Origin of the sequence: Cellulomonas sp. HD19AZ1 (genome assembly GCF_004535805.1) — a bacterium.
GTDB lineage: Bacteria > Actinomycetota > Actinomycetes > Actinomycetales > Cellulomonadaceae > Cellulomonas > Cellulomonas iranensis.
On sequence record NZ_SPHX01000007.1, the window covers coordinates 1 to 381802 of the forward strand.

Below are 381802 nucleotides of genomic sequence, written 5' to 3' on the forward strand. Positions count from 1 at the left end.
CGGAGCTGGCCGTGCGCCACGTCGAGATCCCCGAGCAGGTCGTGCAGGTCGGCGACGACGTCTTCGTCAAGGTCATCGACATCGACCTCGAGCGTCGCCGCATCTCGCTGTCGCTCAAGCAGGCGAACGAGGGCTTCGACCCCGAGTCGGAGGACTTCGACCCCGCGCTGTACGGCATGGCGGCCGAGTACGACGAGCAGGGCAACTACAAGTACCCCGAGGGCTTCGACCCGACGACGAACGAGTGGCTCGAGGGCTTCGAGGCCCAGCGCGAGGCGTGGGAGGCCCAGTACGCGGCCGCCCACGAGCGCTGGGAGGCCCACCGCAAGCAGGTCGCCGCGGCGGCCCAGGCGGACCTCGACGCGCAGAACTCGGACACCGGTGCGTCGACGTCCGGCGGTGGCGGCGGGGCGATCCCGTCGACCTACTCGTCCGCGACGGAGGAGGCCACCGGCACCCTCGCGTCCGACGAGGCGCTCGCCGCGCTGCGCGAGAAGCTCACCGGCAACTGACGGACCGCGGGCCCACGCCCGCGCCCGGCACGCCACGACGGCCGGTCACCCCTGGGGTGGCCGGCCGTCGCCGTCCCCGCGGCACGACGGCGGGGCGGGTCGCGCCCGGCGCCCGTGGTGGGCACGATGGGGCGATGCAGCGCATCGGGCTCACGGGAGGCATCGCGGCCGGCAAGTCCGTCGCGGCGCGCAGGTTCGCCGAGCGCGGGGCGGTCGTCGTCGACGCCGACGTGCTCGCGCGCGCGGCCGTCGAACCCGGGACGCCCGGTCTCGACGCCGTCGTCGAGGCGTTCGGCCCGGAGGTGCTCCGGGAGGACGGCACGCTCGACCGACCGGCGCTCGCCCGCGTCGTGTTCTCCGACCCGGACGCGCGGTCCCGGCTCGACGCGATCGTCCACCCGGCGGTCCGGCGGCTCGCGGCCGAGCGCGAGGCGTCCGCCGCCGCGCTCGACCCGGGCGCCGTCGTCGTGCACGACATCCCGTTGCTGGTCGAGACGGGCCAGGCCGGCGACTTCCACGCCGTCGTGGTCGTCCACGCGCCCGCGGTGCTGCGGGTCGAGCGGCTCGTGCGGCTGCGGGGCATGACCCGCGCCGACGCGGAGGCGCGTGTCGCGGCGCAGGCGCGCGACGAGGAGCGCCTGGCGGTCGCCGACGTCGTGCTCGACGGCACGGGCGGCGACGCCGACCTGCGGCGGCAGGTCGACGAGCTGTGGGAGCGGGTCGCGGCCGAGCAGGACGCCGAGCGCGCCGCCGACACGCCCTGACCCCGTCTGCCACACGCTCACGTGGCGGGTGCGGGACGTTCGTCCGCCGATGCGGCGAACCGGCGTCACTCCGACGGGTGAATTGAACGCGTGTCCACGCGAGGAGTACGGTTCGACCGCCGATCACTCGGAGCGGGCGCGACGACGCGTCCGGGGGCCGCTGCGGCGGCCCGTCAGGGGAACAGCAGCCGGAGGAACGATGGCGCTCCAGTCGGTCGGCACGAACGGGTGGGAGGCGCGCCCGCTGCAGTCGAAGGCGTCGCTCTCGGTGGCCACGGGGACGCTCACGGCGACCCAGGTCCTCGATCTGGCGGTGAAAGCCGCCGCGGCGGTCGACGACCCGTCCGGCTGGCTGCGGACGGGGGAGCGCGGGTCGAGCAAGGTCTCGTTCGCCGTCCGCGACATGACGCGCGACGGCACCGAGCCGGTGCTGTTCTTCGACGCCGAGGTCGACCGGGCGGTGGGCCGCGTGACGGTGCGGACGCTCATCACGAGCTACGTGACGCGCTCGTCGGGCGTGAGCGCGCTCCTGCCGGTCTCGAAGCGCAAGGTCGCGGGCTTCTCGACGTACCGCGCGTTCATGGACGGCTACGCGAAGCTGCTCAAGGAGGCGGACCCCGCGGCCTCGGTGTCGTTCAGCGGCACCTGAGACGGGCGGGGCTCCCCGGGCCCGGGAGGCTCGCGCGGTCGTTGTCGGTGCCTCGACGTACGGTGGTCGCATGCGCCCCGTGACCGACCTGCAGCGGACCGTCGCGCCGTTCGAGGTGGTGTCCGAGTACACCCCGAGCGGCGACCAGCCGACCGCGATCGCCGAGCTCGCCGAGCGCGTGCAGGCGGGCGAGAAGGACGTCGTGCTGCTCGGCGCGACCGGCACTGGCAAGTCGGCGACCACCGCGTGGCTCATCGAGCGGCTGCAGCGTCCCACGCTCGTCATGGCGCCCAACAAGACCCTCGCGGCGCAGCTCGCCACGGAGTTCCGTGAGCTGCTGCCGAACAACGCCGTCGAGTACTTCGTCTCGTACTACGACTACTACCAGCCCGAGGCGTACATCGCGCAGACGGACACCTACATCGAGAAGGACTCCTCGATCAACGAGGAGGTCGAGCGGCTGCGGCACTCCGCGACGAGCTCGCTGCTGACGCGCCGTGACGTCGTGGTGGTCGCGACGGTGTCGTGCATCTACGGGCTGGGCACGCCGCAGGAGTACGTCGACCGCATGGTGACCCTCGCGGTCGGCGACCGGATCGACCGCGACCAGCTGCTGCGCCAGTTCGTGACGATGCAGTACTCGCGCAACGACATGGCGTTCACGCGCGGGACGTTCCGCGTGCGCGGCGACACGATCGAGATCATCCCGGTCTACGAGGAGCTCGCGATCCGCATCGAGATGTTCGGCGACGAGATCGAGGCGATCGCGACGCTCCACCCGCTCACGGGCGACATCGTGCGGGACGAGCAGCAGGTCCACGTCTTCCCGGCGACGCACTACGTGGCCGGTCCCGAGCGCATGGAGCGCGCGATCACCGGCATCGAGGCCGAGCTGGCGGAGCGCCTGGCGGACCTCGAGCGGCAGAACAAGCTCCTCGAGGCGCAGCGGCTGCAGATGCGCACGACCTACGACATCGAGATGATGCGGCAGATCGGCTCGTGCTCGGGCATCGAGAACTACTCGCGGCACATCGACGGACGCGCGCCGGGGTCCGCGCCGCACACGCTGATCGACTACTTCCCCGAGGACTTCCTGCTCGTCATCGACGAGTCGCACGTGACCGTGCCCCAGATCGGCGCGATGTACGAGGGCGACCGGTCGCGCAAGCGGGCGCTGGTCGACCACGGGTTCCGGCTGCCGAGCGCGATCGACAACCGCCCGCTGCGGTGGGAGGAGTTCGTCGAGCGCATCGGGCAGACCGTGTACCTGTCGGCGACGCCCGGGGACTACGAGCTGTCGATGGCGGACGGCGTGGTCGAGCAGATCATCCGTCCGACCGGGCTCGTCGACCCCGAGGTCGTCGTCAAGCCCACGAAGGGGCAGATCGACGACCTGCTGGGCGAGATCCGCACGCGCGTCGAGCGCGACGAGCGCGTCCTGGTCACGACGCTGACGAAGAAGATGTCGGAGGACCTCACCGACTACCTCCTGGAGAAGGACGTCCGGGTCCGGTACCTGCACTCCGAGGTCGACACGCTGCGCCGCGTCGAGCTGCTCCGCGAGCTGCGCCTGGGCGAGTACGACGTGCTCGTCGGCATCAACCTGCTGCGGGAGGGCCTCGACCTGCCCGAGGTCTCGCTGGTCGCGATCCTCGACGCCGACAAGGAGGGTTTCCTGCGCTCGGGCAAGTCGCTGATCCAGACGATCGGCCGCGCCGCGCGCAACGTCTCCGGCCAGGTGCACATGTACGCCGACAAGATCACCCCGGCCATGCGGCTCGCGCTCGACGAGACCGACCGTCGCCGCGAGAAGCAGATCGCGTACAACCTCGAGCACGGCATCGACCCGCAGCCGCTGCGCAAGCGCATCGGCGACATCACCGACATGCTCGCGCGCGAGGACGCCGACACCGCCGAGCTGCTCGGCGGCGGCGGCCGGCAGGCGAGCCGCGGCAAGGCGCCCGTGCCCGGGTTCGGGTCGCGCACCGCGCCGCACGACGAACGCACGCGCCTCACCGGCGCGGCGGCGCACGAGCTCGCCGACCTCATCCAGCAGCTCACGGACCAGATGCACGCCGCCGCGGGCGAGCTGCAGTTCGAGCTCGCGGCGCGGTTGCGCGACGAGATCTCCGGGCTGAAGAAGGAGCTGCGGCAGATGCAGGCCGCCACCGCCTGACCGCGCGGCGCCGCCGCACGGCCCGCTCAGCACCCCTCGCTCCGCACCCTTGGAGGATGCATGGACCGCAGGTTGCAGATCGTCGTCGACGCGCACGACCCCCGCGGGCTGGGGGCGTTCTGGGCCGACGTGCTGGGCTACGTCGAGGAGCCGCCGCCGCCGGGGTTCAGCACGTGGGAGGAGACCCTCCAGGGCTGGGGGCTGCCCGAGGACCGCTGGAACGACGCGTACACGATCGTCGACCCCGACGGCGCCGGGCCGCGCCTGTTCCTGCAGAAGGTGCCCGAGGGCAAGGTCGCCAAGAACCGCCTGCACCTCGACGTCGGTCAGCCCGGACGCGCGCGCGGCGAGGAGCCCGACAAGCCCGCCGTCCGTGCGCGGGCAGACGAGCTCGTCGCGCGCGGAGCGACGCACGTGCAGGAGTTCGACGACCCGGCGCAGGGATTCTGGATCGTGCTGCAGGACCCCGAGGGCAACGAGTTCTGCCTGGTCTGACGCGACCCGCCGTCCGGGCGTCCGGCGCGCGGACGCCCGGACGGCGGCTCGCCGGTCCGTCACCTATAGTGGCGCACTGGAGGGGAGTACTCCCCGCGACGTCATCGTCATCACGGTCGCCATCGTTGTCGGCCCGGTGCCGTCGGCCGCGCGTCCGACCCGCAGGGTCCGGCGCTGGCGGAAGAGACCTCCGGTCATCAGCCGTACCCTTCCGGAGGTCGTTTCGTGGATGTTCCTGTCTGGGCGTGGGCCGTCACCGTCGGCGCCATCCTGCTCATGCTCGCCGTCGACTACGTGGGTCACGTGCGCTCGCCGCACGAGCCCACCCTGCGCGAGTCGGCGTGGTGGTCGGCCGGCTACGTCGGCGTCGCGATCCTCTTCGGCTTCCTCGTGTGGGGCGTGTGGGGCGCGACCTACGGCGGTGAGTACTTCGCGGGGTACGTGACCGAGAAGAGCCTGTCCGTCGACAACCTCTTCGTGTTCGTCCTCATCATGGCGAGCTTCCGCGTGCCGCGGCTGTACCAGCAGAAGGTGCTGCTCATCGGCATCACGATCGCGCTCGTGCTGCGCACGGTCTTCATCTTCGTCGGCGCCGCGATGATCGAGAACCTGTCGTGGATCTTCTACATCTTCGGCGCGTTCCTGCTGTACACCGCGTGGACGCAGATCAGGTCGGGCAGCGAGGAGGAGGGCGAGTACCACGAGAACGCGGTGCTCCGCTGGACGCGTCGCGCGTTCCCGACGACCGACGACTACGTCGAGGACAAGATGGTCGTCCGCCGCGACGGCAAGCGGTTCATCACCCCGATGCTCATCGTCATGATCGCGATCGGCACCGCCGACATCATCTTCGCGGTCGACTCGATCCCGGCGATCTTCGGCCTCACGCAGGAGACCTACCTCGTCTTCACGGCCAACGCGTTCTCGCTGCTGGGCCTGCGGCAGCTGTTCTTCCTCATCGACGGGCTGCTCGACAAGCTCGTGTACCTGTCGTACGGCCTGGGCTTCATCCTCGGCTTCATCGGCGTGAAGCTGCTCATCCACGCGCTGCACACCAACGAGGTCGGCTTCATCAACGGCGGCGAGCACGTCACCGCGATCCCCGAGGTCAACACGTGGGTGTCGCTCGGGGTCATCATCGCGACCCTCGTCGTCACGACGGTGCTGTCGTTGCACCGCAACCGCAAGGACGCCGCCGCGTCGGCGGCCGCGCAGGCGTCGTCGCGCGAGGCGCGCCTGGGCGTGCACGCCGACGCCCCCGAGGGGCCCGGCGTCGGGCGTGACGAGATCCGGGACGACCGTCCGTGACCCACGAGCTGCCCGCGGCCTTCCAGGTCGCCTCGCTCGTCGCGGTCGTCGCGATCCTCCTGGTCGACCTCGCCATCGTGCGGCGCCGGCCGCACGTGCCGAGCGTGCGCGAGAGCGTCACGTGGGTGCTCGTGTACGTGGGTCTCGCGCTCGCCTTCGCCGGGCTGCTGTCCGTCGTCGGCGGCGCGGCGCCCGCGGGGGAGTTCGTCGCCGGCTGGTTGACCGAGTACAGCCTGTCGGTCGACAACCTGTTCGTGTTCCTGCTGATCATGTCGAGCTTCGCCGTGCCGCGGGAGCAGCAGCAGCGCGTCCTCATGGTCGGCATCGTCGTGGCCCTCGTGCTGCGCGGCGGGTTCATCCTGGCCGGCGCGGCGCTCATCGAGCGGTACACGTGGGTGTTCTACCTGTTCGGCGCCTTCCTCGTGTGGACGGCCGTGAAGGTCGCCCGCGAGGGCGCGGGCGACGACGACGAGGAGTACAGCGAGAACGCGGTCGTGCGGGTCGTGCGGCGCGTGCTGCCGATGTCCTCGACGTACGACGGCGGGAACCTGCGCACCGAACGGGACGGGCGGCGGGTCTTCACGCCGCTGCTCGTCGTCTTCCTCGCGATCGGCACGACCGACGTGCTGTTCGCCTTCGACTCGATCCCCGCGATCTTCGGGCTCACGCACGACCCGTTCATCGTGTTCACCGCGAACGTCTTCGCGCTGATGGGGCTGCGGCAGCTGTACTTCCTGCTGGGGGGACTGCTCGACACGCTCGTCTACCTGCCCTACGGGCTGGCGGCGGTGCTCGCGTTCATCGGCGGGAAGCTCGTGCTCGAGGCGCTCGCGACGAACACGCTGGGCTTCGTCAACGGCGGCGAGCCCGTGGCGTGGGCGCCCGAGGTGCCGACCTGGCTCTCGCTCGTGGTGATCGCGGGCGCGCTAGGTGCCGCGACGGTCGCGAGCCTCGTGCTGGGCCCGCGACGGTCGGTCGCTGCGCCACCCGCGCAGCACGACGACCCCCCGGCCCCCGGTCGACCGGGCGCCTGACGCGCGCGCGGGGTGGGCGCGTCTCGTGCCCACCCCGGCCGGTCGGTCTCAGACGGTCGTCGCCCACGGGCCGAGCACGACGTCCCACACGCGCACCTCGGTGGCGGCGACGAGCCCCTCGCGCGCGAACGGGTCCTGCGCGAGCAGGAGGCGCAACGCGGCCTCGTCCGTGGCGCGGAACACGAGCAGAGCGCCCGGGTCGCCGTCCGTGAACGGTCCCGAGCCGAGCAGCGCGCCGGCGTCGGCCTGCTGCGCGAGCCACGCGCGGTGCTCGGGACGCACGGTGTCGCGCACGTCGGCGCGCTCGTCGTAGGTGTAGCGGACGGCGAATGTGGTCATGGCGACATCCTGCCCGAGCCGCGCGGCGCGGTGGGCGCGCGCGGCGGTGGCAGAGTGGCGGCATGACCTCGACGACCCCGCCGGCACCGCGGCGGCAGCGCACCCTGCTGACCGACGAGCTGCTCGAGCGCATCCGCTCGCGCGCCGACGCCCACGACCGCGACAACACGTTCCCGCACGACGACCTCGCCGACCTCGTCGCGGCGGGCTACCTCACGGCGTTCGTGCCGGAGCGGCTCGGCGGTGCCGGCCTGACCCTCAAGGAGGTCGCGCGCGAGCAGGTCCGGCTCGCGGGCGCCGCGCCCGCGACGGCCCTCGCGGTGAACATGCACCTCGTGGTGACCGGGCTCGCGGCGCTGCTCGACGCGCACGGCGACGGCTCGGTGGAGTTCGTGCTGCGGGACGCGGCCGCCGGCGAGGTGTTCGCGTTCGGCAACTCCGAGGCAGGCAACGACCTCGTGATGTTCGCGTCGCGCACGCGCGCCGAGCGCCAGGACGACGGTGGCTACCGGTACCACGGCACCAAGATCTTCACGTCGCTGTCGCCCGTGTGGACGCGGCTGGCGACGTTCGGCCTCGACGACTCCGACCCCGACGACCCGCGCCTCGTGCACGGCGTCGTCGCGCGCGAGGACGGCGGCGTGCGGGCCAAGGACGACTGGGACACGCTCGGCATGCGCGCGACGCAGTCCGCGACCACGGTGCTCGAGGGTGCGTACGCACCGGCGGACCGCGTGTACCGGCGGCTGCCCCCGGGCCCGAGCGCCGACCCGTTCGTGTTCGCGCTCTTCGCGGTCTTCGAGACGCTGCTCGCTGCCGTGTACACGGGGATCGGGCGTCGCGCGCTCGAGGTGGGCGTCGCGCACGCGCGCCGCCGCACCTCGATGAAGAACGGCGGGCGCAGCTACGCGCAGGACCCCGACATCCGGTGGCGGGTCGCGGACGCCGCGCTCGCGCAGGACGGCGCCGAGCTGCAGCTGTTCGCGCTCGCGCGCGACGTCGACGAGCGGGTCGACCACGGCGCACGGTGGTTCGCGCAGCTCGTGGGACTCAAGGTGCGGGCCACCGAGACCGCTCGCGTGGTCGTCGACCACGCGCTGCGGGTGTCGGGCGGCGGCGCCTACTTCACGGGCAGCGAGCTCGCGCGCCTGTACCGCGACGTGCTCGCCGGCATCTACCACCCCTCTGACGACGAGTCCGCGCACGCGACCGTCGCGGCGTCGGTGCTGGGGCCGCTCGAGGGCTGACCGCTCACCAGCCGCGTGCCGCCCAGGCGGCCAGATGCGGACGCTCGGCACCGAGCGTCGTGTCGTCGCCGTGCCCGGGGTAGACCCAGGTGTCGTCGCGGAACCGGTCGAACACGCGTGCCGTGACGTCGCCCAGCAGCGCCGCGAACCGCGCGGGGTCGCCGCCGGTCGCGCCGACGCCGCCGGGGAACAGCGAGTCGCCCGTGAACAGGTGCACGCGCCCCGGCACGGCGCCCGGCGCCGCGGCGTCCGCGGGCTCGGTCAGCGCGAGCGCGACCGACCCCGGGGTGTGCCCGCGCAGCGCGACGACCTCGACCACGAGGTCGCCGACCGCGACCGTGTCGCCGTGCCGCAGACGCGTGGTCACCGGGTGGTCGGTCGCGGCGGCGATCGCGTCCGCGTCGTCCACCCCGGCCGCGACGTGCGCGCCGGTCACCGCCACCACCGACGTCAGCGCACCGACGTGGTCGTGGTGGCGGTGCGTGACGACGACGACGTCGAGCCGCGCCGACGGCGAGCCCTCGCGCACGAGCGCGAGCAGCCGGTCCGGGTCGGCGGGTGCGTCGACGAGCAGCTGCGCGCCCGTGCGGCGGCACGTCAGCAGGTAGGCCGCGTTGTCCGTCGGGCCGACGGCGACCTTGCGGATCTCCGCGCCGTCGAGCACGCGCACGTCGGTCGCGCCGCCGACGTGCACCCGCCCCGTGTAGCCCGGTCCCGTCATCGTGCCTCCACCGAGGTGCCGTCGTCCGCCGCGTCGGCCGCGGCGGCTGCCCGGCACGCGACGTCGTGGCTGTGGGCCGCGCGCACGAGCGCGAGGTGGGACAGCGCCTGCGGCACGTTGCCGACCATGCGCCGCGCCCGCGGGTCGTACTGCTCCGCGAGCAGCCCCACGTCGTTCGCGAGCGGCACCAGCGCGTCGAGCACCCGGGTCGACCCGGCGACGTCGCCCGCGCGCGCGAGCGCGTCCGCGAGCCAGAACGAGCACGCGAGGAACGGCGCCTCGTCGCCCTCCAGGCCGTCGTCGGTCCGCTCGGCGCGGTAGCGCAGCAGCAGCCCCGGCGCGACCTCGAGCTCGTCGCGCACCCGTGCGACCGTCGCGAGGACGCGCGGGTCGTCCGCGGGCAGGAAGCCGACCTGCACCATCTGCAGCAGGGACGCGTCGGTGTGCGTCGCTCCGTAGTGCTGCACGAAGCTGCCGACCTCGTCGGACCAGCCGTGCGCCAGCACGTCGGCGCGGATCTCGTCGCGCGCGGTGCGCCACCGGTCCAGCGGCGCGGGCAGCCCGTGGTCCTCCGCGCCGCGGATCGACCGGTCGAGCGCCGCCCAGGCCATGATCTTCGAGTGCGTGAAGTGGCGTGGCTCGCCGCGGACCTCCCAGATGCCGCGGTCCGGCTCGCGCCAGCCGCGGACCAGGTCGTCGACGAGCCGACGCTGCAGCGACCACGAGTCGGCGGTCTCGGCCAGGCCCGCGTCGCGCGCCATTGCGAGGGCCGACATCACCTCGCCCAGCACGTCGTGCTGCACCTGGTCGACCGCGCCGTTGCCGAGCCGCACCGGCCGCGACCCGGCGTAGCCCGGCAGGTGGTCGAGGTGCGTCTCGGGGAGCCGGCGCCCCCCGTCCAGGCGGTACATGATCTGCAGGTCGCGCGGGTCCCCGGCCACGGCCCGCTCGAGCCAGTCCCGCCACTGCGTGGCCTCGTCGCGGAACCCCTGCTCCAGCAGCGCCTCGAGCGTGAGCGCCGCGTCGCGCAGCCAGCAGTACCGGTAGTCCCAGTTGCGCTCGCCGCCGAACGTCTCGGGCAGCGAGGTCGTCGGCGCGGCGACGATGCCGCCCGTCGTCACGTCGGTCAGCATCCGCAGGACCAGCAGCGAGCGGACGACGGCCTCGCCGTACGGGCCGTCGTACGTGCAGTCCCGCGCCCACAGGCCCCACGCGATCACGGTCTCGTCGAGCCGGTCCGGCACCGTGAGCCGCGACGGGACGGGCTGCCACGAGTGCACCCACGTGAGGGACAGCTCGACGCTCTCGCCCGCGCGCAGCGTGAAGCGGTCGCGGTGCCGGTGGTCGACGGCGCGGGGGAGCCGGTCGCCGCGCAGGACCAGCGAGTCGGGCCCCGCGATCGCGCGGATCGCGTCGTTCCCGTCGGCGTCGCGCTCGTGCCGGACCCACGGCTGGATGCCGCCGTAGCCGAACCGCACGACCCACTCGTGCTCGACCTCGACCTCGCCGTGCGTGCACTCGACGCGCCGCACGACGTCGCTGCGGCCGTCGCCGAGCGGCATGGCGTCCGTCGCGACGGCCGTGCCGGTCGGCGTGACGTACGTCGTGTCGAGCACGAACGAGTCGCCACGGTACGTCCGCGTCACGGACGTCGCGTCGCGCACCGTCAGGAGCCAGCGCCCGTGGTCGGGCGTGCCGAGCAGCGCCGCGAAGCACGCGTCGGAGTCGAAGCGCGGCAGGCACAGCCAGTCGAGGGACCCCCCGCGCGAGACGAGGGCGGCGGTGTGGCCGTCTCCGAGGACCGCGTAGTCCTCGATGGGGACCTGGCAGCCGAGCAGGTCGGGGTGCCGCCGGGACGCGTCGGGGCTGGTCGTGGGCTCCATCGTGACCAGCATGGACCGGACGGGCGTCGCTCGCGCGCGCTGCGGCGCGGGCGTGCGCGTGCGGCCGACGGGGCGCGCGTCACGTCGAACACGTGTGCGATTGTCGGAGGGCGGTCGTAGACTGCACGGCTGTGACGCAACCTCTGTCCGACCGTCTCGTGGTCCGCGGCGCCCGGGAGCACAACCTCCGCAACGTCGACCTCGACCTGCCTCGCGACGCCATGATCGCGTTCACCGGCCTGTCCGGCTCCGGCAAGTCGTCGCTCGCGTTCGACACGATCTTCGCCGAGGGCCAGCGCCGCTACGTCGAGTCCCTGTCGGCGTACGCGCGGCAGTTCCTCGGGCAGATGGACAAGCCCGACGTCGACTTCATCGAGGGCCTGTCGCCCGCCGTGTCGATCGACCAGAAGTCGACGAACCGCAACCCGCGGTCGACCGTCGGCACCATCACCGAGGTCTACGACTACCTGCGCCTGCTGTTCGCGCGCGCCGGCACGCAGCACTGCCCGGTCTGCGGCGAGCGCGTCCAGGCGCAGACGCCGCAGCAGATCGTGGACCGCCTGCTCGAGCTGCCCGAGGGCACGCGCTACCAGGTGCTGGCGCCCGTCGTCCGCGGCCGCAAGGGCGAGTACGCCGACCTGTTCCGCGAGCTGCAGGGCAAGGGCTTCGCGCGCGCCCGCGTCGACGGCGAGGTCGTCCAGCTCGCGTCGCCGCCCACGCTCGAGAAGAAGCTCAAGCACGACATCGAGGTCGTCGTCGACCGGCTCGTGTCGCGCGAGGGCGTGCAGCGTCGCCTCACCGACTCGGTCGAGACCGCCCTCGGGCTCGCGGGCGGCCTGCTGGCCGTCGAGCTCGTCGACGCCGACGCGGACGACCCGCAGCGCGAGCGCCGCTTCTCCGAGCACCGCTCGTGCCCGAACGACCACGTCCTCACGCTCGACGAGATCGAGCCCCGCACGTTCTCGTTCAACGCGCCCTACGGCGCGTGCCCCGAGTGCACCGGCATCGGCTCGCGGCTCGAGGTCGACCCCGACCTCATCGTCCCGGACGACGAGCTGTCGCTCGCCCAGGGCGCGGTCGCGCCGTGGGCGCAGACGTCCTCGGAGTACTTCCAGCGCGTCCTGACGGCCCTCGCGGACGACCTGGGCTTCTCGATGGACACGCCCTGGCGTGCGCTGCCGAAGCGCGCCCGCGACGCCGTCCTGCACGGGCAGAACCACGAGGTGCACGTGCGCTACCGCAACCGGTGGGGGCGCGAGCGGCAGTACTCGACGGGGTTCGAGGGCGTCATCACGTTCCTCGAGCGGCGCCACTCCGAGACCGAGTCGGAGTGGAGCAAGGAGAAGTACGAGGCGTTCATGCGCGAGGTCCCGTGCCCCGCGTGCGACGGCGCCCGCCTCAAGCCCGAGGTGCTCGCGGTCAAGGTCGGCGGCCGCTCCATCGCCGACGTCTGCTCGCTGCCCATCGACGAGGCGCGCGACTTCATCGACGGCCTCGAGCTCGGCGAGCGCGAGCGCGCGATCGCCGCGCAGGTCGTCAAGGAGATCCAGGCGCGGCTCGGGTTCCTGCTCGACGTCGGCCTGGACTACCTGTCGCTCATGCGCCCCGCCGGCACGCTCTCGGGCGGCGAGGCGCAGCGGATCCGGCTCGCGACGCAGATCGGCTCGGGCCTCGTCGGCGTGCTGTACGTGCTCGACGAGCCGTCCATCGGGCTGCACCAGCGTGACAACCGCCGCCTCATCGAGACGCTCACGCGGCTGCGCGACCTCGGCAACACGCTCATCGTCGTCGAGCACGACGAGGACACCATCCGCACCGCCGACTGGATCGTCGACATCGGCCCCGGCGCGGGCGAGCACGGCGGTCGCGTCGTGCACTCGGGCGACCTCGAGGGCCTGCTCGCGTCGCAGGAGTCCGTCACGGGCGCCTACCTCTCGGGGCGGCGCTCGATCCCCATGCCCGCGACGCGGCGCCCCGTGGACCGCTCGCGGCAGGTCACGGTGGTCGGCGCGCGCGAGAACAACCTGCGCGGCATCGACGTGTCGTTCCCGCTCGGCGTGCTCACGGCCGTCACCGGGGTGTCGGGCTCGGGCAAGTCGACGCTCGTGAACTCGATCCTCTACACGGTCATGGCGAACGAGCTCAACGGGGCCCGGCAGGTCGCCGGGCGTCACAAGCGCGTGACGGGTCTGGACCAGCTCGACAAGGTCGTGCACGTCGACCAGGGGCCGATCGGCCGGACGCCGCGCTCCAACCCCGCGACGTACACGGGCGTGTGGGACCACGTGCGACGGCTGTTCGCCGAGACGTCGGAGGCCAAGGTCCGCGGGTACACGCCGGGCCGGTTCTCGTTCAACGTCAAGGGCGGGCGCTGCGAGGCGTGCTCGGGCGACGGCACGCTCAAGATCGAGATGAACTTCCTGCCCGACGTCTACGTGCCGTGCGAGGTCTGCCACGGCGCGCGGTACAACCGCGAGACGCTCGAGGTGCACTTCAAGGGCAAGACGGTCGCCGACGTGCTCGAGATGCCCATCGAGGAGGCCGCCGAGTTCTTCGCCGCGGTGCCGGCGATCTCCCGGCACCTGCGCACCCTGGTCGACGTCGGCCTCGGGTACGTGCGCCTCGGCCAGCCCGCACCGACGCTCTCGGGCGGCGAGGCGCAGCGCGTCAAGCTCGCGTCCGAGCTCCAGCGCAGGTCGACGGGACGCACCATCTACGTGCTCGACGAGCCCACCACGGGTCTGCACTTCGAGGACATCCGCAAGTTGCTCGGCGTGCTGCAGTCGCTCGTCGACAAGGGCAACACCGTGCTCGTCATCGAGCACAACCTCGACGTGATCAAGAACGCCGACTGGGTCGTCGACATGGGCCCCGAGGGCGGGTCGGGCGGTGGCACCGTCGTGGCGCAGGGCACGCCCGAGCACGTCGCGTCCGTGCCGCAGAGCCACACCGGCCGGTTCCTCGCCGAGGTTCTTGAGCCCGAGCGCGTCGAGGTGAGCGCCTGACGCCCTGACGCGTCGCTCGGGGCGGGTGCCGGGTCGCGCGACCCCGCACCCGCCGCAAGGCGTCTCAGGCGGTGACGACCACGGGCGCCGGCTCGTGGCGCACCGTGAAGTTGACCGACCGTGCGATGAAGCAGTGCTCGTGCGCGCGGCGGTGCACGTCCGCCAGCAGCGCGTCGTCCACGGCGCGGCCGTCGGACGCGGTGCCGCCACGGACCGTCACGCGCGGCCGCAGCACGACCTCGGTGAACTGGCCCTGCCCCTGGCTCTCGATGCGCATGGTGCCCGAGGCCGCGTCCTCGTACCCGACCACGACGACGCCCGCGCTCGCCGCGAGGTGCAGGAACCACAGCATGTGGCACTGCGCGAGCGCGCCGACGAGCAGGTCCTCGGGCGACCAGCGGTCCGCGTCGCCACGGAAGTGCGGGTCCGACGTGCCGAGCAGGGCGGGCTTGCCGCCCGCCGTCAGCGCGTGGTCGCGGCCGTAGGACGTGTAGGTCGCGGTCCCCGCCTCACCCGCGCCGGTCCACGTGAGGTCCACCGAGTACTGGTGCAGCAGCTGTGCCATGCACCGACCCTAGTGGTGCACGTCACACGTGCGCCCCGCGGTGGCCGCGTGGCGAGGCCGTGTCGGTGCCGCGAACTAGGCTCGGACGCATGGCCGATCCCGCGACCTACCGTCCCGCGCCGGGGGAGATCCCCGACGCCCCCGGCGTGTACCGGTTCCGCGACGAGCACGGCCGCGTCGTCTACGTGGGCAAGGCCAAGAGCCTGCGCAACCGCCTGAACAGCTACTTCCAGGACCTCGCCGGGCTGCACCCGCGCACGCAGCAGATGGTCACGACCGCGGCCTCGGTGCAGTGGACGGTCGTCGGCACCGAGGTCGAGGCGCTCGCGCTCGAGTACTCGTGGATCAAGGAGTTCGACCCGCGGTTCAACGTCAAGTACCGCGACGACAAGTCCTACCCGTACCTCGCGGTCACGATGGCGGACGAGGTGCCGCGCGTGCAGGTCATGCGCGGCGCGAAGCGGCGCGGCACGCGCTACTTCGGGCCGTACGCGCACGCGTGGGCGATCCGCGAGACGGTCGACCTCCTGCTGCGCGTGTTCCCGGTGCGGACGTGCTCGGCGGGCGTCTTCAAGCGCGCGAAGCAGCAGGGCCGGCCGTGCCTCCTGGGCTACATCGACAAGTGCTCGGCTCCGTGCGTCGGGCGGATCGGCGTCGACGAGCACCACCAGCTCGCGCAGGACTTCTGCGACTTCATGGCGGGCGACACCGCGCGCTTCACGCGCCGCCTCACCGCGCGCATGAAGGAGGCGGCCGCCGAGCTCGACTTCGAACGTGCCGCGCGGCTGCGTGACGACATCGCGACGCTCGAGAAGGCGACCGAGCGCAACGCGGTCGTGCTGTCCGACGGCACCGACGCGGACCTCTTCGCGATGGCCGGCGACGAGCTCGAGGCGGCCGTCCAGGTCTTCCACGTGCGTGACGGCCGCATCCGCGGGCAGCGCGGCTGGGTCGTCGAGAAGGTCGAGGACCTCGACGACGCCGCGCTCGTCGAGCACCTGCTGCAGCAGGTGTACGGCGGCGAGGACGCCGGCACGGCGCCCGGCGCGGTCCCGCGCGAGGTGCTCGTGCCGGTCCTGCCCGCCAACCTCGACGAGGTGCAGGCCTGGCTCAGCGGCCTGCGCGGCAGCCGCGTGAGCGTGCGCGTGCCGCAGCGGGGCGACAAGCGCGAGCTCGCGGCGACCGTGCTGCGCAACGCCGAGCACGCGCTCGCGCTGCACCGCACGCGCCGCGCGGGCGACCTCACGACCCGCAGCCAGGCGCTGCGCGAGATCCAGGAGGCGCTCGACCTGCCGAGCGCGCCGCTGCGCATCGAGTGCTACGACGTGTCGCACAACCAGGGCACGTACCAGTCCGCGTCGATGGTGGTGTTCGAGGACGGGCTCGCGCGCAAGAGCGAGTACCGGCTTTTCTCGGTGCGCGGCCCCGAGGGCCAGGGCGCACGCGACGACACGGCGGCGATGCACGAGGTCATCACGCGCCGCTTCCGCCGCTACCTCGCCGAGCGCGCCGAGTCCCACGACCTCGACCTCGGTGACGCCGACGACGAGGACGCGCCGCGCAGCGGCCCGGTCGACGAGCGCACGGGCCGCCCGGCCCGGTTTGCCTACCCGCCCAACCTCGTCGTCGTGGACGGCGGGCCGCCGCAGGTCGCGGCAGCGGCGGCCGCGATGGCCGAGCTGGGCATCGACGACGTCGCGCTGTGCGGCCTGGCCAAGCGGCTCGAGGAGGTGTGGGTGCCGGGGGAGGAGTACCCGGTCATCCTGCAGCGCAGCTCCGAGGGCCTCTACCTGCTGCAGCGCGTGCGCGACGAGGCCCACCGGTTCGCCATCACGGCCCACCGCAAGCGCCGCAGCAAGGGCATGACGGCGTCGGCGCTCGACGACGTGCCGGGCCTCGGCCCGGCGCGCAAGGCCGCGCTGCTGCGGCACTTCGGCTCGGTCAAGCGGCTGCGCGCCGCGTCCGCCGAGGAGATCGCGACGGTGCCGGGCATGGGCGCGCGCACGGCGGAGGCCGTCGTGGCCGCGCTCGCGCCGGCCGCCGAGCCGGGTGCGGCAGGCGTCGGCGTCACGCCCGGCGGGTCCGACGAGGCAGCCGCGGCGTCGCCTGGCACGATGGGGACATGAGCGAGCCGTCGCCGATCACCGTGCCGGCGGGCATCCCCGCCCTCGAGGCCGCGACCGTGGCCCCCGTCCTCGAGCTGCCGCAGGTCCTGGTCATCACCGGGATGTCGGGCGCGGGGCGCACGCGCGCCGCGGCCGTGCTGGAGGACCTCGGCTGGTACGTCGTCGACAACCTGCCGGCGCAGATGCTCACGCACCTCGTCGGCATGCTGACCAGCGGTCCGGTCAGCGGCCCCGCGCAGCGGCTCGCGGCCGTCATCGACGTGCGCGGCCGCGAGTACTTCGCCGCGCTCACGGGCGTCCTCGACGACCTGCAGAGCCGCGGCGTCGAGCTGCGCGTGCTGTTCCTCGACGCGTCCGACGAGGTGCTCGTGCGGCGCTTCGAGCAGGTGCGGCGTCCGCACCCGCTGCAGGGCGACGGCCGGATCCTCGACGGCATCGCGCACGAGCGCACGCTCCTGTCGGACCTGCGCGAGCGCGCCGACACCGTGATCGACACGTCCGACCTCAACGTGCACGACCTCGCCCGCCTCGTCCGGGCGGGCGTCTCGGGCCCGTCGGAGGACGTGCTGCACGTGTCGGTCCTGTCGTTCGGCTTCAAGTACGGCATCCCGCTCGACGCCGACCACGTCGTCGACGTGCGTTTCCTGTCCAACCCGTACTGGATCACCGAGCTGCGGCACCTGTCGGGCCGCGACGCGCCCGTGCGCGACTACGTCCTCGGGCTGCCGGGCGCCGTGACGTTCGTCGACCGCTACGTCGACGCGCTCGAGCCCGTGCTCGACGGCTACCTGCACGAGGAGAAGCGGTACGCGACCATCGCCGTGGGCTGCACGGGCGGCAAGCACCGCTCGGTCGCCATCAGCGAGGCCATCGCCGCGCGCCTGCGCGAGCGCGGGCACCGCGTGCAGGTCACGGCGCGCGACCTGGGCAAGGAGTGAGCGCGCCGCACGCGAGCCGGTTCGGCGACCCGTCGCGTCCGGCGGTCGTCGCGCTCGGCGGCGGCCACGGGCTCTCGGCGTCGTTGTCGGCGCTGCGGCTCATGACCGACCGCATCACCGCCGTCGTCACGGTCGCGGACGACGGCGGGTCGTCCGGCCGGCTGCGCGAGGAGCTGGGGGTGCTGCCACCGGGCGACCTGCGCATGGCGCTGTCCGCGCTGTGCGACGACTCCGAGTGGGGGCGCACCTGGCGGGACCTGCTCCAGCACCGGTTCTCGTCCGACGGGCCGCTGGACCGGCACTCGGTGGGCAACCTGCTGATCGTCGCGCTGTGGGAGCTGTTCGGGGACACCGTCGAGGGCCTGGACCTCGTCGGTCGCCTGCTGGGCGCGCGCGGCCGGGTGCTGCCGATGGCGTCCGTGCCGCTGCGGATCGAGGCCGACGTCGTCGGGCCGGCGGGGGAGCGCGACGTCGTGCGGGGCCAGACCCACGTGGCCACGACCGGGTGGCGCATCGCCCAGCTGCGGCTCGACCCCGTCGACCCGCCGGCGTGCCCCGAGGCGGTCGACGCGGTGCGCGAGGCCGACTGGGTCGTCCTGGGGCCCGGCTCCTGGTACACGTCGGTGCTGCCGCACCTGCTCGTGCCCGCGCTGCGCGCGGCGCTGCTCGAGACGACCGCGCGCGTCGTCGTGGTGCTCAACCTCACCCCCGACGACGAGACCGCGGGCATGCGCGCGGTGGACCACCTCGCGGTGCTGCGCGCGCACGCGCCCGAGCTGCCCGTGCACGCCGTGGTGGCCGACCCGGCGTCGGTCGAGGACGTCGACGAGCTCGCGGACCTCTGCGCGACGATGGGGGCGCAGCTGCTGGTCCGGCAGGTGCGGCGCGGCGACCAGAGCGCCGTGCACGACCCGCTGCGCCTCGCGGCGGCGCTGCGGGACGTCGTGGAGGACTACCTGGGCGACGTCGGGACGCGCACGGGACGGTGACGCACGCCCGGGCGGACCGGCCGAGATCGGGTCACGAGACGGTCACGACCACGGCCCGCTCGGTGGCAGGATTGCGGCATGGCGCTCACGGCACAGGTGAAGGACGAGCTCGCCCGGCTCAAGGTGGACAAGACCTCGTGCCGCAAGGCGGAGATCTCGGCGACCCTGCGGTTCGCGGGTGGTCTGCACATCATCTCCGGCCGGATCGTCATCGAGGCCGAGCTCGACACCGGGATCGCCGCGCGCCGCCTGCGGCAGGCGATCGCCGAGGTGTACGGGCACGAGAGCGACATCATCGTGGTGTCCGGCGGCGGGCTGCGCCGCGGCAGCCGGTACGTCGTGCGGGTCGTGAAGGACGGCGAGTCGCTCGCGCGGCAGACGGGTCTGCTCGACAACCGGGGGCGCCCCGTGCGCGGGCTGCCGCCGCAGGTCGTGTCCGCGGGCGTCGGCGAGGCCGAGGCCGCCTGGCGCGGCGCGTTCCTCGCGCACGGCTCGCTCACCGAGCCGGGTCGGTCGTCGTCGCTCGAGGTGACCTGCCCCGGGCCGGAGGCGGCGCTCGCGCTGGTCGGCGCGGCGCGGCGGCTGGGCGTGGCCGCGAAGGCGCGGGACGTGCGCGGCGTCGACCGCGTCGTGATCCGCGACGGCGACGCGATCGGCGCGATGCTCACGCGGCTGGGCGCGCACGACACGATGCTGGTGTGGGAGGAGCGTCGCGTGCGGCGCGAGGTGCGCGGCACGGCGAACCGGCTCGCGAACTTCGACGACGCGAACCTGCGGCGCTCGGCGCGGGCCGCGGTGGCCGCCGGCGCACGCGTCGAGCGGGCGTTCGAGATCCTCGGCGAGGACCTGCCCGAGCACCTGCGCCAGGCGGGCGAGCTGCGCCTCGCGCACAAGGAGGCGTCGCTCGAGGAGCTCGGCAAGCTCGCCGAGCCCGCGCTGACCAAGGACGCCGTCGCCGGGCGGATCCGGCGCCTGCTGGCGACCGCCGACCGGCGCGCGGCCGAGCTCGGGATCCCCGACACCGAGGCGGGCCTGAGCCCGGACCTGCTCGACCTGTGACGTCACGGACGGCCGCGGTGCCGGTCGCCGCCGGACGGCCACGCGCGAGGTCGCTCGACGACCGGCCGCGACGCGGTCGGCGGATGGTCCAGCATGCGAACACGTCGGAGGGTGGACCTTCGTCTTGGGCGTGACCTGGGCCACCGGGTATAGGCTCGGGTCATCCGATCGCAACGAGGACGCAACACGCTGGGCAACGTCCGGCGGGTGCGGACCGTGGCGGTCGGGACGCACAGCGGCGTGCGTGACCGAACACCAACTGTGTGCGCCGGCATGAGCACGGCGCGTGCCGAGGAGGGCAAGTGACCATCAAGGTCGGCATCAACGGCTTCGGCCGCATCGGGCGCAACTTCTACCGCGCCATCGTGGCCTCGGGGGCCGACATCGAGATCGTCGGCGTCAACGACCTGACGGACAACCACACCCTGGCCCACCTGCTCAAGTACGACACGGTCCTGGGCCGCTTCCCGCTGAGCGTGGACTACGACGACGAGAACATCATCGTCGACGGCAAGAAGATCCGCGCCCTCGCCGAGCGCAACCCGGCCGACCTGCCCTGGGCGGAGCTCGGCGCGGACATCGTCATCGAGTCGACCGGCTTCTTCACGGACGCCACCAAGGCGAAGGCGCACATCGACGCCGGCGCCAAGAAGGTCATCATCTCGGCCCCGGCCAAGAACGAGGACGGCACGTTCGTCGTCGGCGTGAACCACACGGACTACGACCCGGCCACGCAGCACATCATCTCGAACGCGTCCTGCACCACGAACTGCCTCGCCCCCGTGGCCAAGGCGCTCAACGACGCGATCGGCATCGAGCGTGGTCTCATGACCACGATCCACGCCTACACGGGCGACCAGAACCTGCAGGACGGCCCGCACCGCGACCTGCGTCGCGCCCGCGCCGCCGCGCAGAACATCGTCCCGACGACGACCGGTGCGGCCAAGGCCGTGGCGCTCGTCCTGCCCGAGCTCAAGGGCAAGCTCGACGGCTTCGCGCTCCGCGTGCCGACGATCACCGGCTCGGCCACCGACCTGACCTTCACCGCCTCGCGCGAGGTCACGGTCGAGGAGGTCAACGCCGCGGTCAAGGCCGCCGCCGAGGGTCCGCTCAAGGGCACGCTCGAGTACACCGAGGACGAGATCGTCTCCTCGGACATCGTGACGAACCCGCACCAGAGCATCTTCGACGCGAAGCTCACCAAGGTGATCGGCGACCAGGTCAAGATCATCGCCTGGTACGACAACGAGTGGGGCTACTCGAGCAGCCTCGTCAAGCTGACGGAGTACGTGGGCGCGCGTCTCTGACGCTCGCACCGTAGGCAGTCCATGCGTCCGCGTGCGCCGAGGCCACCCGGCCCGGTGCACGCGGACGCTGCCGTGTCCGGGGCTCGACGCCCCACGGCCGTGCCCCCGCACCGCGGGGGAGTCCGAGCCGCCGAGCACCGGCGGCAGCGAGGGAGACACCGACCATGAAGACCATCGAGGACCTGGGCGACCTGCGCGGCAAGCGCGTGCTCGTCCGCTCCGACTTCAACGTGCCGCTCGACGGCACGACCATCACCGATGACGGCCGCATCCGCGCCGCGCTGCCCACGCTGCAGGCGCTGACCGCGCAGGGTGCGCGCGTGATCGTCGTCGCGCACCTGGGCCGCCCCAAGGGCGCGCCCGACGCGAAGTACTCGCTCGCGCCCGTCGCGGCCCGGCTCGGCGAGCTGCTCGGGCAGCCCGTCGCGCTCGCCGAGGACCTCGTCGGGGACTCGGCCAAGGCGACCGTCGCGGCGCTCGAGGACGGGCAGGTCGCCCTGCTCGAGAACGTCCGCTTCGACGCGCGCGAGACGTCGAAGGACGACGCCGAGCGCGGCGCGCTGGCCGACGAGCTCGCGTCCCTCGCGGACGCGTTCGTCTCCGACGGCTTCGGCGTCGTGCACCGCAAGCAGGCGTCGGTCTACGACGTCGCGCTGCGCCTCCCGCACGCCGCGGGCACGCTGGTCCTGGCCGAGGTCGAGGCGCTCCGCAAGGCCGTCGAGGACCCCGAGCGCCCCTACGTCGTCGTCCTCGGCGGCGCCAAGGTGTCGGACAAGCTCGGCGTCATCGGCAACCTCATCACCAAGGCCGACAAGCTGCTCATCGGCGGCGGCATGATGTTCACGTTCCTCAAGGCCCAGGGCCACGAGGTCGGCTCCTCGCTGCTCGAGGAGGACCAGGTCGACACCGTCAAGGGCTACCTCGCGCAGGCGCAGGAGGCCGGCGTCGAGATCGTCCTGCCCGTCGACACGCTGGTCGCGCCCGAGTTCGGCTCGGACGACTACCAGGTCGTCGCGGTCGACGCGATCCCGGCCGGCACGATGGGCCTGGACATCGGCCCGAAGTCCGCCGCGCTGTTCCGCGAGGCGATCCTCGCGGCGAAGACGATCGCGTGGAACGGCCCCATGGGCGTGTTCGAGCGTCCCGCGTACGCCGAGGGCACCAAGGCCGTCGCGCAGGCGCTCGTCGACACCGACGGCTTCTCGATCGTCGGCGGCGGCGACTCCGCCGCGGCCGTGCGCCTGCTCGGCTTCGACGAGGCCGGCTTCGGCCACATCTCCACCGGCGGCGGCGCGTCGCTGGAGCTTCTCGAGGGCAAGACCCTCCCCGGCATCGCTGTCCTGGAGGACTGATCGTGGCGACCACCCGCACCCCGCTCATGGCGGGCAACTGGAAGATGAACCTGGACCACCACCAGGCGACGCACACCGTGCAGAAGCTCGCGTGGAGCCTGCGCGACGCCAAGCACGACTACGCGGCCGTCGAGGTCGCGGTGCTCGTCCCGTTCACGGACCTGCGCAGCGTGCAGACCCTCGTGGACGCCGACAAGCTCGAGCTCGTCTACGGCGCGCAGGACGTGTCGGCGCACGAGTCCGGCGCGTACACCGGCGAGATCTCGCCGCTGTTCCTGTCGAAGCTCGGCTGCACCTACGTGGCCGTCGGCCACTCGGAGCGCCGGCAGTACCACCACGAGGACGAGGCCGTCGTCAACGCCAAGGTGAAGTCGGCGCTCGGCGCGGGCCTCGTCCCGATCGTGTGCGTCGGCGAGCCGCTCGAGGTGCGCAAGGCCGCCGAGCACGTGCCGCACACGCTGGCGCAGCTCGACGGTGCGCTCGAGGGCCTGACGGCCGAGCAGGTCGCGGGCCTCGTCGTCGCCTACGAGCCCGTGTGGGCCATCGGCACGGGCGAGACCGCGACGCCCGAGGACGCCCAGGAGCTGTGCGAGGCGATCCGCGTGCGCATCGCCGAGCTGTACGACCAGGCCACGGCCGACGCCGTGCGCGTGCTGTACGGCGGCTCGGTGAAGTCCTCGAACGTCGCGTCGATCATGGCCAAGCCCGACGTGGACGGCGCGCTGGTCGGTGGCGCGAGCCTCGACCCCGAGGAGTTCGCGAAGATCGCGCGGTTCCAGGCGCACACCGTCGCCTGACCCGGCAGCGGTCCGGCCGGTGCGCAGCCGCGCGCCGGCCGGACCACGCCGCAGGGTGCGACGGTGGTGGTCCCGACCGCCTCCCGTCGCCTACCCTGTACCGCGGTCGTCCCGTCCCCGCACCCCGGGGCCGGGTGACCGGAAGCACGAACCAGCACGACCCGCACCGACGCCGCGCGCGGCCCGGCGCACCGCTGCACCGACCGCCCGAGTGAGGAACCCACCGACGTGACTGCCCTGCGTATCACCCTCCAGGTGCTGCTGGTCCTGACCAGCCTCCTGCTCGTCCCGCTGGTGCTGCTGCACAAGGGCAAGGGCGGTGGCCTCTCGGACATGTTCGGCGGTGGCATCACGGCCAGCGCCGGTTCGTCGGGCGTCGCCGAGCGCAACCTCAACAGGATCACCGTCGGCGTCGCGCTGACGTGGACCGTGATGATCGTGCTGCTCGGCCTCATCGAGAAGTTCTCCGAGTAAGGGGGCACGGCCATGGCGAGCGGAAGTGCGATCAGGGGGTCGCGCGTCGGTGCCGGTCCGATGGGCGAGGCGGAGCGCGGCGACGCCGCGCCGCGCGTCTGGATCTCCTACTGGTGCGCGAACGGCCACGAGACGCGGCCGAGCTTCGCGGAGGAGGCCGCCGCCGAGGCGCCGGCCACCTGGGACTGCCCGCGGTGCGGGTTCCCCGCCGGTCAGGACCCGGAGGCGCCGCCGTCGCCCACGCGCAACGAGCCGTACAAGACGCACCTCGCGTACGTGAAGGAGCGTCGCAGCGAGGAGGACGGCGCGGCGATCCTCGACGAGGCGCTCGCCGCCCTGCGGGCGCGGCGCGGACGTCGCTGACGACGACCACCCTCTACGCGCGAACGGCGTCGCACCCCGCGGGGTGCGACGCCGTCCGCGTCCCCGGCCGGTGACGCGCTCACCGCACGAGCAGCAGCGCGAACCCGTCGTAGCCCTTCTCGCCGACGGTCTGCACGACGGTGCCGTCGACGCGGCCGTCGGCCGCGGCGCGCTCCAGGAACGTGCGCACGCCCTGCACGCGGTCGTCGGGGTGGTCGGCGTCGACCACCGCGCCCCCGCGCACCACGTTGTCGACCACGAGGAGCGTGCCGGGCCGCGACAGCGTCACGGCGCGGTCGAGGTAGGCCGCGAGCTGCTGCTTGTCGGCGTCGACGAACACGAGGTCGAACGGGGCGACGTGGGCGGCCACGAGACGGTCGAGCGACTCCAGGGCTGGTCCCACGACGACGTCGACGCGGTCCTGCAGACCGGCTGCCGCGAGCGACGTCCGGGCGACCGTCGCGTGCGCGTCGCTGACCTCCAGGGTCATGACCGAGCCGTCGGCCGGCACCGCCTGCGCGAGCCACCACGTGCTGTAGCCGCCCAGCGTGCCGATCTCGAGCACGCGGCGCGCACCCACGGCGCGCGCCAGCAGCTCGAGCAGGCGGCCCTGCGCGGAGCTCACCGCGATGTCGGGCAGGCCCGCGTCGGCGGCGGCGGTGCGCACGGCCACGGCGTCGGCACCCTCGGCGACGAGCGGTGCGACGTACGCCTCGACCGCCGTCCACGCGGGGTCCACCTCCGAGCGGGGGCGGCGGGGCCCGGAGACCGGGGGCGTCGCGGCCGGGTCGGCGCCCGGCAGCTCGGCCGCCGACGCGACGTCGACGAGCCACAGCGTGCGCTCCTGCCCGCGGGCGGCGGCGGCGGGCGTGGTCCGGACGTCGTCGCCCGCGAGGGCCCGCGCGACCGCGGGTGCCTTCTCGGCCCCGGCGGCGACGACCCACACCTCCCGCGCCGACCGGATGAGCGGGAACGTGAGCGACACCCGCTCGGACGGCGGCTTGGGGGAGTCGTGCTCCGCGACCACGAGCAGGTTCGCCTCGTACAGCGACGACCGCTCGGGGAACAGCGACGCGACGTGCCCGTCGGGTCCCATGCCGAGCAGCAGCACGTCGAACCGGGGGGCGAGCCCGTCGTCGGCGGCGTGCGCGCGCAGCTCGGCGGCGTAGGCGCGTGCGGCGGCCTCGCCGTCGGGCACGTCGTCGGAGGGCCCCGGGACGGCGTGCACGTTCGCGGCCGGCAGCGCGTCGCCGAGGGCGTCGATCAGCGCCGCGCGGGCCTGCGTCTCGTTGCGGTCCGCGTCGCCCGCCGGCAGGAAGCGCTCGTCGCCCCACCACAGGTGCACGCCCGACCAGTCGACGGCGTCGCGCACCGGCGAGTCCGCGACGGCCCGCAGCGTCGCGATGCCGACCGTCCCGCCCGTGAGCACGACGTGCACGGGCGAGCGGTGCGACTGCAGGTCCACCAGGCGCGTCAGCAGGCGCGCGGCCGCGGCGGCGGCGAGGACGTCGGCGTCGGGGTGGACCAGGACCTCGGGCGTGGCGGTGCTCATGCGTCTCCTCCTCGGCCCGGTCCGGCGCGGCCCGGGCGGTCGTCGCGGGGGTGCCGACGGGCCGCCCGGCGCGCGCGGTGGCGCGGGGCGGCCCGTCGGTGGGGTCAGGCGTCGATGCGCGCGAGGCCCTTCTGCAGGACCTCGCCGTACACCTCGTCGGCGTCGAGGCGACGCAGCTCCTCGACGAGGCACTCGCGCAGCTGGCGGATCGGCAGCGCGATGCGGTGCTCGGGCTGGTCGGGCTGGCGCAGCGCGGCCGTCTTGCCGTCGGGGCGGTCCAGCACGATGTCGCCCGAGGCGCGCTCGAGCCGCACCTGCGTGATGGCCGGCGCGCCGGGGACGCGCTCGATCTCGACCGGGCAGCGCAGCGCGTGCGCCAACCAGGCGGCCATGAGGTCGACCGAGGGGTGCGTGCTCTCGCCCGTGACCACGGCACGGCGCACGGGCTCGTACGGCGGCTGGTCGAGCGTCGCGGCGATGAGCCCGCGCCACAGCGTCGCGCGGGTCCACGCGAGGTCGGTGTCGCCCTCGGTGTAGACGCGCGCGAGGTTCCGCAGCGCGCGGCTCGGGCGCGAGCACGTCGACGTGTCGGTGATGCGGCGCTGCGCCATCTGGCCCAGCGGGTGCTCCGCGGGGTTCTCCGGCACGTCGTAGGGCCACCACGCGACGATCGGCGCGTCGGGCAGCAGCAGCGGCATGACGAGCGTGTCGAGGTGCCGCGTGACGCCGCCCGAGATGCGCAGCACGACGACCTCGCTCGCGCCGGCGTCGCCGCCGAGGCGGATCTGCGCGTCGAGGTTGGCGCGCCGCTCCTCGGTGCCCTCGGTGATGACGATGATGCGGCACGGGTGCTCGCGGCTGGCGGAGTTGGCCGCCTCGATCGCGTCCTCGGGGTCGTGCGCGTCGGCGTCGATGATGAGCGTCAGCACGCGCCCGAGGGCGATCGCACCGCCCTCGTCGCGCTCCTGCAGGAGGCGCTTGTTGATGTCCCGGGTGGTGGTGTCCGGCATGTCGATGATCACGGGAGCCTCCACGCCCGGCCGTCACGGGCCATCATCTCGTCCGCCGACGCCGGACCCCACGTTCCGGCGCGGTACTCGTCGGGCTTGCCGTGGCTCGCCCAGTACGCGGTGACCGGGTCGAGGATCTTCCACGACAGCTCGACCTCCTCGTGCTGCGGGAACAGCGGCGGGTCGCCCAGCAGCACGTCGAGGATGAGGCGCTCGTACGCCTCGGGGGAGGACTCGGTGAACGCGTGCCCGTACCCGAAGTCCATCGTGACGTCGCGGACCTCCATCGCCGTGCCGGGCACCTTGGCCCCGAACCGCAGCGTGACGCCCTCGTCGGGCTGCACGCGGATCACGAGGGCGTTCTTCCCCAGCTCGGACGTCGAGGTCGACTCGAACGGCAGGTGGGGCGCGCGCTTGAACACCACGGCGATCTCGGTGACGCGCCGCCCCAGGCGCTTGCCGGTGCGCAGGTAGAACGGCACCCCGGCCCAGCGCCGGGTGTCGATGTCGACCCGGATCGCGGCGTACGTCTCGGTCGTGGAGTCCGGGTTGAAACCCTCCTCCTCGGCATAGCCGACGACCTTCTCGCCGCCCTGCCAGCCGGCCGTGTACTGCCCGCGGGCGGTGTGCTTGCCGAGGTCGCGCGGCAGGCGCAGCGCCGACAGCACCTTCGTCTTCTCGGCCCGCAGCGCCTCGGCGTCGAACGACACCGGCTCCTCCATCGCGGTCAGCGCGAGGAGCTGCAGCAGGTGGTTCTGGATGACGTCGCGCGCGGCGCCGATCCCGTCGTAGTAGCCCGCGCGGCCGCCGATGCCGATGTCCTCGGCCATGGTGATCTGCACGTGGTCGACGTAGTTGCCGTTCCAGATGGGCTCGAACAGCTGGTTCGCGAAGCGCAGCGCCAGCAGGTTCTGGACGGTCTCCTTGCCCAGGTAGTGGTCGATCCGGAAGATGTCGTCCGGTCGGAACACCTGCGACACGATGTCGTTGAGCTCGCGCGCCGAGGCCAGGTCGTGGCCGAACGGCTTCTCGATGACGACGCGCCGCCACGTGCCGTCTTGCGGCTGCGACAGACCCGAGCGGGCGAGCTGCTGGCAGACGACGGGGAACGAGCTCGGCGGCACCGACAGGTAGAACGCGTGGTTGCCGCCCGTGCCGCGCGTGACGTCGAGGTCCTCGACCGTCTCGCGGAGCCGGTCGAACGCGTCGTCGTCGTCGAACGTGCCCTGCACGAACCGGATGCCCTCGGACAGCTGGCGCCACGTCGCCTCGCGGAACGGCGTGCGCGCGTGCTCCTTCACCGAGTCGTGCACGACCTCCTCGAAGTCCTGCGTCTCCCAGTCGCGCCGCGCGAAGCCGGTCAGCGCGAAGCCGGGGGGCAGCAGGCCGCGGTTGGTGAGGTCGTAGACCGCCGGCATGAGCTTCTTGCGCGCGAGGTCACCGGTCACCCCGAAGATCACGAGGCCGCAGGGCCCGGCGATGCGGGGGAGGCGGCGGTCGCGCGCGTCGCGCAGCGGGTTCTGGTCGGGCCCGACCTTGGCGCCGCTCACCGGGCCTCCTCGGTCGACGACGCGGCGGACGTGAGCCCGGCCTCGACCGTGCCGAGCAGCTCGGACCACGAGGCCTCGAACTTCTCCAGACCCTCGACCTCGAGCTGCTCGGTGACCTCGTCGATCGAGATCCCGAGGGCCTCGATGCGGTCGAGCAGCGCCGCCGAGGCGTCCTGCGTGCCCGTGACCGTGTCGCCGCGCACGGCGCCGTGGTCGGCGACCGCGTCGAGCGTCTTCTCGGGCATGGTGTTGACGCTGCCGGCGACCACGAGCTCGTCGACGTAGCGCGTGTCGGGGTAGGCCGGGTCCTTGACGCCCGTCGACGCCCACAGCGGACGCTGGGGCTTCGCGCCGGCGGCCGCGAGCGCCTGCCAGCGCTCGCCCGCGACGACCTCCTGGTAGACGCCCCACGCGAGGCGCGCGTTCGCGATCGCCGCCGTGCCGCGCAGCTCGGCCGCCTCGGCGGTGCCGAGCGCGTCGAGCCGCGGGTCGATCGCCGCGTCGACGCGCGACACGAAGAACGACGCGACCGAGCCGATCGGCGCGAGGTCGATCCCGGCGGCGCGCGCCTGCTCGAGCCCGTCGAGGAACGCGTCGAGCACCGCGCGGTAGCGCTGCAGCGAGAAGATCAGCGTCACGTTGACGCTGATGCCCTGCGCGAGCGCGGCCGTGATCGCGGGCAGGCCCTCGCGGGTCGCGGGGATCTTGACGAACAGGTTCGGACGCTCGATCTCCGACCAGAGCGTCTCGGCGGACGCGACCGTCGCGGCCGTGTCGCGCGCGAGCCGCGGGTCGACCTCGATCGACACGCGCCCGTCGACGCCGTCGGTCGCGTCGTACACGGGCCGCAGCACGTCGCACGCGTCGCGCACGTCGTCCGTGGTGATCCGCAGGACCGCCTCCTCGACGGCCGCGCCGTCGGCGGCCAGCGTGCGCAGCTGCGCGTCGTAGGCGTCACCGTGCGCGAGGGCCGAGGCGAAGATCGTCGGGTTGGTCGTGACGCCGACGACGCCGCGCCGCACGAGGTCGGCGAGACCTCCGGACGCGATCCGCTGGCGCGACAGGTCGTCGAGCCAGACGGCGACCCCGGCGTCACGCAGGGCCTGTACAGGGGTGGTGCTGGAGGTCATGGTCGTTCCCCTTCGTCCCACGACGAGCGGTGGTGCGGGTCGTGCGGGTGGTGCGCGGCGGGGCCGGTGCTGGAGCCGGCCCCGCCGCGTGGTGCGTCAGGCGGGCAGGTCGCCCGTGCCGGACTGCGTGGGCGTCGCGGCCGAGTCGGCCGGGGCGTGCGCCCCACGCGCCGCCGCGATCGACTCGTGCGCCGCGGCCACGACGGCCTCGGCGGTGATCCCGAACTCGCGGTACAGCGTCTGGTAGTCCGCCGACGCGCCGTAGTGCTCGAGCGAGACCGACCGGCCCGCGTCGCCCACGATCTTGTCCCACGACATCGCGATGCCGGCCTCGACCGACACGCGCGCGCGGACCGACGACGGCAGCACCGACTCGCGGTACGCCTCGTCCTGCTCGGCGAACCACTCGAGGCACGGCGCCGACACGACGCGCGTCGCGACGCCCGCGGCCTCGAGGGTCTCGCGCGCCTCGACGGCGAGCTGGACCTCGGAGCCGGTCGCGATCAGCACGACGTCGGGCGTGCCCGTCGACGCGTCGCGCAGCACGTACGCGCCCTTCGCGACGCCGTCGGCCGCGCCCCAGCCGTCCTCGCCGCGCGGGAACGTCGGGACGTTCTGCCGCGTGAGGACCAGGGCGACGGGGCCGTCGGAGCGCTCGAGGGTCGCCTTCCACGCGTGGGCGGTCTCGTTGGCGTCCGCGGGGCGGACGACCGCGAGGCCGGGGATCGCGCGCACCGCGGTGAGGTGCTCGACCGGCTGGTGCGTCGGGCCGTCCTCGCCGAGGCCGATCGAGTCGTGCGTCCACACGTACGTCGCGTTCACGCCCATGAGGGCCGCGAGCCGCACGGCGCCGCGCATGTAGTCCGAGAACGTGAAGAACGTCCCGCCGTAGGGCCGCGTGAGGCCGTGCAGGCGGATGCCCGACAGGATCGAGCCCATCGCGTGCTCGCGGATGCCGAAGTGCAGCGTGCGGCCGTACTGGTCGCCCGCGAACTCGTGCGACGAGCGGTGCGCCGGCAGGAACGACGGCTCGCCCTTCATCGTCGTGTTGTTCGAGCCCGCGAGGTCGGCCGAGCCGCCCCACAGCTCGGGCAGCACGGGCGCGAGCGCCGAGAGGACCTCACCGGACGCGGCGCGCGTCGCGACGGACTTGCCGGCCGGGAACTGCGGCAGCGCCTCGGCCCAGCCGGCGGGCAGCTCGCCCGCGACGAGGCGGTCGAGCAGCGCCTTGCGCTCGGGGTTCGCGGCGGCCCACGCGTCGAACTTCTCCTGCCACGCGGCGCGCGCCGTGGCGGCACGGTCCGCGAGCGACCGGGTGTGGGCGATGACCTCGGGCGCGACGTCGAAGGACTTCTCGGGGTCGAAGCCGAGGACCTCCTTGAGGCCCTTGATCGCCTCGCCGCCGAGCTTCGAGCCGTGCGACGAGTGGTCGTCCGTCTTGCCGGGCGTGGGCCACGCGATGAGCGTGCGCAGGCCGATGAACGACGGCTTGTCGGTCACGGCCTTGGCGGCCTCGATGGCCGCGTGCAGCGCGTCGACGTCCTCGCGGTACTCGCCGCCGGCGGTCCAGTCGACGTACTGCACGTGCCAGCCGTACGACTCGTAGCGCTTGAGCACGTCCTCGGTGAACGCGATCTGCGTGTCGCCCTCGATCGAGATGTGGTTGTCGTCCCACAGCACGACGAGGTTGCCGAGCTCCTGCGTGCCGGCGATCGACGAGGCCTCGCTCGTCACGCCCTCCTGCAGGTCGCCGTCCGAGGCGATGACGTACACGAAGTGGTCGAACGGGCTCTCGCCGGGCGCCGCCTCGGGGTCGAGCAGGCCGCGCTCGCGGCGGGCCGCCATCGCGAAGCCGACCGAGGACGCGAGGCCCTGGCCCAGCGGGCCGGTCGTGATCTCGACGCCGGCCGTGTGGCGGTACTCGGGGTGGCCGGGGGTCTTCGAGCCCCACGTGCGCAGCGCCTCGAGGTCCTCGAGCTCCAGGCCGAACCCGGCCAGGTAGAGCTGGATGTACTGCGTGAGGCTCGAGTGCCCCGCCGACAGCACGAACCGGTCGCGGCCGAGCCAGTGCGGGTCGGTCGGGTCGTGCCGCATGACGTTCTGGTAGAGCAGGTAGGCCGCGGGGGCGAGGCTGATCGCCGTGCCCGGGTGGCCGTTGCCGACCTTCTCGACCGCGTCCGCCGCGAGCACGCGGACGGTGTCGACCGCCCGCACGTCGAGGTCGGACCAGCCGACCGTCGTGGCCAGGGGAGCCTTCGCGTTCACCGCACCTCATTCCCGTCCCGCACGCGCGGGGCGTCGTTCCGAGCGTCGGGCGTCGGCCGCGGGGAGCGACGCGCCCGGCGGATCCCCGTCACGCCGTCGGACGGGACCTCTGCCTCGTCGAGCCTATAGCGCGGCGGTGGGACCGCGCGCACTCGTCCCATCGGAAAGGCAATCGCTTGCCGTCGGGTGTGGGAGCGCGGCGACGGGCCTGATCACGCGGCGGTGCGACCGATCTCACGTCGCCGCAGGGCCGCGGGGCACGCCGAGGACGCCCGCCGGGACGGCACCATGCGTAGCATGGCGGGCGGGACCTCGGTCCCACCGCCCTCGTCGCGACGCCGCCGTGCGGACCGACGACGCCCCCGGGCGGACTCGTCCGACCTCCTGAACGGAGCACGAAGCACGTGCGCCTCTCCACCCCGTCGCCGCCCGACGCGAGCCGCCCCGACGTCGCCCCCGACGCGACGGCCGGCGCCGCGCACGACGAGGTCGCGACGCCGGGGGAGCGGGAGGCCGCAGGGCTGCGACGCGTGCTCGGCACGGTGGGCGCGTACGTCGCGCTGACGAAGCCGCGCGTCATCGAGCTGCTGCTCATCACGACGATCCCGACGATGTTCCTCGCGGCGCAGGGCTTCCCGCCGCTCGGGCTCGTCGTCGCGACGCTCGTCGGCGGCGCGGGCGCCGCGGGTGCGGCGAACACGCTCAACCAGTACCTCGACCGCGACATCGACCGCGTCATGAACCGCACGCGCCGCCGCCCGATCGTCACGGGCCGCGTGACGCCGCGCGCCGCGCTCGTGTTCGGGCTCGTGCTGGGCGCCGTCTCGCTCACGTGGCTGTGGTTCGCGGTCAACCCGGCCTCGGCGCTGTTCACCGGGTCGGCGATCCTCATCTACGTCGTCGGCTACACGATGATCCTCAAGCGCCGCACGCCGCAGAACATCGTGTGGGGCGGCGCCGCGGGGTGCATGCCCGTCGTCATCGGCTGGTCGGCCGTCACCGGCGGCGTCTCGTGGGCGGCGGTCCTGCTGTTCGGCGTCGTGTTCTTCTGGACCCCGCCGCACTACTGGCCGCTGTCGATGAAGTTCCGGCGCGACTACGCGGCGGCCGGCGTGCCGATGCTGCCCGTCGTGGCCGCCGACACCAAGGTCGCGCGCGAGATGATCGCGTACACCCTCGCGATGATCGCGTGCTCGCTGCTGCTCGTGCCCGTCGCCGGCATGACCTGGGTCTACGCCGTCGTCGCGGGCGTGCTCGGCGGGTGGTTCCTGTGGTCGTGCATCGGGCTGCTGCGCCGTGCGAACGACGCGCAGCGCGGGCCGCTGCGCGCGATGAGCGTGTTCCACGCGTCGATCACCTACCTCACGCTGCTGTCCGTCGCGATCGCGGTGGACGTGTTCCTGCCGCTGTGACGCGCCGGTGCCCGACCGTCTGACGTCCGCGCTCGAGGGGTACCTCGCGCACCTGTCGGTCGAGCGCGGGCTCGCGACGCACACGCTGTCGGCGTACCGCCGCGACCTCACGCGCTACGTCGCGCACCTGCACGCGCTCGGGCGCGACGACCCGTCGCAGATCACCGAGCGCGACGTCGAGGACTACCTGCTCGTGCTGCGCACCGGGTCCGACGGGCGGGCCGTGCTCTCGGCGTCGTCGTCCGCGCGCTCGGTGGTCGCGGTGCGCGGCTGGCACCGGTTCCTCGCGCTCGACGGCCTCGCGCCGACCGACGCCGCGGCCGACGTGCGACCGCCCGCGCAGCCCCGGCGGCTGCCCAAGGCGATCTCGGTCGAGGACGTCGGGCGCCTCATCGACGCCGCGGGGCTCGGCGACGGCCCGGTGCCGCTGCGCGACCGCGCGCTGCTCGAGCTCGTGTACTCGACCGGGGCCCGCATCTCGGAGGCCGTGGGCGTCGACGTCGACGACCTCGACCTCACGGCCGGCCGGTCGGCCGTGCGGCTGCTCGGCAAGGGCCGCAAGGAGCGCGTCGTGCCCGTCGGGTCGTTCGCGGCGGAGGCGGTCGAGGCGTACCTCGTGCGCGGGCGTCCCGCGCTCGCGGCCTCGGGGCGCGGCAACGCGGCCGTGTTCCTCAACACGCGGGGAGCGCGCCTGAGCCGGCAGTCGGCCTGGGCGGTGCTGCGCACGGCGGCCGAGCGGGCCGGGCTCGACACCGCGCACGTGTCGCCGCACACCCTGCGGCACTCGTTCGCGACGCACCTGCTGGCCGGCGGTGCGGACGTGCGCGTGGTCCAGGAGCTGCTCGGCCACGCGTCGGTGACGACGACGCAGATCTACACGATGGTGACGCCCGACACGCTGCGCGAGGTGTACGCCGCGAGCCACCCGCGTGCGCGTTGAGGCGGATCGCGGCGTGCCCGGTCTGTCGTGGTCGTGACGGCGCGTCGCTCGGGTAGGTTGTGCCGCGTGGTGGGCCCGGGAGGGCGAGGCGGGAAGCAGATGGTGAGCCGATGACGCAGGAGACGACCGAGCAGCCGCTCGACGCGGTGGGCCGCGTGCTGCCCAGGTTCCCGGTGCCCGCGGCGCTGCCGTCGCACGGTCCCGCGCGGGTCATCGCGATGTGCAACCAGAAGGGCGGCGTCGGCAAGACGACGACGACCATCAACCTCGCCGCCGCGCTGGCCGAGTACGGGCGGCGCGTGCTCATCGTCGACTTCGACCCGCAGGGTGCGGCGTCGGTCGGCCTCGGCATCAGCCCGCACGAGCTCGACCGCACGGTCTACAACCTGCTCATGGAGCGCGACGCGGACATCCACGAGGTCATCCGCGAGACCGCGATCCCCGGGCTGGACCTGCTGCCCGCGAACATCGACCTCTCGGCCGCCGAGGTGCAGCTCGTGGGCGAGGTCGCACGCGAGTCCGTGCTCTCGCGCGTGCTGCGCCCCGTGCTCGACGACTACGACGTCGTGCTCGTCGACTGCCAGCCGTCGCTGGGCCTGCTCACGGTCAACGCGCTCACGGCCGCGCACGGCGTGCTCATCCCGCTCGAGTGCGAGTTCTTCGCGCTGCGCGGCGTCGCGCTGCTCGTCGAGACGATCGAGAAGGTCCGCGACCGGCTCAACCCGCGCCTCGAGGTCGACGGGATCCTCGCGACCATGTTCGACTCCCGCACGCTGCACGCCCGCGAGGTCGTCGCGCGCGTGCACGAGGCGTTCGGCGACACGCTCCTGCACACCGTCATCGGCCGCACCGTGAAGTTCCCCGACGCGACCGTCGCGGCCGAGCCCATCACCCAGTACGCGCCGACGCACGCCGGTGCCGAGGCCTACCGCCAGCTCGCGCGCGAGCTCGTGGCGCGTGGCGACGCCGCCTGACGGCGCGCCGGCCGACAGCGCACCGCAGGAGCACGCCCCGGCCGGGTCCACCGGCTTCGAGGTGCACCTCGACGTCTTCAGCGGGCCGTTCGACCTGCTGCTGGGCCTGATCGCCAAGCACAAGCTCGACATCACCGAGGTCGCGCTGTCGAAGGTGACCGACGAGTTCATCGCGCACATCCGCGCGGCCGAGCGCGCCGCGGCCGAGGGCGGCCGCGACTGGGACCTGTCGCAGGCGAGCGAGTTCCTCGTGGTCGCCGCGACGCTGCTCGACCTCAAGGCCGCGCGGCTCCTGCCGTCCGCCGAGGTGGAGGACGCCGAGGACCTCGAGCTGCTCGAGGCGCGCGACCTGCTGTTCGCGCGGCTCCTGCAGTACCGCGCGTACAAGCAGGTCGCGGCCGACCTCGGCGTCGCCCTCGAGGCGGGGTCGCGACGGTTCGCGCGCGCCGTCGAGCTCGAGCCGCACCAGGCGGCGCTGCTGCCCGAGCTGGTCTTCCAGATCGGCCCGCAGCGGCTCGCCGAGCTCGCCGCGCGTGCGCTCGCACCCAAGCCGCCGCCCCCGCGCGTCGACCTCAGCCACCTGCACGCGCCCGTCGTGAGCGTGCGCGAGCAGGCCGCCGTGCTGGTCGACCGGCTGCGGCAGCACGGTGCGAGCACGTTCCGGGCGCTGACCGCCGACGCGGCCGAGCCCGTCGTCGTGGTCGTGCGGTTCCTCGCGCTGCTCGAGCTGTTCCGCGAGGGCGCGGTCGCGTTCGACCAGATGGTGCCGCTCGGTGAGCTGACCGTGCGGTGGACCGGCAGCGAGGAGGGCGAGGTGACCGTGTCCGACGACTTCGACCGCGAGGCCGGCGAGGTGCCGGCGGACGCGCCCGCGCAGGCACCCGTCGCGGTGGGTGCCGGTGGCGACGAGGAGGTAGTGACGTGACCGAGCAGACGCGCCAGACGCAGGACGCCGCACCGGGAGCGGCCCCCGACGCCGGGACCGACGACGCCCTGCCGGACGTCGACACGCTGCCCGGCGGTGCGCTCGCGGCGCTCGAGGCCGTGCTCATGGTCGCTGACGAGCCGATCCCGGCCGTGCGGCTCGCGACCGCGCTCGCGCTGCCGACCGCGCGCGTCGACGAGCTGCTCGCCGAGCTCGCGGCCGAGTACCGCGGCGAGCACGGCGGCCGGCCGCGCGGCTTCGAGCTGCGGCAGGCGGGCGAGGGCTGGCGCATCTACTCGGCCCCCGCGTACGGCGACGTCGTCGGCCGGTTCGTCGTCGACGGCCAGACGGCGCGCCTCACGCAGGCCGCGCTCGAGACGCTCGCGGTCGTCGCCTACCGGCAGCCCGTGAGCCGCGGGCAGGTGTCCGCGGTCCGCGGCGTCAACGTCGACGGCGTCATGCGCACGCTGACGACCCGCGGCCTGGTGGCCGAGGTGGGCCAGGACGCGGTCACTGGTGCGGTGCTGTACGGGACCACGGGATACTTCCTGGAGCGGATCGGCCTGTCGACCCTCGACGAGCTGCCCCCGCTGGCGCCCTACCTGCCGGACATCGAGACGCTGGAGGGCGTCGACACGACCGACGGACGGGAGGACGGACGATGAGCGGCACGAACGCGCGCGGGCACCGCGGAGGTGGGCGCGCGGCAGGAGCCGGGCGTCCGGGACGCGGTCGCGGCACCACGGGCGGCGGGGCCGGCGGCGCGCGCCGCCCCCAGCGCCGGCCCGCACCGGCGGCCGAGCCGGTGGACGTCCACGACCCCGAGGGCGTGCGCCTGCAGAAGGTGCTCGCGACCGCGGGTCTCGGCTCGCGGCGCGCGTGCGAGGAGCTCATCGCGAACGGCCGCGTGACGGTCGACGGGCAGCTCGTGGTGGAGCTCGGCGTGCGCGTCGACCCCAAGAGCGCCGTGATCCACGTCGACGGCATGCGCGTGCAGCTCGACGGCTCCCTCATCACGATCGCGCTGAACAAGCCCAAGGGCGTCGTGTCGACCATGCACGACCCCGAGGGCCGGCCCGCGCTCGCGCAGTTCGTCGCGAACCGCGAGGAGCGGCTGTTCCACGTCGGCCGTCTCGACGCCGACTCCGAGGGCCTCATCCTGCTCACCAACGACGGCGACCTCGCGCACCGGCTCGCGCACCCCTCGCACGGCGTCGCCAAGACGTACCTCGTCGAGGTGCAGGGCCGCGTCAAGGAGTCCCTCGGCACGCGCCTCAAGCAGGGCGTCGAGCTCGAGGACGGCACGGTGACGGTCGACGACTTCAAGGTCGTGCAGGTCGCGAGCCACGCGAGCCTCGTCGAGGTCGTCCTGCACGAGGGCCGCAACCGCGTCGTGCGCCGGCTCATGGACGAGGTCGGGCACCCCGTGACCAAGCTCGTGCGCACGCGCATCGGCCCGATCCGCCTGGGCGACCTGCGCCCCGGGCGCACGCGCGTGCTGTCGAAGACCGAGCTGGGCTCCCTCATGACCTCGGTGGGCATGTGAGCATCGCCACGGTCGGCCCCGTGCGCATCGTCGGCACGGGGTTGCTGGGCGCGTCCGTCGGGCTCGCGCTCACGCAGCACGGCGTGGACGTGCAGCTCGAGGACCCGTCGCGCACGGCGCTCGCGCTCGCGCGCGACGTCGGCGCGGGTACACCCGTCGCCCCGGGGTCGGCCGCGCCCGCGCTCGTCGTGGTCGCCGCACCCCCCGACGTGACGGCCGACGCCGTGCGGGCCGCGCTCGCGGCCCACCCCGACGCGGTCGTCACGGACGTCGCGAGCGTCAAGGGGTACGTGCTCGCCGAGCTGCGCGCGTCGGGCGCCGACCTGTCGCGCTACGTCGGGTCGCACCCCATGGCGGGGCGCGAGCGCTCAGGCCCGTCGGCGGCGGTGCCGGGCCTGTTCGTGGGACGCCCGTGGGTCATCACCGACTCGGGCACGTCGCGCGACGACGCGCTGCTCGCGGTGCGCCACCTCGCGGTCGACCTCGGTGCGGTGCCCGTCGTCATGGAGGCCGACGAGCACGACGCCGCGGTCGCGGCCGTGTCCCACGTGCCGCAGCTCGCGTCGTCGCTCGTCGCGGCGCGTCTGCGCGGCACCGACGACGCCGCGCTCGCGCTCGCGGGCCAGGGGCTGCGCGACGTGACACGGCTCGCGGCGTCCGACCCGGCCCTGTGGACGTCGATCCTCGCCGCCAACGCCGCCGCGGTGCGGGACGTGCTCGTCGCGCTGCGGGCCGACCTCGACGTGGTGGTCGACGCGCTGGACCGGGCGGCCGGGGCCACCGGGCCCGAGGACGTCGAGCTCGGTGCGCTCGCGACCATCGCGCGCACCATCGCCGAGGGCAACACGGGCGCCGCGCGCATCCCCGGCAAGCACGGCGGCGCGCACAAGCAGTACGCCGTGGTGTCGGTGCTGGTGCCCGACACGCCCGGCGAGCTCGCGCGTCTGCTGGGGGACGTGGGCGCCGCGGGCGTCAACCTGGAGGACCTGCAGCTCGAGCACGCGGCGGGCCGCGCCGTCGGCATGGCGGCGATCTCGGTGCTGCCCGCGCGCGCCGAGCACCTGGAGTCCGAGCTGACCGCTCGGGGATGGAGGCTGGTGAGTTGAGCATCGTCGTGGCGATCGACGGGCCGTCGGGGTCGGGCAAGTCGAGCGTGTCCCGCCGGGTCGCGCAGCGGCTCGGGCTCGCGTACCTGGACACCGGCGCCATGTACCGCGCGGCGACGTGGTGGGCCGTGCACGAGGGCGTCGACCTCGCCGACACCGGCGCCGTCGCGGCCCTGGTGCGCGACATGGTGCTCGTCATGGTCGTCGACCCGCGCGGGCCGCAGGTGTGGGTCGGCGGGATCGACGTCACGGCCGCGATCCGCGAGACGTCGGTCTCGACGGCCGTGAGCGCGGTCGCGACGAACCTCGACGTGCGCGCCGAGCTCGCGCGTCGGCAGCGCGCGGAGATCGCGTTCCAGTGCGAGCCCGGCTCGTGGGCCGACGGCCGCGGGATCGTCGCCGAGGGCCGCGACATCACCACGGTGATCGCGCCGGACGCCGACGTGCGCCTGCTGCTCACCGCGAGCGAGGAGGCGCGCCTCGCGCGCCGCGCGCGCGAGGTGCACGGCTCGGACGACGCCGCGGCCGTCGAGGCGACGCGCGACCAGGTGGTGCGCCGCGACGCCGACGACTCCGCCGTCGCGCAGTTCCTCACGGCCGCCGACGGCGTCGTCACGGTCGACTCCTCGGCGCTCGACCTCGACCAGACCGTCGACGCCGTGCTCGGCGTCGTCGAGCGCACGCTGGCCGCGCGGGGCTGACGTGGCGGACGCGCCGCACGTGCCGTCGGCCGCCGGGCCCGCGTGGGCCCGGTGGGTCGGGCGGTTCCTCGCGCGCGTCGTGTGGGACACGCACGTCACCGGTGCCGAGCGCGTGCCGCGCAGCGGGCCGGTCGTGCTCGCGGCCAACCACGTGACGCTGCTCGACGGCCCGCTGCTCATCGGCGTCGCGCCGCGGCCCCTGCACATCCTCGTCAAGCAGGAGATGTTCCACGGGCCGGTCGGGGCCGTGCTGCGCGCCGCGGGTCAGATCCCCGTGGACCGTGCGATGGGGCGGCCCGCGCTGCAGGCCGGGCTCGGCGTCCTGCGGCGCGGCGGTGCCGTCGGGATCTTCCCCGAGGGCACGCGCGGGCGCGGCACCGCGGAGCAGGTGCGGGCCGGTGCCGCGTGGCTCGCGGTGCACGGCGACGCGCCGGTCGTACCCGTCGCGATCCTCGGGACGCGCCTGACGGGGGAGTCGGTGCGCGGGCTGCCGCCGCTGCGGCGCGACGTGCACGTCGAGATCGGCGACCCCGTCGACGTCGCCGGCGAGGGGCTGTCGCGGCGCGAGGCGATCGACCGCGCGGGGCGCCTCGTGCAGGCCGCGATGAGCGAGCTCGTCGTCGCGGCGCAGCGGCGCACGGGCGTCGCGCTGCCCGCCGACGACCCCCGCTCGACGGCCTGACGCACGGCCCGCCGGGGCCGCGCGGGGGCCCGTGTCGGTGCCGGGGCGCGCGACGGGGGAGAATGGGGGCATGGAGCAGCCCGACCCGACCCTGACGCGCGTCGACCCGCAGGACGCCGCCGAGCCGAGCGCGCCGCTCGACGCCGCCGCACCGCCCGCCGACGACGTCGACGACGAGGCCCGTGAGCGCGCGCTGCGCGCCGGGCTCGAGGAGTACGAGCTCGAGGACGACGACCTCGCGCTGCTCGAGGGCGAGGGCCTCGACGATGGCGGCGTCGACGTCGAGGCCGCCGCGCCGGTGCTCGCGGTCGTGGGCCGCCCGAACGTCGGCAAGTCCACGCTCGTCAACCGGATCCTCGGGCGCCGCGAGGCGGTCGTCGAGGACAAGCCGGGCGTCACGCGCGACCGCGTGAGCTACCCCGCCGAGTGGTCCGGGCGCCGGTTCACGGTCGTCGACACGGGCGGCTGGGAGGTCGACGTCGCGGGCATCGACAAGCGCGTCGCGCAGCAGGCCGAGGTCGCGATCGACCTGGCCGACGCCGTGCTGTTCGTCGTCGACGCGACCGTCGGCTCGACCGACACCGACGAGCAGGTCGTGCGCCTGCTGCGCCGCTCGGGCAAGCCCGTCGTGCTCGTCGCCAACAAGGTCGACGGCCCGGCCGTCGAGGCGGACGCGGCCGCGCTGTGGTCGCTGGGCCTGGGGGAGCCGCACCCGATCTCGGCGCTGCACGGCCGCGGCACCGGTGACCTGCTCGACGCCGCGATGCGCGCGCTGCCGACCGTGTCGGCGCACGCCGTGCCGCTGCCGGACGGTCCGCGTCGCGTCGCGCTCGTGGGCCGCCCGAACGTCGGCAAGTCCTCGCTGCTCAACAAGGTCGTCGGGTCCGAGCGCGTGGTCGTCGACGACCTCGCGGGCACGACCCGCGACCCGGTCGACGAGCTCGTCGCGCTCGGCGGACGCCCGTGGGTGTTCGTCGACACCGCCGGCATCCGCCGCCGCGTGCACCAGACCACGGGCGCGGACTTCTACGCGTCGCTGCGCACGCAGGCCGCGATCGAGAAGGCCGAGGTCGCGGTCGTGCTCGTGGACGCGTCGGCGCCCATGACCGAGCAGGACATCCGCATCGTGCAGCAGGTCATCGACGCGGGCCGCGCGCTGGTCGTCGCGTACAACAAGTGGGACCTCATGGACGAGGACCGCCGCCCGTTCCTCGAGCGCGAGATCGAGCAGCAGCTCGTGCAGGTGCAGTGGGCGCCGCGCGTCAACGTCTCGGCGCGCACCGGCTGGCACACCGACCGCCTGGTGCCGGCGCTCGAGCGGTCGCTCGAGTCGTGGGACACGCGTATCCCGACGGGTCGCCTCAACGCGTTCCTCGGCGAGCTGGTCTCGGCGCACCCGCACCCGCTGCGCGGCGGCAAGCAGCCCCGCATCCTGTTTGCGACGCAGGCCTCGACGCGTCCGCCGCGGTTCGTCATCTTCGCCAGCGGGTTCCTCGAGGCCGGGTACCGCCGGTTCATCGAGCGCCGCCTGCGCGAGACGTTCGGCTTCGAGGGCACGCCCATCACCATCTCGGTGCGGGTCCGCGAGAAGCGCCGCCGGTGAGCCTGCGCGCGGGCACGCCGTGACCTCGCTGCAGGACGGCGGCTCGCCGCGCCGCGTGACGACGCACGCGCTGCTGCGGCTCGGGCTGCCGCGCGACCCGCGCGCCACGCGGCACCTGGGGACGTTCCTCGTCGCGACCGCGGCGACCGTGCTGCTCACGCGCGCGTTCCTCGCGGCGACCGGGTACCCGCAGGTCGGCGGCGACGGCCTGCACATCGCGCACGTGCTGTGGGGCGGGCTGCTCATGGCGCTCGCGTTCGTGCTGCTGCTGTCGTTCGCGGGGCCCGCGCTGCGGCCGCTGGGGTCGCTGGTCGGCGGCGTCGGGTTCGGGCTGTTCGTCGACGAGGTCGGCAAGTTCGTCACGTCCGACAACGACTACTTCTACGAGCCGACGGCCGCGATCGTGTACGCGACGGTCGTCGGGCTGGGGTTGCTCGCCGAGGCGCTGCACGGGCGGCGCGAGCCGGACCCGCGCGAGGAGCTCGCGGGCGCCGTCGACGAGGCGGTCGCGGGCGTCGTGGGCGGTTTCACGCCGTCGGCGCGGCGCCGGGCCGAGGCGCACCTGCGGCACGCGGGCGACGTGCACGGCGCCGCGCAGGCCCGCGCGCTGGTCGACAGCGTCGCCGAGGACGACGTCGCGCTGCCCGACCCCGTCGGTGCGGTGTCGTCGTTCGCGGTGCGGGTGCTGCACACCCTGATCAAGGCGCGGTTCGTGCCGTGGCTCGCGGTGCTCGTGCTGCTCGGGTCGTCGGCGTTCACGGTCGCGCGCGCCGTGACGGGGTGGTGGAGCGGCGACGGCAGCCCCGCGTGGGTGCTGGTCGGTGCGCTCGTCGCCGCTGCGGCCAGCGGTGCGCTGTGCGTCGTCGGGCTGCTGCGCGTCGGCGGGGACGCGATCGAGGGCTACCTGTGGTTCCGGCGTGCGGTGATCGTGTCGCTGCTGGTGACGCAGTTCTTCCTGTTCCGGCTCTCGCAGTGGGACGCATCGTGGGGGCTCCTGGTCGACCTGCTCGTGCTGGGCCTCGTGGCCGCGGAGCTCGACGCGCTGCGGCGGCGGGCGGACGGCGAGGGCTGACGCGCCCCGGGGCGGCGTGCCCCGGTTCGTCGCGGTGCGCGGGCGCCGCGGGTGTCGGCGGGGGATGCCGGCCGGTACCCGCGGCACGCGAGGCGTGCGGCGTTGCGGCGGCTGGACGGCCGGAACGCCGCACGGTCGCCGCACCGCGGGCGGGTTCGCGACGCGTGCGGGTCGCCTCCGGGCGCGGCCCCGGGGCGACGTCGTCTCATCCGCTGGTCATCCCATGAATGAGGCGCGACATGCATGCATGATGCATGCATGTCGCGCCGCTCGTCCGCCCCGCCCGCGTCCGCCGCCGACACCGCCTACCGGCACGTCAAGGACGCGCTGCTCGGCGGCCGGCACCCCGGCGGCACGATGCTCAGCGAGGTCGACGTCGCCGCCGAGCTCGGCGTCAGCCGCACGCCCGTGCGCGAGGCGTTCCTGCGGCTGGCCGCCGAGGGGTGGCTGCGGCTGTTCCCCAAGCGCGGGGCGCTCGTCGTCCCCGCGACGCCGGGCGAGGCGCAGGACGTGCTCGACGCGCGCCTGCTGCTCGAAGGGCACGCGGTCGAGCAGGTGCTCGCCGGGCCGCCGGGCGCGCGCGAGGAGCTCGTCGCCACGCTGCGCGCGCTCGTCGCCCGGCAGCGCGACGCGCTCGACGCCGACACGCACGACGACGACGCCGACCTGGACGCCTACGCCGACCTCGACGCCGCGTTCCACCACGCGGTCGTCGCGGCGGGCGGCAACGCCGTGCTCACCCAGGTCGCCGGGACCCTGCGCGAGCGCCAGAGCCGCATGGTGGCGCTGTCCGTGGGGCGGTCGTCGGCGCGGGCCGCGACGTTCGTCGACGGGCACGAGGCGCTCGTCGCCGCGATCGCCGACGGCGACGCGGCCGGCTTCCGCGCGCGGCTCGCCGCGCACGTGCACGACGCGCACGGCACCGCCGGGCGGCACGGAGGGCAGCGGTGAGCCGCACGACGTCGGCAGGCCACACGCCCGCGGCGGGCGCGGGTGTCGCCGCCGCCGCACCTGCGCCCACGCGCGCGGCCGACGTGTCCGCTCCCGATCCGTCCGCGCAGACCGGCTCCGACGTGCCGCCCCGGACCTCGCCCGCCGCCCCCGCGGGGAGAGCCGTCGGCGCGCACGCGTGGCGCGGCGTCGCCGCGCTCATGCTCGCGGTCGCGTGGGGCGGCAACGAGTTCACGCCGCTGCTCGTCATGTACCGCGACGTCAGCCACCTGTCCGCGCTCACGGTCGACGTGCTGCTCGGTGCGTACGTCGTCGGGATCGTGCCCGCGCTGCTCGTCGGCGGTCCGCTGTCGGACCGGTACGGGCGCCGACCGCTGCTGCTGCCCGCCGCGCCGCTCGGCGTGCTGGGCTCGCTCGTCATCGCGTTCGGTCCCGCGTCGGCGCCCGCGCTCGCGGCCGGGCGCGTGCTGTCCGGCGTCGCGCTCGGGCTCGTCATGGCCGTCGGGACCACGTGGGTCGCCGAGCTGAGCGCCGCCACCGGCGACGCCGGTGCCGGGCCGCGGCGCGCGTCGCTCGCGCTCACGCTGGGGTTCCTGCTCGGGGCCGGCACCGCCGGTGCGCTCGCGCAGTGGGGGCCGTGGCGCACGGGCACCCCGTACCTCGTGCACGCGTGCGTCGCGCTCGCTGCCATGGCCGCCGTGCTGTCGGTGCCCGAGACGCATCCCGCACCGCCGCGCGCGCCCGATGCGCGGCTGCGCGACGACCTGCGCGTTCCCGCGGTCGCGCACCGGCGGTTCTGGCGCGTCGTCGTGCCGGTCGCGCCGTGGGTCTTCGGGGCCGTCGGCAGCGCCTACGCGGTGCTGCCCGGGTTGCTGCGCCGCAGCGCCGGGGGAGTGCCGATCGCCTTCGCGGCGTCCCTCACGGTCGTCACGCTCGCGAGCGGGTTCGCCGTCCAGCAGCTCGCGCGGCGCATCGACACCGCGCGCAGCGCGCGGGCGTCGGTCGTCGCGATGGCGATCGTCGTGCCCGGCATGGCCGCGGCGGCCTGGGCGAGCGCGACGCTCAGCCTCGCCGTCGCGGTCCTCGCCGCGGTCGTGCTCGGCGCCGGGTACGGGCTCGCGCTGGTCGCCGGCCTGTCCGAGGTGCAGCGCATCGCGACGCCCGACGACCTCGCGGGCCTGACCGCCGTCTACTACTCGGTGGCCTACACCGGGTTCTTCGTGCCCGCCGCGCTCGCGTGGCTCTCGGCCCGGTGGGCGTACCCGGCGATGTTCGTCGCGGGCGCCGTGATCGCGACGGCGTGCCTGGTCGCGGTGGCGTGCGCGTGGCGCGCTCACCTCCCGACGGGTGACGAGACGACCCCGCGAGTGCGGTAGAGTTTCCGAGGCCCCTGCGGGGGTGACGGGCTGTGGCGCAGCTTGGTAGCGCACTTGACTGGGGGTCAAGGGGTCGCAGGTTCAAATCCTGTCAGCCCGACGTATGTGATGTCTGGGGACATCAGCGACAACGGACCTACGGAGACGTGGGTCCGTTGTTGTTTCTCTTGGGTGCTGGTCCCGGTGGTCGCCCGGTGCCCTGGTAGTCCTTGGCCGGGTCGAGGACGAGCTCGCGGAGGATCTGGCCGGTCGGGGCGTCGACGATCGTGCTGTCGAGGTCGTGGACGAGCATCCGGACGTAGGTTCCGGCGTAGGTGCGCCCGACACCGGTGTGGTGCAGTCGGCCGTTGTGGCGCAGGGTCACGGTTCCGACGTGGGCGATCTTGTCGGTACGAACGCGGTGGTGGGTCTCGCGGCTGCGGTCCTTGCTCGGGGTGACCTTAGGACGGGCTAGGTAGGCGGCAGCGGGGGTCGATGGGTGTTCCAGGGAGCGGTGTGGGCGCCGTTGGTTGTACTCCTCGCGGAAGGCGTCCAGCAGGGTCTGCAGCTCGGTGAGGGCGGCTGGCTGGATGGGCTGGACGCTCAGCCACGCGCGGTCCTGTACGGCGTGTTGCAGCACATCGGTGCCGAGCTGTCCGCGCACGAGACGATCACCGCCGAGCAAGAGCATCGGGCTCGATCGCTCAGCTCGCGGCCGAGTACGACACCATCGCGCAAGCCGCTCAGCACGACCGCTGGGCGACCTTGCTCACCGCGTCCGGGCTCACCGTCGAGCAGGTCGAAGACGTGCCCGGCTCCGACGCCTACGGCGCGCTGTCGGCCGAGCTGCGTCACGCCGAAGCCAACCACCATGACCTTGATGCGCTGCTCCCGCGTCTGGTGGCGGCGCGGAGTCTGGACGATGTCGACGACATCGCCTCCGTCCTCCACACCCGCGTGGCACGCGCCACCGCCCGGCCCGCCGGATCAGGCCGAACCCGCAAGCGCCCGATGCTTATCGTCGGCCTGATCCCGCACGCCGGCGGACAGATGACCGACGACATGCGGCAAGCCCTGGACGAGCGCCGCGAGCTGATCGAGGCTCGCGCCGGGGCTGTGCTCCGTGGTTCCTTGACCGATGAGGAACCGTGGACGGCAGACCTCGGCACGGCTCCGAGGGGTGAGAAGCAGAAGGCGGCGTGGTGGCGCGCCGCCTGCACCATCGCCGCCTACCGCGACCGCTACGGCATCACCGACGACCGGACCCCGCTCGGCGCGGCACCGGAGAGCACCAGCCAGAAGATCCACGCCATCCGCGCCCGCGCCGCCCTCAACCGCGCCCACGCCATCACCAACGACGAGCAGTCGGCGCAGCAGGTACGACAGACCGCGGCGGCTCGGCCCGCTCGGAGCCTATGACGAGCGGAGTTGCACGGACCGAGCTACAACATGCCGTGAGTGTCGGTGCTCGCGGATACGGTCAAGACATGAGCGACACGCACAAAGTGAGCCCCTACGGCTCGGCGCGCGATCTTCCGTCCGTCAAGGAGATGGAACAGCAGATCGCGGCGTTCAAGCTGCTTGGCTTGCTGCTGCCGAAGGCGCAACGGAAGCAGCTCAAGAACTTGCAGAGCGAGCACCGGCGCATCATTGGGATTGTTGACACCTTCTACGGCCTTCTTGGTGAACGGAATTGGGTGTTTACCGGTGACTTCAATCTGCCTGCTATCGAGCACGTCGTCTGCGCCGAGGATGCGTCGATTGCTGAGGCACGGCTCATCGAGTACTACAAGTCAGCCGATCGGATCGCATTCCCGCTCCGTCGCCTCCATCGCTTCGACGCGATGCGTCCGCGCATCCCGCTGCTGAAGAAGGCGCTGATCGACTACGAGGCAGGCCGGTACTACAGCACAGTCCTTGTGTTGCTGTCAGTGATGGACGGCTTCGTCAACGACCTCGACACGGCGTCACGGCAAGGACTGCATGCGCGTCCCGTAGAAGACATGGTGGCGTGGGACAGTGCGGCCGGACACCATCTGGGCCTGAGCCATGCACACGAGTCGTTCGTCAAGGGCTTCTACAAGACCGATACGACCGAAGTAACCGAGCTATTCCGCAACGGCATCATGCACGGCACCCTGGTCAACTTCGATAACGAGGTCGTCGCCACCAAAGCGTGGAATCGGCTCTTCGCGGTAACCGACTGGGCAGACGCCCGGGAACGTCAGGCAAAGCCTGTCGAACCGACGCCAACGCTGCGCGAGTCCTTGACCCGCTGGAAGACGATCCAAGACCAGAAGGCCAAACTCGAAGAATGGCACCCTCATCAGTACGAACCAGGCGCATCCACTGACAATTCGTCCGAGGTCGCTACGACGTGCGCGGACTTTTTACTGAGGTGGCAGAAGAAGCAATGGGCTCCCGCAGGCGCCTACTTCATGGAACTCGGCAGCTCCCGATCGTCCGTCGGCAAGCTCGCCGTTGAGGCCAAGGACCTCTACCAGACACTAGACCTCACGGCATGGACGATCCTCGGCGTCCGGCACGTTGCGGCCGCCGTCGCACACGTCGATGTAGAACTCCTCGTGAATGGCGACACCTACCGAACTGATCTCCGATGGGTTCGCGTCGATGAATCAGGAAGTACCGCGACAGAGTGGGAACCTGGCCGCTGGATGCTCTCGATGTACGGGCCATCCCATTTCCTGAAACCCGAAACAGTAGTGACACGCTCAGACAGTGAGCTGGTACCCCGCTCTGAGGCGGTCTAGACATCGACCGACGACATCGAAGCCGTCTATTTCACGCCGGTTGTGGTGTCGATTGAAGATGATCAGAGCGAACGGCCCGCTCTTCCCCGCTGAGGGCGGCGGTCGAACTGCTGTCGAACCCCCGGCACCGTCGCCGCTCGACTTGATACCTCGTCGGCGTCGAGTAGGACAAGTAGCTCGCTGGGTTCCGTGATGAGTTGGGCGAAGCCTTGCCGGATGAGCTGGTTGGCGCCACTACTGGTCGCGCTGGTCACGGGACCGGGCACCGCGCCGACGCCCCGGCCGAGTACGTGCGCGGCGATGACGGTGGTCATCGTCCCGGATCGGGGACCGGCCTCGGGGATCACGGTCGCACCTGAGAGCGCCGCCAGCAGGCGGTTGCGAGCCGGGAACCTGTGTCTCGTCGGCGCGGCGCCCGGCGGCAGCTCGCTCACCAGCAGGCCGACATCTCCGATGCGACCCAGCAGCTCGCTGTGCCCGGCAGGGTAGGGACGGTCCAGCCCGCCGGCCAAGACCGCGATCGTCTGTCCGCTCGCGGCGAGCACGCTCTTGTGCGCGGCACCTTCGATGCCGTAGGCGCCGCGGGAGACGACGACTCGTTCCTCATCGGCAAGACCTGTCGCCAGCTCGCCGGCGACGTGCTCGCCGTATGACGTTGAGGCGCGGGAGCCGGTGATCGTGACGCGATCGCTCAGCGCCGCCGTCAAGGACGAAGTCGCCCCGCGTGTCCACAACAGGTACGGAGCACGCTCACCCAGGTCATCAAGACCGGCGGGCCATTCCTTGTCCGCCGGGATGAGAGTGCCGAACTCTCCGCCTTGGGTATCGGCCACCCGGTCGGGCAAGTCGGGAGTGACCCGAGCGGCGAGCCGTTCGCGCCACATCAGCGCATCCGCGCGAGACAGGTCCGGCACCGGATCGTCGGACCATGCCGCCGAACGCCGATGGGCTCGTCGACATCCTGATTCCTGTCTACTGGCTCCTGCCGCTCGAGGATGCGGACGAAACTGCGGAGCGCTCCCGCACGATTCAGCATATTGCCGCTCATGAGGCTGTTCACGCCAGCATCCATCACATCGGTGACGAGCCCTTCGACCTGCACCACCGCGAGAAGTTTGGCCACGCATCGATGAACTTCATCTCCATGGCGAGCGAGCAGATCGAGGAGCACTTGGCGGAGTACCTGGGTTCCAAGGTCACGGGCCGTGAGGTTGCGCAGTCCGCGAGCAACGTCGAGTCCTCAATCGAGGCGTGGCAGGAGACACTGGCCACGGAACTGCCAGTCATCCCGGAAGACGATCCTGACTATTTCCAGCGCGGCATGCTTGTCACGTTCAATGCCCTACACATCCTCTGAAAGACACTCGCATATATAGCCGCGGCGCTTCGAGTGAAAGACGGTCTTTGTCCTGTGCCAAGCGAGATTGCGGCGCTCCCGGGCTGGCGTCAACACATCGAGCCGTGGTGGGACCGATACCTGGAACTTCTTGACGAGATTCCGATGACTGTCGATGTCGACATGGCTGCTACCGACGAGGTCGTTCGGGAGATGGCATTGCACCTACAGACGTGGGCAGATGAACTTGGGTTTGACTTCCACGACACGCCCCGGGGCGGGTTCTTCAGGATCAAGCTCTGGGACTGAGTGTGCTGGTCTCCTCTGAGTAGGTTGCTCCTAGTTGAACGCCGATTGACTCGCGAGCCCGTCTCTGATCTGTTGACTGAGTCGCCGGTCTGCCGCCATCAATGCACTGAACGCAGAGGAGCCGCGCCGGTGCGCCGTAGGCGAGCGCGACGACGGGTGGAACTCAAGGTCGGTGAGACGCGCGGTATCCATGACTAGAGGCGTGGCTCATTGAGGTTGAGTTCGGGGTGCCGGTCCAAGCCCGCCAGCCGAAGAGCAGTCCCAGTAGCTCACACGAGGGGGACCAGAAGGGGACCAGAACCATGCATTTCATGCATCTCGTGAGTCGGGCTGCATGATCTGAGGCCCGGAATCCCGCGGAATTCGGCCTTGATGACGCTGTCTGGACGCCTGGGGGTCAAGGGGTCGCAGGTTCAAATCCTGTCAGCCCGACCGTCCGACGTCGTCCGACGTCGAGAACGCCCGTAGCCGGGAAGTCGGCTACGGGCGTTCGGCGTTCACCGGGCAGGAGCGGTGGGTGCCTAGCGCCGCTCCTCGTTCCGGGTGTGGCCTCTCGGGTGGTGCCCGTCTACGTGCTCGTGGCCGTCGCGGGCTCGGGTGTCGTGGTCGGCCGGTTCCCTCGCCCCGGCGGGGCGACCGCCGCCGTGAGCACGAGCGCGAGCCCGGCGGGGGCGAGCGCCCAGCCCGCGAGCGTCCCCGCCCGCACACCTGCCGCGAGGAGCGCGCCGCCCGCGGCGGCGCCGGCGGCCGAGCCCAGGTACATCGCGGCCATCTGGAACGCGACCACCGACATCGCGCGCTCGGGGGCGTGCTGCGTGAGCGCCTGCTGCAGCGTCGGCACGCTCGCCCAGCCGGCCGCGCCCCACAGGGCCGCCGCGACGAGCCACGTGGCGGGGGACGTGCTGAGGGTGAGGAGCGCGAAGGCCACGAGCAGGAGCGCGGGCAGCCCGACGAGCAGCGGGCGCGGTCCGTGGCGGTCGAGCGGCCGGCCGACCGCCGCCGAGCCGGCCACGCCGCCGACGCCCCACGCCCAGACCAGCGCGAACCCGGTCCCGCCGAGGCCGCGGTCCTGCGCCATCGGCAGCACGTACGTGTAGAGGCCGAGGCTCGCGACGCCCAGCAGGAACGCCGCAGCGACGCCGACGATCGTCCGCGGGTCGCGGACCACGGCGAGCGGTGACGCGGCCGCCGTGGTCGGCAGCGGCGGGAGCGTGGTGCGGCGCGTGGCCACGGCCGCCATGCTGACGACGCCCACGGCGACGACGAGCGCCATCGTCCACCGCCAGCCGAACCGTTCGCCGACGAGCATGCCGAGCGGCACGCCGGCGACCGTGCCGGTCGACAGGCCGAACGTCACGAGGGACATCGCGCGGCCGCGTTCGTGCTGCTCGACCATCGCCGCGGCCGTCGCGGTCGCGACCGCGGTGAGGACACCCGCGCCGACGCCGGCGACGACGCGCGACGCGAGGAACAGCGGCAGCCCGGCGGCGATCGCCGTCACGAGGTTGCCGACGTTGAACAGCCCGAGCGCGACGAGCAGGGCGCGCGCCGTCCCGGTGCGGGTGAGCCGGCCGGAGAGCGTCGGGCCCGCGACGGCGTACGCGGCGGTGAAGGCCGTGACGCCCAGCCCGACGGCGGCGACGCCCGTGCCGAGGTCCGCGGCGATGCGGGGCAGCACGCCGGCCAGCACGTACGCGTCGACGCCGAGCGAGACGGCGGCCACGACCAGGGGCCACAGGCGGCGCGTCACGGGTGCGGGTCCGCGAGGTCGGTGGTGCGCTCGTACCCGTCGAGCACCGCGTCGAGCAGCCCGGGGAACCGGGACTCGAGGTCCTCGGTGCGCAGGCTGATGAGGCACTTGCGGCCCTGCGCGCGCACGTGCACGACGCCGGACTCGCGCAGCAGGCTCGTGTGGTGCGTGAGGGTCGAGCGCGGCAGGTCGGGGCCCAGCTCGAGGCTGTCGGTCTCGCCCTGCGCGGCGAGCACGCGCACCATGCCGAGCCGCAGCGGCTCGCTCAGCGCGAACAGCACGCGGGGGATCGCGATCTCGTCCGTGTCGGGGTGGTGGTAGGTCCGAGGTGACACCAGCAGTCCTGTCGTTCGAAAGAAGTCGCACAATGATTGTGCGGCGAATCTCGCACGATTGGCGCGGGAGGTCAAACCCGTACGGACGGCCGGGCTGTCACCGGGGCTCGGTGCCCGGCCCCGGCTCGTCCCGCCAGGCCTGGTGCGTGTCGCCGACGCTCACGACCGTCCACGCCCCGCACGCGTACCCGTCGGCCGGCAGCGGGTCGAGCAGCCACGCGGGCTCCAGGTCGGGCGTGCCGGTGACGGGCGCGGCGGTGCAGTGCTGCGCGTCGAACGGCGTGGGACTGGTCCAGCGCATCACCCCCGCGTGCCCGTCGAGCTGGGCGAGCAGCCGCACGTCCGTCGCGTCCTGGGGGAGGAACCCCTGGAAGCGGAACGACTCGCCGGACCTCTCGACGTCGGCGCTCGTGGCGTAGACGAACTCGCGCTGCCCCACCGGGAACACGTCCTGGAACGTCGCGCAGCCCGTGAGAGCGGCGGCCAGGACGAGCGTCGTGGTGGCCAGGACGGTGCGGCGGGTGGTCATCGGGGTGCTCCTGTCGTCGGTCGGACGTGGGTGGTCGGCGGCGGCGCCGCGCCGCGTGACGCGGGCGTGGCGGCTCATCGCGCCGCCAGCCCGATCGCCGGCTCGACGCGGCCCGCGCTGCGCATCGGCACGGCCGCGGCGAGGACCGCGGCGCCGACCACGCCGGCGCCCAGCAGCGCGAGCCGGACCAACGGCGGCTGGCCGGCGGGCATGTCGAGGACGCGCAGCGCGAGCACGCCGTACGCGCCGCCCAGGACGACGCCGAGCGTCGCGCCGACCGCGGAGGCGAGCCCGGCCTCGGCCGCCACCGACCGGCGCGCGCCCGCCCGGCTCACGCCGAGCGCGCGGACCAGGGCGATCTCCTGCCAGCGCTCGGCGACCGACAGCGCGAGCGTCACCACGACGCCGACCATCGCGACGACGAGCGTGACGCCGATCATCGCCGCGCCGACGAGCTGCCCCACGGCGACGGTCTGCTCGATGCCCGCGAGCACGTCGCCCGCCCAGTAGACCGACGTGCCGGCGGGAACGGTGTCGAGCACGGCGTCCCGCAGCGCCGCGGGGTCCGTCCCCGGGGCGGGGTCGAGGAGGATGTCGGTGCCGACGACCCGGGCGTCGACCGCCGGGTGCGCCGCGAGCGCAGCCACGAGGGGTTCCGGATCGGCGACCAGGTCGACCGGGATCAGCGCGTCCGCACCGAAGTTCCGCGCGACGCTCTCGCGCGCGTCGGCGGTGACGCCCGCGACCGCGACGAGCAGCGCCGCGGCCAGGCCCACGCCCAGCGTGAGGACCGTCGTCATCGCGGCGGTGCGGCGCGACGAGCGGTGCGCGTTGGACACCGCGAGCCGCAGCGCCGCCGACCGCGCGCCGAGCGGTCGCACGGCCCGGGCGGCCCACCGCACGAGGAACGGGCCGACCGCGACCAGCACCGCGAAGACCAGCGTCCCGCTCAGCGCCGCGAGCGCGAGGCCCGTCAGCTGGTCGGTGCGCGCGACGGGGACCGCGACGGCCCCGGTGGCCACGGCCGTCAGCGTGAGCGCCCCGGCCGTCACCAGCCGCGCGCCGACGCGCACGGGGCGGGCGTCGGACGACCGCGCCGCCCCGAGCGCCACGACGGGTGCCGTGCGACCGGCGGCCCGCGCCGAGGGCAGCGCCGCGGCGAGCGTCGCGACGACCGACAGGGCGACGCACGCGACGAGCCCGCCGGGCGCGGCGACGAACGGCGCGGACACCAGGTCCGCGGCACGCGCCGCCGCGACGAGCCCGGCGGCGACCCCCAGCCCGGCGCCGGTCCCCACCAGGCCCCCGAGCAGGCCGATGCACGCGGCCTCGGCGAGCACCGAGCGGTGCACCTGGCGACGCGTCGCGCCGACGCACCGCAGCAGCGCGAGCTCCGCCGCACGCCGTGCCAGCAGGATCCGGAACGTCGAGGACACGATCACCACGGCCGACACCACGGCCAGCGCGACGAACACCGCCAGCCCGCCCAGCACGCCCGCGAGCGTGTCGCCCACCGACCGGGCCTCCCGGGCGCGCTGCTCGGGACCGCTCGTGACGGCGGCGTCCCCGGCCACGGCCCGCACCGCGGCGAGGTCGACGTCCCCGACGACGAACATCTGCACGGGCGGCATCCCGCCGATCGTGACCGCGTCGGACGGGTGCACGAGCCCGACGTCCTGCCCGAACTCCCGCACGGGCCCGACTCCCACCACGACGAGCTCGTGCCCGCCCGCCACGACCGTGTCCCCGACGTCGACGCCGACCCGCTCGGCGGTGCGCCGCCCCAGCACGATCCCGCCGGGCTCGAGCGGGCCGACGTCGGGGGCGTCGCGCAGCGCGCTCAGCGGTCCGCCGCCCGGGTCGCTCGTGAGCTTCCAGGTCGTGGTGACGCCACCCGCCTCGACCTCGACGTCCCCGAGGTGCTCGACGGCGACCTCCACGACGTCGGGGAGCGCGCGCACGCGCTCGGCGACCTCGAGCGCGGCGCCCGGCGCGACGTCGCCGCGGGGGACGACCACCACGTCGGCCGCGTGCGGGGTGACCATGCCGAACGCGACGAGCGCGACGCGCGCGTTGGCCGCGACCAGCAGGGCGACCGCGGCGAACGCGGTCGCGGCCGTGATCGCGACGCCGACGAGCAGCGCCTGCCGCGGCCGCCGCAGGACGCTGCGCAGCGCGGTCCGGGCGACGATCACGCGACGACCCCCGCGGGCGCGGCGAGCTCGCCGAGGCGCTCGAGGACGGTACGGCGCGTCGGCCGGTCGACCCGCCCGGCGGCGCGGCCGTCGCGCAGCAGCACGACCTCGTCGGTGACGGCCGCCGCCGACGGGTCGTGCGTGACCATGACGACCGTCTGGCCGAACTCGTCGACGCACGCCCGCAGCAGCGCCAGCAGCGCGGCGCCCGACTCGCTGTCGAGGGCACCCGTCGGCTCGTCGGCCACGACGAGGTCCGGCCGGCCCAGCAGCGCCCGCACGACGGCGACGCGCTGCCGCTGCCCGCCCGACAGCTGCGACGGCAGGTGGCGCAGCCGGTCTGCGACACCGAGCCGCTCGACGAGCTCGCGCCGCCACGCGCGGTCCGTGCGGCGGCCGGCCAGCGAGGCCGCGAGGTCGATGTTCTCGCCCGCCGTCAGGTGCGGCAGCAGGTTGCCGTCCTGGAAGACGAACCCCAGACGGTCGCGCCGGATCGCGGTGAGCGCCGCGTCGTCGAGCGCGCCCAGGTCGGTGCCGCCCAGCAGCATCTGCCCGGACGTCGCCCGGTCCAGCCCGGCGAGGCAGTGCAGGAACGTCGACTTGCCCGACCCCGAGGCGCCCATGACCGCGGTGAACCGACGCTCGACCAGGTCGACGCTCAGGCCGTCGAGCGCGCGCACCCGGCTCGAACCCGTGCCGTACTCGCGGACGAGGTCGACCGCGCGGGCGGCGAGGCGCGGTCCGGCGACGGTCGACGGGGGCGGGGCGACGGGAGGCTTGCTCATGCGTCCAGCCTGGTCAACGCCCTGACCCACGGGAATCGACCGGGCGGACGGTCCGGGTCGGTCACCCTCGGTCGAAGGGACGATCTTCCGGAGCGCTCGCGGAGCCCGGGCGTGGTGATCCGTAGGGTGGACGCGTGCCGGACCCCGACGACCGACGACCGCCCCGTGCGACGTGGCTGCGGTCCCGCGCCGCGACGACGGCGCTCGAGCTCGTCGCGCTCGCGGGCCTGCTCGTCGTCGACCTCGAGCTGGGTGCGCGGCTCGCACCGGGGACGCCCGGTGGCGCGGACGTCGCCGGGGCGCTGGTCACCGCGCTCGTCGCCGTCGTCGTGGCCGTCGTGGCGCTCGTGCGCCGGCAGCTGCCGTGGTGGCTCGCGACCGGCGGCGTCCTCACGGTCTCGGCGGGCGGCTCGCTCGTGTGCGCCGTCGTCGGCAGCCCCTCCCCGTCCCTCACGGAGGCCGCCGCGCTCGTCGTCGTCACCGCGTCCGGGGTGCGCGCGGCGCCGACGTCACGTGCGGCGGCGGGCACCGGGGCGGCTGCTCTGGTCGCCGTCGTCGGGGGAGTCGTGCTGCGGGTCGGCCCGCAGGCCACGCCTGTGCTGCTCGCCGTGCTCGTCTGGGGCTGCGCCGTCGTCGCCGGCGTCGCGGGCCGCGCGGTCCGCACGCGCCGCGCCTCGGCGCTCGAGGAGGCCCGCCGGGCCGAGCGCGCCGAGCTCGCGCGCGAGCTGCACGACGTCGTCGCGCACCAGGTCACCGGGATCGTCGTGCAGGCGCAGGCGGCCGTCGCGGTGGCCCGCACGGACCCCGCGCGCGCGACGCAGGCGTTCCAGGCGATCGAGGCGGCGGGTGCCGAGGCCCTCGCGGGCATGCGGCGCATGGTCGGCGCGATCCGGGAGGACCCCGAGGGACACGCGCCCGTCACCGTGCGGTACGACCTGGCCGACATCCCCCCGCTGGTGGACCGGTTCGACGCCGGCCGGGGCCGTACGACGTCGCGGGTCGAGGTCCCGGACGCCCCGCTCGCCCCCGGCATCGGCGAGTCGGCCTACCGCATCGTCCGCGAGGCCCTCACCAACGTGCGCCGGCACGCGGTCGACCCCAGCACGCACGTCTGCGTGCGCGTCGTGGACGACGCGCTGCGGCTCGAGGTCGGCAACGACGGCGTGCGCCCCGGCTCCGCGCCCCGTGGCTCCGGCGGCTTCGGGCTCACCGGCATGGCCGAACGGGTCGCGGCGCTCGGCGGCACCCTGCACGCCGGTGCCGACGAGGCCGACACGTGGGTCGTGCGCGTCGAGATCCCCGCGGCGGTGACCCGGTGATCGGCGTCGTCGTGGCCGACGACCAGGCGATGGTCCGCGCCGGGTTCCGCATGGTCCTGGAGGCCGAGGGGGACATCGCCGTGCTCGCCGACGTCGGTACCGGGCAGGACGCCGTGGCCGCCGCGCAGCGCCTGCGCCCCGACGTCGTGCTCATGGACATCCGCATGCCCGGCATGAACGGGCTCGACGCGACGCGGCAGGTCACCGGGCTGCCGGGCGCGCCGCGCGTCGTCGTCGTCACGACGTTCGACACCGACGAGTACCTGCGCTCCGCGCTCGCGGCCGGCGCGTCGGGGTTCCTGCTCAAGGACTCCGGCCCGCGGCTGCTCGTCGAGGCCGTGCGTGCCGCGGCCGACGGCGACGCGCTGGTGTCGCCGTCGGTGACCGTGCGCCTGCTCGCCGAGCTGGCGGCGGGCGCGACGCCGCCGACGGCCGAGCACGACCTCACCGACCGCGAGCTGGAGATCGTCGCGGCGATCGCGCGCGGCGGCACCAACGAGGAGATCGCCGCCGACCTGTTCGTGTCGCTGTCGACCGTCAAGACGCACGCCCGGAACATCAGCGTGAAGCTCGGTGCGCGCAACCGCGTCGAGATCGCCGCGTGGGCGTGGCGGACCCGGCTCGTGAGCTGAGCACGGGATCTCGGCGGCCGCGACGTTCTACGCTGCTCGCCGTGAGCAGCGATCAGGCGTCGTCCCGGTACTCGATGGCGTTCCTCCCGCTCGGCGGGCCGGACGACGGCGTGCTCGGGTGGCTCGTCATCCGCGACACGCACGGCCACGTGCCCGTGCGTGCGGTCGCAGCTGCCGACGAGGCCGAGGCGATGCGCCTCCTGGAACGTGCCGGCGCCGATATGCGCCGGTCGGTCCTCGCGTTCGAGCAGGTCTGGGGCATCGGTCCGGACAGCAGGGCCGATCCCGTCCTGGCCGCAGCGATGCGGGCGCTCGAGGCGGCATACGCCGAGGACGACGAGGGCGAGGAGGTCGCCGTGGACGACCCGCGCGTCGAGGTCTTCCCCGACCCGGTCGACGTGTTCGTCGCCGACCAGCCGTGGCTGGGCCGTGTGCTGCACCCGTTGGTGTCGATCGACCTCGGCGCGCTCGACCCCGCGGTGCTCGGGCCAGGGGCGCGGGACCTCCCCGCGCCCGCCCGTGGTCTGCTGCTCAGCCCGGTCGAGCGAGAGGGCGGCCTGCTGGGTGGCCACCTGCGCGCACCACCCGACGCGTGGTCCGCGGTGAACTGGCTGGCGTTCCGCATCGAGGACGACGGGCGGTGGCGGCTGCTGAGCGACCGCTCGGTCTTCGAGATCGAGACCGTGGGGGACGACGTGCCGGTGGCGCTCGCGGCCTTCTACGCCGACGCCGAGGCCGACCTCGCCGCGTCGCGCGAGCGGTGGCGGGTGCACGGCGTGCTCGCCGGTGGGGACTTCGGCGACCCGACGCGCCCGCGCGCCGGGTCGGAGGGAGGCTTCCCGGTCGTCGAGAGGCTCGGTGGCGACACCCCGACCGGCAACTGGGTCGTGGAGCCGCCCCCAGCGGCCGTCGTGCTCGAGGCGCCCGACGCGGGAGAACCGGTCCTGCGTCTCGCGGACGGCCGCCCGTTCCGATTCGTCGCCGCGACGCCCGGCTACCCGTGGCGTGACCACGGTGCCGACGCGATCCTGCTGTTCGTCGAGACGGAGACACGGACCGCGCTGCTCACGTTCGACTGGAGCTGACGCGCGGGATCGTGCGGCCGGACCGCGTACGGCGGCGCCGGGCCGGGCACGCGCGCCCGGCCCGGCGTCGTGGCGTCAGGCCGGTGTCGCGGCGGCCTCGTACGTGATCCACCGCGTGCGCGTGGCGACGGAGTCGTAGAGCGCCTGCGCGCGGTGGTTGTCGTCGGCGGTGACCCACTGCACGAACTGCCGGCCCTCGGACGCGGCGAGGTTGGTCAGTCGGCGGATCAGCGCGCGGCCGACGCCCCGGCCGCGCACCTGGGGGTCGGTGTAGAGATCGTCGAGGAACACGCCGCTCGTGCCGGTGTACGGCGAGGAGATGCGCCGGTGGTGGGCGAAGCCGACGACGGCGCCGTCGGCCACGGCGACGACGGCCTGGCACTCGTGGTGCGGGTCGCGCAGCCAGCCCCAGGTGCGGGACACGACGTCCTCGGACTCGGGCAGCCGGTAGAACTCGCGGTAGGCGCGGAACAGCTCGCGCCAGCGCGGCTCGTCGGCGGGGTCGAGCGGGCGGACGGCGAGGTCGGTCGTGGTGGTCATGCGGGTCTCCAGCCAGGGTGCGGACGGGGTCGCGGCGTCGCCGCGGGACGGTCGGGGCAGCCGGGGTCACGGTCCGCGGGCCCGTCGGGCGGGCGGTAACACCTGGGGGAGAAACGCAGTAGCGTTATCGTTGTCTCTCATGACTGACGATAACAGGGTTGCGGACGTCGCCCGCTCGCTGCGTGCGCTCGTGGACGCCGCGAGCCCCGGCGACCGGCTGCCGGGCGTGCGCGAGCTGTCGCGGCGGTACCGCGCGAGCGCCGTCACCGTCACGGCGGCCGTCGGACAGCTGGCGACGGCCGGGCTGGTGCGCGCCGAACCCGGGCGAGGCACGTTCGTCACCGACCGCGCCGCGCGGCCCGAGCCCGACTACGCGTGGCAGACCGGCGCGCTGGGCCCCGCCCGTGTCGACGCCGACCGTGCCGCGCGACTCGGCGGGTACGGCTCACCCGACCACGTCCCGCTGTCCTGGGGCTACCTCGCGCCCGAGCTGCTGCCGCAGGAGGACCTGCGCCGGCTCGGCGCGCGCGCCGTGCGCAGCACCCGGGCCTGGGCGATGACCCCGCCCGCCGGCTCGCCCGACCTGCGGCGCGTGCTCGCCGCGCCCTACCGCGTCGACCCGCAGGACGTGCTCGTGGTCCCCGGCGGCCAGCAGGGCCTCGTCGTCGCGCTGCGCACGCTCGCCGACCCCGGCGGCACCGTGCTCACCGAGAGCCCCGGCTACCCCGGGACGCTGCTCGCCGCCCAGAGCGCCGGGCTGCACGTCGCGTCCGTCCCCGCCGACGCCGAGGGCGTGCGCGTCGACCTGCTGGCCGACGCGCTCGAGCGCACGCGGGCGCGCGTCGTGGTGCTGCAGCCGTCGTTCGCCAACCCCACCGGCGCCGTCCTCGGTGCCGACCGCCGCCGTGAGCTGCTCGACCTCGTCGTGCGCCACGGCGCGTTCGTCGTCGAGGACGACTGGGCGCGCCACCTCGCGATCGACGGCCCCGCGCCCGCGCCGCTGCTCGCCGACGACGCGCACGGCCACGTCGTCACCGTCACGACCCTGAGCAAGCCCGCGTCGTCCGGGCTGCGCCTCGGTGCGGTCGTCGCGCGCGGCCCCGCCGGCCAGCGCATGCGAGCCGCCCGCACGGCAGACGACCTCGGCGTCGCGCCGGTCGTGCAGGAGGTCGCGCACGGCCTGCTGACCTCGGCCGCGTGGCCGAGGCACGTCCGCCGGCTGCGCACCGAGCTCGCGACCCGCCGCGACGCGCTCGTCGACGCGCTGCGCACGACCCTGCCCGAGGCCCGCCTCACCGCCGTCCCGCGCGGCGGCCTGCACCTGTGGGTGCGCCTCGACCACGGCGTCGACACGCGCGCCCTGACCGCCGCGGCCGACGCCGCGGGGGTCCTGGTCGGTGACGGCCGGCACTTCTACGTCGACGAGCCGCCCGCGCCGCACCTGCGGCTGTCGTTCGGGGCCGCGAGCCCCGCGCAGATCGCCGAGGGCGTACGCGTGCTGGGCGGTCTGCTGCGGGCCTGACGCACGCCGGCCGCGGGCCTCAGCCCGCGCGGGCCACCCACGCGCGCGCGTCGGCCAGTGCCGCGACCGCCTCGCGGTGCAGCGCGGCGCCACGGTCGGCGACCGCGCGCGCCACCTGCGCCCTGCGGTCGGCGAGGTCCAGCAGCCGGGCCGCCACGACGTCCACGCCCGGCGGGTCGTTGACGTCGACCGTCCACGGCTCGACGTGCAGCGTGCGCGCGAGCTCGCGGACCTTGACGTCGTAGGCCAGCACGAACGGTGCGACGCCCAGCACGGCCGCGAGCACGATCGTGTGCAGCCGCTCGGCGACGACCAGGTCGCACGCCGCCACGAGCCGCGCCGCGTCGGCGGGCGTCGCGACGGCGTGGTGCACGACCCGCACGCCCGGCAGCCGCGCGGCGAACGCCGCGAGCACCTGCGCGTCGTCGTGCTCCTTGAAGCCCGTCTGCATGGGCAGCGTGTGCACGTCGACGCCGTGCCGGGCGTCCAGGTGCACCAGCGCACCGGCCAGCGCCGTGAGGAACTGCTCCCACGCGGCCGGGTTCTCGACGTCGACGTTGAGGTTGAGCGCCACCCGCAACGGTCCCGTCGCGTCGCCCGGCGGCTCCGGTGCCGCGCCGTCCCCGAGCAGCGCCGCCCGGTCCACCGAGAACACCGCGGCCGGCACGACGACGGCCGGCACGCCGACCCGGTCGCACGTCGCGCGGGACCGCAGGTCACGCACCGTCAGCACGTCGACCTGCGCCAGCACGAGCCGTGCGAGCCGCAGCCCGCCACCGCTCGGCAGGGGCCCGACCCCGACGTGCAGCATCGCGACCGGCCGGCGCGCGACCCATCGCGTGAACGTCACGATCGCGAGGATCATCAGCAGGGTCGCGTACCGGTGACGCCCCGTCGAGGCGTACAGCTCCTTGACGATCGACCCGCCGCCGAAGCACACGACGTCGCACGAGCGCAGGGCGCGCAGCAGCCGGTGCCGGTCCCGGGCCGTGTCGATCACGGTGACGTCGAACCGGCCCGCGAGCTGGCGGCGCGTGAACGCCGGGTCGTAGCTGTTGACGACGTAGCGGTGCTCGGGCCCGAGGGTCGTCAGGAACGTCTCGAGCAGCAGCTCGTCGCCGACGTTGTACTGCCCGTGGGTGCCGAGGAACACGATCCGGCGGGGTCTGCTGGTCATGGCGCCTCCTGGTCGGTGTCGTCGTGGTGCGTCCGGGCGTCGGGGCCGTCGTCGGGGCCGGGGCCGGGGCCGTCCGGCTCGTCGTCGGGGTGCAGCCGCGGGCGCCACCGCACGAGCAGCACGCTCGCGACCAGCAGCGCGACCGTGAGCCCGACGCCCAGCTGGCTGGACCCCACGACGCCGCCGGGTGGCGGCTCGAGGTCCTGGACGTCGGCCGCCGCGAGGGCCAGGAGCTCGTCGGACGTGAGGTTCGCGTGCTCGGGGTTGGCGGCCGGGTCGACGTAGCCGTCGGACCCGCCCGCGCTCGCGGTCCGCTCGGAGCAGCCGAGGGCGTCGGGGTCGTCGACCGTCGTGACGTCGGGCGGCAGCGCCAGGCCCGCCCAGACGTCCTCGGGGACGAGGGCGAGCCCCTCGAGCAGCAGCGGGTTCGTGTCGGTCTTGTCGAGCGCGAACGTGTGCGTGCCCGCGGTAGCGTCGACCACGCCGAGGTCCTGGTACCCGTAGCCGAAGTTCACGGGCACGAGCTCGTCGGGGATCGCCCGCTCGACCTCGGCGACGGTCGTGGTGCTCGTGTCGACGGGCTCCCGGTCCGTCTCGTACACCTGGTCGACCGGGTAGAGCTGCACGTCGCCGGGCGGTGCGCGGAACTCGAACGTGCGGTCGTACGCGAGGGACGACGACGTGACGTGCACCGTGTTCGCGGTGGGGGCCGTGCGTGCCAGGACGCGGTAGCGACCGGGCTCGGCGACCGTGACCGGCACGCGGACGCCGGTGGCACGCGGCAGGCCGATGAACGAGCCGCGCAGCGTCCCGAAGACCCTGGGCGTGATCATCTCGGTGCGGTTCCACTTGGTGTTCGAGAACAGCAGGAAGGACCGGAACATCGGCGACAGGTAGTAGTTGGACGCGACGACGTCCGGTTGAACGCGAACATCCGGGGGTCCGGGCCGGCGAACGCCTCGGGGTGCTGGAACAGGTAGCGGTTGAGCGCCGAGGTGCCGGCGTCGTCGGTGAGCAGCGTGAACGGCGTCCCGGGGGCCACCCTCCCGGGGTCGACGTACGGCGTGAACTCGAACGTGTAGCAGCGGCTGAGGTTGCGTCGGTGGAACACCAGTTCGAGGTACGTCTGCCAGCTCGAGTCCACCAGGAGGGTCGGTCGGTCGGCGGGTGCGCGGTCGGTGATCTCGTAGAGGGCGTAGCTCGCGTTCTCGAAGCGCAGCGCGACGTCGTCGGGCAGACGCCGCAGGCCGGGCTCGACGTAGCTCTCGACGTTCGGCAGGTACTCGGCGCCGACCCCGCGGTTGGAGTGGATCCGGCGGTTGACGACGACGTACCGCACGTCGATGTCGCGGGCGACGTTGATCCACCAGTCCTGCTGGTAGTACATGCCGCGCAGGATGAGGAAGACGTCGAACTTGTTCTTCACGTCCCCGGTCAGGCCGTAGTAGTAGCTCGGCTTCTCGAGGTAGTAGATGAAGAACCTGTCGATGAACTTGTGGTCGACGCCGTTGCTGTCGGCGACGAGCTTGGCCGTCTCGGTGGGCGGCAGCACGACCGTCTTGCCGGTCGGCAGGTCGTCGAGCGCCTCCTTGAGCTCGGTGAGGTCGTGCAGCGGGAACGGTGAGAGGAAGCCGGCCATGTTCCCCGAGCCGAACACGTCGCGGTACGGCGCGTTGGACCAGAACGGCGTGAAGAATACGGCGGCCACGCACGCCGTGGCCAGCAGCGTGACGACGTGCTCCCCGCGCAGGAGCCGCGCCGCGCGGGCGGTGACGGCACGGCGCGCGCGGGTCGTGGCGGGAGGTGTGCCGGTGCGCGGCGGGCGGGCGGGCCGCGCGGCGGGCCGCAGCCAGCGGCCGCTGACGGCGTCGATCAGCAGCGCGAGCGTCAGGGACATCACGAGCGGCGCGAGCGCGAAGAGGATCAGCTGGAACCGGTGCGGGAACCGCAGGATCTGCACGACCGTGCCCGCGGCGGTCACGACGAGGTCGCCCAGGGGCGAGCCGCTGGCGTTGGCGGTGATCGCGAGCGCGGCGAGCGTCCGGCGGAAGGTCGGGAACCACAGGGGCTCGCCGTAGCCGATCGTGGCCCACATGGCGAACGTCACGGTGACGTACACGACGCCGAGCAGCTGGCGGTGGGGCCGGGTCGGGAGCAGGCGCCGGCGCACGCCCGGGACGATCAGCGGGACGAACAGCAGCAGCGAGTACGCCGCGTCGGGGTAGCGGGGGACCTTGGCGAGGTAGTCGCCGAACAGGATCTTGTCGGTGGTGCCGGCCAGGTCCCACGACAGCAGGTGCAGCCAGGACACCGAGGCGTCCTGGCTGAAGTGGAAGTCGCCCGGCACGGTGTCGGTGAGGTTGGTGACACCGGCCAGCGCCACGTACTTCACGAACAGCGCGTAGGGCACGAGCGTGAGCACCGCGTACATGCCGGCGGAGAGGGCGACGCGGCCCGTCGTCGTCCCCGACCAGGTGCGCAGCCACGCGCCGACGCGCCGCAGGCGGCGGCCGCCGCGGACCAGCGCCACGGCGCGCGCGGGCAGCGCGCGCAGGCGCGCGGGCCCGCCCCGGCGCAGCCAGTAGCCGATCTCGCCGACCAGGAGCGTCACGCAGGTCATGGCGAAGAACAGGCTGAACAGCACGAGGTAGTGGATCGCCGGGTTGAGCAGCGTCGCGACGCACGCGACCGCCATCGGACGCCACCAGCGACGCCCCGCGAACAGCAGCGCGTACAGCATCCACAGCACCGAGACGGTCAGCAGGACCAACCCGAGGACCAGCGTGTAGAAGTGCGTGATCTTCGCGTAGACCATGATCAGGTAGATCAGCGCGACGGGGAAGAACGTCGCGAGGTACACCGCCTGCGCCGACACCGAGGTGAACACGGCCGCGGTGAACCTCGCGACCGTGAGGTAGGCGACCCAGAACAGCGTCGGGATGACGACGAGGATCGCGAACGGCAGCACGAGGTAGTACCGCAGCCACGTGGTGAGGAACGCGTGCCGGACGCGGAACTCGTACCCGTGCACGAGCTCGTTGAACTCGCCGGCGGCCTGGTCGAGCAGCTGGCTGTGCCAGTCGAAGAACGGCACGAGCTCGTCGCCGACGACCACCGCGTCGCCGCGCAGGACGGCGGGGAGACCGAGCAGCACGTCCCGGAAGAACGATGAGCGCGGCGACGTAGTACACGATCCCTGCGACGCGCGCGCCGACGAGGCGGGCGCCGTCCTCGTCGCCGACCGGCTCGCGCGGCGCCTGCGACGGATCGCGCTCGTCGCGGGCGTCGCCACGGCGGCGCTGCTCGCGGGCGCCGCACCGTTCTGGTCCGCGACGTTCCGCACCGCGTCGCCGTGGCCCTTCGTGATCCTCGGGGTCGGCATCCCGTTCTGGCTCGTGCAGGCCGTGGGGCGCGGCGTGATGCAGGCGCGGCTGATGCTCCCGGGCCTCGCGCTGTCGTTCGTCGTCGAGATGGTGACCCGGGTCGGCCTCGGCGTGCTGCTCGTGACGGTCGGGCTGGGGGTCGAGGGCGCGACGGCGGCCCTCTCGGCGTCGTTCGTCGTGACCTGCGCGGTCGTGACGGTCGCGAGCCGCCCGCGCGGGAGAGCGGCGGCCGGGCCCGCGCGCCGGGGAGTCGACCCCCGCGAGGTCCGCGCGTACGCCGCGCTGGTGTCCGTGCTGCTGCTGGGGCAGATCGTCGCGAACAACAGCGACGTGTTCGTCGCCAAGGCGGTGTTCGCACCCGCCGACGCCGGCGTCTACGCCGCGATCGCCCTCGTCGGCCGTGCGGTGTTCTTCCTCGCGTGGTCGGTCGCGACGGTCGTCTTCCCGGTCGCGGCGCGCCGCCACGCCGCGGGGCGCGACTCCGGGGGCGTGCTGCGCGGCGGCCTCGTCGCGGTCGTCCTCATCGGCGCCGCGTGCTCGCTCGGGGCGCTGTGGCTCGGCGGGCCGGTGCTCGCCGCGGTCCTCGGGCCGGCGTACGGCGGCCTGTCGGTCCCGCTGGCCGCGTACGCCGCCATGACCACCCTGTTCGCGGCGGCGAACCTCGTCGCGAGCTACCACCTGTCGCGCGGTCGCGTCACCGAGTCGGCGATCCTGCTGGGGGCCGCGCTCGTGCAGCTCGCGCTGCTGCTGCTGCGCCACGACGACGTCGCGACGCTCATCGGCGTGCAGGCCGTCGTCATGGCGGCGCTCGTCGCGGTGCTCGCGCTCCGGGCGCTGCTGGTCCGTGGGCGTGCGGACGCCGCGACGGCCCGGGCCGTGCCGTAGCCCGCGCCCCTCAGGGGGCCGTCGCCACCGCCGGCGCGGTCGTGGACTCGCGCACCACCAGGCGTGTCGAGAGCTGCACGTGGTGCGAGTCGGGCCGCTCGCCGCGGGCCTGCTGCAGCAGCGTGCGCAGCGCGACGCGTCCCATGTCGATGATGGGCTGCCGCACGGTCGTCAGCGGGGGGGCGGTCGACACCGCGGCGTACGTGTCGTCGAAGCCCACCACCGACAGGTCGTCCGGGACGCGCAGCCCTCGGCGGCGTGCCGCCTCGAGCACGCCGAGCGCGGACGCGTCGCAGCCCGCGAAGACCGCGGTGGGCGGGTCGGGCAGGTGCAGGAAGCCGAGCGCCATGTCGAGCCCGGCCTCGAACGTGAAGCCCCCTTCGCGCACGAGCGCGTCGTCGCCCGGGACCCCGGCCGCGTCGAGCGCGCTGAGGTAGCCCTGCAGGCGCTCGCGGGACGCACCGGAGCTCGGCGGGCCGCCGGCGAACCCGATGCGCCGGTGCCCCAGACCCAGCAGGTGGCGCGTGGCCTGCACGCCGCCGCTGAAGTTGGTCGCCCCGACCGAGACGACCTCGTCGTCCAGGGGGTTGAGCGGGTCCACCAGGACGACGCTCAGCCCGAGGCGCCGCATGAGGTCGCGCTGGCCCGCCCCGAGCTCGGTGGTGACGACGATGACGCCCGCGCGCCCGTGCGCGGCCAACCGCCGGATCCACGCCGGGCTGAGGGGGCCCTCGCCGGTGGCCTCCTCGTCGAGCTTGGAGACGAGGACCTCGACGTCCTGGGTCTGGGCCGCGGTGAGGATCCCGTCGAGCATCTGCATCGAGTACACGTTGACGAGCGTGTCGAACACGACGTGGACCTTCTGCAGCCGCTCGGGCTCGCGCGGGCCGGTGCTCGGCACGTAGCCCAGCTCCTCGATGGCCTGCTCGACCCGTCGACGCGTCGCGTCGGCGATGTTGGGGCGGCCGTTGAGGACCTTGGAGGCCGTGGCCTTGGAGACGCCCGCCCGGCGCGCCACCTGGTCCAGCGTGGGGCGAGGGGCGTCGGTGCTGGTCACGTGGTTCCTCCGATCTCGGGGTCAGACGCACCCTACTGGACGGAAACAGTTTCCTGCCAGACGTACGTCCCATCGTGTTGACATCGGGTCTGACGCTTCCTACCGTCATGAACGCCAAGGAAACCGGGAGAAACAGTTTCCACAACCCGTCGACGCTGACGTCGGCGAGAGAGGACTCACGCGATGACGCGGAGCATCACACGACGCACGGCCGCTGCGGTCGCAGCCGTCACCGCCACGCTCGCGCTCGCAGCCTGCGGCGGCGGGGCCCAGCCCGGAGGGGCCGCCGCCGGCGGCGGCGCCAGCGCCTGGGCCCTCACCGGAGGCAGCGAGGCCATGTTCCGGGCCCAGTTCGACGCCTGGAACGACGAGCACGCCGACGAGCAGATCGGCGTCGAGTGGTTCGCCAACGACGCCTACAAGGAGAAGATCCGCACGGCCGTCGGCGCCGGCAACGCGCCGACCCTCGTCTACTCGTGGGCGGGTGGCACGCTCGCCGACTACGTCGCCAACGACAAGGTCGTCGACCTCGGCGACAGCACCGCGGCCCTCACCGACCGGCTCATCCCCTCCGTGGCCGCCAACGGCCAGGTCGACGGCGCCACCTACGCCGTCCCCAACACCCAGAGCCAGCCGGTCGTCCTCTACTACAACAAGCAGGTCCTCGACGCCGCGGGTGTCGAGGTCCCCACGACCTACGACCAGCTCCTCGACGCCGTCACGAAGCTCGACTCGCAGGGCACGATCCCGGTCGCGCTCGCGGGCCAGAGCGTGTGGCCCGAGCTCATGTGGATCCAGTACCTCACGGACCGCATCGGCGGGCCCGAGGTGTTCCAGGCCGTGCTCGACGGCAAGCAGGGTGCCTGGTCCGACCCCGCGATCGTCGAGGCGACCACCAAGATCCGCGAGCTCGTGGACGCCGGCGCGTTCGGCGACGCGTTCGGGTCGGTCAACGCCGACCAGAACGCGGACACCGCGCTCGTGCAGACCGGCAAGGCCGCGTTCGTCCTGCAGGGCAGCTGGGTGTACCCGAACTTCCTGTCCAACGCGCCCGAGCTCGTCAAGTCCGGCGGTCTGGGCTACGCGACGTTCCCCGCGGTCGACGGCGGTGCCGGCGACCCGGCCAACATCGTCGGCAACCCGTCGAACTTCTGGTCGGTGTCCGCCGACGCGAGCGCCGAGCAGCAGGCGACCGCGAAGAAGTTCCTCGCCGAGCGCGTCCTCGACGACGCCGCGGTCGACGCGCTGCTGGACATCGGCACGGTCCCGCCCATCACCGGGCTCGAGGACAAGATCGCGCAGCGGGACGACGCCGACTACCTGTCCTTCGTCTACGGCATGGTGCGCGACGCGCCGCACTTCCAGCTCTCGTGGGACCAGGCGCTGCCCGCGGCGCAGGCGCAGGCGCTGCTGGAGAACCTCAGCCAGCTGTTCCTCGGCCAGATCGACCCGCAGCAGTTCTCCACCGCGATGGACGCGACGCTGTGACGACGTCCGCCACGACCGGCCCGGCGCGTGCGCGCCGGGCCGGTCGGTCCACCGCAAGCCGCAACGCCGGACCCTCGGCGTGGATGGCCGCGCCCGCTCTCGCGCTGTTCGGTGCGTTCGCGGTGGTGCCGCTGCTCGGCGTCGTCGTGCTGTCCTTCATGCGCTGGGACGGGCTCGGCGACCCCGTCTGGGCGGGCCTGGAGAACTGGGGCCGGACCCTGACGGACCCCGTGACCCTCAACGCGATGCGGCTCACGGCGCTCCTGACCGTCACCACCTGGCTCTTCCAGGCGCCCGTGTCGCTGCTGCTCGGGGTGTTCATGGCCGGGCGCCAGCGCTACCGCGCGGTGCTGTCCGTCCTGTACTTCCTGCCGCTGCTGTTCTCGGCCGCCGCCGTCGCGATCGCGTTCCGGGCGCTGCTCGACCCGAACTTCGGCCTCGGTGCCGCGCTCGGCGTGCCGTGGCTCTCGCAGGACTGGATCGGGCGTCCCGACCTCGCGCTGTGGGTCGTGCTGTTCGTCATCGGCTGGTGCTTCGTGCCGTTCCACTCGCTGCTCTACCAGGGCGGCGTGCGGCAGATCCCGGCGACGATGTACGAGGCGGCGCTCCTCGACGGCGCGGGTCGCGTGCAGCAGTTCTTCCACATCACGCTGCCGCAGCTGAAGTACACGATCGTCACGTCGTCGACGCTGATGATCGTCGGCTCGCTGACGTACTTCGACCTGATCTTCGTGCTCACCGGGGGCGGACCCGGCAACGCGACGCGCATCCTGCCGCTCGACATGTACCTCACCGGGTTCCGCAGCTACGACATGGGCAAGGCCAGCGTCATCGGGGTCGTCCTGGTGGCCGTCGGGCTCGCGGTGTCGCTCGGCCTCAACCGGCTCACGGGAGCCCACCGGATGCAGTCCCAGATGGAGGGTGCGTGATGTCCGCACGTCCCGGGCGCACGACGCCCAACGTCCTCGGCGGCCTGGCCGGCTGGCTCTGGCTGGCGGTCACGATCCTGCCGATCTACTACATCCTCGTCACGAGCCTGCGCCCGCAGTCGGACTACTACTCCGAGAACCCGCTGTCGCTGCCGTCGTCGCCCACGTTCACCGCGTACGGGCAGGTGCTCGCGAACGACTTCCTGCGGTACTTCGGCAACTCCGTGGTCGTCACGGCCGTCTCGGTGGCCGTGATCCTGTCGGTGTCGCTGCTCGCGTCGTACGTCGTCGTGCGCTCGACGCGGCCCTCGACGTCGCGCCTGTTCCAGGTGTTCCTGCTGGGCATCGCGATCCCGATCCAGGCGACGATCATCCCGGTCTACTACCTGATCGTGCAGCTGGGTCTCTACGACACCCTGCTCGCGCTGATCCTGCCGTCGATCGCGTTCGCCATCCCGCTGTCCGTCCTGATCCTCACGAACTTCCTGCGGGACGTGCCCGGTGAGCTCTTCGAGTCCATGCGGGTCGACGGCGCGGGGGACTGGCGCACGCTGTGGAGCCTCGCGCTCCCGCTGACGCGTCCCGCGATCGTCACCGTCGGCGTCTACAACGCGCTGCAGGTCTGGAACGGGTTCCTGTTCCCCCTGGTGCTCACGCAGAGCGCCGAGACCCGCGTGCTCCCGCTGTCGCTGTGGGCGTTCCAGGGCGAGTTCTCCGTCAACGTCCCCGCCGTCCTCGCGGCCGTCGTGCTCTCCGTGCTGCCGATCCTCGCGGCCTACGTCGTGGGCCGCCGCCAGCTCGTCTCGGGTCTGACCGCCGGGTTCGGCAAGTGACCCCGCGGGCCGCGCCGTGCGCGGCCCGCCCCTCTCCGTGCAACGAAAGGCTCCTGCCACCATGACCGTGCTCCACGTCGCCACGACCGGGTCCGACCTCGCGGACGGGTCCGCGCAGTCACCCCTGCGCACCGTGAACCGCGCCGCGGCGCTCGCGCACCCCGGCGACACCGTCCGCGTGCACGCCGGCGAGTACCGCGAGTGGGTCGTCCCCGTGCGCGGCGGCCTCAGCGACCGCCGCCGCATCACCTACGAGGCCGCACCCGGCGAGCACGTCGTGCTCAAGGGGTCCGAGGTCGTGACGGGCTGGCGCCCCGACGGCGGCGACGTGTGGCGTGTCGACGTCCCGAACGCGTTGTTCGGCGACAGCAACCCGTTCGCCCAGACCGTCGACGGCGACTGGCTCGTGCACGACACGCCCGACGCGCCGCGCAAGCACCTCGGCGACGTCTACCTCGACGGCCGCAGCCTCGACGAGGTCACCGCGCGCGCCGACCTCGACACGCTCGCCGAGCGCACGAACGTCGTCGACCACTGGACGGGCGTCACCGTGCCGGTGCCGCACCCCGAGCGCACGCGACGCGCGTGGTACGCCGAGGTCGGGCCCGACGTCACGACGATCTGGGCGACGTTCGACGGCGTCGACCCGAACGGTGCGCTGACGGAGATCAACGTGCGCCGCTCGGTGTTCTTCCCGCGCGAGCACCACCTGGACTACATCACCGTGCGTGGGTTCGAGATGGCGCACGCGGCGACGCCCTGGGCGCCGCCGACCGCCGACCAGCCCGGCCTGGTCGGCCCGAACTGGGCCAAGGGCTGGATCATCGAGGACAACGTCATCCACGACGCGAAGTGCTCGGCGATCTCGCTGGGCAAGGAGGCGTCGACCGGCGACAACTGGGCCACGACCCGGGGCGACAAGCCCGGCTACCAGTACCAGCTCGAGTCCGTGTTCGCCGCGCGGCGCATCGGCTGGGACCGTGAGCACGTCGGCTCGCACGTCGTGCGCCGCAACCACGTGTACGACTGCGGGCAGAACGCCGTCGTCGGGCACCTCGGGTGCGCGTTCTCGGTCATCGAGGACAACCACGTGCACGACATCGCGACGCGTCGCGAGTTCTTCGGCCACGAGATCGCGGGCATCAAGCTGCACGCCGCGATCGACGTCGTGATCCGGCGCAACCGCGTGCACGGCTGCACCCTGGGGATCTGGCTGGACTGGCAGACGCAGGGCACGCGCGTGACGCGCAACCTGCTGTACGGCAACCAGCGCGACCTCTTCGTCGAGGTCAGCCACGGCCCGTACGTCGTCGACCACAACGTGCTCGCCTCGCCCGCCGCGCTCGAGGTCGTCTGCCAGGGCGGCGCCTACGTGCACAACCTCGTCGCCGGCTCGGTGCGCCTCGAGGCGGTGCCGGACCGCGCGACGCCGTACCACCTGCCGCACAGCACGCAGCTCGCGGGCTTCGCGACCGTCCAGGGCGGCGACGACCGGTACGTCGGCAACCTGTTCCTCGGCGGCGACCTCGACGCGGCGTACGCCCCCGGCAGCAAGCACCACGGCCAGTCGTCGTTCGGCACGGGCGGGTACCACGCGTTCCCCGCCTCCTTCGCGGAGTACCTGGGGCGCATCGACCCGACCCTCGGCGACCACGAGCGGTTCCACGGCAAGCCCATGCCCGTGTACGTGCGGCACAACGTCTACGCCGGCGGTGCGCGCGGCTACGTGCACGAGCGCGACGGCCTCACCCTGCCCGCCGACGCGGTGGCGCGCGTGCACGTGGACGACCGGGGCGACGAGGTGCACCTCGAGATCACGCTGCCCGACGACGTCGAGCGGTCCGCCGTCCCGGCGCTCGACGGGACCGACCTCGAGCCCGCGCGGTACGCCGGCGCCGAGTTCGAGGACGCCGACGGCGCACCCGTGCGGTTCGACGTCGACCTGGTCGGCACGCCCCGGGACCGTGGCGTCGCGGCGCCCGCCGGGCCCCTCGTCTACCTGCGGGGCGGCACGACGCGCGTGCGCGTCTGGTGACACGCCGCACGCGCCCGTGACGGCGGGAGCCAGGGGCCGCACCATCGTGCGGCCCCTGGCTCCTCAGGCCCGCGCGAGCCCTGCACCAGCGCTGCGCGCGTCGTGAGCAGCGCCCGGCACGCCTCCGCCCGGATACCGTGCTGGCATGCCCGCCGACCCGCACAGCACCGCCGCGCCCACCGCCCGCCAGCTCGCCGACCGCTGGGTCGAGACGCTCGCCGACCTGGACCCGGCCGTCGGAACCGCGCTCGGCACGCGCCCCGACGACGGCCGCATGCCCGACCTGTCGCCCACGGGTGCCGGTGCCAAGGCCGACGCGTCGCGCGGCGTGCTGCGGGATCTTGACCACGCGCGCGTCCTCGACGACGACGACCGACGCTGCGCGACGCTGCTGCGCGAGCGGCTGACCGCGCAGCTCGCCGTGCACGACGCGGGCGAGCACCTCGCCGCGCTGCGGCCCATCGCCTCACCCGTCCAGACCCTGCAGTCGCTCTTCCTCATGATGCCGACCGCCACCGCCGACGACTGGGAGGTCGTCGCCGACCGCGTCGCGCAGGTGCCGGCCGCCGCCAAGGGCCTGCGCGCGACGCTCGCCGAGGGCCTGCGTCGCGGCGTGCGCAGCGCCCCGCGGCAGGCGTCGACGGTCGTCGACCAGCTCGGCGACTGGCTCGGCGCCGCCGACGGGCGCGGCTGGCACGCCGACTTCGTGGCCGGCGCCGCGCAGGCCGGGGTCTCGCCCGCGCTGCAGGCGCGGCTCGACGCCGCGGCGGTCGACGCGGCCGCGGGCGTCGACGCGCTCCGGACGTGGATCGCGCAGGAGTACCTGCCCGCCGTGCAGGACGTCCCCGACGCCGTCGGCCGCGACCGCTACGCGCTCCACGCGCGCCTGCACACCGGCGCCGACCTCGACCTCGACGCCGCGTACGCGTGGGGCTGGGAGGAGCTCGCCCGCATCGAGACCGACATGGCCGCCGAGGCCGACCGCGTGCTTCCCGGCGCCGACCCGCAGCGGGCCCTCGCGCACCTCGACGAGCACGGCGAGGCCGTCGAGGGCGTCGAGGAGGTCCGGGCCTGGCTGCAGCGCATGATGGACGACGCGATCGCCGAGCTCGACGGCACCGTCGTCGACGTCGCCGGACCCGTCAAGCGCGTCGAGGCGATGATCGCGCCCCCGGGGTCCGCCGCCGCGCCCTACTACACGCGCCCGTCGCTCGACTTCTCCCGCCCGGGCCGCACCTGGCTGCCGACGCTCGGCCGCGACCGGTTCCCCACGTGGGACCTCATCAGCACCTGGTACCACGAGGGCGTCCCCGGCCACCACCTGCAGCTCGGCGAGTGGGCCCGCCGCGCCGGCGACCTGTCCGTCTACCAGACGTCGATCGGCTCGATCCCCGCGACCACCGAGGGCTGGGCGCTGTACGCCGAGCGGCTCATGGACGACCTCGGCCACCTGCGCACGCCCGGTGCGCGCCTGGGCTACCTCGACGGTCAGCGCATGCGCGCCGTGCGCGTCGTCATCGACATCGGCATGCACCTGGGTCTGCGCATCCCCGACGACCGCGCGTCCCACCCCGGTGAGACGTGGACGGCCGACCTCGCCGAGAAGTTCTTCGCCGCCCGCAGCGGCTCGCCGGCCGCGTTCGTGCACAGCGAGGTCGAGCGCTACCTCGGCTGGCCCGGCCAGGCCATCAGCTACAAGCTCGGCGAGCGCGCCTGGCTCGCGGGCCGCGCGGCCGCCCGCGCGCGCCGCGAGGCCGCGGGGGAGACGTTCGACCTGCGCGCGTGGCACACCGCCGCGCTCGGCCTCGGCTCCCTCGGGCTCGACGACCTCGAGCGCGAGCTCGCCGCGCTCTGACCCCGCGCCGATCGACCCGGACCGACCGCGTCCCGCACACCGAGGAGCACCCGTGACCACCGTCCCCGAGGACCTGCGCGCCATGCGCGCCGACGCCGCCACCCAGGACACGCACCCCACGAGCCTGCTGGCGGGTGTGCCCACCGGCACGGCCGAGCACGTCGCGCTCGCGGACGACGCACCGGTGCGCGTCCTGCGCGTGTACCGGCCGAGCGGGACGACGGCGACGCCGGGGGTCTTCGTCAACCTGCACGGCGGCGGGTTCGTGCTCGGCGACGGCGGCGGCGACGACCCGTACTGCCGGTTCCTCGCCGACGCGGCAGGGTGCGTGGTCGTCAACCTGGACTACCCGCTCGCGCCGGAGCACCCGTACCCGGCGGCGGTGCACCACGTCACGGACGTGCTCGCGTGGCTCGCGGCGCACGGCACGGTGCTGGGCGTCGACGGTCGTCGTGTCGCGGTCGGCGGGCACAGCGCCGGCGGCAACCTCGCAGCGGCCGCGTGCCTGCTGGGTGCCCGCCGCGGAGGGCCGCGCCCGGTCGGGCTTGTCGTGGACTACGCGCCGCTGGACCTGGCGCGACCGCCGGCCGAGAAGCTCACGGCGGAGCACCGCGCCGGGGCGGCCGAGCTCGCCGAGGTCGGTGCGCGCTTCAACGCGTGGTACCTGCCGGACGCGGCGCGGGGTGCCGAGGACCTCGCGTCGCCGCTGCTGGCCGAGGACCTCACGGTGCTGCCGCCCACGCTGGTCGTGACGGCGGCGCTGGACCTGCTCGCGGCGGAGGGCGACGCGTTCGCGGAGCGGCTGCGGGCGGCCGGCGTGGCCACGACGCACGCGACGTTCCCCGGCGTCGACCACGGCTTCACGCACGCGGGACCGGTCCGCGAGGCGGTCGCGGCGTGGTACCTCATGGGCGGGTTCCTGGCGGGCGTGCTGGCTCCCGAGCCGTCCTGACCGCGGGGCCGCGAGACGGCCTTGAGGTCGAAAGTGTCGGACCACCGTGCAGGAGCGCTCCCATCGAGCGGCGGTCTCCGCGGGGGTGTCGGCCCCTCGCGATGAGCCGGATGCGGCTGCTTCATCGATCAACGTCACCCCCACGAGTGCTGAAACGTTTCCGGCGACACATCGAAAGTACCGATCCGCCGGAGAGCGGTTGACCCCCCGAGGCGCCCCCGCGAGGGTGAGGCGCGCCGGTCACAGCCGGCGCACCAGATCGAGGAGGATCAATGACGACCCCACGTCAGAGGTACCGTCGCGGCCCGCTCGCCGCTGCCTTCGGCGGCCTCGCCGCCGCCACGCTCGCCGTGACGCTCGCGGTCCCCGCCGCCGCCGCCGGCAGCACGCTCCAGGCCGCGGCGGCCGAGAGCGGCCGCTACTTCGGCACCGCGATCGCCGCGAGCCGCCTGAACGACGGCGCCTACACGACCATCGCGAACCGCGAGTTCAACATGATCACCGCCGAGAACGAGATGAAGATGGACGCGATGCAGCCCAGCCGCGGCCAGTTCAACTGGTCCTCGGGCGACCGCATCGTCAACTGGGCACGCCAGAACGGCAAGCAGGTGCGCGGGCACGCGCTCGCGTGGCACTCGCAGCAGCCCGGCTGGATGCAGAACATGTCCGGCTCGCAGCTGCGGACCGCGATGCTCGACCACGTGACCCAGGTCGCGTCGTACTACCGCGGCAAGATCTACGCGTGGGACGTCGTCAACGAGGCGTTCGCCGACGGGTCGTCGGGTGCGCGCCGCGACTCGAACCTGCAGCGCACCGGCAACGACTGGATCGAGGCCGCGTTCCGCGCCGCACGCGCGGCCGACCCGGGCGCCAAGCTCTGCTACAACGACTACAACACCGACAACTGGCAGCACGCCAAGACGCAGGCCGTCTACAACATGGTCAAGGACTTCAAGGCCCGCGGCGTCCCGATCGACTGCGTCGGCTTCCAGGCGCACTTCAACTCCGGCAACCCGGTGCCGTCGAACTACCACACGACGCTGCAGAACTTCGCCGACCTGGGCGTGGACGTGCAGATCACCGAGCTCGACATCGAGGGCTCGGGCAGCTCGCAGGCGCAGCAGTACCAGGGCGTCGTGCAGGCATGCCTCTCGGTCGCGCGCTGCACGGGCATCACGGTGTGGGGTGTGCGTGACACCGACTCGTGGCGCGCGAGCGGCACGCCGCTGCTGTTCGACGGCTCGGGCAACAAGAAGGCCGCCTACACGAGCGTGCTCAACCAGCTGAACCAGGGCGGCACGCCGGTGCCCAACCCGGGCAACCCCACCCCGACGCCCACCCCCACGCAGCCCGGCACGACGCCGACGCCCACGCCGACCCAGAACCCCGGCACGGGCAGCTGCACCGCGACCTACTCCGAGGGCCAGAAGTGGAACGACCGCTTCAACGGCACCGTCACGATCCGCGCCAACACCGCGATCAGCGGCTGGTCGTCGACCGTCACGGTCCGGCAGCCGCAGCGCATCATCGCGACCTGGAACGGCAGCCCCACGTGGGACTCCAGCGGCAACGTCATGACCATGCGCCCGAGCGGCAGCGGTGCGCTCGCCGCGGGCCAGACGGTCTCGTTCGGCTTCACGGTCCAGCACAACGGCGACTGGACGTGGCCGACGCTGACCTGCTCGGCGTCGTGACGCGCTGACCAGGCACGAGGCGCGGCACTGACCGCGCAGCCGCAGGGGGTCGCCCGCACGGGCGGCCCCCTGCGTCGTCGTGGCGCACCGGCACCACGACGCCGCCCGCCCCGGACGCAGATCGCGGCGCTCGCGGGCTGCGCACGCCGCACCGCACGCCACGGGCCGCAGGAGTCAGCGCGCCGGGGGAGTGCGCACCATCGGCACGTGCGGGATGCCGTCCTCGTCGTACGTGTCGCCCGTGCGGACGAACCCGAAGCGCTCGTACCACCGCTCGAGGTGGGCCTGCCCGTGCAGCTCGATCGGTGCGCCCGCGGGGCACAGCCCGATCGCGTGCTCGATGAGCGCCCCGGCGACGCCGCGGCCGCGCGCGACCGGCGCGGTCGCGACGCGACCGATCACCGGCCGGTCGCCGTCGGCGTCGAGCACGCGCACGGTGCCGAGCAGCTCGCCGTCCTCGTGCGCCCACACGTGCCGCGTGCCGGGCAGCAGGTCACGACCGTCGAGCTCGGGGTAGGGGCACGCCTGCTCGACGACGAACACGTCGACGCGCAGGCGCAGGAGCGCGTACAGCTCGGTGGGGGTGAGGTCGGCGGGGGTGCGGGTCTCGACGGTCATCGGCACCGCAGCAGCCTAGGCGCCCGTGGGGGGAGCGGCGTCGGCCCCGTGGACAGGCCCGGCTGCCCGGCGGTCGGTCGGCGCCCGGTCCGCGCGTGCGGTGCACCGGCGTCACGACGGGTCGGGACAGGCGCGCCGTGCAGGTCGGATCGAAGATAACGGAACCTAGCGGCACGCGTGCCGTCGCTCGCCCGAGGTCGGCACGTCACCTCCACGCCCAGCCCCGACGCACCCAGGACCCCCGTCCCAGCGAGGGACTCCGGTCCCACCAGCCGGTGCAGGGGGAGTGGGAGGGTCGTGCCGCTGGGCGCCCGCCCTCACGAGGCGTCCGTGACACGGAGGTCAGCAGTGGCGGGATCACCCACCAGCGCGCGCCCCGAGCCCGACCGCGTCCCCGCGGTGGCCCGGCCCGCGACCACCCGGCCGCCGGTGCCGGCGACCTGGGTCCTCAAGGTCGTCATGGCGGTGACCGGCACGGTCTTCGGCGTGTTCGTCGTGTTCCACCTCGTCGGGAACCTCAAGGTCTTCCTCGGCCCCGAGGAGTTCGACGCCTACGCGCACTGGCTGCAGCGCGACCTGCTGGCGCCGCTCGTGCCGCACGGCTGGTTCATCTGGATCTTCCGTGCCGTGCTCACGCTCAGCCTCGTGGCGCACGTGTGGGCGGCCGTCGTGCTGCGCCGCCGGGCGCGTGTCGCGCGCGGGCCGCACCGGCGCCAGGGCATGCGCACGTTCCGCAGCTTCCAGGCGCGCAGCATGCTCGTGACCGGTGCCGTGCTGCTGTTCTTCGTCGTGTTCCACGTCCTCGACCTGACGACGGGCACGCAGCCCGCCGCGAGCGCCGAGTTCGTGCACGGCAGCGCGTACGCCAACCTCGTGCACTCGTTCCAGCGTCCCGTCGTCGCGGCGTTCTACATGCTCGCGATCGGCACGCTGTTCCTGCACCTCGCGCACGGCCTGTGGAGCGTCGTCAACGACCTCGGCGCCACGGGCCGCCGGCTGCGCGCCACGGGCGCCGCGGTCGCGGGGATCGTGGGGCTGCTCGTGCTCGTGGGCAACCTGCTCATCCCGGTCGCGGTGCTGACGGGACTCGTGTCGTGACCCCGGAGGACACCGTGACGGACCCGACCACCACCCGCGCGGACGCCGCGTCCTGCACGCCCGACGACGTGCGCACGGTCGGTGCGCCGGTCGACGGACGCGTGCCCGACGTGCCCGCCGAGCAGGCGTGGGACGACCGGCGGCTGCACTACCCGCTCGTGGCACCGGCCAACCGGCGCAAGTTCACCGTGATCGTCGTCGGCACGGGCCTGGCGGGCGCGGGCGCCGCGGCGGCGCTCGGCGAGCTCGGGTACGACGTCGAGTGCTTCACGATCCACGACGCGCCGCGGCGCGCGCACTCGGTCGCCGCGCAGGGCGGCATCAACGCGGCGCGCGCGCGCAAGGTCGACAACGACTCGGTGCACCGGTTCGTCAAGGACACCGTCAAGGGAGGCGACTTCCGGGGCCGCGAGGCCGACGCCTACCGGCTCGGCCAGGAGTCGGTGCGCGTCATCGACCACATGAACGCCATCGGCGCGCCCTTCGCGCGCGAGTACGGCGGCGCGCTCGCGACGCGCTCGTTCGGCGGCGTGCAGGTCTCGCGCACCTACTACACACGCGGGCAGACGGGGCAGCAGCTCCAGGTCGCCGGCGCCAACGCGCTGCTGCGCCAGGTGGCCCGCGGCACGGTCACGCTGCACACGCGTCAAGAGATGCTCGACCTGGTCGTCGCCGACGGGCGCGCGCAGGGGATCGTCGTGCGCGACCTCGTCACGGGTGAGGTGCGCGCGGTCACGGCGCACGCGGTCGTGCTGGCCACGGGCGGCTACGGCAACATCTACTGCAAGTCGACGCTCGCGAAGAACTCGAACGCGACCGCCGCGTGGCGCGCCCACCGGCGCGGTGCGTACTTCGCCAACCCGGCGTTCATCCAGTTCCACCCCACGGCGCTGCCCCTCATGAGCCAGTGGCAGTCCAAGACGATCCTCATGTCGGAGTCGCTGCGCAACGACGGGCGCATCTGGGTGCCGGCGCGCGCCGACGACGACCGCGCGCCGGAGGCGATCCCCGAGGACGAGCGCGACTACTACCTCGAGCGGCGTTACCCGACGTTCGGCAACCTCACGCCGCGCGACGTGGCGTCGCGGGCCGCACGCGAGCGCATCGACGCCGGGTTCGGCGTCGGCCCGCTGAAGAACGCCGTCTACCTCGACTTCGCCGACGCGATCGCGCGGCTCGGCCGCGAGACGGTGGTCGCGCGGTACTCGAACCTGTTCCACATGTACGAGCAGGCCACGGGCGACGACCCGCTGAGCACTCCGATGCGCATCGCGCCCGGTGCGCACTTCGCGATGGGCGGCCTGTGGTCGGACTACGACATGATGACGTCGGTCCCCGGGCTGTTCGTCGGGGGAGAGGTCGGCTGGGGCTACCACGGCGCCAACCGGCTCGGCGCGAACTCGCTGCTCTCGGCGTGCGTCGACGGCTGGTTCACGCTGCCGTACGCGGTGCCCGGCTACCTCGCGCCGCTGCTCGGCGCGCCCGTGCTGCCGCACGACGACCCGGCCGTGCTGGACGCGGTCGAGGCCGTGCGTGCCCGCACCGAGCGTCTGCTGTCGACCGGCGGCACGCAGGGCCCGGACCGGTTCCACCGCCGCCTCGGCGAGATCCTCTACCGGTACGCCGGCGTCACCCGCACGCCCGAGGGCCTCGCGCAGGGGATCGCCGAGATCCGTGCGCTGCGCGAGGAGTTCTGGCGCGACGTACGCGTGCTCGGCGAGGGCGCCGAGCTCAACCAGGAGCTCGAGCGCGCCGGTCGCGTCGCCGACTACCTCGAGATGGCCGAGCTGCTGTGCGTCGACGGGCTCGACCGCGACGAGAGCTGCGGCGCGCACTTCCGCGCCGACCACCAGACCCCTGACGGCGAGGCGCTGCGCGACGACACCACGTGGTGCCGCGTCTCGGCGTGGGAGTCCCCGGCGCCCGACGCCCCCGACGCGCGGTTCGTGCGGCACGACGAACCGCTGACGTTCCAGGCCGTGCCGCTGCAGACGAGGAACTACGCGTGAAGCTCACCCTGGAGGTCTGGCGGCAGCGGGACGCCGCGTCGCCCGGCGCGTTCGAGACGTACGAGGTCGCCGACGCGACGGCCGAGATGACGCTGCTCGAGCTGCTCGACCGGCTCAACGACCAGCTCGTCGAGCAGGGCCGCGAACCCGTCGCGTTCGAGTCCGACTGCCGTGAGGGCATCTGCGGGTGCTGCGGCGTCAACGTCGACGGCCGCCCGCACGGTCCGCAGGCGAACACGCCGTCGTGCGAGCAGCACGTGCGGTCGTTCGCCGACGGCGAGGTCGTGCGTCTCGAGCCGCTGCGCTCGGCCGCGTTCCCCGTGGTCAAGGACCTCGTGGTGGACCGCTCGGCGCTCGACCGCGTGATCCAGGCCGGTGGGCACGTCGCGGTGGACGCGGGTACGGCGCCCGACGCGGACACGACGCGCGTGAGCTACGAGACGGCCGAGATGGCCCTCGACTTCGCCGCCTGCATCGGGTGCGGTGCGTGCGTCGCGGCGTGCCCCAACGGGTCGGCGTCGCTGTTCACGGGCGCCAAGCTGACGCACCTCGCGGCGCTCCCGCAGACGCGGCAGCAGCGCGGGGCGCGCGCGGTCGCGATGGTCGACCAGATGGAGCACGACTTCGGCCCGTGCTCGACGTTCGGCGAGTGCGCGGTCGTGTGCCCGGCCGGCATCCCGCTCAGCGCGATCGCGGCGGTCGGCAAGGAGCGCATGCGCGCGTTCCTGCGGGGCCGCGCGAGCTGAGGCCGGGTGCCGGGGCGGCGCGGCCGACCCCGGCGCCGGCACGGGCCCGCGCGCCGGCGCGTCAGGTGCTCGCGCGCCGCACGAGCTCGGCGGGCATGGTCACGGCGGTGTGCGGTGCGCCCCCGACGACGTCGAGCAGCATCGCGACCATCGCCGCGCTGATGCGGTCGAACGGCTGGTGCATGGTCGTCAGCGGCGGGTCGAGCGTCGCGGCGAGGCCCGAGTCGTCGAAGCCGCCCACGGCCACGTCGTCGGGCACCCGCAGGCCGCGCCGGCGCAGCACGCCGAGCGCGCCGGCGGCCATGAGGTCGGACGCCGCGAACACCGCGTCGACGTCGGGGACGCGGTCGAGCAGCACGTCCATGCCCGCGGCCCCGGACTCGGCGGTGTAGTCGCCGTGCACGACGTACCGCTCGTCGTAGGCGTCGCCGAGCTCGGTGCGGTAGCCCTCGAGCCGCAGGCGGCCGCCGGGCGTGTCGAGCGGGCCGGTGATCGTCGCGATGCGCCGGCGGCCCTGCGCGCGCAGGTGCGCGACCATCGCGCGGGCGCCGGCCTGCTCGTCGACGGACACCGAGCCGACCTGGTCGGCGTGCCCGAGCGGGATGCCGCACGCGACGGTCGGGATGCCCTGCTCGACGAGCGTGTCGAGCAGGGGGTCGTCGGCGTGCGAGGAGATGAGCAGGACGCCGTCGACGTGCCCGGCGCCCACGTACTGCGCGACGTTCTCGCGCTCGTCGGGCGTGCCGGCCACGAGCAGGATGAGCGTCATGCCGCGCTCGCTGAGCGCCTCGGCGGCGCCGCGCAGCAGGATCGAGAACGTCGGGTCGGCGAAGAGCAGGTGGTGCGGCTCGGTCAGCAGGAACGCGAGGGAGTTGCTGCGGCCGGTGACGAGCGACCGGGCGTGCTGGTTGGCGCGGTAGCCGGTCTCGGCGATCGCGCGCTCGACGGCCTCGCGGGCCTCGGGGGACACCCAGTGGCCGCCGTTGATGACGCGGGACACCGTGCCGCGCGAGACGCCGGCGGCCGCGGCCACGTCACGGATGGTGGGGCGGCGTCGGGCGGAGGTCGTGGTGTCCACGGATGTCGACTCTAGACGCGGCGCGGCGCGTGCGGCCGGGATCTCGGACCGCGTCCTGTGCACGGTCACAGTCGGATAACGATGCCCCGACCCCCCTGTGGGGGCGCGTGCCCGCGTGATTACCTGTGCACGTTCACAGGCTGTGACCGTGCACAGGGCGCGGGCGCGACGACGCGACGGAGGGTCACGTGGCAGAGCTCGGCTGGCCGACGGAGGGGATCTCCTACGGCGGCGACTACAACCCCGAGCAGTGGCCGCGCCACGTGTGGGACGACGACGTCGCGCTCATGCGCGACGCGGGCGTCAACCTCGTCAGCGTCGGCATCTTCTCGTGGGGCCTGCTCGAGCCCCGCGAGGGCGAGTACGACTTCGCCTGGCTCGACGACCTGCTCGACCTGCTGCACCGCAACGGCATCGCCGTCGACCTCGGCACGCCCACCGCGTCGCCGCCGGCCTGGTTCTACGCGACCTACCCCGAGTCGCGCGTCGTGACCCGCGACGGCACGACCCTCGGCTTCGGGTCGCGCGGCATGGTGTCGCCCAGCTCGCCCGCCTACCGCGCCGCCGCGGTCCGCGTCGCGACCGAGCTCGCGCGCCGCTACGCCGACCACCCCGCCGTCGTGCTGTGGCACGTGCACAACGAGTACGGCGCACCCGTGGGCGAGGACTACTCGCCCGCGTCAGTCGCGGCGTTCCGCGACTGGCTCCGCGAGCGCCACGGCAGCCTCGACGCGCTCAACGCCGCGTGGGGGACGGCGTTCTGGGGCCAGGTGTACCGCGACTGGGAGCACGTCGGTGCCCCCGCCGCCACCGCGTCGACGGCCAACCCCGCGCAGCGCCTCGACTTCGCGCGGTTCACCGACGACCAGCTGCGCGCGTGCTTCCGCCTCGAGCGCGACGCGATCCGCGCGCACGCCGCGCAGCCGATCACGACGAACTTCATGGCGCACCAGTCGTACAACACCGACCTGTGGGCGTGGGCCCGGGAGGTCGACGTCGTCTCCGACGACCACTACCTGTGGTCGCCCGACCCCGACGCGCACGTCGGCCTGGCGCTGTCGGCCGACCTCACCCGGTCGGTCGCCCGCGGGCGGCCGTGGATCCTCATGGAGCACTCGACGTCGGCCGTCAACTGGCAGGGGCGCAACGTCGCCAAGCGGCCCGGCGAGATGCACCGCAACGCGTTCACGCACCTCGGCCGCGGCGCGGACGGGATCATGTTCTTCCAGTGGCGCGCGTCCCGCTCGGGCGCCGAGAAGTTCCACTCGGCGATGCTGCCGCACGCCGGCACGACGTCCCGCGTGTTCACCGAGGTCGTCGACCTCGGTGCGCGGCTCGCACGCGTCGCCGAGCTCCGGGGGTCGCGCGTGCACGCCGACGTCGCCGTCCTGTACGACTGGGAGTCCCTGTGGGCGCAGGACCTCGAGTGGCGCCCGTCGGACGCGCTCGGGTTCCGCGAGCGCGTGCGCACCTACTACGAGCGGCTGTGGCGCGACGGCGTGACGGTCGACTTCGCGCACCCGCTCGACGACCTCTCGCGCTACCGCCTGGTGGTGGCGCCCGCGTCGTACCTGCTGACGGCGGCGGCGGGGGAGAACCTCACGCGGTACGTCGAGGACGGCGGCACGCTGCTGGTGTCGTGCTTCGCGGGCGTGGTGGACGAGCACGACGCGGTGCACGAGGGCGGTTTCGGAGCGCCGCTGCGCGCCGCGCTCGGGGTCGCGGTCGAGGAGTTCCTGCCGCTGCGCGAGGGCGAGACCTGCGAGGTCGCGCTCGACGGCACGGCGGTGGGCACCGACACGTGGACCGAGCACCTCGTGCTGGACGGTGCGCAGGTGCGCGGCACGTACCGCGGCGGCCCGGCGGACGGGATGCCCGCCGTGACGCGGCACGCGCGGGGGAGCGGCACGGGCTGGTACGTGAGCACGGCGCTCGGCGTCGACGCGCTCGCACCCGTGCTCGCGGCCGTGTACGCCGACGCGGGCGTCGTGCCGCCCGGGCGACCCGAGGGCCTCGAGGTCGTGACGCGCCGCGCCGAGGACGCCGACTACGTCGTCGTCGTCAACCACCGCGACGAGGCCGTGAAGGTCGACGTCCAGGGCACCGAGCTGCTCACCGACGCGGTCGCCGCCGGTGTCGCGCAGGTCGGCGCGGGGGACGTCGCGGTGTTCCGCACCGCTCGCGACGCGCAGGGGGGTGGTCGCTGACCCGCGCGCGTCGTGCGGCCGCCCGGCCGCACGCAGCACCCACGAGCACGCACCGCCGTCCCGTCGGGACGGCGGACCAGCACACCACCGAGGTCGCAGCGTCGCGATCGCTCCACGACGCGCGCGGCGGCCCCTCCCCGGAAGGAACTCAGATGCGCAAGCACCTCGCGCTCGGCGTCGCCGTGGTCGCGTCGGCCGCCCTCCTCGCCGCGTGCAGCGGCACGCCCTCGTCGTCCGACGGTGACGCCTCACCGACCGCAGGGACGGGCGGCGGCGGTCCCGAGCTCGTGATCTGGTCCGACGCCGAGCGGGCGGAGGCCATCAAGAACGCGGCCGCGAGCTTCGAGGCCGACAGCGGCGCGACCGTCACGGTCGTGCAGAAGAACTTCGAGGACCTGCGCGCCGACTTCCTCGCGCAGGTGCCGACCGGTGAGGGCCCCGACATCACGGTCGGCGCGCACGACTGGCTCGGCGAGCTCGTCGAGTCCGGCGTGGTCGACACGATCGACCTCGGCGACCGCGCGGCGGACTTCGAGCAGGTCACGCTCGACGCGTTCACGTACGACGGCCAGCTGTACGCGCTGCCGTACGCGCAGGAGGCCGTCGCGCTCATCCAGAACACGGCGCTCGTCGGGTCGACGGCCCCCACGACGTGGGACGAGATGATCCGCATGGCGACCGACGCCGGGTTCGCGGAGCGCCCGTTCATCCTCTACACCAACGGTGCCGAGGGCGACATGTACACGTCGTACGCGTTCCAGACGTCGTTCGGGGCACCCGTCTTCGTGCAGGACGAGTCCGGGTCGTACACCAGCGAGGTCGGGCTCGGCGGTGACGCGGGGCTCGCGTACGCGCAGTGGATCCACGACAACGGCAAGGCCGGCACCGGCTACTTCACCGACACGATCGACTACGACATCAGCAACGAGCTGTTCGCGACGGGTCAGTCGCCGTTCATCGTGCAGGGGCCGTGGACCATCCCGACGTTCCGTGACGCGGGCGTCGACGTGCTCGTGAGCCCGATCCCGTCCGCGGGCGGGCAGACCGCGTCGCCGTTCGTCGGCGTGCAGGGCTTCTACCTGTCGGCGCAGTCGAAGAACGCGCTGCTCGCGAACGAGTTCCTCGCGAGCTACGTCGCGAGCGACGAGGCGCAGCAGGCGCTGTACGAGGCCGACCCGCGCATCCCTGCGCTCACGGCGGTCGCCGAGTCGGTGGCCGACGACCCGGTCATCGCGGGCTTCCTCGCGTCGGCGCAGAACGGCGTGCCGATGCCGAACATCCCCGAGATGGGGGCCGTGTGGGACTTCTGGAACCCCGCGCAGATCGCCCTGATCAACGGTGAGGACCCGGCGGCGACCTGGACCACCATGGTCGCCAACATCGAGTCCGCGATCGCCGACTGACACCCACCCACCCGGGGGCGGGGCGCCACCGCGCCCCGCCCCCGCCCAGGTCGTCGACACGAGGAGCACAGATGTCCGTCGGTCAGCCGGGCGCGGAGCGCCCCGGGAGCGCCTCCGTCGCGCCGCGAGAGTCCGCCGCGCGCGACTGGCGCGGCCCGGGGTGGGGCTTCCTGGTGAAGCTCCTGCTCATGATGGTGGTCAACGCGGTGGGCGGTGCGGCGGTCCTGTCCGCGTACCACGCGCGCTCGTGGGTGGTCCTCGGCGTGCTCGTCGTGCTGCTCGCCGCAGCCGACTGGATCTACTTCGCGCGGCGGACCCGCCCGCTGAAGTACCTGTACCCGGGCCTGGTGTTCCTCGCGGTGTTCCAGGTCTTCACGCTGCTCTACACGGGCTACGTCGCGTTCACGAACTACGGCACGGGGCACCTGGGCTCGATGCAGCAGGCGGTCGACGCAGCGCTGATCCAGGACGAGCGGCGCGCCGACGACTCGCCCACCTACCCGCTGGCGGTCGTGCGCGACGGCGACGTCCTGGGGTTCGCCGTGTCGCAGGACGGCGAGGTGCGGGTCGGCACGGCCGACGACCCCCTGAGCCCGGTGCCGGGGGCCGCGCTCGACGACCGGGGCGTGCCCACGCACGTCCCGGGCTGGGAGGTCGTGCCGCGGGCCACGCTGTTCACCGACGCCGACCTGCAGCAGCGGGTCGTGAGCCTGCGGGTGCCGGTCTCGGACGACGCCGAGGACGGGTCGCTGCGCACGCGCGAGGGCGCGACGGCCGCGGTCTACACCTCGGACCTCGTGTGGGACGCGGCCGCGCGCACGCTCACCGACACCGCGACGGGCGCGGTCTACGCACCCGACGACCGCGGGAACTTCGTCAGCGCGGACGGCGACCGCCTCGCCGCGGGGTGGTACGTCAACGTCGGGTTCGACAACTTCGTGCGGGCGTTCACCGACCGCGCGTACGCCGGTCCGCTGCTCCAGGTCGGCGTGTGGACCTTCGCGTTCGCGATCCTCACCGTGCTCACGAGCTTCGGGCTCGGGCTGCTGTTCGCGATGATCTACAACGACCCCCGCGTCCGCGGGCGCAAGGTCCTGCGGACGGTCTTCATCCTCCCGTACGCGTTCCCGGCGTTCATGTCCGCGCTGCTGTGGCGCGGCATGCTCAACGCCGAGTTCGGCGTCGTCAACGAGTGGTTCCTGCTCGGGGCGGACGTCAACTGGCTGGGCGACCCGTGGCTCGCGAAGCTCGCGATCCTCTGGGTCAACCTGTGGCTCAGCTACCCGTACTGGTTCCTCGTCACCACGGGTGCGCTGCAGGCCGTGCCGTCGGAGACGCTCGAGGCCGCCCGCGTCGACGGCGCCGGCCGGTGGCGGCAGTTCCGCTCCATCACGCTGCCGCTGCTGCTGGTGTCGACCGCACCGCTGGCGATCGCGTCGTTCGCGTTCAACTTCAACAACTTCACGATCATCTTCATGCTCACGGGCGGGGGCCCGGCGTTCCGTGGCGCGAGCGTCCCGATGGGCTCGACCGACATCCTCATCTCGGCGATCTACCAGATCTCCGGGGTGTCCGGCGGACGCGCCGACTACGGGCTCGCGAGCGCGCTGTCGATCGTCGTGTTCGTCGTCATCGGCGTCGTCTCGGCGCTCGCGTTCCGGCAGACCCGCAAGCTGGAGGAGATGTAGCCGTGGCCACCTCTGAGGTCCCCGTCGAGCGTCGCACCCGCGCGCGCCGCGCCCGCTGGTGGGCGGAGGTCGGGTGGAAGTACCCCGTCGCCGTCGTCATCGTGTTCTACGCCGCGTTCCCGCTGGTCTACGCGCTGTCGGCGTCGCTCGACCGGCGCGGGTCGCTCGCCGGGTCGGGTGCGTTGTTCCGCTCGGTCGGCGTCGAGAACTACCGCGCGCTGGGCGGCACGCTGTACTGGACGTGGGCGGGCAACACGCTGCTGATCGGTGGTGCCGCGGCGCTCGGCGCCGTGCTCATGGGCGCGGCGGCGGCCTACGCGTTCTCACGCTTCAGGTTCCGCGGGCGGCGCACCTCGCTGACGGCCCTGCTCATCATCCAGATGTTCCCGCAGACCGTCGCGTTCGTCGCCGTCTTCCTGCTGCTCGTCGCGCTGGGGGAGGTCGTGCCCGCGCTGGGGGTCAACTCCAAGCTCGCGCTGATCTGCGTGTACCTGGGTGGCGCGCTCGGCGCGAACACGTTCCTCATGTACGGGTTCTTCAACACCGTGCCCATGGAGATCGACGAGGCCGCGAAGATCGACGGCGCGACGCACGCGCAGATCTACTGGCGGCTCGTGATGCCGCTGGTCACGCCGATCCTCGCGGTCGTCGGGCTGCTCGCGTTCATCTCGGCGTTCGGCGACTTCATCCTCGCGAAGATCGTTCTCACCGGCGAGGGCAACTGGACGCTCGCCGTGGGCATGTACCAGTGGGTGTCGAACCAGCTCACGTCGCGGTGGGGCCTGTTCGCGGCCGGTGCGACGGTCGGCTCGCTGCCCGTGCTCGCGCTGTTCCTGTCGTTGCAGCGGTACATCGTCGGCGGGCTGTCGGCCGGCTCCGTCAAGGGCTGACGCCGGCTCGCCGAGCGCCGCCCGCGCGACCTGCACCACCCGCGGCGTCCGTGGCGCCGCGGTCCGACCACCACTCGAAGGCCGACCACCACTCGAAGGGGAGTGCAGATGAGATCACGTCCACGACCGGGAGCGGTCACCGCGACCGTCCTCACGGCCGTCCTGGCCGTCGCCGGGCTGGCCGGCACCGCGGGCGCGGCACCTGACGGGCCCGTCGCCGCCGGCATCACCGTGCCCCGCGTCGACGGGATGCGCGACGGCTGGATCAACGGCGTCGACGTGTCGACCGTCCTGTCCCTGGAGGAGAGCGGCGTCACGTTCAAGGACGACGAGGGCCGCGAGGCCGACCTGTTCGCCGTGCTCGCCGACCACGGCGTCAACTGGGTCCGCGTCCGCGTGTGGAACGAGCCGTTCCTCAGCACCGACGCCACGAAGGGCTACGGCGCCGGCAACGTCGACGCCGCGCGGGCGACCGAGATCGGCCGCCGCGCGACCGCCGCCGGGATGCGCGTGCTCGTCAACTTCCACTACGCGGACTTCTGGGCGCACCCCGGCCAGCAGCCGTCGCCCCGCGCGTGGCGCGGCCTGGCCCTGCCGGACCGTGAGCAGGCGCTGTACGACTACACCGCGCAGACGCTGCGCACGATGCGCGACGCGGGCGTCGACGTCGGCATGGTGCAGGTCGGCAACGAGACCACCAACGGCCAGGTCGCGGGCGAGAGCGGCTGGGACCGCACGGCGGGTCTGTTCCAGGCCGGCTCGCGGGCCGTGCGGGACGCGCTCGGCCCGGACGTCAAGGTCGCCGTCCACTTCACCAACCCCGACCGCGCGGGGCAGTACGCCGCCGTCGCACGCGAGCTCGACCGGCGCGGCGTCGACTACGACGTGTTCCTGTCGTCGTACTACGCGTTCTGGCACGGTTCGCTCGCGAACCTCACCGCGGTCCTCGACCAGGTCGCGGCGACCTACGACAAGGAGGTCGCGGTCGCCGAGACGTCCTGGGCGTACACGCTCGAGGACGGTGACGGTTACCCGAACTCCGTGCGCACGGCGCCGACGCAGTACGCTGCCTCGGTGCAGGGCCAGGCCCTCGCGGTGCGTGACGTCATGCAGGCCGTCGCGGACGTGTCGGGCGGCCGCGGCCTCGGCACGTTCTACTGGGAGCCCGCGTGGCTCCCGGTCGGGCCGCCCGACCAGGTCGAGGCCAGCTGGGACCTCTGGCAGCAGCACGGGTCGGGCTGGGCGACGACCTACTCGCAGGAGTTCTACGACCCTGACGGGCGCCTGCCCGAGGGGGAGTGGGCCGACGACTTCGGCGGCTCCGGCTGGGACAACCAGGCGCTGTTCGCGTTCGACGGCACGCCCCTGGAGTCGCTGCGCGTCTACGAGTACGCGCGCACGGGCTCGGTCGCGCCGCGGCAGCTCGACGCCGTGCAGCGTCCCCGCGTCACCGTCGTCGACGGCGAGGCCGTGACGCTGCCTGCCGAGGTCGAGGTCGGGTACACCGACGGCACGTCCGAGACGCAGCAGGTCACGTGGCAGGGCGACGGCGCGTGGATCGGCGGGCCGGGGTCGTACGTCTTCACCGGTGTCACCTCGGGGGGCCACCCGGCCGCGGTCGACGTCGTCGTGCTGTCGGACGCGACCTCGGGCACGAACCTCGTGCGCAACCCCGGTTTCGAGGCCGGCGCCGCGTCCTGGACCGGCACCGGCACCGGGTACACGATCGGGCGTGCCGAGGACCCGTACGAGGGCACGCGCTCGACGCACTTCTACTCCGCGAACCCGTTCGCGTTCACGATCGGGCAGACCGTCACCGACGTGCCGCCCGGCGAGTACCGCCTGTCCGCGAAGGTCCAGGGCGGGAACGCCGGCGCGACCGACACGATGCGGATCGAGGCCCAGTCGGGGATCTCGACCGTCACGGCCGACTTCCGCCTCGACGGGTACCTCGCGTGGCAGACGCCGCAGACCGCGCCGATCAGCGTGGGCGCCGACCGGCAGGTGACAGTCTCGGCGCAGCTGAACCTCAGCGGCGGCGCGTGGGGCACGATCGACGACGTCCAGCTCGTCGCGGTCGAGCCGGCCGTCGAGGCCGACACCGCGCCGCTCGCCGCACTCGTGGCGGAGGCCGACGGCGTCCGGCGCGACGCGTTCACGGCGGACTCGCTCGCGGCCCTCGACGCGGCCCTCGCACGGGCGGCGTTCGTGCTCGGGTCGCCGACGCCGCACCAGGCCACCGTGGACGGTGCCGTGGCCGCGCTGCGCGGTGCGCTCGACGGCCTCGTGGCGGCCCCGACGCCGGCACCGACGCCCACGACGCCGGTGCCGTCGCCGACCGGGACCGCCGCACCCGCGCCCACGGCGGGCCCGGACGGGGCGGCGTCGCCGCGCGTCACGCTGTCGGCCGCCACGGCCCGCGCGGGCGACCGTCTCACCGTCACGGTCGCAGGCGTGCCGGGCGCGCAGGCCGAGGTCGGGATCGCGTCGACCTACCGGCGGCTCGCCGTCGCCGACCTCGTCGACGGCGGCGCGACGCTCACGGTGACCGTCCCGACGGACCTGCCGACGGGGCTGCACCACGTGCAGGTGCGCGACGCGCGGGGCGACGTGCTCGCCCAGGCGCCGCTCACCGTCACGGCAGCGGGTGCCCTGGCGGTCACCGGTGCGGGCGTCCTGCTACCGCTCGGTGCCGGCGTCGTGCTGCTCGCGGCCGGTGCCGCGTTCGTCGCGGTACGGCGACGCGCCTCGGCGTGACGGCCGTCCGTGGGGTGCGGCGCCGCCGCACCCCACGGACGCGCCCGTGCTACGCGGCGGGCACCTCCGCGCCGTGCACGACCAGCACGGTGCACGGCGCGTCGCGCACGACGTCGTGGCTCACCGAGCCCAGGAGCATGCCGGGGAACGCCCCGAGCCCGCGCGACCCCACGACGACCAGCTGCGCGTCGCCGCACGCCGCCACGATCGCGTGCGCGGGGTCGTCCTCGACGAGCCGCACGTCGACCTCGAGGTCGGGGTGGCGCGCGCGCAGGCGTGCGACGAGCTCGTCCGCGGCGCGCCGTGCCGGTGCGTCGTCGGCGGGCGGCAGCTCGACGGGCACGGGCCCGTACGGGGCGGGGATCGTCGGGCGTGCGTGCACGAGCCGCAGCGCGGCACCGCGCTCCGCGGCCTCGTCGGCGGCGACGTGCGCTGCCGCGATCGCGGCCGCCGACCCGTCGACCCCGACCACGACGGGAGCGGGCGCGCCGTCCGCCCCGTGGGTCGGGGCGTCCCGCACCACCGCCACCGGGCAGCGTGCGTGCGCCGCGACCTGAGCGGCGACGCGTGCGACGTGCCCGCCGCCGCGGGAGCCTGCGCCCACCACGACGAGCGACGCGCGTTCGGACACGCGGCGCAACGCGTCGGCGGGCGAGCCGTCGAGCACCTCGAACGTCACGCCGGGGGGCGCGTCGGGTCGCGCCCGCACCCGGTCCGCGAGGTCGGTGAGGTACGACCTCGCCTCGGCGTGCACGTCGACCGCGGGCGGGACCACCGCCCACGACCACGCCGTCACCTCGGACACGGGATCGACGACGGCCACGAGCCGCAGCTCGGTGCCGCGTCGTACCGCCTCGGCCGTCGCCCACGCGAGCGTGTGCTCGCTGCGTGCCGAGTGCGCGAGAGCCACCAGGACCGGTCCGTCGGTCCGCATGAGGACCACCTCCGTGGACGGACGTCGGTCGGCCCGTCCTCTCTCCACGATGCGCCTCCTTCGGGGATCGTGCGAGGGACGGAGGGCCCACCTCACGCCCGGTGCTGCGGCGACGTCTGCACACTGTGGGGATGACCGGACCGTTCGAGGACGTCGTGCGCGTGCACGGCCCGACCGTGCTGCGCGTGTGCCGGGCCATGCTCGCGGGCCGCGACGCCGACGACGCGTGGTCGGAGACGTTCCTGTCGGCGCTGCGCGCGTGGCCCGAGCTGCCCGCCGACGCGAACGTCGAGGCGTGGCTCGTGACGATCGCGCGCCGTCGCTGCCTCGACGAGCTGCGGCGGCGGGCACGGCACGCCGTCCCGGTCGAGGACCCCGCGCTGACCACGGGCACGGCGCTCGTCGCGCGCGCCGACGAGCCGGGCGCGCGCGACCTCGACCTGTGGCGCGCGGTCGCCGCGCTGCCCGCCAAGCAGCGGCGCGTCGTCGTGCTGCACCACCTGGGCGGCCTGCCGTACACCGACGTCGCGGCGCTGGTCGGTGGCACCGACGCGGCCGCGCGCCGCGCCGGGGCCGACGGGGTCGCCACGCTGCGCCGCACCTACGGCGCCGCCGTCACGGACGAGGAGGACGCACGATGACCACCGCACCGCAGGCCGCGCCCGCGGCGGAGCCCGACGGCCGCACCCTCGCGCGGCTGCACGCCGACCTCGTCGAGCGCGCCGCGCGCGACGGCCTGCTCGACGTCGCGTACCGCGTGGTCGACTCGCCCGTCGGGTCGCTGCTGGTCGCGGCGGGCGAGCGCGGCGTGCTGCGCGTCGCGTTCGACGTGCAGGGGCACGACGCCGCGCTGCAGGAGCTCGCCGCACGCGTCAGCCCCCGCGTCCTCGCCGGCGGGCGGCGGCTCGACCCGGTGCTGCGCGAGCTCGACGAGTACTTCGGCGGCCGGCGCCGCACGTTCGACGTGCCGGTGGACCTGCGCCTGCTCACCGGCTTCCGCCGCGAGGTCGTGCTGTCGCTGCCCGACGTGCCGTACGGCGCGACGGCCTCGTACGCGCAGGTCGCGGCCGCGACCGGGCGCCCCGCCGCCGTGCGCGCCGTGGGGACGGCGTGCGCGCGCAACCCCGTGCCGCTGCTGCTGCCGTGCCACCGCGTGGTGCGGTCCGACGGCACGCCCGGGCGGTACGCGGGCGGCGACGCCGCCAAGGCGACCCTGCTCGCGCTCGAGCGGGCGGCCGCGGGTCTCGACGGCGGCGCGGGCCGGGCGTAGCGTCGAGCGGCATGTGCCGCAACATCACGACCCTGCGCGGCCTCGAGCCGCACGCCACCGACGACGAGATCGAGGCCGCCGCACGCCAGTACGTCCGCAAGGTGACGGGTGTGCAGCAGCTCTCGGACGCGACGCGCGAGCCGTTCGAGCGTGCGGTCGCGGAGATCGCGCACATCACGGCGCACCTGCTGGACGCGCTGCCCGAGCGACGACGCCCGCCGGCGACCGTGCCGCCGCTGCGCCGCCCCGAGGTGCAGGCGCGCGTCGCCGCGCGCGAGGCCGCCGACGACCCGCCCGCGGCGGTCGGTGCCGCGGCGGGCGCGCCGGGCTCAGTGCTGCTGCGGGACGTCCGCGGCGGCGACGAGTCGCGGGATGCCCTCGGGCGCGACCGCCGAGAGCGCGAGGAACCGCGCCTCGGCCCGGTGCAGCCGGATGTGCTCGTCGAGCGACCACCCGGGCCCGTTCGTCAGCGTCATGCCGCACGCGCACCCGATGGTCACCGCGCCGTCGTCGTCGACGACGACCTGGCCGACGGTCGTGTGGTCGGTGAAGGCGCGCACCTTCGCGTGCCGCATGGGCGCGCTGACGGCGACCGGCAGGTCGTCGGGGTACGGGTCGGGCTGCGTGTCGTGCGTCGTCACGGACTCAGTGTCCGCCGGTGAGCGTCCCGTCGTCGACCAGCTGGTCCAGCGCGGTGTCCCACGCGGCGCCGCCGAGGCTCGGCATGATCTGCTGCAGCCGCGGGCGCCAGGCGTCCGCCTGCTCGGGGAAGCAGCGGTCCAGCAGGTCGAGCATGGTCGCCACCGCGGTCGACGCACCGGGGGAGGCGCCCAGCAGGCCCGCGATGGAGCCGTCGGCCGACGCGACGAGCTCGGTGCCGAACTCGAGCACGCCGCCGCCGGGGCCGCGCTTGATGACCTGCACGCGCTGGCCGGCGGTCACGAGCTCCCAGTCGCGCGGGTGCGCCGACGGCATGTAGGCGCGCAGCGCGCGCAGCCGGTCGGCGTCGCTCGCCGTCACCTCGCGGATCAGGTACGTCAGCAGGTCGAGGTTGCGCAGGCCGACCGCGAGCATCGGGACGAGGTTGCCCGGACGCACCGAGCGCAGCAGGTCGGTCCACGAGCCGCGCTTGAGGAACTTCATGCTCCAGCCCGCGTACGGGCCGAACATCAGCGCGTTGCCGCCGTCGACGACGCGGGCGTCGAGGTGCGGCACGGACATCGGCGGTGCGCCGACGGCGGCCTTGCCGTAGACCTTGGCGCCGTGCTGCGCGACGATCTCCGGGTTGGTCGTACGCAGGAACTGCCCGCTGATGGGGAAGCCCGCGTACCCGCGGATCTCCTTGATGCGCGAGCGCTGCAGCAGGTGCAGCGCCCCGCCGCCCGCGCCGACGAAGACGAAGCGCGCCGTCACGGTGCGCGGCGGGCGCCCGTTCCACCGGCGGTCGGCGATCGTGACGCGCCACCGGCCGTCGCGCAGGCGCTTGAGGCGCGTGACCTCGCTGCTGGTGCGCAGCTCGGCGCCACGGGTCACGGCGTCCGCGAGCATCGCGCGGGTGATCGAGCCGAAGTCGACGTCGGTGCCCCAGGCGGCGCGCGTGGCGGCGACGGGCTCGTCGTCGGTGCGGTCCGCCATGAGCAGCGGAGCCCAGCGCTCGATGACCGCCGGGTCGGTCGTGAACTCGAGGTCGGCGAACAGCCGGTGGGCGCGCAGCGCCTCCCACCGCTTGCGCAGGTGCTCGACGTCCTTCGCACCGCGGACGAACGACATGTGCGGCGTGGTCGTGACCGCGCGCTCGGCGCCGGGCAGGCGGCCCGCGGCGGCGAGGTGGTGCCACAGCTCGCGCGAGAGCTCGTACTGCTCGTTGATCCGCACGGCCTTGCTGATGTCGACCGAGCCGTCGGGCCGCTCGGGCGTGTAGTTCAGCTCGCAGAGCGCGGCGTGCCCGGTGCCCGCGTTGTTCCACGGGTTGGAGCTCTCGAGCGCCGGGGCGTCCAGGCGCTCGTGGATCTCGACGCGCCACGTGGGCTCGAGCGTCGTGAGGAGCGACGCAAGGGTCGCGCTCATGACGCCCCCTCCCACGAGGAGGGCGTCGACGTCGGCCGTGCTGCTGCGAACGGGTGCCACGGTCGCGATGCTAGGTCGACGTCGAGACAGATCCACCGGCCAGTCATGTGATGTTTGTCTCGTGGGACCTTGGTCACACGTCACCCGTGTGACGTGCGACGACGTGACGTGCGACGACGCCCTCGCGGGCCTGTCGGTGGGCGTCGACGCACCGGTGGGTGGCGCCCGGATGCCGGACGCCACCCACCGGGGGCGCGGGGTCAGCGGCCGGGGTCCGTCCGGCCGGACCTCGTCAGGACAGCGTGCACGCGGTGCCGTTCAGCGTCGCCGCCGTCGGGGCCGCGGCGGTGCCGGTGTGCGTGCCGTTGAAGCCCACGTCGACCGACGCCCCCGGTGCGAGCGCGCCGTTCCACGCGGCGTTCGTGGCCGTCACGACGGCGCCCTGCTGCGACCACGTCGCGCTCCAGCCCTGCTGCAGCTGCTCGCCGTGCGCGTACGTCAGCCGCAGCGTCCAGCCCTGCAGCGGAGCGGCGCCGGCGTGCGTGAGGCGCACGCTCGCCGTGAACCCGGTGTTCCAGCTCGACGCCGTGTACCGCACCGCGCACGACGCGGCCGGGTTCGTGGGCGTCGGGCTCGCCGTCGGGGTCGGGGTGACCGTGGGTGTCGTCGTGGGCGTCACGGTGGGCGTGGGCGTGGGCGTCGGGGTGGGGGTCGGCGTGGCCGTCGAGGTCGGCGACGGTGTCGGCGTGGGTGACGGCACGGTGCCGTCCGACTCGCCCACGACGATCCCGCGGCCGTTCGTCCCGACGTACACGCGCCCGAACACGTCCGGGTCGCCCGTGATGGCGGCGCCCGTCCACGCGTACCGGTGCTCGTCGTCGTTGATGCGCACCCACGTCGCGCCCCCGTCGGTCGAGCGGAAGAAGCCCCGCACGCCCTGGTAGAGCGACGTCGTGTAGATCGCGGGGTAGGACGCGCCGGGCGCGGCCTTGCCGAAGCCGACCGCGCCGCCGTCCTCGAAGCCGGGCACCTGCGCGAACGTCGCACCGGCGTCGGTCGAGCGGTACAGCCCGTCCTCGGCCGCGAGCCACACGTGGCCCTGCTTGCCCGGGACCGCGCCGAACCGCACGTTGCCCTCGGCGGGGAAACCGGTCGCGGCGGACTGCGCGAACGTCGCGCCGCCGTCCGTCGACACGTAGAACCGCCCCGCGGAGTAGGCGTAGAACGTCGTCGGGCTCACGCGGTCGGCCTCGACCTGCGCCTGCGCCGGGACCCCGGTGGACGGCGTCCACGTCGACCCGAGGGTCGTCGACACGTGCACGCCCGTGCCCTCGGGGCTCCAGACGATGCGCGCACCGTCCGCGGACACCGCGACGGTGCCGGACTTCGTGACGCCCGCGGGCTCCTGGCCCGCCCACCACGTCGACCCGGACGTCGTGCTGACCGCGATGTGCGACTCGACCTCGCCGTCGACGGCGTAGCCCACGCGCACGACCGTGGACGGCTTGCTCTCGGCGAAGTCGACGCCCGTCACCGAGCCGTGCACGGGCTGCGTGTAGATGCTGTCCGGCACCTCGTCGATGTCGGTGTGCACGAACCCGCCGAGGTCGCCCAGCCCGGAGTAGAGCTCGACCGCACCCGGGGGTGCCGCGAGGTCGAGCACCGCGGTCTCCTCGATGCCGAGCGCACGGACCTCGATGTCGACCGTGCCCCCGGTGTCCCAGTCGGTGAGGTTGTCCGACCCGTACACCGTGGCGCCCGTGCCGTAGAGGAACCGGTCGGAGTCGAACGGATCGATCTCGAACGACTCGGTCATCCAGCCGAGCTTGACGAGCGGCTCGGGCGGCACGGCCTGCGTGCGGCCCATCGTGAGCCACGGCGTCGCCGACACGTCCATCGAGTACCGCAGCGAGCGCTCGGGGTACGACGCCCAGTCCCAGATCCGGGTCCACGACGCGCCGCGGTCGGTCGAGCGGAAGAAGATGACGTCCGGCCACCACGAGACCTGGGTCGCGACCATGATCGTGTCGGGGTCCTGACGGTCGATCGTCAGGCCCGAGAACCCGTAGTAGAGGTCCGACGACGACAGCGGCAAGGGCGAGACGTCCGTCCAGGTGCCCGTCGTCGCGTCGAACCGCGAGACCTGCCCCTTGCCGCCGTCGTACGGGCCACCCGTGTCGGACGTCGCGACGTAGAGCTGCTTGCCCCGCGCGTCGAACACGCCCTTGTGCGGCAGGTACCCGGTGGGCTGGCCGGGCACGCGCTGCCACGTCGCGCCCGCGTCGGTCGAGCGGTAGACGTTGTTCTCCTTGTCCGCCACGCCCACGTAGATCGTGCGCGTCGGGGAGCCCGCCGTGCCGCTCGTCGGGTCGAACGTCACCCACACCACGCCCTGGTTCTGCGTGAGGTAGGAGTTGTCCGACGTCGGGTCCTGCGCGTAGTTGCCCGGGTTGGGGAAGCTCGTGACCTCGGACCACGTGACGCCGCGGTCGGTCGAGCGCCACAGGCCGTGCCCGTTCTCGGTGCCGAGGTACAGCACGCGGTTGTCGTTGGGGTCGATCTGCAGGCGCTCGCCCATGCCGCGCCCGGGCATGTTGCCGCCGACCTTGAACGGCAGCATCGTGCGCTGCCACGTCTCGCCGCGGTCCGCCGAGCGCAGGATCGCGCCGTTCTGCGGGTCCCAGTCGTTGGTGTAGGTGCCGACGGCGGCGTAGACGCGGTCGGGGTCGCGCGCGTCGGTCGCGAGCGACAGGACGCCCGTGTGCCCCCACTCGTCCCAGCCGACGTGGTCGAGCAGCGGGATCCAGCGCCGCGTCGTCGGGTCGAGACGGTAGGCGCCGCCGATGTCGGTGCGGGCGTAGACGAGGTCCTTCTCGCCCTGGTTGTAGACGATGCCGGGCACGAACCCGCCGCCGCCGATCTGCACGTTGCCCCACGTGTACCCGGTGGCGGCCGCGGCGGGCGCCGCGGTGACGACGCCGGTGGTGAGGGCTCCCGCGGCGAGGGCGACCGCGGCCCCGGCCGCGGCGAGGGGGGCGATCAAGGGTGGGACGCGCATCCGCTGCTCCTTCGCGTGGCGCGACGACGGCGGCCGTGGCGCGGCCGTGCCGCGACGGTGGCGGTCGCCGCCGGCGGGCCCGGCGGGGACGGACCGGGCCGCGTCGCCGGGGCCGGGGTCCGCGCGTCACGCTATCGATGCGCTTCGACGGCCCGAAGGGCACGAAACGATTCGCCGCGCTCGCGCCGCGTGCCGGGGTCGGACGTCCCTGGCGCGCGTCCGACACGCGGACGTCCGCGGCCGACACGCGGGCGCGGACCGCCCCACCGGGTGCGCGCGCCGTCACCCTCGGGGTAGAACCGGTGCATGACCTCGAACCGTGCGCGCGACCTGGCCTCCGACCCCGCGCTCCAGCGCATCGCCGAGCGGCAGCCCGCCGACGCCGACCTCGACGCCGCCGACGCCCGGTCCGGGGGCGACGCCGCACGCGCACCGCGCTCGCTGCGCGCGTCCGAGCTCGGACCGGACGACGAGGCCATCGCCTCGAGCGACGACTGGGACGACCCGCAGCGCCTCTGACGCACCCGCGGGGGCCGACCTCGTCGGTCGGCCCCCGCGGGTCCACGGCTCGTCGGCCGAGGTCAGTCCACCAGCCCTGCCTCGCGCGCCCGGGCCAGCAGTTCCTCGCCGTCGGCCCCCTGCAGCAGCACGACCCCCGGGGCGTCGGCGCTCTCCTCGGACTCCTCCTGCTGCGCCGTCGCCCCGGGCAGACCGTGCGACAGCACGTGCTCGGCGGCCGTGAGCTGCCGGATCAGCACGCCCGCGACGCGGTCGCGGTGGTGCTCGACGGCGCCTGCGTAGATCTGCGGGTCGTGCTGGCCGTCGTCGCCCACGAGCAGCCAGCGCACCTGCGGCAGCTCGGCGAACAGCCGCCGCAGCTGCGTGACCTTGTGCCGCTGCCCGCTGCGGAACACGCCCGTGTTGGTGGGGCCCCAGTCCGTCAGCAGCAGCGGACCGGCGGGGTAGTCGTGCCGGCGCAGGAAGCGGCCGATCGCGGGCGCGGCGTTCCACGCCCCGGTCGACAGGTACACCACGGGGGAGTCGGGGCGCGTCGCGCGCAGCTCGCGGTAGAGCCGCGCCATGCCGGGCACGGCCTCGCGCGCGTTCTCGTGCCGCACGAACTGGTTCCACGCCGCGACCAGCGGACGTGGCAGTCGCGTGACCATGACGGTGTCGTCGACGTCGCTGACGATCCCGACGGTGGGCTCGGGCCCGACGACCACCACGCGTGCGGTCGTGCGCGCGTCGTCGATCGACGTCAGGGTGACGTCGTGCCACCCGGGCGCGAGGTCGGCCTCGACCACGGCGTCCAGGTACCCGCCGCGGTCGGTCGTGAGGCGGTGCGTGCGGCCGCCGACGGTCACCTCGACGCGTGCACCGGCGACCGACGCCGTGAAGAACGACCGCCACCCGCGCACCGAGGGCGCGGGACGCTCGCCGGCCTGCGCCGCACCGCCCGCGTCGGGCAGGTCGCGCTCGTGCACCTGCGGGGACGCGAGCAGCGTGCGCGCGAGCACGCGCACACGCCCCGCGGTGCCGTAGCCCACGAAGCCGACGATGCGCACCGTCCAGCCGCGGCGGCGCAGCACGCCCGCGAGCGCGGCGTCGAACCTGTCCTCGAGGCGTGCCGCGAGGTGCGGGCGCCGCACGGGCGAGCCGTCGGGGTTCTCCAGGGGTGGCGTGACGCGGCCCGTACGCAGGCCGTCCCCGCCGGGCGTCGTGGCCCGGGCGGGGACGGGAGCTGCGGTGGGCGGCGCCGCCGAGCGGTGCCGTGCCGTCACGGTGCCGTGCGAGCGGCCGACGCGGCGGCCTGCGCCGCGCCTTCCTCGGTGCTCTCGCCGTCGGTCGACAGCGCGCCGCCCGAGGACTCGAGGTGCGCGCGGACGAACCAGTGGAACAGCTCGAGCTCGTGCAGGTGCCCGACCAGCAGGTCGTTGGTGACGGTGTCGAGCTCCTCCGTCGCGGCGGCGGCCTCGCGGTGGTCGGTGATGACGCCGACGTAGACCTCGTCGAGCGCGCCGAGGTGCTCGGTCGTGCTGGCGCGGCCGATCGAGTAGTCGTCCCACGTGCGGGCCTTCACGAGGGCGCCGGGCGTGCCGACGGGCGCGACGCCGAGCGTCGCGATGCGCTCGGCGATCGCGTCGACCATGAGGCGCACGGCGTCGACCTGCGGGTCGAGCATCTCGTGCACCGCGATGAAGTGCGGGCCGACGACGTTCCAGTGGATGTGCTTGAGGGTCAGCGCGAGGTCGTTGAGCGCGTTGAGGCGTCCCTGCAGGATCTCCGCCACCTTCGCGCCGTCCTCGGGGGTGAGCGACGGGACGGTGTACTTCGGCAGATCGCGGGCCATGTCCACTCCTTCACGTGCGGGTACGGGCCGCTGCGGCCCGGGTGACGTCCACGCTGCCAGCACCGACGCGGGCTCGCCATCCGAGAGCGGCGCGTCGCGGCGTGGGTGCGCGGTCGCTCACTCCTGCTCCCACGGGTCGGGCGTCGTGTCGGTGCGCAGGCCCCGCACGACGGGCTGACGCAGCCGGCCCGACGGCGTGCGCACGAGGTACCGGGTGTCGACCAGGACGACGGGCTCGACCCACACGGTGCCGCGCGCGTCGACCGGTGGCACGGGGTCGGCGAACGGGCTGGTGGCGCGCTCGTGGGTCTGCAGCACGGTGCGCAGGCCGCGGGCTCCCAGGGTCGTGAGGCCCGAGCCGGCGCGCCCGAGGTACCGCAGGTCGCCCGCGGCGTCGGGTGCGCCGAGCAGCACGGCGCCGAGGTGCCCGGTGCCGGTGGACTGCGGGCGCCAGCCGCCGACGAGCGCGGTGCGCGTGCGGCGGTGCGCGGCCTTGACCCAGTCCGCCGAGCGGCGCCCGGCACGGTAGGGCGCGTCGCGGCGCTTGGCGACGACGCCCTCGAGCCCGTGCTCCCGGGTGACCTGCCACAGGTCGTCGCCGTCGTCGTACCAGGGGGAGGCCTGCACGTGGTCGGGCAGGGCGAGCGCGTCGAGCACCGCGCGGCGCGTCTCGAGCGGCAGCGGCGCGAGGTCGTGGCCGTCGCGGCGCAGGACGTCGAACACGAGGTAGGTCACGGGCCGGGCGGCGGCGAGCGCGGCGGCGCGGCGCGGCTCGCGCACGTGCATGCGCTCGGCGAGGGCCGCGAAGGACGGGACGCCGGCGTCGAGGAGCACGACCTCGCCGTCGAGGAGCACGTCCCCGAGGTCCGCGAGCGCCGCGAGCTCGGGGTAGGCGGGCGTGACGTCGCGGCCGTTGCGGCTCGTGAGGTGCAGCGCGCCGTCGCGGACGTCGGCGAGCACCCGGACGCCGTCCCACTTGACCTCGAACACCCAGGCCGCGCCCCGCGGCAGCGCGGTGCCTCTCGGCGCTGGGGTGGCGAGCATGGGCTCCACGGGTCCATCCTGCCCGGGGACGGTGCTGCGGGCGCGGTGTGCGCCCAGGTGCGGCGCTGCACGGGCGGCGACGAGGAGGACGTGGCGTGCGGGCGATCTGGAAGGGCGCCGTGGCCTTCGGCCTGGTGAACGTGCCGGTGCGGCTGTACGCCGCGACGGGGGAGCACGAGGTGCGGCTGCACCAGGTGCACCGCGAGGACGGTGGCCGCATCCGCTACCGCAAGGTCTGCAGCCTGGACGGCGAGCAGGTCGAGTGGGCCGACATCGCGAAGGGGTACGAGACCGAGGACGGTGAGCTGGTCGTGCTCACGGACGAGGACTTCGACCAGCTGCCGCTGTCGACCGAGCGCGAGATCGAGGTGCTGGAGTTCGTGCCGGCCGAGCAGGTCGACCCGATCCTGCTGCAGAAGACGTACTACCTGGAGCCGGACCGCACGGCCGCGAAGCCGTATGCGCTGCTGCGCGGTGCGCTCGAGCAGACGGACCGCGTCGCGGTGGTGAAGGTCGCGATCCGGCAGCGCGAGTCGATGGCGGTGCTGCGCGTGCGGGACAAGGTCATCGTGCTGCAGACGCTGCTGTGGCCGGACGAGGTGCGCGAGGCCGACTTCCCGGTGCTCGACGACGACGTGAGCGTGCGCCCGCAGGAGCTGACGATGGCGTCGTCGCTCGTGGAGTCGCTCGCCGCGGACTTCGACCCGTCGCAGTACGAGGACGCGTACGTCACGGCCCTCGAGGAGCTCATCGCGGCGAAGGTGTCGTCGGGGGACACGCGGGCCCCCGCGGCGCCGCCGGAGGAGGAGGGCTCGTCCGAGGGCGGGGCGGAGGTCGTGGACCTGCTGGCGGCGCTGCAGCGGTCGGTCGACAAGGCGCGCGCCGCGCGCGGGGAGGACGCGGACGAGGGCTCGGCGGGGCAGGGCTCGGGTTCGGACTCGGGGAGGTCGTCGAGGCGGACGTCGTCGACGGGGCGCGGCGCGACCGGCGGCGCGGCGAAGGCCCGCGCGAGCACGGCCGCGTCGTCCACGACGAAGGCCGCGGCGAAGGACGCGCCCGCGAAGAAGTCGGCGACGAAGGCCGCGGCGAAGAAGGCACCCGCGAAGAAGGCCGCCGACGCCGAGGACGCGGCCCCCGCGCGTCGCAAGGCCCGCAGCAAGGCTTCGTGACGGCGTCGTGACGGACGACGGCCCGCACGGTCGCGTCGCGGACGCGGTCGCGACGCTGCGGCGCGTCGCGTTCCTGCTCGAGCGCGCGCAGGCGAGCGGCTACCGCTCGGAGGCCTACCGCACGGCGGCGCGCACGGTCGAGGCGCAGCCCGCCGACCGCGTCGCCGCGCTGGCGGAGGCGGGCTCGCTCACCGACCTGCCGGGCGTCGGCGCGAAGACCGCCGACGTCGTCGCGCGCGTGCTTGCCGGCCGCGACGTCCCGACGCTCGACGAGCTCGAGGCGCAGGCCCGGGCCGCCGACGACGCGCTGCCGGACGCCGCGGCCCGGCTGCACGGTGCGCTGCGCGGCGACCTGCACACGCACACCGAGGCGAGCGACGGCTCGGCGCCCGTGCAGGAGATGGTGCTGGCGGCCCTCGAGCTGGGGCGCGAGTACGTCGCGGTCACCGACCATTCGCCGCGCCTCACGGTCGCCCACGGGCTCAGCGCCGCACGCCTGCGGGCCCAGCTCGACCAGCTCGCCGCGCTGCGCCCCGCGGTCGCGCCGTTCGAGGTGCTGAGCGGCATCGAGGTCGACGTCCTCGACGACGGCACGCTCGACCAGGACCCCGACCTGCTCGACGAGCTCGACGTGGTCGTCGCGTCGGTGCACTCGAAGCTCCGCATGGACCGTGACGCGATGACGCGCCGCATGCTCGCCGCGGTGCGGGACCCGCGCACCGACGTGCTCGGGCACTGCACGGGCCGCCGCCTGACCGGGCGCCCGCGGCCGCCCAGCGACTTCGACGCCCGTGCGGTGTTCGACGCGTGCGCCGAGCACGGCGTCGCCGTCGAGATCAACAGCCGGCCCGACCGGCTCGACCCGCCGCACGCGCTGCTGCAGGTCGCCGTCGACGCGGGCTGCGAGTTCACGATCGACTCCGACGCGCACGCCCCCGGGCAGCTCGACTGGCTCCGCGCGGGCTGCGAGCGCGCCGCCGCGCACGGCATCGGACCCGAGCGCGTCGTGACGACGCGCAGCGCGCAGGAGGTCCGCGCGCGGGGCCGACGTTGACGCGACACGCCCGTCGCGGTGCGCCGAGCGGGCTCCGCGCCGTTAGGGTCGGAGGCCGTGCGCACGCGCGTCGTGCGGCACCGCCCCGGCCGGTGATCGACCGGGGCAGCGAACCGAGTACCAAGGAGCACCCGACGTGAGCGTCAACCGCACCGAGCTCGTCCAGGCCGTCGCGGCCAAGGCCGGCCTGACCAACACCGACGCCGACAAGGCCCTCAAGGCCTTCCAGGAGGTCGTCGTGGAGCAGCTCGCCGCCGGTGGCGGCGTGTCCATCCCCGGCTTCCTCGCGGTGGCCAGCGCGGACCGCGCCGCCCGCACGGGTGTCAACCCGCAGACCGGCGAGAAGCTCGAGATCCCGGCGGGTCACCGCGTGAAGATCACCGCGGGCAGCGCCCTCAAGCGCGCCGTCCAGGGCTGACGCACGCCCCTGACGCCCCGGTCCGCCGCGCGCGGGCCGGGGCGTCGTCGCGTCCGGGCCCGGTCGCCCGGGTCGTCGGCGGCGACGTCAGGCCCGGTGGTCGCCTCCGGGTCGCGCCTCGGGGTCGTCGTCGGCGCGGCGCGCGATGACGTGCGGCAGCACGACCCACGCGAGCGTGATGACGACCACGAGCACGCCCGCGGACACCCGGCCCGCCGTGCGCGTGAGCACGACGTCGAACAGCAGCATGACCGCACCCGTGAGCACGAGCGCGAGGGCCGCGAGGCCGCCGCGCGCGAACCGGTGGCCCGCGTCGACGAGCTGCGGCTTGAGGCGGCGGCGGAACAGCAGCCGGTGCAGCGACACGGGCGCGATGATCAGCACGGTCGCGAGCGCCGCGAGCACGACCAGCACGAGGTACAGGTCGCGCTGGTACGCGTCGAGGTCGGCGAACCCCGACTGGAACGGGATGGTCAGCAGGAACCCGGTGAGGATCTGCGCACCGGTCTGCGTCACGCGCAGCTCCTGGAGCAGCTCGTCCCAGTTGCGGTCCATGCGCTCGGTGTAGGTCTCGTGCCGGCCGTCGCCGGGGACGTCCGCGTCCGGGTCGGGACGGGGGTCGTCGGGGGCCGTGCGGGTCATGCCGTCCTCCTGCGCTGCGTCGGGCTGCACGGATCATGCCCGCGCCGTCCCGGCGGCGCACGACGAGCGCCGGACCACGCGTCCGCGTCGGCGAGACTGGTGCCGTGACCGACCCGCAGCCCGCCCGCCACTTCGCCTCCGACAACTACGCGGGGGTGCACCCCGAGGTCCTCGACGCGATCGTCGCCGCCAACGTCGGGCACGTCCCCGCGTACGGCGACGACCCCTGGACCGAGCGCCTGCAGGACGTCGTGCGGGGTCACCTCGGCGAGTCGGCCACCGCGTACCCGGTGCTCAACGGCACGGGTGCCAACGTCGTCGCGCTGCAGGCGATGCTGCCGCGCTGGGGTGCGGTCGTGTGCACCGAGGCCGCGCACGTGCAGAACGACGAGAACGCGGCGCCGGAGCGCGTCGGCGGCCTCAAGCTGCTCACGGTCCCCGCACCCGACGGACGCCTGACGCCCGAGCTCGTCGAGCGGCAGGCGTGGGGCTTCGGCGACGTGCACCGCGCGCAGCCGGGCGTCGTGTCGCTCACGCAGTCCACCGAGCTCGGCACGGTGTACACGCCCGACCAGGTGCGCGCGCTGTGCGACCAGGCCCACGCGCTCGGCATGCGCGTGCACGTCGACGGTGCGCGGCTCGCGAACGCGGCTGCGAGCCTCGGGCTGCCGCTGCGCGCGCTGACCACGGACTGCGGCGTCGACGTCGTGTCGCTCGGCGGCACCAAGAACGGGCTGCTGCTCGGCGAGGCCGTCGTCGTGCTCGACCCGGCCGCGGTCGACGGCGTGGGGTACCTGCGCAAGTCCGGCATGCAGCTCGCCTCGAAGATGCGGTTCGTGTCGGCGCAGCTCGTCGCGCTGCTCGAGGGCGACCTGTGGCTGCGCTCGGCCGCGCACGCCAACGCGATGGCCGCGCGCCTGCGCGCGGGCGTCGACGCGATCGGGACCCTCGACGTCACGCAGCCCACCGAGGCGAACGCGGTGTTCGTCCGCCTGCCGGCCGCGGTCGCGGCCGAGCTGCGCCGTCGCTGGCGGTTCTACGACTGGGACCACGCCGACGGCACCGTGCGCCTCATGTGCGCGTTCGACACCACCGCGCAGGACGTCGACGACCTCCTCGCAGCGCTGCGGGACGCGCTCGCGCGCGCCTGAGACCCGGCGCCCGGCCGCGCCGTGCGCGACGGCCCGCCACCCCGCGTGCAGGTGGCGGGCCGTCGCGCGTGCGTCGTCAGGCCGTGGTGCAGGTGGCGCCGTCGAGCGTGAAGCCGGACGCGGCGGCCGGCGTGCCGCCGCCGTGCGACGCGTTGAACCCGATCTCGGCCGTGCCGCCGCTCGCGAGGGCGCCGTTCCAGGCCGCGCTCGTGACCGTCACGGTCGCGCCCGTCTGGGACCACGTGCCGCCCCAGCCCTGCGTGACCGTGACGCCGGCGGGGAGCGTGAAGCGCAGCGTCCAGGACTGCCGCGCCGCGCCCGTGTTCGTCAGCCGCACCGCACCCGTCAGCCCCGAGCTCCACGAGCTCGCGGTGTAGCGCACCGTGCACGAGCCCGTGGGCGTGGTGGGGCTCGCGGTGGGCGAGGGTGTGGTGGTCGGGGTGGGGGTGATCGTCGGCGTCGGCGTCGGCGTCGGCGTCGGCGTGGGGGTGGGCGTGGCGGTCGGGGACGGGCCGCCGCCCGTGGCCTGCGACAGCGAGATGCCCGTCGCGCTGCCGACGCCGCCGAGCGGCACGTCGTGGTCGAGCCCCACGAACTTGCCGCCCTGCTGCCACAGCGCGGGCTTCAGCAGCGCGTACTTCTCCTCGTCCCACGTCGCCCAGTCGTAGCCGAGCAGACCACCGGTGTCGCCGGAGTTCGGGTTGAGCACCCAGAACGTGTGGCTCAGGCGACGGTCGGCGATGAGGTCGCGCAGCGCGACCATCCAGCGCTCGTTGCGGCCGCCGTCCATGAACCCGCCCCACTCGCCGATGAGCAGCGGAGCGGTGTTCTCCTTGTGGAGGTACAGCCAGTTCGGGTCCCACACGTCGCGCTCGAGGCTCGCGCGGTCGAAGTCGCCCGCGAACCACTTCTGCTCGTACACGAGCGGTCCGTAGTCGTGCGGCGAGTACACGAGCTGGTCCTGGTTCGCCCCGAGGTCGATCGGGAAGTCCCGCACGCCGCGCAGGTTCCCGCCCCACCACGTGCCGTAGTAGTCCGTCAGGCCGGTCGACGTCCACGGCACGCCCGGCTTGGGGTAGACCTCGACGCCCTCGATGAAGACCAGCCAGTTCGGGTTGATCGCGAGCACCTTGCGCGACGCGGTCTGCGCGAAGTGCTTGAAGTTGTCCTTGTCGGTCGACCCGTCCCACTTGGCGCGCTCGGTGGCGCCCTGCGTGCCGTGCGGCTCGTTCTTGATGTCCGCGCCGATGATCGTGTCGTCGTCCTTCCAGCGCGTCGCGGCCCACTCCCACCCGGTGTACACGTCCTCGGTGGTGATGTCGCCCTTCCACCACACGGGGTGGACGTGGCCGGAGTTGTCGGCCTCCGCGCTGTGCACGTCGAGGAAGACCTTGAGGCCGTACTCCTCGCACATGTCGAGCCACTTCTCGAAGATCTGCAGGCTGTTGAGGCCCGCGAGCTCGGGGTTGGCGTACTCGTTGACGTTCGGCTTGAGGAACGTGCCGGCCTTCCACTCGAGCAGCAGCTGCGTCGAGATCGGCACGCGCACGACGTTCATGCCGCGGTCGGCGATGCCCTTGGTCAGCGTGCGCATGTTCGCCGACCACAGGCCGTGGAACACGCGCTCGGAGGCGTTGAAGCCGAACCAGTTGACGCCGGTCAGCCACACCTCCTTGCCGGAGGCGTCGACGATCTGGTTGCCGCGCGTGTGCAGCCAGTCGGGTGTCGCGGCGGCCTGCGCGGGGGCTGCCGACAGCGCGAGGGGGAGGACGAGGGCGCCGGCGGCGAGGACGCCTCCGAGCGCGGTGCGCACGCGGCGCACGCGAGAGCTGGTCACGGTTCTCCTGGGTGCGAGGAGCGGGTCGGGGGAGCGGGGCCGCCGGTGGCGGACCCGCCGCGAAGGGCCCTCCCGGAGTGGTCCGGGAGGGCCCTTCGTCGTCACGTCGGACGCGTCGGCGTCCGGGGGCTCGTCAGCCCACCTGGCAGGTGGTGCCGTTGAGCGTGAAGGACGTCGGTGCCGTGTTGGTGCCCGAGTGGGAGCCGTTGAAGCCGATGTCCACCGACGCGCCCGGCGCGAGCGCACCGTTCCACGCCGCGTTGGTCGCCGTCACCGTGGAGCCGGACTGCGCCCACGTGGCGCTCCAGCCCTGCTGCACGGTCTGGCCGTTCGCGAACGCGAACCTCAGCGTCCAGCCCGACAGCGCGGTCGTGCCCGTGTTCTTCACGCGCACCGAGGCCGTGAAGCCCGAGTTCCAGCTGCTGGCCGTGTAGCTCACGCTGCACGTGCCGCCCGGGTTCTGCGTGGGCGTGGGCGTGGGGGTCGGCGTCACGGTCGGCGTCGGGGTCGGGGTGACCGTCGGCGTCGGCGTGGGCGTCGGGGTGACCGTCGGTGTCGGCGTCGGGGTGGGCGTCGGCGTGACCGTCGGCGTGGGCGTCGGGGTCGGCGTGGGCGTCGTGCCGTCGGCCGGGATGACCGGGTACGCGTTCTTGACCAGCGTCTTGAACTGCGCCTCGAACCACTGGCCCGCGAGCGGAGCGTCGGGCGTGGCGCCCGTCGGCAGGTTGCTCAGCTTGGGGGCGACGTAGGTCGGGTCGCACATGCGGTCGAAGCTCTTGCCCTGGTCGTTCGGGATCTCCTTCGACGCGCCGTCGGACTCGCCCGGGGGCTTGATCCACACGTACGCGTCGAGGTAGGAGTCCGCCGGCGCGTCGGCCGGCGTGGCCCGCGGGAGCTCGCCGATGCCGGCGCCCAGCGGGTTGCACCACGCACCGCGGTGGTTGCGGCGGTCGATGCGCGACTCGTTGACGTAGGTGTCGACGTTGGTGCTGGTCGAGACCTTCGTCGGACGGTCCGGGCCGCCCCAGCCGTTGCGCGAGGTGTCGATGAGCATGCCCGTCGACGCCGGGAAGCCCTCCGCGACCAGCAGGCGGTGCAGCTGCGCGGTCCACGCGTGCTCGCCGAAGTCCGGGTTCCACTCGTAGAACTTGGCCGAGCGGACCTGAGCCGAGCCGACCTGGAGGTTCGGGTTCGGCAGGAACGGCTCGGCGAGCGGCGTCGAGTTCGCGGTGTTCGTGACGAAGCCGTCGATCGACGCGAAGCCCTTCTTGGTGCTCTTCGCGACCTCCGCGAACAGCTTGGCGGTCGGGCCCGAGTTCGAGTCCCAGCCCAGCCAGCCGGAGTGCGCCGCGTCGAGGTACGTGTAGACGTTCGGCAGCGTCTTGAGCTCGTCGAGCGCGTACTTGACGCCCTCGCGGTAGTACGGCGCGGACTGCTGGCACGCCTGCTCGGAGATGTTCGTCACCAGGTTCGGCAGCGAGTCCGGCTCGATGGTCGCCGCGATCCGCAGGTCCTGGTACTTCGGGTCGGACAGCAGGTCGACGATCGGGTCGATGTACTCGGTCTGGTAGCGGGTCAGACCGGCGGCGGTGGCGGGCAGCTCGCCGTTCGACGCGAGCGCGAAGCAGTCGCGCCCGGGCAGGTTGTAGATCACGAGGTTGAAGACCAGCGGCTGGCTGCCGGACTTCTGCTTGAGCGCCTCGTCGAGGTGGAACTTCAGGCCGTTGCCGTCCGCGTTGCCGGTGATCGCGCTGATGCGGTCCATCCACACGGCGGTCGGCTGCTTGGCCACCGTGCGCATCTGGGCCGCCAGCGTCGGGTCGCCGGCACGTGTGGCAGCGCTCTCAACCGTCGCCGCCCACGTGGGGTTCACGTACTGCTTGGCGCCGGCGTACGGGTTGTCGACGTGCGCCTCGGCGGCCGTGGCCGCCGTGCTCGCGAGCGTCAGCGGCACTGCGACGAGCGCCGTCGCCGTCGCCGCGGTCGCGACGGCGCGCCAGCGCCGTCGAGCCGTTCGATTGCCGTGTGTGGACACGGGTCCTCCGCAGGGTCGGTGGTCGTACCCGGCCCTCGGCGGCGACGGGTACGCGTCGCCCAGGACGAGTCCTCGGCGACTGCTGCGCATTCCTTCACGACGCGGCGTCGACGGGATCGTCGCGAATCGTTTAGGGACGGTCGCGTTACCCAATCGTTATCCGAGGTTCACCCGCTCTGAGGTGCATCCGCGCAGGTCAGAGCCAAGTGAGCGCTCACTCGGGCCACGTCCGCGCGACCGTCCGAGCCGGCGGTCCACCCCTCGGCTCACCGCGAGCGCGGACCCGTGCTGCCCCGCACCGCCAGACCACCGATCTCGATGTGCCGCACGGGTGACGGCTGCTGGTCGAGCACCGCCAGCACGGCCTCGCCGACGGCCGTCCCCAGGTCGGCGTGCACCGAGGGGAGCGCCGTGATCGAGGGCGTGGCCAGCCGGCACAGCGGCGAGTCCGACAGCGCGACCACCGACACGTCCCACGGGACGGCCAGTCCGGTGCGACGCGCGACGTCGAGCGCGGCCACGGCCATGTGGTCGGTGTCGAACACCACGGCCGTGGGCGGCTGGTCCCCGGTGAGGAGGCGACGCGCGGCGGCGGCCGCCTCCTCCGGCGAGCCGGCGGTCGGCTCGTGCACCAGCACGGCGCCGCCCGCGTCGAGCGCGTGCTGCAGCCCGGCGGTCCGCGCGCGCGTCCGCAGGAGCGCGGCCGGCCCCGTGACCACCCCGACACGACGGTGCCCGAGCTCGATGAGGTAGCGGCCGACCCGCTCGGCGGCGAGCTCGTCGTCGACGTGGACGTTCGCGACCTCGCCCGGCACGTCGCCGCCGCCGACGACCACCGCCGGGATCCTCAGGCGCCGCAGCGCGTCGAGCCGGGGGTCCTCGGCGCGCACGTCGGTGACGACCATGACGTCGAACCGCCGCTCTGCCCACCACTCGCCGTAGAGGCCGACCGCCGCCGGCAGGTCCTCGACGACCTGGAGCACGAGCGCGAGCCCGCGCGTCGCGAGCACCTCCTGGAGCGCGACCACGAGCTCGAGGACGTGCGCGCCGTACCCGGCCGGGCCGGTCAGCCCGCGGTCGACGACGAGCCCGACCGCGCGGGGGCCCGAGCGCATCGAGCGCGCGGCCGCGCTGGGGCGCCACCCGAACTCGTCCGCGACGCGCAGCACGCGCTCGCGCGTCGCGGCCGACACGCCGGGGCGGCCGTTGAGCGCGTACGACACGACGGCGATCGACACCCCCGCGGCCTTGGCGACGTCGGTGATGGTCGGACGGCGGGCCCCGGGGCCGCCGACGACGGGCTGCGCCCCGGTCGCGGGAGAGACAGCATCTTTGCCGGTGTCATGTGCAGGAGTGACCACGATCACCTAGTCTTGCGCCCGTTGCGGGTGAAATGCATCAGCTCGGCTCCGACGGCGTGGGCGAGAGGTGGGACATGGTGACGGTCCGACGGGGGGTTCCCGCCACGGTGCGACGGACGATCGGCGTGCTGTCGCCGGTCGTCGGCGGGTTCTACTTCGGGGCGCTGATCGCCGGCGTGGCGCGTGCCGCACGCGGTGCCGGCCACCGGGTCGTGGCCGTCCAGACGTACCCCGCGGGGCTGGACCGGGAGCGCTACCCCGACGAGTCGGTCCTCGACACGCCGGTCGCGCTGGGGGCGGTGGACGGGCTCGTCGTCATCGGCAAGTCGCTCAGCGCCGAGCGGCTCGCGGCCGTGCGCGAGTGGGGCGTCCCGGTCGTGCTCATCAGCGAGGACCCGGCCCACCCGGACGACCCCGTGGTCGTGCCGGACAACGTCGGCGGCGTCCGGGAGGCGGTCGAGCACCTGCTGTGGCACGGGCACACCGCGATCGGGTTCCTGGGGAACCTCGGCCAGCGCGACATGCGCGAGCGGTTCGCCGCCTACCGGTCGACGCTCGCCGAGCACGGCATCGAGTCGGACGACGCGTGGTGGTACGAGGCCTCGGACAACCAGGAGCTCGGAGGTGCCGACGCCGCGGCGCGCATGCTCGCCGCCGGCACGCCGACGACCGCGGTCATCGCCGCGACCGACCGCAACGCGGTCGGCTTCCAGCGCGCGCTGCGGTCGCACGGCCTGGTCCTGCCGCGTGACCAGGCGGTCGTGGCGTTCGACCACGCCGACTCGGGCGCGCGCGTCAGCCCGCGGCTGTCGACCGTCGACCCGCACTTCGGACGCGTCGGGGAGCAGGCCGTGCACCTGCTGCTCGCGCGCATGCACGGCGACGACGTCGCCCCGGGCGAGCACCGCGTGGCGTCCTCGCTCGTGGTCCGCGAGTCGTGCGGGTGCACCGAGGTGACGTCCCCCGCGACGGCGGTGCCCGTCGACGAGGACACCGTCGGGGGAGCGCTCCTGCGCCGGCTCGCGGACGTCGCGTTCGCCGGTCCCGTCGGGTCCGGCACGGCGCGGCGGTCGGGCCACGACGCGCGCGAGGCGTGGTGGCGCGCGGTGGAGGAGCCCCTCGACGTGGCCGCCGAGCGCGGGACGGCGCCGGCGCCCGCCGCGCTCGGGCGGTTGTCGGACCTCACGGCGGCCCTGCAGCCGCACCCCGAGGCGCTCGAGCAGATGGTCACGGTGCTGCGCACGGTCGAGTGCCGGCGGGTCGCGGCGCTGCCGCCCGCGCGCGCCGACAACGCGCCGGCCCTGCGCCGCGCGGTGACCGACGTCCTGCTCGCCGTGACGAAGGGCTGCACGCGCGCGATGCTCGCGCGCAGCGGCCAGCTCGAGCGCACGATCGTCGACCAGTACGAGGTCGACATGGACCTGCTGCGCGGCGACGGGGCGAGCCCCCGCGCGCTGGGCTGGCTGCCGCGCGGCGTGCGCGGCCACGCGTGCCTCGGGCTGTGGGCCAGCAACGACCGCGGCCCGGGCGACCGCGAGATGGAGATCGTCGGCGTGCACGACACGACGGGCACGCTCTCGCGGCTCGTGGGCGTGCGGACCACCGCGAGCCAGTTCCCGCCGCCCGCGCTCACCCGGGCGGGCACGGTCGGCTCGAACGAGCTGACGTTCGTCGTCCCCGTCACGTTCGGCGGCAGCGACTGGGGCCTGCTCGCGATCGACGGCACGGTGGAGACCCGCTCGACGCAGCCGCGGGACCGGTTCAACCACTGGGCGGCGCTGCTCGCGGTCGCGCTCGACCAGGAGCGGCTGCTCGCGTCGCTGCGCGAGCAGCGCAAGGCCCTCGAGCAGGCCGCGGCGCGCGAGCGCGCGCTGGCCGACACGGTGCGTGAGAGCGAGGAGCGGTACGCGCTCGCTTCGATGGCCGCGCACGACGGCACGTGGGACTGGGACGTGTCGGCCGGCACGGTCTACTACTCGCCGCGCTGGAAGCAGACCCTCGGCTACGCGGACGAGGTGATCGGCGACCAGCCCGCCGAGTGGCTCGAGCGCGTGCACCCGGCCGACCGGGACGAGCTGTCCGCGGCCATCGCGGCGCAGCTCGGCGGCGGCGGCACACCGCTGGAGCTCGAGCACCGCGTGCGCACGCAGTCGGGCGACTACCGCTGGATGATGTGCCGTGCCGTCACGGTCCTGGACGACGCGGGCTGCCCCGCCCGGCTCGTGGGCACCCTCGTGGACGTGACCGAGCGCAAGGAGGCCGAGATCGCGCTGCAGCGCGACGCGCTGCACGACCCCGAGACGGGGCTCGTCAACCGCCTGCTGCTGCTCGACCGGCTGGGGGCCGCGCTGCTGCGCTGCCGACGGTCGCCCTCGTACGACTGCGCGGTCGCGCTCGTGCGCGTCCAGGAGCGCGTCGGCGACGACGACCCCGGCCCGGACGTGCACCGCGAGGTCGTGCGTCAGCTGCGCCGCCCGCTGCGCGAGGGCGACACCACCGCGCGCACGGCCGAGGACGACTTCGTGATCCTCGTGGACGACGTCGGCCCCGACGGCATGCCCGAGCGGCTGAAGGAGCTGCTCGAGCGCCTGCGGCGGGACGTCGGGCCGCGGCTCGCGGTCGGCGTGCTGGGCTCGGTGCGCGGTCTGCGCGACGCGCACGAGGTGCTGCGTGAGGTGGAGATGGTGCTGCTGCGCGCCCAGGCGAGGACGGACCCGCGGACCGCGCTGCGCTGAGACCGCGACCCGGCACCACCGGGACGGCCGCGGCCCGGGACGGCACGAGGGGCGCCACCGTGGCGGTGGCGCCCCTCGTACGGGCGTGCGTCGTGTCAGTGCGTGCGGTGCACGCGGTCCCCGCGCGACGGGCGACGCGCGCCCTGGGGGCCGGTCGGGCCGCCGGTGTCGACGCGGATGTGCAGCGGCCGGCCCGCCACGCGCGTGCGGGCGAGCTTGTCGACGGCCTCGGGCGTCAGGCCGTTGGGGATGTCGACGAGCGCGAAGCTGCCGTAGATGTCGATGCGGCCCACGTCCTTGCCGGTGAGGCCGCCCTCGCCGGTGAGCGCCCCGACGAGCGCACCCGGCTGCAGGCCGTCGCGGTGCCCGACGGCCACGCGGTAGCGCGGGTTGCCGCTGGGGCCCGTGGTCGTCGCGCGCCGCCGCGCCCCGGCGACGTGACCGCCGCGGGACTCCTCGGTGCGCGTCTCGCGCGCGTGCTGCACGGCGCTGTCCAGGTCCTCGCCGTCGGTCGCGGCGACCGGACCGTCGTCGCCCACCGCGAGCGCGGCGACGGCGGTGAGCAGGTCGACGAGGTCGATGCCCGGGTTCGCCTCGATGTGCTCGCGCACGGCGTCGCGCACGACCTCGAGGCGTCCGGCGGCGATGCGGTCGGCGGTCTTGCCGAGCAGTGCGGCGGCGCGGTGGGCGCTGACCTGCGCGGGCGTCGGGATGGTGATCTCGGTGAGCGACGTGCGGGTGGTCCGCTCGATCTGCCGCAGGCGCGAGCGCTCGGCGGGCGTGACGAACGTCAGCGCCTCGCCCGAGCGGCCCGCGCGGCCGGTGCGCCCGATGCGGTGCACGTAGGCCTCGGGCTCGCGCGGCAGGTCGAGGTTGACGACCAGGCCGATGCGCTCGACGTCGAGGCCGCGCGCGGCGACGTCGGTCGCGACGAGGACGTCGAGCTGGCCCGAGCGCAGCCGCTCGACGATCCGCTCGCGGTCCGCCTGCGCGACGTCGCCCGAGATGTGGGCCGCGGCGACGCCGCGCTGCACGAGCGCGTTGCCGACCTCCTCGGCGTTCTCGCGGGTGCGGACGAACACGATCGCCGCCTCGGCCTCGCTCACGGCGAGCACGCGCGCGAGCGCGCCGGTCTTGTGGCGGAACGGCACCACGGCGTACGTCTGGCGGACCGACTCGACCGTCGACGACTGGCGCGAGACGGCCACCGACACGGGGTCGACCAGGTGCTTGTCGGCGACGCGGCGGATCTGCGGGGGCATCGTCGCGGAGAAGAGCGCGACCTGGCGGCCCGCGGGGGTCCCCGACAGGACCCGGTCGACGTCCTCGGCGAAGCCCATGCGCAGCATCTCGTCGGCCTCGTCGAGCACGAGGAACTTGACGTCGGCGAGCTTGAGCGTGCGGCGGTCGATGTGGTCGATGACGCGGCCCGGCGTGCCCACGACGACCTGGGCGCCGCGCGCGAGGGCGCGCTGCTGCGGCAGGTACGGCGAGCCGCCGTACACCGCGACGACCTGCAGGCCGTCGATGTCGGCGGCGAACGACGTGATCGCGTCGGCGACCTGCATCGCGAGCTCACGCGTCGGCGTCAGCACGACCACCTGCACGGCGGCGAGGGTCGGGTCGACGCGCTGCAGCAGCGGCAGGCCGAACGCCGCGGTCTTGCCGGTGCCCGTCTGGGCGACGCCGACGACGTCGCGGCCCGCGAGCAGCGCGGGGATCGTGCGGGCCTGCACCGGGGTCGGCGCGGTGAAGCCGAGGCGCGTGACGGCGGACAGGATGTCGGGGGCCAGGCCCAGGTCGGCGAACGTGCCGGTCTCGGGGGCCGTGGCGGACGTGGGGAGGGCAGCGGGCAGCGCAGAGCTCATGCGGGAAACCGTTCCGGTGGCAGTGGGGGAGGTCCGGGGGCGTCGTCACGACGGTGCCCGACGTCGCTCGCCCCGGTTCCAGACCACGCGCCGATCCGACGGCGCACGCACGTTGCACGATGCGGGCGGTGGCTGCCGGCTGCGCCGGCGTCCGCCCCACGAGAGGGGATGCGACAGACTCCAGTTGTCCTGGACAGCCTACCGCCCGTGTCGAGCGCATCCCCGGACGGCGCCGGGTGACGTCGCGCACAGGGGGCGACGACCGCTCGCCGTCCGCGTCACCCGAGGCCCCGCGCGCGGCCTTCGATCGCGGGGCAGGCGTCCTGCACGACCAGCACGCCCGCGGCGCGGGCGCGGGCCACGGCGTCGTCGGCGTGCACGCCGAGCTGCAGCCAGACCGCCCGTGCGCCGACCGCCACCGCCTCGTCGACCACCGCGGCGGCGCGCGCGCTGTTGACGAAGACGTCGACGACGTCGGGCGGCTCCGGCAGGTCGCGCAGCCGTGCGTGGCCGCGCGCACCGTGCACGGTCGGTGCCGCCGGGTGGACGGGGACGATCGTGTGACCGAGCCGCTGCAGGTACGCCGCGACGCCGTACGCGGCACGCCCGGTGTTCCCGGACAGGCCGACGACCGCCCAGCGCGCGGGCGTGCGCAGCAGCCGGTCGATCGCGGCGGCGGACGGCTCCTCGGTCATGCGTCGAGCCTGCCAGCCGCCGACCGGTCACGCGCGGGACGTCGGGCCGCGGGACGCGTCGGCGGCTGCCGCGCGAGCCCGCGCCGTGGACGCGGCACCGCCCGCGACCTGCGCAGGCATAGGATCACCGCAGGACGTCGACGGGGGAGGTCGTGGCGGAGGACTCGCCGGTCAGTGCACGCGTGCTCACCGTGCCGAACGTGATCAGCCTGGCACGGCTGCTGCTGGTGCCGGTCTTCGCGTGGCTCGTGGCGGAGGGCCATGACGCGTGGGCCCTCGTCGTGCTCGCGGTCTCCGGCGCGAGCGACTGGCTCGACGGCGTGCTCGCGCGCCGCATGCACCAGGTCACGCGGCTCGGGCAGATGCTCGACCCCGCGGCCGACCGGCTGTTCATCCTCGTCACGCTCGTCGCGCTCGCGTGGCGCGGCATCGTGCCGCTGTGGCTCGTGGTCGTGCTCGTCGCGCGCGACGTCGTCCTGGCCGTGATGCTGCTCGTCCTCGCGCGCGCCGGCTACCCGCCCCTGCGGGTGCACCTCGCGGGCAAGGCCGGGACCTTCGCGATCATGTACGCGTTCCCGCTGCTGCTGCTGTCCGAGTGGCCGTCGGCCGTCGGCATCGCCGCCGGCGTCGTGGGCTGGGCGTGCGCGCTGTGGGGCGTCGGCCTGTACTGGTTCGCCGGCGCGCTGTACCTGACGCAGGCGGCCGCGGTCATCCACGCGGACGCCCGCGCGTCGCGCGCGACGAGGACGCCGTGAACCGTCGGCACGCGCAGGCCACGTCCCGCGCCGCCGACGCGTCGATGACCCTCATCAACGAGGTCTACCGCCGGCCGCTCGACCCGGGGTACCAGGAGGCCGCGGCGCGCCGCGCCGACGGGCTGGCGCCGCGGCGGACGGCCCGCGGCGCGGTCGCGCTGCTCGTCCTCGCTGTCGCGCTCGGCGGGTTCGCCGCGACGGCCGCCGTGGCGCTGCGGCGACCGGCGCCCGAGGCGTTGCAGGCGCGCACGCTCCTGGAGAACGAGATCCGCGAGAGGACCGCGACCGCCGACGAGCTGCGTCGCGGGAACGCGGCGCTCTCCGCCGAGATCGCCCGCCTGCAGCAGCGCGCGGCGTCGACCGACGACCCCGAGCTGTTCGCGCAGCTGCAGCGCGACGCGGTCGCCGCAGGCGTCGTGCCCGTCACCGGCCCGGGCGTGCGCGTGGTGCTGACCGACGGCGTCCCCGACGCGAACGCGGCGGGGGACGACGCGAGCTCCTACGTGCTCGACGTCGACCTGCAGGTCCTGGTCAACGGGCTGTGGGCCGCGGGGGCCGAGGCCGTCGCGGTGAACGGCGAGCGGATCACGTCGACGACGGCGATCCGCAGCGCGGGCGCCGCGGTGCTCGTCGACAGCACCGCGCTGAGCAGCCCGTACACGGTCGAGGCGATCGGTGACGCCGTCGCCATGCAGACGGCCCTGGCACGGACGTCCGCCGGGCAGCACCTCGCGTCGCTGTCGCAGTACGGCATCGACGTCGCGATGTCGTCGCAACGCACGCTCGACCTGCCCGGTCGCGGGCAGATCGCGCTGCGCTCCGCCCGCGTCGCGGGTGCCGACGACACGACGGACGACGCGGACCCGGCGCCCGAGGAGCACGACGTCCTTGGGTCGTCCCCGCGGGATGTGGCAGGGTCGTCCCGTCCCGACCAGGAGGAGGCCCGGTGATCGCGCTGATCGGTCTCGTGCTCGGGGTCGTCGCGGGCCTCGTCATCGAGCCGACCGTCCCGGCCGAGCTCCAGCCGTACCTGCCGATCGCGGTGGTCGCGGCGCTCGACGCGCTGTTCGGCGGCCTGCGCGCCTACCTCGACGGGATCTTCGACGAGCGTGTCTTCCTCACGTCGTTCCTGTCGAACGTCGTGGTCGCGGCCCTCGTGGTGTTCCTCGGCGACCAGCTCGGCGTCGGGTCGCAGATGACGACCGCGGTGATCGTCGTGCTCGGCATCCGCATCTTCTCGAACGCGGCCTCGATCCGTCGGCACCTGTTCAAGGCATGACCGACGACCAGGCGCCCCGGCCCGCGGACGACTGGCCCGGTGGACGTGAGCTTCCCGACGAGGGACCGGTGATCGACCCGTCGGACCCGCTCGGCCTGGGCGGTGACGCGGTCGATCGCTCCGACGCCGTGCGCGAGGCGCCGCCGACCGTGCCCGTGCGTCGCGTCGTGCCGGCGAAGGCTCGCGCCGACGGCGGTGCCCAGGACCCCACGACGGACACGTCCGCCGGCGAGCGCCCTGCGGCCGAGGGGCCGGCCGCCGAGGGTCCCGCCGACACGGACCCCGCAGCCGAGGGGAGCGCCGCGGGCGGGGCGCCGCAGGGGCCCGTCGTGCGTCCCGCGCGCTCGGGCTGGTCGCGCCTCGGCCACGCGATGCGCCCGCGGACGACGCAGGGTCAGCTGCTCACCGCGGCCCTGTGCGCTCTGCTCGGCTTCGCGCTCGTCGTGCAGGTGCGGCAGACCTCCGAGACGCAGCTCGGCGCGCTGCGGCAGAACGACCTCGTGCGCCTGCTCGACGAGACCACGACCCGCACCGACGAGCTCGAGCGCGAGTCGCGCGACCTGCAGCGCGAGCGCGACGAGCTGCTGTCGGGGTCCGACCGGCAGCAGGCCGCCCTCGACGCCGCGCGCCGCACGGCCGCGATGCAGGGCATCCTCACCGGGCGCCTGCCGGCGACCGGCCCCGGCGTGCGGATCACGCTGACCGACGTCGACGGGGCGATCCGCCCCGCCACCATGCTGCACGTCCTCGAGGAGCTGCGGAACGCGGGCGCCGAGGCGATCGAGCTCAACGGGCAGCGGATCACCGCGAGCAGCGCGTTCACGGGCGGCCGCGACGGGGTCCTGCTGGACGGCGTCGCGCTGGGGTCGCCGTACCGCTGGACGGTCATCGGCGACCCCGACACGATCGCCCCCGCGCTCGAGATCCCCGGCGGCGCCGCCGCGCGCGTGCGTGCGGACGGCGGCCGCGCGACCGTCGAGAAGTCGGACCACGTGGAGGTCTCGGCGGTCCGTGTGCTGCCGGACCCGGTCCACGCGACGCCCGTCGAGGGCGGCGACTGATCCCGGGCGTGCCGCGCAGCACGGGGTGTCACCCGCGTGGCGGGCGTCGTGGGCTGCGCACCTGCGTCGACACCGCATAGGGTGAGTCCCGCACAGGCCGGGCCCGGGGCGAGAACGCCGCGCCGCGCCCGAGACCGACACGGGAGGTGCGCATGAGCGACGATCGACGGCTGCCGGACGGCGGCCTGCCGGCGTACCGGGGGGACGGCCCCGACACGACCGTCAGCTTCGGCTCGGTGGAGCCGGTCGACGTCGAGGCCCCGGCGGTCGGCCTCACGAGCGACGAGTCCGCGGCGGTGCACGCGCTGCCGCCCACGTCGGCGCTGCTGATCATGCAGCGCGGGCCGAGCTCGGGCGCGCGGTTCCTGCTGGACGCCGAGCGGACGACCGCGGGCCGCAGCACGAGCGCCGACATCTTCCTCGACGACGTCACGGTGTCCCGCAAGCACGCCGAGTTCGTGCGTGACGGGCTGCAGTTCGTGGTGCGGGACATCGGCTCGCTCAACGGCACGTACGTCAACCGGACCCGCATCGACGCCGTCGCGCTGCGCCCGGGCGACGAGGTCCAGATCGGCAAGTACCGCATGACGTTCCACCCCAGCCCGCACCGTGACGCGTCCTGAGCGCGCGGTGACGCAGGCCGCGACCGAGGGCGAGGTCGCGGGGGAGACGACGCCCGAGCCGTGGCCGCGGGGCATCTCGCGGCGCGCGTCGATGCGGATCTCGGACGTGCTCGCCGCGCTGCGGATCGAGTTCCCGGCGGTGACGACGTCGAAGCTGCGGTTCCTCGAGGAGCAGGGCCTGGTCGCGCCCGTGCGCACGCCCGCGGGCTACCGGCAGTACTCGCCCGCGGACGTCGAGCGGCTGCGGTTCGTGCTGCGCCAGCAGCGGGACAAGTACATGCCGCTCAAGGTCATCGGCGAACGGCTCGCGGCGCTCGACGCGGGTGTCGACGACGAGGCGCCGCCGCGCGCCCGTCTCGCGACGCGCGACGGGATCGCGCCGACGCCCGACCGGCTCACGGCGGCGCGGCTCGCGCAGGACGCGGGTGTCGACGTCGAGGTGGTCGACGAGCTCGTGAGCCAAGGGGTGCTCCGGCCCGGGCCGCGCGGCGTCTTCGACCCGTGGGCGCGCGAGGTCGTGCTGGTGGCGGCCGCGCTGGCGGACCACGGCATCGACCCGCGGCACCTGCGGGCGTTCCGTGCCGCGGCCGACCGGCAGGCGGACCTCGTCGACCAGGTCGTCGCACCGTGGCGCGGGCAGCGCAGCGTCTCCGCCCGCGCGCGGGCCGGGACGCTCGCCGCCGAGGTCGGCGAGCTGTGCGCGCGCATGCACACCGCGCTGGTGCGTTCCGCGGTCCACGACATCGCGCCCTGACCGGGCGCCTGCCGCATCCGGTCCCTCGGGCGGCCGGGGAGCGGACGGGGACGTAGCGTGGGGGGCGTGGGCGGCGTCGAACCCGAGATGGTCCCGGTCGAGGTCGTCGGCGTGCGCACGCACCTGGCCGACGACGAGATCGTCGTGCTCCTGCTGGACCCGGACGCCGCGCTGATCGTGCCGATCCTCATCGGCCCCGCCGAGGCGTCGGCGATCGCGTCGGCGCAGGCCGGGATCGTGCCGCCGCGCCCCATGACGCACGACCTGCTGCGGGACGCCCTCCTCGCCGTGGGGGCCCGCGTCGGGCACGTGGAGATCACGCGGCTCGAGGACGGCGTGTTCCACGCGGCGCTCGTGCTCACGACGGGGCGTCGGGTCGACGCGCGCGCGTCCGACGCGATCGCCGTCGCGCTGCGGTTCGCGTGCCCCGTGCTGTGCTCCGCGGAGGTCGTCGCGCTGGCGGGGGTGGAGGTCCGGCCGGCCGCGGACGAGGACGACCTCGCCGAGTTCCGCGAGTTCCTCGACCACGTCTCGGCCCAGGACTTCGAGACGGGGCAGGAGCCGGGTCCCGACGCCGGTGGCCGTGGCGGTTGACCCGACCGGGTGACGCCAACCTTCGACGTCCACCTGAGGGTGAGACGTGGCGCACGCGACACGCCGGGAGTCGTTCGTTGCGCCCCCGACCCCGCGGGCCTAGCGTTGCAGAAGTTCCGGAAGAGAGCGTCCGCCACACCGGTGGACGTCGAGGGAGGACCCCCGTGATCAGCAACGAGAGCGCCGACGGCGCCGGCGCGATCCCGCACCACGCGCAGGGTCTCCTGTTCGACGACGACCTGCCGGACCTCGACGTCGCCACCGGCTACCGCGGGCCCACGGCCTGCCGGGCCGCCGGCATCACCTACCGCCAGCTCGACTACTGGGCGCGCACTGGGCTGGTCGAGCCGTCCGTCCGGCCCGCCACGGGCTCCGGCACGCAGCGGTTGTACTCCTTCCGCGACATCCTCGTCCTCAAGGTGGTCAAGCGGCTCCTCGACACCGGGGTCTCGCTGCAGCAGATCCGCTCGGCCGTCGGGCACCTGCGGGAGCGCGGCGTCGAGGACCTCGCCCAGATCACGCTGATGTCCGACGGCGCGAGCGTCTACGAGTGCACGTCCGCCGACGAGGTCATCGACCTCGTGCAGGGCGGCCAGGGCGTCTTCGGCATCGCCGTCGGCCGGGTGTGGCGCGAGGTCGAGGGCACGCTCGCGCAGCTGCCGACCGAGCGCACCGACGACGACACCGCGGCCCCCGCGCCGCAGGACGAGCTCGCGCTGCGGCGCCAGGCGCGGTCGGCCGGCTGACCCGTACGACGTCACGAGGTCCGGCCACCCCTTCGGGGTGGCCGGACCTCGTCGCGTGCGCGGCTCCAGGCCTGGGTCGCCGCTCGGCGGGAGGCGTCAGCGACGCGGCGCGCGCAGCGCGCGCTCGAGCAGCTGGTCGAAGACGCCCGCGAGCTCGGCCGCCGCGGCCCCGGGCCACGCGTGCACCGGCTGGGCCGCGCCCTGGGCCTGCTGGAGCGCCGCGCGCTCGGGGATGCTCGGGGACAGCACGAGCGGCCCGTACAGCGTCTGGAGCTCCTCCAGGCGGTACGCCTGCTCGATCGACCGGGCGCGGACCCGGTTGACCGCGATGCCGAGCGGCTGCAGAGACGGCGCCGGCCCGCGCCGCAGCTCGTCGATCGTCCGCATGGCGCGGCCGACCGCCATCACGGCGAACAGCCCGGGCTCGGTCACCACCACGGCGCGGTCGCACGCGGTCAGCCCGGTGCGCGTGAGCCCGCCGAGCGAGGGCGGGCAGTCGATGAGCACGAGGTCGTAGCCGCTCACCCACGACAGCGCGTAGCGCAGCCGGTCGGCGTCCGCGTCGTCGATACGGTCGTGCATGACGGAGCGCTCGGAGCCGACCAGCACGTCGAGGCCGTGCTGCGCCCAGGACGACGGCGCGGTCGCGCCCGCCACGGACTCGGCCGACGGGTCGTCGAGCACCGACGCCACGTCGCCCGTGCCGCGCGCCGTGCCCAGCGCCATGGTCGAGTCGCCCTGCGGGTCGAGGTCGACCACGAGCGTGCGCAGGCCGCGCTCGAGCGCCGCGGAGGCGAGCCCCAGCGTCACGGAGGTCTTGCCCACTCCACCCTTGAGGCTGCACACACCGAGGACCAGCACGCCGCAACCGTATCCGGGCGGGTGGGCCCGCACGAAACCCCGGCGCGACACGGCGTGCCTGCGTCGCGCCGCGCCGTCCCGGAAGGGCGGACTCGTCCGGATCTCGGCAGGATGGCCCCATGAGCCTCACGTTGACCAGGTACGGACACGCGTGCGTGCGTGTCACCACCGACAGCGGCGCGTTCGTCGTGGACCCCGGGTCGTTCAGCGACGTCGAGACCGCGCTCGACGGCGTCGAGCACGTCCTCGTGACCCACTCGCACCCGGACCACCTCGACGCGGCCGCCGTCGCGGCGCGCGACGTGCACGTGCACGGGCCCGCGCAGGTGCTCGACGCGCTCGCCGAGGCCGGTGTGCCGGACGAGCGCCGCCACCTGCTGACCCCGGGCGACCGGCTCGAGGTCGCCGGGGCAGTCGTCGAGGTGCTCGACGCGCCGCACGAGGTCATCCACCCGGAGGTGCCGCTGCCGACGAACGTCGCGCTGCTCGTCGACGGCGTCGTGCTGCACCCCGGCGACGCGTTTGTCCGACCGCCCCAGGGAGCGGCGATCGACGTGCTGCTCGAACCGGTCGGCGCGCCGTGGCTGCGCGTGGCGGACATGGTCGAGCACGTGCGTGCGGTCCGCCCGCGCCGCGTCGTCCCGGTGCACGACGGCACCCTCAGCGACGCGGGGCGCTCGCTCGCGCTGTCGCTGCTGGGCAACCTCACGGAGGCCGAGGTGCTGACGCCGGCGCCGGGGGAGCCCGTGCGCGTCGACTGACGCCCGGCGCCTCAGGTGCGCGAGTCCGTCGCCCGGCTGCTGCCCGACGGGACGACTCGGTGGGGACGACTCGGGCATGCTGGTGCGGTGACGACGTCCGACCCCGAGCCGCACGCATCGCCCGCGTTGGCGGTCCGACGGTACGCACGTCCGGACGAGCCGTGGGTGCGCGCGTGGTTCCGTGATCCGGAGCTCGACCGGTGGCTCGGCCCGCTCGACGACAACTGGTGTGCGCACGTCGAGACCGAGACGACGGGCGTGCAGCTCGTCGTCGAGCACGAGGGTCGCCCGATCGCGCTCGTGGGGGTGGAGTGGGACCCCCTCGGGGACCGGCACGCCGTCACCGACGTCGCGGTCGACCCGTCGCGACGGCGGTCCGGGGTGGGTCGCGTCGCGCTCGACGCGGCGCTCGCCTGGTCCGGTCATCCGGCGGCGACCGGGTGGGTGGCGTTCGTCGACCCCGACAACGCCGTGGCCCTCGGCTTCTTCGACGCGCTCGCCTGGACGGCGGGCGCGGTCGACGACGGACTGCGGTGCATGACGAGCCCGGCGGGCTGCGCGCACCGTGGCGTCCGTGCGGTCGCCGGCCCGCGGCCGCGCGGTTAGCGTGAGCGCGGCGGAAGGAGCCGGAGATGTCCGAGTCGTTCGACGTGCAGGTGCCGGAGCTCGAGTACGACGAGACCGTGCCGCCGCGCCCCGAGGAGGAGGTCGCCGACGTCGCACGCGCGACGCCGGACCCCGCGGGGCACGGCGACGCGCAGGACGCGCACGCGGTCGGTCCGGAGGCATGAGGCGCGCCGCGAGTCACGGAGGTCGCGCGTGGGGCATGCTGTGGCGGTGCTGATCCGACGCGTCGACGAGGACGACTGGCCCATCGTGCGCGACGTGCGCCTGCGGGCGCTGCGGGAGTCGCCGGAGGCGTTCGGCGCGTCGCTGGCCCGCGAGGAGCGGTTCACCGAGTCGCACTGGCGGATGCGCCTGCGGACGAGCCCCACGTGGGTCGCGGTCGACGACGACGACGTGCCCAAGGCGCTCGTCTCGCTCGTGCCCGAGCCGGGGTCGCCCGAGGACGACCGCCACGTCGTCTCGCTGTGGGTCGCGCCCGAGGTGCGTCGCCGCGGCACCGGCTGGGCGCTGCTCGACACCGTCGTGCGGGCCGGCGCCGCCGACGGGGCGCGCACCGTGTCGTTGTGGGTCGTCGACGACAACGCCGAGGCCGTCGACCTCTACGTGCGCGCCGGGTTCACGCGCACGGGCGAGACGCAGGCGCTGCCGCGCGACCCCTCGCGCACCGAGGAGAGGTACGAGCGCGTCACGAGCCCTCGCGGGCTGGTCGGCTGACACGCGGCCGCCGCGGGGGCGTCACGCGTCCGCCGGCCGCCAGCGGAAGTGCTCGACCAGCGCACCGAGGCGCGGGACGCGCTGCACGCCGAGCAGCAGCGCGAAGCCCGCGAGCCCGCCGAGGACGTTGAACAGCAGGTCGTTGACGTCGGCGACGTGACCCCCGCCGAGCAGGACCGCCGTGACGAGCTGGGTCAGCTCGATGGTGAGGCTGAAGCCCGCGACGGCGGCGAGCACGCGCGGCCACGTCGGCCGCGCGAGCACCAGCGCCAGCAGCGCGCCGAGCGGGACGAACACCGCGACGTTCATCGCGGCGTCGCCGGTCTCGTAGCCGACGACCGGCACCAGCTGGAGCGACGAGTGCCACACGCCCTCGCGCGCGGGCTTGTCGAGGAAGATCGGGAAGACCGTGTTGGCGACCACCCCGGCCACGTAGACGCACAGCGCGAGCGCGACGGCCGCGCGCGCCACGGTCAGCCGACCGCGGAGGCGCAGGTGCCACAGCATCGCCCCCAGAGCGACGGTGGCGAGGGGGACGACGACCGGGAGGACCGGGACCTGCTGGAACACGCGCGTGCTGCTCTCTGTCGGTGGGGAGGGAGGCCGCGGCGGTGGGGCCGGTCGACCCTCGCACCCGCGCCGGGTAAGCGGCGTCCCCCCGGGGGTGGACGCGGCCGTGGCCCCGTCGGGCGACGGGGGGACGGGTCAGGCGTCGCGCGCGCGGAGGGTCGCAGCGGCGGCGACCGTGGTCCACACGGTGAACACGGCCATGACCGCGAGGCCGCCGACGGGGGACAGCGCCCCGGTGCCGTGCCGCGTGTAGGAGGCCTGACCGGCGGTCGTCGGCCAGTACGTGGCCACGAGGTCGCCGACCGTGCCGGGCAGCCCGGGGGCGAGTGCGGGCACGAGCAGGGCCACCGTCACGACGATCGCGAGCGTGCCCGACGAGCTGCGGGTGAGCGTGCCGAACCCGACGCCGAGCACGGCCGTCAGCACCAGGTAGGCGGCGGCGCAGAGGACGGCCCGGACGGCCGCGGGGTCGCCGAGGTCGGCGCTCGGCAGGCCCGCGGCGGCGAGCGCGCCCTGGCTCGCGGCGGTGGCGACGACGACCGTGACGACGGCGGTGGCGGTGGCGATCAGCGCGGCGACCGCCGTCTTCGCGGCCAGCAGCGCCGTGCGGCGCGGCGCGACGGTCAGGGTCGTGACGATCTGACCCGTCGCGTACTCGCCGGTCACGAGCTGCGCGCCGAGGCAGGCCACGAGGACCTGCCCGACGAGCACGCCCTTGAGGCCGACGGCGACGGGGTCGAGGTCGGCGGGCAGGGCGGTGCGCCACTCGGGGAGCAGCGCGCTCACGCCGAGCAGCCCGACCACCGCCGTCACCACGACCGTCGACACGGCGAGGAGCCACGTGCCGCGGACGCTGCGGGCCTTGATCCACTCGGAGGCGAGGAGGTCCATGTCAGGCGGCGTCCTTCCGTGCGGCGGTCATGGCGAGGAAGACCTCCTCGAGCGAGTCGCGGACGTCCGTGAGCTCGGCGAGGGCGACGCCGGTCGTCGCGGCGATCCGTCCGACCTCGTCGGTCGTGGTGCCCGTGACGTCGAGCGCGTCCGCGGCGACGGGATCGACGCGCGTCGTGACCCCGGCGCGGTCCAGCGCCGCGGCGAGGCGTTCGCGTTCGGGGCTCCGGGCACGCACGCGGCGCGTCGTCCGCTCGGCGACGAACGCCGTCAGCGGCTGGTCGGCCAGCAGCCGCCCGTGGTGGACGACGACGAGGTGGTCGGCGGTGAGCTCCATCTCGCCCATGAGGTGACTCGAGAACAGCACGGTGCGCCCTTCGCTCGCCAGGTCGCGCATGAGCGTGCGGGCCCACCGGATACCCTCGGGGTCGAGCCCGTTGAGCGGCTCGTCGAGGATGACGACGCCGGGGTCGCCGACGAGCGCGGTCGCGATGCCGAGGCGCTGCTGCATGCCGAGCGAGAGCTCGCCCGCGGGGCGGTGTGCCGCGTCCGCGAGGCCGACGAGGCCGAGCACCTCGGGGACGCGACGCCGGTGGACGCCCCCGGCACGTGCGACCGCGAGGAGATGGTCGGTGGCGGTCCGCCGCGGGTGGACGGCGCGCGCGTCGAGCATCGCGCCCACGACACGCATCGCGCGCGGGGTCTCGGCGAGGCGCAGGCCGCCCACGGTCGCCGCGCCGCGGGTGGGTCGGTCGAGCCCGAGGAAGAGCCGCAGGGTCGTGGACTTGCCGGCCCCGTTGGGCCCGAGGAACCCCGTGACCACGCCGGGCCGGACCCGGAACGACAGGTCGTCGACGGCGGTGGTGCGACGGTAGCGCTTGGTGAGGGCGTGGGCCTCGAGGGTCGCGGAGGGGGTCATGGCGGCGACACTACACCGTGTGGTGTAGATCTACACCCGACGGTGTAGCGTGGGTCCCGACCGCGGGAAGGGGCACCATGACGACGCTCGACGAGAGGCCCGTGCGCGCCGGGCAGGCGCACAAGCGCGCCGCGATCCTGGCGGCCGCGCGCGAGCTGTTCGTGCAGTCCGGCGTGGACCGCACCAGCATGGACGCCGTCGCCGCACGGGCGGGCGTCTCGAAACGGACCGTCTACGACTACTACGGCGACAAGCGTCGGCTGCTCCTCGGTGTCGTCGAGGAGGCGGGGGAGCGGGCGCTCGAGACCCTCCGGGAGCACGTGGCGCACCGCCTCGGGGACGCGACGCCGCTGCGCGAGCCCGCCGCGCTCGAGCGGGCGTTCGTCGACCTCGCGTCCGACCTCGGCGACGCGCTGCTGCTGTCGGCCGACCACCTCGCCGCCGTCCGGCTCGTCACCGAGAACGAGCAGCAGCTGCCCGAGCTGGACGGCCACCCGCTCGACGAGGCGCAGACCCGGGTGCTCGCCGACCGTCTCGACGACCTCACCCGGGCGGGTCTGCTCGACGCGCCCGACCCCGCGCTCGCCGCCGAGCACTTCCACGCGCTGACGACGCTGCGGGTGCTCAACGAGCCCTCCCGCCGTCGCGCCGAGCGCACGCACGTCCTGCGGATCATGACCGACGGCGCCCGCGCGTTCGTGCGCGCCTACGCCGCGCGCCCGGGCGCATGAGCGACCACCGCTCCACGCCGCCCGACCGCGCGGACGCCGCCCACCGGGCAGCCGCGCTCAAGGAGCGGATCTACGTCGCGTTCACCGCGCTGGCCGTGATCCTCACGCTCCAGGCGCACGACGCCGACGCCTCGCCCGGGCGCGCCCTCGGCACGCTCGCCGTCGCGGTCGCAGCCACGGTCTGCACGGTGTACCTCGCCGACCTCCTGAGCCACGTCGTCGTGCACGCACGCGTCCCCACGGCCGCCGAGCACGGCCGCATGGCGGCCTCGACGCTGGGTGCCGCGACCGTCGTCGGCCCCGCGGTGGTGTCGCTCGCACTGGCGGCCTTCGGCGTCTACACGACCACCACCGGCCTGCTCGTCGCGACCGTCACCACGGTGACGACGCTGACCGCGGTGGGGCTGCTCGCGGTGCGCCGGCTGGCGCTGCCCCGGCGGCAGCGGGTCGTGGTCATGGCGTGCGAGGTCGTGCTCGCGCTGGCGGTGCTCGTGCTGGGCGTCCTGGCGCACGGGTAGGGGAGGGCGGGGCCGGGCCGTCCGGTCCGGCGACGTGGAGGGGAGACCTGCGATGACCGAGACGGACCTGCCGACGGTGGCGGTCGTGGGACCCGGCGCGATCGGGACCACGGTCGCGGTCGCGCTGCACGAGGGCGGCGCCGCGCCGTTCGTCGCCGGTCGCACGGCCCGCACCGAGCTGCGGCTCGACGTGGGCGGCTCGGTCGTGGTCGCGCCCGTCCCCGTCCGGACCGACCCGGACGACGCTCCGGGTGCCGTCGACCTGGTGGTCCTCGCGGTGAAGGCCACGCAGAACCCCGACGCCGCGCCGTGGCTCGGGCGGCTCTGCCGCCCGGGCACCGTCGTGTGCGTCCTGCAGAACGGCGTCGAGCAGCGGCAGGCGGTGGCGCCGCTCGCGCCGGGCGCGACCGTCGTGCCGGCCGTGGTGTGGTTCCCCGCGGAGCGCCTGCCGGACGCGACCGTGCGGCTGCTCGCCGACCCGCGGCTGACCCTCCCGGACGGACCTGGGTCCGACGTCGTCGTCCGCGCGCTGCAGGGGTCGCGGTGCGTGGTCGGCACGACGTCGGGCTTCGTGTCCGACGCGTGGCGCAAGCTGCTGCAGAACGCGGCCGCGGGACTCATGGCGCTCACGGGTCGGCGCTCGGGCGTGTTCGCCCGGGACGACGTCGGTGCGCTCACGCTGGCCTACCTGCGCGAGTGCCTCGCGGTCGCGCGCGCCGAGGGCGCGGACCTGGGGGAGGGCGAGCCGCAGCGCGTCCTCGACGCCTTCCGCGGTGCGCCGCCGGAGCGCGGCACGTCGATCCTGGCGGACCGCGAGGCGGGGCGGCCGCTCGAGTGGGACGTCCGCAACGGCGTCGTGCGCCGCCTCGGGCGCGCGCACGGCATCCCGACACCGATCAGCGACGTGCTCGTGCCGCTGCTCGCCGCGACGAGCGACGGGCCGGGCTGAGGGAGGCGGTCCACGGGTGCCGGGACGTGCGGTCCCGCACGGCGGGGCGGGTCGAGGCGGGACCAAGGTGCGCAGCGAGGCAGCGGCGCGCGTGCCACGCTGACCGCGTGCCGACACCGCCGGACCCGACGACCGCGGACGCCCTGCTGCGTGAGCTCTGCCGGCGGCTGGCCGCCATGGTGAGCTGGGACCTGTCGGTCGGTGACGACGCCCCGCGGTTCGGCTTGATGTTCCGGGAGCGCGCGGACGGTCTGCTGGTCGCGGCGCGCGCGCTCGCCGTGCACCCGTCGCTGGTCGAGGACGACGACCTGAGGAGTCGTGTCGACGAGCTGGACCGCGCGGTGGCGCGGCACGTCGAGGACCCGTGGTTCAACCGCGAGGTCGTCGCGGCGACGCACGAGGTCGCCGAGCGCACCGAGGACCTGCTCGGCATCGGGTAGGGCGATCCGCGGGTCGTCGAGGTGCCGCCGACGACGTGAGTCGCGTCGGTCGCGCGGAGGGCGACGTCGTCCATGGCTGCGACGCGGACCATGGGCGTACCTGCAGCAACCTCACGCAGACGAGGTGCGGCCAGACATCGAGCTGCGCGACCTGACGCAGCTCACCGAGGTGCTGAAGCGAAGCACCGGGGGCAGGTGAGGCTCGCGCGGGGCACAGGTGTCCTCTGGCGCCGAGCGAGGGCATCGGACCGACGTCGTTGCCGTTCGCGGAGTCGCGCAGTCGATGAAGTGACATAATGCACATTATCGGCGTTGGTGGAGAACGGGCGGAGAGCCCGCCGAGCGGCGCTCAGGCGGTGACGACTAGGGGTCGTGTGCTGGCGACCACCCTCGTGTCTCTGGCGGTCACCTGGCCATGGTGCGCGCGGGTCCCGGCCGGCGCGCCGCGAGTCGCCCCTGAGCCGTCTCGTGGCGTGGTGCACGGCCGCGGGACCCGGGTCCCGCCGCCGTGCCGACAGCGTGTGAGAAGGTGCGGACGACGCCCGCGCACCGGACCGGGCGCCGTCATCACCGGGAGGCGTGCTCGTGGACGCGGCACAGCAGTCGGGCAGCACCGTCGACGTCACGCAGGAGCGTCGGTCCCGCCGCGCGACGGCCGCGATCCTCCTGCTCGCGGCGCTCGCCGTGGTCGTGGCCGTCTCGGTGCTCGCCGAGGGCGGCCGTCCCGCGGTGGCCGTGACGTTCGGCGTGGCGGGCGCGCTGGGCCTCGCGTTCGCCCCCCGCCTGTGGCGTCGCCCCTGACACACGCCCCGCGCGTCCCGCCTGCCACGCGCCTGTCTGCTCGGTGGCCGCGCCGAGCCGACCACAAGAACGTCGAACACGTGTTCGAACCACAGTGGGCGTCGGCCACTCTCCGTCGAGGTGCACCGCTCCCCCAGGCTCGCGTCATGCACGACGACACGAGCTGGTCCGCACCCGGGCCCGACGACGACCTTCCCGCCCTGCCCACCGCACCGCTCCTGCACGACGACGCGGTGCTCGACGCCGCGCTCGCGCTGATCGGTCCCGAGCGTGCCGGACCCCCGGCGCTGTGGCTCCTGCTCCTCGACGCGGACGCGCGCCTGCTGCCCGTCGTGCTCCCGCTGGTCGGCATCCCGTTGCAGCCGGTGCCCGGTGACGTGCGGCAGGTGATGGTGGCGATCGACGACGTCCTGCGGCACGAGGCGCCGGGCGGCGCGCTCGTCGTCGCCGTCGTGCGTGCCGCAGGAGGTGACCGTGGTGCGTTCGAGCGCACGTGGGAGGCCGCGGTGCGCGAGGCCGCCGACGACCGGGGCGTGCCCGTGCGGGTCGTCCTGGCGGTCGGTGAGCACCGCGCGCGCGTCCTGCGCCCGTGAGGTGGGTGGTCGGCCGGGCGGTAGCCGGCCGACCACCGTGGGGCTCAGGCCTGCGGCGCGTCCGCGAGCTCGGGCGGCCAGACGACGGAGAACCGCTCGCAGACGATCTCGTCGCTCTCCGACCACGTCGCACCACGGGCGGCGCACGTCCGGGTCCAGTACGTGCGGTGCTCGCGGCGCCAGCTCTCGAGCGACCGGTCGTCCTCGCCCTCGGCGTACGCGAAGTCGGCGTCGACCTGGTCGAACGTGAGGATGCGCAGGTCCGTGCTGCGGATGACGATCGCCGGCGCTCCCGTGCTGTCGCACGCGATCCAGTGGCTGCCGACGCGCGGCAGCTCGTCACCCCGCGCGCGGTACTCGCTCGTCAGCTCCGCGGTACCGCGCTTCGGGCCGTGCGTCACGGTCCGCAGCAGCTCGTCCGCCAGGCGCGGGTTGTCGCCGAAGTACTCGACCGTGTAGTCCGAGCACGCCGCGACGGCGGCCGGGTGCGCGGCGGCGTAGTCCGCCCAGAACGCGTCGGCCGCGGCGCGGTCGACGGGGGGCAGGGCGGTGAGCTGGTCCTCGTGAGCCATGCCACCCACGCTACGCAACCGCTGATCGCCGCGACGAGCGCATACCGCCGTGACGGAGCGTGACCGTCGTCTCAGACGGGCCGCGGTCCGTGCGCGGCGGACGCACGGCCGGGTCCGTGCGGGCGATTCCGCCCGGGACCGTGCGCACGGTCCCGGGCGGGCGCGTCGGCGCGTGGACCGCCGACGCGCCCGCAGCGCCTCAGGCCGGCCCGGGCGACGCGTCGTCGATGGCTGCGAGCTGCTCGAGCGTCGGCTCCCACAGCGCCGACGCGACGTTCGCGCGCACCTGCTCCGGCGTGCGAGCGCCCGAGATGATCGACGCGACGGCGGGCTGGGCAGCCAGGCCGCCGAGCGCGAGCGTCGGCAGGTCCACGCCCCAGTCCTGCGCGAGCGCGGCGAGCGCCTCGATGCGGTCGAAGTCCGCGGCCGCGAGGCGCTGCGGCATGCGCGACAGGCGGCTGCCCTCGGGCGCCTCCTGGCCGCGGCGGTACTTGCCCGTCAGCAGACCCGACGCGAGCGGGACGTACGGCAGGATCCCCACGCCGACCTGCTCGGCCGCCGGCACGAGCTCCGCCTCCGCGCCGCGGTCCAGGAGGTTGTACCGGTTCTGCGCCGACACGAACGGCGTCGTGCCCGCCGACCGGGCCGACCAGTCGGCGTCGACGACCTGCCACGCGGCGAAGTTCGAGGACCCGACGTAGCGCACCTTGCCCTCCACGACCAGCTCGTGCAGCGCCGCGAGCGTCTCCTCGATGGGCGTGCCCGGGTCCGGTGCGTGCAGCTGGTACAGGTCGACGTGGTCCGTCCCGAGACGCCGCAGCGACCCCTCGATCGCGCGCCGCACGTACCGGCGCGACCCGCGCGCGCCCCAGTCCGCGCCGTTGAGCCCACCGACGTCCATGCCGAACTTCGTCGCGACCACGACGTCGTCGCGGTGACCGCGCAACGCCGCACCGAGCAGCTCCTCGCTCTGGCCCGGCTCGCCGCCGTACACGTCGGCCGTGTCGAAGAACGTCACGCCCGCGTCCAGGGCGGCGCTCACGACCTCCCCCACGCCGTCGGGGGCGAGCGTCGCCCCGAACGTGTTGCACCCGAGCCCTGCCGTGGACACCGTCAGGCCGCTGTCGCCGAGGCGGCGGTACGTCATCGTCATGCCACCCACCCTAGGCAGCACGAGGTCGCCGCCGCTCCCCCGGTGCCGACGCGCGCGACGACGCCGTTCCTGCCACAGTGTGTGTTCACCAGACCTTCACCGCGGGTCGGAACATCGCCGTCCCTCCCCGCGTTTACGAACAGGAAGCGGAACGATTCGATCTGGAATCCGGCAGGGCGCGAGCTGCCGGAACCACACGGCACGGAGGTCCCTCATGGCCAACAGGTCCCTGCGCGGCATGCGCATCGGGTCCCACAGCATGGAGACCGAGCAGGGCGTCGACTTCGCCCCTCGTCTCCAGGCGTACTACGACTGCCCGAACGGGCACACCATCATCCTGCCGTTCTCGGTCGAGGCGGACGTCCCCGTGGTGTGGGAGTGCCGCTGCGGCACCGAGGCGCTGCTGCGCGACGCGTCGAAGCCCGAGGTGAAGGCGGGCAAGCCGCCGCGCACGCACTGGGACATGCTCCTCGAGCGGCGCACGGTCAACGAGCTGCAGGAGCTGCTCGACGAGCGGCTCGACCTGCTGCGTGCGGGCAAGCTGCGCCGCAGCGCCTGACACCCGCTCCCCCGATGCCCCCGGTGCCCGCACCGGGGGCATCGTGCTGTCCGGGTCCGGGTCCGGGTCCGGGTCCGGGTCGCGGTCGGCGAGCCAGACCCGCGCCGAGCAGGAGCATGCCTCGTCCGACCGCGTCGGCGAGCAACCCGGTGCCACCCGGTCGCGGCGCGCCCGGGACACGGTTGGACTACGGGTCAGGCGGGACCCTCGGGTCGGTCGTCGCGCCGCAGCCGCGCGGCGCCGACCATGCCCGCGAGCACGACGCACACCGCGAGCACGCACGCGACCCGCGCCGGCCAGTCCCCGGCGCGTGCGGCCGGTGTCAGCGAGTCCCGCAGCGGCAGGTCCGCGATCATCTGGTCGGCGGTGAACAGCTCGGTGCGCTGCGTGACCACCCCGTTGGGCGCGATCACGGCGCTCACGCCGACCGTCGAGATCTGCACGGTCGCACGCCCCAGCTCGACCGCCCGCAGGCGCGCCATCGCGAGCTGCTGGGTCGACTCGTCGGACCACCCGAAGGACGCGTTGTTGGTCTGCACGACCAGCAGCTCGCCGCCCTCGGTCACGGCCTCGCGGACGATCGCGTCGTACGCGACCTCGAAGCAGATGACGTCCCCGAGCACGACGGTGCGTCCCAGGCGCTCGGACGCCAGCGGGATCACCCCGGGCTTCGTGCCGGGCAGCATGTCGCGCGTCACGAGGTCGACCGCGTCGGAGAAGTGCCGCACGAACGAACGCATCGGGATGTACTCGGCGAACGGTGCGGGCCGCTGCTTCGAGTAGGTCGCGACCGGGCCGACGCCCGGCTCCCACAGCACGGCGGTGTTGTAGCGGCCGCCGGAGTCCGGGTACTGCACGGTCCCCACCAGCAGCGGGGCGGCGACCTCCTGCGCGACGCCGTCGATGAGCCCCGCCGCCTCGGCGTCGACCTGCGGGTCGATGTCGGAGCCGTTCTCGGGCCACAGCACGACGTCGAGGTCGCCGGGTGCGGTCCGCTCGAGCAGCGCGCGCGTGCCCGCGACGTGGTTGTCGAGGACCTGCCGGCGCTGCCCGAACGCGTCGAGCCGGCCCGGTTCGGGGACGTTGCCCTGCACGGCCCCGACGCGGAGCGTGCCGGTCTGCGCGGCGGTGTCGAGCGGGATCACGAGGGACCCCGCGACGACCGCGCCCACGGCGGCGAGCGCGCCGACCGTCCGGACGAACGCGACCTGCCCCGCGGCCAGCGCGGCGCGGGCCAGGAGCACGCCGAGGCCCGCGACCACGGCGCTGAGCAGCGGTGTGCCGCCCACCCACATGAACGCCGCGAGCGGTGAGTCCGCCTGCGAGAACGCGAGCCGCCCCCACGGGAAGCCGCCGAAGGGCCAGCTCGAGCGGAGCTCTTCGACGCCCACCCAGAGGACGACGAAGACGAGCAGCTGCCAGAACCCGCCGCGCCACACGGCGTGGCCGCGCCGCGCCCACGCCCACGCGGCGCCGAACAGCGCGACGTACGACGCCTCGAGGACGGTCAGCGCGAGCCACGGGACCAGCCCCACGGCCTCGTCGGCCCACGTGATCATCGGGCCGAAGCACGTCAGGCCCCACACGAGGCCCACGAGCGCGTTCCAGCGAGCCGAGTCGCGTCGCAGCGCCAGGTACAGCAGCGTCACGCCGACGGGGGCGAGCAGGCTCCAGCCCGGGTCGGGGAACGCGAGACGGGTGAAGAAGCCGCCGGCCGCCGCGAAGACGAGCGTCAGCCAGCGGGCGGACGGCGGGAGAGGCACCGCAGCAGGGTACGTCAGCCAGCCGTGAGCGCGGCGCCCCGCACCGGCCGGGGCTCCGACCGACCGGCCCGCGCGCCCTTCGTACCGGCGAGGCGCTGCCTGCCGTTCTCTGTTGGACGCGCGGGCCCGGTCGGAGCTCATGCGGCGCGGCGCCGCGCAGGCCTCGTGAGTCCCCCCGGCACCCGCGACGGCGGGCCACACGCGAAACTACTAGCCTCGGAAACGCTGTCAAGAGGACGTTCGGGCAGGTCAGCGGGATCACCGCAGGTCAGCGCGTCCCGAATGCCCGACGTCCGATCCCGTCGCTCGGCGTGTCGTCAGCGTGTCGCGCGCCGACCCCGCGCGGTCGCCCTGGGGCCGGCGAGCCGTGGCCTGAAGTTCACCCGAACGAGCCGGCGCTCGCGCTCGCCGTCAGCCCAGCGCGTCGTGCAGGACGACACCCGCGCGCACCGTGCGCAGGCACCGCGGCGCGGGTGCGTCGGGCGACAGGTCCGGCAGGAGCGGGCTGCCGGCGCGTGCGTCGGCGCTCCAGGCGGACGTGCGCGACGCCTGCACGACGAGGTGCTCGGCACGCCACACCGCGAGGTGCGCGGGCGCACCGACGCGCAGCTCCCCCGCCCCCGTGTGGTCGAGGCCGGCCAGGCGCCACCCGCCGCGCGTCGCGGCACGGAACGCGGCACGCACCGAGATCCGCTGGTCCGGCTCGTGGTGAGCGGCGGCGGCGCGCACGCCCGCCCACGGGTCCAGCGGGGTCACGGGTGCGTCCGAGCCGAGCGCGAGCGGCACGCCGGCCGCCGCGAGGTCGGCGAACGGGTTCATCGCCGCGGCGCGGCCGGGGCCGACGCGCCGCGCGTACATGCCGTCCGGCCCGCCCCACGCGGCGTCGAACGCGGGCTGGACCGACAGGCGCAGCCCGAGCAGCACGATCTGCGCGAGCGAGTGCGCGTCGACCATCTCCGCGTGCTCGACCCGGTGCCCGGCCGCGGCGATCGCCGCGGTGCCCTCGACGTCGGCGGCCGCACGCAGCCCGAGGAGCAGCTCGTCGAGCGCCCGGTCGCCGATGACGTGGAACGCGGCGTGCGACCCCGCACGGGTCACCGCCGTGACGTGGTTGGCGATCTGCTCGGCCGTCAGGTGCAGCGTGCCCGTCACGCCCGGAGCGTCCGCGTACGGGTGCCGCAGCGCCGCCGTGCGCGACCCGAGCGACCCGTCGACGTTGAGGTCGCCGCCGATGCCCGTCAGGCCCGGCACGTCGGCGAGCAGCGCGCGCGCGTCGTCCACGGTCACGCACGCCTCGGCGCGGTACCCCACGACGAGCGGCAGGGCCGACGCGGGGTCGGCGGTCATGGCGAGCAGCCGCCGCAGGCCCGCACGCGTGTCGACGTGCGGCGCGGACTGCTCGTGCACCGCGGCGATCCCCGCCGCGGCGGCCTGCGCGAGCGCCGACCGGTATGCCGCCTCGCGCTCGTCGTCGGCCACGGCCAGCGCGACGTCGCGCGCCGCGTGGTGGGCCGCGCCCACGACCCGGCCGTCGTCCGACCAGCCGGGCAGGCCGCGCAGCCCCGCGAGGTCCGCCAGCGCGCCGGACACCACCGCCGAGTGCACGTCGACCCGGGCCAGGTAGACCGGCAGACCCTGTCCCGCGGCGTCGAGCTCCGCGGCGGTCGGGGGGCGCCCCTCGGGCCACGTGCCCTCGTCCCACCCCGTGCCGTGCACGGGGCGCCGGTCCCCCGGTGCGCGCGCGGCCGCGACGCGGGCCACGGCGTCGAGCACGTCGCCCAGCCCGCGCACCCCGTTCTCGGCCGTCAGGTCGAGGCCGGCGCTCGCCAACGCCGTCTCGAGCAGGTGCACGTGCGCGTCGACGAACGCGGGCGCGACGAGCGCGCCGTCGAGCTCGACGACCTCGTCGACACCGGCGACGAGACCGTCGGCCGTGTCGTCGGAGCCCATCCAGGCGACGGTGCCGTCCTCGACGAGCAGGGCCTCGGCGAACGGGTCGGCCGGCGAGTGCACGACGCCGTGCCGGTACAGGGTCGAGCTCACAACCCGACACGATAGGGCCCGCCGCGCCGGGGCGCGGCCCGGGACCACGCCCCGGGCGTCGTGACCTGCGCCTCAGCGGCGCGCGCCGGACCGCCGTCAGACCGCCGAGTACGCGACCACGCCGCGGCGCAGCCCCAGCACGGCACGCTCCGCGGTCGTCCGCAGGCGGGCCGTCGGCGCGGCCCCCGCGACCTGGTCGAGCACGTCGATGACCTGCTTGCACCACCGCACGAAGTCGCCGGCCGCGAGGTCCGACCCCCGCAGCACCGCGTCGAGGCTGCGGCCCGCGGCCCACCGGTGGATCGGCTCGACCAGGCCGAGGTCGAGCGGCTGGATCGTCTCGAGCCGCGCCGCGTGCTCGAGGTCCTCGAGCTGGGACCACGCACGCACGGCGGCGTCCAGCGCCCGCCCGAGACGGCCGTCGGGCCCGCCGGGGACGTGCGCGCCGGTGTCGTCGTCCCGCCGCGACCGGTACACGAGCGTCGACACGGCGGCCGCGAGGCCCGGCGCGTCGAGCTCGTCCCACACGCCCTGCCGCAGGCACTCGGCGAGCACGAGGTCGTTCTCGGCGTAGAGGCGGCGCAGCCACTGCCCGTCCGGCGTCACGGCGAGCGTGCCGTCGTCGTCGAGAGCGAGGTAGCCGAGGGTCCGCAGCACGTCGCACGTGCGGTCGAACACGGCGGCGATCGAGCCGGTACGGCCCGCGATGCGCCGCACGAGCGCCGCGTGCTCGTCGCGCAGCCGCTCCCACCGCTCGGCCCACCGCGCGTGGTCCTCACGGTCGGGGCAGCGGTGGCAGGGGTGCGCCCGCAGCTCGCGGCGCAGCTCCTCCAGCGCGGCGTCCTCCGCGGCGGCCGTCCGCGCCCGGTCGCGGCGTCCCCCCGGGCGCCCCGAGGGGGTCACGTCGAGCTCGTCGAGCCGCGACCGCAGACGCGCCGCGAGGTCGCGACGCGCGGCCGGGACCCGGACCTGGAAGCCGCCCGGCACCTTCAGCCGGCCGACCGTCCGCAGGCCCGTGCCGACGTCGGCCACCGTGAGCCGGCGCACCTGGCGGTCCGTCGTCAGCACGGTCGGCCGCGGACCGTCGAACCCTCCCGGCCCGCCCGGGTCCACCACGACCGCGTGCTGCGCCCGCCTGCCCACGGGGATCTCGACGACGTCACCGGTCTTCAGGCCGTCGAGCGTGCGCGCGACGTCCGCGCGGCGCGCCGCGGCCGCGTCCTTGGCCAGGCCGCGCTCGCGGTCGGTGATCGCGCGTCGCAGGCCCATGTACTGCGCGAAGTCCCCGAGGTGGCACGACATGGCCTCGGCGTACCCCTCGAGCGCCTCGGCGTGCGTCTGCGCCTGCCGCGCGAGCCCGACGACGCCGCGGTCGGCCTGGAACTGCGCGAACGAGGTCTCGAGCACCTCGCGCGCGCGTTCACGCCCGACCTGCGCGACGAGGTTGACGGACATGTTGTACGTCGGCCGGAACGACGAGCGCAGCGGGTACAGGCGGCGCGAGGCCAGGCCCGCGAGCTGCACGGGGTCGAGGCCCGCGTGCGCGACGACGACCGCGTGCCCCTCGGTGTCGATGCCGCGGCGGCCGGCACGGCCGGTGAGCTGCGTGTACTCCCCCGGCGTGATGTCGACGTGCGCGCTGCCGTCCCACTTGACGAGCTTCTCGAGCACGACCGAGCGCGCGGGCATGTTGATGCCGAGCGCGAGGGTCTCGGTCGCGAACACGACCTTGACCCAGCCGCGCGAGAACAGGTCCTCGACGGTCTCCTTGAACAGCGGCAGCATGCCGGCGTGGTGCGCCGCGACGCCGCGCACGGCGGCCTCGACGAACCGGTCGTACCCCAGCACGGCGAGGTCCTCGGGCGGGATCGCCGCGCAGCGTTCCTCGACGAGGAGGCGGATCTCGGACTGCTCGCGGGGGTTCGTCAGCCGGACGCCGGCGCGCAGGCACTGCTCGACGGCGGACTCGCACCCGGCGCGCGAGAAGATGAACACGATCGCGGGCAGCAGGTCGGCCTGCGCGAGCTCGTCGACCACGACGAACCGGGGCGTGGGGCGCACGCCCCCGCCGCCCCGGTGCGGGCCGGGGCCGCCGCGTCCGCGGCCGCCGCGGTCGCCGGGCCCGCGGCGCGGCGGCCCGCCGGGCAGCTGACGGCGCAGGAGCTGCGCGAGGTCGGGGTTGATGGGCGGGTCGACGCCGGGGTCCGTGGGGTCGACGTGGCCCGCGTACAGCTCGAGGAGCCGGTCGTCGACCATGACGTGCTGCCCGAGCGGCACGGGGCGGTGCTCGCTGACGACGACCGTGGTGTCGCCGCGCACGGTCGCGAGCCAGTCGCCGAACTCCTCGGCGTTCGACACGGTCGCGGACAGGGACACGAGCTGCACGTCGTCGGGCAGGTGGATGATCACCTCTTCCCACACGGGCCCGCGGAACCGGTCGGCGAGGTAGTGCACCTCGTCCATGACGACGTACCCGAGCCCGGTGAGCGCGGGTGACCCGGCGTACAGCATGTTGCGCAGGACCTCGGTGGTCATGACGACGACGTCGGCGTCGCCGTTGACGTTGGTGTCGCCGGTGAGCAGGCCGACGCGGTCGGCGCCGTGCACGCGCGCGAGGTCGGCGTACTTCTGGTTCGACAGGGCCTTGATGGGTGTCGTGTAGAACGCCTTGCGGCCCGCGGCGAGCGCGAGGTGGACCGCGAACTCCCCCACGACGGTCTTGCCGGCGCCCGTGGGGGCGGCGACGAGCACGCCGCTGCCACGCTCGAGCGCCGCGCACGCCTCGACCTGGAAGTCGTCGAGCGGGAAGTCGAGGCGGTCGCGGAACGTCGCGAGCTCGCCGCGGTCGGCCCCGGCGCGGCGGCGTGCGGCGGCGTAGCGCTCGGCGGGCGACGGCTCGGCGGGGCTGGTGGTCCGGGCCGCGGGTGCGGCGGCGGACGTGCTGCGGGTGCGGCGGCGACGGGAGGGCACGCGCCCACCCTAGGCACGCCGTGCCGGTGCGCTAGCCGAGCACGCCGAGCGCGCCCGGCACGACCTCGACCTCGAGCGGCAGGGCTCCGAGGTGCTCGCCGTCCGCGAACGCGGCGGGCGGCGCGGGGCCGAGGTCGGGCGCGTGCTCGACCGTGACGCGCGACCCCCGCAGGACCTGCACGCGCGGGTCGTGGACGTGGCTGCCCCGGTACAGGCGCGGGAAGAGCCCGACGACGTCGTGGCGCGTGAGCGGTCCCGCGACGACGACGTCGAGCAGCCCGTCGTCGGGGGTCGCCCCGGGTGCGACGCGCAGGCCACCGCCGAACCACGCGGTGTTGGCGACCGCGACGACCGTGCCGGGAGACTCCCAGAGCGTGCCGTCGACGCGCACGCGGTACCCGTAGGGCCGGAACGCCGCGAGCTCGGGGACCAGGGCGCGCACGTACCGCGCGTGGCCGTGCGGCCAGCGCAGCGTGTTGGCCCGCGCGTTGACGGCCGCGTCGACGCCGCACGACAGGACGCCCGCGTACCAGCGGACCTCGCCGTCGCCCCCGCGGGTCACGCGGACGGCGTCGACGCGGCGGGCGCCGGTGCGCAGCGCGCCGTCGAGGACCGCGACGGCACGGTCGGCGTCGCCGCGCGGCAGGCCGAGCGCGCGGGCCACGTCGTTGCCGGTGCCGACGGCGACGATCCCGAGCGGCAGCGCGGTGCCGGCGACGAGGCCGACACCGAGGTGCACCATGCCGTCGCCGCCGACGACGACGAGCGCGTCGAGGCCCTCGGTCACGGCGGCGCGCGCACGGTCGGTCGCCTGGACGAGGCTCGGCGCGGACAGGTCACGGACGGTGTGCCCGGCGCGCGCCAGCAGGCGGTGCGTGCGCTCCCCCACGACGCCGCCGCGACCGTCGCCCGCGACGGGGTTGACCACGAGGCCGAGCGTGCTCACGCGGTGCCCGGTGCGGCGCCGCCACCTCGCGCGTCGGCGTCCTCGCCGGGCATCGTGCCGTCGAGCCGCGGCAGGCCCTGCGCGACGAGCCGGCGGTCGAGCCGGCGGTCGTGCAGGTGGCACACGCCGATCGCGACGAAGAACAGCACGCAGATGGGGATCGCCACCACGATCATCGAGATCGCGTCAGGTGTGGGCGTGGCCACGGCCGCGAACGTGAACGCGATGACGACCGCCCACCGCCAGCCCGCCAGCCAGGCGCGTGCCCGCACGAGCCCGGCGAAGTTCAGGGCGACCATGACGACCGGCAGCAGGAACCCGACGCCGAACGCGAGGACGATGCGCATGACGAAGCTGAGGTACAGCTGCGCGTCGACCCAGTTGGTGGTCTCGGCGGGGGCGAAGTCGGTGAGCAGGCGCACCGCGTTGGGCAGCGCCCAGAACGCGAGTGCGGCGCCCGCGAGGAACAGGGGCACGCCCGCGGCGATGAACCCGACCGCGTAGCCGCGCTCGCGGCGCGTGAGCCCCGGCGTGATGAAGGCCCACAGCTGATACATCCACCACGGGCTCGTGCCGAGCACCCCGAGGAACAGCGAGACCTTGATCTGGACGTCGAAGGCCGTGGCGACGCCCTGGAAGTTGAGCGACACGGTGTCCCCGCGCCGGGCGGCGACGTCCAGGATGGGCCGCTGCAGCAGCTGGAACACCGGGTCGTAGAAGAACCAGCCGACGACCGTGCCGACGACGAGCCCGACGGCGATGAGCGTGAGCCGCCGGCGCAGCTCGCGCAGGTGCGCGCGCAGCGGCATCCGGCCGCCGTCGGCGGCGGGCGTGCGGGTCACGGGCGGGTCAGGAGCGCGGCGCGGCGGGCGGTGCAGGCGGCGGCGGGGGGACCTCGGAGCCCTCGGGTGCCGTGGTGGCGACCGGGTCGGGCGCACCCGGGGCCGGAGGCGTCGTCGTGGAGGTCGTCGTCGCGGGACCAGGCGTGGCGGGTGCGGACGTCGACGTGCCGTCACCCGTGAGGTCCTGCATCTCCTTCTTGAAGATCTTCAGCGACTGCCCCATGCTCCGCGCCACTCCCGGCAGCCGGTTCGCGCCGAACAGCAGCAGGACGACGACGAGCAGGATGACGGCGTGCGTCGGGGTGAGCCTCATGACGAGTCCGTTCCCTCGGATGGGTGGCGGTGCTGACCGGTCCGAGTCTACGGGGTGGCCCGGGGTTGTCGAAGCGCTTCGCCGGGATGCGTCCCGATTCGTGACCTCCGCGGGGGTGACCGCCGGCCTCAGCCGAACCAGCGGCGCGACGCGTCGGCGACGGTGTCGCGGTGCCGCGCACGTCGCTGCGCGCGCTGCCGGCGGCGCACCGCGCGCAGCTCCTCGAGCCGCGCACCGAGCACGTCGGCGTCCGCCCCCAGGGTGGGGCGGATCTCCTGCTGGGCGTCGCGGGCGCGGGCCTCGAGCTCCGCGGCCTGCTGCGACACGCGCTCGGCCACCTCGCCGGCACGGGCCAGCTCCTCGCCGAGGCCCACCAGGGAGCGCCACAGGCGCCGACCCAGCAGGAACGCGCCGCCGAGCGTGCCCAGCACGAGCAGCGTCCACACGGTGAACCAGAGCACGTCAGACCTCCCCCGCGCCCAGCAGCGGCGCGTAGGCGTCGAGCGCCGAACGTGCGGCCGCGGCCGTGTCCTGCGCCACCTCGACGGGGCGCACGTCGAGCACGTCGTCCGCGACCTGCAGCAGCAGGTGCCGCAGCCACGCGGGCTGCACGACCCGCAGCTCGACCTCGAACGACCCGTCGCCGCGCTCGTGCGTGCGCTCGACCGGCACGGACTCGGCCACCCAGCGCGCGCGGCCCGCGAGCCGGACGGTCACGAGCTCGCCCGACGCGTCCGGCTGGAACACGTCGGCGTCGGCCGCGACGTCGTGCGACTGCGCCGCGTCGGGCAGCACGGTCGCCTCGACGACGCGGTCGAGGCGGAAGAGCCGCTCCGCGTCGGCCGCGAGCGACCACGCCAGCAGGTACGAGCGGTCGTCCTCGCTCACGAGGCGCACCGGGTCCACGTCGCGCTCGGTCACGACGTCCGACGCGTCCACGTACCGCAGGCGCAGGCGACGCCGCTCGGCGAGCGCCGTGCCGATCGCGGCGGCCACCGCGGGCGCCGCGCCGACCTGCAGCTCGACCTCGACGGGCGCCGCGGCCGTGGCGTCGCCCGTGGCGGCCTGCACCTTGGCGAGCACCGAGTCCAGGGCCGCGGCGCGGTCGGCGTCGAGCGCGGGCCGCAGCGCGGCGAGCGAGCGCAGGGCCGCGAGCAGCGCGACGCCCTCGCGAGGCCCCAGGCGCAGCGGGCGGGTCATGCCGCGCGACTCGGTCAGCCGCACGACGCCCTGCTCGTAGGACGCGGCGTCGAAGTCGATGAGGTCGTCCGGCAGGTAGCCCGGCGTGCCCGTGACCCACAGCGTGTCGATGTCGGCCATCACCTGCTCGGGCGGGACGCCGAACTGCGCCGCGAGCTGCTCGACGGGCACGTCGTCGTGCCGTTCGAGGTACGCCACGATCCCCAGCATCCGCACCAGGCGGTCGCTCGCGCGCTCAGGCACCGCGCACCTCCTCCACGCCGCCGCTCACGCGCGCACCCGCGCGGTCGAGCGTCGCGGCGACCCGCAGCATCCCCACGACCTGGTCGCGCACGTCCGCCGGCTCGAGCACGACCACCGCGTCGCCGTACCCGACGACCTCCTCGGCGAGCTCCCAGCCCAGCCGGTACGGCACCGCGACGAGCTCACGCCCCGCGAGCACGCGGTCGGCGCCCACGGGCAGCGTCACGTCGGGCGGCACCGGCACGGCGCGGGCGCGCACGGCACCGGCGCGCTCCGGGGTCACCGCCAGCAGCGCCGTGCGCTCGGGCCCGTCGCCCACCCACGCGCGCGACGCGTCCGCGAGCTCCTCGGGCGTCGGAGCCGTGAACCCCCCGGCAGGGCCGAGCGGCCGCACGGCCCCCCGGATGCGGCTGAGGCGGAAGGACCGGCTCGCCCCGCGGTCGCGGTCCCGGGCGAGGAGCACCCAGCCGCCGCGGCGCGCCAGCAGCTTCCACGGCTCGACGCGCCGCTCGCGCACCTCGCCCGTCGTCGCCGCGTGGTACGTGAAGCGCACGGCCTGCCGGTTCTGCACGGCGTCGACGAGCGGTCCGAACGCGTCGCCACCCGCACGCACGCGCGGCGCGAGACCCGCGACCAGGTCGGCCGCACCCGGCTCGGCACCGACGGCGCGCAGCTTGGTCAGCGCACGCGTCGAGTCGGCGCGCAGCGACTGGTCCTGCCACACCTGCGCGGCGAGCGCGAGGACGCCGAGCTCGGCGGCCGTGAGCTCGACGGCGGGCAGCGACCAGTGCTCGACGTCGATGCGGTAGCCGATGTCGTCGCCGTGCCCCGCGTGCGTCACCGTGAGCACCGGGATGCCCAGGTCGCGCAGCGTGTCCTTGTCGCGCTCGAACATCCGCTCGAACGCGTCGTCGGAGCGCGCGTCGCCGTACCCGGCCACGGACGAGCGCACCTGCTCCTTCGTCATCCGGCCCGGCGTGTTGACCAGGGCGATGACGAGGTTGAGCAGGCGCTCGGCGGGGGGGATCGCGGGGGGCATCGGGCACCACGGTAGTCGCAGCGGGCGCCCCGCCCGACCCGGTGACGTGCGGCGCGCCGGTACCGTGGGCGCGTGATCGCGTGGCGTGCCGGAGTCGTGACGGAGTGCCGGGCCCGGTGGGACGGTGCGTGCGAGTCGACCGTGGCCCTCGAGGGCGAGGACCGCACGGTGCGTGCGCTGTCCTACCCGCACCTCGTGGGCGAGGTCGTGCCGGGCGCGCGCGTGCTGCTCAACGTCACCGCGCTGGTCCGCGGGCTCGGCACCGGCGGGTACGCGCTGGTGGTCGCCCGCACCGACGCGCTCGTGCCCGACCCGCTGCCCGGACCGGGTCACCTCGTCAAGGCGCGGTACACGCCGCTGCAGGCGATGGTCCTGGGGGTCGACGACCAGGAGTCCCCGCACCACGACGTGCTGCGCGACGCCGACGACCTCGCCGGGATGCCCGTCGTCGTGGCGGACCTGCACTCGGCGCTGCCCGCCGTGGTCGCCGGTGCGCGCGCAGCGGCCGCGACCGCCGGGCGCCCCGCGCCCCGCGTGGTGTACGTCATGACCGACGGCGGTGCGCTGCCGGCGTGGTTCTCGCGCGCGGTCGACGCCCTGCGCACCGCGGGGTGGATCGACGCGTGCGTGACCACCGGCCAGGCGTTCGGCGGCGACCTCGAGGCCGTCACCGTGCACACCGGGCTGCTCGCCGCGCGGCACGTCCTCGACGCGGACCTCGTGGTCGTCGCGCAGGGCCCCGGGAACCTCGGCACCGGCACCCGCTGGGGCTTCTCGGGCGTCGCCGCCGGCGAGGCGCTCAACGCGGCCGCTACCCTCGGCGGTCGGCCCGTCGCGTCGCTGCGGGTCTCGGGCGCCGACGCGCGCGAGCGGCACCTCGGGGTGTCGCACCACTCCCTGACCGCCTACGGGCGCGTCGCGCTCGCGGCCTGCGACGTCGTCGTGCCGGCCTTCGCGCCCGACCTGCCGGGCACGCCGCAGGACCTGCTCGCCGAACCGGGGTCGGATGCGTGGGCGGCGCTCGCGGACCGGGTGGACGCGCAGGTCGCGACACTCGTGGCACCGCGGGGGCGGCACCGTGCGGTGCGCGTCGCCGCCGACGACGCGCTGCTGGACGCGTTGCGCGAGGCCCCCGTGACGCTGTCGACGATGGGGCGGCGGCTGGACGCGGACCCGGCCGCGTTCCTCGCGGCGGCCGTCGCGGGCGTGCACGCGGTGCGCGCGGGCTGACGGTCCGCTCCCCCGGTCGGACGCCGCGGCCGAGCGTGCGGGGCGACCTGGTCGCTCGTCGGGCCCGCGCGCGGCCGTCAGTCAGTCGTCGCGGGCGGTCGTCGTCCGGCGGGCCACGAGCGTCGCGAGGCGGCGGGCCTCCTGCTCGGCGAACGCGCCGTCGGCGCGCTGCACGCCCATGACGGCGAGCGTGTCGCCGTCGGCGAGGTCGAGCTGCACCCAGGCCCGGCCCTGACCGAAGCGCACCGAGACGATCTGCGCCCAGTCGACGTGCGTCGTGACGAGGAGGTTCCGCACCAGCAGACCCGTCGCGTCGGGCACCGCGCGCACGGACGCCTGCCGCCAGCAGAACCACGCGATGAGCAGCCCGAACAGCGCGAACCCGGTCTGGTCGAGCGGTGCGAGCCCCGGCATGGTCAGCACCAGCACGGCCGTGAGCGCGAGCACGACGACGGCCACCGCGAGCGTCACGACGCGCGCGAGGCGCGGGCGGAACGGTGCGGCGAGCGCGTCGTCGGGCGTGGGCACGTCAGATCCGGCAGGCGAGGATGGAGGTCACGAGGATCGCGCGCGCGCCGACGTCGTACAGCGCGTCCATGACGCGGTTGGTCTGGCTGCGCGGCACCATCGCGCGCACCGCGGCCCACTCGCCGTTGTGCAGCGGCGACACCGTGGGCGACTCGAGGCCGGGGGTGATCGCGACCGCGTCGTCGACGAGGTGCAGCGGCACGTCGTAGTCCATGAGGACGTACTCGCGCGCGGTCAGCACGCCCTGCAGGCGCCGCGTGAGCGTGTCGAGCCCCGCGGGCTGGTCGACGTCGGCGCGCCGGATGAGCACGGCCTCGGAGCGCAGGATCGGCTCGCCGAAGACCTCGAGGCCCGCGGCGCGCAGCGTCGAGCCGGTCTCGACGACGTCGGCGATCACGTCGGCGACGCCGAGGCGGATCGCGGACTCGACGGCGCCGTCGAGGCGCACGACGGCCTCGGGCTCGACGCCGCGCTCGCGCAGGTACGCCGCGACGAGCTCGGCGTACGACGTCGCGACGCGCAGCCCGGCGATCTGCCGCGCGTCGGTCAGGCGACCGGCGGCGCCGGCGAACCGGAACGTCGAGCGCGCGAAGCCGAGCGGCAGGTGCTCGACGGCCTCCGACGCGGAGTCGATCAGCAGGTCGCGGCCGGTGATCCCGACGTCGACCGTGCCGGCGCCCACGTAGACGGCGACGTCGCGGGGACGCAGGAAGAAGAACTCGACGTCGTTGTCCGGGTCGGGCAGCACGAGCTCGCGGGAGTCGCGGCGCTGGCGGTAGCCCGCCTCGCGCAGCATCTCGGCGGCGGGCTCCGACAGCGAGCCCTTGTTGGGGACGGCGATCCTCAGCACGGTGTCCTCGGGTGGTTCGGTGGGGTGAGGTGGGGGCGCGTCACAGGTGCGTGTACACGTCCTGCAGCGTCAGGCCCTTGGCGAGCATGAGCACCTGCAGGTGGTACAGCAGCTGGGAGATCTCCTCGGCGGCGCGCTCGTCGGACTCATGCTCGGCGGCCATCCACACCTCGGCGGCCTCCTCGACGATCTTCTTGCCGATGGCGTGCACGCCCGCGTCCAGCTCGGCGACCGTGCCCGAGCCCGCGGGGCGGGTCGTGGCCTTGTCGGACAGCTCGGCGAACAGCGCGTCGAAGGTCTTCACGACCGACCAGCCTAGACGCGCGACGGCGCGGGTCGCGCCGCCGTCCACGTCCGCGGACGTGCGGACGTCAGGCGGTCGGGACGCGCTCGTCCACGGCGTCGGCCGCGGCGGCCGTGTCCCGGGCGCGCCACCACACGACGAACCCGTAGAGGACGACGGCGCCGTAGACCGCGTAGAGCACGGCCGACGGGTAGTACCCGGCGGACAGCAGCAGCGGGACGCCGACCGCGTCGACCGCGATCCAGATGAGCCAGAACTCGATCCAGCCGCGGGCCATGCCGTACGTCGCGAGCATCGAGCCGACGAAGATCCACGCGTCCGCCCACGGGCCCCACGAGCCGAGCGCCGAGAACACCGCTGCGCACGCGGCGGTGCCGACCACGGCGACCGAGCCGATGAGGAGCCAGCCGGAGCGACCGGCCCAGCGGGGCACGACCGCCGGTGCGTCGGCGTCGCCGCCCGCGGCCGCGGCCCGCTGCGCGCCGCGCCACCGCACCCAGCCGTACACCGACACGATGACGAAGAACACCTGCCGCCCGGCCTGGCCGTACAGGTCGGTCTGCTGCGGCGTGTGGAACACGCCCCCGAGGAACACCGTGAACAGCAGCACGTTGCCCACGACGCCCACGGGCCACGCCCACACGCGGCGTCGCAGGCCGCCGACCGCGGCCGCGAGGCCGAACAGGTTGCCGACGATCTCGCGCCACAGCACGTCGTACCCCGCGACCGTCAGCGTCGCGTCGAACAGCCAGCCGAGCGGGCCCACGTCACAGCCCCCGCAGCGCGACGACCGTCGCGACCGCGGCCTGCGCGGCCTCGGCGCCCTTGTCCTCGTGGGACCCGGCCAGCCCGGCGCGGTCGAGCGCCTGCTGCTCGTCGTCGCACGTGAGCACGCCGAAGCCGACGGGCACGCCCGTGCGCACAGCGACGTCCGTGAGGCCCACGGTCGCGGCCTGGCACACGTACTCGAAGTGCGGCGTGCCCCCGCGGATCACGACGCCCAGCGCCACGACGGCGTCGGCGTCCTGCGCGGCACGCGCCGCGGCCACGGGCAGCTCGAACGTGCCGGGCACGCGCACGACGCGCACGTCCGTGACGTGCGCGTCGTCGAGCGCGCGGCGGGCCCCGGCGATCAGGCCGTCCATGACGGTCGTGTGCCAGCTCGCGGCGACGACCGTGACGCGCAGCCCGGTGCCGTCGACGTCGAGGGTGGGCGATCCTGCGCCGCTCATGCCAGCTCCTCCAGGGGGTCGAACGCGTGGTCGGTCGTGTCGGTGCCCACGGTCGTGGGCGCGGCGTGCACCGGGTCGACCCGCACGGGGTCGCCGGGCGCCGGGGTCCCGGACGCACCGGGGGCGTCCGGTGCGTCGTCGAGGTGCAGCAGGTGCCCCATGCTCGTGGCCTTGGTGCGCAGGTACGCCTCGTTGTGCGGGGTGCGTCCCACCTCGAGCGCCCGCACCTGCGTGACCTCGACGCCGTGCGCGCGCAGGCCCGTGACCTTGGCGGGGTTGTTCGTCAGCAGGCGGACGCGGCACGCGCCGAGGTCCGTGAGGATCGCGGCGGCCGCGCCGTACTCGCGCCGGTCCGCGGGCCAGCCGAGGTCGACGTTCGCCTCGACCGTGTCGCGGCCCGCGTCCTGCAGCGCGTACGCCGCGACCTTCGCGAGCAGCCCGATCCCCCGCCCCTCGTGCCCCCGCAGGTAGACGACCGCGCCGCCCTCCGCGGCGGCGATCCGCAGGGCCGCGTCGAGCTGCGGGCCGCAGTCGCACCGGGCCGAGCCGAACGCGTCGCCCGTGAGGCACTCGGAGTGCACGCGCACCGGCGGCTCGTCGACGAGGCCCGAGGCCGCCACGAGCGCGACGTGCTCGTCACCCGTGCGCAGGTCGCGGTACCCGTGCACCCGGAACTCGCCGTGCGCGGTCGGCAGGTACGCGGTGTGCGTCGCGTGCACGCGCGGCTGCTCCGGGGCGGTGCCGGCGGCGGGTGCGACGTCGTCGTGCGCGAGGCGCCACGCCTGCAGGTCCGCGATCGTCAGCAGCACCAGGCCCGCCTCGGCGGCGATCGCCGACGCCTCGGGCAGCCGCACCATGCGACCGTCGTCGCGCACCAGCTCGGCGATCGCGCCGACCGGCTCCAGGCCGGCCAGCCGGCACAGGTCGACCGCGGCCTCGGTGTGCCCTGCACGGTGCAGCACGCCCCCGGGCACCGCGCGCAGCGGCAGCACGTGCCCGGGGCGGATCAGGTCGCCGCGGCCCGACGCCGGGTCGGCCAGCACGCGCAGCGTGCGCGCCCGGTCCGCCGCCGAGATGCCCGTCGTCACGCCCGTGGCCGCGTCGACCGTCACGGTGTACGCGGTGCGGCGCGGGTCCTGGCTGCTCGGCACCATGAGCGGCAGGTCGAGCGCGTCCGCGCGCCCGGCCGGCATCGGCGCGCACAGGTAGCCCGACGAGCGGCGGATCGTCCACGCCACCCACTCGGGCGTCGCGGACTGCGCCGCGAGCACGACGTCCGCCTCGTCCTCCCGGTCCGCGGAGTCCGCGACGAGCACGGGACGGCCCGCCCGCAGCGCGTCGAGCGCCTCCTCGACCGTGCCCAGGCGGACCTCGTCCCCGACCTCACCCGGCACGTGCCCGCTCACCGCAGCGCCCCGGACGTCGCGAGCAGCCGCTCGGTGTACTTCGCGAGCACGTCCACCTCGAGGTTCACGGCCGCGCCCGGTGCCAGGCTCCCCAGCGTCGTGACCTCGAGCGTCGTCGGGATCAGGGAGACCCCGAACACGTCGTCGCCCACGTGCGTGACCGTCAGCGACACGCCCGACACCGCGACCGAGCCCTTCTCCGCGACGTACCGCGCGAGCGCCGGGTCCAGACCGATCTCCACGTCGTCCCACCGCGGCCCCGGGCGGCGCGAGCGCACCACGCCGACGCCGTCGACGTGCCCCTGCACGACGTGCCCGCCGTACCGGCCGCCCACCGCCAGCGCCCGCTCCAGGTTGACCCGGTCCCCCACGACGAGCGCGCCCAGCGCCGAGCGGCGCAACGTCTCCGGCATGACGTCCGCGACGAACGTGCCGTCACCCGGCAGCTCCGCGACCGTCAGGCACACGCCGCTCACCGCGATCGAGTCCCCCAGGTGCGCGTCGGACGTCACCAGCTCGCCCCGCACCCGCAGCCGCGCGTCCGCCTGCGCACCACCGCCCGCCTCCAGCGCGACGATCGTGCCCAGCTCCTCGACGATGCCCGTGAACATCAGCGCTCCTCCAGCGACGTGGCGGACGCGTGCGCGGCCGACCGGGGTTCGGGGGTCGCGACGACCAGCACGTCGGTCCCCAGCGGGTGGACCTCGCGCGGCACCAGCCGCACGGCGTCCTCGATCGAGCGCACGCCCAGGTCGCCCAGCGCGGCCGGCCCGGCGCCGAGCAGCACCGGCGCCACGTACGCGTGCACCTCGTCGACCAGGCCCGCCGCGACGAACGCCGCCGCCAGCGTCGGCCCGCCCTCGACCAGCACGTGCCGCACCTCGCGCGCGTGCAGCGCCGCGACGACCCGCTCCGGCTCGTGCGTGCGCAGCGGGACCAGCTCGCCACCCGGGCCGCGCAGCCGCGCGTCGGCGGGCACGTCCCGGTACCCGACCACGACCCGCAGCGGCTGGTGCTCCACGAGCGACCCGTCACCTGTGCGCGCCGTCAACGACGGGTCGTCGGCCAGCGCCGTACCCGTCCCCACGACGATCGCCCCCACCTCCGCGCGCAGCCCGTGCGCGTGCCGCCGCGCGACGTCCGACGTGATCCACCGGCTGCTGCCGTCCGCCGCCGCGACCCGACCGTCGAGCGACGCCGCGAGCTTCAGCGTCACGAACGGGCGCCCGCGCGTCACCGCGGGCAGCCACGCCCCCAGCGCCGCGACGCCCTCGTCCGCGAGCACGCCCGTGACCACCTCGACCCCCGCGTCGTGCAGCCGCCGCGCACCCCCGGCCGCGACCGGGTTCGGGTCCGCCACGCCCACCACGACCCGCGCGACGCCCGCCGCCAGCAGCGCCAGCGAGCACGGCCCCGTGCGGCCCACGTGGTCGCACGGCTCGAGCGTCACCACGGCCGTCGCACCCCGCACGTCCGCGCCGCGCTCGCGGGCGTCGGCCAGCGCCGCGACCTCGGCGTGGGGCGTGCCCGCCCCCCGGTGCCAGCCCTCCCCGAGGGCCGTGCCGTCGGCGGCGAGCAGCACGCAGCCCACACGCGGGTTGGGCCCCAGGGGACCGCGCGACGCGAGCTCCAGCGCACGCGTCATCGCGGCCAGCTCGCACGGGCGGACGTCCGCCGTCGTCGTCACCACGCCCCGCACCTCCGTCGCCTCGACAGGCTCCGGGGTGCACGGGCGTACGACGCACCGTCACGGCGCGCGCAGGGGCGCACCGTGCACGCGTCTCCTCCCATCCGGACTTTCACCGTCGGTCCTGGAGTTCCACCAGGTCAACCGCTCGCCCCTCGCGGGGCTCACGGGTCGCGGACTGTCACCGCCGGCTCGGACTTTCACCGACCCCGGAGCACGTGTGTGTTCTGCAACGATGATGCCACAGCGGTCATTCCCGCCACGCGCACCGCCCACGACCGCACGGGACGGCCCGTCAGCGGCTCTGCACCGCGCGCCGCGGGCGGCTCACGCCTCGGTCGTCGGGTGCTCCGCGAGCGAGCGCAGCGCCGCGATCTCGCCGGCCACGTCGTCGGCGCCGTAGACCGCCGAGCCTGCCACGAACACGTTCGCCCCGGCGCGCGCGATCCGCCCGATCGTGTCGCGCGACACGCCACCGTCGACCTGCACCCAGGTGTCCGCGCCCGCCGCGACGATCGCCTCACGCGTGCGCCGCACCTTCGCGAGCGTGCCCTCGATGAACGCCTGACCGCCGAACCCCGGCTCGACCGTCATGACGAGCACCATGTCGACCTCGGCCAGCAGGTCGAGGAACGGCTCGACCGGCGTGGCCGGGCGCAGCGCCACCGACGCACGCACGCCGCCCGCCCGCAGCTCGCGCGCGAGCCGGACCGGCGCCTGCGTCGCCTCCGCGTGGAACGTCACCGACCGCGCACCCGCCTCGGCGTACTGCGGCGCCCAGCGGTCCGCGTCCTCGACCATGAGGTGCACGTCGAGCGGCACCGGGCTCACCTCGGCGATCCGCCGCACCACCGGCAGGCCGATCGTCAGGTTCGGCACGAAGTGCTGGTCCATGACGTCGACGTGCGCGTAGTCCGCCGTCGCGATCCGCTGCAGGTCGCGCTCGAGGTTGACGAAGTCCGCGGACAGGATGCTCGGGTTGATCAGGACGGGTGCCACGGCCCCACCGTACCGACGCCGCGCGGCACCGGCGCGCCGCGTCCGCCGGCCGTGCGGCGCAGCGGGTCAGAGACGGCGCAGCAGCGTGAGGTGCATCGCGTCCGTGCCGTGCACGTGCGGCCACAGCTGCACGTCCCGCCGGCCCGCGACCGGCTCCCACGACGGCGCCACCCCCGCGACCACCGGCGTCGCGTCCAGCACCTCGACGGACGTGCCCGCGCGCTGCGCGGCCCGCACCGCGTCGTGCACCACCAGCTGCGTCTCCGCCAGGTGCGGCGAGCACGTCACGTACCCCACGACGCCCCCGGGCCGCACCGCCGCGAACGCCGACGCCAGCAGCTCGCGCTGCAACGCGCTCAACGTCGCGAGGTCGGCAGGCGTGCGGCGCCACCGCGACTCCGGCCGCCGCCGCAGCGCACCCAGCCCCGTGCACGGCGCGTCGAGCAGCACGCGGTCGTACGACCCCGGCTCGACCCGCCCCACCTCGCGACCGTCACCGGTCCGCACCTCCTCGACCGCCGACGCGGGGACGGCCCGCAGCGACTGCGACACGAGTCGCGCGCGGTGCGGCTGCACCTCGTTCGCCACCAGCCGCGCCCCCCGCCCCGCCGCCAGCGCACCCAGCAGGGCGGCCTTGCCCCCCGGGCCCGCGCACAGGTCGAGCCACCGCTCGTCCGGGCCGTCCAGCGGCGCCTCGACGAGCGCGAGCGTCACGAGCTGCGACCCCTCGTCCTGCACGCCCGCACGCCCCTCGCGCACCGCCGTCAGCGCACCGGGGTCCCCGCTGCGCAGCACCAGCGCGGTCGGCACCAGCCCCGCCGGCGCCACCTCCGCCTGCTCCGCGAGCCCCGCCGGCTCGACGAGCCCCGGCCGCGCCACGAGCGTCACGCGCGGCGGCGCGTTGTCCGCCGCGAGCAGCGCGGGCAGCTCGTCCGCGGGCCGCCCCGACCCCACGAGCGCCTCCCGCAACGACCGCACGACCCACGCCGGGTGGCTCTCGACGGCCGCCAGCCGGGCGACCGCGTCCGACCCGTCGGGGTCGGCCGCGTCGCCGATGACCGTGAGCCACTCCTCGGGGGTCCGCTCGGACACCCGGCGCAGCACCGCGTTGACGAACTGCGCCGCACCGGCACCGACGCGCTCGCGGGCGAGCGCAACCGTCTCGGACACCGCCGCGTGCGACGGCACGCGCATGCCGAGCAGCTGGTGCGCGCCCAGGCGCAGCACGTCGAGCACGGGCCCGTCGACCTGCTCGAGGGGCCGCGACGACGCGTGCGCGAGCACCGCGTCGTACCGTCCCCGCAGCCGCAGCGTGCCGTACGCGAGCTCGGTCGCGAAGCCCGCGTCCCGCCCCGTGACGCCCCGCTCGCGCAGCAGCGGCGGCAGCACCAGGTTCGCGTACGCGTCGGACTCGGCGACGGCACGCAGCGCGTCGAAGGCGGCGCCCCGCGCCTGGTCCCCCGTGCGGGCGCGCTGCGACGGGGCCGCGGTCGTCCGGCCCGCTCGGCCCTCCGAGCGCGCCGCGCCGCGCTGCCGTCCCCGCGTGTCGCGGCGCTGCTCCTGGCCGTCCCGCCGGCCGGCGCCACCCTGGCCGCGACGGTGGCCGCTCCCCTGGCCGCGGCGCTCGCCGCCCCCCTGGCCGCGGCGCTCGCCGCCCTGGCGTCCGTCGGCGCTCACGCGTGCTCCCCCTGCTCCGGCGTGCCGGCCCCGAGGACCGTGCCGGGCGCGAGACGCGCACCGCGTGCCCAGTCCGCCGCGGGCATCGGACGCTTGCCCGGTGCGGTCACGTCGCCGAGGCGCACCGCACCGCTGCCCGTCCCCACGAGGACCTCCCGCTTGTCCGCGCGGACCTCGCCCGGTCGCAGGTCGGTGACGTCGGGCACGACGCGCACGGGCCCGAGCCCCAGGCGCTGACCGTCGGGGAGGGTCGTCCAGGCGCCGGGCGCGGGCGTGCAGCCGCGGACGCGCCGGTCGACCACGTGCGCGGGGTGCGTCCAGCGCACGAGCGCGTCGTCGGGCGTGAGCTTCGGTGCGTGGCTGACGCCGTCGTGCGGCTGCGGCACGGCGTGCAGCGTGCCGTCCTCGAGCGCGTCGAGCGTGCGGACCAGCAGCTCGGCGCCCGCGACCGCGAGGCGCCCCAGCAGGTCCCCCGTCGTGTCGGTGAGCCTGATGGTCTCGGTGAGGGTGCCGAGCACGGGCCCGGTGTCGAGGCCCTCCTCGATCACGAAGGTCGACGCGCCGGTCACCTCGTCGCCCGCCATGAGAGCGCGCTGCACGGGGGCCGCACCGCGCCACGCGGGCAGCACCGAGAAGTGCAGGTTGACCCAGCCGTGCGTCGGCACGGCCAGCAGCTCCGCCGGGACCAGGACGCCGTACGCGACGACCGGCGCGGCGTCCACGCGCAGGTCGCGGATCTGCTGGACCACCTCGGGATCGCGCAGCGTGCGCGGCGTCAGCACCGGCACGCCGCGGTCGCGCGCGAGCGCCGCGACCGGGGACGGCTGCAGCGTGCGGCCGCGTCCCACGCGCGCGTCCGGTCGGGTCAGCACGGCCACCACCTCGTGCCGGGAGCCCAGCAGGGCCTCGAGCGAGGGCACGGCGGCCGCGGGACTCCCCGCGAAGAGCAGACGCATGGACCCGATCCTAGGTCGCGCGCCGCGCCGGCCCGTGCGTCACAGCAGGTCGGCCGGGTCGACCTGGACGCGCACGGCGCCCCCCTCGCGGCGTGCGCTGCGGATCGCGACCGACGCCGCCACCGCGCGCGCGAGCTCGGCCCCGCGCGCGGGCGGCACCCGCAGCAGCGCACGCACCTCGGGCTCGAGCGCCGCACCCTGCTGCGGGTCCGCGGGCAGCGGCACGGGCCCCAGCACCTCCAGGGCGTCGACCGTCACGCGCGCGACGACCGCGGCGACCGCGTCGCGCGTGCCCGTGAGGGCCGCGACGCGCACCGCGGGCGGCAGCGCGAGCTCGGCGCGCTCGTCGAGCTCGCGCACCGCGAGACCGGCCGGGTCCCACCGGACGAGGGCCTGCGTCGGACGCGCGGCGCCGTCCCCCACGAGGAGCACCTGCCCGCCGTCGGTCGCGGAGCGCACGAGCGCCGCGGCGCCCAGCCAGCGGCGCAGCGCGTCGACCTCGGCGCCCAGGTGCTCGCCCGCGCTCGCGACGGCGGCGTCGAGCAGCACGGCCGCGGCGTACCCCGACGCGACGTGAGGCTCGGCCCCCGGCGTGGCGACGACCAGGGCCGGCCGGTCGGGCACCTCGGCCAGCACGCCTCCCGCGGCGCGCGCGCCGGAGACGCGCACGGTCGCCCCCGGGAACGCGCGGCCCAGCTCCTCGGCCGTCCGCTCGGACCCGACGCGCACCGAGCGCAGCGCCGCGGCACCGCACTCGTCGCAGCGCCAGCCCGTCGCGAGGCGCCCGCACCACCCGCACGAGGGCGGGCCGTCCGCGGACGTCAGCCCCAGCGGCCCGTGGCACGTCGTGCAGCGCGCGGGCGTGCGGCACCGGCCGCACGCGACGACCGGCACGTAGCCGGCGCGCGGCACCTGCACGAGGACGGGCCCCACGGCCAGCGCGTCGCGCATGGCACGCCACGTCGGTGCGGGGAGCCGTGCGGCCGCGGCCGGACCCTCGCGGGCGAGCTCGACGCTCGTGAGCGCCCGCACGCGTGCGGTCCTCGCGCGCACCGTCGCCCGCTCGGCGGCGACCTCGTGCGCCCAGCCGGTGGCCACCAGGTGCTGCGCCTCGACCGTGCGCGCGTGGCCGCCCACGAGCAGCGCGGCGCCCTCGAGCTCGGACCGCAGCGCGAGGACCTCGCGCACGTGCGGGTACGGCGCACGGGGCTCGGCGTGCTGCAGGTCGCCGTCGTCCCAGCAGACGGCCAGGCCGAGGTCGGCGACCGGGGCGAACGCCGACGCGCGCGTGCCCACGACGACGCGTGCGCTCCCCCGCAGCGTCGCGAGGAAGGCGCGGTACCGCGCCGCGGGTCCGTCGTCGGCGACGAGGCGCGCGACCGGGCCGCCCTGCGCGACGTCGACGAGCCCGACCTCGGCGAGGGCGGCGCACACGCGGTCGACGTCCCGCGCGTCCGGCACGACGACGAGCGCACCACGACCGCCGAGCACGCACGTCGCGACGGCCTGCGCGACGGCGGCCGCCCAGCGATGCGGACCCGGTCCGGGCAGCGCCGTCCAGACGGCGCGTGGTGCGCCGCCGGACAGCACGTGCCGCAGGAACGCGGGCCCGCCGCGGTACGCGTCCCACGCGACCGCCGCGGGTGCGGGCCCGGGCGTCGTGGCGTCCGCCGGGGGCGCAGCACCGTCCTCCCCCTCGACGCGCGCGTGCCGGGGCGGCACGGCGAGGCGCAGCACGTCGGCGAGCGTGCCGGCCCACCGGTCGGCGACCGCGCGGGCGAGCCGCGCGACCTGCGGCGCGACGACGGCCTCCGCCGAGACGACCCGCCGCAGCGGCAGCAGGCGTCCCTCGTGCTCGGCCCGCTCCACGCGCTCCAGCAGCCACCCGTCGACGTCCTGGCCGGCGAACCGCACCTTCACGCGCACGCCCGGCCGGGCGGCGGCGTCGAGGGTGGCGGGGACGACGTACTCGAAGGGCCTGTCCAGGTGCGGGGGCGCGAGGTCGACGCACACCCGCGCGACGGGCAGGTGCTCGGCGGGCCCCGCCGCCGCGGCGCTGCGACGCCGCCGGGGCGCCGGCGGCTCGAGCCCCGCGAGGGCGGGCTGCTCGGGCGCGGGGTCGGTCACGGTGCTCATCCCACCACGTCGCGCCGACGTCCCCGGCGCGGGTCGCGGCGGGGACGTCGGGGGGTCGGTCCGGTGCGGTGCGTCAGCCGACGGCGGCGATGAGCTCGGCCGTGCGGTCCGTGCGCTCCCACGTGAACTCCGGCAGGTCGCGGCCGAAGTGCCCGTAGGCCGCCGTGCGGCGGTACACGGGGCGCAGCAGCTCCAGGTCACGCACGATCGCGGCGGGACGCAGGTCGAACACCTGGCGGATCGCGGCGGTGAGCCGCTCGTCGGAGACCTGCGAGGTGCCGAAGGTCTCGACGTACAGGCCGACGGGGTGCGCCTTGCCGATCGCGTAGGCGACCTGCACCTCGCAGCGCCGCGCGAGGCCCGCCGCGACGACGTTCTTCGCCACCCAGCGCAGCGCGTACGCGGCCGAGCGGTCGACCTTCGACGGGTCCTTGCCGGAGAACGCGCCGCCGCCGTGGCGGGCCATGCCGCCGTACGTGTCGACGATGATCTTGCGGCCCGTGAGCCCGGCGTCGCCCTGCGGGCCGCCGATCACGAACTGCCCGGTCGGGTTGACCAGCAGGCGGTACGAGGACGTGTCGATGTCGACGTCGGCGAGCACGGGCGCGACGACGTGCTCCGCGATCTGGGCGACGAGGTGGTCGTTGAGGACGTCGGGCTCGTGCTGCGTCGAGAGCACCACGGTGTCGAGGGTGACCGGGCGGTCGCCGTCGTAGCCGACGGTCACCTGGGTCTTGCCGTCGGGGCGCAGACCCGCGACGAGGCCCTCCTTGCGGACGAGCGTGAGGCGCTCGGCGAGGCGGTGCGCGAGCCAGATCGGCAGCGGCAGCAGCGAGGGGGTCTCGTCGCTCGCGTAGCCGAACATCAGGCCCTGGTCGCCCGCGCCCTGCAGGTCGAGCGGGTCGAGGTCGGCGCCGTCCTGCCGGACCTCGAGCGCCTTGTCGACGCCCGCGGCGATATCCGGGGACTGCTGCCCGATCGAGACGGACACGCCGCACGAGTCGCCGTCGAACCCGATGAGGGACGACGTGTAGCCGATGCCGCGGACGACCTCGCGGACCAGCTGCGGGATCTCGACGTACGCGCTCGTCGTCACCTCGCCGGCGACGTGGACGAGGCCCGTGGTGACCATGGTCTCGACGGCCACGCGGGCCGTGGGGTCCTGCTCGAGGATGGCGTCGAGGATCGCGTCGGAGATCTGGTCGCAGATCTTGTCGGGGTGTCCCTCGGTCACCGACTCGGACGTGAAGAGGCGCAGGGACGTCGAGGTCATGGCGGCAGCGTAACGCCGTCGCGGCGTCTCAGAGGTGACGTCTCGTCAGCACCGCGTCCCACACGACGTGCGCCACCTCGTCCTTCGTCCCCGCGGCGGTCGCGACCACGTCGCCCGCGCGGTCGAGGACGGTGACGTCGTTGGTCGTCGTGCCGAAGCCACGGCCGCCCCCGACGGGGTTCACGACGAGCAGGTCGGCGCCCTTGCGGACGGCCTTGGCGCGCGCGTGCTCGAGGACGGAGCCCTCGGCGTCGCCGGTCTCGGCGGCGAAGCCGACCACCGTCTGCCCCGCTCGGGGCGGGTCGGTCACGAGCTCGCGCAGGATGTCGGTGGTCTCCACGAGTGCGACCACGGGCGCGTCGCCGGTCTTCTTCAGCTTGGCGTCGGCGACGCTCGCGGGCCGGTAGTCGGCGACGGCCGCGGCCATGACGACGACGTCGGCCTCGGCGGCGGCCGCTCGCACCGCCGCCCGCAGCTCGTCGCCGGTCTCGACGGGCACGACCGTCACGCCGGCACCGACGCGGGCGAGGACGTCGTGCGTGACGTTCGCCGCGACGAGCGTCACGCGCGCGCCGCGCTCGGCGGCGGCACGCGCCAGCGCGACGCCCTGCCGACCCGACGACCGGTTCCCGAGGAACCGGACCGGGTCGAGGGGTTCGCGGGTCCCGCCGGCCGACACGACCACGTGCGTCCCCGAGAGGTCCGACGGGCGGGCGGCGGCCACGAGCCGGAGGGCCGCCGCGGCGACGTCCTCGGGCTCCGGGAGACGTCCGGGCCCCGTGTCGGCACCCGTGAGGCGCCCGGACGCGGGGTCGAGCACGTGCACGCCGCGTGAGCGGAGGGTGGCGACGTTCGCGACGGTCGCCGGGTGCTCCCACATCTCGGTGTGCATCGCGGGGGCGAGCAGCACGGGGCAGCGCGCGACGAGCAGCGTCGCGGTGAGCAGGTCGTCGGCGCGGCCCGCGGCGGCGCGCGCGAGCAGGTCGGCCGTCGCGGGGGCGACGACCACCAGGTCGGCGGTCTTGCCGATCGCGACGTGCGCGACCTGGTCGACGTCCTCGAAGACGTCGGTCGTCACCGGCTCGCCCGACAGGGCCTCCCAGGTGGCGCGACCGACGAACTCGAGCGAGGCGCGCGTCGGGACCACGCGCACGGCGTGACCCTGCTCCCGCAGCAGCCGCAGCAGCAGGACCGCCTTGTAGGCGGCGATCCCGCCCGCGACACCGAGGACGACGCGCATGACGGGAGGTCAGGCCTCCGGCGTCGGCTCGGACGTGAGGAGGCCCTCGTCGATCTCGCGCATCGCGATCGACAGCGGCTTCTCCTGCGGGCGGGTCTCGACGAGCGGCCCGACGTACTCGAGGAGGCCCTCGTTGAGCTGCGCGTAGTACGCGTTGATCTGGCGCGCGCGCTTGGCCGAGAACAGCACGAGCGCGTACTTGGAGTCCGCGCGCTCGAGCAGGCGGTCGATCGGCGGGTCGGTGATGCCCGTGGGGGCGGCAACGGTTCCGGACACGGAGGACTCCCGTTTCGTCGGAGGGCTGGTCGGCGTGCGTCCGCCGGCGGGTGCCGGTGACGGCACGGGCGGCGGGAGGCGCAGCGCACCATGCTACCCGGTCGCGGCGGCGGACCCCGGGACGCGGAGGCGAGGGCCGGTCGTCAGGCCTCGATGCCCATGAGCCGGACGATCTCGTCGGTCGCCCGGTGCACGTCGTCGTTGACGACGACGTGGTCGAACTCCGACTCGGCGGCGAGCTCCACGCGGGCCGAGGCGAGGCGACGCTCGCGCTCCTCCTCGTCCTCGGTGCCGCGACCGACGAGCCGCCGCACGAGCTCGTCCCACGACGGCGGGGCGAGGAACACGAACCGCGCGTCCGGCATGGACTCGCGCACCTGCCGTGCGCCTTGCAGGTCGATCTCGAGCAGCGCGGGCTCGCCCGCGGCGAGCCGCTCCTCGACCGGGCCGCGGGGCGTGCCGTAGCGGTTGCGCCCGTGCACGACCGCCCACTCGAGGAGCTCGCCGCGCGCGGCCATCTCGTCGAACCGCTCGGGCGACACGAAGTGGTAGTGCAGCCCGTCCACCTCGCCCGGGCGCGGGGCACGCGTCGTCATGGAGACCGAGAGCCAGACCTGGGGGTACCGGGCGCGGATGTCGGCCGACACCGTGCCCTTGCCCACGGCGGTCGGTCCGGCCAGCACGGTCAGCCGTGCCTGCTGCGTCGTCATGCGTGCCCTGCTCCAGGTCGTGTCACGAGGTGCCCGGACGGTCCGGACACGGCGGCGCCCCGCCCGGGTCCGGGCGGGGCGCCGTGGGTGTCGCCGCGGCGCTCAGCCGAAACGGTCGACGAGGGCCTTCACCTGGTGCGGGCCGAGGCCACGCACGCGGCGGGTCTCCGAGATGCCGATCTCGGACATGATCGCTCGGGCCTTGACCTTCCCCACGCCGGGGAGGGACTCCAGCAGCGCGGCGACCTTGAGCTTGCCGATCGTCTCGTCCTGCTGGCCCTGCTCGATCACCTCGGACAGGGAGCCCTGCGAGTACTTGAGGCGGTTCTTCACCTCGGCACGGGCCTGCCGCGCCGCGGCAGCCTTCTCGAGCGCGGCGGCTCGTTGTTCGGGAGTCAGCGGAGGAAGAGCCACGCGCGTCACCTTCTCGTCACTGGGCCGGAGATCCTCGTCGGAATGCGCGGGATCTGAGGACGAAACTAGCGACGGTCCGACCGCTCGGCAACGCGGGAGCGCCGCGTGTCGCCCTGCGACCTGCGCCGACGCACCGGATCACACCTCGTCGGGCGCTCGGCGGGGTCGGTCGTCGCCCGCCGACCGACCCCGCCCGAGGCCCCGGACGTGCGCGACGGTGCAGGTCGCGAGGTGCGGGTCGTCGCCGACGAGCGCGGCCAGGACCTCCGTGAACGCCTTGCGCAGCCCGCGCGCGGTGATGGGCATGCCGACGGCCGCGACGGCACCCGTGCGCGGGTGCACCGAGGGGTGCGCGCGGACCCAGAGCTGCGGCGGCGGACTGCCCTCGAGCGTGGCGACCAGCGCTGCTCGGACGGGCAGCCACTGCTCGACCGCGTGCCGGGTCGGCTCGGACAGATCGTGGGGCACGTCGACGAGGCGCAGGGTCGTCGCGTCCGCCGCGAGGTCGGCGACGCACGCGCGCGCCAGGTCACGCTCGGACGCGCCGGTGTCCGCCAGCACGCGGACGTGGGCGCGGAACCGGACCCACACCTCCCACGAGACGCCGTGGGGCCGCCGGCCGCCCACCCGGGCGAGCAGCAGGCGCGCGGGCGCGTGGTCGCGCACGACGGGCGGGGTGGCGGGACGGCGCAGCGCGGCGAGCGCCCGGTCGGCGGCGTCCGCGTCGAGCATCGCGTGCTCGACCGCGTGCCGGAGGAGCCCGCGTGCGGCAGTGGCGCGCTGCCGCACGGACGCCGCCGACGGCTCACGGCCCGAGCCCGTCGGGGACGTCGACCACAGGGCGAGCCGGTCGTCCTGGGCGACCTGCCCGAGGGGCTCCTCCCCCAGCTGCGCGACCAGGTCGGTGAGCGCCCAGCGCTGGGCGCGTGCGGTCGACGCCGGGCGCTGCTCGAGCTGGACGAGGTACCGCGCCGCGGCCTGCCCCACCGTCGTCCGTCCGCGCACGTCCGCACCTTAGCGGCGGGTCCGCACCGGGTTCGCCTTCGGGGCGGGCCGCCGTGAGGCGGCGCTTGTTCGTCCCCGTGGCGGTGGTAGACCGCTAGGTTCCGTTATCGTGACGCACCGACGCAGTGCTGAGCGGTGGTCGCGCGCCCTCGTACGACAGGCGCGCGACCCTGCGTCAGCGCAGCGCAGCGGCCGCCTGGGACGAGGCCTCAAGGGCCGCGGTGCGCAGCGCTCCGACCTCCGGGCCCGCGGCCAGCACTCCCCTGCTCGAGGACGCGAGCACCTGACGGCGGGCGTCACCGAACACCGCGGCGAGCTCGGCGGCCCCCGCGCCCTGCGCACCGACGCCCGGTGCGAGCAGCGGGCCCGCGACGGCCGCGAGGTCGACCCCTGCGTCGCGCGCGGCCGTGCCGACCGTCGCGCCGACCACGAGCCCGATCGACCCGAGGCCCGCCGCACCCGTGTTCAGGGCGGCCGCGCGCGCGGCGACCTGTGCCGCGACGCTGACGCCCTGGGCCGTGCGCGCGTGCTGCACGTCCGGACCCTCGGGGTTCGACGTCAGGCAGAGCACGAACAGGCCTCGCCCGGTCGCCAGCGCGAGGTCCACCGCCGGGTCGAGCGACCCGAACCCGAGGTACGGCGACACCGTGAGCGCGTCCCCCGCGAGCGGCGAGCCGTCCCGCAGGAACGCGTCCGCGTACGCGCCCATCGTCGAGCCGATGTCGCCGCGCTTGGCGTCGACCACGACGAGCGTGCCGGTCTCCCGGCCCGCCGCCACGACCTCCTCCAGCACGGCCACGCCCGCGGACCCGTGCCGCTCGAAGAACGCGGCCTGCGGCTTGACGGCCGCGACCCGCCCGGCGACGGCGTCCATGACGCGGTGCGCGAACTCGCGCAGACCCGCGGCGTCGTCCGGGAGCCCCCACGCGTCGAGCAGCGACGCGTGGGGGTCGATCCCGACGCACAGGGGCCCGTGCACGTCCATCGCCGCGGCCAGCCGCTCGCCGAACGGGCGCACGCGTGCGGGCGCCGTCACGCGGGCACCGTCGCGCGCCGCTGCGCCGCCGCCGCGTCGTGCTCCTGCAGGCTCGTGACCGCGAACGGTCCGGACCGCCGCGCCTCGATGGCCTGCACGGCCGCACCCAGCTGCTGCACGGTCGTGACGATCGCCTTGTCCGCGGCGGTCGTGGCCGCGCGGATCTCGTACCCGTCGGCGCGCGCGCCCTGCCCGGACGGCGTGTTGACGACCATCTCGACCTCGCCCGCGGTGATGAGGTCGACGATCGTCGGCTCCCCCGCCGGCCCGCGGCCGGCGGAGTGCTTGCGGACCACGCGCGACGGGATGCCGCTGCGGCGCAGGACGGCCGACGTGCCCTCGGTCGCGAGGATCTCGAACCCGAGCTCGACCAGACGCTTCACGGGGAAGACGATGGACCGCTTGTCCCGGTCCGCGACCGAGATGAAGACCCGGCCGGAGTCCGGCAGCCCGCCGAACGAGGCCGCCTGCGACTTCGCGAAGGCGGTCGGGAAGTCGACGTCGAAGCCCATGACCTCGCCCGTCGAGCGCATCTCCGGCCCGAGCACGGTGTCGACGACCTGACCGTCCGCGGTGCGGAACCGCTTGAACGGGAGCACGGCCTCCTTGACCGCGATCGGCGCGTCGAGGTCGAGCGTGCTCGCGTCGGCCCGCGGCAGGACGCCCTCGTCGCGCAGCTGCGCGATCGTGCGGCCTGCCATCACGAGCGCCGCGGCCTTGGCGAGCGACACACCCGTCGCCTTCGACACGAACGGCGCCGTGCGCGACGCGCGCGGGTTCGCCTCGAGGACGTAGAGCACGTCGGACACGAGCGCGAACTGGATGTTCAGCAGCCCGCGGACGCCGACGCCGCGCGCGATCGCCTCGGTCGACGTGCGGATCCGCTCGAGCTCGGCGACCGACAGCGTCACGGGCGGCAGCACGCACGCCGAGTCGCCCGAGTGGATGCCCGCCTCCTCGATGTGCTCCATGACCCCGCCGAGGAAGAGCTCGATGCCGTCGTAGAGCGCGTCGACGTCGATCTCGATCGCGTCGTCGAGGAAGCGGTCGATGAGCAGCGGCGGCAGCGACGCGCGGTGCCCGCCGACCTGCTCGGCGAGCGCGCGCTCGACGTACTCCGTGAGCTGCGCCTCGTCGTACACGATCTCCATGCCGCGGCCGCCGAGCACGTACGACGGGCGCACCAGCACCGGGAACCCGATGCGACGCGCGGTCTCCCGCGCGCCCTCGAGCGTCGTCGCGGTGCCGAACGCGGGCGCGGGCAGACCGGCCGCCTCGAGCACGGCGCCGAACTCGCCGCGGTCCTCGGCCGCGTCGATCGCCTCCGGCGGCGTGCCCAGGATCGGCAGGCCCGCGTCGGACAGCCGCTGCGCGAGCGACAGGGGCGTCTGCCCGCCGAGCGTCACGATGAGTCCCGCCACCGGGCCCGCCGCGAGCTCGGCCTCGTAGACCTCGAGCACGTCCTCGAACGTCAGCGGCTCGAAGTACAGCCGGTCGGACGTGTCGTAGTCGGTCGACACGGTCTCGGGGTTGCAGTTGACCATGACGGTCTCGTACTCGCCCTTGAGCGCGAGCGCCGCGTGGACGCACGAGTAGTCGAACTCGATGCCCTGCCCGATGCGGTTCGGCCCCGAGCCGAGGATGAGGATCGCGGGACGCTCGCGCGGCGCGACCTCGGTCTCCTCGTCGTACGACGAGTAGTGGTACGGCGTGCGTGCCGCGAACTCGGCGGCGCACGTGTCGACCGTCTTGTAGACGGGCCGCACGCCCAGCGCCCAGCGGGTGCGCCGCACGGCGTCCTCGCTGGTCTGCCGCAGCGACGCGACCTGCGTGTCCGACAGGCCGTGGCGCTTGGCGCGCGCGAGCACGTCGCGCGTGAGCGCGGGCGCGTCGGCGGTCTCCTGCGCGACCTCGTTGATCAGCTGCACCTGGTCGAGGAACCACGGGTCGATGCCCGTGCGCGCGTACACGTCGTCGACGGGGACGCCCGCGCGCAGCACCTGCTGCACGTCGACCAGCCGGTGCTCGGTGGGTCGCGAGATCGACGCGACGAGCCGCTCGAGCTCCTCCCCCGTGGCCGCCTCGCCGTCCCAGTGGAACGTCGAGCCCTTCTTGTCGATCGAGCGCATGGCCTTGCCGAGCGCCTCGGTGAAGTTGCGGCCCATGGCCATGGCCTCGCCGACCGACTTCATGGTCGTCGTCAGCGTGTCGTCGGCGGCGGGGAACTTCTCGAACGCGAACCGCGGGACCTTGACGACGACGTAGTCGAGCGTCGGCTCGAACGACGCGGGCGTCGACCCCGTGATGTCGTTGGGGATCTCGTCGAGCGTGTAGCCCACCGCGAGCTTCGCGGCGATCTTCGCGATCGGGAAGCCCGTGGCCTTCGACGCCAGGGCCGACGAGCGCGACACGCGCGGGTTCATCTCGATGACGATCACGCGCCCGGTGTCGGGGTGCACCGCGAACTGGATGTTGCAGCCGCCCGTGTCGACGCCGACCTCGCGGATCACGGCGATGCCGATGTCCCGCAGCCGCTGGTACTCCCGGTCCGTCAGCGTCAGCGCGGGTGCGACCGTCACCGAGTCGCCGGTGTGCACGCCGACCGGGTCGACGTTCTCGATCGAGCACACGACCACGACGTTGTCGTGCTTGTCGCGCATGAGCTCGAGCTCGTACTCCTTCCAGCCGAGGATCGACTCCTCCAGGAGCACCTCGGTGGTCGGCGAGTAGTGCAGGCCCTGCCCGACGATGCGCCGCAGGTCGTCCTCGTCGTACGCGATGCCCGAGCCCAGGCCGCCCATCGTGAACGAGGGCCGCACGACCATCGGGTAGCCGAGGTCCTCGGCCGCGCCGAGCGCCTCGTCGATCGTGTGGATGATCGCCGAGCGCGCCGACTCCCCGCCGCAGACCTCGACGACCTGCTTGAACTGCTCGCGGTCCTCGCCCTTCTGGATGGCGGGGATGTTCGCGCCGATCAGCTCGACGTCGTACTGCTCGAGCACGCCTGCCTCGTCGAGCGCGATCGCCGCGTTGAGCGCGGTCTGGCCGCCCAGCGTCGGCAGGATCGCGTCGGGGCGCTCCTTGGCGATGATCGAGGTGAGCACCTCGGTCGTGATCGGCTCGACGTACGTGGCGTCGGCGAACTCCGGGTCGGTCATGATCGTGGCCGGGTTGGAGTTCACGAGGACGACCCGCAGGCCCTCCTCCTTGAGCACGCGGCACGCCTGCGTGCCGGAGTAGTCGAACTCGCAGGCCTGGCCGATGACGATCGGGCCGGAGCCGATGACGAGGACGGACTGCAGGTCGTCGCGGCGGGGCATCAGGCGGCGCCCTTCTGGTTCGTCGCGTCGCCGCCGGTCGTGCCGGCGCCGTCGCGGTGGGAGGTCATGAGGTCGAGGAAGCGGTCGAACAGGTAGGCCGCGTCATGCGGGCCGGCCGCCGCCTCGGGGTGGTACTGCACCGAGAACGCCGGCAGGTCGAGCGCTTCGAGGCCCTCGACGACGTCGTCGTTGAGGTCGACGTGCGACACGCGGACGCGGCCGTAGCGGCCGCCGTCGAAGGGCGCGACCGTCTCGGCGTCCAGCGGCGCGTCGACGGCGAAGCCGTGGTTGTGGGCCGTGATCTCGACCTTGCCGGTCGTGCGGTCCATGACCGGCTGGTTCACGCCGCGGTGGCCGTACTGCAGCTTGTAGGTGCCGAAGCCCAGGGCACGGCCGAACAGCTGGTTGCCGTAGCAGATCCCGAAAAACGGGATCCGGCGGTCGAGCACGCCGCGCAGCACGTCGATCTCGTGGCGCGCCGCGGCGGGGTCGCCCGGGCCGTTGGAGAAGAACACGCCGTCGGGCTGCACCGCGAGGACGTCCGCGATCGTCGACGTCGCGGGCAGCACGTGCACCTCGACGCCGCGCTCGGCCATGCGCTGCGGGGTCATGGCCTTGATGCCCAGGTCGACCGCCGCGACGCGTGCGCGCGGCTCGTCGAGCGGCGCGCCGTCGGGGCCCAGGGCCGGCACGACGTACGCGGCGTCGACGCTGACCTCGCCGGCCAGGTCGGCGCCCGTCATCGCGGGGGCCGTCAGCACCTCGTCGACCAGCTCGTCGACCGGGCGCCGCTCGCCCTCGGGACGCACGAGCGCGTCGCCCGAGAAGATGCCGGCGCGCATGACGCCCCGCTCGCGCAGGTGCCGCGTGAGGGCGCGGGTGTCCACGTCGCTGATGCCGACGACGCCCTGCGCCGCGAGCTCCTCGTCCAGCGAGCGGCGCGAGCGCCAGCTCGACGGACGGCGGGCGGGGTCCCGCACGACGTACCCGGCGACCCAGATGCGCCGCGACTCGGGGTCCTCGTCGTTGACGCCCGTGTTGCCGATGTGCGGCGCGGTCATGACGACGACCTGCCGGTGGTACGACGGGTCGGTCAGGGTCTCCTGGTAGCCCGTCATGCCGGTGTTGAAGACGATCTCGCCGAGCGTCCGCCCGGTCGCGCCGTACGCGCGTCCGGTGAACGTGCGGCCGTCCTCGAGGACGAGGATCGCGTCGCTCATGCCTGCTCCTCTCGCGCCGGGGGCGCGGCGTCGGTGTCGGTGGGGGCCGCGACGAGCGCGCGGGCGGCGTCGAGCAGCGTGCCGCGCTCGGCGTCGTGGCGCACGTGCAGCGCGGTGTCGAGGGCGGTGCCGGTGGTGGGGTCGGGCACCCAGGTGAGGACCACGAGGCCGTCCCGGCCGACGAACTTGCCGGCCTGGCCGCTCGTGGTGCCCACGGCGGTCAGCGCGGCGGCGGGCACCCACAGGTCGCGCGCACCGGTGCGGGTGACGGCCACGCCGTCGGCGTGCACGCGCACGCGGGCCGGGCTGCGGACCCCCAGGTCGTGGGCCACGACCCGGTCGAGCCAGTCGCCCGCGCGCGTCGAGGACACGTACACGGCCTCGATCGCGTCGGTGACGGGCGCGCCGGGCGCGTCCGGGAGCACCGGCAGCGACGGCACGAGCGCGGCGGTGCGACGCTCGCGCGAGCGCCAGCCGTGCCGCATGCCCCACAGCCCGAGCACCGCGAGCGCGGCCAGCAGCGTGACGGAGAGCCAGACGGGCATCAGGCGGGCACCCCCGGCCCGACGAGCGCGCCGTCGAGCACGGTCGCGCGGCCGCGCAGGAACGTGGCGACCACGCGCCCGGGCAGCTCGGTGCCGGCGAAGGGCGAGTTGACGCTCGCGGTGGCCTGCTGCTCGGGGACGACGACGCGCCGGGCGGTCGGGTCGACGAGCGTGAGGTTGGCGGGCTCCCCCACGGCGATCGGGCGGCCCTGGCCGTCGAGGCGTCCGATCCGCGCGGGCGCGGCGGACATCACGCGGGCGACGTCGGCCCAGGTGAACCGGCCGGTGTCGACCATGACCTGCTGCACCACGGAGAGCGCGGTCTCGAGGCCGGTCATGCCGAAGGCGGCGGCCGCCCACTCGCAGTCCTTGTCCTCGCGGGCGTGGGGCGCGTGGTCGGTGCCGACGGTGTCGATCGTGCCGTCGGCGAGGCCCGCGCGGACGGCCTCGACGTCCTGCGCCGTGCGCAGGGGCGGGTTGACCTTGTAGCGCGGGTCGTAGCCGCGCACGAGCTCGTCGGTGAGGACGAGGTGGTGGGGCGTGACCTCGGCGGTGACGTCGATGCCGCGGGCCTTGGCCCAGCGGACGATCTCGACGGACCCGGCGGTGGACAGGTGCAGCACGTGCAGGCGCGAGCCGACGTGCTCGGCGAGCAGGACGTCGCGCGCGACGATCGCCTCCTCGGCGACCGCGGGCCAGCCGGTGAGCCCGAGCTCGGCGGAGACGACGCCCTCGTGCATCTGGGCGCCCGCGGTGAGACGCGGCTCCTGGGCGTGCTGCGCGACGACGCCGTCGAAGGCCTTGACGTACTCGAGCGCGCGACGCATCACGACGGGGTCGTGCACGCACTTGCCGTCGTCGGAGAACACGCGGACGCGCGCGGCGGAGCGGGCCATGGCCTGCAGCTCGGCGAGCCGCTCGCCCTCGAGGCCGACCGTGACGGCGCCGACGGGGTGGACGTCGGCGTAGCCGGCGTCACGCCCCAGGCGCCAGACCTGCTCGACGACGCCCGCGGTGTCCTGCGTGGGGGTCGTGTTGGCCATGGCGTGCACGGCGGTGAAGCCGCCGAGCGCGGCGGCGCGCGTGCCGGACGCGACGGTCTCGGCGTCCTCGCGGCCGGGCTCGCGCAGGTGGGTGTGCAGGTCGACGAGGCCGGGCAGCAGCACGAGCCCGTCGGCGTCGACCACACGGGCGTCGCGCGCGGCGTCGTGCGTGCGGGCGTCGGCGCCGAGCGCGGCGACGACGCCGTCGGCGAGCAGCACGTCGGTCGGGTCGCCGCCCAGCGGGCGGGCGCCGGTGAGCAGGGTGGCGGTCACGCGGGCACCTTCGTCTCGTCGGTCGTGCGGGTCGTGCGCGTGCCGTCGCCGGCGAGCAGCAGGTAGAGGACGGCCATGCGGACCGCGACGCCGTTGGCGACCTGCTCGACGATGACGGCGCGCGGCGAGTCGGCCGCGTCGGCGCTGATCTCGAGGCCGCGGTTCATGGGGCCGGGGTGCAGCACCACCGCGTGGTCGGGCAGGGTCGCCAGGCGGCGGGCGTCGAGGCCGTAGCCGCGCGTGTACTCCAGCGGGCTGGGGAAGAACCCGCCGCCCGCGCTGGACATCCGCTCGCGCTGCACGCGGAGCATCATCACCGCGTCGGGCTGCGTCGCGAGCGCGTCGTCCAGGTCGTAGGACACGGTGGCGGGCCACGTGTGCACGCCGACGGGCAGCAGCGTGGGCGGGGCGACGAGCGTGACGCGCGCGCCGAGCGTGCGCAGCAGCTGCACGTTGGACCGTGCGACACGGCTGTGCAGCACGTCGCCGACGATCGCGACGTGCAGGCCCGCGAGGTCGCGGCCCGTCGTGTCGGTGGTCCCGCGGTCGCCGACGAGGTGCCGGCGCAGCGTGTAGGCGTCGAGCAGCGCCTGCGTGGGGTGCTGGTGCATGCCGTCGCCCGCGTTGACGACCGCGCCGCTGGTCCACCCGGCGTGCGCGAGCGTGTGCGGCGCGCCGGATGCCTGGTGACGGATCACGACGGCGTCGGCGCCCATGGCCTGCAGCGTGAGGGCCGTGTCCTTGAGGGACTCGCCCTTGGAGACGCTCGAGCCCTTGGCGGAGAAGTTGATGACGTCGGCCGACAGGCGCTTGGCGGCGGTCTCGAAGGAGATGCGCGTGCGCGTCGAGTCCTCGAAGAACAGGTTGACCACGGTGCGCCCCCGCAGGGTCGGGAGCTTCTTGATCTCGCGTGCCTGGGTCGCGGCCATCTGCGCGGCGGTGTCGAGGACGTGCACGGCCTGCGCGGGGCTGAGGTCGGCGGCGGACAGCAGGTGCCTCATCGGGCACCGCCCTCGATGACGACGCGGTCCTCGCCGTCGGTCTCGGCCAGGAGCACGCGCACGCGCTCGGCGGTCGCGGTGGGCAGGTTCTTGCCGACGTAGTCGGCGCGGATCGGCAGCTCGCGGTGCCCGCGGTCGACGAGCACGGCGAGCTGCACGGCGCGCGGCCGTCCGAGGTCGCTGATCGCGTCGAGCGCGGCGCGGATCGTGCGCCCCGAGTACAGGACGTCGTCCACGAGCACGACGACCTTGCCGTCGACGCCGTCGCCCGGCACGTACGTCTCGCCGATGGTGCGCGTGGGGTGGTGCGCGAGGTCGTCGCGGTGCATCGTCACGTCGAGGCTGCCGACGAGGTCGTGCTCGGCGACGTCCTCGACCTGCGCGAGGCGCTGCGCGAGGCGGCGTGCGAGCGGGAGGCCGCGCGTGGGGATGCCGAGCAGGACGACGTCGGCGACGCCCTTGTTCCGCTCGACGACCTCGTGCGCGATGCGCGTCAGTGCGCGTCCCACGTCGTCGGCCCCGAGGACCGTCGTGCCGGTGCCCCCGGCGGGGGTGCTCCCGGGTGCGGGCGCAGGTGTGCCAGTGCTCATGCGTGCGACTCCTTCCCCGCCTCACGGGACGGGCTTAAAGGGAGGTTGCTCGACGGGTCACATTACCTGCGGATCCCGCGGGTGCGCGGTCGTGTCCACGTGACGCGCGGCACGGCCGGTCCGGCAGCGCGCGCCGCGGTCGTCCCCGACGGAGCGGGGGCGTCACCCGGATGCCTCTCATGGGCCCCGCGACGTGCGCCGATACAGCAGGCATGCTCGGCGACGTCCCCCTGTGGGCCACCGTCCTGCAGTTCCTGGCCGCCGGCCTCGTCGGCGGCTTCTGCGTGCTGCAGTGGGTCTGGTGGCGCGGTGCGCTGCGCTCGGAGGGCTCGACGTGGTCGCTCGCGCTGTCGGTCACGATGGGTGCGCTGCTGCTCGTGGGCGGGCTGCACGGCGTGACGGAGAGCCCACCCGTGCGGGCCGTGCTCGAGTTCGGGCACGCGCAGCTGCTGGGCGTGCTGGCGCTCGTGGCGCTGCCGGCCACGCGCGCGTTCGGCGGTCGCGGGCCGCGCGTGCGCCCGTGGGCCGTCGCCGTCGGCGTGGTGCTCGCGCTGCGCGCGGCGCTGTGGTTCTGGCCGGCCGAGCAGGTCCCGGGCGTGCCCGGTGGTCGCGCGGCCGCGGTCGCGCTGCTGTTCGTCATGCTCGCGGTCGTCGTCGGCTACGTCGTCGCGGCCCTGGGCCGGGCCCGCCTCACGCGCCCGGGCTGGACGGTCGCGGCGGCGGGCTCGACCTCGCTGGTCATGCTCGGCGGCGGCGTGCTCCTCGCGGGCCGTCCGCTCGGTGCGCTGCTCACGGCGCTGTGGCCGCTGCCGTTCGCGCTCGGCCTCGAGTCCCTCGCGTTCGTGCGCCTGCGGCGCGCGCAGAGCACCGCACGTCGCCGCGAGCTCATGCGCGACGCCCTCGCGGCCGTCACCAACACCGCGTGGTTCCACCGCGACGCGGACGCGGTGCTGCTGCAGGCCCGCGACGCGGCGCGCCGCGTGCTCGGCGACCCGAGCGTCGAGGCGTCGCTGCGGCCCCTGCAGCGCGACCGCTTCGTCGCCGACCTGTTCCCCGCCGAGCCCGGACGGCTCGAGCCGCACGACCGCACGTTCCTCGTCGACCTCGCCCTGGTCGTCTCGACCGCCGCCGAGCGGTACGCGCTGGCCGACCGGCTGGCGCGCGCCGCCGTCACCGACCCCCTCACACGCCTGCCGAACCGCCGCGCGGCCGACGTGCACCTGCTCGAGGTGCTCGAGCGGGGCGCGGTCGAGCGCACGCGCGTCGCGGTGCTCTACTGCGACATCGACGGCTTCAAGGACGTCAACGACCGCGAGGGCCACGCGGCGGGCGACGAGCTGCTGCGCCGCACCGCCGACCTGCTGCGCGGCTGGGTCGACGACGACACGTACGCCGCCCGGCTCGCGGGCGACGAGTTCGCCGTCGTCGTGGCCCGCGCGCCCGACGACGAGGCCCTGGGCGACCTCGCGCGCCGCCTGCGGGCCGAGTTCGCCGCGCACGTCGGGAGCACGGGACCGCGCCTCACGTGCGGGGTCGCCGCGTGGGACCCGACCGACGTCGTCGACGCCGACGCGCTGCTGCGGCACGCCGACGCCGCGATGCTCGAGGCCAAGCGCACCTCGACCGGGCACCGCGTGTTCGACCCGGCCATGCGGGCGCGCGCCGAGGACCAGCGGCGCATCCGCGGCGCGCTCGAGCGCGCGGTCGCCGAGGACCGGATCACCGCGTACTTCCAGCCCATCGTCGACACCCGCACGCTCGAGGTCGTCGGCCTCGAGGCGCTGGCGCGCTGGCAGGAGGGCGACGCGGTCGTGCTCCCCGAGCACTGGATCACGCTGGCCGAGCAGACGGGGCTCATCGTGCCGATCGGCCGGTCGATGGTCCGGCAGTCGCGGCGTGCGCTCGACCGGCACCAGATGCCCGTGGCCGTCAACCTGTCCGCGCGCGAGCTGCACGAGCCGGACGTGCTCGAGCACCTCGACGCGGCGTGGTCGGGCGGGCCGTGGGAGCACCTGACCGTCGAGATCACCGAGAGCACGATGCTGCGCACGTCCGCCGCCGTGCCCGTGCTGTCCGAGCTGCGGGCGCGCGGCGCGCGCATCGCGCTCGACGACTTCGGGACGGGCTACAGCTCGCTCGCGCGGCTCGCGCGGCTGCCCGTCGACGTGCTCAAGATCGACCGGTCGTTCGTGCGCGAGCTGCGCACGCCGCGCGGCGTGGGCGCCGTGCGCGCGATCGTCGCGCTCGCCGAGCACCACGGCCTCGACGTCGTCGCCGAAGGCGTCGAGTCGGCGGGCGACCTGCAGGTGCTGGTCGACCTCGGGGTGCCGCGCGCGCAGGGCAACTTCGTCGGCCGCCCGGCCGCGGGGCTGCCCGTGCGGGGCGCGCGCCCGCAGCCGCGCTCCGTCGAGCCGGCGCGCACGACCGGCGAGCAGCGTCGGCTCGACGCCCGCCGGGTCCGCACGGTCCCGCGCCCGCTGCGCGTCGTGCACGGCGGCGGGGACGACGCGGCGCCCGAGCACCTGTGAGGTGCCCGGGCGCCGGGGTCGTGCAGAGGTGGTGCCGCGCGTCAGGCCAGCAGCGTGGGCTTCAGCACGACGATGCGGCCGAGGAGCCCGTTGACGAACGCGGGCGACTCGTCGGTCGACAGCTCACGGGCGAGCGACACGGCCTCGTCGACGGCCACCGCGTCGGGCACGTCGTCGTTCCAGAGGATCTCCCACGTGCCGAGGCGCAGCAGCGCACGATCGACCGCGGGCATGCGCGCGACCGTCCAGCCGTGCGCGTGCGTCGCGAGCAGCTCGTCGATGCGCTCGGCGTGCGCGAGCACGCCTTCGACCAGCTCGACCGAGTACTGCGGCAGCGACGCCTCGGTGCCCGGCTCGACGACGCGCTTCGCCAGCAGGTCGGCGACGGGGACGCCGCGCTGCTCCGCCTCGAACAGCACGTCGAGCGCGCGCTTGCGCGCCTTGGTCCGGGCGCCCACGTCAGTCGTTCACGCGGCCGAGGTACGACCCGTCACGCGTGTCGACCTTGACCTTGGTGTTCGACTCGAGGAACAGCGGCACCTGGATCTCGTAGCCGGTCTCGAGCGTCGCGGGCTTCGTGCCGGCCGACGAGCGGTCGCCCTGCAGGCCCGGCTCGGTGTACGTGACCTCGAGCACGACCGACGGGGGCAGCTCGACGTACAGCGGCACGCCGTCGTTGGTCGCGACGAGCGCGGTCTGCGACTCGAGCATGAAGTTCGCGGCGTCGCCGACGGTCGCGGCCGGCACGTTGATCTGGTCGTAGGTGTCCGTGTCCATGAACACGAAGTCCTCGCCGTCCTTGTACAGGTACTGCATGTCGCGCTTGTCGACGTTGGCCGTCTCGACCTTCACGCCCGCGTTGAACGTCTTGTCGACGACCTTGCCGGACAGGACGTTCTTGAGCTTGGTGCGCACGAACGCGCCGCCCTTGCCGGGCTTGACGTGCTGGAACTCGACGACGGTCCAGAGCTGGCCGTCGATGCGCAGCACGATGCCGTTCTTGAGGTCGTTGGTGGTCGCCACGAGCGTCGTTCTCCCGATCGGTGGTGGTGCGCGCCGTGCGGCGCGTGCGGGCGGCGGGCGCCGGTCCTCCGGCATGCCCGACCCGGCGCTGCCGCCGACCGGTGCGGTCGTCCGGCCCCAGGCCGTCGTCCATCCTAGCGCCCGCTCCCCCGGGCGCCCGCACGGACCTGCCCGGAACTGCACGGACCCGCACGGACCCGCGCGGGCCGGCGCGCGCGGCCCCGCTCGGGCGCGTCAGCCGACCAGCCGCTGCGCGAGCGTCCCGACCGCGGCCGACCACAGCAGCGACGCGAGCGTCCCGATCACGAAGCGCTCGGACGCGCCGGGGTTCTCGCGCAGCTCGGGATAGCGCCCCAGGCCCTTGACGGCGACGACGACGGCCACGCCCTCCGGCACGCCCGCGAGCAGGCTCGCCGTGACGGCGAGGCGCTCGAGCACGCCGATCCACGTGCCGCCCCGCAGCACGGTCTGCGCGCCCTCGCCGTCGGGGCCGTCGCTGACGCGCAGCGGCTGCAGCACGACGGGACCGCTGCGACGCGCCCGTCCCGCGTCGCGCGAGCGCGACGCGAGCCGCAGCACGAGCCGCGTGACGAGCCAGCCGCCCGCGGAGGACACGAGCAGGGCGCCGGCCCAGATGCCGGCCACGAGGGCGGGGTGCACGCGTCAGACCTTGGCGTCGCCGGCGGCCCGCGTCAACAGGTGGGCGACCGCGGGTCGCGCGGCGGCCTCCTCGGCCCACATCGCGGTGCGCAGGCGCTTGCTCACGGCCTGCTGCGTGACGCCGAGGGCCTGCGCCACCGCGTCCTGGCCCGCCTCGCCCGCCGCACGCATCGCGTCGACGGCGTCCCACCCCGCGGGGGTGCGGCGCGCGGCGACCGAGCCGAGCAGCACGAGCACGGCGTCCGCGTCCTCGGCCGCCTCGGGCACCGCGCCCCGCACGGCGACCGGCACCGGCCGCTGCCGGCTCTTCGCGCTCTCGACCGCGTCGCGCGCGAGCACGAACGCGTCGCCCGCTCCGGCGCGCGGCGAGGCGGGCAGCGGCTCGACGACGGGCCCGGCGCCGACGCCCACCGTCCACCCGCCGTCCCGCAGCACCCGCAGCGCGACGTCGACGACGACGCCCGGGTCGTCGAGGACGCCCTGCACCTCGTCGCCGACCGTGCGCTCGAACCCGCGCACCGTCGGCACGTCCGCGAGCGCGGCGAGGAGCTCGGGGACGCGGTCGGTGCCGCGTCGGCTCCCCCGCTGGTCGATCGTCATGACGAACATGGCACAACCCTGCCAGGTTGTTCTCAGCACCACAACCTCGAGGGGTTGTGCGGGACGTCAGTCGCGGGGCGCGCTCACAGCAGCAGAGCACCGGCAGGCGTCGGGTCGGCCGAGATCTCGGCGTACGCCGCCGCCAGCAGCGTCGGGTCGGGCCCCTCGAGGCGCGACGGGCTCGCGAGCCCGTCGAGGACCACGAACCGCAGCAGGTCGCCCCGGGTCTTCTTGTCGCGACGCATCGCCGTGAGCAGCTGCTCCCACCGGTCGCCCCGGTACGTCACGGGCAGCCCCAGCGCCGTGAGGACCGACCGGTGACGCGCGACGACGTCGTCGTCGAGGCGACCGGCGAGCCGCGCGAGCTCGGCGACGAACACCATGCCGACCGACACCGCCGCGCCGTGCCGCCACCGGTAGCGCTCGACGTGCTCGACCGCGTGCCCGAACGTGTGCCCGTAGTTGAGGATCTCCCGCAGGCCCGCCTCGCGCAGGTCCTCGCCGACCACGCGCGCCTTGGTGCGCACGGCCCGCTCGACGAGCTCGGCGAGGACCGGCGAGGACGCGGCCGCCGCGGGGTCGCGCAGCAGCGCCGTGTGCTCCTCGACGAGCTCGAGGATGCGCGGGTCGTCGATGAAGCCGCACTTGACGATCTCGGCGAGCCCCGCCACGAAGTCGTGGGGGCTCATCGACTCGAGGGCCGCGAGGTCGCACAGCACCCCGGCGGGCGGGTGGAACGCACCGACGAGGTTCTTGCCCTCGGCGGTGTTGATGCCGGTCTTGCCGCCGACCGCGGCGTCGACCATCGCGAGCACGGTCGTCGGCACCTGCACGACGCGCACGCCGCGCAACCAGGTGGCGGCCACGAAGCCCGCGAGGTCGGTCGTCGCGCCGCCGCCGAGCCCGACGACGGCGTCGGAGCGCGTGAACCCCGCCTGGCCCAGCACGCCCCACAGGAACGCGGCCACCTGCGCGGTCTTCTGCTCCTCGGCGTCGGGGACCTGCGCCACGTACGCCTCGTACCCGTGCGCCAGGAGGTCCTCGCGGACCGCGTCGGCCGACGCCGCGAGCGCCGCCGGGTGCACCACGAGCACGCGCTGCACGCCGTCGCCGAGCATGTCCGGGAGCCGGCCCAGCAGGTGCCGGCCGATGACCACGTCGTACGGCTGCTCCCCCGCGACGCGGACCGTCTGCTCGCCGCTCACGCGTCACCCCCCGCGGTGCGCAGCGTACCGAGCGCGTCCTCGACGGCCTGGGCGACCTCGGCCGGGCGCAGCCCGTCGGTCGGCACGCGCACGGTCGCGACCTCCTCGTAGACGGGGCGTCGGGCCTCCATGAGGGCCTGCCACTGCGCGCGCGGGTTGCCGACGAGCAGCGGCCGGGCCTGGTTGAAGCCGACGCGGGGCGCGGCGTGCGCGAGGCTCACGTCGAGGAACACCACGACACCCCCGGACGCGCGGTACGCCGCCAGCGCGGCACGCGTCGCGTCGTGCAGGACCGCGCCGCCACCCAGGGCCAGGACGCCGTCGTGCTCGGCGAGCGCCGTGGCGACCGCGTCGCGCTCGAGCTCGCGGAAGCGCGGCTCGCCGTCCTCGACGAACACGTCCGCGACGGTCTTGCCCGCCACGGCCTCGACGTCGGCGTCGGTGTCGCGCACGGCCAGCTGCCAGCGCTGCGCGAGCGCCTCCGCGACGGTCGACTTGCCGGCCCCGGGGGGGCCGACGAGCACGACACGGGGACCGGGGGGCGGGACGGCGGCTGGCACGACGGGCAGCCTAGTGCGCTCGGCCGCGCGGTCCGGGCGCGTCCGCGTGCCGGGCGGGTGCACGGCGACCGCCGCGCACCCGCGCGCGTCACGCGAGCAGCTCGGGGATCGAGGCGACGTACGCCTCGAGGTTGCGGCGCACCTCGGCGACGGAGTCCCCGCCGGTCTTCTCGAGCAGCGTCTGCGCGACGACCAGCGCGACCATCGCCTCCGCGACGACGGCCGCGGGCGGCACCGCGCACACGTCCGACCGCTGGTGGTGCGCCGTCACGGGCTCGCCCGTGGCGGTGTCGACGGTCGCGAGCGCGCGCGGCACGGTCGAGATCGGCTTCATCGCGGCGCGCACGCGCACGACCTCGCCGTTCGACATGCCGCCCTCGATGCCACCGGCCCGGTTCGTGCGGCGCACGATCCGGCCCGACGCGTCGCGCTCGATCTCGTCGTGCGCCTGCGAACCGCGCCGGGCCGCGGTGCGGAACCCGTCACCGACCTCGACGCCCTTGATCGCCTGGATGCCCATGAGCGCGGCCGCGAGCCGCGCGTCGAGGCGCCCGTCGGCCTGCACGTAGGTGCCGACGCCGGACGGCAGGCCGTGCACCAGCACCTCGACGACGCCGCCGAGCGTGTCGCCGTCCTTGTGGCACTGGTCGATCTCGGCGACCATCGCCGCGCTCGTGGCGGGGTCGAAGCACCGCACGGGGTCTGCGTCGAGCGCGGCCACGTCGTCGGGCGTGGGCACGGGCGCGTCGTCGGGCACGCTCACCGGTCCGATCGCGACGACGTGCGAGACGAGCCGCACGCCCGCCGCCTGCTCGAGGAACGCCGCGGCGACCGTGCCGAGCGCGACGCGCGTCGCGGTCTCGCGCGCGCTCGCGCGCTCGAGCACCGGCCGGGCGTCGTCGAAGCCGTACTTGCGCATGCCCACGAGGTCCGCGTGGCCCGGGCGGGGGCGCGTGAGCGGCCGGTTGCGGGCGATCTCCCGCGCGTCACCGGTCCCGGCGTCGACCGTGAGCGCCTCGGGCGCCACCGGGTCCGCCGACATCACGTCCGACCACTTGGGCCACTCGGTGTTGCCGATCTCTACCGCGACCGGACCGCCCTGCGACAGCCCGTGCCGCACGCCCGCGAGCAGGCGCACCTCGTCCTGCTCGAACTTCATGCGCGCACCGCGGCCGTGGCCGAGGCGGCGGCGCGCGAGCGCGGCCCGGACGTCGGACGTCTCCACCCGCACGCCGGCGGGCAGACCGTCGAGGATGCCGACGAGCGCGGGACCGTGCGACTCGCCTGAGGTCAGCCAACGGAGCATGGCGGCGATCCTTTCACGTGCGGGCCGCGCACCCGGGCACGCGCCCAGGGCGTGGACGCGCGCCGCCGGACCCGCCGGCGGCGCGCGCGACCACGCCTCAGCTGATGGCCGTGGCCTCGTCCGCCGGGGCCGCAGCGACGGCTCCCGCGGTCGCCGAGGCGGGCAGCACGTACACCGTGCCACGGATCTCCACGCGGTAGTCGCCCGCCGCGACGGCGGCCTGCCCGCCGGTCGCGCCCTGCTCGTCCTGCACCGCGACGTCGAACCCGGTCACGGCGACGATCCGCGAGGACTCCTGCAGCGCGCCGAGGAACGCCGCGGCTCGCTCGGGCGAGCCCGCGACGGTCAGCGTGACGTCCATCGCCATGAGGCCGGCGGGGACCGCGGGCCCAGCGGCGACCACCGGCTGCGCGGCACCGTCGACGGCCGCCGCGTCCGAGCCGCCGTCCACGGGCGCGGGAGCCGGCTCCGCCACAGGCGCCGCCACCGCGACCGGCATCGGCGCCGCGAACGTCGCGTCGACCAGGTCGACCTCGGCGGACCGGGCCATCGCGTCGAGCGCGCGCATCAGCGCCGTGTCGTCGAGCGTGCGCGGCACGGAGACGCGGAGCGCCTCGAGGCTCGCCTTGTGCTCGTCGATCTTGGCGAAGTCGGCCCGCAGCTGCGCGACCTGGATGCCCAGCAGCTCGTTGCGCTGCTGCGCCGCCGTCGCCTCGTCGGCGGTCTGCGACGCGCTCTCGCGCACGGGCGACAGCAGCAGGAACCACCCCGCGGCGACCGCCAGGAGTGACGCGACCACCGCACCGGCGATCCACGTCCCGCTGCGCTGCCGGCTCATCGGCCCTCCTCCGTCGTGGCGAACCGGCCCGCGAGCGCGGACTCGTCGTACTGCACCGTCATCGTGACGAGGTAGCCGCGCTCGCCCTCCTGGCCCTCCTCCTGGCTGACGGACTGAACGCGCGGGTCCGAGAACCCGTCGATACCGCCCAGCGCGTCGGTCCAGTCGGCCGCGTGCGGCACCGAGGACGTGCGCGCGGTGAGCGCAAGCTGCCCGATCGACGCCGCCTGCAGCGAGTCCGTGGGGGGCGCGGCCGGGAGCACGGGCGTCGCGCCGACGACCTGGAGGGTGCGCAACTCCGCACCGTCGGGCAGGACGGCCCTGATCTGCTCGAGGTAGGGGCGCCACAGCACCTCGGTGGACGTCGCGAACTGCTGCGCCGAGGTCACGTCGCGCATCTCGCCGAGCACCGCCGGGACCTCGGCGTACGTGGCCTGCTCGGCCACGAGCGCCTCCGAGGCGTCCTGCGCGACCCGCAGGTCGTCGCGCGCCTGGGCGAGCTCGAACGCGGAGTACGCGTAGCCCAGGCAGAGCACGAGCACCACGGTGCAGAAGCCGAGCAGCGACCACCGGCGCACGGCGCGCAGGCCGTGCGCCGCGGCCACCTCGGCGGGCAGCAGGTTGACCTGCGGGACCCGCGCGACGGTGGGTGCGGCCGCGGGGGCGTCCGTGCGGGTGGGGGCGAGTGCGGCGTTCACGCGGCGACTCCGTAGGCGAGACCGATGGGCAGGGCGGCGACGGGGGGCTGCGTCGCGTCGTGCGCGACGGGTAGCACGCCCTTGCGCACCCGGACGCCCGAGAGCGCGTCCGCGACCGCGACCGGCATGCGCAGGAGCGTCGCCAGGTACTGGCCGAACCCGGGCAGCGAGGTCCCCCCACCCGTCAGCAGCACCGACTCGACGGGGTGCTGACGGTGGCTGTTGGAGTAGAACGTGATGGTCCCGCGGACCGCCTCGAGCAGCTTCTGGCTCGCGTCGTTGACGGCCTGCGCCGCGTTCACGGTCTCGGGGCCACCCTGGTAGCCGATCCCGAGCACACGCTTGGCGTCCTCCGCCTCGGGACGCCCGAGCCCCGCGGCGTCGACGAGCGCGTCGGTGATCGACTGCCCCCCGACGGGGAGCGTGCGCGCGAGCCGCGGCACGCCGGCCTGCGAGACCACGACGTGCGTGAGGTTCGCGCCGACGTCGACCACGGCGACGGTGTGCTGGGCGAGCTCGCCGCGGCAGACCGAGCGCAGCAGCGCGAACGCGTTGAGGTCGACCATCGTGGGGCGCAGTCCCGCACCGACGACGGCGAGCACGTTCGCGTTGACCGTGTCGCGCTGGGCGGCGACGAGCATGCCCTTGAGGGTGCGCCCCGACCGTCCCTCGAACTCGCCGACCGGGAGGAAGTCCAGCAGCGCGTCGTCGGTCGACATGGGCAGGACACCCTGCACGTGGAACGGCAGCGCCTGCTTGATCTGCTTGTCGGGCAGCCAGGGCATGTCGAACTCGCGCACGAGCACGCGCTGGTTGCCGACGCCGATGACCACGTCGCGCGTGCCGAACTTGGCGCGTGACCACATCTGCCGCAGCGCGTCGGACACCGGCTCGGCCTGCACGACCTCGCCGTCGCGGACGCTGCCGGCGGGCAGCGCGGTCTCGGCGTACCGGACGAGGGTCGCGGGCCGGTCGGGGCCGGTGCCCTTGCCGAACTCCATCTCGGCGGCCCTGGCGGTCGTCGCCCCGATGTCGAGGCCGATCACACGTGAGGAGGCCACACCACTGTCCTTCCGTCGGCGCTGCGCACGACGTGACTATCGGCAGCGGCCCGGCAGGACTTGAGCCGGTCAGCCCAGGACCGCGAGGTACCACCCGGCGAGGGGCTCGCCGACCGCGACGCCGAGCGCTGCGCCGACGAGCATCCACGGCCCGAACGGCACCTGGGACTTGCGGCCCGCGCGGCCCACGGCCATGAGGACCAGCCCGAACACGCCGCCCAGCAGGAAGGCGGCGAACGTGCCCACCGCGAGGGCCCCCCAGCCGACCCAGCCGAGGTACAGGCCGAGGACGCCCGCGAGCTTGAGGTCGCCCAGGCCCATCCCGCCGGGCTTGGCGAGGACGAGCACGAGGTAGAGGGCGAAGAGCGCCGCGCCGCCGACAGCCGCCCGGAGCACGGCGCCGCCGTCGTAGCCGACGCCGGGCGTCCACGCACCGAGGGCGAGCAGGGCCCCCGCCACCGGGTAGGAGGGCAGCACGATCGCGTCGGGCAGGCGGCGCACGTCGACGTCGATCACGGCGAGCGCGACGGAGATCGCCGCGAGGTAGAGGAACGCGGGCAGCGCCAGGTTCCACCCGACGACGGCCGCGGTCCCGACGAACAGCGCGCCGGTCACGGCCTCGACGGCCGGGTAGCGCGCGCTGATGCGCGCGCCGCACCGGCGGCAGCGAGCGCGCAGCACGAGCCACGACACGACGGGCACGTTGTCGTACCAGGCGATGGGCCGGCCGCACGACGGGCACGCGCTGGGCGGCCGCACGACGGACTCGTCGCGCGGCACGCGCCAGATGACGACGTTGAGGAAGGAGCCGACGCCGAGCCCGAGGAGCGCGACCAGGACGTAGCCGGCCACCTGCAGCGTCATCCGGCTATCCGTTCCTCACGTCGGGGTCGGTCGCGATCTCGCCGGTGGACGTCGCCTTCCACTGCGAGTTGGCCCACCGGGGGAAGTACGGCGGCGTGGCGAACCTCAGCCGGCCATCGTAGCGGTACAGCTTGGTGTACCCGTTCTGCTGCCCGCTGCTCTCCTGCCCCACGGCGCCGCGCCAGCGCTGCGCGATCGAGCCGTAGACGAAGAGCTTGCCGCGGTCGCCGCCCACGTTGTACTTCTGGACGAGGAACGAGTGCTGGAGGGTCTGGATCGAGCCGGCGATCTGCACGCCCTGCGCCGGCTCGTTGCGCGACACGGTGGGGTCGGCGTACCGGGTCGGCCAGCCGGGAGTGCTCGTCTCGGTGCCGGTGTCCCAGCGCCACGCGCCGCACGAGTACCAGCTGCACGTGCGCGCCGACGTGAAGGTCTGCTGGCGCGGGTGGAACACCTCGACCGCGTTGGTGGCCACCAGGCCCAGCAGGTCGGGCGACGTCTCGCCGCGTCCGCCCGCCAGCACGAGGTCACCGGTCACGACGATCGACTCCTCCGACGCGAGCGTCACGCGGCCCTTGACGACGCCCTCGGCGTACAGGTTGCCGCGCGCGCACATCTTGGAGTCGGTCTGCATCGTGACGTCGCGCACGAAGCTCTCGCCGGAGTCGATCGTCTGCCCCGTGTAGGTGCCGATGGGCAGGGTCCGGCCGCTCGGGCCGCCGATCTCGCCCTGGCGGCACTCCCGCATCGGCGCGGACGACGACGCCGCGTAGACGACCATCTCGTCCGGCACCGGGACGTCGGCGCCCGACGGGCTGTCGAGCTGCGCGAGCGTCCCGCACTGCGGCATCGTGCCGAGCGGTCCCGGGATCGCCACGGGCGCAGTGTCCCCGTTGTTGACGCGCTTGTTCCACACCGTCATGCGGCCGTTGGACCGGAAGATCACACGCGTCGCGCCGTAGTAGTGGCAGCCCGGGTGGTTCGCGAACTCCGCCGACGTGTCCAGCAGGTACTCGGGCACGTCGTACTGCGGGGTCTTGTTGTTGAAGTTCGCGACGCTCCCCGGGCGCAGGCAGTTGGCCTCCCACTGGGCGTTGGTCGTCCCGGGCGTCCGGCAGCGCTTGTCCGACGTCGTGACGGTCTGGAGGAACGACGGCTTGACCGAGCTGCCCGAGCGCAGCGACGCGAGGATCGTGTCGTTGGTGCGCACGGCGCCGTCGAGCTCGTCACCGCTGGTGAAGCGGATCTCGATGCACCCGTTGGGTGATGCGGCCGAGCCCGTGTTGGGGTAGTCGGAGCGCGCCTGGCCGCTGTCGTTGCGCCAGAAGTAGGCCGCCCTGCTGTAGCCGTTCAGACCGCACGCGTTGCGCTTCGCGGTCGTCCAGACCGAGGACGCCTTGGTGGTGGCCGGCGGGTACAGCACCTCGTTGGCCGGGTCACCCGACTCGAAGTCCGTGTAGTAGACGTAGTCGGTGGACCCGCCCTTGCCGACGGAGGTCTGCAGCGTGCGGTGCACGCCGTTGACACGACCCGTGACGGTGAGCCGCACCACGCCGTAGGTGGTCTTCTGCGAGACGTCGACGTCGTAGTGGAACCACGCCGCGTCGGCATCGGTCTGCCCCGGGACGACGGGGGCCCATCCGACGGGGGTGCCCGACCCCCAGCCGCACGAGTTCGCGGCGGCCCGCGGCCCCTGCCACGCCGCGTTGGAGCAGTCGACGACCGTGCCGTAGTTGTCCTCGCGGTTGAGCCGCGAGATGAACTCCTCGACACCCGCCTGCGCGGCCGCGAGAGCCGCCTGGTAGTCCTGCGTGTGCCGCGCCGTCTTCGTGCTCGAGACCGTCGCGGCGAGCGCAGCCAGCGCCAGCATCGTGAGGATCATCATCGACGCGAGCACGAGCACGAGAGCGGCGCCCTCGTCGTCGCGGACACCCGCGCGCGGTGCTCCGAGGTGCCGGTCCGGCCGTCGCATCACGGTGTGGCTCCCGTCTGGGGTTGGAGGGCGATGGCGTTGCCGAGCAGGACGCGCTGCACGTAGGTCGTGGCGACAGGGCGCACGGCCCCCGTGCTCCCGACGCGCGCGGTCAGCTCGACGGACGTGACCTTGCCGAGGTCGCCGCCGGGCAGCCCGGTCGACGGTGCGGACAGCGGTGCGCCACCTTGCTGGAAGTAGGCGAACAGCGGTGGCCCGTCCGTGAGCACGCCGGTGGCGAGCCGCCGCGTGGTCAGCCGGCTGCGGCAGTCGGCGGTCGCGCTCGCCGCCACGGGGTCGCAGTACGCCCACCCGTTGACGCCCGGGGCCGCGGCGTTGGGCCGCAGGATCGACTCCTGCAGCACGCCGGGCACGCCCCCGACCGTGCCGACGGAGTAGGTGACCCGGCTGGGGCCGACCGACCCGTCCTTGTTGTCGATGTTCGCGTAGAACGTCATGCCGAAGCGGCCCGCGGACACGAACGGCTGCTCCGGGCAGCCCGTGCAGGACGTCGCGAGCTGCTTCTGCGAGACGGCCATGCGCAGGTTGCGGGAGATGCGCGCCATGGCGACGCGTCCCGCGTCGATCTGGTCCTGGCGCGCCACGTTCTCGGCGGTCGTGCGCTCGAACCCGATCGTGAGGGTCGTCGTGGCGATCACCACGAGCGACATGATCATCATCGCGACGACGAGCTCGGTCATCGAGACGCCCGCGTCCCGGCGGTGCTCGGTGCGTAGCAGCTTCACGGCGTGGTCACCCCCGTACGGCCGTAGACGATGGTGGCCGTCGGCGAGGTGTCCGGGACGGTGAACGGGTTGCCCACCGCCGCGGTGCACCGGTTGCGCGACGCGGACGGCTGGAAGCGGTACAGGTACAGCCTGCCGGGCGCCACCACCCCGGTCGCCTCCGTCGCGGTGCGCGCCAGCGGCGTCGCACCGGCCGGGAGCGTGGTGCCGCAGGTGCCGAGCTGCTGGGTCGAGACGATCAGCTGGTCGCTGGCCGCCCACCCCTGCGACGAGTACGTGACACGCAGCGCGACGCTGCTCTGGGACTCCCGCCAGGCGATCGTGCTGGTCGCGCCGTACGCCACGTTCTGCGGGAACGCGCCCGCCGGCACGCCGAGGCACGCCGCGTCGGGGCCGCCCGCCGTGCGGTACACGTACCAGTCGCCGGCGGGCAGCGCCACCGAACCGGTGCGCGCGCCGTCGACGTCGATCGCGTGCTCGGCGAGCGACGGGTCGGGGCAGGTCGTGAGCGCGCTCGCGCGGGACAGGCTCGTCGCCCACAGACGCCCCTCGGGCGGTGCGCCGTTGACGCGCAGCTCGGACGGCTCGAAGTACACGTCGCCGTTCTCGCCGCCGGTGATCGGCACCGCGGACGGGCCCGTGCCGCAGTCGAACGCCGGGCCGGCCGCGTAGAACGACCACGTGCCGGGCACGAGCGTGAACCGGTCCGCCGGGACGTCCCGCGCATCGGGCGCGGTGCACTCCCCCGGCGACGCGACGACGCGGTCGGCGCCCGGCGGCAGCCCGACGACCGAGCCGACGCCCATCTCGAGCACGACGTCGAGGTCGGCGGTCGCCCCGGGGGCGAGCCGCACCGTGCCGTACCCGGCCGGTGGCGCGCTCGCGCCGTAGTACGCGCCGTAACGCGTCGGCCACAGCGGCGTGGCGATGGTCAGCCCGGCGGTCACCGGGACGCTGCGGGCCGACGACGCGCCGGACGCCTCGGTCGCCACGAGCGTGAGCGACCCCGACACGGGCCCGGTGTAGGGCGTGCCGTCGGGCTCCACGATGCGCAGCCGCAGCGTCGCGGCGCGGTCGTACGTGAAGGTCACGGCGGTGTTCAGCTGCCCGGGCAGCACGACGCCCGTGCTCTTGGTGGGGTTAGGGGAACCCGTGATGTCGACGTGGCCGCCGTCCATGAGGGTCGCATCGTAGGAGGCGCCCGCGCTCGGGGGGGTCACCTGCGCGACCGCGCACCCCGTGTCGTCGGTCATGGCCGTGCGGGAGCCCGCACCGCTGCTGACGCGCACGGTCCGGCCGGCGTTCGGCGCGCCCGTCGAGTCCACGACCTTGACGGCCACGTACGACTGCGTGCCGGTCAGGCCGGTGCCCTTGGGCGGGGCGATCTGCAGCTGCGAGACGACGGGCTTGGTGGATCCCATGTTCGGCCACGTGACGGCGACCGTCACCTGGAGCGTCGGGTGGTTCACGAGCGCGCCGCCCTCGCACGCCGACGCGCCGCTGCCCGTGGCGTTCCAGGAGGCCGAGCGCGTCACCGTGTACGACTGCCCGTCGACCCGCAGCGGCTGCCCGGCCACCTGGCCGGTCAGCGGGTGCTGGTTGACCCTGACGCCCTCGTCCGCGATCTCGAGCGGCGCCGTGGTGCTGCTCGCGAACCGCTCGCGCACGAGGTCGAGCTCGCGCGCCGCGAGGCTGGCCGCCGCCGTGCGGGACCGGCTGTCGACGTTGGCGGACTGCGTCTGCACGACGATGCCCAGCACCGAGGTCGCGAGGATGCCGAGGATCACGGCGGCGACCAGGACCTCGACGAGGGTGAACCCCTCGTCGCGCCCCGTGCGCGTGGTCGGCCTGCTGGGCATCGTCTCTCCTCGGTGCGGGCGGGTGGCGGGGTACGACGCCGGTGGGGCGGGGGACGTCGTCCCCCGCCCCACCGGTGCTGCTCAGACGCTCGGCGTCACGGGGCCGTCGGGCCGGAGATGCCGTTCTGGGCGCTGTAGCTGATGGTCGCCCCGGCACCCTCGGTACCACCGGAGAACGTGAGGGTGACGACGTAGTTTGTACCGTCCACGACGGTGCCGCTGGCCGCGGTGATGGGGCCCAGCGTGAACGCGTCGTTGCTCTTGGCAACGACGATCGGGTCGAAGCCGGTGACCCCGTTGGTCAGCGTGTAGTTGCTGGCGTTGTTCGTGACGGTCAGCGCGGCGTCGTTGTCGATGTAGTACGTCGCCACCTGCTTGGCGATCGCCGACACGTCGGCCTGCGCGGCCTGGTCGACGGCCTTGCGGCTCTGGTTCATGAAGACCGGGATGGCGATCGCGGACAGGATGCCGATGATGATGATGACGACGAGGAGCTCGATCAGGGTGAAGCCCTGGTCCTTCTGCTCCTGGGCCTTGCGGAGACGTGCGATCACGGTGCGCTCCTTGCGAGGTGGGTGGTCGTGACGAAGTCCGGATGGTTCCGGTTCAGGTGCTGCACCGAACGGATCGGGCGGGCGCCCCGGGCACTTGAGCCGGTCACCGCTTCCGGGCGCACGATTCACACGAGCGGACCAACGGGGTGCGCCACGCGCTACGACACGAGGTCGAACATCGAGAAGATCGGCAGGTAGAGCGCGACGATCATGCCGCCGACGATGCCGCCGATGACGACGATCATGAGCGGCTCGATGAGGCTCGTGAGCTGTTCGGTGGTCGCCTCGACCTCCTGGTCGTAGAACTGCGCGACCTTCTCGAGCATCGAGTCCAGCGCGCCGGTGTCCTCGCCGACCGCCATCATCTGCACGACCATCGGCGGGAAGACGGGCTGCATCGCCAGCGGGCCGGCGAGCGACTGCCCCGAGCGCACGGACTCCTGCACCGCGTGCGCGGCCTTCTCGAGCACGAGGTTGCCGCTGGTCTCGCCGACGATGTCCAGGGCCTGCAGGATCGGCACGCCCGCGCGGATCATGGTGCCGAAGTTGCGCGTGAACCGCGCGACCGCGACCTTCTGGAACAGCTTGCCGAACACCGGCACCCGCAGCTTCCACGGGTCGAGCCGCTCGCGGATGGCCCGGTCGTTCTTGTGCTTGGACCACCACCAGGCGAACAGCACGAGCCCGGCCACGATCGGCGCGATCGCCCACTTCAGGCCGCGCGACAGCATGACGAGGAACCGCGTCGGCGCGGGCAGCTGACCGCCCAGGTCGGCGAACATGTTCTCGAACACCGGCACGATGAACAGCAGCATGCCGACGGTCGCGAGGATCGCGATGACGAACACGACCACGGGGTAGGTCATCGCGGACTTGATCTGCCCGCGCAGCTTGACCTCGGACTCGAGGTTGTCCGCGACCGACACGAGCACCTGGTCGAGGAACCCCCCGACCTCGCCGGCCTTGACCATGTTGATCATGAGCGGCGGGAACACCTGCTCGTGCTTGGCCAGCGCGGTGGAGAACGCGATACCGGCCTCGACGTCGTTGCGCACCTGGGCGAGCGTGCGCGCGAGCGCCTTGTTCTCGGTCTGCTCGGCGACGATGGTCAGCGCACGCAGCAACGACAGGCCGGAGTTGATCATGGTCGCCATCTGGCGCGCCATGATCGCGAGGTCCTTCTGCTTGATGCGCTCCGCGAGACCGGGGATCCTGATCTCCGCGTTGAGGCCCGAGGTCGAGACCTCCTCGATCGAGACCGGGGCCACGCCGATCGCCCGCAGCTTGTTCGCCACGGCCGCCTGGTCGGCCGCCTCCAGGCGACCCTTGACGATCTTGCCCTCGCGGTCCCGGACCGCGTACTCGAAGGTCTTCGCGCCCTCCGCCATCACATGCCTCCCGTGTCCATGCCGGAGTACGCGTCCATGCCGCCCACGCCCGCCAGGCCCTGGTTCGCACCGCCGAAGCGTCCGGTCAGACGGTTGTAGTCCTCGACGTGGTGGCACGCCTCGAGGCCGGTCTCGTACGCGATCCGCCCCGTGCGCACGAGGTCGGCGAGGTGCTGGTCGAGCGTGTGCATGCCCTGCTGCGCACCCGCCTGCATGGCCGAGTAGATCTGGTGCGTCTTGCCCTCGCGGATGAGGTTGCGGATCGCTGGCGTCGCCACGAGCACCTCGGTCGCCACGGCCCGGCCCGGGCCGTCGGCGCGCTTGCACAGCGTCTGGCTCACGACCCCCTGCAGCGCGCCGGCGAGCTGCGTGCGCACCTGCGCCTGCTGGTGCGAGGGGAAGACGTCGATGATGCGGTCGATGGTCTGCGCGGCGTCCTGCGTGTGCAGGGTCGCGAACACCAGGTGCCCGGTCTCGGCGGCCGTCAGCGCGACGCCGATCGTCTCGAGGTCGCGCATCTCGCCGACCAGGATGATGTCGGGGTCCTGGCGCAGCACGTGCTTGAGCGCGTTGGCGAACGAGTGCGTGTCGGCGCCGACCTCGCGCTGGTTGACGACGCACTTCTTGTGCCGGTGGAGGAACTCGATCGGGTCCTCGACGGTCATGATGTGGTCTTCGCGCGTGCGGTTCGCGAGGTCGATGATCGACGCGAGCGTCGTCGACTTGCCCGACCCGGTCGGGCCCGTGACGAGCACCAGCCCGCGCGGCAGACCCGCGAACGTGCTGACGATCGGCGGGACCCCGAGCTCCTTGAGCTCCTTGATCTCGTACGGGATCACGCGGAACGCCGCGCCGACGGACTCGCGCTGCTGGTAGACGTTCACGCGGAACCGCGCGAGGTTGCGCACCGCGTACGACACGTCGAGCTCGAGGTTCTCCTCGAACCGCTCCCGGTCACGCTGCGACAGGATCGCGTACACCGAACGACGCAGGGAGTCCGGCGTGAGCGTCGGGAAGTCGGGCAGCGGACGCAGACCGCCCGAGACGCGCACCATCGGCGGTGCCCCCGCCGTGAGGTGCACGTCCGAGGCGCCCGTGGCGACCATCGCGCGCAGCACGGCCTCGACCTCGACGTCCTCGGGGTTCCGCTGCGCCGGCCCGCGGAGCGACGTCTGCGGTGCGGCTCCCGGCGCGGCGCGGCGCGGCGCGGGCGCACCGACCGGCGCGGGGGGCGCCCCGGCCGGCGGCTGCTGCGGGTGAGGTGCAAGCGGCGCGGGCACGCCCGACCGGCCGGGCGCCTGGCCGACGCCCGGCGCAGTCGTCGGCGGTCCGGCGGGGAACGGGCTCGCGACCGGACGCAGCTCCTCGCGTCGCGGCGGGACCGCGTCGTGCGTCCCCGGCGGGCGGGCACCCGCAGGCACGTACGGCGGGAGGGGCCGCGTGCGGCCGTCCTGGAAGCTGTCGGTCACTGCTGCCCTCCACGCGCCGTGCGTGCCGCCCGTCGGGCGGCCTCGCAGAGGCATCGGCCGTCACGAGCCACGACTTGAGTCGTCGGGACCCCGGTCAGGCGACGACGCGCAGGACCTCCTCGATCGACGTCTGGCCGAGCGCGACCTTGTGCCAGCCGTCGTACCGCAGCGACGTCATGCCCTGCCGCTCGGCGGTCGTCGCGATGTCGGCGGACGACGAGCGTGCGACGGCATGGCGCTCGATGTCCTCCGTGACGCGCATGACCTCGTGGAGCGCGAGCCGACCCTTGTACCCGGTGCGCGAGCACGAGCTGCAGCCCGCGGGCCGGAACAGCTCGGGCAGCGGCTCGCCGGGTGCCCACGGGAACCGCGCGGCCTCGAGCTCGGCAGGCGTCGGCACGTACTGCTCCTTGCACTTCGGGCACAGCCGGCGTGCGAGCCGCTGCGCGACCACGCAGTCGAGCGCGGAACCCACGAGGAACGGCTCGATGCCCATCTCCGTCAGACGCGTCACGGCCGACGGCGCGTCGTTCGTGTGCAGCGTCGACAGCACCAGGTGACCCGTGAGCGCGGCCTCGACGGCGATCTGCGCGGTCTCGTGGTCACGGATCTCACCCAGCAGCACGACGTCCGGGTCGGAGCGGAGGATCGAGCGCAGGGCCGCGGCGAACGTCAGGCCCGCCTTGGGGTTGACCTGCACCTGGTTGATCCCCGGGAGCCGGTACTCGACGGGGTCCTCGACCGTGATGACGTTGATCTCGGGTCGTGACACCGCGTTGAGCGTCGCGTACAGCGTGGTCGACTTGCCCGAGCCCGTCGGCCCCGTCACGAGGATCATCCCGTAGGGCTTGGTGTACGACTCGCGGTACGTCTCGTAGTTGTGGTCCAGGAACGACAGGTCCCGCAGGTCGAGGCTCGCGGTGGAGTTGTCGAGGATGCGCATGACGATCTTCTCGCCCCACACGGTGGGTAGCGTCGCCACGCGCAGGTCGATCTTGCGTCCGTTGTGGTTCACCGACATGCGGCCGTCCTGCGGCTTGCGCTTCTCGGCGATGTCGATGTCGCTCATGATCTTCACGCGGCTGATGACGCCGCCCTGGATGTTCTTGGGCGAGCGCTGCGTCTCGTGCAGCACGCCGTCGATGCGGTACCGCACCCGCAGGTCGTGCTCGGTGGGCTCGATGTGGATGTCCGACGCACGGTCGGTGATCGCCTGCGTCACGAGCAGGTTGACGTACCGCACGATCGGCGCGTCGTCGTCGACGAAGTCCCCGAGGCGCGACAGGTCCATCTCGGGCTCGACCTGCTGGTCCTCGAACGCGTTGGAGAGGTCCTCCATCTCGTCGTCCGCACGGCAGAACCGGTCGATCGCCCGGTGCACGTTGTCGAACGTCGCGACGACCGGGATGACCGCCATGCCGGACACCGTGCGGACGTCGTCGACCGCGACCACGTTGCCCGGGTCGGCGGTGGCGAGCACGATCGCGCCGTCCCGCAGCCCGACGGGCAGCACCGCGTACCGCCGGCAGAGCTCACCGGGCACCAGGCTGACTGCCGCACGGTCCACGGCGTACTCGTCGAGGTCGACGAACTCCATGCCGACCTGCGCCGCGAGCGCGCGCACGAGCTGGGCCTCGGTGAGCACCCCCAGCTCCACGAGCGTGCGCCCCAGCGACGTGCCCATCGCGGTCTGCTCGTCCAGAGCGGCGAGCAGCTGCGCCTCCGTCACGAGCCCCTCGTCGAGCAGGACCTCACCCAGCTGCTTCACGCGCGCCTCCTCGTTCTGCGGCGCCGCGAGCTGGCGCCCCCGAGGTCATCGGCACGTGCGGGCCGCGCCTGAAGGACGCGTCGGCCGGATCACACCGGCGTCACGCCGCGGCGGCGATGGGTCAGGCGGCGGCGATGGGTCAGGCGGCGGCGAGCGCGCCGCGCAGCGCCGCGTCCATGGCGTCGAGCGGCGCGACACGACCGGTCATGAGGCGGACCTGCTCCGCCGCCTGGTGCAGCAGCATCCGCTCGCCGCCGACGACGGCGCCGCCCCGCGCGGCCCAGGCCGCGCCGAGCGCCGTGGGGCTCGGGTCGTAGCAGACGTCGAGGAGCGCACCCCGCACCGACGCGGGCAGCGCGGCCGCCACGCCGTCCGCCGCGTGCGCGGGGAGCGTGCTGACGACGACGTCGGCGCGCGCGATCTCCGCGGCGGCGTCGTCGAGCCGGCACAGCCGGGGCTCGACGCCCATGCGGTGCGCGGCGCGCAGCAGACCACCCGCGCGCGCCTGCGTGCGCACGTACACGCGCGGCGACGTGCACCCCAGCTGCGCGAGCGCCGCGAGCGTCGACGCGGCGGTCGCCCCTGCACCGAGCACGGCGCCGGTGCGCACGCCGTCGACGACGCCCGCCTCCCCGAGCGCCCGCACCAGACCGTGCACGTCGGTGTTCGCACCCGTGAGCGTGCGCCCCGCACCCGCGCCGTGCACGAGCACCGTGTTCACGGCACCCACGACCTCCGCCAACGGCTCCACGTGGTCGAGCAGCGGCAGCACCGTCTGCTTGAGCGGCATCGTCAGGCTCAGCCCGGCCCACGTCGGGTCCAGGTCGCGCAGGAACGTCGCGAGCGCGTCCTCCGTGACGTCGACCGCGTCGTACCGCCAGCCGTCGAGCCCGAGCGCGGCGTACGCGGCCGCGTGCAGCACGGGCGACAGCGAGTGCGCGACCGGGTGCCCGAGCACGGCGGCCCGGTGCACCGCGGTCGTCACCCGTCCTGCTCCTCGTCGCCCTGCGCCTCCTGGGCCGCCTTCTCGGCCTGCCACTGCCGGTAGAGCGCGCGGTTCTGCTCGTGCTCGTCGTTCGTCGTCGCGAAGCGCGTCTCGCCGGTGTCGAGGTTGATCGTCATCCAGAACAGCCACGGACCGTCCGCCGGGTTGAGCACCGCGTCGATCGAGGGCTCCCCCGGTGCGGCGATCGGCGTCGGGGGCAGCCCGGTGACCCGGTTGAGGTTGTACGGGCTGTCCGACGTCTGGAGCATGTCCAGCGTCAGCTGCGTGCCCGGGATGCCGAGACCGTACGCGAGCGACGCGTCGATCTGCAGGCGCATGCCCTTCTCGAGACGGTTCTCGATCGCGCGCGCCATCTTGGGCCGGTCCGCGTCGAGCGCCGCCTCGCGCTCGATGAGCGACGCCTTGATGAGCACGGTCTCCCACTGGTCCTGCGGGACGCCCTTGGACGTGAGGACCTCGATCGTCTTGGCGACCATCTGGCCGACCATCTGCGCCGGCGTCGTGCCCGGCTCGTACTGGTACGTGGACGGGAACAGCCAGCCCTCGACGTTGCCGTTCGCCTCTGCCGGCAGCCCGATCGCCGCGGGGTCGGCGGCAGCGGCACGCAGCTCGTCGAGCGGGACGGTCGTGACCTGGCTGACCTTCTCGAGGATCTGCTCGACCGTCCAGCTCTCGGGGATGGTCACCCGCGTCGAGACCCGGCTCTTGGGGTCGAGGAGCGCGAGCACCGCGTCCTGGGCCTTCATCTCCAGCAGGAGCTGGTAGGTGCCCGGCTGGATGCTCGACGCGTCGGGGTTCGCGTTGAAGGCCGCCGTGAACGCCTTCGCGGTCGCGACGATCCCCGCCTCCTCGAGGGTCTTGCCCATGACGGCACCCGAGTCACCGGCGTTCACGGTGATGGTGGGAGCGCCGGGGCGGCCCGGGCCGGGGTAGTCGTCGACGCCGCGCGCCGCGCTCGAGTCGCCGCCGAACAGCGACCCGCCGACGAGCGAGTACACGACGTACCCGGCCCCGGCCACCAGCACGAGCGCGACGAGCAGGACGCCGATCGAGCGGCGACGGCGCTGCTTGCGCAGCCGCTCCTCACGCTTGCGCCCCGCGGCGCGCGAGCGGCGACGCGGAGGCTGCGCACCGCCGTCGGGGGTCGCGCGGTCACCGCCGAACAGATCGGGCGAACCGTCTTCCGACCTCACGGGGGCCCACCATTCCGTCTGGTTGCTCACGTGTGCGTCACTCCACCGTCGTCGTGCCGTCGCCCGCACCGCCCCCTGGTGCTGCCGCGTCACGGCCAGGGTCGACCTCGACCCGTTCCCCGGGACGTCGCCCCGTGGACCGCTCCGCGTCCAACGCCTGCTGCAGGATCACCACCGCGGCCGCCTGGTCGACGACCTGCCGGTGGCGGCGCCCGGATCGGCCGGACGCCTGGAGCGCGTGATGGGCGGACACCGTGCTCATCCGCTCGTCGACCAGCCGGACCTGGACGGGTCCGACCGCGCGCGCCAGTGCGACAGCGTACGCGCGCGCGAGCCCCGCCGACGACCCTTCCGCGCCCGAGAGATGGCGGGGAAGTCCGACGTACACGACATCCGCACCCCGTTCGCGCGCCTCGTGCGCGATCCGCGCGACGTCCGCGGCACCCGGCCGCGGCTTGCCGGACGCCCGCGCGACGGTCTCGACCGGCGTCGCGAGCAGGCCGTCGGGGTCGCTCGACGCGACCCCGACGCGCACCGTCCCGACGTCGACCGCGAGGCGCACGCCACGGACGACGGCGTCGCCGTCAGCCACGGACCGCCTCGACGACGCCCTCGAGGGCCTCGCCGAGGCGCGCGGCGTCGGTGCCGCCGCCCTGCGCGACGTCGTCCTTGCCGCCGCCGCCGCCGCCGAGCACGCCCGACGCCGTGCGCACGAGCTGCCCGGCGCGGTGCCCGGCCTCGCGCGCGGCGGCGTTGGTCGCGACGACCACCGCGGGGCGGCCCTTGACGACGCCGCCGACCGCGACGACCACCGGGGAGGACTCCCCCAGCCGCCCGCGGACGTCCAGTGCGAGCGTCCGCAGGTCGTCGCCCGACGCGAGCTCGCCCGCGTCGTGCGCGACGACGCGCGTCGCACCGACCTGCTGCGCACCGGCCGCGAGCGAACCGGCCGCGGCCAGCACCTGCGCCTGCTGGAGCGCCGCGAGCTGCTTCTCCGACTCCTTGAGCCGCGTGAGCAGCGACGAGACCCGATCCCCGAGCTCGTCGGGGCGCGCGCCCAGCAGGCCCGAGAGCTGGCTCACGAGCGCGCGCTCCTTGGCCTGGTAGCCGTACGCCGAGTCGCCGACGAGCGCGTCGACGCGTCGCACGCCCGAGCCGATCGACGCCTCGCCGAGCAGCGTGACGAGCCCGAGCTCGCCCGAGCGACGCACGTGCGTGCCGGCGCACAGCTCGCGCGACCAGTCGCCGCCGATCGACACGACGCGCACCTCGTTGCCGTACTTCTCCCCGAAGAGCGCCATCGCGCCGAGCGCACGGGCCTCGTCGATCGCCATGACCGCGTCCGTGACCTCGAGGTCGTCCTGCAGGCGCTCGTTCACGCGCCCCTCGATCTGCGACAGCGAGGACGCCGGCACGGCCGCACCCGAGCGGAAGTCGAACCGCAGGCGGCTCGGCGCGTTCTCCGACCCCGCCTGCGTGGCGTTGTCGCCGAGCTCCTCGCGCAGCGCCTTGTGCACCATGTGCGTCGCGGTGTGCGCCCGGGCGATCGCGCGACGGCGCGCGGTGTCGATCGTCGAGACACCCGCGTCCCCGATCGTGAGCGTGCCGTCGACGAGCCGCCCGTGGTGCACCGACAGCCCCTTGATCGGCGCCTGCACGTCGTCGACCTCGACGATGCCGCCGTTCTCGAGGCTGATCGTGCCGGTGTCGGCGAGCTGGCCGCCCGCCTCGGCGTAGAACGGGGTGACGTCGAGCACGACCTGGACGTGCGCGGGCGCGGTCGCGGACGGCGCGGGCACGCCGTCGACGAGCAGCCCGACGACCGTCGAGCTCGCGGTCGTGTCGGTGTAGCCGACGAACCGCACCGGGGCGCCGTGGTCGGTGCTGAGGGTCTGGTGCAGCTGCTGGTAGGCGCTCGTGTCGGCGTGGCCGGTCTTCTTGGCGAGCGCGTCGGCACGCGCACGGTCGCGCTGCGCCTGCATGAGCGTGCGGAACGCCTGCTCGTCGACCGTGACGCCGTGCTCGGCGGCCATCTCGAGCGTGAGGTCGATCGGGAACCCGTAGGTGTCGTGCAGCGCGAACGCCTGGTCGCCCGTGAGCACCACGCCCGCGTCGCCCGCCGAGGCCTTCGCCTTGGTGACCGCGCCCTCGAAGATGGTCGTGCCGGCCGTGAGCGTCCGCAGGAACGCGTCCTCCTCGCCGTACGCGACCTGCGCGATGCGGTCGAAGTCACGCTCGACCTCGGGGTACGACACGCTCATGAGGTCACGGCTGACGGGCAGCAGCTCCGGCAGCGCGGCCTCCTCGACACCGAGCAGGCGCATCGACCGCACCGTGCGCCGCACGAGGCGACGCAGCACGTACCCGCGGCCCTCGTTCGACGGCGTCACGCCGTCGCCGATGAGCATGAGCGACGAGCGCACGTGGTCGCCCACGACACGCAGCCGGACGTCGTCCTCGCCGCCCGCGCCGTAGCGGCGCCCGGTGAGCTCGGCGGCACGCTCGATGACGGGGAAGACCTCGTCGGTCTCGTACAGGTTGTTCTTGCCCTGCAGCAGGTACGCGATGCGCTCGAGCCCGGCGCCGGTGTCGATGGCCTTGCGCTCGAGCTCGCCGAGCAGCGGGTAGTCCTTGCCACGCCCCTCGCCGCGCACGAACTGGTCGAACACGAGGTTCCAGATCTCGAGGTAGCGGTCGCCGCCGGGGTCGACCGTGCCGCCCTCCGCGTCGGGGCCGAACTCGGGACCGCGGTCGTAGTGCCACTCCGCGCACGGGCCCGCCGGGCCGGGCTGGCCCGTGTCCCAGAAGATCTCCTCGCGCGTGAGCCGCACGATGTGGCGCGGGTCGACGCCGACCCGGCGCAGCGTGTCGGCGGACTCCGCGTCCTCGTTCCAGATCGTCACCCAGAGCCGGTCGCCGTCCAGGCCCAGGCCGCCCGACGCCTGGTCGCCCGTGAGGAACTCCCACGCGAGCTCGATCGCGCCCTGCTTGAAGTAGTCGCCGAACGAGAAGTTGCCGAGCATCTGGAAGAACGTGCCGTGCCGCGTCGTGCGACCGACGTTCTCGATGTCGTTGGTGCGGATGCACTTCTGCGCGTTGGCGACCCGGGGCCAGGGGGCGTCCTGCGTGCCGAGGATGTACGGGATGAACGGCACCATGCCGGCGATCGTGAAGAGGATCGACGGGTCCGGGGAGATGAGCGGCACGGACGGCACGATGGCGTGGTCCTTGCTCGCGAAGTAGTCGAGCCAGCGCTGGCGGATCTCGGCGGTGCGCATGTCGTCCTCGTCAGGTGGGGGCCGTCGCCGGGCGGCGGCGGGAGGTTCGGTGGTGGGCGGCGCGCTGGCCGCGGGGCCGGGGCGGGCCCGGTCAGAAGAAGGGGGCGTGCTCGTCGTCGTCCGGGTCCTGCGTCGGCTCGCCGGCCCAGCCGCGCGCGGCGAGGTCGCGGGCGAGGTCGTCGCGCGGCGGGCGCCCCCCGAAGGAGTCACGCAGCTCGGCGCGGCGACGCGGCGCGGTGGCGCGCAGCTCGTCGAGGTCGACGTCGCCGACGAGCGCGTCGAGCAGCTCGGCCTCGCGCTCGGCGACCCCGGCCCGGAAGTCGTCGCGCGCCGCGCGCAGCGCGCGCGTGACCCGCAGCGCGCCGTCCACGGCGTCGGCCGAGCCGGCCGGTGCGTACGCGTCCACGAGCTGTCGGCCGCGGCGGACCACGACGACGGTCAGCGCGACCCCCACGCCGACCCAGAACAGCCGCCTCATCGGCGGCCGCCCGCACGCAGGCCGGCCAGGGCGCGGCGCACGCCGTAGGAGAACGCCGCGACCTTGAGCAGCGGCGCACCAACGGTCGCGGTGACGAGCGAGGTGAGCGCCGAGACGTTCTCGCCGACCTGGGCTGCCGCGGTCGTCACGGTGTCGACCTTGTCCATCTGGGTGGCGGACGACGCCACGACCTTGGCGGTCTCGTCGAGCACGGGCAGCGAGTGGTCGGTGAGCTCCCGCACCGAGGTGCGCGCCTCGTCGAGGACGTTGCCGAGCTTGAGCAGCGGCACCGCGAGCAGGCCGACGAGCAGCACGAACGCGATCGCGGCGATGAGTCCCGCGACGTCACCGAGCATGGATGCGACCCCTCCTGTCGTGCGGCACCTGCGACGGTCGCCGCACATCGTCGGAGCGCGGCGACCCGCGCCGCGCGACCTGCGCCACCCTACCCGTCGGTCCGGTCGTGGCCGCGCCCCGGCCGGCGGCAGGGACGCGGACGCCCCGCGGCGCTGGTGCGCGGCGGGGCGTCCGTCGGTGCCGGGTCAGCGGGCGTAGAACTCGACGACCAGCTGGACCTCGCAGGTCACGGGGACCTCGGCGCGCTTCGGGCGGCGCACGAGCGTCGCGCTGAGCTTCTCGAGCTGGACCTCGAGGTAGCCGGGCACGGCGGGGAGCACGTCGCGGTGCGCGCCGGCGGCGGCGACCTGGAACGGCACGGTGGCCTGCGACTTGGGCTTGATCTGGATGGTCTGGCCCTCCTTCACGCGGAAGGACGGGCGGTCCACGATCTTGCCGTCGACGAGCACGTGACGGTGCGTGACGGTCTGGCGCGCCTGCAGGATCGTGCGGGCGAAGCCGGCACGGAGCACGAGCGCGTCGAGACGCGTCTCGAGGTCCTCGACCAGCGCCTCACCGGTCAGGCCCGGGGCCTTGCGAGCGTTCTCGTACGCCTTGGCGAGCTGCTTCTCGCGCAGCGCGTACTGCGCGCGCAGCCGCTGCTTCTCGCGCAGCCGGACGGCGTAGTCCGACTCGGTGCGGCGGCGCGCACGGCCGTGCTCGCCCGGGGGGTAGGGGCGCTTCTCGAAGTGCTTGACGGCCTTGGGCGTCAGGGCCAGGCCGAGCGCGCGGCTCAGGCGGACCTGGCGACGCGAGCGGGTCACGTTGCTCACAGCTGTACTTCCTGTCGTGTCTCGTGACGATCACACCCGTGCACCGGACGAGGTCCGGACGGACAGGACGTCCGACGGGTGCGGGGCCGACCACGGTGCACCCGGCACGGAACACGGGTGCGGGCTGAGGCCCCAGGGACGTCGCCCGTGCGTCGTACGCCGGGCAACCCCGCAATGCTACCCGCCGCGGGGCCGCGACCGGAAATCCCGGTCCGCGGCCCCGTCGTGCGACGGCCTCACGCCCGGTGTCGAGCCCTCGAGACGAACGGGCGCGCCCGCACCGTTCGCATCGTCAGCCGTCGCCCAGGATCGCCCGGATGCGCGCCACCCGCTCGGCCACCGACCGCTCGAACCCGCGGTCGGACGGCTCGTAGTACCGGGTGCCGACCAGCTCGTCGGGCAGGTACTGCTGCGCCGCCACGGCGTGCGGCTCGTCGTGCGCGTACACGTACCCCTTGCCGTGCCCGAGCCCCTGCGCGCCGGCGTAGTGCGCGTCCCGCAGGTGCGGCGGGACCGTCCCCATGCGGCCCGCACGCACGTCCTCCAGGGCGCGGTTGATGCCCGCGTACGACGCGTTCGACTTGGGCGCGGTCGCGACGTGCACCACGGCCTGCGCGAGGATGATCCGCGCCTCCGGCATGCCGATGAGCGCGACCGCCTGCGCCGCCGCGACGGCGGTCTGCAACGCGCTCGGGTCGGCCATGCCGACCTCCTCCGACGCGGCGATCACGACGCGCCGGGCGATGAACCGCGGGTCCTCCCCCGCGGCGACCATGCGCGCGAGGTAGTGCAGCGCCGCGTCGACGTCGGACCCGCGCATCGACTTGATGAACGCGCTCACGACGTCGTAGTGCTGGTCGCCGTCGCGGTCGTAGCGGACCGCGGCCACGTCGATCGCGCGCTCCATGGTCGCGAGGTCGACCACGGCGGGCTCGCCCGGGTCGGAGTCCGGGTCGCGGTCCCCCAGCGCGGCGCCCGCCGCCGCCTCGAGGATCGTCAGCGCCTTGCGCGCGTCGCCGCCCGCGAGCCGCAGCAGGTGGTCGGCCGCGTCGTCGGTCAGCACGACCGACGCGTCCAGCCCTCGCTCGTCCTCGACCGCGCGCAGCACCAGGGACCGCACGTCGTCGGTCGTGAGCGGCTGCAGCGTGAGCAGCAGCGACCGGGACAGCAGCGGCGAGTTCACCGAGAACGACGGGTTCTCGGTCGTCGCCGCGACGAGCGTGACCCACCGGTTCTCGACGCTGGGCAGCAGCGCGTCCTGCTGGGCCTTGGTGAAGCGGTGCACCTCGTCGATGAACAGCACCGTCTCGGACCCGTCCGCCGCGAGCCGCCGACGCGCGTCCTCGACCACCGCGCGCACGTCCTTGACGCCGGCCGTCACGGCCGACAGCTCCACGAACCGCCGCCCGGACGTCGCGGCCACGAGGTACGCGAGCGTCGTCTTCCCGGTCCCGGGCGGGCCCCACAGGATCACCGACGACGGCGCTGCGCGGCGCGCGGCCTCGTCGGCCGGCTCGACGAGCCGGCGCAGCGGCGAGCCCGCCACGAGCAGGTGCGCCTGACCGGCCACCTCCGCGAGCGTGCGCGGACGCATCCGCACCGCGAGGGGGGCGCCGGCCGACGGCGCGGGCAGCCCCTGCGCGGTCGACGTGACCGCGTCGAACAGGTCCATGCCGCGAGCGTACGCACCGGTGCCGACGTCCGGCCCCGCGGGGCCGCGCACCGGCGCGACCTGCCACGGGGCGCCGGGACGTGCGCGGGGCGCCGCAGACCTGCGACCATGACCCGCGTGTTCGCACGCCTGGGCCGCTCGGTCGCCCACCACCCGCGCCCGACGGTCGTCGTCTGGCTGGTCCTCACGGTCGTCGGCTACGGCCTCGCCGTGCAGGGCCTGCACGGCGAGAGCCTCTTCGACCGCATGAGCACCGGCGCACCCGGCGTGCCGGGGGCGGAGTCGACCCGCGGGCAGGAGATCCTCGCCGCCGAGCGCACGACGGGCCCGGGCGTCACGCTCGTGGTCTCGGGCGTCGACCCGGCCGCACCCGAGGTCGCGGCCGCGCTCGAGCCCGCGCGCACGGAGCTGGCCGCGCTCGACGACGTCGCGTCGGTCATCGACCCGTTCGTCCTGCCCGGCGGCGTGACGAGCCCCGCGGCGGCACCGCTGCTCGCGCAGGACGGTCGCGGGTTCCTCGTGGTCGTCGAGCTGGCGCCCGACCTGGGCCCCGACGCGCAGTCCGCGGCGCTGGCGGACGTCGAGCAGCGGCTGCGCGACGTCCCCGGCGACCTGCGCGCCGTCGCGCCCGACGTGCACGGCGTCGTGGGGGCCGAGCACCTCATCGTCGAGGAGATCACCGACCAGGTCGAGCAGGACCTGCGCACGGGCGAGCTGGTCGCGCTGCCGGTCGCGCTGCTCGTCATGGTCGTCGTCTTCGGCGGCTTCCTGGCCGCCGCCATGCCCATGGCGGGTGCGCTCGCCTCCATCGCGGGCGGCCTCGGCGGGCTGCTCGCGATGACGTACGTCATGGACGTCGACGCGTCCGTCGTCAACGTCGTCACCGTGCTGGGCCTGGGCCTGTCGATCGACTACGGGCTGCTCGTCGTGTCCCGGTTCCGCGAGGAGCTGCACCGGCTCGTCGACGTCGACGGCGGCGCGGGCAGCCGTCGGCGCCGCGGCGACGGACCGGTCGTCACCGCGGTCGAGCGGACCATGGCCACCGCCGGACGCACCGTCGTGTTCTCGGCCGTCACGGTCGCCGTCTCGATCGCCGGCCTCCTGGTGTTCCGACCCGAGATCCTGCGGGCCATCGGTGCCGGTGGCGTCGTCGTCGTGCTCGTCGCGGTCGCGACGGCCGTGACGCTCGTCCCCGCGCTGCTCACGCTCGCGGGCCGGCGCCTCGCGCGCCCCGGGCTGCTGTCCCGCCTGCCGGTGCTGCGGCGCGCGTCGGACGTGCAGCGCGAGGACGGCGCGTTCTCGACGCTGGCCGCCCGCGTCCAGCGGCACCCGTGGTGGGTCATGCTGGGATCGGTCGTCGTGCTCGGCCTGCTGGCGTCCCCCGCGCTCGGCACGCAGCTGCGGATCAGCGGGCTCGAGCTGCTGCCCGCCGGCACCGCGCAGCGCGAGTACGTGGCGGACCTCGAGGAGAACTACCCCGGCGCGTCGTCCGCCGCCGTCACGGTCGTGGCAGCGACGTCCCTCGAGGACGCGACGGCGTGGGCCGCGGAGCTCGCCGAGCTGCCCGACGTCGCGTCCGTCGACCTGCCCGCACCGCTGGGCTCGTACGTCGTCATCGGCGTCCGCGCCGCGACCGACGACCCGGGAGGCCCCGTCGCCGCCGACGTGGTCCGCCAGGTGCGCGCGTCCGACGTGCCGTTCGACCGCTGGGTCGTCGGGCAGGCCGCGTCGCAGATCGACTTCACCGCCTCGCTCGTCGCACGCGCGCCGCTCGCGCTGGGGATCGTGGGCGTCGCGACCCTCGTGCTGCTGTTCCTCATGACCGGTTCGGTCGTGATCCCCGTCAAGGCGCTGCTGACCAACGCGCTGTCGATCCTGGCGGCCCTGGGCGTCATGGTGTGGGGCTTCCAGGACGGCCATCTCGAGGGCCTGCTCGGCTTCGAGTCGCCCGGCGGCATCGAGACGTACGTGCTCGCGCTCGTCGTCGCGTTCGCGTTCGGGCTCGCCATGGACTACGAGGTCTTCCTGCTGTCGCGCGTGAAGGAGCTGCACGACGAGGGCATGGCGACCGACGCCGCGGTCCGCCTGGGCCTGCAGCGCTCGGGCCGCATCATCACGTCGGCCGCCGCGATCATCGTCGTGGTGTTCGCGGGCTTCGTCGCGGGCGACCTCGTGGTCATCAAGGAGGTCGGGTTCGCGCTGGCGGTCGCCGTGCTCATCGACGCGACGATCGTCCGCCTGCTGCTCGTCCCCGCGACCATGACGGTGCTCGACCGCGCGAACTGGTGGGCCCCGCGCCCCCTGCGCCGCCTCTACGAGCGGTTCGCGATCCTGCACTGACGCGTCACCCGGGCGGACCACGCGACACGCCGCGCCCGTGCGGTAGGCAGGCGGGGTGGCCCGGATCCCGATCTCCCGACTGGCACCGACCGACCCCGGCGCGTACCGCCGGGCGCGGTGGCGCGCTCGCGCGTGGACGGGCGTCGTCGTGGTCGTCGCGGCGACGGCGGTCACCGAGATCGCGCTGCGTGTCGAGTCCGGCGACACGCAGACGCAGGCCTCCGCGGCATCCACCTTCTTCCACGCCGGGATAGTGCTCGCGTGCCTGGTGCCCGTGCTGTGGTTCCAGTGGCGGCGGTCGTTCCGCGCCCGGCCGCAGCAGCTGTCGGTGGATGACGGCGACGGCGCCTGGATGGGCGTCCCGGAGCTCGACGAGGCTCCCCGTCCGCACCTCACGCTCGGCGCCGGCGAGGAGTCCCCGCGCCGGTGGTGACGGCGCGACGGGGTCAGGGGCGCTCGGCTCCGGGCGGCCCGTAGCCGGCGTTCTCGGCGTCGACCGCGAACCCGAGCGACAGGTACACGTGCCGCGCGGCCGCGTTGTCCGCGTACATCCCGAGCGACGCCCACGGCGCACCGCCCTCGAGAGCGCGTCGCGTCGCGACGGCGGTGAGCGCCGTCCCGAGACCGCGTCCGCGTGCCGCAGGCACGACGCCGAGGCCGTGCAGGTGCACGGAGCGGTCGCCGGCCACGCCGCCGCGCCACGCCACGCCGATCACGCCGAGCAGGTCGTCGTGCTCACCCTCGACGCCCCACCAGGCCGCGTCGTCGTCGGCGCCGGGCCGCGCGTGCGTCGCGGGGTTCGCGGCGTCCAGGCACGCGGCGATCGCCGCGGCGTCGCGGTCCGGGTCGAGCGCACGGACGGCGTCCTCGCCCGCCACCCGCCGCGGCGCCGCCGCGGTCGTCAACCGGTCCCAGGACGTGCGGGGCACGACGCCCGCGGCCGCGAGCGCCTCGGGCGGGACCGGTACGTCGCGCGGTGCGGTGACCCACCGCGCCCCCGCCGCGTGCGCGACCAGCGCCGGCGGGAGCAGCGTCGCGAGCGACCCCGAGTCGCCGACCGCCCACACGGCGGGCGCGCCGGCGTCGCGCACGAGCACGGCCGCGTGGTCGTCGGACGCCACGACGCGCGCCGCGGCCCAGCGCTCCCGGTCGGACAGGACGTCGCGCCGGGAGCGCAGGGCCGCGGGCAGTCGGGCCAGGAGCCCGTCGGTCACGCCGAGGCGGGTGCCTCGGGCGCCGCGTCCGCCGCCTTCGGCTGCTTCGGCTTCGCGTCGACGCCGGTCTCGCGCCGCTGCTCGACCGAGATGGGCGCGGGCGCACCGGTGAGCGGGTCGTAGCCGCCACCCGACTTCGGGAACGCGATGACCTCGCGGATCGACTCCGAGCGCGTCAGCAGCGCCGTGATGCGGTCCCAGCCGAACGCGATCCCGCCGTGCGGCGGCGCACCGAACTGGAACGCGTCGAGCAGGAAGCCGAACTTCTCCTGGGCCTCCTCCGGGCCGATGCCCATGACCTCGAACACGCGCTGCTGCACGTCACGGCGGTGGATACGGATCGAGCCGCCGCCGATCTCGTTGCCGTTGCAGACGATGTCGTACGCGTACGCGAGCGCCGCGCCCGGGTCCTCCTCGAAGCGGTCGACCCACTCGGGGGTCGGCGACGTGAACGCGTGGTGCACGGCGGTCCACGCGCCGCCGCCGACGGCCACGTCGTCGTCCTCGCCCGTCGGCTTGAACAGCGGCGCGTCGACGACCCACACGAACGACCACGCGTCCTCGTCGATCAGCCCGCCGCGGCGGCCGATCTCCAGGCGGGCGGCGCCCAGCAGCGCGCGGGCCTCCGTCGCCTTCCCGGCGGCGAAGAACACCGCGTCGCCGGGCTGCGCGCCGACCGCGGCCGCGAGGCCGGCCCGCTCGGCGTCGGTGATGTTCTTGGCGACCGGGCCGCCGAGCTCGCCGTCCTCGCCCACCGTGACGTAGGCCAGGCCCTTGGCGCCGCGCTGCTTGGCCCACTCCTGCCACGCGTCGAACCCGCGGCGCGGCGTGCTCGCCCCGCCCGGCTGGACGACCGCGCCCACGTACGGCGCCTGGAACACGCGGAACGGCGTCTCCGCGAAGTACGACGTGAGGTCCGTCAGCTCGAGCCCGAACCGCAGGTCGGGCTTGTCGGTGCCGTAGCGCTCCATCGCGTCGGCGTAGGTCATGCGCGGGATCGGCGTGGTGATCTCGTGGCCGATGAGCCGCCACAGCGCGGTGAGGACGGCCTCGGCGAGCTCGATGACGTCGTCCTGGTCGACGAAGCTGGCCTCGACGTCGAGCTGCGTGAACTCGGGCTGCCGGTCGGCGCGGAAGTCCTCGTCGCGGTAGCAGCGCGCGATCTGGTAGTAGCGCTCGAGGCCCGCGACCATGAGCAGCTGCTTGAACAGCTGCGGCGACTGCGGGAGCGCGTACCAGGAGCCCGGCGCGAGGCGCGCGGGCACGACGAAGTCGCGCGCGCCCTCGGGGGTCGAGCGCGTGAGCGTCGGGGTCTCGACCTCGACGAAGCCGCGGTCGTCGAGCACGCGGCGCGCGGCCTGGCTCACCTGGGCGCGCAGGCGCAGCGCGTGCGCGGGGCCCTGGCGGCGCAGGTCGAGGTAGCGGTAGCGCAGACGCGCCTCCTCGCCGACCGGCTCGTCGACCGACGCGGACACCTGGAAGGGCAGCGGCGCGGACTCGTTGAGCACGACGACCTCGTGCGCGACGACCTCGACCTCGCCCGTCGCGAGGTTCGCGTTCTCGTTGCCCTCGGGGCGTCGCCCGACCTCGCCGGTGACCTGCAGCACGTACTCGACCCGCAGGCCGTGCGCGACGACCTCGTCGCGGATGACGACCTGGGCGATGCCCGACGCGTCCCGCAGGTCGACGAACGCCACGCCGCCGTGATCGCGCCGCCGGTCCACCCAGCCCGTGAGGGTGACGGTGGTGCCGATGTGCTCGGCTCGCAGCGAGCCGGCGGTGTGGGTGCGCAGCACGGGAGGAGGTCCTTCGGGTCGGGTGCACGACGCCCGGTCGGGCGTCCGGACGATCCTAGTCGCGCCGCAGGGTCGCGGGCCGCACGCATTCGCCCGCCACCGGGCCGCGCCACGGCGCACGGCCGGCGTCAGAACAGGGTCGGCACGGGCGCCGCCGCCTCGACCCGGTCGACCTCCCCGGCCCCGCCCGCCCGCGCGCGCCACGCCCGACGGTCCTCGCCCGCACCGAAGCCGTGCCGCGCGAGCGCGGGTGCGACGCGCGCGTCGAGCCAGCGCTGGTAGTCGCGCGGGACGTACGCGCCGTCGCCGTACAGGCGCCGGTACCGCGGCAGCAGCGCGGGCCGGTGGGTGCGCAGCCAGTCCCCCATCACGGCCTTCACCGCACCGCGCAGGTGCAGCGCGAGGACGGTCACCGACGTCGCGCCGGCGTCACGGACGGCGCGCAGCAGCGCGTCGAGGTGCTCGTCGTCGTCGGTCAGCCACGGCAGCACGGGCGCGACGAGCACGCCGCACGCGAGTCCCGCGTCGCGTGCCGCCCGCACCAGCTCGAGCCGCGCGCGCGGCGTGGGCGTGCCGGGCTCGAGCGCGGCCTGGAGCTCCTCGTCGACCGTCGCGAGGGACACGCTGACCGCGACGGCGCCACCGGCGGCCACCACGTCGCCCAGCTGCGGCAGGTCGCGCCGCAGCAACGTGCCCTTGGTGAGGACCGACAGCGGCGTGCCGGAGCCCGCGAGCGCGTCGATGATCCCGGGCATGAGCCGGTAGCGCCCCTCGGCGCGCTGGTAGGGGTCGGTGTTGGTGCCGAGGGCGACGTGCTCGCGCCGCCAGGACGCCCGGGTGACCTCGGCGCGCAGCACCTCGACGACGTTGGTCTTGACGACGATCTGCGTCTCGAAGTCGCGGCCGGCGTCCAGGTCGAGGTACTCGTGCGTGGGCCGGGCGAAGCAGTAGGCGCACGCGTGCAGGCACCCGCGCATCGGGTTGACGGTCCACCGGAACGGCACGGCCGAGGCGTCAGGGACGCGGTTGAGCGCGCTGCGGCACAGCACCTCGTGGAACGTCACGCCCGCGAAGTCGGGCGTGCGGACGCTGCGCACCAGGCCGGGCAGGGCCCGCAGCTCGAGGCCCGGCAGCGCACCGGCGTCGACCTCCTGGGTCTTCTGGGCGTCCCATCGCACCGCACGAGTCGAACACGTGTTCGAACCGATGTCAACGAGGTGTCCCGATGCGGACGGCGACCGCCGTGACCGTCGGCGCCGCAGGCGCTGACGAGAAGCCGAACCGCACGGCCGGCTCGACGGGGCGCAGCGGCCCGAGCGCGCGGCCGCCCCACGTGGCCTCGAGCGCGACCACCGCGTGCTGGTCGCGCGCGGCGTAGGTCTCGGGCGAGCCGTCGCGCCCCGTGCCGCGCGTGCGGACGCCGGGCACGACCAGGCCCGCGACGGCGTCCACCACCGGGGCCGTCAGCGGCAGGTCGACCAGGCGGGGCGGCAGCGCGCGCAGCGCGACCCCGACGGCCGTGCGGGCGCCCACCGTCAGACGCGCGTCGAGCGGCCCCGCGACGACGGTCCACGTGCGGGCGTCCGCGTCGGGGACGACGCGCACGTCGACGAGGTGGACCGCGTCGAACGTGTACAGCCGCTCGACGAGCGCCGCGACGTCGGGCCGTGGCGCGAGCAGCACACGCGTGCCGTCGGGTCGTTCGACCATGACGTCGGCGAACGCGCCGAGCGGTGACCGCAGCCAGCGCCCGACCACGAGTCGCGTGCCCTCGGCCGTGCCGACGCCGGCGATGTGGCCGCGCAGCGTGAGCGGACCGGTGGCGGGGACGTGCTCGCGCGGGGTCACGCGCACACGCTAGGCACGCCGGGTCCCCGGCGCGCGCCGGCACCGCCGACGGACGGCGGGACGGCCCGGCGGACACGTGCGCGCCGGTGCCCCCCGCACCGCACGCCTGTCCGTCGGTGGCCGATCCCGACGCGTGCCCGCGCCGGTCGGCGGTCGAGGCCGGCGCGCCCGGTCAGCCCGTGACGACGCGCGGCAGGAGGTCCTCGGCGGGCGGCGTCCACGACGCGGCGTCGGCGACGACCTGCTCGCCCGAGCGGATGTCCTTCACCTCGTCCTGCCGCGGCGCGCCGTCGTCGGTGGTGTCGCCGACGAACCACACGAACGGGATGCCGCGCCGGTCGGCGTGGCGGATCTGCTTGCCGAACTTCGCGGCGCTGGGCGCGACCTCCGTCGGCACGCCGCGCGCGCGCAGCGCGGCCGCGACGGCGTCGGACTGCGCGCGCCGCTCCTCGCTCGTGACGGCGACGAGCACGGCGGTCGGCACCGAGCGGGTCGCGCGCACGAGGCCGGCCGAGAGCAGACGCGACACGAGCCGCGAGACGCCGATCGACAGGCCGACCCCGGGGTAGGTGGTCGCGCCGTCGGACGCGAGCGTGTCGTAGCGCCCGCCCGAGCAGATCGAGCCGAGGTCCTCGTGGCCGACGAGCACGGTCTCGTAGACCGACCCCGTGTAGTAGTCGAGGCCGCGCGCGATGCGCAGGTCGGCGACCACCACGCCCGGCGCCCGCTCGGCCGCCGCGGCGACGAGCGCACCGAGCTCGGCGAGCCCCTCCTCGAGCAGGTCGGTGGACGCGTCGTGCCGTGCCGCGATCTCGCGGACGCGGTCGACGACCGTGGCGTCCTCGCCGCGGACGCCCGCGAGCTCGAGGCACGCGGCGGCCTGCGCGGCGGACGCGCCGGCCTCGGCCACGAGCAGCTCGGCGACGGCGTCGGGGCCGATCTTGTCGAGCTTGTCGATGCCGCGCAGGACGGCCTCGACGACGTCGAGCCCGAGGCCGCGGTAGAACCCCTCGGCGACCTTGCGGTTGTTCACGAGGATCCGCACGGGCGGCACGCCGAGGTCCCGCAGCGCGCCGAGCGCGTCGGCCATGACGAGCGGGAGCTCGACCTCGTAGTGGTACGGCAGCGCGCCCGCGCCGACCACGTCGATGTCCGCCTGCACGAACTCCCGGAACCGGCCGTCCTGCGGGCGCTCGCCGCGCCAGACCTTCTGGATCTGGTAGCGCCGGAACGGGAACGCGAGGTGCCCGGCGTTCTCGAGCACGTACCGCGCGAACGGCACGGTGAGGTCGAAGTGCAGGCCGAGCTGCCCGGCGCGCTCGGCGGGTGCGTCCGGGTCCTCCTGGAGCCGGCGCAGCACGTAGACCTCCTTGGAGGTCTCGCCCTTGCGCAGCAGCTGGTCGAGCGGCTCGACGGCCCGCGTCTCGATGCCCGCGAACCCGTGGAGCTCGAACGTGCGGCGCAGCACGTCGAGCACGTGCTGCTCGACGATGCGCCCCTCGGGCAGCCACTCGGGGAATCCGGACAGGGGTGTGGGTCGCGCCATGGCTCCGATGATCCCAGACGTGCGGAGCGCCTCGTGCACGGTCCGCGGGCCGGTCGTCAGCGCACGGCGCGCAGGTACGGGTTGGTGGCGAGCTCGGTCGCCACGTCGGTCGCGGGGCCGTGCCCGGGCAGCACGCGCGCGGCGCGCGGCAGGGCACCGACGACGTCGCGCAGCGTGGTCGCCATCGCGGCCGGGTCGCCGCCGGGCAGGTCGGTGCGCCCGACGCTCCCGGCGAACAGCACGTCGCCGCTGAGCACGACCGGCTCGGGGGCGTCGTCGCCCAGGACGTAGAGCGTCGAGCCCTCGGTGTGGCCCGGCGCGTGCCGGGCCGTGAGCCGCACGCCGCCGAGGTCGAGCACCGTGTCCGGTGAGCGGTCGCCGTCCGCCGTGCCGAACGTCTCGACGTGCGCGGGCGCGTGCCACGAGCCGAGGTCGACGCCCGCGGCGGCCAGCGCCTGCGCGAGCGGACCGGTCGGGTCGTGCCGCGGGTCGAGCACGCCCAGGCTCCCGAACGGGTCGTCGAGCCGGTACGCGTCGCCCGCGTGCAGCAGCACCGGCACGCCGAACGCGTCGGCGAGCGCCGGGGCGTCCCACGTGTGGTCGGCGTGCCCGTGCGTGACGAGCACCGCGCGCGGGTGCAGGTCACGCTCGGCGACGGCGCGGCGCACCTGCTCCCCCGCACCGGCCCCCGGGTCGACGACCACGCACGTGCCGTCGTCCGCGACGACCACCGAGCAGCGTGCCGCGAAGACCGGTGCGACGAGCGTGAGGATCTGCATGCGGCCACGCTAGACGAGGGCCGCGACGCACCGGCGCGCGCGTCGCGGCACGGGTGCACGGCGACGGCCCCGCCTTGCCTAGACTGTCGGGGTCCGGCACCAGGTCCGCCGGAGCCGGGCCGCACGGCCCGGGCCGCAGAAGGCACGGCGCACCCCGCCGGCACGACGAGTCGAGGAGAGCGGTGTCTTCGAAGCGCGAGCGCGAGAACGCGCACCGCCGGCACGAGAAGTGGCAGGCGCGTCAGGTCGAGGCGCAGCGCGCGCGGCAGCGGCGCACGCGCACGGTCGCCGTCGGCGTCGTCGGGGTGCTCGCGCTCGGCATCGGCGTCGCCGCGGTCGCGGGCCTCACGCGCGGCGGCGAGCCCGTCGAGGCCGCACCGACCGGCGCGGCCACGGCACCCGCGGCCCTGCCCGCACGGACCGGCAACGGCGGCGCCGTGCCCGACCCGGCGCTCGCCGAGGGCCGCACGTGGACCGGGACGCTGCGCACGTCCGCCGGTGAGATCGGCGTCGAGCTCGACGGCGCGGCCGCGCCGCAGGCGGTCGCGAACTTCGTGACCCTGGCGGACGAGGGCTACTTCGACGACACCCTGTGCCACCGCCTCGTCACGACCGGCATCCACGTGCTGCAGTGCGGCGACCCGACGGCGACCGGCCAGGGCGGCCCGGGCTACGCGTGGGGCCCGGTCGAGAACGCCCCGGCCGACGACGTCTACCCGGCGGGCACCATCGCCATGGCGCGCGTCAGCGGCGACGGTGCCTCGATGGGCTCCCAGTTCTTCCTCGTCTACGAGGACTCGCAGATCCCGTCCGACGCGGCGGGTGGTTACACCGTGTTCGGCCGCATCACGTCCGGTCTGGACGTCGTGCAGGCCATCGCTGACGCGGGGACCCAGGACGGCAGCGAACGTCCGGTCACCGACGTCACCATCGAGGGAGTGGAGATCCAGTGACCGAGCACCCGACGACGCCGTCCGTGGACGACGCCGAGCAGGCTCCCCCCCTCGCGGGTGACGCGCCGGCACCCGAGGCCGAGGCCGCGCCCGACGTCGTGCAGGACGCGCCCGAGGCCGTCGAGCCGGCCGCCGCTCCCGAGCCGCAGGGCGCGGCGACGTCCGACGACGCCGCGCCCGGCGACGGCGCGCCTGCCGAGAGCACGCCAGACGAGAGCACGCCCGCTGACGACACGCCCGTCGAGGGCACGGACGGCGACGCCGCGCAGGCCCCCGCCGACGTCACCGAGACGCCTGCGGGCACCGACGCACCGGACGCCGCGCAGGCACCGGAGACGGCGGCGACCGCGGCACCGGCCACCGAGGCGGAGCCCGCGGCCGAGCCGGAGGCGGCGGAGACGGCCGCCGCCAATGCGGAGGCGGCCGCCGCACCCGTCGCCTCGGGCGCCCCGCGCCCGCGTCCCCGCCCGGGCGGTCCGCGCCCCACCCCGGCCTCGCTGCGACCCGGTCCGCGCCCGGCGGGCGCCGCGGCACCAGCGACCCCCGCGGTGCCGGTGCCCACGCCCGACGAGGAGGCCGAGGCGGCGCGAGCCGCCACGTTCGGTCGCGTCGACGAGGACGGCACGGTGCACGTCGTCGAGGCCGCGGGCGAGCGCGTCGTGGGCCAGTTCCCGGGCGCGAGCGCGCCCGAGGCGCTCGCGCTGTACGTGCGGCGCTTCCTCGACCTGCAGGCCAAGGTCGCGCTGTTCGAGGCCCGGCTGTCCGCGACCGACCTCTCGGTCAAGGAGATCGACCAGACCCTCTCGCGTCTCACCGAGGAGCTCGCCGAGCCCGCTGCGGTCGGGGACCTCGACGGGCTGCGTACGCGGCTCGAGGGCCTGCGCGAGCGTGCGCGCGAGCGACGCGCCCAGGCCGAGGCCGAGCGCGCCGCGGCCCGCGAGGCCGCGATCGCCGCCCGGACGCAGATCGTCGAGCAGGCCGAGAAGATCGCCGCGACCGACCCGTCGCGCATCCAGTGGCGTCCGGCGGGCGAGCAGCTGCGCTCGCTCCTCGACCAGTGGAAGGACGCGCAGCGCTCGGGCCCGCGCATCGACCGCCCCACCGAGGAGTCCCTCTGGAAGCGGTTCAGCCACGCGCGCACGACGTTCGACCGCGAGCGGCGGCACTTCTTCGCCGAGCTCGAGTCGCGCAACGCCGACGCGAAGGCCGCCAAGGAGCAGCTCGTCGCGGAGGCCGAGGCGCTGTCCACGAGCACCGAGTGGGGTGCCACGTCGGCGGCGTACCGCGACCTCATGACGCGCTGGAAGGCCGCGGGCCGCGCCAGCCGCCAGGTCGACGACGCGCTGTGGGCCCGGTTCCGCACGGCGCAGGACGCGTTCTTCGCGGCCCGCGACGCCGCGAACCAGGCCGTTGACGAGGAGTTCCGCGCCAACCTCGAGGTCAAGGAGGCGCTGCTGGTCGAGGCCGAGGCGCTCCTGCCCGTGCGCGACCTCGCCGCAGCGAAGGCCGCGCTCCGCTCGCTCCAGGACCGCTGGGACGCGGCGGGCAAGGTCCCGCGCGCCGACCTGCAGCGCGTCGAGGGTCGCATGCGCGCCGTCGAGAACGCGATCCGCGACGCCGACTCCGCGCAGTGGCGCCGGACCAACCCCGAGACGCGTGCCCGCGCCGAGGGAGCGGCGGCACAGCTCGAGCAGGCCATCGCCGGGCTCGAGGCCGACCTCGAGAAGGCCCGCGCCGCCGGCGACCAGCGGAAGATCGCCGACGCGCAGGCCGCGCTCGACGCGCGTCGCGCGTGGCTCGAGCAGGTGCAGCGCGCCGCGGACGACGCCCGCGGCTGATCCGCCGTCCACAGGATGCCCGTCCGCTCCCCCGCCCGGGGAGGCGGGCGGGCATCCTGCGTACGTGAGCACACCCGCACCGCCCGTCGTCCCCGCCGTCCCCCGCGCGCTCCGGCAGCTGCGTCCGGGGCCGCGCCCCGGCCGCTCGGTGGTGCACCGCGCCGACGTGTCGTCGCTCGAGTGGGCCGGGCTGCTCCGTGACGGCCTGATCACCCCGGTGTGGGGCGGTGCGGCGCGCGTGGCGGCGTGCACCGAGGACCCCGCGGTGCGGGTCGCCGCGCTGGCCGCGCTCGTGCCGGAGCGCGGCGTGATCGGCCGTGCGACGGCCGTCTGGGTGCACGTCGGGGGTCCGTCCCCCGCGCGGGCGGACGTGCTGGTGCGCACGCGTGCGCGACGTCCCGACCCCCACCCGGACCGGCGCACCCACGAGGCGGAGCTGTCGGACGCGGACGTCCTGACGATCGACGGCGTGCGCGTGACCACGGTGCTGCGCACGGCGCTGGACGTCGCCCGCTGGCTGCCCCCGGCGCAGTCGCTGCCGCTGCTGCGGGCGCTGCGCGACGTGGGGCTCGACACCGGTCGCGCGGCGCGGGCCGCGGCGTCCCTGCACGGCGGCCGCGGCGTCCGCCGCGCGCGTCACGTCCTCGCGCAGGTCGCCGACGAGCGCACCACCGCCGGGGGCGGGCGTGCGCCCGGTGGCGCTCAGGCGCGGATCGCGGGCTCCTCGGCCCCGCGCGACCCGGTGATCCGGTAGACGTCGAACACGCCCTCGATGCGACGCACGGCGGACAGCACCGACGCGAGGTGCGACGGCTCGGCCATCTCGAAGACGAAGCGGGACAGCGCGACGCGGTCGCGGGACGTCGACACCGACGCCGACAGGATGTTGACGTGGTGGTCGGACAGCACGCGCGTCACGTCGGACAGCAGCCGCGAGCGGTCGAGCGCCTCGACCTGGATCTGCACGAGGAACAGCTGCGAGCTCGTGTGCGACCAGGACACCTCGACGATGCGCTCGGGCTGGTTCCGCAGCGCCTCGACGTTGAGGCAGTCGGACCGGTGGACCGAGACGCCGGCACCGCGCGTCACGAAGCCGACGATGTCGTCGCCCGGCACGGGCGTGCAGCACTTCGCGAGCTTGACCCACACGTCGCCGACGCCCTTGACGACCACGCCCGGGTCGCCGGTGCGCACGCGCCGCGCGGTCGCGCCCGGACGCGCGGTCTCGGCGATGTCCTCCTCGGCGGCGGGCTCGCCGCCGAGCGAGTGCACGAGCCGCTGCACGACCGACGCGGCCGACGCCTGCCCCTCGCCCACGGCCGCGTACAGCGCGGAGACGTCGGCGTACCGCATCTCGTGCGCGAGCGCGACGAGGGCCTCGTGCGACATGAGGCGCTGGATCGGCAGGTTCTGCTTGCGCATCGCCTTGGCGATGGCGTCCTTGCCGTGCTCGATCGCCTCCTCGCGCCGCTCCTTGGTGAACCACTGGCGGATCTTGTTGCGCGCGCGGGGGCTCTTGACGAACGCGAGCCAGTCGCGGCTGGGGCCGGCGGTCTCGGAGCGCGAAGTGAAGACCTCGACGACGTCGCCGTTCTCGAGGACCGAGTCCAGCGGCACGAGACGACCGTTGACGCGCGCACCCATGGTGCGGTGACCGACGTCGGTGTGGACGGCGTACGCGAAGTCGACCGGTGTGGCGCCGGACGGCAGCGCCTGCACGTCGCCCTTGGGCGTGAAGACGTAGACCTCGGCCCCGGCGATCTCGTCGCGCAGCAGGTCGAGGAACTCGGTGGGGTCGGCCGTCTCGCGCTGCCAGTCGACGAGCTGACGCAGCCACGTCATGTCGTTGCCCGCCGTGTCCGGCTGGCCGCTCTTGGCCGTCTCCTTGTACTTCCAGTGCGCCGCGACGCCGTACTCGGCCCGGCGGTGCATGTCGTGCGTGCGGATCTGGATCTCGACGGGCTTGCCGCCCGGCCCGATCACGGTCGTGTGCAGCGACTGGTAGAGGTTGAACTTGGGCATCGCGATGTAGTCCTTGAACCGGCCGGGGACCGGGTTCCACCGCGCGTGCAGCGCACCGAGCGCCGCGTAGCAGTCGCGCACCGTGTCGACCAGGACGCGCACGCCCACGAGGTCGTAGATGTCCGCGAAGTCGCGGCCGCGCACGATCATCTTCTGGTAGATCGAGTAGTAGTGCTTCGGGCGGCCCGTGACCGTCGCCTTGATCTTCGCGGCGCGCAGGTCCGTCCCGACCTGCTCCCGCACGGTCGCGAGGTACTCCTCGCGCGCGGGGGCCCGCTCGGCGACGAGGTGCACGATCTCGTCGTAGACCTTGGGGTACAGCGTCGCGAAAGACAGGTCCTCGAGCTCCCACTTGATCGTGTTCATGCCGAGCCGGTGCGCGAGCGGCGCGTAGATCTCGAGGGTCTCGCGGGCCTTCTTCTCGGCGGACGCCGACGACACGAACTTCCACGTCCGCGCGTTGTGCAGGCGGTCCGCAAGCTTGATGACGAGCACGCGGATGTCACGCGACATCGCGACGACCATCTTGCGCACCGTCTCGGCCTGCGCCGCGTCGCCGTACGCGACCTTGTCGAGCTTCGTGACGCCGTCGACCAGCATCGCGACCTCGGGACCGAACTCGCGGCGCAGCTGGTCGAGCGAGTAGTCGGTGTCCTCGACGGTGTCGTGCAGCAGCGCGGCGACGAGCGTCGAGGGCGTCATGCCGAGCTCGGCCAGGATCGTCGCGACCGCGACCGGGTGCGTGATGTACGGGTCGCCGCTCTTGCGCAGCTGCCCACGGTGCGCCTGCTCGGCGACGACGTAGGCCTGCTCGATGCCGGAGAGGTCGGCCTTCGGGTGGTTGGTGCGGACGGCCTGCAGCACCGGCTCGAGGGCGGGGTACGCCGGACCGGACCGGCCCGACAGCCGCGCGAGACGGGCCCGCACGCGGCTCGTCGACCCCGTCGCGGGCTCCGGCTCGCCCTGCCGCGCCGTGCCCGTGGAGGGTGTGGCCGGGGCGCCGTGCGCGCCGCGCGGCGGGGTCGCGGGCACGCCGGTCACGGACGCGGTCGTCGCGTCCGTCCCCGTGCCCGTGCTGTCCGCCATCTCGCACCCCTCCCCTGGTCCGACGAGTCTACGACCGCCCGCACCGTCGGACGGCCGTCCGGCACCCGGGGCGCCCTGCCCCGTGCGCCGGACGGGCGACGTCAGAGGGCGAGCAGCGCGTCGACGCGGTGCCCCTCGAGCTGCGCGCGCCCGGCGAGGGCCTCGAGCTCCACGAGGAAGCTCAGGCCCACGACGTCGGCGCCGCACTCCTCCAGCAGGCGCACGGTCGCCGCCGCGGTGCCCCCGGTCGCGAGCACGTCGTCGATGACGAGCACCCGCGCACCGTCCGGGATCGTGAACGGCTGCACCTCGACGGCCGCCGTCCCGTACTCGAGCGCGTACGACTGCGACGCGACGGGTCCGGGCAGCTTGCCGGCCTTGCGCACCGGCACGACGCCCGCGCCCAGCGCGGTCGCGACCGGCGCGGCGAGCAGGAAGCCGCGCGCCTCCATGCCGGCGACGAGGTCGACCGGTCCCGGCACGGCGGCCGCGAACGCGTCGACGACCGCGGCGAACGCGTCGGCGTCCGCCAGCAGCGGCATGATGTCGCGGAACTGGATGCCCGGCTCCGGGAAGTCCGGCACCGTGCGCATCAGCGCGTCGACGCGTCGTGCCAGGGCGGCCCGGGCGTCCGTCCCCTCGACCACGGCGCTCATCGCTTCTTCCGCTTGGGCTGGGACGACTGCCCGAGGTGGCCCCCGGGGCGCAGCGCGGCCGTCGCGCGCGGCGTCGCGGCGCCGACGGCGACCGGAGCGCCGTCGCCGTCCTCGGCGTGCACCGCGCCCGCGCGGGCCGCGAGGACCTTCGCCGTGTGGTCGCGCACGGGCTTCTCGCGCTCGCGCAGCGTCACCTCGAGCGGCGTCGCGAGGAAGATCGAGGAGTAGGCGCCGACGAGCATGCCCACGAACAGCGCGAGCGCGATGTCCCGCAGGGTGCCCGCCCCGAGGATGAACGCGCCGACGACGAGGATCGAGCCGACCGGCAGCAGCGCCACGACCGACGTGTTGATCGAGCGGACGAGCGTCTGGTTGACCGCGAGGTTCGCCTTCTCGGCGTACGTGAAGCGGCTCTGGTCGAGCGTGTCGGCGGTGTTCTCCCGCACCTTGTCGAACACGACGACCGTGTCGTAGATCGAGTACCCCAGGATGGTGAGGAAGCCGATCACGGTGGCGGGCGTGACCTCCCAGCCGACCGCGGCGTAGATCCCGACCGTGATGAGCAGGTCGTGGAACAGCGCGATGAGCGCGGCCGCAGCCATGCGCCAGTTGCGGAAGTACACGGTCATGACGAGCGAGACGAACACGAGGAACGCGACCAGGCCGGTGATGGCCTTCTGCGACACGTCCTTGCCCCACGACGGGCCGACGAACGCGCTCGTCACCTCGTCCTGCGTGACGTCGAACGCGGCCATGAGGCCGTTCTTGACCTGCTCGACCTCGTCGTTCGTGAGCTCGGCGGTCTGGATGCGCAACGACGAGCCGCCGACGGTCGTGACGCGCGGGCTCTCGCTCGGCGCGACCGCCTGGACCGTGTCGATCGCGAGCTGCTGGTCGGTCGTCGCGACGCCCGACACCACGAACTCCGACCCGCCGCGGAACTCGATGCCCGGGTTCAGGCCGGGCCGCACGAGCAGCACCGCGGAGATCAGCACGAGGACGGCGGAGATCACGTACCAGGTGCGTCGCCGTCCGACGATGTCGTACGAGCGGCGACCCGTGTACAGGTCGTTGCCCCACTGGGCGAATCCGGAGGCCATCAGCGGTCGCTCCCCTCGGGACGGCCGTCGGCGGGCGCGTCGGTCGTTCCGGTCGTCGGTGGGTCGTCCTGCGGCGGCGTCGCGCTCGCCTCGGCGGCGCGCGCGGCGGCGCGACGCTCGGCGATCGTCATGCCGGCCGCCCCGACCGTGACGGGCTCGCGGGTCGTGGGCGCGTCGGACGTGCCCTTCGACCGCTGACCGGGCGTCGTGACCCGGCCGCGTCCCACGTAGCGCGCGGTGTCCACGCCGAGCCGGCGCGGGTCGAGGCCCGAGGCCGGGTGCCCGTCGGCGAAGAACCGCGTGCGGGCCAGGAGCGTCATGAGCGGGTGCGTGAACAGGAACACGACGACGAGGTCGACGATCGTCGTGAGCCCGAGCGTGAACGCGAACCCGCGCACGCCGCCGACCGCCAGCAGGTAGAGCACGATCGCCGCGGTGAAGTTGACCGCGTCGGACGCGAGGATCGTGCGGCGCGCGCGCTCCCAGCCCTTGTCGACCGCGGCGCCCAGCGACCTGCCGTCGCGCAGCTCGTCGCGGATGCGTTCGAAGTACACGATGAACGAGTCAGCGGTGATGCCGATCGCGACGATGAGGCCCGCCACGCCGGGGAGCGAGAGCCGGTAGCCCTGCAGCCAGGACAGCAGCGCGATGACGCCGTAGGTGACGACGGCCGCCACGAGCAGCGACGCGACCGTCACGAGGCCGAGCGTGCGGTACTGGAAGAGCGAGTACACGACGACGAGCAGCAGGCCGAAGATGCCGGCCAGCAGGCCCTTCTGGAGCTGCTCGGACCCGAGCGTCGCGGAGATCTGCTGCTCGCTCTGCACCTCGAAGCTGACCGGCAGGGACCCGAAGTTCAGCTGGTTGGCGAGGTTCGCCGCGGTCTGCCGCGTGAACGTGCCCGAGATCTCCGCCTGGCCGTTCGGGATCACCGCGTTGACCGACGGCGCCGAGATGACGAGCGCGTCGAGCACGACCGCGAACTGGTTGAGCGGGCGCTGCTGCCCCGAGAGCCGGGTCGTGACCTCCGTGAACTTCGGCGTGCCGGTCGACGTGAACTCGAGGTTCACGACCCACTCGCCGGTCTGGACGCCGGACGAGCTGACACCGAGGCCGGACGTCGCGCTCTTGATGTCGGCCCCGGGGATCTCGACCGGGCCCAGGATGTACTTGGCCAGGCCCTCCTGCTCGCACGCCACGAACGCCTTGTCGGGGTCGCCGGGCGCACCACCCGTCCGGTTCTCCGGGAGCGTGCAGTCCAGCGCGTCGAACTCGGCCTGCACGGCGGGCGTCACGTAGTACGCGACGTCGCTCGGGCTGTCGGGCGCGGCCTTGCCCGGCTCGTCCGACGGGGCCGCGTCCGCGGCCCCGTCGGTCGCGGCGGGCTCGGGCGTCGCGACCGGGTCGGCGGCCGCGTCGGTCGCGTCGTCGGCGGGCGCCGCCGGGTCGGCCGTCGCGCCGTCGGCGGGCGCCGCGGTCGTGTCGTCAGCCGGGGGCGTCGGCTCGGCGGACGGGTCCGTGCCCGCCGCCGCGGGAGTCGGCGAGCCCTCGACGAGCACGGGACGGAACTCCATCTGCGCCGACGTGCGCACGAGGTCGAGCGTGGCCTCGCTCGGACGGCCCGGAAGCGCGACCACGATCTTGTCGCCGCCCTGGCTCGTGATCTCGGCCTCCGCCACGCCCGAGGCGTCGACGCGCTGCCGGATGACGGCGATGGCCTGGTTGATCGTGTCGGACGTCACCTGACCCGCGACCTCGGGCACGGGCTCGAGGATGACCTGCGTGCCGCCCTCGAGGTCGAGCGCGAGGTTGGGCGTCAGCGCGGCGTCGCCCCAGCGCGTGCCGGCGAGGAGCGTCGCGAAGAGCGCGACGACCACGACCGCGAGGGTGACGAGCGTGCGGACCGGCCGTTCACGGCGGCGGGGAGGAGGTGCCAACGGAGTTCTTCTCTCGTGCGCGCACCGGGCGCGGTCGCACCCGGCGGGGTCGGGGCCCGGGCGTCGTCACCCGGGCCGGAGTCACTTGCTGTCGCGGTCACCCTCGCGGGCCGACGGCGGCTCGGGCGGCAGGGAGGACAGGTCGTCCGGCACATCGACGACGGCGTCGTCGACGACCACTGCGTCGTCGTCGGCCTCGTCGTCCACGTCCTCCGCCACGACGGGCGGCTCGACCTTGCGGGCGATCGCGGCGCGCAACCAGCGGGTCCGCGTGCCCGGGGTCGACTCGAGCGTGATGACGTCGTCCTCGATCGCGGTGACCGTGCCGAACAGCCCCGAGCCCGTCATGACCTCGTCGCCGATGACCAGGTTGGCGCGGAAGTCCTGCGCCTCGCGCTGCTGCTTGCGGGAGCGGTTGGACATGAAGAGCAGCCCACCGAAGGCCACCACCAGAAGGATGACGAAGGAGTAGTCCATGAGGTCGCGTGTCCCCGCATTCGTGTCAGACGTCCGCCGCAGTCTAGGCGCCGCGGCCCGCCGCTCCAACGCGCGCGGGCGCTCGTCGGTTCCCCGACGTGCGCGGACCGCCCTCCCGTGCTGCGCCAGGTCGCCGCGACACGGCCCGCGTCAGTCGAACAGCGTGCCGCCAGGCACGGGCACCTCGAGCCCGAGGTGCTCCCACGCGGGCGCGAGCGCGACGCGACCGCGCGGCGTGCGGCCCACGAGGCCCTCGCGCACGAGGAACGGCTCGGCGACCGTCTCGACCGTCTCGGGCTCCTCGCCCACCGCGACGGCCAGCGTCGTCAGCCCGACCGGCCCGCCGCCGAACCGGCGGCACAGCGCGTCGAGCACGGCACGGTCCAGCCGGTCGAGCCCGCGCTGGTCGACCTCGTACACCTCGAGCGCCGCACGGGCCGCCGGCAGGTGCAGGTGCCCGTCGCCACGGACCTGCGCCCAGTCCCGCACGCGCCGCAGCAGCCGGTTGGCGATGCGCGGCGTGCCGCGCGAGCGCGACGCGATCTCCGCGGCGGCGTCCGCGTCGAGCGGCACGTCGAGCAGGCCCGCCGACCGGACCAGGACGCGCTCGAGCTCGTCGTCGGCGTAGAAGTCGAGGTGCCCCGTGAACCCGAAGCGGTCGCGCAGCGGCGCGGGCAGCAGACCGGCGCGGGTCGTCGCGCCGACGACCGTGAACGGCGGCAGCGACAGCGGGATCGCGCTCGCACCCGCTCCCTTGCCCACCACGACGTCGACGCGGAAGTCCTCCATCGCCACGTACAGCAGCTCCTCGGCCGGACGCGCGAGGCGGTGGATCTCGTCGATGAACAGCACCTCGCCCTCCTCGAGCGAGGACAGCACGGCCGCGAGGTCGCCCGCGTGCTGGATCGCGGGGCCGCTCGTGACGCGCAGCGACGTGCCGAGCTCGGCCGCGATGATCATCGCGAGCGTGGTCTTGCCCAGCCCCGGCGGGCCCGAGAGCAGCACGTGGTCGGGCGCGCGCCCGCGTCCGAGTGCGGCCTCGAGCACGAGCGAGAGCTGGTCGCGCACCACGCGCTGGCCGACGAACTCCTCGAGCCGCCGCGGGCGCAGCGCCGCCTCGGCCGCGCGCTCGGGCTCGTCCGCGGTCGCGCGCACGAGCGAGTCCGTCCCGCCGCCGGCGTCCGTGAGGTCCTCGGGGAGCGCGTCGAACGCGCCCACGTCACGCACGGGCGCTGCCCAGCGACCGCAGCGCGGCACGCAGCACGCCGGGGACCTCGTCCGCACCCACCGGGTCGCTCGTGCCGTCGAGCACGGCCGCGACCGCGTCCTGCGCCGCCCGCGCGGGCCACCCGAGCCCCACGAGCGCCTCGACGACCTGCTCGCGGTGGTCGGACGGCAGCGGGACGGCGCCCGCTCCCCCGGCCGGCGACGGCGCCCCGAGACGGTCCTTGAGCTCGAGCACGATGCGCTGCGCGCCCTTGCGCCCGATGCCGGGCACGCGCACGAGCGCCGCGAGGTCCTCGTCGGCGACGGCGCGCCGCAGGCCGTCGGGCGTGTGCACGGCGAGCATCGCGAGCGCGAGGCGCGGGCCCACCCCGGAGACGGTCTGCACGGTCTCGAACACGTCCCGCTCGTCGTCGTCCGCGAAGCCGAACAGCGTGAGGGAGTCCTCGCGCACGACGAGCGACGTGAACAGCCGCGCCGGCTGCCCGAGCCGCAGGCCCGCGAGCGTCGCCGGGGTGGCCTGGACGAGCATGCCGACGCCGCCCACCTCGACGACCGCGGCGTCGAGCCGCACCGCCAGCACCGTGCCGTGCACCGATGCGATCACCCTGGCGCTCCTCCCTCGTGGACCGGCCACCACTGTGCCACACGTGCGAACACGTGTACGAACGACACGCGCGCGTCAGGCGCGCCGGCGTGCCGCCTGCTCGGCGGCGGCCCACTGCCGTTGCGCCGCCGTGAGGGCACCGGGCTCGCGCTGCGGCGCGCCGAGCGTGCCCGCGGGCCGCCACAGGTGGCAGATCGCGAGCGCGAGGGCGTCGGCCGCGTCGGCCGGCCGCGGGACCTCCGCGAGCCCGAGCAGGCGCGCGACCATCGTCTGGACCTGGGCCTTGTCGGCGCGCCCCGACCCCGTGACGGCGGCCTTGACCTCGCTCGGGGTGTGCAGCGCGACGGGGATGCGACGCCGCGCGGCCGCGACCATCGCGAGGCCCGCGACCTGCGCGGTCCCCATGACCGTGCTGACGTTGTGCTGCGCGAAGACCCGCTCGACGGCGACCGTGTCGGGCGCGTGCTCCTCGAGGCACTCCTCGATGGACCGCTCGATGACGAGCAGCCGCTGGTCGACGTCGAGCGTCGGGTCGGACCGCGCGACGTCGACGTGCACGAGCCGCGCGCGCCGCCCGGGCAGCGCGTCGACGACGCCGAGGCCGCAGCGGGTCAGGCCGGGGTCCACTCCGAGCACGCGCACGGCGCCATCGTCGCAGGCCCGGGCACACCACGGGCCCCGCCACACCGTGACGGGGCCCGTGGCGGACGACTCACTCGGCGTCGAGCTCGGCCATGACCTCGTCGGACGCGTCGAAGTTGGCGTAGACGTTCTGCACGTCGTCGGAGTCCTCGAGCGCGTCGATGAGCCGCAGGATCTTGCGCGCCCCCTCGGCGTCGACCTCGATCTGCGTCGACGGCCACCACACGACGTCGGCCGAGTCGTAGTCGATGCCCGCGGCCTGCAGCGAGGACCGCACGGGCACCAGGTCGGTGGCCTCGCTCAGCACCTCGAACTGCTCGCCGAGGTCGTTGACCTCCTCGCCGCCGGCCTCGAGCACGGCCTCCATGACGGCGTCCTCGTCGGTGCCCTCCTTGGGGACGATGACGACGCCCTTGCGGCTGAAGATGTACGCCACCGAGCCCGGGTCGGCCATCTGGCCGCCGTTGCGCGTGAACGCGACCCGCACGTCGGACGCGGCGCGGTTGCGGTTGTCGGTGAGGCACTCGACGAGCACCGCGATGCCGCCGGGGCCGTAGCCCTCGTACGTGATCGACTGGTAGTCGGCGCCGCCGGCCTCGGCACCCGACCCGCGCTTGACGGCGCGGTCGATGTTGTCGTTCGGCACCGAGGACTTCTTCGCCTTCTGGATGGCGTCGAAGAGCGTGGGGTTGCCGGCGGGGTCACCGCCGCCCGTGCGGGCGGCCACCTCGATGTTCTTGATGAGCTTGGCGAAGAGCTTGCCGCGCTTCGCGTCGATGACGGCCTTCTTGTGCTTCGTGGTGGCCCACTTGGAGTGACCCGACATGCCTCGTTACCCCTTCGTCTCCGCTGGTTCCGCCCGCGTCGCGCCCCGGCGGCGCCGTCCGTGAGGGACGGGCCGCAGGACGCCGCGACGTCACAGGCTGTCGCGGACGATCTGCACGAACAGTCGGTGCACCCGCGTGTCGCCCGTCACCTCCGGGTGGAAGGACGTGACCAGCAACGGGCCCTGGCGCACCGCGACGATCCTACCGGCGGCGGGGCCGTCCTCCACGCGACCGAGGACCGTGGCGGCCGGTCCGACCTCCTCGACCCACGGCGCGCGGATGAAGACCGCGTGCACGGGGTCCGTCGCGCTGTCGGCGACGCCGTCGATCACGAGGTCGGTCTCGAACGAGTCGACCTGCCGCCCGAACGCGTTGCGGCGCACCGTGATGTCGACGCCGCCGAGCGTGCGCTGCCCGTCGATGCCGCCGATGATCCGGTCCGCGAGCAGGATCATCCCGGCGCACGACCCGTACGCCGGCATGCCCGCCGCGAGCCGCTCGCGCACGGGGCCGTCGAGCTCGAAGGCGCGCAGCAGCTTGTCGATCGTCGTGGACTCGCCGCCCGGCAGGACGAGCGCGTCGACCGCGTCGAGCTCGGACCGGCGGCGCACGCCGACCGCCGCGACGCCGAGCGAGGTCAGCGCGGCGACGTGCTCGCGGACGTCGCCCTGCAGGGCGAGGACACCGATCGTGGGGCTCGTGGGGGGCACGGCAGCCGATCCTAGGCGCCGCGCCCTGCGTGGCCGCGAGCGGGCCAGGACCCGGCCGGCCGGGCCGACGTGGACGACCTCGTCGCGCCTGGCGACGCCGTCACCGCGCGGCGGCGACGGCGCGCCCCACGACCCCGGCGCCACCCGCGCCCACGACCTCGTCGGCGAGCCGGTCGAGGCCCGTGAGCAGCAGGTCGCGCGGCGCCGCGAGCGAGACGCGCACGAGCCCCGCGGCGTGCTCGCCGAACGTCGAGCCGGGCGCGACCGCGACGCCGCGACGGGCGAGCAGCCGGCGAGCGAACGCGTCGGTGTCGGCCTCGCCCACGTCGACCATGAGGTAGAACGCGCCGTCGGGCTCGACGTGCCGCACGCCGCGGCGCCGCAGCAGCGCGCAGGCCGCGTCGCGTCGCTCGCGGTACGACGCGACGGCGTCCGCGACGGCGTCCTGCGGGCCCGTGAGGGCCGCGAGCGCGCCGACCTGGCCCGTGGTCGACGGGCACGCGACCGTCGCCTCGGCGAGGTGGCCGAGCGCGTCGACCACGTGCGGGTCGGGCACCACGACGTACCCGGCGCGCCACCCGGTCATCGCGTACGTCTTCGACAGCGAGAAGAACCCCAGCACGCGCCCGTCGGTGTCGTGCGCGAGCGGGCTCGCGTGGGGTGCGTCGAACGTGATGGCCTCGTAGCACTCGTCCGAGAGCAGCCACAGGTCGTGGCGGCGCGCGACGTCCACGAGCGCGGCGACCACGGCGTCGGGGTAGACCGCGCCGGTCGGGTTGTTGGGCGAGCACACGACGATCGCACGCGTGCGCGGCGTGACGCACGCCTCGACCTCGTCCGGGTCGGGCACGAAGCCCGCGGCGGCGTGCGTCGGGTACCGCCGCGCGACCGCCGACGCCGCGACCGCCGCCATCTCCCAGTTGGGGAAGCCGGGGTCGGGGAAGAGGATCTCGTCGCCCGGTGCGAGGAGCGTCGCCATCGCCATGGCGAGCCCGTGCATCGCGCCGTGCGTGACGACGACCTCGTCGGCCGTCGTGACCCGGCCGTGCGTGCGGGTCACGCGGTCGGCGGCCGCCGCACGCAGCGCGTCGAGGCCGAGGCTCGAGGTGTAGCCGGTCCGCCCGTCGCGGGCCGCCGCGGCGACGGCGTCGACGACGTGCGCGGGCGGTGCGACGTCCGGCTCGCCGATCTCGAGGTGGATCGCGTCCGGGTCGCGCAGCGCGAGCTCCATGAGCGTGCGGATCCCCGAGCGGGGGATGCGGGTGACGGGCGAGGCGGCGGCGGGGCGGGGCATGGCGGGACGCTAGCGCCGTCGCGTGACGGCGACGTTACCGACCGGTACGCGCAGGGGTCCGCGCGGCTCGGGCGCGGCTCACTCGCGCGCGAGCCCCAGGTGCCGCGTCGTGCCGTCCCACACCAGGACGTCCCGCACCAGGTCGGCGAGGCCCGTCGGGAACACCTCGATCGTGACCTGCGCGAGCGCGTCGAGGTCCCACCAGCGCAGCTCGTCGATCACGTCGAGCTCGACGTCGGTCCAGCCGTCGCGGCTGAGCGCCAGGTCCGCGCTGCTCACGCGCGCGAGGAACAGCACCTCGTGCTGCCGGCACGTGCGGGCGGCGAAGTCGAACACGGCCGAGCGCGTGTAGACCGGGCCGACGAGGTCGTCGACGTCGACCACGATGCCGGTCTCCTCGCGGACCTCGCGCACCGCGGCCGCGCGCTCGTCCTCCCCCGCGTCGATGCCGCCGCCGACCGTGAACCACCACGAGCGGTCGGGCAGGTCGACGTCGTGCCCGCGCACGAGGAGCACGCGGTCGTGCTCGTCGAGCAGGATCACGCGCGCGGCGGAGCGCTCCAGCAGGCCGTCCGGCCCCGGGACCCACTCGGACCCGAAGGCGCCCCCGGGACCGCCTCCGTCCGCACCGGCGGCGGGGACGGTCCCGGTGGGCCGCTGCTCGTCCGTGGTCACCAGCCCCGCTCGGCCAGGCGGTGCGGCACCGGCACGTCGTCGACGTTGATGCCGACCATCGCCTCGCCGAGGCCGCGCGACGTCTGCGCGACCACGTCGGGGTCGTCGTAGAACGTCGTGGCCTTGACGATGGCCGCCGCGCGCTGCGCCGGGTTGCCGGACTTGAAGATGCCAGAGCCGACGAACACGCCCTCGGCGCCCAGCTGCATCATCATCGCGGCGTCGGCCGGGGTCGCGATCCCGCCCGCCGTGAACAGCACGACGGGCAGCTTGCCGGTGGTCGCGACCTCCTTGACGAGGTCGTACGGCGCCTGCAGCTCCTTCGCGGCGAGGAACAGCTCGTCCTCGGGCAGCGACGTCAGGCGGCGGATCTCGTCGCGCAGCGTGCGCATGTGCGTCGTCGCGTTCGACACGTCGCCCGTGCCGGCCTCGCCCTTCGAGCGGATCATCGCCGCGCCCTCGGTGATGCGGCGCAGCGCCTCGCCCAGGTTGGTCGCACCGCACACGAACGGCACCGTGAACGCCCACTTGTCGATGTGGTGCGCGTAGTCGGCGGGCGTGAGCACCTCCGACTCGTCGACGTAGTCGACGCCGAGCGACTGCAGCACCTGCGCCTCGACGAAGTGCCCGATGCGGGCCTTGGCCATCACGGGGATCGACACCGTCGAGATGATCCCGTCGATGAGGTCGGGGTCGCTCATGCGCGCGACCCCGCCCTGCGCGCGGATGTCGGCCGGCACGCGCTCGAGCGCCATGACCGCGACGGCCCCGGCGTCCTCGGCGATCTTCGCCTGCTCGGGCGTGACGACGTCCATGATGACGCCGCCCTTGAGCATCTCGGCCATGCCGCGCTTGACGCGGGCGGTGCCGACCTCGCCCGCGGCCGCGGGCTGGGAGTTCTCGGTCACGTCAGACCTCTTCGATCCGTGGGTTCGGGACGCGCGGCGCCCCGGCGGAACCCGGGGACGGGCGTGACACCGGCCGCCGTGGTCGGGGCGCGCCCATCCTAGGTCGCGGCCCGCGCGCGGCCGCCGGGTGACCGGCACGCGGACGCCGGCCGACCGGCGGGTGCGTCGTCCGGTGCGTCAGCCCGCGGTCCCGGGGCGCGGCTGACGCGCCGACGCGGCCTCGCCGGGCAGCGGCAGGCCGCGCGGCCACGCGTCGTCGAGCTCGAGCGTGCGCGGCTCGGGCGCGTGCCCCGCGAGCCGCAGCAGCCGCACGAGCGCGCCGCGGCGCACGCGCTGCGTCTGCGCGACGGCCTCGTTGTGGAAGCGGCGCGCGAGCTGCACGCGGTACCAGGCCGCCGCGAGCTCGCCGAGCAGCCGCTCCCCCACGGGGTCGGCCGTGAGCGCGGCGACCTCCTCGGGCTCGTCGAGCACCTCGTCGAGCGTCGCGCTGAGCTCGCTCTCGACCTGCCCGCGGTCGAGGCCCCGCGCGGCCGCCGACGTGCCGAGGAACGCGCGCAGGTCCGGCGGGAGCAGACCCGAGGACGGCACGTCGCCGCCGGCCCCGCCGGCCGTGAGCGCGGCCCACGCGGCCTCGCCCACGAGCACCGAGCTGGCGGGGTCGAGCTGCCCGCTCGTCGCGAGCTCGGCCGCCACGCCGGCGCGGCGCACGAGCTGCGCCTCGACGACCGCACGCGACGCGCCGACCTTGCGGTGCAGCCGGTCCAGCCGCGAGGCCTGCACCCACACGAGCCACGCGAGCAGCAGCACGACGCCCGCGACGACGAGCACGACCGTGCCGTCGGCCCACATCTCGGCCGTCACAACGACCTCCCCCTGCGCAGCTCGAGCAGGCGCGCGCCGCGCAGCGACGAGGGGTCCTCGCCGACGGGGGCGTCACGCCCGGCGACGGCCATCTCGTACACCGCGAGCACCTGGTCGGTCACGGCCGACCAGTCGTACCGGCGCACGACCTGCGACGCGCGCGCGGTCACCCGGGCGCGCAGCTCGGGGTCGCCGAGCACGCGGACCAGCGTCGCGCCGAGGTCGGCCGGGTCACCGGTGCGGAACAGCACGCCCGCCTCGCCGCCGTCGAGCACGCGCGAGAACGCGCCGAGGTCGCTCGCGACGACCGCGCTGCCGGCGCTCATCGCCTCGACCAGCACGATGCCGAAGCTCTCGCCGCCGGTCTGCGGCGCGACGTACGCGTCGACCGACGCGAGCAGGCGCGCCTTGTCCTGCTCGCTCACGCCGCCGAGCAGCTCGACCGCGCCCGCCCGGTCGCCGAGCGCCTCGCGCGCCTGCTCGGCGCCGGTGTCGCCGCGGCCCGCGACGAGCAGCCGCGCGCCCGGGTAGGCGTCGAGGACGGCGGGCATGGCCCTCAGCAGCACCGCGAGGCCCTTGCGCGGCTCGTCGAGCCGGCCGAGGAACGCGAGCGTGGGGGCGTCGGGCGTGCCGGTCCAGCGGGGGTCGGTGCCGACGCCCTCGAACGCGTCGACCTGGACGCCGTTGGGGATGACGACCGCGTCGCCGCCGAGGTGCTCGACGAGCGTGCGCCGGGCGTCCTCGGAGACGGCGATGCGCAGCGAGATCTTCTCGAGCGACTGCCGGACGAGCGGGTACGCGACCTGCAGCGAGCGCGAACGCGTGATGGACGTGTGGAACGTGGCGACGACCGGGCCGTCCGCGATCCAGAGCGCGAGCATGCCCAGGCTGGGCGTCACGGGCTCGTGCAGGTGCAGCACGTCGAAGCGGCCGGCGGCGAGCCAGCGGCGCACGCGACCGGCGGTCACGGGCCCGAACGTGAGGCGCGCGACCGACCCGTTGTAGTGGACCGGCACGGCACGGCCCGCGGGGACCAGGTACGGCGGGACGGGCGTGTCCTCGGCCGCGGGCGCGAGCACGGACACGTCGTGCCCGCGCTGCAGGAGCGACTCCGCGAGGTCGCGCACGTGGAACTGCACGCCCCCGGGCACGTCGAACGAGTACGGGCAGACGATCCCGACGCGCAGCGGTCGTTCGCTCATGACGCACCCTCCTCGCCACCGGCGACGAGGTCCGGCGTCGCGGCGGCGCGCCGGGCGGCGTCGCGCGCCGGGTCGAGGTCCTCGACGAACACGCGCTGCAGCATGTGCCAGTCCTGCGGTCGCGCGTGGATGGCTGCCGCGAGGGCGTCGACCCAGCCCTGCGTGACGGCCTGGAGCTGCTGCGCACGCGGCAGCTCCGCGGGGACCTCGACGCGCGGCAGGAACGTGATGACGATGCCCCACGGCGTGCCGGCCGCGCGGCGACGGGCGCCGTGCAGCCGCTCGTACGTGATGGCGGCGGGCACGAGGGGCGCGCCGGTCGAGACCGTCAGCGCGGCGGGTCCGGCGGCGACGCGGGCGCGGCGGCCGAACAGGTCGACCTCGACGCCCTTGGCCGTGAGGTCGCGGTCGGCCAGCAGCGGCAGGATCCCCGGACCGCCCCGGGCGACGCGCACGAGCTGGCGGAACACGTCACCACCGCCCGTGAGCGGGATGATCGTCAGGCCGATGGACTCGCGGAAGGCGAGGAACTCCTGGAAGAGCTCCTCGGGCTCGAGCCGCTCGGCGACGGTCGTCACGTGGCCGAGGTGGGTGGTCGCCCAGGCGCCGGCGAGGTCCCAGTTGCCCATGTGGCCGAGCGCGAGGACGACCTCGTGCCCGTCGGCGAGCAGCGCGCGCACGGGGGCGTCGCCGGTCGTGCGCACGCGGGCGGCGATGCGGTCGGGGCTGCTGCCGCGCAGCGTGAGCGTCTCGCCGAAGTAGCGCATGTACGAGCGCATGCCGGCGCGCGACAGCCGTCGCAGCGCCGCGGGATCGAGCTCGGGGCGCACGCGCGCGAGGTTCGCCTCGAGGCGGCGCACGCCGGACCCGCGGCGCCACCACGCGACGTCGGCCCCGAGCGTGGTCAGCGCGCGCACGACGGGGCCCGGGACGCGGTGACCGACGCGCCAGGCCAGGTGGTAGGCGCGCGCGACGTCGAACCTCACGAGGCCGCCTCCCGGACCTGGCGGCGCACGGCGGCCATGCGCTGGACGACGGTGACGGCGGACGCGAGCGCGAGCAGCGCGAGCACCACGGTCATGACGACGACCGGCAGGCCGAGGCCGACGAGGAACGCGGCCAGCAGCACGGCGAAGAGCCGGTCGGCGCGCTCCGCGATGCCGCCCGAGGCGGTCATGCCGAGACCCTCGGCGCGGGCGCGCGCGTAGGGCACGATCGAGCCGAGCACGAGGCACGCGAGCGCCAGCACTGCCGTGGGTCGGTGGTCGCCCGCGCCGGTGTACCAGAGCACGAGGCCCGCGAAGATCGCGCCGTCGCCGAACCGGTCGAGCGTCGAGTCGAGGAACGCGCCCCAGGGGCCGCTGCGGCCCGCGCGGCGCGCCATGACGCCGTCGATCGAGTCGGTGAGCGTGAACAGCGCGATGAGCAGGGCACCGAGCAGCAGGTGCCCGGTGGGGAACGCCCACAGCGCGGTGGCGACCACGACGAGCGTGCCGGTGATCGTCACGGCGTCGGGCGAGACGCCGGCGCGCAGCAGCACGTCGGCGAGCGGGGTCCACAGGCGCGTCATGAGCCCGCGCAGGCGGCTGAGCACGCGTCAGACCTCCGGGGTGGCCGGCCAGGCGGCCGCGAGCGCGGCGCGCGTGTCGCCGAGCAGCGCGGGCAGCGCGCGCGTGCGGGCGACGACGGGCAGGAAGTTCGCGTCGCCACCCCAGCGGGGCACGACGTGCTGGTGCAGGTGCGCCTGGATGCCGGCGCCGGCGACCTGCCCCTGGTTCATGCCGAGGTTGAACCCCTGGGGCGCCATGACGTCGCGCACGACCCGCATGGCGGTGCGGGTGAGCGCGGCGACCTCGGCGACCTCGGCCTCGGTGAGGTCCGTGTAGTCGGCGACGTGCCGGTACGGGCACACCAGCAGGTGCCCCGAGTTGTACGGGTAGAGGTTCATGACGACGTACGCGACCGCGCCGCGGTGCACGACGAGCCCCTGCTCGTCGTGCAGCGCCGGGATGCGGCAGAACGGGCAGCCGTCGCCGGGCGCGTCGTCGGCGGGCTTGTCCTGCCCGCCGATGTACACCATGCGGTGCGGCGTCCAGAGCCGGTCGAGCCCGTCCGGGTCGCCCGCGAAGGCGCCGGCGGGCTCGACCTCGACCTCGTCGGAGGAGGTCACGGCTCAGACCTGCACGCGGTCGCGCACGGCCGTGACGATCCGCTCGATCGCCTCGTCGACCGGCACGCCGTTGTCCTGGCGGCCGTCGCGGTAGCGGAACGACACCGCACCGGCCTCGGCGTCCTCGCCGCCCGCGATGAGCACGAACGGGATCTTCTGCGTCGAGGCGTTGCGGATCTTCTTGCCGAACCGGTCGTCCGAACGGTCGACCTCGGCGCGCACGCCCTGCGCCCGCAGGCGCGACACGACCTCGTCGAGGTACGGCTCGAACGGCTCGGCGACGGGCACGGCCAGCACCTGCACGGGCGCGAGCCACGCCGGGAATGCGCCTGCGTAGTGCTCGGTGAGGACCGCGAAGAACCGCTCGATCGAGCCGAACAGCGCGCGGTGGATCATCACGGGCCGCTGCCGGCTGCCGTCGGGCGCGGTGTACTCGAGCTCGAACCGCTCGGGCAGGTTGAAGTCGAGCTGGATGGTCGACATCTGCCACGTGCGGCCGATCGCGTCCTTGGCCTGGACGGAGATCTTGGGGCCGTAGAACGCGGCGCCGCCCGGGTCGGGCACGAGGTCGAGGCCCGAGGCCTCGGCGACCGCACGCAGCGTCTCGGTGGCCTCCTCCCACACCTCGTCCGAGCCGACCGACTTCTCGGGGTTGCGGGTGGACAGCTCGAGGTAGAAGTCGTCGAGCCCGTAGTCCTTGAGCAGCTCGAGCACGAAGGTGAGCAGGCTCGTGAGCTCGTCGCGCATCTGCTCGCGGGTGCAGTAGATGTGCGCGTCGTCCTGCGTGAAGCCGCGTCCGCGGGTCATGCCGTGCACGACGCCCGACTTCTCGTACCGGTAGACGGTGCCGAACTCGAACAGCCGCAGCGGCAGCTCGCGGTACGACCGCCCGCGCGACTTGAAGATGAGGTTGTGCATGGGGCAGTTCATGGGCTTGAGGTAGTAGTTCTGCCCCGCGCGCCGCACGTTGCCGTCGGCGTCGCGCTCCTCGTCGAGCTGCATCGGCGGGTACATGCCGTCGGCGTACCAGTCGAGGTGGCCCGAGATCTGGAAGAGCTGCTCCTTGGTGATGTGCGGCGTGTTGACGAACGAGTAGCCGGACTCCACGTGGCGCCTGCGGGAGTAGTGCTCCATCTCCATGCGGATGATGCCGCCCTTGGGGTGGAACACCGACAGGCCGGAGCCGATCTCCTCGGGGAACGAGAACAGGTCGAGCTCGTTGCCCAGGCGGCGGTGGTCGCGGCGCTCGGCCTCGGCGAGGCGCTCGAGGTGGGCCTTGAGCTCGTCCTTGGTGGGCCACGCGGTGCCGTACACGCGCTGCAGCTGCGGGTTCTTCTCGGACCCGCGCCAGTACGCCGCGGCGGACCGGGTGAGCTGGAAGCCGTTGCCGATGAGGCGCGTGCTGGGCAGGTGCGGCCCGCGGCACAGGTCCTGCCACACGACGGTCTCGGACTCGCGGCCCGCACCCCGCACGTTCTGGTAGATCGACAGGCCGCCGAGACCGACCTCGACCGACGCGCCGTCGGCCGCGTCGCCGGCCTCGCCCTTGAGCCCGATGAGCTCGAGCTTGTACGGCTCGGCCGCGAGCTCCTCGCGCGCCTGGGCCTCGGTCACGTCCCAGCGTCGGAAGGTCTGCCCCTCCTTGACGATCCGGTTCATGACCTTCTCGATCGCCTTGAGGTCCTCGGGCGTGAACGGGGTCTCGACGTCGAAGTCGTAGTAGAACCCGTCGGTGATGGGCGGGCCGATGCCCAGGCGCGCCTGCGGGTTGACCTCCTGCACCGCCTGCGCGAGCACGTGCGCCGCCGAGTGCCGCAGCACCGACAGCCCGTCGGGCGAGTCGACGGTGACGGCCTCGACGACCGCGCCGGCGGGCAGCGGCAGCGCGAGGTCCGTGAGCTCGCCGTCGACGCGCACGACGACGACGTCGCGGCGGTCGCCGAACAGGTCCGTGCCCGTCGTGCCCTGCGCGACCGGGGTCTCGACGCCGTCGACGGTCAGGGTGATCTGCTCGGGCACGATCAGGGCTCCTCGGGTGCACGCCCGCCGCGTCACGGCACGTCGGCGCTCGCCGACCAGGGCGTGGTCGATGCTACCGACCGCGGCGCCCGACCACCGACGCGGTGCGCCGCGACCGACAAGGTCAGGCCGTGGTCAGACGCGCGGCAGGTCGTGCGGGACGCGCGCGTCGAGCTCGGCGAGCCACGCGGCGGCCGACGCGTCGGACGGCATGCGCCAGTCGCCGCGCGGCGACATCGTGCCGCCCGCGCTGACCTTGGGGCCGTTGGGCAGCGCCGAGCGCTTGAACTGCGACGCGAAGAACCGGCGCAGGAAGACCTCGAGCCAGCGCCGCACGGTCGGCAGGTCGTAGGACGTGCGGCGGTCCTGCGGCCACCCGGCGGGCCAGGCGCCGGCCGCGGCGTCGTGCCACGCGTGCCACGCGAGGAACGCGACCTTGCTGGGCCGCGTGCCGTGCCGCAGCACCTGGTACAGGGTGAAGTCGTGCAGCGCGTAGGGGCCGATCGTGTCCTCGGTGGACTGCAGCGGCTCGCCGTCGCGCACGGGCACGAGCTCGGGCGAGATCTCCTGGTCCAGGACGCGCAGCAGCACCGCGTTGGTCGCGTCGTCGAAGTGCCGCTCCCCCACGACCCACCGGATCAGGTGCTGGATGAGGGTCTTGGGGACGCCCGCGTTCACGGCGTAGTGCGACATCTGGTCGCCGACGCCGTACGTGCACCAGCCCAGCGCGAGCTCCGAGAGGTCGCCCGTGCCGAGCACGATCCCGCCGCGCTGGTTGGCGGCGCGGAACAGGTAGTCGGTGCGCAGGCCGGCCTGCACGTTCTCGAACGTGACGTCGTAGACCTCCTCGCCCGCACCGGCGGGGTGGCCGAGGTCGGCGAGCATCTGACGGGCGGCGGGACGGATGTCGATCGTCTCGGACGTCGTGCCGAGCGCCTCCATGAGCGCGAGCGCGGACGCGAGCGTCGTGCTGCTCGTCGCGAAGCCGGGCATGGTGAACGCGAGGATGTCGCTGCGGGGGCGGCCGAGCCGGTCCATGGCGTTGGCGGCGACGATGAGCGCGTGCGTCGAGTCCAGGCCGCCGGACACGCCGATGACGACCTTCGCGCCGCCGACGGCGCGCAGCCGCTGCTCGAGGCCGGAGACCTGGATGTTGTAGGCCTCGTAGCAGTCGAGCGCGAGGCGTGCCGGGTCGTCGGGCACGAACGGGAACCGGTCGACGGGCCGCCGCAGCCCGACGTCGCCGGCGGGCGGGTCGAGCGTGAACGTCACCGTGCGGTGCGAGCCGCCGGCGGGCGGCAGGCCGAGACCGCGGCGGTTGTCGTCGAACGTGCCCGTGCGCAGCCGCTCCTGGCGGATGCGGTCGAGGTCGACGTCGGCGGTCGTCAGCACGACGCCGTCGGCGAAGCGCTCGCCCTCGGCCAGCAGCTCGCCCAGCTCGTAGAGCATGGTCTGGCCGTCCCACGACAGGTCGGTCGTCGACTCCCCCTGGCCCGCGGCGGCGTACACGTAGGCGGCCTGGCAGCGCGCGGACGCCGAGCGGACCAGGAGCCGGCGGTCCTCGGCACGCGCGACCGTGATGGGGCTGCTCGAGAGGTTGACCAGGACGGTGGCCCCGGCGAGCGCCGCGGTGGCGCTCGGCGGCACGGGCACCCACATGTCCTCGCACACCTCGACGTGCAGCACGAGTCCGGGCACGTCGGACGCGGCGAACAGCAGGTCGGGCCCGATCGGCACCTCCTGCCCCGCGACCGTGGTGGTGCCGCGCACGTCGTCGCCGGGCGCGAACCAGCGCCGCTCGTAGAACTCGCGGTAGGTCGGCAGGTACGACTTGGGCGCGACGCCCAGCACGCGTCCGCGGTGCACCACGACGGCGGCGTTGAGGACACGGGTGCCGTGCGCGAGGGGCGCGCCCACGACGAGCACGGGCCGAAGGTCCCTCGACGCGGCCACGACCTCGTCCAGCGCGTCGCGCACGGCGTCCAGGAGCGCGTCCTGCAGGAAGAGGTCGTCGATCGCGTAGCCGGACAGGCAGAGCTCGGGGAGCACGGCCACGGCGACCGCGTCGTCGTGCGCGGCGCGGGCCGCGGCGACGACGGCGGCGGCGTTGCGCGCCGGGTCGGCCACCGTGACGGGCACGGTGCAGGCCGCGACGCGGGCGAACCCGTGGGCGTAGGCGGAGAGGAAGTCCACGTCGCGAGTCTGGCACGCGGGCTGCCGCGCCACCTGCGGCGACGCGGTTCGTACGCGTGCGCGAGCCCGACCCGGGCGACGTCACGGGGGACCTCCGGGAACGCAGCACGCCCCCGGCCGGAGCCGGGGGCGTGCTGTGCGGGTGGGCGATACTGGGTTCGAACCAGTGACCTCCTCGGTGTGAACGAGGCGCTCTACCACTGAGCCAATCGCCCGTCGTGTCGAACGACGTGCACCACCCGTGGGCGGCACGGGAGACGATGCTAGCGGACGTCGGCCGGATCTCCGAACCGGGGCCGTCGCGAGCCCCAGAAGTCGTGCAAAGCACCGCAGAAGGCGCTTACCGTTCACCCGCAGCGGCCCGGCGAACGCTTTCCTACTGGTCAGGAAGGGTCCGGGCGGGTGAACTGTGGGCACGCACCGGTCCAATGGGACATCCGTCCTGCCATGATGTGTTCCCACGGCCCGCGGTGGGCCGCACCCCCGACAGGAGGACCCCGATGGCGGATTCGTCGTACGACGTCGTCGAGGTCGTCGCCATGCAGCTGATCGGGTCGGACGCCACGGTGATCCCGGTGTCCGCCGAGCTGTCCTTCCGCACGAGCGACCCCTACACCGTCCGCGCCGTGTTCACGGGCGCGCACACGATGTCGACGTGGCTGCTCGGCCGCGAGCTGCTGGTCCAGGGCGTGCACGCCGTGGCCGACGCCCCCGCGGGGAGCGGCGACGTGCAGGTGTGGCGCGACGACGACCCCGACTACACGCTCGTCTCGCTGTCCGGGGTCGAGGGCAGCGCGCTGCTCGCGGCACCGACCGAGCCGCTGCTGCGGTTCCTCGCCGCGACGCAGGCTCTCGTGCCCGTCGGCAACGAGTCCGACAAGATGGAGGGCGAGATCACGGCGCTCATCGCGGCGCTGCTGACCGCCTGACCCCACGCGCCGCGACGCGGCGCACCACGACACCCGGCCGGTCCCGCCTCGTGCGGGGCCGGCCGTCGTGCGTCAGGGGTCGAGGTCGTCCGCCATCCGCGCGAGGAACACGCGCCGCGCCTCGGCCGCGAGCGGGCCCGCCGCGACGTCGACCTCGTCGAGCCGCACCACGGGCGTGACGTTGCGCACCGACCCCGTGAGCACGAGGTGGGCCCGACCCCCGACGACCTCGTCGAGCACGCCCCACGGCAGCTCGTCGGGTGCCGCCTCGCGGACCGGGAGCCCCGCCTCACGGCCCCACAGCAGCAGCAGGTCACGTGTGATGCCGGCGAGGCAGCCCGTCTCGAGCGAGGGTGTCAGCAGCTCACCGCCCACCTCGACGAAGACGTTGGACCCCGTGCCCTCGCTGAGCCGGCCCCGCGTGTCCGCGAGCAGCGCCTCGTCCGCGCCGGCCTCGCGCGCCCGCGCGAGCGCGACCACGTTCTCGGCGTACGACGTCGTCTTCAGCCCTGCGATCGGCGACCGCTCGTTGCGCACCCAGGGCACGCGCACGGCGCGCGCGACGTCGCTCGCTCCCCCGGGCGCCGCCACGACGACCACGGTCGGCCGCTGCTCGGCGGGCGCGAGGCGCTGCGACCCCATGGGGCCGGGGCCGCCCGTCACCGTGATGCGCAACCGGCCGGCGCGGTCGCCCGCGGCCGCCAGGACCGCGCGGACGCCCTCGCGCACCTCGTCGAGCGGCAGCGGGGGCAGCCCCAGGCCGTCGGCCGAGCGCTGCAGGCGCTCGAGGTGCCGCGTGAGGGCGAACGCGGTGCCGCGGTGCACGCCGCACGTCTCGAAGACGCCGTCGCCGACCGTCAGGCCGTGGTCGACGGCCGTCAGCACGGGCTCGTCGAGGGTGTGCAGCCGGCCGCCGGCCCAGATCGCGAGGTCCACCCGGCCATCCTGCCACCGGGGCCGCGCCGGGCGGGGTCAGGCGCCGGACGCGAGCGCGACGAGCCGCGCCGCCTTGAGCTCCGTCTCGTCCCACTCCGCGGCGGCGTCGCTCGCCCACGTGATCCCGGCGCCCGTGCCGAACCGCAGCGTGCCGTCGCGCCACCAGAACGTGCGGATGCCGACGGCGAGCTCGGCCTCGACGGTGCCGTCGCCGCCGACGCGCACCCAGCCGACGAGGCCGCAGTACGGTCCGCGCGGCGCGCGCTCGAGCTCGGCGATGACGCGCAGCGCCGAGCTCTTGGGCGCACCGGACACCGAGCCGGGCGGGTAGGTCGCGTCCAGGAGCCGCGCGACGAGGTCGGGTGCGTGCGCGACGTCGGGCGCGAGCTCGCCGGTGACCGTCGAGACCAGGTGCACGAGCCCGGGGTGGGCCTCGGTCGCGAGCAGGTCGGTCACCGCGACCGTGCCCGGGCGGCACACGCGTTGCAGGTCGTTGCGCACGAGGTCGGTGATCATGACGTTCTCGGCGCGGTCCTTGGCCGTGAGGCCGTCGGGCGTGGCCGCCGTGCCCTTGATGGGCCCGGACGTCACGACGCCGTCGCGCACGCGCAGGAACAGCTCCGGCGACGCCGTCACGACCCACGTGCCGGGCACGGCGCCGCCGGACGGCACGTGCACGCCACCCGCGTACGGCGCGGGGTTCCCGGCCGCGAGGCGCGCCCCGAGCGCGCGTGCGTCCGGCTCGTCACCGCCGGCGACGGGCAGAGGCGCGGACAGCACGCGGCAGAGGTTGGCCTGGTAGACGAGCCCGTCGCGCACGTGACCGCGCACGCGGTCGACCGCGGCGACGTAGGCGTCACGGTCGAGCGACGTGGTCCACGCACCGGGGGCCGGGCCGCGCCACGTCGCCGGGTCGACGGTGGCCCGGTCGGGCCCGACGCGTGCGAACCGCCACGCGTCGACGCGGCCCTCGAACTCCCCCACGAGCGCCCACCAGCCGGGTGTCGCGAGCGCGTCGGGGCGGGCGCGCAGGTCCGCGTGCTCGACGACGCCGATCGCGCGACGCCCGCCGAACCACGCGACGCCGGGCGCCGCGGGGGCGGGCGGGATGGCGGGCGCGGGCACGGCCCCAACCTACCGACGCGACCCACCGGACCCGCGGCACGACCACGTCGCGGCGCCCTCCCGCGACGCCCGGGCGAACGGGGCGCGACCGTCCGGTGACCTGCGGCTGGACCGTCAGCACACTCTCCCGCGCCCGTCACGCGGACACGCCGGAGGGCCGGTGTGACGACGCGCTCAGCGAGCCGGTTGGACTCTCCCCGAGTTTGTCGTCTAGAGTCTTCGACGCACCAGGAAACGCCGGTGAAACGGCGAGACCAGGCGTGCGGACGTGGCTCAGTGGTAGAGCATCACCTTGCCAAGGTGAGGGTCGCGGGTTCGAATCCCGTCGTCCGCTCGGAGGCTATCCCCTTCGGCGTCACCGCCGTCGTGGACTGCGGTCTCAGCGGTGGAGTGGCCGAGAGGCGAGGCAGCGGCCTGCAAAGCCGTATACACGGGTTCGAATCCCGTCTCCACCTCGTAGCACACCCCACGCGGGCGATTGGCGCAGCGGTAGCGCGCTTCCCTGACACGGAAGAGGTCACTGGTTCGATCCCAGTATCGCCCACCAGCAAGGCCCCAGGTCATCGACCTGGGGCCTTCGTGGTTCCCGGGGAGAACCGGCTGCGTACCGGACGCCCACTCGGTGCAGCTCAGGCCGACGTCGGCCGCCGGTGGCGCAGCCAGCGCTCCCACGGCGGGGCGTGCCGCCAGTGCCGCGTGAGCGTCGTGAGCGCGCGCCGCACGCGCGGCACCCACTGCCGCCCCGGGCGCACGGCGCGCGCCGACATGCCGACCGACCATCCCGGGTCGACGACGACGCGCGCACCCGGGCCGATCGCGAGCGCGAGGTCGAGGTCGTCGTGCACGTCGCCCGTGCGGGTCACGCGGGGGCGCGCCGCGCGCCACACCGACGCACGGAACGCCATCGACGACCCCCACAGCACGGGGTGCCCGGCCGCGAGGTGGCCCAGCGCGTAGTACGCGCCCAGGTAGGCGCGCGCGAGACGCACGCCGCGCCGCCCCGGCAGGTCGAACACCCCGTGGCCGGTCACCGCGTCGACGCGCGGGTCGGCGAGCGTCGCGAGCGCGCGCTCCACCCAGTCGGGTGCCGGCCGGGAGTCGGCGTCGAGCCGCAGCAGGACGTCGCCGCGCGCCGCGTCGTACCCAGCCGCGGCCGCGGCGGGGATGCCGACGCGCGGCTCGACGACCACGCGCGCCCCGTGCCCGCGCGCGACCCGCGCGCTCGCGTCGCTCGACGCGTTGTCGACCACGACCACCTCGTCGGGCGGGCGGGTCTGCGCGGCGAGCAGGCGCAGGCACGCGTCGAGGTGCGCGGCGTCGTCCCGCACGGGGACGACGACCGAGACGACGGGCGTCGGACGCGGCGCCGAACCGTTCAGCCGTCGTCCTCGGTGCCGCGCGGGTTGAGGTTGGCGGGCTCGGCGTCGGTGTCGACGTCCTGCTCGTCGCCGCCGGCGGCCTGCGCACCCGTGCGCGGGTTGAGGTTGGCGGGGTCGGCGTCCGGGTCCTGCGACGGGTCGTAGCCCGTGGTCTGCTCGCTCATGCCGTCCACCGTCACACCGGGCGGTGCGGCGTGCACGCCGGTGCGCCGGATCCGGTCAGCGGGACCTGTGGGTGTCGCGGTCCCTCATCGACCACGGTGCCGAGCGCGCCCCCGGGACCACCGCCGAGGCCGCCGTCGCGTTCGTCGAGACCGCTCGTGCGGCGGGCCCCACGGACGAGGAGGTGCAGGACCTCGTCGCGTCGGCGCTGCTCACGCTCCCGCGTGCGACGCGCTCGGCGCCCACGTCGCCGACGCCTGCGCGCTGACCTCGTCGAACCGGTCGAGCGCGATCTGCGCGAGCCGCACGTCCGGTGCCAGGGGTGCGGCCACGACGTCGGCCCCGGCCTCGTGCACGCGGTCGAGGAAGAACCCGGGGGCCAGCAGGTAGGACGCGACCACGACGCGCCCGCCCGGGACCAGGGTGGTGCGCGCGTCGGCGACCGCGACGGGCACGCGCGGGTGCGCGCCCGCGCCGTACCCGACGGTCACGGGCCGGCCCAGCCGCTCGGCCAGGCCCGCGACGACCTCGCGCACCGCGGTCGCGGCCTCGGGGTCGCTCGACCCGGCAGCCGCGACGACGACCGCGTCGTCGTCGCGGAGGCCCGCGTCCGCGAGCCGGTCGGCGAGGATCTCGACCAGCCGCGGGTCGGGACCCATCGGTCGGCCCGCGGCGGCCCCGGGACGGTCGACGGCCTCGGCGACGTCGGTCTTCACGTGGAAGCCCGTCGACAGCAGCAGCGGCACGACGACCGTCGGGGCGTCGACGACGGCCCCCGCGACGACGTCCGGCAGCTCGGGCTGCTGCACGTCGACGAACGCCTCGCGCACGTCGAGGTCCGGCCGCAGGTCCGCCAGGTCGACGAGGATCGAGGCGATCGCGGCGCGGCCCGCGTGGCTGTCGGTGCCGTGCGAGCAGCCGACGAGCACGGGCGCGGGGGTGGTGGTCATGACTGCTCCTGGAGCTCGAGTCGGTAGCCGCGCTTGACGACGGTGCGGACGAGGGCGCGGCTGCCGCTCGCGTCGCGCAGCCGCGCGATCGCGACCTCGGCCGCGTGCGGGTCGGACGAGTCGCCCGGCAGCGCCGCGAGCACCTGCTCGCGCGGGACGACCGAGCCGCGCGCGTGCGCGAGCAGCCGCAGCACCTCCAGGCCCGTGCGCGACAGCGGCAGCACGCGCCCGTCGAGCACGGCGGCCGCGCGGTGCACGCGCAGCGGGCCGGCGACCGTGTCGAGGGCCTCGATGCCGCCGTAGTGCGTGACGACCGCGCGCACGAGCGAGCCGAGACGGCCGCGGTCGGGCACGAGCGGCTCGATGCCCACCTCCAGCAGCGGCTTCGCGGTGACGGGACCGACGGCCGCGAACACGACGGCACCCGCGCGGTGGCGCGCGAGCAGGCCGTCGAGCGCGCCGGCCTCGCGCGCGGCGTCGAGCCACGCCGCGGCACCCGGGGCCGACGTGAACACGACGGCGTCGACGTCGCCGTCGGCGACCGCGCGCGTCGAGTCACGCACCAGCCCAGGGTCGGGCGGCGGACCCCACCGGTACACCACGAGGCTGCGCACGCGCGCCCCGGCCAGCGCGAACGCCTCGTCGAGGCCGTCGGCGCCCGCGCCGTGGTGCTGGATGACGATGTCGCGGCCCGCGACGCCCTCGTCGAGGAGCGTCTCGGCGATCTCGGCGCTCGTCTCGGACTCCGCGACCCAGTCGGCGCTCAGCCCGGCGGCCTGGATCGCGCCGCGCGCCTTGGGGCCGCGCGCGACGATCCGGGTGCCCGCGAGCACCTCGAGCAGCCGGTCGGCGAGACCGGCGGCGTCCGCCGCCTCGACCCAGCCGCGGAAGCCGATGCCCGTCGTGACGACCACGGTGTCGGGCGGCTCGGCGAGCACGCTGCGCGTGCGCTCGAGCAGCAGGGCGTCGTCGGTGTGCGGCACCATGCCGAGCGCGGCCGCGTGCCGCACGCTCGCGCCGCGCCGCTCGAGCGCGGCGCGCAGCTCGGAGGAACGGCGGTCGGCCGTGACGAGCACGACGCAACCGGCCAGGGTCTGGTCGATCATCTGCGCGCTCACGCGTCCATTGTCACCGGCGCCGGGGGCGTGACGTCCACCTCGTCCACGAGCTCCGGTGCGGGGTCCGCCACCGTGGGCGTCAGCAGGTCAGGCGCCGCGACGTGACCGACGACGACCACGGCCGGCGCGCGCACGCCGCGCGCGGCCGCGACAGCCGCGACCTCGTGCAGCGGCGCGTGGGTCACCCGCTGGTCGGGCAGGGTGGCGCGCTCGACCACCGCCACGGGCACGTCGGGGTCCACGCCGCCGGCCAGCGCGTCGCGCACGAGCCCGGGCAGCGCCGCGACGCCCATCAGCACGACGACCGTGCACGAGCGGTCGCGCAGCCCCGTGAGCGCGGCTGCCGACCAGCCGTCGGTGCCGTTCATGACGTGCACCGCGCCGACGACGCCGCGGTGCGTGAGCGGCACGCCGGCGGCCGCCGCGGCGGCGAACGCGCTGCTGACGCCCGGCACGACGCTCACCGGCACGCCCGCGGCGCGGCACGCGAGCACCTCCTCGCCGCCGCGGCCGTACACGAAGGGGTCGCCGCCCTTGAGCCGCACGACGACGCGGCCGCGCTGCGCCTGCTCGACGAGGAGCCGGTTGATCTCGTCCTGCGGCACGGGGTGGTGGCCGGGCGACTTGCCGACGTCGACGACCTCGACGTCGGCGGGCAGCTGGTCGAGCACGTCGACGGGGCCGAGGCGGTCGGCGACCACGACGTCCGCCTCGGCGAGCGCGCGACGCCCGGCGACGGTCAGCAGGTCGACGTCGCCCGGGCCGCCGCCGACGAGCACGACCCGGCCCTGCCCCGCCGTCGCGCGGCGGCGACGCAGGTCGACGTCGCCGGCTCGCAGGTGGGCCGCGAGCCGGTCACGCACCTCGACGCTGCGCCGCGGGTCCGCGCCGGCGGCGGACACGACGCCGACGAGCACGTCGCCCGCGTGGGTCGTCGCGGGCGTGCGCGCCGTTCCCGCCGCCGGGCGGCGGGGGCCGCCGGCGTCGACGCAGAACACGCGCCGGGCGGTGGCCCACGCGACGACCGCGGCGTCGGTCGCGCGGTCTCCCGTGGCGGTGTGCACGAGCCACACGTCGTCGAGGTCGGTCTCGGCGACCTCGCGGTCGGACCAGCGCGCGCCGCCGGCGACGACGAGGTCGGCGAGCGGCTCGCACACGTGCGGCGCGACGACGCGCACGAGCGCGCCCTCGTCGGCGAGCGCCTGCGCGCGTCGTGCCGCGACCGGTCCCCCGCCGACGACGAGGACCGCCCGGCCCGCGAGCTCGACGCCCAGCAGCGCGGTCACCCCGCACCGCCGAGCACCGCGAGCTGCACGTCGCCGTCGACGACGCGCACGCCCCACGTGCGCAGGTCCGCGCCGTGCCCCGCGACCGGCGTCTTGCCCGCGACGTCGAGGCACGCACCCGTGCGCAGGTCGAACACCTGCTTGTACATGGGCGACGCGACGGTCGGCACGTCGGTGCCGTCGACGCGGCGCGTCCCGACGATCCCGCGGGCCAGGACGTGCGCGTCGCTGAACGGGTCGTGCTGCTGCACGGCGTGCACCGTGTCGTCGAGCAGCCGGAACACCGCGACCTGCGTGAGCGTCGGTGCGCCGGCCACGCGGTCGGGCACGAGCGCCGCGGCGCCGCGCTCGGGCGCGAGGTCCGCGAGCCGGCACACGGTCAGCCACGTGGTGGTGGGCGCGTCGAGCGTGGTCACGGGCGGACCTCCAGGGTGGTGCCGGCGACGAGCACGGCGCGCTCGTCGGCGGTGGCGGGACGGACCTGGCCGCGCTCGGGCACGTACGCCAGGGACGGGTCGGCCACGTCGGGCGCGTTGACGAACGACGCGAACCGCCGGAGCTTGTCGGGGTCCTCGAGCGTCGCGCGCCACTCGTCCTCGTACTGCGCGACGTGCTCGTCCATCTGCGCGTCGAGGTCGGCGCCGATGCCCAGCGCGTCGTCCACGACGACGGCACGCACGCCCTCGAGGCCGCCCTCGACCTCGTCGATCCAGGGCGCGGTGCGCTGCAGGCGGTCGGCCGTGCGCACGTAGTAGAGCAGGAAGCGGTCGATGGTCCGCACGAGCGTCTCGGTGTCGAGGTCCTCGGCGAGCAGGCGCGCGTGACGGGGCGTGAAGCCGCCGTTGCCGCCGACGTACACGTTCCAGCCCTTGTCGGTCGCGATCACGCCGACGTCCTTGCCGCGGGCCTCGGCGCACTCGCGTGCGCAGCCCGAGACGCCGAGCTTGATCTTGTGCGGCGAGCGCAGGCCGCGGTAGCGCAGCTCGAGCATGACCGCGAGCGCCGCGGAGTCCTGCACGCCGAACCGGCACCACGTCGACCCGACGCACGACTTCACCGTGCGCAGCGACTTGCCGTAGGCGTGGCCGGACTCGAAGCCCGCGTCGACCAGGCGACGCCAGATCAGCGGGAGCTGGTCGATGCGCGCGCCGAACATGTCGATGCGCTGCCCGCCCGTGACCTTGGTGTACAGCCCGAAGTCGCGCGCGACCTCGCCCACCGCGATGAGCCCCTCGGGCGTGACCTCGCCGCCGGGCATGCGCGGCACCACCGAGTACGACCCGTCCTTCTGGAGGTTCGCCATGACGTGGTCGTTGGTGTCCTGCAGGGCCGCGCGCTCGCCGTCGAGCACGTGCGCGGGGGCCGTGGTCGCGAGGATCGACGCGACCGCGGGGCGGCAGAGGTCGCAGCCGCGCCCGTGCGTGCCGAACCGCTCGACGACCTCGGTGAAGGTCCGCAGGCCGGCGACGCGCACGGCGTCGTAGAGCTGGGCCCGCGACAGCGCGAAGTGCTCGCACAGCGCGGTGCTGACGCTCACGCCGAGAGCCGCGAGCTCGGTGGTCACGAGCTTCTTGACCAGCGGCAGGCAGGACCCGCAGCTCGTGCCGGCGCGCGTGCACGCCTTGACGGCGCCGAGGTCGTGGCAGCCCTCGTCGGTCACGGCGTGCCGGATCGACCCGGCGGTGACGTTGTTGCACGAGCAGACCGTCGCCTCGTCGGGCAGCTCGAGGTCCGGCGCTCCCGCTCCCCCGGCGGGCAGCAGGAACGCGCCCGGGTCGCCGGGCAGCTCACGGCCGACCAGCGGGCGCAGGCTCGCGTACGCGCTCGCGTCGCCGACGAGGACGCCGCCGAGCAGCGTGCGCGCGTCGTCGGACACCACGAGCTTCTTGTAGACGCCCGCGACCGGGTCGGCCCACACGACCTCGAGCGCGCCCGGCGTGCGGGCGAACGCGTCGCCGAAGCTCGCGACGTCGACGCCCGCGAGCTTGAGCTTGGTCGCGGTGTCGGCACCGGGGTACGCGGCCCCGCCGCCGAGCAGCCGGTCGACCGTCACCTCGGCCATCGTGTAGCCGGGCGCGACGAGCCCGATGCACGCGCCCTGGATGCACGCGACCTCGCCGACCGCCGAGACGTGCGGGTCGGCCGTGCGGCACGTGTCGTCGACGACCACGCCGCCGCGCGGGCCGATCTCGAGGCCGCTGGTGCGCGCGAGCTCGTCCCGCGGACGCACGCCCGCCGCCACGACCACGACGTCGGCGTCGAGCCGCGTGCCGTCGGCGAGCTCGACGCGGCCGACGCCCCCGCGACGGTGCGGCAGCACGCGCGTCGTCCTGGCCTGCGTGCGCACGCCGATGCCGAGCCGGTTGATCAGCCGCCGCAGCGCCTCGCCGCCACCGAGGTCGACCTGCGCGGACATGAGGTGCGTGTCGACCTGCAGCACGGTCGCGCGGGCGCCGAGCGCGTCCAGGGCGCCCGCGGCCTCCAGGCCCAGCAGGCCGCCGCCGAGCACGACCCCGCGCACGGGCCGCTGCTCGGCCAGGCGCGTGACGTGACCGCGCAGCGCGGCCACGTCGTCGAGCGTGCGGTACACGAAGACGCCCTCGAGGTCGGCGCCCTCGAGGGGCGGCACCCACGCCGACGACCCCGTCGCGAGGACCAGGTGGTCGTACGTGTACGTGCGGCCCGAGGCAGCCGTGACGCTGCGCGACTCCCGGTCGACGGCGGTGACGGCGTCGCCGCGCACGAACGTCACGAGCGGGTCGTCCCACAGCGCGGGGTCGCCGAGCGCGAGGTCGTCGGGGGTGCGGCCCGCGAAGTAGCTCGTGAGCGCGACGCGGTCGTAGGGGCGGCGCGGCTCCTCCGCGAGCACCGTGACGCGCCAGGAGCCGGCGGCGTCGCGGTCGCGCAGGGCCTCGACGAGACGCTGCGCGACCATGCCGCCGCCGACGACGACGAGATGACGGGGGTCCATGGGGCCTCCAGGCGGGCCGGGTGGGACGAGGGCGTGCGTCGACGCTACGAACCGGGCGTTTCGCGCAGGGGTGCGCCGGGGTTTCCGCGCCGGAACGTTTCCCTCTCACCGGGCGGGCCTCGCGTGTGAGACCTTCGTCCCGTGCGCCGTGGCGCGCTCCGTGCCCGCGGCCTAGCGTGGCGCGCATGACGACCCCCACGGTCGCGGCCCCGCGCACGCGCCGCCCGCGCACGCCCGACCTCCTCGCGGGTCTCGCGGGGCTGGCCGCCGGTGCGGTCACGGTGGGTGTCGGAGCCCTGGTGGCGATCGTCACGGGGCCCTCGACGGACCCGCTCGTGGCGGTCGGTGCGGCGTTCGTCGACGCGACGCCGGGGTGGCTCAAGGACGCCGCGGTCGCGGCGTTCGGCACGGCCGACAAGCTCGTGCTCGGCGTCGGGGAGGCCCTGGTGCTGGCCGCCCTCGCGGCCGTCGCCGGTGTCGCCGCGCGGCGCCGGTGGTCGGTCGGCGCGGTCCTCGTGGTGCTGCTCGGCGGGGTCGCGGCGTTCGCCGCGTCGCTGCGCCCCGACACCGGTGCGCTCGCCCCGGCCCCGGCCGTCGTCGGGACCGTCGCGGGCCTGTGGACGCTGCGCGAGCTGCTGCGCCGCCTGCCGCCCGCCGCACCGCCCACCGCGGCGGCACCTGGCCCGGTGGCCGACGCACCCGCACCGCCCGGCCGCCGCACGTTCCTGCGGCTCACCGCGCTGGCCGCCGCGGTCGGGGTCGTCGGGGCGGTCGTCGGGCGCGTCGCCGCCACCGGTGCGCGCGGCGCGCAGGCCGCGCGCGCGGCCCTGCGGCTGCCGTCGCCCGCGCGTCCCGCGCCGTCACCGCCGAGCGGCGTCCAGGTCTCGGGCGTCGGACCGTGGGCGACGCCGCCCGCGGACTTCTACCGCATCGACACCGCGCTCGTGGTGCCGCAGGTCGACCCGGCCACGTGGCGCCTGCGCGTGCACGGGCTCGTCGAGCGGGAGGTCGAGCTCACGTGGGACGAGCTCCTCGCGTCCGACCTCGTCGAGGCGTGGGTGACGCTCGCGTGCGTCTCCAACCCCGTGGGCGGCGGGCTCGTGGGCAACCAGCGCTGGCTCGGGCTGCCCGTGCGCGACGTGCTCGCGCGGGCCGTGCCCACGGCCGACGCCGACATGGTGCTCTCGCGCAGCGCCGACGGGTTCACCGCGTCCACGCCGCTCGAGGCGCTCACCGACGACCGGGACGCGCTGCTCGCGGTCGGCATGGACGGCGCTCCCCTGCCCCCCGAGCACGGGTTCCCGGTGCGGATGGTCGTGCCCGGGCTGTACGGCTACGTGTCGGCGACCAAGTGGGTCACCGAGCTCGAGGTCACGCGGTTCGACCGGGTCAGCGCGTACTGGACGCAGCGCGGCTGGTCCGAGCGCGGCCCCGTGAAGACGCAGTCGCGCATCGAGGTGCCCCGCACGGGCGCGACGGTCGCGGCGGGCGACGTCGTCGTGGCCGGCACGGCGTGGGCGCAGCACCGCGGCGTCGAGCGCGTGCAGGTGCGCGTCGACGACGGCGCGTGGCAGGACGCCGACCTGGCCGCCGACGGCGGCGTGGACTCGTGGCGGCAGTGGCGGTGGACGTGGCCCGACGCGGCACCGGGCGACCACGTGCTCGCGGTGCGTGCGTGGGACCCCGACGGCCCGCAGACGGGCGTCCCGGCCGACGTCGTGCCCGACGGCGCGGCGGGCTACGACACGCTCGACGTGACGGTGACCTGAGCCGGGGCCGCACCCGCGCCGGTCGCACGGGCGACCGCGTGGGACGGCCGACGGCCGCCGCGATCAGCCCTGGACGCCGCGCGACACCTGCACGACCTGCACCTGCGCCGCGCCCGGGTCGCGCTGCAGGCACGCGAGCACGCGGTCGAGGTCGCCGCGGGCCGCGTCGGCGTACAGGACGACCGCGAGCGGCCCGCCGTCCTGGCCGTCCGGCACCGACACGCGCTCGACCGCGGGGTCGCTCGTGCACGCGGCGACGGTCGGGTGCTCGGGGCCGACCAGGACCGCCCAGGGGCCCGTCGCGGGCACGTCGACGCGCCCGCCGCCCGTCCCCGCGACGAGGCCGACCGCGAGCGAGCCGACCAGGCCGAGCACGACGAGGGCGGCGACGACGACACGGGTCCTGCGGCCGCGCACGGCACCTCCTGCGGGTCGGGGCGTGCGCCACCGGCCGGCAGGCACTCCCGGGGGAACGCACGACCGCGGCACCGGGTTCCCCGTGCGGCCCCGGGTTCCCGCGGCGGACGCGCCGCGGCTCGAGGGAGCACGGAACCCCTCACGCTCGCCGGGCCGACGCCGCGCGGGGTACGTCCGGTCGACGCGGGCGCTCAGTACACGTCGCGCACGTAGCGGCGCTCCGCCGCGAGCCGCCGGACGTACGCGGCGGCGTCCGGCTCGGCGAGCCCGCCCTCGCGGGTGACCACCTCGCGCAGCGCCGCGTCGACGTCGGGCGCCATGCGCCGCGCGTCGCCGCACACGTAGACGTGCGCGCCGCGCTCGAGCCAGGACCACAGGTCGCGCGCGTGCTCGCGCAGCCGGTCCTGCACGTAGACCTTCTGCCGCTGGTCGCGCGAGAACGCGGTGTCGAGGCGCGTGAGCACGCCGCTCGTGCGCCACGCGTCGAGCTCGTCGCGGTACCAGAAGTCGGTCGCCGCGTGCTGCTCGCCGAAGACCAGCCAGCTGCCGCCGCGGTGCCCGCGCGCCTCGCGCTCGGCGAGGAACCCGACGAACGGCGCGACGCCCGTGCCCGGACCGATCATCACGGCGGGTGCGTCGGGGTCCGACGGCGGGCGGAAGTGGGCGCTGGGTTGCACGTGCACGGCGACCTCGGCGTCCGGGGCGGCGTCCGCGAGGTACGTCGAGCACGTGCCGCCGCGCGGCCGTCCGGTGGGCCCCGCCCACCGCACGACCGACACCGTCAGGCGCACGCGGGCCGGGTCGACGAGCGGGCTCGACGAGATCGAGTACGCGCGCGGCTGGAGCGTGCGCAGCGCGTCGACCCACTCCTGCGGCGTCGCGTCGAGCGGGTGCGCCGCGACCACGTCGACGACGCCGCGGTCCCACGTCCACGCGTCGAGCGCCGCGCGGTCGCCCGCCCGCAGCAGGCGGCGCAGGTCGTCACCCGCCGCACGGGTCGTGCGGTCGGCGACGAACCGCAGCAGCGCGGGCGTCGGGCGGCCCAGGTCGAGGCCGGTGCGCAGCGCGTCGTGCAGCGGCTGCGTCACGCCGTCGAGCACGACCGGCGCGGCGGCGTCCAGCCCCGTCGCGCCGAGCATCTCCTCGACCAGCGCGACCGGCGTGCGGGGGCGGACCGCCAGGGCGTCCCCGGCCGCGTACGGCACGGGCAGCGGCGAGCCCGACGTGTCGAGCAGGACCTCGCGCACCTCCTTCGCGGCGCCCGCTGCCCCGAGGCGCCGACGGCCCACGAGCCGCGCCGTGCCGGGGTGCCGCCGCGACGCCCGGGCGGGCGCGTCACCCGACCCGGACGGCGCGACGGGTGCCGTGCGCGCCGGCGCACGAGCCGGCCCGCCGCCGACGCCGTCGCGCGCGTCCGCGTCGTCGGCGCCTCCCACGACCGTGCCACCGTCAGCCGCGTCGTCGTCCTGCTCGCCGCCGGTCAGCGCCGCGACGAGCCCGTCGAGCCACGGGCCGACCGCGGTGTCGTCGCCGGGCTCGCGCTCGAGGCGCGGCACGAGCCGCTGCGCGCCGAGCTCGGCGAGCCGGTGGTCGAGGCGCCGCCCGTGCCCGCAGAACCGGTCGTACGTCGGGTCGCCCAGCGCCAGCACCGCGAACCGCGCACCGCCGAACGACGGCGCCTGCGGGTCCGCGAGCCTCTCCCACAGCGCCGCCCCGTTGTCGGGTGCGTCGCCGTCGCCGAACGTGCTCGTGACCAGCACGACGTCACCGCGCCGGGGCAGGTCGTCGAGCGCGTCGTCCATCGCGCGCAGCCGCGTGCCGAGCCCGGCGGCCCCGAGCCGGTCAGCGACGACGCCCGCGAGCTCCTCGGCGGTGCCCGTCTGGGACGCCCACAGCACCGTGACGGTGCGGGCCGGCGCCCGCAGGGCGGCCGCGGACGGTGCACCCGGCGCGCGGGAGAACAGCCCCGCCAGCACGCCGTCGACCCACAGCGCGTGGTCGTCGCGCAACGGTGCCGTCGGCGGCAGCACGGGCGTCCCCGCCGCGCCGGTGCCACGCCCGAGACCCGCGAGGAACCCCGCCAGGTAGCGCCGCTCGCCGTCGCCGAGCGTGGGGGCCTCGACGTCGTCGACGCCGAGCGCGGCCGCGAGCGCCCGCATCGTGGCCGGACCGTCGAGCGTCGCCGACGCGGAGGCGGGCGCCGCGCCGGGGTCGGGGTCGGGTCCGGGTGTCGCGCCGTGCGTGCGTCGGGCGGGCGCGACCTCGGCGGCGACGGGCGTGAGCGCGACCGCGCACGCCTTGAGCTCGGGCTGCAGGGACAGCAGGTCGACCGCGTCGTTCGTCACCGCGTTGACCGCGAGGTGCTCGCCGAACACGTCGTTCCAGTGGAACGGCGCGAACAGCGTGCCGGGGCGCACGCGGTCGGTCACGACGACCGGCAGCACCGCGCGGCCGCGCCGCGACGCGACCTCGACGGGCGCCCGCTCGACGAGCCCGAGCCGCGCGGCGTCCTCGGGGTGCACCTCGACGAACGGGCCGGGCTCGAGCCGGTTCAGCGCCGGGACCTTGCCGGTCTTGGTCATGGTGTGCCACTGGTGCTGCACGCGGCCGGTGGTCAACCAGAACGGGTGGTCGTCGTCCGGCAGCTCGGCCGGGTCGACGTGCGGGCGCGCGTGGAAGACCGCGCGACCGCTCGGCGTGGGGAACGCCAGGCGCGGCCGCGTGCCGTCGGGGCGGGTGAGCAGCGGCTGGTGCTCGCCGTCGTTGAGGTAGCGCACCGGGTTGCGCGCGGGCGCGTCGGCGGACGCGCACGGCCACTGCACGGGCTCGCGGCGCAACCGCTCGTAGCTGACCCCCCGCAGGTCGTAGCCCGTGCGCGGGTTGCTCGCGCGGCGCAGCTCGTCGAAGACCTCCTGCGACGACGCGTACGCGAAGCCGTCGAACCCCAGGGCCGTCGCGACGCGCGCGACGAGCTGCCAGTCCGGCAGCGCCTGCCCGGGGGCGGCCAGCGCCCGCCGCGCGAGCGTCATGGTGCGCTCGGAACTCACCATGACGCCGTCGGCCTCGGACCACAGCGCGGCCGGCAGCACGACGTCGGCGTACGCGTTGGTCTCGGTGTCGGCGAACACGTCCTGCGTGACGACGAGCTCGGCGCGCTCGAGACCCTCGACCACGGTGCGGCGGTTGCCGACCGACGCGACCGGGTTGGTGCAGATCACCCACGCGGCGCGGATCTCGCCGTCGGCCATGCGGCGGAACATGTCGACCGTGCCGGTGCCGACCTCGGTGCGGATCGTCCCGGGCGGCAGCCCCCACAGGTCCTCGCAGAACGCGCGGTCGTCGGCGTCGAGCACGCTGCGCTGCCCCGGCAGGCCCGGGCCCATGTAGCCCATCTCGCGCCCGCCCATCGCGTTGGGCTGGCCGGTGAGCGAGAACGGTCCGCTCCCCCGGCGCCCGATCGCACCGGTCGCGAGGTGCAGGTTGACCAGCGCGTTCGTGTTCCACGTGCCGTGCGTCGACTGGTTGAGGCCCATCGTCCAGCACGACACCCAGTCACCCGCTCCGGCGATCATCGCGGCGGCCGCGCGCAGGTCGGCCGCGGGCACGCCCGTGAGCCGCTCGACGACGTCCGGCGGGTAGTCCGCGAGGAACGCGGGCATCGCGTCCCAGCCCTCGGTGTGCTCGGCGACGAACGCCTCGTCGACCGCGCCGGCCTCGACGAGCAGGTGCAGCAGGCCGTTGAGCAGCGCGAGGTCGCTGCCGGGCCGGACCTGCAGGAACAGGTCCGCCTTCTCGGCCGTGGCCGTGCGCCGCGGGTCGACGACGATCAGCCGGGCGCCGGCCTTGACGCGGTCGAGCAGCCGCAGGAACAGCACGGGGTGGCAGTCGGCCATGTTCGCGCCGACGAGCAGGAACACGTCGGCGTGGTCGAGGTCGTCGTACGACCCCGGCGGGCCGTCGGCACCGAGCGACAGCTTGTAGCCCGTGCCCGCGCTCGCCATGCACAGCCGCGAGTTCGACTCGATCCACCGCGTGCGCAGGTACCCCTTGGCGAGCTTGTTCGCCAGGTACTGCGCCTCGATGCTCAGCTGACCCGACACGTACAGCGCGATCGCGTCGGGACCGTCGCGGTCGAGGACCGTGCGCAGTCGGCGGGCGACGTCCGCGACCGCGGCGTCGACGTCGGCCGGCACGGCCTCGGCGCCGCGCTCGGGCCGCACGAGCGCGGTCGTCACGCGTCCGCCGGCCGCGAGCATCGTCGCGCTCGTCGCGCCCTTGGTGCACAGGCGCCCGGCGTTCGCGGGGTGCGAGCGGTCGCCGCTCGCGCGGCGCACCGTGCCGTCGTCCCCGACGTCGAGGACGATCCCGCAGCCGACACCGCAGTACGAGCACACGGTCGCGACCTGCGTCGTGGCCGTGCGCGCGTCCCGCGCGGTGGTGGTGGCCGTCATCAGATGACGGCGTCGCCGAACGCCGAGCCGCGGCGCGCGTACACGACCCACGTGGTGGCGGCCATGACGGCGTAGGTCGCGACGATCACCCACAGCGCCGCCTCGATGCCACCCGTCGCGGTGGTCGACGCCGCGAACCCGCGCGGCACCAGGAACCCGCCGACGGCACCGACCGCGCCCGCGATCCCGATGCACCCCGCGGCGGCCTTGGCCCGCCGGCCGCGGTCGGCGTCGTCGGTCGCGCCGTGCCGGAACACCGCCGGGATCATGCGGTACACCGACCCGTTGCCGGCGCCCGTGGCGAGGAACAGCAGCAGGAACGAGCCGAAGAACAGCGGGAACGACCCGGCCCGCAGCGCGAGGATCGCCGACACGGTCCCGACCGCCATGACCGCGAACGCCGCGACCGTCACGCGGGCGCCGCCGAGCCGGTCGGCGAGCGCACCGCCCGCCGGGCGCGCGACCGACCCGACGAGCGCGCCGAGGAACGCGATCGACAGCGTCACGTCGGGGAACTGGGCCTTGAGCAGCGTCGGGAACGCCCCTGAGAACCCGATGAACGAGCCGAACGTGCCGATGTACACGAACGAGATGACCCACGTGTGACGGTGGCGCGCGGCCGAGCCGTACGCGCGCGGGTCGGCCGCGGCGTCCTTGACGTTGTCCATGAGCCGCCACGCGAGCACCGCGGCCAGGATCGCGAGGGGCACGAACATCAGACCGGCCCGCTCGAGGTGCACGCCGGCCGCACCGACGATGACCAGCGGCACCGCGAGCTGCACGGCCGCGGTGCCGACGTTGCCGCCCGCGGCGTTGAGGCCCAGCGCCCGGCCCTTCTCGCGCTCGGGGTAGAAGAACGAGATGTTGGCCATCGAGGACGCGAAGTTGCCGCCGCCGACGCCCGCGAGCGCGGCGACCGCGAGCAGCGCGCCGAACGGCAGGTCGGGTCGTTGCACGGCCCACACCAGGGCACCCGTGGGCAGGAGCAGCAGGAGCGCCGACACGACGGTCCAGTTGCGCCCGCCGAAGACGGGCACGGCGAACGTGTACGGGATGCGCAGGGTCGCGCCGACGAGCGACGGCACCGCGATGAGCCAGAACATCTGGTCGGCGGTCAGCGTGAACCCGGCCGCCGGCAGCTGCGGCACGACGATGCTCCACAGCGCCCAGACCGCGAACCCGAGGAACTCGGCGAGGATCGACAGCACGAGGTTGCGGCGTGCGACGGCGCGCCCCGCCGTGCGCCACTGGTCGGGCGCCTCGGGGTCCCAGCCGTGCAGCCAGCGGCCGCGGTGCCGGACGAGCACGGGCTCGACGCCGGCCGGGGTGAGGACCTCGGCGCCGGGCGCCGGGGTCGGGGGTGCCGGGGTGGGGTCTGCGGGCGCGGTCGCCGAGGCGGCGGGCGCGCCGGTCGTCGGGGTCTGGGTCACGGGGAGCCTCCGGGCGTCGGTCCGTGCAGGGCTGCGCGGGGTCGGGCGTCGGGGCCGGGCGGTGCCCGGCGGGCGTCGCCGCGTGGGGCCGGCGTCGAGCAGGACGCTAGGCAGCGCGTGTTTCGCCCGGACGCGCACCCGCGTCACCGGCCCGCAACGTTCCGCGCACACACCGGCGGCCCGGGGTGTGAGAACTCCCCCGGGCCGCGTGGCGTCGTCGCCGTCAGTCCGCGACGCGGAACCGGCCCTGCGCGCCGCGCTCGGCGTCGCCCATGGCGTGCGTGACGAACGGGTAGGTGCCGGCCTCGGGGAACGTCAGCTCGACGAACCCGCCCTCGGCGGGCGCGAGCGCGAGCACCTGCGCGCCGCCCGTCCCCGTCGACCCGCCGTCGCGCAGGGTCCAGTCGCCCTCGCGGTAGACGGTGTCGAACTGCCCGCCGACGACGTGGAACGACGACGGCCGGTTCGGCCCGGCGTCGAGCACCCACACGCGCACGCGCTCGCCCGCGCGGACCGCGAGGGGTCGGTCGCGGTACTGGTTCGCGTAGCCGTTGAACGTCAGCAGCGTGGGCTGCTGCGCGGTGAGCGCGGCCTCGTCGGCGGTGCCGCCCTGCTCGCCCAGGTACAGCTCGGACTGCACGAGCACGTACTCGTGGTCGACCTCGGGCAGGCCGGGCGGGTCGATGACGACCGCCCCGAACATGCCGTTGGCGATGTGCAGGCTCATCGGCATGGTCGAGCAGTGGTACATCCAGATGCCGCTGCGCGTCGCCCGGAACGTGTACGTGAGCGTCTCCCCGGGCTCGATGGTCCGCATGACGTCGTCGGGCGCGAGCGCCCCGGCGTGGAAGTCGATCGAGTGCCCGAGGCTGCCGTCGTTGACGAGCGTGACGACGAACGTGTCGCCGACGCGCCCGTGCAGCACGGGTCCGGGTGCGGTGCCGCCGAACGTCCAGGCGGTGCGCGTGACGCCGGGGGCGACCTCCTGGGCGGTCTCGGTGACCGCGAGCGTCACGTGGTGGGTCGTGCCGTCGCCGACCGGCGGCAGCGTCGCGTCGCGCGCGACGAACGCGTCGTCGGGGGCCGCCACGAGGTCCAGCAGGTCGGCCGCGCGCGTGCCGTCCCCCGCCGTGCCGTGGTGCGTGCCGGCCATGTCGTGCCCCGTGCCGGCGTCGCCCCCCGGGGCCGCCGCGACGGGTGGGGCGGGCTGCCCGCCCACCACGACGACGTCCAGCGTCATGCCCATGAGGCGGTGCCCGGCGACCGAGCACCAGCCCGCGAGGTCCTGCTGCACGACGCCGACGTCGACCGAGGCCGTGCCACCCGGTGCGAGGCGCCCCGACGTGGCACCACCGTCGAGCACGAGGTCGTGCACCGTGGTGTCGGTGTTGACGACCTCGATGACCAGCCGGTCGCCGGCGGGCACCTCGACCGTGTCGGGCACGAACCGCATGTCCTGCGCCTCGACGCGCACCGTGGTGGTGCGTCCGGTCGCCCCGGCGTCCGACGTGGCGGGGGCCGCGGCGCCCGCGGTGAGGACCTGCGTGAGGCCCGCCGCGGTGGGGTCGCCCGCGAGCGCGACGGCGGTCGCCACGACGAGCGCGCCGACGGCCAGCGCACCGGCTCCGCGCCGCCGCGAGCGTGCCAGGGCGACCGCGACGGGGTCGGCCGGGGCGGCGCGGGCCGGGACGACGGGCGCGGGGCGATCGATCGTGCCGGGCTGCCGGGCGAGCCGGACGGCCCGCGCGACGAGCACGAGGAACCAGACGCCCACCGCGAGCGCGGTGCTCGAGGCGACGACGCGCACGAGGCTCGGCGCGGGCAGCACGAAGATCATGAGCGCACCGTTGAGCAGCACGGCGCGCACGACGGCGGAGCGGTCGAGCCCGGCGGCCACGGTGCGCGTGACGGCGGGACCGCCGCCGAGCACGACGGGCAGCAGGTAGGACAGCGCGCCGAGGAGCACCTGCGCCGCGAACCCGCCGACGGTCGCGGGCGTGAGCGCCGAGAGCCGCGGGACGGTCGCGGCCCACGAGCCGGCGGTCGCGACGACCACGCCGAGCACCGCGACCGACGCGGCCCACCACACGACCGCGGCACCGACGCCCAGCGCGGCGTACGTGACGGGCGGTGCGGTGCGCGCCTGGCGGACCAGCACGTGCGCGGTCAGGGCGATGCCGGCCAGCACGACCGCGACGCCCGCGACCGTGACGGCGCGCAGGCCCGTGGCCGGCCCGAGCGCCGCGAGCAGCGTCCCGGCCACGAGCAGCACGAGCGAGCGGCGCGCCGCGGCCTCGGCGGCCGCGTCGATGCGCGTGCGCAGGACCGTCGGCCACAGCACGACGAGCGTGCCTGCGACCGTGACGCCGACGAAGCCGATCAGCGTGAGCACGACGTGCGCGACGTACCACCGCGCGTACGCCTCGGGGCCGGGTGCGGCGGTGGCCATGACGACGCCGCACGCGACGCCCGGGACCAGCAGCAGGCCCGCAGCGACGTAGGCGCGCGCGAGGTGGCCGAACCGCGAGGGCAGCGCGCCGCGGCCCTGCCGGACGATGCCGACGGCCTGCGCGACACCGACGCCGGCGACGGCGACGCCCCCGGCGACCACGAGCGCGGGCACCGACGTCAGGTGACCGGCGACGACCGCGAGCACCCCGGCGGTGTGGGCCGCCAGGCGCCACGTGAGCGCGCGACGCGGTGCGGGGCTGCGCAGCAGCGTGTCGGCGAAGTGCTGGCTCCACACGAGGATCGCCGTGGTGATCGCGCCGAGCAGCGGCAGGTGCACCAGGAGCCACCCGGCCTCGGGCAGCCAGCGGTGCGCGAGCGCCGCGACGGCGGCCGCGACGAGCCAGACCAGGACGAGGGCGTTGGCACGGACGTGGTGCGCGGCGCGGTTCACCGGGGACCTCCGAGGGTGAGACCCGCGGCGGCGGGCGGGGGCGGGGTCGTGGTGCCCGGCGCACCGGTCGCTGTCGACCGCGCGGGGCGCGGGGCGACGGGCGGCGGTCCGACCACCGCGGACGTCCCGGCGACGACGACGAACAGCAGGAGGGCCACGACGTTGCCCACGCCCCCGACCTGCACCACGACGTCGAGCCCGCGCGCGTCGCCGACGAGCACCCGCAGCGCGAGGGTGGCGTGCAGCAGCACGAGCGGGACGTACATCACCGGTCGGTACGGCAGGGGGCGCCGCAGCACGGCCGGCAGGATCACGGGTGCGTGGGCCATGACCATCGACAGCACGAAGCCGAGGAACACGGCGTGCAGCGCGGCGTCGTACCCGCGTCCGGCCAGCACCGGCCCGGAGACGAGCCAGAGCGCACCCGCGACGGCGAGCCACGCGTAGCCGGCGAGCATCGCGCACGCCATGAACCGGGGCAGCCCCGTGGCGCGCACCGTGCGCCGTGCGACGTCGTGCCGCACGAGGACCGCGACGAGCGCGAGCAGCACGGCACCGAGCAGCGCCCAGCCGACGGCGGGCCACAGCAGCGCAGCCGTCGCGGCGAGCGCCCACGCGCAGGCCAGGCCCCACACGGCGTCCTCGACGCGCGGCCCCGGCCCGCCGACCCGCAGCAGCTCGAGGCGCTCGCCCGCGATCGTCAGGACGAGGAAGCCCGTGAGGCACGGCACGAGGTGCGGCACGGCCGCCCCTGCGAGCCACAGCACGGCGGCCGCGACGGCGAGCGCGGCGCCCAGGGCCTGCACCGCGAGCGCGGCGGCCGGCTGCGTGCGCCACACCGCGAGGTAGATGCCGACGAGCGCGAGCGCCCCGAGCGCGAGGCACGCGCGGCCGACCCACAGCGGCGCGGGCGTCAGGAGCGCCAGACCACCGACCCCGAGCAGCGCGGGCGAGGCGAACGCGAGCGGCCGCCGCACGGCGACGGCCCGCTCGAGCGCGACGAGCGTGCCGACGAACCCGAGCACCATGAGAGGCCCGTGCACGTCGGACCAGCGCTCGAGGTGCACGGGCGCGGGCAGCCCCAGCAGCAGGAGGGCGGCGTCGAGGCCCGCCAGCAGCGCCAGACCACCCGGGACGAGCAGCACGACGTGCGGGGGGACCCTGGTCCCGGTCTTTTCCACGGCACGACGGTATTTAATGAGTTACCACCACCGCCCGGGACCTGGGTCCCGGAGCGGATCACCCACCCGGAGGCGCACGGTGACCGAGCACGACGACGGCGACGCCCGTCGCACGCCCACCGCGCGCGTGCTGGCCTCGGCGAGCCGCGTCGAGCTGCTGCACGTCCTGCAGACCGACGGCCCGCAGACCACCGCCGCGCTCGCCGCGCGGACCGGCCTGCACGAGAACACCGTGCGTGAGCACCTCCAGCGCCTCGTCGACGCGCGGTTCGTGGTCCGCGAGACCGAGCGCCGCGCGACCCGCGGACGCCCCCGGACCGTCTACCGCGCGACCGGCCGCAGCGACGGACGCACCGACCCCGCGGCGGCTCGCCACCTCGCCGAGTCCGCCGCGCGCGCCCGGCTGACGAGCGTCCTGCTGGGGGGCTACGGCACGCCGGTCGGCGACGTCCGCGAGTCGGCGCGACGCGCGGGGCACGCCATGCTGCCCGACCTGCCCGACCTGCCGTCGGGCACCGACGACCAGGTGCTCGCGCTCGAGGCCCACCTCGACCGACTCGGCTTCGACCCGGACCTGAGCGCCGACGGCACGACGTTCGACCTGCGGCGCTGCCCGTTCCTCGACCTCGCGCGCGAGCGCCCCGAGGTCGTCTGCAGCGTCCACCTCGGCCTCGCCCAGGGCGTGCTCGAGCAGGTCGGCGGGCCCGTGCGCGCCGAGCGCCTCGAGCCGTTCGTCGGGCCCCGCCGGTGCGCCCTGCACCTGTCCGGCACCGGCACCGCCGCTGCCGCGCCCACAGCGCCCGCCGCCCGGCGGGCGACCACCGAAGGAGAACCATGAGCCAGCCCGTCGACATCCTGCCCACCGCGCCCGAGCCCGCCGGGCACACGTGCGGCTGCGGCGGCCACGACGAGGCCGACCCTGTCCTCGACGTGCGCACCATCCCGCACGCGATCCGCCACGCGGCCGTCTTCGGCGCGTTCGACGCGATCGCGCCGGGCGCTGCGTTCGTGATCGTCGCACCGCACGCCCCGCGGCCGCTGCTCGCTCAGCTCGCCGAGCGCGCGCCGATCGACGTCGAGTACCTCGTCGAGGGCCCCGAGGCGTGGCGCGTGCGCATCACGCGTCGCACGCCGGCCTGAGCGGGTCGCGCGGGCGCACGGTCCCGGCGGGAGCACCCGTCGGGTCCGCGCCCGCACCCGCACGCGCCCGCGGTGGCACGGAGTGCACGGCCGCGAGCGCTCAGCAGCCCACCGGCGTGCGCCCCCGGGCACGCCGTCGTCACCGAGCCCTGCGAGGATCGACCCATGCCCGACCTCACCGCCCTCGCCGCCGAGCACCTCGCCGCGGCCCGCACCGACCCGCACGGCCGCAGCGCGCAGCTCGTGGTGCACGACGGCGAGCTGCGGCAGACCGTCATCGCGCTGGTCGCGGGGGCGCGGCTCGGTGAGCACGCGTCTCCCCCGGCCGCGTCGCTGCAGGCCCTCCAGGGGCACGTGCGCGTCGAGGTCGACGGCGACGTGCAGCAGGACGTCGCGGCCGGCGAGCTGTGGGAGCTCACGCACGAGCGGCACTCGGTGCTCGCCCTGGCGGACAGCGTCCTGCTGCTCACGACCGTGACGAGCGTCGCCACGGGGTCGCACGGGTGACCAAGCCCGCCCTGCCGCCGCTCGTCGCGCCCGGTCCGCCGCTCACGGCGGAGCAGGTGGCCCGCTACGCGCGGCACCTCGCGCTCGACGAGGTCGGGGAGGTCGGCCAGCGCCGCCTGCTGGCCGCGCGCGTGCTCGTGCTCGGCGCGGGCGGCCTGGGCTCGCCGGTCCTGCTGTACCTCGCGGCCGCGGGGGTCGGCACGCTCGGCGTGGTCGACGACGACGTCGTCGAGGCCTCGAACCTGCAGCGGCAGGTCGTGCACGGCACGGCCGACGTCGGGCGGCGCAAGGTCGACTCGGCCGCCGACGCGGTGCGCGCGGTGGACCCCGCGGTCGAGGTCGTGACGCACGCCGTGCGCCTCGACGACGCCAACGCGCACGACGTGCTGCGCGGCTGGGACCTCGTGGTCGACGGCACCGACAACTTCGCGACGCGCTACCTCGTCAACGACGTGTGCGCGGAGCTCGGCGTGCCGTGGGTGTGGGGGTCCCTGCAGCGCGGTCACGCGCAGGTCAGCACGTTCTGGTCCGACCCGCCCGCGGGCGAGGGCGTCGACCTGCGGGACGTGTTCGGCGGCCCGCCGCCCGACGGCACGGTCGCGTCGTGCGCGGTCGACGGCGTGCTCGGCGCGGTCTGCGCCGCGGCGGGCGCGGCGATGGCGCTCGAGGCGGTCAAGCTCGTGTGCGGCACGGGGCGCACGCTGCTGGGCCGGGTCGCGGTGCACGACGCGTTCGCGGGCACGTGGCAGGACGTGCCGGTGCGTCGCCGCGCGGCGGCCGACGTACCCGTCCCCACGCGCCCCGGGCCCGGCACGCGCACCGGGCCCGACGCACGACCGGCGCGCGCCGTCCGGTCGGTCGGCGTCGGCGCCGGGACCGAGACCGCCGACGACGACGGCGCCCTGAGCGGCGTCGCCGAGGTGCTGCGGCTGCTCGCGTCGCGCCCGGACGTCGACGTCGTCGACCTGCGCGACGCGCCCGAGGCCGCCGCGGCCCCGCTGCCCGGCGCGCGTTCGGTGCCGTTCGCACGGTTCGCCTCCGAGCAGGGCCTCACCGAGCTCGACCCCGACCGACCGCTCGTGCTCGTGTGCCGCGTCGGTGCGCGCGCCGCCCACGCGGCGCGGCTCGCGCGCGCGGCCGGCGTGCACGACGTGCGTCACCTGCCCGGCGGGCTCGCGGCGTGGGCGCGCGTCGCGGCGGCGCGCGGCGCATGACGCGCGAGCGTCAGTGGTCGCCGCCCGCGAGCTGCGCGAGCGCGTGCGGCAGCACGCCGGCGAGCACCTCGAGCGCGTCGCGCACGGCCCCGGTGGACCCCGCGACGTTGACGACGAGCGTGCGCCCGGCGACCCCGGCCACGCCGCGCGAGAGCACGCCCGCGGCCACGCCGCGCCGCACGGCGTCGGCCCGCAGCGCCTCGGCGATCCCGGGCACCACGCGCTCGACGACCGCGAGGGTCGCCTCGGGCGTGCGGTCCCGCGGCCCCAGGCCCGTGCCGCCCGTCGTCACGACCAGCGCGACGCCCGCGGCCGCGGCGTCGCGCAACGCGCGCTCGACCGGTGCGCCGTCGGGGACGACCACGGCGTCGTCGACCGCGAGGCCCAGCTCCCGCAGGCCCGCGACGAGCAGCGGGCCGGAGCGGTCGGCGTACTCGCCCGCCGCGGCCCGGTCCGAGGCCGTGACGACGACGGCGCGCGGCGCGGGCGCGTCAGTCACGCGTCCACGTCCCGCTGCGCCCGCCGGCCTTCTCCTCGACCCGGATGTCCGTCAGGTGCGCGCCGCGGTCGACGGCCTTGACCATGTCGACCAGCGTGAGCCCCGCGGCGGCGACGCACGTGAGCGCCTCCATCTCGACGCCCGTGCGGTCGGCCGTGCGCACGGTCGCGTCGATGCGCACGCCGTCGTCGACGACATCGAGGTCGACCGTGACGCCGTGGATCGCGACGGGGTGGCACAGCGGCACGAGGTCGGGCGTGCGCTTGGCCGCCTGGATGCCGGCGATGCGCGCGACCGCGAGCGCGTCGCCCTTGGGCACGCCCTCGCCGCGCAGCAGCGCGACGACCTGCGGCGTGGTCACGAGGCGCCCCGTGGCGCGCGCGGTGCGCACGGTGACGTCCTTCTCGGCGACGTCGACCATGCGCGCGGCGCCGCGCGCGTCGACGTGGGTCAGGCGGTCGGACCGGCTCACGCGTCGTGCTCCCTCAGGTCGATGACGGTCACGGCGTCCCCCGCCGCGACGTGCGTGACGTCCTCGGGGACGTCGATCAGCGCGTCGGCGCGCGCGAGCGCGCCGAGCAGGTGCGAGCCGGGGCCGCCGACGGGCACGGCCACGGGCGTCCCGCCGGTCCAGTCCAGGCGCGCGCGCAGCAGCTGGCGACGCCCGGCGGGCGAGCTCAGCGCGTCCGGCACGCTGGCGGTCAGCCGGCGGCGGTGCACGTCGGACGCGCCGAGCATGCGGCGCAGCAGCGGCCGCACGAACACCTCGAACGACACGAAGCAGCTCACGGGGTTGCCGGGCAGGCCGAGCACGGGCGTGCCGTCCGGGAGCACGGCGACGGCCTGCGGCTTGCCGGGCTGCATGCGCACGTGCACGAGCTCGGCGCGCCCGCCCGCGAGCAGCGCGTCGCGCACGACGTCGTACGCGCCGACCGACACGCCGCCGGTCGTGACGACGACGTCGGCCCGCGCGGCCGCGTCGGCGAGCGCGGCCCGCACGCCGTCGACGTCGTCGCGCACCGCGGCGAGCAGCACGACCTCGGCACCGGCCGCGGCGGCCGCGGCGGCGAGCTGGGGACCGTTGGACTCGTGGATCTGCCCGTGCCGCAGCGGCGTCCCGGGCGGCACCAGCTCGGAGCCGGTGGACAGCACCGCGACGCGCGGCCGGGCGTGCACCGCGACGTGCGCGTGGCCCGTCGCGGCGAGCAGCCCGACGGCTCCGGCGCCGAGCACGTCGCCCGCCCGCAGCACGACGTCGCCGGCGCGCACGTCCTCGCCGCGGTGCCGCACGTGCGCCCCCGGGGCGACCACGTCGTCGACCCGCACGCGGGCCGTGCCGCCGTCGGTGAGCTCGACCGGCAGCACGGCGTCGGCGCCGCTCGGCACGGGCGCCCCGGTCATGATCCGCGTCACCGCACCGTCCGGGACGGTCACCTCGCGCGTGTCGCCGGCGGGGACGTCGTCGACGACGTCGAGCACGGCCCCGGGCCGCAGGTCCGCGGCGCGCACGGCGTACCCGTCCATGGCCGAGGAGTCCCACGGCGGCAGGTCGACGCCGCTGCGCACGTCGACCGCGAGCGCGCGTCCCGCGGCCTGCGCGAGCGGCACGGTGACGGTCGGCAGCGGGCCCGCGAGCGCGAGGACGGCGGCCGCGTGCTCGTCGAGCGGACGGACGACGCGCGGAGCCAGGTCGGCCCGCGCGGGAGGGACCTCGACCATGCGCCCAACCTATCGCCGGCGGCACCGCGCCCCGGACCGCCCGCGACCGGCCTTCGTCGGTGCGGTCCGTACCATCGTGGGATGCGAGCCGTGAGCGCCGCGGGCGGCTCGGAGCCGCGCGCGCAGGGACTGGCGGACCGGTACGGCCGGGTCGCCACCGACCTGCGCGTGTCGCTGACCGACCGGTGCAACCTGCGGTGCACCTACTGCATGCCGGCCGAGGGTCTGCCGTGGGCGCCGGACGACACGGTGCTGACCGACGCCGAGGTGGTGCGGCTCGTGCGCGTCGGCGTCGAGCGGCTCGGCATCCGCGAGGTCCGGTTCACGGGCGGCGAGCCGCTGCTGCGGCGCGGGCTCGAGGGCATCGTGGCGGCGACCACGGCGCTGCGCACGCCCGACGGCGCACGGGTGCGCACGGCCCTGACGACCAACGCGCTGGGGCTCGACAAGCGCGCGCGCTCCCTGGCCGAGGCCGGGCTGGACCGTGTCAACGTGTCGCTGGACTCGCTCGACCCGCAGCGGTTCGCGCGGATCGCGCGGCGGGACCGGCACGCCGACGTGCTCGCGGGCCTCGCGGCCGCGGTCGAGGCGGGCCTGACGCCGGTCAAGGTCAACGCGGTGCTGCAGCGCGGCGTCAACGACGACGAGGCCGTGCCGCTGCTCGCCTGGGCGCTCGAGCACGGCTACCACCTGCGCTTCATCGAGCAGATGCCGCTCGGGCCGCACGGCTCGTGGCGGCGCGAGGACCTCGTGACGGCGCGCGAGATCCTCGACGCGTTGTCGGCGGCGTACGACCTGGTCGCCGAGCCCGACGGCTCCCGCGGCGGGACTCCGGCCGAGACGTGGACGGTCCGCGGGCACGCGGGAGCGACGGTCGGCGTCATCGGCTCGGTCACGCGCCCGTTCTGCGGCGCGTGCGACCGGACGCGGCTGACGGCCGACGGGCAGGTGCGCAGCTGCCTGTTCGCGCGCGAGGAGGACGACCTGCGCGGGCTGCTGCGCGGCGGGGCGGACGACGCGACAGTCGCGGACGCGTGGCGCGCCGCGCAGCGCGGCAAGGCCGCCGGGCACGGCATCGACGACCCGTCGTTCCTGCAGCCGGCCCGCACGATGAGCGCGATCGGGGGATGACGACGGTGGATGGCACGACAGGCGCGACGACCGGGACGCGCACGGTCGAGGTGCGGTACTTCGCGGCGGCGGCCGAGGCCGCGGGACGCGACGCCGAGCGGGTCGAGGTCCCCGCCGACGCGACCGTCGGTGGGCTGCTGGACCTGCTGGCGGCCCGCCACGGGGACGCGCTCGGTGCGGTCGCGGCGCGCTGCGCGCTGCTGGTCGACGGCGTGCTGCACCGCGACCGGGACGAGCCCGTGGGCACGCCCGCGCGCGTCGACGTGCTGCCGCCGTTCGCGGGCGGCTGAGCGTCCGTGGCGGTCGCGGCGCGCGTCAGGCGCTGTTGACCCACTCGTGGCCGCCGGCGGTCAGGTCCTGCCGCTTCCACACCGGCAGGTGCTCCTTGACCTCGTCGACGAGCAGCGCGGCCGTCTCGAACGCCTCGCGGCGGTGGGCCGCCGACACCGCGACGCCGAGCGCGCACTCCCCCACGGCGAGCGCGCCGACCCGGTGCACCACGGCGACGGCGTCGACGGCGCTACGGGCCGTGACGTCGGCGACCACGCGCGCGATGACGGCGCCCGCGTCGGGGTGGGCGACGTACTCCAGCCCGGTCACGCCCTGGCCGTGGTCGTGGTCGCGCACGACGCCCGCGAACGTGACGACGGCTCCGGCGGCGGCGTCCCCGACGGCGGCGGCGAGCGCGGCGACGTCGACGGGTGCGGTCGTGACGTCGGCGACGACGACGCGACGCGCCGGGGGGTGCAGGCGCGAGGTGTCCTGGGGCACGGGTCCAGGGTAGGCAGCCCGCCCCGCAGCGCCGCATCGAGCGCGGCGCACCGCGCACACGTCCCGCAGATGCGGACACCCACGGCGTTCTCGCCCGCATCTGCGGCCACCACCTCGTACTGTGGGCGCATGCCGACCTACCGCGTGAGCGAGGCCGCGACCCTCCTGGGCGTGAGCGACGACACCGTCCGCCGCTGGATCGAGGCGGGACGGCTCGCGTCGACCCGCGACGCCACGGGGCACCACGCGGTCGACGGCGGCGCGCTCGCCCGGCTCGCGCAGGAGCTCGGCACCGAGCCCGAGCCCGGCAGCGACCAGCGCTCGACCCGCAACCGGCTGCGCGGCATCGTCACGCGCGTCGTGCGCGACACCGTCATGGCGCAGGTCGAGATCCAGGCGGGCCCGTACCGCCTCGTGTCGCTCATCAGCCGGGAGGCCGCGGACGACCTGGGCCTCGAGCCCGGCGTCGTGGCCGTCGCGTCCGTCAAGGCGACCAACGTGGCCGTCGAGCACGTGGAGACCCGGTGACCGGCCGGGACGCCGCGCTGCCGCGGCGCGGGCCGGCGGGCCGTGGCACGCTCCGCACGGCACCGGTCGCCCTGCTCGTGGCCGCGCTCGCGCTGACGGGCTGCTCCTCGACCGGCGCCGCCGCCCCGGACGCCGGACCGACCGCCGCGACCCCGGCGCCGGGCGCGAGCACCGCCGTACCGCCCGGGGACACACCCGGGGAGACGCTCGAGGGGACCCTCGTGGTGCTCGCCGCGGCCTCGCTCACGGACGTCGTGACCGACCTCGCCGCCACGCTCGAGGCCGACCACCCCGGGCTCACCGTGCGGACGAGCTTCGGCGCCAGCTCGGCGCTGGCCACGCAGGTCGTCAGCGGCGCCCCGGCCGACGTGGTCGTCACCGCGAGCCCCGCGACCATGACGACCGTGACCGACGCGCTCGGCGGCGACCCCGTCGTCGTGGCGACCAACCAGCTGCAGATCGCGGTGCCCGCGGGCAACCCCGGCGGCGTCACCACGCTCGCCGACCTCGCCGACCCCGCGCGGACCGTCGCGCTGTGCGCCGCCGAGGTGCCGTGCGGCGCGGTCGGCGCCCAGGTCCTCGCGAAGGCCGGCGTGACGCCCGCGCCCGACACGCTCGAGCAGGACGTGCGCGCGGTCCTGACGCGTCTGCGGCTCGACGAGGCCGACGCGGGCCTGGTGTACCGGACCGACGTCATCGCGGCCGGCGGCGCGGTCGAGGGCATCGACGTCCCCGCCGACGTCCAGGTGCCGACCGACTACCCCGCGCTGGCCCTGCGCGACGCACCGCACCCGCGGGCCGCCGCCGCGTTCGTCGCGCTGCTCCGGGGTCCGGTCGGCCGACAGGCGCTCGAGGACGCCGGGTTCGACGTCCCGTGACGACACCCGCCCCCACCCGGTCCCCGCGGGCACCCGGCAGGGCGTCCGCGAGGCCGCGGGCCGACGTCGACCGACGAACCGCTCGGCGCGCGCGACCCGCGGTCGGCACGCTCGTCCTCGGTGCGCTGGCGGTAGTCGGGCTCGCGCTGCTCGTGCTGCCGCTCGTGGCGCTGCTCGCCGCGACGCCGTGGGGCGACATGGCCGCCCTGGTCGCCGACCCGGCCGTCGTCGAGGCGCTGCGGCTGTCGGTCGTCACCGCGGCCTGCACGACGGTGGTCTGCCTCGTCGTGGGCGTGCCGCTGGCCTGGGTCCTGGCCCGGGACGACGTCCCGGGCGGCCGGCTGGTCCGCTCGCTGGTGACGGTGCCGCTGGTGCTGCCGCCCGTCGTGGGCGGCGTCGCGCTGCTGCTCCTGCTGGGCCGCCGCGGGCTGCTCGGGTCGCGGCTGGACGCGTGGTTCGGCGTGACCGTCCCGTTCACGTCGGTCGCGGTCGTCCTGGCCCAGGTGTTCGTGGCGCTGCCGTTCCTCGTGCTCACCGTCGAGGGCGCGCTGCGCGGGGCCGACCGCCGTCGCGCCCTCGTGGCCGAGACGCTCGGCGCGTCCCCCGCCTACGTCCTGCGCCGCGTCACGCTCCCGTCGGTCGCCCCCGGCGTCGCGGCCGGTGCGGCGCTGTGCTTCACGCGCGCGCTCGGGGAGTTCGGCGCGACCGTCACGTTCGCCGGGAACTTCCCCGGCACCACGCGGACGGTCCCGCTCGCGGTCTACCTCGCGATGGACGCCGCACCCGAGCAGGCCGTGGCCATGTCGGTGCTGCTGCTCGTCGTGTCCGTGGCGGTCCTGGTCGCGATGCGCGGACGCTGGGTCGGCGGACTGCCCGGCCGCGGCCGCACGCGCCGGGGGAACCGATGACGCTCGACGCGCACGTCGTCGCCGAGCGCGGGGCGCTGCACCTCGACGTCCGGCTGAGCGTCCCGCCGGGACGGGTCCTCGCCGTCATGGGACCGAACGGCAGCGGCAAGACCACGCTGCTGGAGTCCCTCGCCGGGATCGCCGCCCTGGCTGCGGGGCACGTGCGCCTCGGCGGGACCGTGCTCGACGACGCCGCGACGGGTGCGACGGTCGCGCCGCGGCACCGTCGGCTCGGCGTCGTGCTGCAGGACGGGCTCCTGTTCGGTCACCTGTCGGCGCGTGAGAACGTCGCGTTCGGGCTGCGCGCGCAGGGCGCGCGGGCACGTGCGGCGCGCGCGTCCGCCGACGCGCTGCTGGCCGACCTCGGGCTCGCCGCCCACGCCCGGGCACGCGCCGACCGGCTCTCGGGCGGCCAGGCGCAGCGGGTGGCGCTCGCGCGCGCGCTCGCCGCGCAGCCCCGCGCGCTGCTGCTCGACGAGCCGTTCGGCGCCCTCGACGCCGGGACCCGCACGCACGTGCGCGCCGTCGTCCGGCGCCACGTCGCCCGCGGCCTGCCGACGCTGCTCGTCACGCACGACCTGCGCGACGCGCTCGACCTGGCCGACGAGCTGCTCGTCCTCGAGGACGGCCGCGCGGCGCAGCGGGGCACGCCGCAGGAGGTCGCCGCCGACCCCGCGACGTCCTACGCGGCGCGGGTGGCCGCCGCGCTCGCGTGACACGTAGCGTGGCGGCGTGACCCTCGCGCCCGCCGTCGCCGTGGTGCTGACCGGCGGCACGGCGCGCCGCATGGGCGGCGTCGACAAGACCGCGCTCGACGTGGGGGGACGCCCCGTGCTCGACCGCCTCCTGCTCGCCCTGGGCGACGTGCCGGTCGTGGTGGTGGGCCCGCCGCGCGACGTCCCGCGCGGCGTGCTCTGGGCGCGCGAGGACCCGCCCGGCGGCGGGCCGTTCGCCGGCGTCGCCGCCGGGGTCGCTGTCGGTGCCGCCGCCCACCCGCGGGCACGGGTCGTGGTCGTCGTCGCGGGCGACCAGCCGTTCGCCGGGGACGTGGTGCCGTCCCTGCGCGACGCGCTGGAGCGCTCCGACGCCGACGCGGCCGTCGCGGCCGGACCCGACGGGCGGCCGCAGCCGCTGCTGGCCGCCTACCGGCTCTCGGCCGTGCGCGACGTCCTCGCGGACGCGCCGGACGGCCGCCCCGCGCGGCACCTGCTCACCGGGCTGCGCACGGTCGTGGTGGCCGTCGACGAGCGCACGACGCTCGACGTCGACGACCCGGCCGCCCTCGCGGCCGCGCGCGACGCAGCGCTCAGGCCGAGGTCGGCTCCCACGCCCTGACGAGGGCGTCGACCTGTGCGAGCCCGTCGCGCACCGCCGCGGCGGGGTCCTGCCCCTCGGCCGCGGCGCGGCCGGCGGCGAGCCCCACGAGGTACGCCGTCAGCGGCGCGCCGGGGCGCACGACCCCGTGCGCGACGTCCCTCACCATGTCGAGCACGTCGTCGGTCGTGGCGGACACGAGGTCCGGGTCCACGCCGAGCGCCGGCACCACGTCATCCATCCACCGCTGCAGCGCGTCCATCGCGACCTCCGTCCGCGAGCAGCCTAGGCGTCGTCGGCCGACGTCCGCTCCCCCGCTGCCGCGAACGCGCGCTCGCGCGCCCGGGCCGCGATCGCCTCGACCGTGTCGGCCTGCTCGCGCGAGCGCGCCACCAGCGCGTCGAGCCGGTCGGCGTCCAGCCCGAGCACGTCGGCGTGCTCGCGCAGCGTGACCCACCCCAGGCGCTTGCCCTCGAGGCCCGAGCGCAGGATCTCGAGCTCGAGCACGAGCGACAGCGGCGAGCGGCGGGTCCACCGGCCGTCGGGCTTGAGGCGCGCGACACGCTCGGCGAGCGCCGCACCGAGGTGCTTCCAGCGCGACATCGTGAACCCGAGGTCGCGCGCGGTCGCCTCGTGCACGTCGCGCTCCTCGCGCAGCTGGCGCGCGAGCTCGGCGAGCAGCGGGGCGTCGGCGCCCGCGTCGGGGTTGCGGCTCATGCGCGCGACCCGCGCGGACACCGCTGTCGCGCCGGTGACGTGGTCGTTGATGTAGGTGCGCACGAGCTCAAGGTCGATCGGCGCGTCGGCGTGCTCGGTCATGGTGGCCTCCAGGGGTGCACCACGATCCTGCGGGCCACGCGCGCGGGCCGCACGCGCAGGCCGCGAGCCCACGCCCGGACGGGCGCGGGGTCAGACGTGCTCGGACGAGGGCGCGGGGGGCGGCCCGGCCTGCTCGGCCTCGCGCTCGACCATGCGCGCGCGCCGCGACGACGCACGCGGCCGGTAGACGATCCGCGAGTGGAACGTGAACCGCACGACGAACGCGACGACGAGGGTGATCGCGGTCGCGAGCACCGCGGCGACGTGCATCGTCTCGACCAGCACGGCCATGACCGGCATCCGCACGACCGTCTCGACGTTGTTGAACGTGAACGACTGACCGAAGCGGGCCCACGCGCCCTTGCCCTCGTCGCGCAGGTCGCGGAACACGAACCGCTCCTGCAGCAGGAAGTTCCCCACGATGGTCGCCTCGGCCGCCACGATCGCGGCGGGCAGCCACGTCATGCCGAGCGACGTCAGGAGCGCGACGATCGCGATGTTGGCGAGCGCGCCGAGGCCGCCGATGATCGCGAACCGCGACATGCGCCCGAAGCGCAGGCCCGCGAGCTGCCACAGGAAGTGCAGGCCCTGCGCGAGGTTCGCCTTGGACTCGCCCGCGTAGCGGGCGCCGAACACGAACGGCACCTCGACGACGCGCATCGGGTGGCGGGCGAGGATCTCCAGCAGGATCTTGAAGCCCCGCGGCCGCAGCGCGTCGACGTCGACCGCCGCGCGGCGGACCACGAAGAAGCCGGTCATCGGGTCGGAGCAGTCCCGCAGGCGCACCGGGAACATCGCGCGGGTCACCGCGGTCGACGTCGACGACACCGCCTGCCGCGCCGCGTTCGCCAGGCCGGCGCTCGAGCCCTCGCCGACGTACCGCGACGCCACGACCACGTCGACCTCGGGCTCGCGCGCGCGGGCGACCATCGTGGGGATGAGCTCGGGCGGGTGCTGCAGGTCGCCGTCCATGACCAGCACGTACGGCGCGTGCGAGGCCCGCAGGCCCTCGAGCACGGCGCCGCCCAGGCCCCCGGTCGGCACGTCGCGGTGGACGACCCGCACGGGCAGCTCGGCGCCGGGAGCGACCCGACGCACCTCGTCGGCGGTGCCGTCCCGCGAGTCGTCGACGAACAGCAGCTCGGCGTCCAGGCCGCGGGTCGCGACGCCGACGCGCCGCACGAGCTCGGCGACGTTGGGTGCCTCGTTGAACGTCGGCACCACGACGGTCACCTGCGGGCCCGTCGGCTCGGGCGCTGCGGTCATGGCTGGGCCTCGCTCGTGGTCGCTGTCGTGTCCCGCGTCGCCGTCGGCGCGGTCGTGCCACGGTAGCCGACGGACCTGGGCGCGCACCGGGCGACGTCGGGACTAAACGCTTCACCCCAGGCCGCGCCGCGCACCGTCCCCGGCGGCCGACCGGGGACGCCAGCCCCGGCGCGACAGCGCCGCGGGCTGCTGCCAGGCTGACCGCGTGCGACGCGACGTCTCGACCCACCTCGTCCTGGACGTGACCGCGTCCGCCCGGCTCGTCCTCGAGGTCGCCGCGGCGCACGCGGCGCCCGACGACGAGCACCTCGACGTCAGGTCGGACGGGCGCGCCGTCGACGTGCGCGAGGTGCGCGACGCGCACGGCACGCGGCTGCACGTGCTCGAGGCGGGACCCGGCGAGCTGGCCGTCACCTACCGGGCCACCGTCGCCGACCCGGCCACGCCCACGGGCGCCGGCTCGCCGCCGCAGGACGACGCCGACGCGCTGCTGTACCTGCGTCCGAGCCGGTACTGCGAGTCCGACGTGCTCGCGCCCACGGCGCGCGCCGAGTTCGCCGGGCTGGCGGGGGCCGACCTGCTCGCGGCGGTCGCGTCGTGGGTCGGCACGCGGCTGGCGTACGTGCCGGGGTCGAGCCTGCCCACCGACGGTGCCGTGCGCACCCTGCTGGCGCGACGTGGCGTGTGCCGCGACTACGCGCACCTCGTGGTCGCGCTGCTGCGCGCGCTCGACGTGCCCGCACGCGTCGCGTCGGCGTACGCGCCCGGGCTCGACCCGATGGACCTGCACGCGGTCGCCGAGGCGCTCGTCGACGGCCGGTGGTGCGTCGTGGACGCGACCACGCTCGCGCCGCGCGGCTCGCTCGTGCGCATCGCGACCGGCCGCGACGCGTCCGACACGGCGTTCCTGTCCGTGCACGGGGGCGTCGCCGCGCTGCGCACGCTCGAGGTGACGGCCGTCGCCGACGCGCTGCCGGATGATGACGTGCGGGACCTCGTGACGCTCGCCTGAACGCCCGTCCGCGTGCTGTGACCCCGCCCACACGCGCTCGATGAGCCGAGGTCGGACCCTGCTGGCACTCTGAGCCCATGCAGATCTGGCCCGGACGCCCCTACCCCCTCGGCGCCACGTACGACGGCACGGGGACCAACTTCGCCCTGTACTCCGGCGTCGCCGAGCGGGTCGAGCTGTGCCTGCTCGACGACGACGGCTCCGAGACGCGCGTCGACCTGCCCGAGGTGGACGCGTTCGTCTGGCACGGCTACCTGCCGCAGATCGCGCCCGGCCAGCGCTACGGGTACCGCGTGCACGGCCCGTACGACCCCGCGCAGGGGCACCGCTGCGACCCGTCGAAGCTGCTGCTCGACCCGTACGCGAAGGCCATCGACGGCCAGATCGACGGCGACCCGTCGCTCTACTCGTACACGTTCGGCGACCCGGACACGCGCAACGAGTCGGACTCCGCCGCGCACACCATGACGTCGGTGGTCGTGAACCCGTTCTTCGACTGGGGCCACGACCGCCCGCCGGGACACCAGTACCACGAGACGATCCTGTACGAGGCGCACGTCAAGGGCCTGACGATGCAGCACCCGGCGGTGCCGGAGGAGCTGCGGGGCACGTACGCCGGGATCGCGCACCCCGCGGTCATCGAGCACCTGGCGGACCTGGGCGTGACCGCGATCGAGCTCATGCCGGTGCACCAGTTCGTCAACGACCCCTCGCTGCAGGAGAAGGGGCTGTCGAACTACTGGGGCTACAACACCATCGGGTTCTTCGCGCCCCACAACGGCTACTCCTCCATGACCGGCGCGGGTCAGCAGGTGCAGGAGTTCAAGTCGATGGTCAAGGCGCTGCACGCGGCGAACATCGAGGTCATCCTCGACGTGGTCTACAACCACACCGCCGAGGGCAACCACATGGGCCCGACGCTGAGCTTCCGCGGGATCGACAACGCGGGGTACTACCGGCTGGTCGACGACGACCCGTCGCACTACTTCGACACCACGGGCACGGGCAACTCGCTGCTCATGCGCTCGCCCGCGGTGCTGCAGCTCATCATGGACTCGCTGCGGTACTGGGTCACCGAGATGCACGTCGACGGCTTCCGGTTCGACCTCGCTGCGACGCTCGCACGTCAGTTCCACGAGGTCGACCGCCTGTCGGCGTTCTTCGACCTCGTCCACCAGGACCCGGTCGTGTCCCAGGTGAAGCTCATCGCCGAGCCGTGGGACCTCGGCGAGGGCGGGTACCAGGTGGGCGGGTTCCCGCCGCTGTGGACCGAGTGGAACGGCAAGTACCGCGACACGGTGCGCGACTTCTGGCGCGGCGAGCCGTCGACGCTCGGCGAGTTCGCGAGCCGCCTGTCGGGCTCGTCGGACCTCTACGAGCACACCGGCCGCCGCCCCATCGCGAGCATCAACTTCGTCACGGCGCACGACGGCTTCACGCTGCGCGACCTCGTGTCGTACAACGACAAGCACAACGAGGCGAACGGCGAGGACAACCGCGACGGCGAGAGCCACAACCGGTCCTGGAACTGCGGCGTCGAGGGCCCGAGCGACGACCCCGAGGTCGAGCGGCTGCGCGCGCGCCAGCAGCGCAACTTCCTCGCGACGCTGCTGCTCTCGCAGGGCGTGCCGATGCTCGCGCACGGCGACGAGCTCGGCCGCACGCAGGGCGGCAACAACAACGGCTACTGCCAGGACAACCCGATCACGTGGGTGGACTGGGACCTGGACGAGGCGCAGCAGTCGCTGCACGAGTTCACGCGGCGCGTCGTCCACCTGCGCCGCGACCACCCCGTGTTCCGGCAGCGCCGGTTCTTCGCCGGCGCCGCCGAGCACGGCGGCGAGTCCGACCTGCGCGACATCGCGTGGATGACGCCGTCCGGTGCGCACATGTCCGACGAGGCGTGGGGCTCCGACCACGCGTTCGCGGTCATGGTGTTCCTCAACGGCGACGCGATCGACGAGCCCGACGCGCGTGGCGAGGAGGTCGTCGACGACTCGTTCCTGCTGCTGTTCAACTCGCACTGGGAGAAGAAGCAGTTCCAGCTGCCCGGTGCGGAGTACGGCGCGGTGTGGACGGCGGTGCTCGACACCGACGGCCAGGTCAAGGCGGGGCGCGAGGTCCGGTCGCGCGGCCGCGTGACCCTCGCGCCGCGCTCGATGGTGCTGTTCACCCGGCCGCCGGAGCGCGAGCTGCCCGGGGCCTCGGGCAGCGGCGCGGCCGCGAGCGCGGGCCGCGAGGCGACGCGGATCGCCAAGGGGCAGGTGTGAGCGAGGACCGCGCGGTCCCCGAGCGTCGCACGGTGCGGCCGGGGCACCCGGTCCCGGTCTCGACGTACCGCGTGCAGCTCGGGGCCGACCTCACGTTCGACGACGTCGCGACGCGCGTGCCGTACTACGCGTCGCTCGGCGTCACGCACGTGTACCTCTCCCCCGTGCTGACGGCGGCCCCCGGGTCGACGCACGGGTACGACGTGGTCGACCACGACCGGGTGTCCGACGTGCTCGGCGGCGAGGACGGGCTGCGGCGGCTCGCCGCGGCGGCGCACGACGCGGGCCTGGGCCTCGTGCTCGACGTCGTGCCGAACCACATGGCCGTGCCCACCCCCGTGTGGCACAACCGCGCGCTGTGGTCCGTGCTGACCGACGGCCCCGACTCGCCGTACGCGGCGTGGTTCGACGTGGACTGGTCGGCGGGCGACGGCGCGGTGCTCATGCCCGTGCTGGGCGACCGCATCGGCGCCGTGCTCGCGGCGGACGAGCTGCGGCTCGTGGAGGAGGACGTGCCCGGCGTCGGCCCGTCCACCGTGCTGCGCTACCACGACCACGTGTTCCCCGTCCGGGCGGGCACCGAGGCGCTGCCGCTGGCCGAGCTGGTCGAACGGCAGCACTACCGGCTCGCGTACTGGAAGGTCGCCGACGAGGAGCTGAACTATCGGCGGTTCTTCGACGTCGGGACGCTCGTCGCGGTGCGCGTCGAGGACCCGGACGTGTTCGACGCGACGCACGCGCTCACGCTGCGGCTGCTGCGCGACGGCGTCGTGGACGGCCTGCGCATCGACCACCCCGACGGCCTGGCCGACCCCGCGGGGTACCTCGCGCGGCTGCGCGAGGCGACCGACGGCGCGTGGGTCGTGGTCGAGAAGATCCTCGCGGGCGAGGAGGAGCTGCCCGACGACTGGGCGACGGCCGGCACCACCGGGTACGAGGCGCTGTGGCGCGTGCAGCAGACGTTCGTCGACCCGGGCGGCGCGGCGCAGCTCGGCTCCGTGATGCACCGCCTCACGGGTGACGTCTCCGACGCGTTCGCGGAGGTCGAGGAGCAGGCCAAGCGCGAGATCGTCGACGGGCCGCTCTACGCCGAGGTGCACCGCCTGACGAACCTCGCGGCCGCGATCTGCCACGACGACCTGCGGCTGCGCGACCACACGTGGCGCGCGCTCGAGGACTGCCTGGTCGAGCTGCTCGTCGCGTTCGACCGGTACCGCGCGTACGTCGTGCCGGGCGAGACGGTCGCCCCCACGTCGGCCGCGGTGCTCGCCGCCGCGGGCGCGCGCGCCCGGCGGCGGACGGGCCCCGAGCGCGAGGCCACCATGGACGTGCTGCTGGACCTGCTGTCCGGCCGCGAGGCCGGGTCGGCGGGTCGCACGCGCGACGCCCGGCGCGACGAGCTCGTCGTGCGCTTCCAGCAGACCTGCGGCGCCGTCATGGCCAAGGGCGTCGAGGACACCGCGTTCTACCGCTGGACCCACCTGGTCGCGCTGTGCGAGGTCGGCGGCGAGCCCGCCCGGTTCGCCACGACGCCGACCGACCTCGCGGCGTGGGCGGCTCGCGCGCAGGCGACGGCACCGCTCGGCATGACGACGCTGTCGACGCACGACACCAAGCGCGGCGAGGACACCCGCGCGCGCCTGGGCGTGCTGTCGGAGCTGCCGCGCGAGTGGGCGGCGCTGGTCGAGGAGCTGCGCCGCGCGTCGGCCGGGTACCGGGGGACGCTGCTCGACGGGCGCACCGAGTACCTGCTGTGGCAGACCCTGGTGGGCACGTGGGCCGACGACGGCCCGATCGCCGAGGACCGCCTCGTGGAGTACCTCACCAAGGCGATCCGCGAGGCGAAGTCCCGCACGACCTGGACGGCGCCCGACGCGGCGTACGAGCGCGCGGTGCTCGACACGGCGCGCACCGCGCGCACCGACCCGGCCGTGCTCGCCCTGCTCGGCGACTGGGACGCCCGCACGCGCGAGGCCGTGCGTGCCGCGACCCTCGGCACCAAGCTCGTCCAGCTCACGCTGCCGGGGGTGGCCGACGTCTACCAGGGCACCGAGGTGCCCGGGCCGACGCTCGTCGACCCCGACAACCGGCGCCCGGTCGACGCCGACGCGCTCGCCGCACGCCTCGCGCGGCTCGACGACGGCGCCGGCCCGCGGGGGCTCGCCGACGAGAAGATGCTCGTGACCTCGCGGGCCCTGCGCGTGCGACGGGACGTCGCCGACGCGTTCGTCGGGCCCGAGGCCGGGTTCGTCGCACTGCCGCACTCCTCGGGCCACACCCTCACGTACGCGCGCACGGCCGCGGGGGCTCCGCGGGTCGTGGTGGTCGCGACCCGGCTCGCGGCGGCCGTCGAGCGGCTCGGCGGGTGGGCGGACCACACGGTCGCGCTGCCCGAGGGCACGTGGCACGACGTCCTCGGCGACCGGGTGCTGCCCGGCGGCGTCCGGCCCGTGGCCGACGTCCTCGAGCGCCTGCCGGTCGCGCTGCTCGTGCACGAGGCGACCTGACCGGCGCCGACGGCAGCACCGACCTGAGCGTCGGACCGACCCGGTCCGACGTCCCGACGAGGCCCCGGGGGGGGACCACGTGCCACTGACTCCGCGCCTGTGGGCGCCGTTCGCCGAGCGCGTCGAGCTCGTGCTGCCCGCGACGGGCGACCGCTCGGCGCTGCAAGCCCAGCCCGACGGCTGGTGGGCGGCGGACGTCGCGCTGACGCACGGCACCGACTACGCGTTCTCGCTCGACGGCGGGCCGCCGCGCCCCGACCCGCGCGGCACGTGGCTGCCCGACGGCGTGCACGGCGCGTCGCGCGTGTTCGACGTCGACCGGTTCGCGTGGACCGACGACGGGTGGAGCGGCGTCGACGTGCGCGGTGCCGTGACGTACGAGCTGCACGTCGGCACGTTCACGCCGCAGGGCACGCTCGCGGCCGCGGCGGACCGCCTCGAGCACCTCGTCGCGCTCGGGGTCGACGTCGTCGAGCTGCTGCCCGTCGCCGCGTTCAACGGACGGCACGGCTGGGGGTACGACGGCGTCGCGCTGTCGGCCGTCCACGAGCCGTACGGAGGTCCGGCCGCGCTGCAGGCGTTCGTCGACGCGGCGCACGGGCACGGGCTCGCGGTGTGCCTCGACGTCGTGCACAACCACCTCGGACCGTCGGGCAACTACCTGCACGAGCTCGGCCCGTACTTCACCGACACGCACCAGACGCCCTGGGGCGACGCGATCAACCTCGACGGCCCCGGCTCGGAGCACGTGCGCCGGTGGATCTGCGACTCGGTCCTCGGGTGGGCGCGGGACTTCCACGTCGACGCGTTCCGGCTCGACGCCGTGCACGCGCTGCGCGACGACTCGCCGCGCCACCTGCTCGCGCAGCTCGCCGACGAGGTCGCGGAGCTGTCCGACCGGCTGGGACGCCCGCTGGGCCTGGTGGCCGAGTCCGACCTCAACGACGTCGTGAGCCTGCGTCCCACCGCCGCGGGCGGCTGGGGCATGACCGGGCAGTGGGCCGACGACGTGCACCACGCCGTGCACGCGCTGGTCACGGGCGAGCGGCACGGGTACTACGTCGACTTCGGCACGCCGGACGCACTGGTCACGGCGCTCACGCGCGTGTTCGTGCACGACGGCGGCCCCTCGACGTTCCGTGGCCGCCCGTGGGGCGCGCCCGTGCCCGCGGACGTCGACGGCCACCGGTTCGTCGTGTTCGACGCCAACCACGACCAGGTCGGCAACCGCGCGCTCGGCGACCGCCCCTCGACGCGCCTCGACGCCGGCGGGCTCGCGGCGCAGGCCGCGCTCGTGCTGCTCTCCCCCTTCAGCCCGCTGCTGTTCATGGGCGAGGAGTGGGGCGCGACCACGCCGTGGCTGTTCTTCACCGACCACCCCGAGCCCGAGCTCGCGGAGGCGGTGCGCGAGGGCCGCACCCGCGAGTTCGGCGGGCACGGCTGGCAGGACCTGTACGGCGGCCCGGTCGACGTGCCCGACCCGCAGGACCCGGCGACATTCGCGGCGAGCGTCCTCGACTGGGACGAGCCGGCACGTCCCGAGCACGCGCGGCTGCTCGAGTGGTACCGCGTGCTCGTGGCGCTGCGACGCGCCGTGCCGGACCTGGGTTCGGGCGACCGCTCGCGCACGGTCGTCGACGTGCACCCCGCGCAGGGTGCCGACGACGGACCGTGGCAGGGGGTGCTCGTCGTGCACCGCGGTGCGGCGCGCGTCGTCGTCAACCTCGCGCACGTCGCCGCCGCCGTCCCGGTGCCGGTCGAGCGGCCCGTGCGCGTCGTCGCCGACTGGGACGGCGGGGTCGTGCGGCCGCCCGCCACGGCCGGCGACCCGCTCGTCGTGGAGGTGCCCGCGCGCGCCGTCGTCGTGCTCGCGTGACCCGCGCGTCGCGTCGACGCGGTCGGCGGATCACCCGGGGCGGGTGACGCGGCGCGGCCCTCGACGCGCCCACCCTGGGGTGACGGCCCCCGGGCGACGTGCCGGGGGCGCGCGACGACGAGGAGACGACCGTGGCCACTCTCAGCGTGTGGAGGTTCGAGACCCCGGAGGGGGCGGAGCAGGCGGAGCAGGCGCTCCTGGAGCTGCAGAAGCAGGAGCTCATCCAGGTCCAGGACGCCGCGACCGTCTCGTGGCAGCCCGACAAGAAGAAGCCGCGGACGCGCCAGGCGCACAACCTCGCGGCCGTGGGTGCGCTCGGGGGCACCTTCTGGGGTCTGCTGTTCGGCCTGCTGTTCTTCATGCCGCTCGTCGGTGTCGTGATCGGCGCCGCAGCAGGCGCGGTGGGCGGCGCGCTCACCGACGTCGGCATCGACGACGACTTCATCCGCTCGGTCCGCGAGAAGGTCACGCCGGGCACGTCGGCGCTGTTCCTGCTCGCGACCACGAGCGTGCCGGACCGCGTCGTGAGCGCGCTGCGCGAGCGCGGCATCCAGGGCGAGCTGCTGCAGACCAACCTGTCGCACGAGGACGAGGCGCGGCTGCGGGAGGCGTTCCAGGAGAACGTCTGACGCCGACGTGGCACGCCGGCGCACCGGCGTCGGGCGCGGTCAGAGCAGACCGCGCTCGACGGCGGTGCGCACCGCGTCGCGCCGGCTGGTGACGCCGAGCTTGCGGTAGACGGATCGCACGTGGGTCTTGACCGTGTTGGGCGACACGAACAGCGCGGCACCGATCTCCCCGACGGTCATGTGCGACGGGAGGCACGCGAGCACGTGGCGCTCGCGCTCGGTGAGCCTGTGCCCGGGCTCGCGCGACACGCCGCCCGGGCCGTCGGCCGTGAGCAGCCGGGTCACGAGGTCCTCGTGGGCGCTGCCTCGCCCCAGGTGGGCCAGGAGCAGGCGCCGCAGGGCGGCCGCGCGGTCGCGCAACGGACGGACGACGCCCTCGGCCGCCGACGCGGCGAGGGCGCGCTCGAGCGCCGCGTGCGCGTTGCGCGGGTCGTCGTGCAGCAGCGCGCGCGCCACGTGCACCGCCACCAGGTCCGCGACGTGCCAGGAACCCTGACGGGCGTCGTCCGGGAGCACGCTCCACGCGGCACGCCGCTCCCCCGCGCGCAGCAGCATCTCGCTGCGCCGGCAGGCCCCCGCCACCGACGTGAACGCCGGGTCGGTGCGTCCGACGAGCGCGAGCGCGTCCCCGGTCGCCCCGCTGGCCAGGCGCACGCTCGCCGCGAGGAACGGCCGCGACACGCCGGCGGGACCGCGCGCGGCCGGCGGTGCCGCGTCGAGCGTCGCGAGGGCCGACGCCACCCCCGCCGCGTCGCCCTCCGCGACGCCGACGTGGACGAGCACGGCGGCCGCCCGAGCCACGAGCTCCGGGCGCGCGGTACCGTCCCTCAGGACCGCGGCGAGCGCGCGGCGGGCCGTCGCCACGTCGTCGGTCCACCACGCCACCAGGCCCTCCGCGAGGTGCGCCGCCACGACGGCCGGGGCGGCGGCCGGGCCGAGCGCCGCGGCCTCGGTGAGCACGGCACGAGCCCGGCGTCGCGCCTCGCCGAGTCGCGACGTGCGTGCGCACGCGAGCGCGTGCTCCGCGCGGCACGCGAGCGCGAGGACGGGCCAGCCACGGACCGCGGCGACCTCCGCCGCGTCGGCGAGCGCCTCGCGCACGAGGACCGGCGCGTCCACGCCGCACCGTTCGCCCGGGACGCCCACCGGCGGCGTCCCCGGGGCGTGCAGGGCCGCCCGCCCCACGAGGTACGTGAGCACGGTGCCCGTCGCGTCGCCGCGCCGTGCGGCGTCCCGCAGCGCGGCCGGTGCGCCGGCGTGCCCCACCCCGCCGAGGGCCTCCGTCACGCGTGCCGCGAGGTCCGCGCGCGGCTGCGTACGCACCGCCTCCGCGACGGCCTGCGCGGCCGCCAGCTCGTCCGAGGGCCGCTCGCTCGTACCGGTCCCCTCGCCCGCGCCGTCGCCGGACACGTCGCCGGTCACGTCGCGCAGCGACGGCGCGCACCGTCGGACCGTGTCGGCGAGCCGTCCGCGCGCCAGGAGCTCGGGCCAGCGCTCCGCGAGCAGCTCGGTCGCGACCGACGGCGCGTGCGCCTCGACCGCGTGCTGCACCGCGGCGTCGGCGTCCACGGCCGCCAGCTGCCGCGCGAGCACCGCGTGGACCGCACGGACCACGCCGGGCTCGGTGCGCGCGACGAGCTCGCGCACGTGCCACGCGAGCAGGTCGTGCCACGCGGCGGACGGGGCGGTCGGCCGGACGCCCGGGGCGGGGAGCAGACCGCGCGCGACGCACTCGTCGAGCGCGCGTGCACCGCCCGGCACGAGCGCCTCGGCGACGTGCGCGTCGGCGACGTGACCGACGCACGCACGGCGCAGGAACGCGTCGGTCGCGGGCGGCAGACCGCCGAGCACCTCCTCGCGCACGTAGTCGCCGATCGGCACGTCCGCCGGGCGCAGGGGCCGCGCCGCACGGGCTCGGTGCAGCAGCCCGGCGGCCCACGCGGCACGGACCGCTGCCGGCCACCCGCCCGTCACCCGCCACACGTCCGCGACGGCGCGCGGGTCGACGGCCCGCGCACCCCACGCCCGCAGGAGCGCACCGGTCTCGCGCTCGGTGAGGGCGAGGACGGCGGGCCCCACCTCGGTGACGTCGCCCGCCAGGCGCGCGCGGTGCAGCGCGAGGTCGGGCACCGTCCGGCCCACCAGCACGAAGCGCGGACCGGGGAGACGGAGCAGCTCGGCCGCCGCACGGCGCGCCGACGGCGAGGCGAGCACGTGGGCGTCGTCGAGCACGACGACTGCTCCGGACGGCAGCGCTCCCAGCACGTCCGCGAGCTCGTCCAGCATCCGCCCGGGCGCGCCGTCGGCGGCGGCCACGGCCGCCGTGCGCGCGGACGGGTGGGCGCGCGCGACCGCGTGCGCCACGGCACCGAGCACGCGGCACGCGTCCGCGTCGAACGCGTCGGCCGTGACCCACGCGACGCCGCCGCGCTGCGTGGCCCATCGCCTCACGGCCGTGGTCTTGCCGAAGCCGGGCGGCGCGGTGACCAGCACGACCGGCGCCCGCACCACCGCCGCGGCGATCGCGGCCGTGCAGCGGGGACGCTCGACGGCGAGCGGCGCGGCGGGGACGCGGGCGTAGCGCGCGACGGACGGCGTCGCGTGGTCGGCGATGGTCACGGTTCCTCCCTCGGGTCGTGCGGGCGCGGTCGGTGGCCCGCTGGCGGTGCGGGTGGCGCGGTCGGTGACGGTCACAGCACGAGCTCGGGCTGCAGGCGGGTCGGGGTCCACGTGCGGCGCCGCCGGGCCGCCCAGGCGGTCGCGGCGAGAGCCGCCAGGAGGACGGCGGCGAGGATGCCGGCGTAGCTCGCGGCCGTGCCCAGGTCGCCGCCGTACAGCGTCTGCCGCAGGCCCTCGACCGTGTACGACATGGGCAGCACGCGGTGCAGCGACAGCAGCGGCTCGGGGATGGTCTGCCACGGGAACGTGCCGCCCGCCGTGACGAGCTGCACGAGCATGAGGACCAGCCCGAGGAACTCGCCGACCGCCCCGAACCAGACGTTGAGCGCCTGCAGGATCGCGACGAACGCGGCGGACGCGAGCACGAGCAGCCCGAGCGTCGCGGCACCGTGCACGGGCACGATGTCGAGCGCGTAGGTGACGAGCAGGTACATGAGCGTGACCTGCGCGACCCCGATCAGGACGCCCGGGAGCCACCCGCCGACGGCCGTCTGCCACGTGTGCGCCCCCGTCGCCAGCGCGCGGCTCGACAACGGCCGCACCAGCAGGAACAGCACGTACCCGCCGATCCACGCCGCGAGCGAGAGGAAGAACGGCGCGAGTCCCGCGCCGTAGCTGCCCGCGCGCGCGAGCTCGTCCTTGGCGATCGTCACGGGGTCGGCGATGGTCCGCGCGGTCGCCTCCTCGGTCGCACGGTCGAGGTCCGGCACGGCCCCCAGACCGGCGCTCAGCCGGTCGCGGAGCTCGGTGAGCCCCCCGTCGAGCTCTGACGCGCCCTGCGCGAGCGTGCCGCTGCCGGCTGCGAGCTGCTGGGCGCCCGTGGACACCTCCGCCGTGCCCTGCGCGAGCCGGTCCAGGTCGTCGGCGAGCGTGCCCGCGGCGCCCCGCAGCTGCGCCGTGCCCGACGCGAGCTGCCGCCCCCCGGCCGCCGCGGTGGCGATCCCGTCGGACAGGGCGGGCGCCGCGTCGGCGAGCTGCTGCGCACCGGTGGCGACCTGGGCGGCGCCGCTGCCGAGCTCGTCGAGCCGTCCCGCCGCGCGAGCGACGGCCTCGTCCAGCGCGTCGACGCCGCCGAGCGCGTCGGCCGCGAGCGCGGCGACCTCGTCGGCCTCCTGCTGCGTGAGGCGGCCCGCGTCGACCAGCGCGGCGAGGCGGACGTCGAGCACCTCGCGCGCGGTCGTCGCGGCGGCGTCGAGCTGCTGCACCCCGGCGGCGACCTCGTCGGCGACGCCGGCGACCTCGCCCGCGCCCGCGGCGACCTGCTGCGCACCGGTCGCGAGCGCGCGCGTGTCGTCGGGCAGCGTGCTCGTGCGGTCGCGGAGCGTGCCGAGCCCCTGGGACAGGCGCCCGGCGCCGTCGGCGAGCCGGCCCGCCGACGACGGCAGCGCGCGGGTGCCCGCGGCCAGCGCCGCCGCGCCGTCCGCGGCCTGCGCCGCACCGGACGCGAGACGGCCGGTGCCCTCGACGAGCTCGGTGCTGCCGGACGCGAGCCGCTGCGCGCCGTCGACCAGCTCGCTGGCGCCCCGGACGGCAGCGCCGAGCTCGGTGTGGATCGACCCGAAACCCTGCAGGAACTCGTCGGCGGCCTGCGTGCCGACCTGCGTCGCGATCGCGTCGCGCACGTCGCCCACGACCGTGTCGGCGATCGTCGTGGAGAGGTAGTTGTTGGCGTCGTTCGTCAGGAGCGTGAGGCTCGCCTGCCGGGGCCGGTAGTCGGCGACCGACACGAGGTCGGCGGAGAACGAGGGCCCGATGACGAGCGCCGCGTCGTAGCGCCCGGAGCGCACGCCGGCCTCGGCGTCGCGCTGCGAGGTGCGGACCCAGCCGAACCCGCCCTCTCCACCGGTGAGCCGCTCTGCGACCTGGTCCCCGTAGCGGACGTCGCGCGTGCGGCCGTCGACGGCGTCCGTGGCGGTCGCGCCGCGGTCCTCGACGACGAGCGCGGCGGGCACGTCGTGGAGCCGGCCGTACGGGTCCTCGTTCGCGAACAGGTACAGCCCCGCGTAGAGCGACGGGATGACGACGAGCGCGAGCAGCGCGAGCCGCGGCAGCGTACCGGCGGCGAGACGACGCAGCTCGGACAGCGCGAGGCGCGCGGCGATCACGGCGTGCCGCCCGGTGCGGGCCGCTCGTCGCGGTCGACGCTCAGCGTGTCGCTGTCGGTGTCGGTGTCGGTCCGTGAGCGCGGCTCGCCGGCGGCGGGCTCGTCCGGCGCCGCGACGAGACGGTCGGTGCCGGTGCGCAAGGACTCGACGGGTGTGGCGCGACCGGTCGTGCCGCGCGCGGGCGCGAGCTCGGCGCCCAGCTCGCGCGCGGAGGAGCGCGAGCACTGCACGAGCACGCCGTAGCCGCGCGCCGCGCACGCCTGCGCGACCGCCCACCACGCGGCGGGCTCGCCCCCGTGCCGGTCGGGCAGGCTGACGACGAGGAAGCGGACGCCGCGCCGCTCGATCGCGAGCGACGTCAGCAGCGCGGTCCGTACGGGTCCGGGCAGGTCGTCCATGCGGACGTCCCGGTAGGACGTGAGCTCGTGCGCCTCGAGCCACCGCCGGACGCGGGACGGGCGCGCCGCCGCGCCCGCGAGCGCGAGCTCCTCGCCGACGACCGTCGACGTCGTCAGGGTGTCGTCCGGCTCGGTGACGCCCGGCAGGTCCACCACGGCCGACAGCCCGCGCAGCACCGCGGGGTCCGAGGTCGTGGTGCCGTCGGCGCGCGTGAGCTCGACGACGCCCGTGAAGGGTGCGAGGCGTCCGGTGGCGACGAGCGCGAGGGCGGTGTGCCCCTGCCCCGGCTCGCCCGCGACCAGCACGCACTCACCGGTCGCGAGGCTCAGCGCGTCCAGGTGCAGCAGGGGCGCGCGCCTGCCCCGCACGTGGACGTCGCGCAGCGCGAGCCGCGCCGGTGAGGCGTCGACGGCCGCGCCCCGCGCGCCGCGTCGGGCCGCGGGCTCGACGTGCGCCGCGCGGCGCGTGGGGCGGGACGCCCCCTCCCGGCGCCCCGCCCCACCCCGGTGAGCGACGGCGCCCCCCTGCGGCGCCTCGCTCACGATCGTGCCCCGGGCGCCCCGCGGCGCGTGTCGTACCGGGAGGCGAGGTGGCCGGGCTCGGCGGCGGCCGGCGTGCGCTGGTCGCTCACGGCACCAGCGCTCCCGCCCGCTCGCCCCACAGCGCGAGGATCGTGTCCTGCAGGTCGTCCACGCCCTCGCCCGTCAGGGAGTTGGTGAGCCGCACGGGGCGGCCCGCGCGCACGCGACGCGCGTCCGCCCACATGACGTCGAGATCGGTCCGGACGTACGCGGCGATGTCGATCTTGTTGATGACGAGGACGTCCGAGGCGGTGACCGCCGGCCCGCGCTTGCGCGGCGTGGCGTCACCCTCCGAGGTGTCGAGCACGAAGACGGCCACGTCGGCGAGCACCGGCGAGAACGTGAACGTGAGGTCTCCCCCGACGGACTCGTAGAGCAGCGTGTCGACGTCGGGGAACCGCTCGAGCAGAGCGGCGCCCGCCAGCAGGTTCACCGTCGGGTCGTCCCGCACCGCGGCGTGCGGGCTCGCGCCGGTCTCGACCCCGACGACGCGTCGAGGATCGAGCACGCCCGCGAGCTGGCGGCGCAGGTGGCGCGCGTCCTCCTGGGTGTAGGTGTCGTTCGTCACCACGGCGGGGTGTCGTCCGGCCGCGATGAGCCGGGGCACGAGCGCCGCCACGAGCGCGGTCTTGCCCGCCCCGACCGCTCCGCCGATCCCGATGCGCAGCACGTCGTCGTGCATGTGCGTCCTCCTCGTCCTGGTCGTCGTCCTGTGCCTGCACCGCGCGACTCGAGGTCGGTCCGGGTCCCGCGGCCGCCGCGGCTGCTGACGGCGCGTCACCGTCGTACGCCGGCGGACCTGGTCGCGTGCGCCCGTGACGGCGTCGCGGGTCGTCACCGGTGGACCTCAGTCGCGCGCGGCCGGCCGGGGTCCGTGCTGGAGGTGCGCCGTGCGGGCGGTGCCGCCGTTCCGTCCCGGGCCGTGCGGGCGCGCGTCCTTGCCCTGCGGGTCGGTGTCGAGCACGGCGGCGAGGCCGTCGTCCCCCCGCGCAAGCGCCGACGCCGCGGCGCAGGTCCGGTGCTGCACGATCCGCAGGGCGACGGCCGGCGACAGCAGCGGTCCGGAGAACTCGACGTCCTCGAGCTCGTCGACACCGGGGCACGCCGTCGCGAAGCCCGCCGGCGCGACGACCACGTGCCGCGCACCGAGGCGACGCGTCCGGTCGACGGCCCGGGCCAGGTCCGGCGACGACGCCAGGCACGCGACGCCGATCTCCAGGCCGGTCCCGTGCGTGCGCGCCAGGTGCGCGCAGCGGTGCAGCTCGGCGTCGTCGCGCGGGTCCGCGCGCGCCGCGGCGATCACCATCCCCGCGCGCCGGTGGTCGGCGGCCGTCCGCACGGCGATCCCGCGCAGCAGGGCGACGAGGTGGTCGGGCGACCCGAACGGCCGGCAGAGCGCGACCCGACCGGGCACGCCGTGGGCCTCGACGGTCCACCGCAGCGTCCGCGCGGTCTCAGCCACGGTCGTCGGGTCGCGGCCCCACGTCATGGGCAGCACCGCGACGGTCTGCGACCCGGTGAGCGCCCGCTGCACGGCACGCGCCAGGGGCCCGCCCGGCGCGGCGACCACGCTCTGCGGGAGCAGCGCGCTCAGCTGCTCGAGGTCGGCGCCGCCCGCGCTCTCGTGACCGGCCACCAGCACCGTGCTGGGCGGGGTGCCCACGTCATGCCGGGACGCGCCGGGTGCACGACGCGCGCACGCCGACGCCCCGGGCCGCGGTCCCCGCGCGCGGTGCGGGCCCTGCGCGCCTGCGCCGCCCGCGGCCCGGCGGGCACGGCCGCGTCCGTCGCGCCACGGCGTGGACGAACAGCTCCTGACGTTCTCGTGATGTCATTTGCATGGTCGGTTTCGACCTTCCCCCTGCGTGTTCTCCCGCACCACGGGAGAGATCCCGACGATACGCCGATCACGCGCCGGCACAAGGCGGAAGACATTTCTTGATTCATATCGACAGCATGTCGATAAATGCCCGAGCAAACGCCGACGCTGGACAAGCGTCACGGACGACCGTCGAGAACATCCGTCCAAGAGGGGCCTGTGCTGGGCCGTTGTCGCACGACGGGCGGGCCACGCCAGGCGTGCACCATTCCGCGCGCCGAGGAATCCTGGTCGCGTGCGGGCAGCACATTCCACGCCCCGTACGAGAACCCGCAGAACGCGCCGCGCGCCGCGCGCCGGGCGCCGGGCGCCGGGCGCCGGGCGACCATGCCGCCACGGGCCCCGGCGCGCGCGACGGGACCTGCAGGTCCGTCAGGCGCGGCTACGGCGCCGCGGTCGTCGCGGTGCCCTGCACCGTGAGCGCCGCGAGCCGCGACAGCGCGCGGGCGTACTTCTTGCGGTAGCCGCCCGCGAGCATGGCGTCGGTGAACAGGTCGGCGTCGTCACCCGCGAGCACGACCGGCACGTCGCGGTCGTAGAGCCGGTCGACCAGCACGACCAGCCGCAGCGCGACGTCCTGCCGGTCGACCTGGTGGACCCCGGTGAGCCCGACGAGGGGCACGCCGTCGAGCAGCGCGCCGTAGCGGCTCGGGTGCACGGTCGCGAGGTGGTCGAGCAGCGCGTCGAAGCCGTCGATCGTGGCACCCGGCCTCGCCGCGACCGCGGCGCGGACCGCCGCGTCGTCGAGGCGGGCGGCGTGCGTGCTGACGGTCCGGTGCCGGTGGTCGTCGCCGTCGATGCGCAGCACCTCGAAGCGCGCCGCGAGGGCCTGGATCTCGCGCAGGAAGTCCTCGGCGGCGAAGCGCCCCTCTCCCAGCGCGCCGGGCAGCGTGTTGGACGTCGCGGCGAGCGCCACGCCGCGGTCGGCCAGCTCGCGCAGCAGGCGCGACATGAGCACCGTGTCGCCGGGGTCGTCGAGCTCGAACTCGTCGATGCAGACCAGGCGGTGCGCGGCGAGCGCGTCGACCGTCGGCGCGAACCCCAGCGCCCCGACGAGGTTGGTGAGCTCGACGAACGTGCCGTACACGGTGCGCTCGAGCCCGACGGCGTGCGCGAGCGACGCGAGCAGGTGGGTCTTGCCGACACCGAACCCCCCGTCGAGGTACACGGCCGGCGCCGCGGGTGCGGCCGCCCGGCGCCACCAGCGGCCCGCACGGGCGGGCGCGGCGAGGGCGTCGGCGACCTCGCGCAGCCGGTCCAGCGCGCGCCGCTGCGACGGGTGCGCGACGTCGGGGCGGTACGTGTCGAACGACTCGTGCGCGAAGTGCCGGGGCGGCGCGAGCTCGGCCAGGAGCCGGTCGGCAGGCACGCGGGGGTGGCGCGCGGTGAGCGACGGCGCGGCCGACGCCCCCGCTGGCTCGTCGGTCGTCACGAGGGTCGAGGATACGTCCCACGTCCGCGGCGGGCGCGTGGCCGGGCCGAACCCCGCGCCCGACCCGGCGAGCCTGGACGACCGTCCACTCCTTGAACACATGTCTCGCGATCCGGACACCTGCTGACTGGCCGTCATGACACGTGTCACCCTCGTCACGTGAACCTCCTCGGGACCGCCTGTGCGTGTCGGCGCTGTTGCGCCCCCACGGTCCCGTTCACGTGCTGTCCGCGGACCCGCTGACCCGCCCCGTCCCTCTCGGGCGCGTGTCCGCGCCCGAACCGTACGACCGCCGACGGTCGTGCGCGGACGCGTGAGCACGTGCCCCGGCATCCCCGGAGGTGCGCCCCATGGCGCAGACCACGACCACCCCACGGCTCGCCGAGCCGTCCAAGCGCCCCGAGGGCCAGTGGGCGTTCGACCAGCGTGAACCGCTCAACGCCAACGAGCGCCTCAAGCAGGAGGACGACGGCCTGCACGTGCGCCACCGCATCGAGACCGTCTACGCGCTCGAGGGCTTCGCCTCGATCCCGCCCGACGACCTGCGCGGCCGGATGCGCTGGTGGGGTCTGTACACCCAGCGCCGCCCCGGCATCGACGGCGGGCGCACGGCGACGCTCGAGCCGCACGAGCTCGACGACGAGTACTTCATGCTGCGCGTGCGCTGCGACGGCGGCACCCTCACGCTCGCGCAGCTGCGGACCGTGGCCGGGATCTCGCAGGAGTTCGGGCGCGACACCGCCGACATCACCGACCGGCAGAACGTCCAGCTGCACTGGATCCGGATCGAGGACGTCCCCGAGATCTGGCGACGCCTGGAGTCGGTCGGGCTGACCACGCAGGAGGCGTGCGGCGACGTGCCTCGCGTCATCCTCGGCTCGCCCGTCGCCGGGGTCGCGGCCGACGAGATCGTCGACGGCACGCCCGCCGTGACCGCGATCCGCGAGCGCTACATCGGCGACCCGGCGTTCTCGAACCTGCCGCGCAAGTTCAAGACCGCCATCAGCGGGTCGCCGCACCACGACGTCGCGCACGAGATCAACGACGTGGCGTTCGTGGGCGTCGTGCACCCCGAGCTCGGCCCCGGCTTCGACCTGTGGGTCGGCGGCGCGCTGTCGACCAACCCCATGCTCGGCAAGCGTCTCGGCGCGTTCGTCACGCTCGAGCGCGTGCCCGAGGTCTGGGCCGGCGTCGCCGGGATCTTCCGCGACTACGGCTACCGCCGGCTGCGCACGCGCGCCCGCCTGAAGTTCCTGCTCGCCGACTGGGGCACCGCGCTGTTCCGGCAGGTGCTCGAGACCGAGTACCTCGGGTACGCGCTGCCCGACGGCCCCGAGCCGCCGCCCCCGCCGACGGGACGCCGCGACCACGTCGGCGTGCACCCGCAGAAGGACGGCCGGTTCTACGTCGGCGCCGCCCCGACGGTCGGCCGCGTGTCCGGGCCGGTGCTCACGGCGCTGGCCGACCTCGTCGAGGAGGCCGGGTCCGACCGTGTGCAGCTGACGACCGAGCAGAAGCTCGTCGTGCTCGACGTCGAGGCCGGCCGCGTGGACGCGCTCGTCGACGGGCTCGAGTCACTGGGCCTGCACGTCCGGACCGCGTCGACGTTCCGGCGCGGGACGCTCGCGTGCACCGGCATCGAGTTCTGCAAGCTCGCGATCGTCGAGACCAAGGGCCGCGCGGCGGCGCTGATCGGCGAGCTCGAGGACCGGCTGCCGACGTTCGACCAGCCCATCACGATCAACCTCAACGGCTGCCCCAACTCGTGCGCGCGCATCCAGACCGCCGACATCGGCCTCAAGGGCGCGCTCGCGGGCGGCGAGGAGGGCTACCAGGTGCACCTCGGGGGCGGGCTGGGCCTGACCAGCGGCCTGGGCAAGACGCTGCGCGGCCTGCGCGTGCCGGCCGCGGAGCTCCCCGACTACGTCGAGCGCGTCACGCGCCGGTTCGACGAGCAGCGCACCGAGGGCGAGCTGTTCGCGCAGTGGGTGCAGCGGGCGGACGAGGAGGACCTGCGATGAGCGCGAGCGACGCCGGGCAGCGCGCGGTGCCGTACTACTGCCCGTTCTGCGCGGGCGAGGACCTGTGGCCCGCGGGCGAGACCCACGGGCAGTGGGAGTGCCGCACGTGCGCGCGGGCGTTCGCGCTGCGCTTCGTCGGGCTGGTGGCGCGGTGAGCGCGCCGGCGGCCGCGGGCCTGTCGGCCGACGAGCTGCGCGCGCTGGCCGAGCGTGCGGGCCACGAGCTCGAGGGCGCCCACCCGGGCGACGTGCTGCGCTGGGCGCGGGACACGTTCGGCGACGACCTCGTGCTGGCGTCGTCGATGGGCGACGAGGTCCTCGTCGACCTCGCCGCCAAGGCCGCGCCGGGCATCGACGTGATCTTCCTCGACACGGGCTACCACTTCGCCGAGACCATCGGCACGCGCGACTACTACGCGGCGTTCACCGACGTGCGGCTGCGCACCGTGCTGCCGCTGCGGACCGTCGCCGAGCAGGACGCCGAGCACGGCCCGCGGCTGCACGACCGCGACCCGGACCTGTGCTGCGCGCTGCGCAAGGTCGAGCCGCTCGAGCGCGGCCTCGCACCGTACGCCGCGTGGATCACGGGCATGCGCCGCGAGGACGCGCCGACGCGCACCGACATCGCGGTCGTCGGGTGGGACGCGCGGCGCGGCAAGGTCAAGCTCAACCCGCTCGCCGCGTGGACCGCGGACGACGTCGACGCGTACGTCGCCGAGCACCACGTGGTGCTCAACCCGCTGCGCGAGCTGGGGTACGCGTCGATCGGGTGCGCGCCGTGCACGCGCGCGGTGGCACCGGGCGAGGACCCGCGCGCGGGGCGCTGGGCGGGCAGGAACAAGACGGAATGCGGGCTGCACACATGACGACGACGACCACCTCCCAGCCGGCCACGACGCCGGCCCGGCTCACGCAGCTCGACGCGCTCGAGTCCGAGGGCGTCCACGTGATGCGCGAGGTCGCGGGCGAGTTCGAGCGCCCCGTCCTGCTGTTCTCGGGCGGCAAGGACTCGATCGTCATGCTGCACCTCGCGCGCAAGGCGTTCTGGCCCGCGCCCGTGCCGTTCCCGGTCATGCACGTCGACACCGGGCACAACTTCCCCGAGGTCATCGAGTACCGCGACCGCACCGTCGCGGAGCTCGGCCTGCGGCTCGTGGTCGCGAGCGTGCAGGACGCGATCGACGACGGCCGGGTCGTGGAGCGGCCGGGCGGCTCGCGCAACCCGCTGCAGACCGTGCCGCTGCTCGACGCGATCACGGCGCACCGGTTCGACGCCGTGTTCGGCGGCGGGCGGCGCGACGAGGAGAAGGCGCGCGCCAAGGAGCGCGTGTTCTCGCTGCGCGACGAGTTCGGGCAGTGGGACCCGCGCCGCCAGCGTCCCGAGCTGTGGGACCTCTACAACGGCCGCCACGGGCCGGGCGAGCACGTGCGCGTCTTCCCGCTGTCGAACTGGACCGAGCTGGACGTGTGGCGGTACGTCGAGCGCGAGCGGATCGACCTGCCGTCGATCTACTACACGCACGAGCGGGACGTCTTCGCGCGCGACGGCATGTGGCTGACCGCGGGCGACTGGGGCGGGCCGCGCCCCGACGAGCCGGTCGAGCGGCGCCGCGTGCGCTACCGCACGGTCGGCGACATGAGCTGCACGGGTGCGGTCGACTCGACCGCGGGGACCGTCGCCGACGTCATCGCCGAGGTCGCCGCGAGCCGCCTCACCGAGCGCGGGGCCACCCGCGCGGACGACCGGGCCTCCGAGGCCGCCATGGAGGACCGCAAGCGCGAGGGGTACTTCTGATGGGCACGCACGCACCCGCCGACGTCCTCGACGCACCGGCACCCGGTGTCGACGACGGGCACGCCCGCCGCGACCTGCTGCGCCTGGCGACCGCGGGGTCGGTCGACGACGGCAAGAGCACGCTCATCGGGCGGCTGCTCTACGACACCAAGTCGGTGCTGGCCGACCAGCTCTCCGCCGTCGAGCGCGCGACCGCGGCACGCGGCGGCGACGGCGGCGCGGTCGACCTCGCGCTGCTGACCGACGGCCTGCGCGCCGAGCGCGAGCAGGGCATCACGATCGACGTCGCGTACCGCTACTTCTCGACCGCGCGCCGCGCGTTCGTGCTGGCGGACACCCCGGGGCACGTGCAGTACACGCGCAACATGGTCACGGGCGCGTCGACGGCCGAGCTCGCGATCGTGCTGGTCGACGCGCGCAAGGGCGTCCTGGAGCAGACGCGTCGGCACGCCGCGCTGACGGCGCTGCTGGGCGTGCCGCACGTCGTGCTCGCGGTCAACAAGATGGACCTGGTCGGCTTCGACGCCGCGACGTTCCGGTCGATCGCGCGCGAGTTCGCCGACCACGCGCGCGTGCTCGGGCTGCCCGAGGTGCACGCGGTGCCGTTGTCGGCGCTCGAGGGCGACAACGTCGTCGAGCGGTCGGCACGCACGCCCTGGTACGACGGCCCGACGCTGCTCGAGCTGCTCGAGGCGGTCCCGGTCGCGCGCGACGCGAGCACCGAGCCGCTGCGCCTGCCCGTGCAGTACGTGATCCGGCCGCGCACGCCCGAGCACCCCGACTACCGCGGGTACGCGGGCAAGGTCGCGTCGGGCGTCGTGCGCGTGGGTGACGCGGTCCGCGTGCTGCCGTCCGGGCGCACCAGCCGCGTGGTCGGCATCGACACGTTCGACGGCCCGCTGGCGGCGGCGGAGGCCCCGCGGTCGGTCACCGTGCGCCTCGCCGACGACGTCGACGTCGCGCGCGGCGACGTCCTGGTCCCCGCCGACGAGGCCGTGCCGACGGGTCAGGACCTGGTCGGCACGGTCTGCTGGCTCACGGAGCGCAGGTCGGTGCCGGGTGCCCGCGTGCTCGTGCGCATCGGCACCCGCACGGTGCGGGGGCTGCTGCGCGAGGTCGACGCGCGGCTCGACGTCGACACGCTGACCGTCGAGCAGTGGGACCCGGTCGACACCGTGCGCACGATCGACGCGACCGACACGTCGAGCGAGGCCGCACCGCGCTCGCTCGGGCTGAACGCGATCGGACGGGTGCGGCTGCGCCTGGCGGAGCCCGTCGTGCTCGACGACTACGCGACGCACCGGCGCACGGGGGGCTTCCTCCTCGTCGACCCGACGGACGGCTCGACCCTCGCGGCGGGCATGGTCGGACCGACCCTGCTGGACCGGCTGGCGCCCGTGCGCCCGGACGAGCGCGACGACGACTGGCTCGCGGGGGCCGGGATATGAGCCCGCGCCACCCGCTGCTGCTGGACGTCACCGGGCGGCTGGTCGTGGTCGTCGGCGGTGGTCCGGTCGCGGCCCGCCGCGTGCGCTCGCTGCTGACGGACGGCGGTGCGGTCCGCGTGGTGGCGCCCGCGCTGTGCGAGGACCTCGCGGACCTCGCGGCCGCCGGCGCCGTCACGTGGCTCGCGCGCGAGTACGCGCCCGGCGACCTGGACGGTGCGTGGCTCGTGCACACCGCGACCGGCGACCCGCGCACCGACGCGACCGTGTCCGCCGACGCGCAGGCCGCACGCACGTGGTGCGTCCGCGCCGACGACGCGGCGTCGTCGACCGCGTGGACCCCGGCGGTCGCACGCGCGGGCGACGTGACGGTCGCCGTGTCGGCGGGGGGCGACCCGCGCCGGGCGCTCGCGCTGCGCGCGGCCCTGCAGACCCTGCTGGACACGGGCGCGCTGCCGGTGCGCCGGCACCGCGCGGGCGCGGGTCACGTGGCGCTCGTCGGCGGCGGTCCCGGCGACCCGGGGCTCATCACGACCCGTGGACGCCGGGCGCTCGCCGAGGCCGACGTCGTGGTGGTCGACCGGCTCGCGCCGCGCGCGCTGCTCGACGAGCTCGAGCCGGGCGTCGAGGTCGTCGAGGCGGGCAAGGCGCCCCACGCGCACACGCTCACGCAGGACGAGATCAACCGGCTGCTCGTCGAGCGCGCGCGGGCCGGGCAGCGCGTCGTGCGGCTCAAGGGCGGCGACCCGTTCGTGCTCGGACGTGGTGGCGAGGAGCTCGCGGCGTGCCTCGCCGCCGGGGTGGACGTCGAGGTCGTGCCGGGCGTCACGAGCGCGATCGCGGTGCCGGGCGCCGCGGGCGTGCCGGTGACGCACCGGGACCTCGCGCGCCAGGTGACGGTCGTGTCGGCGCACGACGCCGACACCGACTGGGAGACGCTCGCGCGGCTGCGCGGCACGCTCGTGCTGCTCATGGGCGTCGGGCGGCTCGGTGAGCACATGGACCGGCTCGTCGGTCACGGCCTCGCGGCCACGACGCCGGTCGCGGTGGTGGAGGACGGCACGCTGCCGACGCAGCGCACGACGCTCGGCACGGCCGCGACGATCGCCGACCGCGCCCGGGAGGTCGGCGTGCGCAACCCCGCGGTCGTCGTCGTGGGCGACGTGGCCGCGCTCGCCGCGACGCTCGGCCGCTCGTAACCTGGCCGCGTGCCGGAGCCCACGCCCCCCGACGTCCCGCTCGACGTGCTCGTGCCCGTGACCGACCGGCGCACCCTCGCGCCCGTGCCGGGCGAGGCGGAGCTCGTCGCGCTGCTCGTGCGCGACGCGCCGCACGTGCGCGCCAACATGGTCGCGTCGGTCGACGGCGCCGCGACGGGCGGCGACGACCGCTCGGGCTCGCTCGGCACGCCCGCCGACGCGCGGGTGTTCGCGGTGCTGCGCGCGCTGGCCGACGTCGTCCTCGTCGGCGCCGGGACGGTGCGCGCCGAGGGCTACCGCGAGCTGCCGGTCGCGGACCACCTGCGCGCGGCCCGCACGGCGGCCGGCCTGCCGGAGGTCGTCGAGCTCGCGGTCGTGACGCGCCGCGGCGACGTGCCCGCGGACCTCGCGACCGGTGCGCGACCGCCCCTCGTCGTCACGGGCGCCGCCGGCGCCGCGCGCGCCCGCGACCTCGTGGGGCCCGACCGCACGCTCGTCGTGCCGGGCCACGACGACCCCGACTCCCCCGACCTGCCCGCGGCCGTCACGGCGCTGCGGGCCCGCGGCCTGACGCGCGTGCTCGCCGAGGGCGGTCCGGGCCTGCTGGGCGACCTGCTCGTGGCCGACGTCGTCGACGAGCTGTGCCTGACCACGTCGCCGACGCTCGTCGCCGGGCCCGCTCCGCGCGTCGTGCACGGCGCACCCTGGCTCGCGCCGCCGCGCCCCGCGCACCTGCGGCACGTGCTCCACGCGCCGGACGGCACGCTGCTGACCTGCTGGGACCTGCGCGCGGCCGTAGGCTCGGGGGCGTGACCGACACCATCCTCGTCCTCACCGAGGACACGCTCGCCGCCTCCGACGTCCAGCACATCGTCGACCTGCACGCCGACGAGACCCTGGCCTACCGCGTGCTCGTGCCCGCCGACACCGACCGTCCGCTCGTGCCGTGGATCATCGACGCGCTGAGCATGGGCGAGCTCAAGGAGGCGTGGGAGCGCGCGACCGGCCACGAGCCGAGCCGCACGCAGGCGCGCCAGACCGCCGCCCAGCAGGTCGAGGGCAGCGTCGCGGAGTTCCTCGCCGCGGGCCGCGAGGCGACCGGCGAGATCACCGAGGACGACCCGCTGCCCGCGCTGCGCGGCGCGGTCGCCGGCGGCGGCGTGCGCGAGGTCGTCGTCGTGACGTACCCGCACATGGTCGAGGACACGTTCCACACCGACTGGGCGTCCCGCGCGCGCGACGAGCTGCACGTGCCCGTGCTGCACCTGTACTCGGGCACGAGCGAGCTGGGCTGACCGGCGTCGCGCGCCCGGCCGGGCGCGCGACGCACCGGTCGGCGCGGCGGACCGCCCGCGCGCGTCAGCGCAGCGGATAGCCCGCGCGCTCGACCGTGCGGCGCGCGAGCACGTCGAGCGAGTCGACGTACCGCGCGTCGGCGAGCAGGTCGTGCTCCGCGGCGACCACGGACAGCTCGGTGCAGCCGAGCACCACGACGTCCGCGCCGCGGGCCCCGAGCCGGTCGGCCACGGCGTGCAGCGCCGCGACGTCGGCCGGCCGTCCGGCCTTCACCTGGTCGTAGATGATGCCCATGACGACGTCCTGGTCGGCGTCGTCCGGCACGACGGGCTCGAGCCCGCGGGCCTCGAGCGCGCGCTGGTAGACGCGTGCGGCGAGCGTGCCGCTCGTGGCGAGCACCCCGACGCGCGCGGTGCCCGGGCGGGCGGCGACCTCGTCGGCCGTCTCGTCGACGATGCTCAGCACGGGCACGTCCACGGCGGCCGCGACCTCGTCCGTGAAGTGGTGCGCGGTGTTGCACGGGACGACGACGAAGCCGACGCCCAGCCGCTCCAGGCGGCGCGCGTCGGCCGCCATCACCGGGCCGGGGTCCTCGTCGGACCGCCCGAGGATGTACGCGGTGCGGTCCGGGATCGAGGCGTGCTGCAGCACGACGAGGTCGACGTGGTCCTGGTCGCGGTCGGCCGAAGTGTGCCGCACGACCAGGTCGAGGAAGCACACGGTCGCCGCGGGGCCGACGCCGCCGATGACGCCGACCTCGACCCGTCCGGCGGCCCCCGCGGGGGCCGCCGGGTCGTGCGGGGCCGGGCTCACGCGTCGCCCGTCGGGTAGTACCGGCGGTACTTGCGCACCTGGTTGGCCTGCGCGACCGCAAGGTACGCGAGGCGCCGGGGGTCGGTCTCGGCGCGGTACCACAGCGGGTTCGTCACCCGCCGGGCCCGGCCGAGCGCACGCGTGCGGGCGCGCAGCGCCGGGTCGGCCACGTACCGGCGCAGCAGCCACCGCGGCAGCACCGTGTACAGGTGCGGCTCGGTGAGGTGGTCGGCGGCGCCGTCGGGCAGCGGGTCGAGCCCCTGCACGTGCTCGCGCACGTACAGCTCGGCGGTGTTGCGCCCGCCGGCGGTGATGTAGAAGTTCGACCGCCCGAGGCGCGGGTTGAGCTCGAAGAACACGGTGCGACCGTCGCGCGGGTCGTGCTTGAGGTCGAAGTTCGCGTACCCGGTCCAGCCCAGGTGCTCCAGGAGCCGCGTGGCCTGCGCGACGATCTGCTCGTCGTGACCGGTGATGATGCCGGCGGGGTTGCCCAGCGCACCGGGCGTGTGCTCCTCGAGCAGCACGTGCCCGAACGCGGAGAACCGCACCTTCCCGCTCGCGTCCGAGTAGCACGTGAGGATCCGCATGCCCGAGTCGTCGCCCGGGATGAGGTCCTGCACGACGAAGCTGCCCCGGTACCCCGAGGCCTGCACGCGTCCCAGCAGCTCCGCGAGCTCGGCCGGCGTGTCGACCGTGAAGACCTTCTTCTTCCCCGGGAACTCGACCAGGTGGTAGGCGGCGGTGTCCGCGGCCTTCGCGATCACCGGGAACCGCAGGCCCGACGTGTCGGGCGTGCCGCCGCCCTGCACGTCGTGCACGACCGTCGCGGGGTGGTCGATGCCGAGCTCGGCGCACAGCTCGCCGAACAGCACCTTGTCGGTCACGCGGTCGAGCGTCGCGACGTCCACGTACGGGATCGTGTACAGGTCCTCGAGCTCGGCACGGTTCTCGACGATCGTCCGGACCAGCCAGTCGGCGCTGCCGAGCAGCACGAGGTGCCGGTCGGCGAACCGCGCCGCGACGTCGCGCAGCCGACGCACGACCGTCGGGCCGTCGTCGATGCCGGGCTCGACGACGTTCTCGAGGATCCTCGAGTGCCGCACGAGCCCGGTCGACACGGTCGACACGACGACGGAGCGCACGCCGTACGCCTCGTGGAACGTCCGCGCGAGGCTGTACGCGCCGACGTCGCCGCCGAGGATCACGGGCTGGAGCCGGGCGACGGGCACCTGGGCCCCCGTGCGGCGGCTCACCAGGTCTGCTCGGAGCGGTCGCCCGACCAGTCCGTGTGGAACGTGCCCTCGCGGTCGGTGCGGCGGTAGGTGTGCGCGCCGAAGAAGTCGCGCTGCGCCTGGATGAGGTTCGCCGGCAGGCGCTCGGCCCGCACGCCGTCGTAGTAGGCGAGCGACGACGAGAACGCCGGCGTCGGCACGCCGTGCGCGGCCGCGGCCGACACGACGCGCCGCCACGCGGCCACGCCGTTGGCGACGGCGGCCGTGAAGTACGGGTCGGCCAGCAGCAGCGGCAGGTGCGCGTCACGCTCGTACGCCTGCGTGATGCGGTCGAGGAACTTGGCGCGGATGATGCAGCCGCCGCGCCAGATGCGCGCCATCGCGCCGCGGTCGATGTCCCACCCGAACTGCTCGCTGGCCGCGGCGATCTGGTCGAAGCCCTGCGAGTACGCGACGACCTTCGACGCGTACAGCGCGAGGCGCACGTCCTCGATGAACGCACCGGCGTCGGGGACGTTCCACGCGAGCGTGTCGGCCGGGAGCACGCCGCGCGCCGCGGCACGCTGCGGCGCCGAGCCGGACAGCGCACGCGCGAAGGTCGCCTCGGCGATGCCCGTGATCGGCACGCCCAGGTCGAGCGCGTTCTGCACGGTCCAGCGGCCGGTGCCCTTCTGCTCGGCGGCGTCGGCGACGACGTCGACGAACGGCCGCCCCGTCGCGGCGTCGGTGTGCGCCAGGACCTCGGCGGTCACCTCGATGAGGAACGACTCGAGGTCGCCCGTGTTCCACGCCGCGAAGACCTCCCCGATCTCCGGCGCCGACGCGCCCAGGCCGCTGCGCAGCAGGTCGTACGCCTCGGCGATGAGCTGCATGTCGGCGTACTCGATGCCGTTGTGCACCATCTTGACGAAGTGGCCGGCGCCGTCGGGGCCCACGTGGGTGCAGCACGGCACGCCGTCGACCTTCGCCGAGATCTTCTCGAGGATCGGGCCGAGCGACGCGTACGACTCGGCGGTGCCGCCGGGCATGATCGACGGACCGTTGAGCGCACCCTCCTCGCCGCCCGAGACGCCCGTCCCGACGAAGTGCAGGCCCTTGGCGCGCAGCGCGGCCTCGCGGCGGACCGTGTCGGGGAAGTGCGCGTTGCCGGCGTCGACGACGATGTCGCCCTCCTCGAGCAGCGGCACGAGCTCGTCGATGACGGCGTCGGTCGGCGCGCCGGCCTGCACCATGACGACGACCTTGCGCGGGCGCTCGAGCGACGCGACGAAGTCCGCCATCGACTCCGAGGGCACGAACGTGCCGTCGGCGCCGTGCTCGGCGACGAGCGACTGCGTGCGCGCGTACGTGCGGTTGTGCACCGCGACCGTGAAGCCGTTCCGCGCGAAGTTCCGTGCCAGGTTGCGGCCCATGACGGCCAACCCGGTGACACCGATCTGCGCGGTGCCGACCGCCGACGACGGGACAGACATCAGGTGCGCTCCTTCATGCCGGGGGGCACGGCGCGTGCGGCGCCCCGGCCGCTGCGGCCGGGCGCGCGCCGCGCACGTGCGGGTGCGACGACGAGCCTAGACCGCCCGGACGTCACCTCCCCCGGCGTGCCGGGGACCGAGACGGCGCGGCCCGCCCGTACGCTCGCCGCGTGACCCCCGCCGGACCCGAGGACGTCCCTGCCGAGTTCGTCCGGGCGCTGCGCTCGCTGCGCGGCGTGCCCGTGCGACCCGAGGTGGTGCTCGACGAGGTGCCCGGGCCCGCGCGGATCGCGCCGTTCACGGCTGCGCTGACCGCCGACGTGCGCACCGCGCGACGGTCCGTCGCGGCCGAGGACCTCGCGTCGGGACGCTTCGTCGTGCTCTACGACCCCGAGGGGCAGGAGGCCTGGGAGGGCTCGTTCCGGCTCGTGACGCTCGTGCGCGCGACGCTCGAGCCGGAGGTCGGCGCGGACCCGCTGCTCGCCGAGGTCGCGTGGTCGTGGTTCACCGAGTCGCTCACCGCGGCGGGCGTCGAGCCGCACGCCGCGGGCGGCACCGTGACGCGCGTGCTGTCCCAGAGCTTCGGCGCGCTCGAGCGCCGCGACGAGCAGACCGAGCTCGAGATCCGCGCGTCGTGGACCGCGTGGGACGAGCACCTCGCGCCGCACCTGACGGCCTGGACGACGCTGCTGTGCACGGCCGCGGGCCTGCCGCCGCTGCCCGACGGGGTCGTCGCGCTGCCGCGCCGCTGACGCGGTTCTCCCTCAAGTGGACGGGCCTTCCTGCCGATGGTCTGGCGTGACCATCGAGCCCCTCCGCCGCGACGCCCGTGACCTGCAGGCCCGCCGCGCGACCGCTCTCACCGGCGTGCCCACGTCGCGGCGCGTGCCGCCGTCGACGCCCGCGCGCAACCCGATGTGCGTCGTGGTCACGCAGATCGCCGACGGCGAGGGCGGCACGCTCGTGCGCACGCTGCAGCGCCGCGGCGCCCACCGCGTGGTCGTGCTCGCGCGCCACGCGGGTCGCGGGGAGCTCTCCGCGCTGCTCACGGGCGGGCTGCGCGGGGGTGTCGCGTCGACGACCGAGCCCGCGGCGGCGCCGGTCCGCCCCGCGCCGCCGACGCCGGCGCCCGTGCCCGCCGCTCCCACCGCGGAGCTGAGCGCGCGCGAGCTCAGCGTCCTGGCGCGCGTGGCCGAGGGCAACACGAACCGGCGCATCGGCGAGGAGCTCGGCCTGTCCGCGCTCACGGTCAAGAGCCACCTCGCGCGCATCTCCCGCAAGCTGGGCACGGGCGACCGCGCCGAGCTCGTGGCCATCGCGATCCGCACGGGCCTGATCGACTGACCCCGGTGCGGCCGCTCGCGTGACGAGCACGACGCGCGACGCGCGCGCGGCCTGCGCGGACGCACCGCCCGCGTCACCTACGGTGGAGGTCATGGAGGCCGAGGTGTCGCACGAGGAGCCCGAGGCCGAGCCGACCCCGCCGCCGGTGGTCCCGCTGCTCGAGCCCGCCGACGGCGTGCCGCCGGTCGTCGACACGCCGGCGGCGCTGGCCGCGACCGTGGCGGCGTTCGCCGCCGGGACGGGCCCGGTCGCGGTCGACGCCGAGCGCGCGTCGGGTTACCGCTACGGCCAGCGCACCTACCTCGTGCAGCTGCGACGCGAGGACGCGGGCACGGCGCTGATCGACCCGATCGCCCTGCCGGACCTGTCGGCGCTGTCCGACGCGCTCGTGGGCGTCGAGTGGGTGCTGCACGCGGCGTCGCAGGACCTGCCGGGGCTCGCCGAGCAGGGCATGCGACCGTCGCGCGTGTTCGACACCGAGCTCGCGGCGCGCCTGCTGGGCATGGAGCGCGTCGGTCTCGCGGCGGTCGTCGCGGACACGCTCGGGCTGGGCCTGGCCAAGGAGCACTCGGCGGTCGACTGGTCGACGCGTCCGCTGCCCCCCGAGTGGCTGCGCTACGCGGCGCTCGACGTCGAGGTCCTCGTCGAGGTGCGTCAGGTCCTGGCCGAGCGGCTCGCCGTCTCCGGCAAGGCCGAGTGGGCACGTCAGGAGTTCGAGGCCGTGCGCACCGCGCCCCCGCCGGCGCCGCGCGCCGAGCCCTGGCGGCGGGTGTCGGGCCTCCACACGATCCGTGACGCCCGCCGGCTCGCGGTGGTGCGCGAGCTGTACGCGACGCGGGACCGCAACGCGCGCGAGCGGGACATCTCCCCCGGCCGGGTGCTGCCCGACGCGGCGATCGTCGCCGCGGCGCAGGCGATGCCCCGCACGGTGGGCCAGCTGACGGCCCTGCCGGCGTTCATGGGCAAGGGCACGCGTCGACGCGCCGCGCTGTGGCAGGGCGCGATCGACCGCGCCACCGCGTTGCCCGAGGCCGAGCTGCCGGCGACGCGCGGTCCCGCGAGCGACGGCCCGCCGCCGCCGCGCGCCTGGGCGGACCGCGACCCCGCGGCGGCCGCGCGTCTCGCGGCGGCGCGCGCGGTGGTGGCCGAGCTCTCGGAGCAGCACACGGTGCCCGTCGAGAACCTGCTGCAGCCGGACCTGCTGCGGCGGCTGTGCTGGTCGCCGCCGGCCCCGCTCGACGCCGCGGCGGTGGCGGCGACGCTGACGGCGGGCGGTGCGCGCGCGTGGCAGGTCGAGCTGCTCGCGGACCGGCTCGCGGCGGCCTTCGCCACGGCCTGAGCCCGGCGACGCCTCCTCGGCGGCCTCCTGACGCGCCGTCGGGGGCACGCTCCGGCATGCTCGGTGCTGCGCGGGAACGCGCTGGTCCGCCGCTGTTACTCTTGAGTAACTTCGCGCGTCCAGGGACCATGGTCCCGGCCGTGCGACGACGCACCTCGCGCGCTCCACCGGACACCGCCGTCCCCCAGGAGGACAGATGCCGAGCACCTCCCCCGCCCCCGCCCGGTCGCAGCACGGCCGCAGCGTGGTCTTCGTCGACGGGGTCCGCACCCCGTTCGGGCGCGCCCGCACGGACGGGCTGTACGCGCACACCCGCGCCGACGACCTCGCCGTGCGGACCGTGCGCGAGCTGCTGCGCCGCCACCCGCAGCTCCCGCCCGCGCGCGTCGACGACGTCGCGCTCGCCGCGACCACGCAGCAAGGGGACCAGGGCCTGACGCTCGGGCGCACGGTCGCGATGCTCGCGGGCCTGCCCCCGACGGTCCCGGGGTTCGCGATCGACCGGATGTGCGCCGGGGCCATGACCGCCGTGACGACCACGGCCGCGGCGATCGGGGTCGGCGCGCAGGACGTGACGATCGCGGGCGGCGTGGAGCACATGGGCCACCACCCCATGGGCTTCGACGCCGAGCCGAACCCCCGCTTCCTGGCCGAGCGGCTCGTCGCCCCGGACGCGCTCAACATGGGCGTCACGGCCGAGAACCTGCACGACCGGTTCCCGGAGCTGACCAAGGAGCGCGCCGACGCGTACGGCGTCGCGAGCCAGGAGAGGTACGCCGCGGCGCTGGCGTCCGGGCGCATCGAGCCCGACCTCGTGCCCGTCGCGCTGCGCGACCCCGAGCGCGGCTGGGGCCTGGCGACCGCCGACGAGCCGCCGCGACCCGGTACGACCCTCGCCGCGGTCGCCGACCTGCCCACGCCGTTCCGCCCCGGCGGGCGCGTCACCGCCGCGACCTCGGCTCCCCTGACCGACGGCGCCGCGTCCTGCCTGCTCGCCGCCGAGGACGTCGCCGAGGAGCTGGGCCTGCCGGTGCGCATGCGGCTCGTGTCGTTCGCGTACGCGGGCGTCGAGCCCGAGGTCATGGGCCTGGGGCCCGTGCCCGCGACGCGCCGCGCGCTCGAGCGCGCGGGCCTGACGATCGACGACGTCGGGCTCGTCGAGATCAACGAGGCGTTCGCGGTGCAGGTGCTGTCGTTCCTCGACGCGTTCGGCATCGCCGACGACGACCCCCGCGTCAACCCGTACGGCGGCGCGATCGCGGTCGGACACCCGCTCGCGTCGTCGGGCGTCCGGCTCATGACGCAGCTCGCGCGGCAGTTCGCCGAGCGCCCCGACGTCCGCTACGGCCTCACGACGATGTGCGTCGGCCTGGGGCAGGGCGGCACGGTCGTCTGGGAGAACCCCCACTTCACCGGCGAGGAGGCCGCCCGATGAGCACGACCGCGCCGCGCGAGGAGCGCGTCACGCACGCCCTGGTCCGCGACGTCCGCCTGCCCGGCGGGCTCGGCACGCTCGCGCTGGTGACGCTCGACAACGGGCTGGACCACACGAAGCCCACGACGCTCGGGCCGCGCGGCGTCGCCGAGCTCGCGGACGTGCTGCGCACGCAGCAGGCCCGAGCGGCCCGCGGCGAGATCGCGGCACTGGCCGTCACTGGCAAGCCGTACTACCTCGCGGCGGGCGCCGACCTCACGCAGGTCGCCGGCGTGACGTCGCGCGACGACGCGCTCGCGCTCGGGCGCGGCGGCCACGCCGCGTACCGGCTGCTGGGCGAGCTGGGGGTGCCCACGTTCGCGTTCGTCAACGGCGCGGCGCTCGGCGGCGGGCTCGAGGTCGCGCTGAACTGCGACTACCGCACGGCGTCGGCCGACGTGCGGGCGCTCGCGCTGCCCGAGACCGGGCTGGGCCTCGTCCCCGGGTGGGGCGGCGCCTACCTCGTGCCGCGGCTCGTCGGGATCGAGCGGGCCGTCGACGTGGTCCTCACCCGGCCCGCCGCGAACAAGCCGTTCACGGCGCAGCAGGCCGCCGAGATCGGGCTCGTCGACGTCGTGCTCGACCCCGCGGACTTCCTCGAGGAGTCGGTGCGCTGGGCGGCGCGCGTGCTCGCCGGCGAGGTGACGGTGCCGCGGCGGCCGCTCGACGACGCCGCGACCTGGCGCACGGTCGTCGAGGGTGCGCGCCGGCACCTGGACGCCGTGGTGCACGGCTCGCGCCCCGCCCCCTACCGCGCGCTCGACCTGCTCGAGGCCGCGCGCGACGCCGACCGGGACACCGCGTTCGCGGCGGAGGACGAGGCGCTGGCCGACCTCATCATGAGCGACGAGATGCGCGCGAGCGTGTACGCGTTCGGGCTCGTGCAGGGCGGCCGCAGGCCGACCGGCGCCCCGGACCGCGCGCTCGCCCGGCCGGTCACGCGCGTCGGCGTCGTCGGTGCCGGGCTCATGGCCGCGCAGATCGCGCTGCTGCTCGCGCAGCGGCTCGGGGTCCCGGTCGTGATGCGCGACCTGGACGAGGAGCGCGTCGCGCACGGGCTCGCGACGGTCCGCTCGACGGTCGAGCGGCTCGTGTCGTCGGGGCGCATGACCTCCGACGCCGGTGCGCGCATCACCGCCCAGGTCACGGGCTCGACCGACATCGCCGTGTTCACCGACTGCGACCTCGTCATCGAGGCGGTCACCGAGGTCCTCGACCTCAAGAAGCGCGTGCTCGCCGAGCTCGAGGACGTGGTCGCGCCCGACGCGGTGCTCGCGACCAACACGTCAGCCCTGTCGGTGACGCGCATGGCCGCCGACCTGCGCCACCCCGAGCGCGTCGTCGGCCTGCACTTCTTCAACCCGGTCGCGGCGATGCCGCTCGTCGAGGTCGTGCAGGCCGAGCACACGTCGGCCGAGGCGCTGGCCACCGGGTTCGCGGTCGCGGCGCAGCTGCGCAAGACCGCGGTGCTCGTGCGGGACCGCCCCGGGTTCGTCGTCAACCGGCTGCTGGTGCTGCTGCTCGGCGTGATCGTCGACGCGGTCGAGCACGGCACGCCGGTCGAGGTGGCGGACCGTGCGCTCGACCCGCTGGGCCTGCCGATGCCGCCGTTCGAGCTGTTCGACCTCGTGGGACCCGCGGTCGGCCTGCACGTGCTGACGTCGCTGCGCGACGACCTCGGCGACCGGTTCCCGCGCTCCCCCGGGCTCGAGAAGCTCGTCGCCGAGGGCACGCCGGTGGTGCGTCCGGCGGCGGCCCGCGGGCTGCCCAAGCGCGTGGACCCCGCGGTGCAGTCGGTGTTCGACGCGGCCCGCGAGGGCGCGGCCGACGCGACGCCGCTCGACGAGGCCGGCGTGCTCGACGCCGTCCTCACGGCGCTCACGGTCGAGATCGGGCACATGCTCGACGAGGGCGTCGTCGCGACGCCGCAGCAGATCGACCTGTGCATGATCCTCGGCGCCGGCTGGGGCTTCCACCTCGGCGGCATCACGCCGTACCTGGACCGCCGCGGCTACAGCGAGCGGATCCTGGGGCGCCGCCTCCTGCCCGACGGCGTCGCCAACGTCCCCCACTCCTGACCCCTCCTTGCCTCCCACCCTCCCGCGAGAGTGCGATCCAGTCACCGCACCGCCCTCGCCCACCCCTCCCGCGAGAGCGCAATCCAGTCACACGCCCACCCCCACCACTCTCGCGAGAGTGCGATCCAGCTGACCGCGTCGCCGCGGCACGTCGTCGCCGCACGCCCACTCACCCACTCACCGGCTCACGAGAGTGCGATCCAGCGACCGGGTCGCCCTGAGCGCGCCGCGCCGTGGTCACCGATGCCCCGAGCCGCCCTCAGAGTCGGTGCGCGGCAGAGTCGTCCACGGCCACGAGCCCCGTGTGCGTCTCGCGGCCCGGTGACCGCGACCGTGTGCGGATGCAGGACGCCCCCGTGCTCGACATGCGTCACCTCCGCGCCACCGGCTCCACCTGGGCCGCCAGCCACCGGCTCGTCACGTCAGGGCGGTACGTCCAGCTGTTCCGCAGCGTGCTCGTCCGTCGGGACCTGCTCGAGGACCCCGCCACACGGGCTCGCGCGATCAGCACGGTGCTGCCCCGTGGCGCCGCCGTGTGCCGTGAGACCGCTGCGTGGCTGCACGGTGTCGACACGCGCGCCCCCGGGCTGCACCTGCGGCCACCCCGCCTGCAGTGCATCGTCCCGACGGCAGTGCCTCGCGTCCGACGGCCCGGGCAGCAGTGCTGGACCGGCGCGTTGCCCGCGGCCGACGTCACCGTGCTCGGTGGCGTACCCGCCACGACGGCCGAACGCACGGCACTGGACCTCGCCCGGTACGCACCCGGGTACATCAGCCTCGCCGCGATCGACGCCTTCGCGCACGCGGGCCTCGTCGACCCCGCACGACTCGTGCGCCGCGCGCGCGAGCTGCCCGGGGCACGCAACATCGCGCGCGCCCGTCGGCTGATCGAGCTCTGCGAACCGCAGACCGAGTCGGCCGGCGAGTCCTGGCTCCGCCTCCGGCTGTTCGAGGCCGGTCTTCCCCGGCCTGAGGCGCAGATCTCGATCCGTCACGGCGGTCGCGAGGTCTACCGCCTGGACCTCGGCTACCGCGACGCCCGCGTCGGCGTCGAGTACGACGGCGACGAGCACCATCACCGGACGGTGGCGCAGCGACGGGCCGACGAACGTCGACGGGACGACCTGCGGATCCGGTTCGGCTGGACCGTCGTCGGGGTCCACCGGGGCGACGTCCTCGGGAGCCGCAACGCGCTCGAGAGAGCCGTCGCCGAGCTCATCCGGCACGAGGGGGTCGTGCTGGGTCGTCAGACGTGGTGACCACCGCGTCCGCCGTCGCCCTCACCGCCCGACCCGAGCGTGCTGTGCTGGGCACGGTCACGGGGTGGCGACGACTCGATCGCACTCTCAAGGACATGAGGGGTGGCGACTGGATCGCACTCTCACGAGCACGAGGGTGGCGACGACTGGATCGCACTCTCACGAGCACGAGGGTGGCGACGACTGGATCGCACTCTCGTGGGTGCGAGGGTGGGGTCAGAACGTCGTCAGACCGCGCGCGCGGAAGACGTCGCGGACGGCCTCGGCGGCCTCGCGCGACGGCGGCTCGACGTCGTCGAGCTCGTAGCGCATGCCCAGCTCGGACCACTTGTCGCGGCCCATCTGGTGGAACGGCAGCACCTCGACCCGCTCGACGGCCTCGCCGAGCGACGCGACGTAGTCCGCCACGGCCGCGACGTTCTCGGGCGCGTCGGTCAGGCCCGGCACGAGCACGAACCGGATCCACATGCGGGTGCCGCGGGCCGACAGGCGGCGGCCGAAGTCGAGCGTGGGCTGCAGCTCGCGGCCGGTGACACGCTTGTACGTCTCGGGGTCGCCGGACTTCACGTCCAGCAGGACGAGCGACACGTCGTCGAGCATCTCGTCGGTCGCGTGCGCGCCGAAGAAGCCCGACGTGTCGATCGCGACCGGCACGTCCATCGCTGCCGCGCCGCGGACCAGCCGTCGCACGAAGGCGGGCTGCATGAGCGGCTCGCCGCCCGAGATGGTGACGCCGCCGCCGGTCGCCTTGAAGACCCCGCGGTAGCGCGCGATGCGTGCCAGGAGCTCGTCGGCCGCGACGTCGGTGCCGCGGCGCATCTCCATGGTGTCGGGGTTGTGGCAGTACAGGCACCGCAGCGGGCAGCCCGACAGGAAGATCGTCAGGCGCGTGCCGGGGCCGTCGACCGCGGTCACGAGCTCCCACGAGTGGACCGACCCGAGCCGGCCCTCGCGGACCGCGGCGAGCCGTTCGGAGCGCTCCGCCTCGGTGGTCTCCAGGCCCGCGGTGCCGTGGCCCTGGGTGCGGGTGTGCGACCCGCCGACGAGCGGGACGCCGAGCGGCACGACGGGTGCGCCGTCCTGCACGGTCGTGGTCACGGTGACCTCCACGCTGTCGTCGGGTGGTGCTGCGAGGGTACGTCGGTGGTCGCCCGGCCCGGCGCTGCGCGCGCCGGGCCGGGGACCGGTGGGTCAGACCGCGCCGTGGAACGTGCGGGACAGCACGTCGAGCTGCTGCTCGCGCGTGAGCCGCACGAAGTTCACGGCGTAGCCGGAGACCCGGATGGTGAGCTGCGGGTAGTTCTCCGGGTGCTCCATGGCGTCCAGGAGCGTCTCGCGGTTCAGCACGTTGACGTTCATGTGGTAGCCGGAGGACAGGATGTACGCGTCCAGCAGGCCGACCAGGTTCGTCACCTGCTCGTCCTTCTCGCGGCCGAGGCCCGAGGGGACGATCGACGAGGTCAGCGAGATGCCGTCCTGCGCCTCGGAGTACGGCAGCTTGCCGACCGAGAGCGCCGAGGCGAGCATGCCGTGCGTGTCGCGCCCGTTCATCGGGTTGGCGCCCGGGGCGAACGGCTCGCCGGCCTTGCGGCCGTCGGGCGTCGACCCGGTGGCCTTGCCGTAGACGACGTTCGACGTGATCGTCAGCACCGACTGCGTGTGCAGCGCGTTGCGGTACGTCGGGACGGCGCGGATCTTCTCCATGAAGCGCCGCACGATCCACACCGCGATGTCGTCGGCGCGGTCGTCGTCGTTGCCGTACGTCGGGAAGTCGCCGTCGATCGCGTACTCGGTGATCAGGCCGTCGGCCGTGCGCAGCGGCGTGACCTTCGCGTGCTTGATCGCCGACAGCGCGTCCGCGACGACCGACAGGCCGGCGATGCCGCAGGCCATGGTCCGCAGGATGGTGCGGTCGTGCAGCGCCATCTCGATGCGCTCGTACGCGTACTTGTCGTGCATGTAGTGCACGCAGTTCAGCGCGTCGACGTAGGTCTCGGCGAGCCAGTCCATGGTCTTGTCGAACTTGGCCATGACGTCGTCGTAGTCGAGCACCTCGCCCTCGACGGGCGCGGACACCGGCGCGACCTGCTTGCCGGAGATCTCGTCACGGCCGCCGTTGATCGCGTAGAGCAGCGCCTTGGCGAGGTTGACCCGCGCACCGAAGAACTGCATCTGCTTGCCGACCCGCATCGGGGACACGCAGCACGCGATGGCCGCGTCGTCGCCCCACGAGGCGCGGATGAGCTCGTCGGACTCGTACTGCACGGCCGACGTGTCGATGGACACCTGCGCGCAGTACCGCTTGAAGCCCTCGGGCAGCCGCTCGCTCCAGAACACGGTCATGTTCGGCTCGGGCGCCGGGCCCAGGTTGTACAGCGTCTGCAGGTACCGGAACGACGTCTTGGTGACGAGCGGGCGCCCGTCCTCGCCGATGCCGCCGATGGACTCGGTCACCCAGGTCGGGTCGCCCGAGAACAGGCTGTCGTACTCGGGCGTGCGCAGGAACCGCACGATGCGCAGCTTGATGACGAAGTCGTCGATGATCTCCTGCGCCTGCTCCTCCGTCAGCGCACCCGACTCGAGGTCGCGCTGCAGGAACACGTCGAGGAACGTCGACGTGCGGCCGAGCGACATGGCCGCGCCGTTCTGCTCCTTCACGGCGGCGAGGTACGCGAAGTACAGCCACTGCACGGCCTCGCGCGCGTTGGTCGCGGGCTGCGAGATGTCGTAGCCGTAGGACGCCGCCATCTGCTTGAGCTCGCCGAGCGCGCGGATCTGCTCCGCGAGCTCCTCGCGGTCGCGGATGACGTCCTCGACCGAGCGCTCCATGTCGAGCGAGGCCTTCTCGAGCTTCTTCGCGGCGATGAGCTGGTCGACGCCGTAGAGCGCGACGCGGCGGTAGTCGCCGATGATGCGGCCGCGGCCGTACGCGTCGGGCAGGCCCGTGATGATGTGCGACGAGCGCGCGGCGCGCACGTTCGGGGGGTACACGTCGAAGACGCCGTCGTTGTGCGTCTTGCGGTACTTGGTGAAGATGTCGATGATCTCCTGCGGCGCCTCGTAGCCGTAGGTCTCCAGCGACGTCTGGACCATGCGCCAGCCGCCGTTGGGCATGATCGCGCGCTTGAGCGGCGCGTCGGTCTGCAGGCCGACGATGACCTCGTTGCCCTCGTCGATGTAGCCGGGCGCGTGGGCGGTGATGGTCGACGGCGTCGTCGCGTCGACGTCGTAGACGCCCTTCTCGCGCTCCTGCGGGAACATCGCCGAGAGCTTGTCCCAGATGCCCGTGGTGCGGGCGGTGGGGCCGGCGAGGAAGCTCGCGTCGCCGGTGTACGGCGTGTAGTTCCGCTGGATGAAGTCGCGGACGTCGACGTGGTCCGTCCACGGCCCGGTGGTGAAGCCCTCCCAGGCCGCGGGTACGGCGGTGTCGCTGCGGTCGCTGGGTACAGCGGTGATGGACATCTGACTACTCCCTGTGTCGGGGCCGATGTCACGACGCTATTGAGCAAATGATGGGATGTCTTGGGACCTCGGTCCTCGCACGGTCAGGAGCACCCGTGACCCCGGCCACAGGGAAACCTACCGACGGGCCGCCGACCCGCCACGAGGCGCGCCGCCGGGCCCCTCAGTCGCGGGCGCGCAGCGCCGTCAGCACCTCCGCCGCGACGTCGTGCGGGCCCAGCCGCAGCTCCGCCACGATCTCGTCGCGCGTCGCGTGGTCGAGGAACCGCGCGGGCACGCCGAACGACTGCACGGGCGTCCCGACGCCGGCCTCGCGCGCCCGCTGCCCCAGCAGGGCGCCGATCCCGCCGTCCACGAGGCCGTCCTCGACCGTCACGACGTGGTCGTGCTCGTCGACGAGCTTGACCAGCGCCGACGGCACGGGCAGCGCCCAGCGCGGGTCGACCACGGTGACCGTGGCGCCGTGCCCGGCGAGCAGCTCGCCCACCGCGAGCGCGGTCGGCACCATGGCCCCGACCCCCACGACCAGCACGCGCGACGCGCCGCCGTCGTGCCGGGCCAGCACGTCGACGCCGTCGACGTCCTCGAGCGCCGGGATCGGGTCGCCCATCGCACCCTTCGGGTACCGCACGACCGTCGGAGCGTCGTCGACGTCGACCGCCTCGCGCAGCGCCGTGCGCAGCGTCGCCTCGTCGCGCGGCGCGGCGAGGCGCAGACCCGGGACGATCGAGAGCATCGCGAGGTCCCACATGCCGTTGTGGCTCGCACCGTCGTCGCCGGTGATGCCGGCGCGGTCGAGCACGAACGTGACGCCCGCGCGGTGCAGCGCGACGTCCATGAGCACCTGGTCGAACGCGCGGTTGAGGAACGTCGCGTACACGGCGACGACCGGGTGCAGGCCGCCGAACGCCATGCCGGCCGCCGACGTCGCGGCGTGCTGCTCGGCGATCCCGACGTCGAACACGCGCTCGGGGAACTCGGCCGCGAACGGTGCGAGCCCCACGGGCTGCAGCATCGCCGCGGTGATGGCCACGACGTCGGGCCGACGCCGGCCGATCCGCACGATCTCGTCGGCGAACACGCTGGTCCAGCCGAAGCGCGACGGCGCGAGCGGCAGCCCCGTCTCGGGGTGGATGCGCCCGACCGCGTGGAACCGGTCGGCCACGTCCTGCTCGGCCGGCGTGTACCCGCGGCCCTTCTCGGTGATGACGTGCACGATCACGGGCCCGCCGAACGCGCGCGCGCTGCGCAGCGCCCGCTCGACCGCCTGCTCGTCGTGGCCGTCGACCGGGCCCACGTACTTCAGGCCCAGGTCCTCGAACATGCCCTGCGGCGCGACGACGTCCTTGATGCCCTTCTTCAGGCCGTGCAGCGCCTCGTACGCGAGGCGCCCGGGCGGGCCCGAGCGGCGCAGCGTCGTCTTGCCCCACGACAGCACCGACTCGTAGCCCTGCGTCGTGCGCAGCGAGTCGAGGTGCTGCGCGAGGCCGCCGATCGTCGGCGCGTAGGACCGCCCGTTGTCGTTGACCACGACAACCACGCGACGGTCCGGGTCGGCCGCGATGTTGTTGAGCGCCTCCCACGCCATGCCGCCCGTGAGCGCGCCGTCGCCGATGACGGCGACCGTGTGCCGGTCGGTCTCGCCGCGCACCTGGCGCGCCTTGGCGATGCCGTCGGCCCACGACAGCGCGGTCGACGCGTGCGAGTTCTCCACCACGTCGTGCGGGGACTCGGCGCGGCTCGGGTACCCCGAGAGGCCGTCGCGGCGCCGCAGCGACGAGAAGTCCTGCCGCCCCGTCAGGAGCTTGTGCACGTACGCCTGGTGACCGGTGTCGAACACGATCGCGTCGCGCGGCGAGTCGAACACGCGGTGCAGCGCGATCGACAGCTCGACCACGCCGAGGTTCGGGCCGAGGTGCCCACCGGTCCGGGAGACCTGGTCGACCAGGAAGGCCCGGATCTCGGCGGCGAGCTCGTCCACCTCGTGCGTCGAGAGCCGACGCAGGTCCTGCGGCGACGAGATGCGCTCGAGCATCCCCACGTGGTCCTCCTCGTCCTGCCCGTCGCCGGGCGTCACCCGGCGGGTGCCGGACGTCCCACTCTAGGACCCGGCGACCGGTTCGTCCTGCGCCGCTCCCCCGCGCCGCCGGGCGCGGCGACGCCGCAGCAGCACGACGACCAGGGCGACGCCCGCCGCGAGCGCGACGAGCACGAGCACCGGCAGCAGCACCGCGACCAGGCTCAGCCCGATCGCGGCACCGTCCTCGACCGTCGACACGACGGGCGCGCCCAGGCCGCCGGTGGTCGCGTTCACGACGGGGCGCACGGTCGCCTTGGTCGCGTGGACGACGAGCGCGACCAGGACGCCCGCGACGACCGGCACCCACGGGTTGTCGCGCACCCACGCCGAGCCCTCGAGGTCCTGCGCGGCCGACGTCGCGGCGAACACCACGGCGCCCGACGCGGGCCGGATCACGGTCTGCACGGCGTCGTTCACGGTGTCGACGACCGGCACCTTGTCGAGCACGACGTCGGTGAGCAGAAGCACGGCCCCGACGCCGATCGCCCAGCCGCTCTCCATCCACGTCAGACCGGCCGGCAGCACGACCAGGTCGGTGAACCGTGCCAGGAGCGCGACGACCAGGAACGGGATGGACGCGTTGAGACCGGCGGCGGCCGACAGGCCGACCCCGGTGAGCGCGACGAGCATGCGCGCGAGCCTACCGGCGGGCCCCGGAGGCGCCCTCGCGGGCGCCCGGCGCCGCGCGGGCCGCCCCGGGGCCGCGGCGGCACGGCCGGTAGGATGCCTCGGAAAGGGGATCACCCATGCGCTTCCTGCCCGGCCACACGGCCGCGTCCGACCTCACCTACGGCGACGTCTTCCTCGTCCCGTCCCGCTCGGAGGTCACGTCCCGCTTCGACGTCGACCTCGCGTCGTCCGACGGCACCGGCACGACGATCCCGATCGTGGTCGCCAACATGACCGCCGTCGCGGGCCGCCGCATGGCCGAGACGGTCGCGCGCCGCGGCGGCATCGCGGTGCTGCCGCAGGACACGCCGACCGAGGTGGTGCGCAAGGTCGTCGCCTCGGTGAAGCAGCGGCACCCGGTCGTCGAGACCGCGACGGTCGTCGCGCCCGACGACACCGTGCACACCGCGCTGACCCTCATCGCCAAGCGCGCGCACGGCGCCGCGGTCGTCGTCGACGACGGCCGCCCGGTGGGCGTCGTGACGGCCGCGGACTGCGGCGGCGTCGACATGTTCACGCAGGTCGACCAGGTGATGACGCCCCACCCCACCACCGTGGACCTCGCGGTCGTCGAGCAGGGCGGCACGCAGGGCCTGCGGGACGCGTTCGAGCAGCTGCACCGCGAGCGCCGCCGGTTCTCGCCCGTCGTCGACGACGGGCGGCTGGTCGGCGTGCTCACGCGCGTCGGCGCGCTGCGCTCGTCGATCTACACCCCGGCGCTCGACGCGCAGGGCCGCCTGCGCATCGCGGCCGCGGTCGGCATCAACGGCGACGTGCGCGCCAAGGCCGCCGAGCTGCTCGACGCGGGCGTCGACGTGCTCGTCGTCGACACCGCGCACGGGCACCAGCGCAAGATGCTCGACGCGCTCGCCGCGGTCCGGTCGCTCGACCCGCAGGTGCCGGTCGTCGCGGGCAACGTCGTGACCGCCGAGGGCGTGCGCGACCTCGTGGCCGCGGGCGCGGACATCGTCAAGGTCGGCGTGGGCCCGGGCGCCATGTGCACGACGCGCATGATGACCGCCGTCGGCCGTCCGCAGTTCTCGGCCGTGCTCGAGTGCGCGGCCGAGGCGCGGCGCCTCGGCAAGCACGTGTGGGCCGACGGCGGCGTGCGGCACCCGCGCGACGTCGCGCTCGCGCTCGCGGCCGGGGCGTCGCAGGTCATGGTCGGGTCGTGGTTCGCGGGCACGCACGAGTCGCCCGGCGACATGCACACCGACGGCGACGGCCGGCTGTACAAGGAAAGCTTCGGCATGGCCTCCGCGCGGGCCGTCGCGGCGCGCACGCAGGGCGGGTCGGCGTTCGACCGGGCCCGCAAGGCGCTGTACGAGGAGGGCATCTCGCACTCGCGCATGTACCTCGACCCGCGCCGCCCCGGCGTCGAGGACCTGCTCGACCACATCACTTCGGGCGTGCGGTCGGCCGCGACGTACGTCGGCGCGACGACGCTCGAGGAGCTGCACGAGCGCGCGGTCGTCGGCATCCAGTCCGAGGCCGGCTACGCCGAGGGCCGCCCGCTGCCCGACGGCTGGTGACCGGCGTGCGCCCGGTCCTCGTGCTCACGCACGCCCCGCACGAGGGGCCGGGCGCGGTCGCGCGCGCGCTCGACGTGCCGTACCGCGTCCGCACGGTCCTCGACGAGCCCGACCCGCGGCTGCCGCGGCCCGACGAGCTCGCGGGGCTCGTGGTGATGGGCGGCCCGATGGACGCCGACGACGTGGCCGGGCACCCCGGGCTCGGCGCGGAGCGCACGCTGCTCGCGGCCGCGGTCGACGCCGACGTGCCCGTGCTCGGCGTGTGCCTGGGGCACCAGCTGCTCGCGCTCGCGCTCGGCTCCCGCCTGCACCGGCGCAGCGCGCGCGAGGTCGGCTTCGCACCCGTGCGGGTCGTCGCCGACGACCCGGTGCTGCGCGGGCTCGGCGCGGCGGGTGCGACGCCGACGGTGCTGCACTGGCACGGCGACGCGGTCGACCTGCCGCCGGGCGCGACGCTGCTGGCCGAGACCGACGCGACGCCCGTGCAGGCGTTCCGCGCGGGCAGCGCGCTGGGGCTGCAGTTCCACCCCGAGCTCGACGCCGCGATGCTCGACCTGTGGCTCGCGACGCCCGAGATGGCGGCCGACCTCGAGGACGGCGAGGCCGAGCGGATCCGCGCCGACGGCGCGCGGGTCCTGCCGGGCCTCGTGCCCGCCGCCGCCGCGGCGTTCGCGGCGTTCGCCGCGCAGGTCCGGGCGCGCGCGTGACGTCCGGCGCCGCGCGGGCACGGCCCCCGCGGGATGCGCGCGCCGACCTCGAGCGCGTCGCGCGCGAGGGCGTCACCTGGCCGAGCGCACCGTCGCGGCTCGCGCCGGACGGCACGACGACGCGCCGCTCGGCCGTGCTCGTGCTGTTCGGCGCGCTCGACGCCGTGCCCGCCCGCTCCCCCGGCGCGCCGCGCGTGCCGGCCGACCTCGACGTGCTGCTGCAGCGCCGCTCGGCCACGATGTCGCACCACCCCGGCCAGGTCGCGTTCCCCGGGGGCGGCATCGACCCGGGCGATGACGGCCCCGTCGGGGCGGCGCTGCGCGAGGCCGTCGAGGAGACCGGTCTCGAGCCGTCGGGCGTCGACGTGCTCGGCACGCTCGCGGACGTGCCGCTGCCCGTGAGCGACAACCTCGTCACGCCCGTGCTCGCGTGGTGGCGGACGCCGTCGCGCGTCGCCGCGGTGGACCACCGCGAGGCCGTCGACGTGTTCCGGGCGCCCGTCGCCGACCTCGTCGACCCCGCCCGCCGCGGGGTCGTCGTGCACCCCGTCGCCCGCGGTCGCGTCCGCACGCCGGCGTTCGAGCTCGACGGCGGGGTCGTGGTGTGGGGCTTCACCGCGCTCGTGCTGGCCGGTGTGCTCGACGCCGCGGGCTGGTCGGTGCCGTGGGACGTCTCGCGCACGGTCACGCCGTGACGGTCCGGGGCCGGCGGACGCGCGCGGGGCACCCCGCGCCGGCGCAGACGGTTCGACGGTGGCCGGCGCGGTCTCGTACCGTCGCCGCGTGACCGCCGCCCCCCACCCCAAGATCCAGGTCGACGTGACGGCCGACCTGGCCCGCGCGCTGCTGGTCGACCAGCACCCCGACCTCGCGGACCTCCCGCTGCACGGGCGCGTGTTCGGCTGGGACAACGTGACCTGGCGCCTGGGCGACGCGCTCGCGCTCCGGTTCCCGGTGCGGGACCTGTCCTCGACGCTGGTCGAGCGCGAGCAGCGCTGGCTGGCCGTCCTCGCGCCGCAGCTGCCCGTGCCCGTGCCCGCCCCGGTGCGCACGGGCCGCCCGGGCCGCGGGTTCCCGTGGTCGTGGAGCGTCGTGCCGTGGCTGACGGGGACGCAGGTCGCCGCGCTGCCCGTCGTGCCCCGCGCCGCGTGGGCGACCGAGCTCGCCGACGCGCTCGCGGCGCTCCACGTGCCCGCGCCCGCGGACGCGCCGCGCAACCCGTACCGGGGCGTGCCGCTCGCCGACCGCGTCGAGACGATGCGTGCGCGCACGACCGACGACCTGCCGCACGTCCCCGCGCTGCGTGCCGCGCTCGACGCGGGCGTCGCCGCCCCGGCGTGGGACCGCCCGGCCGTGTGGGTGCACGGCGACCCGCACCCCGGCAACCTCGTGGCCGACGGCGCGCACCTCACGGGGCTCATCGACTTCGGCGACCTGGGTGCGGGCGACCCGGCGAGCGACCTCGCGACGGCCTGGATGACGTTCGACGCGGCGGGACGCGCGGCGTTCGTCGCGCGGACGCAGGACCTGCGCGGCTGGGACGCCGCGACCTGGGCCCGGGCGCGGGCGTGGGCGGCGTCGTACGTCGCGGTGCTGCTGGCGCACCCGGACGAGTACCCCGTGCTGGCCGAGGTGGGCCGGCACACGGCCGCGCAGGTCGCCGCGGGCTGAGCGGCACGCCGGCGCGGCGCGTCGGGACGCACGACCACCGCACGGCGACGGCCCGCCGGCTCCTCGCGGAGCCGGCGGGCCGTCGGTGTGCGTGCGGGTCGACTCAGCCGACGAGCGAGCGCAGCACGTACTGCAGGATGCCGCCGTTGCGGTAGTAGTCCGCCTCGCCGGGGGTGTCGATGCGCACGACCGCGTCGAACGCGACGACCGTGCCGTCGGCCTTGGTCGCCGTGACGCGGACCGTGCGCGGCGTGCTGCCCTCGTTGAGCGCCGTGACGCCGGAGATGTCGAACGTCTCGGTGCCGTCGAGGCCCAGCGAGTCGGCCGACTCGCCCTCGGGGAACTGCAGGGGCAGCACGCCCATCCCGATGAGGTTGGAGCGGTGGATGCGCTCGAACGACTCGGTGATGACCGCGCGCACGCCCAGCAGACGCGTGCCCTTGGCCGCCCAGTCGCGCGACGAACCCGAGCCGTACTCCTTGCCGCCGAGCACGACGAGCGGGACGCCCGCGTCCTGGTAGGCGACCGACGCGTCGTAGATCGTCGTCTGCTCGCCCGTGAGGTGGTTGACCGTGAAACCGCCCTCGACGCCCGGGACGAGCTGGTTGCGCAGCCGGATGTTCGCGAACGTGCCGCGGATCATGACCTCGTGGTTCCCGCGGCGCGAGCCGTAGGAGTTGAAGTCGCGGCGCTCGACGCCGTGCTCGGCGAGGTACTGCCCGGCCGGCGAGTCCGCCTTGATGGACCCGGCGGGGCTGATGTGGTCGGTGGTGACCGAGTCGCCGAGCTTGGCGAGCACGCGTGCACCGGCGATGTCGGTGACGGGCTCGGGCGTCGCGCCCATGCCCTCGAAGTACGGGGGCTTGCGCACGTACGTCGAGTCGGCGTCCCACGCGAACGTGTCGCCCTCGGGCGTAGGCAGCGAGCGCCACCGCTCGTCGCCCGCGAACACGTCGGCGTAGTCGGCCTCGAACATCTTGCGGTCGATCGACGCGTCGATCGTCGCCTGCACCTGCTCGGCGGACGGCCAGATGTCCCGCAGGAACACGGGGTGGCCGTCCTCGGTGCGGCCGAGCGGCTCGCTGTCGAAGTCGAAGTCCATGGTGCCCGCGAGCGCGTACGCGATGACCAGCGGCGGCGACGCGAGGTAGTTCATCTTCACGTCGGGGTTGATGCGCCCCTCGAAGTTCCGGTTGCCCGAGAGCACGGCGGCGACCGCGAGGTCGTGCTCCTGCACGGCCTCCGACACCTTCTCGTCGAGCGGGCCGGAGTTGCCGATGCACGTCGCGCAGCCGTAGCCGACGAGGTGGAAGCCGAGCTTCTCGAGGTAGGGCCAGAGGCCGGCCTTCTCGTAGTAGTTCGTCACGACCTGCGAGCCGGGCGCCATCGACGTCTTGACCCACGGGCGCGCGCTCAGGCCCGCCTCGACAGCGTTCTTGGCGAGCAGCGCGGCCGCGAGCATGACCGACGGGTTCGACGTGTTGGTGCACGACGTGATCGACGCGATCGCGACCGCGCCGTGGAAGAGGTCGAACTCGCGCCCCTCGGAGTCGGTGACCGGGTAGCGGCGCGCCGCGGTGTCGGTGATCGCCGGCGCGTCGGACGCGGGGAACGACTCGCGCTCGGCCTCGTCGACGCCGTTGAGCACCTCGGGCGCGTAGGTCGGCAGGTCGCGCTGGAACTGCTCCTTGGCGCGCGAGAGCTCGATGCGGTCCTGCGGGCGCTTGGGCCCGGCGATCGACGGCACGACGGTCGACAGGTCGAGCTCGAGGTACTCGGAGAACACGGGCTCGCGCGACGGGTCGTGCCACAGGCCCTGCTCCTGCGCGTAGGCCTCGACGAGCGCGAGCTGCTCCTCGCTGCGGCCGGTGAGGCGCAGGTAGTCGAGCGTGACCGAGTCGATCGGGAAGATCGCGGCGGTCGAGCCGAACTCGGGGCTCATGTTGCCGATGGTCGCGCGGTTCGCGAGCGGCACCGAGGCGACGCCCTCGCCGTAGAACTCGACGAACTTGCCGACCACGCCGTGCTGGCGCAGCATCTGCGTGATCGTCAGCACGACGTCCGTCGCGGTGACGCCCGCGGGGATCTCGCCCGTGAGCTTGAAGCCGACGACGCGCGGGATGAGCATCGAGACCGGCTGGCCGAGCATCGCAGCCTCGGCCTCGATGCCGCCGACGCCCCACCCGAGCACGCCCAGGCCGTTGACCATGGTGGTGTGCGAGTCGGTGCCGACGCACGTGTCGGGGTAGGCCTTGCCGTCGCGGACCATGACGACGCGCGCGAGGTACTCGATGTTGACCTGGTGCACGATGCCGGTGCCCGGGGGGACGACCTTGAAGTCGTCGAACGCGGTCTGGCCCCAGCGCAGGAACTGGTACCGCTCGCGGTTGCGCTCGTACTCGAGCTCGACGTTGCGCTCGAACGCGTCGCGCCGGCCGGCGACGTCGATCTGCACCGAGTGGTCGATCACGAGCTCGGCGGGCGCGAGGGGGTTGATGCGGGACGCGTCGCCGCCGAGGTCCTCGACCGCCTCGCGCATCGTGGCGAGGTCGACCACGCAGGGCACGCCGGTGAAGTCCTGCATGATGACGCGCGCGGGCGTGAACTGGATCTCGGTGTCGGGCTGGGCGTCCGGGTCCCAGCCGGCGAGCGCGCGCACGTGGTCGGCCGTGATGTTGGCGCCGTCCTCGGTGCGCAGCAGGTTCTCGGCGAGGATCTTGAGGCTGTACGGCAGGCGCTCGACGCCGGGGACGGCGGAGAGGCGGTAGATCTCGTACGAGGCGTCACCGACCTCGAGGGTGCCCTTCGATCCGAAGCTGTCGACGCTGCTCACGGGTGCTCCTTCGCTGGCGAGTGCCGGGCTCGTCTGGGGGTGCCCGGCGGTGGGGGCGGCCGACGCACCAGCCTAGGTGCGCGCGCCGCGGCGCGGGCCCGGCGTCCACCGGGCCGTCGTGCACTTATATCTTGATGTCGAGATACATCGTAGCGCGTCGGCTCCCCCGCGCGCGCACCCCGACACGCCACGAGGGGCGGCCGTGCGGACCGCCCCTCGTCACCACCGGACGCCCGGCAGGTGCCCGACGCGTCAGCCCTGCTGCGCGCGCAGCGCCTCGGCGGCCTTGCGCTCGGCCTCGACGGCGCGCTCGTACGCGCGCGGGTCGTACTCGGGCGTGCCCTGCTTGTGCAGCTCCTGGGTCACGAGGCGCTTGGCCTCGGCCAGCCGGCTCGCGCGGTCCTGCGACTCCGTCATGGTGACCTCCCGGGGACTTCCGCTGGATGGACGTCGCGCCGCCCGTGCGGCGCCGCACGTCCCACGCTAGGACGTCGGCACGGGCGCCGCGACCGCCGGCCGCGGGCACGTCACGCGACGCCGTCGTCGACCGCGCGCAGGCGGGCGCGCCCGGCCTCGTCGAGGCCCGCGAGCCGGTCGAGGACGGTCGCCACGTCCACGCCGAGCTCGTCCGCGAGCTCGCGCGGGTGCCGCGTCCAGCGCCACGCCGCGAGCAGCGCGTCGTCGGGCACCAGGCGGCGTGCGACGAGCGCCCGCACCTCGCGCTCCTGCGCCGGCGTGCAGCCGCCCACGTGCCCGAGCTCGATGTGGGCGAGCTCGTGCGCGAGCGTGCACCGGCGCTGCGCCTGCGACTGGTCCGGGTGCAGCACGACGACCGACCGCCCGTCGGTGAGCCCCAGGACCCCCGGCAGCCGCCGCCAGACCAGGCGCACGTGCGGCATGGCGCGCAGCCGCCGCCAGGGGTGCTCCACCACGCGGCGACGGTAGCCCGGCCCACCGGCCGCGCGCTCCGGCCCTCCACAGGCCGTGACGCCGCCCGACGGGCGGGTGGGCGTGCGGACGTCCCGGGACGTCCGACGCGCGCTCAGTCGGCGTCCGGGAGGGGCGGCAGGTCCGGCTCGCCGGCGCGCGCCGCCCAGCCCTCGACCGTCGCGTCCCACGTCGTCCCGAGGACGGTCGCGTCGACCAGACCCGCGACGTGCTCGGGCGCGGCTCGCAGCACGGCCTCGACCGCGTCGTCCACGGGCAGCACCAGGAACCGGGCGGGCAGCTCGTGCGCGGCGTGCCGGCGCGCGACCTCGTCGCGCACCGCCGCGGCCAGCCGTCCGTCGGCGGCGCCGCCCGCCGCACCCTCGGCACGCACGAGCGCCCGCGCGACCTCCACGACGGCACGTCGCGAGCGCGGCCCCAGCGCGTCGACGCCCGCGGGCAGCGCGTCCGCGAGCGGCTCGCGGGGCACGGGGAGCGCCGCGGCCGCCATGGCGCGGTCCTCGTCCACGCCCGCGAGCCACGCGAGCGCGCGCACGGTCTCGGGCGAGGGCACGGAGTCGTACCTGCCGGACGCGATCCCGGCGATCGTCGTGTGCACGACCGCGAAGCCGGCGTCCTGCGCGGCCCGCGCGAGGGAGCGGAGCGACTCCCCCGGACGGCGCTCGCGCGCGAGCGCGACGAGGTCGGCGAGCGTCGTCGGACCCTCCACGGGCGAGCCACCTCCTCCGCCGCGCCACCCTGCGTGACAAGCGACGGGGCCATCGTCGCAGATGGGAGCGGCGATCCGCGGCCACCGCCCGACAAGTGGCGCGCACCGCGGTGCGCAGCGCGCATCCATGGTGCGCACACCACTTGTCAGTACGCGCGCCGGGCGGCGATGATGGGCGGCCCGACGACACGGGGAGAGGTCGATGCGCGTGAAGGACCCGGCGCTGCTGCGCGAGCGGCGCGTGCGGCGACGGCTCACCCAGCGCGAGCTCGCGTTCCTCGTGCGGCGCTCGCAGGCCACGGTGTGGCAGCTCGAGAACGGCCAGCTCCGCACCGTGACGCCGCAGCTCGCCCGCGCGATCTCCGACCGCCTCGACACGCCGTGCGCCGACCTGTTCGAACCGCGCCCCGACGACCGGACCGGCGACCCGGTCCGGCCCGACACCCCCGCAGGAGGACCCGCATGACCCGACCCGCCGGCGCCCAGCTCGAGTACGACGACGAGGACGAGCCGGTCGTGCACTGGGCGGTCTGCCACGGCTGCGCGTGGGTCGGGCCCGACCGGCTGTCGCCCGCCGACGCGCGGGCCGACGCCGCGGAGCACGACGACCGCGCGCACGCGCGCCGCGTCGGCTGAGCCCGCCCGCGAACGGGACGGCCGCGGACCGCCGGCCGAGCGCGGGCGGCCCCGCGCCCCCCGCGACGGCCGGCGGGCGCCGCGTCAGCGCGTGAGGACGGCGACCGCCTCGAGGTGGTGCGTCATGGGGAACAGGTCGTGCCCCGTGATCTCGAGCCCCGTCCACCCGCGCTCGGCGAGCAGGGCGACGTCGCGCGCCAGCGCCGCCGGGTCGCACGCGACGTAGACGATCCGCTCGGGTCGCAGCGCGGCGACCGCCTCGACGACGCGCCGGCCGGCACCCGTCCGCGGCGGGTCGAGCACGACGACGTCGGCCGCGGCCGCGGCGGGCACGCCGCCGCGCCGCCCCGTCAGCACGTCGGCGACGTCCCCCGCGTGCAGCTCGACCTGCGGCCGGTCGTGCGCGTTGCGCCGCGCGTCCCGCACGGCACGCTCGTCACCCTCGACCGCCACGAGCCGACCGTCGGGACCGACCGCGTCGGCCAACGGCGACGAGAACAGCCCCGCACCCGCGTAGAGGTCCAGCACGGTGGCACCCGCGACGTCGCCCACCGCGTCGAGCACGCGCGACGTGAGCAGCGCGGGCGCTCCCCGGTGCACCTGCCAGAAGCCCGCCGCGGCCACGCGGTACTCGTAGGTCGTCGCACCGACCTCGACCCGCTCGCGGACGGCGGCGCGCGCGTTCGGCCGGGGGTCGGGCCGGTTCGCGTGCAGGTCGAACGGCGCACCGTCGAGCAGGACGATCGGCGTCGCGCCGTCCGCGGGCGCGACCGCCTCGACGCGGGTGCCCGCCGGCCACCGCCGGTCGAACAGGCCGAGGGCCGCGACGTGCTCGCTCGCGAGCGGCATGTCGGCCAGCGGCAGCACCGTGTGCGACCGGTGCCGACGCATCCCGGCGCGTCCCTCGGCGTCGACGTGCAGGTCGATGCGCGTGCGCCACGCGAGGCCGCCGCGCTCGTCGTCCCCGGGGACGCCCGCGACCTCGGGGGCGAGGTCGACGCGCGCGAGCCGCCGCAGCTGCTCGGCCAGCACGGCGGACTTCCAGGCGCGCTGGGCGGGCAGCGCGACGTGCGCGAGCTCTCCCCCGCCGACCCCGCCGGGTCCGGCGGCGGGCCACGCCGACGGCACGCGGTCGGGCGACGCGTCGAGCACCTCGACCGCGTCGGCGCGCCAGAACTTCGCGTCGGGCGCGGCGTCGGTGAGCCGCGCCCGGACGCGCTCGCCCGGCAGGGTGTGCCGCACGAACACGACGCGCCCGTCGTGCCGGGCCACGCAGTGCCCGCCGTGGGCCACGGGCCCGATCTCGAGGTCGACCGTCGCGCCGGGGGTGTCAGTAGCCACGCGGCACGGTACCCCGGACCGGGTCCTCGAGCCCCGTCTGCCCCTCGCTCGACGCGAGCTGCCACGGCACGGACGCCACGACCACCCCGGGCGTGAACAGCAGACGGCTCTTGAGGCGCAGCGCGCTCTGGTTGTGCAGCAGCTGCTCCCACCAGTGCCCCACGACGTACTCGGGGATGTACACGACGACGAGGTCGCGCGGGCTCTCGCGGCGGATCGAGCGCACGTAGGTCAGCACCGGGCGCGTGATCTCGCGGAACGGCGAGTCCAGCACGCGCAGCGGCACCGGCAGGTCGGCCGCGTCCCACTGCGCGCGCAGCGCGGCGACGTCGTCCGCGTCGACCCCGACGGTGACGGCCTCGAGCACGTTCGGCCGCGACGCGCGGGCGTACGCCAGCGCGCGCATGGTCGGGCGGTGCAGGTGCGACACCAGCACGACCGCGTGCACGCGGCTCGGCAGCGCGCGGGCCCCCTGCTCGTCGTCGGCCAGCGCGAGCTCGGCGCGCACGCGGCGGTAGTGCTCGTGCACCCCCTGCATGGCGACGAAGACCAGGGCCATCGCGAGGATCGCGATCCAGGCGCCGTGCGTGAACTTCGTGAGGAGCACGATGACGAGCACCGTGCCCGTCATGCCGAGGCCGACGGTGTTGATGACGCGCGAGCGGCGCATGCGCGCCCGTGCGCGCGGCTCCGGCTCGGTGCGCAGCTCGCGGGTCCAGTGCTTGACCATGCCCAGCTGCGACAGCGTGAACGACACGAACACGCCGACGATGTACAGCTGGATGAGCCGCGTGACCTGCGCGTCGAACGCCCAGATGAGCGCGATCGCGGCGGCGGCGAGCGTGAGGATGCCGTTGGAGAACGCGAGGCGGTCGCCGCGCGTGTGCAGCTGGCGCGGCAGGTAGCCGTCCTTGGCGAGGATCGACCCGAGCACGGGGAACCCGTTGAACGCGGTGTTCGCGGCGAGCACGAGGATCAGGCCCGTCACGACCGACACCACCACGAACAGCACGTCGACGCCCGAGAAGACCGACGCCGCGAGCTGGCTGATGACGGGGTGCTGCTCGTACGCGTCGCCGACGGGCACGCCGTCGCGCAGCAGCTGCGTCGCCGGGTCGTCGACGAACTTCACGCCCGTGGCCTGCGCGAGCAGCAGGATCGACAGGATCATCGCGATCGAGATCGACCCGAGCAGCAGCAGCGTCGTCGCGGCGTTGCGGGACTTGGGCTTCTTGAACGCCGGCACGCCGTTGCTGATGGCCTCGACGCCCGTCAGCGCGGCGCAGCCCGACGCGAACGCGCGCAGCACCAGGAAGCCGCCGGCGAGCCCCATGAGGCCCTGGTCGAACCCGGGCTCCGAGGCGACGCCGAAGCCCGCGCTCTCGGCGGCGGGCAGCGTGCCGGTGAAGTAGCGGACGGCCCCGACCACGGCGATCGACCCCATCGCCGCCATGAAGAGGTACACCGGGATCGCGAACGCCGTCCCCGACTCCTTGACGCCCCGCAGGTTGACGAGCGTCAGCGCGACCACCAGCCCGATCGCGAACGTCGTCTCGTGCCCGCGCAGCGCCGGGATCGCCGTGGCCGCGTACTGCGCGCCCGACGAGATCGACACCGCGACCGTGAGCACGTAGTCCACGAGCAGCGCGCTCGCGACCGTGACGCCCGCGCGCGGCCCGAGGTTGACCGACGCGACCTCGTAGTCGCCGCCGCCCGACGGGTAGGCGTGCACGTTCTGCCGGTACGACGCGACGACCGTGAGCAGCACGAGCGCGACCGCGATCCCGACCCACGGCGAGATGGTCAGCGCCGTGAGCCCGGCGAGCGACAGCGTCAGCAGGATCTCGTCGGGCGCGTACGCCACGGACGAGAGCGCGTCGGACGCGAAGACGGGCAGCGCGATGCGCTTGGGCAGGAGGGTGTGGCCCAGCCGGTCGCTGCGGACCGGCCGGCCGAGCACGAGCCGTTTGGCGGCGTCTGCGAGGTCCGACACGAGCAGCGATCGTATGCCCGCGGGGCCCCCGGCTCACAGGCCCCGCGCGGGACCCGCCGCGACGGGCGCGCGAGAGCGCCCGCGGGGTATAGCGTGACCGGCTGTGCACTTCGTCATCATGGGATGCGGGCGCGTGGGGGCGACGCTCGCGCAGTCCCTGGAGGCCCGCGGCCACTCGGTCGCGGTGATCGACCAGAACCCCGACGCGTTCCGCCGTCTCGACGCCGACTTCCAGGGCAACAAGGTCACCGGCCTCGGCTTCGACCGCGACACCCTGCGCACGGCCGGCATCGACGACACGTACGCGTTCGCCGCGGTGTCCGACGGCGACAACTCGAACATCCTCGCGGCGCGCGTGGTGCGCGAGACGTTCGGCGTGGAGAACGTCGTGGCCCGCATCTACGACCCGCACCGCGCCGAGATCTACCAGCGCCTGGGCATCCCCACGGTCGCGACCGTGCGGTGGACCTCCGACCAGGTGCTGCGCCGCATGCTGCCGATGGGCACGACCGACGAGTACCGCGACGCCTCGGGGCAGATCCAGCTCGCGCAGGTCGACGTGCACGCCGGCTGGGTGGGACGCCCGCTGCGCGCGCTCGAGGAGGCCAGCGGCGCGCGCGTCGCGTACCTCACGCGCTACGGCGACGGCGTCCTGCCGACGGCCGGTTCCGTCCTGCAGGAGAGCGACACCGTGCACCTGCTGCTGCGCGTCGAGGACGCGCCGGCCGTGGAGCGTGTGCTCACCTCGCCCCCGAAGGTGGAGTCATGAGGGTCGTCATCGCCGGCGCCGGGTCCGTCGGCCGGTCCATCGCGCGCGAGCTGCTCGCGCACGACCACGAGGTCACGCTGATCGACCGGCAGCCGTCGGCGATGCGGGTCGCGCAGGTCGCCGAGGCGGACTGGCTGCTGGCCGACGCGTGCGAGCTCCCCACGCTCCGCGAGGTCCGCGCCGACGAGTGCGACGTCATGGTCGCCGCGACGGGCGACGACAAGGCGAACCTCGTGGTGTCGCTGCTCGCGAAGACGGAGTTCGGCGTGCCGCGCACGGTCGCGCGCGTCAACAACCCGAAGAACGAGTGGATGTTCGACGACGCGTGGGGCGTCGACGTGGCCGTGTCGACGCCGCGCATCATGACGGCGATGGTCGAGGAGGCCGTCGCCGTCGGCGACCTCGTGCGGATCTTCACGTTCCACCAGTCGAAGGCGGACATCCTCGAGCTCACGCTGCCCGAGGGCTCACCCCTCGCGGGCGTGCGCGTCGGTCAGGTCGAGTGGCCCGCGGACACCGTGCTCGCGTGCATCGTCCGCGACGCGCGCCCGCTGGCGCCGAGCCCCGACGACACGCTCGAGGGCCGTGACGAGCTGCTGTTCGTCACGGGGCACGAGGCGGACGAGCAGGCGCTCGAGCGCCTGCTGACCCGCGGACCAGCATCCAGCTGAGCCACAGCGTCAGGGCGGTCAGCGGCAGGCCCATCGCGAGCTTCGCCGTGCCCAGCCACACGACCTGGCCGGCGAGGAAGAGCGGGAGCTGCACGAGCAGGCGCACCCCGAACATCGCCACCCAGGGCCAGGTCGCGAGCGCGTAGCGGCGGCGCAGCGCGGGCTCCGCGCGCCACTCGAGCGCACCGCCCCACGTGCCGCCCGCGAGCGGGCCGCGGTTGCTGAACATCCCGACGACGAGCCCGACGAGCGGCCACCCGACGACGATCGTCGCGAGCGTGCCCACCAGGTAGGCGGCGTTGACGATGAGGCCGTACGCGAAGTAGTCGCCCGCGTCGCCGGTGCGCCACGCCCAGATCACGCCGACGCCCACGCCGAGCACGCCCGAGAACGCCTGCGTCACGGGCGTGCGCTGCACGAGACGCGCGACGACCGCGAGCGCGGCGGCGGCGGCCGCCGAGATCAGCGCGGGCTGCAGGCGTTGACCCGCCGCGATGTAGACCACGACGAACAGCAGCCCGGGCGCGACCGCCTCGACCATGCCGCGCACGCCGCCGAGCGCGTCGACGGCCGAGAACTGCTCGGCCGTCAGCGACCGCAGGCCGCGGGCGCCGCCCTCCTCGGGCGGCACGACGTCGTCGACCGCGTCGAGGACGACCGGCTCGTCGTCACGGGCGTCGTCGCGCGGTGCGGTCATCGGGTCACTCCCCCGGTCGGGCGCGCAGCTCGTAGCGCGGGTTGAAGATCGTGCGGCGGCCGTCGACGAGGCACACCATCCCGTCGACCTTGAGCCGCCGGCCGGGCTCGATGCCGGCGATGCTGCGCCGGCCGAGCCACACGAGGTCGAGCGTGCCGGACCCGTCGTACAGCTCGGCCTCGAGCGCGGGCACGCCCTCGCGCGGCCGCAGCGTGACGGAGCGCAGCACGCCGGACACCGAGGCGCGCGCGCGGTGCGGCAGCGCGTCGACCGGGCAGCACCCGGGCACGCTCACGGCGTCGGCGCGCTCCTCGTCGGCCTCGATCTCGGCCTGCGACGCGAGGGCCTTGCGCACGCGGTCGCGCAGCGTGGTCATCCGATCTCCGTGATCTCGGGCCCGCGCTCGGGCGGCGCGAGGCGGGGGGCCGCAGGCGGGGGCGGGGGCGTGGCGCCGCCGGGCAGCTGCAGCGGCAGCAGGTCCCGCGGGGGCCGGGCGTCGGTGCCGCGCACGACGACGACCTGCCCGAAGAGGTCCTCGAGCCGCCCGGCCGCGTCCGGCTCGACGGCCGCACGGCCGGTGAGCACGCCGCGCAGGAACCAGCGCGGTCCGTCCGTGCCGAGGAACCGTGCCGGGCGGTGACCCGTGCGCCCCTCGGGGGTGCGCACGGGCAGCCGCGCGAGCAGCTCGCGGCCGTACGGGCCGGGCAGGTCGTCGACGGTGCCGCCCTGCTGGGTGATCGAGGCGGCGATCTCCTCGCGGATCTCGTCCCAGATGCCCTCGGTCCGGGGCGCGGCGAACGCCTGGAGCTGCAGCGACGAGCCGTCGAGGAGCACGGCGACCGCGGACACCACGTTGGTCGCCTTGTCGACCTCGAGGCGCACCTCCATGCCGTCGACCTGCGGCAGCCGGATGGCACCGAGGTCGACGCGCGGCATCTCGGGGTGCGTCGCGTCGACGTCCCACGGTCCGCGGGCGTCACCGAGCTCGGGGGCCGCCTCGACCTCGGCGACGGCGGCGTCCTGCGGGACGTCGACGGCGGCGTCGCGCGCGTCGTCCTCCTTGGGGCCACGACGGAACAGACCCACGTTCGCTTCCTCCGACCGGCGCCGAGCGCCCTCGTCCTGCAGTCCTCTGACGTCACAACGACCGCGACGTCGACAGTAGTTCCGATCCCGGCGCAGGGGCCGGTCCCGCGTCAGGTCCCGGCGCCCGCGCCCGCGCCTGCTCCGGCACCCGCGCCGGCCCAGCCGCCGCTCGAGCCGAACCCGCCCGCACCGCGCACGGAGCCCGGCAGCTGCGCGACCTCGACGAACCTCGCGTGCTCGACGCGCTGCACGACGAGCTGGGCGATGCGGTCGCCGCGGCGCAGCTCGAGCGGCTGCTCGCGGTCGGTGTTGAGCAGCGTCACGGCGATCTCGCCGCGGTACCCGGCGTCCACCGTGCCGGGCGCGTTGACGACCGTGAGGCCGTGGCGCGCCGCGAGGCCCGAGCGCGGGTGCACGAACGCGGCGTACCCCTCGGGCAGCGCGATCGCGACACCGGTGGGGACGGTCGCGCGCTCACCCGGGCCGAGCACGACGTCGACGCGCGCCACCAGGTCGGCGCCCGCGTCACCGGGGTGCGCGTACGCGGGGGCGGGCAGGTCGGCGTCGAGGCGCTGCAGCAGCACCTGGACGCCATCGGTGCGGTGGGTCCCGGTCACGGGGGCCGACCCTACCGCGCCCGGGGCGCCGCGACGCGCGCGTCGCGGCGCGGCTGCCGTCCGGGACGACGCCCGCGGCCCGGCGACGATGAGATCCTGTGCGCATGACCCCGACGCCCGACCCGGTCACGCCCGTCTCGCCCGAGCCCCCGTCGCCGCGCACCGCCGCCGTGGACGCGCCCTTCCGCGAGCGGCTGTGGCCGGGCGCCGTGGGCTGGGGCGGGGTCGTCGCGTTCGCGGGCGTGCTCGGGGTCGCGTTCGTCCCCGTCGACGCACGGCTCGCGCTCGTCGTCGGCGTCGTCGCGCTGCTCGCCGGCCTGGCGGGAGCGGTCCTGACGACACCCCGCGTCGAGGTGGTCGACGGCGTGCTGCGCGCGGGGAACGCGCGCATCCCCGTCGCGCTGCTGCGCGCCCCGCGCGTCCTGGACCGCGCCGCTCTGCGCACCGAGCTGGGACCGGCGCTCGACGCCCGCGCGTTCGCGTGCCTGCGGTCGTGGATCGGCGGCGGCGTCCGGGTCGAGGTCGAGGACCCGCAGGACCCGACGCCCTACTGGATCGTCTCGACGCGGCGCCCGGACGCGCTCGTCGCGGCGCTCGAGGCCGCGGGCGCGCCGGCCGCCTGACACGACGACGGCCGGCCACCCCCGCAGGGGCGACCGGCCGGTCGAGGCGTCGTGGGCGACGTCAGGCCGCGCACTCCGAGCACACGGGCTGGCCGTTGCGCTCGTACGCGAGCTGGCTGCGGTGGTGCACCAGGAAGCACGACGAGCACGTGAACTCGTCGGCCTGTCGGGGCAGGACGCGGACGGACAGCTCTTCGCCGGACAGGTCGGCGCCGGGGAGCTCGAACCCCTCGGCCGCCTCCGTCTCGTCCTCGTCCACCACGCCCGAGTTCTTGTCGGAGCGCCGGGCCTGGAGCTCCTGGAGCGAGTCCTCGCTCAGGTCCTCCTCGGTCTTGCGCGGGGCGTCGTAGTCGGTTGCCATGTGTGAGCGTCACACTCCGTCTTCTGCAGCAGTGGGTCGTGGTACGCGGGATCAATGCACCACGGCAGTGTTTTGTTCCCCCCGCGCGGACGGATTGTGCCCCACCGCGGGCGCGGATGCGAACACGGACGCGCGCCCAGGTGGTCAGACCCGGCGAACCGTCACCGACCGGACCACGTCCTCGCAGGCCAGGCCGCCTCGGGACGGACCGTACGAGGCGGATCTCACCCCCGCGGGGCGACCGGGCGCCCCGTGGGTCCGCCCCACGCTCACGGACCGGTGTCGGCGTCGAGGTCCTCGAGCAGCGTCGTGAGCTCGCCGACGCGCGCCGCGGCGCCCGCGACGGTCATCGCCGACCCCGCGGGCGCGCCCCGCAGGCCCTGCACGACGCCGCCGGCCTCCTGCACGACGAGCGACGCGGCGGCGAGGTCCCAGGGCTGCAGTCCACGCTCGTAGTAGAGGTCGAGACGTCCGGTCGCGACCTGGCAGAGGTCGATCGCGGCGGCGCCGATGCGACGCACGTCCCGCACCTGCGGGAGCAGCGCGGCCAGGACGCGCGCCTGGCCGCGGCGCCGGTCCGCGACGTACCCGAACCCGGTGCCGACGAGGCAGCGGTCCAGCGGGGGCGCGGTCGTCAGCGCGAGCGGGCGGCCGTCCAGACGGGCGCCGTGGCCGCGCGCGGCGGTCCACGTCTCCCCCGTCGCGGGTGCGTGCACGCAGCCCGCGAGCACGGTCCAGGTGGCCGGGTCGGGGTCACCGGCGACGGCCGCGACGCTCACGGCGTACGCGGGCAGCCCGTAGAGGTAGTTGACGGTGCCGTCGATGGGGTCGACGACCCACGTGACCCCCGAGGTGCCTGCGGTGCTGCCCCCCTCCTCGCCGAGCACGGCGTCGTCGGGGCGCAGGCGCGCGAGCGTGCGGCGCACGAGGTCCTCGCTCGCGAGGTCCATCGCGGTGACGACGTCGACGGCGCTGGACTTGGTGGCGGCGACGCCCACGGTCTCGGGGCGCCCGTCGTGCACGAGGCGGCCGGCGGCGCGCGCGACCTCCTCGGCGACGGCGACGAGCTCGGTGACGGACGGTGCGGCGGGGACGGTCACGGACCCATCCTGCCGCAGCGCGCCGCCGGCCCCGGGCCCGTCATCGCTGGCGGGAGGCGCCCGGCGCGCGCCACGGCCCCGGCGCGTTGAGGTCGAACCGCAGCGCGAGCACGCGCAGCGCGAACACCCCGACGGCGACCGCGGAGAGGCCGACGGCGCCGGCCAGCCCCAGGTGCCACAGCGCGACCGTCGCGGCCGACCCGAGCAGCGCGGGCACCGCGTAGAGCTGACGGTGGTGCAGCACGACCGGCACCTCGCCCGTGAGCAGGTCGCGCAGGATCCCGCCCCCGACGCCCGTGAGCACGCCCACGACGATCGCGGCGAGCGCGGTCGTGCCGTGCTCCAGCCCCTTGACCGTGCCGACCACCGCGAACAGCGCGAGCGCGCCCGCGTCCAGCACGACGATCACGCGGCGCGCGCGCTCGAGGCGCGGGTGCCCGAAGTACATGACGAGCCCGCCCGCGAGCGCGGCGCCCATGAGCCGCACGTCGCTGATGCCGACGGGCGGCACGGCGCCGATCAGCAGGTCGCGCAGCACGCCGCCGCCCAGACCGGTCGCCCACGCCAGCACGAGCAGCCCGAACAGGTCGAACTGCTTGCGCACGGCGGCGAGCGCGCCGGACATGGCGGCCACGAAGACGCCGACGACCTCCAGGACCGGTTCGACCGGCAGCTCGGGCAGCACGGCGCCATCCTCCCGCACGTGACGACGACCTCACGGCGCACCGGGCCGGGGTGCACGCGTTCCGGGCGGATCGGTGGCAGGCTCCTGCGTGGACAGCGGGAGGTCGTATGGGTGAGCTGGAGCTGGTCGGACTCCACGAGGACGGGGAGCACCTCGTCCTGGTCGCGGCCGACGGGCAGCGTTTCCGCGTGCGCATCGACGACCCGCTGCGCGCGGCGGTGCGCCGCGACCGGCCGCAGCTCGAGCAGCTGCGGGCCGAGCAGGCGGGGTCGCTGAGCCCGCGCGAGATCCAGTCGCGCATCCGGGCCGGTGCCACCGCGCAGGAGGTCGCCGACGCCGCGGGCGTGCCCGTCGAGTCGGTCCGCCGCTACGAGGGGCCCGTGCTCGCCGAGCGCGAGTACGTCGCCGAGCAGGCCCGCGCGACGCGCGTGGGCCGCGACTCGGGGGCGCCGCTGCTGGGCGAGCTCGTCACGGACCGCCTCGCGGCGCGCGGCGTCGACGTCGCGTCGCTGTCGTGGGACGCCGCGCGTGAGGGCACGGGGCCGTGGACGGTCGTCGCGCGGTTCGTGGTGTCCGAGGAGCCGCGCGAGGCCCGCTGGTCGTACGACCCGGTGCGCCGCACGGTCGTGGCCGACGAGGACGAGGCCCGCTGGCTGTCGGAGACGGAGATCGACGAGCCCGCGGCGCGGCGCCACCTGGCGGCCGTCCGCGACGTCGTGTTCGACCTCGACACGATGCAGGAGCCGGCCGCACCCGAGCCGGAGCCGACGCACGTGCTGCTCGACGAGCTGCGGCAGCGCCGCGGCGTCCGGCAGCCCCTCGAGCTCGAGGGCGACGACGAGGAGTTCGAGGGCTTCGGCCCGCAGCACGCGTTCGACTTCTCGGCGAGCGGCCCCGGCGGCGGTGACGACGTGCCCACGGCCCACGAGCTCGACGTGCCCGGCGCGCACCCCGTCGACGCCAACCCGGGGCGCGAGGCCGTCGTGCTCACGCCACCGCGCGGCGAGCGTGCGCCGGCCGCACCGACGGCTCCGGTGCCCGCGCTCGTGCCGGACGAGCCGGTGGCGTCCGACGACGCGCCCGCACCCGAGCCGGAGCGCCCGGCCGCGCCCGAGCGGCGGACGCGGCGCACGCGCGCCAAGGTGCCGAGCTGGGACGAGATCGTGTTCGGCGCCAAGCCCGAGTGACGCCGCACGTTCCCCCGATCCGCGGCTGACGCGCGGGCGCCCGCCTCAGCCGGCGTCGTCGTCCTCGAACAGCAGCGTCTGGCCGGTCGGCACGGTCGCGCGGGCGACCCGCGCCGTCATGCGCCGCACGTGGTGGCGACGGCACAGCACCTCGTACGCGACCTCGCCGGCACCGGCGGCCACGTCGCCGACGACGACCTGGTCGCCCTCGACGACCATGAGGCCGTCCACGGTGCGCGCGTTGTGGGTCGCGCGGGCCCCGCACCAGCACAGCGCGCGCACCTGCAGCACCTCGACCCGGTCGGCGAGCTCGACGAGCCGCGCCGAGCCCGGGAAGAGCCGCGCGCGGAAGTCGGTCGTGATGCCGAACGCGTACGCGTCGACCGCGAGCTCGTCGACCACGCGGGCGAGCTGCTCGACCTGCGCGGCCGTGTAGAACTGCGCCTCGTCGGCGACGAGGTAGTCGACCGCGCGTCCGCGCGTGCGGCGCGTGACGACCTCGGCCCAGAAGTCGGTCGTGTCGTCGACCTCCTCCGCGTCGCGCTGCAGGCCCAGGCGCGAGGAGATGACCGCCTTGCCCGCGCGGTCCTGCCGCGTGAACAGCACGCCGTCACGACCGCGCGCGGCGTGGTTGTGGTGCATCTGCAGCGCGAGCGTCGACTTGCCGCAGTCCATCGTGCCGGAGAAGAACACCAGCTCGGCCATCAGCGTCTCCTCCGGGTCACCGGTGCACCAGCAGCGGCACGAGCATCTCGCGCGCGGTCATGGAGCCGTGGACGCCCGGCAGGGCGATCGACGCGGGCGTCTGCGTGCGCGAGTCCACGACGGTCGCCGCCCCGGTCGTCGCGACGACGACGTCACCGACGACCGGCAGGACGCGGGCGTCCACGGGGCCGAACCAGCCGGCCGCGACGGCCTCGTCGCGCGTGCGGACCACCGCGTCGTCCGCGAGCGCGTCGCGCCACCGCGCGGCCACGTCGCCGGGGTCGGTGCCCGGCGTGACGTGCAGGTGCAGCGCGCGCGGCTCGCCGCCCGTGGTGGCGACGCCGGCGCCGAGCACGGGGTCGGTCGCGACGTCGCGGCGCCGGGCCGGGTCGACGTCGACCATGCCGTGGTCGGCGGTGACGACGAGCAGCGTGTCCCGCGGCAGCGAGCGGGCCAGGCGCGCGAGCTCGCCGTCGAGCTCGGTGAGCGCCTCGCCCCACTGCCACGACCCCCACCCGTGGTGGTGGCCGGTCTTGTCGACGTCGTGCCAGTACAGGTAGGCCAGCCCGGGCTCGCGCAGCGCGCGCAGCACGCCGTCGACGCGCTGCGTGAGCGACTCGGCGGGCGCGTACGTCGCGCCGCGCAGCGCGGCCGCCGTCAGGCCGGACCCCTGGAAGCGCGCGGGCCCGACGCTCGTGACCGCGACGCCGGCCGCGGCGAGCCGCTCGAGGACCGTCGGGTGCGGCTGCCACTGCGCGGCGGGCGGCATGTCGGTCCAGGACACGAGGTTGCCGAGCCGACCGGTCGCGGGGACGCGGACGGTGTACCCGAGCATCGCGGTCGTGCCGGGGCCCCGCCCCGTGCCGAACGCCGCGACCGCCGTCGCGGTCGTCGACGGGAAGGTCGTGACCAGCGGCTCGGAGCCCGCCAGCAGCGAGCGCAGGAACGGCGCGTGGCCGCCCCGCTCGGCGAGGTTGAGGTGCCCGAGCCCGTCGACCAGCACGACGCACACGCGCCGCGCGTCGGGCAGCCCGAGCAGCGACCGCGCCGGTGCGCCGCCGGGCACGTCGACGCCCAGCGCGTCGCCGAGCGCGGGCAGCAGGTGCGTGATCGAGCGCGCGTCACCGTCCGGCGCCACGGGGGCGACGAGGTCGTCGGGCGCGGGCGGCGCGGCGGCCGTCGTGCCGCTCACCGGCGCGTCGTCGCCGCCGACAGCGTCCGGCCGAACGCCATCGCGGCGAGCACGGCGTCGCGCCCCTCGGCGGCGGCGCTCACGCGCACCACGACGTCGTCGGGCGTGATCGAGCCGCTCAGGCCGTGGTCGGCGTCGCACTGCGGGTCGCCGCAGGTCGCGGGCTCGAGGTCGACGCGCGACACCGCGCCCCAGCCGACCGCGAGCGTCAGCTCGGCCGCGCCGTCGCCCGCGTGGTGCTCCTGGGGGTTGGGCACGACGTGCGTGAACGCCACCGAGCGGAGCTCGCCGAGCGGCACGGCCTCGGTCGTGGCCTGCGCGCTGGGCGACGGGTGCTCGGAGTCCGCGGGGTGGTCGTCGACGTGCGTGACGACGAGCCGGGTCGGCGTCAGCGCGAGGACCGTGACGTGCCGGCGCACCTCGGCGCCGTCGAACGTCGTCTCGGGGTGGACCAGGTGGGCCACGACGGTCTCGTCGGTGAGCGCGAGCTCGAGCACCTCGGCGACCAGCTCGGGGTAGTAGCCGGCGCGGTCCAGGTCGTGACGCAGCGGTGTGGAGAGGGCGGGCACGGTCCCATCCTCCCATCCCCGCGCGCCCGGGCGGGCACGCCCGCGGGGGCGCGCGAAGGGCCCGCGCCGGCGCGCGCCGTGGTCGTCGCGGGTCATGCGCGCGCGAGCCGGCGCGCGGCGTCGGCCCGGTCCGCGGGGGCGACCGACGCGTGCGCACCGAGCACCGCCAGTCCGGTGGGCGACACGACCACGGGGTTGAGCTCGAGCGAGCGCAGGTCGGGCAGCGCGTCGGCCAGCACCGCGACCCGCGCGACGACGTCCTCGAGCGCGGGCACGTCGAGCGCGGGCAGCCCGCGGTACCCGAACAGCCGCGGCGCGGCGCGGGGCGTCCGCACGAGCTCGGCGACGTCGACGTCGGTCAGGGGCGGCACGGCGTAGGCGACGTCGCCGAGCAGGTCGGCCGCGTCACCCGCGACGCCGAGGCTCAGCAGCGGTCCGAACAGCGGGTCCTCGGCGGACCGCACGACGCACGCGACGCCGTGCGGGGCCATCGCCTGCACCTCGATCGGCGGCACGCCCGCGCCGGGGTCGTGATCGGCCGCGAGCGCGAGGATCCCCGCGACGTCCGCGCGCAGCTCCGCCTCGTCGGCGACGTCGAGGCGGACCCCGCCGAGGTCCGCCCGGTGCCGCAGGGCGGGCACGGTCGTCTTGACGGCGACGGGCCAGCCGAGCCGCTCGGCGGCCGCGACGGCCTCGTCGGCGTCGTGCACGCGGATCGACGGCCACACGTGCACGCCGACCGTCGCGAGCAGCTCTGCCGTCTGCGCGGCGTCGAGCGGCACGGGGGCGCCGTCGGTCGCGCCGGACTCCGCGAGCGCGCGCGCGACGAGCCGACGCGCGGCCCGCAGGTCGACGCCCGTCGGGTGCACGGTGGTGCCGCGGTCGGCCGCGCGCCAGGCCGCGTAGCGCGCGGCGTGGCCGAGCGCGAGCACGGCGTCCTCGGGCGCGGCGTAGGCGGGCACGGTGCGCACGCGCCCCTCGGGGTCGGTGGCCGCGAGCTCGGCGGTGAGCCCGTGCAGGTCGAACATGCAGGCCACCGTCGTGAGCCCCGTGCGCGCGGCGGCGCGGGCCACCTCGCGCGGCAGCACGGGGTCCGGCACGCCCAGCGTCGGCACACGCACGGCCACCACGACGTCGACGCCCGGGTCGCCGTAGACGCGCTCGACCGCGTCGCGCACCTCGTCGGCGCGCGCGTCCTCGGCGATGCGCTCGACGCGGTCGGTCACCACGAGCCCGGCGGCGGACGCGGCCTCGGCCACGAGCGCGGCGACGCCCGTCGAGCTCGCGAGGATCGCGACGCGCTTGCCGCGCGGCAGCGGCTGGTGCGCGAGCAGCTGCACGACGTCGAGCATCTGGTGCACGTTCTCGACGCGCACGACGCCGGACTGGCGCAGCACCTCCTCGAACGTGCGGCGCGGTGCGCGCGTGGGCCGCACCGCGTGACCGGGCGGCACGACGTGGCCCGTGCGGCCGGCCGCGACCACGACGACCGGCTTGTGGGACGCGAGGCGCCGCGCGACGCGCGTGAACTTGCGCGGGTTGCCGATCGACTCGAGGTAGAGGGCGACGACGTCGGTGCCCTCGTCCTCGCCCCAGAACTGCATGACGTCGTTGCCCGACACGTCGGCCCGGTGGCCGGCCGACACGAGCTGCGCGAGCCCCAGGCCCCGCCGCTCGACCGCCGCGAGCAGCGTCACCGCGAACGGCGCCGACTGGCAGAACAGGCCGATGCGCCCGGGGCGCGGCGGTCGGACCGCGAGCGACGCGTCGAGCGTCGTGCCGTCGTGCGTCGCGAGCAGCCCGAACGACGACGGGCCGACGAGCCGCATGCCCGCGCCGTGCACGACGCCCAGCAGCAGCCGCTGCCGCGCGAGCCCCTCGGGCCCCGCCTCGGCGAACCCGCCCGACAGCAGCACGAGCCCGCGCACGCCGAGCGCACCGAGCCGGCGCGCGGTGTCGAGCACCTGCGCGGCCGGGAGCGCGACGACCGCGAGCTCGACCGGCCCGGGCACGTCGTCGACCCGGCGGTGCCGGTGCACGCCGTCGTCCCCGAGGCCCTCGCCGTGGCCGACGCCGACCGCGTGCACCGCGATCGTGCCGGCGCGCGCCGCGGCGGCCAGGCCCTCGACGACGCGCTGGGCCTGCCGCGCCGCGAGCGGTCGCTCGGGCTCGGGCCCGGGGCCGACCACCACGACGCTGCGCGCCGTCAGCAGCGCGCGCATCGACCGCGCCTCGGCGCGGTGCTCGCGGTCGGCCGCGACGGCCAGCGACCGGTCCGTCGGGTCGATGCCGAACGTGACCTGCACGACGCCGTCCTCGGTGCGCCGGCGCACCTCGTACCCGGCCTCGCTGAAGACCGCGAGCATGCGCCCGTTCTGCGGCAGCACCTCGGCGACGAACCGGCGCACGCCGCGCTCGCGCGCCGCGACGGCCAGGTGCTCGAGCAGCACCGACGCGAGGCCCTTGCCCTGGTGGGCGTCGGCGATGTTGAACGCGACCTCGGCGGTCTCGGGCTCGACGACGTCGTAGCGCGCGACGCCGATGATGCGCTCGGGCTCGTCGGCGTCGGGTGCGCCCGTGAGCGCGACGAGCGCGACCCGGTCCACGTGGTCGACCCGCACCAGGCGGTCGAGGTCCCGGTCCGACAGCCGCTCGAGCGGGGCGAAGAACCGCAGGTACGTCGAGCGCTCGGACTGCCCGACGTGGAACGCCTGCAGCGCGTCGGCGTCCTCGGGGCGGATGGGACGCAGGCGGGTCGTGGAGCCGTCGGTGAGGACGACGTCCGCCTCCCAGCCCGCGGGGTAGGGTGCCGCTCCGGCGGCCCCCTCGGCCGCCGGGCCCAGGTGCCCGTCTCCGGGGTCGACGTCGGCCATGCCCGCCAGGCTAGCGGCGCGGCTGCGCCGATGACTCCCCCGGCACGGGGAGAATGCACCACGAGGGCCGTCCGTCGTCGGCGGCGGGGCCCCGTCCCACCGCCCGCACCGCAGCACCGAGGAGCGAACCAGCCCATGGCGCGTCGTCCCGCGACCCCCGACCTGCCGCCCGAGGACCTGGTCGAGAAGATCGTCGACGTCGACGTCGCGACCGAGATGGAGGGCTCGTTCCTCGAGTACGCCTACTCGGTCATCTACTCGCGCGCGCTGCCGGACGCGCGCGACGGCCTCAAGCCCGTGCAGCGGCGCATCGTCTACCAGATGGCCGACATGGGCCTGCGTCCCGACCGCCCGTACGTGAAGTCGGCGCGCGTGGTCGGCGAGGTCATGGGCAAGCTGCACCCGCACGGCGACTCGGCGATCTACGACGCGATGGTGCGGCTCGCGCAGCCGTTCTCGCTGCGGCTGCCGCTGGTCGACGGGCACGGCAACTTCGGCTCGCTCGACGACGGCCCCGCCGCGTCGCGGTACACCGAGGCGCGCATGGCGCCCGCAGCGGTCGCGATGACGCAGGGGCTCGACGAGGACGTCGTCGACTTCGTCCCCAACTACGACAACAAGCTCCAGCAGCCGGGCGTGCTGCCGGCGGCGATCCCGAACCTGCTGGTCAACGGCACGTCGGGCATCGCGGTCGGCATGGCGACGAACATGGCGCCGCACAACCTCGTCGAGGTCGTCGCGGCCGCGCGGCACCTCGTGCTGCACCCCGACGCGACGCTCGAGGACCTGCTGCGCTTCGTGCCCGGGCCGGACCTGCCGACGGGCGGCAAGATCGTCGGCCTCGACGGCGTGCGCGACGCGTACCGCACGGGCCGTGGCGCGTTCCGCACGCGCGCGACCGCGCGCGTCGAGAACGTCACGCCGCGCCGCAAGGGCATCGTCGTCACCGAGCTGCCGTACATGGTCGGGCCCGAGAAGGTCATCGAGAAGATCAAGGAGGGCGTGCAGAACAAGAAGCTCTCCGGGATCGCCGACGCGGTCGACCTCACGGACCGGCAGCACGGCCTGCGCCTGGTCATCGAGGTCAAGACCGGGTTCCACCCCGAGGCCGTGCTCGAGCAGCTCTACCGGTACACGCCGCTCGAGGACTCGTTCTCCATCAACAACGTCGCGCTGGTCGACGGGCAGCCGCGCACGCTCGGCCTGGTCGACCTGCTGCGCGTGTGGGTCGACCACCGCCTCGAGGTCGTGCGTCGTCGCACGTCGTACCGGCTGGCCAAGCGGCAGGAGCGGCTGCACCTCGTCGAGGGTCTGCTCGTGGCGATCCTCGACATCGACGAGGTCATCCAGGTCATCCGCACGTCGGACGACGCCGAGACCGCGCGCACGCGCCTGCGGTCGGTGTTCGACCTGTCCGAGCCGCAGGCCGAGTACATCCTCGAGCTGCGGCTGCGCCGCCTGACGCGGTTCTCGCGCCTCGAGCTCGAGCGCGAGCGCGACGAGCTGGTCGAGGAGATCGCCCGGCTGCAGGCGATCCTCGGCGACGACGCGCTGCTGCGCACGGTCGTCTCGGACGAGATGGCCGAGGTCGCCGCGACGTACGGCACGCCGCGCCGCACGGTCCTGCTCGAGCACGCGGGCGGCACGGGCCTCGCGGGCGTCGCGGGCGCGCCGACGTCGGCGAAGGCCGCCGCGGCGCCGCTGGAGATCCCCGACACGCCGTGCTGGGCGCTGCTGTCGGCGACGGGTCTGCTGGCCCGCACCGCCGAGGACGTCGAGCCCGTGCGGGGCGACGGCACGGTGCGCAGCCGCCACGACGTGGTCGCGTCGGCCCTCGCGACGACCGCGCGCGCCGAGGTGGGCGCGCTGACGAACCGCGGCCGCGTCGTGCGGCTGTCGGTGCTGGAGCTGCCGACCATGCCGCCCACCGACGGCCCGCCGTCGCTCTCGGGCGGCCTGCCGGTCGGCGAGGCGGTCGCGCTCGAGACCGGCGAGCGCGTGCTGGCGCTCGTGCCGCTGGGCGCCGACGCGCCGCCCGTGGCGCTCGCGACCGTGCAGGGCGTCGTCAAGCGCGTCGTGCCCGGCGACGTCCCGGCCAACCGGGACACGTGGGAGGCGATCGGCCTGCGCGACGGCGACGAGGTCGTCGCGGCCGCCCTGGCGAGTGACGAGGACGAGCTCGTGCTCGTGTCCTCGGACTCGTCGCTGCTGCACTTCCCCGCGTCCCAGGTGCGGCCGCAGGGCCGCGCGGCGGGCGGCATGGCGGGCATCAACCTCGCCGCCGGTGCCCGCGTCGTCGAGTTCGCGGTCGTGCGGCCGCAGGACGACGCCGTGGTCGTGACGGTGTCCGGCACGTCGACCGCGCTGCCCGGCACGCAGGCCGGCGCCGCCAAGGTGACGCCGTTCTCGGCGTACCCCGGCAAGGGCCGCGCGACGGGCGGCGTCCGCTCGCACCGGTTCCTCAAGGGCGAGGACGCGCTGATCCTCGCGCACGTCGGCCCCGCGCCCGCGCGCGCGACGGGTGCGGGCGGGCAGCCCGTCGACCTGCCGCCGCTCGACGAGCGCCGCGACGGGTCGGGCGTGCCGCTCGCGGCCCCCGTGCACGCGATCGGCTGACCCGGGAGGCTCCGGCCGCGCGACCGGGTCGCGGGCACGTCGTTCGGAGCACGCCGCGGCACCACCTACCGTGGTGCCGTGGCTGCCTCGCTCGACCTGCCCCGCTCCGTCCTGCTCGCGCTGTGGCTCACGGCCCCCGGCTCCCGGGACGGCGCGCTGGCCGCGGTCCAGCACGACGACGAGCCGCACGCCGTGACGTCCGAGGGCGAGACGCTCGCGCTCGACGCGTGGCTCACGTGGCTGGGCTCCCCGGTCGACGAGGTCGCCGTGCTGCTGCCCGTGCCCGGCGAGCCCGTCGCGGCACCGCCCGAGGTCTCGGGCGCCGCCGTCGAGGCCGGGGAGTGCGTGCTGCTGCGCGCCGGCGCGCGCTCGCTCGCGCTCGTGCCGGAGGTCGAGCGGTTCGGGTCCGACCTCGAGCCCGGCCACCTGGTGACGTGGCAGGCCTCCCGCGTGCCGGACTGGCGCACCGCCGTGTGGGCGCAGGTCGGCACGCTCGAGGACGCCGAGCGCGACCTGCGGCAGGGCCTGCTCACCGCGACCGAGGCGCTCGTGCAGCTCGGGGTCGAGCGCTGGAGGCCCGACGCGGCCGACGACATCGCCTCGGTGCGCGACGGTGCGCTGCCCGCGGGGCGCCTGCCGGGCGGGGTCGCGGGCCAGCGCGTGCGCGTGCTGTCGAGCGCCGCGCGGCTGCGCGCGATCGTCGCGCTCGCGACGCAGGACGACGGCGGCGCGGTGAACCTGTGGCAGGCCGACCAGAGGTCGACCGCGCTGCGCGAGGTCGACCGGGTCGCGCGCCGCGCGATGGCGGCCGCCGCGACGCAGCTGCGCCGCGGCTGACCGCCGACGCTCAGCGCTCCAGCACGCCCCGGTAGACCTCGAGCGTGCGCTCCCCGATCGCGTGCCACGAGAAGTGGTCCTCGACGCGCCGGCGCGCCGCGACGCCCCACGCGGCCGCGCGCGCCGGGTCGGACACGGCCTCGACGAGCGCGGCGCCCAGGTCGGCCACGAAGCGCTCGGGGTCGACCGGCGTGCCGGTGCCGTCCTGCACCTGGTCGATCGGCACGAGCCAGCCCGTCACGCCGTCGTCGACGACCTCGGGGATGCCGCCGGTCGCGGTCCCGACGACCGGCAGGCCGACGGCCATGGCCTCGAGGTTGACGATGCCGAGCGGCTCGTAGACCGACGGGCACGCGAACACCGTGCCGTGCGCGAGGACCGCGACGAGCTCGTCGCGCGGCAGCATCTTGTCGATCCACACCACACCGGTGCGCCGCGTGCGCAGGTCCTCGACGAGGCCCGTGACCTCCGCGAGGATCTCGGGCGTGTCGGGGGCGCCCGCGCACAGCACGACCTGCACGTCGGCGGGCAGCGCCTCGACCGCGCGCAGCAGGTACGGCAGGCCCTTCTGGCGCGTGATGCGGCCCACGAACACCACGGCCGGGCGGTCGGGGTCGATGCCCAGGCCCTGCACGACGGCGCGCGCGTGCGCGAGGTCGTCGTCCGACGTCGGGCGCCGCCAGCCGTCGAGGTCGATGCCGTTGTGCACGACGTGCACGCGCGCGGGGTCCACCGCGGGGTACGAGCGCAGGATGTCGGCGCGCATGCCGCCGCTGACGGCGATGATCGCCGCGGCCGACTCGTAGGCGGTCCGCTCGACCCAGGACGACAGCGCGTACCCGCCGCCGAGCTGCTCGGCCTTCCACGGCCGCAGCGGCTCGAGGCTGTGCGCCGTCAGCACGTGCGGCACTCCGTGCAGCAGCGACGCGAGGTGCCCGGCGAGGTTGGCGTACCAGGTGTGCGAGTGGACGAGGTCGGTCGGCGCCCCGTCGCCGTCGACGCGCCCGATGCCGTCGACGATCGCGAGGTCGACGCCCATGGTCGCGAGCGCCGGGTTGGCGCCCGCGAGGCCGCCCGGCACGTCGTAGCCGTACGTGCCCGGTTCCGCGACGGGCGCGTCGAAGCAGTGCACGCGCACGTCGACGCGTTCGCGCAGCACCGCGGTCAGGCCCGCCACGTGGACGCCCGCGCCCCCGTACACGTGCGGCGGGTACTCGCGGGTCAGCAGGTCGACGCGCACCGGATCCTCCCGTCGTGACCGGCCCACCGCCGGTCTCCAGGCGACACGCTAGCGCCCGGCGGCGCGGTGACCTCGCCCGGGACGCGTCTCGGGCCTAGGTTGGGCACATGCCAGCGCCGCGTGTCCTCGCCATCGTCCTCGCCGGAGGGGAGGGCAAGCGGCTCATGCCGCTCACCGCGCACCGCGCGAAGCCCGCGGTCCCCTTCGGCGGCATCTACCGCCTCGTCGACTTCGCCCTGTCGAACGTCATCAACTCGCGGTATCTGCACGTCATCGTGCTCACGCAGTACAAGTCGCACTCGCTCGACCGGCACGTGTCCAAGACGTGGCGCATGTCGTCGCTGCTCGGCAACTACGTCGCGGCGGTGCCCGCGCAGCAGCGCGTCGGCAAGCACTGGTACCTGGGCAGCGCGGACGCGATCTACCAGTGCCTCAACATCATCGACGACGAGCGCCCCGACATCGTGGTCGTGGTCGGCGCCGACCACGTCTACCGCATGGACTTCTCGCAGATGGTCGACGCGCACATCGACTCGGGCGCCGAGCTGACCGTCGCGGGCATCCGGCAGCCCATCGGCATGGCCGACCAGTTCGGCGTCATCGAGACCGTCCCCGGCGACCCGTCGCGCATCGCCGCGTTCCGCGAGAAGCCGTCCGACCCGACGCCCGTGCCGGACTCGCCGCTGGAGATCCTGGCCTCGATGGGCAACTACGTCGCGAACGCCGACGCCCTGGTCGAGGCGGTGACGGTCGACGCCGAGAACGTGAACTCGCGCCACGACATGGGCGGGGACATCGTGCCGTGGTTCGTCGAGCGCGGGACGGCCGGCGTGTACGACTTCATCCGCAACGACGTGCCCGGCTCGACCGACCGCGACCGCGACTACTGGCGCGACGTCGGGACGATCGAGTCGTACTTCGACGCGAACCACGACCTCATCTCGGTCGAGCCCGTGTTCAACCTCTACAACGACGCGTGGCCGCTGTACACGGGCTACACGGGCCTGCCGCCCGCGAAGTTCGTGCACGCGGGCGCGGGCCGCCTGGGGCACGCCGCGGACTCGATCGTCTCCCCCGGCGTGGTCGTGTCGGGCGCGACCGTGTCGGGGTCGGTGCTGTCCCCCGGCATCCGGCTGCACTCGTGGGCGCAGGTCACCGACTCGGTGCTCATGGACGGCGTGCAGGTCGAGCGGTACGCGCAGATCCACCGCGCGATCCTCGACAAGAACGTCGTCGTGCCGGAGCGTGCCCGCATCGGCCTCGACCCCGACCACGACCGCGCGCGCGGCTTCACGGTGACCGACAGCGGCATCACGGTCGTCCCCAAGGGCACGATCATCACGGACTGAACCGCGACCTCCCGCCGGCGGGTGCCGGCGGGAGGGCGGCGTCCGCACACCCTGCGGACGCCGCCGCGGGCACCGACCGGCCGCCACTACCCTGCCGGTCGTGGACACCCGCCCCGCCGCGCCCGCCGACACGCGACGCCTCGTCGTCATGGACGTCGACTCGACCCTCATCACGGGTGAGGTCGTCGAGATGCTCGCCGCGCGCGCCGGGTCGGTGGACCTCGTCACGGCGATCACCGAGCGCGCCATGCGCGGCGAGATCGACTTCGCGCAGTCGCTGCACGAGCGCGTCGCGACGCTCGCGGGCCTGCCGGTCACCGTGTTCGACGACGTGCTGGCCGAGGCCGAGCTCACACCGGGCGCGCGCGAGCTCGTGGCCGAGCTGCAGCGCCGCGGCTGGCCGGTCGGCCTCGTGTCGGGCGGGTTCGTCGAGGTCGTCGCGCCCCTCGCGGCGGGGCTCGGCATCGAGCTCGTGCACGCCAACCGGCTCGAGGTGCGCGACGGGCGGCTCACGGGCCGCGTCGACGGCCCCGTGGTCGACCGCGCGGCCAAGGCGACGACGCTCGCCGACTACGCGCGACGCACCGGCATCCCCCTGGAGCGCACGATCGCGATCGGCGACGGCGCGAACGACCTCGACATGCTCGCGGCCGCCGCGACCGGCGTCGCGTTCAACGCCAAGCCCGTCCTCGCGGCCGCGGCCGACGCGGTCGTCCACGACCGTCTCGACGCCGTGCTCGCGCTCGACGCGTTCCGCGAGCGCTGACGCCGCCTCAGGGCGTGCGGACCGCCACGAGCCGCGCCGCGCCGAGGTCGAGCCGGGCCCACGGGCCGTCGACCTCCAGCAGGCTCCACGTCGCGGTGGGCACGCCGGGGCGCACGCGCGCGACGGCGCCGCCGTCCGACCCGGGGCCCGCCAGCGCGTCGGCGACGTGCGACACGGTCGGCTCGTGCCCGACCACCAGCACCGTCGACGCGTCCTGCGGCACGCCGCGCACGAGGCCGAGCACCTCGGCCGCGCCCGCGTCGTAGAGCGCGTCGGTCACCGTGACCGCGGCGTCGGGCGCACCCGCCGCCGCGAGCGGCGTCCGCACGAGCTCCCACGTCTGCCGCGTGCGCAGCGCCGACGAGCACAGCACGTGCGTCGGTGCGAGCCCGGCCTCGGCGAGCGCGGCACCGACCGCGCTCGCCTGCCGCCGTCCCGCGAGCGCGAGCGGCCGCTCGTGGTCGACCACGGCGCCGCCCGGCTCGGCCTTGGCGTGACGCAGGATGACGAGGTGGTGGGTGCTCACGTGCCCAGGGTCGCAGACGCTCGGCGCGACGTCAGGGCGCGTCGCGCCCGGCGGGACGCGACGTACGTCACTGCCCCATCGCGTGCACGCCGCCGTCGACGTGCACGATCTCGCCCGTGGTCGCGGGGAACCAGTCGGACAGCAGCGCCGCGACGGTGCGCGCGGTCGGCTCGGGGTCGGTGACGTCCCAGCCGAGCGGTGCGCGGTCGGACCAGCGGCCCTCCATGGTCTCGAACCCGGGGATCGACTTGGCGGCCGTCGTGCGGATCGGCCCCGCCGAGACGAGGTTGACGCGCACGCCCTGCGGGCCGAGGTCGCGCGCGAGGTAGCGCGCGGTCGACTCGAACGCGGCCTTCGCGACGCCCATCCAGTCGTAGACGGGCCACGCGTAGCGCGCGTCGAACGTGAGGCCGACGAGGCCCGAGCCGCGCGACAGCAGCGGCAGCGCGGCGACCGCGAGCGCCTTGAGCGAGTACGCCGACACGTGCACGGCGGTCGCGACGTCGTCCCACTCGCCGGCGAGGAAGTTGCCGCCCATGACGGACTGCGGCGCGAACCCGATCGAGTGCACCACGCCGTCGAGGCGGTCGGCGTGCTCGCGCACGCGGTCGGCGAGCGCCGCGAGGTCGTCGGCGTTCGTGACGTCGAGCTCGACGACGGGCGCGGGCTGCGGGAGCCGGCGCGCGATGGCCCGCGTGAGGCGCAGCTGGCGCCCGAACGACGTGAGGATCACCTGCGCGCCCTGCTCCTGCGCGAGCCGCGCGACGTGGAACGCGATCGACCCGTCCGTGAGGACGCCGGTGACGAGGAGGGTCTTGCCCTCGAGGAGTGCCATGGTGTGCCTTTCGCGGTCACGGTCCGCCGCGCGGGGCGCGTGCGGTCGGGAGGGTGGGGTGGGGCGCGGGCTCAGTGGCCCATGCCGAGGCCGCCGTCCACGGGCAGCACGGCGCCCGAGACGTACGCGGCCGCGTCGGACGCGAGGAACTGCACGGCGGCGGCGACCTCGTCGGCCTGGCCGAACCGGCCCGCGGGGATCGAGCCGAGGTACGCCTGCTGGCGGTCCTCGGGGAGCGCCTTGGTCATGTCGGTGTCGATGAACCCGGGGGCGACGACGTTCGCGGTGATGCCGCGCGCGCCGAGCTCGCGCGTGATCGAGCGCGCCATGCCCACGAGCGCCGACTTCGACGACGCGTAGTTCACCTGGCCCGGCGAGCCGTACAGGCCGACGACGGACGAGATGAGGACGATGCGGCCGCGGCGCAGCCGGATCATGCCCTTGCTCGCGCGGCGCACGACGCGGAACGCACCGGTGAGGTTGACGTCGAGGACCTCGGCGAACTCGTCGTCGGTCATGCGCATGAGCAGCTGGTCGCGCGTGATGCCGGCGTTGGCGACGAGCACCTCGACGGGGCCGTGCGCGGCCTCGACCTGCGTGAACGCGGCGTCGACGGACGCCGTGTCCCGCACGTCGCCGATCACCTCGAGCACGCCCTCGGGGGCGCCGCCCGAGCGGACGATCGTGGCGACCTTGTCACCGCCGGCGACGAGCCGCTCGGCGATCGCGCGGCCGATGCCGCGGTTGGCGCCGGTCACCAGCACGCTGCGCTGGCGAGGGGTCGCGTCGGGGGTCGTGGGCTCGGGTGTCGTGGCAGGCACGGGACACGACGCTAGCCGAGCCGGTGCGCGGCACGGCGGTGCGGGGCGCCACGAGTTGGGGGCCGGGCGTTGTGGGACCTCGACAAAGCGTGACCTGCGCCGCGCGGCGGCCCCGGTGCGGCGCCCGCGCGGCCGGGCACAGGACCGACGCCTACCATCGGGTGGTGAGCACGCGTCGGCACGGTGCCCGGCAGGAGCCGGAGGTGCACCGCATCACCTCGGCCCCCGAGTCGCCGGCCGACGACCTGGCCCGCCGCCAGCGCCGCTACCTGTGGCAGATGGGCGTGCGCGTGGTGTGCTTCGTCGCGGCAGGGCTGCTGTGGTCGCACGTGCCGCTGTGGGTGCCGCTCGCGCTGCTGGTCGCCGCGAGCGTGCTGCCCTACGTGGCGGTGCTGCTCGCGACGACCGCGCGAAGGCGCCGCGAGGAGCCCGACGTGTACTACGAGGCGCGCGAGATCGGTCCCGCGCCCCGCAAGGACGAGCTGGGAGGTGGACGGTGAGCACGACGCCGGACGGGTCGGCCGTGCCCGACGCGGTCGACGAGCTGGTGTGCAGCGCGCGGGGGTGCCGGCAGGCGCCCGCGTGGGGTGTGCTGTGGAACAACCCCAAGCTCCACACGCCGCAGCGCCGCAAGGTGTGGCTCGCGTGCGAGGACCACCGTGAGCACCTGTCGGAGTATCTGCGGGTGCGCGACTTCCTGCGTGACGTCGTGCCCGTCGACGACCTGGACCGGGTCGGCACGTGACCGCCGCGCCGCCCGCGGGCGACGACGTCCTGCGCCTGACGCCCGCGGACCTGCGCGCCGACGCGCGCCGCCGCGCGCTCGGGCTGCTGGTCGTCGGGCTCGTCGTGGCGGTGGTGTGCACGTTCCTGGGCCGGTGGCAGTGGCACCGGCACGTCGCGCGGGACGCCGCGATCGCGGTCGTCGAGGCGAACTACGCGGCGGAGCCGGTGGACCTGGCGGACGTCGTGCCCGACCCCGCCGCGGCGCTGCCCGACGCCGACGCGTGGCGCTCGGTCGTCGTGCAGGGCCGCTACCTGCCGGAGTCGACCGTGCTGCTGCGCAACCGCCCCGTCGACGGCACGCCCGCGTACCACGCGCTCGTGCCGCTGCTGGTCACGGACGCCGCGCCCGGCGCGTTCGGGCCGCCGGTCGACGCGGGCCGCGTGCTCGTCGTGGACCGCGGGTGGGTGCCCACGGGGTCGGACGGCTCGGCCGACGTGGACGTCCCGGCGCCGCCGGCCGGGGACGTGACCGTGACGGTGCGCCTGCGTCCGGGCGAGCGCCCCAGCACGCGCACCGCACCGGACCGGCAGGCGCACGCGATCGCCCCCGCGCAGGTGCTCGCCGCGGGCGGCGTCGACGCGCCGCCCTACGCGGCCTACGGCGCCGTCGTGCGCGAGGTCCCCGCACCGGACGAGGTGCTGGGCACGCTCGCGGCCCCCAGCACCGACCCGGGGTCGCACCTGTCGTACGCGTTCCAGTGGTGGGTGTTCGCCGCCGGCGGGCTCGTCGCGTTCAGCGTGTCGGCCCGCCGCGAGTGGACCGGGGTCGGCGGGCCGCCCGTCGGGCCCCCGACGCCGGACGGCACGCCCGCTCCCCCGGCGCCCGCACCGCGCCCGCGGCGCGCCCGCGGCCGCGACGAGATCGACGAGGACGCCGAGATCGACGCGCAGGAGGCCGCGCGGCGGGTCTGAGCCGACCTGCCGGGCCGGGCACGCGTCCGGCGGGGGCGGACCCGCGCCGGGCTCAGGCCAGCGCGATGAGGTCCAGGTAGTCGGGGCCGAAGAGGTCCTCGTCGCCGTCGGGCAGCAGCAGCACGCGCTCGGGCTCGAGCGCCGCGACCGCGCCCTCGTCGTGGCTCACGAGCACGACCGCGCCCGTGTAGCCCCGCAGGGCCGCGAGGATCTCCTCGCGCGACGCGGGGTCGAGGTTGTTCGTCGGCTCGTCGAGCAGCAGCACGTTCGCGCTCGACACGACGAGGGCCGCGAGCGCGAGCCGCGTCTTCTCGCCGCCCGAGAGCACGCGCGCGGGCTTGTCGGCGTCGTCGCCCGAGAACAGGAACGAGCCGAGCACCGAGCGCACCTGCGTGTCGGTGAGGTCGGGCGCCGCGGTGCGCAGGTTCTCGACGACCGTGCGGTCCAGGTCGAGCGTCTCGTGCTCCTGCGCGTAGTACCCGAGCTTGAGCCCGTGCCCCGCGCGCACCTCGCCCGTGTCGGGGTCCTGCAGCCCGCCGAGGATCCGCAGCAGCGTCGTCTTGCCGGCGCCGTTGAGGCCGAGGATGACGACCTTGCTGCCGCGGTCGATCGCGAGCGAGACGTCGGTGAAGACCTCCTGCGAGCCGTAGGACTTCGACAGGCCCTCGGCCGTGAGCGGCGTGCGGCCGCACGGCGCCGGGTCCGGGAAGCGCAGCTTGGCCACCTTGTCGGACACGCGGACCTCCTCGAGGCCCGAGAGCATGCGCTCGGCGCGGCGCGCCATGTTCTGCGCCGCGACGGCCTTGGTGGCCTTGGCGCGCATCTTGTCGGCCTGCGCGAGCAGCGTCGCGGCCTTCTTCTCGGCGTTGGCCCGCTCGCGGCGTCGGCGCTTCTCGTCGGTCTCGCGCTGCTTCAGGTACGCGTCCCAGCCGAGGTTGTACTGGTCGAGCTGCGAGCGGTTCGCGTCCAGGTGGAACACCTTGTTGACCGTCGCGCGCAGCAGCTCGACGTCGTGGCTGATGACGACGAACCCGCCGGGGTAGACCTTGAGGTAGTCGCGCAGCCACACGATCGAGTCGGCGTCGAGGTGGTTGGTCGGCTCGTCGAGCAGCAGGGTCTCGGCACCCGAGAACAGGATGCGCGCGAGCTCGACGCGACGACGCTGACCACCCGACAGCGTGCCGAGCGTCTGCCCGAGCACGCGGTCGTCGAGGCCGAGCGCCGCGGTGATGCGGTGCGCCTCGCTCTCGGCCGCGTAGCCGCCGGCCGCGGTGAACCGCGCCTCGAGCCGCGTGTACCGGTCCATCGCCTTGTCGCGCGTCGCGTCGTCGGCCGACGCCATGAGCCCCTCGGTCTCGCGCATCGCGGCGAGCACGGCGTCCAGGCCGCGCGCCGAGAGCACGCGGTCCATCGCGAGCTGCTCGAGGTCGCCCGAGGCCGGGTCCTGCGGGAGGTAGCCGACGTCGCCGCCGCGCGAGATCGTCCCGCCCGTGGGCTGCGTCTCGCCCGCGAGGGTCTTGGTGAGGGTCGTCTTGCCGGCGCCGTTGCGGCCGACCAGCCCGATCCGGTCGCCCGCGGCGATCCGGAACGTCGTCGGCTCCAGCAGGACGCGGGCGCCGACGCGCAGCTCGACGCCCGAGGCGGTGATCACAGGTGGTCCCTCGGTTCCGTGCAGATGGTCCGGGCAGATGTCCGTGCGGACAGGTGCGGGTGCGTGCGGCGCTCGGCTCGGTGTCCGACGAGCGACTTCCTACGAGAAAGCCGCGGCGGTTCTGGCGGCCCGCACAAACGCCCACCATCCTACCGAGCCGCTAGCGTGGCCAGCGGCCCGAGCACCCGTCGGACGACCACGGGCACCGCCCAGCCCACCGCCAGGAGGCCCGCCATGTCCAGCGCTTTGCCCGACGACCGCACGTCGTCCCTGGTCGACGCGTCGACCGCCCCGGTGGCCGACGCGCCCGCCGCTCCCCCGGAGCCGCGCGCCGCACGCCGCACGAGCACCGACGTCGCGCTCGTCGCGACGTTCGCGGCGTTCGTCGCGGCGTGCGCGCTCGTGCCCGCGATCCCCACGGGCACGCCCGTGCCGATCACGCTGCAGACGTTCGGCGTGGTCGTGGCCGGGCTCGTGCTCGGTGCGCGGCGCGGGTTCCTCGCCGTCGCGCTGTACCTCGTGGTCGGCCTGGCGGGCGTCCCGGTCTTCGCGGAGATGACCGGCGGGCTCGGCGTGCTGGGCAAGCCGTCGGCCGGGTACCTGCTGGCGTTCCCGCTCGCGGCGGCCGCCGCGGGGTGGCTCGGCGGGCTCGCGCTGCGCGCGCGCCCGCGGTGGCGCTACGCCCTGCTGGTCGCCGCGGGGCTGGGGTCGTCGTTCCTCGTGACGCACCCCGCGGGGATCGTCGGGCTCATGGCGCGGCTCGGGGTCGGGCCCGGCGAGGCGCTCGCGATCGACGTCGTCTACTGGCCCGGCGACGTCGTGAAGAACCTGCTCGCCGCCGGTGTGACGCTCGCGGTGCTGCGCGCGTTCCCCGACCTGCGCCGCGGCCGCGCATGACGCGCCGCGCGTGATCGAGCTCGACGCCGCCGAGGTCACCGCGTGGTCCCCCGACCCGGCGGGCGGGCCCGAGCGCGTGGTGCGCCTGCTGGGCCCGGTGACGCTGCGGCTCGGCGAACGACGCGTCGCCGTCGTGGGGGCCAACGGGTCGGGCAAGTCCACGCTCGCGCGCCTGCTCAACGGGCTCGTGCTGCCGTCGGCCGGTGCCGTGCGCGTCGACGGCCTCGACACCGTGCGCGACGGCGCGGCCGTGCGCCGTCGCGTCGGGTTCGTGTTCACCGACCCCGACGCGCAGCTCGTCATGCCGACGCCGCTCGAGGACGTCGCGCTGTCGCTGCGCCGCACGGTGCCCGACGCGGCCGAGCGCACGGCGCGGGCCCACGCGGCCCTCGAGCGTATCGGCCTCGCGGAGCGCGCCCACGTGTCGGTGCACCAGCTCTCGGGCGGGCAGCGCCAGCTCCTCGCCCTGGCCGCCGTGCTCGCGACCGAGCCCGCCGTGCTGGTGTGCGACGAGCCCACCACGCTGCTCGACCTACGCTGGCGCACGCACGTCGACGCGCTGCTCGCGTCGCTCGACCAGCAGGTCGTGGTCGTCACGCACGACCTCGACGCGGCCGCGCGTGCCGAGCGCGTGCTCGTCGTGGACCAGGGGCAGGTCGTCGCGGACGACGCGCCCGGCCCGGCGCTCGCGCGGTACCGCGCGCTCATGACCGGGTCGTCGGACGCGGTGGCCACGCCGTGAGCCCGGTCGGCCGCCGCGGCGGGACGGCGACCACCGGGCGCCCGCTGCGCGGGCCGTGGGCCGGACCGCTCGGCCTGCACCACCCCGGCACGAGCCTCGTGCACCGCGCCCCCGCGGGCCGCAAGCTCGTCGCCCTGGCGGCGCTCGGCGTCGTCCTGGTCGTGCTGCGCGGGCCCACGGCCGCGACGCTCGCGCTCGGCGTCGTGCTGGCGCTGGCGGCGCTCGCACGCCTCCCCTGGCGACGCACGGTCCGCGGGATGCTGCCCGTGCTGGTCGCCGCGGGCGTCCTCGCGGGCTACCAGACCTGGGCGCGCGGCTGGGAGGTCGGCGTCGAGGCCGCGCTCGACGTCCTCACGCTCGTGCTCGCCGGCACGCTCGTGACCGCGACCACCCGCGCCGACGACCTGCTCGCGGTCGTCGCCCGCGCGGCCCGGCCGCTGCGCCACGTGGGGCTCCCGCCCGAGACCGTCGCGCTGGCCGTGGGCCTGTTCCTGCGCACCGTGCCGGTCGTCGCCCGCGTCGTCGGCGAGTCTCGGGACGCCGCGCGGGCGCGCGGCCTCGCGCGCGACCCGCGCGCGACGGTCGTGCCCGCGGCCGTGCGGATGGTCGCGCACGCGCGCACGACCGGCGACGCGCTCGCCGCGCGCGGCCTCGCCGACTGACCCGTCGCTCGACGAGCGCGTCCGCGGGCCGGGACCTACCGTGTGCGCGTGACCTTCAGCCAGGGCGGGAACTTCGAGGGCGGGCGCGTGCGGCGCCGCGGTCGCGCGGGCGGCGTGGCGGCCGGCGGCGGGATCGTCGGGCTCATCGCGCTCGCGATCTACCTGTTCACGGGCCAGGACCTGTCGCCCGTGCTGCAGGGGGCGCAGCAGGGCGACGGCGGCGGTCAGGTGACCGAGGTCGGCGAGTGCACGGTCGAGCAGGCCAACACCGACCCCGTGTGTCGGTTCTCGGCGACGCTGCAGTCGCTCGACGCCTACTGGGCGACCGCGGTGCCGCAGGGCGTGACGTTCCGTGCCCCCGGGGCCGACGAGTTCACGGGCGGCGTGAGCACCGGCTGCGGCCAGGCGTCGTCCGCGACGGGCCCGTTCTACTGCCCGCCCGACCAGCGCATCTACCTCGACATCACGTTCTTCGAGACCCTGCAGCAGCAGTTCGGTGCGCAGGGCGGGCCGCTCGCCGAGATGTACGTGTACGCGCACGAGTACGGCCACCACGTGCAGAACCTCACGGGCGTGTTCGACCGCGCCGACCGCAGCGGCGGAGGTGCGGAGTCCGACTCGGTGCGGGTCGAGCTGCAGGCCGACTGCTACGCGGGCATGTGGGCCGGTGCGGCCACGCAGACGCCCCGTCCCGGCACGGACACGCCGTTCCTCGAGCCGATCACCGCCGAGCAGCTCGCGCAGGCGCTCGACGCCGCGGCGGCCGTCGGCGACGACCACATCCAGCAGCAGTCGGGCGGCGGCGTGAACCCCGACACGTGGACCCACGGGTCCAGCGAGCAGCGTCAGCGCTGGTTCACCACCGGCTACGAGCAGGGGTCGCTCGCGGCGTGCGACACGTTCGCGACCGACAGCCTCTGAGCAGCGCGGTCGGCCCCCGCCGCCGGGCCGACGCACGGACGCCCCCGCACCGGTCCGGTGCGGGGGCGTCCGCCGGGCTGCGTCAGATGTTGAACCCGAGGGCCCGCATCTGCTCGCGGCCGTCGGTCGTGATCTTCTCGGGGCCCCACGGCGGCATCCAGACCCAGTTGATGCGGAAGCCGTCGACGATGCCGTCGAGCGCCTGCGCGGACTGGTCCTCGATGACGTCGGTCAGCGGGCAGGCCGCCGACGTGAGCGTCATGTCGATGACCGCGGTGTTGGTCTGGTCGATGACGACGCCGTACACGAGGCCGAGGTCGACGACGTTGATGCCGAGCTCGGGGTCGATGACGTCGCGCATCGCCTCCTCGACGTCGGCGACCGTCGCGGCCCCCGCGGCCGCGGGGGCGCCGTCGACCGCGGCGGGGGTGGTGGGTTCGGTGGTCATGCGTCCTCCGTCGTACGGGCACCGGACAGGATGAGGGCGTCGTCGAGCGCGACCCAGCCGAGCAGGGCGCACTTGACGCGTGCGGCGTAGCGGGAGACGCCCGCGAACGCGACGGCGTCACCCAGGGCCTCCTCCTCGGCCTCGTCGGCGAGCCCCGCACCCTGCGACTGCAGCATCGTGCGGAACGACGCGGCGAGCCGGTCGACGGTCGCGAGGTCCTGGCCGACGACCAGGTCGTGCAGCACCGACGTCGACGCCTGCGAGATCGAGCAGCCCTGGCCCTCCCACGCGACGCCGCGCACGACCGGCGTGCCGCCGCTCGTGTCGACGTCGACGTGCAGCGTCACCTCGTCGCCGCAGGTCGGGTTGACCTGGTGCGACGTCGCGGCGCACGTGCCGTGGTCGGCCGCCGCGACGCCGACCGCGCCGACACCGTCGGGCAGGCCGCGGCCGTGCGGGAACTTCGCGTGGTCGAGGATGACCTGCTGGTACAGCTGCTCCATGGCCGAGCTCATGCGGGCCTCCCGTCCGTCGTCGTGCCGCCCAGTCCGAAGAACGCGCGGACCCCCACGAGTGCTTCCCGGAACGCCGCGACGTCGTCGTCGGTCGTGTAGACGCCCGCGCTCGCGCGGGCCGTGGCGGCGACGCCGAACCGGCGGTGCAGCGGCTGCGCGCAGTGGTGGCCGACGCGCACGGCCACGCCGGCGTCGTCGAGCACCTGCCCGACGTCGTGGGCGTGCACGCCGTCGACGACGAACGACACCGCCGCGAGCCGGTCGCGGTTCTCGGTCGGGCCGATCACGCGGACGCCGGGCACGGACGCGACCGCGTCGAGGAGCAGCCCCGCGAGGTGCCGCTCGTGCGCCGCGACCGCGGGCATGCCGAGCTCCGACAGGTAGGTCGCGGCGCAGCCGAGCGCGACGGCCTGCGACACCATCTGCGTGCCGGCCTCGAAGCGCTGCGGCGGCGGCGCGTACGTCGTCGCCTCCATGGTGACGACCTCGACCATCGAGCCGCCGGTCGTCACGGGCGGCATCGCCTCGAGCAGCTCGCGCCGTCCGTACAGCGCGCCCACGCCCGTGGGGCCGTACATCTTGTGCCCCGAGAACGCCGCGAAGTCCACGCCGAGCGCGGCGAGGTCGACCGGCAGGTGCGGCACGGACTGGCACGCGTCGAGCACGGTCAGCGCGCCGACCTCGCGCGCGCGGGCCACGAACGCCTCGACGGGGGTCACCGCGCCCGTGACGTTGGACGCGTGCGTGAACGCCAGCACGCGCGTGCGCTCGGTGACGACCGTCGCGAGCTCGTCGGTGCGCAGGCGCCCGTCGTCGTCCACGCCGATCCAGCGCAGCGTCGCACCCGTGCGGGCCGCGAGCTCCTGCCACGGCACGAGGTTCGCGTGGTGCTCGGACTCGGTGACGACGATCTCGTCGCCCGGCGCGAGTGCGAACCGGCGGGCGGCCCGGCCCCCGCGCCCCGCGGTCGCGTTCGACATCGCGTACGCGACGAGGTTGATCGCGGCGGTGGCGTTCGAGGTCCACACGAGCTCGCCGGGCGTCGCGCCCACGAACGCGGCGACGCGTGCGCGGGCGTCCTCGAACGCGTGCGTCGCCTCCTCGGCGAGCTGGTGCGCGCCGCGGTGCACGGCCGCGTTGCGCCGCACGTAGAAGTCCTGCTCGGCGTCGAGGACGACCTCGGGCTTCTGCGAGGTCGCGCCCGAGTCGAGGTAGACGAGCGGGCGCCCGTCGCGCAGCGTGCGCTCCAGGAGCGGGAAGTCGGCGCGCACGGCGGCGAGTTCGGCCGCCGACAGGGTCGGCGCGAGCGGCTCGAGCGTGCTGGTCATGGGGTCCTCCGGGCGGACGGGAGGCGGCCGGCGGGGCGACCCCGCGGGGGCGCGGGGTCAGGTGGCGACGGTCGCCCAGGGACGAGGGTGCGGTGGCCGCCGGTGCGCGCGGGGCGCCCGGCGGCCACCGGGACGGTGCTCAGGCGGAGGTGCCGGCCGGCAGGAACCGGTCGTAGCCCTCGTTCTCGAGCCGGTCGGCCAGCTCGGGGCCGCCCTGCTCGGCGATCTTGCCGTCGACGAAGACGTGCACGAAGTCCGGCTTGATGTAGCGCAGGATGCGCGTGTAGTGCGTGATCAGCAGCATGCCGACGTCGGTGGTCTCGCGGACGCGGTTGACGCCCTCGGACACGATGCGCAGCGCGTCGACGTCGAGGCCCGAGTCGGTCTCGTCGAGGATCGCGAAGCGCGGCTTGAGCAGCTCCATCTGGAGGATCTCGTGGCGCTTCTTCTCGCCGCCCGAGAAGCCCTCGTTGACCGAGCGCTCGGCGAACGACGCGTCCATGCGCAGGTTGTCCATCGCGCCGCGCACGTCCTTGACCCACGAGCGCAGCGGGGGCGCCTCGCCGTCGATCGCGGTCTTGGCGGTGCGCAGGAAGTTCGACACCGACACGCCGGGGACCTCGACCGGGTACTGCATGGCGAGGAACATGCCGGCGCGGGCGCGCTCGTCGACCGACATCGCGAGCACGTCCTCGCCGTCGAGCAGCACGGTGCCCGACGTGATCTCGTACTTGGGGTGGCCGGCCAGCGAGTACGCCAGCGTGGACTTGCCGGACCCGTTGGGGCCCATGATCGCGTGGGTCTCGCCGCTGTTCACGGTGAGGTCGACGCCGCGCAGGATGGGCTTGGGGCCCTCCTTCGTCTCGACGCTGACGTGCAGGTCGCGGATCTCCAGGGTGGACATCTCGGGGTACTCCTCGGGGGTCAGAGCGGGGCGTCGACGTCGACGAGCACACGCTCGCCGTCGACGGTCACGGGGTAGACGGGGACGGGGCGGACCGCGGGCGGCGACAGGGGCTCACCGGTGCGCAGGTCGAACTTCGACCCGTGCAGCCAGCACTCGACCGTGCAGTCCTCGACCTCGCCGTCGGACAGCGAGACGGCGCCGTGCGAGCAGATGTCGCTGATGGCGTGCCAGTCGCCGGACTCGTCGCGCACGACGGCGACCTCGACGGGGCCGGCGGGGCCCTCGAGCTCGACGCGCAGCGTGCCGGCGACCGGCACGTCCGCCGTCAGGCAGGCGAGCTGAGCGGTCATGCCGTGGTCACCGACGCGTCGGAGCCCTCGACCTGGGGCGTCGTGCCGAGGATCTCGCTCATGGACTTCTCGAGCTCGGCCTCGATCGACGCGATGAGCCGCTCCTCGACCTCGGGCACGCCGATCTCGTGGATGAGCTCGGCGAAGAACCCGCGCACGACGAGGCGACGCGCGTCGGCCTCGGGGATGCCGCGGGCGCGCAGGTAGAACAGCTGCTCGTCGTCGAAGCGCCCGGTGGCCGAGGCGTGCCCGGCCCCCTCGATGACGCCCGTCTCGATCTCGAGGTTCGGCACCGAGTCGGCGCGCGCACCGTCGGTGAGGACGAGGTTGCGGTTGAGCTCGTACGTGTCGGTGCCCTCGGCCGCCGCGCGGATCAGCACGTCGCCGACCCACACGGTGTGGGCGCCGGCACCCTGCAGCGCGCCCTTGTAGGTCACGCGCGAGACGCAGCTCGGGACCGCGTGGTCGACGAACAGGCGGTGCTCCTGGTGCTGGTCGGCGTCCGCGAAGTACGCGCCCAGCGCCGTGACCGACGCACCCTCGCCGACGAACTCGGTGTCGGGCGTGACGCGCACGACGTCGCCGCCGAGCGTCACGACGATGTGCTTGACCGTCGCGTCGCGGCCGATGCGCAGGCGGTGGCTCGCGGCGTGCACCGAGCCCTCCGCCCAGTCCTGCACGGACACGACCGTGAGGTGCGCGCCGTCCTCCGCGACGATCTCGACCGTCTCGGTGAGGTTGGCGTGCCCGACGTGGTCGAGCACGACGACGCCCTGCGAGAGCGGCTCGGCGTGCACCAGCAGGTGCGCGGCCGTCGGCTCGAGCGGCGCCTCGTGCGTGCCGGCGCCCTCGACGCCCTCGACGACCACCGAGGTGACCTTCGAGGACACGGACTCGCGCGGCAGCGTCACGACGGTCGCGCGCTCGAACGACGCCCACGCCACGGCCGCGGCGCGGTCGCCGGGGACGCCCGCGCGGCCGAGCCGCGCGTCGTCGCGGTCGACGATCTCGACGCGCGCCTCGGGCGCCTCGACGACCGTCGTGAGGACGCCGTGGCCCGTCAGGACGCCGTCGCTCGCGCCCGCGAACAGCGGTGCGAACCGGTCGACCGGCGCGAAGCGCCACTCCTCCTCGCGCCCGGTGGGCACGGGGAAGTCGGCGACGTCGAAGCTCGTGCGCCGCGCGGCGCGCGACGCCTCGGGCACCGTGCCGACGCCGTGGCTGTGCGCACCGTCGGCGACCGCGCGCGAGTGGTCCGTCGAGAGGCCGGTCGCGGCGCCCTCGTTCGTCGTGGTCGTCATCAGCCGACGGCCCCTTCCATCTGCAGCTCGATGAGGCGGTTGAGCTCGAGGGCGTACTCCATGGGCAGCTCGCGCGCGATGGGCTCGACGAACCCGCGCACGATCATCGCCATGGCCTCGGTCTCGGCCATGCCCCGGGACATGAGGTAGAACAGCTGGTCCTCGCTCACGCGCGACACGGTCGCCTCGTGGCCCATCGACACGTCGTCCTCGCGGACGTCCACGTACGGGTACGTGTCGGAGCGCGAGATCTGGTCGACCAGCAGCGCGTCGCACAGCACGTTGGACGCCGAGTGAGACGCGCCCTCGAGGATCTGCACGAGACCCCGGTAGGACGTGCGGCCGCCGCCGCGCGCGACCGACTTCGACACGATCGAGCTCGACGTGTGCGGTGCGGCGTGCACCATCTTGGAGCCGGCGTCCTGGTGCTGGCCCTCGCCGGCGAACGCGATCGACAGCGTCTCGCCGCGCGCGTGCTCGCCCATGAGGTAGATCGCCGGGTACTTCATGGTGACCTTGGAGCCGATGTTGCCGTCGACCCACTCCATCGTCCCACCCTCGGCCACGGTCGCCCGCTTGGTCACGAGGTTGTAGACGTTGTTCGACCAGTTCTGGATCGTCGTGTAGCGCACGCGCGCGTTCTTCTTCACGACGATCTCGACCACGGCGGAGTGCAGCGAGTCCGACTGGTAGATCGGCGCGGTGCAGCCCTCGACGTAGTGCACGTAGGAGCCCTCGTCGGCGATGATCAGCGTCCGCTCGAACTGGCCCATGTTCTCGGTGTTGATCCGGAAGTAGGCCTGCAGCGGGATCTCGACGTGCACGCCCGGCGGCACGTAGACGAACGAGCCGCCCGACCACGTGGCCGTGTTGAGCGACGCGAACTTGTTGTCGCCCGGGGGCACGACCGAGCCGAAGTACTGCTCGAAGATCTCGGGGTGCTCGCGCAGACCCGTGTCGGTGTCGAGGAAGATGACGCCCTGTTCCTCGAGCGACTCCTGGATCTGGTGGTAGACCACCTCGGACTCGTACTGCGCGGCGACGCCCGCGACGAGGCGCTGCTTCTCCGCCTCCGGGATGCCGAGGCGGTCGTACGTGTTCTTGATGTCCTCCGGCAGGTCCTCCCAGCTGGTGGCCTGCTTCTCGGTGGACCGCACGAAGTACTTGATGTTGTCGAAGTCGATGCCCGACAGGTCCGCGCCCCACCAGGGCATGGGCTTCTTGTCGAACAGGCGCAGGGCCTTCAGGCGCGTCTTGAGCATCCACTCGGGCTCGTTCTTGAGCCGCGAGATGTCGCGCACGACGTCCTCCGACAGGCCGCGGCGCGCGGAGGCGCCGGCGACGTCGGGGTCGTGCCAGCCGTAGGTGTAGTTGCCGATCGAGGCGATGGCCTCGTCCTGGCTCAGCGGCTCGGTGGCCGCCGGCCGGGTGGCCGTGTCGTCCGTGGGTGCGCTCATGGTGTCGGTCCTTCCGTCGAGTGCACGGCGTGGGAGGCAGGGGGCGGGGTCGTGGTGGCCGGTCTCACCGTCCGGCGGCGGGGTCGGGCGGCCCGGTGGGGTCGACGTCGGCGGTGCGGGTGGGGACGGTCGGGACGCTCGTGGTGCACACGTGCCCGCCCGAGGTGAGCGTGGACAGCCGCTGGACGTGCACGCCGAGCAGCCGCCCGAACGCACGGGTCTCGGCCTCGCACAGCTGCGGGAACTGCGCCGCGATCTCCTGCACCGGGCAGTGGCCCTGGCACAGCTGCACGACGGAGGCGCCCGGCACGGGTCGCGCCGACGCGGCGTAGCCGTCGCCCGCGAGCGCGAGCGCGAGCGCCTCGGCGCGCGCCGCGACGTCGCCGCCCGCGGCGTCGACGGCGGCGGCGTGCCGGTCCTCGAGCTCGCGCACGCGGTGCTCGGCGAACCGCTCGAGCGCGTCCGGCCCGGCGGCGTGCGCGAGGAAGTGCAGCGCGTCGGCGGCGATCTCGGCGTAGCCCTGCGACAGCGCGGCCTGGCCGGGCGCGGTGACGACGTACCGCCGCGCGGGGCGGCCGCGTCCGCGGCTCGCGGCAGGCCCCTCGTGGACCGTGATCTGCTCGGCCTGCTCAAGCGCCTGCAGGTGGCGGCGCACGCCGGCCGCGGCGAGGTCGAGCGCGGCGGCGAGGTCGGCCGCGCTCACGGGGCCGTCGGCGGCGACGAGCTGGAGGATGCGACGGCGCGTCGAGGCGTCGTGGTCGGGCGCCGCGTCGGGCGCGGTGCGCGGCGCCGCGGCGTCGGGCGAGGTGGCGTCGCGGGACGTGGCGGCGGGGTTCGTCAGGGACCCGGTCATGCGCACCTCCCGCGGACGTCGGTGGGGATCGGCTCCGCGCACCGGCGTGGCGCCGCGGGCGTGGGCGCGTCGGCACCCGATATCGGCAACATCCTTGTTGCCGAAATCCATCCCCGCAAGCAAGGTCACCCTTCGTGGGCGCCCCAGGTGACACGTCGACGCCGCCCGCGCCGCCGCTTCGTGGGGCACGTCACACCGCGGCGGCGCCGCCGTCGACGCCCGCGAGCCGGCGCTCGGCCGCCGCGAGCGAGATCCGGCTCGACTCGACCTGGTCGGCGGGCGCCCCCTCGCGCGTGCGCCGCTCGAGCGCCGCGGCGAACAGCGCCCGCGCCTCGGCGTACCGCCCGGCGTCGTACCGCGCCTTGCCCTGCCCCTGGTCGGCGAACGCCAGGACCGACGCGCAGTCGCGTCGCACGGCCTCGTCGACGCCGGCCGCGTCGTGCGCCGCGAGCGCGGCGCGTCGCACCGCCTCGACCACGTCGTCGGCGTCACCGAGCCGGCCGCGCCAGTGCAGCACCTGCGCGAGCCGCAGCAACGGCCGCCACGCGGACGCCGGGACGGGCGGGCGAGCAGGCTCCCGCAGGTCCGCGAGCGTCGCGGGCCCGCCGCGACGCGCGGCGTCGGCCCAGCCGAGCTGCTCCGCCGACGCGAGCGCGCCGAGGATCCGCAGCCACACCACGCGCTCGCCGTCACCGGCCGGGCCGCTCGCCTCGAGCCGGTCCACGTGCTCCCAGGTGGCGCCGACGTCCTGCGGCACCTCCCGCAGCGTCGTCGTGTCGATGCGGTACGTGACCACCGGTGCTCCTGCCTGCTCGGACGTCGGGATCTTCGGGACATCTGCGACCCACCGGGCGGACACGCTAGAGCACCGCGGCGCCCGGTGCGCGCACGTCCACGCACGTCGGCGCGGCCGCCCGCGCGGGCGGCCCGCGGCGCCACGTGCGCGAGCACCTAGACTCCCTCGACGTGCCGCACTCCCCCGCCGTCGAGGTCCGCGGCCTCGTCAAGAGGTACGACGGACGCGCCGTCGTCGACGGACTCGACCTCACCGCGTCGGCCGGCCGCGTGACCGCCGTCCTCGGCCCCAACGGCGCCGGCAAGACGACGACCGTCGAGTGCTGCGAGGGCCTGCGCGCGCCCGACGCCGGCAGCGTGCGCGTCCTGGGGCTCGACCCCGTGGCCGACGGCCCGGCGCTGCGCCCGCGGGTCGGCGTCATGCTGCAGGACGGCGGGCTGCCGACCGGCGTCCGCGCGCGCGAGATGCTCGACCACGTCGCGCGCATGTACGCCGACCCGGTGCCGACCGACGCGCTCGCCGCGCGGCTCGGGCTCGACGCGTTCGCGCGCACCACGGTGCGCCGCCTGTCCGGCGGTCAGCGCCAACGGCTCGCGCTCGCCGTCGCCGTGGTGGGACGCCCGCAGGTGCTGTTCCTCGACGAGCCCAGCGCGGGCATGGACCCGCAGTCGCGGCTCGCCGTGTGGGAGCTCGTGCGCGAGCTGCGCGACGCGGGCGCCGCGGTCGTGCTGACCACGCACCTCATGGAGGAGGCCGAGGGGCTCGCCGACCACGTCGTGGTCGTCGACCACGGCACCGTCATCGCGCAGGGCAGCGTCGCGGACCTGCTCGCGTCGGGCACGGGTACCGCCGTCGACGACGACGGCACGCTCGTGGTGCGGGTCTCCGCCGACGTCGACCCGGCCGGGCTGCGCGAGCGCCTCGGTGCCGGCTTCGGCGTCGAGCACCGCTCGGCGTCGTCGTTCGCGGTCACCGGACCCGTGCGCCCGGGCACGGTCGCCGACGTGACCACCTGGCTGGCCGAGCGCGACGTGCTCGTCACGCGGCTCGACACCGGGCGCCGCACGCTCGAGGACGTGTTCCTCGACCTCACGGGACGGAGCCTGCGATGACGACCGCACCCGGCACCCCGGACGCACACGTCGGCACGCCGCCCGCCGCGGCCCCGGCGGCGCGCCGCGTGCTCGCGCAGGCCGCGTTCGAGGCGCGCATGATCCTGCGCAACGGCGAGCAGGTGCTCGTCACCGCGATCGTCCCGGTGCTCGCGCTCGTCGGGCTCGTGCAGGGCACGTTCGTCGAGCTCGACACGGGCGGCGCGTCGCGCGTCGACTTCCTCGCGCCCGGGATCCTCGCGCTCGCCGTCATGACCGCGTCGTTCACGTCCCAGGCCATCGCGACCGCCTTCGACCGCCGCAACGGCGTGCTGCGGCTCATGGCGACGACGCCGCTCGGGCGCGGCGGCCTGCTCGCGGGCAAGGTGCTCGGCGTGCTCGCCGTCGAGGCGGTGCAGGTCGTGCTCATCGGCGCCGCGGCGCTCGCGCTCGGCTGGCACCCCGACCCCGCGGGCCTCGCGCTCGCGCTCGTCGGCGTCGTTCTCGGCACGGGCGCGTTCACCGCGCTCGCGCTGCTCGTGGCCGGGACGCTGCGCGCCGAGGCCGTGCTCGCGCTCGCGAACCTCCTGCTGCTCGTGCTCGCGCTGGGCGGCGGCGTGGTCGTGCCGGCCGACCGCCTGCCGGGACCCGTCGCGGCCGTCGCGACGTGGCTGCCGTCGGGAGCCCTGGGCGGCGTGCTGCGCGGTGCGCTCGTCGACGGCACGCTGCCGCTCGTGCCCGTGCTCGTGCTCGCGGCGTGGACCGTGGTCCTCGGTGCGCTCACGGCGCGGCTGTTCCGCTGGCACTGACGCGCGCCGCCTACCCTGGACCCCGTGACCGGCACCGCCCCCGCCCCGACGCCCGCACCCTCCCTGCTCGAGCGGCTGCGGCCGCGCTGGACGGTGCGCGCCGTCGTCGCGAACCTCGTCGCGCAGATCCTCATCGTCGTGACCGGCGGCGCCGTGCGCCTCACCGGCTCGGGCCTGGGCTGCTCGACGTGGCCGCAGTGCGAGCCCGGGCAGTTCGCGCCCGTGTTCCACGACGAGATGGGCATCCACCCGATCGTCGAGTTCGGCAACCGCACGCTCACGGGCGTGCTCGTCGTGCTCGCGGTGGCGGTCGCGCTGCTCGCGGGCCGCGACCGTGCGCGCACCAGCACGTACCGCGCGTGGGCGTGGGCGCCGATCGTCGGCGTCGCGATCCAGGCGGTCGTGGGCGGCATCACGGTGCTCGTCGAGCTGCACCCGCTGGTCGTCGGGTCGCACTTCCTCATCTCGATGGTGCTCGTGGCCGTCTCCGCGTGGCTGCTGGTCCGCACGCGCGAGGGCGACGGCCCCGCGACGCCGGTCGTCGACGCGCGCGTGCGCACCCTGACCCGCGTGCTCGCGGCGGTCGGCGTCGTGGTGCTCGTGCTCGGCGTCGTCGTCACGGGCGCGGGCCCGCACTCGGGCGACGACGAGGTCGGCTACCGGTTCGCGGTCGACCCGTACGCGACCGCGCGCGTGCACGCGCTGGCCGTGTGGGCGTTCGTCGGCACGCTGCTGGTCGTGCTGGCGCTGCTCGCCCGCGCGCGCCGCACCGCGCAGCCCGCCTACGACCGCGTCGACGGCGTCACGCAGCCGGCGCGCGGCGTCGCCCCCGTCGCGGCCCCGGAGCCGGGTGCGGTGGCACGGCCGCTGCGGGCCGGCGTCCTGCTGCTCGTCGTCACGCTCGCGCAGGGCCTCGTCGGCTACGTGCAGCTGTTCACCGGCCTGCCGATCGCCCTGGTCAACCTGCACATGCTCGGCGCGGCGGGGCTGACCGCGATGCTCACGGCGTTCCTCGGCACCCTGCGGGTCCGGCCGCAGGCCTGACCCGGGGCCCACCCACGGGCCCGTCCACGGGGTCGACGTCCGCCCCCGGACGCACCGCTGCCCCGGAGCGCCTGGCGCGTCCGGGGCCGCGGTGCGATCGCGCCCGCCGGCCTCAGGCCAGCGTGACCTCGGTGAGGGTCGACCAGCCCGCCGCGCGCGCGGCGGCCGCCGCCAGCACGCCCGCGACGGCCGTCGGCGAGTGCAGGCGCCCCGCGAGCACGGCGGCGACGGCGTCGTCGAGCGGCACCCACACGGGCACCATGGACGCCTCCTCCTCGCCGCGCACGTACCGCTCGTCGACCGGCACCTCGGCGAGGTCGCGCGCCAGGAACACCGTGATGCGCTCGTCCGAGCCGCCCGGCGAGCTGAAGATCTCCACGAGGCGCCACCAACGGCCGGCCACGAGGTCCGCCTCCTCGGCGAGCTCGCGCGCCGCCGCCGCCACGGGGTCCTCCCCCTCGACGTCGAGCAGCCCCGCGGGCGGCTCCCACAGCTCGTGCCGCACGGGGTGCCGGTACTGCTGCAGCAGCAGCACGCGGTCCTGCTCGTCGAGCGCGACCACCGCGACGGCACCCGGGTGGTCGACGTACTCGCGCACGACGTCGCCGTCGTCGAGAGCCACCGTGTCGGACACCAGGTCCCACACGCGCCCGGCGTGCAGCAGCCGGTGCTCGACGACGTCCCGCTCGCGCGGGACGTCGACCAGCCGGTCCTCGCTCACGCGGGGTTCCGCGCCGCGAGGGCCGCACCCACGAGGCCCGCGAACAGCGGGTGCGCACGCGTCGGGCGCGACTTGAACTCGGGGTGCGCCTGCGTCGCGACGTAGAACGGGTGCTCCTCGCGCGGCAGCTCGACGAACTCCACGAGCGAGGAGTCGGGCGAGACGCCCGAGATCACGAGGCCCGCGGCCTCGAGCTGCTCGCGGTACGCGTTGTTCACCTCGTACCGGTGGCGGTGGCGCTCGGACACGTGCTCGGTGCCGTACGCCTCGGCGACGACCGACCCCGGCACGAGCGTCGCGTCGTAGGCGCCCAGGCGCATCGTGCCGCCCATGTCGCCCGCGCCGTCGACGATCGCGAGCTGCTCCGCCATGGTCGCGATGACGGGGTGCGGCGAGTCGGGCTCGAACTCCGAGGACGACGCGCCCTCGAGGCCCACGACGTTGCGCGCGTACTCGATGACCATGCACTGCAGGCCGAGGCACAGGCCCAGCGTGGGCACCTTGTGCTCGCGCGCCCAGCGCAGCGCACCGAGCTTGCCCTCGATGCCGCGCACGCCGAACCCGCCGGGCACGAGCACGGCGTCCACGCCGCCCAGCGCCTCCTGCGCGCCCGCGGGCGTCTGGCAGTCGTCCGACGTCACCCAGCGGATCGTGACGCGCGCGTCGTGGTGGAACCCGCCGGCGCGCAGCGCCTCGGTCACCGACAGGTACGCGTCGGGCAGGTCGATGTACTTGCCGACGAGCGCGACCTCGACGTGGTGCGCGGGCGTGTTCACGCGGCGCAGCAGGTCCTGCCAGCCGCTCCACTCGACGTCCCGGAAGGGCAGGCCGAGGCGCTGCACGACGTACGCGTCGAGGCCCTCGGCGTGCAGCACGCGCGGGATGTCGTAGATGCTCGACGCGTCGCGCGCGATCGCGACCGAGTCGACGTCGACGTCGCAGAACAGCGCGATCTTGCGCTTGATCGACTCGGGCACCTCGCGGTCGGCGCGCAGCACGATCGCGTCGGGCAGGATGCCGATGCTGCGCAGCGCCGCGACGGAGTGCTGCGTGGGCTTGGTCTTGAGCTCGCCCGACGGGCCGATGTACGGCAGCAGCGACACGTGCAGGAAGAACACGTTGTCGCGTCCCAGGTCGTGGCGCACCTGGCGCGCGGCCTCGAGGAACGGCTGCGACTCGATGTCGCCGACCGTGCCGCCGATCTCCGTGATGATCACGTCGACGTCGTCCGACGCCTGCGAGCGCATGCGCTCCTTGATCTCGTCGGTGATGTGCGGGATGACCTGCACGGTGTCGCCGAGGTACTCGCCGCGACGCTCCTTGGCGATGACGTTCGAGTAGACCTGGCCGGTCGTGACGTTGGCCGAGCCGACGAGGTTCACGTCGAGGAACCGCTCGTAGTGGCCGACGTCGAGGTCCGTCTCGGCACCGTCCTCGGTGACGAAGACCTCACCGTGCTGGAACGGGTTCATCGTCCCGGGGTCGACGTTGAGGTACGGGTCGAGCTTCTGCATCGTGACCCGCAGGCCCCGCGAGCGGAGCAGGCGACCGAGGCTGCTGGCCGTCAGTCCCTTCCCCAGTGAGGAGGCGACGCCCCCCGTGACGAAGATGTGCCGGGTCAGGTTGTCCGACCGCCCGGAGAGTCGATGTGCGCGATCCATCACGGGCTTCCACCCTACCGGACGCGCGGACCGGTGAGGGGACCACGCGCCGTGGGACCGGTCGCGGTCAGCCGACGGGGGGCGGCGGGACGACCGTCGTGGCGGGACCGACGGGCTCGGCCCGCTCGACGCGCAGCACGCCCAGGAGCGTCCCCCGGTCGAGCAGCACGACGGCCGCGACCACGACGGTCGCGGCCACGACCGCACCGCCCGCGGCGGCGACGGTCGCCGTCAGCGCGTCGTCGCCGACGACCTCGAGCACGGTCGTCGCGACGCCACGACCCGCGGCGGCACCCGCCGCGGCCGCCGCGAGCGCGACCAGCGCCGTGCGTCCCAGCCCGGCGAGCGCGGACGGCCCCGCGACACGCCGCAGCGCCACGAGGGCGGCGACCGCGCCGACGGCCATGCCGAGCGACGTCGCGAGACCGATCCCCCGCAGCACGCCCACCGGGTCGTCCCTGCCCGCGAGGAGCGCGAGCACGGGCGCCAGCACCGCGAGCGCACCCCAGCCAGCGACGTTGGTGAGGACCGCCGCCCGGGCCCGCTCGACCGCGTACAGCGTGCGCGAGACGTGGAACATCACGGCGAGCCCGACGACGCCCGCGGGCATCCACGTGAGCAGGACGCCCATGGCCTCGACGAGCCCGGCACCGTCGCCCGGGGTCATGTCGGCGAACACCGCCGCGACCGCACCGGCCCCCGCGAGCACCGCGGCCGCCCCCAGCGCCCCCACGACGAGCACCGCGCGCGTCGTCACGGCCGAGGTCGCGGCGAACCGCGACCGGTCCCCGGCGGCGGCGTGCGCCGCGACGCGCGGGAACGTCGACGTCGCGAGCGGCACGACGAGCACGGCGTACGGCAGCAGGTACACCTGCTGCGCGTAGACGATCGCCGAGTAGCCGCGTCCGTCGTTCGGCAGCAGCCCGGTGGCGAGGAGCACGATCACGAGGACCGAGACCTGCTGGGCGACGACGCCGCCGAGGCCCGCGAGCCCCAGGGCGCGGAACCGGCGGCCCGTGTCGCCCGGGAAGCGCAGCGTCGGACGCAGCCGGACCCCGAGGCGACGCGCCGGGAGCAGGACGGGCAGGAGCATCGCGACGACGCCCGCGGTGGTCCCCCAGGCCAGCAGGTCGAGCGCACCCGGGGTGAGCGCGGTCGGGTCGCTGACCTCGCCGTCGGCGAGGACGCCGTAGAGCGCGAACGTGGCGATCAGCACCGCCGAGTTCAGCACGGGCGCGAACGCGGGCCAGAAGAACTTCCGGTGGGCCTGCAGCACGCCGTACAGGAGCACCGTCAGGCCGTAGACGGGCACCTGCACCGCGAACACCAGGACGAAGTACCGGATGGTGGCCGCCATCACCGGGTCGCCCTTCGCGGCGAACGCCCCGACCACGCCGCTCAGCGCCGCGAGCAGACCCCCCAGCGGCACCAGGACGAGCAGCACCCAGCCGAGCGCGGCGGAGACGACGCGTCCCACCTGCTCGCGGTCGGCGCGCGCGACCGGGGCCGCGAGCAGCGGCACGATCGCGCCCGCGAGGGCACCGCCCGCGGCGGCCTCGAACAGGATGTTCGGCAGCGTGTTCGCGGCGTTGTAGGCGTCGGCGATGTCGCCCGAGCCCACCGTGCCGTTGAGCACGAGCGTGCGCACGAGCCCGAGGGCACGGCTCACGACCGTGACCACGGCGATCAGCGCCGCGGCACCGAGCAGCCCCTGCAGCGTGCGGCGCAGCCGCCCGCTCATGCCGCGTCGGGCCCCGTCGCGCGACCGCCCCCGGCCGGCACGGGCGCGGGCCGCGGCACGTGCGCGGGCCGACGGCCCCACGCGTCGAGCTCGCGCAGCACCGGCGTCCGCTCGATGACGCGTGTGAAGCTGACGCGCTCGCTCGCGAGCGTCAGGCCGACCACGACCGCGAGCGCTCCCAGCCGCACGCGGCGCGGCGCGCCGAGCACGAGCGCGGTGCCGAGCGCGGCGCCCAGCGCGTTCGCGCCCGAGTCGCCGAGCATGTCGGTCTCCGCGAGGTCCGCCTCGATCGCGGTCGACGCCGCACCCAGCACCGCGGACGCGACGCCGCCACCCGGGCCCGTGACGAGCGGGGCGGCCACGAGCGCCGAGGCCTTCAGCGCGCGTCCCGGACGCAGGTCGAGCAGGTTGACGAGGTTCGCGGTGCCGGCGACGAGCGCGGCCGACGCGAGCGTGTCCACGGCGCGCGCGACGGGTCGCGACGCGGCGCCGCCCGCGGGGGGCGCCAGGGCCGCGGCCGCGAGCGCGCTCGCGCCGATCCCCAGCACCTTGAGTCCCCCGGTGGTCAGCCGGCCGTGCGCCAGCGCCCCCAGGTGGCCGCGCAGACCTTTCGTCCGCGTCGAGGTGTCCTCCCGCAGGTCGTCGACCAGGCCGAACGCGCCCGAGCCCACCACGGCGACCGTCGCGGCCGCGGTCGCGCGCGCTCCGCCGGTGCCGACGAGCGCACCGGCCAGGACGCCCGCCGCGAGCGACGGGCCCTCGAGCAGGCTCACGGGCTCACCGCGGTGGTTGGTGCGCGTCCACGTCGCGGCGCCGCCGGGCGGCTGCCAGTCGAGCGCGCCGCGCACGAGCGACGTGGCACCCGCGGCGGCGGACGCCGCGACGAGCCGTCGCACGACGCTCACCCGGCACCGCCGTCGTCACCCGCGGTCGCACCGTCCTCGCCCTGGGGCTGCGCCGGGTCCGTGCCGTCAGCGGTCTGCTCCTCGGGCACGCTCGGGGTGCGGTCGACGGGCGGCAGCTGCACGGCCGGGGGCAGCGGCGTCAGCCCGTCCCCGAAGCCGTAGTGCGCGGGCCGCCCCGCGATGCTCGTGGCCAGTGCGAGCGGCACCACGACCTGCCCCGCGACCGTGGTCGCGTCCTGCACTGTCGTGAGCGACGCCGCGAGGTCGCCGTCCGCGCGCGCGGCGGCCACGAGGCTGTCAGCGCTGCGCGTGTCGCCCGCGAGGACCGCGCCGTCCGAGAGCCGCTGGGCGGCGGACGCGATCGCGAGCCGGGACGCCGTCGCCGCGGCGACGGCGTCGGGCGACGGCGTGGCGCCCGACGCGGCGGGCGCCGCGCCGACCACGACGACGACCGCGTCGGCGGGGCGCGTGACGTCCTCCGAGAACGTCACGAGCGCACGGTCGCCCTCCGCGAGCACGTCGAGCAGCGACGACGCGTTCTCCGAGAGCGTGTCGGGCGCGGCCGCGTCGGCGCCGACGAGGCCCGAGACGAGCGCCTCGGCGAGCTCGACGTCGGTGCCCGCGTCGGCCGCCGGCGGCGCGTCCAGGTACGAGACGAGCGTGCCCGCGAGCGTGCGCCGGTAGGTCGCGAGGCCGGGGTCCGTCCACGTGTCGTTGACGGTCGCCGTGGCCGACACGGTCGCGCCCGCGAGCGCGATCCGCTCGGTCAGCCCCTCGACCTCCGCCTGCGGCACCTGGTCGAGCAGCACGAGCGCGACGCGGCGGTCCGTGAGCGTGCCCGGCAGCAGCCGGTCGCCCGACGCCGCGGCGAACGCCTCGACGGCCGCGAGGTCGCCGCCGGTCGCGTCGAGCTGCGCGCGCAGGTCCTCCTTCTCGGTGCGCAGGACCTGGACCTGACCGGTCAGGGTGTCCCCGATGGTCTCCTTGAGCGGACCGGCGCCGAGCGCGATGCCGACGGCGAGCGCGAGGAAGACGGAGATGAGCGAGACGATGTGGTACCGGAAGTCGATCACGGGGTGGGGTGCTCTCGGTCGGGTGCGCGACGGGTCGCGGCGGGGCGTGCGGCGGGCAGGGGGCCGGGGTGCGCGGCGGTCGTGACCGGGCGCGCACCGGCGCGGGTCACGTCGCTCCGCCGAACAGCGAGCCCGCCCACGACACGAGGTCGTCGACGCGGGCGCCCACGAGGCCGATGAGGGTCTGACCGGCGGCCGTCGACGCGAGCGCCACCCCGAGCGCGAGGAGCCCCGCGAGGACGAGCAGCGTGAGCTGCAGGTTCGAGATGCGGTGCTGGTACAGCTGCGACACGCCCTTGGCGTCGACGAGCTTGCCGCCGACGCGCAGGCGCGTGAGGAACGTGCTCGCCATGCCCGCGCGACCCTTGTCGAGGAACTCGACGAGCGTCGCGTGCGTGCCGACCGCGACGATGAGCTCGGCGCCCTTGTCGTCGGCGAGCAGCATCGCGACGTCCTCGCTGGTGCCCGTCGCGGGGAACACGACGTGCGGCACGCCGAGCTGCTCGACGCGCGCGATGCCGGGCGCGCGCCCGTCCCGGTAGGCGTGCACCACGATCTCGGCGCCGCACTGCAGCGCGCGGTCGGAGACGGAGTCCATGTCGCCGACGATCATGTCGGGCCGCCAGCCCGCCTCGAGGATCGCGTCCGCGCCGCCGTCCACGCCGATGAGCACCGGGCGGTACTCGCGGATGTACGGGCGCAGCGTGACGAGGTCCTCCTTGTAGTGGTACCCGCGCACGACGATGAGCACCTGGCGGCCGTCGATGCGCGTGTCGATGTCGGGCACGCCGACGCCGTCGAGCAGGAGCTCGCGCTCGCGCCGCAGGTAGTCCATCGTGTTGGCGGCGAAGGACTCGAGCTGCACGGACAGCCCCGCGCGGGCCTCCTCCATCGTCGCCGCGACGCTCTCGGGCGTCTGCGCGACGCCCTCGGCGACGAGCGTGTCGCCGTCGTACACGGCGCCCTCGACGATGCGCAGGACACGACCCTCGGTGAGCGCCATGACGTCGGGCCCGAGGTCGTCGACGAGCGGGACGCCCGCGCTCACGAGGATCTCGGGGCCGAGGTTGGGGTACCGGCCGGACGTCGAGCGCGCGGCGTTGAGGACCGCGGCGGGCTGGCACGCGACCAGCGCCTCGGCGGACACGCGGTCGAGGTCGAGGTGGTCGATCACCGCGACGTCACCGGGCTTGAGCCGCTTGGTCAGCGACTTGGTCCGGGGGTCGACGCGGAGCGGCCCGACGATCTCGGCGTCATCGGTCGGGGACGTGCGGCGGCGCAGGGAGACTCTCATCGGGGGTCATCGTCCCACGGACTGGGCCAGGAGCTCGGCCGCGTGCGCGCGCGCCGCCTCCGAGTCGTCCTGGCCGGAGAGCATCCGGGCGAGCTCGCGCACGCGGTCCTCGCCCTCGACCTGCCGCACGTCGGACTCCGTGACGACGTCCACGCCGTCGGCGACGGACTTCGTCACGACCAGGTGACGGTCGGCGAACGCGGCGACCTGGGCGAGGTGCGTCACGACCAGGACCTGCGTCCCGCGCGCGAGCTGCGCGAGCCGCTCGCCGATCTGCGTCGCGGCACGCCCGCCGACCCCGGCGTCGACCTCGTCGAACACGAACGTGCCCGGCGTCGCGGCGCCCGAGCCCTCGGCCGTCGCGAGCGCGACCTCGAGCGCGAGCATGACGCGCGAGAGCTCGCCGCCCGACGCGCCCTTGCCGAGGGGGCGTGCGGGCGCGCCCTGGTGCGGCACGAGCAGCATCTCGACGTGGTCGGCGCCGTGGGCGGCCGGCTCGTCGGCGGGGCGCACGACGACCTCGAGGTGCGCCCCGGCCATCGCGAGGCCCGCGAGCTCGTCGGTCACGGCCGCGGCGAGCCGCGCCGCGGCCTCGGTGCGCGTCGACGTGATCGTGGCGCCCAGCTCCTGGAGCGTCGCGTCGAGCTCGGCGCAGCGCGCGCGCAGCTCGTCGACGCGCTCCTGCCCGCCGTCGAGCTCGAGGAGGCGGCGCGACGCGTCCTGCGACCACGCGAGCACCGCGGCGACGTCCTCGCCGTAGCTGCGCGTCAGCGCCGTGAGCTCGGCGCGGCGGCGCTGCACGGCGTCGAGCCGCGCCGGGTCCGCCTGCAGGTCCTGCACGTAGGCGGACAGCTCGGCGGCGACGTCGGCGAGCAGGTAGCCGGCCTCGGCGGCGCGCACCGCGAGCGCCGCGAGCGCCGCGTCGTGGTGCCCCACCTGCTCGAGCTGGCGGCGGGCCTCCTCGACGAGCAGCGTCGCGGCCGCGCCGCCGTCGGCCACGTCCTCGTCGCCGACGAGCGCGACGTGCGCGCCCGCCGCGGCCGCCCGCAGGTCCTCGGCGTGCCCGAGACGCTCGGCCTCGGCCGCGAGCTCGACGTCCTCGCCGGGCTGCGGGTCGACGCGCTCGACCTCGACCAGACCGAGACGCAGGAGCTCGGCCTCCCGCGCACGCTCCTGCGCGCGCGTCACGAGGTCGTCGAGCTCGGCACGCACGCGCACCCGCCGCGACCACGCCTCGGCGTACGCCGCGAGCGTCTGCGCGTGCGCGGCGCCCGCGAACGCGTCGAGCGCGGCCCGCTGCCGCGCGGACGAGCGCAGCCGCACCTGGTCGGCCTGGCCGTGCACGGTCACGAGCTCCTCGGCGATCTCCGCCAGCACGCCCTGCGGCACCGAGCGTCCGCCGAGGTACGCCCGGGAGCGTCCCGGTGCGTCGGGCGTGCCCGCGCTCACGGTCCGCAGCACGACGAGCGTGCCGTCGTCGTCCACGTCGGCGCCCGCGTCGCGCGCCCGCACGAGCGCGGCAGAGTCGACGGGCAGCAGCACGCGCCCCTCCACCGCGGCGCCGTCCGCGCCCGTGCGCACGGTCGCCGGGTCGGCCTTGCCGCCCAGCAGCAGGCCGAGCGCCGTGAGCACCATGGTCTTGCCGGCGCCGGTCTCGCCGGTGAGGACCGTCAGCCCGGGGCCGAGCCGCACGTGCGCGCGCCCGATGACGCCCAGGTCGTCGATCCGGATCTCGTCGATCACCCCGCACCGTCCTCGTCCTCGCGGGTCACGCCGCGCCACCCCACCACCGGCAGGTCGAACTTCTGCACGAGCCGCGTCGTGAACGGCGCCGGGTTGAGCCGCGCGAACCGCACGGGCACGTCGCTGACGCGCACCTCGAGCCGTGCCCCGCGCGGGAGCGCGTGCTGCCGCCGCCCGTCGCACGTGACGACCGCGGGCGACGGCGACCGGTCGATCACCTCGACCGCGAGCACGCTGCTCGGCCCCAGCACCAGCGGACGCGCGAAGAGCGTGTGCGCCGCGAGCGGCACCATCACCATGCCGTGCACGTCGGGCCACACGACCGGTCCCCCGGCCGAGAACGCGTGCGCGGTCGAGCCGGTCGCCGTGGCCACGACCAGCCCGTCGCAGCCGAACGACGACAGCGGCCGGCCGTCGACCTCGATCACGACCTCGATCATGCGCGCCGGGTCGGTCTTCTCCAGCGCCGCCTCGTTGAGCGCCCAGCAGCCCTCGACGCGCCCGTCGGTGCCGATGACGCGCAGGTCGAGCGTCGTGCGCTCCTCGACGGTGTACTCCCCCGCGGTGAGCCGCTGCACGGCCGTCTCGACGTCGGCGGGCTCGATCTCGGCGAGGAACCCGACGTGGCCGAGGTTGACCCCGAGCAGCGGCACGTCGGTGCCGCGCGTGAGCTCGGCGGCGCGCAGGATCGTGCCGTCGCCGCCGAGCACGACGGCGAGCTCGAAGTCGGGGAGCTCACCGGGCGTCGTGTCGCGCGTCGCGGTCACGGGCTCGACGTCGGCGGCGCGCAGGGCCCGCACGACCGCGTCGGTCGCGGCCAGGGCCTCGGGCCGCCCGCTGTGGCGCACGAGGAGGGCGCGTCGGGTCACGGGGTCGCTCCGATCCGTCCGGCGGTGGTGACGGCGTCGGACACCGCCGCGGTCACGTCGAGCGCGACCGCGGCGGCGTCCCCGCCGGGGGCCCGCAGCCACAGCACGAACTCGACGTTGCCGTGGGTCCCGGGCAGCGTGCTCGGCCGGACGTCGCGCACGGTCGCGCCGAGGCCCTGGGCGTGGTGCGCGACGGCGGTCAGGACCTCGGCCCACAGTCGCGGGTCGCGCACGACGCCGTCGGCGCCGAGCCGCTCGCGCCCGACCTCGAACTGCGGCTTGACCAGGAGGACGAGGTCCGCACCGGGCGCCGCGACCGCCAGCAGCGGCGCGAGGACGAGCGTGAGGGAGATGAACGACAGGTCGGCCACGACGAGCCGCGGCGCGGGTGCGACGTCCCCGGCCGCGAGGTCACGCACGTTCACGTGCTCGCGCACCTCGACGCGCGGGTCGTCGCGCAGGCGCGCGACGAGCTGGCCGTGGCCCACGTCCACGGCGACGACGTGCCGGGCGCCGCGCCGCAGCAGGACGTCGGTGAACCCGCCCGTGCTGGCGCCGGCGTCGAGGCACGTCCCTGCGGCCGGGTCCGGGCCGGCGGGACCGTAGGCGTCGAGTGCGTCGGCGAGCTTGTGCGCCGCGCGCGACGCGTACCCGGGGTCGCCCGGGTCGGCGTCGACGACGACGTCCTGGCCCTCGCCGACGGGCGTCGCGGCGCGCGTCACCGTGGCGCCGTCGACGCGCACGCGCCCGGCCGCCAGCAGCGCTCCCGCCTGGCCGCGCGATCGCGCGAGGCCGCGGCGCACGAGCTCCGCGTCGATCCGGGCCCTCGTCGTGGTCGCCGTCATCCCTCGGCGTCCGCCAGCCGCTCCTGGAGCGCCGTGTGCACGGCCTCGAACGTCGCGGCCTGGGCCGCGAGGTCGAGGTCGTCGACCCCCTCGAGCCGGCGCAGCGCCTCCTCGACGGCGGCGTCCCCGTCCAGGACGCCGTCGCCGGGGTCCGCGTCACGGGCGTGCGCGGCCAGCGTCGCCGGGGAGGGCAAGGCACGCGGCTCGCCGGGGTCCTGCACGGCTTCGCTCATGTCACGTCCTCCCTGGTCTGGTCCTGCCTCGGTCCGGTCCTGGTGCTGGTCCTGATCCTGCGGCGGTCAGGCCACGCGCCCGTGCCGTCCCAGGTCCGGCCCACCTCGTTCCGCTCCGTCCCGGTGCCGTCCGCACGTCGCCGGGCCGCACCTCGGTGCCGTCGGGCGGACGCGGGTCCTCGGAGCGCCGTCCGCGGACGGGCGGCGCGCGTCCACGCTACCCGCCGGCGGCGACACGGGGCGCGCGCCACCCACAGGCCGGGTGCTCGCCGGCCGGTCAGCCGAGCTCGGGCACCGACGCCGCGTCGAGCGGCGCACCGGTGTCGACGGCGTCCCACGCCGCGGCGCACGCGGCACGCACGAGGTCCACCGGGTCCACCGGGGTCCCCCGCAGCTCGAGCCCGCCGTCCACGACGCGCGCGGCCGCGTCGCGGCACACCCACCAGCCGCCGTCGACCACCGGCTCCGGGTGGGGCACGAGCAGGGCACGCAGGTCGGCGGCGAGGTAGTGCGGGCGCTCCCCGGGCGCCGCGAGCACCGCGTCGCGCGCCGTGCTCACGCCCGTGAGGACGTGCAGGCCGGGCATGTCGCCCGCGCGTGCCCCCGCGAGGTCGGTGTCGAGGCGGTCACCGACGACGAGCGGCGCGGCGGCGCCCGCACGGGCGACCGCGAGCCGGTACATCGTCGGCGACGGCTTGCCCGCGCTGGCCGGCTCGACACCGGTCGCGGCACGGACGGCGCCCACGAGCGAACCGTTGCCGGGCGCGAAGCCACGGGCCGTGGGCAGGCTCAGGTCGAGGTTGGACGCGACGTGCCACGCCCCGCGCTGCACCGCGTACGCGGCCTCGGCGAGGTCCGACCACCCGAGGTCGGGAGCGAAGCCCTGGACGACCGCCACGGGCTCGTCGTCGGCCGAGCCGACGACACGGTAGCCCTTCGCACGCACGGCCGTGTGCAGCCCCGCACCGCCGACGACGAGCACGGACGCCCCGGGTTCGACCCGGGTCGCGAGCAGCTCGGCCGCGGCCTGCGCCGCGGTCATGACCTCGTCGGCACGCGTCGGGATGTCGAGACCGGTGAGCTGGTCCGCCACGGTCTCGGGCTCGCGTGACGCGTTGTTCGTCACGAACACGAGCCGCATGCCGGCCGCGCGGGCCTGCGCGAGACCCTCCGCAGCGCCGTCGATGGGCTCGTGCCCGCGGTACGCCACCCCGTCGAGGTCGACCAGCGCCAGGTCGTAGCGCGTCGCGAGCGGCTCGTCGCTGCCCAGCAGTCCTCGTGCGCTCACCGTGCTCCCTCGTTCGTGATGCCCTCGTCCGTGGTGCCCTCGTCCGTCGTGCCCTCGTCGGTCACGTCGTCGACCGTGCGGCTGCCGGGTGCATCCGCACCCGGCTCGGCCGGCGCGGCCGTGCCGTCCGCCGTCACGCCCGCCTCCGAGCCGTCGTCGTCGGGCTCGTCGCGCACGGCGACCTCGTCACCCCGAGCATCGGCGACCTCGTGCGACGCGTCGTCCTCGTCCTGCGGGTCCTCGTCCTCGACGAGGTCGTACACCACGACGTCGTCGTCCGACGCGGCGCCGGCCGCCGCGTCCAGCACCCGGCGCGAGAACGGCGCGAGCTCCGCCGCGGCGGCGTCCGGGAGCCCGGCCGCCTCGAGCGCGGCGGCGCGTGCCTGGGCGACCCGCGCGGCGAGCACGCCCCGCAGACCCTGCACGAGCTCACCCGTCAGGGCCGCGACCGCGGCCTCGGGCTGGCCCAGGTCGAGGCGCGCCCCGCTGACGACCATGGCGAGCTCGACGCGTGCGTCACGGTCGAGCTCGGCGGCCTCGGGCTCCTGCGACAGGGCGATCGCGCGCTCGGGGCGCCCGAGCCCGCGCTCGGCGTCGGCCATGACGGGCAGGTGCTCCGACGACCCGTTGAGCCGGCGCACGGTCCGCAGCTCGCGGAGCGCCTCGGCGAACCGCCCGGTCCGGTACGCCGCGAGACCCGCGGCCTCGCGCACGACGTCGACGCGTCCCGCGCGGCGCACCGCGGCCTGCGCGTGCTCGTAGGCGGCCTCGGGGTCGTCGTCGATCAGGCGACCCACCATCACGAGGTGCCGTCCGACGCGGTCGGCGTTCTCCTTGCTCAGCGTGCGCAGCCGCCCGCGCACGTCGCGGTCGAGCTGCGAGAACGTGACGCCGTCGGGCAGCGGCGGAGCGGGGACCCGCTCGACGTGCTCGGTCGGCGCCCCGGTCGCGCGGGACGCACCCCCGGCGCCCGGTCGGTCCGGCCGGCCGGCACCGCCGCGGAGGGGCCGCCCGGTGCTCCGCTGGCCGTCCCGCGGGCCGCGAGGCCCCCCGTCGTGAGCCGGGCGTGCCGGGCCACGGCGCTCGTCACCGCGTCGCTCGTCGACGCCGCGCGCGCCATCGGCGTCGCGCGACCACGGCCGTGCTCCGTCGGCGCGCGCGGGGCGCGGACCGGACCCACCACGCTCCGGCCCGCGCACAGGTCCACGGCTGCCGCCGGCCGCGCCCACGGCGCGTCCCGTCGACGGGCGCCTGTCGGCGCCGCCCTCCGCCGGTCCGCGCCGGTCTGCACCGTACGAAGGTCGTCCACGGTCGCCACCGGCACCGCCCCGAGGGCGGTCCGGACGTCCGTACGCACGCTCACCACCGCGGCTCGCGCCCGCACCGCGGTCCCGGTCACGTCCCTGCTCACCGGACGCGGAAGGCCCCCGCCGCGCGGGACGCTCAGCACCCCGTCCCTCGCTCGACCAAGACCCACGCTCGGGCCGGCCGGCCGCGCCACGTCCGGCGCCACGTCCGTCACGCTCGTCCCGGCGCGCGTCGCCCTCACGGGCCGGACGAGCGGCGCCACCCGTCCGCGGCGAGCGGTCCGACGACGCACCCCACGCCCCGCCTCGCGCGCGCGAGGCCTCCGCGCCGCGACGGTCAGGGCGCGCGCGGTCGCCAGCGTCCCGGTCAGGTGCGCCGTATCCCGCACCGCCGGAACCCGACCCGGGTCGCCGCGCCGCGCCGCCCGTTCCGCCTCGGCCTCCTCGGTCGACGCCACGTCCGGTGTCGCCCCTCGGTGCCCAGGACCGGCCGCCGCCGGCGCGGTCGCCGTCGCGGCCTGCGCGGGGCGCACCGTCGCGGCGCGGCTCACGCCGAGGCCCGGAGCCTCGCACCTCACCGGCGCGTCGCGGGCGCTGCTGGTCGCCCGAGTCCGTGGCGTCGCTGTTCATCTGTACTCCCCGTCGTCTTGAGTGCCCATCGTCCCATCCCGGCGGCCGACGGTGCACGCACGTCGAGCTCGCGAGGTGGGGTTGGTGAGAGGTTCATCACGCGTGCGGCGCGGCCGTGACGCGGCGCCTGTCGAGGACGACCGCTGCCGGGACCCGTCGAGGGCGGGCGCTGCTGCCCCGATCGGACAGGGATACCGTCGCCGAGCCCCCTGGCCGCACGGCGGTACCTCACGATCTGTCTGTCACGCGGTGAACGACGAAAGGCCCACCCCTGTGAGGGGTGGGCCTTTCGTTGAATAGTTGTCCGGCGGCGTCCTACTCTCCCACACCCTGGCGAGTGCAGTACCATCGGCGCTGAAGGGCTTAGCTTCCGGGTTCGGAATGGGACCGGGCGTTTCCCCTTCGCTATGACCGCCGTAACGCTGT

350 protein-coding genes, 5 tRNA genes, 1 rRNA gene, 2 pseudogenes and 1 riboswitch are annotated in these 381802 nt (G+C 75.2%); of the genes and pseudogenes, 151 read left to right on the top strand and 207 right to left on the bottom strand.

Going from position 1 to position 381802, the window contains the following annotated elements; genetic code table 11:
• The 7 genes from E4A51_RS15125 to E4A51_RS15155 all read left to right on the top strand — a co-directional run.
• A partial coding sequence (locus E4A51_RS15125; protein ID WP_134852261.1) for a S1 RNA-binding domain-containing protein occupies nt 1-512 on the top strand: 512 nt, incomplete at its 5' end.
• A gap of 134 nt (nt 513-646) precedes the next feature.
• Nucleotides 647-1276 carry a dephospho-CoA kinase gene (coaE, locus tag E4A51_RS15130; RefSeq protein WP_070318963.1) on the top strand — a complete coding sequence of 210 codons (630 nt, stop codon included), beginning with the start codon at nt 647-649 and terminating at the stop codon, nt 1274-1276.
• A gap of 199 nt (nt 1277-1475) precedes the next feature.
• Nucleotides 1476-1925: a hypothetical protein gene (locus E4A51_RS15135; protein WP_070318964.1), complete on the top strand. Its 450-nt coding sequence runs from the start codon at nt 1476-1478 to the stop codon at nt 1923-1925.
• A gap of 70 nt (nt 1926-1995) precedes the next feature.
• Nucleotides 1996-4101, top strand: a complete 2106-nt coding sequence (uvrB, locus tag E4A51_RS15140) for an excinuclease ABC subunit UvrB (protein ID WP_070318965.1) — start codon at nt 1996-1998, stop codon at nt 4099-4101.
• 60 nt (nt 4102-4161) lie between these two features.
• Complete coding sequence (locus tag E4A51_RS15145; protein WP_134852262.1) at nt 4162-4596, top strand: VOC family protein; 435 nt, start codon at nt 4162-4164, stop codon at nt 4594-4596.
• A 225-nt stretch (nt 4597-4821) separates the two neighbouring features.
• The gene (locus E4A51_RS15150; protein ID WP_087508238.1) at nt 4822-5904 is read left to right on the top strand and encodes a TerC family protein; all 1083 of its coding nucleotides are present in this window, start codon (nt 4822-4824) and stop codon (nt 5902-5904) included.
• The gene (locus E4A51_RS15155) at nt 5901-6938 is read left to right on the top strand and encodes a TerC family protein (RefSeq protein ID WP_046528477.1); all 1038 of its coding nucleotides are present in this window, start codon (nt 5901-5903) and stop codon (nt 6936-6938) included. Before E4A51_RS15150 ends, E4A51_RS15155 begins: the two co-directional genes overlap by 4 nt.
• Before the next feature lie 48 nt (nt 6939-6986).
• Here the strand turns inward: E4A51_RS15155 and E4A51_RS15160 are convergent, their stop codons facing one another.
• A complete protein-coding gene (locus E4A51_RS15160; RefSeq protein ID WP_070318966.1) occupies nt 6987-7277 on the bottom strand; it encodes a YciI family protein in 291 nt (96 codons plus the stop codon).
• Nucleotides 7278-7339: 62 nt separating this feature from the next.
• Here E4A51_RS15160 and E4A51_RS15165 point away from each other — a divergent pair, with 62 nt between their 5' ends.
• Nucleotides 7340-8524: an acyl-CoA dehydrogenase family protein gene (locus E4A51_RS15165; protein ID WP_134852263.1), complete on the top strand. Its 1185-nt coding sequence runs from the start codon at nt 7340-7342 to the stop codon at nt 8522-8524.
• A gap of 4 nt (nt 8525-8528) precedes the next feature.
• On the opposite strand, the gene E4A51_RS15170 is transcribed toward E4A51_RS15165, so the two are convergent.
• Both E4A51_RS15170 and E4A51_RS15175 read right to left on the bottom strand, forming a co-directional pair.
• Nucleotides 8529-9245, bottom strand: coding sequence for an MBL fold metallo-hydrolase (locus E4A51_RS15170; RefSeq protein ID WP_134852264.1), 717 nt, complete (start codon nt 9243-9245; stop codon nt 8529-8531).
• Nucleotides 9242-11128: a glycoside hydrolase family 15 protein gene (locus E4A51_RS15175; RefSeq protein WP_134852265.1), complete on the bottom strand. Its 1887-nt coding sequence runs from the start codon at nt 11126-11128 to the stop codon at nt 9242-9244. Before E4A51_RS15175 ends, E4A51_RS15170 begins: the two co-directional genes overlap by 4 nt.
• A 143-nt stretch (nt 11129-11271) precedes the next feature.
• Here E4A51_RS15175 and uvrA point away from each other — a divergent pair, with 143 nt between their 5' ends.
• Complete coding sequence (gene uvrA, locus E4A51_RS15180) at nt 11272-14133, top strand: excinuclease ABC subunit UvrA (RefSeq protein ID WP_134852425.1); 2862 nt, start codon at nt 11272-11274, stop codon at nt 14131-14133.
• 64 nt (nt 14134-14197) lie between these two features.
• Here the strand turns inward: uvrA and E4A51_RS15185 are convergent, their stop codons facing one another.
• A complete protein-coding gene (locus tag E4A51_RS15185; RefSeq protein ID WP_070318968.1) occupies nt 14198-14698 on the bottom strand; it encodes an OsmC family protein in 501 nt (166 codons plus the stop codon).
• 89 nt (nt 14699-14787) lie between these two features.
• Between E4A51_RS15185 and uvrC the strand changes: the two genes are divergently transcribed.
• From uvrC to E4A51_RS15230, 9 genes are all read left to right on the top strand, one after another.
• The gene (gene uvrC, locus E4A51_RS15190; RefSeq protein WP_070318969.1) at nt 14788-16824 is read left to right on the top strand and encodes an excinuclease ABC subunit UvrC; all 2037 of its coding nucleotides are present in this window, start codon (nt 14788-14790) and stop codon (nt 16822-16824) included.
• A complete protein-coding gene (gene rapZ / locus E4A51_RS15195; RefSeq protein WP_046528471.1) occupies nt 16821-17762 on the top strand; it encodes an RNase adapter RapZ in 942 nt (313 codons plus the stop codon). Before uvrC ends, rapZ begins: the two co-directional genes overlap by 4 nt.
• Nucleotides 17759-18751 (top strand): uridine diphosphate-N-acetylglucosamine-binding protein YvcK, encoded by a 993-nt coding sequence (yvcK, locus tag E4A51_RS15200; protein WP_070318970.1) that lies wholly within the window; start codon nt 17759-17761, stop codon nt 18749-18751. Before rapZ ends, yvcK begins: the two co-directional genes overlap by 4 nt.
• A gap of 78 nt (nt 18752-18829) precedes the next feature.
• Entirely contained in the window at nt 18830-19810 is a 981-nt protein-coding gene (gene whiA, locus E4A51_RS15205) for a DNA-binding protein WhiA (protein ID WP_046528469.1), read from the top strand.
• Nucleotides 19811-20112: 302 nt separating this feature from the next.
• Nucleotides 20113-21117 (top strand): type I glyceraldehyde-3-phosphate dehydrogenase, encoded by a 1005-nt coding sequence (gene gap / locus E4A51_RS15210; RefSeq protein WP_046528468.1) that lies wholly within the window; start codon nt 20113-20115, stop codon nt 21115-21117.
• Nucleotides 21118-21281: 164 nt separating this feature from the next.
• Nucleotides 21282-22469 carry a phosphoglycerate kinase gene (pgk, locus tag E4A51_RS15215; protein WP_070318972.1) on the top strand — a complete coding sequence of 396 codons (1188 nt, stop codon included), beginning with the start codon at nt 21282-21284 and terminating at the stop codon, nt 22467-22469.
• A gap of 2 nt (nt 22470-22471) precedes the next feature.
• Nucleotides 22472-23266 (top strand): triose-phosphate isomerase, encoded by a 795-nt coding sequence (gene tpiA, locus E4A51_RS15220; protein WP_082131353.1) that lies wholly within the window; start codon nt 22472-22474, stop codon nt 23264-23266.
• Between the two features lie 228 nt (nt 23267-23494).
• On the top strand, nt 23495-23740 hold the full coding sequence (gene secG / locus E4A51_RS15225; protein ID WP_046528466.1) for a preprotein translocase subunit SecG: 246 nt from the start codon (nt 23495-23497) through the stop codon (nt 23738-23740).
• 12 nt (nt 23741-23752) lie between these two features.
• Nucleotides 23753-24103, top strand: coding sequence for an RNA polymerase-binding protein RbpA (locus tag E4A51_RS15230; RefSeq protein WP_046528465.1), 351 nt, complete (start codon nt 23753-23755; stop codon nt 24101-24103).
• 79 nt (nt 24104-24182) lie between these two features.
• Here E4A51_RS15230 and pgl read toward each other — a convergent pair whose 3' ends face one another.
• The 5 genes from pgl to tkt form a co-directional block, all read right to left on the bottom strand.
• A complete protein-coding gene (gene pgl, locus E4A51_RS18995) occupies nt 24183-25655 on the bottom strand; it encodes a 6-phosphogluconolactonase (protein ID WP_070318973.1) in 1473 nt (490 codons plus the stop codon).
• Between the two features lie 104 nt (nt 25656-25759).
• Entirely contained in the window at nt 25760-26677 is a 918-nt protein-coding gene (gene opcA, locus E4A51_RS15240) for a glucose-6-phosphate dehydrogenase assembly protein OpcA (protein ID WP_070318998.1), read from the bottom strand.
• Nucleotides 26674-28215 carry a glucose-6-phosphate dehydrogenase gene (gene zwf, locus E4A51_RS15245; protein WP_134852266.1) on the bottom strand — a complete coding sequence of 514 codons (1542 nt, stop codon included), beginning with the start codon at nt 28213-28215 and terminating at the stop codon, nt 26674-26676. Before zwf ends, opcA begins: the two co-directional genes overlap by 4 nt.
• Nucleotides 28212-29345: a transaldolase gene (tal, locus tag E4A51_RS15250; RefSeq protein WP_070318974.1), complete on the bottom strand. Its 1134-nt coding sequence runs from the start codon at nt 29343-29345 to the stop codon at nt 28212-28214. The genes zwf and tal overlap by 4 nt, the downstream gene beginning before the upstream one ends.
• A gap of 96 nt (nt 29346-29441) precedes the next feature.
• Nucleotides 29442-31610, bottom strand: coding sequence for a transketolase (gene tkt / locus E4A51_RS15255; RefSeq protein WP_070318975.1), 2169 nt, complete (start codon nt 31608-31610; stop codon nt 29442-29444).
• 404 nt (nt 31611-32014) lie between these two features.
• On the opposite strand from tkt, the gene E4A51_RS15260 reads away from it, so the two are divergent.
• From E4A51_RS15260 to E4A51_RS15325, 14 genes are all read left to right on the top strand, one after another.
• Nucleotides 32015-33022 (top strand): heme o synthase, encoded by a 1008-nt coding sequence (locus E4A51_RS15260; protein WP_134852267.1) that lies wholly within the window; start codon nt 32015-32017, stop codon nt 33020-33022.
• Between the two features lie 7 nt (nt 33023-33029).
• Complete coding sequence (locus E4A51_RS15265) at nt 33030-33962, top strand: site-specific tyrosine recombinase XerD (protein ID WP_087508225.1); 933 nt, start codon at nt 33030-33032, stop codon at nt 33960-33962.
• A 110-nt stretch (nt 33963-34072) separates the two neighbouring features.
• Nucleotides 34073-34936 (top strand): ParA family protein, encoded by an 864-nt coding sequence (locus tag E4A51_RS15270; protein WP_046528459.1) that lies wholly within the window; start codon nt 34073-34075, stop codon nt 34934-34936.
• A complete protein-coding gene (locus tag E4A51_RS15275) occupies nt 34920-35861 on the top strand; it encodes a ScpA family protein (protein WP_134852268.1) in 942 nt (313 codons plus the stop codon). Before E4A51_RS15270 ends, E4A51_RS15275 begins: the two co-directional genes overlap by 17 nt.
• Entirely contained in the window at nt 35858-36526 is a 669-nt protein-coding gene (locus E4A51_RS15280) for an SMC-Scp complex subunit ScpB (RefSeq protein ID WP_134852269.1), read from the top strand. Before E4A51_RS15275 ends, E4A51_RS15280 begins: the two co-directional genes overlap by 4 nt.
• Nucleotides 36523-37407, top strand: a complete 885-nt coding sequence (locus E4A51_RS15285; protein ID WP_134852270.1) for a pseudouridine synthase — start codon at nt 36523-36525, stop codon at nt 37405-37407. The genes E4A51_RS15280 and E4A51_RS15285 overlap by 4 nt, the downstream gene beginning before the upstream one ends.
• Nucleotides 37404-38513 (top strand): prephenate dehydrogenase, encoded by a 1110-nt coding sequence (locus E4A51_RS15290; RefSeq protein WP_134852271.1) that lies wholly within the window; start codon nt 37404-37406, stop codon nt 38511-38513. Before E4A51_RS15285 ends, E4A51_RS15290 begins: the two co-directional genes overlap by 4 nt.
• A complete protein-coding gene (gene cmk, locus E4A51_RS15295) occupies nt 38495-39214 on the top strand; it encodes a (d)CMP kinase (RefSeq protein WP_070318981.1) in 720 nt (239 codons plus the stop codon). The genes E4A51_RS15290 and cmk overlap by 19 nt, the downstream gene beginning before the upstream one ends.
• Nucleotide 39215: 1 nt before the next feature.
• Nucleotides 39216-39896: a 1-acyl-sn-glycerol-3-phosphate acyltransferase gene (locus E4A51_RS15300; protein WP_070318982.1), complete on the top strand. Its 681-nt coding sequence runs from the start codon at nt 39216-39218 to the stop codon at nt 39894-39896.
• A 70-nt stretch (nt 39897-39966) separates the two neighbouring features.
• The gene (der, locus tag E4A51_RS15305) at nt 39967-41499 is read left to right on the top strand and encodes a ribosome biogenesis GTPase Der (protein WP_070318983.1); all 1533 of its coding nucleotides are present in this window, start codon (nt 39967-39969) and stop codon (nt 41497-41499) included.
• 19 nt (nt 41500-41518) lie between these two features.
• A complete protein-coding gene (locus E4A51_RS15310) occupies nt 41519-42571 on the top strand; it encodes a hypothetical protein (RefSeq protein ID WP_134852272.1) in 1053 nt (350 codons plus the stop codon).
• A gap of 258 nt (nt 42572-42829) precedes the next feature.
• A complete protein-coding gene (locus E4A51_RS15315) occupies nt 42830-43522 on the top strand; it encodes a GntR family transcriptional regulator (protein ID WP_134852273.1) in 693 nt (230 codons plus the stop codon).
• Nucleotides 43519-44898 carry an MFS transporter gene (locus tag E4A51_RS15320; protein WP_240696510.1) on the top strand — a complete coding sequence of 460 codons (1380 nt, stop codon included), beginning with the start codon at nt 43519-43521 and terminating at the stop codon, nt 44896-44898. Before E4A51_RS15315 ends, E4A51_RS15320 begins: the two co-directional genes overlap by 4 nt.
• A 26-nt stretch (nt 44899-44924) precedes the next feature.
• A tRNA-Pro gene (locus E4A51_RS15325) sits at nt 44925-44998 on the top strand.
• A gap of 36 nt (nt 44999-45034) precedes the next feature.
• Here E4A51_RS15325 and E4A51_RS15330 read toward each other — a convergent pair.
• On the bottom strand, nt 45035-45568 hold the full coding sequence (locus E4A51_RS15330; protein WP_134852274.1) for an integrase core domain-containing protein: 534 nt from the start codon (nt 45566-45568) through the stop codon (nt 45035-45037).
• Here E4A51_RS15330 and E4A51_RS15335 point away from each other — a divergent pair.
• Nucleotides 45467-46296, top strand: a pseudogene (locus E4A51_RS15335) (conjugal transfer protein); the annotation flags it as partial. The gene E4A51_RS15330 and the pseudogene E4A51_RS15335 sit on opposite strands and share 102 nt — an antisense overlap.
• A gap of 68 nt (nt 46297-46364) precedes the next feature.
• On the top strand, nt 46365-47648 hold the full coding sequence (locus E4A51_RS15340; RefSeq protein ID WP_134852275.1) for a hypothetical protein: 1284 nt from the start codon (nt 46365-46367) through the stop codon (nt 47646-47648).
• Between the two features lie 62 nt (nt 47649-47710).
• Here the strand turns inward: E4A51_RS15340 and E4A51_RS15345 are convergent, their stop codons facing one another.
• Nucleotides 47711-48562: a DNA-processing protein DprA gene (locus tag E4A51_RS15345; protein WP_240696511.1), complete on the bottom strand. Its 852-nt coding sequence runs from the start codon at nt 48560-48562 to the stop codon at nt 47711-47713.
• 14 nt (nt 48563-48576) lie between these two features.
• On the opposite strand from E4A51_RS15345, the gene E4A51_RS18805 reads away from it, so the two are divergent.
• Both E4A51_RS18805 and E4A51_RS15355 read left to right on the top strand, forming a co-directional pair.
• A complete protein-coding gene (locus E4A51_RS18805) occupies nt 48577-49005 on the top strand; it encodes a hypothetical protein (protein ID WP_240696512.1) in 429 nt (142 codons plus the stop codon).
• A gap of 54 nt (nt 49006-49059) precedes the next feature.
• Nucleotides 49060-49293, top strand: coding sequence for a hypothetical protein (locus E4A51_RS15355; protein WP_134852278.1), 234 nt, complete (start codon nt 49060-49062; stop codon nt 49291-49293).
• Nucleotides 49294-49861: 568 nt separating this feature from the next.
• On the opposite strand, the gene E4A51_RS15360 is transcribed toward E4A51_RS15355, so the two are convergent.
• From E4A51_RS15360 to E4A51_RS15380, 5 genes are all read right to left on the bottom strand, one after another.
• Entirely contained in the window at nt 49862-51043 is a 1182-nt protein-coding gene (locus tag E4A51_RS15360; protein WP_134852279.1) for an MFS transporter, read from the bottom strand.
• Complete coding sequence (locus E4A51_RS15365; protein WP_134852280.1) at nt 51040-51378, bottom strand: helix-turn-helix transcriptional regulator; 339 nt, start codon at nt 51376-51378, stop codon at nt 51040-51042. The genes E4A51_RS15360 and E4A51_RS15365 overlap by 4 nt, the downstream gene beginning before the upstream one ends.
• Nucleotides 51379-51475: 97 nt before the next feature.
• Complete coding sequence (locus tag E4A51_RS15370; protein WP_134852281.1) at nt 51476-51907, bottom strand: hypothetical protein; 432 nt, start codon at nt 51905-51907, stop codon at nt 51476-51478.
• Nucleotides 51908-51981: 74 nt separating this feature from the next.
• Nucleotides 51982-54102 carry an FtsX-like permease family protein gene (locus E4A51_RS15375; protein WP_134852282.1) on the bottom strand — a complete coding sequence of 707 codons (2121 nt, stop codon included), beginning with the start codon at nt 54100-54102 and terminating at the stop codon, nt 51982-51984.
• Nucleotides 54099-54887, bottom strand: a complete 789-nt coding sequence (locus E4A51_RS15380; RefSeq protein ID WP_134852283.1) for an ABC transporter ATP-binding protein — start codon at nt 54885-54887, stop codon at nt 54099-54101. Before E4A51_RS15380 ends, E4A51_RS15375 begins: the two co-directional genes overlap by 4 nt.
• Nucleotides 54888-55021: 134 nt before the next feature.
• On the opposite strand from E4A51_RS15380, the gene E4A51_RS15385 reads away from it, so the two are divergent.
• From E4A51_RS15385 to E4A51_RS15400, 3 genes are read left to right on the top strand one after another with little or no spacing between them, the layout of a single operon-like run.
• Nucleotides 55022-56206 carry a sensor histidine kinase gene (locus tag E4A51_RS15385; RefSeq protein ID WP_134852284.1) on the top strand — a complete coding sequence of 395 codons (1185 nt, stop codon included), beginning with the start codon at nt 55022-55024 and terminating at the stop codon, nt 56204-56206.
• Nucleotides 56203-56838, top strand: coding sequence for a response regulator transcription factor (locus tag E4A51_RS15390; RefSeq protein WP_082739808.1), 636 nt, complete (start codon nt 56203-56205; stop codon nt 56836-56838). Before E4A51_RS15385 ends, E4A51_RS15390 begins: the two co-directional genes overlap by 4 nt.
• A gap of 41 nt (nt 56839-56879) precedes the next feature.
• Entirely contained in the window at nt 56880-57923 is a 1044-nt protein-coding gene (locus E4A51_RS15400) for a hypothetical protein (RefSeq protein ID WP_167748941.1), read from the top strand.
• Between the two features lie 75 nt (nt 57924-57998).
• Here E4A51_RS15400 and E4A51_RS15405 read toward each other — a convergent pair whose 3' ends face one another.
• Nucleotides 57999-58463 carry a GNAT family N-acetyltransferase gene (locus tag E4A51_RS15405; protein WP_134852286.1) on the bottom strand — a complete coding sequence of 155 codons (465 nt, stop codon included), beginning with the start codon at nt 58461-58463 and terminating at the stop codon, nt 57999-58001.
• 139 nt (nt 58464-58602) lie between these two features.
• Here E4A51_RS15405 and E4A51_RS15410 point away from each other — a divergent pair, with 139 nt between their 5' ends.
• On the top strand, nt 58603-59985 hold the full coding sequence (locus tag E4A51_RS15410) for a PLP-dependent aminotransferase family protein (RefSeq protein WP_134852287.1): 1383 nt from the start codon (nt 58603-58605) through the stop codon (nt 59983-59985).
• 19 nt (nt 59986-60004) lie between these two features.
• Here the strand turns inward: E4A51_RS15410 and E4A51_RS15415 are convergent, their stop codons facing one another.
• Genes E4A51_RS15415 through E4A51_RS15425 form a run of 3 tightly spaced genes read right to left on the bottom strand, consistent with a single transcriptional unit; the run spans nt 60005 to nt 64316 of the window.
• A complete protein-coding gene (locus tag E4A51_RS15415; RefSeq protein ID WP_134852288.1) occupies nt 60005-61162 on the bottom strand; it encodes a polysaccharide pyruvyl transferase family protein in 1158 nt (385 codons plus the stop codon).
• Complete coding sequence (locus tag E4A51_RS15420) at nt 61159-62046, bottom strand: hypothetical protein (protein ID WP_134852289.1); 888 nt, start codon at nt 62044-62046, stop codon at nt 61159-61161. Before E4A51_RS15420 ends, E4A51_RS15415 begins: the two co-directional genes overlap by 4 nt.
• Nucleotides 61992-64316 carry a hypothetical protein gene (locus E4A51_RS15425; RefSeq protein ID WP_134852290.1) on the bottom strand — a complete coding sequence of 775 codons (2325 nt, stop codon included), beginning with the start codon at nt 64314-64316 and terminating at the stop codon, nt 61992-61994. Before E4A51_RS15425 ends, E4A51_RS15420 begins: the two co-directional genes overlap by 55 nt.
• Before the next feature lie 208 nt (nt 64317-64524).
• On the opposite strand from E4A51_RS15425, the gene E4A51_RS15430 reads away from it, so the two are divergent.
• Nucleotides 64525-65430, top strand: a complete 906-nt coding sequence (locus E4A51_RS15430) for a hypothetical protein (RefSeq protein WP_134852291.1) — start codon at nt 64525-64527, stop codon at nt 65428-65430.
• Between the two features lie 10 nt (nt 65431-65440).
• On the opposite strand, the gene E4A51_RS15435 is transcribed toward E4A51_RS15430, so the two are convergent.
• The gene (locus E4A51_RS15435; protein WP_134852292.1) at nt 65441-66487 is read right to left on the bottom strand and encodes a LacI family DNA-binding transcriptional regulator; all 1047 of its coding nucleotides are present in this window, start codon (nt 66485-66487) and stop codon (nt 65441-65443) included.
• A 183-nt stretch (nt 66488-66670) separates the two neighbouring features.
• Between E4A51_RS15435 and E4A51_RS15440 the strand changes: the two genes are divergently transcribed.
• The 7 genes from E4A51_RS15440 (at nt 66671) to E4A51_RS15470 (ending at nt 76273) form a co-directional block, all read left to right on the top strand.
• Complete coding sequence (locus E4A51_RS15440) at nt 66671-67975, top strand: extracellular solute-binding protein (RefSeq protein WP_134852293.1); 1305 nt, start codon at nt 66671-66673, stop codon at nt 67973-67975.
• 83 nt (nt 67976-68058) lie between these two features.
• Nucleotides 68059-68904 carry a carbohydrate ABC transporter permease gene (locus E4A51_RS15445; RefSeq protein WP_134852294.1) on the top strand — a complete coding sequence of 282 codons (846 nt, stop codon included), beginning with the start codon at nt 68059-68061 and terminating at the stop codon, nt 68902-68904.
• Nucleotides 68904-69737, top strand: a complete 834-nt coding sequence (locus E4A51_RS15450) for a carbohydrate ABC transporter permease (RefSeq protein ID WP_134852295.1) — start codon at nt 68904-68906, stop codon at nt 69735-69737. Before E4A51_RS15445 ends, E4A51_RS15450 begins: the two co-directional genes overlap by 1 nt.
• Nucleotides 69738-69798: 61 nt before the next feature.
• On the top strand, nt 69799-71772 hold the full coding sequence (locus E4A51_RS15455; RefSeq protein ID WP_134852296.1) for a right-handed parallel beta-helix repeat-containing protein: 1974 nt from the start codon (nt 69799-69801) through the stop codon (nt 71770-71772).
• Between the two features lie 145 nt (nt 71773-71917).
• A complete protein-coding gene (locus tag E4A51_RS15460) occupies nt 71918-73627 on the top strand; it encodes a DUF885 domain-containing protein (RefSeq protein WP_134852297.1) in 1710 nt (569 codons plus the stop codon).
• Nucleotides 73628-73679: 52 nt separating this feature from the next.
• Entirely contained in the window at nt 73680-74579 is a 900-nt protein-coding gene (locus E4A51_RS15465; RefSeq protein WP_134852298.1) for an alpha/beta hydrolase, read from the top strand.
• Nucleotides 74580-74851: 272 nt separating this feature from the next.
• Nucleotides 74852-76273: an endo-1,4-beta-xylanase gene (locus E4A51_RS15470; RefSeq protein ID WP_134852299.1), complete on the top strand. Its 1422-nt coding sequence runs from the start codon at nt 74852-74854 to the stop codon at nt 76271-76273.
• Between the two features lie 174 nt (nt 76274-76447).
• On the opposite strand, the gene E4A51_RS15475 is transcribed toward E4A51_RS15470, so the two are convergent.
• On the bottom strand, nt 76448-76891 hold the full coding sequence (locus E4A51_RS15475; protein ID WP_134852427.1) for a GNAT family N-acetyltransferase: 444 nt from the start codon (nt 76889-76891) through the stop codon (nt 76448-76450).
• A 348-nt stretch (nt 76892-77239) separates the two neighbouring features.
• Between E4A51_RS15475 and E4A51_RS15480 the strand changes: the two genes are divergently transcribed.
• The 3 genes from E4A51_RS15480 to E4A51_RS15490 are packed head-to-tail and all read left to right on the top strand — an operon-like array spanning nt 77240 to nt 80744.
• Nucleotides 77240-77989: a succinate dehydrogenase cytochrome b subunit gene (locus E4A51_RS15480; RefSeq protein ID WP_134852300.1), complete on the top strand. Its 750-nt coding sequence runs from the start codon at nt 77240-77242 to the stop codon at nt 77987-77989.
• A gap of 14 nt (nt 77990-78003) precedes the next feature.
• On the top strand, nt 78004-79998 hold the full coding sequence (locus E4A51_RS15485; protein ID WP_134852301.1) for a fumarate reductase/succinate dehydrogenase flavoprotein subunit: 1995 nt from the start codon (nt 78004-78006) through the stop codon (nt 79996-79998).
• Nucleotides 79995-80744, top strand: a complete 750-nt coding sequence (locus E4A51_RS15490; RefSeq protein ID WP_070320255.1) for a succinate dehydrogenase/fumarate reductase iron-sulfur subunit — start codon at nt 79995-79997, stop codon at nt 80742-80744. Before E4A51_RS15485 ends, E4A51_RS15490 begins: the two co-directional genes overlap by 4 nt.
• 61 nt (nt 80745-80805) lie before the next feature.
• Here the strand turns inward: E4A51_RS15490 and E4A51_RS15495 are convergent, their stop codons facing one another.
• Nucleotides 80806-81822: a LacI family DNA-binding transcriptional regulator gene (locus tag E4A51_RS15495; protein ID WP_046528434.1), complete on the bottom strand. Its 1017-nt coding sequence runs from the start codon at nt 81820-81822 to the stop codon at nt 80806-80808.
• Between the two features lie 188 nt (nt 81823-82010).
• Here E4A51_RS15495 and E4A51_RS15500 point away from each other — a divergent pair, with 188 nt between their 5' ends.
• From E4A51_RS15500 to E4A51_RS18440, 5 genes are all read left to right on the top strand, one after another.
• A complete protein-coding gene (locus tag E4A51_RS15500; protein WP_134852302.1) occupies nt 82011-84029 on the top strand; it encodes a beta-galactosidase in 2019 nt (672 codons plus the stop codon).
• Nucleotides 84030-84181: 152 nt separating this feature from the next.
• Nucleotides 84182-85432, top strand: a complete 1251-nt coding sequence (locus E4A51_RS15505) for a maltose ABC transporter substrate-binding protein (RefSeq protein WP_070320258.1) — start codon at nt 84182-84184, stop codon at nt 85430-85432.
• 71 nt (nt 85433-85503) lie between these two features.
• Entirely contained in the window at nt 85504-87120 is a 1617-nt protein-coding gene (locus E4A51_RS15510) for an ABC transporter permease subunit (RefSeq protein ID WP_134852303.1), read from the top strand.
• Nucleotides 87121-87122: 2 nt separating this feature from the next.
• Complete coding sequence (locus E4A51_RS15515; RefSeq protein ID WP_070320260.1) at nt 87123-88010, top strand: sugar ABC transporter permease; 888 nt, start codon at nt 87123-87125, stop codon at nt 88008-88010.
• 108 nt (nt 88011-88118) lie between these two features.
• Complete coding sequence (locus tag E4A51_RS18440; RefSeq protein WP_167748942.1) at nt 88119-90767, top strand: glycosyl hydrolase 53 family protein; 2649 nt, start codon at nt 88119-88121, stop codon at nt 90765-90767.
• Between the two features lie 49 nt (nt 90768-90816).
• Here the strand turns inward: E4A51_RS18440 and E4A51_RS15525 are convergent, their stop codons facing one another.
• Nucleotides 90817-91701, bottom strand: a complete 885-nt coding sequence (locus E4A51_RS15525) for a universal stress protein (RefSeq protein ID WP_134852304.1) — start codon at nt 91699-91701, stop codon at nt 90817-90819.
• 131 nt (nt 91702-91832) lie between these two features.
• Here E4A51_RS15525 and E4A51_RS15530 point away from each other — a divergent pair, with 131 nt between their 5' ends.
• The 3 genes and pseudogenes from E4A51_RS15530 to E4A51_RS15540 form a co-directional block, all read left to right on the top strand.
• Complete coding sequence (locus E4A51_RS15530; RefSeq protein WP_070320263.1) at nt 91833-92342, top strand: RNA polymerase sigma factor; 510 nt, start codon at nt 91833-91835, stop codon at nt 92340-92342.
• On the top strand, nt 92339-92971 hold the full coding sequence (locus E4A51_RS15535) for a methylated-DNA--[protein]-cysteine S-methyltransferase (protein ID WP_134852305.1): 633 nt from the start codon (nt 92339-92341) through the stop codon (nt 92969-92971). Before E4A51_RS15530 ends, E4A51_RS15535 begins: the two co-directional genes overlap by 4 nt.
• Nucleotides 92972-92982: 11 nt before the next feature.
• Nucleotides 92983-93252, top strand: a pseudogene (locus E4A51_RS15540) (DUF2277 domain-containing protein); the annotation flags it as partial.
• 48 nt (nt 93253-93300) lie between these two features.
• Here the strand turns inward: E4A51_RS15540 and E4A51_RS15545 are convergent.
• The 3 genes from E4A51_RS15545 to E4A51_RS15555 all read right to left on the bottom strand — a co-directional run bounded on the left by E4A51_RS15545 (nt 93301) and on the right by E4A51_RS15555 (nt 98096).
• Nucleotides 93301-93612 carry a hypothetical protein gene (locus tag E4A51_RS15545; RefSeq protein ID WP_082740202.1) on the bottom strand — a complete coding sequence of 104 codons (312 nt, stop codon included), beginning with the start codon at nt 93610-93612 and terminating at the stop codon, nt 93301-93303.
• 4 nt (nt 93613-93616) lie between these two features.
• A complete protein-coding gene (mqo, locus tag E4A51_RS15550; protein WP_226239341.1) occupies nt 93617-95098 on the bottom strand; it encodes a malate dehydrogenase (quinone) in 1482 nt (493 codons plus the stop codon).
• A 232-nt stretch (nt 95099-95330) separates the two neighbouring features.
• Nucleotides 95331-98096 (bottom strand): cellulose-binding domain-containing protein, encoded by a 2766-nt coding sequence (locus E4A51_RS15555; RefSeq protein ID WP_134852306.1) that lies wholly within the window; start codon nt 98094-98096, stop codon nt 95331-95333.
• Between the two features lie 306 nt (nt 98097-98402).
• On the opposite strand from E4A51_RS15555, the gene E4A51_RS15560 reads away from it, so the two are divergent.
• Nucleotides 98403-98615, top strand: a complete 213-nt coding sequence (locus E4A51_RS15560) for a hypothetical protein (RefSeq protein ID WP_046528425.1) — start codon at nt 98403-98405, stop codon at nt 98613-98615.
• A gap of 62 nt (nt 98616-98677) precedes the next feature.
• Here E4A51_RS15560 and E4A51_RS15565 read toward each other — a convergent pair whose 3' ends face one another.
• The 3 genes from E4A51_RS15565 to ligD form a co-directional block, all read right to left on the bottom strand.
• Nucleotides 98678-99877 carry an App1 family protein gene (locus E4A51_RS15565; RefSeq protein WP_134852307.1) on the bottom strand — a complete coding sequence of 400 codons (1200 nt, stop codon included), beginning with the start codon at nt 99875-99877 and terminating at the stop codon, nt 98678-98680.
• Nucleotides 99874-100446 carry a Dps family protein gene (locus tag E4A51_RS15570; protein WP_046528424.1) on the bottom strand — a complete coding sequence of 191 codons (573 nt, stop codon included), beginning with the start codon at nt 100444-100446 and terminating at the stop codon, nt 99874-99876. Before E4A51_RS15570 ends, E4A51_RS15565 begins: the two co-directional genes overlap by 4 nt.
• Before the next feature lie 117 nt (nt 100447-100563).
• Nucleotides 100564-101490 (bottom strand): non-homologous end-joining DNA ligase, encoded by a 927-nt coding sequence (ligD, locus tag E4A51_RS15575; RefSeq protein WP_134852428.1) that lies wholly within the window; start codon nt 101488-101490, stop codon nt 100564-100566.
• A gap of 95 nt (nt 101491-101585) precedes the next feature.
• On the opposite strand from ligD, the gene E4A51_RS15580 reads away from it, so the two are divergent.
• From E4A51_RS15580 to E4A51_RS15590, 3 genes are all read left to right on the top strand, one after another.
• Nucleotides 101586-102659: a Ku protein gene (locus tag E4A51_RS15580; RefSeq protein WP_134852308.1), complete on the top strand. Its 1074-nt coding sequence runs from the start codon at nt 101586-101588 to the stop codon at nt 102657-102659.
• 7 nt (nt 102660-102666) lie between these two features.
• Nucleotides 102667-103713: a PHP domain-containing protein gene (locus tag E4A51_RS15585; protein ID WP_134852309.1), complete on the top strand. Its 1047-nt coding sequence runs from the start codon at nt 102667-102669 to the stop codon at nt 103711-103713.
• Between the two features lie 136 nt (nt 103714-103849).
• A complete protein-coding gene (locus E4A51_RS15590; protein WP_046528422.1) occupies nt 103850-104131 on the top strand; it encodes an HU family DNA-binding protein in 282 nt (93 codons plus the stop codon).
• A gap of 87 nt (nt 104132-104218) precedes the next feature.
• On the opposite strand, the gene E4A51_RS15595 is transcribed toward E4A51_RS15590, so the two are convergent.
• Nucleotides 104219-104773: a DUF6328 family protein gene (locus E4A51_RS15595; protein ID WP_070319626.1), complete on the bottom strand. Its 555-nt coding sequence runs from the start codon at nt 104771-104773 to the stop codon at nt 104219-104221.
• Between the two features lie 35 nt (nt 104774-104808).
• On the opposite strand from E4A51_RS15595, the gene E4A51_RS15600 reads away from it, so the two are divergent.
• Nucleotides 104809-105924, top strand: coding sequence for a low specificity L-threonine aldolase (locus E4A51_RS15600; protein WP_070319600.1), 1116 nt, complete (start codon nt 104809-104811; stop codon nt 105922-105924).
• 76 nt (nt 105925-106000) lie between these two features.
• On the opposite strand, the gene E4A51_RS15605 is transcribed toward E4A51_RS15600, so the two are convergent.
• From E4A51_RS15605 to E4A51_RS15615, 3 genes are all read right to left on the bottom strand, one after another.
• On the bottom strand, nt 106001-107761 hold the full coding sequence (locus E4A51_RS15605; RefSeq protein WP_134852310.1) for a cellulase family glycosylhydrolase: 1761 nt from the start codon (nt 107759-107761) through the stop codon (nt 106001-106003).
• Between the two features lie 133 nt (nt 107762-107894).
• Nucleotides 107895-109796 (bottom strand): glycoside hydrolase family 6 protein, encoded by a 1902-nt coding sequence (locus tag E4A51_RS15610; RefSeq protein WP_070319602.1) that lies wholly within the window; start codon nt 109794-109796, stop codon nt 107895-107897.
• A gap of 266 nt (nt 109797-110062) precedes the next feature.
• A complete protein-coding gene (locus tag E4A51_RS15615; RefSeq protein WP_082131690.1) occupies nt 110063-111157 on the bottom strand; it encodes a LacI family DNA-binding transcriptional regulator in 1095 nt (364 codons plus the stop codon).
• A 125-nt stretch (nt 111158-111282) separates the two neighbouring features.
• Between E4A51_RS15615 and E4A51_RS15620 the strand changes: the two genes are divergently transcribed.
• The gene (locus tag E4A51_RS15620; RefSeq protein ID WP_233421117.1) at nt 111283-113892 is read left to right on the top strand and encodes a substrate-binding domain-containing protein; all 2610 of its coding nucleotides are present in this window, start codon (nt 111283-111285) and stop codon (nt 113890-113892) included.
• Between the two features lie 95 nt (nt 113893-113987).
• Here E4A51_RS15620 and E4A51_RS15625 read toward each other — a convergent pair whose 3' ends face one another.
• Nucleotides 113988-115760, bottom strand: coding sequence for a DEAD/DEAH box helicase (locus E4A51_RS15625; protein ID WP_087509586.1), 1773 nt, complete (start codon nt 115758-115760; stop codon nt 113988-113990).
• A gap of 278 nt (nt 115761-116038) precedes the next feature.
• Complete coding sequence (locus tag E4A51_RS15630) at nt 116039-116455, bottom strand: CoA-binding protein (protein WP_134852311.1); 417 nt, start codon at nt 116453-116455, stop codon at nt 116039-116041.
• Nucleotides 116456-116655: 200 nt separating this feature from the next.
• Between E4A51_RS15630 and E4A51_RS15635 the strand changes: the two genes are divergently transcribed.
• The 8 genes from E4A51_RS15635 to E4A51_RS15670 all read left to right on the top strand — a co-directional run bounded on the left by E4A51_RS15635 (nt 116656) and on the right by E4A51_RS15670 (nt 122267).
• On the top strand, nt 116656-117210 hold the full coding sequence (locus tag E4A51_RS15635; RefSeq protein WP_240696513.1) for a CDP-alcohol phosphatidyltransferase family protein: 555 nt from the start codon (nt 116656-116658) through the stop codon (nt 117208-117210).
• Nucleotides 117207-118160, top strand: a complete 954-nt coding sequence (locus E4A51_RS15640; RefSeq protein WP_134852313.1) for a DUF881 domain-containing protein — start codon at nt 117207-117209, stop codon at nt 118158-118160. Before E4A51_RS15635 ends, E4A51_RS15640 begins: the two co-directional genes overlap by 4 nt.
• Nucleotides 118157-118489 carry a small basic family protein gene (locus tag E4A51_RS15645; protein ID WP_046528414.1) on the top strand — a complete coding sequence of 111 codons (333 nt, stop codon included), beginning with the start codon at nt 118157-118159 and terminating at the stop codon, nt 118487-118489. The genes E4A51_RS15640 and E4A51_RS15645 overlap by 4 nt, the downstream gene beginning before the upstream one ends.
• Nucleotides 118486-119550, top strand: a complete 1065-nt coding sequence (locus E4A51_RS15650) for a DUF881 domain-containing protein (protein ID WP_134852314.1) — start codon at nt 118486-118488, stop codon at nt 119548-119550. Before E4A51_RS15645 ends, E4A51_RS15650 begins: the two co-directional genes overlap by 4 nt.
• 152 nt (nt 119551-119702) lie before the next feature.
• Nucleotides 119703-120173 carry an FHA domain-containing protein gene (locus E4A51_RS15655; protein ID WP_046528413.1) on the top strand — a complete coding sequence of 157 codons (471 nt, stop codon included), beginning with the start codon at nt 119703-119705 and terminating at the stop codon, nt 120171-120173.
• Between the two features lie 7 nt (nt 120174-120180).
• Nucleotides 120181-120927 carry a MerR family transcriptional regulator gene (locus tag E4A51_RS15660; RefSeq protein WP_070319627.1) on the top strand — a complete coding sequence of 249 codons (747 nt, stop codon included), beginning with the start codon at nt 120181-120183 and terminating at the stop codon, nt 120925-120927.
• An 87-nt stretch (nt 120928-121014) separates the two neighbouring features.
• Nucleotides 121015-121521: a bifunctional nuclease family protein gene (locus E4A51_RS15665; RefSeq protein WP_046530533.1), complete on the top strand. Its 507-nt coding sequence runs from the start codon at nt 121015-121017 to the stop codon at nt 121519-121521.
• A 164-nt stretch (nt 121522-121685) separates the two neighbouring features.
• The gene (locus E4A51_RS15670; protein WP_134852315.1) at nt 121686-122267 is read left to right on the top strand and encodes a MerR family transcriptional regulator; all 582 of its coding nucleotides are present in this window, start codon (nt 121686-121688) and stop codon (nt 122265-122267) included.
• 96 nt (nt 122268-122363) lie between these two features.
• Here E4A51_RS15670 and E4A51_RS15675 read toward each other — a convergent pair whose 3' ends face one another.
• Nucleotides 122364-123128, bottom strand: a complete 765-nt coding sequence (locus E4A51_RS15675; RefSeq protein WP_046528411.1) for a ParA family protein — start codon at nt 123126-123128, stop codon at nt 122364-122366.
• A 119-nt stretch (nt 123129-123247) separates the two neighbouring features.
• Here E4A51_RS15675 and E4A51_RS15680 point away from each other — a divergent pair, with 119 nt between their 5' ends.
• The 4 genes from E4A51_RS15680 to E4A51_RS15690 all read left to right on the top strand — a co-directional run bounded on the left by E4A51_RS15680 (nt 123248) and on the right by E4A51_RS15690 (nt 125230).
• Entirely contained in the window at nt 123248-123889 is a 642-nt protein-coding gene (locus tag E4A51_RS15680) for an MBL fold metallo-hydrolase (protein ID WP_134852316.1), read from the top strand.
• An 87-nt stretch (nt 123890-123976) separates the two neighbouring features.
• Nucleotides 123977-124495, top strand: coding sequence for a GNAT family N-acetyltransferase (locus E4A51_RS15685; RefSeq protein WP_206120071.1), 519 nt, complete (start codon nt 123977-123979; stop codon nt 124493-124495).
• 26 nt (nt 124496-124521) lie between these two features.
• The gene (locus E4A51_RS18445; RefSeq protein WP_163274616.1) at nt 124522-124680 is read left to right on the top strand and encodes a hypothetical protein; all 159 of its coding nucleotides are present in this window, start codon (nt 124522-124524) and stop codon (nt 124678-124680) included.
• 46 nt (nt 124681-124726) lie between these two features.
• Nucleotides 124727-125230 carry a GNAT family N-acetyltransferase gene (locus E4A51_RS15690; protein ID WP_046530531.1) on the top strand — a complete coding sequence of 168 codons (504 nt, stop codon included), beginning with the start codon at nt 124727-124729 and terminating at the stop codon, nt 125228-125230.
• Between the two features lie 21 nt (nt 125231-125251).
• On the opposite strand, the gene E4A51_RS15695 is transcribed toward E4A51_RS15690, so the two are convergent.
• The 3 genes from E4A51_RS15695 to E4A51_RS15705 all read right to left on the bottom strand — a co-directional run bounded on the left by E4A51_RS15695 (nt 125252) and on the right by E4A51_RS15705 (nt 127610).
• Nucleotides 125252-125800 (bottom strand): VanZ family protein, encoded by a 549-nt coding sequence (locus E4A51_RS15695; RefSeq protein WP_070319610.1) that lies wholly within the window; start codon nt 125798-125800, stop codon nt 125252-125254.
• A gap of 135 nt (nt 125801-125935) precedes the next feature.
• On the bottom strand, nt 125936-126691 hold the full coding sequence (locus E4A51_RS15700; protein ID WP_134852318.1) for a hypothetical protein: 756 nt from the start codon (nt 126689-126691) through the stop codon (nt 125936-125938).
• Nucleotide 126692: 1 nt separating this feature from the next.
• Entirely contained in the window at nt 126693-127610 is a 918-nt protein-coding gene (locus E4A51_RS15705) for an ABC transporter ATP-binding protein (protein WP_070319612.1), read from the bottom strand.
• Nucleotides 127611-127687: 77 nt separating this feature from the next.
• Between E4A51_RS15705 and E4A51_RS15710 the strand changes: the two genes are divergently transcribed.
• The 6 genes from E4A51_RS15710 to E4A51_RS15735 all read left to right on the top strand — a co-directional run bounded on the left by E4A51_RS15710 (nt 127688) and on the right by E4A51_RS15735 (nt 131642).
• A complete protein-coding gene (locus E4A51_RS15710; RefSeq protein ID WP_070319613.1) occupies nt 127688-128341 on the top strand; it encodes a TetR/AcrR family transcriptional regulator in 654 nt (217 codons plus the stop codon).
• Nucleotides 128338-128859 (top strand): hypothetical protein, encoded by a 522-nt coding sequence (locus E4A51_RS15715; RefSeq protein WP_134852319.1) that lies wholly within the window; start codon nt 128338-128340, stop codon nt 128857-128859. Before E4A51_RS15710 ends, E4A51_RS15715 begins: the two co-directional genes overlap by 4 nt.
• A gap of 52 nt (nt 128860-128911) precedes the next feature.
• A complete protein-coding gene (locus E4A51_RS15720) occupies nt 128912-129808 on the top strand; it encodes an oxidoreductase (RefSeq protein ID WP_134852320.1) in 897 nt (298 codons plus the stop codon).
• Nucleotides 129809-129915: 107 nt separating this feature from the next.
• On the top strand, nt 129916-130248 hold the full coding sequence (locus tag E4A51_RS15725; RefSeq protein WP_134852321.1) for a hypothetical protein: 333 nt from the start codon (nt 129916-129918) through the stop codon (nt 130246-130248).
• Nucleotides 130249-130833: 585 nt separating this feature from the next.
• Nucleotides 130834-131049 (top strand): hypothetical protein, encoded by a 216-nt coding sequence (locus E4A51_RS15730; RefSeq protein WP_134852322.1) that lies wholly within the window; start codon nt 130834-130836, stop codon nt 131047-131049.
• Nucleotides 131050-131195: 146 nt separating this feature from the next.
• Entirely contained in the window at nt 131196-131642 is a 447-nt protein-coding gene (locus tag E4A51_RS15735) for a hypothetical protein (protein ID WP_070319619.1), read from the top strand.
• A gap of 44 nt (nt 131643-131686) precedes the next feature.
• Here E4A51_RS15735 and E4A51_RS15740 read toward each other — a convergent pair whose 3' ends face one another.
• Nucleotides 131687-132214: an ASCH domain-containing protein gene (locus E4A51_RS15740; protein WP_134852323.1), complete on the bottom strand. Its 528-nt coding sequence runs from the start codon at nt 132212-132214 to the stop codon at nt 131687-131689.
• A 199-nt stretch (nt 132215-132413) separates the two neighbouring features.
• The gene (locus E4A51_RS15745; protein ID WP_134852430.1) at nt 132414-133361 is read right to left on the bottom strand and encodes an aldo/keto reductase; all 948 of its coding nucleotides are present in this window, start codon (nt 133359-133361) and stop codon (nt 132414-132416) included.
• A gap of 220 nt (nt 133362-133581) precedes the next feature.
• On the opposite strand from E4A51_RS15745, the gene E4A51_RS15750 reads away from it, so the two are divergent.
• Nucleotides 133582-133926: an RNA polymerase-binding protein RbpA gene (locus E4A51_RS15750; RefSeq protein WP_046528400.1), complete on the top strand. Its 345-nt coding sequence runs from the start codon at nt 133582-133584 to the stop codon at nt 133924-133926.
• Nucleotides 133927-134120: 194 nt separating this feature from the next.
• Here the strand turns inward: E4A51_RS15750 and lnt are convergent, their stop codons facing one another.
• The 9 genes from lnt to E4A51_RS15795 all read right to left on the bottom strand — a co-directional run bounded on the left by lnt (nt 134121) and on the right by E4A51_RS15795 (nt 145285).
• Entirely contained in the window at nt 134121-135689 is a 1569-nt protein-coding gene (gene lnt, locus E4A51_RS15755; RefSeq protein WP_240696514.1) for an apolipoprotein N-acyltransferase, read from the bottom strand.
• A gap of 411 nt (nt 135690-136100) precedes the next feature.
• Entirely contained in the window at nt 136101-137732 is a 1632-nt protein-coding gene (locus tag E4A51_RS15760) for an amidohydrolase (protein WP_070319622.1), read from the bottom strand.
• Nucleotides 137733-137828: 96 nt separating this feature from the next.
• Complete coding sequence (locus tag E4A51_RS15765; RefSeq protein ID WP_134852325.1) at nt 137829-140702, bottom strand: RNA helicase; 2874 nt, start codon at nt 140700-140702, stop codon at nt 137829-137831.
• A 31-nt stretch (nt 140703-140733) separates the two neighbouring features.
• Entirely contained in the window at nt 140734-141648 is a 915-nt protein-coding gene (locus E4A51_RS15770; protein ID WP_134852326.1) for a diacylglycerol kinase family protein, read from the bottom strand.
• On the bottom strand, nt 141645-142457 hold the full coding sequence (gene tatC, locus E4A51_RS15775) for a twin-arginine translocase subunit TatC (RefSeq protein ID WP_070318792.1): 813 nt from the start codon (nt 142455-142457) through the stop codon (nt 141645-141647). The genes E4A51_RS15770 and tatC overlap by 4 nt, the downstream gene beginning before the upstream one ends.
• Before the next feature lie 40 nt (nt 142458-142497).
• Nucleotides 142498-142803, bottom strand: coding sequence for a twin-arginine translocase TatA/TatE family subunit (gene tatA, locus E4A51_RS15780; RefSeq protein ID WP_046530526.1), 306 nt, complete (start codon nt 142801-142803; stop codon nt 142498-142500).
• Nucleotides 142804-142931: 128 nt separating this feature from the next.
• Complete coding sequence (locus E4A51_RS15785; protein ID WP_070318745.1) at nt 142932-143264, bottom strand: hypothetical protein; 333 nt, start codon at nt 143262-143264, stop codon at nt 142932-142934.
• A gap of 1 nt (nt 143265) precedes the next feature.
• Nucleotides 143266-144246 carry a YafY family protein gene (locus E4A51_RS15790; protein WP_134852327.1) on the bottom strand — a complete coding sequence of 327 codons (981 nt, stop codon included), beginning with the start codon at nt 144244-144246 and terminating at the stop codon, nt 143266-143268.
• Nucleotides 144239-145285, bottom strand: a complete 1047-nt coding sequence (locus tag E4A51_RS15795) for a YafY family protein (protein ID WP_070318747.1) — start codon at nt 145283-145285, stop codon at nt 144239-144241. The genes E4A51_RS15790 and E4A51_RS15795 overlap by 8 nt, the downstream gene beginning before the upstream one ends.
• A gap of 72 nt (nt 145286-145357) precedes the next feature.
• Between E4A51_RS15795 and E4A51_RS15800 the strand changes: the two genes are divergently transcribed.
• Nucleotides 145358-146515: a DUF3866 family protein gene (locus E4A51_RS15800; protein WP_134852328.1), complete on the top strand. Its 1158-nt coding sequence runs from the start codon at nt 145358-145360 to the stop codon at nt 146513-146515.
• A gap of 81 nt (nt 146516-146596) precedes the next feature.
• Here E4A51_RS15800 and E4A51_RS15805 read toward each other — a convergent pair whose 3' ends face one another.
• The 25 genes from E4A51_RS15805 to pyrR all read right to left on the bottom strand — a co-directional run bounded on the left by E4A51_RS15805 (nt 146597) and on the right by pyrR (nt 172236).
• A complete protein-coding gene (locus tag E4A51_RS15805) occupies nt 146597-147043 on the bottom strand; it encodes a PH domain-containing protein (RefSeq protein ID WP_046528392.1) in 447 nt (148 codons plus the stop codon).
• A gap of 1 nt (nt 147044) precedes the next feature.
• Complete coding sequence (gene hisG / locus E4A51_RS15810) at nt 147045-147893, bottom strand: ATP phosphoribosyltransferase (RefSeq protein WP_046528391.1); 849 nt, start codon at nt 147891-147893, stop codon at nt 147045-147047.
• 40 nt (nt 147894-147933) lie between these two features.
• A complete protein-coding gene (locus tag E4A51_RS15815) occupies nt 147934-148197 on the bottom strand; it encodes a phosphoribosyl-ATP diphosphatase (protein ID WP_046530525.1) in 264 nt (87 codons plus the stop codon).
• A 67-nt stretch (nt 148198-148264) separates the two neighbouring features.
• A complete protein-coding gene (gene pnuC, locus E4A51_RS15820; RefSeq protein WP_046528390.1) occupies nt 148265-148963 on the bottom strand; it encodes a nicotinamide riboside transporter PnuC in 699 nt (232 codons plus the stop codon).
• A 1-nt stretch (nt 148964) separates the two neighbouring features.
• The gene (gene ribH / locus E4A51_RS15825; protein ID WP_070318749.1) at nt 148965-149429 is read right to left on the bottom strand and encodes a 6,7-dimethyl-8-ribityllumazine synthase; all 465 of its coding nucleotides are present in this window, start codon (nt 149427-149429) and stop codon (nt 148965-148967) included.
• Nucleotides 149426-150835 (bottom strand): GTP cyclohydrolase II, encoded by a 1410-nt coding sequence (ribA, locus tag E4A51_RS15830; RefSeq protein ID WP_240696515.1) that lies wholly within the window; start codon nt 150833-150835, stop codon nt 149426-149428. The genes ribH and ribA overlap by 4 nt, the downstream gene beginning before the upstream one ends.
• A complete protein-coding gene (locus E4A51_RS15835; RefSeq protein WP_134852329.1) occupies nt 150832-151446 on the bottom strand; it encodes a riboflavin synthase in 615 nt (204 codons plus the stop codon). Before E4A51_RS15835 ends, ribA begins: the two co-directional genes overlap by 4 nt.
• A complete protein-coding gene (ribD, locus tag E4A51_RS15840) occupies nt 151446-152480 on the bottom strand; it encodes a bifunctional diaminohydroxyphosphoribosylaminopyrimidine deaminase/5-amino-6-(5-phosphoribosylamino)uracil reductase RibD (RefSeq protein ID WP_082739697.1) in 1035 nt (344 codons plus the stop codon). Before ribD ends, E4A51_RS15835 begins: the two co-directional genes overlap by 1 nt.
• Nucleotides 152481-152610: 130 nt before the next feature.
• Nucleotides 152611-152744, bottom strand: a riboswitch (FMN riboswitch).
• 105 nt (nt 152745-152849) lie between these two features.
• The gene (gene rpe / locus E4A51_RS15845; RefSeq protein WP_134852330.1) at nt 152850-153521 is read right to left on the bottom strand and encodes a ribulose-phosphate 3-epimerase; all 672 of its coding nucleotides are present in this window, start codon (nt 153519-153521) and stop codon (nt 152850-152852) included.
• A 66-nt stretch (nt 153522-153587) separates the two neighbouring features.
• Nucleotides 153588-155198, bottom strand: a complete 1611-nt coding sequence (locus E4A51_RS15850; RefSeq protein ID WP_134852331.1) for an RsmB/NOP family class I SAM-dependent RNA methyltransferase — start codon at nt 155196-155198, stop codon at nt 153588-153590.
• Nucleotides 155195-156154, bottom strand: a complete 960-nt coding sequence (fmt, locus tag E4A51_RS15855; RefSeq protein ID WP_134852332.1) for a methionyl-tRNA formyltransferase — start codon at nt 156152-156154, stop codon at nt 155195-155197. Before fmt ends, E4A51_RS15850 begins: the two co-directional genes overlap by 4 nt.
• A gap of 39 nt (nt 156155-156193) precedes the next feature.
• On the bottom strand, nt 156194-158290 hold the full coding sequence (locus tag E4A51_RS15860) for a primosomal protein N' (protein ID WP_134852333.1): 2097 nt from the start codon (nt 158288-158290) through the stop codon (nt 156194-156196).
• A 73-nt stretch (nt 158291-158363) separates the two neighbouring features.
• Nucleotides 158364-159563 carry a methionine adenosyltransferase gene (gene metK, locus E4A51_RS15865; protein WP_046528383.1) on the bottom strand — a complete coding sequence of 400 codons (1200 nt, stop codon included), beginning with the start codon at nt 159561-159563 and terminating at the stop codon, nt 158364-158366.
• A gap of 28 nt (nt 159564-159591) precedes the next feature.
• Nucleotides 159592-160803, bottom strand: a complete 1212-nt coding sequence (gene coaBC, locus E4A51_RS15870) for a bifunctional phosphopantothenoylcysteine decarboxylase/phosphopantothenate--cysteine ligase CoaBC (RefSeq protein ID WP_134852334.1) — start codon at nt 160801-160803, stop codon at nt 159592-159594.
• Nucleotides 160804-160812: 9 nt separating this feature from the next.
• Nucleotides 160813-161079: a DNA-directed RNA polymerase subunit omega gene (rpoZ, locus tag E4A51_RS15875; RefSeq protein WP_046528381.1), complete on the bottom strand. Its 267-nt coding sequence runs from the start codon at nt 161077-161079 to the stop codon at nt 160813-160815.
• A gap of 143 nt (nt 161080-161222) precedes the next feature.
• Complete coding sequence (gmk, locus tag E4A51_RS15880) at nt 161223-161789, bottom strand: guanylate kinase (protein ID WP_046528380.1); 567 nt, start codon at nt 161787-161789, stop codon at nt 161223-161225.
• Between the two features lie 102 nt (nt 161790-161891).
• Entirely contained in the window at nt 161892-162203 is a 312-nt protein-coding gene (gene mihF / locus E4A51_RS15885; protein WP_013117080.1) for an integration host factor, actinobacterial type, read from the bottom strand.
• Between the two features lie 138 nt (nt 162204-162341).
• The gene (locus E4A51_RS15890; protein WP_167748943.1) at nt 162342-163208 is read right to left on the bottom strand and encodes a hypothetical protein; all 867 of its coding nucleotides are present in this window, start codon (nt 163206-163208) and stop codon (nt 162342-162344) included.
• 175 nt (nt 163209-163383) lie between these two features.
• Nucleotides 163384-164244: an orotidine-5'-phosphate decarboxylase gene (gene pyrF / locus E4A51_RS15895; RefSeq protein ID WP_134852336.1), complete on the bottom strand. Its 861-nt coding sequence runs from the start codon at nt 164242-164244 to the stop codon at nt 163384-163386.
• Complete coding sequence (carB, locus tag E4A51_RS15900; RefSeq protein ID WP_134852337.1) at nt 164241-167564, bottom strand: carbamoyl-phosphate synthase large subunit; 3324 nt, start codon at nt 167562-167564, stop codon at nt 164241-164243. Before carB ends, pyrF begins: the two co-directional genes overlap by 4 nt.
• Nucleotides 167564-168784 (bottom strand): glutamine-hydrolyzing carbamoyl-phosphate synthase small subunit, encoded by a 1221-nt coding sequence (carA, locus tag E4A51_RS15905; RefSeq protein ID WP_046528375.1) that lies wholly within the window; start codon nt 168782-168784, stop codon nt 167564-167566. The genes carB and carA overlap by 1 nt, the downstream gene beginning before the upstream one ends.
• On the bottom strand, nt 168781-169329 hold the full coding sequence (locus E4A51_RS15910) for a hypothetical protein (RefSeq protein ID WP_070318760.1): 549 nt from the start codon (nt 169327-169329) through the stop codon (nt 168781-168783). Before E4A51_RS15910 ends, carA begins: the two co-directional genes overlap by 4 nt.
• Nucleotides 169329-170645 carry a dihydroorotase gene (locus tag E4A51_RS15915; protein ID WP_134852338.1) on the bottom strand — a complete coding sequence of 439 codons (1317 nt, stop codon included), beginning with the start codon at nt 170643-170645 and terminating at the stop codon, nt 169329-169331. The genes E4A51_RS15910 and E4A51_RS15915 overlap by 1 nt, the downstream gene beginning before the upstream one ends.
• Nucleotides 170642-171646, bottom strand: coding sequence for an aspartate carbamoyltransferase catalytic subunit (locus tag E4A51_RS15920; protein ID WP_134852339.1), 1005 nt, complete (start codon nt 171644-171646; stop codon nt 170642-170644). Before E4A51_RS15920 ends, E4A51_RS15915 begins: the two co-directional genes overlap by 4 nt.
• A complete protein-coding gene (gene pyrR / locus E4A51_RS15925; RefSeq protein ID WP_134852340.1) occupies nt 171643-172236 on the bottom strand; it encodes a bifunctional pyr operon transcriptional regulator/uracil phosphoribosyltransferase PyrR in 594 nt (197 codons plus the stop codon). The genes E4A51_RS15920 and pyrR overlap by 4 nt, the downstream gene beginning before the upstream one ends.
• Nucleotides 172237-172448: 212 nt before the next feature.
• Between pyrR and E4A51_RS15930 the strand changes: the two genes are divergently transcribed.
• On the top strand, nt 172449-174764 hold the full coding sequence (locus E4A51_RS15930) for a bifunctional diguanylate cyclase/phosphodiesterase (protein ID WP_240696516.1): 2316 nt from the start codon (nt 172449-172451) through the stop codon (nt 174762-174764).
• 41 nt (nt 174765-174805) lie between these two features.
• On the opposite strand, the gene nusB is transcribed toward E4A51_RS15930, so the two are convergent.
• The 26 genes from nusB to E4A51_RS16060 form a co-directional block, all read right to left on the bottom strand.
• Nucleotides 174806-175222: a transcription antitermination factor NusB gene (gene nusB / locus E4A51_RS15935; protein ID WP_046528369.1), complete on the bottom strand. Its 417-nt coding sequence runs from the start codon at nt 175220-175222 to the stop codon at nt 174806-174808.
• 1 nt (nt 175223) lies between these two features.
• On the bottom strand, nt 175224-175787 hold the full coding sequence (gene efp / locus E4A51_RS15940; protein WP_062103540.1) for an elongation factor P: 564 nt from the start codon (nt 175785-175787) through the stop codon (nt 175224-175226).
• Nucleotides 175788-176021: 234 nt separating this feature from the next.
• Nucleotides 176022-176447, bottom strand: coding sequence for a hypothetical protein (locus E4A51_RS15945; protein ID WP_070318765.1), 426 nt, complete (start codon nt 176445-176447; stop codon nt 176022-176024).
• Between the two features lie 3 nt (nt 176448-176450).
• Nucleotides 176451-177056, bottom strand: a complete 606-nt coding sequence (locus E4A51_RS15950) for a hypothetical protein (RefSeq protein WP_134852342.1) — start codon at nt 177054-177056, stop codon at nt 176451-176453.
• A gap of 74 nt (nt 177057-177130) precedes the next feature.
• Complete coding sequence (gene aroB, locus E4A51_RS15955) at nt 177131-178252, bottom strand: 3-dehydroquinate synthase (protein WP_087508711.1); 1122 nt, start codon at nt 178250-178252, stop codon at nt 177131-177133.
• Nucleotides 178249-178821 (bottom strand): shikimate kinase, encoded by a 573-nt coding sequence (locus tag E4A51_RS15960; protein ID WP_134852432.1) that lies wholly within the window; start codon nt 178819-178821, stop codon nt 178249-178251. The genes aroB and E4A51_RS15960 overlap by 4 nt, the downstream gene beginning before the upstream one ends.
• A 79-nt stretch (nt 178822-178900) precedes the next feature.
• Complete coding sequence (aroC, locus tag E4A51_RS15965) at nt 178901-180118, bottom strand: chorismate synthase (RefSeq protein ID WP_134852343.1); 1218 nt, start codon at nt 180116-180118, stop codon at nt 178901-178903.
• Between the two features lie 97 nt (nt 180119-180215).
• Nucleotides 180216-180956: a hypothetical protein gene (locus E4A51_RS15970; protein ID WP_134852344.1), complete on the bottom strand. Its 741-nt coding sequence runs from the start codon at nt 180954-180956 to the stop codon at nt 180216-180218.
• On the bottom strand, nt 180953-181654 hold the full coding sequence (locus E4A51_RS15975) for a PilN domain-containing protein (RefSeq protein WP_134852345.1): 702 nt from the start codon (nt 181652-181654) through the stop codon (nt 180953-180955). Before E4A51_RS15975 ends, E4A51_RS15970 begins: the two co-directional genes overlap by 4 nt.
• Nucleotides 181651-182715 carry a type IV pilus assembly protein PilM gene (pilM, locus tag E4A51_RS15980; protein ID WP_134852346.1) on the bottom strand — a complete coding sequence of 355 codons (1065 nt, stop codon included), beginning with the start codon at nt 182713-182715 and terminating at the stop codon, nt 181651-181653. The genes E4A51_RS15975 and pilM overlap by 4 nt, the downstream gene beginning before the upstream one ends.
• A gap of 69 nt (nt 182716-182784) precedes the next feature.
• Entirely contained in the window at nt 182785-183579 is a 795-nt protein-coding gene (locus E4A51_RS15985) for an A24 family peptidase (protein ID WP_134852347.1), read from the bottom strand.
• Nucleotides 183580-183583: 4 nt separating this feature from the next.
• Nucleotides 183584-185551, bottom strand: a complete 1968-nt coding sequence (locus E4A51_RS15990) for a PilX N-terminal domain-containing pilus assembly protein (RefSeq protein WP_134852433.1) — start codon at nt 185549-185551, stop codon at nt 183584-183586.
• Nucleotides 185551-186297: a hypothetical protein gene (locus E4A51_RS15995; protein WP_240696517.1), complete on the bottom strand. Its 747-nt coding sequence runs from the start codon at nt 186295-186297 to the stop codon at nt 185551-185553. The genes E4A51_RS15990 and E4A51_RS15995 overlap by 1 nt, the downstream gene beginning before the upstream one ends.
• Complete coding sequence (locus E4A51_RS18605; RefSeq protein ID WP_206120073.1) at nt 186294-188156, bottom strand: prepilin-type N-terminal cleavage/methylation domain-containing protein; 1863 nt, start codon at nt 188154-188156, stop codon at nt 186294-186296. Before E4A51_RS18605 ends, E4A51_RS15995 begins: the two co-directional genes overlap by 4 nt.
• A gap of 95 nt (nt 188157-188251) precedes the next feature.
• Nucleotides 188252-188710, bottom strand: a complete 459-nt coding sequence (locus E4A51_RS19000; RefSeq protein ID WP_206120075.1) for a prepilin-type N-terminal cleavage/methylation domain-containing protein — start codon at nt 188708-188710, stop codon at nt 188252-188254.
• A 158-nt stretch (nt 188711-188868) separates the two neighbouring features.
• Complete coding sequence (locus E4A51_RS16010) at nt 188869-190098, bottom strand: type II secretion system F family protein (protein WP_134852348.1); 1230 nt, start codon at nt 190096-190098, stop codon at nt 188869-188871.
• Nucleotides 190098-191567: a type IV pilus twitching motility protein PilT gene (locus E4A51_RS16015; RefSeq protein WP_134852349.1), complete on the bottom strand. Its 1470-nt coding sequence runs from the start codon at nt 191565-191567 to the stop codon at nt 190098-190100. Before E4A51_RS16015 ends, E4A51_RS16010 begins: the two co-directional genes overlap by 1 nt.
• A gap of 94 nt (nt 191568-191661) precedes the next feature.
• Nucleotides 191662-193335, bottom strand: a complete 1674-nt coding sequence (locus E4A51_RS16020; protein ID WP_134852350.1) for a GspE/PulE family protein — start codon at nt 193333-193335, stop codon at nt 191662-191664.
• A 139-nt stretch (nt 193336-193474) separates the two neighbouring features.
• Entirely contained in the window at nt 193475-194320 is an 846-nt protein-coding gene (locus E4A51_RS16025) for a shikimate dehydrogenase (protein ID WP_134852351.1), read from the bottom strand.
• Nucleotides 194317-195534, bottom strand: coding sequence for an endolytic transglycosylase MltG (gene mltG, locus E4A51_RS16030; RefSeq protein ID WP_233421042.1), 1218 nt, complete (start codon nt 195532-195534; stop codon nt 194317-194319). Before mltG ends, E4A51_RS16025 begins: the two co-directional genes overlap by 4 nt.
• Nucleotides 195535-195571: 37 nt before the next feature.
• Nucleotides 195572-196126, bottom strand: a complete 555-nt coding sequence (ruvX, locus tag E4A51_RS16035; protein WP_134852352.1) for a Holliday junction resolvase RuvX — start codon at nt 196124-196126, stop codon at nt 195572-195574.
• The gene (gene alaS, locus E4A51_RS16040) at nt 196119-198812 is read right to left on the bottom strand and encodes an alanine--tRNA ligase (RefSeq protein ID WP_134852353.1); all 2694 of its coding nucleotides are present in this window, start codon (nt 198810-198812) and stop codon (nt 196119-196121) included. The genes ruvX and alaS overlap by 8 nt, the downstream gene beginning before the upstream one ends.
• Nucleotides 198813-198903: 91 nt before the next feature.
• The gene (locus E4A51_RS16045) at nt 198904-199290 is read right to left on the bottom strand and encodes a hypothetical protein (RefSeq protein WP_046528346.1); all 387 of its coding nucleotides are present in this window, start codon (nt 199288-199290) and stop codon (nt 198904-198906) included.
• Nucleotides 199287-199646, bottom strand: coding sequence for a DUF948 domain-containing protein (locus tag E4A51_RS16050; protein WP_046528345.1), 360 nt, complete (start codon nt 199644-199646; stop codon nt 199287-199289). Before E4A51_RS16050 ends, E4A51_RS16045 begins: the two co-directional genes overlap by 4 nt.
• 186 nt (nt 199647-199832) lie before the next feature.
• Nucleotides 199833-200459 carry a 30S ribosomal protein S4 gene (gene rpsD / locus E4A51_RS16055; RefSeq protein ID WP_052748197.1) on the bottom strand — a complete coding sequence of 209 codons (627 nt, stop codon included), beginning with the start codon at nt 200457-200459 and terminating at the stop codon, nt 199833-199835.
• Between the two features lie 292 nt (nt 200460-200751).
• Entirely contained in the window at nt 200752-202131 is a 1380-nt protein-coding gene (locus E4A51_RS16060; protein ID WP_046530520.1) for a replication-associated recombination protein A, read from the bottom strand.
• Between the two features lie 108 nt (nt 202132-202239).
• Between E4A51_RS16060 and E4A51_RS16065 the strand changes: the two genes are divergently transcribed.
• Nucleotides 202240-204471: an MMPL family transporter gene (locus tag E4A51_RS16065; RefSeq protein ID WP_134852354.1), complete on the top strand. Its 2232-nt coding sequence runs from the start codon at nt 202240-202242 to the stop codon at nt 204469-204471.
• 55 nt (nt 204472-204526) lie between these two features.
• Nucleotides 204527-204904, top strand: coding sequence for a hypothetical protein (locus E4A51_RS16070; RefSeq protein ID WP_134852355.1), 378 nt, complete (start codon nt 204527-204529; stop codon nt 204902-204904).
• A gap of 13 nt (nt 204905-204917) precedes the next feature.
• Here E4A51_RS16070 and E4A51_RS16075 read toward each other — a convergent pair whose 3' ends face one another.
• From E4A51_RS16075 to E4A51_RS16100, 6 genes are all read right to left on the bottom strand, one after another.
• Entirely contained in the window at nt 204918-205685 is a 768-nt protein-coding gene (locus E4A51_RS16075) for an N-acetyltransferase (RefSeq protein WP_134852356.1), read from the bottom strand.
• Nucleotides 205682-207481, bottom strand: a complete 1800-nt coding sequence (gene aspS, locus E4A51_RS16080) for an aspartate--tRNA ligase (RefSeq protein WP_134852357.1) — start codon at nt 207479-207481, stop codon at nt 205682-205684. The genes E4A51_RS16075 and aspS overlap by 4 nt, the downstream gene beginning before the upstream one ends.
• Nucleotides 207482-207609: 128 nt before the next feature.
• On the bottom strand, nt 207610-208659 hold the full coding sequence (locus tag E4A51_RS16085; RefSeq protein WP_134852358.1) for an Rv2578c family radical SAM protein: 1050 nt from the start codon (nt 208657-208659) through the stop codon (nt 207610-207612).
• Nucleotides 208660-208690: 31 nt separating this feature from the next.
• A complete protein-coding gene (locus E4A51_RS16090) occupies nt 208691-209329 on the bottom strand; it encodes a hypothetical protein (RefSeq protein ID WP_134852359.1) in 639 nt (212 codons plus the stop codon).
• 172 nt (nt 209330-209501) lie between these two features.
• On the bottom strand, nt 209502-210875 hold the full coding sequence (hisS, locus tag E4A51_RS16095; RefSeq protein WP_134852360.1) for a histidine--tRNA ligase: 1374 nt from the start codon (nt 210873-210875) through the stop codon (nt 209502-209504).
• Between the two features lie 56 nt (nt 210876-210931).
• A complete protein-coding gene (locus tag E4A51_RS16100) occupies nt 210932-211654 on the bottom strand; it encodes an MBL fold metallo-hydrolase (protein WP_070318789.1) in 723 nt (240 codons plus the stop codon).
• A gap of 182 nt (nt 211655-211836) precedes the next feature.
• On the opposite strand from E4A51_RS16100, the gene E4A51_RS16105 reads away from it, so the two are divergent.
• The 3 genes from E4A51_RS16105 (at nt 211837) to E4A51_RS16115 (ending at nt 215199) form a co-directional block, all read left to right on the top strand.
• Nucleotides 211837-212607 (top strand): peptidylprolyl isomerase, encoded by a 771-nt coding sequence (locus E4A51_RS16105; RefSeq protein WP_046528338.1) that lies wholly within the window; start codon nt 211837-211839, stop codon nt 212605-212607.
• Nucleotides 212604-214445: a DUF349 domain-containing protein gene (locus E4A51_RS16110; RefSeq protein ID WP_134852361.1), complete on the top strand. Its 1842-nt coding sequence runs from the start codon at nt 212604-212606 to the stop codon at nt 214443-214445. Before E4A51_RS16105 ends, E4A51_RS16110 begins: the two co-directional genes overlap by 4 nt.
• 64 nt (nt 214446-214509) lie before the next feature.
• The gene (locus E4A51_RS16115) at nt 214510-215199 is read left to right on the top strand and encodes a hypothetical protein (RefSeq protein ID WP_134852362.1); all 690 of its coding nucleotides are present in this window, start codon (nt 214510-214512) and stop codon (nt 215197-215199) included.
• Here E4A51_RS16115 and E4A51_RS16120 read toward each other — a convergent pair.
• The 21 genes from E4A51_RS16120 to E4A51_RS16220 all read right to left on the bottom strand — a co-directional run bounded on the left by E4A51_RS16120 (nt 215148) and on the right by E4A51_RS16220 (nt 237270).
• Nucleotides 215148-217553: a bifunctional (p)ppGpp synthetase/guanosine-3',5'-bis(diphosphate) 3'-pyrophosphohydrolase gene (locus E4A51_RS16120; protein WP_206120077.1), complete on the bottom strand. Its 2406-nt coding sequence runs from the start codon at nt 217551-217553 to the stop codon at nt 215148-215150. The two genes, E4A51_RS16115 and E4A51_RS16120, sit on opposite strands and share 52 nt — an antisense overlap.
• 101 nt (nt 217554-217654) lie before the next feature.
• Nucleotides 217655-218209, bottom strand: a complete 555-nt coding sequence (locus E4A51_RS16125) for an adenine phosphoribosyltransferase (protein WP_134852363.1) — start codon at nt 218207-218209, stop codon at nt 217655-217657.
• A complete protein-coding gene (gene secF, locus E4A51_RS16130) occupies nt 218206-219309 on the bottom strand; it encodes a protein translocase subunit SecF (RefSeq protein WP_134852364.1) in 1104 nt (367 codons plus the stop codon). The genes E4A51_RS16125 and secF overlap by 4 nt, the downstream gene beginning before the upstream one ends.
• Nucleotides 219309-221186 (bottom strand): protein translocase subunit SecD, encoded by a 1878-nt coding sequence (gene secD / locus E4A51_RS16135; protein WP_240696518.1) that lies wholly within the window; start codon nt 221184-221186, stop codon nt 219309-219311. Before secD ends, secF begins: the two co-directional genes overlap by 1 nt.
• A 141-nt stretch (nt 221187-221327) precedes the next feature.
• Nucleotides 221328-221723: a preprotein translocase subunit YajC gene (yajC, locus tag E4A51_RS16140; protein ID WP_134852366.1), complete on the bottom strand. Its 396-nt coding sequence runs from the start codon at nt 221721-221723 to the stop codon at nt 221328-221330.
• Between the two features lie 150 nt (nt 221724-221873).
• Complete coding sequence (ruvB, locus tag E4A51_RS16145) at nt 221874-222941, bottom strand: Holliday junction branch migration DNA helicase RuvB (protein WP_134852436.1); 1068 nt, start codon at nt 222939-222941, stop codon at nt 221874-221876.
• A 1-nt stretch (nt 222942) separates the two neighbouring features.
• Complete coding sequence (gene ruvA / locus E4A51_RS16150; RefSeq protein ID WP_046528331.1) at nt 222943-223554, bottom strand: Holliday junction branch migration protein RuvA; 612 nt, start codon at nt 223552-223554, stop codon at nt 222943-222945.
• 75 nt (nt 223555-223629) lie between these two features.
• Nucleotides 223630-224196 carry a crossover junction endodeoxyribonuclease RuvC gene (gene ruvC / locus E4A51_RS16155; RefSeq protein ID WP_046528330.1) on the bottom strand — a complete coding sequence of 189 codons (567 nt, stop codon included), beginning with the start codon at nt 224194-224196 and terminating at the stop codon, nt 223630-223632.
• 70 nt (nt 224197-224266) lie between these two features.
• Complete coding sequence (locus E4A51_RS16160; protein ID WP_046528329.1) at nt 224267-225022, bottom strand: YebC/PmpR family DNA-binding transcriptional regulator; 756 nt, start codon at nt 225020-225022, stop codon at nt 224267-224269.
• A 90-nt stretch (nt 225023-225112) separates the two neighbouring features.
• Nucleotides 225113-225733, bottom strand: a complete 621-nt coding sequence (pdxT, locus tag E4A51_RS16165; RefSeq protein ID WP_046530515.1) for a pyridoxal 5'-phosphate synthase glutaminase subunit PdxT — start codon at nt 225731-225733, stop codon at nt 225113-225115.
• Nucleotides 225734-225833: 100 nt separating this feature from the next.
• Nucleotides 225834-227027 (bottom strand): pyridoxal phosphate-dependent aminotransferase, encoded by a 1194-nt coding sequence (locus E4A51_RS16170; RefSeq protein WP_134852367.1) that lies wholly within the window; start codon nt 227025-227027, stop codon nt 225834-225836.
• A 78-nt stretch (nt 227028-227105) separates the two neighbouring features.
• Nucleotides 227106-227702, bottom strand: coding sequence for an NUDIX hydrolase (locus E4A51_RS16175; RefSeq protein ID WP_070319116.1), 597 nt, complete (start codon nt 227700-227702; stop codon nt 227106-227108).
• Entirely contained in the window at nt 227699-228610 is a 912-nt protein-coding gene (pdxS, locus tag E4A51_RS16180; protein ID WP_046528326.1) for a pyridoxal 5'-phosphate synthase lyase subunit PdxS, read from the bottom strand. Before pdxS ends, E4A51_RS16175 begins: the two co-directional genes overlap by 4 nt.
• A 177-nt stretch (nt 228611-228787) precedes the next feature.
• Nucleotides 228788-229459, bottom strand: a complete 672-nt coding sequence (locus E4A51_RS16185; protein WP_070319128.1) for a hypothetical protein — start codon at nt 229457-229459, stop codon at nt 228788-228790.
• An 8-nt stretch (nt 229460-229467) separates the two neighbouring features.
• Nucleotides 229468-230658, bottom strand: coding sequence for a glycosyltransferase family 4 protein (locus tag E4A51_RS16190; protein ID WP_134852437.1), 1191 nt, complete (start codon nt 230656-230658; stop codon nt 229468-229470).
• A gap of 11 nt (nt 230659-230669) precedes the next feature.
• Nucleotides 230670-231659, bottom strand: a complete 990-nt coding sequence (locus E4A51_RS16195; RefSeq protein WP_134852368.1) for a phosphatidylinositol mannoside acyltransferase — start codon at nt 231657-231659, stop codon at nt 230670-230672.
• Nucleotides 231656-232267 (bottom strand): phosphatidylinositol phosphate synthase, encoded by a 612-nt coding sequence (gene pgsA, locus E4A51_RS16200; RefSeq protein ID WP_046528323.1) that lies wholly within the window; start codon nt 232265-232267, stop codon nt 231656-231658. The genes E4A51_RS16195 and pgsA overlap by 4 nt, the downstream gene beginning before the upstream one ends.
• 3 nt (nt 232268-232270) lie before the next feature.
• Nucleotides 232271-232843: an HIT domain-containing protein gene (locus tag E4A51_RS16205; protein WP_134852369.1), complete on the bottom strand. Its 573-nt coding sequence runs from the start codon at nt 232841-232843 to the stop codon at nt 232271-232273.
• A 3-nt stretch (nt 232844-232846) separates the two neighbouring features.
• On the bottom strand, nt 232847-234862 hold the full coding sequence (gene thrS, locus E4A51_RS16210; RefSeq protein ID WP_134852370.1) for a threonine--tRNA ligase: 2016 nt from the start codon (nt 234860-234862) through the stop codon (nt 232847-232849).
• Between the two features lie 135 nt (nt 234863-234997).
• A complete protein-coding gene (locus E4A51_RS16215) occupies nt 234998-237055 on the bottom strand; it encodes an NAD(+) synthase (protein WP_134852371.1) in 2058 nt (685 codons plus the stop codon).
• Nucleotides 237056-237198: 143 nt separating this feature from the next.
• Nucleotides 237199-237270: transfer RNA gene (locus E4A51_RS16220), tRNA-Val, on the bottom strand.
• Nucleotides 237271-237555: 285 nt separating this feature from the next.
• Here E4A51_RS16220 and E4A51_RS16225 point away from each other — a divergent pair.
• Nucleotides 237556-237984, top strand: a complete 429-nt coding sequence (locus E4A51_RS16225) for an SsgA family sporulation/cell division regulator (RefSeq protein ID WP_134852372.1) — start codon at nt 237556-237558, stop codon at nt 237982-237984.
• Between the two features lie 72 nt (nt 237985-238056).
• On the opposite strand, the gene E4A51_RS16230 is transcribed toward E4A51_RS16225, so the two are convergent.
• Nucleotides 238057-238920, bottom strand: a complete 864-nt coding sequence (locus E4A51_RS16230; RefSeq protein ID WP_134852373.1) for an aminotransferase class IV — start codon at nt 238918-238920, stop codon at nt 238057-238059.
• Nucleotides 238921-238956: 36 nt separating this feature from the next.
• Nucleotides 238957-240045 carry a chorismate-binding protein gene (locus E4A51_RS16235; protein ID WP_240696519.1) on the bottom strand — a complete coding sequence of 363 codons (1089 nt, stop codon included), beginning with the start codon at nt 240043-240045 and terminating at the stop codon, nt 238957-238959.
• 262 nt (nt 240046-240307) lie between these two features.
• Between E4A51_RS16235 and E4A51_RS16240 the strand changes: the two genes are divergently transcribed.
• The 3 genes from E4A51_RS16240 to E4A51_RS16250 all read left to right on the top strand — a co-directional run bounded on the left by E4A51_RS16240 (nt 240308) and on the right by E4A51_RS16250 (nt 240592).
• Nucleotides 240308-240379 (top strand) — tRNA-Gly (locus E4A51_RS16240).
• Between the two features lie 50 nt (nt 240380-240429).
• Nucleotides 240430-240500: transfer RNA gene (locus E4A51_RS16245), tRNA-Cys, on the top strand.
• Nucleotides 240501-240517: 17 nt separating this feature from the next.
• Nucleotides 240518-240592 (top strand) — tRNA-Val (locus tag E4A51_RS16250).
• Between the two features lie 82 nt (nt 240593-240674).
• Here E4A51_RS16250 and E4A51_RS16255 read toward each other — a convergent pair.
• Together E4A51_RS16255 and E4A51_RS18450 are read right to left on the bottom strand one after the other, a co-directional pair.
• Nucleotides 240675-241424 (bottom strand): glycosyltransferase family 2 protein, encoded by a 750-nt coding sequence (locus E4A51_RS16255; protein ID WP_134852374.1) that lies wholly within the window; start codon nt 241422-241424, stop codon nt 240675-240677.
• Entirely contained in the window at nt 241421-241588 is a 168-nt protein-coding gene (locus tag E4A51_RS18450) for a hypothetical protein (RefSeq protein WP_163275800.1), read from the bottom strand. Before E4A51_RS18450 ends, E4A51_RS16255 begins: the two co-directional genes overlap by 4 nt.
• A gap of 71 nt (nt 241589-241659) precedes the next feature.
• Here E4A51_RS18450 and E4A51_RS16260 point away from each other — a divergent pair, with 71 nt between their 5' ends.
• Nucleotides 241660-241854, top strand: a complete 195-nt coding sequence (locus E4A51_RS16260) for a hypothetical protein (protein ID WP_134852375.1) — start codon at nt 241660-241662, stop codon at nt 241852-241854.
• Here the strand turns inward: E4A51_RS16260 and E4A51_RS16265 are convergent.
• Genes E4A51_RS16265 through nirB form a run of 5 tightly spaced genes read right to left on the bottom strand, consistent with a single transcriptional unit; the run spans nt 241799 to nt 247911 of the window.
• Nucleotides 241799-242536, bottom strand: a complete 738-nt coding sequence (locus E4A51_RS16265; RefSeq protein ID WP_134852376.1) for a sirohydrochlorin chelatase — start codon at nt 242534-242536, stop codon at nt 241799-241801. The genes E4A51_RS16260 and E4A51_RS16265 overlap by 56 nt on opposite strands.
• Nucleotides 242533-243642, bottom strand: coding sequence for a uroporphyrinogen-III synthase (locus E4A51_RS16270; protein ID WP_070319126.1), 1110 nt, complete (start codon nt 243640-243642; stop codon nt 242533-242535). Before E4A51_RS16270 ends, E4A51_RS16265 begins: the two co-directional genes overlap by 4 nt.
• A gap of 8 nt (nt 243643-243650) precedes the next feature.
• Entirely contained in the window at nt 243651-244940 is a 1290-nt protein-coding gene (cobA, locus tag E4A51_RS16275) for a uroporphyrinogen-III C-methyltransferase (protein WP_134852377.1), read from the bottom strand.
• Entirely contained in the window at nt 244937-245356 is a 420-nt protein-coding gene (gene nirD, locus E4A51_RS16280; protein ID WP_046528315.1) for a nitrite reductase small subunit NirD, read from the bottom strand. The genes cobA (E4A51_RS16275) and nirD overlap by 4 nt, the downstream gene beginning before the upstream one ends.
• Nucleotides 245353-247911: a nitrite reductase large subunit NirB gene (nirB, locus tag E4A51_RS16285; protein ID WP_070319106.1), complete on the bottom strand. Its 2559-nt coding sequence runs from the start codon at nt 247909-247911 to the stop codon at nt 245353-245355. The genes nirD and nirB overlap by 4 nt, the downstream gene beginning before the upstream one ends.
• A 185-nt stretch (nt 247912-248096) precedes the next feature.
• Here nirB and E4A51_RS16290 point away from each other — a divergent pair, with 185 nt between their 5' ends.
• On the top strand, nt 248097-249680 hold the full coding sequence (locus E4A51_RS16290) for a molybdopterin-dependent oxidoreductase (protein WP_134852378.1): 1584 nt from the start codon (nt 248097-248099) through the stop codon (nt 249678-249680).
• A gap of 63 nt (nt 249681-249743) precedes the next feature.
• Here E4A51_RS16290 and E4A51_RS16295 read toward each other — a convergent pair whose 3' ends face one another.
• The 5 genes from E4A51_RS16295 to E4A51_RS16315 form a co-directional block, all read right to left on the bottom strand.
• Nucleotides 249744-250097: a hypothetical protein gene (locus E4A51_RS16295; RefSeq protein ID WP_046528313.1), complete on the bottom strand. Its 354-nt coding sequence runs from the start codon at nt 250095-250097 to the stop codon at nt 249744-249746.
• Between the two features lie 191 nt (nt 250098-250288).
• Nucleotides 250289-254548 carry a bifunctional nitrate reductase/sulfite reductase flavoprotein subunit alpha gene (locus tag E4A51_RS16300; protein WP_134852379.1) on the bottom strand — a complete coding sequence of 1420 codons (4260 nt, stop codon included), beginning with the start codon at nt 254546-254548 and terminating at the stop codon, nt 250289-250291.
• The gene (locus tag E4A51_RS16305) at nt 254548-255978 is read right to left on the bottom strand and encodes an MFS transporter (protein WP_070319104.1); all 1431 of its coding nucleotides are present in this window, start codon (nt 255976-255978) and stop codon (nt 254548-254550) included. Before E4A51_RS16305 ends, E4A51_RS16300 begins: the two co-directional genes overlap by 1 nt.
• Before the next feature lie 223 nt (nt 255979-256201).
• Nucleotides 256202-258880: a multicopper oxidase domain-containing protein gene (locus E4A51_RS16310; protein ID WP_134852380.1), complete on the bottom strand. Its 2679-nt coding sequence runs from the start codon at nt 258878-258880 to the stop codon at nt 256202-256204.
• A complete protein-coding gene (locus E4A51_RS16315; protein ID WP_240696521.1) occupies nt 258877-260061 on the bottom strand; it encodes a hypothetical protein in 1185 nt (394 codons plus the stop codon). The genes E4A51_RS16310 and E4A51_RS16315 overlap by 4 nt, the downstream gene beginning before the upstream one ends.
• 79 nt (nt 260062-260140) lie before the next feature.
• Here E4A51_RS16315 and E4A51_RS16320 point away from each other — a divergent pair, with 79 nt between their 5' ends.
• From E4A51_RS16320 to E4A51_RS16335, 4 genes are all read left to right on the top strand, one after another.
• Complete coding sequence (locus E4A51_RS16320; RefSeq protein WP_240696522.1) at nt 260141-260899, top strand: metalloregulator ArsR/SmtB family transcription factor; 759 nt, start codon at nt 260141-260143, stop codon at nt 260897-260899.
• Nucleotides 260896-261201 carry a DUF2249 domain-containing protein gene (locus E4A51_RS16325; RefSeq protein WP_134852382.1) on the top strand — a complete coding sequence of 102 codons (306 nt, stop codon included), beginning with the start codon at nt 260896-260898 and terminating at the stop codon, nt 261199-261201. Before E4A51_RS16320 ends, E4A51_RS16325 begins: the two co-directional genes overlap by 4 nt.
• 165 nt (nt 261202-261366) lie before the next feature.
• Complete coding sequence (locus E4A51_RS16330; protein WP_046528302.1) at nt 261367-261708, top strand: cupin; 342 nt, start codon at nt 261367-261369, stop codon at nt 261706-261708.
• On the top strand, nt 261705-262922 hold the full coding sequence (locus tag E4A51_RS16335) for a ThiF family adenylyltransferase (RefSeq protein WP_134852383.1): 1218 nt from the start codon (nt 261705-261707) through the stop codon (nt 262920-262922). Before E4A51_RS16330 ends, E4A51_RS16335 begins: the two co-directional genes overlap by 4 nt.
• 10 nt (nt 262923-262932) lie before the next feature.
• Here the strand turns inward: E4A51_RS16335 and E4A51_RS16340 are convergent, their stop codons facing one another.
• Genes E4A51_RS16340 through glp form a run of 3 tightly spaced genes read right to left on the bottom strand, consistent with a single transcriptional unit; the run spans nt 262933 to nt 265140 of the window.
• Complete coding sequence (locus E4A51_RS16340) at nt 262933-263421, bottom strand: molybdenum cofactor biosynthesis protein B (protein ID WP_046528300.1); 489 nt, start codon at nt 263419-263421, stop codon at nt 262933-262935.
• On the bottom strand, nt 263414-263893 hold the full coding sequence (gene moaC, locus E4A51_RS16345; RefSeq protein ID WP_167748944.1) for a cyclic pyranopterin monophosphate synthase MoaC: 480 nt from the start codon (nt 263891-263893) through the stop codon (nt 263414-263416). Before moaC ends, E4A51_RS16340 begins: the two co-directional genes overlap by 8 nt.
• A complete protein-coding gene (gene glp, locus E4A51_RS16350) occupies nt 263890-265140 on the bottom strand; it encodes a gephyrin-like molybdotransferase Glp (RefSeq protein WP_134852384.1) in 1251 nt (416 codons plus the stop codon). Before glp ends, moaC begins: the two co-directional genes overlap by 4 nt.
• An 81-nt stretch (nt 265141-265221) precedes the next feature.
• On the opposite strand from glp, the gene moaA reads away from it, so the two are divergent.
• Complete coding sequence (moaA, locus tag E4A51_RS16355) at nt 265222-266271, top strand: GTP 3',8-cyclase MoaA (protein WP_070319097.1); 1050 nt, start codon at nt 265222-265224, stop codon at nt 266269-266271.
• Nucleotides 266268-266561: a MoaD/ThiS family protein gene (locus E4A51_RS16360; protein WP_070319096.1), complete on the top strand. Its 294-nt coding sequence runs from the start codon at nt 266268-266270 to the stop codon at nt 266559-266561. The genes moaA and E4A51_RS16360 overlap by 4 nt, the downstream gene beginning before the upstream one ends.
• Nucleotides 266562-266586: 25 nt before the next feature.
• On the opposite strand, the gene E4A51_RS16365 is transcribed toward E4A51_RS16360, so the two are convergent.
• Nucleotides 266587-267042, bottom strand: a complete 456-nt coding sequence (locus E4A51_RS16365; RefSeq protein WP_070319095.1) for a molybdenum cofactor biosynthesis protein MoaE — start codon at nt 267040-267042, stop codon at nt 266587-266589.
• Between the two features lie 129 nt (nt 267043-267171).
• On the opposite strand from E4A51_RS16365, the gene E4A51_RS16370 reads away from it, so the two are divergent.
• The 5 genes from E4A51_RS16370 to E4A51_RS16390 all read left to right on the top strand — a co-directional run bounded on the left by E4A51_RS16370 (nt 267172) and on the right by E4A51_RS16390 (nt 270691).
• Nucleotides 267172-267570 (top strand): molybdopterin-binding protein, encoded by a 399-nt coding sequence (locus tag E4A51_RS16370; RefSeq protein WP_070319094.1) that lies wholly within the window; start codon nt 267172-267174, stop codon nt 267568-267570.
• On the top strand, nt 267567-268448 hold the full coding sequence (gene modA, locus E4A51_RS16375) for a molybdate ABC transporter substrate-binding protein (RefSeq protein ID WP_233421069.1): 882 nt from the start codon (nt 267567-267569) through the stop codon (nt 268446-268448). Before E4A51_RS16370 ends, modA begins: the two co-directional genes overlap by 4 nt.
• Nucleotides 268449-268594: 146 nt before the next feature.
• Nucleotides 268595-269356 (top strand): ABC transporter permease, encoded by a 762-nt coding sequence (locus tag E4A51_RS16380; protein WP_370297511.1) that lies wholly within the window; start codon nt 268595-268597, stop codon nt 269354-269356.
• Entirely contained in the window at nt 269353-270072 is a 720-nt protein-coding gene (locus tag E4A51_RS16385) for an ATP-binding cassette domain-containing protein (RefSeq protein WP_070319092.1), read from the top strand. The genes E4A51_RS16380 and E4A51_RS16385 overlap by 4 nt, the downstream gene beginning before the upstream one ends.
• A gap of 16 nt (nt 270073-270088) precedes the next feature.
• On the top strand, nt 270089-270691 hold the full coding sequence (locus tag E4A51_RS16390) for a molybdenum cofactor guanylyltransferase (RefSeq protein ID WP_070319091.1): 603 nt from the start codon (nt 270089-270091) through the stop codon (nt 270689-270691).
• On the opposite strand, the gene E4A51_RS16395 is transcribed toward E4A51_RS16390, so the two are convergent.
• From E4A51_RS16395 to E4A51_RS16405, 3 genes are all read right to left on the bottom strand, one after another.
• A complete protein-coding gene (locus E4A51_RS16395; protein ID WP_046528292.1) occupies nt 270663-270932 on the bottom strand; it encodes a DUF6457 domain-containing protein in 270 nt (89 codons plus the stop codon). The two genes, E4A51_RS16390 and E4A51_RS16395, sit on opposite strands and share 29 nt — an antisense overlap.
• Before the next feature lie 23 nt (nt 270933-270955).
• Nucleotides 270956-271489: a hypothetical protein gene (locus E4A51_RS16400; protein WP_046528291.1), complete on the bottom strand. Its 534-nt coding sequence runs from the start codon at nt 271487-271489 to the stop codon at nt 270956-270958.
• A gap of 90 nt (nt 271490-271579) precedes the next feature.
• Nucleotides 271580-272755, bottom strand: a complete 1176-nt coding sequence (locus tag E4A51_RS16405; RefSeq protein ID WP_070319090.1) for a glycosyltransferase family 2 protein — start codon at nt 272753-272755, stop codon at nt 271580-271582.
• A 205-nt stretch (nt 272756-272960) separates the two neighbouring features.
• Between E4A51_RS16405 and E4A51_RS16410 the strand changes: the two genes are divergently transcribed.
• From E4A51_RS16410 to E4A51_RS16430, 5 genes are all read left to right on the top strand, one after another.
• Nucleotides 272961-273767, top strand: coding sequence for a transglutaminase family protein (locus tag E4A51_RS16410; RefSeq protein ID WP_070319089.1), 807 nt, complete (start codon nt 272961-272963; stop codon nt 273765-273767).
• 77 nt (nt 273768-273844) lie between these two features.
• Nucleotides 273845-276037 (top strand): glycogen debranching protein GlgX, encoded by a 2193-nt coding sequence (glgX, locus tag E4A51_RS16415; protein ID WP_070319088.1) that lies wholly within the window; start codon nt 273845-273847, stop codon nt 276035-276037.
• The gene (gene treY, locus E4A51_RS16420; RefSeq protein WP_134852386.1) at nt 276034-278544 is read left to right on the top strand and encodes a malto-oligosyltrehalose synthase; all 2511 of its coding nucleotides are present in this window, start codon (nt 276034-276036) and stop codon (nt 278542-278544) included. The genes glgX and treY overlap by 4 nt, the downstream gene beginning before the upstream one ends.
• An 85-nt stretch (nt 278545-278629) precedes the next feature.
• Nucleotides 278630-280420 (top strand): malto-oligosyltrehalose trehalohydrolase, encoded by a 1791-nt coding sequence (gene treZ, locus E4A51_RS16425; RefSeq protein ID WP_134852441.1) that lies wholly within the window; start codon nt 278630-278632, stop codon nt 280418-280420.
• Nucleotides 280421-280551: 131 nt separating this feature from the next.
• Nucleotides 280552-281049: a DUF1269 domain-containing protein gene (locus E4A51_RS16430; RefSeq protein ID WP_070319121.1), complete on the top strand. Its 498-nt coding sequence runs from the start codon at nt 280552-280554 to the stop codon at nt 281047-281049.
• A gap of 39 nt (nt 281050-281088) precedes the next feature.
• Here the strand turns inward: E4A51_RS16430 and E4A51_RS16435 are convergent, their stop codons facing one another.
• From E4A51_RS16435 to zapE, 6 genes are all read right to left on the bottom strand, one after another.
• Entirely contained in the window at nt 281089-283668 is a 2580-nt protein-coding gene (locus tag E4A51_RS16435) for a LuxR C-terminal-related transcriptional regulator (protein ID WP_134852387.1), read from the bottom strand.
• A 71-nt stretch (nt 283669-283739) separates the two neighbouring features.
• Nucleotides 283740-285833: a YhgE/Pip domain-containing protein gene (locus E4A51_RS16440; RefSeq protein WP_134852388.1), complete on the bottom strand. Its 2094-nt coding sequence runs from the start codon at nt 285831-285833 to the stop codon at nt 283740-283742.
• Nucleotides 285830-286600 carry a hypothetical protein gene (locus E4A51_RS16445; protein ID WP_134852389.1) on the bottom strand — a complete coding sequence of 257 codons (771 nt, stop codon included), beginning with the start codon at nt 286598-286600 and terminating at the stop codon, nt 285830-285832. Before E4A51_RS16445 ends, E4A51_RS16440 begins: the two co-directional genes overlap by 4 nt.
• Before the next feature lie 259 nt (nt 286601-286859).
• On the bottom strand, nt 286860-287495 hold the full coding sequence (locus tag E4A51_RS16450) for a GTP-binding protein (RefSeq protein ID WP_070320529.1): 636 nt from the start codon (nt 287493-287495) through the stop codon (nt 286860-286862).
• A 165-nt stretch (nt 287496-287660) separates the two neighbouring features.
• Nucleotides 287661-288449 carry a sirohydrochlorin chelatase gene (locus E4A51_RS16455; RefSeq protein WP_134852390.1) on the bottom strand — a complete coding sequence of 263 codons (789 nt, stop codon included), beginning with the start codon at nt 288447-288449 and terminating at the stop codon, nt 287661-287663.
• Nucleotides 288450-289074: 625 nt separating this feature from the next.
• Nucleotides 289075-290124, bottom strand: coding sequence for a cell division protein ZapE (zapE, locus tag E4A51_RS16460; RefSeq protein ID WP_240696523.1), 1050 nt, complete (start codon nt 290122-290124; stop codon nt 289075-289077).
• Between the two features lie 350 nt (nt 290125-290474).
• Here zapE and E4A51_RS16465 point away from each other — a divergent pair, with 350 nt between their 5' ends.
• The 8 genes from E4A51_RS16465 to E4A51_RS16495 are packed head-to-tail and all read left to right on the top strand — an operon-like array spanning nt 290475 to nt 297878.
• Complete coding sequence (locus E4A51_RS16465; protein ID WP_134852391.1) at nt 290475-292145, top strand: nitrite/sulfite reductase; 1671 nt, start codon at nt 290475-290477, stop codon at nt 292143-292145.
• A complete protein-coding gene (locus tag E4A51_RS18455; protein WP_163274735.1) occupies nt 292142-292300 on the top strand; it encodes a hypothetical protein in 159 nt (52 codons plus the stop codon). The genes E4A51_RS16465 and E4A51_RS18455 overlap by 4 nt, the downstream gene beginning before the upstream one ends.
• On the top strand, nt 292297-293010 hold the full coding sequence (locus E4A51_RS16470) for a phosphoadenylyl-sulfate reductase (RefSeq protein WP_134852392.1): 714 nt from the start codon (nt 292297-292299) through the stop codon (nt 293008-293010). The genes E4A51_RS18455 and E4A51_RS16470 overlap by 4 nt, the downstream gene beginning before the upstream one ends.
• Nucleotides 293007-293939 (top strand): sulfate adenylyltransferase subunit CysD, encoded by a 933-nt coding sequence (cysD, locus tag E4A51_RS16475; protein WP_134852393.1) that lies wholly within the window; start codon nt 293007-293009, stop codon nt 293937-293939. Before E4A51_RS16470 ends, cysD begins: the two co-directional genes overlap by 4 nt.
• Nucleotides 293939-295387, top strand: coding sequence for a sulfate adenylyltransferase subunit 1 (locus E4A51_RS16480; RefSeq protein WP_134852394.1), 1449 nt, complete (start codon nt 293939-293941; stop codon nt 295385-295387). Before cysD ends, E4A51_RS16480 begins: the two co-directional genes overlap by 1 nt.
• Entirely contained in the window at nt 295384-296583 is a 1200-nt protein-coding gene (gene cobA, locus E4A51_RS16485; RefSeq protein ID WP_134852395.1) for a uroporphyrinogen-III C-methyltransferase, read from the top strand. The genes E4A51_RS16480 and cobA (E4A51_RS16485) overlap by 4 nt, the downstream gene beginning before the upstream one ends.
• 9 nt (nt 296584-296592) lie before the next feature.
• Nucleotides 296593-297396: a dihydrofolate reductase family protein gene (locus tag E4A51_RS16490; RefSeq protein WP_070320522.1), complete on the top strand. Its 804-nt coding sequence runs from the start codon at nt 296593-296595 to the stop codon at nt 297394-297396.
• Nucleotides 297393-297878 (top strand): hypothetical protein, encoded by a 486-nt coding sequence (locus tag E4A51_RS16495; protein ID WP_134852396.1) that lies wholly within the window; start codon nt 297393-297395, stop codon nt 297876-297878. The genes E4A51_RS16490 and E4A51_RS16495 overlap by 4 nt, the downstream gene beginning before the upstream one ends.
• A 64-nt stretch (nt 297879-297942) precedes the next feature.
• Here E4A51_RS16495 and E4A51_RS16500 read toward each other — a convergent pair whose 3' ends face one another.
• From E4A51_RS16500 to gndA, 3 genes are read right to left on the bottom strand one after another with little or no spacing between them, the layout of a single operon-like run.
• The gene (locus E4A51_RS16500; RefSeq protein ID WP_070320520.1) at nt 297943-298692 is read right to left on the bottom strand and encodes an aspartate/glutamate racemase family protein; all 750 of its coding nucleotides are present in this window, start codon (nt 298690-298692) and stop codon (nt 297943-297945) included.
• Nucleotides 298689-299945: a carboxylate--amine ligase gene (locus tag E4A51_RS16505; RefSeq protein ID WP_070320519.1), complete on the bottom strand. Its 1257-nt coding sequence runs from the start codon at nt 299943-299945 to the stop codon at nt 298689-298691. Before E4A51_RS16505 ends, E4A51_RS16500 begins: the two co-directional genes overlap by 4 nt.
• A complete protein-coding gene (gene gndA, locus E4A51_RS16510; RefSeq protein WP_046528280.1) occupies nt 299942-301396 on the bottom strand; it encodes an NADP-dependent phosphogluconate dehydrogenase in 1455 nt (484 codons plus the stop codon). The genes E4A51_RS16505 and gndA overlap by 4 nt, the downstream gene beginning before the upstream one ends.
• 170 nt (nt 301397-301566) lie before the next feature.
• Between gndA and E4A51_RS16515 the strand changes: the two genes are divergently transcribed.
• The 6 genes from E4A51_RS16515 to E4A51_RS16540 all read left to right on the top strand — a co-directional run bounded on the left by E4A51_RS16515 (nt 301567) and on the right by E4A51_RS16540 (nt 308890).
• The gene (locus E4A51_RS16515; protein WP_046528279.1) at nt 301567-302148 is read left to right on the top strand and encodes a DUF3000 domain-containing protein; all 582 of its coding nucleotides are present in this window, start codon (nt 301567-301569) and stop codon (nt 302146-302148) included.
• Between the two features lie 46 nt (nt 302149-302194).
• On the top strand, nt 302195-302740 hold the full coding sequence (locus E4A51_RS19005; RefSeq protein ID WP_240465497.1) for a LuxR C-terminal-related transcriptional regulator: 546 nt from the start codon (nt 302195-302197) through the stop codon (nt 302738-302740).
• Between the two features lie 91 nt (nt 302741-302831).
• The gene (locus E4A51_RS16525; RefSeq protein ID WP_087509869.1) at nt 302832-304079 is read left to right on the top strand and encodes an HRDC domain-containing protein; all 1248 of its coding nucleotides are present in this window, start codon (nt 302832-302834) and stop codon (nt 304077-304079) included.
• A 196-nt stretch (nt 304080-304275) separates the two neighbouring features.
• The gene (locus E4A51_RS16530; RefSeq protein ID WP_134852397.1) at nt 304276-305514 is read left to right on the top strand and encodes a thiolase family protein; all 1239 of its coding nucleotides are present in this window, start codon (nt 304276-304278) and stop codon (nt 305512-305514) included.
• Nucleotides 305511-307631 carry a 3-hydroxyacyl-CoA dehydrogenase NAD-binding domain-containing protein gene (locus E4A51_RS16535; protein ID WP_134852398.1) on the top strand — a complete coding sequence of 707 codons (2121 nt, stop codon included), beginning with the start codon at nt 305511-305513 and terminating at the stop codon, nt 307629-307631. Before E4A51_RS16530 ends, E4A51_RS16535 begins: the two co-directional genes overlap by 4 nt.
• A gap of 341 nt (nt 307632-307972) precedes the next feature.
• Entirely contained in the window at nt 307973-308890 is a 918-nt protein-coding gene (locus E4A51_RS16540; protein ID WP_134852399.1) for a type IV toxin-antitoxin system AbiEi family antitoxin, read from the top strand.
• A 216-nt stretch (nt 308891-309106) separates the two neighbouring features.
• On the opposite strand, the gene pflA is transcribed toward E4A51_RS16540, so the two are convergent.
• The 4 genes from pflA to E4A51_RS16560 all read right to left on the bottom strand — a co-directional run bounded on the left by pflA (nt 309107) and on the right by E4A51_RS16560 (nt 315062).
• On the bottom strand, nt 309107-309988 hold the full coding sequence (pflA, locus tag E4A51_RS16545) for a pyruvate formate-lyase-activating protein (protein WP_082131681.1): 882 nt from the start codon (nt 309986-309988) through the stop codon (nt 309107-309109).
• A gap of 93 nt (nt 309989-310081) precedes the next feature.
• The gene (pflB, locus tag E4A51_RS16550; RefSeq protein WP_070318903.1) at nt 310082-312352 is read right to left on the bottom strand and encodes a formate C-acetyltransferase; all 2271 of its coding nucleotides are present in this window, start codon (nt 312350-312352) and stop codon (nt 310082-310084) included.
• A gap of 163 nt (nt 312353-312515) precedes the next feature.
• Nucleotides 312516-314393, bottom strand: coding sequence for a 1-deoxy-D-xylulose-5-phosphate synthase (gene dxs, locus E4A51_RS16555; protein ID WP_134852400.1), 1878 nt, complete (start codon nt 314391-314393; stop codon nt 312516-312518).
• A 60-nt stretch (nt 314394-314453) separates the two neighbouring features.
• Nucleotides 314454-315062, bottom strand: coding sequence for a DUF4126 domain-containing protein (locus E4A51_RS16560; RefSeq protein WP_134852401.1), 609 nt, complete (start codon nt 315060-315062; stop codon nt 314454-314456).
• Between the two features lie 116 nt (nt 315063-315178).
• On the opposite strand from E4A51_RS16560, the gene E4A51_RS16565 reads away from it, so the two are divergent.
• The 4 genes from E4A51_RS16565 to E4A51_RS16580 all read left to right on the top strand — a co-directional run bounded on the left by E4A51_RS16565 (nt 315179) and on the right by E4A51_RS16580 (nt 319011).
• A complete protein-coding gene (locus E4A51_RS16565; RefSeq protein ID WP_070318905.1) occupies nt 315179-316633 on the top strand; it encodes a GuaB1 family IMP dehydrogenase-related protein in 1455 nt (484 codons plus the stop codon).
• 5 nt (nt 316634-316638) lie between these two features.
• Nucleotides 316639-317340 (top strand): type 1 glutamine amidotransferase, encoded by a 702-nt coding sequence (locus tag E4A51_RS16570; RefSeq protein WP_134852402.1) that lies wholly within the window; start codon nt 316639-316641, stop codon nt 317338-317340.
• Nucleotides 317337-318035: a CoA pyrophosphatase gene (locus E4A51_RS16575; protein WP_134852403.1), complete on the top strand. Its 699-nt coding sequence runs from the start codon at nt 317337-317339 to the stop codon at nt 318033-318035. The genes E4A51_RS16570 and E4A51_RS16575 overlap by 4 nt, the downstream gene beginning before the upstream one ends.
• A gap of 88 nt (nt 318036-318123) precedes the next feature.
• Nucleotides 318124-319011 (top strand): aminoglycoside phosphotransferase family protein, encoded by an 888-nt coding sequence (locus E4A51_RS16580; RefSeq protein WP_134852404.1) that lies wholly within the window; start codon nt 318124-318126, stop codon nt 319009-319011.
• A gap of 103 nt (nt 319012-319114) precedes the next feature.
• Here the strand turns inward: E4A51_RS16580 and acnA are convergent, their stop codons facing one another.
• From acnA to E4A51_RS16600, 4 genes are all read right to left on the bottom strand, one after another.
• Nucleotides 319115-321844: an aconitate hydratase AcnA gene (acnA, locus tag E4A51_RS16585; protein ID WP_070318907.1), complete on the bottom strand. Its 2730-nt coding sequence runs from the start codon at nt 321842-321844 to the stop codon at nt 319115-319117.
• A gap of 252 nt (nt 321845-322096) precedes the next feature.
• A complete protein-coding gene (locus tag E4A51_RS16590) occupies nt 322097-322261 on the bottom strand; it encodes a hypothetical protein (RefSeq protein WP_046528270.1) in 165 nt (54 codons plus the stop codon).
• A 110-nt stretch (nt 322262-322371) separates the two neighbouring features.
• Entirely contained in the window at nt 322372-322776 is a 405-nt protein-coding gene (locus tag E4A51_RS16595) for an ImmA/IrrE family metallo-endopeptidase (RefSeq protein WP_052748189.1), read from the bottom strand.
• Between the two features lie 110 nt (nt 322777-322886).
• Nucleotides 322887-323501, bottom strand: coding sequence for a hypothetical protein (locus E4A51_RS16600; RefSeq protein ID WP_070318909.1), 615 nt, complete (start codon nt 323499-323501; stop codon nt 322887-322889).
• Between the two features lie 202 nt (nt 323502-323703).
• Between E4A51_RS16600 and E4A51_RS16605 the strand changes: the two genes are divergently transcribed.
• Nucleotides 323704-323967 (top strand): helix-turn-helix domain-containing protein, encoded by a 264-nt coding sequence (locus tag E4A51_RS16605; protein WP_134852405.1) that lies wholly within the window; start codon nt 323704-323706, stop codon nt 323965-323967.
• Nucleotides 323964-324137, top strand: coding sequence for a hypothetical protein (locus tag E4A51_RS18460; RefSeq protein ID WP_167748945.1), 174 nt, complete (start codon nt 323964-323966; stop codon nt 324135-324137). Before E4A51_RS16605 ends, E4A51_RS18460 begins: the two co-directional genes overlap by 4 nt.
• An 84-nt stretch (nt 324138-324221) precedes the next feature.
• Here the strand turns inward: E4A51_RS18460 and E4A51_RS16610 are convergent, their stop codons facing one another.
• Both E4A51_RS16610 and E4A51_RS16615 read right to left on the bottom strand, forming a co-directional pair.
• A complete protein-coding gene (locus E4A51_RS16610; RefSeq protein ID WP_070318911.1) occupies nt 324222-325478 on the bottom strand; it encodes a class I SAM-dependent RNA methyltransferase in 1257 nt (418 codons plus the stop codon).
• Nucleotides 325468-327471: an APC family permease gene (locus tag E4A51_RS16615; RefSeq protein ID WP_046528268.1), complete on the bottom strand. Its 2004-nt coding sequence runs from the start codon at nt 327469-327471 to the stop codon at nt 325468-325470. Before E4A51_RS16615 ends, E4A51_RS16610 begins: the two co-directional genes overlap by 11 nt.
• 118 nt (nt 327472-327589) lie before the next feature.
• On the opposite strand from E4A51_RS16615, the gene E4A51_RS16620 reads away from it, so the two are divergent.
• Nucleotides 327590-328240 (top strand): TrkA family potassium uptake protein, encoded by a 651-nt coding sequence (locus E4A51_RS16620; protein ID WP_046530491.1) that lies wholly within the window; start codon nt 327590-327592, stop codon nt 328238-328240.
• Entirely contained in the window at nt 328237-328911 is a 675-nt protein-coding gene (locus tag E4A51_RS16625) for a TrkA family potassium uptake protein (protein ID WP_046528267.1), read from the top strand. Before E4A51_RS16620 ends, E4A51_RS16625 begins: the two co-directional genes overlap by 4 nt.
• On the opposite strand, the gene E4A51_RS16630 is transcribed toward E4A51_RS16625, so the two are convergent.
• From E4A51_RS16630 to dut, 4 genes are all read right to left on the bottom strand, one after another.
• On the bottom strand, nt 328844-329608 hold the full coding sequence (locus E4A51_RS16630) for a DUF3159 domain-containing protein (protein ID WP_046528266.1): 765 nt from the start codon (nt 329606-329608) through the stop codon (nt 328844-328846). The two genes, E4A51_RS16625 and E4A51_RS16630, sit on opposite strands and share 68 nt — an antisense overlap.
• Nucleotides 329609-329612: 4 nt before the next feature.
• Nucleotides 329613-329984, bottom strand: a complete 372-nt coding sequence (locus E4A51_RS16635) for an OB-fold nucleic acid binding domain-containing protein (protein ID WP_046528265.1) — start codon at nt 329982-329984, stop codon at nt 329613-329615.
• Nucleotides 329981-330694 carry a DUF3710 domain-containing protein gene (locus E4A51_RS16640; protein ID WP_070318913.1) on the bottom strand — a complete coding sequence of 238 codons (714 nt, stop codon included), beginning with the start codon at nt 330692-330694 and terminating at the stop codon, nt 329981-329983. The genes E4A51_RS16635 and E4A51_RS16640 overlap by 4 nt, the downstream gene beginning before the upstream one ends.
• A 110-nt stretch (nt 330695-330804) precedes the next feature.
• Complete coding sequence (dut, locus tag E4A51_RS16645) at nt 330805-331311, bottom strand: dUTP diphosphatase (protein WP_240696524.1); 507 nt, start codon at nt 331309-331311, stop codon at nt 330805-330807.
• Nucleotides 331312-331415: 104 nt separating this feature from the next.
• Here dut and E4A51_RS16650 point away from each other — a divergent pair, with 104 nt between their 5' ends.
• Nucleotides 331416-331934, top strand: a complete 519-nt coding sequence (locus E4A51_RS16650) for a DUF3093 domain-containing protein (protein WP_134852407.1) — start codon at nt 331416-331418, stop codon at nt 331932-331934.
• Between the two features lie 61 nt (nt 331935-331995).
• On the opposite strand, the gene E4A51_RS16655 is transcribed toward E4A51_RS16650, so the two are convergent.
• From E4A51_RS16655 to E4A51_RS16665, 3 genes are all read right to left on the bottom strand, one after another.
• Nucleotides 331996-332295: a DUF4193 domain-containing protein gene (locus E4A51_RS16655; RefSeq protein ID WP_029287753.1), complete on the bottom strand. Its 300-nt coding sequence runs from the start codon at nt 332293-332295 to the stop codon at nt 331996-331998.
• 269 nt (nt 332296-332564) lie between these two features.
• Nucleotides 332565-333395, bottom strand: a complete 831-nt coding sequence (locus E4A51_RS16660) for an inositol monophosphatase family protein (RefSeq protein ID WP_070318915.1) — start codon at nt 333393-333395, stop codon at nt 332565-332567.
• Between the two features lie 40 nt (nt 333396-333435).
• Nucleotides 333436-334020, bottom strand: coding sequence for a TRIC cation channel family protein (locus E4A51_RS16665; protein WP_233421057.1), 585 nt, complete (start codon nt 334018-334020; stop codon nt 333436-333438).
• Between the two features lie 167 nt (nt 334021-334187).
• Here E4A51_RS16665 and sepH point away from each other — a divergent pair, with 167 nt between their 5' ends.
• Complete coding sequence (sepH, locus tag E4A51_RS16670; protein ID WP_134852408.1) at nt 334188-335267, top strand: septation protein SepH; 1080 nt, start codon at nt 334188-334190, stop codon at nt 335265-335267.
• A 45-nt stretch (nt 335268-335312) separates the two neighbouring features.
• On the opposite strand, the gene E4A51_RS16675 is transcribed toward sepH, so the two are convergent.
• From E4A51_RS16675 to E4A51_RS16690, 4 genes are all read right to left on the bottom strand, one after another.
• On the bottom strand, nt 335313-335972 hold the full coding sequence (locus E4A51_RS16675; protein ID WP_046528260.1) for a thymidine kinase: 660 nt from the start codon (nt 335970-335972) through the stop codon (nt 335313-335315).
• A 16-nt stretch (nt 335973-335988) separates the two neighbouring features.
• Complete coding sequence (locus tag E4A51_RS16680; protein ID WP_134852409.1) at nt 335989-337164, bottom strand: alkaline phosphatase family protein; 1176 nt, start codon at nt 337162-337164, stop codon at nt 335989-335991.
• The gene (locus E4A51_RS16685; protein WP_134852410.1) at nt 337161-337733 is read right to left on the bottom strand and encodes a DUF5998 family protein; all 573 of its coding nucleotides are present in this window, start codon (nt 337731-337733) and stop codon (nt 337161-337163) included. The genes E4A51_RS16680 and E4A51_RS16685 overlap by 4 nt, the downstream gene beginning before the upstream one ends.
• 92 nt (nt 337734-337825) lie before the next feature.
• Nucleotides 337826-340606: a GNAT family N-acetyltransferase gene (locus E4A51_RS16690; RefSeq protein WP_134852411.1), complete on the bottom strand. Its 2781-nt coding sequence runs from the start codon at nt 340604-340606 to the stop codon at nt 337826-337828.
• A gap of 135 nt (nt 340607-340741) precedes the next feature.
• Here E4A51_RS16690 and E4A51_RS16695 point away from each other — a divergent pair, with 135 nt between their 5' ends.
• Both E4A51_RS16695 and E4A51_RS16700 read left to right on the top strand, forming a co-directional pair.
• The gene (locus tag E4A51_RS16695; protein WP_070318919.1) at nt 340742-343222 is read left to right on the top strand and encodes a DNA topoisomerase (ATP-hydrolyzing) subunit A; all 2481 of its coding nucleotides are present in this window, start codon (nt 340742-340744) and stop codon (nt 343220-343222) included.
• 78 nt (nt 343223-343300) lie between these two features.
• On the top strand, nt 343301-344059 hold the full coding sequence (locus tag E4A51_RS16700; RefSeq protein ID WP_070318920.1) for a hypothetical protein: 759 nt from the start codon (nt 343301-343303) through the stop codon (nt 344057-344059).
• A 10-nt stretch (nt 344060-344069) separates the two neighbouring features.
• On the opposite strand, the gene glgA is transcribed toward E4A51_RS16700, so the two are convergent.
• On the bottom strand, nt 344070-345299 hold the full coding sequence (gene glgA / locus E4A51_RS16705) for a glycogen synthase (protein WP_070318921.1): 1230 nt from the start codon (nt 345297-345299) through the stop codon (nt 344070-344072).
• A gap of 107 nt (nt 345300-345406) precedes the next feature.
• Here glgA and E4A51_RS16710 point away from each other — a divergent pair, with 107 nt between their 5' ends.
• Together E4A51_RS16710 and serB are read left to right on the top strand one after the other, a co-directional pair.
• On the top strand, nt 345407-346648 hold the full coding sequence (locus tag E4A51_RS16710) for a glucose-1-phosphate adenylyltransferase (protein ID WP_134852412.1): 1242 nt from the start codon (nt 345407-345409) through the stop codon (nt 346646-346648).
• Nucleotides 346649-346748: 100 nt separating this feature from the next.
• The gene (gene serB / locus E4A51_RS16715) at nt 346749-347414 is read left to right on the top strand and encodes a phosphoserine phosphatase SerB (protein WP_255430699.1); all 666 of its coding nucleotides are present in this window, start codon (nt 346749-346751) and stop codon (nt 347412-347414) included.
• A 7-nt stretch (nt 347415-347421) separates the two neighbouring features.
• On the opposite strand, the gene E4A51_RS16720 is transcribed toward serB, so the two are convergent.
• From E4A51_RS16720 to fabG, 3 genes are all read right to left on the bottom strand, one after another.
• Nucleotides 347422-347940 carry a histidine phosphatase family protein gene (locus E4A51_RS16720; protein ID WP_134852413.1) on the bottom strand — a complete coding sequence of 173 codons (519 nt, stop codon included), beginning with the start codon at nt 347938-347940 and terminating at the stop codon, nt 347422-347424.
• Between the two features lie 67 nt (nt 347941-348007).
• The gene (gene fabI / locus E4A51_RS16725; RefSeq protein ID WP_134852414.1) at nt 348008-348775 is read right to left on the bottom strand and encodes an enoyl-ACP reductase FabI; all 768 of its coding nucleotides are present in this window, start codon (nt 348773-348775) and stop codon (nt 348008-348010) included.
• Nucleotides 348776-348846: 71 nt separating this feature from the next.
• Nucleotides 348847-349596: a 3-oxoacyl-ACP reductase FabG gene (fabG, locus tag E4A51_RS16730; protein ID WP_070318925.1), complete on the bottom strand. Its 750-nt coding sequence runs from the start codon at nt 349594-349596 to the stop codon at nt 348847-348849.
• Nucleotides 349597-349760: 164 nt separating this feature from the next.
• Here fabG and E4A51_RS16735 point away from each other — a divergent pair, with 164 nt between their 5' ends.
• From E4A51_RS16735 to E4A51_RS16745, 3 genes are read left to right on the top strand one after another with little or no spacing between them, the layout of a single operon-like run.
• Nucleotides 349761-350096 carry a DUF3099 domain-containing protein gene (locus tag E4A51_RS16735; RefSeq protein WP_046530487.1) on the top strand — a complete coding sequence of 112 codons (336 nt, stop codon included), beginning with the start codon at nt 349761-349763 and terminating at the stop codon, nt 350094-350096.
• Entirely contained in the window at nt 350093-350341 is a 249-nt protein-coding gene (locus E4A51_RS16740; protein ID WP_134852415.1) for a hypothetical protein, read from the top strand. The genes E4A51_RS16735 and E4A51_RS16740 overlap by 4 nt, the downstream gene beginning before the upstream one ends.
• A complete protein-coding gene (locus tag E4A51_RS16745) occupies nt 350338-351294 on the top strand; it encodes an SURF1 family protein (protein WP_240696525.1) in 957 nt (318 codons plus the stop codon). The genes E4A51_RS16740 and E4A51_RS16745 overlap by 4 nt, the downstream gene beginning before the upstream one ends.
• Nucleotides 351295-351346: 52 nt before the next feature.
• Here the strand turns inward: E4A51_RS16745 and E4A51_RS16750 are convergent, their stop codons facing one another.
• Nucleotides 351347-352945: an ABC-F family ATP-binding cassette domain-containing protein gene (locus E4A51_RS16750; RefSeq protein WP_070318926.1), complete on the bottom strand. Its 1599-nt coding sequence runs from the start codon at nt 352943-352945 to the stop codon at nt 351347-351349.
• Between the two features lie 234 nt (nt 352946-353179).
• Between E4A51_RS16750 and E4A51_RS16755 the strand changes: the two genes are divergently transcribed.
• Genes E4A51_RS16755 through E4A51_RS16770 form a run of 4 tightly spaced genes read left to right on the top strand, consistent with a single transcriptional unit; the run spans nt 353180 to nt 356167 of the window.
• Nucleotides 353180-353842 carry a biotin transporter BioY gene (locus E4A51_RS16755; RefSeq protein ID WP_070318927.1) on the top strand — a complete coding sequence of 221 codons (663 nt, stop codon included), beginning with the start codon at nt 353180-353182 and terminating at the stop codon, nt 353840-353842.
• Nucleotides 353843-353852: 10 nt separating this feature from the next.
• A complete protein-coding gene (locus E4A51_RS16760) occupies nt 353853-354584 on the top strand; it encodes an energy-coupling factor ABC transporter ATP-binding protein (protein WP_070318928.1) in 732 nt (243 codons plus the stop codon).
• The gene (locus E4A51_RS16765; RefSeq protein WP_134852416.1) at nt 354581-355246 is read left to right on the top strand and encodes an energy-coupling factor transporter transmembrane protein EcfT; all 666 of its coding nucleotides are present in this window, start codon (nt 354581-354583) and stop codon (nt 355244-355246) included. Before E4A51_RS16760 ends, E4A51_RS16765 begins: the two co-directional genes overlap by 4 nt.
• A 48-nt stretch (nt 355247-355294) precedes the next feature.
• Entirely contained in the window at nt 355295-356167 is an 873-nt protein-coding gene (locus E4A51_RS16770; protein ID WP_046530484.1) for a neutral zinc metallopeptidase, read from the top strand.
• An 82-nt stretch (nt 356168-356249) separates the two neighbouring features.
• On the opposite strand, the gene E4A51_RS16775 is transcribed toward E4A51_RS16770, so the two are convergent.
• From E4A51_RS16775 to E4A51_RS16815, 9 genes are all read right to left on the bottom strand, one after another.
• Nucleotides 356250-356615 carry a metal-sulfur cluster assembly factor gene (locus tag E4A51_RS16775; protein WP_070318929.1) on the bottom strand — a complete coding sequence of 122 codons (366 nt, stop codon included), beginning with the start codon at nt 356613-356615 and terminating at the stop codon, nt 356250-356252.
• Nucleotides 356612-357130 (bottom strand): Fe-S cluster assembly sulfur transfer protein SufU, encoded by a 519-nt coding sequence (gene sufU / locus E4A51_RS16780; RefSeq protein ID WP_082659823.1) that lies wholly within the window; start codon nt 357128-357130, stop codon nt 356612-356614. The genes E4A51_RS16775 and sufU overlap by 4 nt, the downstream gene beginning before the upstream one ends.
• On the bottom strand, nt 357127-358458 hold the full coding sequence (locus tag E4A51_RS16785; protein ID WP_134852417.1) for a SufS family cysteine desulfurase: 1332 nt from the start codon (nt 358456-358458) through the stop codon (nt 357127-357129). The genes sufU and E4A51_RS16785 overlap by 4 nt, the downstream gene beginning before the upstream one ends.
• Before the next feature lie 139 nt (nt 358459-358597).
• Nucleotides 358598-359362: a Fe-S cluster assembly ATPase SufC gene (gene sufC, locus E4A51_RS16790; RefSeq protein WP_046528243.1), complete on the bottom strand. Its 765-nt coding sequence runs from the start codon at nt 359360-359362 to the stop codon at nt 358598-358600.
• A 20-nt stretch (nt 359363-359382) separates the two neighbouring features.
• On the bottom strand, nt 359383-359715 hold the full coding sequence (locus E4A51_RS16795) for a non-heme iron oxygenase ferredoxin subunit (protein ID WP_046528242.1): 333 nt from the start codon (nt 359713-359715) through the stop codon (nt 359383-359385).
• The gene (gene sufD / locus E4A51_RS16800; RefSeq protein ID WP_087508729.1) at nt 359712-361016 is read right to left on the bottom strand and encodes a Fe-S cluster assembly protein SufD; all 1305 of its coding nucleotides are present in this window, start codon (nt 361014-361016) and stop codon (nt 359712-359714) included. Before sufD ends, E4A51_RS16795 begins: the two co-directional genes overlap by 4 nt.
• Complete coding sequence (gene sufB, locus E4A51_RS16805) at nt 361016-362473, bottom strand: Fe-S cluster assembly protein SufB (RefSeq protein ID WP_046528240.1); 1458 nt, start codon at nt 362471-362473, stop codon at nt 361016-361018. Before sufB ends, sufD begins: the two co-directional genes overlap by 1 nt.
• 64 nt (nt 362474-362537) lie before the next feature.
• Nucleotides 362538-363326: a metalloregulator ArsR/SmtB family transcription factor gene (locus tag E4A51_RS16810; RefSeq protein WP_070318955.1), complete on the bottom strand. Its 789-nt coding sequence runs from the start codon at nt 363324-363326 to the stop codon at nt 362538-362540.
• 190 nt (nt 363327-363516) lie between these two features.
• On the bottom strand, nt 363517-364122 hold the full coding sequence (locus E4A51_RS16815; RefSeq protein WP_052748186.1) for a hypothetical protein: 606 nt from the start codon (nt 364120-364122) through the stop codon (nt 363517-363519).
• Nucleotides 364123-364292: 170 nt separating this feature from the next.
• Here E4A51_RS16815 and E4A51_RS16820 point away from each other — a divergent pair, with 170 nt between their 5' ends.
• Genes E4A51_RS16820 through E4A51_RS16830 form a run of 3 tightly spaced genes read left to right on the top strand, consistent with a single transcriptional unit; the run spans nt 364293 to nt 367066 of the window.
• Nucleotides 364293-365234, top strand: coding sequence for an ABC transporter ATP-binding protein (locus tag E4A51_RS16820; RefSeq protein ID WP_134852418.1), 942 nt, complete (start codon nt 364293-364295; stop codon nt 365232-365234).
• Nucleotides 365231-366022, top strand: a complete 792-nt coding sequence (locus E4A51_RS16825; RefSeq protein ID WP_134852419.1) for an ABC transporter permease — start codon at nt 365231-365233, stop codon at nt 366020-366022. The genes E4A51_RS16820 and E4A51_RS16825 overlap by 4 nt, the downstream gene beginning before the upstream one ends.
• A gap of 24 nt (nt 366023-366046) precedes the next feature.
• Nucleotides 366047-367066, top strand: a complete 1020-nt coding sequence (locus E4A51_RS16830; protein ID WP_240696526.1) for a heme A synthase — start codon at nt 366047-366049, stop codon at nt 367064-367066.
• Between the two features lie 112 nt (nt 367067-367178).
• Here E4A51_RS16830 and E4A51_RS16835 read toward each other — a convergent pair whose 3' ends face one another.
• From E4A51_RS16835 to rrf, 13 genes are all read right to left on the bottom strand, one after another.
• The gene (locus E4A51_RS16835; RefSeq protein ID WP_134852421.1) at nt 367179-367787 is read right to left on the bottom strand and encodes an NUDIX domain-containing protein; all 609 of its coding nucleotides are present in this window, start codon (nt 367785-367787) and stop codon (nt 367179-367181) included.
• Nucleotides 367784-369448, bottom strand: coding sequence for a CTP synthase (locus E4A51_RS16840; protein WP_046528234.1), 1665 nt, complete (start codon nt 369446-369448; stop codon nt 367784-367786). The genes E4A51_RS16835 and E4A51_RS16840 overlap by 4 nt, the downstream gene beginning before the upstream one ends.
• Nucleotides 369449-369515: 67 nt before the next feature.
• Entirely contained in the window at nt 369516-371189 is a 1674-nt protein-coding gene (gene murJ / locus E4A51_RS16845; RefSeq protein ID WP_134852422.1) for a murein biosynthesis integral membrane protein MurJ, read from the bottom strand.
• Entirely contained in the window at nt 371186-372094 is a 909-nt protein-coding gene (locus E4A51_RS16850) for a hypothetical protein (RefSeq protein WP_070318940.1), read from the bottom strand. The genes murJ and E4A51_RS16850 overlap by 4 nt, the downstream gene beginning before the upstream one ends.
• Entirely contained in the window at nt 372091-373167 is a 1077-nt protein-coding gene (locus tag E4A51_RS16855) for a copper transporter (protein ID WP_070318941.1), read from the bottom strand. The genes E4A51_RS16850 and E4A51_RS16855 overlap by 4 nt, the downstream gene beginning before the upstream one ends.
• 106 nt (nt 373168-373273) lie before the next feature.
• On the bottom strand, nt 373274-374461 hold the full coding sequence (steA, locus tag E4A51_RS16860) for a putative cytokinetic ring protein SteA (protein ID WP_046528232.1): 1188 nt from the start codon (nt 374459-374461) through the stop codon (nt 373274-373276).
• A 6-nt stretch (nt 374462-374467) separates the two neighbouring features.
• On the bottom strand, nt 374468-376204 hold the full coding sequence (gene recN, locus E4A51_RS16865; RefSeq protein ID WP_070318943.1) for a DNA repair protein RecN: 1737 nt from the start codon (nt 376202-376204) through the stop codon (nt 374468-374470).
• Nucleotides 376201-377073, bottom strand: coding sequence for an NAD kinase (locus tag E4A51_RS16870; protein ID WP_070318944.1), 873 nt, complete (start codon nt 377071-377073; stop codon nt 376201-376203). The genes recN and E4A51_RS16870 overlap by 4 nt, the downstream gene beginning before the upstream one ends.
• Nucleotides 377070-377918 (bottom strand): TlyA family RNA methyltransferase, encoded by an 849-nt coding sequence (locus E4A51_RS16875; RefSeq protein WP_134852423.1) that lies wholly within the window; start codon nt 377916-377918, stop codon nt 377070-377072. The genes E4A51_RS16870 and E4A51_RS16875 overlap by 4 nt, the downstream gene beginning before the upstream one ends.
• On the bottom strand, nt 377915-378151 hold the full coding sequence (locus tag E4A51_RS16880) for a hypothetical protein (protein WP_134852424.1): 237 nt from the start codon (nt 378149-378151) through the stop codon (nt 377915-377917). Before E4A51_RS16880 ends, E4A51_RS16875 begins: the two co-directional genes overlap by 4 nt.
• Nucleotides 378152-378428: 277 nt before the next feature.
• The gene (locus E4A51_RS16885) at nt 378429-379439 is read right to left on the bottom strand and encodes an HAD-IIA family hydrolase (RefSeq protein WP_070318946.1); all 1011 of its coding nucleotides are present in this window, start codon (nt 379437-379439) and stop codon (nt 378429-378431) included.
• Nucleotides 379436-380302, bottom strand: a complete 867-nt coding sequence (locus E4A51_RS16890) for a hypothetical protein (protein WP_240696527.1) — start codon at nt 380300-380302, stop codon at nt 379436-379438. The genes E4A51_RS16885 and E4A51_RS16890 overlap by 4 nt, the downstream gene beginning before the upstream one ends.
• A gap of 1376 nt (nt 380303-381678) precedes the next feature.
• Nucleotides 381679-381795, bottom strand: a 5S ribosomal RNA gene (rrf, locus tag E4A51_RS16895).
• Nucleotides 381796-381802: the final 7 nt, after the last annotated feature.

Coding starts and splice junctions, on each gene's coding strand:
- E4A51_RS16120 (WP_206120077.1), bottom strand. CDS start 217,553: ATGGCGGACAGCACGGGCACGGGGACGGACGCGACGACCGCGTCCGTG.
- alaS (WP_134852353.1), bottom strand. CDS start 198,812: ATGCGCACCGCCGAGATCCGCCAGCGCTGGCTCGACTACTTCGCGAGC.
- E4A51_RS15705 (WP_070319612.1), bottom strand. CDS start 127,610: ATGACCCCCTCCGCGACCCTCGAGGCCCACGCCCTCACCAAGCGCTAC.
- E4A51_RS15405 (WP_134852286.1), bottom strand. CDS start 58,463: ATGACCACCACGACCGACCTCGCCGTCCGCCCGCTCGACCCCGCCGAC.
- E4A51_RS16450 (WP_070320529.1), bottom strand. CDS start 287,495: ATGCACGACGACGTGCTGCGCATCGGGATCGGCGGAGCGGTCGGGGCG.
- E4A51_RS15525 (WP_134852304.1), bottom strand. CDS start 91,701: ATGCGGACCGACGGACCGGTCCTGGTGGCTCTCGCGCACTCGGCACGC.
- E4A51_RS16270 (WP_070319126.1), bottom strand. CDS start 243,642: ATGATCGACCAGACCCTGGCCGGTTGCGTCGTGCTCGTCACGGCCGAC.
- secF (WP_134852364.1), bottom strand. CDS start 219,309: ATGGCCTCCGGATTCGCCCAGTGGGGCAACGACCTGTACACGGGTCGC.
- ligD (WP_134852428.1), bottom strand. CDS start 101,490: ATGCTCGCCACCCCAGCGCCGAGAGGCACCGCGCTGCCGCGGGGCGCG.
- E4A51_RS16400 (WP_046528291.1), bottom strand. CDS start 271,489: ATGACCGAGCACGCCGACGCGCCGATCGACCTTGAGCTCGTGCGCACC.
- E4A51_RS16590 (WP_046528270.1), bottom strand. CDS start 322,261: ATGACGGAGTCGCAGGACCGCGCGAGCCGGCTGGCCGAGGCCAAGCGC.
- steA (WP_046528232.1), bottom strand. CDS start 374,461: ATGAGAGTCTCCCTGCGCCGCCGCACGTCCCCGACCGATGACGCCGAG.
- E4A51_RS18450 (WP_163275800.1), bottom strand. CDS start 241,588: ATGAGCGAGCAGACCACGGGCTACGACCCGTCGCAGGACCCGGACGCC.
- E4A51_RS15175 (WP_134852265.1), bottom strand. CDS start 11,128: ATGGAGCCCACGACCAGCCCCGACGCGTCCCGGCGGCACCCCGACCTG.
- E4A51_RS15460 (WP_134852297.1), top strand. CDS start 71,918: ATGCCCGCCGACCCGCACAGCACCGCCGCGCCCACCGCCCGCCAGCTC.
- E4A51_RS15450 (WP_134852295.1), top strand. CDS start 68,904: ATGTCCGCACGTCCCGGGCGCACGACGCCCAACGTCCTCGGCGGCCTG.
- E4A51_RS16695 (WP_070318919.1), top strand. CDS start 340,742: ATGGCGCGTCGTCCCGCGACCCCCGACCTGCCGCCCGAGGACCTGGTC.
- E4A51_RS16810 (WP_070318955.1), bottom strand. CDS start 363,326: ATGACCGGGTCCCTGACGAACCCCGCCGCCACGTCCCGCGACGCCACC.
- E4A51_RS16710 (WP_134852412.1), top strand. CDS start 345,407: ATGCCAGCGCCGCGTGTCCTCGCCATCGTCCTCGCCGGAGGGGAGGGC.
- E4A51_RS15445 (WP_134852294.1), top strand. CDS start 68,059: ATGGCCGCGCCCGCTCTCGCGCTGTTCGGTGCGTTCGCGGTGGTGCCG.
- E4A51_RS16675 (WP_046528260.1), bottom strand. CDS start 335,972: ATGGCCGAGCTGGTGTTCTTCTCCGGCACGATGGACTGCGGCAAGTCG.
- pgk (WP_070318972.1), top strand. CDS start 21,282: ATGAAGACCATCGAGGACCTGGGCGACCTGCGCGGCAAGCGCGTGCTC.
- E4A51_RS16665 (WP_233421057.1), bottom strand. CDS start 334,020: ATGTCCGGCGCGCTCGCCGCCGTGCGCAAGCAGTTCGACCTGTTCGGG.
- E4A51_RS15230 (WP_046528465.1), top strand. CDS start 23,753: ATGGCGAGCGGAAGTGCGATCAGGGGGTCGCGCGTCGGTGCCGGTCCG.
- E4A51_RS15470 (WP_134852299.1), top strand. CDS start 74,852: ATGACGACCCCACGTCAGAGGTACCGTCGCGGCCCGCTCGCCGCTGCC.
- E4A51_RS15680 (WP_134852316.1), top strand. CDS start 123,248: ATGAGCCTCACGTTGACCAGGTACGGACACGCGTGCGTGCGTGTCACC.
- E4A51_RS15160 (WP_070318966.1), bottom strand. CDS start 7,277: ATGACCACATTCGCCGTCCGCTACACCTACGACGAGCGCGCCGACGTG.
- E4A51_RS15185 (WP_070318968.1), bottom strand. CDS start 14,698: ATGGCACAGCTGCTGCACCAGTACTCGGTGGACCTCACGTGGACCGGC.
- E4A51_RS15720 (WP_134852320.1), top strand. CDS start 128,912: ATGACCGAGACGGACCTGCCGACGGTGGCGGTCGTGGGACCCGGCGCG.
- E4A51_RS16635 (WP_046528265.1), bottom strand. CDS start 329,984: ATGACCACGCTGCGCGACCGCGTGCGCAAGGCCCTCGCGTCGCAGGCC.
- E4A51_RS15560 (WP_046528425.1), top strand. CDS start 98,403: ATGACCTCGAACCGTGCGCGCGACCTGGCCTCCGACCCCGCGCTCCAG.
- E4A51_RS16370 (WP_070319094.1), top strand. CDS start 267,172: ATGCCGACCTACCGCGTGAGCGAGGCCGCGACCCTCCTGGGCGTGAGC.
- E4A51_RS15165 (WP_134852263.1), top strand. CDS start 7,340: ATGACCTCGACGACCCCGCCGGCACCGCGGCGGCAGCGCACCCTGCTG.
- uvrB (WP_070318965.1), top strand. CDS start 1,996: ATGCGCCCCGTGACCGACCTGCAGCGGACCGTCGCGCCGTTCGAGGTG.
- moaA (WP_070319097.1), top strand. CDS start 265,222: ATGCGAGCCGTGAGCGCCGCGGGCGGCTCGGAGCCGCGCGCGCAGGGA.
- E4A51_RS18455 (WP_163274735.1), top strand. CDS start 292,142: ATGAGCGCGAGCGACGCCGGGCAGCGCGCGGTGCCGTACTACTGCCCG.
- cmk (WP_070318981.1), top strand. CDS start 38,495: ATGGAGGCTGGTGAGTTGAGCATCGTCGTGGCGATCGACGGGCCGTCG.
- E4A51_RS16795 (WP_046528242.1), bottom strand. CDS start 359,715: ATGACCGCTCAGCTCGCCTGCCTGACGGCGGACGTGCCGGTCGCCGGC.
- E4A51_RS16290 (WP_134852378.1), top strand. CDS start 248,097: ATGACGACCCCCACGGTCGCGGCCCCGCGCACGCGCCGCCCGCGCACG.
- ribD (WP_082739697.1), bottom strand. CDS start 152,480: ATGACGCGTGCGCTGGAGCTCGCGTCGCGCGGTCCCCTGGGGCCCAAC.
- E4A51_RS15415 (WP_134852288.1), bottom strand. CDS start 61,162: ATGACCAGCAGACCCCGCCGGATCGTGTTCCTCGGCACCCACGGGCAG.
- E4A51_RS15475 (WP_134852427.1), bottom strand. CDS start 76,891: ATGACCGTCGAGACCCGCACCCCCGCCGACCTCACCCCCACCGAGCTG.
- E4A51_RS15285 (WP_134852270.1), top strand. CDS start 36,523: ATGAGCGGCACGAACGCGCGCGGGCACCGCGGAGGTGGGCGCGCGGCA.
- E4A51_RS16690 (WP_134852411.1), bottom strand. CDS start 340,606: ATGGCCGACGTCGACCCCGGAGACGGGCACCTGGGCCCGGCGGCCGAG.
- E4A51_RS15835 (WP_134852329.1), bottom strand. CDS start 151,446: ATGTTCACGGGCATCGTCGAGGAGCTGGGCACGATCGTCGCGCTGGAG.
- pflB (WP_070318903.1), bottom strand. CDS start 312,352: ATGTCCATCACCGCTGTACCCAGCGACCGCAGCGACACCGCCGTACCC.
- pgl (WP_070318973.1), bottom strand. CDS start 25,655: ATGAGCACCGCCACGCCCGAGGTCCTGGTCCACCCCGACGCCGACGTC.
- E4A51_RS15135 (WP_070318964.1), top strand. CDS start 1,476: ATGGCGCTCCAGTCGGTCGGCACGAACGGGTGGGAGGCGCGCCCGCTG.
- E4A51_RS16065 (WP_134852354.1), top strand. CDS start 202,240: ATGACCCGCGTGTTCGCACGCCTGGGCCGCTCGGTCGCCCACCACCCG.
- E4A51_RS15665 (WP_046530533.1), top strand. CDS start 121,015: ATGGTCCCGGTCGAGGTCGTCGGCGTGCGCACGCACCTGGCCGACGAC.
- E4A51_RS15170 (WP_134852264.1), bottom strand. CDS start 9,245: ATGACGGGACCGGGCTACACGGGGCGGGTGCACGTCGGCGGCGCGACC.
- E4A51_RS15595 (WP_070319626.1), bottom strand. CDS start 104,773: ATGACCCGCACGGCCCCCGACGACCCCCGTCCCGACCCGGACGCGGAC.
- E4A51_RS15910 (WP_070318760.1), bottom strand. CDS start 169,329: ATGCCCGTCTGGCTCTCCGTCACGCTGCTGGCCGCGCTCGCGGTGCTC.
- E4A51_RS15600 (WP_070319600.1), top strand. CDS start 104,809: ATGCCCGCGCCGTCCCGGCGGCGCACGACGAGCGCCGGACCACGCGTC.
- E4A51_RS15860 (WP_134852333.1), bottom strand. CDS start 158,290: ATGAGCACCGTGACCGACCCCGCGCCCGAGCAGCCCGCCCTCGCGGGG.
- carB (WP_134852337.1), bottom strand. CDS start 167,564: ATGCCCCGCCGCGACGACCTGCAGTCCGTCCTCGTCATCGGCTCCGGC.
- E4A51_RS15410 (WP_134852287.1), top strand. CDS start 58,603: ATGACTGACGATAACAGGGTTGCGGACGTCGCCCGCTCGCTGCGTGCG.
- E4A51_RS15930 (WP_240696516.1), top strand. CDS start 172,449: ATGCTCGGCGACGTCCCCCTGTGGGCCACCGTCCTGCAGTTCCTGGCC.
- E4A51_RS16605 (WP_134852405.1), top strand. CDS start 323,704: ATGCGCGTGAAGGACCCGGCGCTGCTGCGCGAGCGGCGCGTGCGGCGA.
- E4A51_RS16525 (WP_087509869.1), top strand. CDS start 302,832: ATGGAGGCCGAGGTGTCGCACGAGGAGCCCGAGGCCGAGCCGACCCCG.
- E4A51_RS16465 (WP_134852391.1), top strand. CDS start 290,475: ATGGCGCAGACCACGACCACCCCACGGCTCGCCGAGCCGTCCAAGCGC.
- E4A51_RS15380 (WP_134852283.1), bottom strand. CDS start 54,887: ATGAGCAAGCCTCCCGTCGCCCCGCCCCCGTCGACCGTCGCCGGACCG.
- E4A51_RS15715 (WP_134852319.1), top strand. CDS start 128,338: ATGAGCGACCACCGCTCCACGCCGCCCGACCGCGCGGACGCCGCCCAC.
- tatA (WP_046530526.1), bottom strand. CDS start 142,803: ATGAGGCTCACCCCGACGCACGCCGTCATCCTGCTCGTCGTCGTCCTG.
- sufB (WP_046528240.1), bottom strand. CDS start 362,473: ATGAGCGCACCCACGGACGACACGGCCACCCGGCCGGCGGCCACCGAG.
- E4A51_RS16225 (WP_134852372.1), top strand. CDS start 237,556: ATGGCGGATTCGTCGTACGACGTCGTCGAGGTCGTCGCCATGCAGCTG.
- E4A51_RS16395 (WP_046528292.1), bottom strand. CDS start 270,932: ATGGACGCGCTGCAGCGGTGGATGGATGACGTGGTGCCGGCGCTCGGC.
- E4A51_RS16010 (WP_134852348.1), bottom strand. CDS start 190,098: ATGGCGGAGGGCGCGAAGACCTTCGAGTACGCGGTCCGGGACCGCGAG.
- E4A51_RS15625 (WP_087509586.1), bottom strand. CDS start 115,760: ATGAGCTCTGCGCTGCCCGCTGCCCTCCCCACGTCCGCCACGGCCCCC.
- yajC (WP_134852366.1), bottom strand. CDS start 221,723: ATGGACTACTCCTTCGTCATCCTTCTGGTGGTGGCCTTCGGTGGGCTG.
- E4A51_RS16480 (WP_134852394.1), top strand. CDS start 293,939: ATGGGCACGCACGCACCCGCCGACGTCCTCGACGCACCGGCACCCGGT.
- E4A51_RS16185 (WP_070319128.1), bottom strand. CDS start 229,459: ATGTGGGCCGACGGCACGGTCGTGCTCGTCGTCGCGGGCGTCGTGCTG.
- tatC (WP_070318792.1), bottom strand. CDS start 142,457: ATGCCGCTGCGCGCGCACCTGCGCGAGCTGCGCCGGCGGCTCACGCTC.
- E4A51_RS16360 (WP_070319096.1), top strand. CDS start 266,268: ATGACGACGGTGGATGGCACGACAGGCGCGACGACCGGGACGCGCACG.
- E4A51_RS16050 (WP_046528345.1), bottom strand. CDS start 199,646: ATGCTCGGTGACGTCGCGGGACTCATCGCCGCGATCGCGTTCGTGCTG.
- fmt (WP_134852332.1), bottom strand. CDS start 156,154: ATGCGTCTGCTCTTCGCGGGGAGTCCCGCGGCCGCCGTGCCCTCGCTC.
- E4A51_RS15330 (WP_134852274.1), bottom strand. CDS start 45,568: ATGCTCTTGCTCGGCGGTGATCGTCTCGTGCGCGGACAGCTCGGCACC.
- murJ (WP_134852422.1), bottom strand. CDS start 371,189: ATGAGCGGGCGGCTGCGCCGCACGCTGCAGGGGCTGCTCGGTGCCGCG.
- E4A51_RS16060 (WP_046530520.1), bottom strand. CDS start 202,131: ATGGACCTGTTCGACGCGGTCACGTCGACCGCGCAGGGGCTGCCCGCG.
- E4A51_RS15315 (WP_134852273.1), top strand. CDS start 42,830: ATGTCGCGCCGCTCGTCCGCCCCGCCCGCGTCCGCCGCCGACACCGCC.
- gndA (WP_046528280.1), bottom strand. CDS start 301,396: ATGTCTGTCCCGTCGTCGGCGGTCGGCACCGCGCAGATCGGTGTCACC.
- sufU (WP_082659823.1), bottom strand. CDS start 357,130: ATGAGCTCGGCCATGGAGCAGCTGTACCAGCAGGTCATCCTCGACCAC.
- E4A51_RS15270 (WP_046528459.1), top strand. CDS start 34,073: ATGACGCAGGAGACGACCGAGCAGCCGCTCGACGCGGTGGGCCGCGTG.
- E4A51_RS15535 (WP_134852305.1), top strand. CDS start 92,339: ATGACCACCGCACCGCAGGCCGCGCCCGCGGCGGAGCCCGACGGCCGC.
- E4A51_RS15970 (WP_134852344.1), bottom strand. CDS start 180,956: ATGAGCCGGCAGCGCAGCGGGACGTGGATCGCCGGTGCGGTGGTCGCG.
- E4A51_RS16330 (WP_046528302.1), top strand. CDS start 261,367: ATGCCCGACCTCACCGCCCTCGCCGCCGAGCACCTCGCCGCGGCCCGC.
- pyrR (WP_134852340.1), bottom strand. CDS start 172,236: ATGAGCACTGGCACACCTGCGCCCGCACCCGGGAGCACCCCCGCCGGG.
- ribH (WP_070318749.1), bottom strand. CDS start 149,429: ATGAGCGGCGCAGGATCGCCCACCCTCGACGTCGACGGCACCGGGCTG.
- E4A51_RS15510 (WP_134852303.1), top strand. CDS start 85,504: ATGTCCGTCGGTCAGCCGGGCGCGGAGCGCCCCGGGAGCGCCTCCGTC.
- E4A51_RS16840 (WP_046528234.1), bottom strand. CDS start 369,448: ATGGATCGCGCACATCGACTCTCCGGGCGGTCGGACAACCTGACCCGG.
- E4A51_RS15420 (WP_134852289.1), bottom strand. CDS start 62,046: ATGTTCCGGTCCTTCCTGCTGTTCTCGAACACCAAGTGGAACCGCACC.
- E4A51_RS16630 (WP_046528266.1), bottom strand. CDS start 329,608: ATGACCGCACCGCGCGACGACGCCCGTGACGACGAGCCGGTCGTCCTC.
- E4A51_RS15505 (WP_070320258.1), top strand. CDS start 84,182: ATGCGCAAGCACCTCGCGCTCGGCGTCGCCGTGGTCGCGTCGGCCGCC.
- E4A51_RS16880 (WP_134852424.1), bottom strand. CDS start 378,151: ATGAGCGAAGCCGTGCAGGACCCCGGCGAGCCGCGTGCCTTGCCCTCC.
- cysD (WP_134852393.1), top strand. CDS start 293,007: ATGACGACGACGACCACCTCCCAGCCGGCCACGACGCCGGCCCGGCTC.
- E4A51_RS16385 (WP_070319092.1), top strand. CDS start 269,353: ATGACGCTCGACGCGCACGTCGTCGCCGAGCGCGGGGCGCTGCACCTC.
- E4A51_RS15710 (WP_070319613.1), top strand. CDS start 127,688: ATGACGACGCTCGACGAGAGGCCCGTGCGCGCCGGGCAGGCGCACAAG.
- E4A51_RS15990 (WP_134852433.1), bottom strand. CDS start 185,551: ATGCGACGGCCGGACCGGCACCTCGGAGCACCGCGCGCGGGTGTCCGC.
- E4A51_RS15700 (WP_134852318.1), bottom strand. CDS start 126,691: ATGGACCTCCTCGCCTCCGAGTGGATCAAGGCCCGCAGCGTCCGCGGC.
- E4A51_RS15795 (WP_070318747.1), bottom strand. CDS start 145,285: ATGCCCCCCGCGATCCCCCCCGCCGAGCGCCTGCTCAACCTCGTCATC.
- E4A51_RS15630 (WP_134852311.1), bottom strand. CDS start 116,455: ATGACCGAGGAGCCGTCCGCCGCCGCGATCGACCGGCTGCTGCGCACG.
- uvrC (WP_070318969.1), top strand. CDS start 14,788: ATGGCCGATCCCGCGACCTACCGTCCCGCGCCGGGGGAGATCCCCGAC.
- E4A51_RS15950 (WP_134852342.1), bottom strand. CDS start 177,056: ATGTTCGTCATGACGATCGACCAGCGGGGGAGCCGACGCGGCACCGAC.
- E4A51_RS16125 (WP_134852363.1), bottom strand. CDS start 218,209: ATGAGCGCCGTGGTCGAGGGGACGGACGCCCGGGCCGCCCTGGCACGA.
- E4A51_RS18605 (WP_206120073.1), bottom strand. CDS start 188,156: ATGCCCAGCAGGCCGACCACGCGCACGGGGCGCGACGAGGGGTTCACC.
- E4A51_RS15655 (WP_046528413.1), top strand. CDS start 119,703: ATGAGCGACGATCGACGGCTGCCGGACGGCGGCCTGCCGGCGTACCGG.
- glp (WP_134852384.1), bottom strand. CDS start 265,140: ATGGTCGAGGTCCCTCCCGCGCGGGCCGACCTGGCTCCGCGCGTCGTC.
- E4A51_RS15555 (WP_134852306.1), bottom strand. CDS start 98,096: ATGCGCGTCCCACCCTTGATCGCCCCCCTCGCCGCGGCCGGGGCCGCG.
- E4A51_RS15750 (WP_046528400.1), top strand. CDS start 133,582: ATGGCCAACAGGTCCCTGCGCGGCATGCGCATCGGGTCCCACAGCATG.
- E4A51_RS16755 (WP_070318927.1), top strand. CDS start 353,180: ATGTCCAGCGCTTTGCCCGACGACCGCACGTCGTCCCTGGTCGACGCG.
- E4A51_RS18805 (WP_240696512.1), top strand. CDS start 48,577: ATGCCGCCGAACGCCGATGGGCTCGTCGACATCCTGATTCCTGTCTAC.
- E4A51_RS15735 (WP_070319619.1), top strand. CDS start 131,196: ATGCACGACGACACGAGCTGGTCCGCACCCGGGCCCGACGACGACCTT.
- E4A51_RS15985 (WP_134852347.1), bottom strand. CDS start 183,579: ATGACGCTGCAGGTGGCCGGCTACGTCCTGGTCGCGCTCCTCGGGCTC.
- E4A51_RS18460 (WP_167748945.1), top strand. CDS start 323,964: ATGACCCGACCCGCCGGCGCCCAGCTCGAGTACGACGACGAGGACGAG.
- hisS (WP_134852360.1), bottom strand. CDS start 210,875: ATGGCGCGACCCACACCCCTGTCCGGATTCCCCGAGTGGCTGCCCGAG.
- E4A51_RS15920 (WP_134852339.1), bottom strand. CDS start 171,646: ATGAGGCACCTGCTGTCCGCCGCCGACCTCAGCCCCGCGCAGGCCGTG.
- E4A51_RS16650 (WP_134852407.1), top strand. CDS start 331,416: ATGACCCCGACGCCCGACCCGGTCACGCCCGTCTCGCCCGAGCCCCCG.
- sepH (WP_134852408.1), top strand. CDS start 334,188: ATGGGTGAGCTGGAGCTGGTCGGACTCCACGAGGACGGGGAGCACCTC.
- coaBC (WP_134852334.1), bottom strand. CDS start 160,803: ATGCGCGTCGTCCTCGGTGTCGCGGGCGGGATCGCCGCCTACAAGGCG.
- E4A51_RS16325 (WP_134852382.1), top strand. CDS start 260,896: ATGAGCCAGCCCGTCGACATCCTGCCCACCGCGCCCGAGCCCGCCGGG.
- aroC (WP_134852343.1), bottom strand. CDS start 180,118: ATGCTCCGTTGGCTGACCTCAGGCGAGTCGCACGGTCCCGCGCTCGTC.
- E4A51_RS16775 (WP_070318929.1), bottom strand. CDS start 356,615: ATGACCACCGAACCCACCACCCCCGCCGCGGTCGACGGCGCCCCCGCG.
- E4A51_RS16530 (WP_134852397.1), top strand. CDS start 304,276: ATGCCGAGCACCTCCCCCGCCCCCGCCCGGTCGCAGCACGGCCGCAGC.
- der (WP_070318983.1), top strand. CDS start 39,967: ATGGAGCAGCCCGACCCGACCCTGACGCGCGTCGACCCGCAGGACGCC.
- E4A51_RS16535 (WP_134852398.1), top strand. CDS start 305,511: ATGAGCACGACCGCGCCGCGCGAGGAGCGCGTCACGCACGCCCTGGTC.
- metK (WP_046528383.1), bottom strand. CDS start 159,563: ATGACCTCGACGTCCCTGCGCCTCTTCACGTCCGAGTCGGTGACCGAG.
- E4A51_RS16875 (WP_134852423.1), bottom strand. CDS start 377,918: ATGACGGCGACCACGACGAGGGCCCGGATCGACGCGGAGCTCGTGCGC.
- E4A51_RS15650 (WP_134852314.1), top strand. CDS start 118,486: ATGACCGACGACCAGGCGCCCCGGCCCGCGGACGACTGGCCCGGTGGA.
- E4A51_RS16825 (WP_134852419.1), top strand. CDS start 365,231: ATGACGACCGCACCCGGCACCCCGGACGCACACGTCGGCACGCCGCCC.
- whiA (WP_046528469.1), top strand. CDS start 18,830: ATGGCGCTCACGGCACAGGTGAAGGACGAGCTCGCCCGGCTCAAGGTG.
- E4A51_RS16160 (WP_046528329.1), bottom strand. CDS start 225,022: ATGTCGGGTCACTCCAAGTGGGCCACCACGAAGCACAAGAAGGCCGTC.
- E4A51_RS15440 (WP_134852293.1), top strand. CDS start 66,671: ATGACGCGGAGCATCACACGACGCACGGCCGCTGCGGTCGCAGCCGTC.
- E4A51_RS16170 (WP_134852367.1), bottom strand. CDS start 227,027: ATGCCCCGCCCCGCCGCCGCCTCGCCCGTCACCCGCATCCCCCGCTCG.
- carA (WP_046528375.1), bottom strand. CDS start 168,784: ATGAGCGACGCGATCCTCGTCCTCGAGGACGGCCGCACGTTCACCGGA.
- E4A51_RS16045 (WP_046528346.1), bottom strand. CDS start 199,290: ATGAGGCGGCTGTTCTGGGTCGGCGTGGGGGTCGCGCTGACCGTCGTC.
- E4A51_RS16300 (WP_134852379.1), bottom strand. CDS start 254,548: ATGACGGCCACCACCACCGCGCGGGACGCGCGCACGGCCACGACGCAG.
- tal (WP_070318974.1), bottom strand. CDS start 29,345: ATGACCTCCAGCACCACCCCTGTACAGGCCCTGCGTGACGCCGGGGTC.
- E4A51_RS15530 (WP_070320263.1), top strand. CDS start 91,833: ATGACCGGACCGTTCGAGGACGTCGTGCGCGTGCACGGCCCGACCGTG.
- E4A51_RS18440 (WP_167748942.1), top strand. CDS start 88,119: ATGAGATCACGTCCACGACCGGGAGCGGTCACCGCGACCGTCCTCACG.
- E4A51_RS16785 (WP_134852417.1), bottom strand. CDS start 358,458: ATGACCAGCACGCTCGAGCCGCTCGCGCCGACCCTGTCGGCGGCCGAA.
- E4A51_RS15370 (WP_134852281.1), bottom strand. CDS start 51,907: ATGACCACCCGCCGCACCGTCCTGGCCACCACGACGCTCGTCCTGGCC.
- E4A51_RS16540 (WP_134852399.1), top strand. CDS start 307,973: ATGCAGGACGCCCCCGTGCTCGACATGCGTCACCTCCGCGCCACCGGC.
- rapZ (WP_046528471.1), top strand. CDS start 16,821: ATGAGCGAGCCGTCGCCGATCACCGTGCCGGCGGGCATCCCCGCCCTC.
- E4A51_RS16265 (WP_134852376.1), bottom strand. CDS start 242,536: ATGACCACCACCCCCGCGCCCGTGCTCGTCGGCTGCTCGCACGGCACC.
- nirB (WP_070319106.1), bottom strand. CDS start 247,911: ATGGACCCCCGTCATCTCGTCGTCGTCGGCGGCGGCATGGTCGCGCAG.
- E4A51_RS16405 (WP_070319090.1), bottom strand. CDS start 272,755: ATGACCGCAGCGCCCGAGCCGACGGGCCCGCAGGTGACCGTCGTGGTG.
- E4A51_RS15455 (WP_134852296.1), top strand. CDS start 69,799: ATGACCGTGCTCCACGTCGCCACGACCGGGTCCGACCTCGCGGACGGG.
- coaE (WP_070318963.1), top strand. CDS start 647: ATGCAGCGCATCGGGCTCACGGGAGGCATCGCGGCCGGCAAGTCCGTC.
- E4A51_RS15740 (WP_134852323.1), bottom strand. CDS start 132,214: ATGGCTCACGAGGACCAGCTCACCGCCCTGCCCCCCGTCGACCGCGCC.
- E4A51_RS15745 (WP_134852430.1), bottom strand. CDS start 133,361: ATGACGTACCGCCGCCTCGGCGACAGCGGCCTGACGGTGTCCACGGCA.
- sufC (WP_046528243.1), bottom strand. CDS start 359,362: ATGTCCACCCTGGAGATCCGCGACCTGCACGTCAGCGTCGAGACGAAG.
- gmk (WP_046528380.1), bottom strand. CDS start 161,789: ATGACGACGCAGCAGGCACGGCTGACCGTGCTGGCCGGACCGACCGCC.
- E4A51_RS16655 (WP_029287753.1), bottom strand. CDS start 332,295: ATGGCAACCGACTACGACGCCCCGCGCAAGACCGAGGAGGACCTGAGC.
- E4A51_RS16560 (WP_134852401.1), bottom strand. CDS start 315,062: ATGCTCGTCGCGCTCACCGGGGTCGGCCTGTCGGCCGCCGCCGGTCTC.
- E4A51_RS16565 (WP_070318905.1), top strand. CDS start 315,179: ATGCGCTTCCTGCCCGGCCACACGGCCGCGTCCGACCTCACCTACGGC.
- E4A51_RS16100 (WP_070318789.1), bottom strand. CDS start 211,654: ATGCAGATCCTCACGCTCGTCGCACCGGTCTTCGCGGCACGCTGCTCG.
- glgX (WP_070319088.1), top strand. CDS start 273,845: ATGCAGATCTGGCCCGGACGCCCCTACCCCCTCGGCGCCACGTACGAC.
- E4A51_RS16620 (WP_046530491.1), top strand. CDS start 327,590: ATGGGATGCGGGCGCGTGGGGGCGACGCTCGCGCAGTCCCTGGAGGCC.
- sufD (WP_087508729.1), bottom strand. CDS start 361,016: ATGACGACCACGACGAACGAGGGCGCCGCGACCGGCCTCTCGACGGAC.
- E4A51_RS15145 (WP_134852262.1), top strand. CDS start 4,162: ATGGACCGCAGGTTGCAGATCGTCGTCGACGCGCACGACCCCCGCGGG.
- cobA (WP_134852395.1), top strand. CDS start 295,384: ATGAGCCCGCGCCACCCGCTGCTGCTGGACGTCACCGGGCGGCTGGTC.
- E4A51_RS16625 (WP_046528267.1), top strand. CDS start 328,237: ATGAGGGTCGTCATCGCCGGCGCCGGGTCCGTCGGCCGGTCCATCGCG.
- E4A51_RS18445 (WP_163274616.1), top strand. CDS start 124,522: ATGTCCGAGTCGTTCGACGTGCAGGTGCCGGAGCTCGAGTACGACGAG.
- E4A51_RS15340 (WP_134852275.1), top strand. CDS start 46,365: ATGAGCGACACGCACAAAGTGAGCCCCTACGGCTCGGCGCGCGATCTT.
- fabI (WP_134852414.1), bottom strand. CDS start 348,775: ATGGCACTCCTCGAGGGCAAGACCCTCCTCGTCACCGGCGTCCTCACG.
- E4A51_RS15570 (WP_046528424.1), bottom strand. CDS start 100,446: ATGGCCCGCGATCTGCCGAAGTACACCGTCCCGTCGCTCACCCCCGAG.